The following is a 454,316-nucleotide window of genomic DNA, read 5'->3' as shown; positions in this document are numbered from 1 at the left end:
TCGGGTCCTTCCCGCACGCTCGGCGACTGCGCGGACGGGTCTCCCACCACGTCCGCCCGATCCGCTGCCCCACCACATCAGGAGTTCCCCTTGCTGACCGTCAACGCCTACGCCGCCCCCTCCGCCGACGCACCGCTGGAGCCGACCACGATCACCCGCCGCGAGGTGGGCCCGAACGACGTGCTGATCGAGATCGCCTACGCCGGGATCTGCCACTCCGACATCCACACCGTCAACGGCGACTGGGGGCCCCAGCCCTACCCCTTGGTGCCCGGCCACGAGATCGTGGGCACCGTCGCCGAGATCGGCCCCGAGGTCACCGGTCACGCCGTCGGGGACCGCGTCGGGGTGGGGTGCATGGTCAACTCCTGCGGGCAGTGCACCAACTGCCGCAACGGGGACGAGCAGTACTGCGCCGAGGGCATGGTGCCCACCTACGGCGGGGCCGACCGGGACGGCACCATCACCCAGGGCGGCTACTCCACCCACGTGGTCGTCGACGCCGGCTTCGTCCTGTCCGTGCCCGAGTCCCTGGACTTCGCCGCGGCCGCCCCGCTGCTGTGCGCCGGGATCACCACCTACTCCCCGCTGCGCCGCTGGAATGCGGGCCCGGGCCGGAAGGTCGCCGTCGTGGGCCTGGGCGGACTGGGGCACCTGGCCGTGAAGATCGCCGCCGCAATGGGCGCGGAGGTCACCGTGCTCTCGCAGTCGCTGAAGAAGAAGGAGGACGGGCTGCGGCTGGGCGCCGAGCACTACTACGCCACGTCCGACCCGGCCACCTTCGAGCAGCTGGCCGGGTCCTTCGACCTGGTCCTCAACACCGTCAGCGCCGTGATCGACGTGGACGCCTACCTGTCCCTGCTCACCGTCGACGGGGCTCTGGTCAACGTCGGGGCCCCGGCGGAGCCGCTGAGCCTCAATGTCTTCTCCCTCATCGGCGGCCGGCGCACCTACGCCGGGTCGATGATCGGCGGCACCGCCGAGACCCAGGAGATGCTCGACTTCTGCGCCGAGCACGGCATCGTCCCTGAGACCGAGCTGATCCCCGCCGACCGGGTCAACGAGGCCTACGAGCGGGTGCTGGCCTCGGACGTGCGCTACCGCTTCGTCATCGACGCCGCCACCCTGGCCTGAGCCCGCGCCCAGGCGCTGGGCCTGCGGATCCCGCCGCCCGGACACCGCTGAAAGGACACCATGGAACTGACCGATCTTCTGGAGGAGCTGGACGCCGGGCGCACCATCACGGGGGACTCGCCCCTGCACGAGGTCATGCACCGGGTCAGCCAGGAGGCCCTGCGCATCACCGGGGAGCTCAACGGCGGATACCGGGAACCGGCCCGGGTGCGGGAGCTGCTGGCCCAGCTCACCGGCAGGCCGGTGGACGCATCGGTGACGGTGTTCCCGCCCTTCCACTCCGACTTCGGGAAGAACATCACCCTCGGGAAGCGGGTCTTCATCAACTCCGGGTGCACGTTCCAGGACCAGGGCGGGGTGGTCATCGGCGACGACTGCCTGATCGGGCACAACACGGTGCTGGCCACCCTCAACCACGACCTCGCCCCCAGCCGCCGGGCGGACATGCACCCGGCCCCCATCGTGATCGGCCGCAACGTGTGGATCGGGTCCAACGCCACGGTCCTGCCGGGCGTGACGATCGGCGACGACGCCGTCGTGGCGGCGGCCTCGGTGGTGACCAAGGACGTCCCGGAGAGGTCCGTGGTGGTGGGCTCCCCGGCACGGGTCGTGCGCTCCGTGGGCGACTGAACCGCACCGGGTGGGTGTCCTCCGGCGGACGCCGGCCCGGAGGGCCTTCGCTCTCCACCCTCGCCGCCCGGATGTGAGCTGATCGCGCGAGATCTCAGGAGCGCCGGGAGTGACGGAGCCGGCAGTCGTCGGCGCAGAGCATTCTCCGCTCTCCGGTCACGGTGTCCCGGATCCACACCACGTTGAGCCGCGGCATGGTGGCGAGGACGGTGCCGCTGTAGGTGGGGAAGCCGAACCGGTGGACATCGAGGTGGTCCCCGCGCCGCAGGGTGGAGACGTCGCGGACGGGTCGCAGGTCGGTCAGCATGGCGAGCAGGTCTTTCTCGTGCTGGGATCAGTGGACGAGGGAGGAGATCTTGGCGCGCAGTCCGGCTTCGGTCTGCTCCTGGGCGGAGGTCCTCTCCAGGGCGGCGGTGATCAGGTGCTTCGGGACGACGACGACGCCGTCGCTGTCGCCGAGGATGGCGTCACCGGGGTGGCAGACCACGTTGCCGCAGGCCACTGGGGCGCCGATGGTCCCGGGTCCGTACTTGAAGGGCCCGGCCGGGCTGATGCCGCGGGCGAAGGTGGGCAGGCCCATCGCCCGCAGCTCGTCGACGTCGCGGGTGGCGCCGTCGATGACGACCCCGGCGATCCCGCGGGCGATGCAGAGCTCTCCGAGGATGTCGCCGAAGCAGGCCCGGTTGGTGTCGCTGTTGGCGTTGATGACCAGCACGTCACCGGGCCTCGCGTCGTCGAGGGCGCGGTGGATGGCGAGGTTGTCGCCCTCGCGGGTCTGGATGGGCAGCACGGTCCCGGCCAGCCGCAGCCCCGGGGTGACGGGGCGGATCGCGGCGTGCATCAGACCGAGCCGGGACTGGGCGTCGCCGATGAGGGCGACCGGGTAGTGGGCCAGCTCCCGGATCGGCTCCAGGGCGGGACGGTCCCAGTCCGGGGTGAGCTGGAGGCTGTCGGTGGCGGCGGTGATGATCATGGCGGTTCTTCCTGGGGGTCTCGGGCGGGATCAGCTGTAGGTGGGAGCTGCGACGTCGTTGATCGCGGTGGCCGGGCGGTCCCCGGCCAGGGCGTGCCGGATCGCGGCGAGGGCGTCGGTGCCGGCGGCCAGGAACGCCTCGGCGGTCTGACCGGCCACGTGCGGGGTGACGAGGAGGTTCGGCACCCGGGCCACGTCGATGCCGGAGTGCGGCTGCGGGTTCTTCATGTCCACGGACTCGCCCTCCAGCACGTCCAGACCGGCCCCGGCCAGGTGGCCGTCGATCAGGGCCTGGGCCAGGGCGGCCTCGTCGACCAGCCCGCCGCGGGCGGTGTTGATCAGCACCGCCCCCGGCTTCATCGACGCCAGGGCGGCCGCGTCGACGAGGTGGCGGGTTCCGGTGGTGAGCGGCAGGTGGAGGCTGAGCACGTCTGCCCCGGCGATCACCTCGTCGGCGGTGGCGGGTCGGGCACCGGCGGCGGAGACGGCGTCGTCGTCCACGTACGGGTCGTGGGCCAGGACGTCCATGCCGAAGCCGTGGGCGATGCCCGCGACCATGCGGGCGATGTTGCCGAAGCCCAGCAGACCCAGGGTGCGGCCGTGGAGTTCGAAGCCGTTGAGGTGCGGCTTGAGCTCGGCCCAGGCCCCGGCGGCGGTGCCGGTGGCCCCCTCGGGGGTTCGGCGGGCCAGGGAGAGCAGCAGGGCGAAGACGTGCTCGGCCACGGCCCGGCTGTTGGAGCCCGGGGTGGTGGTCACCCACACTCCGGCGGCGGTGGCGGCGACGATGTCGACGTTGTCGCTGCCCACCCCGTGGCGGGCGATGATGCGCAGCCGCGGGGAGGCGGCGATCTTGGCGGCGTCGAAGCGTTCGGCCCGCAGCAGCACGGCCTCGACCTCGTGGCTGACGTCGGTGTAGTCCACGGCGGTCTCGCCGTAGCCCAGGTGCACTCGTCCCAGGGTGGTGAGCTCGGCCAGCACGTCGGCGTGGATGGGGTCGGAGACGTAGACGGTCGTCATGGGTTCCTCGGTGGTGGGTTCGGCCGCGGGTCAGCGGTAGAGGTGGGAGGCGGTGGAGGTGGTGGTGTTGGTGCGCACCGCGCCCAGCACCACGGCCAGGCCCATCACCCCGAAGACCACGAGCATGTAGGCCGGCACCAGGGTGTTGCCGGTGGCGTCGATCATCCAGGTGGCGAAGTACGGGCCTCCGGCGCCGCCGATCACGGCCCCGACGCTGTGGCCGAAGGCCACCCCGGTGTGGCGGACCTCGACGGGGAAGAACTCGGGCATCGAGGCGTAGGTGCCGGCCTGGCACAGGGCGTAGGGCACCATCCCGATCAGCAGCCCGACCATGGCCAGGGCCACCGAGCCGTTGTTCATGAGCATGAAGGAGGGGATCGTGACCGCGATGTAGAAGACGTAGGAGCTCACCAGCACGCGCTTGGCGCCGATGCGGTTGCCCAGCTGGCCGGCAAGAGGAATCAGGAAGGCTGCGGCCACCACGGCGATGAGCACGATGTAGGAGGCCTCGGCCTTGGTGTAGCCCAGCACGGTGCTGAAGTAGACGGCCACGTAGACGGTGCCGATGTAGGTGCCCATGTTCTGCACCAGGGAGATGAAGAAGACCTTGGTCAGCGGCTTGCGGTGCTCACCGATCAGCCGGCCGAAGGGGGACCCGGTGGTCTCCTTGGCGGTGGCGGCACTGGCGGTGAATTCGGGGCTGTCCTCGATCTTCAGGCGCATGATCAGGCACAGGATGCCCAGGGGCACGGCAATCATGAACGGGATCCGCCAGCCCCAGGACTCCATCGCCTCGGCCGGCACCAGGGTGGCTGCCAGGGCGGCCAAGCCGGCCGCGGCCCCCTTGCCGAGGACGGCGATGCTGGGGATGAAGGAGATGTAGAGGTTGCGCCGCTCGATCGGGGCCCATTCGCGGATGTAGCTGGCCGCCCCGCCGATCTCCCCGCCGGCGGAGAAGCCCTGGAGCATCCGCAGCACACCGAGCAGGATCGGGGCCCAGATGCCGATCTGGGCGTAGGTGGGCAGTGCCGCGATGAAACCGGCGGCCGCACTCATCAGCAGGATGGAGCCCACCAGGCTGGTCCGGCGGCCCATCCGGTCCCCGATCCAGCCGAAGAAGATCGCCCCCAGCGGGCGGACGATGAACGCAGTGCCGAAGATCAGGAACGTGTTGAGCAGCCCCGCCACCGGGTCGTCGCTGGGGAAGAACACCACGGCGATGGTCGCGGCCACGTAGCCGAAGACGCTGAAGTCGTAGTACTCGATGAAGGTGCCGAAGGCCGCGACCCCGGTGGCCTTCTTCGCCTTGCGCTGCCGCTGCGGATCCACCGCGGGGGCGGTCAGCTGCTTAGTGGTTGCCATGTGGACTCCTAAAAAATGGGACACTGTCCTGAAATATCGATACAGTGTGAGTCGGGGCACGTGGCTGTGTCAAGGGCCACAACGCCGGCGCTCCGTGCCTGTCGACGTCGTGCGGCTCCGGCGCAGGGGGGCCGGGCGGTAGCGTGGTGGGCGCGGCTCCGGTTCTGGGCGGGAGCGTGCCGACAGAACGAGCAGGCGGAGGGCAGGCGTGAGCGAGACCACGGCATCCAGCAACGACCGGATCGTCGAGGTGCTCCATGCCCTGGTGGCCCGTGAGCAGGCGGCCGGGGTGCGTGAGCTGGCCGAGGAGCTGGGGGCCAGCCGCAGCACCGTCAACCGCATCCTGCTGGGACTGGTGGAGCAGGAGTTCGCCCTGCCCACCAGCAGCGGGGCCTACCGGGTCGGCCCGCGCCTGCGGGTGCTCTCGGCCGCCCTGCACGACCGCCATCCGATGCTGGCCCGCACCGGTGCCGTCCTGGATCAGCTGGCGGAGCAGTCGGAGGCCACCGTCATCGTCGCCGTCCACGACGCCCCGCGCCCGCAGGCCGTGGTCATCGCCCGTCGGCGCCACCCCGGTCCCGTGGCCTACTCCCTGGAGCCGGGCACGGTGCTGCCGCTGCATGCCGGGGCCACCGGGCGCGCCATCCTGGGCCGTATCGGCATGGAGGCCCTAGGGTCCGAGTCGCTGGAGGCCCGCACGCCCGAGACCGTCACCGACCGGACCGAACTGGCGCGGATGCTCGAGCACGACCGCCGCACCGGCCATGTCATCAGTGTGGGTCAGCAGTTCCCCCTGGCGGCCGGGGCCGCCGCCGCCTTCTCCTGCCTGGGGCTCACCGGATCGGTCTCGATCACCAAACCGCGCTACCTCGCCGACGACGCGGACCTCGACCGCTTCGGCCCGCTGGCCCAGGCGGCCGCCCGCACTATCGAAGACCAGTGCCCCACTCCGCCGGTGCCGGTGGACCTTCCCTCGGAGGCCATCCACCCTGCGGGGGGCACCGCCCTGGAGCGGATGACCCGGCTGCTGGCCGTGCTGGTGGCCGAACCCGCCGGCGTCCGCCCCGGACAGTCCCTGGCGCGCGCGATCGGGGCCAACATCGCCACCACCCACCGCCTGGTCGCCACTGCCACCTCCACCGGGCTGGCCCTCACCGACGGAACCACCCTGCACCCGGGCCCGCGCCTGCTGCACTGGGCGGCCCGGCTGGGTCCCACCCGTGACATCGGCGCCCTGACCGGTCACATCCTGCGCGAGGTGGCCGAGACCACCGGGGAGACCATCGGACTGGCCCAGCTGGACCCCGTCACCGGCGCCGCCGAGATGACCACCGTCATCAACGGCGTCCAGCCCCTGCACTACGGGCTGGCCTCCGGGGTGACCATCCCCCTCCACGCCGGGGCCGCCGGCAAGGCCATCCTCGCCCACTGCCCGCCCGAGGCCCTCGCGCAGCTCGAGCTGGAGCCTCTCACCGACCGCACGCCCGTCGACCGGCATGCGCTGCTCGAGGACCTGCGGGCCATCCGCGACCGCGGCTGGGCCACGGCGGACGGTGAGCGGATTCCCGACGCCTACGGCCTCAGCGCCCCCTACTTCATCGACGGTGCCGTCGCCGGGTCCATCACCGCCACCGTGGCCCGCTTCCGGGTTCCCCAGCTCGATCTCGACGCCCTCGCCCGCACCATGCAGGACGCTGCGCACCGCATCACCCGGCTGCTCACCGTCACCCCGATGCCCACCGTCTGACCACCGGCAGGGCGGAGCCCGAGCTCCGGCCCACCGGCAGCCTGAAGGCCGGTGGTCTAGGAACCGCTGGTGAACGCTTCCGCTCCGTTCATCGCCGAGGCCACGAGGTTGCTGCGGACCGGCGACTCGCCGCCGGCGACCGCCCCGATCCAGGCGTCCGTGGTGGTGACCGCGGCGAAGTTCGACTGCAGCAGCACCATCAGGGTGCGGTGCAGATCCTCGGCCGAGACCTGACCGGCCTCGTTGGCGAGGTGGATCGCGCCGGTGGCGTCGGAGAGGATCTCGGCGGCGAAGCCGAGCCCCTCGGCCTCGACCGCCGTCGCCAGGTCGCAGTTGTTGGTCATGTAGCCGACCACCGTGATCGTGTCGACGTCGCGCTCGCGCAGCCACTCGGCCACGTCGGTGCCGGCGAAGACGCTGCCGTACCCCTTCACGACCTGCTTCCACTGCCGGTCGTCGAGCTGCTCGAGATCAGGGTGGAGCGGATATCCCGCCGAGCCGGGCGCGAAGATGGGTGCGCCCTCGTCCGTCTCGTGCTGGACCATGACGACCGGCATGTCCTGCTCGGCGGCGACCTCGAGGACGCGGCTGATGTTGGCGAGCGACTCCTCGCGGGGCGGGTACTGGATGGACATGGGGCCGTCGAAGTACTCCATCTGGGCGTCGACGACGATCAGGGCGCGGCGGGGAATGGTCACGGGATCTCCTCTGAAGAAAGCGGTGGGCCAGCGGTGGTGCATGGCCTGCAGTCCATGTTCGGATCCGACCGGGTTCCACCGCGACTGGCCCGCGGGCATAATGACGATGAGATCGGGCCATTCTTGCTGCGCAGCGGCCCCGGGGGGAGGAACGAGGTCTGGTGCGGATCGCGATCCATGCGTTCGACGGTGTGACGATGTTCCACCTGGCCGTGCCGCAGCTGGTGTTCGGCGAGGTCACCCGGCTGGGCCTGGCCGAGGGCTGGGACACGGTGCTGTGGAGCACGGGCACGGACATGGTCACGACGGCGGAGGGCTACTCGCTGGGCCGTCTCGCCGGGCCAGAGGCTGCCGAGGACGCCGACCTGGTGGTGATCCCCTCCTGGCCCTATCCGCCGGTGGCCGTCGACGAGCCGCTGCGCGCCGTGCTCACCCGCGCCCATGCGCATGGGTCCGGTGTGGTGGGTCTGTGCATGGGGGCCTTCGCCGTCGCCGAGGCCGGTCTGCTGGGCGGGCGGCCCGCCGTGACCCACTGGGAGGGGATGGACGAACTCGCGTCCCGTCACCCGGAGCTGGCTGTCGAGGACTCGGTGCTCTACATCGACCACGACGACGTCATGACCTCCGCCGGCACGGCCTCCTCCCTGGACGCCTGCCTGCACCTGGTCCGCAAGCACCTGGGTGCCGCGGCCGCCAACCGGGTCGCCCGCAGCCTGGTCGTGGCCCCGCACCGGGAAGGCGGCCAGGCGCAGTACATCCAGCGTCCGGTCGCCCGGCCCGACAGCGGGGATCCCCTGGCCGCCACACTGGACTGGGCGATGGCCCGGCTGCACGAGCCCCTGTCCATCGACGAGCTCGCCGCCCACGCCCGGATGAGCCGCCGGACCCTGGTGCGCCGCTTCCGCGACACCACCGGCACCACCCCCGCCCGCTGGGTCCTCGCGCGACGCCTCGACGAGGCCCGCAGCCTGCTCGAGACCACGCGCTGGGGTGTCGACCGCATCGCGCTGGCCTGCGGCTTCGGCAGCGCGGTCACCCTCCGGCAGAACTTCGTCTCGGCCTACGCGACCACGCCGTCCGCCTACCGGCGGAGCTTCGCCCTCCGAGAGGCCGGAGGGGAATCCCGCTAGGTGCAGGCTCCGGAACGTCCGCAGCACCCCTTAGCCTGGGAGCACCACGACCGGCGCCGCGGACGTCCGGTGCGGGAGACGGGGCGGGGAGCACGAGATGGATGCAGGACGTGGGCACCCCGACAGCGACGAGCGGAGCCCGCAACCCAGGGACGGTGCCCGACGGGCCACCGTGGTGCTGTGGGCGCACCGGTTCGGCTTCCTCGTCACCAGCGTGCTGGCCGGCTGGGGCGTCTACCACCTCGTCCTCGAGGAGATCGACGACGACGGGCGTCTGCCCTGGTTGTTCCTGCCCCTCTGGGTGCTGTCGGCCTATGTGCTCCTGCCGCGGTTGAACCGTCTGCTCACCGGCATCTACGTCCCCAGCTACTTCATCGGACGGGCCCGCACCTCCGACGGCCTGCTGGGGGACCCGGTCAACCTGGCGGTGGTCGGCACCCCCGCGCAGCTGTCCGCCGCGATGGTCGGGGCCGGCTGGACCGCCGCGGATCCGCTGACCCTCGGCACCGGCTGGCGCATCGTGCGGGCGTCCCTGCTCCGCCGGAGCTACCCGGCGGCGCCCGTCAGCCCCCTGTTCGCCTTCGGGTCCCGGCAGTCCCTGGCGTTCGAGCGGGAGGTGGCGGGCAGCCCGGCCCAGCGCCACCACGTCCGGTTCTGGATCTGCCCGCCGGGGTGGAGGCTCCCCGGCGGGTACGCCGTCGACCTCATCGGGGCGGCCACTTTCGACCGGCGCGTGGGACTGTCCCTGTTCACCCTCCAGATCACGCACAAGATCGCCGCGGACACCGACCGCGAGCGTGATCTTGTCGTCTCGTCCCTGCAGGCCGTCGGCGCCACGGGCCACGTCGTCGAGCAGTACTCCACCGGCTATCACGCCCGCAACGGAGGCGGGGACGCCATCGAGACGGACGGGGACCTGCCCATCATCGATGTCCGCCCGATTCGGTGGAGCGGGTGATCAGCGTTCCGGGTTGGGCGTGAAGGTGTGGCCCAGGGCGGTGGAGACCTCGGCGAAGATCCGTGTGGCCGGGGTGGCGCACGGTAGGGTCCTGGGGTCGTCGGCCAGCACCGGGGACTCCGGGCAGTCCCCGGAGGGGATGTCGCTGGTGGCCTGCACGACCACGGTGGTGTCGGTGGTGGTGTCGTAGTAGACGGTGGTGTTGTACCCGGGCTGCGTCCCGGTGTGCCCGACCCAGCCGTCGATGCACCCGAAGCCCAGCCCGTAGCCGGACTCGGGGGGCTGGAACGAGGTGAGGCGCTCTCGCTGGGCCTCCGGCTCCAGCAGTCCGTGCCCGGTGCCCAGGGCCCGGCCGTAGGCCAGCAGGTCGTCCACGTCCGAGATCAGGGCCCCGGCGGTGGCTCCCCAGCTGGGGTTCCAGTGCGTGGCGTCGGCCGGCGCCTCCGGCGTCGCGGTGTCGCCCTGGAGCGTGAAGCCCTGCGCGTAGGGTTCCGGCATCTCGGTGGAGTCACCGGGCCAGACGGTCTCGTCGAGTCCCAGCGGGTCGAAGATCTGCTCCTCCAGGACCTCCCCGACCGGCTGGCCGGTGACCTGTTCGACGACGAGGCCCAGCAGGATGTAGTTGGTGTTGGAGTAGTCGAACTGCGCACCGGGGGCGAACAGGGGGGATTCCGAGACGCCGACGGCGACCAGCTCCTCCGGGGTGAAGACCTGCTGCGGATCCGCGAAGAAGCGGTCCGTGAACTGGGTGCTGCGGGTGTAGCTGGCCACCCCGCTGGTCATGTCCGCCAGCCGGCGCAGGGTGATCTGCTCGCCGTTGGGGATGCCGTCGACGTAGTCGGCGATGGGGTCCTCCAGGGAGAGCTCACCCTCCTCGGCCAGCTGCAGGACCAGGGTGGCGGTGAAGGGCTTGGTGACCGATCCGACGCGGGTGTGCACCCCCACCTCCATGGGCTCCCCGGTGGCCGGGTCGGCCACCCCGTAGGCGGCCGTCCAGGTGCCCTCCGGGGAGGAGACCCCCACCACCGCACCGGGGGTGGAGGCCTGCGCGAACGAGGCCCGAGCGGCGGCGTCCAACGTCGTCGCCCGTTCCTCGGGCAGCGGCCCGGACATCTGCGCGGAGGGCTCTCGGGCCACGACGTCGTCGACATCGGTGACACAGGCCTCGGGGTCCGTGGCCGGAGCCGACGGTGCCGCCGCGGCGGCCGGAGTGGCCGCCGGCCCGGCCGGGGAGGGCGGCCCGGCGGCTGCCCCGCCGGTCCCGAGGAGGAGCGCCGCCGCCGTGGCGGCGGCGAACGTGCGGCGCGTGGATCGTGCAGGTGCGGACATCTTCGTTTCCTTCTCGATCGGCGCAGGCCGCTTCCGGGGAGGGCCTGCATCCGGAGAACAGTGCTTCTGGCGCAGTCGTCATGGGCGACGATGTCGACCCCTGCGCCGCACTCCACCGCGAAGGCACATCCGACAGCACGTACGGGGCGTGGAATCGATGAGATGACGGGCCGGTCCACGGCCCCGGATCACGCACCGGCCCCGGTGAACGCGTGGGACAGGCGGTGCCCCCAGCGTAGGACGGCCCTCCGGGCCGGCCGGCCGACCTGCCCCGGATCGTTACCCAACCGCCGAAGATGTCACGCCCCTTCGCCGGCCGGCAGCGAGCCGTGGCCGAGCACGAACTCGGCGAAGCGCTCGCCGATCCGCAGGTGCGTGGTCGCGTCGGGGTGGAGGGCGTCGGGCAGGGGGAGCTCCCGGGCGTCGGACTCCCCGTAGAGCTCGCGTCCGTCGAGGTGGAACAGGTGCGGATCGTCGTGCGCCCGCTCCGTCACGATCCGTGCCAGTTCGGCACGGATGACCGTCAGGGTGAGCTTGCCGGCGGCGACCTCGCCGGGGTCGCCGGTCGCCCGGAACCGCAGCTCACCCCGGGCGAGGGCGTCCGGGTCGAAGGCGCCGGGTCCCGGGGTGTGTTCGTGGATCGGGCACAGGAGGGGGGAGATCACCAGCAGCGGGGTGTGGAGGTGGCCGTCGCGGATCGTGTCGAGGAAGCCGTGCACCGCCGGGCCGAAGGCCCGCAGCCGCATCAGATCGAGGTTGACCAGGTTGATGCCCAGCTTGACGCTGATCAGCTCGGCCGGGGTGTCCCGGATGGTGCGTGCGGTGAACGGGTCGAGCAGCGCGCTGCCCCCGAAGCCGAGGTTGAGCAGATTGAGGTCGGCCCGCCTCGCGGCGACCGCCGGCCAGGTGCCGGTGGGATGCACCGCGTTCGAGCCGTGGCTGATCGAACTGCCGTGGTGCACCCACCTCGGGCGCGGGTCCTGCACCGGCCGGAGGGGGGCGTCGGAGCGGAGCTCGGCCAGTTCCACGGTCTCGTTGTGCGGCAGCCAGAGTTCGACCGTCTTGGGGCCCCGGGGCAGATCGTCGAAGACGACGCCGCCGATCCCGGCCTGCGTGATCTGCCGGTCGCCGGTGGTCATGTCGATGCTCACCACGGTCGCGGCCTCGAGGCCGGCCTGCTGGGTGCGCCGGCCGTCGACCAGCAGGTCGAAGACGCCGGCCGGGCGCGGTGGTGCGCCCTCGTACCGGACGCGTGTGGCGCGCCCGCGGAGCTCGATGCGGCTCGCCTCGGTCGCGAAGAGCAGCCGCGCGCCCGAGGGCTGGGACTCGGCCATGGCCAGCTGCGGGTCGCGGGCCTGGTTTCTGGCCCACGCGGGGAGGCGGTGCGGGATCACTCCGTCGTCCGTGCGCTCCAGCTCCAGGACGCCGTGGAGGAGCTCGTCGGTGACGGGTGTGGTGCAGTGTCGGTCGGGGATCGGCATGGTCCTCCCAGAGTGTGTGGTGTCCGGCAGCGGTGGTTCAGGGGGCGGGGTCGGGCGGGATCAGGGCGAACTTGCCGACGTGCGTCTTCTCGAGGAACTCCCGCTGGGCGGCCGCGATCTGCTCGAGCGGGAAGATTCTCGCCAGGAGAGGCCGGATCTCTCCGCGCTCGATGTAGGAGACGACGTCGGGGAACACCTCTTCGTCCCACGCCGTGCACCCGATCAGGGTGAGGTCCTTCAGGTAGAGGGCGCGCATGTCGAGTTCGACGAGGGGGCCGCCGATGGCTCCGGAGGAGACGTACGTCCCGCCCCTCCGGAGGAGGCCCAACACCGCCGGGAAGCCGGGCCCGGCGACGTTGTCGACCACGACGTCGACGCTGTCCGCACCCAGCACGTCCCGCGGGTCGTCCCGCCCGATGACCTCGTCGGCGCCGAGGGCGCGGACCTGGTCCCGTTTGGCGTCACCGGCCATGCCGACGACGTGGGCGCCGCGCCGCTTGGCGAGCTGAACCACGGCCGATCCGACGCCGCCGGAGGCGCCGGTCACCAGGACCCGTGCCCCTGTGCTGATGCCGGCGCGGCGGACCATGTTCTCCGCCGTCCCGTAGGCGCACGGGATGGTTGCCAGCTCCGCGTCGCTCCAGTCGCAGTCCACCGGGAAGACCTCGTGCGCCGGGACGACGACGAACTGGGCGAAGGCTCCGTCGAGATCGGAGCCCAGCCAGGTCGTGTCCCAGGAGGAGAAATCCTTGGTGCGCATGCAGGCGCGGATCAGCACCCGTGCCCCGAGGGCGGACTCGTCGCCCCCACGACCGACGGCCACGACCTGCCCGCAGCAGTCCGCGCCCTGGATCAGCGGGAACGGGGTTGCCGCGTTCCAGCCGCCGTCCGGTCTCGTCGAGGCGTCTCCGACGACGTCCTCGGACACATCGTTCGTTCCTGCCGTCACCGACGACGAGTACCAGCCGAGCCTGGTGTTGATCTCGGTGTTGTTCATGCCGGCCGCCAGGACGCGAACCAGCACCTCACCCTCGCCCGGCTCGGGGATGGGCACTCGGGAGAGCACGAGACGGTCGTAGCCGCCGACACCGGTGGTGACGACCGCCATCATGGTCCCGCCGGCGACGCGTGTCCGGGGGAGGGGTGGGTTCGTGGTCATCCCTCATCCTGGATCACGGTCAGTGCTGATGCCAACGAGCGGACGGTCGCGGTGTGCGTGCGTGCGGGCAGGGCGAGGCTGCGCACGGCCTGCCCTCATCCGGGCGGCAGCTCGCCTCCGGGATCACCTGCGATCCACCTTCGCCTCAGCCTTCGCGACCCCGGTTCAGGCGCTCGTCCGGGTGAAGGTCACGTGGGTGACTCCACGGGGCGAGGAGGTGGCCTCGACCCGGTAGTCCGCCTCCAGGCCCTCGAGTCCCTCCCACAGGCGCACGCCGCGGCCCAGCAGGATCGGGGCCACCACCACGTGCAGGTGGTCGACGAGCCCGGCCGCCAGGAAGTCGCGGACCGTGGTGGGGCCCCCGCCGATGCGCACATCCTGGCCGTCGGCGGCCGTGCGCGCCGTCTCGAGCGCCTCTGCGGGCGAGGCGTCGATGAAGTGGAACACGGTGCCGCCCTCCATCTCGATCGAGGGGCGCGGGGAATGGGTGAGGACGAAGACAGGCGTGTGGAACGGCGGGTTGGGGCCCCACCAGCCCTCCCACCCGGCGTCCTCGTGCCACCCGGGAGGACCGAACTTCCCCGCCCCCATGATCTCGGCGCCGATCCCCGCGCCGTGCAGCTGGGCGAAGGCGTCGTCCACGCCGCCGCTGCCACCGGGATCCCACCACCGGGTGGCGATCATCCATTCGTGCAGCCTCTGTCCGGCGTGCCCGAAGGGGGCGTCCTGGCTCAGGCCTGCACCGGTGCCGAAGCCGTCGAGGGAGATGGAGAAGTTGTGGACGCGGGCCCGTGACATGGCTGGTGCTCCTTCGCGCTCGGCGACTCCGTCGTCCCACGATGATGACTGCTCGGCGCGCCCGGGGAAAGAGCCGCCTGTGGCCGCCGCCGGTGCTCATCGCCTGACGGCGGTCCCGCGCGTGCTGTCCCTCGTGCCCCGACCGGTCAGGCCTGCTGTCCGCGCCGCGGCCCGCGTCCGGCCCGGAGCCGGACGATTCCCGCCAGCAGCAGGCATGCGCCCGCCAGGGTGCCCGCGAACCAGTGGACGGAGGAGGGGACGCCCACGGCGCCGGCCAGGACCCCGAGGCCCAGGACCGGCACGGCGCTGCCCAGATAGGTCACGATGTAGACCGCGCTGACCACCCGGGCGTTGTCGGCGGCCGGAACGGCCACGGACAGCTCGTTGAACGCCGTGCGGAACGCGACGCCCTGGGCCGCCCCGGCGAACAGGGCGGCGAGGAGCAGCAGCGGCAGGCTGGCCAGCGCGCCCGCCACCCCGATCAGCGCCGTGCCCAGGGCCATCCCCACCAGCGCCCCGGGCAGGGCCCGGACGCGGGGGCGTCCCACCAGCTGCGCCGCGGCGGATCCGATGAGCACGAGGGCCGCCAGCGCCCCGATCCCGGCCGGGGAGCTCACCCCGAGCGTTCGCGCGAAGTAGCCCGGAGCCAGCGAGAGACTGAAGCCGAAGAGCGCAAAGCTGAGGAAACCGACCGCGGCCGCCTGCTGGAACCGCGTGCGGACCCCGGGCGGCAGGCAGAGACGGCGCGGCCGCAGGGCCTTGAAGGCCGCTGATCCCGGGGCCGGGGCGATGGCCGGCCGGGCGTGCAGCGTCCACAGCGGCACCAGGACGGCGATCAGCATGGTGCAGTGGACGGCGAAGGGAGTCGTCGTCGGGTGGGGCAGCTGCCCCAGGGCCCCGCCCAGCAGGGGGCCTGCCGCCACTCCGCCCGCCGACGCCAGGAGGGTGAAGCGGCCGGCCCACTCCGGGCGGTGGGGCAGGAGCTCCCGGAGCGCCGCGCTGCTGGCTCCGGTCACCATCGCGACGGCTGCGCCCTGCAGGACCCGACCGGTCACGAGACCGGCGAGACCCCCGGCGGTCGCGAAGACGATCTCACCGGCCAGTCCTACGAGGACCGAGAGCACCAGGGCAGTGCGCCGCCCGATGTGGTCCGACCAGTGCCCGTAGAGGACGAGCCCGGCGATGAGGGCCAGGACGTAGGAGGAGAACGCCACCGTCACCGCGAAGGGGCCGAGCCCCAGGCGCTCCTGCAGCGCGGGGTACAGCGGGGTCGCCAGGTTGGCTCCCACCAGCAGCAGCGCCGTCGTGGACATGGTCAGCACCAGGCGGGAGCGCGACCCCGCGTTCCACCCCCGGCCTGCGTCGCCGGCGCCGGAGCGCATGGTCAGCTCGTTGAACACGGTCATCGCGGGCCTTCCGGTGGGATCGGCGATTGCGGGCTGTGCCGTGGGTGTCCGGCGCAGTGTGCTCACGCAGTCTGCCGGAGACTGCATCCGGCACCACTGAGATGCTTGCGGAACTGATCACGGTGATCAAAAGTTGGGGGCGGACGACTGACAGGGAGACCACCGTGACCACACTGGATGCCCTCGACATCGGGCTGCTGCTGCACCTCCTGCGGTACCCCCGGGCGCAGATCGGGGAGGTGGCGGCCGCACTCGGGGTCGCCCGCAACACCGTGGTCTCGCGGATGCGCCGGCTCGAGCGCCGGGAGGTGCTGCGCTCCGGTGGTCGAGACGTCGACCTGGCCTCCGTGGGCTTCGACGTCCTGGCGTTCCTCACCCTCGAGGTCACCCACCGGGAGCTCGACGCCGTCGTCACCGCCCTGCGCGGCATCGACAACGTCCTGGAGGTGCACGAGATCTCGGGGCGCGGGGACGTCTGGTGCCGGGTGGCGGCGCGGGAGACCCGTGATCTGCACGCCGTCCTGCGTTCGATCCTGCGGATCCGGGGAGTCCTCCGCGCCGAAACGTCCCTGGCCCTGAGCGAGCAGATCCCCTACCGTGTCCAGCCCCTCCTGCGAACGCTGTCGAAGGGCGACTCCACGTCAGCGTGAGGGCCGCTCCCCGGCGACCCCCGAAGCCCGCTGCGTCCACCCCACGATGCCCGCGCGGCGGCGGACGCTGTCCCCACGCGGGCACCGATCAGCCCACCGGTTCCCGGGACTGGTTGGATGGGGACCTCCAGGCTTCTGTCCCCGTGCCGCGCCGCGGGACGTCCACGAAGCCTCCGACGGTCAGGAAGGCCGTGCGCCGTGTCTTGTCCAGCAGCACCGGGAGCAGCCCGATGACGGGGTTCCGGGGCCGTCCCGCTGCGGTCCGCAGAGGGCGGCGGCCCGGGGCCCTGCCGGCTCGCCGGGCCCGGACCGTGGTGCTGCTGGGCGTCGACGGGGCGGGGAAGACGACCACCGCCGCGGCACTGGTGGCGGCGGAGGAAGAGGCGGGGCGGGAGGCGGTCGTGCTGCGCAACCGGTCCGGCCGCCGCTGGCTGGCACGCGCCTCGGCGCGGTGGGGGGTGGAGGTGCCGCTGCGGTGGGCGGACCGGTTCGAGATCGTGGTGCGCACCGCCAACGTCCTGGTCTCCCAGGTGCGCGCCGCACACCGGGACGGCCTGGTGGTGATCGATCGCCACCTGGTGTGCCAGTCGGTGCTGCGGCAGGTCCGGGGTCTGCCGCCGGGCCGGGTCCTGCCGCGGCTGGCGGTCAGGGCGCTGCGCGGGGCCGTGGTGGTGGTTCTCGACGTCCCGGCCGAGACCGCCCGTGCGCGGATCCTCGCCCGCGGGCAGGACCACGAGTCGTTGGAGTACCTCCGCGCGGCCCGGGCGGCCTACCTGGAGTTCGCCGGTGCTCTGCACTGGACCGTCGTGGACGCCACCGGGGCGCCCGAGTCGGTTCTCGCCCGGTTCACCGGGCTCACCGGCCGGTGACGGACGGGAACCCCTGACCGGTCCTCCCGGGTCGCCCGTCGCGCTCCCGTGCTTCGCGCGCCCCGATGCGTCGACATATTTCGCCGGGCGGTTCCGGTCCGTGGTCCGGGTCGCTAGTCTCGGGTCCACCTGCGGGCAGAGGCGAATCCCCCACCAGCGCGCCGTCTGCGACTCCCGGACTCCTCGGCGTCCACCGGCGCGCCCGGTTCCATCGGGCAGCCGGGATCCGCAGGCCCCGCGACGGTCCAGGGGGTCCGGGGAGCGGGGCACTCCACCGGAAGCGTCACGCCCCGCGGGGGCGGACACCGACCGGGCACGGCACGACACCACCGAGCACACCACTACGACGAAGTAGGGAAGCGCGATGACCACCACGACCAGCATCCACTCCGGATCGACACCGCCGGCACCGCAGACGATCGGGACCGGCGTCCGAGGGTTCCAGGTCCTGCCCCGGGAGCAGACCCGGCCCGGCGCCGCACCGGCCGGAAGCGCCGGGCGACCCCCCGGCCGCCGGAGTTCCGAGCGGGAACGCCCCGAGGACGACGAGGCGGTCATCACCGCGGTGCTGGCCGCCGTCAGCCACCGCTCCTCCCGGGAACGCCCCGAGGACGACGAGGTGGTCCTCACCTACACGAGCGAGCCCGCCTGCCGGCACGTGGGGTGAGCCCTCGGACCGGGCGCAGCGGCCGGTGGGTGCTCAGGCGGTGCGCCGGAGCGCGAGGACCGTCGTGTCGTCATCGGCGCCGGAGGTGCCGGCGTAGTCGCTGCACAGCATCACGAGCTCTTCGGCGGTGCCGGCCAGCGTGTTGAGGGCTGCGGCGGTCGCGACGGCCGCCTCGAGGTCGTCGAAGAAGTCCAGGTAGCCGTCGGAGACCACCAGCAGGGTCTGTCCGGGCGGCAGCGTGGTGGTGTGCACGTCCCAGATCCACTCGGCCACGACCCCCAGGGGCGGGCCCGAGGAGATCAGCCGGCGGTGGGCACCGTCCGGGGACAGGATCAGCGCCAGGCCGTGGCCGGCGTCGATGTAGCTCATCTCCCCGGTCCCGGTGTGCACCCGGGCGATGAAGGCGGTGATGAACGCCCCCGCCTCCTCCAGCAGCGGGGTCAGCGCCCCGGCCGCGCGCTTCATGGCCTCCGCAGGGGGGTTGTACTGGAACGTCCCGCGCAGCACGGCGCGCGCGGAGGCGGACAGCAGGGCCGCGGGGATGCCCTTGCCCATCACGTCGGTGACCATCGCCTGCACCTCGTCGCCCAGGACCATCCAGTCGTAGAAGTCCCCGCCGATGGACCGCGCCGGCAGGCACCGGCCGGCGGCCTCGACCACGGGGGTGACCAGCCCGGTGCGGGGCATGAGCATCTGCTGGATCTGTTCGGCCCGGTCCAGCTCCATCTGGGCCGCGAGCTCGCGCTCCACCCACCCGGCCATCTCCGCGAGGATGCGCCGCTCCCGCTCGTCCAGCTCGCGCGGGACGCTGTCGACCAGGCACAGGGACCCGACCGGCTCACCGCCGGGGGCGTGCAGCGGGTGGCCGGCGTAGAAGCGCACCGGGTCGTCCCCGGTGACGAACGAGCTGCCGGCGAAGCACTGCTCGGTCATCGCGTCGGCGACGATCAGCGGGGCGTCCCGGTCGACCGTGCGCGCGCACAGCGAGTCGGCGCGGGTGGCGTGGACGAGCCCGTCCAGTCCCGCCTCGGCCTTGGTGAACTGCCGGTCGGCGTCGATGAGGTTCACGGCCGCGGCCTTCACCCCGAAGACGTCCTGGGCGATGCGCACCACACGGTCGTAGCGCTCCTCCCGGGGGGTGTCCAGGATCTTCAGGGCGTGCAGGGCATCGACCCGGGCGGCCTCCGTGCGGGCCGTGTGCGTTTGCATGCCACCAGGCTATCGGGGTGGGGACCGGCGACGACCGCCGGCACCCCCCCCGGAGGGTCTGCCCCTAGGCTGGGCGGGTGAACGCACCGACAGCCGTCGCACGGGCCGAGCGCCACCAGGTGGCCGTGTACCTGGTGGCCATCGCGGCCGCGGTCCTCGTGGGTTGGACGGTGCCCGGCGCGCCGGCGCTCGCCCCTGCCATCACCCCGGTCCTGGGGCTGCTGCTGTTCGCCACGTTCCTGGCCGTCCCGTTCGCCGCACTGGGCCGGGCCTTCGCGGATCTCCGCTTCCTCGCGGCGCTGCTGGTGGTGAACTTCCTGGTCGTCCCGGTCGTGGTCCTCGGGCTGTCCCGGCCGGTCGCCGGGCACGAGGCCCTGCTGCTGGGCGTGCTGCTCGTGCTGCTGGCCCCCTGTGTGGACTACGTCATCGTCTTCACCGGTCTCGCCGGGGGCGCCGCCGACCGGCTGCTGGCGGCCGCCCCGCTGCTGATGCTCGCGCAGATGCTGCTCCTGCCCGCCTACCTGCTGCTCCTCGCCGGCCCGGAGGCGGTGGCCCTGGTGGAGCTGGGCCCCTTCGTGGAGGCGTTCGTGCTCCTGATCCTGCTGCCCCTGGCCGCGGCGGCGGCCGTGCAGCGGGCGGCGTCCCGCTCCGCCGCGGCCCGGCGGCTGGAGTCCGCGACGGGCGCGGCGATGGTGCCGCTCATGGCGCTGACCCTGTTCACCGTGATCGCCTCGCAGGTGCGCGGGGTGGGGGAGCAGCTGGCCGACCTCGCGGCGGTCGTGCCGCTCTACGCCGGCTTCCTGGTGCTCATGGTCCCGATCGGGATCCTGGCCGCCCGCCTCGCCCGTCTGGACGTGCCGGTCTCCCGAGCCCTGGTCTTCGGCGGGGTCACCCGCAACTCCCTCGTGGTGCTCCCCCTGGCCCTGGCGCTGCCGGAGCGGCTCGCGCTGACGCCGTTCGTCGTCGTCACCCAGACCCTGGTCGAGCTGGTGGGGATGGTGGTGCTGGTGCGGCTGGTCCCCGCGCTGGTGCGGGACCGCGATCCACGACACAGTGGGGGCACCACCCCGTCCCACCGAAAGGCACCCCGCCCATGACGCAGCGCCTCCGCCCCGCCACCCAGGCCCTCCGACTGTGGGTTCCGCGCCAGTGGGGCGTCGCGGTGCTCGCGGGGCTCGCCACCGCCCTGGTCCTGGGGCTCGCCACCGTGCTCATCCCCAACGGCTTCTTCAGCCGCGAGCTCCCGCCCGTGTGGTGGAACTACCCCGTCTGGATCGCCACCTCGGCGCTCACCGGTGTCCTCGTGGCCTCCTACGTGTCCCCCGTGGCCGGCGGCACCCCCCTTCCCGGGGACGACGACGTCGCCGCGGCCACCGTGGCCTGGGCCGTCGAGTCCGGCGAGCGCCGCAGCGCCCGGCTGGGCGCGGTCGGCGCGTTCGCCGCCTGGTTCGCCGTGGGCTGCCCGGTCTGCAACAAGCTCGCGCTGCTGGCCCTCGGCTCCACCGGGGCGCTGACGTGGTTCGCGCCCGTCCAGCCGTGGCTGGGGGTGCTGGCGCTCGCCCTGAGCGCGTTCGCCGTGGTCCACCGCCTCGCCGGTCAGATGGCGTGCCCCGTGAACCTGCCGGTCTCCACCGCGCGCAACGCGGTGGTCCCGGCCGCCGCCGAGGCGCCGGAGGGCCGTTAGGGAGGGTCGCCGTGGCGGTCCTCCCCGCGGCCTGGCCGGGGCGGTTCGCCCGCCCGGCCCTCGTGCGACGCGCCCCGGGTTCGTAGACTGGCCCTCCGCGCCGCGGACCGCAGTTCAGCAGTCGAACACCGTCAGCAGTCCACCGAAGAAGGGACCTCCCCATGACCGACCAGGACAACGGCACCGCCAAGGTGCGCCAGCTCATCAAGGACACCCGGATCGCCATGCTTACCCACGCGGACGAGCACGGGAACCTGATCTCCAAGCCGATGGCCACGCAGGACGTGGACTTCGACGGCACCGTGTACTTCATCGCCGAGCGCACCTCGGACCAGGTCCAGGACCTGCAGCAGCGGCCGGCCGTGAACGTCGCCTACGCCGGGGACGGCGCCTGGGTCTCGCTGACCGGGACGGCGCTGGTGCTCAACGACGAGGCCAAGCTCAAGGAGCTGTGGGACAGCTTCACCGGCTCCTGGCTCGAGGGCGGGCCGGAGAACCCGAACAACATCCTCATCGAGGTCACCGGCCGCTCCGCCGAGTACTGGGACACCCCCGGCGGCGGCAAGGTCACCCAGGTGGCCAACCTCGTGAAGTCCAAGGTCACCGGCGACACGATCAAGGGCGACAAGGGCGTCGTCGACCTCTGACGCCGGCCGGGGCCGTCCGCTCCGCCCGGACCGGACGGTCCCGCCCCCGGGCGTGTCCCGGGGCGCGTTGGTAGGATCCGGGCATGAACACTTCTCTGGTCCGCCCCCGCAACGGCAAGCTCATCGCCGGCGTCTGCGCGGCCCTGGCGGCCCGCTTCGGACTGCCGAAGTTCCTCCTGCGGCTGGGCTTCATCGTCTTCGGCCTGGTGGGCGTGGGGGAGCTGGTCTACATCGCCCTGTGGATCATCATCCCCAAGGAGGCCTGAGCCTCACCCCTGCGCCTCCGGCCCCGCGTGCGGGTCGGTGATCTCGCGCAGTGCTGTGAGCGCCTCGCGCAGCTGGCGCATCCTCCGTTTGCCCAGGTGCGCACTCCACTCCGCCTCGATCCGGGCCTCCTCCGCGCGGGCGATCGGCACGAGCTCCATTCCCCGGCCCGCGATCCGCACCAGCCGCGCCCGGGCGTCGCGGGGGTCGACCGTGCGCTCCACGTAGCCCGCGCGCTCGAGCCGGTCCACCAGTACCGTGGCCGTCTGCTTGGCCACCTGCGCCTGCTCGGCCAGCTCGGACAGGCGGGTCCCGTCCGGGCCGATCCGCGCCAGGATGCGCGCCTGCGGCACGGTGAGGTCCGTGTAGCCGGCCCGGCGCACCGCCTCCACGATCCGCTTCTCCGCCGAGCGGTGCGCGATGAACATGAGCACCCCGATGTTGAGCTGTCCTGTCATGCCCGCCCCTCGAAATAGTCTTATGAACGAACTATAATCGGGTCACCCGGAGGACACGAGGGGCCCGGTGGCGGCCCCGTCCGCGGGTGAGGAGGCAGGACCATGAGCACGGTCCGGAAGAACAGCACGACCGGCCCGATGGGTGACGACGACGTCTGGGCCGTGATCGATCTTCAGCGCCGGCGCACGGCGGACCTGCTCGCCGGGCTCTCCGGGGAGCAGTGGGACCACCCGTCGCTGTGCGAGGGATGGACGGTGCGGGACGTCGCCGCCCACCTGACGCTGCAGCAGCTGGGCCTCGGCGCCGCGCTGCTGTCCGCGCTGCGGCACCCGGGCGGTCTCAACCACGTCATCCTCGAGTCCGCCCGTGACCGCGCCCGCCGTCCGGCGGACCGCCTGGTCGCGGGAATCCGCGCCACGGTGGGCTCCCGGCGGCACAACGTGGGTGTGACGAGCCTCGAGACGCTGACCGACATCCTGGTGCACGGTCAGGACATCGCCGTGCCGCTGGGCCTCGAGCTCGAGATGCCCCCGGAGGCCGCGGCCGTCGCCGCGGAGCGCGTGCGGTCCACCGGGGGCACGCGCACGGCGCGGGTGTTCCGGCACCTGCCGCTGGAGGGCTTCCGGTTCGTCGCCACCGACGTCTCCTGGGCCGCGGGCGAGGGCCCCGAGATCCGGGGACCGGCCGCCGCGCTGCTGCTCCTGCTCACGGGGCGCCGCGCCGGGCTGGACCGGCTGACGGGAGACGGAGCCGAGATGCTGCGGCGCCGGCTCGCGCCCGCGTGACTCCTGGGCCCACGCAGCTCAGGCCGCGGGGCGGGTGGAGTCCCGGACGACGAGCTCGGGCTGGAAGCTCACATGGCGGTGGTGGTGGCCGGGGTCGGTGATCTCGTCCTCCAGCAGCTCCACGGCCGTGCGCCCGATCAGCCGGGCGGGCTGGCGGATCGAGGAGAGCGGGACGATCGCCGAGGTCGCGAAGTCGATGTCGTCATAGCCGATGAGCGCGATGTCCTCGGGCACCCGGACGCGGTGGGTGAACGCGAAGGCCTGCAGCAGCCCGAGCGCCAGCAGGTCGTTGGCGGCGAACACGGCCTCGGGGCGGCGCCCCGGGGGGAGCTCGAGGATCTGCTCGCCGACCCGGCGTCCCTCCAGCACCGTCAGGGCGGTGGTGCCGAAGGACTCCAGGGACGCACCGGGCACGGCCTCGACCGCCCGCTGCGCCCCCGCTCGGCGGTCGCGGACCTGGTGCAGGGAGTCGGGGCCGCCCACGTAGGCGATCCGCCGGCGGCTCGTGCCCAGGAGGTGCGCCACGGCCGCGCGACCGCCCTCGACGTCGTCCACGGCCAGCGAGCAGTACTCGCTGGGAGCCGCGTGCTCGTCCACCAGCACCACCGGGGTGCCGCGGGAGCGCAGGACGTCGACGCGGGCCCGCTCCGGGGTCTGGGGGGTGACGAGCACGCCCCGGACCCGCTGCTCCTCGAACAGGTCCAGGTACAGGCTCTCCCGCTCGGGGGAGAGCCCCGCGTTGCCAATGATCACGGCCTGGCCCAGCCGCTCGGCGGCCGTCTCCGCGCCCAGGGCGATCTCGTTGTAGAAGGGGTTGGCCGAGTCCTGCACCACGAGGCCCACGGTGCGCGAGCGGCCGGCCTTGAGCTGGCGCGCGACGTCGTTGCGGACGTAGCCCAGGTCCTCGATGACCCGGAGCACGCGGCGGCGGCGGTCCTCGGAGACCACCTCGGGGCGGTTGAGGACGTTGGAGACGGTGCCGATGGACACCCCGGCCTCCCGGGCCACCTCCTTGATGCTCACCGCCGGTCGCGCAGGGGTCACGTCGTCACTTTCCCTCGGAACTGTCCAGGTCCTCGATTCTAACGATCCGGCCGCCCGGCGTGCCCGGCGCGCGGGTGGGCCGCGGTCCCCTCGACGCACCGGGCCGCGGCTCCTCGGCCGGCACGCCGAGGGGCCGCGGCCCGGTGGTGTCGCTGCGGTGCGCCGGCCTCAGCCCACCGGCTGGGCCGGCCGGGAGGCGGGCGTCCCGTAGCGGTCCTCCTCGATCTGCTCCAGGCTCTTGCCGCGGGTGTCCGGGGCGCCGATCACGCCGACGAGCAGCGCGACCAGGAGGGCCCCGATCATGATCATGCCCACGAAGGGCACGCCGTGCTCGGCGAGCAGGGTGGGGAACCAGTAGCTGAGCAGACCCACGACGATGCGGGCGACGAAGAACAGCACGCCCTGCGCGCTGGCACGGTAGCGGGTCGCGAACATCTCCGCGGCCCACAGGGCGTAGAACGCCTGGGCGCCGATGCCGGCGGACACGCCCCAGAGCACGGCGAAGAGGATCAGCACCGGCATGGTGACGTGGGCGAAGACCAGCAGCACCCAGGCGGCGATCCCCAGGAGCGCCCCGATGCCGTAGAGCAGGCGCCGGTCGACCCGGTCGCCGTAGCGCATGAAGCCGAACCAGGTGGCCAGCACCGTGAAGCTCCACAGCAGCACCTGGAGCAGGTTCTGCTGGGTGGCCGACTCGACGCCGGCGGTCTCGTACACCCGCGGCATGAAGATGCCCATCTGCCCCGCGACGAGGTTCCACAGCGCGTACACGCCCACGAGGAAGAGCAGCGCCTTGAGGTTGGTGCGGTTGGTGAGCAGTTCGCGGTAGTTGCGCCGCTTGATCCCGGTGGCCTCCGAGGCGCGCCGCTCCTCGTCGGACTTCTTCCAGGTGTGGGACTCGGAGAGGCCCCGGCGGACCCACCAGGTGACGAAGGCGACCACGAACAGGTGGGCGAAGACGATGCGGGTGCCCAGCAGCCCCAGCGGCACCACGAAGGTGGCGAACAGGAACACCAGCGCCGGGGCCAGGGACCACGCGAACTGGGCGGTGCCCACGTGCTTCGCCCGGGCCTCGGACGGCGCCTCCTCGGCGATGTAGGTCCAGGCCACGGGAACGCCGGCGCCCACGGCGATGCCGGTCAGGACCACGCCGAGCACCAGCATCCACGGCGCCACGGCGAAGATCACGAAGGCGGTGCCGATCATGTACAGGATCAGGTCGTAGGTGTAGATGAACTTGCGCCCGTACCGGTCGCCGAGCGGCCCGCCGATCAGCGCGCCGAGGGCCGCGCCGAAGGCGTTGGCGCTGAGCGCGGCCACGAGGCCGACGGCGAGGTTCGTGAAGCCGAAGTACTCCTGCCACAGGCTCAGGCTGGTGGCCAGCGCGATGATGGACCCGGCTTCGATGTAGTTGGACATGGAGACCGCGATGGTGGCCTTCCAGCCCCCGAGCTTCGTGGTGGTCATGGGTGATCCTTCGGTGACGGTGACGGTGACGGTGACGGTGACGGTGGTGCCGTGCGGGTGGTGGTCCCGGCTCAGGCCAGGTGGAAGTACGGGAGGAGCGGTTCGGGGCGCGACCCCTCGACGAAGTACTGGGCCATCTCGGCCTGCCAGCGCGCGTTGACCGGGTGGTCGTCCATGAGCGCCTGGGTGGCCGCGACGTCGTCGGCCTCGAAGCAGCCCACGACCAGCCCGTCCTCCGGGTGCAGGAACAGGGAGTAGTTTCGCCAGCCGGTCTCCCGGAGGGCGGCGAGCATCGCGGGCCAGACCTGCTGGTGCACCTCGACGTATTCGGCGAGCTTCTCGGGGCGGACGTGGAGGAGGAAGCACCGGCGGGTGCGGGTGATCTCCTCGGGCAGCTCGATCAGCTCCTGCAGCGTCGCGGCGGACGGATGGGCGCCCATGCGGGACTCCTTCGTGGTGGGGCCGTCGGAACGACCGGCCGGGGACGAGAGGCGGTGACGCTCAGCGGGGCGGTCCGGGCGTCCCGCCGAGCGCGGCATGTGAGCTGCCTCTCAGTACCGGGCCATCGTAGTCACATTTTGAGTCGTTTCAATACCCCTGCCACAGTTTCCTCCGGCGGGATCTTCGGTGAGCCCGGAAAGCCTGGTCCTGGGAGCCTGGGCAAGGTCTTGACGTGACTGGAGTCACCGCCTATCGTCATGAAACGATTCAATAACCCATCGCGCCGCCGTCCCGGTCGCGTCCTCGATCCCGCACGGAAGATGTGAAACCCATGACTGCATTCGACGACATCGCGCCCCAGCTGGCCGCCCAGGCCATCGAGCTGCCCTCGTGGGCGTTCGGCAACTCGGGGACCCGGTTCAAGGTCTTCTCCACCCCGGGCACCCCGCGCACGGTCGAGGAGAAGATCGCCGACGCCGCCACGGTGCACCGGTTCACCGGACTGGCCCCGAGCGTCGCCCTGCACATCCCGTGGGACCAGGTGGACGACTACGGGGCCCTGGCCCGGTACGCGGCCGACCAGGGGGTGGCGCTGGGCACGATCAACTCCAACACCTTCCAGGACGAGGCCTACAAGTTCGGCTCCCTCACCCACTCGGACCCCGCAGTGCGCCGGAAGGCCGTCGACCACCACCTGCGGTGCCTCGAGATCATGAACGGGACCGGCTCGCGGGACCTGAAGATCTGGCTGGCCGACGGCTCCAACTACGCCGGCCAGCAGGACCTGCGTGGACGCCAGGACCGGCTGGCGGAGTCGCTGGCCGAGATCTACGCCCAGGTCGGGGCGGAGCAGCGGCTGGTGCTGGAGTACAAGTTCTTCGAGCCGGCGTTCTACCACACCGACGTCCCGGACTGGGGGACGGCCTGCGCCCAGGTCACCGCCCTCGGGGAGCGGGCGCTCGTCTGCCTGGACACCGGCCACCACGCCCCGGGCACCAACATCGAGTTCATCGTGATGCAGCTGCTGCGGCTCGGCAAGCTCGGCTCCTTCGACTTCAACTCCCGCAACTACGCCGACGACGACCTCATCGTGGGCGCTGCGGACCCGTTCCAGCTCTTCCGCATCATGGTCGAGGTGATCCGCGGCGGGGCCCTGGACCCGGACTCCGGCGTGGCCTTCATGCTCGACCAGTGCCACAACGTGGAGGAGAAGATCCCCGGCCAGATCCGCTCGGTGCTCAACGTCCAGGAGATGACCGCCCGCGCCCTGCTGCTGGACCGGGTGGCCCTGACCGCCGCCCAGGAGGCCGGCGACGTGCTCGGCGCCCACCAGATCCTGATGGACGCCTTCTACACCGACGTCCGCCCCGCCCTGGCGGACTGGCGCGAGGCCCGCGGCCTGCCGGCGGACCCGATGGCCGCCTACGCCGCCTCCGGGCACCAGCAGCGCCTGGCCGCCGAGCGCGTCGGCGGCACCCAGGCCTCCTGGGCCTCCTGACCTCACCCCCTGCACACCACCTCGCAGAGAGACACCTGATCATGCAGACCACCACGCACTCCGTCGTCGCCGACCTGATCGCCCGCTCCAACCGGCTCGGCGCGGACCCGAAGAACACGAACTACGCCGGCGGGAACACCTCCGCCAAGGGCACCGCGACCGATCCCGTCACGGGCGAGGGCGTCGAGCTGCTGTGGGTCAAGGGTTCCGGCGGGGACCTCGGCACCCTCACCGAGAAGGGCCTCGCCGCGCTGCGGCTGGACCGGGTCCGCGCACTGACCGGTGTCTACCGCGGGGTCGAGCACGAGGATGAGATGGTCGCGGCCTTCGACTACTGCCTGCACGGGGCGGGCGGGGCGGCGCCGTCCATCGACACGGCCATGCACGGGCTGGTCGACGCCCCGCACGTGGACCACCTGCACCCCGACTCCGGCATCGCGGTCGCCACCGCCGCCGACGGGGAGCGGCTCACCGGCGAGATCTTCGGCGGGAAGGTCGTGTGGGTGCCCTGGCGCCGCCCCGGCTTCCAGCTGGGCCTGGACATCGCGGCGATCAAGGAGGCGAACCCGGAGGCGATCGGGTGCATCCTCGGCGGGCACGGCATCACCGCGTGGGGCGCCACCAGCGAGGAGTCCGAGCAGAACTCGCTGTGGATCATCCGCACCGCCGAGCAGTACATCGACCAGCACGGCCGGCCCGAGCCCTTCGGCCCGGTCCTGGACGGCTACCGGGCGCTGCCGGAGGAGCAGCGCCGGGCCAAGGCCGCGGCCCTGGCCCCCGTGATCCGCGGGCTGGCCTCCGCCGACCGCCCGCAGGTGGGCCACTTCACCGACGACGCCCGGGTGCTGGAGTTCCTCGCCGGCACCACACACCCGCGCCTGGCCGCACTGGGCACCTCCTGCCCGGACCACTTCCTGCGCACCAAGGTCAAGCCCCTCGTCCTGGACCTGCCCGCCGGCGCCCCGGTCGAGGACTGCGTCGCGCGGCTGAAGGAGCTGCATGAGGCCTACCGCGCGGACTACCAGGCCTACTACGACCGCCACGCCGGCCCGGACTCGCCCGCGATCCGCGGGGCGGACCCGGCGATCGTGCTCGTCCCCGGGGTGGGCATGTTCTCCTTCGGCAAGGACAAGCAGACCGCCCGGGTGGCCGGGGAGTTCTACCTCAACGCGATCAACGTCATGCGCGGGGCCGAGGGCATCTCCGCCTACGCCCCGATCGACGAGGCCGAGAAGTTCCGCATCGAGTACTGGGCCCTGGAGGAGGCCAAGCTCGCCCGCATGCCCGAGCCCCAGCCGCTGGCCACCCGGATCGCCCTCGTGACCGGCGCGGCCTCGGGCATCGGCAGGGCCATCGCCACCCGCCTGGCCGACGAGGGCGCCTGCGTGGTCATCGCCGACCTGGACGCCGAGAAGGCCCGCGCCGCGGCCGCGGAGCTCGGCGGGACCGACGTGGCCGTCGGCGTCGCCGTCGACGTCTCGGACGAGGCCGCCGTGCAGGCCGCGATCGAGGCGGCCGTCCTCGCCTTCGGCGGGCTGGACCTGGTGGTCAACAACGCCGGCCTGTCGCTGTCCAAGCCGCTGCTGGAGACCACCGAGAAGGACTGGGACCTGCAGCACGACGTGATGGCCAAGGGCTCCTTCCTGGTCTCCAAGAACGCGGCCCGCGTGCTCATCGCCCAGGGGCTGGGCGGGGACATCGTCTACATCTCCTCGAAGAACTCGATCTTCGCCGGGCCCAACAACATCGCCTACTCCGCCACCAAGGCCGACCAGGCCCACCAGGTCCGGCTGCTCGCCGCCGAGCTGGGCGAGCACGGGATCAAGGTCAACGGCATCAACCCGGACGGCGTGGTGCGCGGCTCCGGGATCTTCGCCGGCGGCTGGGGCGCCAAGCGCGCCGCGGTCTACGGCGTGCCGGAGGAGGAGCTGGGCGCGTACTACGCCCAGCGCACCCTGCTCAAGCGGGAGGTGCTGCCCGAGAACGTCGCCAACGCGGTCTTCGCCCTGTGCACCGCCGACTTCTCCCACACCACCGGCCTGCACGTGCCCGTCGACGCCGGCGTGGCCGCCGCCTTCCTCCGGTGAGCCCGGTGCGCACCACCGCGGCGGTCGCCGCGGTCGACCTCGGGGCCACCAGCGGGCGCGTGATCCTCGGCGGCCTCGTGGACGGGCGGCTCCGGATGCGCCACGTGGCCCGCTTCCCCAACCAGCCCGTGCGCCTGCACGAGGGGGACCGGGCCGGGCTGCACTGGAACATCACCGAGCTCCACCGGTCCGTGACCGCCGGGCTGGCCCAGGCCCTCCGCCAGGAGGACGACGTCGTCTCCGTCGGCGTCGACTCCTGGGCGGTGGACTACGCGCTGCTGCGCCACGGGCGGATGCTCGGGGTGCCCTACCACTACCGGGACGAGCGCACCGCCGCCGGGGTGGCGGCGGTCCACGCACGGGTGGGGCGGGAGGAGCTGTACCGGCGCAACGGGCTGCAGCACCTGCCGTTCAACACGGTCTTCCAGCTCGCCGCCGACCGGCTCGCCGGGGACCTGGCCGTGGCCGACCGGGCCCTGCTGATCCCCGACCTCGTCGCCTACTGGCTCACCGGGCAGCAGGTCGCCGAGGCCACCAACGCCTCCACCACCGGTCTGCTCGACGCCCGCACCGGGCAGTGGGACACCGGGCTGCTGGACGAGCTCGGGTTCGCCCGGGAGCTGCTCGCCCCCGTCGTCGCCCCCGGCACCACGATCGGTGCGCTGCTGCCGGCGGTGGCGGCCGAGCTCGGCGCCGGCCCGGGCCTGCCGGTCACCGCCGTCGGCTCCCACGACACCGCCTCCGCCGTGGCCGCCGTGCCGAGCACCGCCGAGGACGCGGCCTTCATCTCCTCCGGGACCTGGTCGCTGGTCGGCATCGAGCTGGAGGCCCCGGTGCTCGGCGAGGAGAGCCGGGCGGCGAACTTCACCAACGAGGGCGGGGTGGACGGGCGGGTCCGCTACCTGAAGAACGTCTCGGGACTGTGGCTGCTCACCGAGTCCATGCGCACCTGGGACGGGCCCGGCGCCACCGACGCCCAGCGCAGCAGCGACCTCGCGGCCCTGCTCGCCGAGGCCGCCGCCGTGACCCGCCCCGTGGCCGTCTTCGACGCCACCGACGACCGCTTCACCGCCCCGGGGGACATGCCCGCCCGCATCACCGCCTGGTGCCGGGAGCACGACGTCGAGCCCCCGCGCGGCCGCGCCGAGGTGGTGCGCTCGATCCTGGAGTCCCTGGCCGCGGCCTACGCCACCACGATCGAGCAGGCCGAGCGGCTGTCCGGGCGGAGCATCCGCACCGTGCACGTGGTGGGCGGCGGGTCGCAGAACGCGCTGCTGTGCCAGCTCACCGCCGACCGCACCGGTCGCACCGTGCACGCCGGCCCCGTGGAGGCCACCGCGATCGGCAACGTCCTGGTCCAGCTGCGGGCCGCCGGCGTCCTCTCCGGCACCCTGGAGGCCCTGCGGGAGCTCGTAGCCCGGACGTTCGAACCCGTCCGCTACGAACCGCGGGTGCTCAGCCCCGCCCGCCGGTCGTAGCGGGCGGGGGCGCTCGGTCCCGGCACAGCTCCTCCCACCCATCCGATGCCGCCCCGGCGCCGAACATCCTCACGAGAGCACCCCATCGAGGAGGAGAAAGAGGCGTCATGGCCTTCAACATCGACCGGTTCGCCGAGGAGTCCACCAGTCTGCACTGGGAGGACCTGGGGCTCGAGGCCCTGCGCGAGGACCCCCTGCCCCCGGAGACGCTGCGCACGCTGCGGTACATGTGCGACGTCGAGTTCCACACCGTCTGCTACCTGCGGGACATGCTCGTCAGCCCCTCCCGCAAGGACCCCGAGGTCAGCACCTTCATGACCATGTGGAACCGGGAGGAGTTCTGGCACGGGGAGGCCCTCGCCCACGTGCTCTCCCTGCACGGGATCACCGTGGCCTTCGACGAGCTCAAGGCCAAGCGGGTCAAGCTCGGCTGGCGCGACCGGGTGGGCCCGGTCAAGCAGTCGCTGCTGTCCAACATCGTGGGCACCGACTTCGTCGCCGTGCACATGCTCTGGGGCGCGGTGAACGAACGCTCCGCGGCCGCCGCCTACCGGCGCCTGGCCGCGCTCGAGGACCACCCCGTGCTGGCCCCGCTGCTGCGGCGCATCGCCGCGCAGGAGACCAAGCACATCGCGTTCTACACCACCCAGGCCCGGGCCCGGCTGCAGGACAACCCGAAGGCGCAGAAGCTCGCCCGCCTGGCCCTGCGTACCGCCTGGCAGCCGGTCGGCTCCGGGGTCTCGTCCGAGGAGGAGGTCACCCACGTCATGGGCCATCTCTTCGCCGGGGCCGAGGGCCGCCGGGAGGTCGAGGCCATCGACCGCCAGATCGCGAAGCTGCCCGGCATGGAGGGACTGACGGTGGTGGCCGATGCCCTGGACGCCCGGGGCGTGGCCGCGTGAGCGCGAGCAGCACCTCCGCGGTGGACGCCCCCCGGTCCGTCGTGCGCGCGCCCCGGTTCGACGTGCGCGCCTACGCGCGCGACCCGCACGCGCTGCGCCCGGCCGACCTCGACCTCCAGGCACTGAGCGACCTCGCCCCCGGGACCCTGGAAGTGCTGGCGCACCTGTGGTGCGTCGAGCGCGGCCTGCTGGACCGGCTGCGGGACCTGCTGGTCACCCCCACCCACGCCGAGGCCCGGGTGACGGCCTTCCTCACCGCGTGGGCCTACGAGCAGCACTGGCTCGCCGAGACCCTGGGAGCGGTCCTGGCCGCCAACGGCCGCACCGCCCGGGAGCCCGCCGACACGCCCCTCGGCCGGGCCCGGCGGACCTGGGACGAACGGGCCCGGCCCGCGCTCGGCGCGGTCTCCAGCAACCTGTTGGGCACCGAGACCACCGGCGCCCAGATGGTCACCGGAGGACTCGACACCGGCGTGCTCGCCGCGGTCTACCGGCGGCTGGGGGCAGTCGAACCCCGGCTGGCCGGCACGGCCCGGGAGATCGTGCGGCTGAAGGAGCGGCACCTGGCGTTCTTCGCCGAGGAGGCCGGAGCGCGACTGGCCCGCAGCGCGAGCGCGCGCCGGCTCGGCCGCTCCGGGGCGGCCCGGTGGCGGTGGCCCGGTACCCGCTACGGCGACCCCGGTCCGCACCGGGCGTGGGTCCGCCGGCTGTACGCGGACCCGGCCGCCCGTGCCGACCTGCTGGCGATCGACGAGGACCTCGCCGCGCTGCCCGGTCTGGCCGGCGCCCGCCCGGTCGCCGCGGCGCTGGGACGCCTCGACCGGGGCTGAGGCGCCCCGGCAGGGGGGCTACATCTCCTCCTTCGGGATCATCAGCACGAAGACCTCCTGGTCGGGTCCCGCGACGGCCGCCATCCGCCCGTACTCGAAGTCGGAGGGCTCCTGGACGACCGACCCCCCGGCCTCGCGCACGCGGCGCACGGCGGCGTCGACGTCCTCGACCTGGAACGCGACCGACCAGCCGGGCCGGGCGTCACCGGCCGCGGGGTCGAGACCGCCGATGCCGCCGGCGGGCATCTGCCCGCCGGGAACGGTGAACAGGGCGTAGGGCATCCGGTCGTCGCCGATGTCCTGGTAGGCGTAGCCGAAGACCGCGGCGTAGAAGCCTTGAGCGGCGGCGGGATCGCCGGTCATGAGATCGCACCAGACCACCGCGCCGGGCTCCCCGTACGCCTCGAAACCGGTGTGCTCGCGGGCCTGCCACATGCCGAAGGCCGCCCCGGTGCGGTCGACCCACATCCCCATGGAGCCGAAGGCCCCGACCTCCATGGGCTCGAACACCGGGGTGGCCCCGGCCTCGACCGCCCGGGCGGCATGGGCGGAGATGTCCTCGGTGGCCAGATAGACCGACCAGACGTGCGGGGCGTCGGCCATGCCCTCCATGGTGGGGGAGAGCCCGGCGACGGCCCGACCGCCGATCAGCGCGTTGCAGTAGCCGCCGTACTCGGGCTGGGACTCGGAGTAGGTCCAGCCGAGCACGTCGCGGTAGAAGGCCTGGGTGCGGCCCAGGTCAGAAGCCATCAGGTCCACCCAGCAGGGCGTGCCGGCCGGCCAGGGTTCGGTGTGCGTGGTCATGGCGAGGGTCCTTCCGGGAAGCGGGTGCAGCGGTGCCGCCGGGGGCCCGCCACGAAGTCCGGGACCCGGACACGGTGCGGTGTGACCTCCGACACGTTCCAGGCTAGGCGCCCGCTCGGACGCGCTAACGGGCCCGCTCAGCCGGCGGAGCGGCCCAGATGCTCCCCGTGGTGGAGGTGGCCGGGGACCGTGCCGGTCAGCACGGTCCCGGCGAGCGCCTCGCCGAGCGCGGGGGCCTGCTTGAACAGGTTGTGCCCGGCGAGGGCGGTGAGCCCGTCCTCGGACCAGATCCCCACGCCGTCGTCGCCCCAGGGCAGCCGGGTGACCCAGCAGTGCACGTGGTCCACCGGGCGCGGGTCCAGGCCGGGCAGGGCGCGCCGCACGTAGGCCACGGTCCGGTCGGCCAGGGCGGCGAGCGCCGCGGGATCGGCGAGGCCGCCGTCCGGGTGGGCCGGCGTGTCGGCGCTGAGGCCCACCGAGAAGTGGCGGCCGTCCGGATACGGCGCGGCGTACACGCCGGTCTCGCCGAAGGCGCCGCTGCCGTCCTGGAAGGTCGGCAGGCCTCGAGCGACACCGGGGGGCGCTCCGTCCGGGACCGCACCGTGATGGGCCGGTCCGTCCGGGGCCAGGGCGAACGTGAGGCGGACGTGGGCGCCCACCTCCACGGGCAGGTCGAGCCCGGCGCCGCGGGCCAGCGGGGCGGTGCCCCGGCCGGCGCACAGCACCACGTGGTCGTAGGTCTCGCAGGTGGTCCCGGTGCGCACCTCCACCGCTCCCGTGCCCGTGCGCCGGACCGCGAGCACGTGCTCGCGCAGCATCGACCCCTCGAGCCGCCGCGACAGCGCCGCGACGGCGGCGAGGGTGCGGATGGCACCGCCGCGGACGTCGAGCATCGCCGGGCCGGTCCAGTCGGCCAGCAGCGGCAGCCGCTCGTGCAGCTCCGCGGGCGACAGACGCCGCACGGGGACGTCCTCGAACGGCTCCAGGGTGCGGAGCTTGTCCTCGACTCCGTCCCCGATCGCCACGGCGCCGTCGGGGGAGACCAGCTCGACGCCGAACTCCTCCTCCCACTCCCGCCACAGGGCCCGGCTGCGGGCGACCAGCGCCACCAACCGGGGGTCCTCGTGGGCGTGCCGGAAGATCCGGCCCTGCCCGGCGGACTGCCCGCCGCCGGGCGGCCCGGACTCGTACAGGGTCACGTCGGCACCGCGCGCCCGCAGGGCGTGGGCGGCGGCCAGGCCCACGATGCCCGCGCCGACCACGGCCGTGCGGGTCACCGGAGGACTCCGGGGACGCTCGTCACGCCGGTCGGGCGCGCGGCCGTCCGGGCGCTCAGCCGTCCTGCCCGGGGTCGGTGCTCTCGCCGAGGATGTCGTCGAAGGCCTCCCGCACGGCCTGCCGGGTGGCCAGGCGCACGCTCGCCGCGCCCTGCTTGTCCGCGGTGTCGGCGTTCTCGATGTTGCTGCGCTCCTCGCGCTCCTGCTCCAGGGCGTGGTCCCGGGCGGAGCGGATGCGGTCCATGATCTCGTTGGCTTCCATGGTCTCCATCCCATCACGGCCGTCCGACATTGAACAGGGGACTGATCAGTTTTCGCGGACCGCCGGGTCCGCCGCCGGGTCCGCCGCCGGGTCCGCCGCCGGGTCCGCCGCGGCGAGCTCGGGGGAGCCCCCGCCCACCATGATCACGGCGCTCGCGGCCACCACCAGGCCCATGCCCACGAGCTGCGGGCCCGTGAGCGCCTGGCCGAGCACCAGCAGCCCGGCGAGGGCCGCGACCGCGGGCTCCAGGCTCAGCAGGATCCCGAAGACCTTGGGCGGGATGGCCCGCAGCGCGAGCAGCTCGAGGGAGTAGGGGACCACGGAGGAGAGCATCGCGATCCCCACCCCCGCGCCCAGCACGCCCCACGTCAGGGCGGGGACGTGCGCCGTGAGGACACCCACGGGGGTGACCAGGACCGCCGCCACGACCAGGGCCACGGCGAGACCGTCCAGCTGGTCGAAGTGCCGGCCCGCGGACCGGCTGCCCAGGATGTAGGCGGCCCAGCCCGCCCCGGCCAGCGCCGCCCAGGCGATGCCGGCGAGGTCGAGCTCTGCCCACGGCACGGTGAGGGCCTGGGAGATGAGCACGATCCCGCCCAGGGCCGCCGCCACGGCGAGGACGTCCCGGCCGCGGCGGGAGAGCACGGCGGACAGGGCGAGGGGGCCCAGGAACTCGATGGTCACGGCCACGCCCAGCGGGAGGGTGGCCAGGGACTGGTAGAACGCGAAGTTCATGCCGGCCAGGGCCGCCCCGAAGAACAGGCCGGACCGCCACGCCTCCCGGCTCCGGCCGCGCAGCCGCGGCCGGATGACGGCCAGCATGATTGCGGCGCTGATGAGCAGCCGCATGGTCACCGTGGCGGACGCCCCGATCAGGGGCACCAGGACGGCGGCGAGGGCCCCGCCGAACTGGACGGAGACGACGGCGGCCAGCACGTAGAGGGTCGGGCGCAGCCGGGGGCCGCGGGCGGGAGCGAGGGTGGTCACCCGTTCAGGGTAGGGCTCCCCGGCGGCTCTGCCGTCACCGGCGCTCGCCGAGACGCAGGGCGCCGTGCACGGGATCGCGATCGAGCACCCGCAGCTCCCCGAGACCGCGGGCCGCGGCGGCCTGCTGCAGCCGGTCCCGCAGCAGCGGCTGGTGCCGTGCCAGGCCACCGCCCACCACCACCGGGCCGGTCAGCTCCAGCCGCCGGGACACGGTGGCGGCGAGGTCGGCCAGCGCCCCGGCCGCGCGCTCCACCAGCTGCAGGGCGTCGTCGTCGTGCGCCGCGGCCTCGAAGGCGACCCGGGAGAGCCCGGCCCAGAACCCGCGGTCCGCGCCGCTGTGGAAGCGCTCGATGAGCTGACCGGGCTCGGGAATCCCGCAGTGCGCCAGCACCGCCCGGTCCAGGGCGTCGGGCCGCAGCCCGTCGTCGAGCCGGGCGAGGGCGCGGCGCACGAGCTCCCGGCCCAGCCAGTAGCCGCTGCCCTCGTCGCCCAGCAGGTGCCCCCAGCCGCCGGCCCGGGCCTCCCGGCCGTCCGGGGCGGCGCCCCAGGCGGCGGAGCCGGTGCCGGCGATGACCGCGATGCCGGTGCTGCACCCGCCGGCGGCCAGGACCAGCCGGGTGTCGTGCACGACGACGATCCGCGCCGCCCCCGTGTGCGGGGCGATGAGCGCGCGCAGCGCCTCGGCGTCCGCGGGCGTGTCGACGCCGCCCGCCCCCGCCACGACCACGTCCGCGGCCGAGGAGCCCAGCTCACCGAGGACGCCGGCCAGGGCCCGGGAGGCCTCGGCGGGACTGACGTTCTGCACGTTGGCGCTGCCGCCGACGGCCTCCTGCACCGGGCGGCCGTCCTCGGCCCGCAGGCCGTGGGTCGTGGTGCCGCCGATGTCCAGGCCGATGAGGATGCTCATGGGTCCATCCTGCCGTGCGCGGCCGGGCCGGCCCAGGGCACGACGACGCCCGACCGGGCGCCGGTGCGAACCGGCCCGATCGGGCGTCGTGGACCGTGTCCGGTCAGGCCGCGAGGGCCAGGGGCGCGGGGCGCAGGCGGCAGTCCTCGAAGGAGAACAGCCGGCGGACGCCGGTGCCGGCCTCGAGGACCCACAGGACGCCCAGGGGGTGCGAGACCTGCCCCACGGTGCCGATGCAGCTCTCGTAGAACTCGTCCCAGATCTCGAGCCGGTCGCCGGGCTGGATCTGGCTCAGGTCGGTCATCCACTTCTCAGCAGCGGTCATTCCGCCACCTCCCATCAAGTCTTCGTTCGTGTGTGCTTCCATGGTGCACTGGCCGCGGTGACCTGCGCAGCGACCCCGATTTGACAAACGGCCCGCGGGTCTTGAGCTTCGTCACACCCCCGTCCGGTCGGCAACCTGCAACGGTTGCTCGGAGGGTGCCGAGGGCGGCGTTCTGTGACGGCCGTCCCGGCCGGGCGCGTGAACAACAACACGTCACGAAATCGTCGTCGCACACCGTCATCCGTGTCGTGCGCGCCCTCGTGCCGGGTGCTCAGCCCTCGGAGCCTTGCGCTCCGTCCGGATCGGCCGGCTCCCGCAGGTGCCGGTCGAAGAACGCGACGATCCGGCGCCGGGCGTCCTGGGTGGCCGGGTCGTCGTAGGTCGTGCGGCTGAACCGGCCGAGCACCCGCAGCATCGGCGAGAGGTCCTCGGGGTCGTGGTCGTTCATGAAGCCGTGACCCACCCCGGGGTAGATCCTGATGTCGTGCGCCACCTCGGTCTCAGTGAGGATGCCCTCCAGGCGGCGGCCGGCGTCGGCGCCCAGGGGAGTGGTGTCCGCCCCGCCGTAGCTGCCCACGATGGGGCAGGCGTCCGGGAGCCACTGCTCGGCGCCCTCGGGGCACCCGCCGTAGTTCGTGCTCGCGGCCGAGAACCCGTGCTCCACGGCGAGGGCGAGCGCGTAGCCGCCGCCCATGCAGAAGCCGACGACCCCGATCCGGCCCGTGCAGTCGGGGCGCGCGGCGAGCCAGGACCGCGCCGCCTCGACGTCGTCGAACGTGCGTCCCCGGCGGGCGCCGATGTCCTTCATGATCGTGCGCAGGCAGCGGAGCCGGCCGCCCCAGTGGAAGAGGTCCGGGGCCACGGCGAGGAACCCCGCCCCTGCCAGCCAGTCCGCCTGGTGGCGCAGGTCCTGGCTCATCCCGGTGAAGTCGTGCACGAGCACCACCCCAGGCCAGGGCCCCGGGCCGTCGGGCACCGCCACGTGGACGGGCATCTGCCCGTGACCGGTGGCCACGAGGACGTCGCTCATGGCCCGTCAGGCCTGCCGGGCGTGCACGGCGTCGGCGGAGCCGGCCGCCACGAGCCGCTTGCGGTAGGACATGCCGCCGACCAGCGCCACCACGAACAGCACCGACATGACGACGAGCAGCGGCCACGGGCCGAACTGGTAGATCAGCGGCACCGAGGCGGCGGTGATCAGCCCGCCGCCGAAGAACGGCTCGAAGAACAGCTGCTTGTAGCCGAAGGCCTCCATCGCCGGGCTCTCGTCGTGCGGGTCGGCGATGCGCATCAGGATGAGGCCGGTGGCGGTGACACCCATGGACTGACCGAAGTCCGCGATGCCGCGCTCGAGCCAGTAGTCGGGGATGACCTTGGGCACGAAGAGGAGCAGGAAGCCGGTGCAGAAGACGACGCCGGCGACGGACAGGACCAGGAAGACCTCCCAGTTCGCGGCGATCGCGGTGAGGGACAGGGTCGCGATCGCGGCGAGGATCAGGAAGTCGAGGGCGAGCCCCTGGATGCGCAGCATCATCTGGTGGTCCAGCAGGTGGCCGATGCCCCGCCAGTCCATCACCAGCTGCACCACCACGCCGCCCAGCATGGCGAGCGGGAACAGAGGAACGAACGCGAGCAGCTCCACGGTGTCCGCCCACAGGGCCTGCTCGACCCACTGCAGGGCCGTGAGGATGAGGTAGCCGATGAGGATCGCGATGCCCACCACGGCCACGTGCAGGGTCAGCGGCTCGATCGAGGCCGGCCGGGAGGTCATCATGGCCGCGGGGATGTTCTCGTCCCGGCGGTAGAGGCCCTTCTGCTCCTCGACGGACTGCTCCACGTTGCCCTTGAGCACCTTGGTGCGCCCGGTGCGCACGCCCCAGTTGATGACGGCGATCCCGATGACGATGCCGCCCACCAGGCCGATCGTGGCCATGCCCAGGGCCAGGTCCGCGCCCTCCTCGAAGCCGAGCTCCTCCATCACGGGGCGCATCCCGGCCGCGGTGCCGTGGCCGCCCTCGAAGCCGATCTCGATGAGGGCCCCGGCCATGGGGGAGATCCCGAACAGGGGCCCGAGGACCGCGATCACCAGCAGCAGGCCGACGACGTACTGGCCGGAGCCGAAGGCGAGACCCACCGACAGCTGCGGGCCGGCGAGCCGGGCGACGCGCCGCGGACCGGGGATGGACGCCCCGAGGAAGAGCGTCGCGAAGACCACGCTGATGAGCAGGCTGGGCAGGGCGGCCCAGACCTCGAGGATCTCCGGGGTGAACACGCCCCCGTCCGCGAGCCAGCCGACCCCGGCGGCCTCCCCGACCCGGCCCAGGACCTGGGGGCCGGCGAGCAGGGCGAGGAAGCCCGCGATGATGGAGCTGGGCAGGAAGATCTTCTGGATCCACCGCACCCGGACCCGCAACCACTTCCCCACGAGGAACAGCGCTGCCAGCAGGATCAGGGCGAAACCGACGTGGTTGGGGCTCATGGCGGGCTCCTGGGTCGAAGGCTCGTGCGGTCGGGCCAGTCTACGCACGCGTGTCCGGCGGCACACCCGGGGCCGCCGGGGCGGGCGCCCGCCCCGGTACCCTGGCAGGCGTCCCCTCTTCCCCTGCCCAGGAGCACCTGTGACGCCCTCGTCGCCCCCGGACCGTCCCTCGACACCGCCGGCCACCACGACCACCGCCACGACCACCCCCGGCGGGGAGGTGCGCCGCAGCATCCCGGGCAACGTGGTGCGCGGCGCGCTCATCGGCGTGGTCGAGACCGTCCCCGGGGTCAGCGGCGGCACCGTGGCCCTCGTGGTCGGCATCTACGACGAGCTCATCAACTCCGCCGGGCACGTGGTCTCCGCCGGCAGGCGGGCGCTGCTCGGGCCCGACCGCGCCGCCGGGGTGCGGCACCACCTGGCCCGGGTGCACTGGCGGATCGTGGTGCCCGTGGTGATCGGCATGGTCGCGGCCCTGCTCACCGTGGCCGGGCCCATGAGCCACCTTGTCGAGGAGTACCCCGTCACCATGCGGGCGCTGTTCTTCGGCATGGTCCTGGCCTCCATCGGGGTGCCCCTCCGTCTGGCGGGCGGGGCCCTGCGGGCCCGGGACGCCGCCGTCGTGGCGCTCGCGGCCGTGCTCGCGTTCGTGCTCGTGTCCGTGCCGCCCACCACGGTGGCCCCCGCGCCGCTGCTCATCGTGCTCGCGGCCATGGTCGCGGTGTCCGCGCTGCTGCTCCCCGGGCTCTCCGGCTCCTTCCTGCTCCTGACGATCGGGCTCTACCAGCCGACGCTGCGGGCCGTCGACGAGCTCGACCTCGGCTACCTGTCCCTGTTCTTCCTCGGGGCGGCCCTGGGCATGGTGGTCATCGTCAAGGGCCTGCAGTGGCTCCTCGACCACCACCACCGCGTCACCATGCTGGCGCTCACCGGGCTCATGCTCGGCGCCCTGCGCACGCTGTGGCCCTGGCAGCTCGAGGACCGCACGCTGCTCTCCCCCGAGGGGGACTGGTGGGTGCAGCTGCTCGCGGCGGCGGCCGGCTGCGTCGTCGTCCTCGCCCTGCTGGCCGTCGACGCCCGCACCCGGGCGCGCACCGGGCACGGCTCCCAGGAGGAGCTCGCCGGCGTCGAGTCCGGCGACGACGCCGCGGACAGCGCCCGGTAGACGGCCCCGGGCCGGCCGCGACAGACTGGCGGGAGACACCCCGCCCGCGGCTCCCCCGGAGGAGGTCCGGCAGCGCCCATGGAGCACCTCACGCACTTCTCCCGGGAGTTCCTGAAGGCCCTGCGGAGTCTGCTGCCCATCGTGGTGGTGGTCGTGGTGTTCCAGCTGGCCGTGTTCCGGGAGGTCCCGGAGCAGCCCCTGCGGCTCGTCGCCGGGCTGCTGGTCGTGGGCGTCGGCATCGCCCTGTTCCTGCAGGGCCTCGACCTCAGCGTGTTCCCGGTCGGCAAGAACCTGGCCAACCAGTTCGCCCGCCGCGGCGCCCTGGGGCTGCTGCTCCCGTTCGGCTTCGCCATCGGCTTCGCCGCCGTGGTCGCCGAGCCCGCGCTGATCGCCGTGGCCGAGCAGGCCGAGCTCGTCAGCGAGGGGCGGATCAGCGCCCTTGTGCTGCGCCTCGTCATCGCCGTGTCCGTGGGCGCGGTGCTCGTCCTCGGCATCCTGCGCATCCTGCGGGGCTGGGCGGTGCAGAGGCTGCTCCTGCCCGGCTACGTGCTCGTCCTCGTCGCCACGTACGTCGCCCCGCCGGAGATCGTGGGCCTCGCCTACGACTCCGGCGGCGTCACCACGAACATCGTCACCGTGCCGCTGATCGCCGCCATCGGGATCGGTCTCGCCAACTCGATCCGGGGCCGCAGCGCGCTCTCGGACGGCTTCGGCCTCGTGGCCCTGTGCGTCATGGTTCCGATGATCGGCGTGCAGCTGTACGGGATCTGGGTCTACACGTTCGGCGACGCCGCGGCCGTCGGCGCCGCCGGGTCCGGGAGCGCCCCGGTGCATTGGGCCCTGGAACACGTGCTGGGGCTCGCGGAGATGGTCCGGGACGTGCTGCCCATGGTGCTCGTGGTCCTGTTCTTCCAGTACGTGGTGCTGCGGCGCGGCGTGGCCCACCCGCTGCGCGTCGCCGTGGGCTTCGTGATGGTCCTCGTGGGGCTGTACGCGTTCGTCGTCGGCCTCAAGATGGGGCTCTTCCCCATCGGGACGATCATGGCGGAGCAGCTGATCGAGCGCGGAGCGCCCGCCCTCATCCTGCTCTTCGCCCTGCTCATCGGCTTCGCCACGACCATGGCCGAGCCGGCCCTGGTGGCCATCGGCGAGCAGGCCGAGGCGGCCTCGCCGGGCCGGATCAGCGGTTCCGCCATCCGGCTCGTCGTGGCCGTCGGCGTGGCGGTCGGCATCACCCTGGGCGTGTACCGCATCCTCGTGGGAGCACCGCTGCACTACGTGATCATGGCCGCCTACGCCGTGGTCATCGTCCTGGTCCTGCTGGCGCCGAAGCACATCGTGGCCCTCGCCTTCGACCTCGGCGGCGTCACCACCTCGGAGGTCACCGTGCCCCTCGTGACCGCCCTCGGCATCGGGCTCGCGGGCGCGATCGAGGGCCGGGACGTGCTGATCGACGGCTTCGGCCTGATCGCCTTCGCGTCCATCTTCCCGATCATCTCGGTGCTCGGGTACGCCATGATCCTGGAGAGGATCCCCCGCCTGCAGAAGGAGCCGACATGAAGTTCACCGCCGTGGTGGTCATCGCCCCCGACGACCTCGAGGACACCGTCATCGAGCAGTCCCAGCGCGCCGGGGCCACGGGCGTGACCATCCTCCCGGGCAAGGGCATCGGGGGCGAGACCAAGCGCACCTTCTTCGGCCTGACCTTCGAGGGCGCCCAGACCGTGCTCCTGATGGTCGTGGGCACGCACCTGGCCACGCCCATCCTCAAGGTGATGCACGACCTGCTCGTCGACGGCGGCGGCGGCTCCCGCGGCATCGCCTTCAGCATCCCCATCGACCACCTCACGGGCATCGACATGCAGCAGGTCGCCCGGTTCGAGGAGCACATGCGCCGCGAGGGCGCCTGACCCGGCGCCCGTTCGACCCCCGATCGAGCTCCGTCCGAGATTCCCACCGTCCGAGATTCCCAGGAGGAACCCCGTGCTGACCGTCAAGGACGTCATGGTGCGCGACGTCATCACCATCTCCCCCTACAGCACCCTGCGGGAGGCGCTGTCGACCATGAGCACCCGCCAGGTCAAGAGCCTGGTGGTGGAGCCGCAGCACCCCCACGACGGCTACGGGCTGCTCAGCTACAGCGAGCTGCTGCAGGCCATCGTGGCGGAGGAGGGGGACGTGGACCTCCTCAACGTCTACGACGCCGCGGTCAAGCCGGTGGTCACGGTCGGCGAGGACCTGTCCGTGAACCAGGCCGCGGCGCTGATGACTCGCTTCCGGCTCAACCGCCTGGTGGTGGTCCAGGGCAACGAGCTCATCGGGCTGCTGGCGATGAACGACATCCTGGCGCGGCTGATCAGCGACCTCATCTGACCGGCCCGCCGGCAGGGGCGGCTGCGGGTCAGCCCGCGGGCGGGCGCCATGCCTCGCCCGCGTCGAGCGCGGCCATCAGGCGCGGGCCGGCGGCCTCCTCCACGACCTCGCGGGGGCCGACGACGACGAGCAGCGACCTCGCGCGGGACATGCCCACGTAGACCATGTGCTGGGCCCGGGCCATGTCCTGGAAGCCGTTGACCGCCAGGACCACGGCCGAGCGCTCGAGGCCCTTGAATCCCAGGACGTGCCCGTAGAAGACGTCCTCCTCCGCGAAGTGCCCGTCCCAGTAGGCTCCGAAGCCCTCCGTGTCCACGATCTCCCGCTGCACCGGGTGGCGCCTGCCGGTGGTCAGCAGCGCGATGCGGCCCGGGTCCCACCCCTCGTCCTGGAGGGCGACCACGGCGTCGTCGGCGAGCTCCAGGACCGCCCCCGGCTCGACGTCGACGAACCGCACCGCCGGACCCTTCCCGTTCCGGCACCGCTGCGGCTCCCGGGCGAGCGGGGCGAAGGCCCGGGCAATGGTGGCGGTGTTGCGCAGGTTGTCGTCCAGCGGGAACGGGTTGAGGTCGATGGGGGCGTGCCCGTCCCGGTCGAAGATGCGCTGGTGCTCGTCGGTGAACACGAACAGCACGCCCCGGTCCGGGTCCTCGAGACACTGGACCAGCGCCTCCCACCACAGCTCCCCGAAGTCCTGTCCCTCGTCCACGACGATCGCGTCGAACCGGTCCCCGTCCGGACGGGCGGCGGCCAGCTCCCGCAGCCGCTGGGGGAGCCGGTGCTCCCAGTAGTCGGGGTCGTCGTCCTCGCCGGGCTCCGCACCCCATTCGACGGGCAGCCGGTGGAACAGCCCGATGTACGCCGGGCGCTCCTCCTCCGGCCACGCCCGGGACATCAGCTCGAAGTACCGCGCGAGCCCCCGGGAGTAGCACACGAGCGCTGTGCGATGCCCGTCGCGGGTCAGCCGGCGGGCTTTGAGCATGGCCATGTGGGTCTTGCCGGAACCGGCGCCTCCGGTGATCTGCGCGCGGTGCTGCCACCGCAGCAGGGACAGGGTGCGCTCCTGCTCCCGGGTGAGCTGGTTGCCGGAGTCCTCGAGCTCCCGGGCGAGGTCCTGCACGTTGCACAGGGACAGGTGGGTGCGGCGCAGGTTCTTGACGATCAGCTCCACGGTGATCGCATCCGGTGGGCGGTAGGCCTGCGTGCTGCGGCGCAGCACCTGGTTCAGCCGTCCGGCGATGCCGTCCAGGTCGGTGCAGTCGAACAACCGGTCCCGCGGGGCGTCGGGGACGTCCCAGTCCCCGGGCAGGCGCGTGTAGGGCAGATCAGCGAAGAACGTGGTCCGCCCGCCCCCACGGGACAGCCGCGGCGCCAGGTAGTCCAGGAGGGCGTGCATCCCGGACCGGGCCTGCTCCAGCGGCGACCGCTTCAGCCGGTGCGCCCCACCCCGGCCTGACTGGTGCCACTGCCCGTTCCGGACCGAGACCTCCCCGCCCTTCACCTCGATCACCGCGTTGCCCACACCCGGCCACAGCACGAGAAGGTCCAGCTCCGCCTCGACCTCGTCCCCGGTGATGCGCTGCCCCGAGATCAGCACCGCGTCCGCGGGGAGCTGCGCCCGCAGCGCCTCCCAGACGCACTGCTCCGCCTCGAAGCCGGGCGGGAACTCCGGGGACTCCGGGAAGGTCTGCGGCATGGCCCCAGGCTACCCAGGATGTGCCATCGCAACCGGGAGGCAGTGCGCCGTCGCGTGACGAGGCGCGATCCGCGACCCCCTCGTGCCGGCGGGTCGCGTTCTGCCGGTACGAGCGGCGCAATCCGACAGGACGCGACCCCTCGCGGTGAGAGGAGGCGGAACGCGACCCCTCGCGGTGGGAGGAGGCGGAACGCGGCCCCTCGCGGCGGCGGGGGGAGGCGGAGCACGGCGAAGGGCCCCGGTGTCGACTGCGACACCGGGGCCCTCCGGGTGGTTCGACGGCTGAACCGTGCTGCTACATTCCGTCCTTGAAGTTCTTGCCCGCGTCCTTGACGTTCTCGCCGGCCTGCTTGGCGCTGCCGGACAGCTTGTCCGCCTGGCCCTCGGCCTGGAGGTCGCGGTTGTCGGTGGCGTCGCCGACCTTTTCCTTAGCGGTGCCGCCCGCCTTCTCCGCGGCGTTGCTGATCTTGTCTCCGAGTCCCATGGGCTCTCCCTCCGGTCGGTGAACAGGTGCTACCAGCGTAGACCCCTCAGCATGCTGAGGGAACAGGCGGGGCGCCCCGGGAGGAGTCATTCCCCCCAGGGCGAACAGCGCCCGCTCAGCGCTCCGGGACGTCGAGGCCGGCCGCGGTCAGGCGCTCGCGCAGCCAGGCCGGGATCCTGCGGTCCATCCTCCGGTAGCGCCCGAGGTGCCGGCGCCAGTCCTCCGCGGCGACCGGGTGCGGGGCGTGCGCCGGGAGGGCGGGGTCGTCGTCGTAGTTGAGCACGAGCTCCACCCCGGGGCGCTGCCAGCGCCGCCCGGCCACGGTGACGATCAGCGTGGCGGACAGCCACGACCCGTCCACGAGGTCGGCGTAGTCCTCCTGGAGGGCCCGGGCCAGCCGGCGCGGGGTGCTGCGCAGGCCCTCGGCGTCCACGGGGCGGCGGGTCGTGCGGTCGCCGCGGACCTCCCGCACCTGCAGGCGCAGGTCCCGGCCCACGCTCAGGACGTCCAGCACGAGCGCGTCCCATCCGGGCTCGGTCCCGTGGGCGCGGACGAGCCACCGGGCCAGCCGGTCGATGGTCCTGCGCTGCCGGGGGCTCTGGAGTCTGTCGGTCCGCACGGGCACACGCTAGCAAGCGCCGGGCCGGCGGCTCAGTCCGCCGTGATGACCACCTTCACCGCCCGGTGCTGCGCGGCGTTGCCGAACAGCTCGTAGGCCTCCTCCATCTGGGACATGGTGAAGCGGTGGGTGGCCATCGCCTTCGCGTCCAGCCGGCCGGAGCGGACCATGTTGAGCAGGCTGCCCACGGTGCGGCAGTCCACGAGCCCCATGTTGATGCGGACGTTGGAGATCCACATCCGGTCCAGGGGCAGCTCCACCGGCTTGCCGTGCACGCCGGCGTTGGCCACCGTGCCGTAGGGCCGGACCACGTCCAGGCAGGTCCGGAAGGTCTGGGGCACGCCCACGGCCTCGATGGCCACGTCCACGCCGAGACCGTCCGGGGACAGCGCCCTGATCCGCTCGACGGCGTCCGGGTCCCCGGCGTTGACCTTGTCCGTGGCCCCGAGCTCGAGGGCCTTGTCCATCCGGTTCTCGTCGAGGTCCACGGTGATGACGCGCCCGGCGCCGCAGAGGTTCGCCGTCATGACCGCGCCCAGGCCCACCGGCCCCGCGCCCACGATCGCGACTGTGTCGCCGGGCTTCGTGTTGCCGTTGAGGATGCCGATCTCGAAGCCCGTGGGCAGGGCGTCGGTCAGGAACAGGACGTCCTCGTCGTCGAGGCCCTCCGGGACCTTGTGCACGGAGGTCTCCGCGAACGGCACGCGCACGTACTCGGCCTGCGTGCCGTCGATGAGATGCCCGAACACCCATCCGACGCCGCCCAGGGTCTGGCAGTGGGAGGGCTGGTTGTTCCTGCAGTAGGAGCACTTCCCGCAGTTGGTGACCGCGGGGATGATGATCCGGTCGCCGGGCCTCAGCCCGGTCACGGCGTCCCCGACCTCGGTGATCGTGCCGACCGCCTCGTGGCCGAGGACCCGGCCGTCGACGACGGCGGGGACGTCGCCCTTGAGGATGTGCAGGTCGGTGCCGCAGATGGTGGTCGTGTCGACCTTCGCGATGACGTCGGTGGGGTCCTGGAGGGTCGGGTCCGGGACCTCCTCCCAGGCCTTGCGGCCCGGTCCGTGGTAGACGAGTGCCTTCATGGGGTCCTCCTCGGTCGCCGGTCCGGCGGGCTGCCGGGCCGCCCGTCCTCATCGTAGGCGCGAGGATCCCGGGCCGGCAGGGCTCACTGGTAGGAGACGAACCATGGCTGCGGCTCGATCGCGGACGTCTCCTCCGGCGTGAAGGTGGGCGTGTCCTCGTCGTAGAAGTTCTTCCACGCCATCCGGATCCCCTCCGGCAGGCCCTGCTGCAGCCGCTCCCACGTCCCCTTCTTCAGCTCGGGGGTGCCGTGGCCGTCGGCGTGCAGGACCAGCGCGAGCTCCGGGCGGGAGGCGTCCACGAGGTGGCGGTTCGTGATCATCGACTCCGCGAACTGGTGCAGGACCACCACCTTCTGCGGCAGGTCGTTGTCCCGGGTCAGACCGGCGAGCCACGCCGTGGTCGCGTTGATCTCCGCGGCGTCCACCGAGCCGATCTGCACCATGTGCAGCTGGTCCGGCCCCAGCCGCCACTCCGGGTCCAGGGCCAGGCCCACGTTGGGGAGCTCGAGCAGCTCCTGGTACTGCTGCGCCTGGCTCAGGAAGTCCTGCCGGCCGGGCTGGAGGTCCAGCACCACGTAGACGCCGTGCTCCGCCGCGGCCTCCACGTACGGGCGCAGCTCCTCGACCGGGAGCTCCTCGGAGTAGTCCCCGTCCTCGCCGGGGCCCGCGGAGGCCGTGGTCGCGATGATCTCGAACGCGGGGACCACGGGCACGTCGCTGAAGGGCTCGTACTGGGCGGCGAGCTCCTTCGCCCGGACGGCGGACTCCTCGGGGCCCTGCTCCCCGAGCACGCCCAGCGCCGGCGTCCCGGGGCGGCCGTACAGGGCGACCATCCGCCGGTCGGGGAACACCTCGGTGCCCCCGCCGATCAGCTCCGCGGGCTCCTCGGGCACGGGGGTCGGGGAGGGGGCGGCCGACGACGGCGACGCGTCCGCCGCCGGTGTCGCCGCCGAGCCGCTGCCGGCGCCCTGGGCGCAGCCGGTCAGGAGGAGCGCGGCGCACAGGGCCGGGACGAGGGGGCGGGGCAGCGGCGAGCGGGTCATGGTCTGTCCTGGGGCCGAGGGGCAGGGGGGTCCGCCCAGCCTACGCACCGGCCGGTGCGCCGGACGGGAACAGGACCCGGAACGGTGCCGGCCGCGGCGCAGGTGCGTCACGCGGCGACCCGGGCGGTCCCGGACCCCACGACCCGGGCAGCCCGGGACCCGGTGGCCCGCCGGACCTCAGGCGGTGCCGGACTCCCCGGGCCCGCCCAGCTCGCCCAGCTCCTCGAGCAGCCGCAGGCCGCGCTCGGCCCAGGCGATCTCCTGGTCGGCGCGGGCCACCTGCCCCTCGTAGGCGAAGACCTTGAACCGGGTGATCCGCTCCCACTGCTCCTCGGGATTGGCCGCCAGCCGGCGCGCCAGCGTGGGGCTCGTGCGGTCCTGGAGCGCCCTGATCTGCTGGAGGGCCTGCGCGCGCTGGTCCCGGTAGTGCTCGATGTGGGCGTGCAGCTGCGCGGCCGCGGCGCCGGGGGAGGCCCACTCGAAGTAGGCGGCCCGCAGGTGGGCGGGATCCCGCTCCCGGACGTAGCCGAGCGGCTGGTCCTGCCACTGCCGCAGGGCGCGCTCGCCCTCGGGCGTGATCGAGTACTCCGTCTTGGTGGCCCCGCGCGAGCCCCACGGGACGGGCCGGCTCGTGAGCAGCCCCTCCGCGTGCATCTTGCGCAGCTCCGGGTAGATCTGCGAGTCGGGGGCGTGCCACACGTGGCCCACGGAGGAGCTGAACTGCTTGACCACGTCGTAGCCCGTCAGCGGCCCCGAGGAGAGCAGTGCCAGCAGGGCCGAGCGGAGGCTCACGGGCGGTTCCTTCCGTCGCAGCAGGGGTCGTCCTGCTGAGCCTAGCCGGGAGCCGGGCCCGTGACCCTTGTCACTCACTATGGACATAGGTATTGTGTGTCCTGCGCCACGACTATCTATCGAGATAGTGAGTGGATCGTGCTCGCCCCGGACCGCCCAGCAGAGGACCGCACCATGACCGTCGCCGCCACGAGGACCACCTCCACCGCCAAGCTCCTGTCCCACCCGCTCGACGCCTGGTACGTGGCGGGGTGGGACCACGAGATCACCGGGAAGGGCATCCTCTCCCGCACCGTGGCGGGACGCCCGCTGGCCCTGTACCGCACCGAGGACGGCCGCCCCGTGGCCCTGGCGGACGCCTGCTGGCACCGGCTCGCCCCGCTCTCCCAGGGGAAGCTGGTGGGCCGCGACGAGATCCAGTGCCCGTACCACGGCCTGCGCTACAACGCCGCGGGGCGGTGCACCTCGATGCCCGCCCAGGAGACGCTGAACCCCTCCGCCACCGTGCCGTCCTACCCGGTGCTCGAGCGCCACCGCTACGTGTGGGTGTGGCTGGGCGACCCCACGCGGGCGGACCCCGCCCTGCTGCCCGACATGCACCAGATGGACAGCCCCGAGTGGGCCGGCGACGGGGAGACCATCCACGCCCCCTGCAACTACCAGCTCGTCCTGGACAACCTCATGGACCTCACGCACGAGGAGTTCGTGCACTCCTCCAGCATCGGCCAGGAGGAGCTCTCCGAGTCGGAGTTCGAGACCACCCACGACGAGCGCTCCGTGACCGTGACCCGCTGGATGCGCAACATCGACCCCCCGCCCTTCTGGCTCAAGAACATGCGGGACCGGTTCCCCGGCTTCGAGGGCAAGGTGGACCGCTGGCAGATCATCCACTACACCTTCCCCTCCACCATCTGCATCGACGTCGGCGTCGCCGAGGCCGGCACCGGGGCGCCCGAGGGGGACCGCTCCCGCGGGGTCAACGGCTACGTGATGAACACGATCACCCCGGAGACGGACCGCTCCTGCCACTACTTCTGGGCCTTCATGCGCAACTACCGCCTGGAGAGCCAGCTCATCACCACCCAGCTGCGCAACGGCGTGCACGGGGTGTTCGGGGAGGACGAGGCCATGCTGCAGGCCCAGCAGGCGGCCATCGACGCCAACCCCGAGCACGAGTTCTACAACCTCAACATCGACATGGGCGGGATGTGGGTGCGCCGGCTCCTCGAGCGCGCGCTCGAGGCCGAGGGCCGCCCCGCCGCCGCCCCGGCCGCTCCCGCCGGGGCCTGAGGAGGGGCCGTGGCCGATTCCCAGCACGAGGTCTGGCAGCGCGCCGCCGTCGTCGCCGTCGAGGACGTCGCCGCCGGCATCCGGCGCGTCGTCCTGCGCCCCGACCGGCCCTGCCCGGTGCGGCCGGGCGAGCACGTGGACGTCCGCGTCCTCGTCCACGGCGAGGAGCAGGTGCGCTCCTACTCCGTGGTCGACGCCGACGACGACGGCGCGCAGCTCGCCGTCAGCGTCTTCCGCACCCCCACCTCCCGAGGCGGCTCGATCTTCATGCACGGTCTCGAGCCCGGGCAGGTCCTCGAGATCACCCAGCCGCTGCAGAACTTCCCGCTGCGCGTGGGGGCCCCGACCTACGTCCTGCTGGCCGGCGGCATCGGCATCACCGCGATCGCCGGGATGGCGGCGCTGCTGCGCCGGCTCGGCGCGGACTACCGCCTCGTCTACGTCGCCCGCTCCCGCGCCGCGATGGCCTACCTCGACGACCTGCGCGCCCTGCACGGGGAGCGGCTCGAGGCGCACGTCGACGACGAGGGCGGCTCGCTCGACGTCCCGGCCCTCGTGGCCGGCGTGCCGGCGGGCGCCGAGCTCTACATGTGCGGCCCCATCCGGCTCATGGACGCGGTGCGCCGCGCCTGGGCCGAGCGGGGGCTGGACCCGACCGGCCTGCGCTACGAGACCTTCGGCAACAGCGGCTGGTTCGAGGCCGAGCCGTTCGTGGTCCGCGTCCCCCGGCTGGGCGCCGAGGCCGTCGTCGGCCCCGACGAGTCCCTGCTCGAGGCCCTCGAGCGGGAGGGGCTCGACATGATGTCCGACTGCCGCAAGGGCGAGTGCGGGCTCTGCCAGGTCAAGGTCCTCGGCCTGGCCGGGCGGATCGACCACCGCGACGTGTTCTACTCGGACCGGCAGAAGCAGACCGGCACGTCCATGTGCTGCTGCGTCTCGCGGGTCGTCTCCGCCGCGCCGGCGGCCGATCCCGGCGAGCGCCCGGCCGCCGTCCTCACCATCGACGTCCCCTGAGAGGCTCCCCATGGACATCCGACACCAGATCGACGCATCCAGGATGTCGTCGTACCAGTGGCTCATCATCGCGGTGACCACGTTCCTCAACGCCCTCGACGGCTACGACGTGCTCGCCATGGCGTTCACGGCCACCTCCGTGACCGAGGAGTTCGGGCTCTCCGGCTCCCAGCTGGGCTGGCTGCTCAGCGCCGGGCTCATCGGCATGGCCGTGGGCTCCCTCGTCCTCGGGCCCTTCGCGGACCGGTACGGCCGGCGGAGGATCCTCGTGCTGGCGCTCGCCGTCAACGCCCTCGGCCTGTTCCTGTCCACCACGGCCGGGTCCGTGCTCGAGCTCGGGCTGTGGCGCGTCGTCACCGGCCTGGGCGTGGGCGGCATCCTCGCCTCCGCCACGGTGATCACCAGTGAGTACGCCAGCGCCCGCCACCGCGGCATGGCCGTGAGCATCTTCACCGCGGGCTACGGCGTGGGCGCCACCCTCGGCGGCATGGGCGCGACCCAGCTGATCCCCGCCTTCGGCTGGCGCTCCGTGTTCCTCACCGGCGGCCTGCTCACCCTCGTGGCGATCGCGCTCGTGCTGGCCGTGCTGCCCGAGTCCGTGGACTACCTCCGCACCCGGCGGCCCGCTGGCGCCGTGCAGAAGCTCGACCGCATCGCCCGTCGCCTGCGCCTCGAGGGGGAGGTCGAGCTCGGCCCCGTCCCGGCCGGCGCCGGCGAGCGGCGGAGCAGCGTGGGCCTGCTGCTCAGCGGCCGCTACCGCACCGCGACCCTCCTGCTCTGGGCGGCCTTCTTCGTCATCATGTTCGGCTTCTACTTCGCCAACTCCTGGACGCCCCGGCTCCTCGTGGAGACCGGGATGACCGAGCAGCAGGGCATCGTCGGCGGGCTCATGCTCACGATGGGCGGCACCTTCGGGTCCCTGCTCTACGGCGCGCTGACCACCCGGTGGGACGAACGGCTGACCCTGATGGCCTTCACGGTGCTCTCCGCGGTGACCCTCGTGCTGTTCATCACCACCACGTCCGTGCCCCTGCTGGCGTTCTCCTCCGGCGTGGTGGTCGGCATGCTCATCAACGGCTGCATCGCCGGGCTCTACACCGTGGCGCCCATGACCTACGAGCCCGGCATCCGGACCACCGGCGTGGGCTGGGGCATCGGGGTCGGCCGGGCCGGGGCGATCCTCGCCCCCATCGCGGTCGGCGCGCTGCTGGACACCGGCTGGACCCCCACGCAGCTCTACGTCGGCGTGGCGGTCGTCGTCGCGCTCGCGGCCCTGGCCCTCGTCCGGCTGCGCCCCTACGAGGAGACCGCCGAGGAGTCCGCCGCCGCGTCCGCCGCGGGCGCGGCCGGACCGGCCGGTGAGCGGCCGGGGCTCACCAGCCCCGGGTCCCCGGAGCGCCCTTGAACGGACCGACCACCCGCGAGGTGATCCAGCCCCCGTAGAAACCGCCCTCCTGCGGGAGCACCTGCTCCCCGGCGACGAGGCACCGGTCCATCATCCCGGGCATCAGCGCCACGTGCCCGCGCAGGGACTCGAAGCCCGGCGCGGGGGAGGGGTAGGTCCAGGCCGCCCGCGGCGCGGTGCGGGTCCCGCCCCGGACGTCGAAGTACGCCGCCGCGCCCTTCCACTCGCACCACGAGCCCCCCTCGCACGGGACCAGGGCGCCCTCGGCGAAGGCCTCGCGGGGCAGGTAGTAGGTGGGCGGGTGGCTGGTCTCGAGCACCCGCAGCGCGGCCGTGGTGGAGGCGATGCGCGCACCGCCCAGCCACACCTCCACGTGCTCCCGGGTGGGCTCGGTCCGGGGCGGTCTCGGGTAGTCCCACACGGACTCCTGGCCGGGGCCGGGGGTCTCGGGCCGGGGTCGTCTCATCTGCGCTCCATCCGGACGCCCGCCCGTCCGCGCCGGCCGGCGCGGTCTTCGGGCGTCACACAGTGGTGAGTGCTGCATCACTATGCTACGGCGCATGACGACACCCTGGAGTGCTTGCCCCGGAAATCATAAGGTTCTGGGGTGCTCATCTCAGGACTTCTCATCGGCGCCGCCCTCGGATTCGTCCTCCAGCGCGGCCGCTTCTGCGTCACCGGCGCGTTCCGCGACGTCTGGATCGCGAAGAACACGTGGTGGCTGTCCGCCTTCTTCGTGGCCATCGCCGTCCAGGCGGTCGGCATCTGGGTGCTGAACGCCCTCGGCGTCATCACCCTCGAGGCCTCGGCCTTCCCGTGGCTGGCCACGATCGTGGGCGGCTTCGTCTTCGGCTTCGGCATCGTCCTCGCCGGCGGCTGCGCCACCGGCACCTACTACCGCGCCTCCGAGGGGCTCGTCGGCTCCTGGTTCGCGCTCATCTTCTATGCGCTGTTCGCGACCATCTCCAAGTACGGCCCGCTGGCCGGGACCACCGAGGCCATGCGCGGCGTGACGGTCGGCACCCAGGGCTCGATCCACGAGACCCTCGGCGTCTCCCCGTGGGTGCTCGTGCTGGCCCTCGTCGCCGTCACCGGCCTGTGGGCCCGCCACCACCTCACCAAGCCGCGGATGAAGATGGCCACGCTCCCGCCGGAGCGGACCGGTCTGAACCACCTGCTGTTCGAGAAGGCCTGGAACCCGTTCGCCACCGCCGTGGTCATCGGCGTCATCGCGATCATCGCCTGGCCCGCCAGCTGGGCCACCGGCCGCGAGTCGGGTCTCGGCATCACCACCCCGTCCGCGAACATCGCGAGCTACCTGACCACGGGCGACGTCGAGCTCGTCGACTGGGGCGTGTTCCTGGTCCTGGGCATCCTGATCGGCTCGTTCATCGCGGCCAAGGGCTCGGGCGAGTTCAAGCTCCGCGTTCCCGACGCGCAGACCATCGTCCGCTCCATCGGCGGCGGCGCCCTCATGGGCGTCGGCGCGGCGTGGGCCGGGGGCTGCACCATCGGCAACGCCCTGGTCGCCACCGCCGCGTTCGAGTGGCAGGGCTGGGTCAGCTTCGCCGTCATGATCCTCGGCACCGGCGCGGCCGCCAAGCTCTTCATCGCCCCCCGCAAGACGTCCGCCGCCCCGGGCCGCGTCCCGGCCGGCGTCTGACCCACCGACCCCCAGTCCCAGGAGGCACCACCCATGGCACAGCACATCCTCGAGACCGACGGTCTCGTCTGCCCGTTCCCCGTGGTCGAGGCGAAGGCCGCGATGGCCGAGATGCCCGCCGGCGACGAGCTCGTCATCAACTTCGACTGCACCCAGGGCACCGAGGCCATCCCGCGCTGGGCGGCCGAGAACGGCTACCCCGTCACGCAGTTCAGCAAGCGCGGTGCGGCCGAGTGGTCGATCACCGTGCAGAAGGCCTGATCCCCGGGAGTTCCACGCAGCGGCGGACCCCCGCGACCGAGCATCCTCGGGCGCGGGGGTCCGTCGTCGTCGGTGGGCCCGGTCACACCGAACCCTACTAAAATGAACACCGATCATTTAGAGTGGCAGGCACCGCGTTCTCGCCCGCAGAGAGGAACCACCATGAGCGACGTCCTGCAGAACTACGTCGACGGCGCCTTCGTCGACGCCCACGGCACCGGCCGGATCGACGTGGTCGACCCCACCACCGGCACCACGGTCGCCGTCTCCCCGGTCTCCGACGCGACGGACGTGGACCGGGCCTTCGCCGCCGCCCGCGCGGCGTTCCGGAGCTGGAAGCGCACCACGCCGAGCGAGCGGCAGCTCCTGCTGCTCCGGCTCGCGGACGCGCTCGAGGCGCACAGCGACGAGCTCGTCGAGGCCCAGCACCGCAACACCGGCCAGCCGCGGCAGATGATCGCCGACGAGGAGGTCGCCGCCGGCGCCGACAACCTGCGCTTCTTCGCCGGCGCCGCCCGGACCCTCGAGGGCAAGGCCGCGGCGGAGTACCTGGGCGGGCACACCTCCTACGTGCGGCGCGAGCCGGTCGGTGTCGTGGCGCAGGTGACGCCGTGGAACTACCCGCTGCTGATGGCGATCTGGAAGCTCGGCCCCGCGCTGGCCGCCGGCAACACGGTGGTCCTCAAGCCCTCGGACACCACCCCCGGGTCCACCCTCGTCCTGGCCCGGCTCATCGACGGGATCTTCCCGGCCGGCGTGGTCAACGTGCTGCTCGGGGACGGCTCCACGGGCGCGCTCATGACCGGGCACCGGACCCCGGCCATGGTCTCGATCACCGGGTCCGTCCGTGCCGGCCGTGCCGTGGCCCTCGCCGCAGCGCAGAACCTGACGCGCGGGCACCTGGAGCTCGGCGGCAAGGCGCCGGCGGTCGTCTTCGCGGACGCCGACCTGCCCGCCGCGGCCAAGGCGCTCGTGGAGTTCGGCACCTTCAACGCCGGCCAGGACTGCACCGCGGTGACGCGCATCCTGGTCCAGGACAGCGCCCACGACGAGTTCGTGCGCCTGCTCGCCGCGGCCGCCCGGGACATCGTGACGGGCGACCCGGACGAGTCCAAGAACTTCTACGGCCCGCTCAACAACGCCCGCCACTTCGAGGACGTGTGCCGCAAGCTCGCCGAGCTGCCCGAGCATGCGAGCGTGGTCACCGGCGGGAAGCCGGTGGCGGGCTCCCCCGGCTACTTCTTCGAGCCCACCGTGGTGTCCGGGGTGCGCCAGGACGACGCCCTCGTCCAGGAGGAGACCTTCGGCCCGGTCCTCACCGTGCAGCCCTTCGCCACGGAGGAGGAGGCGCTCGAGCTGGCCAACGACGTCGACTACGCCCTCGCCTCGAGCGTGTGGACCACCGACCACGGCACGGCCATGCGGGTCTCCCGCGAGCTCGAGTTCGGGTGCGTCTGGGTCAACACCCACGTCATGCTGGTCTCCGAGATGCCGCACGGCGGGTTCAAGGACTCCGGCTACGGCAAGGACCTCTCGCTCTACTCGGTCGAGGAGTACACCCAGGTCAAGCACGTGATGCACGCCCTGGACGCCTGAGCCGGCGCGGCCGGGGCTCAGTCCTGGCCGGCGGATCCGTTCTGACCGGCGGATCCGTCCTGACCGGCGGATCCGTCCTGCCGGCCGGCCCGGTCCCGGGCGGCCGCCAGGCGCAGCCGGAAGCCCTCCAGCATGGCGGTGAGGGCCGCGTCGAAGGCCGCGTCCGCCGCGGCGGTGGCGTCCGCCGGCCGTGCCTGCACGGCGGCGGCGAACACCGGGGCGAGGTCCGCGCGCTCCCCGGGGTCGAAGATGTCGGCGGGCGCCGTCGCGTCGTACGCGGCGCCGAAGACGAGCGACTCGATCGAGACGATCACGTCCACGATGCTGGCGCGCTCCCAGCCCGCGTCCGCGAGCCCGGAGGCCACGGTCTCGTACATCTGCAGGGTGTGCGGGGAGTCGGCGACCGGCTGGACGGCCATGATCGGGATCATGGCCGTGTGCTGGGCGTAGCAGTCCCGGTAGGACCGCGCCCAGCTCTCGAGGGCCCGGTCCCACGGGACGGTGCCGAAGGCGGAGCAGTCGATGCCCTGGTTGATCGCGTCCTGGACCCGGATCAGCACCTCGCGCTTCGACGGCGTGTGGTTGTACAGGGCCGAGGTGGAGACCTTCAGCTCCCGCGCGAGCTCGGTCATCGTCAGGTGCCGGTAGCCCCGGGTGGTCACGATCTTGATCGCGGCCTTCGTGATCCGCTCCTCGGAGAGCACCGGATGGCGCGGGCGACCGCGACGCCGAGGGGCGGGGCCGGCGGGAGCCATGAGCAGATCCTCCTGCGGTCGGGGCATGTGGCGCTTCCTCCTGAGTCTAGGTGCAACGACTTGGTGACGGCTCTTGACGAGCACGGGCCGGAACCCATTTAATGAATCTAGTTCATTTTAGTGTGAAGGAGAGCACAGTGACCGATCAACGCACCCTGGGCAGCGAGACCGCGATCGAGCGCGACGTCGTCGTCGTGGGGGCCGGCCCCGCCGGGCTCATGGCCGCCCGCACGCTCGTGGCCGCCGGGCGGACCGTGGCGGTCCTCGAGGCCCGCGACCGCGTGGGCGGGCGGACCTGGTCGAAGACCGTGGACGGCGCGTTCCTGGAGATCGGCGGGCAGTGGATCTCCCCCGACCAGACCGAGCTGCTGGCGCTGGTCGACGAGCTCGGCCTGGAGACCTACCAGCGCTACCGCGAGGGCGAGTCCGTCTACCTGGCGCCGGACGGGACCCGCCACACCTACACCGGCTCGATGTTCCCGGCGGGGGAGTCCACGATCACCGAGATGGAGAAGCTCGTCGCGCTCCTGGACGGGCTCGTGGCCGAGATCGGCGCCACCGAGCCGTGGGCGCACCCGGCGGCCCGGGAGCTGGACACCATCTCCTTCCACCACTGGCTGCGGCAGCACTCCGACGACGAGGCCGCCTGCAGCAACATCGGGATCTTCGTGGCCGGCGGGATGCTCACCAAGCCCGCGCACGCGTTCTCCGTGCTGCAGGCCGTGCTCATGGCCGCCTCCGCCGGGTCCTTCTCGAACCTCGTGGACGAGGACTTCATCCTCGACCGGCGCGTGGTCGGCGGCATGCAGTCCGTCTCGGAGACCATGGCGGCGGAGCTGGGCGAGGACGTCGTCTTCCTGGACACCCCGGTGCGCACGATCCGCTGGGCCGGCGCGGACGGGACCTACGCCGAGCACGTCCCGGGCACCCCGGTGACCGTGTGGTCCGACCGGCTCACAGTGCGGGCGAAGGACGTGGTCGTGGCCGTCCCGCCCAACCTCTACTCCCGGATCTCCTTCGAGCCGCCCCTGCCGCGGCTGCAGCACCAGATGCACCAGCACCAGTCGCTGGGCCTCGTGATCAAGGTGCACGCCGTCTACGAGACGCCCTTCTGGCGGGACAAGGGCCTCTCCGGCACCGGCTTCGGCGCCCACGAGCTCTCCCAGGAGGTCTACGACAACACCAACCACGGGGACCCGCGCGGCACCCTGGTCGGCTTCGTCTCGGACGAGCGGGCCGACGAGCTCTTCGGCCTGCCCGCCGAGGAGCGCCGCCGACTGATCCTCGAGTCCCTCTCCCACTACCTGGGGGAGGAGGCCCTGCACCCGGTGGTCTACTACGAGTCCGACTTCGGCTCCGAGGAGTGGACCCGCGGCGCCTACGCCGCCAGCTACGACCTCGGCGGCCTGCACCGCTACGGCGCCCACCAGCGCACCCCGGTGGGCCCGATCCGCTGGGCATGCTCCGACCTCGCGGCCGAGGGCTACCAGCACGTCGACGGCGCCCTGCGGCAGGGCCGGCTCGCCGCGGCCGAGGTCCTCGGCGCCGGCTCGCTGACGGGCGCGGAGCGATGACCACCGCCGGGGTGCCGCGCTACGTGGTCGGCTACAGCGGCGACCGGCGCAGCCGGGACGCCGTGCGGCTGGGCGCCGCGCTCGCGCGCGACGTGGGCGCCGAGCTCGAGATCGTCCTCGTGCTGCGCGCGGACGACCCGTACCAGCAGGTCTACCCGCCGGTGGGGGACATCTCGCCCGTGCTCCGCCGGCAGGCCCACCAGTGGCTGCGCGAGGCCGCCGCCCTGGTGCCCGAGGGGATCACTGCCCGCACCCACGTGCGGGAGGCGCGGTCCGTGCCCACCGGCCTGGTCGAGGCCGCCACCGAGCTGGGGGCCGCGATGATCGTGGTCGGCGCCGGGACGGGCGGCGGCCGCTTCACCCTGGGCTCGGTGGTGAACGCGCTGCTGCACAGCTCGCCGGTCCCCGTGGCGCTCGCCCCGCGCCGATACCCCGGGGACGAGCCGCTGACCCGGGTCTACGCCGCCGTGGGCACCCGCCCCGGGGCGCACCAGGTCATCCGGGAGGCCGCCGAGGCGGTCGAGCGCTCCGGCCTGGAGCTGGAGCTCCTCTCGTTCCTCGAGGGCGAGGCCGCGGACCCGGGCGCCACCGAGCAGGCCCGCCGGCGCGTCGAGGAGCACCTGGAGGCCGCAGCGGCCGAGGCCCGCCGGACCGGGCCCGTGACCGTGCGGGTCGCCTCCGGGCGGACCCTCAAGAAGGCCGCGCAGGACGTCGACTGGGCTCCCGGCGGCCTCCTGCTCATCGGCTCGTCCCGCCTCGCCCAGGGGCGGCAGACTTTCCTGGGCACCACCGCAGCACGGCTGCTCAAGCATGTCCCGGTCCCGATGGTCGTGGTCCCACGGCCCGCCACGGACCCCGCCCTCGCCCGGACCGAGAAGGAGGCCGCGTCATGAGCACCGCACCGCTCGTCGAGCAGCAGAGCACGCGTCATGAGAAGGGACTCAGCAAGGGCTCGGTGGGCCTGCTGGGCTCCGTGGTCATCGGCGTGTCCACCATCGCGCCCGCCTACACACTCTCCGGAGCCCTCGGGCCCACCGCCGCCGCGGTGGGGACCCACCTCCCGGCCATCCTGCTGGTCGGCTTCGTCCCCATGCTGCTGGTGGCCATGGGGTACCGGCAGCTCAACCGGGCCATGCCCGACTCCGGCACCACCTTCACCTGGGTCTCGAAGGCCTTCGGCCCGTGGATCGGGTGGATGGGCAGCTGGGGTCTGCTCGCCGCCACCATCCTGGTGCTCTCCAACCTGGCCGGCATCGCCGTGGACTTCTTCTACCTAGCCCTCGCCCAGATCAGCGGCAATGACGCCATCGCGGAGCTGACCCGCAACGTGCCCGTCAACGTGGCCACCTGCCTCGCGTTCGTAGCGCTCGCGGCGTGGATTTCCTACCGCGGCATGGAGGCCACCAAGGTGGTGCAGTACGTCCTCGTGGTCTTCCAGCTGCTCGTCCTGCTGTGGTTCGCCGCCGCGGCCTTCGGCCACGTGGGCGGCGGCACCGCCTTCGAGGGCCTCGCCGTGCGCGCCGAGTGGTTCAACCCCTTCGGTGTGGAGTCCTTCTCCGCGTTCGCCGCGGGCGTGTCCCTGTCCGTGTTCATCTACTGGGGCTGGGACGTGGTACTCACCCTCAACGAGGAGAGCAAGGACTCCACCACCGGTCCGGGCCGCTCGGCCATCGCGACCATCCTCGTCATCGTCGCCCTCTACATGGCCGTCTCGCTCGCCGTGCTGTCCTACTCCGGCACGGGCGGCGCCGAGCTCGGCCTGGGCAACGCGGAGATCCAGGAAAACGTCTTCGCGGCACTCGCCGGTCCGGTGATGGGTCCCTTTGCGATCCTCATGTCCCTGGCGGTGCTGTCCTCCTCCGCCGCGTCGCTGCAGTCCACGATGATCTCCCCGGCGCGCACCATGCTCGCGATGGGCCACTACGGGGCGCTGCCGGCGAAGTACGCCCGGATCACCTCGCGCTTCCAGTCCCCGGGCTACGCCACGATCGCGGCGGCCGTCATCGCCTCGGTGTTCTACGCGGTGATGCGAGTGGTCTCCGAGAACGTCCTGTGGGACACCATCACCACCCTGGGCATGATGGTCTGCTTCTACTACGGCGTCACCGCCCTGGCCTGCGTGTGGTACTTCCGCCGCGAGGCCTTCCGCACCGCCACGGGGTTCCTGACGAAGTTCCTGGCGCCGCTGCTCGGCGGGATCCTGCTGCTGGTCTTCTTCGTCCAGACCTCCTACGACTCCATGGACCCGGAGTACGGCTCCGGCTCGGCGATCGGCGGGGTCGGGCTCGTGTTCGTCCTCGGCGTGGGCATGCTCCTGCTCGGGGTCGCCGTGATGCTCGTCCAGTACCGGCGCAACCCTTCGTTCTTCCGCGAGCGCTTCGAGACCACCGAGCTGCCGGTCCTCGACTGAGGGGCGGACGGCCGGACCGGGGAGAGCGGGCCGGTGGCCGGGGCGGGTGCCCCGGCCACCGGCCCGTCCGTCGTGGACGCCGAGGCGCGTCCCCGCCGGGCGGATCCTCGATAGATTCGACAGCATCCGCACCGTCCGAGGAGTTCGCCATGGTACGTCCACGCTCACCGCTCCTGTCGGTCGACGCCATCGTCACCGCCGCACTCGCGCTCGTGGACGAGACGGGGGACTTCAGCTTCCCCAAGGTCGCCCGTCGCTTGGGAGTCAGCCAGTCGGCGCTGTACAACCACATCGACAACCGGGAGCACATCGTCGAACTGATGCGCGGCCGGGTGTTCGGTGACCCTGCCCCGGTGGACCTCGAGAAACTGTCGTGGGAGGAGGCGCTGCGGGCTCTCGTGCGGGCCTATCGCGACTGCATGGTCGCCCACCCCCGCCTGGTTCCCCACCTCATCACGCAGACCGTCCAGGACCTCGGGGTGATCGGGATCTACGAGGACATGGCCGTCGTCCTGGAGCGGGCCGGGCTCGCGCGGGACGCCGTCGTCCCGGCGATCTCCGCGATCGACTACCTGGCCCTGGGGTCCGCGCTCGACCTGACGGCGCCGGAGGTCGTCTGGGCGCCGCCGGAGGGCCGGTTCCCCGCCCTCAGCCGCGCTATCGAGGGTCTCGGCTCCGTCGAGGAACGTGCGGAGGCGGCCTTCGCCTTCGGGCTGGACGTGTTCGTCGCCGGAGTGCGGGCGCAGACCGCACGAGAAAATTACTGAAAGCCTTTCACCAAACTCTTGTGGTGCACGGTCGGCCACCCCATACTAATGAAAGCCTTTCATTTATGTGGTGGCACTCACATCCTGCGCACGAGGGGAAGACCATGTCCGAGAACAGCACCGAGTCCCCGGCCTCCGGCCGTGTGCCGCTGACCGCGACCCGCGCCGTGTCCGTCTTCGGCATCAGTGTGGTGGGGTTCATGACCGCCAATCTGGTCCCGGTGATGATCGTGGCCCTCACCGGGGAGCTCGGTCTTGCCGTCACCGCGGCGGGCACGCTGATGACCGCCTCGTTGCTGGCCTGCGCCGCGTCCTGCTTGGCCACCTCCCGCTGGACGGCCCGGGGCGGCCGATACGTCGTGGCCCGTGCCGGGCTGGCGCTGACCGCCCTGGGCTTCGGCGCCGCTGCGTTCGTCCCCTCCGTGCCCGTGGTCGTCGCCGGCGTCGTTCTCGGCGGTATGGGCGCCGGTGGAGCGGTCTCCGCCGGGGGAGCGGCCCTGGGGGCGCTGCGCAACCCTGACCGGGCCTCGGGCATCAGCGGCTTCACCAACCGTGCGATCGTCTCGGTCATCCTGTTCGTCATCCCGGTCCTGGGCGCGGGGATGGGCAGCGCCTTCGGCCTGCTCGCCGGCCTGGCCCTGGCCGCGCTGCTCACCACGGGCTGGCTGCCCGATCGTCCCGCTCCCGGTGTGCTGCCGACCCCCGAGACGATCTCCGCCGCACCGGCCACCCTGTCCTCCCGCAGGACATCGATCGCCGGCGTCGGACTGCTGGCCTGCTTCGCGCTGTGGGCGCTGAGCGAGGACTCGCTGTGGGCGGTCGCCGCCACGATGGGGGCCGAGCAGGCAGGACTCGACGAGACCGGGATGGGCCTGGTGCTCAGCCTCTCCACCCTCGGCGGGCTGATCGCCTCGGCCCTCGTGGGGCTGGCCGGGCCGCGCCTGGGCCGCACGGTGCCGCTGGCAGCCGCCCTGGTGGCCGGGGGGCTGCTCAAGCTCCTGGCCGGGACCGTGACCGATCCCGGCTGGTACATGGCGGTGGTGATCGCCTGGAACACGATCTACATGCTGGCCTTCATCTACATCGTCGCCGTCGCCGCCGCCCTGGACGCCTCGGGGAAGTGGTCGGCGCCGGTGCTGGGGGTCTACCTCGTCGGCTCGTCCTTCGCCCCCGTCTTCGGCACCTCCGTCGCGGCCGCCGCCGGCTACACCGTCCTGGGTGCGGTGCTGGCCGGGATGACGTTCGCCCTGCTGCTCCCCCTCGTCATCATCTCCCGCCACTCCGTCCGCGCCGAGGCCGCCGCCCGGCCGGTGCCGCAGGCCGGCTTCCCGCAGGTGGCGATCATCTGATGTCCCTGACCGCACAAGCCGAGAGCGTCCCCGTGACCGACTGCACCGTCTACACCCATGCGACCGTCTTCACCGCTGACGGCGCCGAAGCCGAGGCCTTCGTCGTCGAGGGCGACCGTTTCCGGTACGTCGGGGACGAGGCCGGTGCCCGGCGCTCGGCAGGACCTGGCGCCGCCGAGGTCGATCTCGCCGGGGGCTTCGTCCTGCCCGGGATCATCGACGCCCACACCCACCTGCTGATGACGGGCCAGTCCCTACAGAAGGTGGCACTGCGCGACGCCGCGGACCTCGCCGAGATCCAGGCCCGGTTGCGCCGGGCGGCCGAGGAGAACCCGCACGCGCCCCGCATCCTCGGCACCGGCTGGCTCTACAGCGCCCTCGGTGGCGTGGCGCCGATCCGGCAGCTGCTCGACGAGGCCGTGCCGGACCGTCCTGTCTACCTCGACGCCAACGATCTCCACTCGGTGTGGGTCAACAGCGCGGCCCTGGCTGAGCTGGGCATCCAGGACACGACCCCGGACCCGATCGGCGGCCGGATCAGCCGCGACCCGGTCACCGGGGCGGCCGACGGGATGCTCCACGAGACCGCCGCCCAGCAGATCGTCTGGCCCGCCCTCGCCCGGGCGGCCGCCGACGCCGACCGCGACGCCCAGCTGGAGTCCGCGTTCGAGCACTACCTGGCCGTCGGGGTCACCGGGGCCGTGGACATGGCCGTCCAGGACGACGACCTCGCCGCCTTCCGCCGCGCCCTCCAGCGCCACGGCGGCTCCCTGCCCCTGCGCGTGAAGGGCCACTGGCTCGTCCACCGCCGCGACAGCGACGCGGAGAACCTCGCCCAGGTCGCCCGGGCGGGGCAGCTGGCCGCGGAGCTCTCCGGGGAGTGGCTGCGGATCTGCGGGATCAAGCTCGTCGTCGACGGCGTCATCGACAGCTGTACCGCGGCCATGAAGGAGCCCTACGCCGACGGCAGCACGTGCGAGCCCATCTGGGACCGGGAGTCGCTGACACCGGTCGTGGTCGCCGCCGACGCCGCCGGGCTGCAGATCGCCCTGCACGCCATCGGCGACGAGGCCTCCGAGATCGCCCTCGACGCACTCGAACAGGCCCACCGGATCAACGGCCCCCGGGACCGCCGCCACCGGATCGAGCACCTGGAGACGGTCACCGAGGCCAACGTGGGCCGCCTGGCCGCCCTGGGCGTGGTGGCCTCCGTGCAACCGGTCCACGCCGACCCGGCCATCCAGGACAACTGGCGCGCCGTGCTGGACGACCACCGTGTCGAGCGGGCCTATCCGTGGACCGAGTTCCTCGCCGCCGGCGCCACCCTGGCCATCAGCACCGACGCGCCCACCGCCCCCCACCAGCCGCTGCCCAACCTGTACGTGGCCACCACCCGACGCTCGGCCCTCGACCCCTCGCTGCCCGCCAATCTGCCCGACTACGCCCTGGACCTGGCCGACGCCCTGGGCCACGCCACCCGCGACGCCGCCTTCTCCTGCCGTGCCGAGCACCAGGAGGGCCGCATCCGCGCCGGCCACCTCGCGGACTTCACCGTCCTCGCCGCCGACCCCTTCGCCGCCGAGCCCGACCGGCTGCTGACCAACCGGACACGCCTGACCGTCGTCGGCGGCCGCACCGCCTTTCGCGCGGCTGCGGCCGGACATCACCCCGTGGCTGCCACCTGACGGGACCGCCACCGCCCCTGCCACCACCCGCACACTTCGAGGAACTCCTGACCATGCGCCCTGACCCTGACACGGCCCACTCGGCCACGACCCACTCGGCCACCGTGATGCCCGCCGAGTGGGACCCCCACGAGCGGACCTGGATGGCCTTCCCGACCCCCAACGACACCTTCGGCCCCACCGGCAGCGAGACCCTCGCCCGCGCGCGACGCGCCTGGGCGACCGTGGCGCGGACGATCGCCCGCCACGAGCCCGTCACCGTGGTGGCGGCTCCCGCCGACGCGGACGTCGCCCGCACCGCGCTGGGGGACCGGGTCGACGTGGTCGCGGCCCCGCTCGACGACGCCTGGCTGCGCGACTCCGGTCCCACCTTCGCCCACGACCCCGACGGGGAGGTGGTCGCCGTGGACTGGGTGTTCAACGGCTGGGGCGCCCAGGAGTGGGCCTCCTGGGGCCACGACCGGCACCTGGGCCGCTTCGTCGCCGCCCAGGCCGGTGCGGACGTGCGGCTCAGCACCCTCGTGAACGAGGGAGGCGGGTTCCACGTCGACGGGGAGGGCACCGTCCTGCTCACCGAGACCGTGCAGCTGGATCCCGGTCGCAACCCCGGGGCCACCAAGGAGCAGGTGGAGGCCGAGATCCACGCCCGCCTGGGCACCACCCGGGCCATCTGGCTGCCCCGGGGACTCACCCGGGACTACGACGCGTTCGGCACCCGCGGCCACGTGGACATCGTCGCAGCCTTCGCCGGGCCGGGCACCGTCCTGGTGCACCGCCAGGACGACCCGGCCCACCCCGACTTCGAGGTGAGCCGGCAGCTCCGCGCGGTGCTGGAGGCGGCCACCGACGCCCACGGGCGTCGGCTGCGCGTCGTCGACGTCCCCGCGCCCACCGTGCTCGACGTCGGTGACGGGTTCGTCGACTACTCCTACATCAACCACTACGTGGCCAACGGCGTGGTCGTGCTGTGCGCCTTCGACGACCCGCACGACGCCGTCGCCGCTGGGATCCTCGCCCAGGCCTACCCCGGCCGGGCCGTCGAACTGGTCGACGCCCGCGACATCTTCGCCTTCGGCGGCGGCATCCACTGCATCACCCAGCAGCAGCCGGCCGCCCACCGGCCCGCCACGGACGAGGAGGGTCACCGATGAACGCGTTCGGCAGCGACCTGGACAGCCGGCCCGACCACCGGCCTGACAGTGCGCCCCACACCGTGGCCGGCACCGGCAACGGGTTCGACGTCGTCGAGGCGGACATCGCCGGGCTGCGCGCCGCGCTGGAGACCGGCCGGACGACCAGCGAGGAGCTGGTCACCGCCTACCTGGCCCGCATCGCCGCCTATGACCGGAGCGGGCCGGGCCTGAACGCCGTGGTCGTGGACAACCCCGAGGCCCTGGCCGAGGCCCGCGCCTCCGACGCGCGCCGGGCCCGCGGAGCGGTGCTGGGACCGCTGGACGGGATCCCCTACACCGCCAAGGACAGCTACCGGGTCCGGGGGCTCACCGTGGCGGCCGGCTCACCGGCGTTCGAGCACCTCGTAGCCCAGCAGGACGCGTTCACGATCGGCCGGCTGCGCGCGGCCGGCGCGGTGCTGCTCGGCCTGACCAACATGCCTCCGCTGGCCAACGGCGGCATGCAGCGCGGACTCTACGGACGGGCCGAGAGCCCCTACAACGGTGCCTACCTCACAGCGGCCTTCGCCTCCGGCTCGTCCAACGGCTCCGGTACCGCCACGGCCGCCAGCTTCGCGACGTTCGGGCTGGCCGAGGAGACCTGGTCCTCGGGCCGGGCCCCGGCCTCCAACAACGCCCTGTGCGCCTACACCCCCTCCCGCGGAGTGATCTCGGTGCGCGGGAACTGGCCGCTGGTGCCCACGATGGACGTCGTGGTCCCGCACACCCGCACCGTGGCCGACCTGCTCGAGGTCCTCGACGTGGTCGTCGCCGACGACCCCGAGACCCGCGGCGACTTCTGGCGGGTCCAGCCCTGGATCAAGATCCCGCCCGCCTCGGCCGTGCGCCCGGGCTCCTACCCGGCCCTCGCGGTGCCCGACGCCGCCGCGGCCGCCGGCGTCCTGGCAGGCACCCGGCTGGGGGTGCCGCGGATGTACGTCAACGCCGATCCCGAGGCCGGCACTGCCGAGCACCCCGGCATCGGCGGGCCGACCGGGCGGCGGATCGAGACCCGCCCCTCCGTCATCGCGCTGTGGGAGGCCGCCCGCCGAGACCTCGAGGCCGCCGGCGCCGAGGTGGTCGAGGTCGACTTCCCCGTCGTGTCCAACTACGAGGGCGACCGGCCCGGCGCGCCCACCATCGCGACCCGCGGACTGGTGAGCCCGGCGTACCTGCACCGGGAGATCGTGGACCTCTCGGCCTGGGCTTGGCACGACTTCCTCGACGCCAACGGCGACCCCGGCCTGCACCGGCTCGCCGACGTGGAGGAATCCCTCGTCTTCCCGCACCCGGCGGGTGCCCTGCCCGACCGCTACGACGGGTTCGACGACGACATCGCCGACTACCCGGGCTTCGTGCGCGAGCACGGCGTCCCCGTCCTGACCGAGATCCCCTACCTGGCGGAGGGACTGCGCGGGCTGGAGGAGACCCGCCGCACCGACCTGGAGCGGTGGATGGACGAGCTGGATCTCGACGCCGTGGTCTTCCCCGCCGTCGCGGATGTGGGGCCCGCCGACGCCGACGTGAACCCGGTGTCCGCGGATCTCGCCTGGCGCAACGGCGTGTGGGTCGCCAACGGCAACCTCGTGCCCCGGCACCTCGGCATCCCCACGGTCACCGTGCCGATGGGCTCGATGTCCGACACCGGGATGCCGGTCGGTCTGACGATCGCCGGGCGGGCCTGGGACGACACCGCGCTCCTGCGCCTCGCCGCGGCCTTCGAGGCCACCGGCTCGCGCCGCGCCGTTCCGCCGCGCACGCCGTCGTTGCCCGGCTGACCCGTCCCGGTCCGGGCCGCCCCAGGCCGCGAGAGTGCACGTGTCGGGGGCAGAGGCGGGTCACCAGATGTTGACGCGCTCCTCCGGGGGCAGCCACAGGCCGTCGCCGGGGTGGGTGCCGAAGGTGTCGTGGAACGCGAACATGTTCTGCACCGCCCGGTTGCAGCGGAACTCGTCCGGGGCGTGCGGGTCGGTGGCCAGCCGGTTGACCAGCTCCTGCTCCCGGGCGGTCGAGCGCCACAGCGCCGCGTAGGCGTAGAAGAAGCGCTCCGCGCCGGTCAGGCCGTCGAGCACCGGCGCGCTGTCCTGGTCCAGGCCCTGCTCGGCCAGGGACATCCGGTAGGCCACCAGAGCGATCTCCAGCCCACCCAGGTCCCCGATGTTCTCGCCCACCGTGAAGGCCCCGCTGACGCGGTGCCGGGCCGGGTCCAGCCCGCGCGGCGTGCAGCCGTCGTACTGGGCGACGAGCGCGGCGGTGCGCCGGGCGAACTCCGCCCGGTCCTCGTCCGTCCACCAGTTCTCCAGGTGGCCCAGGGCGTCGTACTTGGCGCCCTGGTCGTCGAAGCCGTGGCCGATCTCGTGGCCGATCACGGAGCCGATCGCGCCGTAGCACACGGCGTCGTCGGCCTCGATGTCGAAGAACGGCGGCTGCAGGATCCCGGCGGGGAAGACCACCTCGTTGAGCACGGGGTGGAAGTAGGCGTTGACCCAGTGGGGGTAGAGGAACCACTCGCCGCGGTCCACGGGGGTGCCCATCTTCCCGACGGTGCGGTCGTGCTCCAGCGCCAGCCCCGCCCGGACGTTGCCGAGCAGGTCCTCGGGGTCCGGCTCCAGGGAGGAGTAGTCCCGCCAGGTCTCCGGGTAGCCGACCTTGACCGTGAACGTGGACAGCTTCTCCAGGGCGCGGGCCCGGGTGGCCTCCGACATCCACTCGAGCCGCGAGATCCGCTCCCGGTACGCGGCGAGCAGGTGCGCCACGAGCTGCTCCACCCGGGCCTTGTGCGCCGGCGGGAACCAGCGGGCCACGTACTCGCGCGCCACGTCGTCGCCGAGGATCCGGGTGACCAGGAACTCGGCCCGCTTCCAGCGCTCGCGGGGGCGGGTGATCCCGGACAGGGCGGTGCTGTAGAAGCGGAAGTTCTCCTCGACGAACGGCCGGGGCAGGAACGGGGCGCGCTTGGACACGATCCGCCACGACTGCCAGATCCGGATCTGCTCCTCGGACCACTCCTGCCACAGCCGGCCCAGCTGCGCCACGAAGGAGGGCTGGCGCACGATGACCCGGTCGAAGATCCCCGCGCCGCGCCCCGGGGCGGTGCCCTCGAGCCACGCCGTCCACGGGAAGCCGGGCGCCATGGTCTCCAGACCGGCCACGTCCACGGGGTTGTACATCTCCTCGACGTCCCGTGCGGAGACGGTGTCCCAGTGGGCGGCGGCGAGCTGCGTCTCCATGGCGAGCACGGTCGCCGCGGCGTCCCCGGCGGGCACGCCCCAGCGGACCGGCAGGCCCGCGAGCTCGAGCATCGCCGCGACGTGGGCGGTGAACGCCGTGCGCAGCCGCTCGTGCTGCGGGTCCGTGTAGTAGCTGTCCGTGGGCAGGGACAGCCCGTCCTGGCGCAGGAAGAAGGAGTAGCGGGAGGAGTCCCGGGAGTCGTTCTCCACGAAGAAGGACAGCGGCCCGTCCACGCCGGTGCGGTGCAGGGCGGCCGAGGCGCGGGCGAGTCCCTCCCGGCCCCGGGCGGCGTCGAGCACCGCGAGGTCCGGGGCGAGGGCGGCCAGGCCGCGGCGCTCGATCTGCGCCTCGTCGAGGAAGGACCGGTACAGCGACCCCACCCGCGACCCGGCGGGCGCCTGCTGCACGATCTCGTGCACCCGCTGCGTGTTCCGGTCGGTGAGGATCGCGGAGGCGCCGTCGAACGCGCGGTCGTCCGGCAGCTCGTGCGCCTCGATCCAGCCGCCGTTGACGTGGCGGTACAGGTCGTCCTGCGGTCGGACGCCGGGATGGACGTGCTGCAGCTCGAGGCCGGAGTCGGTGGTCACGGGAGCTTCCCCTGTCGTCGTGGCGGGGCGGAGGGCGCGGGGGCGTCCGCCCGGCTCCAGCCTGCGGACGACGGCGCCGCGGCCCGCTTCGCGCGGGCCACGGCGTCCGTGCCGCTCGTCACCCCCGTGGACCGGGGGCGACGACGGGTCAGCTCGCGGCCGGCTCCGGGCTCGCGGACCCTGCCGCCTCGTCGGCGCCCAGCCACTCGGCCTCGAGCTCCTGGAGGGAGCCGTCCTCCTGCATGGCCGCCAGCGTCTCGTTGACCTGGTCCAGCAGGGCCGTGTTGCCGGTCTTGACGGCCAGGCCCAGCTGCTCCCCGGTCTCGATCTCCTCGACCAGCTGCAGCTCGGGATTGTCCTCGATCGCGGGGCCGGTCACGGAGATGTTGCCGAGCGCGGCCTCGACGTCGTCGGTGTTGAGCCCCTGGATCATCAGCGAGGAGGTCTCGTACTGGACCACGTCCGCCCCGTTGTCCTGGGCGTAGGCCTCTCCGGTGGTGGCCTGCTGCACGCCGATGCGCTTGCCCGCGATGTCCGCCACGGAGCGGATGTCCGAGCCGGGCGCGACCAGGAGGGCGAGGTTGTCGTCGAGGTACGGCTCGGAGAAGTCCATCACCGACTCGCGCTCCTCGGTGATCGTCATGCCGGACGCGGCGAGGTCGCACTGGTCGGTGTCCAGCGCGGAGCCCGTCTCGATGGCCTCGAAGGGCGTGGTGATGACGTTCGACTCCACACCGAGGTCCTGTGCGATCCGGTCGACCAGGTCGATGTCGAAGCCCACGGTCTCGCCGTTCTCGACGTACTCGAACGGGGCGTAGGGGATGTCCGAGCAGACCGTGAGGGTGCCGGAGCTGATCAGGCTCAGCTCGCCCTCGCCGGCGGCCTCCTCGCCCCCTCCGGTGCTCGTGCACGCGCTCAGGGCCAGCGCGGAGACGGCCAGCACGGACAGGGTCGCTGCCCCGTGGAACCTGCTCTTCATGGATCTGTCCTTCCCTCGGGAGGTGGCGGGCCGCCGCCGGCTGCACGGCGTCGTGCCCGGTGCGCGGCCCGCCGGTGAATGTGCCTCAGTGTAGGTGTTCGCGCGTTGCCGGGATGTTGCACACCACTGGTCGGTAGTCAATTCATTGTCCCCACTCCGGGCGACACCTCCGGGGCGGCGCGCCCGGGCCGCCGCGGCGGAGCCGTCCGGCGTCGGCCGTGCTCGGCGGATTCGGCACAATGGCCCCATGACCCGCACCGAGGACCAGCGCCGCAGCGACCGGGGCGCGCGATGACCGCGCCGCAGGCCCCCGCGAGCGTGCGCGTGGACGTGTGGCTGTGGGCGGTGCGCGTGTTCAAGACCCGCTCCGCCGCCACGGCCGCGTGCCGTGCCGGCCACGTGAAGATCGACGGCACCTCGGTCAAGGCCGCCCAGCCGGTGCGGCCCGGCCAGCGGGTGACCGTGCGCCGTCCCGGTCACGAACAGGTCCTGGAGGTGGTGCAGCTGCTGACCAAGCGCGTCGGGGCGCCGGTCGCCGCGAAGGCCTACGTCGACCACAGCCCGCCCCCGCCCCCGGCGCTGCACGCCGCGGTCCCGCGGCGGGACCGGGGCACCGGGCGGCCCACCAAGAAGGACCGCCGGGAGATGGACCGCCTCCGGGGGCTGTGACGGCGCCCGCGCGGCGTTCCGTGCGCGCTCCCAGGAAGGCGCAGAATAATCCGCACTGCACGTGTGCCGTGGGTCACCCCGCCGTCCGGCGGTCCGCCCCGCGGCCGGAACCCGAGGAGTTCGACCCATGGCACTGCTGGACACATCGGTGTGGACCGGAAAGATCTACGTCAACGGATGGCGCGACGGCCGCGGCGGCACCGAGGACGTCACGAACCCGTCGACGGACGAGACGCTGGGGCAGATCGGCTTCGCCTCCCCCGAGGACGTGTACGAGGCGGCCGAGAAGGCCGCGGCGGCCCAGAAGGAGTGGGCGGCGCTGAAGCCCTCCGAGCGCGCCGCGGTGCTGCGCCGCGCCGGCCTGCTGTTCGAGGAGCACGCCGAGGAGGTCATGGACTGGGTGGTCCGGGAGACCGGGGCGATCCAGCCCAAGGCCGGGCTGGAGGCCTCGGTCGCGGCCGCGGAGTGCTACGAGTCCTCCGCGCTGCCGAGCCACCCGCACGGGGAGTACCTGCCCTCCGACGCCCCGCACTGGTCGCTGTCCCGCCGGGTGCCGGTCGGGGTGGTCTCCGTGATCTCGCCGTTCAACTTCCCGCTGATCCTCTCGATCCGCTCCGTGGCCCCCGCCCTGGCCCTGGGCAACGCGGTGCTGCTCAAGCCGGACCCCCGCACCTCGGTCACCGGCGGCGCGCTCATCATGCGCGTCTTCGAGGAGGCCGGGCTGCCGCCCGGCGTCCTGCAGCTGCTGCCCGGCGGTGGTGACGTCGGGGCCGCCACGGTCGAGGCCCCGCACGTGAACGTCGTGTCCTTCACCGGGTCCACGGCAGCCGGCCGGCACGTGGGCGCCGCGGCGGCGCAGCACCTCAAGCGCGCCCACCTCGAGCTGGGCGGCAACAACGTGGTCATCGTCCTGCCCGGCGCGGACGTGGACCTGGCCGCGGGGGTCGGGGCGATGGGCTCCTTCTTCCACCAGGGCCAGATCTGCATGACCACCGGGCGCCACCTGGTGCACGAGGACCTGCACGACGAGTACGTGGACAAGCTCGCGGCGAAGGCGGAGGCCCTGGTGGTCGGGGACCCCTCCGGCGGACCCGTGCACCTCGGCCCGATCATCGACGAGCGCCAGCTCAAGGCCATCGACGCGATCGTGCAGGAGACCGCCATCGCCGGCGCCCGGGTGGTGGCCGGGGGGTCCCACGAGGGCCTGTTCTACCGGCCCACGGTGCTCTCCGAGCTGACCCACGAGATGACGGCCTGGAAGGACGAGATCTTCGGGCCGGTGGCGCCCGTGATGAAGGTGTCCAGCGCGGAGGAGGCGGTGGAGTTCGCCAACGCCTCCGAGTACGGGCTCTCGGTGTCCATCGTCGGGGATGTCGGCGAGGCCATGAAGATCGCCGACAGGATCCGCTCCGGCAAGATCCATATCAACGAGATGACGGTCGCCGACGAGGCCAACGCCCCCTTCGGCGGCATGGGCGCCTCCGGCACCGGCTCCCGGTTCGGCGGGCCGACCGCCAACATCGACGCGTTCACCGAGACGCAGTGGATCACGATCAGCCCGGACGTCCCGCACTACCCCTTCTGAGCACCGCCGCTCCCGGGCCGCGTCCCGTCCGGGGGTGCGCCGCGGGGGCGGGAGGTCGTCGGTAGCCTGGACCGGTGACGACGACCTCCCGCCCCCGCGGCCTCAACCGGCAGATCCTGGCCCTGGCCGTCCCCGCCTTCGGGGCGCTCGTGGCCGAGCCGCTGTTCCTGCTGGCGGACTCCGCGATCGTCGGCCACCTCGGTACTCCCCAGCTCGCCGGCGTGGGCGTGGCCGCGGCCGTCCTGCAGACGGTCGTGGGGCTCATGGTCTTCCTCGCCTACAGCACCACCCCTGCGGTGGCCCGGCACCTCGGGGCGGGCCGGCTCCAGGAGGCCGTGGCGGTGGGCCGGGACGGGCTGTGGGTGGCCGCGGGGTTCGGCCTGCTCCTGTCCGCGGCGGGCTGGGCGCTGGGCCGGCTGCTGCTGGCGCTGATGGGCGCGCGCGGCGAGGTCCTGGAGCACGCCGTCGTCTACCTGCACTGGTCCCTGCCCGGACTGACCGCCATGCTCCTGGTGCTCGCGGCCACCGGTGTGCTCCGCGGCCTCCAGGACACCAGGACCCCGCTGCTCATCGCCGGGGTCGGGGCCGCGGCCAACGCGGGGCTCAACCTCCTGCTCGTGCACGGGGCGGGCCTGGGGGTGGCCGGCGCGGCGATCGGCACGAGCGCCGTGCAGTGGGCCATGGCGCTGGCGTACCTGTGGATCCTCCGCCGGCTCTCCCGCGAGCACGGCGTGGGGCCCGCGACCACGTGGCCCCGGCTGCGCTCGCACCTCACGGTGGGCTCCTGGCTCATGCTTCGCACCGTCTCCCTGCGGGTCGCGATCCTCGCGACCGTCCTGGTGGTCACGGGACAGGGCGCCCAGAACCTCGCCGCGCACCAGCTCGTGATGACGTTCTTCAACTTCCTGGCCTACGCCCTCGACGCCCTCGCCATCGCGGCGCAGGCGCTGCTGGGCCGGGACATGGGGGCGCGGGACGTGACCGACCCCGTGCAGCGGCGGGCGGTCCGGGCCCTCATGAACCGGCTGGTCCTGTGGGGGCTCGGCTTCGGCGTGGTCACGGGCCTCCTGGTGGCCCTGGTCGGCACCCGGCTGGGGTTCCTGCTCAGCCCCGATCCCGCGGTGCAGGCCCTGTTCGCCGCGGCCCTGCTGGTGGTGGCGGTCGGCCAGCCGCTGGCCGCGTACGTCTTCGTCCTGGACGGGGTGCTCATCGGGGCCGGGGACGCCCGCTACCTGGCGGTGGCCGGGGTGCTCAACCTCGCGGTCTACGCCCCGCTGCTGCTGCTCGTGGCGCACTCCGCCGGGACGGGGACCGGAGGGTTCGTGTGGCTGTGGACCGCCTACGCCGGCGGCTACCTGGGGGCCCGGGCCCTGACCCTGGGGCTGCGGGCCCGCGGCGACTCCTGGCTGCTCCGGAACGCACGGTAACAACCCGGATCGCACCCGGTGTTGTGGGGTGGATCACCTACGATGCAGACATGAACAGTGATCCTCGCGCAGAGAACCAGCCCACCGCCGACTCCGGGCACAACGTCGTGCTCGTCGGCATCGACGGATCCGACCAGGCCCGCCACGCGCTCGAGCGCGCCCTCGAGGAGGCCCGCGCCCAGGACCTGACCGTGCGCCTGCTCGGCGCCTACCCGGTCATCGGGGTCGGGGACCCCGGCCTCGAGATGCGCTTCACCGAGGCCGTGATGAAGGAGAACGCCGGCCACCTGGCCGAGGCCCGGCAGACCGTGGAGCAGGCGGGACTGCCCGTCGAGGTCGTGGAGGCGGGCGGGGACGCCGCCAAGGCCGTCGTGGAGCAGTCGGGCGAGGCCGCGCTCGTGGTCATGGGCAAGCGCGGCCGCGGCGGCGCGCTGCGCGGCCGGCTGGGTTCGGTGTCCGCGGCGGTCGCCGCGCACGCGAAGTGCCCGGTGATCATCGTCCCCGAGGCCGCCGAGAGCCGGAGCCCCGAACGGCACCCCGAGCGGCGCGGCGGCAGCGCGGGCGACTTCGCGCTCGAGGCCGACGGGCCGGTCAAGGCCGACCAGATCGACTTCACCGGCCGGGTGGTCGTGGGCCTGGACGCCCTCGGCTCCCGCAGCCCGGCGCTGGGCAAGGCCGTGGCCTACGCCCAGGAGCACGGCAAGGCCCTCGCGCTGGTCTCCGTGAACGGGGCCCTGTCCGGCACGCCCTCCTGGTTCCAGGACGAGTTCAACCAGGCCCGGTACTTCCACGAGGCGGACCAGAAGCTCACCCAGATCTCCGAAGAGATCGCCGCGCAGCACCCCGAGCTGACGGTCGAGCACCACATCTTCGTGGGCCGACCCGCCCGCATCCTGATGAACGCCACGCACTCCGCGGACATGGTCGTGGTGGGCTCCCGCGGCATCGGCGGCTTCCGGGGGCTGCTGCTCGGCTCGGTCTCCCAGGCGGTGCTGGAGAACGCCACCGGCCCGGTCATGGTGGTGCCCGCGCACCGCCCCTGAGCACCCCACCCCCACGGCGAGACCAGGAGGCGGCACCCCATGCCGGAACAGATCGTCGTCGGCTACGACGGCTCCGAGAACAGCGAACGGGCCCTGGACTGGGCGATCCAGGAGGCCGGCACCCTCGCCGGCGAGCTCAGGGTGGTGGTCTCCATGGGCCGGCCCGTCGCCGTGGACCCCAGTCTCTACGGGCCGTTCCTGGAGGCGATCGAGGAGGAGGCGGACAAGGTCGCCGCCGCCGCCGTCACCCGGGCCCGGGACGCCGGCGTCACCGCGGTCGCAGTCGTCGAGCGCGGTGACGCAGCCGGGGTGCTGGTGCACGAGTCGGAGGACGCCGCGTCCCTGGTGCTCGGCCGCCGGGGCCGGCGCGGGGTGCGCGGCCGCCTCGGATCGGTCACGGCCGCGGCGGCGGCGCACGCGAAGTGCCCCGTGATCGTCCTCCCGGACCGCTGGGACCCGCGGGCACGGGACGCCCGCGGGGCGACCGGCCCCTTCGCGGGCCGCGTGGTGGTCGGCGTGGACCGGCTCGGCCGGGACAACCCGGCCGTCCTGGCGGCCGGGCGGTACGCCGCACGGCACGGCGCGGGCCTGGCGCTGGTCACCGTGGTGCCGGAGGCCATGAGCATGCCGACGGGTTCCGCGGACCTGGACCGGGCCGTGCGCGAGCAGCTCACCGAGCCCGCCCAGTCCCTCGTGGACCAGGTGGCGGAGTCGGTCCGGGAGGACCACCCGGAGCTGGACGTCGAGACGTTCGTCTTCTCCGGCCAGCCGGCGGACCAGCTCGTGGAGGCCGGGCGGTCGGCGGAGCTCGTGGTGGTCGGCAGCCGCGGCTACGGCGGGTTCCGCGGGCTGCTCATGGGCTCCGTCTCCCAGGCCGTGCTGCAGGAGGGCGAGGGCCCCGTGATGGTGGTCCCGACCCGCCGGAAGAGCTGACCCGTCCGTCCGCAGGAGGAGCCTCCGGCCGTCCAGGACCGGGGGCTCCGCCTGCGGGCGGATCCGCCGAGCGGTGCCGGCGGGCCATCCTGGGGACGAGCCCGCGGAGCGCCCGCGGACGGACGGGAGCACACCGTGGACCGCAGAGCACTCGCCGCGACCGCCCTGGCCCTCGCCGCGCTCACCGGGTGCGCGGGCGGGACGGCGGACCCGGTGGAGGTCCCCGCCCGGCCGGCCGGGTCCAACGTCCTGGACTCCGCCGGCGTCCTGACGGACGCGCAGGAGCAGGAGCTCGACGCCCTGATCGAGGACCGCGGCGCCGGCACGGACGCCGCACGCGTCGCCGTGCTCACGGTGGAGGAGGCGACCGGGTCGATCGAGGACTACGCCCGCGAGGTCGCCACCGCCTGGGAGGTGGGAGACGCCGGGGCGGACAACGGCGTGCTCGTGGTCGCCGCCACCGGGGACCGGGAGCTGCGGATCGAGACCGCGGACGGGGTGCGCGAGCGGTTCTCGGACGACGAGGCGGAACGCGTGGTGGAGGACGTGCTGGCGCCGGCCTTCGCGGACGAGCGCTACGCGCAGGGCCTCGGCGAGGCCGTCGAGCAGATCCACGTCTACGCGCGGGGCGGGGAGCCGCCGCAGGAGCCCTTCGACTGGGCCCTGCTCGGCTGGGTCGCGGGCGGCTTCGGCCTGGTCGGCGTGCTGGTGGCGTGGTGGCTCGCCGCGGACCTCCGCCGCCGGCGCCGGATCGCCGACGAGGAGCTGCGGGCGGCCCGGCAGCGCGACCCGGAGCTGCGGCTCACCGAGGAGCAGCGCGCGGCGTACCGGACGTACCGCTACCACCACCGCAAGCCGGACGCCGTCACGAACCCGGCCGTGTGGCTCCCGCTCTACCTGGCCAACCCGGGGCTGTACTCCGGCGGCTCGGACGGAGGCACGAGCGGTGACGGGCAGGGCGGCTCCTCGTTCGGCGGGGGCGGCGGCTTCACCGGCGGCGGGGCGTCCGGCAGCTACTGAGCCGCCCCGCACGGGGCGGGGCGGCTCAGGCGGGGAGGCCGCGCCGGGCGGCCACGAGGGAGAGCAGGTGCCGGTGCACCGTGGTCTCCCCGGTCAGCTCGGGGTGGAACGAGATGCCGACGACGGCGCCGCTCGCCACCGCGACCACCTCGCCCCGGTGCCGGGCGAGGACCTCGACGCCCTCGCCGACGCGGGTCACCGCGGGGGCGCGGATGAAGGCCGCGCGCACCACGTCCCCGCCGCGGCCCCACGCGAGCACGACCTCCTCGGAGGCCGTCTGGGGTCCGAACGCGTTGCGGGCCACGGTGACGTCCAGGACCCCGAGGGTCTGCTGGCCGGGGGCGGGGTCCTCGATGCCGGACGCGAGCAGGATCAGGCCGGCGCACGTGCCCAGCGTGGGCAGGCCGCCGAGCACGGCGTCCCGCAGCGACTCCCGCAACCCGAACAGGCGCAGCAGCCGGTCCACGGTGGAGGACTCCCCGCCGGGCAGGACGATCGCGTCCAGCCCGGCGAGCTGCTCGGCCGTCTTCACGAGCACGGGCTCGGCGCCCAGCTCCCGCAGCATCGCAGCGTGCTCGGCGACCCCGCCCTGGAGGGCGAGGACGCCCACGCGAGGCGCGGAACTCACCAGCCGCGCTCCGCGAGCCGGTGCGGGGCCGGGAGGTCGCCCACGTTGATGCCGACCATCGCCTCGCCGAGTCCGCGGGAGGCCTCGGCGATCTTCTCGGGGTCGTCGAAGTAGGCGGTGGCCTTCACGATGGCCTGCGCCCGGGCCGCGGGGTTGCCGGACTTGAAGATCCCGGAGCCCACGAACACGCCGTCGGCGCCGAGCTGCATCATCATGGCGGCGTCCGCGGGGGTGGCCACGCCGCCGGCGGTGAACAGCACGACCGGCAGCTTCCCGGTGCGGGCGACCTCGAGGACGATGTCGTAGGAGGCCGCGAGCTCCTTCGCCTTCACGTAGAGGGCGTCGGGGGAGATCCGGTAGAGGGCCTGCAGCTCGGCGATCTGCCCGCGGATGGTGCGGATGTGCTTGGTGGCCTCGGAGACGTCGCCCGTGCCGGCCTCGCCCTTGGAGCGGATCATCGCGGCGCCCTCGGCGAGCCGGCGCAGGGCCTCGCCCAGATTGGTGGCCCCGCACACGAACGGGACGGTGAAGCGCTGCTTGTCGATGTGGTTGACGTAGTCGGCGGGGGAGAGGACCTCGGACTCGTCGATGTAGTCGACCTTCAGGTGCTCGAGCACCTGCGCCTCCACGAAGTGGCCGATGCGCACCTTCGCCATGACGGGGATGGAGACGGCGGCCTGGATGCCCTCGACCAGGTCGGGGTCGGACATGCGGGCCACGCCGCCCTGCGCGCGGATGTCGGCCGGCACGCGCTCGAGGGCCATCACGGCCACGGCGCCGGCGTCCTCGGCGATGCGGGCCTGCTCGGCGGTGACGACGTCCATGATGACGCCGCCCTTGAGCATGTCGGCGAGGCCGCGCTTGACGAGCGGGGAGCCGGTCAGCGGGGTCGCGTCCGAGGCGGTGGGGCGGGTGGTGCCGCCGGCGGGGTTCTGGGCATGGGCGGTCTGCAGATCGGTCATGGAGTCCATCCTGCGGCCGGAAGTGGTCCACCGACAGGTCCACCATCGATAGAATCTGTTGGACCACAGGAATTCCGAGGGATGAGGAGCGGACCGTGCGGCACCCCCACGACGTCGAGCTGCCCGTGCGCGTGGACCGGGCCGATCCCGCGCCGCTGCCCGCCCAGCTCGTCCAGCAGCTGCGGGAGCTGGTGGTCTCCGGGACCCTGCGCCCGGGGGACGCGCTGCCCTCCACGCGCGGGCTCGCCGCCCGGCTGGGGATCTCGCGCGGCTCCGTGGTCACCGCCTACGACCAGCTCCACGGCGAGGGCTATCTGCACGCGACCAACGGCGCCACCGTGGTCCACCCCGACCTGGCCCGCTCCCGCACGGAGCCCCCGGCGGCCCGGCCCGGCCCCCGCCCGGGTCCGGCGCCGCGGCGCCGGACCCGGGAGCGGCCCATGATCGACCTCACGCCCGGCCGGCCCGACACCGGACGGCTGGCCACCCCGCAGTGGCGCGCCGCGTGGCGGGACGCCGCGGCCGCCGCCGGCACGGGGGCGCCCCCGCCCCAGGGCTCGGAGCCGCTGCGCGAGCAGATCGCCGAGCACCTGCGGCTGATGCGCGGCGTGGTCCGGGACCCCGAGGACCTCTTCGTCACGGCGGGCGCGCGGGACGGGCTCCAGCTGCTGCTCGCGGTGCTCGGCGGCCACGCGGGCCGCGGGCTGCGCGTCGCCGTCGAGGACCCCGGCTACCCCTCGCTGCGCCGGGTGCCGGAGCGGCTCGGCCACGAGGTGCTGCCGGTGCCGATCGACGACCAGGGCCTCGACCCCGCCCGGCTGCCGTCCGGGGCGTGGGCCGGCCCGGGGGAGTGGGAGATCGAGCGGCCCCCGGACGCCGTGATCGTCACCCCCAGCCACCAGTACCCCCTCGGGGCGTCGATGCCCGCCGCCCGCCGGCTCGAGCTGCTCGGCTGGGCGCGCGCCCACGACGCGCTGATCGTCGAGGACGACTACGACTCCGAGCTGCGCTACGTGGGCGAGCCGCTGCCCGCGCTGTCCTCCCTCGACCACGCCCCGGGCGCCGTCCCGGAGCCCCCCGCCCCCGGCCGGCTGCTCGGTGCCGGCGGCCACGTGGCCACGCTGGGCTCGTTCACCAAGGTCCTCGCGCCCGGGCTGGGGGTCGGCTACCTGCTGGCCCCGCCCGCCCTCCGGGAGGACCTGCTGCGGCTGCGCACGGACCTGGGCAACCCGGCCTCCGCAGTCGCCCAGGACGCCATGGCCCGCTTCCTGGCCGACGGCGGCCTGCGCCGGCACACCGCCCGGATGCGGCGGGAGTACCGGCGCCGGCGGGACCTGCTCACCGCTGCCCTCGCCGAGGTCCACGGGGTGCGGGCCGTGCCCATGGACGGGGGGCTGCACGCCGTCCTCGAGTTCACCGGGGAGGTGCCCCTGGCGGAGCAGGACGTCGTGGACCGGGCCGCGGCCGCGGGCGTGCGGGTGGCGGCGCTGGGCTCGTACTGGGCGCACGGCGCGGGGGGCGGCCGCCGCGGCGTCGTCGTCGGCTTCGGCGCCACCGGTGCGGCCCCGGAGGGGGACGCCCTGCCGGACGCCCTCGCGGTCCTGGCCCGGGTGCTCTCGGCGCCCGGCCCCGCACGCGGTCGCTAGACTGGCCGGTGCCCCGCGGGCCTCCCCGCCGGGGCCCTCCCGCGAGCACGCTCCGATGAAAGGCGCACCGTGAACCCCGACCCGAGCACCGGCATCCACCGCGACCTGTTCGCGCCCACGCTGCTGCGCGCGCTCGTGGCGCTGGTGTTCGGCGCCGTGACCGTGTTCTGGCAGGAGCCGACGCTGCCCGTGGTGGCCTGGGGCGTGGGGCTGTACCTCGTGCTCACGGGCGCGGCGAGCGTGCTCCTGCAGCTGCGCCTCAACGGCAACGACCACGTGGACCTGGGCCCCACCCGGCAGATCCCGCAGTCCTACGGCGTGCTGTACCTCCTGGGCGGGGTCTTCACGATCCTCGGCGCCGACACCCCCGCGTGGCTCGTGGTCTACGCGGCGTCCATCATGGGCCTGGCCGGGCTCACGGAGCTGGCGCTCGGGCTGAAGTTCCGCACGACCTTCCCGCTGGGCCGCGACTGGACCATCGCCGGGCTGGTCACGGTCCTCGCCGCCACCGGTCTCGTGCTCGTGGTGGACCTCGGCCCCAAGGCGCTCTTCGGGGTGGTGGGGGCCGCCGCGGTGGTCATCGGCGTCACCCACCTGCTGGCCGCCCTCACGCTCCGGCACGAGGACCGCCGGGGACGGGCCCCCGCCGGGACCGCGTAGACTGGGCTACCGCACGGCAGGCCCCGGCCCGCCGGGGACATCAGCTCACGAGGAGGACCAGTGGCACAGCGCAAGGGCTCGAGAGGCGGCTTCCGGGCCGACGTCAAGGGCCCCCTGATCCTGTCCGCCGTGCTCGCGGCGATCGCGTTCGTCGCCGTGGGCATCTTCGCCAGCGGCGGCACGGACAACGCCCTGCGCCTGGACCTCGCCTTCATCGCCGCGGGCATCGCGTTCATCGTGACGCTCGTGATCAGCGCCACGCTGATGATCGTCGAGAAGCCCAACGACCCCCACCTCGGCGCGGGCACGGGCGTCAACCGCTCCTCGGCCAAGCTCTACGCCGAGGCCCGGGCCCGGCGGCAGGCCGCCGCGCGGCCCCCCGGCGAGGCCGAGTTCGGCCAGCGCGTCCGGCCCGACACCGAGGGCGAGGACCTCCTCGGCCGCCGCCCCGCCGACGGCCCCGCCCCGGCGTCCGGCCCGGACGACGACGGCCCCGCCCCGCGCGCCTGAGCATCCCGCCCGCCTGAGGCCCCCGAACGAGCCGGACCCCGCTCGTTCGGGGGTCCCGCTCGTTCCGGGGCCCTGCGCGCTCCGCGCCCGCTCCCGGGAGGGACCCGCTCCGGTGGACAGCCCTGTCGCGTCCGGCCGGGCGCTGGGTAGATTGGGACGGCACCTGAGCAGCAGGGCCCGAACCCGCGCCCTGCTCGAGACCGGACGACGGGAACCAGCATGAGCCAGCAGCCGGAACCGCCCACCGAGGGCGACGAGGAGTTCGAGCGCAAGGTCCAGCAGCGGATGGCCGACCAGCAGGAGGACGGCGCCGACGAGGACCCCACGGACGTGGCCCAGGAGGACCACAAGTCCGAGGTGCCCGAGCTCGAGGAGAATGAGGAGAGCCCGGTCGACCCGGGCTCCGTCTGACCCCGGACCAGCGCCTTACACAACGCACGACGCCCCGGGAAGGGCCGAGGGTCCTTCCCGGGGCGTCGTCGCGTCCGGCGGGCTCAGCGGCCGAAGCTCCGCAGCCGCAGCGAGTTCAGCACCACGAACACGGAGCTGAAGGCCATGGCGGCACCCGCGATCACGGGGTTGAGCAGTCCCGCGGCGGCCACGGGGATGGCCACCGTGTTGTAGGCGAAGGCCCAGAACAGGTTCGACTTGATGATCGACAGGGTCCGGCGGGACAGGGCGATGGCCGTGGGCACCGACCCGACGTCGCTGCGCACCACCGTGATGTCCGCGGCCTCGATCGCCGCGTCCGTGCCGGCGCCCATCGCGATACCGAGGTCGGCCTGCGCCAGGGCTGCGGCGTCGTTGACCCCGTCGCCCACCATGGCGACCACGCGGCCGTCGTCCTGGAGGTCGCGGACCACCGCGACCTTGCCCTCCGGGCTGACGTCGGCGACGACGTCCTCGGCGGCGATGCCCGCCTCCGCGGCGACGGCCCGGGCCACGGGCTCGTTGTCGCCGGTCAGCAGCATGGGCCGCAGGCCCAGCTCTTTGAGCCGGGCGACCGCCTCGCGGGCGTCGTCCTTGACGGTGTCGCGCAGGTCGACGAAGCCGACGAGGGCCCCGTCGACGGCCACGAGGATCGTGGTGAACCCGCCCTCCTGGGCGCGGCGCAGCGCATCGAGCTGGGCGCCGTCCAGGCGCACGCCGTTCTCGGACAGCCACGTGGTGCGCCCGACCACCACCGAGCGGGAGTGCATCCCGTCCGCCACGTGCGCGCGGACGCCCCCGCCGGGGGCCGAGACGAACCCGGAGACCGGGAACCGGTGCGGGGTGGCCGCGGCCACCGCCCGCGCGATGGGGTGCTCGGAGTGCTGCTCCACGGTGGCCGCGAGGTCCAGCACCTGGTCCCGGGAGTACCCGGACACGGGCGTCACGGCCGCCACGGAGAGCTGCCCGCTCGTGACGGTGCCCGTCTTGTCCAGCACCACGGTGTCCACGGTGCGGGTGTCCTCGAGCACCTCGGCGCCCTTGATCAGGATGCCCAGCTGCGCGCCGCGCCCCGTGCCCGTGAGCAGGGCCGTGGGGGTGGCCAGGCCGAGGGCGCAGGGGCAGGCGATCACGAGCACGGAGACCGCGGCCACGAAGGACGCGTTCACGTCCCCGGTCAGCAGGAGCCAGCCGGCCAGCGTGGCGAGGGCGATCACCAGGACGACCGGGACGAAGACCCCGGAGATCCGGTCGGCCAGCCGGGCCACGGGGGCCTTGCTCGCCTGCGCCCGGGACACCATCCGGCCCATCTGGGCCAGGGTGGTGTCGGCGCCCACGCGGGTCGCCTCGACCAGCAGCCGGCCGTTGGTGTTGATCGTGGCCCCGGTGACGGTGTCGCCGACCTCCACCTCCACCGGGAGGGACTCGCCGGTGAGCAGGGACGTGTCCACGGCCGAGCGGCCGTCCACGACCACGCCGTCGGCGGCGATCTTCTCGCCGGGGCGCACGACGACCAGGTCCCCCGGGCGCAGCTGCTCCGCGGGCACGTTCGTCTCCACGCCGTCCCGCAGGACCACCGCGTCCTTCGCGCCGAGCTCCAGCAGCGCGCGCAGCGCCTCGCCGGAGCGGGCCTTCGCCCGGGCCTCCAGCCAGCGGCCCAGCAGCAGGAACGCGGTGACCAGGGCGCCGGTCTCGAAGTAGAGCTGGTGCCCGCTCATGTCCATCGCGTGGCCGAGCATCGCGCCGGCCGTCATGCCGGGTTCGCGCAGCAGGTTCCACAGCGAGAACAGGTACGCGGCGGACACGCCCAGGGACACGAGGGTGTCCATGGTGGAGGTCAGGTGCCGGGCGTTGACCGCCGCCGAGCGGTGGAACGGCCACGCGGCCCACGCCACGACCGGCAGGCTCAGGGCCGCGACCACCCAGCCCCAGTGCGGGAACTGGAAGCCGGGCAGCATCGAGATCACGAACACCGGGACGGAGAGCGCGGCCGCCACGAGGAGGCGCCGGCGCAGGGACTCGGGCGAGCGCAGCGAGGACGCCTCGCGCCCGGCGACCCGGGTCATGGCGTCGGAGCCGTCCGGGCCGCCGGCGTCGTCGCCCCCGGGCGCGTTCTTGAGGACGGCCCCGTACCCGGCCTTCTCGACCGTCTCGACGACCTGCTCGTCGCTCACGCCCGCGGGGACGTGGACGGTGGCGGTCTCGAGGGCGAGGTTGACGGAGGCGTCGACGCCGTCGAGCCTGCCCAGCTTCTTCTCGACCCGGCTGACGCACGAGGAGCACGTCATGCCCGTGATCTCGAGCTCGAGGGTGCGCAGGGGCCCGGCGACCTCGGTGGGGACGGGCGTGCGGGTCTCAGGCAACGGTGTACCCCGCTTCCTCGACGGCCTCCTCGATCTCGGCCGCCGGCAGCTCGCGGGTGGACGTCACGACCACGGGGGAGACCCCGCCGGCCACGAGGTCGACGTCGACGGACTCGACGCCCTCCAGCTCGGTGAGCTCCTCGGTGACGGACCTGACGCAGTGGCCGCAGGTCATTCCGGAGACGTTGACGATGGTCTGCACGATGGGCTCCTCGGGGTTTCGGTGGGGTGGTTCAGCGGGGTGGTTCAGCTCTTGAGCAGGCGCGCGATGGCCGCGGACGCCTCCTGGAGCTTGTCGTCGACGCTCGTGACGTCCCCGGACTCCTGGGCGGCCTCGACGGCGCCCACGACGCAGTGGCTCAGGTGCTCGTCCAGCAGGCCCAGGCTCACGGCCTTGAGGGCCGACTGGATCGCGGAGATCTGGGTGAGGACGTCGATGCAGTACTTGTCCTCCTCGACCATCCGGTGGATGCCCCGGACCTGGCCCTCGATGCGCCGCAGGCGCTTGAGGTACGCGTCCTTGTCCTGGGTGTACCCGTGCGGCGGGTTCTGGGTCATGGGTCCTCCTCGGTCGTCCTGCGGCCACTGTATACCCCTTGGGGGTATAGCTCAAGCGGCCGGTCCGCTGCGGCCCGGCGATGTGCCAATCTTGAGGCATGGCTTCACTGATCGAGGACTACGCCCTGCTCTCGAACATGCGCACGGGTCCGCTCGTCTCCCGCACCGGGTCCATCGACTGGCTGTGCGCGCCCCGATTCGACTCCCCCTCGGTCTTCGGCGCCCTGCTCGGGGAGCCCGACCACGGGCGGTGGCTGCTCGCCCCCGCGTGCACGGTCGCGGAGGGGGCCGACGGCGAGGTCCTCGACGAGGAGGACAGCGGCGCCCAGGTCGCCGAGCGGTTCTACGTGGAGAACACGTTCGTGCTGCAGACCGTGTGGGTCACCGACTCGGGGTCCGTGCGCGTGACCGACTTCCTCCCGCTGACCTCCCGCACGGACGTGGTCCGCCGCGTCGAGGGCCTCACCGGCGAGGTCGAGATGTACCACGAGCTGCGGGTGCGCTTCGGCTACGGCGCCGTGGTCCCCTGGGTCAGCCGCTTCGAGGGGGAGGAGGACCCCGGCGGCGGCGACCCCGCGCCCCCCATGCTCGTGGCCATGGCCGGCCCGGACGCCCTCGTCCTGCGCGGTGAGCCCCTCCCCGAGTCCACGGACGACGACGACGAGCGCCGCCACCGCGGGACCTTCACCGTCTCCGCCGGCCAGGCACGCGACTTCGTCCTCACGCACTTCCCGTCCCACCGCACGCCCCCGGCGCCGGTCGACGTCAACGAGCAGCTGACCCGGACCGTGGAGCTGTGGCAGGACTGGTCCGGGCTGTACTCCCCGCCGGCCGTCGGGGAGGACGAGCCGGTGCACATCGTCCCGGTCCGCGGCCACGCCGTGGCCCGGCGCTCGGACGTGGTCCGGCGCTCGCTGCTCGTGGTGCGGGCGCTGATGCACCAGGAGACGGGTGGGCTCGTGGCCGCCCCCACCACGTCCCTGCCGGACGTGGTGGGCGGGGAGCGCAACTGGGACCACCGCTTCGCCTGGCTGCGGGACGCCGCGATGGCCCTCGAGGTCATGCTCGACCACGACCACGACCGCGAGGCCGCCCAGCTGCGCAACTGGCTGCTGCGCGCCGTGGCGGGCGACCCGCACGACCTGCAGAACATCTACGGGGTCGCGGGGGAGCGCCGCGGGCGCGAGCACCAGCTCGACCTGCCCGGCTACGAGCGCTCGCGGCCGGTCCGCGAGGGCAACGGCGCCGCGGGCCAGCACCAGTCGGACGCCGTGGGGCACGTCATGGTGGTGTTCGAGAAGCTCCGCCGGCGCGGCGCCGTGGAGGACCACCTCTCCTGGCCCCTGCAGCAGGCGATGCTGCGCTCGGTCGTGGAGAACTACGAGGTCACGGACCAGGGCCTCTGGGAGATGCGCGGCGAACGGCAGTACTACACGCACTCGCGCGTGCTGATGTGGGCGGCGCTCCAGTGCGGCGTGGACGCCGTGCGCGTGCACGGCCTGCCCGGCGACGCGCAGCTGTGGGAGCAGCTGCGGGACGCGCTCGCGGAGGAGATCTGGACCAGCGGCTACGACCCCGAGGTCGGCTCCTTCGTGCAGTACTACGGGGCGAAGACCGTGGACGCCTCCCTGCTCCAGCTGCCGCAGGTGGGGTTCGTGGCCTACGACGACGAGCGGATGCTCGGCACCGTGCGGCGGATCGAGGAGGAGCTGCGGCACCCCAGCGGGCTCATCCACCGCTACCGCAACGTCCTGGGCCCGGTGGACCCCGAGGACCCCGACGCGTACGCCGGGGTCATCGGGGTGGACGGCTTCCCGGGCCAGGACAACCCGCACCTCGGCGCGTCCCTGTGGCTCGCCGCCCAGTACGCGCGCTCGGGCCGCCCGGACAGCGCCCGGAAGCTCGTGGACTCCGTGCTGTCCCGCGCCAACGACCTCGGGCTGCTCTCCACCGAGTGGTCGCCCGAGCAGCGGCGGATGACCGGCAACTTCCCGCAGACCTTCACCCACCTCGCCCTCGTCCAGGCCCTGGACGCCCTCGACGCCGCCCAGGGGCGCCGCGCCCCGGCGGCGCCGCACGAGAGCCCGGCCGAGACCCCGGATGCGGCCGGGGCGGGCACGGGCGGGTCGTCCGCCGTCGCCGGCGGCGCCTCGTGAGCCACGCGGCTCCCGTCGACTGGCGGTCCTCGCCGGCGGTCCGGATCGGGCTGTCCGTGTCCGCGGCCACCGGGCTGTACGGCATCTCCTTCGGCGCCCTGTCCGTGGCGGCGGGACTGACCTTCTGGCAGACCGTCGCCCTGTCCGCGCTCATGTTCACGGGCGGCTCCCAGTTCGCCTTCATCGGCGTGGTCTCGGGTGGAGGGGCCGGGGCCTCGGCACTGGGCGCCGCCACGCTGCTCGGGATCCGCAACGCCGTCTACGGGATGAGCATGAACGCCCTCGTCCGCCCGCGGGGCTGGCGCCGGCTCCTCGCCGCGCACGTGACCATCGACGAGTCCAACGCGGCCGCGTCCTCCCAGGTGCACCCCGTCGAGGAGCGGCGGGGCTTCTGGACCGCGGGCCTGGGCGTGTTCGTGCTCTGGAACCTGTTCACCGTGCTGGGCGCCCTGCTGGGCAACGCCCTCGGCGATCCCGCGCGGTGGGGCCTGGACGGCGCCGCGGTGGCCGCGTTCCTGGGCCTGCTGTGGCCGCGGCTGAGCGCCCGGGAGCCCGTGGCGGTCGCGGTGGTCTGCGGCCTCGTCACGGCCCTGACGGTCCCGGTGCTGCCGGCGGGCCTGCCGATCCTCGTGGCCGCCGTGGTCGCGGCGTTCCTGGGCCGCTCCCGCGGTCCCGGGCCGGCCCCGTCCGGCGCGGCGTCCGGCCCCGGCGCCGAGGGGACGGAGGCATGAGCATGTGGTTCTGGGTGCTCGGGGCGTGCGCGCTCGCCTACGCCTTGAAGCTCATCGGCTACCTCGTGCCGGACCGGGTGCTGGACGACCCGCGCGTCGGGCGCATGGCCGGCACCGTCACCGTGGGCCTGCTCGCCGCGCTCGTGGTCATGAACGCGTTCGGCTCCGGCCGGGAGCTGGTGCTGGACGCCCGGCTGGGCGCGCTGCTCGTGGCGGGGACGGCCCTGATGCTGCGGGCCCCGTTCCTGCTGGTGGTGGTGCTGGGGGCGGTCGCGGCGGCCGTGCTCCGGCTGCTCGGCGCGCCCTGACGCCTCGCCGCGGGGGCCCCGGCATCCGCCGCTGCACCCGACGCCGCCGGTGCGGCCGGCGTGACCACGCCTCCCGTCAGGCGACGCTCGGGAGGATGTTGTGGTTGAGCCGGAACAGGTTGCCCGGGTCGTAGCGGTTCTTCAGCTCGACGAGACGCCGGTGCGTCCGCTCCCCGTAGGCCTGCCGCGCGGTCTCGGGCGTGACGGGGCCGTGCTCGGCACCGAGGAAGTTCACGTAGAGGCCCGCGTCGGCGAACGGTTCCACGGCGGCGTGGGCCTTCCGGGCGAACGCGGTGAGGCGGGTGTCGTCGGCGGCGTCCGGCCAGTAGCCGTAGACGTTGAGCCAGTACCGCGCGGACCGGTTGGGGAAGGCGGTGGCGCCGGCGGGCACCCGCCCGAAGAACCCCTCCATGTGGTGGATGTCGATGCCCGTGCCGAACCAGGTGATCTCCGAGGCCGCGCCGAGCAGGGCGTCGACCACCTCGTCGTCGAGACGGGAGAACGAGGCGTTCTTCCAGTAGCCGCGGGCCCCCTTGGGGAAGAGCTCGTCCATGGCCGACTGCCACTCGGTCCACTGCACCGGGCCGACCTCCTCCTCGTCCGGCGGGGCCTCGGCCCGCAGCCGGTCGACCAGGCGCAGGCCCTCGGCGTGATCGGGCGACATCCAGGCGAAGCCGATGATCAGCCAGGGCTCGTCGCCCATCCCGAAACTCGGCGGGAACCGGAGGATCGAGACGATGCCGTTCATCTCGTCCGGCAGGTCGTCGGTCCAGCGGGCGAAGGCCTGCAGGGCCGTGCGCCAGTGCTCGCGCCCGTAGATCAGGTTCCCGCCCAGCACGGACGCGGGCAGCTCCCTGGCCCGGAACGTGAAGGAGGTCACGATGCCGAAGTTCCCCCCGCCGCCGCGGATGCCCCAGAACAGGTCCGGGTTGTGCTCCGCGTTGGCGCGCAGGTGCTCCCGGGTACCGGTGATCACCTCGGCGTCCACGAGGTTGTCGAGGCTCAGGCCGTTGCTGCGCGTCAGCCAGCCGACGCCGCCGCCCACGGTCAGGCCCGCGACCCCGGTGGCGCTCACCACGCCGAGGGGCACCGCGAGACCGTGCGGGACGGTCGCGCGGTCGACGTCGGCCAGGGTGGCGCCCGGCTCCACGGTCACGCGCCGGGTCTCCGGGTCCACCTCGACCCGCCGCAGCGCGCCGAGGTCCAGGACGAGCCCGCCCTCCACGGTGCCGTGGCCGGCCACGTTGTGCCCGCCGCCGCGGACCGCCAGCGGCAGGTCCGTGTGCTGCGCGGCGGCCAGCACCGGGTCGATGTCGGACACCGCGCCGGCCTGCACGACAGCGCGGGGCCGCACGTCGACCATGCCGTTCCAGACCCGTCTCGCCTCGTCGTAGAGCGGGTCGTCGGGCTCGACCAGCGTCCCTGTGAGATGGGTGCGCAGCTTCTCGAGCTCTCGGGCGATCTCCTGGTCGTGCTCCCCGCGGTCCACGGCATTCATGGGGCTGGCTTCCTGTGGGCGGGGCGCGCGCCCCCGGGCTGGTGCTCGTGCTCGACGGCGGTGCGCGGACCGTCGTCGGCGATGCCGGAAGGGTCACGGGCGGACTCGGAGCGGTCCGGGCGCTCGGCCCCGCCGGGGCTGGAGTTCCGGTGCGGGGGGATGCGGAACGGCGCACAGTGGCGCTGTCTCCAGAGTAGGAGCGTCCCCGGCCCGGCACAACGGTCCGCGCACAACGGTCCGGGCACGACGGTCCGGGCACGACGGTCCGGGCTCACCCGTCCGGGCACCGTTCGGCCGGGCGTGGGCCGGACGGGGCGGCCCGTGGACGCGGGGAACGTCCGATCCCGTGCTCAGGCGAGCGGCAGCACCGGGGGAATGATCCCGTCCTCGATGGCCCGCTTGTAGAGCTCGAGCTTGGTGCGGGCCGGCCGCTCCACCGCTGCGTACTTGCGGCGGATCCGCTTGAGGTGCTCCTCCACCGTGGACTCGGCGATCTCCAGCAGCGCGGCCACCTCCTGCTCCTGGAGTCCGTCCACGTAGAGCGCGAGCACCTGGCGCTCCCGGGCGGAGAGCTTCGCGGGAGCTTTGCTTGGCAGCTCGGCCAGAGCCGACTGGAGCACGTCGCTCACGAAGTGGCCCAGCTGCCGGGAGAGCCGCATGGTGCGGAAGACGGTCCGGATGGGCTCCCACTTCCCCACGGCGCCGGCCGCCCCGCAGGTGAAGGCGGAACGGACCCGGGCGAGGTCGTCCGGGGGCACCAGCACCACCACGGTGTGCTCCTGTGCGGTGAGATCCGTGACGTTCTGCACGAGGTTGCGGCCGTCCAGGGTGTTCAGGCTCAGCAGGACCACCATCTCCTCGGCCGGGTTCTCGGCCAGGAACTCCGGGACGCTGCCCGCCACCGCGCTCACGCGCACGCCGTGCTCGGGGTGCTCGACGGCCTCGCGCTGCATCGCGATGCGCGTCATGGGCTGGGGGCTGATCACGGCGGCGTTCAACATGGTGGGACTCCTCGACGTCTCCCGCTGTGAGGTGGGCGGGATCTCCGCGGCCGGGGGTCGCCGGTCCGCTCCGGCAACGGGAGGGCCGTGTCCTGCGGCGGGACCGGCGCCGAACGCCCATATGTCCTTTGTGGAATATAGGGCAGTGTGGCGGGGGCCGTCGGGGCAGGGGGTCCTCCGGGCGGGCGCCGCCGGCGGAGATGGTGCAGTGTGTTCCTCCACAGTGGCGGACCCGCCCGCGCGCGGGCAAGGCGATTCCGTGCGGACCTGCAACTTCGCACACCGCACGCCGCCCGACGGGCCGTGCCGGGGGCCGGCGGTGAGATGTCTCCTCCTGCTCGCGCGTGGCCGGGGCCGGGGCCAGGGCTGGTGGAAGCGGTGCGACTGGAAGAATGGGGGAGCCCGCACCGGTCGAGGAAAGGTCCGTACCGTCATGCACATCGACGTTCTCCCGGGATCGGGCGGGCAGGGACTCCGGCCGGGAGCGGCTCGCGAACTCCACGGACTCCTCGAGGAGCTCTCCCTGCGCGGCCTCGCCCCCCGGCTCCTCGATCCGGGGGCGGATCCGGTGCTCTCGACCGCGGGGGAGGAGGGTCTCCGGGAGCACGGGCCCGCAGGCGGCGATCCCGCACCGCGGTCCGAGGCGGAGGCGCTCCTGCTGGCCGGCCTCGGGGCGGATGCTCCCGTGGGCGACACCGGGCTGCTCCTCTGGCTCGACCGGGCGAGGGCCGCTGCGGCGGCGGGCCGACCGGTCGTCGTCACCGGCCTGGCCCTCGACCCCGATGCCGTCCCGGAGGAGGCCGTGCGCCGGCTCCTCCCGGTCGCCTCCCTCGTGGGGCTGCGGGACGAGACGTCCCTGGCGGTGGCCCGCCGGCTGTGCCCCGAGCACCCCGGCCTGCGCGTCGGCTGGGAGGACGCGCTCCTTCTCCCGCCTCCCGCCGCCCCGGCGCGACCGCTCGAGCAGGACGGGCCGACACGTCGCCCAGGAGAGCGGGGCGCCCCGGCCGGGCGGGAGCAGGAGGAGTGGGAGGGGCCGGCCGCGGAGTCGGAGGATCCGGACGGACGGGCCGAGCGGCAGGACGAGCTGGGCGGGTCGGCGGAGGAGCCGGGGGCGCCGGCGGGGCCGCCGCGGATCCTCGCCGCAGTGCGGCGGCCGGCCGGTCCCTTCCCGGCGGAGCGGCTCGCCCCGCTGCTCGCCGCCCTGCTGGACGCCCTGGTGCACCGGACGGGCGCAGCGGTCACGCTCCTGGCATGCGGCGGCGCCCCGGCCGACGAGGAGTTCGCGGCGGACGTGGCCGCGCTGCTGCCGGACGACGTCCACCGGGTGCGCGCAGATCCGGGAGAGGCCGGCACGGAGGCGCTCCGGGCGGACTGGGTCCTGACCACCTGCTCCCGCGGTGCGGCCCTCGGCCTCGCGGCGCGGGCCGTCGTCCTCCCGGTGGGCCCGGACAAATATTCCACGGACGACATGAACGGCGTGCTGAGCCGCTGGGGGCTGGAAGGTGCCGTCGTTCCCCTGGCGGCGCTGCTCACCCCCGGCGACGTGGCGTGGGACACCCGCGCGGCCGTCCAGCAGTGGGCGGCGGAGGCCGTGGAGCACCGGGGGGCGGTGCGCGCCGCGCTGGCGGACGCCGAGCCGGCGGTCCGGGAAGCGGCGGCCCGGTGGTGGGACGACGTGGCCGGGGCGCTCCGCGGGCAGGAGGCCCGGCCCGCGGTGGGAACGGTGGCGGCGCCGCGCGGGGTCGGTGCCCCGGTGGTGCGTGCCCTCCGCCGCCGGTACACCGTTCCCGCGGTGCCGTCCGAGCGGCCCACCGTCGCGGTCCTGCTGCGGCACCACGACGCCCCGGCGCGCCTGGGCCGGGCCGTCGACGACCTCCTGGCGCAGACGTTCACCGACTGGCGACTGGTCCTCGTGGACGACGGCGGGGACCCCGCCGAGGTGGACGCGGTCCTGGCGCCGCGCCGGGACGAGCTCGCGGGGCGCACGACGGTCCTCCACCACCGCAGGGCCTTCGGTGCCGCGGCGGCCGCCAACCGTGGGCTGCGGGCAGGGGAGTCTGAGCTCGTCGTCCTGCACGACGGCTCGGAGCCCTGGCCGCCCGAGCTCCTGCAGCGGGGCGTCGCCCACCTCGAGGATCCCCTCGTGACCGACGACGGGGTCGTGGTGCGGACCGGGGCTCCGGCCGGGACCGGCCAGGACGTCCCAACCGGTCGGCCGGGACGGGATCTCGTGCGGACTGACCGGGAGGCACTCACACTCACCGACGTGCTGGACGGCGACCGCACCGCGGTCGACGCGCCGTTCCTGTACCGGCGCGCGGTGCACGGGGTGCTGGGCGACTACGACGAGACCATCGGCGCCGCGGAGCGCTGGGAGTTCGTGCTCCGCTTCCTGGAGACGTTCACCGCGGGTCTGCTCCCCGCGCGCCCGACCGCCCAGCGGGACCGGACCGACCGGCTCGCCGCGGCGCGGGGCGAGGCGGCGGTGCGCGAGCGCCACCTCAGGCAGTGGAGCGCGGAGCACGGGATCGGCCTGCCGCTCTACCTGAGGCGGGCGGCGGCGGAGGAGGCCGGCGCCCTGCACCGGAGGCTGGACGCCGCCGAGGAGCTCGCGCACGAGCTCCTAGACCTGGTCCGCGCCCAGACCCGGCAGATCGAACGGCTCGAGCAGGCCGTGGCGGAGAAGGGCTTCCTCGCCTTCTGGCGGCGCGCGTGGCGGTCGCTGCGCGGAGGATGAGGGGCCCCGCTCCGGCCCGATCCGGCGCGGCCGGTCGGCAGGCTGCTTTCCAGTTCTCTCGTCCGTGTGACATGCTTCACCCTTGGGCGCCGGGCCGGGACGTGTTGATTCCGTCCCGGACGCGCCCTTCGCGCAGTGTCCGCACCAGATGAGGAGTCGGGGCATGGGATGGCTTGATCGGCAGCATTCGGTGGCACCACCGGGATTCAACCGTTGGCTCATACCGCCGGCCGCCCTCGCGGTGCACCTGTGCATCGGTCAGGCCTACGCCACCAGCGTGTACAAGAACGCGCTGGTGGCGCACTTCGACGCGAGCCTGACCCAGATCGGCATCATCTTCTCCATCGCCATCGTCATGCTGGGCCTGTCCGCCGCCGTCTTCGGCACGTGGGTGGACACCGGCGGGCCGCGCAGGGCCATGTTCACCGCGGCGCTGCTGTGGTCCGGGGGGTTCCTGGTCGGCGCGCTCGGCATCTTCACCGAGCAGCTCTGGCTCGTCTACCTGGGCTACGGGGTCATCGGCGGCATCGGCCTGGGCATCGGCTACATCTCGCCCGTCTCCACGCTGATCAAGTGGTTCCCCGACCGCCCCGGCCTCGCCACGGGCATGGCGATCATGGGCTTCGGCGGCGGCGCGCTGATCGCCAGTCCGCTCTCCGCGGCGCTGCTCAACTTCTACGACCCGAACTCCGGCACCGAGGGCTGGGTGGCGAGCGGGGACGCCGTCGGCAAGCTGTTCCTGACCCTCGCGGTCGTCTACCTCGCCTACATGCTCTTCGGCGCGTTCACGATCAAGGTTCCGGCGGAGGACTGGAAGCCCGAGGGGTTCGAGCCCTCGAAGGTCGAGTCGAAGGCCCTCGTCACGAAGAACCACGTCTCGGCCCGCAACGCGATCCGCACCCGGCAGTTCTGGCTGGTGTGGATCGTGCTGTTCTGCAACGTGACCGCCGGCATCGGCATCCTCGAGCAGGCCGCCCCCATGATCCAGGACTTCTTCCGCCAGGCGGACGGCGCCTCCCTCGTGACGGCGGCCGTGGCCGGCGGCTTCGTGGGCCTCCTGTCCATCGGCAACATGGGCGGGCGCTTCGTGTGGTCCACCACCTCGGACGTCCTGGGCCGCAAGCGCATCTACATGGTCTACCTCGGTGTCGGGGCGGTCCTCTACACCGTGCTGGCGCTGTTCGGCTCGACCTCCACGCTGCTGTTCGTGCTGCTGGCCTTCGTCATCATCTCGTTCTACGGCGGCGGCTTCGCCACGGTGCCGGCCTATCTGCGGGACCTCTTCGGGACCTTCCAGGTGGGGGCCATCCACGGCCGCCTGCTCACAGCCTGGGCCGCCGCGGGCATCGCCGGGCCCCTCATCGTCAACGCGTTCCTCGACGCCCAGGGCACCCCCGGGGAGCTCACTGCGCAGGCGTACCAGCCGGCGCTGCTGACCATGGTCGGCCTGCTGGTCGTCGGCTTCGTCGCCAACCTCCTGGTCAAGCCCGTGGACGCCAAGTACCACGAGCCCGAGCGCCGGACCGCGGCGTCCGGCACCGAGGCCTCCGGGAAGGCCGGCACCGAGTCCTCGCGCACGTCCGACACCGATCTCTCCCCGAAGGAGGCATGACATGAGCCGTGCACGACTGGCACTGGGCTGGGTCCTCGTCGGGGTCCCGCTCGCCTACGGAGTGACGATGACCCTCACGCGGGTGACCGCGCTGTTCGTCTGACCGGCGGACAGGACACGGGCGGGCCGCGGTCCGAAGCTCCCCGACAGCCTGCGCCGACCGGTCCACGACGTGCTGACCGACCGTCCCGGGATGCCCGGGTCGTCCGCCGCAACAGGCGCCGCAGCACGTCACTGAGCGCCGCCGGGCCGCGGCAACCCCAGGTGCCCGCGCAGCGTGGACGAGGTGTACCGGGTGCGGAAGAGTCCGCGACGCTGGAGGACGGGGACCACGTGGTCCACGAAGTCGTCGAGGGAGTCCGGCAGCCGGGGCGGCATGAGGTTGAAGCCGTCGGCCGCGCCCGAGATGAACCAGCGCTCCATCCGGTCCGCGACGGCCTCCGGGGTGCCGACCACCGTGCAGTGCCCGCCCCCGGCGGCCAGCCGGCCCAGCAGCTGCCGCACCGTGGGCCGCTCGACCGCCACGATCCGCAGGATCGTGGCGTACCGGCCCTGCGGCCCGGTGAAACCCTCGAGCGGCGGCAGCTCCGGGACCGGGGCGTCCAGCTCCCAGGCGCTGCAGTCCTGCTGGACGAACGCGGACAGCTGGGCCAGGGACTGCTCCGAGGGCAGCAGGGCGTCCACCTCCGCCTGCTTGGCCCGGGCCTCCTCCTCCGTGGAGCCCACGTAGGTGACCAGGCCCGGCATGACGGCCACGCCCTCCGGGTCCCGTCCGGCCGCGGCGACGCGCCGCCTCAGATCGGCGCGGTACTCCCGCGCGCTCTCGAGGTCGTAGGCCACGGCGTAGACCCCTTCGGCGTGCCGGGCGGCCAGGTCCCGGCCCGGCCCGGAGGCGCCCGCCTGGAACAGGACCGGACGCCCCTGGGGCGGGCGCGGCACGGTCAGCGGGCCGTCCACGCGGAAGTGCTCGCCGGCGTGGTCGATCCGGCGCACCCGCTCGGGGTCGGCGTGCAGGCCCTGCCGGTCGCCGACCAGGGCGTCGTCGGACCACGAGTCCCACAGCCGATGGGTCACGTCGATGAACTCTGCCGCCCGCGCGTAGCGCTGGGCGTGCGGTGGCATTCCCGGGAGGCCGTGGTTGCGCGCCTCGGCGTCGAACATGGAGGTGACCACGTTCCAGCCGGCCCGCCCGCGGCTGATGTGGTCGAGCGAGGCCAGCAGGCGGGCGGCGTGGAACGGCGTCCAGAGGGTCGTCGAGACCGTGCTGACCAGCCCGATCCGCTCCGTGGCCCGCGCCATCGCGGACAGGGCCGTGAGCGGTTCGAGGAACCACCGGGGTCCGTCCGCCACGTCGCCGGCGCTGTGCCCGTCGGCGAAGAACACGGCGTCGAGGAGGCCCCGCTCGGCGGTGCGGGCGAGGCGCTCCCAGTGGGCGATGTCCCCGAGCCGCTCCAGCGGGGAGTCCGGGTGCCGCCACGCCGCCTGGTGGTGGCCCGCGCCGAAGAGGAAGGCGTTGAGGTGCAGCTGTCGCGGCGCGGTCACGGCGGCCCCCATCAGTTGAGGACCAGCCCGCCGTCGACCACCAGGTTCTGCCCCGTGACCGAGCGCGCCCACGGCGAGGCGAAGAACAGCAGGGCGTCGGCGAACTCGGCCGGTGTGGTGACCCGGCCCAGGGGCGTGGCGGAGGCGATGTGGTCGAAGATTTCGTCCGGGGTGGCGGCGCTCGCGTCGGTGGTGCGCAGCAGACCTCCGGAGACCATGTTGACCGTGACGTCGTACGCGCCGAGGTCCTTGGCGAGGGTGCGGGTCAGGGACAGCAGCGCGGCCTTCGCCGCCGTGTAGTCGTGGTACGGGACCACGGGGTTCTGGAACAGGTTGGTGCCGACGTTGACGACCCGGCCGAAACCCCGCTCCCGCATGCCGGGCAGGGCCTGCTGCACGGTGTTGAGCGCCCCGCGGACGCTGCCGGAGAACTGGGCGTGGAACTCCTCCCAGCGGATGTCCTCCGCGGAGGAGCGGGCGTCGCCGTTGAAGGAGAAGTCCGCCAGCGCGTTGTTGACCACGGTGGTGACGGGGGAGCCGAAGTGCTCCCGGGCCGCGCGGAGCATGTCTGCGACCTGCTGCGCGTCGGTGACGTCGGCAGCCAGCGCCACCGCCCGCTCGTGGCCGTACCGGTCGACGAGCTCCTCCGCGGCCGTCCGGGACGCGCGGTAGTTGACCACGACCCTCGCGTCCTGGGCGGCGAAGGCCTCGACGACGCTGCGGCCCAGCCCTCGTGCTCCGCCGGTGACGAGGACGATCTGTTCTGCGATCTGCATGGGTCTCCCCGGGGTCAGGGCGAGGAGACGCGGGCCGGCCACGGCCGGTCCCGGCAGGACATCCCTTCGCCAGTCCTAACTGGATCAGGTTCGACGGGTGTCATCTCAGCCGGCTCGTCGTGCGGCGCCGGCACCCCGTGTCACTGCGGACGAGTATAAGCACCGGCCCCGCAGCCCGGCCCGTTCTTCGCGCGGCGGCGGGTCACACCGGGCCGCGGTCGTCCCGGGGGGCGTCGTCGTCGGACTGCCCGGCGTGCCCGAGGAAGCCGCGCAGCAGCGCGGCCGTGCCCTCCAGGTGCGCGAGGGAAGCGGCCCGGGCGGCGGGGGCGTCGCCCGCCAGGACGGCGTCGGTGAGCTCGCGGTGCTGGCGGTCGGAGTGCTCGAGGTTGACCGGCAGGACGGGGATCCGGTCCAGCAGGTCGCTGGCCCGCGAGCGCACCTCCGCGACGGCGCGGACCAGGCTGGGACAGCCGCCCAGCTCGGCCACCGCGATGTGGAAGCGCGCGTCGGCGGGGCGGTAGTCCTCCGGGGTGCTCTCCTCGACCTGCCGCAGGCACGCGAGCAGGTGCTCCCGGGCGGCCGCGCTGAGGGACGCCGCCGCGGCCAGCTCCGCCGCGGCGGGCTCGACCACCGCGCGGAACACCAGCACGTCCTCGACGTCCGCGGGGTCCACCGGGGGGAGGGCCTCGTCCGGCAGGGCGGTGCGGCCGGTCACGAAGGTCCCGCCGTACCGGCCCCGCACCACCTCCAGGACCCCGGCGACCTGGAGCTCGTGCAGGGCTTCCCGGAGCGTGGCGCGGGAGATGCCGAGCATCGCCGCGGTCTCCCGCTCGGGCGGGAGCCGCTCGCCCCGGCGGAACAGGCCGAGCCGGATCGAGTCGAGGATCCGCTCCACGGCCTCCTCGAAGGCATTGCCCTGGCGCACGGGCCGGATGCGGGGGTGCTGGACGGGATCGCTCACGGTGGCGCTCCTCCCTGCGGTGCGACGTGCGCCCATGGTGTCACGGTCCCCGGGGACCGCCTCCGGCGGGACCCCGCCCACCGCGCGCGCCGGCCGGGGCCACGAGCAGCAGCGGCGCGCCGCCCGGTCCGGACGGCGCGCCGCTCCCTCCGGCCGGGACGGCCGGCCGAGGTCCTAGTGGGTGAGATCCATGGCGACCACGCCCACCGCGATGATCAGGGCGGCCGAGACGAGGAAGCCCGCCGTGATGGCGATGAAGGCCCAGGAGCGGGCGCGGCCGGGGCGGTCAGGGGCTGAGGAGCTGGTCTGGTTCATGCCCACCATTCTGCGGCATGCGGGGGGCCGGCTCCACCGCGACGCGGTCCCGGGCGCCGCTCGGCGACCACCCGACCGCGCGCCGCGGGGTCTTGACGAGGCAGGGGGCAACCCACAGACTGTGACCACTCGCGCCAAACGTCTGTTTTCAGACCTTTGTGGAATCCCGGAGGGATCGTCCCATGCCCGACTCCCCAGCACAGCCCGCCCGCACCGACGAGTACTTCCAGCACCGCCAGCTCCGCTCCGGGGCCGCGGGGTGGGTCCTGCTCGCGGGCCTGGGCATCGCCTACGTCATCTCGGGGGACTTCTCCGGATGGAACATCGGGCTCTCCGAGGGCGGGTGGGGCGGGCTGCTCATCGCCTTCGTGCTCATGGGCCTCATGTACACCTGCATGGTCTTCGGCCTCGCCGAGCTCTCCTCCACGCTCCCCACGGCCGGCGCCGGCTACGGGTTCGCCCGCCGGGCCCTCGGCCCCCTCGGCGGCTTCGCCACCGGGATGGCCGTGCTCATCGAGTACGCCGTGGCCCCGGCGGCGATCGCCACGTTCATCGGCGGCTACATCGAGGCGCTCGGCCTGTTCGGGATCACAAACTCCTGGCCCGTGTACCTCGTGACCTACCTGGTGTTCATGGGCATCCACATGTACGGGGTGGGCGAGGCGCTCAAGCTGATGTTCGGGATCACCGTGGTTGCGGTCCTCGCGCTGGGGGTGACCGTCGTCGCGCTCGTGCCGCACTTCGACGCCGCCAACCTCTTCGACATCGTCCCGAACGACGCCGTGGGGGCGAGCTCGTTCCTGCCCATGGGCTACGCGGGGGCGATGGCCGCCCTGGTCTACGGGATCTGGTTCTTCCTGGCGATCGAGGGCGTGCCGCTGGCCGCCGAGGAGACCGCCGACCCCCGCCGGGACATGCCGCGCGGGATCATCGTGGCCATGGCCTTCCTACTGGTCTCCGGCGCGCTCATGCTGGTCCTGGTGCCCGGGGCGGCCGGGTCGGAGGCGATGAGCACCTCGGACAACCCGCTGCCGGAGGCCATCCGCACGGTTGCCGGGGCGGACAGCGTCATGGCGGACATCGTCAACTACGCGGGCCTGGCCGGGCTGGTCGCGAGCTTCTTCTCCATCATGTTCGCCTACTCCCGGCAGCTGTTCGCGCTCTCCCGGGCGGGGTACCTGCCCCGCTTCCTCTCGCTGACCGGCAAGCGCAGGACCCCGTGGGTCGCCCTCATCGTGCCCGGCACCGTGGGCTTCGTGCTCGCGGCCGTGACCGGCGACGGCGGACTGCTCATCAACATCGCGGTCTTCGGCGCCACCGTCTCCTACGTGCTGCTGAACCTCTCCCACATCGTGCTGCGGCTGCGCGAGCCGGACCTCCCGCGCGGCTACCGCACCCCGGGCGGCGTGGTCACCACCGGCATCGCCCTGGTGCTGGCGCTCGTGGCCGTGGTCGCCACGTTCCTGGTCGACGTGCTCGCCGCGTCCATCACGGCCCTCGTGTTCGTCGTCTTCCTCGCCTACTACTGGTTCTACAGCCGCCACCGCCTCGTGGGCCACGCCCCCGAGGAGGAGTTCGCGCAGATCCGCACCGCCGAGGCGGACCTGCACTGACCCCGTCCCGCCCGACTCCCCGCCCAGCGACCCCAGCACCCCAGCGATCCCAGCGATCCCAGCGACGAAGGACCGGACCCATGACCCAGACTCCTCAGCACCCGCGCAACGACCGGATGCTCACCGTCGAGCAGCTGCGGCAGCACGTGGCCGACGGGCTCGTGGACACCGTGGTCCTGGCCTTCACCGACATGCAGGGCCGGCTCCAGGGCAAGCTCAACCACGCGCAGTTCTTCCTCGACTCGGTGCTCGACGAGGGCGCCGAGGGCTGCAACTACCTGCTGGCCGTGGACACGGAGATGAACACCGTGGGCGGGTACTCGATCAGCAGCTGGTCCTCGGGCTACGGGGACATGGAGTTCGCCATGGACCTCGACACGATCCGGCTCATGCCGCACAACCCCGGCCAGGTCCTCATCCAGTGCGACCTCACCGGCCACGGCGGGCAGCCCATCCCGATGTCCCCGCGGTCCATGCTGCGCCGCCAGCTCGACCGCGCCCGGGACATGGGCTTCACCATGGTCACCGGCACCGAGCTCGAGTTCTGCGTCTACAACACGAGCTACGAGGACGCCTGGGACGCCGGCTACCGGAACCTGGTCCCGGCCAACCAGTACAACGTGGACTACTCCGTGCTGGGCTCCCAGCGGGTCGAGCCGCTGCTGCGGGAGATCCGCAACGCCATGTACGCGGCCGGGCTGACCGTGGAGTCCGCGAAGGGCGAGTGCAACCTGGGCCAGCACGAGATCGCGTTCCGCTACGACGAGGGCATGGTCACCGCGGACAACCACGTGGTCTACAAGCTGGCCTCGAAGCAGATCGCCCACCAGCAGGGGAAGTCCATCACCTTCATGGCCAAGCCCAACGAGCGCGAGGGCAGCTCCTGCCACATCCACATGTCCCTGCGCGGACCGGACGGCGAACTGGTCTTCTGGGACCGCGAGCGGAACGCCCGGTCCCGCACCTACGAGCACTTCATCGCCGGGGTGCTGCGGACCATGCGCGAGTTCACGCTGTTCTACGCCCCCACCATCAACTCGTACAAGCGCTTCGTCGAGGGCAGCTTCGCCCCCACCTCGGTGGCCTGGGGCGTGGACAACCGGTCCTGCGCCGTGCGCCTCGTGGGCAGCGGGCAGTCCGCCCGGATGGAGAACCGGCTCCCCGGCGGGGACGTGAACCCGTACCTGGCGCTGGCCGCGATGCTCGCCTCCGGGCTGCACGGCGTGGAGCAGGAGCTCGAGCTGGAGCCGATGACCGAGGGCAACGCCTACGAGTCCGACGCCCCCGTGGTGCCCTCGACCATGCGCGAGGCCCGGGACCTGCTGGCCGGCTCGGAGCTCGCACGCGAGCTGTTCGGCGAGGACGTCGTCGAGCACTACGTGCACTACGCCGACGTGGAGCTGGCGGCCTTCGAGGCCGCCGTCACCGACTGGGAGCTGCGCCGTGGCTTCGAGCGCCTCTGAGCCGGGCGGGCCCGGGTACCGGCCGCGGATCGCCCTGACCACCTACTACCAGGAGGGCTCCTGGGGGGTCTGGAACTCCGTGGCGGCGATCGTCCCGGGCGCCTACGTGGAGGCCGTCGCGGCGGCCGGGGGCACGCCCCTGCTGCTGCCCCCGGTGGGCACGGACCCGGGGGTGCTCGAGCTCGTGGACGGGCTGGTCGTCATCGGCGGCGTGGACGTGGACCCGCGGTTCTACGGCGCCGAGCGGCACGAGCTGACCTCGTCCCAGCCCTCCCGCGACGAGCACGACCTCGCCCTGACCCGGGCGGCCCTGGAGCGCGGGGTGCCCCTGTTCGCGATCTGCCGCGGCGCCCAGATCCTCAACGTGGCGCTCGGCGGCACGCTGATCCAGCACCTGCCGGACGTCAACGCGAACGCCGCGCGCTACCAGCCCGGACCGGGCCGGTACGGCGAGGTCGAGTTCGCCACCGAGCCGGGCAGCCGCTGCCGCGAGCTGCTGGGCGAGACGGCGTGGTCCCCGTGCTACCACCACCAGGCCCTGGAGACGGTGGCCGAGGGCCTGGTGGTGACCGCCCGCGCCGAGGACGGGACGGTCGAGGCCGTGGAGACCACCGAGGGCGGCTGGACGCTCGGCGTGCAGTTCCACCCCGAGGAGAACCGGAAGGACTCCCGGCTCTTCGAGGGATTCGTCCGCGTGGCCCACGGCTACGCGCAGGACCGCGCCCGGCAGCACAGCGCCCGGCACGACAGCCCCGGGGGGACCGGCCGGGCAGAGCACGCTCCACAGCGAGAGGACACCCGCATCCCATGAGCACCACGCAGATCATCGACCCCGCCACGGAGGAGGTCGTCGGCACCGTCGAGCTGACCTCCCTGGAGCAGACGGACGCGGCGATCGAACGGGCCCGGCGGGCCTTCGAGACCTGGCGGACCGTCGCCCCCGCCGACCGCGCCCGGCTGCTGCGCCGCTTCGCCGACGCGGTGGACGCCGACGTCGAGCACCTCGCGGCCCTGGAGGTCCGCAACGCGGGGCACACCATCGGCAACGCCCGCTGGGAGGCGGGCAACGTCCGGGACGTGCTGACCTACTACTCCGGGGCGCCCGAGCGGCTCTCGGGGCGGCAGATCCCCGTCCAGGGCGGGGTCAACCTCACCTTCCACGAGCCCCTGGGCGTGGTGGGCGTGATCGTGCCCTGGAACTTCCCCATGCCGATCGCCGCGTGGGGCTTCGCCCCGGCGCTCGCCGCCGGCAACACGGTGGTGCTCAAACCGGCCGAGCTCACCCCGCTGACCGCGATCCGGCTCGGGGAGCTGGCGCTGGAGGCGGGGCTGCCCGAGGGTGTGCTCACCGTGCTGCCGGGCAGGGGCTCGGTGGTGGGGGAGCGCTTCGTGACCCACCCCGCCGTGCGCAAGGTCGTGTTCACCGGCTCCACCGAGGTGGGCCGGCGGATCATGGCCGGCTGCGCGGAGCAGGTCAAGCGCCTGACCCTCGAGCTGGGCGGGAAGAACTCCAACATCGTCTTCGCGGACGCCGACCTGGAGCAGGCCGCCGCGTCCGCCCCCGCCGGCGCCCTCGACAACGCGGGCCAGGACTGCTGCGCCCGCTCCCGCGTGCTGGTCCAGCGCTCCGTGCTGGAGAGGTTCCTGGAGCTGCTGGAGCCCGCCGTGCGGGACTTCGCCTGCGGGGACCCGTGGGACGAGGGCACGCGGATGGGCCCCCTGGTCTCCGCCGCGCACCGGGACTCCGTGGCCGGCTTCCTCGCCGACGACGACGCCCGGGTCGCCTTCCGCGGGACCGCCCCCGAGGGCCCCGGCTGGTGGTTCCCGCCGACCGTGCTCACCCCGTCCCCGGACTCCCGGGTGTTCCGGGAGGAGATCTTCGGCCCCGTGCTCGCCGTGGTGCCGTTCGAGGACGAGGCGGACGCCGTCCGGATCGCCAACGACACCGAGTACGGGCTCTCCGGGTCGATCTGGACCCGGGACGTCGGCCGCGCGCTGCGGGTTTCCCGCGCCGTCGACGCCGGGAACCTCTCCGTCAACTCGCACGCCTCGGTGCGCTACTGGACGCCCTTCGGCGGCTTCAAGCAGTCCGGCTTCGGCCGGGAGCTGGGCCCGGACGCCCCGCAGGCGTTCACCGAGACCAAGAACGTGTTCCTCGCCACCGGCTGACGCCGCCGCTCCACCACTCGTCCCGTCCCGGGGGACCCCCACCACCGAACCCCCACCACCGAAGGAGGACCCATGGAGGTCAACGCCCGCCGTCTGGTCGGCCGCAGCGCCGTCATCACGGGAGGGGGCAGCGGCATCGGTCTCGCCGCGGCACGCCGCCTCGCCGCCGAGGGCGCGCACGTCGTCGTCGCGGACCTGAACCCCGCGGCCGGGGAGGCGGCCGCCGAGGAGGTCGGGGGGATGTTCGTGCGCACCGACGTGGCGGACGAGGCCGACGTGGTCGCGCTCTACGCGGCGACCTACGAGGCCTACGGGTCGGTGGACGTCGCCTTCAACAACGCCGGGATCAACCCGACCGACGACGGCTCGATCCTGGACACCGGGATCGACGCGTGGCGGAGGGTGCAGGAGGTCAACCTCACCAGCGTCTTCCACTGCTGCAAGCACGCCATCCCGTACATGCGCGAGCAGGGCAGGGGGTCGATCATCAACACCGCGTCCTTCGTGGCCGTCATGGGCGCGGCCACCTCGCAGATCTCCTACAGCGCCTCGAAGGGCGGCGTGCTCTCGATGAGCCGGGAGCTGGGCGTGCAGTTCGCGCGGGAGGGGATCCGGGTCAACGCGCTGTGCCCGGGCCCGGTCAACACGCCGCTGCTGCAGGAGCTGTTCGCCGCGGACCCCGAGCAGGCCCAGCGCCGGCTCGTGCACGTGCCGGCCGGGCGGTTCGCGGAGCCGGAGGAGATCGCCGCGGCGGTCGCCTTCCTGGCCAGCGACGACGCCTCGTTCGTCAACGCCGCCACGTTCCTGGTGGACGGGGGGATCGCCGGGGCCTACGTCACCCCGGTGTGACCCCGCCGTGACGTGGTCAGCCGGGCTCCCCGCGGTCAGTCGGCGGGGGCGGCAGGGCGGTTCACGGGTTCCTCGCCGTAGAGGGCGGCGACCTCCTCGGAGCCGAGCCACCCGCTGAAGGTGGGCGACTGCGGCCAGCCCTCGGGGGAGTCCTGCCACTCCTCCTGGCGCCCCCAGGGCAGCAGGTCGATGAGCGGGAAGGTGTGGCTGATCTGTTCGACACCGCGGCCGCTGCTGTGCCAGGTGCGGTGGACCGTGTCCCCGTCTCGGAAGAACACGTTCAGGGCGAAGCCGCCGCCCGGAGGAGCCCCGACGTCGGCGCCGAACGGGCTGCCGGCGGTGGAGTACCAGGTCATGCGGTTGCCGACGCGGCGGCGGTAGGCGAGGGCCTTGTCGATCGGGCCCTGGGTGACGACCACGAACCGGGCGTCGTAGTTGTCGAGGAAGTCCAGGCGGGTGAACTGCGAGGTGAAGCTCGTGCACCCTCCGCACTGCCAGGTCTCGCCGGGGAACCACATGTGGTGGTAGGTGATGAGCTGCCGCCTCCCGTCGAAGACGTCGACGAGCCGCACCGGCCCGTCCTCGCCCTCCAGCGTGTAGTCCGGCAGCTCCACCATGGGCAGCCGGCGGCGCTGCGCCGCGATCGCGTCCAGCTCCCGGGTGGCGGTCTTCTCCCGGACGCGCAGCGCGTCGAGCTCCCGCTGCCAGGTCTCCTGGTCGACGACACGGGGCCGTCCTGTGCTGGTCATGGCAGATCCTCCTCGGTCCGGCCTCAGGCCGGCTGGTGGGCGGCGTGGATGACCCCGGACCCGAACGACCGCGCGTCGAGCATCTCGACCGCGCCGTCGAGAGTGACGTTCTCGGTGATGACCAGGGTCCGCATGCCGGGACTCCTCCGTCCGTGTCCAGAGGGTGCGCCGTCGTCCCACGACATCGTGGACCAGTAGAGTGTGTACACCGTACACATCGATGGAAAGAGAGGTCAAGGGTGCCGCGCACACGGGATTCCTACCACCACGGCGACCTCCGCAGGGCCCTGGTGGACGCCGGCCTCACCACGACGCGGGTGCGGGGGGCGGCGGCCCTGGGGCTGCGCGACGTCACCCGGCAGGTGGGGGTCTCGCCGAACGCCGCGTACCGGCACTTCGCCGACCGGCAGGCCCTCCTGGCGGCGGTCGCGCACGAGATCCAGGACCGGATGGCCGAGCGGATGCGGGCGCGGATGCCCGTGGCGGGGGACCTCGATCCGCAGGACCGGGCGCGGCTCCGGCTGCGCGGGGTGGGGCTCGGCTACATCGCCTTCGCCGTGGCCGAGCCGGGGTGGTTCGCGACGGCCTTCTTCGGGCCGGGCGGCGGGCCGGGCGACGTGTTCCACGACCCCCGCGACCGCCTGCCGCCGCCGTTCGCGCTGCTGGTGGAGGCGCTCGACGACATGGTCGAGGCAGGCGCGCTCTCGTGCGAGCGGCGGGACGGCGCGGAATGGGCCTGCTGGAGCGCCGTGCACGGCTTCGCGGAGCTCGTGGTCCACGGCCCCCTGCGCGGGCAGAGCCCCGAGCGGATCGACCGGTGGGCGGAGCGGGTCGTGGACGACATCATCACCGGGATCGCCTGACGCGCCGGGCCCGTGCCGCGGGGCCTGCGCCGCTCGCGCGACCGCGGGGAGCCCGGGCGGCTCCCCGCGGTCGCGCGAGCGGCGCCCGGTCAGCGGGCAGCGGCGACCAGGTCCTCCCGCAGCGCCGCCACGAACCCGTCCACGTCCTCCTCGGTGGTGTCCCACGAGCACATCAGGCGGACCTCGCCGACGGCCGGGTCCCACACGTAGAACGGCCAGCGCTCCTGCAGCCGGGCGGTGGTCCCCGCCGGGAGCACCGCGAAGACCGCGTTGGCCTGGGGGGTCTGCGTGACCCGGGCGCCGGGGACCTCCGCGATCCCGGCCGCCAGCCGCCCGGCCATCGCGTTGGCGCGGCGGGCTGCCTCGAGCCACAGGTCCCCCGTGTGCAGGGCCAGCAGCTGCGCGGACACGAAGCGCATCTTCGAGGCCAGCTGGGTCGAGAGCTTGCGCACGAACCGGGGCTGGCGCACGGCGTCCGGGGTGAGCACCACGACGGCCTCCGCGCCCATCAGACCGTTCTTGGTCCCGCCCCACGAGACCACGTCCACGCCCGCATCGGTGGTCAGCGCCCGCAGCGGGACGTCCAGGGCCGCGGCGGCGTTGGCGAGGCGGGCGCCGTCCAGATGGACCGTCAGGCCCAGGCCGTGCGCGTGCTCGCAGACCGCCCGCAGCTCCTCGGGCGTGTAGACCGTGCCGAGCTCGGTGGACTGGGTGACGGTGACGACGCGGGGCTGGGCGTGGTGCTCGAAGCCGAAGCCGTGCGCCTCCCGGTCGATCAGCTCCGGGGTGAGCTTCCCGTCCGGGGTGGGCACCGCCAGCATCTTCACGCCCGCGACCTTCTCGGGGGCGCCGCACTCGTCCACGTGCGCGTGGGCCGTGGCGGTGCAGATCGCGGCGTCCCAGCGGTCGGTCATCGCCGCGAGCGCCACGACGTTCGCTCCTGTGCCGTTGAACAGGGGATAGCACTCCGCCTGCTCGCCGAAGTGCCGGCGGACCACGTCCTGCAGCGCCTCGGTGTAGGGGTCCGCGCCGTAGGCCCCCACGTGCCCGCCGTTGGCGGTCGCCAGGGCCTTGAGCACCTCGGGGTGGACGCCCGCGTGGTTGTCGCTGGCGAAGCCCTTCCGGGCGGGGTCGTGCAGGCGGGACAGGACGGAGTCGGTCACGGGTGGCCCTTCCGGTGGATCGGCGGTGTGCCGGGCGGCACTCGCACTCTACTCGCGCCCCCGCCGGGGCAGTCCGGTCGGCCCCCCCGCCCGGGACCGCCCGGCACGGGCCGTCGGTAGGCTCGGGGCATGCGCATCGTCCGGGCCGCCGCGGCGGTGGTCGTCGGGGAGGACGGCCGGCTGCTGCTGGTCCGCCGGGGCCGGGAGCCCCAGCGCGGGCGCTGGAGCGTGCCGGGCGGGAAGCTGGAGCCGGGCGAGACCGTGGCCGAGGCCGCCGTCCGGGAGGCCTTCGAGGAGGCCGGCGCCCGGGTCCGCGCGGAGCGCGAGCTGGGGGTGGTGCACGTCCCCGGGGGACCGGGCCTCGTGTACGAGGTGCACGACGTCGCCGCGACCTACCTCGGCGGTGTGCTGCGCCCCGGCGACGACGCCGACGCCGTGCGCTGGGTGGCCCCGGAGGAGTTGCCGGGGCTCGAGACCACCGACGGCCTGCTGGAGCATCTCGCCCGGTTCGGGATCCGCCCGGCCTGAGCGCCCGGCCCGGTCCGGACCGGACCCCCGGAGTCCGTCCCCGCCCGGAGTCTCGTCCGGGCCCGGGGCGCGTGCTTGGATAGGGGCATGGCACAGACGCGGGGTTTCTATGTCGACACCGTGGAGCGCACCACCACGGCGGACCGGGACGCGGTCTGGGCGGTCGTCGAGGGCATCGGCGGCGAGCGCGGCTGGTACAGCACCGACCGCCTCTGGGCTGCCCGCGCCACGGCCAACCGGCTGAACCTCCCGCCCGGGCGGCTGCGCCACCGCGAGCACCCGGACCGCCTGGCGGCCGGGGAGCGCCTGGACTGGTGGACGGTCGAGGCCCTCGAGCCGCCGCGGCGGCTGCGGCTGCGGTCCGTCGTGCGGATGCCGGGGGACGCCTGGCTGGACATCTGCCTGGAACCGGGACCGGACGGCACGCTCGTCTACCGCCAGACCACGGTGTTCCGCCCCGCGGGCCCGGCCGGCCGGGCGTACTGGTACGCCATGCTCGCCCCGCACAAGGCCGTCCTGGGCCGGCTCGCCACGGACATCCTGCGGCAGGCGGGCGGTTAGGGCTCTTCCGCCCCGGCCGCTCCGGCCGTAGCGTGGACTCACCGGCCACCGTGACGCCCGGTGGACGCGGCCGGCGGCCGAGGGAGTGCCTCGGCACCGCTGCCGGGCGCAGCCTCCAGGAGAGTGCCGCCATGACCGCCGACGCCCCGTCCGTCCCCGACTCCCGCGCCCTGGCCGACGAGGCCGTCGCCCTGGTCCGCGAGTGGCTCGTGCGCGCCGCCGAGGGCCGCCGGCACCGCGACGGCGCCGCCGACCGGCTCGCCACCGTCCTCCAGGACCCGCACGGGCTCGAGTTCACCGTCGGCTTCGTCGACCGGGTGGTGCGCACCGAGGACGTGCGGGCCGCCGGGCGGGCCCTGCACGCGCTCGCCGAGATCGTGCCCCGCACCATGTCCGCGGCGGACCGCACCCAGATCCGGCTCGGGGCCGCGCTCTCTGCCTCGGCGCCCCAGGTGGTCGTCCCCGCCGCCCGCACCCGGCTCCGCCAGCTCGTGGGCCACATGATCGTCGACGCCCGCCCCCGGCCGTTCGGGCAGGCCGTGAAGAAGCTGACGGCCCAGGGCCACCGGCTCAACATCAACCTGCTGGGCGAGGAGGTCCTCGGCGTGGAGGAGGCGGACAAGCACCTCGCCGACGCCGCGGCGCTGCTGGACCGGGACGACGTCGACTACGTGTCCGTCAAGGTCTCCTCCGTGGTCCCGCAGCTGTCCCACTGGGGCTTCGAGGCGACCGTGGCGAAGGTCGTCGAGCGGCTGCTGCCCGTCTACCGGGCCGCCGCCCAGGCCCCGGCCGGGAGCAAGTTCATCAACCTCGACATGGAGGTCTACTCCGACCTGCACCTGACCACCGAGGTGTTCACCCGTCTCCTGGAGCACCCGGAGCTGCGGGGTCTCGAGGCGGGGATCGTGGTCCAGGCCTACCTGCCGGACGCGCTCGCGGTGGTGCGGCGGCTCTCGGCGTGGTCCGCCGCGCGGGTGGAGGCCGGGGGCGCGGGGATCAAGGTGCGGCTCGTGAAGGGCGCGAACCTCCCCATGGAGCGCGTGGACGCCGAGCTGCACGGCTGGCCCCTGGCCACGTGGAGCAGCAAGCAGGAGACCGACACCAACTACAAGCGGGTCCTCGACTGGCTGTTCGTGCCCGGCCGGATGACGGGGCTGCGGCTGGGGGTGGCCGGGCACAACCTCTTCGACATCGCCTTCGCCCACCTGCTCGCCGAGCGCCGCGGGGTGACGGAGCGGATCGAGTTCGAGATGCTCCAGGGCATGGCGGTCGAGCAGGCGAGGGCCGTGAGCGCCGACGTCGGGCAGCTGCTGCTCTACGTGCCCGCCGTGCGCCCGGCCGAGTTCGACGTGGCCGTGTCCTACCTCGTGCGCCGGCTCGAGGAGAACGCCTCGCACGAGAACTTCATGTCCGGGATCTTCGAGCTGGCCCCGGACAACGAGGTCTTCGCACGGGAGGAGCAGCGCTTCCGGGCCGCCCTCGAGGCGCTGGATCCGCGGCAGGACACCGCCCCGGCCCCCGCCCGCGCCCAGGACCGCACCGCGCCCGGCGCCGGGTCCGCGCACCTGCCGCTGGAGGAGCCCTTCCGCAACGAGCCGGACACCGACGTCTCGGTCCCCGCGAACCAGGCGTGGGCGGACGGGATCGCGGCCCGGATCCCGGACCGGTCCTGGTACGAGGCCCTGGCCGTGCCCGACCCCGTCGGCGCGCAGGACGTCGAGCGGCTCGTGCGCACGGGACGGGACGCCGCCGAGGGATGGCACGGCCGCGGCGCCCGCGAGCGGGCGGAGATCCTCAACCGGGCGGCCGACGTCCTGGCCGCCCGCCGCGGGCACCTGCTGGCGGTGGCCGGCGCGGAGGCGGGCAAGACCCTGGGCCAGTCGGACCCGGAGGTCTCGGAGGCGATCGACTTCTGCCGCTGGTACGCCCGCCGCGCCCTCGAGCTCGAGACCGTGGACGGCGCCCGGTTCGTCCCGGACCGGCTCGTGCTGGTCACCCCGCCGTGGAACTTCCCGCTGGCGATCCCCACCGGCTCCACGGTCGCGGCCCTGGCCGCCGGCGCCGCCGTGCTGCACAAGCCCGCCCCGGAGGCCCGGCGCTGCTCGGCCGCCGTGGTCGAGGCGCTGTGGGAGGCCGGCGTGCCGCGGGACGTGCTCCAGCTCGTCGACTCCGTGGAGGGGGAGGTGGGGCAGGCCCTCGTCTCTCACCCCGGGGTGGACCGCATCGTCCTCACCGGCGCCTACGAGACGGCCCGGCTCTTCCAGTCCTGGCGGGCGGGGCGGCCGATGACCGCGGAGACCTCGGGCAAGAACGCCCTGGTCATCACGCCCAGCGCGGACCGGGACCGGGCCGTGTGGGACCTCGTGACCAGCGCGTTCGGCCACGCCGGGCAGAAGTGCTCGGCGGCCTCCCTCGGGATCCTCGTGGGCAGCGTGGCGCGGTCCGAGCGGTTCCGCCGGCAGCTGCTGGACGCCGCGTCCTCGATGGTCGTGGACTGGCCGCAGAACCTGCAGGCCTCGGTGGGCCCGGTGATCGCCGAGCCCGGCGAGAAGCTGCACCGCGCCCTGACCCGCCTCGACCCGGGGGAGCAGTGGCTGCTCGAGCCGCGGCAGCTCGACGACACCGGGCGGCTGTGGCGGCCCGGGATCAGGACGGGGGTGGCCCCCGGCTCCTTCTTCCACCGCACCGAGTGCTTCGGCCCCGTCCTGGGGCTGATGGAGGCCGCGGACCTGCAGGAGGCGATCGAGCTGCAGAACGCCGTCGAGTACGGGCTGACCGCCGGGCTGCACTCCCTGGACCCCGACGAGGTCAGCACGTGGGTGGAGCTCGTCGCGGCCGGCAACCTCTACGTCAACCGCGGCATCACCGGGGCGATCGTCCAGCGCCAGCCCTTCGGCGGCTGGAAGCGGTCCTCGGTGGGCCTGGGCGCCAAGGCCGGCGGACCGAACTACCTGGTCCAGCTCGGCTCGTGGCAGAAGGCCCCCTTCGCGGAGGCCTCCTCCGAGCAGGCCGGCACGGAGCTCTCCGCGTCCGTCGCCCACCACCTCGCGGAGCTCCGCCCCCTCGTGCCCGAGCCGGACGCCGCCTGGCTGACCGCCTGCGCCGAGCAGGACCAGGCGTGGTGGGACAGGGAGTTCGGCCGCGCCCAGGACCCCACCGGCCTGCAGTCCGAGGCCAACCTGTTCCGCTACCGCCCGCGCGACGTCGTCGTGCGCGCGGCCGAGGACGCCCCGCTCACGGACGTGATCCGGGTGGGGCTGGCCGCCGTGCGCTCCGGCGCCCGCGCGGTCCTCGTCCCCGCGGGGGAGGTCCCCCCGGAGGTGCAGGAGCTCTTCCGCTCGGTGCTGGACCCCTGCGGTGACGAGGCCTTCGCCCGGGTCGCCGCCGACTGGTCCGATCCGAGCGGGGCCGGACGGATCCGGGTGGTGGGCACCGCGCCGGGCCTGGCCGAGGCGCTCGCCGAGCGGCCCGAGGTCGCTCTGCTCACCGGGCCGGTGGTCGGCGCCTCCCGGGTGGAGATGCTCCCGCTGCTCGCGGAGCAGGCCGTGTCCGTGACGATGCACCGCTTCGGGAACCCCTCGACGGACGCCGAGACGGTGGTGCGCCGGCTGATCGCGTCCTCGCCGGGCCTGGGCACCCCGGCGCCACCGGTCGACATCTAGGCGTCGCCCCTGGTGGGAACGAGGCGCCGGTGCGAGGCTGAGCCCATGCGCGCATCCCTGAGGTACCTCGCACTGGGTCTGGCCGGAGCGCTCGGCGTCTCCGGCACCGTTCTCGGCGGCTCCGCGGCCGTCGCGCACGACGATCGGCAGCACGGGGGCCGGGGCTCGCCCGTCACCGCCGAGCTGCCCAAGGTCCCCGTCATGACCGGCGGCGGCGGCGCGGTCTCCTCCGTGGACCCGCTCGCGAGCCAGGTCGGCATCGACGTGCTCGAGCGGGGCGGCAACGCCGCCGACGCCGCCGTGGCCGCGGCCGCGGCCCTGGGCGTGACCGAGCCGTACTCCGCGGGCATCGGCGGCGGCGGGTTCTTCGTGCACTACAGTGCGGAGACCGGCGAGGTCCGCACGGTCGACGGGCGCGAGACGGCCCCGGCCACGTTCACGGAGGACGAGTTCCTGGGCGAGGACGGCGAGCCCCTCGACTTCGCCACCGTGGTCAGCTCCGGGAAGTCCGTGGGCGTGCCCGGCACCCTGGCCACGTGGGAGACCGCGGCCGAGGAGTTCGGCACGATGGACCTCCACCGGCTGCTGCGGCCCGCGGAGCGGATCGCCGCCCGCGGCTTCGTGGTGGACGAGAACTTCCAGGAGCAGACCGCCCAGAACGCCGAGCGCTTCGGGAGGTTCCCCGAGACCGCGGAGCTGTTCCTGCGCGACGGCGAGGCGCCCGCGGTCGGCACCGTGTTCCGCAACCCCGACCTCGCCCGCACCTACGGCACCATCCGGCACGAGGGCACCGGCGCCTTCTACGACGGGTCGATCGGGGCGGCGGTCGTCGACGCGAGCCGGGAGCCCGCCACCGCCGAGGGCGTGGAGGTGCTCCCCGGGGAGCTGACCCTCGAGGACCTGGGGTCCTACGAGGCGCTGCTGAAGGACCCGGTCTCCACCGAGTACCGCGGCCTGGAGGTCTACGGCATGGGGCTGCCCAGTTCCGGCGGCATCACGGTGGCCGAGACCCTGAACCTCCTGGAGGCCTACGACGAGCGCACCGGGACGGGCTTCGACGAGGTCTCCGGGACCCAGTACCTGCACCGCTTCTCGGAGGCCACGGCGACCGCCTTCGCCGATCGCAACCGGTGGATCGGGGATGTGGAGGGCGTGCCCGTGGCGGAGCTGCTGAGCCAGGAGTTCGCCGACGAGCGCGCCTGCCTCTTCGACCCGGCCGCGGCCCAGGAGCGGCCGATCCCCTTCGGCGAGCCGGACGGGGACTACGCCGCCTGCGGGACGGCCGCGGCCCGTCAGCCCGAGCCCGTGGGCGGCGTCTCGACCACCCACCTCAACGTGGCCGACCGGTGGGGCGACGTGGTCTCCTACACCCTCACCATCGAGCAGACCGGCGGCTCCGGGATCACGGTCCCGGACCACGGTTTCCTGCTCAACAACGAGCTGACCGACTTCAACTTCGCGCCCGTCACCGAGGGCGTGCCGGACCCGAACCTGCCCGGCCCGGGCAAGCGGCCCCGCTCGTCGATGAGCCCCACGATCGTGCTCCGGGACGGGGAGCCGTGGATGTCGGTGGGCTCCCCGGGCGGCGCCACGATCATCACCACGGTGGCGCAGATCCTCACCGGGCACATCGACCGGGACCTCGCCCTCGTCGACGCCGTGGCCGCGCCCCGGCTGAGCTCCCGCAACGGGGCCGAGGAGGTGGACCTCGGCCTGGCCGAGTCCGAGGTCGGCCGTCAGCTGAGCGATCTGGGTCACGAGCTGGTCCCGCCCCCGCGCCGCTGGATCGGCAACGCCTCCGCCATCCGGATCCTCGGCGACGGCCGCTTCGAGGCGGCGGCCGAGACCGAGCGCGGCTACGGCGGCTCCGCCATGGTGGTGCACCCCGAGCCGTGATGCCGCCCTGTGGCTGACCTGCCGCTGACCTGCCGCTGACCCGCCGCTGACCCGTCGCTGAGGCCCCGGGCCCCGTCCGCCGCGGACAGGGCCGGGGACCGCCGGAACAAGTCCTAGGCTGGGTCCGGACCGCGCGTCCCGCGCCACGTCCGTCCGACCCAGGAGCCGCACCGTGTTCAGCCACCCGCCCGCCGACCGCCCCGGCCCCTCCGAGCCCGTCGTGCCGGGGGACCCCGCCCTGGACGACCGGTGGCGGGCGGCCACGGCCGGGTGGCGCCCGTCCTCGATCCGCCCGTCCTCGATCCGCTCGGGCGAGCCCGACCGCGTCCGCGCCTGGGTGCGCCACGCCTGGGAGGGCCTCGCCGGCGGGGGTGTCGACGGCGCGGCCGCCGGGCCGGAGGACGACGACGCCGTCGGCCGGCGGGTGCGCGACCTGATGACCGTCGCCGCGCTGTTCGTCCTCCAGGAGCGCTTTCTGGCCGTCGCCGCCGGTGAGCCGGCCCCCGCCGGGGCGCCCGACCCCCGCCGGGACGGCGCCCCCCTGGGCGACGACGAGGTCCTGGCGGTCGTGCGGCAGACGTGGGACGTCGATCCGGCGGAGGAGGGGACGGGGGGGTTCGCGGCGGAGCTCGCCGGGTTCCTGCAGGACCACCTGGACGAGCTCGCCGAGGAGGTCCGCGAACGGCTGGTGGACCGGCGCGGTCCCACCCAGGTGTTCGCCGAGCTGTGGAGCCTCGAGCACGTGGACGAGCTCGAGCCCGCCGACCAGGAGGGGGAGCCCCTGTTCCCCCTCCCCACCGACGACATCGCGTGGATCGTCAGCGGCGTCCCCGGCCCCGAGAAGCACACCGCCTGGGAATGGCTCACCCGCTGAGCCGGACCCCGGCCGCAGCGGCACCGGAATAAGCCGGCCCGCCGACGACTTTTATGGATGCATCCACAAAATCTGCGACGAGGAGCCCCGCATGACCATCCAGCTCGGCCTGAACACCTTCGGCGACCTCTACCCCGGGCCGGACGGGCGGATGCTCGGCGGGGCGCAGGTGATCCGCAACGTCGTGGCCGAGGCGGTGCTGGCCGACCAGGTGGGACTGGACTTCTTCGGCATCGGCGAGCACCACCGGGAGGACTTCGCGGTCTCCTCGCCCGAGACGGTGCTCGCCGGCATCGCCACGGTCACGGAGCGGATCCGCCTGGGCTCCGCGGTGACGGTGCTCAGCTCCGACGACCCGGTGCGGGTCTACCAGCGCTTCGCCACCGTGGACGCCCTCTCCTCCGGCCGCGCCGACGTCATCCTGGGCCGCGGCTCCTTCACCGAGTCCTTCCCGCTGTTCGGCTACCCGCTGGACGAGTACGAGGCGCTGTTCGAGGAGAAGCTGCAGCTGTTCGACCGCCTCCGCAGCGAGGGCCGGATCGACTGGCAGGGCCGGCTGCGCGCGCCCATCCAGGGCCTGGAGGTGTATCCCAAGACCGAGGCCGGCGCGCTGCGCACGTGGATCGCCGTGGGCGGCTCGCCAAACTCGGTGGTCCGCGCCGCCCACTACGGGCTGCCCGTCATCTTCGCGATCATCGGCGGCAGCCCCTCGGCCTTCGCGCCCTTCGCCGACTACTACCGCCAGGCCCTTGAGCACTTCGAGAAGGAGCCGCAGCCGGTGGCCTTCCACTCCCCGGGTTACGTCGCGGAGACCGACGAGCAGGCCCGCGAGGAGTTCTTCCCGCACCAGGCGTACACGCACGCCCGGATCGGCAGGGAGCGCGGCTGGGGCCCGCTGACCCGTGCGGAGTTCGACGCCATGTGCGGGCCGGAGGGCGCCTACTTCGTGGGCTCCCCGGAGACGGTCGCCCGCAAAATCGTCCGGTCCTCGGCGGCGCTCGGCGCCTCGCGCTTCGACCTCAAGTACGCGGTGGGCACCCTGGACCACGCCCGGATGCGGCGCAGCATCGAGCTCTTCGGCACGGAGGTGCGCCGCTACGTCGAGGACATGACCGCCGACCTGCCCGCGGGCACCGCCGCGTAGCCCCGCGCCCCGGCGGCCGGACCCCCGGGCGGGCCGCTCAGAGCCGCGTCGTGACCGCGTCGTGGGGCAGGGTGACGAGCACCGTGGTGCCGACGCCCGGCTGCGACCGGACCTCGAGCGCGGCCCCCGCGGCGTCGGCGATGTCCCGCATGATCCGCAGGCCCAGATGGCCCTCGGGGGAGCCCCGGGAGTCGTCGAAGCCGGTGCCGTCGTCGCTGATCGTCAGCACCGTGGCGCCGTGCTCCACGCCGAGGCGCAGGCTCACCGTGGACGCGTGGGCGTGCTTGGAGATGTTCGCGAACGCCTCCCGCGCCACCTTCAGGAGCATGCCCTCCTGCTCGGGGGTGAGGAACACCGCGGGACCGATCTGCACGGACGTGTCGATCCCCCGCTGGGCCAGCGGGTCCGCGAGCCGGGCCAGGGCCTTCGGCAGCCCCAGGGTGAGCAGGTCCGGGGAGTACAGGGCGGTGGTGATCCCGCGCAGGGTGCGGAGGCTGCCCTGCAGGATCGTCCGGGACCGGCCCAGCGCACTGCGCTGCTCCGGGACGTCGGCCGTCATCTCCTGGGCCTCCAGGGAGTAGGACAGGCCGGCCAGGTCCTGGATCACGTCGTCGTGCAGGTCCCGGGCGACCCGCACCCGTTCCAGCTCGGCGGCGTCCACGGCATGCTGGAGCAGCTGGGCGCGGGCCGTCCGGTGGTCCTGGATCCGGCGGGCGAGGCTGACCGCAGGGGCCAGCTGTGCGAGCTGCAGCAGCGCCAGGGTCAGGAGGACGACCGGGGCCATGCCCAAGAGCACGGAGCGCTGCTCGTCCCGCACGATCGAGTCGTCGTAGTACGCCTCGAAGACGAGCTGCTCGCCGCCGGCGGGGACGAACCCCACGTAGACCTCGACCAGGTCCCCGGCCCCGGACTCGTGGGAGTTCTCCGCCGCCTGCTGGTGCTCGATGGTGGCGACCCCCTCGCCCCGGGCCACGAGCTCCTCGTCCCACGAGGGCGGGCCGTAGTTCTGCCCGATGAGGGAGCGTTCGTCGGAGTACAGGACCGTGCCGTCCGCGTCCCAGATCTTGATCCGGTGGATGGTGCCGTCGGCCAGCCACGGCTGCAGCCTGACGTCCAGCTGGGCCGTGGCGGCCGCGTCGCCCGCGAGCAGGTCGTCGGTGATCAAGGGCGCCACGGCGTAGGTGGCCAGCCGCTGGGTGATGCGCAGGACGCTGTCGACGGCGTGCTCCTCGGCGACGGCCCGGATCCACCACGTTGCCGGGACGGCCGCGACGAGCAGGACCACGAGCCCGGTGAGCAGGAAGCTGCGCACGGCTGCCCGCACCTCGGACCGGTCGGTCGGCGGGGCCGGCGGGGGCAGCGGCCAGTCGTCGAAGACGACCGTGGCCCCCGGGTCGGCGCGGTCCGCGCGCGAGAGCAGGCGTCTCATGGTCGGGCCGTCAGCAGGCCGAGCCTCGAGGCCACGGCGACAGCCTCCAGCTGGGAGTGCGCTCCCAGCTTGACCAGGATCGTCTTCACGTAGCCGCGGCAGGTGTTCGGGGTGATGTTCAGCAGCCGTGCGTTCGCGCCCACGCTGTGCCCCTCGGCCATCAGGCGCAGGACCTGGAGCTCGCGCCGGGTGAGCGCCGGCACCCCGGCGTCCGGCCGCCGGGCCGGATCCGTGGTCGCGAGCAGTGAGGGGTGGACCGCCATCGTGCCGCAGCGGGCGCTGCGGATGGTCTCCAGCAGGGTCGCGAGCGAGCCGTCCTTCGGCAGGAACGCGCAGATCCCGGTGCTCGCGGCGGCCTCGAGGACGTGCTGGGCGGGGTCGCCGGTCAGCATGACGATCCGGGTCCCTGGCTGGTCCCGGAGGATCCGGGCGGAGGCGGTCACCCCGTTGCCCCCGGCGAGGTGGTAGTCCATGACCACCACATCGGGCCGCAGCGCCGCGCACAGGCGGACGCTCGACTCGACGTCGTCGGCCACGCCGACGCCGCACAGGTCCGGCTCCTGGCCCAGCGCGCCGGTCAGCAGCTCCGCGAACGTGGTGTGGTCGTCCACCACCAGGATCGAGGTGCGCGCCGCGCGCCCCTCCGCAATGTCATCGTCCATCTCGGACCAGCCCCCCGGCAGTTCCCGTACTACGTGTGGGTAGTATGCCGATTGCAAATCATGGACACCAAGCGGGCGGGTGTCACCTGTTTGGGGGTTGACAAGGGGATATTCGGTTCGGAAACGCCGTCGGCTGCACCAGCTCACGACTCCGCCCCCTATGCGGCCGTGCTCAGGCTGCGGCCCAGGAAGGCCTGGAGCACCGAGGCCGCCTCCTGCCGGGCGAGCGGGACGCGGGCGCCAGGGATCCAGTCGGGGTCGCCGGCCCGGCTGTGGAGCACCAGGAGGGCCGTCAGGGCCTGGCCCAGCTCGTCGCCGGTCGCGGCCGTGGCCTGCAGCATGCGGGTGTAGGCCAACTGCAGCACCCCGGACGGAGCGCATCCCAGCTCGTGGTCCAGGGTCCGCCGGCACTGCTCGTAGGCCTGCAGGCCCTCGACCGAGCGCCCAGCCCCTTCGAGCCCGAGCACGAGCACGGTCCAGGCGCGTTCGTGCAGGGGATCGACTGCGACCACCTTCCGGGCCTGGACCACGGCTTCCTCGCAGCGGCCCAGCTCGAGGTCTGCCTCGGCCAGCAGCACACGGGCCTCGGTCACACGAGCCGCGAAGGCGCTGCGCTGGGACTCGATCCACTCGCAGTCCTGCTCGTCCTCCAGCAGGGAGCCCGAGGCCATGTCCAGCGCGCGGTGGAGCAGCAGATCCGCCTCCCGGGCGGAGGAGCACATCGCAGTCTCCAGCAGCCGCTCGAAGCGGGGCAGGTCCAGATCCACCAGGGCGGCGTCGATGACGTAGCCGCCGTTCGTGGTCCTCAGCGGTCCGTTCCTGCCCTGCCCGGGCTGGAGGTGCCGGCGCAGAACGCTGACGTAGCTCTCCAGGTTCGCGGAAGCCGCCGCGGGCGCGTCGTCCCCCCACAGCAGATCGACGAGTCGTTGCTTCGACACCGGTGTCCCCAGGTGCAGGAGAAGGATCTCGAGGATCCGCCGCTGCCGGGGACCCCCCAGCTCCTTGGACGTCAGGGTCCGGCTCCCGCGCCGGACCACCAACGGACCGATGACCTGCACCGACAGCCGGGCTCCCGTGGGGCCGTCTGCGGCCGTTACGTTGCTATCGGAAATATCCATGGTGATCACTCCCCCCCGAAGTGCCTTCACTATGGCGGTCGGCTCCCCTCGGCCAACAGCACCGGATGGGGGGTGGGGCACCCCCCATCCGAGGGGTGTGCCAACGGGAACGACCGGCGCGCAGGGCGCCGGCCCCGGGAGTCCGGGACTCGACTCGACCGCCTGGAAGCAGCCCGCCCCGAGGGCCGGACAGGCCCGACCGCAGCCTTCGCAGGCACTGGTCGGCGACATGGAACGTCATGAACACGGGGTGGCTGTCCCCCGACTGGACGACGTGCGGAGGTGATCGGTCCGCACCGCAACGTTTCTCCAAGGTTCCGTGCCGAGCGTGGGGTCATGACCACTCAGGAATCAACAGCCGTCATCGACACCCCACCGGCCCGGCGGAGACGCCACCGCTGGATGCCGCCCGCGCTGTTCCTGCTGGCGGTCCTCCTGGTGCTCACGCACGGTGCCCTCTCCGCGGAGAAGGAGCCGGGCACGATGCTCGGCGCCTCCGGGTCCGTGCCCGGAGGGCTCGCGCGTCTCAACGGGGTCATGCCGTACACGCAGTTCGTCGCCCAGGAGGGACGGGACGTCCCGGCGGAGCTCACCGGAGACGTTCCGAGCGGCGCCCACCTGGTGGTCGTCCTGCTGGAGCTCACCGCCATGGAGCCCGAAGGCCTGGAGTTCGACGCCGACGACTACGTGGTGGAACGGCTCGGGGGCCGCACGTCGCAGGTCGCCTGGGCGTCGCCGCCCGAGGCCCCGCTCGCGCAGAACGAGACCGTGCAGGCGGAGCTGGTCTTCGAGGTGCCCGACAAAGCCCTCGAACTGACCCTCGCCGGAGCCGGCGACGTGCGTCTGTCGATGGGTACCGAACACCACAGCGGCAGCAGAGGACGCTGACCGCACGGAACGACCCGGTCGGGGGACAGGTCGTTCCATCACATGTCGTGACCAGAACGCGGGACCGCGCGGAGCGCAACGGTCCCGATCCAAGGGGGAGCACCATCATGGCCGTCTCGAGAAGAAATGTCCTGCTGCTGGGCGGGCTGGGAGTCGCGGGTGCGGCTCTGGGCGTGCCGACGACAGCGGTCAACGCCAAGTCGGCGAGCGCGCTCGCCGACTCCCTGATGCCCAGGCCGTTCCGCACCGAGTTCGCCCAGGCGCCCGTCCTCGGTGCTGACGACCCGCTCGGCCGGCCCACGATTGATCCCGTCGACGGGAAGCCCATCAAGTACTATACGGTCACGGAGCAGGCCGCCTCGGCCCAGATCCTGCCGAAGGTGGGTCTCCTGACTCCGATTCTCGGCTACAACGGCATCTTCCCGGGCCCCACGATCGACGTCTACCAGGGCACGAAGGTCGAGCTGACCGTGGTCAACAAGCTGCCGCGCCAGCACGCCCTGGACGGTCACAGCCTGGACACGTCCACCCACCTGCACGGTTCCGCGTCGCTGCCCCAGTACGACGGCTATGCCAGCGACATCACGCGCCCGGGGTTCCAGAAGACGTACAAGTACCCGAACTTCCAGGGCGCCAGGACCCTGTGGTACCACGACCACGGGGTCCACCACACCGCGCTCAATGCCTATTCGGGGCTGGCGGGGCAGTACCACATGCACGATGCCAACTCGGAGCGGCTCCTGCCGCGCGGGAAGTACGACGTCGCGCTCACGGTCTCCGACGCGATGTTCGCCGCCAACGGATCCCTCGGCTACGACGACAACAGCCGGTCAGGGCTGTGGGGGGACGTCATCCTCGTCAACGGCAAGCCCTGGCCCGTCATGAAGGTGCAGAAGCGGGTCTACCGGTTCCGTTTCCTGAACGTCTGCATCTCCCGGTCCTTCCGGCCCACGCTCAGCACGGGCGACCCGCTCGTCATGGTGGCCACGGACGGCGGGCTGATGCCGAGCGCCCAATCGGTCCGCGAGTACCGGCACGCCAGCGCCGAACGCTACGAGTTCCTCATCGACTTCAGCAAGTACCGGACGGGACAGCGGATCGAGCTGCGCAACCTCTCCAACGACAACAACGTCGACTACGACTTCACGAACAAGATCATGGCCTTCGACGTCGTGGACGAGCCCGTGGACACGTCCGACCCCACCTGGAACCGGATTCCCACGACGCTCGCCGGCAGCGAGGTGATGGATCTGCAGGAGAGCCAGTCGACGAGGAGACGACACTTCCGGGTGAAGCGCGACGACAGCACCTGGACGATCGACGGGGAGACGTGGGCGGACGTGATCGCCAGCAACTACCGCAAGGTCATGGCGGAGGTCGAGCTGGGGGCCACGGAGATCTGGGAGTTCGAGAACTCCTCGGGCGGGTGGTTCCATCCCATGCACATCCACCTCATCGACTTCAAGATCATCGGACGCAACGGCCGGGCTCCGTTCGCCTATGAGAAGGGGCCGAAGGACACCGTCTATGTGGGCGAAGGGGAGACCGTCCGGCTGCTCATGAAGTTCGGACCCCACCAGGGCCGGTACATGGTGCACTGCCACAACCTGGTCCACGAGGACCACGACATGATGTCGCAGTTCCAGGTCGGCGAGTCGGCGGACCCGGATCCCAACGACCCGATGACGGCGGCACCGGCGGTGCCGGCGGGAACGAGCACCACTCCTTCCCCTTCCCCTTCCCCCTCGCCCTCACCGTCGCCCTCGCCGTCGCCGTCGGTCTCGCCGTCGCCGTCGGTCTCGCCGTCGCCGTCGGCCTCGCCGTCACCGTCGGCCTCGCCGTCGCCCACGCCCACCAAGAAGTCCGGGAAGAAGACGCAGACCAAGGGTCCGCGTGCCGGCAGATGACGTGGACCTGTCGTATCAGCCGCACGGGCGCAGCGGACCCGCTGTCCCGAGAAGAGAGGATGAGCTGACATGGTGCAGCTGAGACCCGCCCCCGTCCCGACCCGGCAGAAGCCGGACCGGACACGTCACCGGCCCATCGGGCCGCGGACGGTCTGGGCGGTGCTGCTGGGCCTGGCCCTGGTCCTGGCCATCCGGGTCTGGTTGATCGAACCCGTGGTCGTCGCCTCGGACAGCATGGAGCCCACGATGGGGCAGAAGAGCGTGGCGCTGCTGCTGAAGCTCGATCCCGATCCCGCCGCGGTGTCCGCGGGCACCGCGGTCGTCTTCCCCCACCCCGACGACGGCAGCATGACCGTGAAGCGGGTGGTGGCCACCGGCGGACAGACCGTGGCGATCGAGGACTCCCTCCTCGTCGTCGACGGCAGGACGGTCGACGAGCCGTTCGTCGACCACAGCCGGATCGACGGCACCTACTTCGGCCCGGTCACCGTCCCCGACGGACACGTCTTCGTCATGGGCGACAACCGGGGGGTGTCGGTCGACTCCCGGCACTTCGGCACCGTTGCCGCAGAGGACCTGGAAGCCACGGTCCTGCTGCCCCGGCCCTGAGCCAGCCGCCGTTCGACGACAACCGCACCAGCGGGTCCGGGACTCGCCACTCCCCTCGTCCCGGGCCCGCTCCTCCATGTCATGAACGGGGCATCCGCAAGGTATTTCCAAGACCCGCACCGTTGTCTGTTTGCACATGCACCAGCTGGGGGAGAAGGGCATCCGATGAAAACCACGAAGAGGATCCGCGTGCCGGAGGAGACGGCGGCGGAGGGCGTCTCGCGCAGAGGCGTCCTCACCGGCGTGATGGCCGGCCTGGCCGCGCTGCCGGTCACAGGGCAGGCCCATGCCGCACCCAAGGCGCCCACACCCAAGGTCCCCGCGCCCACGGCTCCCGCCGCGGCCCGAGTGCTGAGCGCGGCCCGGTCGGGCCACGGTACGGGGGCGCCGCGCGGCTCCGACATCGCGGTCACCGCGGGGCGGACCAAGGAGGGACGCTTCGGGGTCATGTTCAAGAAGCTCCCGGCCTTCGCCCCGAGCGACGACCTGCTGGCGGATCTCGCGCAGCAGATGGTCGACCGCACCCCGCCGCTGGCCGACGTCTCGCTGAGCAACGACGGGTTCGACAACCCGGACATACCCGCCGGCTACGCCTATCTGGGGCAGTTCATCGACCACGACATGACGCTCGACAAGACGCCCATGCCGCAGCAGGACATGGACCCGAAGGGACTCACCAACTTCGACACCCCCTTCTTCGAGCTGGGCTCCGTCTACGGCAGGGGGCCGGCCGCCGACCCTCAGCTCTACGACCCGGCCGATCGGCGCCGGATGCGCATCGGGCAGAACCACGACGGTTTCCCGGACCTGCCGCGCAACGCGGACGGCACCGCGATCATCGGGGACCACCGCAACGACGAGAACCTGATCGTCGCCCAGTTCCACCTCACCTTCCTGCAGCTGCACAACAGATTCGTGGACGAGGGCAGGACGTTCCAGCAGGCGCAGCAGCTGACCCGGTGGCACTACCAGTGGCTGATCGTGCACGACTTCCTGCCCCGCATGGTGGGCGAGGAGCTGGTGGCCGGCATGCTCAAGCCGCGCAGGGGCGGACCGACCGGGGTGGACTGCAGATTCTACAAGCCCGGCAATCCCACCCGGCCCATGATGCCCATCGAGTACTCGGTGGCCGCCTACCGGTTCGGCCACAGCATGATCCGCGCCGAGTACGAGATGCACGACGCGGTCACCATTCCCTTCTTCGGGCACCCCGCGAACGACCTGCGCGGGTCCCGCCCGCTTCCGACCAGAGCCCGGGCCGACTGGAACTACTTCTTCGACGTCCCCGGAATGAGTGAGCCGGACGACCGCAACATGACGCGGCTGATCGACACCAAGCTGGCGCTCCCGCTCAACGAGCTCCCGCCGACCGTGGTGCAGCACGTCGACGGCGCCATCCTCTCCCTGGCCCACCGGAACCTGGTGCGGGGCAAGCGGCTCGGCCTGCCGGCCGGCCAGGACGTCGCCAGGGCCATGGGCGTGGCGCCGATCCCCAACGACAGGCTCGGGCTCACGAACCCCGGCTGGAACGGCCGGGCACCGCTCTGGTACTACATCCTCAAGGAGGCTGAGCTGCTCGGCGGCAGGACGCTGGGCCCCGTCGGCGGGAGGATCATCGCAGAGGTGATCCTCGGCATCCTCTCCCTGGACCGCACGTCGTTCCTCAACGCCCGGACCGGATGGGCGCCTGCGAGGACACCGTTCGAGTGCGGCGACTTCCTCGAGATGGCCGGTGCCCTCGAAAACATGCCGGTCGGCGACGAGGACGAGGACCCGGAGGTCGAGCTGCCGGAGGAGGACCCCGAGGACGAGCACCCCGAGGACGAGCTCCCCGAGGACGAGCTCCCCGAGGGCGCCTGACCCGCCTGCTGTGAGTACACGGAAGCGTGTACCGTGAGGGTATGTCCTCCGTCGCCCCCACCCACACCTCGGCGCTGTCCCGGCTGGGTGCCGCCCTCTCCGACGAGACGCGCCTCCAGATCCTGCTGGCCCTGCGCGACGCCCCGGGCCGCCCCTCGGAGCTGGCGCGGGCCCTGGGCGTGTCCAAGCAGGTGATGTCCAACCAGCTCGCCTGTCTGCGTGGATGCGGGCTGGTGACGGCCTCCGCCGAGGGGCGCAGCACCTGGTACCGGTTGGCCGATCCCCGCCTCGGCACGGCGCTGGGGGACCTGTTGGAGCTGGTGGTGACCGTGGACCCCACCTGCTGCTCCCCGACCGGATGCACCTGCGCATGAGCTCCCGCACACTGGGGCCCGGCCCCCTCACCTCGGCACGCCGGGCGGTCCTGCACCGGCGGGTGCGCCTGATCGTGGCCGGCACCATCACCTACAACGTCCTCGAGGCCGTCGTCGCCCTGACCGCCGGCACCATCGCCTCCTCCGCCGCGCTGATCGGCTTCGGGCTGGACTCCGTCGTCGAGGTCCTCTCGGCGGCGGCGGTCGCCTGGCAGTTCGCCGCTCCCGACCCGCACCGCCGGGAGAAGGTGGCCCTGCGGGTGATCGCGTTCTCCTTCTTCGGCCTGGCCGCCTTCGTCACCGTCGATGCGCTGCGCGCCCTGCTCGGGACCGCCGAGCCCGAGCACTCCCCGGTCGGCATCGGACTGGCCGCCGTGAGCTTGGTGGTCATGCCGCTGCTCTCCTGGTTCGAGCGCCGCACCGGCCGGGAGCTGGGCTCGGCGTCGGCGGTGGCCGATTCCCAGCAGACCCTGATCTGCAGCTACCTCTCGGCGGTACTGCTGGTCGGACTGCTGGTCAACAGCACCCTGGGCTGGTCCTGGGCCGACCCGCTGGCCGCCCTGGTCATCGCCGGGTTCGCCGTGAAGGAGGGGCTGGAGGCCTGGCGGGGGGACGCTTGCTGCACCCCGGTGGCGGTGCTCGTCGGTGACGACGAGGACGGCGACGGGTGCGCCGGCGCGTGCGGCCGCGGCTGCTCCTGCTGCGCCCCCTGACCCCTCGGCCGCCGGTCCCTGCGGGCGGCCGGCCCCTGTCCGGGCGGGAGCGCGCACAGGGGCCGGCCCGTGTTCCGATGATCTGCGGAACACGGGCCGGCCTGGGGCGTGACTACCTGTCGGGTTCTACCGGGTCAGCATCGTTCCCTCTGCCACGCCGCCGCCCGTGGACTGCACCAGGACGTTGGCGACCTGCTGGGCGGGCCCGGGCTTCGCTCTGAGCGACCAGGCGCCACTGGCGTCCACCGATGCTGTGCCGATGTATGCGTCGGTGTCAGCGTTGTAGATGTTGACGTGCGTCGCAGGGCGGAGTCCATTGGCAGTGTCCCTGAGGACGGACGTGCCCGTGATCCGGATCTCCTTGCCGAGCCGGTGTCGAGACTGATTCTCCGTGACGGTCACGATGTCGTTGCTCTCGACATTCACTGTCACTTCGTCTTCCGCAGTCTCCCCGTTCGCGCCAGTGGCGACCAGCTTGATGACAGCCGGTCCACTGGCCTCGGGCGTCCTGGCCGTGGTCGTGGTGAAGACGGCCGGGACCTCGATCGTGGGCTTGGTCGTATCACCGTTCGTGATGTTGACTTTGGTCCCGCTCAGCTGCGTCCATTCGTACGTCACTCCGTCCTGCGGAGCGCCGGCGTCCAGCTGCAACGATCCACCGCGGAGCACCGGATCCGCGACGGCGGCGATCTCTGCCGTCAACGGGGCGGGCTCGGGGTCGGTGCCGGGTTCGGTGCCGGGTTCGGTGCCGGGGTCGGTGCCCTGGTCGGGGTTGTCGGGAGTGTTGTCGGTGACCGGGCCGGGATCCGGCTGAGGATCGGCCGGGTCGACGCCGGCGGGGCTCGCGTCCCCGCCTGTCACCACCACGGGCACAGTCGTCTCGCCCTTGCCGGCGGCGGAGACGGTGACCTCAACCGGCGGCGCGACGGTGGGGAACTTGCCGTCCGTGCCCGCCGTCAGGGGCCCGAATCCCTCGACCTCCAACTCAGTCGCGGAAGTCGAGGTCGCCGTGACGGTCAGGTCCGTGCCGTCGTAGGTGGCGCCCGTGGCGACGGAGACGTCCGCGACGGCCACCTCCGCGGTGCTGACCGGGTCGTCGCCGATGTTCCTGACCGTCACCGTCTCCGGGGCCGGCCCGGTGAGCGGGATGCGCGCGTAGGCGCGCTCGGAGTCGCCCTCGTCCTTCTCCATGGGGATGGTCTCGAACGCCCCGTCCTGGCCCACCACCTCGAGCTGGTCCCCGCGGCTGGTGGCGAAGACGTCGAGGTGGTCGCCATTGACGACGGCTCGATCGGCCTGCACCCCGTGATTGGTGGAGATCTTGCCCATCACCGAGAACTGGTCGTTCGTAGCAGTCTCACCGGTTCGGGTCTCCACCTCGAACGTGTTGCGCAACGGCCCGCCCGTGACGGCGTGCTCCACGTCAGGGTCGCCGAGGTAGCCCTCCGGGGCTCCGCTGTCCCACTGCAGGAACGGGCCGATGTCGCCCTTGCCGGGAGTCGTGAAGTTGCCGATGGCCGGCGAGACGTCCTCCACGAGCCGTCCGCGGCCCCGGTCGTCGGTGTCGATGGTCACCGTGCCGTAGGGGTGATGGAAGGTCAGGGTCGTGAAGGGCTCGGCATCGTCCACATCGACTCGTTGACGGGAGAAGACGACCTGATCTCCTTCCACCACCTGCTCATTGGCCCACGCGGCTTCCACCGCCAGTGTGAGCGTGGCTTCCCCGCCGCCCGGGATGTCGATCTCCGACCCGGCGAGCATGTAGAAGGATTCCCCCGGGAAGTTGTCCGGGAACACGGTGGGCTGCGCCGGATCGAAGCCCTCCTCGGGCACGAAGCCACAGAGCGGATCCGTCCCGTCCAGGCATAGTTCCGTGCGCAGACCGTTGGCATCCTCGTACCATGCCGGATATCCGTGCTCGGAACTCACCGGCCCTGGCGTCAGCCGGGGGGCAGCGGAGGGGTTCCGCACCGTCACTTCTGTAGCGGCGGTCGAGGCGCTGATGCCGGTGGCCCCGAGCAGGAGCGCGGCGGCGGCGGCGACCGTGCGGCGGCCGCGGGGGTGCTGTGGCGGGTCCCGCAGCAGTTCGCGGGGCCCGGTGGAGGTGCTCATGATGTCTCCTCAAGTAGCGGCGGTGCTGATAGCGCGAATATGCAAAAGCGCACTTGAGAAAACCCTGTGGCACCGGGCCCGGGCCGGGGCCGCCACGGAGCGGGAGGGGGAGGGCCCGACGCACGACGTCATGACGGGCCCGGAGGAGGGGCTGCGCTCAGCTCCGCAGCCGGGCCACGGCGTCGTCCTGGTGCAGGATGTCCTGGCGCATCTCGTCCTCGAGGAAGGCCAGCAGCGCGCGGGAGAGCTCCGAGTTCTCGGAGGCCACGGCGTCCCGGGCAACCGCGGCCCGGAAGTCGTGGGCGAACGCGTCGATCGCGGTCTGGGCCACGCAGCTGTGCGTGGAGATCCCGCAGAGCATCAGGTGGGTGGCGCCCAGGTTGCGCAGCCGGGCCGCGAGGTCCGTGTCGAAGAACGCGCTGTCCCGGGTCTTGACCAGCCCCGTCCCGCCCTCGGTGTCGAGACCGGCCACGTACTCGGACTGCTCCGTGCCGGGGAACGCGAAGCCCTGCCCGTCGTCGTGCATGTTGACGGTCCACGTGGAGCCGTCCCGCTCGTGCTGGGTGCGGATCAGCACGATCGGGCAGCCGCCCTCGCGGGCCGCCCGGATCAGCTCGTTGACCTTCTCCGTCACGGGCTCCCGCTGCTCCTCGAGCTCGGGGAAGTCGAAGTACGAGTTCTGCATGTCGATGACGAGCAGGGCGGTGCGGCCCTGCGCCGGGTGCTGGGGCATGGCGTCTCCTCCGGTGGGGGAGAGCCCCGGGCGGGGCTCCCGCGGACAACGATCTGATCAGCAAACTTACTACCATCGGGCGCGCGGCTCCACCCGCTCCGGGGCTCCGGTAGCCTGAGGCGCATGGCCTATCACGCGGACGCCCTCGAGCTCGAGGGCAAGGAGATCCTCACGTGGGAACGCTTCGGCGAAGCGACCCATGAGCTCGCCCAGAGCGTCGTGGACAGCGGCTTCCTGCCGGACATCATCATCGCGGTGGCCCGCGGCGGTCTGCTCCCGGCCGGTGCGCTGTCCTACGCGATGGGGGTCAAGCTCTCGGACGCGATCAACGTGGAGTTCTACACCGACGTCCACCAGACCCTGCCGGACCCCGTGCTGCTCGCCCCGATGCTGGACACCGAGTCCATCGCGGGCCGGAAGCTGCTCGTCGTCGACGACGTGGCCGACTCCGGGCGGACCCTCGCCCTGGTGCTGGAGCTGCTGCGAGGCCTGGGCGCGGAGGCGCGCTCCGCCGTCATCTACGGCAAGCCCCGCTCCGTGATCCGGCCCGACTACCTGTGGAAGGCCACCGACGACTGGATCGTCTTCCCCTGGTCGGCCGCCCCGCCCGTCACCGCCGGCGCCTGACCGCCCCCGGGCCGGGTTCCACCCGGGCCGCTCCTCATCCGGTCAGCGCAGCGCCGCCCGCACCCCGGGGTGGCCGGCCACGACGAGCCACACGACGTTGACCGCGACCAGGACGGTGGTGCTGAGCCCGGGCAGCAGGTGCCCGCCCAGCAGGAACACCGCCAGGTCGAAGAGGTCGCCGAGCACGGCCAGGGAGCAGAAGACGATGCCGAGGATCCAGCCCCACTGCAGCTGCTCGCGCAGCGGGAACCAGACCAGCGCGTAGAGGGCCGTCGTCAGCACCACGCCGAGGAGCGCCAGCGCGGCGGACAGCCCGGCGCCGGGGAGCCCCGGGACCCGCACCAGGTCCTCCATGCCGGGGAGCTGGGCGCTGGGGCCCGCGACCGCCTGCACTAACGTGTCCGCCACGTTGACCGCGAACGAGAGCAGGGTGAGCCGCAGCAGCAGGCGCAGCCGGGCCGTCATCGGCGGCCCGGGCGGGACCGTGCCGGGACCCGGTCCGCCGGGGAGCCGCGGGGGCGGCCCGCCGCCCGGACGGTGCGGGCCGCCGGGACCGTGCGGGTGCTGGCTCATGGCCTGTGCCTCCTGGCGCGCGCGAGGTGTGCTCACCGCCGAACCTACCGCTCCCTGCCCCGTCCGGCACGAGTTTCCAGGGATCGTCCCCCGCGGGACCTCCCCGGGGCGGCCCGTGCGACGTGGATCACCCGGGGTAGGCTGGCACGGTAGGCACCGACGGCGCGACCGCTCGTCGGTCGTGCGCGCACCCGTGACGACCGACCAGCCAGGAGCAGCCGCGACATGACGACTCAGCACGACCGGACCGCCGCCCCCGACCGCCACCGCGCCGAGGTGATCGACGCCCCGCTGCGTGCGGACGTCCGCCGCATCACGACCCTGCTGGGGGAGACCCTGGCCCGCCAGCGCGGCGAGGAGCTGCTGGAGCTGGTCGAGCAGGTCCGCCGGCTCACCAAGGACGCGAAGGACGCCAAGGCCTCCGGGGCCGACGACGCCGCGGGCCAGGTCCGCGACCTGCTCGGCTCCCTGCCCCTGGACCGGGCGACGGACCTGGTGCGGGCCTTCGCCCACTACTTCCACCTGGCCAACGCCGCCGAGCAGGTGCACCGCGTGCGCGTGCTCGGCCGCCGCCCCGAGGACGAGGGGTGGCTCGCCGCGGCGGTCGCCGACGTCGCCGCCGAGGCCGGTCCCGACGCCCTGCGCGAGGCGGTGGGCAGCCTGGACGTCCGGCCGGTGTTCACCGCGCACCCCACCGAGGCCTCCCGGCGCTCCGTGCTGACCAAGATCCGGCACCTCTCCGACATCCTGGCCCGCGAGACCGCCGAGGGCTCCGCCGCGCGCCGCAGCCAGGACCGGCGCCTCGCCGAGCTGATCGAGCTCCTGTGGCAGACCGACGAACTGCGCCAGAACCGCCCCACCCCGCTCGACGAGGCCCGCAACGCCCTGTACTACCTGCGGGAGGTCCTCACCGAGACCATGCCCGTGCTGCTCGCGGACCTCGAGGACCAGCTCTCGCAGCACGACGTGCACCTGCCGGCCGGCCCCCCGCCGCTGCGCTTCGGGTCCTGGATCGGCGGGGACCGGGACGGCAACCCCAACGTCACCCCCGAGATGACCCGCCGGGTCCTCCAGCTGCAGGGGCAGGCGGCCGTCGACATCGCCCTGAGCTTCCTGGACGTGCTGGTCTCCCGGCTGTCCTCCTCCACCGCCATCGTCGAGGTCGACCCCGAGCTGCGCGAGTCCGTGGAGCGGGACGTGGCCCACCTGCCCGGTCTGGACCCGCGGGTCCTGGAGCTCAACGCGCAGGAGCCGTACCGGCTCAAGCTCACCTGCATCAAGGCCAAGCTGATCAACACCCGCCGCCGGTTCGCGGAGGAGACCGTCCACGAGCCGGGCCGGGACTACCGGACGACCGCCGAGCTCGTGGCCGACCTCGACGTGGTGGCACGCTCGCTGCGGCACCACGCGGGCGCGCTCGCCGCCGACGGCTCCCTCGCCGCGGCGACCCGCACCATCGCCGGCTTCGGCCTGGGCCTGGCCACCCTGGACGTCCGCGAGCACGCCGACGCCCACCACGAGGCCGTGGGGCAGCTGCTCGACCGGCTGGGCGAGCTGGACCAGCCGTACGCGGACATGGACCGGGGGACGCGCGCCGCGGCGCTCGCCGGGGAGCTCGCCGGCCGCCGCCCGCTCGCCCCGCCGGGTCTGTCCACGGGCGCCGTGCACCTCGACGGCGACGCGGACCGGACGTTCGCGGTCTTCCGGGAGATCGCCCGGGCCCAGGAGACCTACGGCGAGGAGATCGTCGAGACCTACATCGTGTCCATGACCCGCGACGCGGACGACATCCTGGCCCCCGTGATCCTGGCCCGCGAGGCCGGGCTGGTGGACCTCACCGGCGAGCAGGACCGCGCCACCCTCGGTTTCGCACCGCTGCTGGAGACCGTCGGGGAGCTGCGCCGCTCCGCGGAGGTCATCGACGAGCTGCTCTCCGACCCGGCCTACCGGCGGGTGGTCGCGGCGCGCGGGAACATCCAGGAGGTCATGCTCGGCTACTCCGACTCCAACAAGGAGTCCGGGGTGATGACCAGCCGGTGGGAGATCCACCGGACCGAGCGCCGGCTGCGGGACGTCGCCGCCCGGCACGGTGTGCGGCTGCGGCTCTTCCACGGCCGCGGCGGCTCCGTGGGCCGCGGCGGCGGCCCCACCCACGACGCGATCCTCGCCCAGCCCAGCGGCGTCCTCGCCGGCGAGATCAAGTTCACCGAGCAGGGCGAGGTGATCAGCGACAAGTTCTCCCTCCCCGCCCTGGCCCGGGAGAACCTCGAGCTGTCCCTGGCCGCCGTGCTGCGCGCCACGGCGCTGCACCAGGACCCCCGCTCCACCGAGGAGGAGCTGGACCGGTGGGGCGAGGTCATGGACGTGGTCAGCGACGCCGCCTTCGCCTCCTACACGGGCCTGGTCGAGGACCCCGACCTGCCGGAGTACTTCCTGTCCGCCACCCCGGTGGAGCAGCTGGGCGCGCTGAACATCGGCTCCCGCCCGGCCAAGCGCCCGTCGTCGGACAAGGGCCTGTCCGGGCTGCGGGCCATCCCGTGGGTCTTCGGCTGGACGCAGTCCCGGCAGATCGTGCCCGGCTGGTTCGGGGTGGGCTCGGGCCTGCGCGCCGCCCGCGAGGCGGGGATGGAGGGGGACCTGCGCACCATGCTGGAGCGCTGGCACTTCTTCCGCTCCGTGATCTCCAACGTGGAGATGACCGTGGCGAAGACCGACCTGGAGATCGCCGCCCACTACGTCCGGGCGCTGGTGCCCGAGCGGCTCCAGTACGTGTTCGAGGTGATCCGCCGCGAGTACGAGCTCACCCTCGACGAGCTCGCCCGGCTCACCAGGCAGGCGGAGCTGCTGGACGGAAACCCCACCCTGAAGCAGACGCTCGAGGTGCGGGACCAGTACCTCGACCCCATCTCCTACCTGCAGGTGGAGCTGCTCCGCCGGATCCGGGAGCAGGACGCCGAGGGCCGAGAGGTCGACGAGGGCCTCCAGCGGGCCCTGCTCATCACCATCAACGGGGTGGCCGCCGGCCTGCGCAACACCGGCTGACCGCCCGGGCCGGGCGGCGGCGCGAGGGACGCGGCCGCCCGGACCCGGTCCGCGGGCGGGAAGACGTCCGCGGCCCGGCCGGACCGGGGGCCGGATCAGGGGACGGGCAGCAGCAGGGCGACGGCGCCGAGCACGGACAGTCCCGCCCGGAGGTGGTTGGCCCGCGTCCACGGCCGCGCGTAGGCGGACCACACCACGGTCCGGCGATCGGTGCGGGCCAGCCGGGTGTTGAGCGGGACGTTGACCGCCACGGTCAGGACCCAGCCCGCCAGGGAGGCCAGCGCACCCAGCACGCGCAGCGGCCCGCCGGGTGCGGAGAGGCTCGTGCCGACCACGACGAGACAGGCCAGGGCGGTGCTGAAGAACAGGACCAGGAACGGCGCCCGCACCGCGGCCCGGTTGACGGCGATCATCGCCGAGGCCGCCGCGCCGCCGGGAAGGCGCCGCAGCGCCGGCATCACCACCAGGGAGAACGCCAGGTAGAACCCGCCGACCAGGCCCGAGCCGATCCCGGCGACCAGCGCCGGCCACGTCTCCACGCCGCGGGGCTCAGTCGCCGACGGCGTCGCGGCCGCGGCGCACGATCAGCGGATCGGCCGGGTGGACCACGGACGGGTCCTTGTCCTCGTAGTCGAACTGGTCCAGGAAGAAGCGCAGCGCGTTGATCCTCGCCCGCTTCTTGTCGTTGGACTTCACCGTGGTCCACGGGGCGTGGTCGGTGTCCGTGCGCAGGAACATCTCCTCCTTGGCCTCGGTGTAGTCCTCCCACCGGTCCAGGGAGGCGAGGTCCTGCGGGGACAGCTTCCACCGGCGCACGGGGTCGATCTGACGGATCGCGAACCGGGTCCGCTGCTCCTGCTGGGTCACGGAGAACCAGAGCTTGGTGAGGTGGATGCCGGAGTCCACGAGCATCTTCTCGAACACCGGGGCCTGGTCCATGAACCACGCGTAGTCCTGCGGGGTGCAGAAGCCCATCACGGGTTCCACCACCGCGCGGTTGTACCAGGAGCGGTCGAAGAGCACCATCTCCCCGGCGGTGGGCAGGTGGCGGATGTAGCGCTGGAAGTACCACTGCCCGGCCTCGCGGTCCGAGGGCTTGGTCAGGGCCACCACCCGGGCGGCGCGCGGGTTGAGGTACTCGGTGAACCGCTTGATCGTCCCGCCCTTGCCGGCGGCGTCCCGGCCCTCGAACACGATGACGTGCTGGAGGTCGTGGTCCTGGCCCCAGTACTGGAACTTCAGCAGCTCGATCTGGAGCTTGTACTTCTCCAGCTCGTACTCCTCCCGGCCCATCAGCTCGTCGTAGGGGTGGTCCTCCCGCCAGGTCTCCACGGCCGAGCCCCCCGGGTCGATGAGGTCGGGGTCCTCCTCGTGCCCGTGGGGCACGGTGTAGCCCATCTGCGTGAGGTGGTCGATGAACTCCCGCAGGTTCTCCCGCACGGCCCACTGGTCGGCGGGCATCCACTGCCGTTTTCCGTCGGGCATCGGCCGTTCCTCTCCGGTCAGGGTCTCTTGAGCGCAGTGTAGGCGTGCTCATCCTGACCCGCCCGGACGGCGGGCACATGACCGCCCGGTGAACACCAGGGGCTCGGTCCTCCTGCCCCGCCCGGGGCCGGCCGTGCAGGCCCCGGGCGGTCGGCTACGGGGCCTCGCCCGCGGCACCGTCGACGTCGACGCTGACGTCGTGGCCGACGGCGGTGCCGTGCTCCACCGTCCGCGAGACCGTGCAGTACTTGTCGTGGGACAGGGTGACGAGGCGTTGGACCATGCCGGCGGCCTTGCGGCCGGCGGCGTCGTCGGGGAACGCGAGGTGGAAGGAGAGGTGCAGGTCCTCCAGTCGGTTCGCCCCGTTCTCCTCGATGATCTTCCGTCCGGTCGCCTCGACGCGGAACTCCGAGGGCTCCGAGCTGCGGGAGGTCGCGACGTCCACGTCGATGGCCGAGCATCCGGCGATGGCGGCCAGCAGGAGCTCCACGGGGGACAGCAGGCCCTCACCGCGGCCGAAGGCGATCTCGGCCCCCTCGGCGTTGCGGGCGGTGTAGTGGCCGGTGGCGGTGCGGGTCAGCTCGACGGAACGCGGGGCGGGGTCGTTGATCTCACTCATGCACCCATGATGCCAACCCCGCTCGCGTCGGCGGTCCCGGCACCGCCCCCCGGGCCCGGCGGAATAGGCGCTGCGGCCGTCACCGTTGACGTGGGAACGTCACCGTCCAGCGCCCAGGAGGCCGGCTTGTCCCCATCACGACCGGCGCACGACGGCCACGAGCCCGAGGAGCCCGAGCAGAACCACCTGGACGCCGAGCTCGAGGCGCTGATCGCCGATTACCGCCGGCTGCACCAGGACGATGCCCGTCTGCGCCGGATCGAGCGCATCATCCACGCCGCCCGCCGATCCGCCGACGAGGAGTCCGGGGACCGTGCCGGCGAGATCCGCGAGGAGCAGATCGCCCCCGTGCTGAGGGTCCAGGACGCGCGGCGCGTCGCCGCCGGGCTGCTGCGCACCGAGGAAGACATGAGGGCCTACGCGGCCCGTTTCGCCCGGCGCAGCACCGAGAAGGACCCGGCGGGACGGGACCTGGAGCGCCAGGCGCACGCGCTGGACGCCGCGGGCCGGAACTGGGTGCTGATGATCGGCCAGAACCGTGACCACGGACTGGTCGCCTGCCGCTTCGTCCGGGAGAAGGGCATCCCGCACGCCCGCGTGGTGTCCTTCACCGCGGAACGGCTGAGGCTGCCCATCCTGGTCGTCGAGCTCGGCCTGGACGAGGAGGGCCCCTGCCCCGGATGAGCTCTGCGCCGCGGGCGGTGGCCGGGTGCGCGGGGCACGCCACGACGGGCCCACCTCCGACGACCAGGGGTCAGGTCCGCGTCGCCAGCACCAGCTCCGTGAGCGCGCTGAGCAGCGGCTCCTCCACGCCCAGGGCGGGCGCCTGCCCGAGCGCCCCCACGGGATCGCGCCGCACGGCCTCGTGCACCCGCCGCTTGACCTCGTAGCCGATCTGGGCGTCGTTGAGCAGGTCGAAGACGCGGTCCGCGGGATCCTGGGCGGCCACGGCGCCCAGTCCCGCCGACCGCACCACGATGCGCGCCCCGGGGGCGACCCCCTCGACGGTGACCGAGGTGCGGTGCCCGCGCACACCGTTCCCCCGCCGGTCGGTGCGGACCGGGACGGTCCTCCCGTCCACCGTCACGGTCGGCTCCACCGGCTCCTCGAGGCCGATGAAGGTGAGGGTCCAGGCGCGCGCCGCCGGCAGGCAGCCGAGGTGGCCCTGGGCCGGGCCGACCGTGAACTCACCGGCGGCGGCGTCGAGAGCGAGCGGGGTGCGCGCCCAGCGGGCCGGGTCGAGGCCGTCGCCGCTGTCGTCGTCCTCGTCCAGGACGGTGCGGTGCGAGGCGCCGGTGACCACCAGGACCTCCAGCTCCCCGGGATTGCCGGGGCCCGGCGCGGCGTCGTCGTCGGACCCCGCGAGGGGCACGATCGCGCCGGCGCGGGCCAGGACGGGCACGTCGTCGAGGCTCCGGTGCAGCACGAGCTCCCGCCCGCCGTCGTAGACGGTGCCCGTGAACAGGTCCGTCCAGGACCCCTCCGGCAACCACACCGGCACCGCCGCGCGGGTGACCACGGGGTCCGCGGGGGAGGTGACCGGGGCGACCATCAGCTCGGGCCCGAACAGGTACTGGTGGCCGTACCGGTAGGCCTGCTCCGCCTCCGGGTGCTCGTGGTACAGGGGCCGGACCAGGGGGACGCCCTCCACGGCGGCGGCCCGGTTGGCGGTATGCAGGTAGGGGACCAGCCGGTGCCGCAGCCGGAGGCCGCGCTCCATGGCCTCCGCGTAGGGGGAGCGGTAGCGCCACGGCTCCTTGGCGATGAAGTCGTTGTCGCCCGAGTGCAGGCGCAGGATCGGGGAGAACACCCCGAACTGCAGCCAGCGGGTGGCCAGCTCGTCGTCGCGGGCGCCGAAGACGTGCCCGCCGATGTCGTGGCTCCACCAGCCGAAGCCGATGTTCGCCGCCGTCGCCGTGAAGTACGGCTGGAACGCCAGGGAGGCCCAGGAGATGACGGTGTCCCCGGAGAAGCCGACCGGGTAGCGGTGGCTGCCGGGCCCGGCGTAGCGGGAGAGCGTCAGCGGACGGGACCCGTCCGCGCCCGAGTCCAGGAAGTGGTAGTGGTTGAGCACCCACAGGGGGTCCACCCCGGGCAGCCGCGAGTGCGGCCCGGACTGCCAGTCGATCCACCAGAAGTCCACGCCGTCGGCCTCCAGGCCGCGGTGCAGGACCTCGAAGTACGCGGCCACGAAGTCCCGGTCGGTGACGTCGAAGGCCACGGGCTCCTCCGAGCCCGGCTCGCGCCCCAGGGCCTCGAGCATCGCGGGGTGCGCGTCCTCGAAGGAGCGCACCCCGTCGGCCGGGTGCAGGTTGAGCGTGACCCGGTAGCCGTGCTCGTGCGCCCACGCGAGGAAGCCTCGCGGGTCCGGGAACAGCTCCCGGTTCCAGGTGTAGCCCGTCCAGCCCGAGCCGTGCCGGCGCTCCACGTGCTCGTCCGTGAGGTGCCAGTCCATGTCCACCACCAGCACGGAGAACGGCAGGCGGCGCCGGTCGAACTCGGCGACCAGCTCCCGGTACTCGGCCTCGTCGTAGGCGTGGTACCGGCTCCACCAGTTGCCGAGCGCCCAGCGCGGCAGGACGGGCTGCGGCCCGGACAGGGCGTAGAGGTCGCGCAGCGCCTGCCGGTGGTCGTGGCCCCAGCCGAAGAGGTAGAGGTCCACGGCGCCCTCCTCGGGCGCGCGCGGCGCGTACCAGCCGTCGTCCGTGAGCAGCACCGAGGCGGAGTCGTCGATCACCCCGAAGCCCTCGCGGGACGTGATGCCCGGTTCGAGCGGGATCGGGCCGTCGGCCTCGTCCAGGGTGCGCGCCGTCCCGCCCAGGGTGGGGGCGGGCACGCCGTAGCGCCACACGCTGTGGTAGCTGGTCACGCCGCCGCGGATCTGCGCGGACAGTCCCGTCGGGCTGAAGGCCCGCTCGTCGTAGCTGAGGTGGATCCGCTCCGTGCTCAGCTCGAGCCCGGCCGCCGTGCGCCGCACCCGGAAGTCCGGCACCGGGAACCGGCGGTCGACGGCGAACGCGGACGGGCGGTCCTCGAAGCGGCCGGCGGGACTGTACTCCAGGCGCAGCAGCCCGGGGCTCAGCACGCTGATGCGGTAGTGCTCGCCGGCGACGACGGCGCCCGGGTCCGCGGTGCCGGCGCCGGTGGGACGGAAGTGGGGGAGGGGCATGCATCCACCCTAGGCGGACCGGGGCGGGAATAATCCGGGACGGGCGCCGCTTGACGGTAGTAGTTCAAATTTGAAAGAACAGGGCGGGCCGTCCGGCCAAACGCCGCCGCGGAGCAGGAGGACCACATGCAGTTCGGCATCTTCACCATCGGGGACGTCACCGAGGACCCCACCACGGGACGCACCCCCACCGAGCACGAGCGGATCAAGGCCACCGTCGAGATCGCGAAGAAGGCGGAGGAGGTGGGCCTGGACGTCTTCGCCACGGGCCAGCACCACAACCCGCCGTTCGTGGCCCCGGGGAACCCGCCCGTCCTGCTGGCGAGCATCGCGGCGCAGACCGAGCGGCTGCAGCTGTCCACGGCCACCACCCTGATCACCACCACCGACCCGGTGCGCATCGCGGAGGACTACGCCTACCTGCAGCACCTGACCGACGGCCGCGTGGACCTCACCATGGGGCGGGGCAACACCGGCCCGGTCTATCCGTGGTTCGGCCAGGACATCCGCCAGGGCATCCCGCTGGCGATCGAGCACTACAGCCTGCTCCACCGGCTGTGGCGGGAGGACGTGGTCAACTGGCAGGGCCGGTTCCGCGGCGCCCTGCAGGGCTTCACCTCGACCCCGCGCCCGCTCGACGGCGTGGCCCCCTTCGTGTGGCACGGCTCGATCCGCTCCCCCGAGATCCCGGAGCAGGCCGCCTACTACGGCGACGGGTTCTTCCACAACAACATCTTCTGGCCCGCCGAGCACACCCGGCGGATGGTGGAGTTCTACCGGGCCCGCTTCGAGCACTACGGCCACGGCTCGGCCGACCAGGCGATCGTGGGCCTCGGCGGCCAGGTGTTCATGCGCCGGAACTCCCAGGACGCCGTGCGGGAGTTCCGCCCCTACTTCGACAACGCCCCCGTCTACGGGCACGGGCCGTCCCTGGAGGACTTCACCACGCAGACGCCGCTGACCGTGGGCTCCCCGCAGCAGGTCATCGAGAAGACCCTCGGGTTCCGCGACTACGCGGGCGACTACCAGCGCCAGCTGTTCCTGATGGACCACGCCGGCCTGCCGCTCAAGACCGTCCTGGAGCAGCTCGACCTGCTGGGCGAGGAGGTCGTGCCGGTGCTGCGCAAGGAGTTCGCCGCGCTCAAGCCCGCCCACGTGCCGGAGGCCCCGACCCACGCCTCGCTGCTGGAACGCCACCGCGCCGGCCAGGACCCGGTGCCCGGCGGCGCCGAGGACTCGCCCGCCGGGCGGGCCCGCGCCGCGCAGGCCGCGGAGCCGACCACGGGGCGGACCACGGAGAAGGCCCACCGATGAGCGTCCGGAACCCCACCGGGACGACGACGCCGGACCCCGCCGCGGCGCGCCCGCTCACCGTGGCCGTGGTGTCGGCGGGGATGTCCGACGCCTCCTCCACCTCGCTGCTGGCCGACCGGCTCGCCGAGGCCGCCCGGAACGGACTGGCCGGGACGCCGGTGCGGATCGAGCGCGTGGACCTGCGCCCGCTGGCCCACGCCGTCGCCGACCACCTGCTCACCGGGTTCCCCGGTCCGGAGCTGCGGACCGCCCTGGACACGGTCGCCGGGGCGGACGCCCTGATCGCGGCCACCCCGACGTACAAGGCCTCCTACTCGGGGCTGTTCAAGTCCTTCTTCGACCTCGTCGACGACGCCGCGCTGGAGGACGTGCCCGTGCTGGTGGCCGCGACCGGGGGCACGGCACGCCACTCCCTGATGCTCGACACCGCCATGCGCCCCCTGTTCACCCACCTCAAGGCGCTGGTGCTGCCCCTGGGGGTCTACGCCGCCACCGAAGACTGGGCCGGCGGATCGCTCGAGTCGCGCATCCGGCGGGCCGGCGCGCAGCTGGCGCGCTCGATCGCGCCGGGAGCGCAGCCGGCCGGACGGGCGGCCGGCGAGGTCCCGGCCGGCGCGGCCGGGTCCGGGCGGGGCGGCGGGTTCGAAGGGGTCCCCGACTTCGCGGACCTGCTCGCCCGGGCCGGCCGGTGACCGGCCGTCCGGCGGCCGCGCCGGAGCCCACAGCCGCTCCGGAGCCCGCGGCCCGCCCGTGGGACGTGTGGCAGCTGTTCTTCGAGACCACCGCCCGGCTGACCACGGAGATCGAGGCGCGGCTCAAGGAGCACGGCTGCTCGCTCATGGACTACCAGGTGCTCCTGCTGCTGCGCAACGCCGAGGACCACCGGCTGCGGATGGGGGAGCTGGCCCAGCGGCTGGTCTTCTCCCCGAGCCGGCTCAGCTACCAGATCGGCGTGCTGGAGAAGCGCGGCTGGGTGCGGCGCCGGCGCTGCGCCGAGGACGCGCGCGGCCTCGAGGCCGAGCTCACGGAGGAGGGGCTGCGCGCGTTCCGGCGCCTGCGGCCCGCCCACGCCCGCGACGTCGAGGAGCTGTTCCTCCGTGCGCTCGAGGGCGACGACGCCGACCGGCTGGCCGCCGTCATGGACCGGCTGGCCCGCCGGCTGGCCTGAGGACGGCACGGCGGCGTCCCGGTCCGCGAGCTCAGCGCAGCGCGGCCCGCACGCCCGGCCGGGCGGCCACCACGAGCCAGGCCACGTCCACGGCGGCCTTGAGCGCGCCCGTCACGAGCCCGATCGACGTGCCCGCCGGGACCACGAGCAGCAGCACGGCGTTGACCACGGTGGTCAGGAGCGCCATGGACGCGAAGACGATGCCGAGGATCCACGCCCACTGCCGCTGCTCGCGCAGCGGGAAGTACACCAGGGCGTAGAGCCCGGCGGTGAACCCGAGGCCGAACAGGAGCGAGATGGCGAGGACGACCGTCCCGAACGCCCCTGCGGACAGGCCGGTGTACTGCTCGGGCGCCGCCAGGTACCCCACCGCGCTGCCGAGGACCGCGACCACGAAGGACGCCACGGTGAGCCGCAGCAGCAGCCGCAGATCGGCCGTCACCGGCGGACGGGGCGGGCGGGCCGTCGCGTAGGGGAGAGCGCCGGGCGGCGGCGGGCCGCCGTGGCCCCGGGGCTGGTGGGGCTGCTGGGACATCGTCGGTGCCTCCTGACGCACGGGCCTGACACGGGGAGGGCCCTGCGCAGGGCCCAGCACCGAACCTATCCGCCGGAATCGCATTCGCGAACACCCGGCGGCCCCGTGGCCCCCGTGCGGCGGAGCATGACGCCCGGACCCGCTCAGGCGGGGGAGGTCCCGGCCGCGACGAGCGCCGCGGTCGCCGCCGCGATCGCCTGCTCCTCGTCGGTGGGCACCACGAGGACCTCCAGTGCGGATCCCGGCGCGGAGATCCGGCGGACCTCCCGCGAGCGGGCGGCGTTGGCGTCGTCGTCGAGCACGACCCCGAGGGCGCCCAGCCGCCCGCAGACGCGGGCGCGGAAGGCCGAGGCGTTCTCCCCGATCCCGGCCGTGAAGACCAGCGCCTGCGCGCCGTCCACGGCCACGTGGTAGCCGCCCACGTACTTCGCCAGACGGTGGGCGGCCATCTCCAGGGCCAGCTCGGCGCGCTCGTCGCCGCGGTCGGCGGCCTCCTGGACGGCGCGCATGTCGTGGTCGCCGGCGATCGCCCGCAGACCGGACTCCTTGTTGAGCACGGCGTCGAGCCGCTCGGGGGTCATCCCCGGGTCCCGGCGCAGGACGGCCGTGACCACGGACGGGTCCAGGTCCCCGGTGCGGGTGCCCATCACCAGGCCCGCCAGGGGGGTGTAGCCCATCGACGTGTCGTAGGAGGCGCCGTCCTTGACCGCCGTCACCGACGCGCCGTTGCCCAGGTGCGCCACCACGCAGCTGAACCGCTCGCGCGGGACGCCCAGGAACTGCGCCGCCTGACCCGTCACCCAGTCGTGGGACGTGCCGTGGAACCCGTAGCGGCGGATCCCCCACCGCTCGTAGAACTCCTCCGGCACGGCGTAGCGCCACACGTGCTCGGGCATGGTGCGGTGGAACGCGGTGTCGAACACGCAGATCTGCGGCAGGTGCGGCCACGTCTTCTGCACGGCCCGCAGGCCCAGGACGGCGGCGGGGTTGTGCAGGGGCGCCAGCGGGACCAGCCGCTCGATGTCGCGGATGATCTCGTTGGTCGCGAGCACCGGCGCGGAGAAGCGCTCGCCGCCGTGGACCACACGGTGGCCCGCGGCGTCGATCGTGCGCCCCTCCAGCTCGGTCTCGAGCCGCTCCGCGAGCAGCTCGAGCGCCTGCGTGTGGTCCACGATCCGCGAACTGCCGATGTTCTCGATCAGCCCTGAGGCCAGCACCGTCCCGCCGTCCGCACCGGCCTCGAGCTCCCGGACCTGGTACTTGAGCGAGGACGAGCCGCAGTTGACGACGAGCACGAGCATGGAGGACTCCCTGGGGCGGTGGCGACGGGCATGGGGACGGGGACGGTGCGAGCGGTGGGCCGGTGGGTCACATGCCCTGCGCCTGGATCGCGGTGATCGCGACCGTGTTGACGATGTCGTCCACGGTGCACCCGCGCGAGAGGTCGTTGACGGGCTTGCGCAGCCCCTGCAGCACCGGGCCCACGGCCACGGCGCCGGCCGACTGCTGGACGGCCTTGTAGGTGTTGTTGCCGGTGTTGAGGTCCGGGAAGACGAACACGGTCGCCCGGCCGGCCACGGCGGAGCCCGGCAGCTTGGAGGCCGCGATCGAGGCGTCCACCGCGGCGTCGTACTGGATGGGGCCCTCCACCTCGAGCCCCGGGTCCGCGCCGCGCACGATCTCGGTGGCCGCCCGGACCTTGTCCACGTCCTCGCCGGAGCCGGACCCGCCGGTCGAGTAGGACAGCATCGCCACCCTGGGCTCCACCCCGAACTGGCGGGCGGTGCGGGCGGAGGCGAGCGCGATGTCCGCGAGCTGCTGCGCGTCCGGGTTGGGGTTCACGGCGCAGTCGCCGTAGACCAGGACGCGGTCCTCGAGGAGCATGAAGAACACGGAGGAGACGATCCTCACGCCCTCGGAGGTCTTCACGAACTCCAGGGCGGGGCGGATCGTGTTGGCGGTGGTGTGCGCGGCGCCGGAGACCATGCCGTCCACGTCCCCCATCTGCACCATCATGGTGCCGAAGTAGGAGCCGTCGAGCATCCGCTCCAGTGCCGTCTCCGGCTGCACGCCCTTGTGGGCGCGCAGCCGCACGTACTCCCCGGCGTACTTCTCGCGCAGCGCGTCGTCGTGCTCGAAGTCCACGAGGGTCAGCCCGTCCTCGGCGAAGTCGAGGTTGATGCCCTCCGTCTGGCACAGCTGGGCGATCCGCCCGGGATCGCCCAGGACCGTGAGGTCGCAGAAGTTGCGGCGGTGGATCATCTCGGCGGCCCGCAGGATGCGGGGGTCCTCGCCCTCGGGCAGCACGATGTTCTTCCGGTCCGCCCGGGCTGTCTCGACGAGCTCGTGCAGGAAGCGCAGGGGCGTGCGCTTGGCCGGGCGCGGCAGGTCGAGCCGGCTCACGAGCTCCTCGCCGTCCACCCGCCGGGCCCACTCGCCGAGCGCGGCCGCGACCTTGCGCGGGTGCGCCCCGGAGAGGGTGCCCCGGGTCCGGGACACCTCCCGGGCGGCCCGGTAGGTGTCCAGCCCGGTGGTCAGCACGGGGAACGGCGCCGCGGCGGTGAGCTCCCGGATCCGCCCCTCGGTCTCGAAGCCGCCCGTGAGCAGCATCCCGGAGGGGACGGGCAGGGCGGGGGAGAGGGCGGAGGCCAGGGACGCGACGACGATGTCGGAGCGGTCCCCCGGCGTGATGACGAAGTCGCCGTCGGCGAGCTGCTCGAGGTAGTGGCCCACGGTCATCGCGGCGATCTTCACGCCCTTGACGTCCCGGTCCAGGGAGACCGCGGACGGGCCGTCCCCGAACCCGTGCCGGTCCCGCAGCTCCGCGACGGTCGGCGCGGCCACCGCCTCGTTCTCGGCGATGACGTACACGGGCAGGCCCCGCACGCCGCGGGCGGCGTTGTGCTCGATCTGCTCCACCCAGTCGGGGCGGGCGCGGTTGACGATGACCGCGAAGATGTCGCACCGCACCTGGTTCAGCTCGGCCCGGGTGACCTCGACCGCGTTGAGCACGTCCTCGGGGCTCTCGGACTCGTCGGCGCCGATCACGGCCAGCACGGAGGCGCCCAGGTTGTTGGCCATCCGGGCGTTCATGTCGAACTCGGCGGTGGCCGCGTTGTGCGCCAGGAGGTCGGTGCCGTCCACCACGATCACGTCGCAGTGCCGGGCCATCTCGCCGTAGACGGTCACGGCCATCGCGTCGAGCTCGTCGTGGTCCCCCGCGGCGAGCAGCTCCCGGGTGCGCGCCAGGGAGATGCCGCCGCGGCAGCGCTCGTCCGGGAGGTCGAAGTTGCGCTTCATCAGCTGCACCATCGGGTCCTCCGCCGGGGTCTCCCCGAGGTGGACGGGCCGGAAGTAGCCCAGGCGGTCCGTCTTGCGGAACAGCGAGTCGGCCAGGCCGAGGGCCACGAGCGACTTGCCGGACTGCGGCGTCATGGCGCTGACGTAGATGCCTTGGGTCATGGTGGCGGGGTCCTCCGACGGTCGGGCTGGGTCCGTGCCCAGTCTAGATATCCCACGGCCAGATGGTGTCAAGCGGCGCTGACCAGGAGGCTGGGTTCGTTCCGGTGGGCCCAGGCGATGCCCTCGTCGTAGGGGGTTTGGTGGCGCAGGCAGCCGTGCAGGATGCCCACCAGCCGGTTCGCTACGGCGCGCAGGGCTTGGTGGTGGGTGGCGCCCCGGGCGCGGCGTTCGTCGTAGTAGGCCCGGGCTCCTGGCGAGGCGCTCAGGGCGGCGAAGGCCTGGAAGTACAGGGCGTCACCGAGACGGCGGTTGCGGGCGTAACGGGCCAGCACGGCTCTCTTCTTGCCCGAGGCGCGAGTGACCGGGCTCATCCCGGAGTAGTTCTTCCTCGCCCGCGCATCAGCGCCGCGGTGAGGATCGTCCCCGAACTCGGCGAGCACCTTCGGCACCGAGAACGACACCGAGGCCGGGTTGGCTACGGTAGATCTCGGTGTCCGGGTGCCGGCCAAAACACTGCTGGAGCTGTTCCTGCAGTGCCTCGATCTGCGTGCTCAACGCGGTGATGACAGCGATCAACGCCCCGGTGGTGGCGGTGTAGGCGGCCTCGATCCCCGCGCGGGCCGGTAGGTGAGGGTGGTGTAGGGCAGCCACGATCTGCTCGGCCCGGGCAGTGACATTGCGTTGCCGGCCGGCTGTCCGCAACAGGATCTGCACCCGTTCGGCGCTCAGTCGCGCCCCCGCGGCCGGCCCGGGCGCGGCGGTGAGCACCGCAACAGCATCACGGCCGGCCAGGTCGGTGCCGAAGGCCGCCAGGGCGGCAGGGTAGTACTCCCGCAGTCCCGAGCGCAGCGTGTTGACCTGCCGCTGGCGGGCCCAGATCAGCGACTGGTGCGCCCGGGCCAGAACCTTGACCTCCTCGGCGATCGCGCTGTCACCGGTGATCGGGCGGTGATGGGCCCGGTCCGTGCGCACGAGCTCGGCCAACACCAACGCATCACCGGGGTCGGACTTCGCCCCTGAGGTGCCGTGCCGGTCCCGGTAGCGGGCCGCCTGCAACAGATTGATCGCGTAGACGGTGTACCCGGCGGCCAGCAGGGCCTGCACCCACGGGCCCCGATCGGTCTCGATCCCCACCACCACCGCGGCCGCGTCGTCGTCCTCGCCCAGGTGGTCGGCGATCAACCCGTGGAGCTTCTCCACCCCGGCCACGCCCTCGGGCAATCGCTGGCGGACCAGCCGTTTGCCGTCGGCGTCGATCACCGCGACGTCATGGTGGTCCTCGGCCCAGTCATCGCCGACGAACAGCATCGTGGCCTCCTGCACTCGTGCCGGTGTGAACACCGAGCCAGCAGAGGAGGACCGGGGCGCGACCTAATGGATCAGTGCTCACCGGCACGACATCCCACCAGCGCTTCACGCCTCCTCACCTACCGGCAGGGGCACGATCTAGACATAGGCCTACAACGGGCCTGGGCCCAACAGTGCTCACCTGCCGATGGCTCGGACACCCAGTCTGCCCCGCCAGGAGACAGCCGGTGTAACCCCATTAGGGCCCGCCCGCCGGAGGACCGGGTGCGGGGCCGCTCAGGCGAGGGAGAGGAACATCTTCTCCAGCTCGGCCTTGTCCAGGCTCGGGTCCTCCGAGCGCAGGCACTGGTCCAGGCCCGTGGCGATGATGGAGAAGCCGGCCTTGTCGAGGGCGCGGGAGACCGCGGAGAGCTGCGTCACCACGTCCTTGCACTCGCGGCTCTCCTCGAGCATGCGGATGACGGCGCCGAGCTGGCCCTGGGCCCGCTTGAGCCGGTTGATGGTGGGGGTGAGGTCCTGGGGGTCGAGTTGCACGGGGCGCTCCTGGGTGTGGTGGTTGCTCCGACGATTCTATACCCCCTGGGGGATCTTGCATACCCAGGGGGGTATGGTGCATCATGGAGTCACACCCACCGTCACCCCGGAAGGAACTGCCGCATGACCTCGAAAGTCGCCCCCGCCGAGCTGAAGTCCTGGATCGAGTCCGGAGAGGAGGTCGCCGTCCTCGACGTGCGCTCCGCCGCCGAGTTCGCCGCCGAGCACATCGACGGCGCCTACAACGTCCCCGTCGACCTCGTGGCCGACCACGCGCAGGACATCGCCGCGGCCCTCGGCGGCAAGGTCGCCCTGATCTGCCGCTCCGGCGCCCGGGCCACCCGCGCCCAGGACATCCTTTCCTCGGCCGGCACCGAGAACACCTACGTCGTCGACGGCACCGTCGACGACTTCGAGAAGGCCGGCGGCGCGGTCGTCCGCGGCGCCTCGGCCTGGGCCATGGACCGTCAGGTCCGCATGGTCGCCGGCTCGCTCGTGCTGGCGAGCGTGGTGGGCGGGCAGCTGGTCTCCCCGAAGCTGCGCGCCGTCGCCGCGGGCGTCGGCGGCGGGCTCGCGTACTCCGCGCTGTCCAACACCTGCGCCATGGCCAACGTGCTCTCGAAGATGCCCTGGAACCAGGGCGCCAAGGATCCCTCCAAGGACGCCGTGCTGGAGCAGCTCGCCGCCCAGTGATCCGCCGGGCCGACCCTGCGGACTGATCCGCCGGCCCCGCCGCCACGCCGTTCGCGTGGCGGCGGGGCCGGCGTCGTCCCCGGGGTTCACCCGGACGCCGCCGGGTGGGAGGATGGGGGCATGCTGGTTGCCTTCTCCGTCTCCCCGTCCGGCGGCGAGAACCCGAGCGGTTCCGTCCACGACGCCGTCGCCGCCGCCGTCCGCGTGGTCCGCGAGTCCGGACTGCCGCACGAGACCGACGCCATGTTCACCACGATCGAGGGCGAGTGGGACGAGGTCATGGACGTCGTCAAGCGCGCCACCGAGGCCGTGGGCCGCTACGGGCCCCGGGTCTCGCTCGTGCTCAAGGCCGACATCCGCCCCGGCCACACCGGTGAGCTGCAGGGCAAGGTCGAGCGCCTCGAGGCCGCGATCCAGCGGCAGGCGATCGAGTCCTGAGCGCTGCCCCCGCGGCGGTCCGCCTGCGGACCGCAGGACCGTCCGACGCCGGGGCCTGGTCCGCCCTGCACCTGCGCTGCCTCGACGAGACCTACCGTCCGCTCTTCGGGGACGCCTTCGCCGACCGGCAGCAGGCCGCGGCCGAGCGCACCGCCGGCTACGACCTCGCCCTCCTCGCGGACCCGCACGTGCGCACCCTCCTCGCCGTCGACGACGACGGGGCCGCCCTCGGGCTGGTCTCCGCCGGCCCGGCGCCCGCCGCGTGGGAAGGGCGGGCCGGGGTGCCCGCCCCTCTCGTCCCGCTGCAGCTGTTCCAGCTCTACGTGCTGCGGGCCGCCCACGGCACGGGCCTCGGCGCCGCCCTGCAGGAGGCCGCGATCGGCTCCGCGGACGCGTACCTGTGGATCATGGACGGCAACGCCCGCGCGGAGCGCTTCTACGCCAGGCACGGCTTCCGGGCCCTGGCCGAGTCCTTCCCCGCCGGCGGGCCCTGGACCGGGCAGCGCATGCACCGCATGCTGCGGACGGGGACCGCGTGAGCCGGGCGCCCCGCCGCTCGCGCACGGCGCCGGCGCCCGCCGGGCCCACCGGCCCCGCGGCCGGGAGCTACGAGATCTCGACCGGCACCGCCGAGCTCGTCCCGGACGCCTACGACCCCGGCTCCTGGGTGCTGCACGTCAACGGCGTCCCCTCCTCCCACGTGGACCCGGAGCACCCCGAGCGGCTGGACTTCGAGTACATGCGCTGGATCGCCGCGGTCGTGGACGCCCACCTCGCCGCCCACCCGGACCCGGAGCGGCTGCGGGTGCTGCACCTCGGCGGCGGCGCCTGCTCGCTCGCCCGCTACCTCGCCCACGCGCACCCGGCGGCGCGGCAGGTCGTCGTCGAGCTCGACGGGCGGCTCGCCGAGCTGGTCCGGGAGTGGTTCGACCTCCCGCGCGCCCCCCTGCTGCGGATCCGGGTGGGGGAGGCCCGCGCCGTCACGGAGTCGCTGAGCCCGGCCACCCGGGACGTCGTGGTCCGCGACGTCTTCGCCGGCGCCGTGACCCCCGAGCCGCTGACCACGGTGGAGTTCGCCCGGCACGTGCGGCGCGTCCTGGCCCCCGGCGGGCTGTACGTGCTCAACTGCGGCGACACCCGGGACCTCGCCGGGGCGCGCGCCGAGCTCGCCGCGCTGTCCGAGGTGTTCGAGCACGTCGCCGCCGTGGCGGACCCGGCGATGCTCAAGGGCCGGCGCTACGGCAACATCGTGCTGGCCGCCTCCTCCGCCCCGCTGCCGCTGGAGGGCTCGCCCGGGGCGGCCGCGCTCGGCCGGGAGCTGCTCGGCGGCGCGGTGCCCGCCCAGTACAAGGACGAGGCGTGGGTGCGCTCGTTCGTGGGCGGCACCCCGCCGCGCCACGACCCGGTCGCCGAGGGGGAGCGCGATGGCGCCTGAGCCCGCGACCGAGCAGGACGTGCGCGGCCTCGCCCGGCGGCACGGCCTGGACCTGGAGCCGGGGACCGTCCGGTTCGAGGAGGCGGGTCTGGACTACCGGGTGGCGTTCGCCGCCGCCTCCGGGACCGGCGAGCAGTGGGTGCTGCGGATCCCGCGCCGCCCCGACGTCGCGGCGAAGGTGGCCGACGAGCGGCGGATCCTGGACTTCGTGCGCCCGCGGCTCCCGGTCGCCGTGCCGGACTGGCGGATCGCGGGGCCGGAGCTCGTCGCCTATCCGCTGCTGCCCGGCCGGCCCGGTCTCACCCTCGACGCCGCGGGGCAGCCGGTCTGGCACTACGACACCGCCTCCCCGGAGCACGCCCGGTCCCTGGCGGAGGTCGTCGCGTCCCTCCACCGCCTCGACCCCGCCGCCGCCGCGGCGGCGGGGGTTTCCGCCGAGACCCCCGAGCAGGTGCGCCGGCGGTGGGCGGCCGACCTCGAGCGGGTGCTCGGGGAGTTCGACGTCTCCGCGGAGCTCGCCGCCCGGTGGCGGGCCTGGCTCGACGACGACGGGCTGTGGCCGCGCCGCACCGTCCTCACGCACGGCGAGCTCTATCCCGCCCACCTGCTGCTCGACGACAGCAGCCGCATCCTGTCCGTCCTGGACTGGACGACGGCCGGCGTCGGCGACCCGGCCCTGGACCTCATGTACCAGCACCTCATCGCCCCGCCCGAGTCCTTCGCGGCGACCGCCCGCGCCTACGAGGAGCTCACCGGCCGCCACGAACCCCGCCTCGCCGACCGCTGCGAGGCGCTCGTGGCCGCGGGACCCCTCAACTACGCCCTCTTCGCCCTGGCGTCCGGGGAACCGGGGCACCGGGAGGCCGCCGCCGCGCAGCTGCGTCCCTGAGGCCCCCACGCTCCTCCGCCCGGCCGCGCCCTATCCTGGCGGGATGGACAACCGCACCGAGGTCCGCGACTTCCTCGTCTCGCGCCGGGCCAAGCTCACCCCGGCCCAGGCCGGTCTGCCGGCCGGGGGCAACCGCCGGGTGCCGGGGCTGCGCCGCTCCGAGGTGGCGGCCCTGGCCGGGATGAGCGTGGAGTACTACGCCAAGCTCGAGCGCGGGGCGGTCGCCGGGGCCTCGGCCTCGGTGCTGGAGGCGGTCGCCGCCGCCCTGCGCCTGGACGAGACCGAGCGGGCGCACCTGCTCGACCTGGCGCGGGCGGCCGACGGCGTGTCCGCCGCACGGCGCCCGCGCCGCCGGGCGTCGCGGCAGGCGAGCTCCCGGCCGGGGCTGCAGTGGGCGCTGGAGGCGATCACCGGCGGGGTGGCGTTCGTGCGGAACCAGCACCAGGACCTGCTGGCCACCAACGCCCTGGGGCGCGCCTTCTACGCCCCGCTGCTCGGAGACGGCGGACGCACCCCCAACCTGGCCCGGTTCCAGTTCCTGGATCCGGCCTCCCGGGAGTTCTACCCGGACTGGGAGGTGTTCGCGGGCATGTGCGTGGCGATCATGCGCGCCGAGGCCGGCCGCGACCCGCACGACCGGGCGATGCAGGACCTCGTCGGGGAGCTGTCCACCCGCAGCGAGACCTTTCGCGCCCTGTGGGCCGCCCACGATGTGCGCACCCACGGCACCGGCACCAAGCGCTTCCGCCACCCGGTGGTGGGGGAGCTGACGCTGGCCTACGAGGAGCTGGCCGTCACGGCCGACCCCGGGCAGGTGCTGATGATCTACACCGCCGAACCGGGCTCGCCCTCGGCCGAGCGGCTCCGGCTGCTCGGATCCTGGGCGGCCGACCGGCACGCCGCCGTCCCCGAGCGCTGATCCGCGGCTGCGGCGCCCACCCGTCGTCGCTCCCCTGTTGCCCGAGGGGTCGCCATCGGCGAGAACGTGCCGCGCTGGACGCCGGAACGCGACCCGCCGCGTGTGCTGAACGTCGGAACGCGACCCGCCGCGTGTGCTGGGCGCGGAGGCGACCCTGCGGCGGCGTTCCGGTGGGGCCGGGGATCAGCGGGAGGCGCGCGAGGCCTCGACCGATGCCACGAACTCCCGGGCCAGCTCCACCAGCTCCTGGGTGCGCTCGATCTGCGGCATGTGCCCGGTGTCCGGGAAGACGTGCAGCCGGGCGCCGGGCAGGGCGGCGGCCGCGGCCTCGACGTGGTGGGCCGGCAGCACGGCGTCGGCCTCGCCCCACACCACGAGCACGGGCAGGCCCGAGGCCCGCACCTTCTCCAGCAGGGCCCTCCGCCAGCCGGGCAGGACGCCGATCACCGGCAGTCCGATGCTCCGGTAGGTGCCCAGGAACGTGGCCCGGAAGTCCGGCTGGGCGCCCACCCGTGCCGCGTGCCGCAGCAGCTCCGGGGTGGCCAGGGCCGGGTCGAAGAAGCAGTTCTGGTTCGACCGCACCGCGGCGGCCCGTGCCAGCGGCCGGAACCGGCGGCCCACCACGGGAAGCCGGGACAGCCCCGCCCACACCATGGGCAGGGGGGAGACGTTGGCCTCCCGGCCGAACCCGGCGCTGTTGGCGAGCAGCAGCCCCGCGACCCGCCCGGGGTGCTCGGCGGCCACGGTCATGGCCACGGCGCCGCCCAGGGAGTTGCCCATGAGGTGCACCGGTCGCTGCTCGCCGAGCGCGTCCAGCACGCCGACCACGGCGCGGGCGAACGTCCCGAGCCCCGGCCGGTCCGCGCCGGCGGGGGTGAGCCCGAAGCCGGGGAGGTCCATGCTCAGCACGCAGTGGTCCCGCGCCAGCAGGTCGTGGGCGGCCGACCAGTCCTCGAGGCTCCGGCCGATGCCGTGCAGCAGCACGGCCGGCGGCGCCTGCGCGGGCCCGGAGCGGCGGATGCGCACGGGCCGGCCGGCGACCTCCACCGTCGTCGTCGTGGCCACCGGGGTGCCGGCGGGGGAGTCCGCGGCGGGGACGGGGGCGTGCCGGTCGGTCATGCGTGGGCCTCCTGCGGGCGGGCGCCGCGGCGGGCCGCGGTGCGGGGGATCAGGTCGAGGGTGCGGGAGAGCGGGGTGCGCAGGGTGGTCGCGGAGTCCAGCAGGTAGTTCTGCCGCACCCGCCACGGGTGCCGGTCGCCCTGGCGCGGGAAGGCGCCGATGGCGCGCCGGACGTAGCCGGAGCTGAGGTCCAGCAGCGGCTGCTCGGCCATGCCCCGGGGGGCGCGCGGCACCACGGCCCCGGCGTCGTGGCGCTCCAGGTGCCGCAGCACCCTGCACACCAGCCGGTGGGTGAGGTCCGCGCGCAGGGTCCAGGACGCGTTCGTGTAGCCGATGCACAGCGCGAAGTTCGGCACGCCGGTCAGCATCGCCCCGTTCCACACGAACTGCTCGGCGAGCTCCACCGGCGTCCCGTCCACGGTCAGGACGATCCCGCCGAAGGGGAGCAGCCGCAGGCCCGTGGCGGTGACCACGAGGTCGGCCTCGAGGACCCGGCCCCCGCTCAGCCGGACCCCCTCGGGCACGAACGTGTCGATCGTGCCGGTGACCACCTCGGCCCGCCCCCGCTTCAGCGCCTTGAACAGGTCCGCGTCCGGAATGGCGCACAACCGCTGGTCCCAGGGGTCGTAGGACGGGGTGAAGTGCTCGGCCACGAGTTCCTCGGAGCCGAGGATGCGCGCGGCCCGGGAGGTGAAGAACGCCCGGGCCGCGGCCGGGCGGCGGCGGCAGAACTGGTACACGGCCGTGCTGAACAGGATGTTCTTGGCGCGGATGACCCGGTGGGCGAGCGCCGCGGGCAGGAGCCGGCGCAGCGCGTCGGCCCGCCGGTCCCGGCCGGGCACGGCGCTGATCCACGTGGGGGAGCGCTGCAGCATGGTCACGCCCGCGGCGGTCCGCGCCATGGCCGGCACGAGGGTCACGGCGGTGGCGCCGCTGCCGACCACGAGCACGCGCCGGCCCGTCCAGTCCAGGTCCTCGGGCCAGAACTGCGGGTGCACCACCCGGCCGCCGAAGTCCTCCAGGCCTGGCAGCGCGGCGTCGTGGCCGCGGTCGTAGTCGTAGTAGCCGGCGCACGAGTACAGGAACGAGCACGTCATGCTGCGCCGGTGGACGGCGCCGTCCTCGTCCCGCACCTCGAGGCCCAGGCTCCAGCGCTGCTCGGCGGCGGACCAGTCGGCCGAGACCACCCGGGTGCGGAGGCGGAGGTGCCGGTCGATGCCGAACTCCTCCGCCGTCTCGTGGATGTACGCGAGGATCGACGGGCCGTCCGCGAGCGCCTGCGGGTCCCGCCACGGCTTGAAGGAGTAGCCGAGCGTGAACATGTCCGAGTCGGAGCGCACGCCCGGGTAGCGGAACAGGTCCCAGGTCCCGCCGAGGTCGTCCCGGGCCTCCAGCACGGCGTAGGACAGCTCGGGGCGCTCGGTCTGCAGGCGGTAGGCCGCGCCGATGCCGGACAGGCCGGCTCCGACGACGACGACGTCCCGGTGGTCGGTCCCGCAGGGGGTCTCGCGGAGCGGCTCGCTGGCGGTGGAAGGTGCACGCATGCTTCCAGGATCGCCCGGCGCGCCCGCCAGGACTTGACGCTGCGCGACGATTGCTTGACCCTGGGCGACATGACGGTCATCCGGTCCGCGGGTCTGCGCGGCTTCCGCGCCGCGGTCGCGGAGCTCGGCGGGAACGCCGAGGCCCTGGCCGACGCCGCCGGGCTGCCCCGGTCGGCCCTGGACACCGACGACCTCCTGGTCCCCGAGCGGGCCGTCGCGCGGGTGCTGGAGACCGCCGCCCGGGAGCTGGCCTGCCCCGACCTGGGGCTGCGGGTCGCCGCCCGGCAGGACCCGGGGGTGCTCGGCCCCCTCGCGCTCGCCGCCCGCCACTCGGAGACGGTGCGCGACGCCCTCGAGTGCACCTCCCGCTACCTCTTCGTCCACGCCCCGTCCCTCGAGCTGGCGCTGGTGCCGGACCCCTACGGGGCCCGCGGGGTGACGGCGGTGCGCTACGGCGGCTCCACCGCGACCGCCCGGGACCCCGGGCGCGGCAGCCCGCAGGGCACCGACCTGGGCCTGGGCCTGCTGCACCGGGCCCTGAGCTCCCTGGTGGGGGGCCGCTACGGGCTGCGCACGGTCGAGCTGGCCCACCGGCCGGCGGCGCCGCTGCGGGTCTACGAGGAGTTCTTCGGGGCACCCGTGCGCACCGGCCGCCCCGACGTCCTCCTGCGGATCCCCACCAGCACGCTCGCCCGCCCGCTGCACGGGGACGCCGGGGTCCGGCAGGTGGCGCTCGCCTTCCTGGACACCCAGCTCCCCGGGCCCGGCTCCGCGTGGGCGCCCCGGGTCCGGGGCGTGCTGGTGCAGCTGCTCGGCACCGCGGCCCCGGAGATCGAGGCCGTGGCCCGGGTGCTGGACCTGCACCCCCGCACCCTGCAGCGCCGGCTCGCCGAGGAGGGCACCACCTTCGGCGCCGTCCTGGACGGGACCCGGCGCAGCGCGGCCCTGCGCTGGCTCACCACCACCGACGTCCCCCTCGGCCAGATCGCCGGGCTCGTGGGGCTCTCGGAGTCCTCGGCGCTCACCCGGTGCGCCCGCCGCTGGTGGGGCGCCCCGCCGCGGGACGTCCGCCGCCGGGGCGTCCCCGCCGGCTGAGGATGTCGCCGCGCGTCAACTTCCTGTCGCGGTGGGTCAAGCGGTGACCGGTGCCCGCCCGCACACTGGACAGCAGGCCCCGATCCACGTCCCCGACCCCAGGAGCAGCCCGTGTTCCCGTCCGCACCCTTCCGCTTCGCCGGCGCCACCGCGGTGCTCACCGGCGCCGCCTCCGGCATCGGCGAGCAGCTGGCCCACGGCCTCGCCGCCCGCGGCACCCACCTGGTGCTCCTCGACCGGGACGCCGCGGGACTCGAGACCGTCGCCGGGGCGATCCGCGCGGGGCACCCGGACCTGCCGGTGCGCACGGTCGTGGCCGACCTCGCCGAGCTGTCCGCGCTGCCGGGCGTGGCCGGGCGGATCCGGGCCGAGCACCCGCGGATCGACCTGCTGGTCAACAACGCGGGGGTGGGCCTGGGCGGGACCTTCGAGCAGGTCTCCGCCGAGGAGTTCGACTGGCTCATGGACATCAACTTCCGGGCGCCGGTGGTGCTCACCCGCGAGCTGCTGCCCGCCCTGCTCGCCGCCCCCGGCAGCCACCTGGTCAACCTCTCCAGCCTGTTCGGCCTCATCGCCCCGCCCGGGCAGGTGGCGTACTCCGCGAGCAAGTACGCCCTGCGCGGGTTCTCCGAGGGCCTGCGCCACGAGCTGGCGGGCCGGGTGGGGGTCACCGTGGTGCACCCGGGCGGGGTCCGGACCAGGATCGCCGAGACCGCCCGCACCCCGGCCGGGGTGTCCGCGGAGCGGGCGCGGAAGGACCGGGAGGACTTCGCGGCGCTGCTGAGCTATCCGGCGGAGCGGGCGGCCGCCGACATCCTGGGGGCGGTGGAGCGGCGCCGGAACCGGCTGCTCGTGGCGCCCAGCGCCGTGCTGCCGGACCTCGTGGCGCGAGTCCTCCCGGGCTCCTACTGGCCGGTCCTGCGGCACGCGCCCCGGGTCCTGAAGCATGCGCCCCGGATCCTGCGGCGTCTTCCCGGGCGGCGGCGCCGGGCCTAGGCTGAGCGCATGACCAGCACGCTGTCCGCCGTCGTCGTCGACTGCCGCGACCCCGAGACCCTCGCCCGCTTCTGGTGCGCCGCCCTGGGCTACGTCGTCCACGCGGAGGCCGAGGGGTTCGTGGGCATCGTGCCCGCGGAGGGCAGCGGCCCGCACCTCGACTTCGTGGTCGTCCCCGAGCCCCGGACCGCCAAGAACCGGCTGCACCTCGACCTGCGGGCCGTGGACACCGACCGGGACTCCGAGGTCGCCCGCCTGGAGTCCCTCGGCGCCCGCCGCGTGGACGTGGGTCAGGGGCCCGAAGTGACCTGGGTGGTGCTGGCCGACCCGGAGGGCAACGAGTTCTGCGTGCTCTCCGACCTCGACGAGGACTGAACCGGAAGGCTCAGGCGAGCACGCCGTCCACGTAGTACCACCGGCCGCCCTCGCGCCGGAACCGGGAGTTCTCCCGCTGGGCCCCCCGGGCCCCGTCCGGGCCGCGCCGGTGCGCGGTGAAGTCCACCCACCCCTCGTCGTCGAAGGGGCCGCCGCCCGTCACCCCGTGGACGTCGAGCCGGGTCCAGCGCAGCGCGGGGTCCAGGTCCACGGACCCCGGGCGGGTGCGCGGGTGCCACGTGGCCAGCAGATAGGCCTCGTCCCCGGCGGCGAAGGCGCTGAACCGCGAGCGCATCAGCAGCTCGGCCGTGGGCGCCGGGCGGCCGCCGTGGAAGCGCCCGCAGCACGCGCCGTAGGTCTCCCCGGTGCCGCAGGGGCAGCGGGCGTCGTCGTCGATCACGCCATCCAGCCCTCGACCACGCCCTTGCCGAAGAACACCACGAAGGCCGCCGCCACCACGTACATGAGCGGGTGGACCTCCTTGCCGCGGCCCTGCACGAGGCGGATGAAGACGTAGGAGACGAAGCCCGCGCCGATGCCGTCCGCGATCGAGTAGGTGAACGGCATGACGGCGAACGTCAGGAAGGACGGCACGGACAGGCCCCAGTCGTCCCACTCGATGCGCACGACCTGCTTGGCCATGAGGAAGCCCACCACGACCATGGCCGGGGCCACGGCCTCGAACGGCACCACGTTGACCAGCGGGGTGATGAACATGGCGAGCAGGAACAGCACGCCGGTGACCACGTTGGCCAGGCCGGTGCGGGCGCCGTCGGCGATGCCGGTGGAGGACTCCACGAAGATCTGGTTGGAGGACACGGAGCCCGCGCCGCCGGCGATCGCACCGGCGGCGTCCACCAGCAGGATCTTGTCCACGTTCTGGATCTGCCCGTTGCGGCCCACGAGCCCGGCCTGCTGGGAGAGCCCGACCATCGTGCCCATCGCGTCGAAGAAGATGGAGAGCAGGATCGTGAAGATCAGCAGCGCCGCGGCGAGCGCCCCGAGGCTCCGGAACGCCTCGAGCGGGGCGGCCGAGCCCACGAGGGAGAGGTCCGGCAGCGCCACGAAGGAGGTGGGGGCCGCGGGCACGACGAGCGACCACCCGGTGGGGGCGTCCACGGAGGAGCCGGACGGGACGACCGCCTCGAGCACGTGGGCGAGGATCGTGGTGGCGACCACGGCGATCAGGATCGCGCCGCGGACGTTGCGGACGATGAGGGCCACGGTCAGGAGCAGGCCGACCACGAACGTGAGCATGGGCCAGCCCAGCAGCGTCCCGCCGTCGCCGAGCTGCACGGGCACGGTGGTGCCGGCGGCGTCCGGGATGCGGCGCACGAAGCCGGCGTTCACGAAGCCGATCAGGGCGATGAACAGGCCGATCCCCACCACGATGGCGGTCTTCAGGGACGCCGGCACGGCGTTGAACACGGCGGTGCGGAAGCCGGTGAGCACCAGGACGAACATGATCAGGCCCGCCCACACGACCAGCCCCATCACCTGGGGCCACGTGAGCTGCGGGGTGGTCACGATCGTCACGGCGAGGAACGCGTTGACGCCCAGGCCCGTGGCGATCGCGAAGGGGGCGCGGGCCACGACGCCCATGAGGATCGTCAGCACCCCGGCGACGAGCGCCGTCACGGCGGCGACGCGCTCGCCGCCCAGGACGTTGCCGGCGCCGTCCGGGCCGTAGCCGAGGATCAGCGGGTTGAGGACCACGATGTAGCTCATCGCGATGAACGTCGCCACGCCGCCGCGGACCTCGCTCGTCACCGAGGAGCCGCGCTCGCTGATCTTGAAGAAGCGGTCCAGGCCGTTGCGCGGCGGACCGGAGGGAGTCTCGGTGGAGACGGAAGCGGAGGATGCCATGGCGGTCCTTCAGGCACTCGACGGGAGGGAGCACGACTCCACAGGGGACGCTCCCGGGCTGACGGCGGCACCGGCGTGCCACCGGGACGACACTACCTCCCCGCGTCCGGGCGCGCCGGGGCCCGTCCCCGCCGGGCCGGGCCCCCGTCGAGACGACGCCGGCCCGACTTCCTTGCACACATCGGGCCCCGTGTCCACCCCTGTGTCCCGTCACGACGGTTCGTGGCGGTTTGTGACGACCGGCGTGACTGTCCAGCGGGACGCGCGAACAATCGAGCGCATGACACAGACGACGCGCGCGCCCCGCGCTGCCCGGAAGCCGAAGCCCGAGGGGCAGTGGAAGGTCGACGGCCGGGACCCATTGAACCCGAACGAGGTCTTCAAGCAGGCCGACGACGGGCTCAACGTGCGCACCCGGATCGAGGAGGTCTACTCGAAGCACGGCTTCGCCTCGATCGACCCCCAGGACCTGCACGGGCGCTTCCGCTGGTGGGGCCTCTACACCCAGCGCCGGCCGGGCATCGACGGCGGGCGCACGGGCTCGTTGTCCGACGCCGAGATCGAGGACGAGTACTTCATGATGCGCGTCCGGCTCGACGGCGGGGCCCTGACCCGCGAGCAGCTGCGGGTGCTCGGGCAGATCTCCGCGGACTTCGCCCGGGACTCGGCCGACATCACGGACCGGCAGAACATCCAGTACCACTGGATCCGGGTGGAGGACGTCCCCGAGATCTGGCGCCGGCTCGAGGACGCGGGCCTGGACACCGTCGAGGCGTGCGGGGACGTGCCGCGCGTGATCCTGGGCTCCCCGCTCGCCGGGATCGCCGAGGACGAGATCATCGACCCCACCCCGGTGATCGAGCGGATCAAGTCCACCTGGATCGGCTCCCCGGAGTTCTCCAACCTGCCGCGCAAGTACAAGACCGCGATCACCGGCCACCCGTCCCTGGACGTGGTGCACGAGATCAACGACTGCGCCCTCGTGGGCGTGGTCCACCCCGAGCTCGGCCCCGGCTACGACCTGTGGGTCGGCGGCGCCCTGTCCGTGGTGCCGTTCCTCGGCAAGCGCCTCGGCGCGTTCGTGACCGAGGAGCAGGCCCCCGAGGTGTGGAAGGGCGTCACGAGCATCTTCCGCGACTACGGCTACCGGCGGCTGCGCAACCGCGCCCGGCTGAAGTTCCTGGTCCAGGACTGGGGCCCGGAGAAGTTCCGGCAGGTGCTCCAGGACGAGTACCTCGGCTACGCGCTCGCGGACGGCCCCGCGCCGGAGAAGGCGGCCGTCCCCGGCGACCACATCGGCGTGCACCGGCAGAAGGACGGCCGGTTCTACATCGGCGTGGCCCCGCGCGTGGGCCGCGTCTCCGGGGCGAAGCTGCTGGCCCTCGCCGACGTGATGGCGAAGTACGGCTCCGACCGGCTGCGCACCACCCCGCACCAGAAGCTCGTGCTGCTCGACATCGAGGAGGCCGACGTCGAGAGCGCCGTCGCCGACCTCGACGCCCTGGACCTGCAGGCGAGGCCCTCCGCGTTCCGCCGCTCGACCGTGGCGTGCACCGGCATCGAGTACTGCAAGCTCGCGATCGTCGAGACCAAGCAGACCGCCTCGGACACCATCGACGAGCTCGAGCGGCGGCTCGACGGCGTGGAGCTGCCCCACCCCATCTCGATGCACGTCAACGGCTGCCCCAACTCGTGCGCCCGCATCCAGACCGCGGACATCGGGCTCAAGGGCCAGCTGCTGCCCACCGAGGACGGCGGGCAGAAGCCCGGCTACCAGGTCCACCTGGGCGGCGGGCTCGCCGCCGACGACCGCGCGGAGGCCGGCCTGGGCCGGACCGTGCGCGGGCTGAAGGTGTTCCAGGACGACCTGGCCGACTACGTGGAGCGGCTGGTCCGGCGCTTCCTGGCCCAGCGCGCCGAGGACGAGAGCTTCGCCGAGTGGACCCACCGGGTCGAGGAGAGTGAACTGGCATGACCGGCACCGGAACGGGCACCCGCCCCGCCCTGCGCGACGAGCAGCAGCTGCGCGACCTCGCGGCGGCCGGCGCCGCGGCCCTGCACGCGGAGCTCGACGCCGAGGGCCGGGTCCCGGCCGAGGGGGAGGCCTCCACGGAGGAGGCCATCCGCTGGGTCGCGGAGAACTTCGACCTGCGCAGCGTCACCGTGGCCTGCTCGATGGCCGACGCCGTGCTCCCGGCCCTGGTCGCCGAGCAGCTGCCCGGCGTGGACGTGCTGTTCCTCGAGACCGGCTACCACTTCCCGGAGACCATCGGCACCCGGGACGCCGTGGCGCACATGCTCGACATCACCGTGGTCGACGCCCTCCCGGAGCTGACCGTGGCCGAGCAGGACGAGAAGCACGGCAAGGACCTCTTCGCCCGCGACCCCGGCCTGTGCTGCGCGATCCGCAAGGTGGCCCCGCTCAAGAAGTCCCTGGAGGGCTACGAGGTCTGGTTCACCGGCGTGCGCCGGGACGAGTCCTGGACCCGCACCAACGCCCCGATGGTGACCTTCGACGAGACCCACAAGCTCGTCAAGGTCAACCCCATGGTGCGCTGGAGCCTCGACGACCTCGTCGAGTGGTCGCAGAACCACGGCGTGCCGACGAACCCGCTGATGGCGGAGGGCTACCTCTCCATCGGCTGCGCCCCCTGCACGCGGCCCACCGCCCCGGGCGAGGACCCGCGCGCGGGCCGCTGGGCCGGCCAGGACAAGATCGAGTGCGGTATCCACCTGTGAGCGCACCCACCACGACGGAGGCGAACGTGACCACCCCCACCACCGCCCCGGCCCCCGCGGAGGCCGGCGTGCACAGCAGCCTCGACGCGCTCGAGGCCGAGTCCATCCACATCCTGCGCGAGGTCGTGGCGGAGTTCGACCGCCCGGCCATGCTGTTCTCCGGCGGCAAGGACTCGGTGGTCATGCTGCACCTGGCCGCCAAGGCCTTCTGGCCCGGGCGGATCCCGTTCCCCGTGCTGCACGTGGACACGGGCCACAACTTCCCAGAGGTGCTGGAGTTCCGGGACCGCACCGTGGAGCGGCTCGGCCTGCGGCTGATCGTGGCGAGCGTGCAGGACTACCTCGACGACGGCCGGCTGCTCGAGCGCGCCGACGGCACCCGCAACCCGCTGCAGACCCTCCCGCTGCTGGACGCCATCGCGGAGCACCGGTTCGACGCCGTGTTCGGCGGCGGCCGCCGCGACGAGGACAAGGCCCGCGCGAAGGAGCGGATCCTGTCCCTGCGCGACGAGTTCGGCCAGTGGGACCCGCGCAACCAGCGCCCCGAGCTGTGGAACCTCTACAACGGCCGGCACACCCCCGGCCAGCACGTGCGGGCGTTCCCCATCAGCAACTGGACCGAGCTGGACATCTGGCGCTACATCGAGCGCGAGAACATCGAGCTGCCGCCCATCTACTACGCCCACGAGCGGGACGTCTTCCGCCGGGACGGGATGTGGATGGCCGTGGGCGAGTTCTCGGCGCCGGCCGGGGCCGAGGCCGTGGAGCGGCAGACCGTGCGCTACCGCACCGTGGGGGACATGTCCTGCACCGGCGCCGTGCTCTCCGGGGCGCGCACCGTGGCCGACGTGGTGGCCGAGGTCGCCGTGTCCACGCTCACCGAGCGCGGGGCCACCCGCGCGGACGACAGGATCTCCGAGGCCGCCATGGAGGACCGCAAGAAGGACGGGTACTTCTAGACATGACTTCCCCCAGCACCGTGACCGGGCACGCCCCCGCGGCCGAGCACGTCCCCACGATCGATCCCGGCTCGCTGTTCCGCTTCGCGACCGCCGGCTCCGTCGACGACGGCAAGTCCACCCTGGTGGGCCGGCTGCTGCACGACGCCAAGGCGATCCTCGCCGACCAGCTCGAGGCCGTGGGCCGGACCTCCGCCGAGCGCGGCTTCGGCGGGGGCACGGGCCGGCTCGACCTCGCCCTGCTCACCGACGGCCTGCGCGCCGAGCGGGAGCAGGGGATCACGATCGACGTGGCCTACCGCTACTTCGCCACGGACCGCCGCTCCTTCATCCTCGCGGACTGCCCCGGCCACGTGCAGTACACGAAGAACACGGTCACGGGCGCCTCGACGGCCGACGCCGTCGTGCTCCTCGTGGACGCCCGGCACGGCGTGGTCGAGCAGACCCGGCGGCACCTGGCCGTCGTGTCCCTGCTGCGCGTGCCGCACGTGGTGGTCGCCGTGAACAAGATCGACCTCGTCGACTACGACCAGGAGGTCTTCGACCGGGTCGCGGCGGACGCCACGGGCATCGCCGCCCGGCTGGGGGTCGAGGACGTGCACGTGGTGCCCGTCTCCGCCCTCGAGGGCGACAACGTGGTGGAGCCCTCCGCGCGGACCCCCTGGTACTCCGGGCGGCCGCTGCTGCGGGTGCTCGAGGAGCTGCCCACGGTGGACGAGTCCGGCCGCGGCACCGCCCGCCCCTTCCGCTTCCCCGTCCAGTACGTCATCCGCCCCCAGGGCGGCACGGCCCCGGGCGCGGACGCCGAGCGGCTGCGGGACTACCGCGGCTACGCGGGCCAGATCGCCTCGGGCACCGTGGCGGTCGGGGACGAGGTCGTGGTCCTGCCCGCGGGCCGGCGCACCACGGTCACCGGCATCGACGTGGCGGGCACCGCGCCCGCCCCCGGAGCGCCCCTGCCCGGCGAGCAGCTCACGGAGGCCGCGGCGCCGCTGTCCGTGACGCTGCGGCTGGCCGACGACATCGACATCGCCCGCGGCGACCTCGTCGCGAGCGCCGACGACGAGCTGCCGGAGCCCGTCCGGGACCTCGTGGCCTCCGTGGCCTGGCTCGGCGAGCGGCCCCTGCAGCCCCGCGCCCGCGTGCTCGTCAAGCACGGCGCCGCCACGGTCCAGGCCATGGTCGTCGAGCTCGAGGGGCGGCTGGACCTCGAGGAGCTGGTGCTGCGGGACGCCGGCACCCTCGAGCTCAACGACATCGGGCGGGTCCGGCTGCGGCTGGCCTCCCCGCTGCCCGTCGACCCCTACGACCGGCTGCGGCGCACCGGCGCCTTCCTGGTCGTGGACCCGGCCACGGGCAACACGCTCGCCGCCGGGCTCGTGCGGGACGCCTGAGGTGGGCGGGCAGCAGCCGCCCGCCCTCGTCACGGTGACCGCCGGTGACGGAGGGCGCGCCGCCTCGGGCCGTCGCCGCCGGGGATGGCCGCTGGTGCTGACCGCGCTGGCGCTCCTGGCCGCCCTGACGGTCGCCGCCACCGCGCTGCGCGGCAACGGGACGCTCGCGGCCTGGGAGGCGGACGCGGTCGAGACCTCGGACGCCGCCGAGCTGCGGCTGGGCTACTTCGGCAACCTCACGCACGGCCCCGCCCTCGTCGGACTGGAGAACGACTACTTCGCCCAGGAGCTGGGGGACACGGCGCTGTCCGCGCAGGTCTTCAACAGCGGTCCCACGGCGGTGGAGGCGATGAACGCCGGGTCGATCGACGCCGCGTTCGTGGGCCCCAACCCGGCGATCAACTCCTTCGTCCGCTCCCAGGGCCGCTCGCTGGCCGTGGTCGCGGGCGCCGCCTCCGGCGGCGCGCAGTTCGTGGTGGGTCCCGACGTCACGGGCCCGGAGGACCTGGCCGGGCGCACCGTGGCGAGCCCCGAGTTCGGCGGCACCCAGGACGTGGCACTGCGCACCTGGCTTGCCGAGCAGGAGTACGAAGCCGACGGCGAGGGGGACCGCGCCGTGGCGATCACGCCCATGGCCAACGGCCAGACCATCCCGATGCTGCTGCAGGGCCGCGTGGACGGCGCCTGGCTGCCCCAGCCCTGGGCCACCCGTGCCGTCCAGGACGGCGCCCGGGTCCTCGTGGACGAGCGGGACCTCTGGGCGGACGGGCGCTATCCCACGACCGTCCTGGTGGTGCGCAAGGACTACCTCGAGCGCCACCCGGAGACCGTCGAGGAGCTCGTGCGCGGTCTGCAGCGGTCCGTGGACTGGCTGCACGAGCACGAGGCGGAGCCCGAGCTGCTGGCCTCCACCCTGAACGAGGGCCTGGAGAGCGCGCAGACCGAGACGCTGCCCGAGGCGACGGTCGCGGGTGCGCTCGAGGCCATCGAGTGGACCACCGACCCCCTCGCGGACACCTACCCGCAGCTGCTCGCCGACGGCGTGGCGGCAGGGACCACGGAGGAGGCCCCGCTCGAGGGGCTCGTGGACACCACGGTCCTGGACCGTGCCCGCGCCGGCGCGGAGGGGGGCGCATGAGCACCACCACCGCGATCCGGCTCCGCGGCCTCGGCAAGAGCTTCGCCCCCGAGGACGGTCCCGTCCTGCAGGACGTGGACCTCGACGTGGAGCGCGGGCAGTTCGTCGCGCTGCTCGGTGCCTCCGGCTGCGGGAAGTCCACCCTGCTGAACATCGTCGCGGGTCTCGAGGAGCCGACGGAGGGCTCCGTGACGGTCCCCGCGGAGGGCGCGGCCCTGATGTTCCAGGACGCCGCGCTGTTCCCCTGGCTCACGGCGCGGCGCAACGTGGAGCTGGCCCTCGAGCTGCGCGGGGTCCCCACCGCCCGGCGGCGGGACCAGGCAGGGGAGCTGCTCGAGCTGGTCCGGCTGCCGCACGCGGCGGACAAGCGCCCGCACGAGCTCTCCGGGGGGATGCGCCAGCGGGTGGCCCTGGCCCGGGCGCTGGCCCAGGACCGGGAGGTCCTGCTCATGGACGAGCCGTTCTCCGCGCTCGACGCCATCACCCGGGACCTGCTGCACGAGGAGCTGCTGCGCGTCTGGCGCACCACCGGCCGGACGATCGTGTTCATCACGCACAACGTCGCCGAGGCCGTGCGGCTGGGCCAGCGGGTGCTGCTGATGTCCTCCCGTCCCGGTCAGGTGGTCCAGGAGTGGGACACCCGCCCGTGGAAGGACCCCGAGTCCTACGGCTTCGAGGGCAGCGCGCAGTCGCTCGACGACACCCTCGGCGAGCTGACCCGCACCATCACCGCACGTCTGCGCGAGGAGATCAGCCGCCATGCGAAATGACACCGCCCTGCCCGGCGTCCCGGCCGCGCCGCCGGTGGCGCCCGCGCCCCCGGCACCCCGCCGCGGCGCGGAACGGGCTGTCCCCGGACCCGCCCCGGACCGGGCCGGTGACCCGGCCGGGACCGGTGAGGAGCTCGCCGGGCTCGACGCGCTGCAGACCGAGCGCACCCGGAAGACCTCGGTCGGCGAAGTGCTGCGCACCAAGGTCGCCCCGCCCCTGGTGGCCCTGGTGGCCGGCCTGCTGCTGTGGCAGCTGCTCGTCGCGCTCCTGGGCACCCGCCCGGACGTCGTGCCCGGCCCGCTGGACGTCGCCCGGCAGTTCGGCGCGCTGGTCGGCGACGGCACCGTGCTGGGCGCCCTGGGAACGAGCCTGTGGCGGGGGATCAGCGGCTTCCTGGTGGCGGCGGCGGTCGCCACGCCGCTGGGGCTGCTCATCGCCCAGTGGCGTGGGCTGCGCGACGCCGTGGGCCCGATCATCTCCGGGCTCCAGGTGCTGCCCTCGATCGCCTGGGTGCCCGCCGCGATCATCTGGTTCGGCCTGTCCGACGCCACGGTGTACTTCGTGGTGCTCATGGGCGCCATCCCCTCCATCATCAACGGCATGCTCGCGGGCGTGGACCAGATCCCGCCGCAACTGCGCCGCGCCGGGCACGTGCTCGGCGCCCGGGGGTGGACCATGGCCAGCAAGGTCGTGCTCCCCGCGGCCCTGCCCGGGTACCTCGCCGGGCTCAAGCAGGGGTGGGCCTTCTCCTGGCGCTCGCTCATGGGCGCCGAGCTCATCGCGATCGGCGGCTCCATCGGGTTCGGCCTCGGCTCCCTGCTGGAGCAGGGCCGGACGGTCTCCAACATGGCAGTGGTGATGGTCGCCGTGCTGTCCATCCTCGCCGTGGGCATCCTCGTGGAGCTGCTGTTCTTCAACCCCGTGGAACGGCGCCTGCTGCGCGGGCGAGGGCTGCTCGGGCACCGCTCGTGAGCCTCCGCACCCAGGAGATTCTGCGCCGGATTCACTACCCTTGTACCCGGTCTACGATGCGCGCGGTGGACGCCGTGCGCGCAATCGAAAGGAAGCCACGTGGCTGACACCACCACCCGCCCCCTGCGCGTCGCCATCATCGGCGCCGGTCCGGCCGGCATCTACGCCGCGGACATGCTCACCAAGTCCGAGCCCGTGAAGAACGGGGAGCTCGAGGTCAGCATCGACCTGTTCGACCGCTACCCGACCCCGTTCGGTCTCATCCGCTACGGCGTGGCCCCCGACCACCCCCGGATCAAGGGCATCATCACCGCGCTGCGCGCCATCCTCGGGCGCGGCGACATCCGCTTCTTCGGCAACGTGGAGTTCGGCCGGGACCTGACCCTCGCCGACTTCGGCGCCCACTACGACGCCGTGATCTTCGCCACCGGAGCCGTCTACGACGCCCCGCTGAACATCCCCGGCAACGACCTCCAGGGCGTGCACGGGGCCGCCGAGTTCGTGGCCTGGTACGACGGCCACCCGGACTTCCCGCGCACCTGGCCGCTCGAGGCCCGCGAGATCGCGGTCATCGGCAACGGCAACGTGGCCCTCGACGTCGCCCGCGTGCTGTCCAAGCACGCCGACGACATGCTTCTCACCGAGATCCCCGGCAACGTCTACCAGGGGCTCAAGGCGTCCCCGGTCACGGACGTGCACATCTTCGGCCGCCGCGGTCCCGCCCAGGTGAAGTTCACCCCCCTCGAGCTGCGCGAGCTCGCCAAGTCGCGGGACGTCGACATCGTCGTCTACGACGAGGACTTCCAGTACGACGAGGGCTCCGAGCTGACGATCGCCGAGAACAACCAGGTCAAGGTCATGGTCAAGACGCTCGAGAAGTGGCGGGCCGACGACTCCCCGAAGACCGCCTCCCGGCGGCTGCACCTGCACTTCCTGCAGAGTCCCCGCGAGGTGCTGGGGGAGGACGGCCGGGTCACGGGGCTGCGCATGGAGCGGACGCGCCTCAACGGCGACGGCTCCGTGTCCGGGACCGGCGAGTACGTCGACTACCCGGTGCAGGCCGTCTACCACGCGGTGGGCTACCTCGGCTCCCGCCTGCCCGAGCTGCCGTTCGACGACGGCCGCGGCGTGATCCCCAACGTCGAGGGCCGCGTGCTGGCCGAGGACGGGACCGTGCTGCACGGCCTCTACGCGACCGGGTGGATCAAGCGCGGTCCGGTCGGGCTGATCGGCGCCACCAAGTCCGACGCCCTCGAGACGGTCACCCACCTCCTGGAGGACCGCGCCGTGCTGCCGGGCGCCACCCGCCCGGACCCCGGGTCCGTCAACGACGTGCTCGAGGCCCGCGGCGTCGAGTACACCACCTGGGAGGGGTGGCTGGCCCTCGACGAGTACGAGCAGAGCCTCGGCCAGTCTTCGCACGACGCCGAGGGCAACCCGCGCGAGCGCGTCAAGGTGGTCGAGCGCGAGGAGATGGTCAGCGTCTCCCGCGAGGGCGTGGCGGAGCCGGTCTCCTCGCCCGTCTGAGCCGCAGCACCGCACCGCGGCACCGCACCGCCGTGTCGCGAGGGGCCGCGTCCTGCCGGGCGCGGCCCCTCGCGTTGCCGGACCCCGGCCTACAGGCCCAGCAGCCCGCGGACGTGGTCGTTGAGGAACACCCCGTCCGGGTCCACGGACGCCCGGGCGTCGAGGAAGTCCTGGAACCGCGGGTACACGGAGCGCAGGTACTCGGCGTCCTGCGTGTGCACGGTGCCCCAGTGGGGGCGGCCGCCGTGGGCCACGAAGATCTCCTCGGCCGCGGCGAACACCTTCGGGTCGTACCGGCGCCAGTACTGCCGCAGCGCGATCCAGCCGGTCTCCCGGCCGTGGGCGGGGGCGAGCCAGGCATCCTCGGCCGCGGCGCAGCGCACGTCCACCGGGAGCGAGAACGAGTAGTCGCGGCGCTCGATGAGCGTCTGCAGCTCCCGGAAGGCCACGACGAGCTCCTCGACCGGCAGGGCGTACTCGGAGGAGACGAACCGGGTCCGGCGCGGCACGGTGAACACCCTAAAGGACAGGTCGCTGTACTGCCGCGGGCTGTTCGTGAGGGCGTCGAGCCGGTTGAGCCCCGGCGTGGAGCGCGGCAGGGCCGTGGCCAGCTGGTTGAGCCCCGCGGTGAGGGTGTTGCGCAGCAGGGCGTCGTCGAGCCGGCGCACGGTGCGGGCCACGGGGGAGCCGGGCCGGGTGTAGGAGTCCGGGAGCTTGTGCAGGCGCGTGAGGATCCGGGTCTGGGCGGTGGCGGTGCCCGGCGTCCAGAAGAACTCGAAGTGGTCGGCCCCGGCCATCCGGTTGCCCAGGGTGTCCACGAGCTGGCCGAGGGGCTCCTTGAGCTCCGCCGCGTGCAGCCGGAACGTCGGCTCGCACACCAGGGTGACGCTCGCGAGGACCCCCATGGCGCCCAGGCCCACGCGCGCGGCCTGGAACAGCTCGGGGCGCTGCTCGGCGGAGCACTCCACCAGCTCGCCGTCGGCCGTGACCAGGCTCAGGGCCACCACCTGCTGGGAGAGGGAGCCGAAGGCCAGGCCGGTCCCGTGGGTGCCGGTCGAGACGGCGCCGGCGACCGTCTGCCAGTCGCTGTCCGGCAGGTTGGTCACGGCCAGCCCGTGGGCGTCCAGCTCCTGGTTCAGGTCACGGATCGTGGTGCCCGCGAGGACCGTGACCCGCTGGTTCTCCCGGTCGACGGCCGGCAGCCCGGACAGCCCGGAGAGGTCGACCATGACGTCGGGGGCCAGGGGCAGGGCCGAGAAGCTGCACCCGGAGCCCACCGCGCGCACGCCCAGTCCGCGGCGCACGGCGGCGGCGACGCCCTCCGCGAGCTCCGGGACCGAGGTGGGGCGCAGCACGTGCCGGGGGGTGACGGAGTGCGTCCTGCCCCACGTGGCCCACTCTCTCGTCCCGGTCTCGCCGGGCAGGGCGTCGGGCAACGAGACCTCGCTCATCGGCGGGACCGTCCTTCCTCGCAGGCAGGTGCACAGTGCGCCCTCATCATGTCATCCCGGGGGCGCTCCGGCGCCCCCGATGACCCCGTCCTGCGGCCCCGCCGCGCGTACCATCGGAGGCGAAGCCCGCGGCGGGATCCGGAGCACCGCGGACCGAGGACGCGCACAGGAGGCAGCACCATGACCGACCACCCGTCCCCGGACCGGGAGCGCGAGGAGCCCCACGAGACCACGCTGGGCGAGGAGGCGGTGCGCGACCGCGTCCCCTCGGGCGGCGGGCAGAGCCGGTCCCTCGACGCCACGGGGGAGATCGTCGTGGGCATCGACGGCTCCGAGCAGAGCCTCGGGGCGTTGCGGTGGGCGGCCCGGGAGGCCCGCCGCCGCGGTCGTCCGGTGCGGCTGGTCACCGCGTACAGCCTGCCCGTGTTCTCCGGCTCGGGGTTCGACACCGGCTACGCCACCGTGGACGAGGCCTCCCTCACCCAGGGCGTCGAGGAGCTGCTGAACCACGCGGCGGACCAGGTCCGTGACGTGGGGGTCGAGCTGCGGGCGACCGTCGAGACCGGGGACCCCTCCGGGGCCCTGCTCGAGCTGAGCCGCACGGCGGAGCTGCTGGTCCTCGGCTCCCGCGGCCGGGGCGGTCTGCTGGGCCGGCTGCTCGGCACGGTCTCCACGGCGGTGCCGGCGCACTCGAAGTGCCCCACGGGCGTGGTCCCCCTGCCGTGGGCGCAGCAGCACCTGGGCGCGGAGGAGCTCACGAGCACCCGGGCCCTCGTGGACCGCGTGGTCGTCGGCTCGGACGGCTCCACCCAGGCCCGGGCGGCCATGCTCTACGCCGCGGAGGAGGCGCGCCTGCTCGGCGTGCCCCTGACGGTGCTGTGCGCGCTCCCGCCCGTGAGCGGGGCGCTCGCGTGGATGCCCACGGCGGTGGACTTCGAGGTGATGTACGACGACGTCGCGCGGGCGCTCAACGGCGGCGTCGCCTGGCTCGAGAGCTGGTTCCCCGACCTGGAGATCGGCTCGGAGCTCGCGGACGGCGCGCCGGTGCAGGTGCTGGTCGAGCAGACCCGGCGCAACGGCCTGGTGGTGATGGGCACGCGCGGCCGGGGCGGCTTCGCGGGGATGCTCCTGGGCTCCACCTCGCAGGGCGTGCTGCACAACGCCGCGGGGCCCGTGCTGATCGTCCCGGACCGCTACGACGAGCGGATCGAGACCCGCAAGGACTTCGACTCCGACGACATCCGCCCCTGGGACGCCTGAGCGGGCCGGTTCAGCCCCACCCCAGTTCGTGCAGGCGCTCGTCGTCGATGCCGAAGTGGTGGGCGACCTCGTGGATGACGGTCACCGTGATCTCCTCCACGAGCTCCTCGCGCTCCGCGCACATGCGCTGCAGCGGACCCCGGTAGACGAAGATCCGGTCCGGCAGGGAGCCGGCGCCCCACCCGCCGTCCCGGGCGGTCAGGGGCACGCCCTCGTAGAGGCCGAGCAGCCCGGGGGAGTGCTCCGGCGGCTCCTCCTCGACCAGGATCACCACGTTGTCCATCGCCCGGAACAGGGCGTCCGGGATCAGGTCGATGGCGTCGTCGACGGCGCCGTCGAACTCCTCGCGGGTCATTTCGATCACGCTCCCCTTCCTACCCCACGAGCCCGGGCGCCGGCTGGGTCCCCGGGAGCGGACCGGGAATTGTGCGGGATCCGCGCGAGCCTCTAAGCTGTACTCGGTTTCTCCCGTGTCACGGTCCTCGGTCGCCGAGGTCGTGGTCGTCGACGCGGGTGTCCGGCCCCCATCGTCTAGTGGCCTAGGACACCGCCCTTTCACGGCGGCGACACGGGTTCGAATCCCGTTGGGGGTACGCGATCGGAGGGTCCGCCCACCGATTTGCACAACCGGCGAGGAATGCTGGTAAGATCAATCCTCGTTGGAAACAGCAAGGCCCTGTAGCGCAGCTGGTTAGCGTGCCGCCCTGTCACGGCGGAGGTCGCGGGTTCAAGTCCCGTCAGGGTCGCTCAGACGGCGTTCATCGAGTCGATGCGGCGCCGTCGCGGCATATCCGCTGCGGATGTGCCGGGGCTCTGTAGCTCAGTTGGTAGAGCGTACGACTGAAAATCGTAAGGTCACCGGATCGACGCCGGTCGGAGCCACCGCGGAAACCGCCGGTCCCCTCGAGGGGACCGGCGGTTTCTTCGTGCCGGGGGCCCTGCCGCCCGCTGCCAGCGGACACGGAGGTTCGCTCCCTACCCTGGGAGCCGTGATCCGGTATCCCCGTCGCCCGAGCCCCCGCGGGGCAGCAGCGGCCGCGCTGACCGCCCTGAGCCTGCTGGCGCTCACGGGCTGCGGCGCCGGCCCGCAGTCCTCCGGGCTCGTCCTCGAGCCGACCGCGGGCTCGCCCGCCCCGGTGCCGGCCGGGCCCACCGCGGAACCGGAGGCCTGCTTCGACGTGGCGAGCGCCTACACGGCGCTGACCCTCGTGCCGCTGTCCGGCGACGAGCCGGACCCCCACTTCCGCCCGCAGGGGGCGGCCGCCTCCGTGCGGGACCTCACCTCCCGGCTGCCCGCCGAGCTGCGCCCCGCGTTCGAGGACGCCGTGGCCGCCCTGGACGCCGCGGGCCCGTCCGTGCAGCCCGCCGAGCTGGCCGATCTGCAGCGGACGCTCGCGCCGGTCGGCGACTGGCTCCGCCGGGCGTGCGCGGAGCCCACCCCCTCGAACTGATCAGCAGCCTGTCTAGACTGGGGGCAGGTCGCCCGGCCCGGGTGGCCCCGACGGGAGGAGCCGACATGACCGAGCACCGACGCGAGCAGGAACCGGGGCACGGGCCGGTCGACGACCAGCGCGAGGACGGCGTGGTCGTCGAGCCCGGCGCCGAGCTCGACCGCGACCTGGAGCAGCAGGGACTGGGCGCCGAGCGGCCAGGCGACGAGCAGGGGCGGCCGTGACCGGCCCCGCGCGGACGAGCGCGCTCGGACGGGCCGCGGCGACCGGCGCCGCGGCGGGGATCGCCGGGGCCGCTCTGATGGTGCTGGGGGAGAAGGCGGAGCAGGCGCTCACCCACCGGCCGGACTCCTACGTCCCCGCGCGCGCCCTGCTCACCCTGCTGGGGCGCCACCCCGGGGACCGCGAGCAGCCCACGGGCTGGAACTCCGCCATGCACTACGGCACGGGCGCCGCCCTCGGCGCCCTGCGCGGCGTGTGGGCCGTGACCGGCATCCGGGGTCCGCACGCGAACGCCTGGCACACGGTGGTGCGGCTGGCCTTCGACCAGACCGTGGAGAACGCGACGGGGGTCGGGGCCCCGCCGTCGACCTGGCCGGCCGGCGAGCAGGCCGTGGACGTCCTGCACAAGGCGGTGTACTCCGTGGTCACCGGCGTGCTCGCGGACCGGCTGGTGGCGCCGGTGCTCGTGTCGGGCCGGGGGCGCACCAGCCACTGACCGGCGTGCCGGACCGGGCGTCCGCGACGAGCCGGTGTGCGGCGCCGTCCGGTCTGCCGCGGCGCCGCCTGCCGTGCGCCAGGACCGCCGGGACCCCGAGGGCCGGCAGGACTGCTCAGGGGGCCAGACGCCACCACACGGCCCGCTCGGGCCGCAGGACGCCGTCCTGCACGGCGTCCCCGCGGCTGAGCACGAGCGGCTCTCCGGCGGGCAGGGGGGCCGGGGCGCCGCCCAGGTTCGCCGCCACGAGGACCCGCTCCCCGGCGCCGGTGGTGTTCACGAAGGACAGCAGGCCCGTCGCGGCGTCGTGGCTCGCGTGCCACGCGAAGGAGCCGCGGCCGAGACCGAGCTCCCGGCGCACCCGCAGCGCCGTGCGGTACACCGTGTGCGTGGAGTCGGGGACCCCCACCTGCCGGTCCGCCGCGAGCTGCGCGAACTCCTCGGGCTGCGGCAGCCACGGGTCGGCCCCGAAGCCGTGGCCGGGCTCTCCCGCGGCCCAGGGCAGCGGGACCCGGCAGCCGTCGCGGCCGATCTCCTCGCCCCCGGTCCGGGCGAACGCCGGGTCCTGGCGCAGCTCGGCGGGCAGGCGCGTGTGGTCGGGCAGGCCCAGCTCGTCCCCCTGGTACAGGTAGGCGGAGCCGGGCAGGGCCAGCTCCACCAGCGCGGCGGCGCGGCCGCGGGCGAGACCCTGCTCGTGGTCCGGCTGCTCGCCGTCCGCGTCGATCCCCTTCGGGTAGGCGATGGGGTCCGTGAGCCCGAAGCGGGAGACGTGCCGGACGGTGTCGTGGTTGGACAGCACCCACGTGGTGGGCGCGCCGACGTCGGCCGACTCCGCCAGGGAGTCCTCGATGGCCCGGGACATCCGGGCCCAGTCCCACCCGGCCACCAGGAAGTCGAAGTTGAACGCCTGGTGCATCTCGTCGGAGCGGACGTACATCGCCAGCCGGTGCGCCGGCTCGACCCACGCCTCGGCCACCAGCATCCGGTCGCCGTCGTACTCGGCGAGCACCCGGTGCCAGTCGCGGTAGACCTCGTGCACCCCGTCCTGGTCGAAGTAGGGGCTGCCGGTGCTCAGCGGGGTGTCCGGGCCGTCGTGCTCCCGCGCGTCGTGCTCGCCCTCGACCAGGTGCACCTGGTGGTCCCAGTCCGGCAGTCCCTCGGCCTTCACGAGGCCGTGGGCCACGTCCACGCGGAAGCCGTCCGCGCCCCGGTCCAGCCAGAAGCGCAGGACGGAGCGGAACTCCTCCCACACCTCCGGGTTCTCCCAGTTGAGGTCCGGCTGGGTGCTGTCGAACAGGTGCAGGTACCACTGCCCGTCCGGCAGCCGGGTCCAGGCCTCGCCGCCGAACACGGAGCGCCAGTTGTTCGGCGGCAGCTCCCCGTGCTCGCCCCGGCCGTCCCGGAACATGTACCGGTCCCGCTCGGGGCTGCCGGGCCCGGCGGCCACGGCGGCCCGGAACCACTCGTGCTCGCTCGAGGTGTGGTTGGGCACCAGGTCCACGATCAGCCGCATCCCGAGCTCCGCCATCCGGGCGCGCATCCGGTCGAAGTCCTCCAGGGTGCCGAAGCGGGGGTCCACGTCCCGGTAGTCGGCGACGTCGTAGCCGGCGTCGTGCTGCGGCGAGACGTAGAACGGGGACAGCCACAGGGCGTCCACGCCGAGGTCCGCGAGGTAGTCCAGGCGCTCGACGATCCCGGGCAGGTCGCCCAGGCCGTCACCGTCGGAGTCGTTGAAGGACCGGGGATAGATCTGGTAGATCACCGCGGAGCGCCACCACTCGCCCTCCTCGGTGGCGGGGGACTGGCTGACCTGCTGCGTCATGGGCTGCTCCTCGGGTGCTTCGTCGGGGGTGTCCGGCGCGGGTGGCTCCGGTGCGGGGGCGTCCCCAACCTAGTCAGTCCCCGGGCGCGGTGTCACGGCGGCCGGCGCTGGGGCGGCGGCCGGGGCGGCCGTTGTCAGGCCGGGACCGCCCGGCCGGTGCGCGACCACGTTGGTGGGGGCGAGGGCCAGGACGACGAGCGCGGCGGCGAGGACCGCCAGCCCGGTCCAGCCGGCGCCCGTCAGCCGTTCGCCGACGACGACGACGGCCAGGACCGCCGCGACGGCCGGTTCGGTCAGGGTGAGGGTCGTCGCCGTGCTCGGGCGCACCCGGGCGAGTCCCACGCCGAACAGGAAGTACCCGAGGAACATCGGCACCAGCGCCATGTACGCGGCCACGGCGAACGCCTGCCCCGAGGCCAGCAGGGGCGCCCCCGTGAGAGCGAGGACCGGGAGCAGGAGCGCCCCGCCGGCGCCGAAGACGGCGCCCATCGAGGCCGCGCGCCCCACCCCGTGGCCCATCAGCCGGTGCACCACCCACGAGTAGAGCGCGTACGTCGCCCCGGCCACCAGCCCGAGCCCGATGCCGGCGGCGGTGTCCGCGGCCGAGGCCCCGGACCCGCCGGCCCTCGACAGGCACAGCAGGCCGCTGCCGAGGACGCCCAGGAGCGCGGCGGTCATCCACCACCGGCTCAGGGGGCGGCGCTCGAGGACGCGTTCCAGGACCCCCGAGGCCAGCGGCGCGGAGGCCAGGGAGACGACCGTGCCGATCGCGACGCCGCCCAGGTGCATCGAGCTGTAGAACGCCAGCGGATAGACGGCCACGGCCGCGGCCCCGGCCGCCACCGGCCCGGCGTGCGAGCGCAGCGCCCGCCGGGAGCGGCGCAGGGCGGGCAGGGCGATCGCCGCCTGCAGCAGCCCGCCCACGCCCAGGGCGGCGGCCCCGATCGCCAGCGGCCCCGCGCCGGGGGCGAAGGTCGCCGCGGTCCCGGTCGTGCCCCACAGGACCGCGGTGAGCAGGATCGCCGCGACGCCGAGGCCGGCGTGGCGCCCCGTGCGCTCCACGGCGCGGCTCACGGTGCCGCGCACGGTGCGACCGGCACGTCGGTGGTCGTCGTGCGGGCGTGCGCGCGGACGCGGGGCGGCGCCGGGCGCTGCGGGTGTGCGGTCATGGGCGGGCTCCTGTCGGTCGACGGTCCAATCTACCCAGGGCGGGCGACGGGCGCCCCGGGCCCGGTGCGCCCGGGGCAGCCAGCGCTCGCGGCAGCCGGCCCGCCCCCGTCCCGGGCGGGCCGCGTGGTAGAAGTGGGCATGACCACTCCGACGCGCGCGTTCGCGCCTCCCTGCGGGCCGGTGCGCGGCCGGGTCGACGGCGACGTCGTCCGGGCGACCGGGATCCCGTACGCCACGGCGGACCGGTTCGCCGCGCCCGTCCCGGTCGCGGACCGGGTGGAACCGTTCGACGCCACCCGCCCGGCCCCGGCCTGCCCCCAGGCGCACTCGCCCTTCCTCACCGGGGTCCTCGGCGACACCCTCGCCGGGCTCCCGCGGGACGAGCACTGCCAGCGGCTGTCGGTGACCCTGACCCTCGAACGGGGGGCGGCGGAACGGCTGCCGGTGATGGTCTGGATCCACGGCGGCTCCTACACCACCGGGGCCGGGGACGCCCCGATCATGGATCCCCGCCCCCTGGTCGCCGAGCAGCGCGTCGTGGTCGTGAGCGTCACCTACCGGCTGGGACTGTTCGGCTACCTCGGTGCGGGACAGAGCCGCCCCGCCAACCTCGGTCTGCTCGACCAGCTCGAGGCGCTGCGCTGGGTGCGGCGCAACATCGCGGCCTTCGGCGGCGACCCGGACCGGGTGACCGTGTTCGGCCAGTCCGCCGGGGGCGACGCCGTGGCCCACCTCATGGCCGTCCCGGGCGCGGAGCTGCTGTTCCGCCGGGCCATCCTGCAGAGCCCTCCGCTGGGCATCGCCCGCGGCCGGGCGGCGATGACCGCGGCGATGGCGGCCGCGGCCGGTGCCGTCACCGCGGGGACGCCGGCCGCGGAGGTGGTGGCGCTGCAGGCCGAGGTCGAGGCCGGCGCGTCCTCGTTCGGGCTCCGGGGCCGGATGCCGTTCGGCACCCAGTACGGCCACCACCCCCTGCCCGCCGAGGAGGGCGTCGAGGCGGCCTGGGACCGCGTGGCCCCGCACATCGACGTGCTCATCGGCCACACCGCCGAGGAGGCCCGGCTGTACCTGCCCACGCTGCCCCTCCTCCACCGGGTCACCCGCGTCCCGCTGCTCGGCCCCGTGCTCCGCCGCGCCGTCGTGGGGCAGGTGACCGCGGCCGTCCACGGCCGGGCCGTCCGCCGGTTCGCCGCCCGGCACGCCCGGGCCGGCGGCAGCGCCCACACCTACCTGCTCACCTGGAGCGCGCCGGGCAGCCCGTACGGATCCACCCACACGGTCGACCTCCCGCTCCTGTTCGGCGACGAGGCCGCGTGGGCCGGCACCGGGCTGCTCGCCGGGGCCCCGTGGGAGGACGTCCAGGCCCACGGCCGGCGCCTCCGGCGGCTGTGGGCCGGCTTCGCCCGCGGGGAGCCGCTGGCGGACGCCGGGGCGGTCCCCGGCGTCCTGCGCTACCGCGCGGCCACGGGTGCACGACCCCTCGAGCGCGTCCTGGGCTGTGTCCTCGGCGCGGTGCGCCGCGCTCAGGGCGCTGCGGGCACCTCCCGCGCCCCCGTGCGGGCGCTGCGCCGGGCCGCGTCCAGCACGGCGGCGACGGCCACGGCGTCCCACGGGTCCACGGGGGCCTCGCCGTCGCCGAGGAGCCACCGGGCCACGGCCCGGTAGAAGTCGGCGGGCTCGCCGGGGGCGGTGGGCACGGGGTCGGTCCCGGTGCCCCGGACGAGCAGACCCGTCATGCCCTCCCCGGGGTCCAGCGGGTCGAAGGGGCCGGGGCTGTCGGCGTGCCCGGCCACGAGGTAGGCGCCGGCCGAGCCGAGCACCCGGGTCCGGGGCCCCGGCGCCCCCACGAGGCTCCCGGCCCACAGGTGGCTGATCGTGCCCGAGGCGTGGTCCAGGGCCAGGAAGACGTCGTCCTCGGCCGGGGTCGTCAGCGCGCGCAGCTCGGCCCGCACCGCGGCCACCGGCCCGAACAGCTGGATCGCCGCGTCCACGAGGTGCGGACCGAGGTCGAGCAGCAGCCCGCCGCCCCGGCCGACCGCGTTCTCCCGCCACCGGTCCTTGGGCACCGGGCGCCACCGCTCCCAGCGGCGCTCGAACCGGTGCACGTCCCCGAGGTGCCCCTCGGCGAGCACCCGGGCCAGGGTCAGCTGCTCGCTGTCCCAGCGCCGGTTGTGGAAGACCGTCAGCGGGGTCCCGGACTCCTCGGCGCGGCGGACCACGGCCACCGCGCCCTCGTGGTCCATGGCCAGCGGCTTGTCGACCACCACGGGGATCCCGGCCTCCAGGCCGGCCAGCGCGTGCTCCACGTGCAACCCCGTGGGGGAGGCGACGACCAGCACGTCGGGCCGCGAGCGCTCCAGCAGCCCGGGCAGGTCCCGGTGCACCTGCACCCCGGGCCAGTCGGCGCCCGCGCGGGCGGCCCGCTCCGGGTCGCCGGTGACGACGTCCGTGACCCGCCCGCCGGCCCGCCGCAGCAGGTCCCCGTGGAAGTCCCGCCCGGCCATGCCGTATCCGACGAGTCCGGCGGTGAGCACTCGTCCTGCACCCTGATCAGTCATGCGGTCACGATAGCCCCTGGCACCGGGCCGCACCGGGCCGCACCGGGCCGCACCGGGCCGCACCGGGCCGCACCGGGTCGCTACGGTCCGTCCGGGCCCGCGATCTCGTCGTCGACGAAGCGCGGCGCGGCCGCGACGCCGCCGGCGACGACGAGGAGCACCGCGGTGCCCATCAGCAGCAGCAGGGGGGCGGTCCAGCTGCCGGTGGCCTCGTGCAGGGCGCCGACGGCGAAGGGCCCGGCCGCCGCGAGCAGGTAGCCCACCGGCTGGGTGAACCCGGACAGCTGCGCGGTCACCCGGGGGTCCCGGGAACGGGCCGTGAGCAGGGCCAGAGCGGTGGGGAACGCGAAGCCGCCCACCCCCAGGAGCAGGGCCCAGGCCCAGGGTGTGGTGGCGGGCGCCAGCAGCAGGCCGGAGTAGCCGGCGACCATGCAGACGCCCAGGCCCACGATCCACCGCCGCAGGTGCGGTGAGCGGGCCACCAGGACGGGCATGAGGAGCCCTCCCGGGATGCCCATGGCGGCGATGAGGGCGGCCATCAGCCCGGCCTGGGCCTGGCCCAGGCCGCCGTCGCGGTAGATCTGGGCCACCCAGCCGAACTGGACGTAGGCGTGCATCGACTGGATGCCGAAGTAGACGCACAGCGCCACGGCGGTGCGGGAGCGGAGGATCGAGGTGCCGCGGCCGGGACGCAGGGCGCGGCCGGGGGTCATGGCGGGCTCGCGCCGGTCGCGGACGGTGACCAGGACCCAGGGGACCACGGCGGCCAGGGCCACGAGGCCCCAGAGGCCCAGTGCGGCCCGCCACCCGTCGGGCCCGCTCGCGGCCAGCGGCCCGGCCGCCAGCAGGGGCAGCGTGGCGCCGACGGCCAGGCCGGTCGTGTAGAGGGAGTTCAGCGCCGCCGTGCGCCGGCCCCCGTGGCGCTTGATGAACGCCGGCACCAGGATGTTGCCGACGGCCATGCCGGCGAAGCCCAGCACGGACAGGAGCAGGAACACCGGCACCGATCCCGTGACCGACCGGGCCAGCAGCCCGGCGGCGACCAGGACCAGACCGGCGGTGACGGCGCCGCTGATGCCGGTCCTGCGCGAGAGCGCGGCCGCGCACGCCCCCGCCGCGGCGAACGTGAGCCCGGGCAGGGCGGTCAGCACCCCGGCCATCGTGGGGCTCAGCCCCAGTCCCTGCTGCACCTCCGCGAGCACGGGCCCCACGGAGGTGGCCCCGGGGCGGAGATTGACCGCCACGACCGCCACCGCGAGCACCACCAGCCACCCCGGCACGCGGGGCGGGACGGCGGAACGGTCAGGGGGCGGGGTGGACGGGCGCACCGGCCTGTTCTATCACGGGGTGCGGCGGCACCGGGGCGCGGGCCGGACGGAGCGGTCCGCTCAGCCTTCGCAGTCGGTGCAGTACCGCGTCTCGCCGGACTGGCGGGCCAGCTGGGAGCGGTGCCGGACCAGGAAGCAGGAGGCGCAGGTGAACTCGTCGACCTGTTCCGGGATGACGGCCACGGTGAGCTCTTCGTGGGAGAGGTCGGCGCCGGGCAGGTCTATGCCCTCGGCGGTGTCGAAGTCCTCGGCGTCGATGACCGCGGTCTGGGTGGTGGCGCTGCGCTGGACCTGGATCGCCTCCAGGGACTCGTTGGCCGGCTCGTCCTCGGGCCGGGTGCGCGGGGCGTCGTAATCGGTGGCCATGATGTGGTGCGTCCTCCTGGAACGGGGTGGTGCTGTGCAGAGGGTGCCCTGCACGGAAGGACCAGAGTGTACCCCTACGACATGGGCAACTGTCGAGTCCCCGCGCGTCCCGGCGAAGTGCGGCGTCTCGGGCGTGATCCTCGTCGCACCGCGGAGGGGCCCGGATCGGCCCCCGGCGGTGCCCGGAGGGCTCAGGAGACCGCCAGCCAGACGGTGTGGTCGGGCGGCAGCTGCCCGCCCGGGACCGGGGTGCTGGCCAGCAGCACCTCGGTGCCCTGGGGCAGCGGGATGCACTCGTCGGAGAGGTTCACCAGGCACCGGAAGCCAGGCCCCCGGTCGAAGGCCAGGCACCGGGCCGGTGCCTCCACCCAGGCGAAGCCGGCGGTGCCGAGCCCGGGGTGGGCCCGGCGGATCCGCAGGGCCGCCCGGTACAGCTCGAGGGTCGAGCCGTCCACCCCGTCCTGGGCCTCGACCGACAGCTCCCCGAAGCTCTCCGGCTGGGGGAGCCAGGCGCCGCCGTCGCCGAAGCCGAAGGAGGTGCCGGTGCGGGTCCAGGGCAGGGGGACGCGGGCGCCGTCGCGCCCCTTGAGCGTGTGGCCGGTGCGTTCCCATACGGGGTCCTGCAGGGCCTCGCGGGGGAGGTCGGGGACCTCGGGCAGGCCGAGCTCCTCGCCCTGGTACAGGTAGGGGGAGCCGGGCAGGGCCAGCATCATCAGGGTCGCCGCCCGCGCCCGGTCCAGACCCCGCCGCGGGTCGAGCACCGGGTGGCGCCCGTCGGCCAGCAGCCATTCGTCGAGGTCCGCGTCGTGCGGCAGCGCCAGGCGGGAGGCGTGGCGGGGGACGTCGTGGTTGGACAGCACCCAGGTGAGGCCGCCGCCGGCACCGGTGTGGCCGGCCATGGCCTGGTCGATCACGGCCCGGAAGCGGTCGGCGCCCCACGGGGACTTCAGCAGGGAGAAGTCGAAGACCTGCCCGAGCTCGGTGGGACGGGCGTAGAGATAGGTCCGCTCGTTGACCGGGTGCCACGTCTCGGCGACCGCCATCCGCGGCGGGTCGTACTCGTCGAAGACCCGGCGCCACTCCTGGTAGATCGTGTGCACCTCCTCCCGGTCGTAGAGCGGGTCGGTGCCGTCCATCGGAAGCATCCGGTCTAGGGTGGGCTGGTCGCGCAGGGGGTGGGACAGGTCCTTCGCCAGGGAGTGGGCCACGTCGATGCGGAAGCCGTCCACGCCGCGGTCGGCCCAGAACCGCAGGGTGTCCTCGAAGTACTGGCGCACCTCGGGGTGGTCCCAGTTCAGGTCCGGCTGCTCCTTGGCGAACAGGTGGCAGTACCACTGCCCCGGTGTGCCATCGGTTTCGGTGATCCGTTCCCAGGCCGGCCCGCCGAAGTGCGAGACCCAGTTCGCCGGCGGGCACGCCCCGTCGTCGCCGGTGCCGTCCCGGAAGATGTAGCGGTCCCGGGCCGCCGAGCCCTTCGGGGCGGCGAGGGCCTCCTGGAACCAGGGGTGCTGGTCGGAGGTGTGGTTGGGGACGATGTCGACGATGATCCTGACCCCGAGGCCGTGGGCGGCGGCCACGACCCGGTCGAAGTCGTCCAGGGTGCCCAGGCGCGGGTCGACGTCGCGGTAGTCGCTGATGTCGTAGCCGCCGTCGGCCAGCGGGGAGGGGTAGAAGGGGCTGAGCCAGATCGCGTCGACCCCCAGCTCGGCCAGGTACGGCAGGCGGGAGAGCAGCCCGCCCAGGTCGCCGACGCCGTCGCCGTCGGAGTCGGCGAAGGACCGGGGGTAGACCTGGTAGACGACCGCGGTGCGCCACCAGTCCGGATCGGCGGTGAGGGTGGGCGGGAGGGCAGAAGAGGGCACGAGGGCTCCGTCCGTGGAAGAGGGTCGGGGGAGGGGCGCGCGGGCCCCGGCAGGGTGGGCGGCCGCCGGCGGCACGGGCACGGTGCCGCCGGCGGCGAGGGGGTGGGCCGGCTCAGCCCTTCACGGAGCCGGCGAGCATGGCCTTGACGATGTGGCGCTGGAAGAAGAGGAACACCAGGATCATCGGGGCCATGATCAGCAGGGACCCGGCGTTGAGCAGGACCACGTCGGTGGAGTACTGGCCGACGAAGTTCTGCAGGGCGCCGGCCATGGTGCGCTTGGCGGGGTCGTCCATCAGCACGATCGCCAGCAGGAACTGGTTCCAGGTGGAGATGAACATCAGCAGCGCCAGGGACGCGATCGAGGGCAGGGCCAGGGGCAGGTGGATGGCGCGGAAGGACTGCCAGGCGTTGGCCCCGTCCATGCTCGAGGCCTCGGAGAGCTCGGCGGGGGCGTTGAGGAAGTGGGCGCGCATCCAGAACACGGCGAAGGGCATGTTCAGCCCGATCAGCGGCAGGATCAGCCCCAGCCGGGTGTTGAGCAGGCCCATCTCGCGGATCTGGTAGTAGAGCGGGACGATGGTGACCTCGAAGGGCAGGGTCAGCCCCAGCAGCAGCAGGACGAAGAGGACCGGCCCCCCGGGGATGCGCAGCTGGCCCAGGGCGTAGCCTGCCATGGTGGCCAGCAGCACCCCGAGGGGTACCACGCCGAGCACGAGCAGGAAGCTGGAGCCGGCCAGGGTGGTGATGTCAGCGACGTTCCAGGCGTCGACGAAGTTGTGCCACTGCGGATCGGCGGGCCAGCTCAGGCCCACGGGCACGGAGCCCTGGGGCTGCAGGGCGGTGGAGAACATGCTCAGCAGCGGGAAGATCGAGAAGGCCATCGCCAGCAGCAGCAGGGCCACCCCGGGGATCTGGGTGCTCTTGGAGGTTGGCATGCTCACTTCTCCCGGAACAGTCGTTGGAGGGGCAGGATGACGGCCAGCACGAGGGCGCTGAGGACGAGGGCGAGGGCGGAGGCCAGACCGATGCGGGACTCGGTGAAGCCGAGCTGGTACACCTGCACACCGGGCACCATGGTGGCGTAGCCGGGCCCGCCCTGGGTGGCCATGAAGACGATGTCGAAGCTGGCCAGGGCGGCGATGATGGTGATGGTCACGCACACCCCGATCTCCTGGCGCAGCCCGGGCAGGGTGATCGCCCGGAACGTCTGGAGGAACCCGGCTCCGTCCAGCTTGGCGGCCTCGTATAGGGAGGTGTCGATCTTGCCGATGCCGGACATGAGGAGGATGGTGCAGAACCCGAGGTTGATCCAGGTCCCGATCAGTCCCACCGCCGGCAGTGCCCAGGTGAAGTCCCCGAACCAGGCGCGGGTCACGGACTCCAGGCCGACGGCCGACAGCAGCTGGTTCACCGCCCCCGTGGTCGCGTACATCCAGCTCCAGGCGATCGCCGCCGCGGCGGCGGGGATGACGTAGGGGATGAACAGCAGGGTCTGGGCCAGCTTGCCCAGGCCCTTGCTGCGCAGCTCCCGGATCAGCCCGGCCACCAGCAGCGCCACCGTGACGGGGATGACGGTGAAGAAGAGGATCAGGAAGAAGGCGTGCCAGATCGAGGACAGCAGCTGCGGGTCGGTGAAGACCTGCACGTAGTTCTGCAGCCCTACGAAGGTGGCCACGGTGATGCCGTCCCAGTCGTAGAAGGAGTACTGGACCGAGGCGGCCAGCGGGCGCAGCACGAACACCGCGTACATGAGCGCCGCCGGTGCGGCGAACAGCCAGCCGCCCCAATTCCTCCGCCGCCGCCGCGGGCGGCCCGCCTGCTCGGCCCGGTCCTGCCGCCCGGTGTCCTCCGCCGGGGCGGGGGTGGGCAGGACCATGCCCTGCAGGGGACCGCTGGAGCCGTCGAGGGAGCTCATCGACCCAGCTCGCTCTCGTACTGGCGCTGGACCGCGGCCAGCATGTCCTCCGGGCTTGTGGCGCCCTCGACCAGGCGCTGGGCCTCGGAGTTCCAGGTGGTGGTCGCGCCGTTGGTGGCGTTCTGCACGAACTGCACCTGCCCGTCGGCCTCCACCAGCTGCGCGAAGGCCTCCTGGATCTGGGCCTTGACCGAGCCCTCCTCGGTGGCCGGGACCTCGCCCTCGCCGGAGGGGGCGAAGCCGGCGTCGGCGACGACCTGGCGGGCCTCCTCGCTGCGCAGGAAGTCCAGGAACGCGGCGGCGGCGTCCTTGTCGTCGGAGCCGGCCGGGATGGCGAAGTTGGAGGCCGGGTCCGACATCGTCGCCGGTCCGCCGCCCTCGGGGGCCGGGGGGAGGAAGAACCCGACGTTCTCGCCCATCTGCTCGTCGAGGGCGGCGGCGTCCCAGTTCCCGGAGGCGTAGAACAGGGCCTCGCCGCTGGCGAAGCGTCCCAGCGCCCCGGTGGCGTCGGTGCCGTTGGTGTCTTCGGGGAAGTACCCGGCTTCGGCCCAGTCCTGGACCGTGGCCAGGGCCTCGGCGGCCTCGGGGGTGTCGATCGTGGCCTCGGGGGCGTGGAAGACCCACTCGTTGACAGCCTCGGCGCCCAGGGCGTTGTTGAGGAGCATCTGGGTGGTGGTCATCACCTGGCCGGTCTGGTTGCCGGCCATGATCGGCACGGTGCCGGACTCCTCGGCCCGGGTCAGCAGGTCCTCGAGCTCGTCCACGGTCTGCGGCGGGGTGGTCATGCCCAGCTGCTCGGCCAGGTCCTTGTTGTAGTAGAAGCCGGTCACGGTGAAGCCGTCGGCCAGCGTGTACTGGGAGCCCTCGCCGCGGACCCCGTCCTCGTCCACCCGGTACTGGGCCAGCTGGCCCTCCGGCAGCTCGTCCCAGCCGTAGGCCTCGGCGTAGGCGTCCAGGTCGGTCAGCAGACCGTCGCCGGCCACGTCGGACAGGGCGATCACCCGGGCGATGTCCGGCGGGTCGTCCGAGGCCAGCACGCGCGGGGAGTTCTGGGCCTGCACGTCATCGGGGTCGTAGCGGCCGGTGATGGTCACGTTGGGGTGCTTCTCGGTGAAGGCCTCGATCAGCGCCTCGTCCTTGGCCCTCAGCCCGGCGCCGTCGTAGAGGGTCAGCTCGACGGGCTCCTCGCCCAGGTCGGTGGAGACGTCCGTGGGGGCCGCCTCGGGAGCGGCGGGGGCCGAGCCGGCCCCGGGAGGCGCGCAGGCCGCCAGGGCGAACAGCGCGCAGGCGCCCGCTCCCAGCACGCGCAGCCTCGTGCGGGTCGGACGGGCGGGATCCTGGGCGACCGGTCGATCGGTCATGGGACTTCCTCCTCCGGAAGGGTGGTTGCGCCCCCTTTTCGGAAGCGCTTCCGAATATGATTCATGTCATACCGGAAGGCTGTCAACCCCTCAATCGTGATGCCACACGGGAAAGTCCTTCCGAGTGGGAGAGCGCGACCGTGCTGTTCGGGGCGACATGTAGAAAACGCTTCCTAAACATCTACACTGGGGCTATGAACTCCTCGAAGTCCGTCGGTCTGGCCGATGTCGCCCGCGAGGCCGGCGTCTCCCTGGCCACCGCCTCCCGGGCGCTCAACAGCGCCTACGGCGTCGCCGCGACCACCAGGGAACGGGTCGCCGAGGTCGCCCGCCGGCTGGAGTACGTCGCCTCCCCGGAGGCCTCGCGCCTGGCCACCGGCGCCACCCGCAGCGTGGCCCTGGTCGTGCCCCACCTGGACCGCTGGTACTTCGGGGAGATGGTCAGCGGTCTCGAGGAGGTGCTGCGGGAGGCCGGTCACGACGTGCTGCTGTACCACGTGGGCGAGCCCGAGGGGCGGCACGCGTTCTTCGAGCACCTGCCCGCCCGCCGGAAGGTCGACGCGGTCGTGGTGGTCGCCGTTCCGGTCACCGACCACGAACGGCGCCGCCTGGAGCTGATGGGCGTCACCATCGTCGCCGCCGGCGGCCAGGACGCGACCTACCCCTACGTCTCCATCGACGACGCCGCCGCCGTGCGCCAGGCCACCGAGCACCTGCTGCGCCTCGGCCACCGCCGGATCGCCATGATCACCGCCGTCGATCCGGACCGCACCGACCAGCCGGTCCACCGCGGACGCACCCGGGGCTTCTACGAGGCCATGGCCCGCGCCGACGTCCCGGTCGACGAGGAGCTGGTCGTCACCACCGCGTGGGGCGGGGTCCCGGCGGCCGAGGCCATGGAGCGGCTGCTCAGCGTCCGCGACCTCCCCACCGCCGTCATGGCCCACTCCGACGAGATGGCACTGGGCGCGATGCGCACCATCCGGCGCGCCGGCCTGCGCGTGCCCGAGGACGTCTCCGTCATCGGCATCGACGACCACCCCCTGGCGGAGCTGGTCGACCTCACCACCGTGCGCCAGCCCGTCCGGGACCAGGGGCTGCGGGCCGGGCGCCTGCTGCTGGCCCTGCTGCGCGGGGAGGATCCGGACCTGGCGCAGAAGCTGCCCACCCGCGTCGTCGTGCGCAGCAGCACGGCACTCCTCGGCCCGGCCGGGCCGGCGCACGCCGCGCAGGACGCAGCCCGGCCCTGGTCCGGTGTCAGCTGGCGCTCTCCAGGTGCGCGAGGCGCAGCCAGCGGTGCATGAGCCGGCGGAACGCCACGGCGGCGCCGTGGGCGTCCCGCGCGGCCAGCAGCTCCACGGCGTCCGAGAAGTCCTGCGGGCTCTCGTCCGGCTGGAACGGGTCCGCGAGCGAGCCGTAGTGCAGGACCACGAGGGAATTGGCGGAGAAGGCCCCGAGCCACCGGCCCAGGTGCGTGAGGTCCTCGGCGAGGTCCTCGAGGTCCTCGCCGCCCGCGTCCTCCACCACCTGCGCGGCGCGCACCACGCGACGGGTCGCGAGGTCCACCGGCACCGCGCACCGGTGCACGCGGTTGCCGTGGTGGAAGCTCTCGGTGTGGTCCTGGGCGGTGAAGAGGGAGAACCACGCCATGGGGACGGTGAACGCCGACTGGCGCGCGTGCACGGGCACGAAGTGCTCCCGGCTCACGCGATCGCCCGCGGCCCGGACGGCGTCCTCGGGGATGAGCAGGTTGGGCAGGGGCTGGCCGCCCTCCTCCTCGGCGAGCGCCACGAGCCGCAGCGAGCGCCGCAGCCGCTGTGGGGGGTGGTAGACGGGGAAGTCCCCGACCCCGGCCGCGAGCATGTCCCGGCCCCGGGGCGCCGCGGAGAACGGCAGGGTCCACAGCGGCTCCACGGCCGGGGGCAGGGGCTCCTGGCCCGGCTCGGCCAGGCGGGCGAGCTGCTCGGTCAGCTCGTTGACCCCGGCCTCCTCGGGGGACAGCGCCCGGGGCACCAGCGGGGCGTACACGGCGTCGAGCTCCTCGGCGGGTACGTACACCCGCAGGGCGAACTGGTGGGGGATCCCGGTGGCCGAGCGGAACGTCCGGCCGACCTGCAGCAGCTGGGCCACGGCGGCTCAGGCGATCTCGACGACGACGGGGGCGTGGTCCGAGGCGCCCTTGCCCTTGCGCTCCTCGCGGTCGATCGACGCGTCGGTGACGCGGCCGGCCAGGGCGGGGGAGTAGAGCTGGAAGTCGATGCGCATGCCCTCCTTCTTCGGGAAGCGCAGGCCCTTGTAGTCCCAGTACGTGTAGACGCCCGGGCCGGGGTGCCGGGGGCGGACCACGTCCTGGTAGCCGGCCTCCTCGAGGAAGGCGCGGAAGGCGGCGCGCTCGGGCGCGCTGACGTGGGTCAGGCCGTTGTCGAGGAAGAACTGCATGTCCCACACGTCCTCGTCCTGCGGGGCCACGTTCCAGTCGCCCACCAGGGCGACCTGCGCCGTGGAGTCCTCGTCGACCCACTGCTTGGCGTGGTCCTTGAGCACGCGCAGCCACTCCAGCTTGTAGGGCATGTGCGGGTCCTCCAGGCCGCGGCCGTTGGGGACGTAGAGAGACCAGACGCGCACGCCGGCGCACGTGGCGCCGATCGCCCGGGCCTCCTGCACGGGCTCCTCGCCGGGCTTGCCGAAGGCCGGCTGGTCCGGGAAGGTGCGCTCGACGTCCTCGAGGCCCACCCGGGAGGCGATCGCCACGCCGTTCCACTGGCTGAGGCCGAAGTGGGCGACGTCGTAGCCCATGTACTCGAAGAGCTCCCAGGGGAAGTTGTCGTCCTTCGCCTTGGTCTCCTGCATGGCCAGGACGTCCACGTCCGAGCGCTGCAGCCACGCCTCCACGCGGTCGGCGCGGGCGCGGACGGAGTTCACGTTCCAGGTGGCAATCCTCATGGGCCCCACGTTACCGGCTGCCCCGGACGGGAATTCGCCGCCCCCCCCTTGCGCAGCACCGATCCAGGTGCCATGGTTAGTTACATAACTAATGAACCAGTGAGGGGGAGGGCCGTGATCGCCGACGACCGCCCGATCTTCCAGCAGATCGCCGAACGGATCTGCGCCGACATCCTCGCGGGCGCCTATCCCGAGGAGACCCAGGTCCCGTCCACCAACGAGTTCGCCGCCTTCTACCGGATCAACCCGGCCACCGCCGGCAAGGGCGTCAACCGGCTCGTGGACCGGGGGATCCTCTACAAGCGCCGCGGCATCGGCATGTTCGTCGCCGCCGGCGCCCGGGAACGGCTCCTCGAGCAGCGGCGGCAGGAGTTCGCCGACCGCTACGTGGCACCGCTCGTCACCGAGGCGCACTCCCTCCGGCTCCCGCCGGGGGACGTCCTCGACCTCGTCCGCTCCGCCCTCGGCCGGTCCGAGGCCGCCGCACCGACCCGTCAGGAGCCCACCCCATGAACGGCACGCCAGCCCCCGTCGTCGCCCTGCGCGGCGTCTCCCGCACCTACCGGGAGACCCGGGCCCTCGACGGCGTCGACCTCGATCTCGCCCCGGACCGGATCTACGGACTTGTGGGGCGCAACGGCTCCGGCAAGACCACCCTGCTGTCCGTGATCGGCCAGCAGGTCCGCCCCGACCGGGGCGGGCGGGTCGAGCTGTTCGGCCGCCCCGGGTGGGAGAACCCCGAGGCGCTCTCCCGCACGGTGCTGCTGCGGGACCGGCAGCGCTACCCCGAGGAGTTCCGGGTCCGCCACGTCCTCGACGCCGCACCGGCGTTCTACCCCGGCTGGGACGAGGAGCTCGCCCGCGGTCTCGCCGAGGACCTCCGGCTCCCGTCGCGGACCAGGATCAAGAAGCTCTCCACGGGCCAGCACACGGCCCTCGGCATCGTCCTGGGCCTCGCGTCCCGCGCGGAGCTCACGATGCTGGACGAGCCCTACGGCGGGCTGGACCCGGTGGCCCGGGAGCTGTTCTACGACCGGCTCCTCGAGGACTTCGCGCGGCACCCGCGCACCGTGGTGATCTCCACGCACCTGGTCGACGAGGTCGCCAACCTCCTCGACCACGTCCTGCTCCTCGACCGCGGGCGGCTCGTGCTGGACGCCGGTCTCGAGGCCGCCCGCGCCAGCGCCCACACGGTTGCGGGGCCCGCCGCCGACGTCGCCGGCTACCTGGCCGAGCGGCGCCTCGAGCACCAGGTCTCCCGCGAGCAGCGGATCGGGGCGCTGCGCACCGTGACCGTGGTGGCGCCCCACGACGACGACGCCCGGGCGGCCGCCGCGCGCCACGGGATCGAGATCGACGCGGTCTCCCTGCAGTCGGCCGTGGCCGCCCACGGGCTCGTCCCGGTGCCCGCCGACCAGCTCCAGAACGCCTGAGAGGACCTCCGCCATGTCACGACTCACCCCTGTCCTCAAGCTCAACACCGTCAACCGGTCCGCCGGGGTCTGGATGGTCGTGGGCGTGATCACGGTGTCCGGGCTGCTCAGCCTGCTCGCCGGGGTCGTGCTGCACGTGGTCCTGGGCGCCCCGGTGGATGCCGTGGCCGAGGGCCTGCGCTACAACCAGGTCCTGCTCTGGTGGCCCGGGATCGCCCTGCTCGTCCACGCCGCCCAGGTGATCGGCACGAACACGCCCCTCGCCCTGGCGCTGGGGGCCACCCGCCGGTCGATGTGGTGGGGCTCGGTGCTGACGTTCGTGCTCCACGCCCTGCTGGCCGCGGCCGTCCTCACCGTGCTCCTGCTCCTGGAGCGCGCCACCGGCGGCTGGTTCCTGGGCCTGCCCGCCTTCGACGTCCACCTCTTCGCCGGAGGGTCCCCGGCGTGGGCCCTCCTCGTGGCGTTCCTGGTCTACCTCGGGGCGCAGCTGGTCGGGGCGGTCTTCGCCACGGTGTACGTCCGGGGCGGCCCCGTGGCGCTGACGCTGTCCATCATCGGGACCGTCGTGACGACCCTGGCCGTGCTGGTGTGGGCCGCCGCGACCGGAGCGGGCGCCGCGGCGGCCGTCGGCGCGGGTTCCGCGGGGGTTCCGGCGGGGCTCGTGCTGCTGGGCTGGGGCCTGTACCGCCGGGTCTCCGTCCGCTGAGCACCTCGGCGCGGCGAGTGCCGCCGCGCCGGGGGACCAGGGGTTTCCCCGCGCACTCTTCCACCGAGTGGTTGCACATGCTAATTTCCTGCTGGCCCGTGCCCCCGGCGGCGCCGCCCCCAGCAGGGAGAGACCCCCATGAACCTCGCACGGACCGCGCTCGTCGTGTCCACCACCTTCGCCCTCCTCCTCGGCGGAGTCCCGGCGGCGCTCGCAGCCCCGACTCCTCCGGCCGATCTGCCCGAGCTGTCCGGTCCGGCCGAGTCGGCCGGCACCGAGGGCGCGCCCGCCCTGAGCCTGCAGGGGGGCTCGGGCAGCGACGCCGCCCCGGCCGGGGCTCCGGCGCCGGCGGCCGCGGAGGACCAGGCCGCCGGCGGCCTGGCCGGGGCGGCGTCGGCCGGCGCCCACCCGACCACGGTCGAGGACATCACCGAGGCCTTCAAGATCGTCAACGACCACCGCGGCCAGGCGAGGCGCGCCCCGCTGGTCTACAACACCGCGCTGTCCCGCAACGCCCAGCAGTGGGCGGAGACCATGGCCGGGGCCCGCAAGGAGTCCCGCAACCCGGACCCCTGGGCGGGCGCCCCCGCCGGGGGGATCCGGATGGACCAGTACTACGGGAAGGGCGTCTTCACCGGCCCCTTCGAGGGCGTCGAGGCGGTCGAGGCGCTCGCGCACTACCTGCTGGACTTCTTCCCCCGCAACGGGACCGACCAGTTCGCCCGGGACCTGACCCACCTCGGGATCGGGGTGAGTCACGTCGCCACGTCGGGCTCGGGCGGCCCCGGGTGGGAGACCTACCTGACGATCTACTACTACGCCTATCCGGCCGGGCAGGCCGTGCCCGGGACGGTCGCGGGCCCGGCGCAGGGGTTCGTGCCGCCGGTGACCGCACCCCCGGTGACGACGCCGTCCTACGCCGTCCGGGGGGCGATCGGGACCAAGTACCACCGTCTGGGCGGGGCGGCCGTGCTCGGGGAGCCCACCATGAACGAGCGCGGCGGCCTGATCGAGGGCGGCGTCTACCAGCAGTTCCGGAAGGGCACCCGCACCACCACGGTCTACTGGGCCCCCGGCTACGGCGCGATGGCCGTGAAGAACTACGGATCCATCGGCGGCCGGTGGGTCGCGGCCGGCCGGGAGCACCACTTCGGACTGCCCGCCACGGACGAGCGCCCGGCCACCGGTGGGGCGTACCAGATCTTCCGCCGCGACGGTCGCTCCACCATGCTCCTGTGGAGTCCCGGCACGGGCTCCCGCGCGGTCAAGCAGTACGGGGCCATCGGGCGGGCCTGGAAGGCTGCGGACTCCGAGCGCGGCTGGGGCTTCCCCGTCACCGACGAGTACCGCTACGGCGCAGAGGTGCGCCAGCGCTTCTCGAAGGGCGTCACCGTCCACTACGCCTCCGGGCGCACCTGGGTCACCCGCTGAGCCCGAAGCCGTCGAGGCCGGTCTCTCCGTGCGGTGGGATCGGCCGAGCCGGGGGTGTTCCGACGTGGCGGGCGCACGCTTCGTCGGTTCGTCCGGCGGTTCCACCGCGGTTCCTGCCCCGGTGACCTGAGGGGATGCTCGGGGGAAACGGCTGCGGGCCGTTCCCGGCCGTGGGCAACAGGCGCCCTCGCGCGGAGGGCCCGGACCACCTCACCACGACACCGGCCTCGGGGGAGCCGGGCCCAGGAGGACGCGGGCTCGCCGGTCTCAGAACGGCGGGGGGTCGTCGGACGGGAGATCGTCGAGCCGGAGGCCGCCGGGCGGAGGATCAGCAGCCGGACCCACGGGCGGAGCGGTGCCGGGCGGAGGATCAGCAGCCGGACCCACGGGCGGAGCGGTGCCGGGCGGCCGGCCGGTGGCCGGGGCGCTCCGGCGGCCGGGTGCGGTGCCGGAAACGGTGTGCTCGGGTTCGGGGCGGGCAACGGTGTGCTCGGGTGCGGTGCGGTGCACGAGCCCGCCCGGCGAGGTCCACTCCAGGACCGCGGCGTGCCCGGCCGTTCCCCCGGGCGGGCTGCCGTCCGTGCCCGGGGCGGTGCCTTCGTGCGGGCCGGGGGTGATCCGCCGCACCGACCAGGCCCCGAGGTGGCCGTGGCGGTGCTTGACCCGGTGGTGGTGGCGGCACAGGGCGGCCAGATTGTGCTCGGCCGTGGGCCCGCCCCGGGCCCAGGCCACCGTGTGGTCGAGATCGCAGGCCTCGGACCGGCGCCGGCACCCGGGGAAGCGACAGGTCCCGTCGCGCAGCTCGACCAGCCGGCGCAGGTCCCGGGGCACGGCGTAGACGGTCCGGTCGTGGTCGAGGACCACCCCGGTCACGGGGTGGGTCAGCACCCGGTGCCACGCCCCGGCCCCGGCGGCCAGCTGACGGGCCACCTCCGCGTTGATGGGCCCGTAGCCCGACAGCACCGGGATCCCGTCCCCGGCCGACTCGCCCCCGGCCGTGCCGGCGCACGTCAGCACCGAGACCGGGACCAGCACGCTCACCCGGGCCCGCACCCCGCGCGGAAAGCCCGGCTCCTCCGGCAGGACCCCGTCCAGCAGCAGGTCCGCCAGCACGTCGGCCCGCAGCTCCGACACCGAGCGCGGCACGGCCTCCTCCTGCTCCTGCGGTCCCGGCCGCCCCGGTCGTGCGGGGTCCGGGACGTCCTGGCCCAGCAGCCGGGCCAGGTCCTCGAGCCGGTCGTGCACGGCCAGGGCCACCGGGGCCTCCAGCAGCGCGTGCAGCCAGGCCGTGCCGTCGGCGGCCGGCTCCACCCACACCGCCCGGGTCCTGCGCGCGGCGCGGCGGGCGCGTTCCTCGGCGCCGGCCACGAGCACGGCCCGCCGGGTGCGGGCGGTCGCGCGCAGCTGCGCCGCGGTGGCGTGCGGGGCCCGGTCCAGCAGCTCGGTGATCAGCCGGCCGACGGCCGCCACCGGCGGCGGGTCGCACCGGCCGGGGGCCCAGGTCGGGGCCTGGGTGATCAGCTCACGCCACTGCTCGACCAGCACCGCGGCCTGGGGCGAGCCGATCCGGCCCTCCTCCAGGGCGGTGAGGACCTCCGGGAGCATCTCGGCCAGCAGCACGGCGTCCTCCACCCGCCGCCGGGCCGTGCCCGCCGGCAGCCGCAGGGCCGGACCGACCTCGGCCGCAATGTCCACGAGCAGCTGGTGCTCCGCCTCGGCCAGCAGGCTCAGCGGGTCCGGGCGGAGGAACCCGCCGGCGGCGATCTCGGCCTCGGCCTGCGCCATCGCCTGGAACCGGGCCGCCGTGCGCGCCGCCTGCCCGGCCAGCCACAACCGGTGGATGCACCGCACCTGCGCGCCCACCGCCCGCGCCTCCGCCGCCGCGGCCTCCACCAGGCCCGCCGCGGCAGCCCGCACCTCGGCGGCATGCCCCGGAGCGTCCTGCACCTGAGCATCCCGCCCCTGAGCGGCCTGCGCCACGGCGTCCTGCACCTTCATGGCCTGCACCACGGAGGCACGCCCCGGAGCGCCTTGCCCCGCGGTGTCGTGCACCTCGGCGCTCCGCGGTCCCTGCCCGGCCACCTCGGCGAGCACCGGCCGCGCCGGAGACTCCTCCCCGGCCAGGAGGGTCCGGGTCCGCCGCTGCGCCGTCGCCGTCATGGAACCATTCTCCCCAGCACCTCCGACTCGCTAAGCCGTGGGGGCCCCGACGACCACGGAGCCGCGCACCCCGATCGGGGTGCGCGGCTCCGTGGTGGTGCGGGTGCTCCGGGCGTCAGGAGCGCCACCAGTCGTCGAGGATCGTGGCGGGGGTCGTGCGCTTGTGCCGGGTGATGCGCCAGCGGTGCTCGATCTGCTCGGCCACGGCGTCGGCGACCTCGCGGCCCTCGAGGTAGTCATCGATGTCGTCGTAGGACAGCCCGAGCTCGGCCTCGTCGGTCTGGCCCGGGGCGTCGTCGAGCAGGTCGGCGGTGGGGGCCTTCGCCCACAGCCGCTCCTCGGCGCCGAGGGTCTTCGCGAGGAGACGGTTCTGCCGCTTGTCGAGCCCGAACAGCGGCAGCACGTCCGCCCCGCCGTCGCCGTACTTGGTGAAGAACCCGGTCACGGACTCGGCGCCGTGGTCGGTGCCGATCACCAGGTAGTTGTGCTCCCCGGCGATCGCGTACTGCGCGATCATCCGCATCCGGGCCTTGATGTTGCCCTTGTTGAAGTCGGAGATCTCCCGGTCCGTGGCGCCCTCGAAGCCGTGCTCGAAGCCGTCCACCGCGGGGGCGATGTCGTAGGTGATGGTGCGGTCGGCGGCGACGAAGCGCAGGGCGGCCTGGGCGTCCTCCTCGTCGTGCTGCTTCCGGTGGGGCAGGCGCACGCCCACGAACTCCGCCTCGCCGCCCTCGGCGCGCACCCGCTCGACCGCCAGCTGGGCGAGCCGGCCGGCCAGCGTGGAGTCGAGGCCCCCGCTGATGCCGAGCACGAAGCCCTTCGTGCCGCTGGCCCGCAGGTAGTCGCAGAGGAAGCCGACGCGCGCCTCGATCTCCTGCTCGGGGTCGATCTCGGGCTTCACGCCCATCTCTTCGATGATTGCTGCCTGCAGTGTCCGCATGGGCCCATGCTAGTGCGGGCCGCGCCCGGGCGGGCAAGGGGAACACGGTCCCGGAACGGCGGGGCCCTTGCGTAGGATGCGGGCCATGCCCCCGCACCGGAGCCGCCCCCGGGAGCACCGGATCCGACCGACCGAGCGAACCAGGAGCGCAGCATGAGCGAGCAGCACGGGACCGACCGCCGGAACACCGCCGAGGACACCCCGGGGAACACCTCCGGGAACACCTCACAGAACGCCTCGGGGAGCACGTACGAGAACATCCTGGTCGAGACCCGCGGGAGGGTCGGGATCATCACCCTGAACCGGCCGCGGGCGCTCAACGCCCTCGACGCCGCGACGCTGCGTGAGGTCGTCGCCGCGTCCACCGCCCTGGACACCGACCCCGGGATCGGGGCGATCGTCCTCACCGGCTCGGAGAAGGCCTTCGCCGCCGGCGCCGACATCAAGGAGATGGCGGGGCGCAGCGCCCCGGAGATGTACCTCGCGGACTGGTTCGCGGGCTGGGACGCCTTCACCCGGGTGCGCACCCCCGTGGTCGCCGCGGTCTCGGGCTACGCCCTGGGCGGGGGGTGCGAGCTCGCGATGATGTGCGACCTGCTGATCGCCGCGGACACGGCCCGCTTCGGGCAGCCCGAGATCAACCTCGGGGTGATCCCCGGGATGGGCGGCTCCCAGCGCCTGGCCCGTGCGGTGGGCAAGGCCAAGGCCATGGACATGGTCCTCACCGGCCGGCACCTCGACGCCGCGGAGGCGGAGCGGGCGGGCCTCGTCTCCCGCGTGGTGCCCGCAGCGGACCTGCTGGCGGAGGCCCTGGACGTCGCCGCGACCATCGCGGCGAAGTCCCTGCCCTCGGTCCTCGCGGCCAAGGAGGCCGTGGACACCGCGTTCGAGACCACCCTCGCGCAGGGCGTGCACCTCGAGCGGCGGCTCTTCCACGCCCTGTTCGCCACCGAGGACCAGAAGGAGGGCATGGCCGCGTTCGCGGAGAAGCGCGAGCCGCGGTTCACGCACCGCTGAACCCCCGCCGCGGCCGGGTGCCGCCCGGCCGCGGCGGCTAACGTGGTGCCATGCCTCAACCGTCGAACGATGCCTCCGCCTGGCAGGTCCGCGAGTCCGCTCTCGACCCCGGCGCGCACGGCGCCCTGGAGTCCGTCTTCGCCCTGTCCAACGGGTACGTCGGCGTCCGGGGCACGCTGGACGAGGCGCAGCCCAGCGCCTCCCGCGGGACCTTCCTGGCCGGGGTCTACGAGTACCACCCGCTGTCCTACCCCGAGGGCGGCTACGGGCACCCCGAGCACGGGCAGGCCATCATCGGCGTGGCCGACGGGAGCACCGTGCGCCTGCAGGTGGACGGGGTGCCGCTGGACGTCCGGGAGTCCCCGCCGGAGCAGCACGACCGCGTGCTCGACTTGCGCGCGGGCACGCTGCGCCGCGAGACGGAGTGGGTCACCCCGCGCGGCGCCCGGATGCGCCTGACGTCCACCCGCCTGGTCTCGCTGACCCAGCGCTCCGTCACGGCGATCCGCTACGAGGTCGAGGCGCTGGACCGCACGGTCCAGGCGGTGCTGCGCTCCGACCTGGTCGTCAACGGCACCCCGCCCAAGGTGGAGAACGAGGACCCGCGCGTGGCCGCGGTCCTGGAGCAGCCGTTCCGCGCCCGCCTCAGCCGCTGCCACGAGACCGGCGGCGTCCTGGTCCACCGCACCCACGGGAGCGGGATCGGGGTGGCCGCGGCGGTCGAGCACGAGGTCGACCTTCCGGCCGGCGGCGCCGTGAGCACGCAGTGCGACGACGACCAGGTGGTCACCACCCTCGTGACCGACCTCCGGCCCGGGCAGCGGGTGGGCTTCGTCAAGTACCTCTGCCACGCGTCCTCGGACGCGGACCCCTCGGCCGACCTGCGGGAGCGGGTGCTCGCCGCGATGACCGGGGCTCGGCGGCGCGGCTGGGACGGGCTGCTCGCCGACCAGCGGGCGGAGCTGGACGAGTACTGGGACGGTGCCGAGGTGGAGATCGACAGCGACCCCGAGCTGCAGCTGGCGATCCGCTTCGACCTGTTCCAGCTCCTGCAGGCGGCGGCCTGCGTCAGCCGCGCCCCGGTCGGGGCGAAGGGGCTGACCGGGGGCGGGTACAGCGGGCACACCTTCTGGGACATCGAGGGCTTCGTGCTGCCGGCCCTGGCGCTGCTGCGTCCCCGGGACGCCGCCCGGCTCCTGCAGTGGCGCTCCTCGACCCTGGACCGGGCCCGGGAGCGGGCGCAGGTCCTGGACCTGGGCGGCGCCTCCTTCCCGTGGCGCACCATCGACGGGCACGAGACGTCGGCGTACTGGCCGGCCAGCACCGCGGCCATGCACGTCAACGCCGACATCGCGCGGGCCTTCCGCTGGTGGGCCGACGCCACCGGCGAGGACCTCACCGAGGTCGGCGGGGTCGACGTCCTGGTGGAGACGGCGCGCGTGTGGGCGGCCATGGTGCACGAGGACCACGAGGGCGGCATCCACCTCCTCGGCATGACCGGGCCGGACGAGTACACCGGCGTGGTGGACGACAACGTCTTCACCAACCTCATGGCCCGGCGCAACCTCCGGGCGGCCGCCGACGCGTGCGAGGAGCACCCCGAGCACGTGGGGCGGCTCTCCGTGACGGCGGACGAGCTCCAGCGGTGGCGGGCCCTGGCGGACGCGATCCACATCCCCTACGACGCCGTGCGCGGCGTGCACCCCTCCAACGAGGGGTTCACGACCTACCGCGAGTGGGACTTCGAGGCCAAGCGCGACGGCTACCCCGTGGAGGAGCACTTCCACTACGCCAAGATCTACCGCCGCCAGATCGTCAAGCAGGCGGACCTGGTCCTCGCCCTGTGGTGGTGCGCCGAGGCGTTCACCCCGGAGCAGACCGCCCGGGACCTGGACTACTACGAGCAGCGCACCGTCCGCGACTCGTCCCTGTCGGCCTGCGTGCAGGCCGTGGTCTGCGCCCGCGTGGGCCACCTGGACCTCGCCCTCGAGCACCTGCGCGAGTCCGCCCTCGTGGACCTGCGGGACATCCAGCAGGACGCCGAGCAGGGCCTGCACCTGGCCTCCGCCGCCGGGTCGTGGCTGGCCGTGGTCTGCGGGTTCGGGGGACTGGACACGGACGGGGGCGAGCTGCGCCTGGCCCCCCGGCTCCCGGAGCGCCTGCACCGGATCGCCTTCCGCCTCCGGTGGCACGGCCGCCGGCTCGGCGTGGAGATCACCCGCTCGGGCACGACCGTGCGGGTCCTGGACGGGGACGCCGGCGAGGTGGCGCTGCGGATCGACGGCGAGGCCCTGGCCGTCACGGCCGCGCGCCCCGCGACCGCGCCGCTGCACGTGCCGCACCCGCCCACCCCCGCCCCGCACCAGCCCCCGGGACGCGCCCCGCGCGCCCCCCGCACGCCGTGACGCGCCCCGCGCCCCTCGAGGTGCTCACCCGTGTCTGGGGCTACGACGCCTTCCGCGGGCAGCAGGCCGAGATCATCGACGCGGTCACCGGCGGCGAGGACGCCCTCGTGCTCATGCCCACCGGCGGCGGCAAGAGCCTGTGCTACCAGATCCCGGCGCTCGTCCGGGAGGGCACCGGGGTGGTCATCAGCCCGCTCATCGCGCTCATGCACGACCAGGTCGACGCCCTCGAGCAGGTCGGCGTGCGCGCCGCGTACCTCAACTCCACCCAGACCCTCGAGGAGCGCCGCGACGTGGAGCGTCGACTCCTGGCCGGCGAGCTCGACCTGCTCTACCTCGCTCCCGAGCGCCTCCCGGTCGCGGCGGACCTGCTCGACCGCGCCCGCATCGCGCTCTTCGCCGTCGACGAGGCGCACTGCGTGGCCCAGTGGGGCCACGACTTCCGCCCCGACTACCTCGGGCTGACGATCCTCCACGACCGCTGGCCCGGGGTCCCGCGCATCGCCCTCACCGCCACCGCGACCGCGGAGACGCGCGAGGAGATCGTCCGCAACCTCCGCCTGGACGACGCCCGGGTCTTCGTCTCCAGCTTCGACCGGCCCAACATCCAGTACCGGGTCGGGCCCAAGAAGGACGCCCGCCGGCAGCTGCTCCAGCTCATCCGGACCGAGCACGACGGCGAGGCCGGCATCGTCTACTGCCTCAGCCGCGCCTCGGTCGAGCGCACCGCGGAGTGGCTGGCCGGCCAGGGCGTCACCGCGCTGCCGTACCACGCCGGCCTGCCCGCCGAGGTGCGCTCGCAGCACCAGACCCGCTTCCTGCGCGAGGACGGCGTCGTCATGGTCGCGACCATCGCCTTCGGCATGGGGATCGACAAGCCCGACGTGCGCTTCGTCGCCCACCTCGACCTGCCCAAGAGCGTCGAGGGCTACTACCAGGAGACCGGGCGCGCCGGGCGCGACGGGCTGCCGTCGACGGCGTGGCTGGCCTACGGGCTGCAGGACGTCGTCCAGCAGCGCCGGATGATCGAGGACGGCGAGGGGGACCGGCAGCGCAAGCGCGCCCAGACGCTGCACCTGGACGCGATGCTCGCGCTGTGCGAGACGGTGCAGTGCCGCCGCCGGCAGCTGCTGCGCTACTTCGGGGAGGCGAGCGAGCCGTGCGGCAACTGCGACACGTGCCTGGACCCGCCCGAGGCCTTCGACGGCACGGTCCCGGCGCAGAAGCTCATGTCCACGATCGTGCGGCTGCAGCGGGAGCGGGGCCAGCAGTTCGGCGCCGGGCACCTGGTGGACATCCTGCTCGGCCGGGAGACCGAGCGGGTGGTGCGGATGCGCCACACCGAGCTCACCACGTTCGGCATCGGCACCGAGCTGAGCGACCAGGAGTGGCGCGGGGTGGTGCGCCAGCTGCTCGCCCAGGGCCTGCTCCAGGTGCAGGGCGAGTACGGCGTCCTGGCGCTCACCGAGGCCGCCGGGGAGGTGCTGCGCGGACAGCGGGAGGTGCGCCTGCGGCGCGAGCCGGAGCGGGCCAGGACCGTCCGCACGCCGAGGACGGCCGCCGCGCCGCCGGTCCTCGACCAGCCCCAGCAGGAGCTCTTCCAGCAGCTGCGGGCCTGGCGCTCCGCCGTGGCCAAGGAGCAGGGCGTGCCCGCGTACGTCGTCTTCAACGACGCGACCCTCGCCGCGATCGCCCAGGCCCGGCCGAGCTCGCTGGGGGAGCTGCGCGGCATCTCCGGTGTCGGTGACGCCAAGCTCGAGCGCTACGGCGAGGCCGTCCGCCAGGTCGTCGCCGACGCCTGAGGATCCGCACCTGCGGATACTTTGCCGAGCGTATGGCCGCAGGTGCGGATAGCATGGCGCCATGACCGAGCTCAGGATCGCCGAGGCCGCCCGCTTCCTCGGCGTCAGCGACGACACCGTCCGCCGCTGGATCGACCAGGGCGCGCTGCACAGCACCCGGAGCGCGACCGGCCAGACCGTGGTGGACGGGCTGGAGCTGGCCCGCCTGCTCAAGGAGCGCGCCGTCCGGCCCGAGGACCCCGCGCACGTCGCCAGCTCGGCGCGCAACCGGTTCGTGGGACTGGTCACCGAGGTCGTCTCGGACACCGTGATGTCCCAGGTGGAGCTGCAGTGCGGTCCGCACCGGGTGGTCTCGCTCATGAGCACCGAGGCAGTCCGGGACCTGGGCCTGGAGCCCGGCCGCGTGGCCACGGCCGTCGTCAAGTCGACCAGTGTCGTCGTCGAGACCCCTGGGGCGTGAGGCGGCGGTGCGCGCCAGGGCCCCCGCCGCGGCCGTCCTCCTCGCCTTCCTCGGCCTCGGCGCCACCGGGTGCGGGGCCGGCGGGGACCCCGCGGCCGTTCTCGACGTCCACGCCGCCGCCTCCCTCACCGGCACCTTCACCGAGCTCGCCGAGCAGTTCGAGGCGCAGCACCCGGGGGTCGAGGTGTCCCTGAGCTTCGCCGGGTCCTCCACCTTGGTCCAGCAGCTCACGGAGGGGGCGCCCGCCGACGTCCTCGCCACCGCGGACGAGCGGAGCATGGCCGGGGCCGTGGCGGCCGGCCTCGTCGACGGCGAGCCCGAGGTCTTCGCGACCAACGTCCTGACCGTGGTGGTGCCCGCCGGCAACCCCGCCGGCGTCGCGTCCTTCCGGGACCTGGCGGAGCAGGGCGTGCAGGTCGTGGTGTGCGCCCCGCAGGTGCCGTGCGGCGCCGCCGGCGAGCGGGTCCAGGAGTTCTCGGGCGTGCGGCTGAGCCCGGTGAGCGAGGAGGGCTCCGTGACGGACGTGCTCGGCAAGGTCGTCTCGGGCCAGGCGGACGCCGGCCTGGTCTACGCCACGGACGCACGCTCGGCCGGGGACGCGGTCGAGGTCGTCGAGGTCCCGCAGGCGGCGCAGGCCGTCACCCGTTCCCCCGTCGCCGCGCTCGCGGACTCCGACGAGCCGGAGCTCGCCCGGCAGTTCACCGAGCTCGTCGCGGGCGACCGCGGCCGGGAGGTCCTGGCCGGGGCGGGGTTCGGGGCGCCGTGACCCGGCGTCGTCCCCGCGGGTTCAGCACCGTCCCCGGCTGGGTGTGGATCCCGGCGGCCCTGGGCGCCCTGGTGGTGGTCCTGCCGGTCCTCGGGATGCTCGCCCGGGTGGACGGGGGCGGCTTCCTCGGCCTGATCGCCTCCGAGTCCTCCCGCACCGCGCTGTGGCTGAGCCTGCGCACCGCGACCGTCTCCACCGCGCTGTGCGTGCTGCTGGGCACCCCGCTGGCCCTGGTGCTGGCCCGCGCCCGGCTGCCCGGGGCGCGGCTGCTGCGGGCGCTGGTGCTGCTGCCGCTCGTGCTGCCGCCCGTGGTCGGCGGGATCGCCCTGCTCCACACCTTCGGGCGCCACGGGCTCGTGGGGCGCCACCTCGAGCTGGCGGGGATCAGCATCGCCTTCACCACCGTGGCCGTGGTGCTCGCGCAGACGTTCGTGGCGCTGCCGTTCCTCGTGGTCAGCCTCGAGGGGGCGCTGCGCAGCGCGGCGGCGGGCTACGAGGAGGTCGCGGCCACGCTCGGCGCCCGGCCCACCACCGTGCTGCGCCGGGTCACCCTCCCGCTGGTGCTGCCGGGGCTGGCCTCCGGCGCGGTGCTCTCCTTCGCCCGCTGCCTGGGCGAGTTCGGCGCCACCCTGACCTTCGCGGGCAACCTGCAGGGGACCACCCGGACCCTGCCCCTGGAGATCTACCTGCTGCGGGAGACGGACCCGGACGCCGCCGTTGCCCTCTCGCTCGTGCTCGTGGTCGTGGCGGTCCTCGTCGTGGGGCTCTCCGCCCCCGTGCGCCGGACGGCGGGCCGGCGGTGACCGGGCCGGCGACGACGGAGGGGCTGTCCGTGACCGCCCGGCTGGCCGCCCGGGACGTGGACCTCTCGCTGAGCGTCCCGCCGGGGGCCACCGTGGCGGTGACCGGCCACAACGGCGCGGGGAAGTCCACCCTCTTCGCCGTCCTCGCCGGGCTGCTCGTGCCGGACACCGGCCGGTGCACCCTCGGCGGGACCGTGCTCTTCGACCTCGACGCCACGGGGCGCGGGCGCTGGGTGCCCCCGCACGAGCGCGGCATCGCGCTCATGGCGCAGGAGCCGCTGCTGTTCCCGCACCTGAGCGTGCTCGAGAACGTGGCCTTCGGCCCGCGCAGCCGCGGGGCGGGCCGGGCCCGGGCGCGGACCGCCGCCCGGCACTGGCTCGCCGAGGTGGGCGCCGAGCAGTTCGCCGACCGCCGCCCGGCCCAGCTCTCCGGCGGCCAGGCGCAGCGCGTGGCGATCGCCCGGGCCCTGGCGGCCGAGCCGCGGCTCCTGCTGCTGGACGAGCCGTTCTCCGCCCTGGACGCGGCCGCCCGGCCCCTCGTCCGCGAGCTGCTCGTCCGCGTGCTGGCGGGGCGCACGGCCCTGGTCATCAGCCACGACCCCGGGGACGCCGCCGCCCTCGCCGAGCACGTCGTGGTGCTCGAGCACGGCCGGGTCGCGGCGGGCTGAGCACCGCGCCGGAGCGTTCCGGCGCCTCCCCGGCCCGCGCAGTACGATCGGGACCACCACCGTTTTCGTATGACCCGGCTCACACGACCCACCCCGTCGTGACGGGCCGACGAGAGGACCACCCATGACTCCCGTCCTGCGCGGCGAATCCCCGTCCGTGGAGCAGCACCCCGGCATCCCCTTCCCGGACGCCGACCTCTTCTGCTTCGCCGCCCTGCTCCCCCCGGAGGAGCACGCCCGGCTGACCGACCTGCACACTTTCCTCCAGGAGCAGGTCCGCCCCGTGGTCACGCCCTACTGGAACCGCGAGGAGTTCCCGTCCCACCTGCTCCCGGGCCTGGCCGCCCACGGGCTCGGCGAGCTCGAGCTCTCCGGGGCGAGCCGGCTCTACCGGGGCCTGGCCTACGCCGAGGTCGCCCGGGCCGACGTGTCGCTGAGCGCCCTCGTGGGGATCCACAACGAGCTCATCGTCGACCTGATCGCCGCCCTGGGCTCGGCGGAGCAGAAGGCCCGCTGGCTGCCCGACCTGCGCCGCTTCCGGGCCCTCGGCGCCTTCGCCCTCACCGAGCCCGAGCACGGCTCCGACATCGCCGGCGGTCTGGCCACCACCGCCACCCGGGACGGGGACGAGTGGGTGCTCACCGGGACCAAGCGCTGGATCGGCGCCGGCACGATCGCCGACGTCGCGATCGTCTGGGCCCGGGACACCGCCGACGGGAAGGTCAAGGGCTTCCTCGTGGAGACCGACCGGCCGGGCTGGTCCGCCACGAAGATCGAGCACAAGATCGGGCTGCGGATCATGCAGAACGCCGACATCGTCCTGGACGAGGTCCGCATCCCGGCGGACAACGCCCTGCCCGGGGCGCAGGACTTCGCCGCGGCCAACGTGATGCTGCGCAACTCCCGCGCCTGGGTGGGCTGGCAGAGCGCCGGGGTGCAACTCGCGATCTTCGACGTCGCCCGCGACTACGCCCTGACCCGGCGGCAGTTCGGCAAGCCCCTGGCGAAGTTCCAGCTCGTCCAGGAGCCCCTCGCCCGGATCCTCGGCAACGCCACGGCCGCCCTGGGCCTCATGGCCCAGATCGCCCGGCTCCAGGAGGACGGGGGCTTCGACATGCCCCACGCCGCGCTGGCCAAGGCCACCACCACGTCCCTGGCCCGCGAGTCCGCGGCCCTGGGCCGGAACCTGCTCGGCGGCAACGGCGTGGTCACCGACCACGAGATGGCCAAGCTCTTCAACGACGTCGAGATCCTCTACACCTACGAGGGCACCTACGAGATCAACGCCCTCATCGTGGGCCGCGCCGTCACCGGCGTCTCCGCGTTCGTCTGAGCCGGGTCCCCGCACCACCGTCCGGCCCCCCACCGCATCGAGCAGCCCCTTCCGAAAGGACCCCGCATGGACGTCACCGACACCTCCGCCCTCGTCACCGGCGCCGCCTCGGGCCTCGGCGCGGCCACCGCCGCGATGCTCGCGGAGCGCGGCGTGCGGGTCTTCGGCGTGGACCTCCCGGCCTCGCTCGAGGACGCCCCCGACGTCCCCGGCGTCACCCGCGTGCCCGCCGACGTCACCGACCGGGAGCAGGTGCGCGAGGCGGTGGTGGCCGCGGCCGGCGCCGGGCCCCTGCGCACCGTGGTCAACTGCGCCGGCATCGGCCCCTCGGCCCGGGTGCTGGGGAAGAAGGGGGTGCACGACCTCGACCTGTTCGAGACCGTGCTGCGCGTGAACCTCCTCGGCACCTTCACGGTCCTCGCCCTGGCCGCGGAGCGGATCGCCGCCACCGACCCCGTCGACGACGACGGCCAGCGCGGGCTGGTCGTCAACACGGCCTCCGTCGCCGCGTTCGAGGGGCAGGTGGGGCAGGCCGCCTACGCGGCGTCGAAGGGCGGGGTGCACAGCTTAGGGCTCACCGCGGCCCGGGACCTCGCGAGCGCCGGCATCCGGGTGAACACCATCGCCCCCGGCGTGATCGAGACGCCCATGCTCGCGGCGGTGGGCGAGGAGTTCCGGGCCGCACTCGCGGCGGGCGTGCCGTTCCCGCGCCGGCTCGGCCGGCCCGGGGAGTTCGCCCAGCTCGTGGCGGCGTTCCTCGACAACGACTACCTCAACGGCACCACCGTCCGGATGGACGGGGCGCTGCGCATGGCGCCCCGCTGAGAGCCCCGCCCATAGACTGGGACCCATGACCACCGACTTCTCGCCCGTCGACCTCGCGACGGCCCGCGACCGCCTCCGCCAGCTGATCATCGACCTCGCCGTGGTGCGGGGCCGGGTCACGCTCGCCAGCGGCATCGAGGCCGACTACTACGTGGACCTGCGCCGCGTGACCCTCCACCACGAGGCGTCCCGCTACGTGGGCCAGGTGATGCTGGCGCTGCTCGACGAGGCCGGGATCTCCTGCGCCGCCGTGGGCGGGCTGACCATGGGGGCGGACCCCGTGGGCCACGCGATCATGCGCACGGCGGGGGACCAGGGCCGGGCCGTCGACACGTTCGTGGTCCGCAAGGCCCAGAAGAGCTACGGGATGGGCCGCCAGGTCGAGGGCCCCCCGGTGCAGGGCCGCGACGTCGTCGTCGTGGAGGACACCTCCACGACCGGCGGGTCCGCGCTCACCGCGGTGGAGGCCCTGCAGCGGGCCGGCGCCAACGTGGTCGCCGTGGCGATCATCGTGGACCGGCGGACCGGCGCCAAGGAGCGCATCGAGGAGACGGCGGGCGTGCCGTGCCTCTACGCCTTCACGAAGGACGAGCTCGGGCTTGACTGACCCCGCCGCCGAGACCGGCGCCGCGGGGCCGGCCGCCGCGGTGGGCGTCGGCCCCTGGGCGGGCCCGTGGCCCGAGGGGCAGCAGTGGGACCCGGAGCTGCTCGAGCACGGGGACCGGCGCAACGTCGTGGACGCCTACCGGTACTGGACGATGGACGCGATCGTGGCCGATCTGGACACTCGCCGGCACGGGTTCCACGTGGCGGTCGAGAACTGGCAGCACGACCTGAACATCGGCTCGGTGGTGCGCACCGCCAACGCGTTCCTCGCCCGGGAGGTGCACATCATCGGCAGACGGCGCTGGAACCGCAGGGGCGCGATGGTCACCGACCGGTACCAGCACCTGCGCCACCACGCGAGCGTCGAGGAGTTCGCGGCCTGGGCGGACGCCGAGGGCCTGCCCGTGATCGGGATCGACAACTTCCCCGACTCGCAGCGGCTCGAGACCTACGACCTGCCCGAGCGCTGCGTGCTGGTGCTCGGCCAGGAGGGGCCGGGGCTGAGCCCCGAGATGCACGCCGCGGCCGGGGCCACCCTGTCGATCGCCCAGTTCGGCTCGACCCGCTCCATCAACGCCTCCGCCGCGGCCGCGGTGGCGATGCACGCCTGGATCCGGCGCCACGTCTTCGGCCAGCCGGTCGCCTGACGGGCGACCCGCCGCGTCCACCCGCCGTCCCCCCGTCGTCCCGCGGCGCGGCTTTGGCTAGAGTGGGAGCCAGGCCACACCCGAACCGAAGGAGCCAGCATGCCCATCGCAACCCCTGATGTCTACGCCGAGATGATCGACCGGGCCAAGGAGAAGGGTTTCGCCTACCCGGCGATCAACGTCACCTCCTCCCAGACCCTCAACGCCGCCATCCGCGGCTTCGCCGAGGCCGGCTCGGACGGCATCATCCAGGCCTCCACCGGCGGCGCCGCCTACTGGTCCGGGGCCTCCGTCAAGGACATGGTCAACGGCTCGCTCGCGATGGCCGCCTTCGCCCGCGAGGTCGCGAAGAACTACGACGTCAACATCGCCCTGCACACCGACCACTGCCCGCAGGACAAGCTCGACGGCTTCGTGCTGCCGCTGCTGGAGGAGTCGGAGAAGGCCGTGGCCCGCGGCGAGGACCCGATCTTCCAGTCCCACATGTGGGACGGCTCCGCCATCGAGCTCGACGAGAACCTCCGGATCGCCCAGGACCTGCTGGCCCGCACGAACAAGGCCAAGATCATCCTCGAGGTCGAGATCGGCGCGGTCGGCGGCGAGGAGGACGGCGTCGAGAACGAGATCAACGAGAAGCTGTACTCCACCGTCGAGGACGGTCTCGCCACGGTCGAGGCCCTCGGCGCCGGCGAGAACGGCCGCTACCTCACCGCCCTGACCTTCGGCAACGTGCACGGCGTGTACAAGCCCGGCGGGGTCAAGCTGCGCCCCGAGCTGCTGCAGCAGATCCAGGCGGAGGTCGGCAAGAAGCTCGGCCAGGACCGCCCGTTCGACCTCGTCTTCCACGGCGGCTCCGGCTCCTCCGCGCAGGAGATCGCCGACGCCGTCTCCTACGGCGTGGTCAAGATGAACGTGGACACCGACACCCAGTACGCCTTCACCCGCCCCATCGCCGGGTTCATGTTCGCCAACTACGACGGCGTCCTGAAGATCGACGGCGAGGTCGGCAACAAGAAGAAGTACGACCCGCGCGTGTGGGGGGCCCTGGCCGAGGAGTCCATGGCCGCCCGCGTGGTCGAGGCCTGCCAGAACCTCGGCTCCGCCGGGACCTCCGTCAAGTAGCCGCCCCTCCGCGGCCGCGGAGCACGACGGCGGCGTCCTGCCCGAGCGGGGCGCCGCCGTCGTTCCCGCGCCCGTCCCGCACGTCCCCGAAGTCCCGCGCACCGAAAGGACCCCCGTCCCCCATGAGTCTCACCGGCAAGAACCTGCTCGGCGGCCCCGAACCCACCTACCTCACCGAGGACCCGGGGCTGGTCGAGCGCATCGAGGCGGGCGACGAGGCGGAGGACCTCGCCGCGCGCTTCCCGAAGGCCTCCCTCGCGTGGGCCATGTGCGCCGAGGACGCCCTCGCCGAGGGCCGCGTTCTCGAGGGCTACGCCTTCGCCCGCGTGGGCTACCACCGCGGCCTCGACGCCCTGCGCGGCCACGGGTGGAAGGGCCACGGGCCCGTCCCGTTCTCGCACGAGCCCAACCGCGGCTTCCTGCGGGCGCTCGCGGCCCTGGGCCGGGCCGCCGCGGCCATCGGCGAGTTCGACGAGGCCGAGCGCATCCAGAAGTTCCTCAACGACTCGGATCCCACCGCCGCGGAGCAGCTGCAGCGCTGACCCGGCGGTCGCCAGGGCCCGGGGGGCGTCGGAGGACGGCCCCCGGGCCCACGTCGTGTCCGGTCACGACCGTTGTCGGCCGGCCGGAGCGGTGCCAGCATGGAGGCATGGCCGCCCCGCAGACGCCCATCCCGGAGGGCCCCGGCGTCCAGCGCGTGCTCGGCGTGGTGAACCCCTACGACATGGCCCTCGACCGGGAGATGTGGCGGTGGATGCCCGCGACGACGTCCCTCGCGGTGGCGCGCACGCCGTACCACCCCCTGGTCGTGGACGAGCTCATGGCCGCGCGGATCGGCGACGACGCCGAGATCAGGGCGGCGGCCCGCTCCCTGGCGGCCGTGGGCCCGGAGGCCGTGGTCTACGCCTGCACGTCCGGCAGCTTCGTGCACGGCCGGCGGGGGGCCCGGCGGATCTCCCGGACGATCGCCGAGGAGACCGGTGTCCCGGCCCTCACCACCTCCGAGGCGCTGCTCGAGGCGCTCGACGTCCTGGGCGTGACCGCCCTCGCGATCGCCACCCCCTACGTCGAGCGGCTCACGCAGCGGCTGGAGGACTTCCTCGCGGAGGACGGCAGGGACGTCGTCGCCTGCGCTGGCCTGGGGCTGGACCGGCTCATCTGGCACGTCCCCTACGCCGTGACGGCGGACCTCGTCCGCCGGGCGGACCGGCAGGGGGCCCAGGCCGTCTTCGTCGCCTGCACCAACCTGCCCACCTACGATCTCATCGCGCCCCTCGAGCAGGAGCTGGGCAAGCCGGTGCTGACCGCCAACCAGGTCACGCTGTGGGCGGGCCTGCGCCGGCTGGGCCTGATCCCGGAGGGCCCGGGGCAGCGCCTGTGCGCCCTGCCGTCCCGCGAGGCCGAGCTGCGCTGAGCCGGCCCGGGTCAGGCCCGGAAGAGGGCGCCGAGCCGGTCGGCGCGGGCGGGGTGCCCGGCCAGTCGCAGCCCGTGCCACGCCGTCACCTGGTTGGCGGTCAGCACGGGCAGCCCGAGCGCCCGCTCGAGCCCCGGCAGGGCGGCCACCGTGTGCAGGGCCGTGTCCGGGACGAGCAGGCACTCGGCCCCCCGGACGTCCGCGGCACGCGCGGCCCCGAGCAGCCACTCGGCGTCGAGGCGCCCGGCGTCCTCGCCGCTGGGGACGCCGTGGGCGGACAGCGCCGTGACCGTGATGCCGTCCCCCGCCAGGAAGGCCGTGAAGCGGGCCGCGACGTCCGCCGGGTAGGTCGCCGCCACCGCGACCCGGCGGGCCCCCAGGTGCCGGACCGCCGCCGAGAACGCCCAGGACGTGGAGGAAGCGGGAGCGCCGCCGGCCTCGGCCACCCAGCGGGTCTGGACGAGCGCGCCCTCCCGGCCGTGCACGAAGCTGCCCGACGTGCAGGCCCACAGCACGGCGTCCGGGGCGTGGGCGCGCGCCCGGCGGGCGGCGGGCTCCAGGTGCCGGCGGGCGCCGAGGTCGAGCAGCGCCCCGACGTCGTGCGCGGTGCCGCCCTCCCAGGTGTGCACCACGGGGAAGGCGGCGTCCGGCACCAGGCGCTCCAGCGCGGCGTAGTCGTCCTCCGCGCTGTGCCCGGGATAGAGCATGACCACGGTGTGCACGTCGGGGCGCCTCCTCCCGGGAGGGTTGGACGGGATCGGCGAAAAGCTTACAGTTTGATTGTCGACAATCGTAGCGGCGGGAGGGGGTCCCGTGCAGGACGTGCTGGAGCTGTCCGCGCTGCAGCTGTCGGCGGCCTACGCCGCGGGCGAGCTGTCGCCGGTCGAGGTCGTCGAGGCGACGCTGCGCGCGATCGAGGCCGTGGACCCGGGCCTCAACGCCTTCTGCCTCGTGGAGGGCGACGAGGCGCTGCGCGGCGCCCGGGAGTCGCAGGAGCGCTGGGCCCGCGGCGAGGGGCGCGGGCCGCTGGACGGGGTGCCCACCACGGTCAAGGACCTGCTCCTGGCCCGCGGCCGGCCCACCCTGCGGGGCTCCCTGCTCGTCGACGACGCCGGGCCGTGGGACGAGGACGCCCCGTCGGTGGCCCGGCTCAAGGAGGCCGGCGCGGTGCTCGTCGGCAGGACGACCACCCCGGAGTTCGGCTGGAAGGGCGTCACGGACAGCCCCCGCACCGGTGTCACGGTCAACCCCTGGGACACCGCCCGGACCCCCGGCGGCTCCTCGGGCGGCTCGGCCGCCGCCGTGGCGGCCCGGCTCGGCGCCCTGTCGGTGGGCACCGACGGCGGGGGGTCCGTCCGCATCCCGGCCTCCTTCTGCGGGATCGTGGGGCTCAAGCCCACCTACGGACTGGTGCCCCTGTACCCGGCGAGCCCCTTCGGCACGCTGGCCCACGCCGGGCCGCTGACCCGCACCGTGGCCGACGCCGCCGCGATGCTCGACGCCCTGTCCGGGTACGACCCCCGGGACTGGTCCGCGCTGCCCACCCCCACCGGGAGCTTCCTCGGCCGGCTGGCCGGCCCGGAGCGGGCGGCCGGCCTGCGGGTGGCCTTCAGCCCGGACCTCGGCTACGGCGTCAACGACCCCGGGGTGGAACGCTCCGTGCGGGCGGCCGTCGGGGTGCTGGCCGAGCTCGGCGCGGTGGTCGAGGAGGTGGAGCTGGGCCAGGAGGACCCCGTGTGGGCCTACCACGTGCTCTGGTTCAGCGGCGCGGCGGCCGTGGTGGCCGGCTGCGGGGCGGGCGCGCTCGAACGGATCGATCCCTCCCTGCGCGCCGCGCTCGAGCGGCACCACGGCTTCACCGCCCAGGACTACCTCGACGCCACGGCCTGCCGCATGGCCTGGGGCCGCCGGATGGGCCTGCTGCACGAGCGCTACGACGTCCTCGTGACGCCCACCCTGCCCCGGACGGCCTTCGAGGCCGGCACGGACGTCCCAGCCGGGTCCCCGAGCCGGGACTGGACCAGCTGGACGCCCTACTCCTACCCCTTCAACCTCACCCAGCAGCCCGCGGTCACCGTCCCGTGCGGGCTCTCCGCGGAGGGGCTGCCCGTCGGCCTGCAGATCGTGGGCCCGCGCCACGGCGACCAGCGGGTGCTCGACGCCGCGGCCGCCTACGAGGCCGCGGCCGGCCACGGCGCCCTCCGCCCACCGGCCGCGGCCCGGTCCTCCGCCGCGGTGCCGGTGCGGAGCACCCCGTGACCCGCTACCTCACCGTCGGCCTGGAGCAGCGCGCCGTCACCGCCCGCGCCCGGCTCCTGGACCGCGAGGCGCCCCGGACCGCCGAGGCCGTCTGGCGGGCGCTGCCCCTCGCCGGCCAGGTCTTCCACGGGAAGTTCGCCCGCAACGAGATCTACGCCCTGGTCCCGGCGTTCGCGCCCGAGGAGCCGGGGCCCGAGAACCAGACCGTGACGCCCATCCCGGGGGACCTCTGCTACTTCAGCTTCGACGGGGTGCTCGAGAACCCCGCCTACGGCTACGACGCCTCCTCCGGGACCTCCGAGCACCGCCTGCTCATCGACCTCGCCGTCTTCTACGGCCGGAACAACCTGCTGCTCAACGGCGACGTGGGGTGGGTGCCGGGCAACGTCTTCGCCACGATCGAGGACGGCCTCGACGAGCTGGCCGCCGCGTGCCAGGACGTGTGGATGGGCGGGGCCCGGGGCGAGACCCTGCGGTTCGCCCGCGCGGAGGAGCCCTGAGCCGGCCGGCACGGCGCGAACTAGGATGGATCCTCGGCCCGGGCGCCCCGCCCCGGGCCGGACGAGAGATGGAGAGCAGCATGGCACCCCGGTCGGCCCTTCCCCCCGTGGTCCAGGAGTCGACACCTGCGCTCATCGCCAGGATCCTGCGGGAGGCCATCGCCGACGGCCGCTTCCCGCCCGGGAGCCAGCTCGTGGAGCAGGAGCTGGCCAGGGAGCTCAACGTGAGCCGGGGACCCCTGCGCGAGGCCATGCAGCGGCTCACGCAGGAGGGCCTGCTCGTGGGCCACCGCAACCGCGGGCTGTTCGTGATGGAGCTGACCGAGGACGCGGTCCGGGACATGTACCTCGCCCGGGAGGCCGTGGAGTGCGCGGCCGTGCGCCGGATCGTGGCCACGGGCACCGGGCCCCGGGCCGCCGAGGCGCTGGCCGTGCCGCTGGCCGAGATGCGGGCCGCCGCCCCGGAGCCGAACGGGCGCGCGATGTCGGAGGCGGACCTGCACTTCCACGAGCTGCTCGTGGAGCTCGCCGGCAGCCCCCGGCTGCTCGGCATGCACCGGACGCTGCTCACCCAGATCCGGATGTCCCTGACCGGCATGCAGGGGACCTACGGGTCCGCCGACGCCCGCCTCCGGGAGCACACCGAGATCGCCGAGGCGCTCGACGCGCAGGACGCGGACCGTGCGGACACGCTGCTGCGGGCCCACATGCAGGACGGCCTCGAGCGGGTCCTGGGCGCCTGAGCGGGCCCCGCTCCTGCCCGCGCGCGGCGGACGGCGGGGCGTCAGGACGCGCCGGGCTCCTCGCCGCGGCCGGGACCGCCGGGCCGGCGCGGACGCCACGTCGGGCGGGGCCAGTCCCGGCGGGGCAGGCGCACGTTCCACTCGCCCGCCCCGGGCAGCCGCCACCCCCGGCGCCGGGCCACCACGGTGACCGTGGCGGCGGTGAGGATCGCCGCGGCCATGCCCCAGTTGGGGTAGCCCAGGCCGTGCAGCACCGCCATCTCGGCGCTGCCGATCACCGCCCCGGTCGCGTAGAGGGTGTTGCCGCCGAAGATCATCGGCACCCGCCCCACCGCGATGTCGCGGATCATCCCGCCGCCCACGGCGGTGATCACCCCGATCATGACGGCCGGCAGCCAGGTCAGTCCCACGTCGAGGGCCTTGCCCGTGCCCGTCGCCGCCCAGCAGCCCAGGGCCAGGGCGTCGGCCACCACCAGCACGCGGTTGGTCCACTTCCCCCGGAACTGCAGGAAGAACGCGATGGTGGCGCCGGCGATCGCCGTGATCAGGTACGCGGGGTTCGTCAGGGCCACGGGGAAGCCGACCTGCAGGAGGGTGTCGCGCAGCAGCCCCCCGCCGAGCGCGGAGACGACGGCCAGGAACACGAAGCCGACGGGGTCCATCTTCAGCTGGCGCGCCACCACCCCGCCCAGGACGCCGTTGGTCAGCACACCGAGCAGGTCGACGGCGTCGAAGGCCGCGCTCGGGTCGAGATCCTCCACGGCCACCACTACCACCACCGCCTCTCCCGCGTCACGCCGACGCCCGAGGGTAGCACCGTCTCCCGCGCCCCGGCCCGCGGTGCTCTACTGGATGCGGGAGCACCCGCACACCGTCCAGCGCCGGCCCGCTCGAACGGAACGGCCGGGCCCACCACCAGGAGTCGTCCCATGAGCACCTCACCCACCCCCGACCGACCCTCCCCGCTGCCCGGGACGGGATCCGCCGGAGCGGACACGGACGCGCCCGGAGCGCGCGCGGCATCCGCGCCCTCCGGCGGTCCGCCGGACGGGCCGGCCGCGGACCCCGGGGGCGTGGCCCGGGCCGTGCTCCCCGCCGTGGGCCCGTGGTCGGACCCCCTGGGGAGGGCGGGCTCCCGCTCCGCCCAGGTCCTGCTCGTCGCCGCCGTGCTCGCCGGGCTGACGTGGATCCTGCTCCGCGTGTCCCTGGTGGTGATCTCCGTGCTCGTGGCCCTCATCCTGGCCTCGGCCGTGAGCCCCCTCGTGCGCTGGCTGACGGGCCGGGGCTGGTCGCCCCTGCTGGCCACCGCGGCGGCGTTCCTGGGCATCCTCGCCCTGGTGGGCGGGGTGGTGACGGGCATCGTCCTCGCGGTCCGCAGCGAGTGGGACAACCTCTCGGCCTCGGCCGTGGAGGGGTGGGAGGAGCTGCAGCGCGTGATCATGTCCGGGCCCCTGCCCGTGGACACCGCCTCCCTGGACGCGCTGCTCCAGCGGGCCACCGACTTCCTCACGTCCAGCGCCTTCGCCGGGGGAGCCATCAGCGGGCTCACGGCCGCCACCGAGTTCCTCGCCGGGGTGGTGCTCATGACCGTCGTCCTGTTCTTCTTCCTGAAGGACGGCGCGAAGATGTGGAACTTCACGCTGCGCTGGTTCCACGGCGGCACCCGGGCGCGGCTCGCCGAGTCCGGTGACCGGGCGGTCCAGGTGCTCGGCGGCTACGTGCGCGGCACCGCGATCGTCGCCGCCGTCGACGCGGTGTTCATCGGGGTGCCCCTGGCCCTGCTCGGGGTGCCCCTGGCGCTGCCGCTGGCCGTCATCGTGTTCATCGGCGGGTTCGTCCCGATCGTCGGCGCCACGGCCGCGGGGATCCTGGCCGCCCTGGTCGCGCTCGTGACCAACGGCCCGTGGACCGCCCTGATCGTGGCCGGCGTCGTCGTCGTCGTCAACCAGATCGAGGGCGACCTCCTCCAGCCCGTGGTGATGGGCCGGACCCTGAGCCTGCACGCGATCGTCGTGCTCCTGGCCCTCACGGTGGGCACCATCGTCGGCGGGATCTTCGGGGCCATCCTCGCCGTGCCGATCACCGCGGTGGGCTGGGCCGTGATCCAGGTGTGGAGCGACCGGTACCAGGCGGGGGAGGACCCGGTGCTGGGGCCGGACCCGCTCGACCCCCAGGACACCGCCCGGTCCAAGGCGAGCATGGCCGAGCGGTGGAAGTACCAGCGGATGCGCTACCAGCACCGCCCCGGCGGCCGGCTCGGGGCCACGGAGCACGACGGGCCCGCCCCGGCCGGGGACGAGCCGGACGCGCAGGCCTGAGCGGCCCCGGAGGGCCACGGGGTCACAGGAAGGGCCGCAGCGGCACCAGGACGGTCTCGGCGAACCAGGCCGCGGGGGACCGCTCGTCCCACCGGCCCGCGGTCAGCTCCCGGCAGTTCTCGCTGTCGGCGGCGAAGACCGCCTCCATGTCCGCGGCGACGTCCCGGTCGTGGATCTCGAGGTTCGTCTCGTAGTTGAAGCCCAGGCTCAGCCGGTCGATGTTGGCGGTGCCGACGATCGACCACTGCCCGTCGATCGTCGCGGTCTTGGCGTGGATCATGGCGTGGCGGTAGAGCAGCACGGTGATGTCCGCGGCCAGCAGGGTCGAGTAGAAGCCGCGGGAGAGCCAGTCGGCGAGCACGTGGTTGGAGTCCTCGGGCAGGATGACGCGCACGTCCACGCCCCGCCGGGACGCCTCGATCAGGGCGGAGAGGATCTGCTGGTCGGGGATGAAGTAGGCGGTGGTCAGGTAGATGTGGTCCGTGGCCCGGTGGATGGCGTCGAGGTAGACGCTGCGGATCGGGTACACGAGGCTGGCCGGGATGTTGTTGATCGCGCGCACCCGCGAGTCCCAGGAACCCGGGTTCACGTGCGGGAGCTTCGGCCGCCGCGCCGAGGGGTGGTTCCACACCGCGGCGAAGGAGTGGCCCAGCTCGAAGGCGGCGGGACCGGTGAGCCGCACATGCGTGTCCCGCCACTGCGTGGCGTAGAGCGAGCCGAGGTTGTAGCCGCCTACGAACCCGACCTCGTCGTCGACCACCAGCAGCTTGCGGTGGGTCAGCCCGGTCGCCTGCAGGGGGCTCAGCAGCAGGCGCGGGCGCAGGACGGGGAACCGGAAGACGTGCACGTCCGGGTGGAAGCGGTAGAAGCCGCGGGGCACCACGAGGTTGCCGAAGCCGTCGTACATGACGTGCACCTCGACACCGCGGGCGGCGGCGTCGTTGACGGCGTCCAGGAACTCGCGCCCGACCTCGTCGTCCTTCCAGATGAAGGTCTCCAGCAGCACCCGGTGCCGGGCGCCGCGGATCGCGGCGAGCATGTCCCGGTAGAGGTCCTCGCCGTAGGTGTAGATCGTGGTGCCGGTCTCCGCGACCGTGTGCTCGAACGTGCCCGGGCGCGGGAACCCGGAGCGCCGCGAGCGGCTCCGGCGCTTGATCGCGTCGGTGGCCACCAGGGTGGCCACCACCGCCGCCTGCACGGCCACCATGCCCAGGGCGGAGCGGACGGCGAACGAACGGAGCAGGCGGGGCCCGGAGGAACGAGGAATTCTCATCCGCGAAGCCTACCGGGCGCCGCCGGCGGTGCGGGGCGGCCTCAGACCGTCCGCGCCGCCGCCCGGCCCGCGGCGTCGTCCTCCGCGCCGCCACCCGTCGACGACGACGGCGCTGCGGTCGTGCCGCCGGCGGTCGGCCCGTCCGCGCCCGGGGAGCCGTCGCTCAGGAGCCGGGCCTTCTCGGCCTCGAACTCCCCGGCGGTCAGCGCGCCGCGGTCCCGGAGGTCCGCCAGGAGCGTCAGCTGGTGGGCACGGCCCCCGTCACCCGGCCCCGGACGCGCCCGGGCCGCCGCGAGGCGCTGCTCCTCGGCGGCGCCAACGGACCGGGTGAGGAGGTATACCAGCGGTCCCACGAACGGCAGCAGGACGATCACAAGCGCCCACAGCACCTTCGTCCCGCCCCTGATGTCCTCACGGCGGGTGATGTCGACGAGCGCCACGCCCCAGAGCAGGGCCAGCGGCGTCCAGATCACCAGCAGCCACAGAAACTCCCAGAAGTTCATGAGGTCCTCCCCGGTCCGGCGGGGCTCTCGGCGTCCCCGGGCCCTCCTCCAGGATCCCGCTCCGCCGCGGGCCCGGCCTCACCCGGCGCGGGTGATCCGGGGGACCCGTCGAGGGTCGTGTGCTCCAGGAGGCCGAGCGTCCGGGCGCGGAGCACGGCCTCCCGCCGGGTGCTGACGCCGAGCTTGCGGTACAGGGACTTCAGGTGTGCCTTGACGGTGTTCACCGACAGGTACAGCTCGGCGCCGATCTCCGTGTTGCTCATCATCGTCGGCAGCATCAGGAGCACGCTGCGCTCGCGGCTGGTCAGCGACTCCAGCACGGCCGGTGCGCGGGTGGGGGTGCTGCCGCCGAGGAGGTCCAGGACGGTCCCGACGAACTCCCGGTGCGTGCCCATCGCTCGCCGGTGCAGCTCCAGCAGTCTCCTGACCCGCTGCCCGTCCACGAGCAGGAAGGGGCGCACGATGCGCTCGGGGGCCGCCACAGCCAGACAGCGTCCGAGGCAGGCGTGGGCCTGCACCTCGTCGCGGAGCCGGTCGTGGGCGAGGGCCGCCAGCAGCCAGGCCTCGACGGCGGGTCCTCCGTCCACCTCGGTCTCCCGGAACAGGTGCTGCAGCTGCCGCAGGCACTGCGCGGGGTCGTTGGTCTCCAGCAGGGCCCGGGCCCGCAGGACGATCCGGTGCCCGTGGGGCCGCCCCCGGGACGGGGTGGTGACGGGCGGGTCGGCGAGCAGCGCCGGAACGGCGGCGGGCCGTCCCTCCGCCAGGAGGATCTCGGCCCGGACCAGCTCGCACCACTGGGCGAGGAAGTCCGGCATCGCCCAGTCCTGCGTGCTCCCGCGCAGCCGCCCCAGGAGGTGCCGGGCCGCGGTCACGTCCCCCTTCGAGAGCTCGAGCCGCACGCCCACCAGAGCCAGGCCGGTCTCCGCGTAGCGGTCCGGCACCCGGCCCACGCACGCCCTCCCGCGGTCGAGGGCGGCGGCGCAGGACCCGACGTCGTGCTCCAGGAGCCGGATCACCGCCTCCGCCAGGAACGCCGTGGCCGTCAGCGGGAGGAAGGTCCAGCCGGACTCCTCCGCGACGGCCAGTGCGACGTCCACCTCGCGGCGCGCCTCCCGCAGCCGGCCGCGCATCGCCTTGAGGGCGGCGAGGTTCCCGTGCAGGTGCAGCGCGAGCACCGGGGTCATGGCGGAGCGGTCCGCGAGGGCTGCCACCGTCCGGGTGAGGGTGGTCTCGGCGGCGCCGAGCTCACCGGTCCACAGGAGGCCCATGGCCAGCACCGTGGCGGTGGCGATGCGGTACACGGGGGCGGCCGGGAGCTCCTCGGGGAGCACCTCGTCCAGCTGCCGGATCGCGGTCCTGGAACGGCGGACCTGCTCGGTGGCGTCCGCGTGCATCCACGCCAGAACGGCGTCGAGCGTGGAGAGCACCACCGTGGTCAGCCGGGCGTCCTGCGCGGACAGCCGGGGCAGCAGCTCGCGGGCGCGCGCGGCGTGGGAGGCGACCCCCACCGGGTCGTAGGCGGCGTAGCGCACGGCGGCGACCGCGGCGGCCACCTCGCAGTCCCGGGCGACCAGCTCGTCCGGCACGCCGCTGAGCAGCGCGACGAGGGCGGCGCGGTCCGTGCCCAGGACCTCCGCGCCGGCGCTGCGCAGGACGAACCGGGCCAGCGCCGGCCAGTCCTGCGCCGCGCGCAGGTGCCGGGCCGCTTCGAGCAGCTCCCCGTGGGCCGCGAACCAGCCCGCGGCGCGCCGGTGCAGGACGGCCTGCCGCGCGGGGTCCTCCGCCCTGAGCCGGTGGCGCAGCAGGTCCGCGAAGAGGTGGTGGTAGCGGTACCACTCCCGCCGGTCGTCGAGGGCGACCACGAAGAGGTTCTCGTGCTCGAGCCTGGCCAGCAGCCGCTGGCCGTCGCTGCGGCCCGTCAGGGTGTCGGCGAGCTCGGCCGAGACGCGCCGGACCACGCAGGTGTCGAGCAGGAACCGGGTCAGCGCGGGCTCCTGCTGCGCGAGGACCTCCTCGGTGAAGTAGTCGGCGGGACCGCGCTGGTCCCCGGCCAGTCCGCGGACGGCCGCCTCCACGTCCTCGGCGCCCTCGAGGGCCAGCGCGGCGAGACGGAGCCCTGCCGCCCAGCCCTCCGTCCTCGTCAGCAGCACGGCGAGCTGCGGCGGTGTGGGGGCGAGCTCGTGGGCGGCGAGGAGCTCCAGGGCCTCCGCGGGGTCGAAGCAGAGGTCCTCGGCGCGGATCTCCGTCAGCCGGCCGCTCAGCCGCAGCCGCTGCACCGGCAGGTCCGGGTCGCTGCGGGTGGCGATCACCGGGCGGAGCGCGCCGAGGTCCTTCCGGGCCGCCGCCGCCAGGGTCTCCTCGGCGGGCGAGCCCGCGATGCGGTGCAGGTCGTCGAGCACGAGCACCCTCGGCGCCGGGAGCAGCCCGCAGGCCTCCACCAGCAGGTCGACGAAGCGGGGGGCGTGGGTCGGCGGGGCGCGCAGACCGGCCAGGGCGCTCCCGGGGCCGACGTCGGGCGCGGCCTGCAGGGACGCCAGGACGCGGGCCCAGAGCTGCTGGGGGTCCCGGTCCTCGGGCTCCACCGACAGCCAGGCCACGGGCGGGCGGCGCGGTGCGGCCCACCCCGACAGGAGCAGCGTCTTGCCCGCCCCCGCCGGGGCGGAGACGACCACGGTGCCGGCGGCCACCCCGGCGTCGAGCATCCGCTCGAGACGCAGGCGGCGCACCGTCCTGGCGGGCACCCGGGGGATCGAGGAGCGCGTGGCGGACAGCGGTTCCGGCGGCGGTGGACGAGCCCCGCTCCGTTCGCCCGTCATGCTTGGAGGCTACTCCAGGAGCCCGGATGCCGGAACCGTGTCCGGCCGGGCCGCGCATCACCCGTCGCGGGTGATGCGGCGCCGGGCCGTGGGCGCGACAGTGGGAGCACCGTCCGGCAGGCAGCGGGGCGCAGCAGGACAGGAGACAGCCATGGTCGTGTCGCTTCTCGTGCGGTGGGCGGTGCTGGCGGGGGCGGTCGAGCTCACCGCGTGGGTGCTCCCGGGGTTCTCCATCCAGGGCGGTCTGCTCTCCCACCTGGTGGTGGCGCTGTTCATCGGCCTCTGCAACGTGCTCGTGCCGCTCGTCACCGCCCGGCTGCCCCAGCCGGGGTCGGTGGTGCTGCTGGCGCTGCTCACCCTGGCGGTGAACGCGCTGCTCATCTGGATCTTCTCCGCCCTGACGGGCCTGCTGGCCGTCTCCGGGCTGCTCGTCGCCGCGCTGGCGGCGCTGCTCATCTCGGTCTTCGCCGCCGTGCTGTCCCTGGCGGCCGACCGGCTCCTGGCAGCGCGCGCCCAGCGCACCGGTCCGGCCCCCGCCACCCGCGGGTGAGGCGCCCTGCAGGTGCCGGGAAGGGCGGCGACTACGCTCATGCCATGGACCCCGGTTCCAGCGCCCCCGCCGTGGCGCGCTCGATCGGCCTCGTGCTCGGGCTCGGCCTCTCCGTGGCGGCGGTGACGCCCTCCCTGCTGCCGCGGCCGCCCGTCTTCCAGGGCTTTCTCGCCGGGGTCGGCTTCACGCTCGGCTACGGCCTGGGGGTCCTGCTCGCGGGGCTCGTGCTCCGGGCCGCCGCCCGCCGCACCGGCGGACCCCCGCCGGCTCCAGCCCCCGGGCGCGGCTCCCGCCGGACCGCCGTGCGGGAGTGGGCGGCGGCCGCCGTCCTCGTGGTCCTGGGCTCGCTGGCCCTCTCCGCCCTGGTGGTCGAGTGGCAGAACGACGTCCGCGCGAACGTGGACATGCCCCCTCGGGCCGCCGCCGGGCTGGGCCCGTTCCTGCTGGCCTGGGCGCTGACCTCCGCGGCGGGACTGGGACTCCTGGGCGCGCTGGGCACCGTGCGCCGGCGCGCCCGCGACCTCGCCCGCCGCCGCGGCGCCGGTGCGGGCGCGGCCTCGGCCGTCTCCCTGGCCGCCGCGGGCACGGCCGTCCTCCTGGCCGTCCTGCTCGTGGTGCTCGGCGTGCTGGCCGCGGCGGACCGGGTCTACGCGGCACGGGACGCGACGACCCCCGAGGGCGTCGTCGAGCCCGGCTCCCGGTGGCGCTCGGCGGGCGAGGACTCGCCGGTGCGCTGGGAGTCGCTCGGCATGCAGGGCCGCGCCTTCGTCGGCGGCGGGCCCACCCCGGCGCAGATCGAGGAGGTGACGGGCCGTCCCGCGGCGGAGCCGGTGCGGGTCTACGTGGGTCTGGACCAGGCCGCGACGGCCGAGGAGCGCGCCGCCCTGGCCGTGGACGAGCTGCGCCGCACCGGCGGCTTTGAGCGGGACGTGCTGGTGGTCGCCGCGCCCACCGGGTCGGGCTGGCTCGAGCGCCAGTCCGTGGACACCGTGGAGTACCTCAACGCGGGGCGCACGGCGATCGTGGCGACGCAGTACTCCTACCAGCCCAGCTGGGTCTCCTTCCTCTTCGCCCCGGAGCTGCCCCGGGCCTCGAGCCGGGCGCTGTTCGACGCCGTGCACGCCGAGTGGGCGCGGATGCCGGCGGGGGACCGCCCCCGGCTGGTGGTGTACGGGCTGAGCCTCGGCGCCTCCGGGATGCAGTCCGTGTTCGCCGACGTCCCGGAGATGACCCGCCGCACGGACGGCGCCGTGTTCACCGGCCCGCCGAACAACGCCCAGCCCTGGCGGAGCCTGCAGGAGGGCCGCGACCCCGGCAGCCCCGTGTGGCAGCCGGTCCTGGACCAGGGCCGGACCGTGCGCTGGCTCTCCGTCCCGGGGGACTTCGACGCCCTGCCCGGGCCGTGGGAGCGCCCGCGGATCGCCTACCTCCAGCACGCCACGGACCCCATCACCTGGCTGGACCCCGCCGTGATCTGGCAGCGGCCGGAGTGGCTGGCGGGATCGCAGGCCGAGGGCGGGCGCGCCGCCGATGTGAGCGACGCGATGGTGTGGATCCCGCTCCTGACCTACCTCCAGCTGGCCGTGGACATGGTCCTGGGCGAGGCCGTCCCGGCCGGCCACGGGCACAACTACGGGGACGTCGCCGTGGACGCGTGGGCCGCCGTCCTGCCGGAGCACGGCCTGGACGGGCCGGCCCTGGACCGCGTCCGGGAGGTCATCGCGGCCTACCCCTACGAGGACGCCGGGGCGGACTGAGGCCGGCGGCCGGGCGGGGCGCGGTCGTCCCGGCCGGTGGCCGCCGGGTCCCGGGCCGGCCCGGTCCTACCGCCCCGTCAGCTCCGCCCGGGCGAGGTCCAGGGCCCGGGCCAGGCGCTGCACGCCCACCTCCGTGCGCTCCGGGCTCGTGGAGGCGAAGCACAGCCGGAAGGCGTCCTGGAACCGGCCCGAGGGGGACAGCGCGGGACCGGGGATGAAGGCGACCCCCTCGGCGAGGGCGATCTCGAACAGCCGGGGGGTGGCCACGGCCGCGTCGTCGCCCTGCAGGGTCACCCACAGGAAGAAGCCGCCCTCGGGGTCGGTCGTGACCACCCGGGGGCCCAGGTGACGGGCGATCGAGGCGTCCATGGCCTGCTTGCGCCGCCGGTACTCCGTGCGCAGGCCGGCCAGGTGGTCGTCGTAGCCGCCCTGGCGCACGAACCGCTCCACGATGTGCTGACCGGGGACGTTCGTGCAGGTGTCCATGGCCTGCTTGCCGGCGATCAGCAGCCTCCGCAGCCGCGGGTCGGCGTCCACCCATCCCACGCGCAGCCCCGGGGCGAGGACCTTGGAGAAGGTCCGCACCGAGAACACGAGCGGGTCGTCCGGGCTGATCTCCCGGAACCCGGGGACGTCCTCGCCGGCGAAGCGCAGGCCCCCGTACGGGTCGTCGTCGATGATCACGGAGCCCCACCGGTGCGCGAGGTCCAGGAGGCGCCGCCGGCGCGGCTCGCTCAGCGTGGTGCCGGAGGGGTTCTGGAAGTTCGGGATCGTGTAGACCGCCCGCGGGGTGCGCCCCGTCTCGGCGACCAGCGTCTCGAGCGCGTCCACGTCCATGCCGTCCTCGTCGACGGGGACCTCGAGCAGGTCCGCACCGTAGCTGAGGGCGGTGCCGGAGCCGTTCGTGTAGGTGGGGGACTCGACCACCACGAGGTCGCCCGGGTCCACGAAGAGCTTGAACGCGAGGTCCAGGCCCTGCATGCCGCCGGAGGTGATGACGAGGCGTTCGGGCCGGGTCGGCTCCGGGGTCGTGGAGTGGTGGGCCACGACGGTCTCGAGCAGACCGGGCTCGCCCTCCGTGGCCCCGTACGTGAACGAGCCGGCGCCGAGGACCTCGGCGGCGATCCGCCGGAACTGCTCCGTGGGGATCACCTCGGCGGCCGGGGCGCCCATCGCGAAGCGGACGATGTCGTGGGTCTGGGCGGCGAGCAGGGACGTCGAGGAGTCGATGACCGACCCTACGAGCCCGTCCGCCCGGCGGGCCAGGGGCAGCAGGCCCCGGGCGGGGTCGCCGCCCACCCCCGCGGTGGGGGTGGTGCGCAGGCCGGCCACGGTGGTGAGGGAGGCGGCGGTGGTGGTCATGGGATCACTTCCTGATGAGGGCTCGGGGGAAGGAGGTCAGGGCCTCCGTCCCGGTGGCGGTGATGCGGATCGACTCGGAGACCTCGTAGCCGTACCCGGTCATCCACATGCCGCAGATGAGGTGGAACGTCATGTTCTCGGCGAGCACGCTCTCGTCCTCCGAGCGGATGCTGATGGTGCGCTCGCCCCAGTCGGGGGGATAGCCGATGCCCACGGAGTAGCCGAGCCGGCTGGGCTTCTCGAGCCCGAACTCAGCGAGCGCCCAGTTCCAGGTGCTCGCGAGCTCGCGCACCGGGACGCCCGCGGCGGTGACGTCGAGCACGGCCTCGAGCCCCGTGGCCACGGCCTCCTCGAGCAGGCCCAGCTCGGCCGTGGGCGGGCCGAGCATCACCGTGCGGGCCAGCGGCACGTGGTAGCGCCGGTGCACTCCGGCGAGCTCCACCACCACGGCGTCGCCCTCCCGCAGCACCCGGTCCGACCACGTGAGGTGCGGGGTGTCGGCGGAGGCCCCGGTGGGCAGCATCGGGACCATGGCCGGGAAGTCCCCCCACGCGTCGTCGACCCCCTCGACCTGGGCCCTGGCGATCTGCGCCGCGACGAGGTGCTGCGGGACCCCGGGCTCGATCGTGTCGATCGCGGCCTGCATCGCGGCGGTCGTGACGCGGGCGGCCGTGCGCAGGTACTGGATCTCCGTCGGGGACTTCACGGCGCGCACCCAGTTCACGAGGTCGAAGGCGTCCACCAGGGTCCACTCCGGGAGGGCGTTGACGAGCGAGCGGTAGCCCTTGGGGGAGAAGAAGTGGGAGTCCATCTCCAGGCCCACGCACCCCCGGGCGGCCGGGGCGATCCGGCCGCGGCGGCGCAGGGCGAAGGCCACCCAGTCGAAGGGGTGCAGGTGCGGGCGGTGCACGTAGCGCTCGGGGTAGCCGACGATCTGCCCGGGGTCGAGCCGGGCCGTGCGGAACGCGCCGTTGGCGTCCATCTCCCGCAGGAACAGCAGCAGCTCGCCCTCCGCCGGCACGAACAGCAGCTGAGGGGTGTAGAAGGACCAGGCGTCGTAGCCCGTCAGGTAGAACAGGTTCGCGGGGTCGGTCACCAGCAGCGCGCCCAGGCCCTGCTCCGCCATCCGCTCCCGCACCGCGCGCAGCCGGGCGGCATACTCCGCGTCGGGGAACAGCGCGGGGCGGACGTCCGGACCGGCCACGGTGTCATCGGCCACGGGGCACCGCCGTGTACTTCGTCTCGAGGAACTCCTCGATCCCCGTGCGGCCGCCCTCGCGCCCGAGGCCGGAGGCTTTGACCCCGCCGAAGGGCGCCGCCGGGTTGGAGACCAGCCCCGTGTTGATCCCGACCATGCCGACCTCGAGGGCCTCGCTGACGCGGAAGCTGCGGTCCACGTCGCGGGTGAAGAGGTAGCCCACGAGCCCCCACGGGGTGTCGTTGGCCATCCCGAGCACCTGCTCCTCGGTCTCGAACGCCACCACGGGGGCCACCGGCCCGAAGATCTCCTGGGACATGAGTGCGGCCTCGGGGCTGACCCCGGACAGCACGGTGGGGGCGTAGAACCAGCCCCGGCCCCCGGGCCGTCCGCCCCCGCACAGCACGGACGCCCCCCGGGCCAGGGCGTCGTCCACGAGCTCCTCCACCTTGGCCAGGGCCTTCTCCTCGACGAGGGGCCCCACCTGGGTGCCCTCGGCCACGCCGTGGCCCACGGTGAGGGAGCCCATGCGCTCGGCGAGCCGCGCGGAGAACTCCCCGGCCACGGAGCGGTGGACGAACAGGCGGTTGGCCGCCGTGCAGGCCTCGCCCATGTTGCGCATCTTGGCGGTCATCGCGGCCTCGACCGCCACGTCGAGGTCGGCGTCCTCGAACACGATGAAGGGGGCGTTGCCGCCCAGCTCCATGGACGAGCGCATGACGTGCTGGGCCGCCTGCTCGAGCAGCCGCACCCCCACCTCGGTGGAACCGGTGAAGGAGATCTTGCGGGCGATCCCCGAGGACATCCACGGCCCCACCACCGAGGAGGCCTTCGAGGTGCACACGACGTTGAGCACCCCCGCCGGCAGCCCGGCCTCCACCAGGACGTCCACGAGGGTCAGGGAGGACAGCGGCGTGAGGTTCGCGGGCTTGAAGACCATCGTGCAGCCGGCCGCGACGGCCGGGCCGATCTTGCGGGTGCCCATGGCCAGCGGGAAGTTCCACGGGGTGACCAGCACGCAGGGCCCCACCGGCTCCTTGGAGACCAGGATCCGGGTCCTCCCGTCGCCCGAGAGGGTCATGTCCCCGCCGATCCGCACGGCCTCCTCGGAGAACCAGCGGAAGAACTCGGCGGCGTAGGCGACCTCCCCGCGGGCCTCGGCCAGGGGCTTGCCCATCTCCGTGGACATCACCAGCGCGAGCTCGTCCTGGCGGGCCATGATCAGGTCGTAAGAGCGGCGCAGGATCTCCCCGCGCTCGCGGGGCGCGGTCCGCGCCCAGTCCTTCTGGGCCCGCCCCGCGGCCTCGATCGCGCGGGCGGCGTCCTCCGGTCCGCCGTCCGCGACCGTGGCGACGACCTCCTCGGTGGCGGGGTCCACCACGTCGAAGCGGCGGCCGGAGGCGGCCTCGGACCAGGAACCGTCGACGAAGACCCCGGTGCTGACCCCGGCGACGGCCTCCCGGGACCGGCGCAGGACGTCCTCGGAGGCGGTGATGGGGGCGCTGGTGGGGGCGGCGGAGTCGGTCACGGGGTGTCCTTCCGGTCGGGATCGGCGCGGGGCGCGGTGCGGGGTCCGAGGCGGGATCGGGTGCGTCCGGGCGCGGTGCGGGACGGGGCGGGGCTCATGCGGTCGCCGCCGCCCCGGCGAGGACCTCGGCCAGGGCGGCCTCGAAGCGCTCGAGGCCGGTGCGGACCTCCTGCTCGGAGACCACCAGCGCGGGGATCAGCCGGACCACGTTGCCGGCCGGCCCGCAGGTCAGGGTGAGCAGCCCGTGGCCGGTGGTGGCCTGCTGCACCGCGAGCGCGGCGGCGGCGTCCGGGGAGCCGTCCTCCTGCGCGAACTCGACGCCCTGCATCAGCCCGCGGCCGCGGACGTCGCTGATCCCGGAGTAGCGCTGCTGCAGGGGCCGCAACCCCGCCTGCAGCTGGTCCCCGCGGACCCGCGCGTTCTCCACCAGGTCCTCGTCGCGGACCACGTCCAGGGTGGCGCAGGCCGCCGCGGCGGCCACGGCGTTGCCGCCGTAGGTCCCGCCCTGCGAGCCGGGCCAGCCCCGCTCCATCAGCGCGGTCGGCGCCGCGATCGCCGAGATCGGGAAGCCCGAGGCGAGGCCCTTCGCGGTGATCAGCACGTCCGGGACCACGTCCGCGAACTGGTGGCCCCAGAACCGCCCGGTCCGCCCCACCCCGGCCTGCACCTCGTCCAGCACCAGCAGGATCCCGTGCCGGTCGGCCCGCTCCCGCAGCCCCTCGAGGAAGGCCGGCGGGGTGGGCAGGTAGCCGCCGTCGCCGAGCACGGGCTCGATGAGGAGGGCCGCGGTGTCCTCGGGCGCCGTCCGGGTCACCAGGAGGTAGTCCAGCTCCCGCAGGGCGAAGTCGACCGCCGTTCGCTCGTCCCACCCGTAGCGGTGGGCGTAGGGGAACGGGGCCATGTGCACCCCGCCCATGAGCGGGGAGAAGCCGGCGGAGAACCGGGTGCCGGCGGTGGTGAGCGTCGCCGCGGCCACCGTGCGGCCGTGGAAGCCGCCCTGGAAGACCACCACGTTGGGCCGGCCCGTGGCCATCCGGGCCAGCCGCACCGCGGCCTCGACCGCCTCGGAGCCGGAGTTGGCGTAGAACACGGAGTCCAGGCCCGGCGGCAGGACCTCGCCCAGCTTCTCGGTGAGCTCGAGCAGCGGGGGGTGCAGCACGGTCGTGTACTGGGCGTGGATGACCCGGCCGACCTGCTCGCGGGCCGCCTCGACCACCCGGGGGTGGCAGTGGCCCGTGCTGGTCACCCCGATCCCGGTGGTGAAGTCCAGGTACTCGCGCCCGTCCGTGCCGGAGATCCAGCAACCCCGGGCGGAGTCGACGACGACCGGGGTCGCCTGCTTCAGGAGCGGACTCAGTGAGGTCATGGCCCATCATGGGAACAGCCCGTGCAGATTGTCAACAATCGGACCGCCCCCGTAGGGTGGCCCCATGAGCACCGTGCGCGAGCCGCCCCGAGTCGTCGTGCTGACCGCCGAGGGCACGCCACCGCCCGGCAACGAGGACGCCCTCCGGGCCCTCGCCGACGTCACGGTGGTGACGCGCGAGGGCCTCGCCGACGCCCTCGCGGGGACCGGCGGGCGGCGCCCGGCCGAGGTGCTGCTGCTGTGGGACTTCTTCTCGGACGCGCTCGCCGGCGCGTGGGACTCCGCCACGGGGTTGCGCTGGTTGCACGTCGCGGCCGCCGGCGTGGACGCCGTGCTGTTCCCGGCGCTGCGCTCCTCGGCGGTGCTGGTGACCAATGCGCACGGCGTCTTCGACCGGCCCATCGCCGAGTTCGTCCTCGCCGCGGTCCTGGCCCAGGACAAGCAGCTGCACCGGAGCGCGCGGCTGCAGCACGAGCACCGGTGGGTGCACCGCGAGCTGCGGCGCACCCGGGGCTCCACTGCCCTCGTCGTGGGCACCGGGGGGATCGGCCGCGCCACCGCCAGGCTGCTGCGGGCGGTGGGGATGGAGGTCCGCGGCGCCGGGCGCACGGCGCGGGCGGAGGACCCGGACTTCGGGACCGTCGTCCCCGCCGCCGCGCTGGCCGAGCACGCCGGGTGGGCGGACCACGTGGTGCTCGCCGCCCCGCTGACCGGGCGGACGCACGGGATCGTGGGCCCCCGGGTGCTCGCGGCGATGTCCCCGCACGCCCACCTCGTGAACGTGGGCCGGGGCGCGCTGGTGGACGAGGGCGCGCTGCTGGAGGCCCTCCGGGCGGGGCGTCCGGCCGCCGCGACCCTGGACGTCTTCGACACGGAGCCCCTTCCGCGGGACCACCCCTTCTGGGCGATGGACAATGTGCACGTGTCCGCGCACATGTGCGGGGACGTGGAGGGGTGGCGGGACGAGCTCGCCGCCCAGTTCGAGGACAACCTCCGGCGCTGGACGGCCGGGGAGCGGCTGGTCGACCAGGTGGACAAGGACGCCGGCTACGTCCGCTCCCGGTGAGGGGGCGGCGGGACCGCCGGCGACGGCGCCGCGGGTCCCGTGCCGGCGGGCCACGACGAGAGGAGAGCACGGACCATGCGCGTAGCAGTTCCCAGAGAGATCAAGCCGGCCGAGCGGCGGGTGGGCCTCGTGCCCGCCGGGGTGACCCAGCTCGTGCGGGACGGCCACGAGGTGCTCGTGGAGACCGGCGCGGGGGAGGGGTCCGGGTTCGACGACGACGCCTACACCGCCGCGGGGGCCGAGGTGGTCGACCGGTCCACCGTGTGGGAGCGGGCGGAGCTGCTGGTCAAGGTGAAGGAGCCGGTGGCCGAGGAGTACGGCTTCCTGCGCCCCGACCTCACGCTCTTCGCGTACCTGCACCTGGCCGCCGACCGCCCGCTCACCGAGGCGCTGCTGGAGGCGGGCACCACCGCCGTGGCCTTCGAGACCGTGCGCGCCGGCCGGACCCTGCCCCTGCTCCAGCCGATGTCCGAGATCGCGGGCCGGCTCGCCGCGCAGTCCGCCGCCCACCACCTGCAGTCCAACGCCGGCGGCCCCGGGCTCCTGATGGGCGGGGTCCCCGGCGTCGCCGCGGCCAAGGTCGTGGTGGTCGGCGGCGGGGTCGTGGGCACGCAGGCCGCCCTGATGGCCTCGGGGCTGATGGCCGACGTCACGGTGCTCGACGCCAACGGCGTGCGGATCCGCGAGCTCACCGACCTGCTCGGGCACCGGGCCCGCGTGCTGATGAGCGACGAGCACGTGCTCGAGGAGGAGATCTCCGGGGCGGACGTGGTGATCGGGGCGGTGCTCGTCCCGGGGGCGGCGGCGCCCAAGCTCGTGCGCCGCGAGCACCTCGCGGTGCTGCACGACCACGCCCTGCTCGTGGACGTCGCCATCGACCAGGGCGGGTGCTTCGAGACCTCCCACCCGACCACCTACGACGACCCGACGTTCGAGGTGGACGGCATCACCCACTACTGCGTGGCGAACATGCCCGGCGCCGTGCCGCGCACCGCGACCCGGGCCCTCGCCAACGCCACGACGCCCTATCTGCGGCGCCTGGCCCGCGGCCCGGAGCAGGCCCTGGCCGCCGATCCGGAGTTCGCGGCCGGGCTCAACACGGCCGCCGGGCGGATCCGGCACGCCGGGGTGGCGGAGGCCTTCGCGGACCTGCCCGCGCAGCTGGACTGAGCCCCGGCGGACGTCCCGCCGGGGCTCACTCCGGCGCCGGGCCGTCCGCCGTGAGCAGGCGGAGCAGCCGCTCCAGCTCGACCCGGTCCTCCGGGGCCAGCCGCGAGAAGTACTCCTCGGACTCCCGGCGCCGGTCCTCCCGGACCCGCTCGCGCAGGCCGGTGCCCCGGGGCGTCAGCGCCACCAGTGTGGCCCGCCGGTCGGACGGGTCCGGGACCCGTTCCACGAGCCCCTTCTGCTCGAGCAGGTCCACCACCTCCGTGGCGGACCGCGGGGCGATGCGCAGGGCCTCGGCGAGGTCCTTCACCCGCAGGCTGGCGGACCCGCCGCCGTGGCGGCAGGTCCCGGCCGGGCCGTGCCGGTGCCCCGGCCCGCCGGCGCACCCGGCGAGGGCGTCGAGCGCCCGGAACTGGTGCGGGGTCAGTCCGAAGGGGGCCAGCTGCTCGGCCCACCGGCGGCGCAGCCGGCGGAAGACGGCGTGCAGCAGGTCCCCCAGGCGGGCCGGATCGGGAGCGTCGTAGGGCATGGCGTCATCCTATCCCCATTGCGGGTTACCTCATAGAGAGGTAACCTCCTTGATAGTTCCCGAGGAGGATCCCATGGCGACGACCCATCACCCCGCGCGCGTCCGCACCCCGGCGCACGACGGCGGAGGCGCCCCGGCCGACAGCCCGGGCGTCCTGCCCGGTGCCGGTCCCGGGGCCGGCGGGGGTGGGGGCGGAGGTCGGCCTGCGCGCCGGAACCCCGCGGACCGGACGCAGCTCGCCCGGCACCCCGTCAGCCCGCGCCGGATCGCGGCGCTGTTCGCCCCGCACCGGGGCACGATCGCGCTCGTCGTCGTGCTCATCACCGCGTCCTCGGTCGTCAACCTCGCCCAGCCGTTCCTGGTCCGCGGCGTGATCGACGACGCCCTGCCGAGCGGCGACAGCCGCCTGCTGGTGCTGCTGACCGCCTCGATGGTCGGGGTCGCGGCGCTCACCTCCGTGATCGGCGTGGTCCAGACCTGGATGGCCACCGCCATGGGCCAGCAGGTGATGCACGCGCTGCGCGTGCAGCTCTTCACCCACCTGCAGGCCCAGTCGCTGGGGTTCTTCACCCGGACCCGGGGCGGGGAGGTGCAGTCGCGGCTCACGCACGACATCGCGGGGATGCAGTCCGTGGTCACCAGCTCCGCCACGGGCGTGGCGTCCAACCTCACCACCGCCGTGGCGACGGCCGTGGCCATGGTGGCGCTGTCCCCGGCGATGAGCCTCGTCTCCCTGGTGGTGCTGCCGCCGGCGATCTGGCTCTCCCGCCGCGTGGCCCTGATCCGCCGGGACGTCACCGACGAGCGCCAGCGGGAGCTCGCCGCGCTCCACACCCAGGTGGAGGAGGGGCTGTCCGTCTCGGGGGTCCGGCTGGCCAAGACCCTGGGCACCACCGCGCGGGACGCGGAGCGCTTCACCGAGCGCTCCGACCGGCTCGTGGGCCTGGAGCTGCGCAGCCAGCTGGCCGGGCGCTGGCGGATGGCCACCATGCAGATCGTCTTCGCCGCCATCCCCGCCGTGATCTACCTGGCCGCCGGCTTCCCGGCCACCAGCGGCGGCATGACCATCGGCACCCTCGTGGCGTTCACCGCCCTGCAGGGAACCATCTTCCGGCCCGTCATGGGTCTGCTGAACATCGGCGTGCAGTGGGTGTCCGCGCTGGCCTTCTTCAGCAGGATCTTCGAGTACCTCGACCTCGAGCCGCAGATCGTCCCGCCCGCCGCGCCCGTCCGGCTGGACCCGGCCGCCGTGCGCGGCGAGGTCCGGTTCGAGGGCGTGCGCTACGCCTACGACGACGGGGCCGACGTCCTGCACGAGCTCGACCTGGTGCTGCCGGCGGGCACCACCACGGCGGTGGTCGGGCCCACCGGCTCGGGCAAGAGCACCCTCGGCTCCCTGCTGCCGCGGCTCAACGACGTCGCCCACGGAAGGGTGACGATCGACGGCGTCGACGTGCGGGAGATCGATCCGGCGGACCTCGCCCGGATCGTGGGCGTCGTCTCCCAGGAGACCTACCTGGTGCACGCCACGGTGCGCGCGAACCTCCTGCTGGCCGATCCGGACGCCTCCGACGCCGAGCTGTGGCGCGCCCTGGGCGCCGCGCGCGTCGCCGACACCGTCGCCGGGCTGCCGGAGGGCCTGGACACTGTGGTCGGCGCGCGCGGCCACCGCTTCTCCGGCGGGGAGCAGCAGCGCCTGGCCATCGCCCGGACCGTGCTGCGCAACCCGCCCGTGCTGGTCCTCGACGAGGCCACCAGCGCGCTGGACAACACCACCGAGGCGCAGGTCCAGGAGGCCCTCGACCGGCTGGCCGCCGGCCGCACGACCTTGACCATCGCGCACCGGCTCTCCACGGTCGCGAACGCCGACCAGGTCGTGGTGCTCGAGGGCGGCCGCATCGTCGAGCGGGGCGCGCCGCGGGAGCTGCGCGCGGCCGGCGGCCCGTTCGCCCTGCTGGCCGCCCGGACCGGCCGTGACGCCGCCTCGTGACCCGCGGGAGCCCGCGTGACCACAGGAGTTCGTGGTCACGCGGGCTCCCGCGGGTCGGCCGGTGCGCCCGGGGTCAGCCGCGCGCGCCGTGCTGGACGATCAGCGGCCGGCCGGCGGGCTGCGCCACCCGCTCGCGCGCGGTCCGGGCCGCCGCCACGAGGTGCTCCAGCGACGCCCTCGTCTCCTCGTAGCCGCGGGTCTTCAGGCCGCAGTCCGGGTTGACCCACAGGGTCCGCGCCGGGACGTGCTCGAGGGCCCGCTCGAGCAGCTGCTCGATCTCCTCCCGGGAGGGCACGCGCGGGGAGTGGATGTCCCACACGCCCGGCCCGATGCCCCGGGAGAAGCCGGCGGTCTCGAGGTCGGTCAGCACCTCCATCCGGGACCGGGCCGCCTCGATGCTCGTGACGTCGGCGTCCAGGCCGTCGATCGCCCCCACCACCTCGCCGAACTCCGAGTAGCACAGGTGGGTGTGGATCTGGGTCTCGTCCCGCACCCCCGAGGTGGCCAGGCGGAACGCGTCCACCGACCAGCCGAGGTAGGCGGGCTGGTCCGCGCGGCGCAGCGGCAGCAGCTCCCGCAGCGCCGGCTCGTCCACCTGGATGATCCCGATCCCGGCGGCCTCGAGGTCCGCGACCTCGTCCCGCAGCGCGAGCGCCACCTGGTTCGCCGTCTCGCCGAGCGGCTGGTCGTCGCGCACGAAGGACCACGCGAGGATCGTTACCGGGCCCGTCAGCATGCCCTTGACCGGCTTGTCGGTGAGGGACTGGGCGTGGCCGATCCACGGCACCGTGAACGCCTCGCCGCGCAGGCCCGGACCCTCCCGGCTGACGTCGCCCCACAGGATCGACGGGCGGGTGCAGCGGGAGCCGTAGGACTGGACCCAGCCGTGGACGGTGGTCGCGAAGCCGTCGAGGTGCTCGGCGAAGTACTGGACCATGTCGTTGCGCTCCGGCTCGCCGTGCACCAGCACGTCCAGGCCCAGCTCCTCCTGCAGCCGCACGACCCGCTCGATCTCCTCCCGCAGGAAGGCGTCGTACTGCGCGTCCGTCAGGGCGCCGGCGCGGTGCCGGGCGCGGGCGGCGCGGACCTCCGTGGTCTGGGGGAAGGAGCCGATCGTGGTGGTGGGCAGCGGGGGCAGGGGCCCGGACGCGGTGAAGGACCGGTCCTCCTGGGCGCTCCGGCGGACCTCCGCGGCCGACCGTCCGATGTCCGCGGCGGTCAGCGACCCGGCGCGCTCGCGCACGGCCGCGTCCCGGACCCCCGCGGCGTCCTGCCGGGTGCGGCGGGCCTCGGCCGCCTCGGCCAGCTCCGGCGCGACCGACTCCGTCCCGGCGGCGAGACCGCGGGCCAGGGTGACGATTTCGCCGACCTTCTGGTCGGCGAAGGCGAGCCAGCTCCGCAGCTGCGGGTCCAGCCGGGTCTCCTCGGCCACGTCGTGCGGGACGTGGAACAGGGACGTGGAGCAGGCCACGGACACCTGGGCGCCCCCGCGGGCCAGCTCCGCGAGCTGGTCGAGCCGGCCGGCCAGGTCGGCCCGCCACACGTTGTGCCCGTCCACGGCGCCGGCCACGAGCACGGCGGAGTCCTCGCCCCGGAAGAGCTCCAGCTCCTCGGCGGTGGGGGCGGCGCCCTTGACGAGGTCCAGGTGCAGGGCCTCCACCCCGGAGCAGGCCAGCGGGTGCAGCAGCGGCCCGGGGGAGCCGTAGGGCGTGGTGACGAACAGCTGCGGGCGCCCGGTCACGGCGGTCAGGCCCGTGTAGGCGTCCCACACGGACGCGGCGAGCTGCTCGGCGGGGACGTCCTGGTCCGCCACGAGGGCCGGCTCCTCCAGCTGCACCCAGTCCGCGCCGGCGGCGGCGAGCTCCTGGAGCAGCCGCGCGTACACGGGCAGCAGCTCGGGGAGCCGCTGCAGCGGGTCGAAGCCCGCGGGGGCGCCGTCGTCGGCCTTGGCGAGGAGCAGGAAGGACACCGGGCCCACGAGGACCGGGCGGACGGTGAAGCCGTGCGCGGCCGCGCGGCGGACGTCGGCCACGAGCCGGTCGGCGGTGGCGCGGAACGGGGTCTCCGGGCCGATCTCGGGCACCAGGTAGTGGTAGTTGGTGTCGAACCACTTGGTCAGCTCGAGCGGAGCGCGCCCGGCGTCGCCGCGGGCCAGCACGAAGCTCGCGTCGAGGCCGAGCCGGCCCTCGGCGTCGGCGAGGTCGGCGAAGCGGGCCGGCACCGCCCCGAGGGCCACGGTGGTGTCCAGGACCTGGTCGTAGAGGGGGAACGCCGCGGGCAGGGACGAGTCCCGGGCGCCGAGGCCCAGCTCCACGAGCCGGCGGTGGGTCGCCAGCTGCAGGTCGGCGGCCGCCGACTCGAGCTCGTCACGGGTCGAGCGGCCGGCCCAGTAGGCCTCCAGGGCCTTCTTCAGCTCGCGGCGGCGGCCGATCCGGGGGTAGCCGGTGATGGTGGCGGCGGGGAACGGGACAGTGGTCATGGTGATCTCCTGAAGAGGTGTCGAGGTGTCGAGGTGTCGAGGTGTCGTGCGGAACGGTGGGTGGGTGCGTGCTCAGGCGGGGAGCAGGAGGTCGTCGAGGGCGACGGGCACGTGCGGGACGCGCGGGAGGTCCACGTGCTCCAGCAGGTCGAGCGCGGCCCGGTGCTCGTTGAAGGTGTAGAGGTGCAGCCCGGGGGCGCCGGCGTCCAGGGCGGCGCGGGCCAGCCGTGCCGCGAAGGCCACGCCGGCGCGGTGCCGCTCGGCAGGACCGGGTGCGTCCTCCAGCGCGGCGGCCAGGCCCGGGTGGGGCGCCAGGCCGGCCAGCCGGCACAGCGTCCGGAGCCGCCGCGGGTCGGTGACCGGCATGATCCCCGGGACGATCGGGATCGTCACCCCGGCCGCCCGCGCCGCCGCGACCAGGCGCTCGTAGCGCTGCGGGCGGAAGTAGACCTGCGTGATCGCGAAGTCCGCCCCGGAGCGCTGCTTGGCCAGCAGCACCTCGACGTCGTGCCGGAACGAGGGCGACTCGGGGTGCCGGGTCGGGTAGGCGGCCACGCCCACGGCGAGCCGGCCGGCCGCCAGGGACGCGGTGTGGCGCTGCTCGACCTCGCGCACGAGCTCCACGAGATCGCCGGCGTGCCGGAGCTCACCCGGCTCGGCACCGGGGTCGAGGTCGCCGCGCAGGGCGAGGACGCCCCGGACGCCGCGGCGGACCAGCGCGGCCACGGTCTGCTCCAGCTCGGCCCGGGTGCTGCCGACGCACGTCAGGTGGGCCAGGGGCCGCAGGCTCGTGCGCGCCAGGAGGTGGTCGAGCAGGGCGAGCGAGCTGTCCCGGCGCTGCTCGTCCCCGCTGTACGTCACCGAGACGTGGTCGGGACGGGTGGGCTCGAGCTCCTCGATGGTCCGCAGCAGCGTGTCGGCGCTCGCCGCGCTGCGCGGCGGATAGAGCTCGTAGGACAGGGACGGCGGCGCCGGCCGGGCGGTCGGGCGTGGTGTCACGTTCTTCCTCCAAGGGTCACCCCGAGGGAGGGCAGCAGCCGTCCCGGAGTGGACCCGGGAGGCTGCGACAGCTCCATCGGTCCTGGCGGGAGCACCGTTCCGCGCACCCCGTGGCGGGGATGCGGATGGTTGCTGCGGCGTCGACGAGCCAGGTCTCTCGGCCGCTCTGGATAGATGCAGGACCCATTCCAGCGGCTGCCCCGTCGCGCTGCCAAGTGCGGGCGCCCAGAAGACGCCGGTGCGCCGACTGTGACGACCGCGGCGTCACAGGACGCAACACGGACGCGCGACGACGCACCGGCGACGACGCACCGGCGGCGACGCCCATGAGGAGCGCAGGTCCGGGTCCGTCACGATCCGGTCTCGGGTCTTGCCGGGCCCGGGCGGGCGGCCTAATCTTTGACAACCAACAGGTTGATCAAGGAATCAGTTGACAAACACCGTGGACCCCGGCGACGACGAGCTCGACAGGGCCTTCCTGGCCCTGGCCGACCCGGTCCGCCGCCGCATCGTCGCCCGGCTCAGCCGCGGACCGGCCACGGTCACCGAACTGGCGGAACCCTTCGCGATCTCCCTCCAGGCGGTCTCGAAGCACATCCAGGTCCTCGAGCAGGCGCAGCTCGTCACGCGCACCCGTGACGCCCAGCGCCGGCCCGTCCACCTGGACCCCGCACGGCTCGAGGCGCTCACCGCGTGGATCGACCGGTACCGGCTGGTCCGGGAGGAGCAGTTCCGCCGCCTCGACGCCGTGCTCGACACCCGAGCCGCGGACCGCGGCGAGCACACCCAGGACTGAACCATGGGACACGCACTGCACCTGACCGTCCCCGACGGCCTGCCCTTCATCGACTTCGAGCGCGAGTTCGACCACCCCGTGGCCGACGTCTTCCGCGCCCACGCCGACCCCGAGCTGTTCCGGCAGTGGATCGGGCCGCGCGGGCTGCGGACCCGGATCGACGGCTTCGAGTTCCGCCCCGGCGGCGCCTACCGGTTCGTCCAGCGCGGCGAGGAGAGCACCGAGGAGTACGCCTTCCGCGGCGTCTTCCACACGGTGCGCGAGAACGAGCTCGTGGTCCAGACCTTCGAGTACGAGGGCTGGCCCGACGCCGTGGACCTGGAGTACCTGCACTTCGAGGACCTGGGCGACGGCCGATGCCGGCTGCGCGGGCACACCGTCCACGCGTCCCAGGAGGCCCGCGACGGGATGGTCGGATCCGGCATGGAGAAGGGCATGGCCGAGGGCTACGAGCGGCTCGAGGAGCTGCTGGGCGGGCGGACCGCGCAGGGCGGGGCCTGACCGTGGACTGGACGCTCGAGGTGGTGCTGGTGCCGGTGCGCGACGTCGACCGGGCCGTGGAGTTCTACCGGGACCAGGTCGGCTTCCACCTCGACCACCACACCACCACCGAGCAGATGGACATCGCCCAGCTGACCCCGCCGGGGTCCGGCTGCTCGATCGTGGTGGGCAACCTCCCCGCCCACCGGGAGATGGCCCCCGGATCCCTGCGCGGGCTCCAGCTGGTGGTCGCGGACGCCCGGGCGGCCCGCGAGGAGCTGCTGTCCCGGGGCGTGGAGGCGAGCGGGATCACGGTGCTCGACGAGCGGGACGGCGGCACCGTCTTCGGCTTCAGCGACCCCGACGGCAACTCGTGGGCGGTCCAGGAGCTGCGGGTCCGCGCCGAGCGCCCGCTGATCCCGCCGGAGCACCGCCTCTGACACCGTCACCGGCGCCGGTGACGGCCGCGCACCGTGGCCTGTCCTGTGCCCGTGGCCCCGGCGGGGCCGCGGCTCCGCCGGATCAGTCCTGCGGGGCGTGCTCGGCCCGGCGGCCGAGCACCTTCGAGGCCAGGGCGATGAGCGCCACCAGCCCGGCCGTGAGCACGAGCTGACCCCGCACGGCGTCGTCGAGCAGGCCGAGCAGGACGATCCCGGCGAGGAGCGCCAGCGCCAGGTACGACAGCCACGGGAAGGCCCACATCCGCAGGGGCAGCTCGGTGCCGTCCCGGTCCGCGCGGCGGCGCAGGACGATCTGCGAGACCAGCGCGAGCCCCCAGACGACCAGGCAGGTCGCGCCCACGGTGTTGAGCATCCACAGCAGCACGGTCTCGGGCCACAGGTAGTTGAGCACCACGGCGCCGAAGCCGAAGAGCACGGAGACGACCACCGCGCTCCGGGGGACCCCGCGGTCGGAGACGTCGGCGAAGGCCCGCGGCGCCGAGCCGCGGCGGGCCAGCGACCAGAGCATCCGGGACGCGCCGTAGATGTTCGCGTTGAGGGCCGAGAGCAGCGCCAGGATGATCACCACGGCCATCAGCACGTCCGCGCCGGGCACCCCGGCGGTCTCCAGCACGGCCACGAACGGGCTGACCGAGAGCTGCTCGTCGTCCCACGGCAGCACCAGGACCATGACGGTCACGGCGCCCACGTAGAAGACGAGGATCCGGACCAGGATGGTGCGCACGGCGCGGGCCACGTTGCGCTGCGGGTCCTCGGTCTCCGCGGCGGCGATGGTCACGAGCTCCGTGCCGCCGAACGCGAAGACCACCACGAGCAGCGCGGCGGCCACCCCGGTCAGGCCGTGGGGCAGGAAGCCGCGGTGGGCGGTGAGGTTCGCGAGCCCCGGGGAGGGCTCCTCGGTCAGGCCCAGGAGCACGGCGATCCCGACCCCGAGGAAGGCCAGCACCGCGAGCACCTTCATCAGCGCGAACCAGAACTCGGTCTCCCCGAGCGTGCGCACCCGCACCAGGTTGACCGCCGTGAACACCACCATGAACAGCAGCGCCAGCACCCACTGCTCGGCCACCGGCCACAGCTCCGTGAGCAGCTGGGCCGCGGCCGTGGCCTCCGCCGCGACCACCACCACGATCTGCGCCCACCACAGCCAGCCGAGAGTGCGTCCCACGGTGCGGCCCATGGCCTTCTCGGCGTAGGTCGAGAACGCGCCGGGGGACGGGTCCGCGGCGGCCATCTCGCCCAGCGCCCGCATCACGAGCACGAGCAGCACGCACGCCACCAGGAAGGACAGCAGCACCGCCGGCCCGGCGGTGCGGATCGCGGCGCCCGTGCCGATGAACAGGCCGGTGCCGATCGCGCTGCCCAGGGCCATCATCACGAGGTGCCGGGCCTTGAGGTGGGTGCCCGGGGCGGCCGCGGGCGCGGAGGACGGGGACCCACCCGGGGTCCACGTGGAAGGGGAACTCATGAGCATCGAGGGTATCGGACCGCGGCGGCCGCCGGACGGGGCGGCGGATGCCGGTCCCGGGTCACGGCCCGCTAGACTTGCACGGTACGAGCCCCTGGGTCTCCTCCTGCCGGCGTCGCGCCGTCCCGGTCGCGCGGGTGGGAGCGGGCCGACGCAGGGGCGTTGTCGTGCCCGGCCGGTGCGCGCCTCCGCCGGGGCCCGCGGGAGAAGTCCCGTTCCATCCAGGCAGGAGAGTCGTTCAATGCCAGCAATCGTGATCGTCGGCGCCCAGTGGGGCGACGAGGGCAAGGGCAAGGCCACCGACCTGCTGGGAGGCCGCGTGGACTACGTGGTCAAGCCCAACGGCGGCAACAACGCGGGGCACACCGTGGTGGTGGGCGGCGACAAGTTCGAGCTCAAGCTTCTGCCGGCGGGCATCCTCAGCCCCAACGCCGTCCCCGTGATCGGCAACGGCGTCGTCGTCAACCCCCAGGCCCTCTTCGAGGAGATCGACGGCCTCGAGGCGCGCGGGGCGGACACCTCCCGGCTGCGCGTCTCCGCGAACGCCCACCTGGTGGCCCCGTACCACCAGACGATGGACCAGGTCTCGGAGCGCTTCCTCGGCAAGCGGGCGATCGGCACCACGGGCCGCGGCATCGGGCCCGCCTACATGGACAAGGTCGGCCGGCTCGGCATCCGCGTCCAGGACGTCCTGGACGAGTCGATCCTGCGGCAGAAGATCGAGGGCGCGCTGCGGCAGAAGAACGAGCTGCTCGTGAAGCTCTACAACCGCCGGGACATCGACGTCGAGGAGGTCGTGCAGTACTTCCTGGGCTACGCCGACCGGCTCGCCCCGATGATCGTGGACTCGACCTACCTGCTCAACCAGGCCCTCGACGAGGACAAGGTGGTGCTCATGGAGGGCGGCCAGGCGACCTTCCTCGACGTCGACCACGGCACCTACCCGTTCGTGACGTCCTCCAACCCCACCGCGGGCGGCGCGTCCGTGGGCTCGGGCATCGGGCCGACCCGCATCACCCGGGCGATCGGCATCATCAAGGCCTACACCACCCGCGTGGGCGCCGGGCCGTTCCCCACCGAGCTCTTCGACGAGATGGGCGAGCGGCTGCGCACCACCGGCGGCGAGTTCGGCGTCAACACGGGCCGTCCCCGCCGCACCGGCTGGTACGACGCCGTGATGGCCCGCCACGCCTCCCGGATCAACGGCTTCACCGACTACTTCCTCACCAAGCTCGACGTCCTCACCGGCATCGAGCAGATCCCGGTGTGCGTGGCCTACGACGTCGACGGCGTCCGGCACGACGAGATGCCGATGACCCAGACCGAGTTCCACCACGCGAAGCCGATCTTCGAGCACTTCGCCGGGTGGGAGGAGAACATCACCGGCTGCCGCACCCTGGAGGACCTGCCGGCGAACGCCCGGGCCTACGTCGAGGCGCTCGAGTCGATGAGCGGCACCCGGATGTCCGCGATCGGCGTGGGCCCGGACCGCGACGACACCATCGTGGTGCGCGACCTCATCAACTGATCCCTCCTCTCCTCCGCGAGGTCGCACGCGTCGGCGACCTCGAGCGCCCCGGTCGCCGGCACGTGCGACCTCGCGGGCAGGGCAGGGAAACGCTCAGACGAGGACCAGGACCACCCAGATGCCGAGGGCGCCGAGGGCGAGCATCGCGGCCGAGGTCGCCAGCACGGCCCCGACCTCCGGCTCGGTGCCCTCCTCGACGATGCCGCGGGCGCTGCGGGCGTAGCGGGGGCGCTGCGTGACGTAGATCGCCGCCGCCGTGAGGACCGCCAGGCCGAACAGCACCAGCACGAACGGCCCGTGGTGCGGCAGCCAGCGCAGGAAGATCGCCGAGACCACCACGAAGGACATCAGGGTCCGGCCCCAGGCCATCGTGGTGCGCTCCGGCTGCAGCCCGGGGTCCCCGTGCGGCGGCCGTGGGGGGTCCGGGGGCCCCGGAGGGCGGCGGAGCTGCGGGCGGGGCATCTCAGCCCTGCAGGACGACGACGACGAGCACTCCCGCCGCGATCGCCCCGCCCACCGCGAGCACCGGTGCGATCAGGGGCAGGGGCAGCGGGGCCTGGCGCCGCATGCTCCGCTCCACCCCGATCCAGCGGAACGTGGCGCCCGCGCTGAGGAGCATGCTCAGCACCAGCAGCACGATCGCGAGGAACTTCCGCACGCCGTCGTCGAACAGGTCCGCGGTGAACGCCTCGATGGCGATCCCGCCGGCCAGGAACGCGAGCGCGGTCCGGATCCAGGCGAGGAACGTGCGCTCGTTGGCCAGCGTGAACCGGGGGTCGGGGGCGGTGCCGCCGCCGAGCACGCGCTCGGACAGCCGGCGTCGCCCCGGGGTCTCGGACTGCTCGCCCATCGCCTGCCCTTCGCTCGCGCGGTCGTGTCGGCCCCATCCTGCCACGGGCCGTGCCGCGAGCTGTGCCACGGGCGGGTGCACGGGGCGGGGCACGGGCCGGTCGCGGATGCACCGGTCGCGGATACAGTGGGAGCTCCAGCCGCGACCCGCCGAGGAGGACACCCGTGAAGATCGCCGTCGGACAGTTCGCACCCACCGCCGACACGGCCGAGAACCTGCGGACCATGCGCCGGCTCACCGAGCAGGCCGCGGCCGGCGGGGCGCAGCTGGTGGTGTTCCCGGAGGAGGCCATGTGCGCCGAGCGGCTCCTCGGGGAGGACTTCGAGGAGCTGGTCCTGCGCGGCTGGTCCGGGTTCGTCCAGCAGCTGTCCTTCCTGGCTGCGCAGACCGGTGTCGCCGTGATCGCGGGCGGCTACGAGGGCTCCGCCGACGGGCGCCCCTACAACACGCTCGTGGCCGTGGACGCGCAGGGCGCGATCCTCGGCACGTACCGCAAGCTCCACCTCTACGACGCCTTCAGCCACCGGGAGTCCGACCGGATCCGCCCGGGGGACAAGGGCGTCACGGTGGTGCGGATCGGGGAGCTCGCGGTCGGCATGATCACCTGCTACGACCTGCGCTTCCCCGAGATCTGCCGCGCCGTGGTCGACGCCGGGGCGGAGCTGCTCACCGTGCCCGCGGCCTGGTTCGCCGGCGAGCACAAGGTGGACCACTGGCAGGCGCTGCTCAAGGCCCGCGCGATCGAGAACACCGTCTGGGTCGCGGCCGCGGACACCTGCTCCGAGCACACGGTGGGCCGCTCCGCGGTGCTCGACCCGCTCGGCGTGGTGGTCGCCGAGGCCGGGGAGGACGAGACCGTGCTGACCGCCGACGTCACGCGCGAGCGCATCGCCGAGGTGCGCGAGACCGTGCCCGTGCTCGCTAACCGCCGGTTCGGCCCGGCGGAGCTGCTGCCCTCCGACGAAGGGTGAGGCGGCCGCCGCCTGACCGACCACACCGACCGACTGCCCTGACCGACCGCACCGACGACCCCTGGAGGACCCCGTGGACGACGACCGCTCCGATGCCCCGCCGCGCCCGGACGGCGCGCACGGCCCCGGCGGGTCCGGTCACGCCGGCGGCGGCCCGACCACCCCGTGGGGCCCGCCCCCGGCGTGGCAGGCGGAGCGCTTCGCCGTGGGCCGCAGCCACGCCGACACCGCGCTGATCCTCGGCATCCTGAGCGTGGTGGTGCTGCCCCTGCTGGGCCCCTTCGCGATCTGGCAGGCGCGGGAGGCCGAGAAGCTCGGCACCCCCGCCGTCCCCGGGCGGGTGCTCGGCTGGGTCGGCACCGTCCTGCTCGGTGTCCTGGTGCTGTTCCTCGTCCTGTGGCTGATCGCCGTCGTGTTCCTGATCAGCTCCGGCGGCTGAGCCGGGGGCCGGGACGGATCCCGGCCCCCGGTCACCAGATGCGCACGCGCTCCACCTCGGGCAGCCACAGCGCGTCCGTCTCCCGCACCCCGAACGCCTCGTAGAACGCGGGGACGTTGCGGACCACCTGGTTGGCCCGGAACTCGTTGGGCGAGTGCGGGTCGGTGGCGATGCGGTGGCGCAGCGCCTCGTCGCGGGACTTCTGCTGCCACACGTAGGCCCAGGACAGGAAGAGGCGCTGCTCGGGGCTGTAGCCGTCGATCAGCTCCCCGGGGCCGAAGGCGCTGCCGGTCTCCCGGGACATCCGCCACGCCTGGTGGGCGATCGTGAGCCCGCCCAGGTCCCCGATGTTCTCCCCGAGGGTGAGCTCGCCGTTGACGTGCGTGCCCTCCTCCGCCAGCTGCTCCGGGACCAGGCGGTCGTACTGGCGCACCAGCTCCGCCGTGCGCTCCTCGAAGGCCTGCCGGTCGGCGTCGGTCCACCAGTTGCGCAGCCGGCCGTCGCCGTCGCAGGTCGAGCCCTTGTCGTCGAAGCCGTGGCCGATCTCGTGGCCGATCACGGAGCCGATCGCGCCGTAGTTCACGGCGTCGTCGGCGTCCTCGTCGAAGAACGGGGGCTGCAGGATCGCGGCCGGGAAGACGATCTCGTTGCGCAGCGGGTGGTAGTAGGCGTTGACCGTCTGCGGGGTCATGAGCCACTCGTGCTTCTCCACCGGTTGGCCCGCCTTGCGGACGAGCTCGGCGAGCCGGAACTCCGTGGTGCGGATCCGGTTGCCCACCAGGTCCTCGGGGTCGATCCGCAGGGAGGAGTAGTCCTTCCACTGCTCCGGGTAGCCGATCTTCGGGGTGAACTGGGAGAGCTTCTTCAGCGCCTCCTGACGGGTCTCCTCGGTCATCCAGTCCAAGCCCGTGATCGAGACCCGGTAGGCCTCCAGGAGGTTGGCCACGAGCTCGTCCATCCGCTCCTTGGCGGTGGGGGAGAAGTGCGCGGCGACGTAGAGCTCGCCCACGGCCTCGCCGAGGACCCCGTTGACGAGCTCGACCCCGCGCTTCCAGCGGTCCTTGAGCCGCGGGGTCCCCGAGAGCACGGTGCCGTAGAAGGCGAAGTCCTCCTCGACGAACGCGGAGGACAGGTAGGAGGCGCGCGCGGAGACCAGGTGCCAGCGGGCCCAGGACCGCCAGGCCGGCAGCAGCTCGTCGACGAGCAGCTCCTCGACCCCGGTGAAGAAGCTCGGCTGGGCGTTGACCACGGTGCGCAGCGCCGTCGCGGGCAGCTCCGCGCCCTCGGCCAGGAGCCGCCAGTCGAGGACCGCGGCGGAGGCCGCGAGCTCCTCGAAGCCCATGGGGTTGTACATCTTGGTGAGGTCGCGGACCGTGACCTTGTCCCAGTGGTGGGCGGCGATCCGCGTCTCGAGGTCCACCACGGCGCGGGCCTGCTCCTCGGCGTCCTCGACCCCGGCCAGGGACAGCATGGTCCGCACGTGCTCCAGGTACTTCCCGCGGATCGCGGCGTGCTGGTCGTCCCGGTAGTACTCCTCGTCGGGCAGGCCCAGCCCCGACTGCCCCACGAACACGAGCTGGCGCTCGGGGTCGCCCGGGTCGGCGTCGACGTCCACGCCGACCAGGCCGCCCGCACCGCGGCGGATCATCCGGCCCAGGTGGCGCACCAGGCCGGGCACGTCCGCCACGGCGTCGACCTCCGCGAGATCCGGGGCGAGGGGGGAGGCGCCGAGCGCCTCGATCCGCTCCTCGTCCATGAAGGACGCGTAGAGGTTCGCGATCTTGGACTCCACGGCCTCCGGGTCCCCGGCGCGGGCACGGGTGATGAGCTCGCGCACGGCGGCCTCCGCCTGGTCCCGCAGCTCGATGAACGCGCCCACGGACGGCTTGTCGTCGGGGATCTCGGTCCGGCGCTGCCAGGTGCCGTTGACGTGGCGGTAGAGGTCGTCCTGGGGGCGGACGGAGCGGTCGAAGCCGGAGAGGTCGAACACCGAAGAGGTCACCGTGGATGTCATGCCCACCACGTTAACCGGCTCCCGGCGGAGCGGGCGGGCTGTTCCCCGACCGCTTAACCCGGTTCGTCCCGGGTCCGGCCCGCGTGCGCCCCGGGGCCGGACCCGGCGGGACCGTCCTCCCGGGTCAGGACCGGCCGCCGGTGAACCGCGGCGGGCGCTTCTGCTGGAACGCGGCGAAGCCCTCGGCGTAGTCGGCGCTGCGGCACAGCTCGCCCTGCACCCGGTTCTCGTTCTCCACGGACTCCCACAGCCCCAGGCGCTCGTCGCGGATCTGGGCCACGAGCTCGCGGGAGGCGAGGAACGCGCCGGTCGCGCCCTCGGCCACGGCCGCCGCCTTGGCCCGGGTGAGCTCGAGCAGCTCGTCGGCGGGCACCGAACGGCTGAACAGCCCGGAGCGCACGGCCTCCTGGCCGCTCATCAGCTCAGCCGTGTAGATGAGGTCCAGGGTCCGGTGGGCGCCGAGCCGCTCGGTGAACAGGGCGTGCCCGCCCGAGTCGAGGGTCGCCCCGAGGTTCGCGAACGGGGAGCCGATCTTGGCGCTGTCCGCGACGTAGACCACGTCCGTGGCGATCGCCAGGCCGAGCCCCACGCCCAGGCACGGGCCCTGCACGGCGGCGAACGTCGGGGCGGGGAACCGGGTCATGGCGCGCAGCAGCGGGGTGACCTTCCCGGCCAGGTAGCCGTGGGCGTCGTCGGTCGCGGGGTCCACGGCGGAGATGTCCCGGCCGGCGCAGAAGCCGCGGCCCTCGCCGCGCAGCACGAGGGCGCGGACGCCCGCCTGCGCCGCCTCGGCGTAGGCGTCGCCGAGCTCGGTGAGCGCGGCCTCGTCCAGGGCGTTCATCCTGCCGGGTGCGTTCAGCACCACTTCGGCCACGGATCCGTCGATGGTCAGGTCGATCACTGCTGCTCCTCGGTGAGGTCGGGGACTGGGGGTGGGACGGCCCGGGGGCCCGGCACCTGCACGGTGCCGGGCCCCCGGAGCGAGCGGCTCAGGCGTCGAAGTCGACGGTGAGCTGCTCGGAGGTGGGACGCGTCTGGCAGGTGAGCACGTAGCCCTTCTCGATCTCGTCCTTCTCGAGGGCGTAGTTCTCCTCCATCACGAACTCCCCGGAGACGACCTTCGCGCGGCACGTGCCGCACACCCCGCCGGCGCACGCGAACGGGACGTCGGGGCGGACCCGCAGGGCGGCGTTGAGGACGGTCTCCTGGGCGTTCTTGGGGGACTCGATCGAGGAGGAGAGCCCGTCCAGGGTGAAGGTGATGTCGTACTTCTCGCCCGACGGGTCCGCCGGGACCACGCGTCCCTGCTGCCCCTGGGGGGTCTCGGGACGGCCGGTGCTGAACAGCTCGAAGCGGATCTTCTCCTCCGGCACGCCGCGCTCCGCGAGGGTGTCCCGGCACAGCTGGACGAGCTCGAACGGCCCGCACAGGAACCACTCGTCCGTCCGGTCCACCTGGAGCACCTCGTCCAGGATGTCCTGGAGCTTGTCGGCGTCGATCCGCCCGGACATCAGCGGGCTGATCCGCTGCTCGCGGGAGAGCACGTGGTGGACCGCCAGGCGGGACGGGTACTTGTCCTTGAGGTCCCCGAGCTCCTCGGCGAACATGACCTCCATCGCGGAGCGGTTCGCGTAGACGAGGTCGAACGTGGAGGACTCCGAGGCGCGCAGCACGGCCTTGGCGATCGCCATGATCGGGGTGATCCCGGAGCCCGCGGCGAAGGCCACGAGGTGCACCGAGGCGTTCTTCGCGACCTCCTCGGCGGCGAGCCGCTCGGGGTCGTTCATGCTGGTGAGCCCAAGCTTGGAGATGAACGCGCCCTGCGGGTTCATGACGTCGAGCGTGTCGCCGGCCCTCAGGGAGCTGTTGGCCCAGGTGGAGAAGACCCCGCCGATGTCCTGCTTGATCGCCACCCGGATCTCGCCCGGCCGCGGCTCCGCGCAGATCGAGTAGGACCGGCGGACCTCCTGCCCGTCGATCCGGGCGCGCAGCGCCACGTACTGCCCGGGCAGGTAGTCGTAGTCGTCCACGAGCTCCGGGGGCACCGCGAAGGCCACCTCGACGGAGTCCGCGGTGAGCTTGCGGACCTGGGAGACCTCGAGGGTGTTGAACGTGGCCCGGCGCCGGGCGGGGGCGGTGATCTCGGTCATCAGTGCACCTTGAAGTAGTCGAAGGGTTCCAGGCACTCGTTGCAGACGTGGAGCGCCTTGCAGGCGGTGGACCCGAAGCGGGTCAGCTCGCGGGTGTTCAGGGAGTGGCAGCGCGGGCACTTGACGGTGAGCCCCAGCCGGACGGGGCCGGCGGCGGCCCGGCCGCTGGGCGGGGCGATGCCGTACTCGTCGAGCTTGCGCCTGCCCTCGTCGCTCATCCAGTCCGTGGTCCACGCCGGCTGCAGCACGAGATCGACCCGCACGTCGTCGTAGCCCTCGGCGTTGAGCGCCCGGGTGACGTCCGTGGTGATGGTCTCCATGGCGGGGCACCCGGAGTAGGTCGGGGTGATGACGACGACGGCGCGCGCGCCCTCCAGCCGGGCGTCCCGCAGGATGCCGAGGTCGGCGATGGAAAGCACGGGGACCTCCGGGTCGTTCACCGTGGCGGCGATGTCCCAGACGCGGCCGGCGGCCTCGTCCCGGGGGCGCAGCTCGCGGCCGGTCACCTGCGTGGCGCCCGTCTGCTCGGAGCCGGTCATCGTCATCGCCTCCTCACCAGGTGGCGCCGGGGTGCCGGCGGGCCAGCACCTGCATCTCGGCGAGGATGTGGCCGCGCTGCTCGCTGAACTGCCCCGAGCGGTCGCCGCCCCAGGCACCCAGGACCTCGGGGACGGACAGCCCCGCCTCGTCGAGGATCGCGGTGATCCGGCGGTCGAAGTCGGCGCGCAGGGAGGAGGGGAGCACGGCGACGTCCCCGAGGGACTCGACGAGCTCGTCGTCGTGGAACAGCTCGTCCACATAGGGCCACATGTAGGTGAGGCCGGCCTGGACGCGGCGCTTGGACTCCTCCGTGCCGAGGCCCAGGCGCAGGATCCACTGGCTCGCGTGGTCCTGGTGGTACTCGACCTCCTTGAGCGCCTTGTCCGCGATGGCCGCGAGCGTCGGGTCGGTGGAGCGGACGAGGCGGCGGTAGAGCTCGTACTGGTAGTAGGAGAAGATCAGCTGCCGGGCGATGGTCTGCCCGAAGTCGCCGTTCTCCTGCTCCACGAGGCGGCAGGAGCGGAACTCCTCCTCGTCGCGGAAGTAGGCGAGGTCGTCCTCGGTCTTCCCCCACGCGGTGCCCGCGTAGGTGAGGAGGAAGCGGGCGTGCCCGAGCAGGTCCAGGGCGATGTTGGCCAGCGCGATGTCCTCCTCGAGCTCCGGGGCCCGGGCGATCCACCAGCCGAGGCGCTGGGCGAGCATCAGGGCGTCGTCGCCCAGGTACAGGGCGTAGCGGGCCACGTCCTCGGGGGCCTTCGCGCCGCCGGCCCGGATGTCCTCCGCGGTGATGGCGTCGCCCGCGCTCTGCCGGGTCGCGGACTCGTGGGATGCGTAGCTCACAGGTGCTTCACCCCTTCGCTCTTGGTGTAGTACGTGGCGTGGCGGTAGCTCTTGCCCTGGGCGGACTCGAAGAACCCGCCCTTGGAGTCGGGGTCCGAGGCGGTGATGGCCGCGGAGGGCACCACCCACACGGAGGTCCCCTCGTTGCGGCGGGTGTAGAGGTCCCGGGCGTTGCGCACGGCCATCGTGGCGTCCGGGGCGTGCAGGGATCCGGCGTGGACGTGGGAGAGCCCGCGCGAGGACCGCACGAACACCTCCCACAGGGGCCACTCGTCCGAGGGCGCGCCGATCGGGCTCACGGTGTTCTCGCTCATGCTCAGGCTCCGATGAGTTCGGCGGAGGCGCGCTCCGCGGCGGTCTTGCGGGCGTAGGCGGCGGCGGCCTCGCGGACCCAGGCGCCGTCCTCGTGCGCCGTGCGGCGGCGCTGCATGCGCTGGAGGTTGCACGGGCCCCGGCCGCCGACGACGGCCTTGAACTCGTCCCAGTCCAGCGGTCCGTAGTCGTAGTGGCCGCGCTCCTCGTTCCACTTGAGGTCCGGGTCCGGCAGGGTCAGGTCCAGTGCCGCGGCCTGCTCCACGATCATGTCCACGAAGCGCTGGCGCAGCTCGTCGTTGGAGAAGCGCTTGATGTTCCACGCCATGGACTGCTTCGAGTTGGGCGAGTCGTCGTCCGGGGGGCCGAACATCTGCAGGGACGGGCCGTAGAAGCGGTTCACGGCGTCCTGGGCCATCTGCTTCTGGGCGGGCGTGCCGTGGGAGAGCTCGTAGAGGATCTCCCAGCCCTGGCGCTGGTGGAAGGACTCCTCCTTGCAGATGCGGACCATTGCCCGGCCGTAGGGGCCGTAGGAGGCCCGGCACAGCGGGACCTGGTTGGCGATCGCCGCGCCGTCCACGAGCCAGCCGATGGCGCCCATGTCGGCCCAGGTGCGCGCGGGGTAGTTGAAGATCGAGGAGTACTTGGCCCGGCCGTCCAGCAGCTGCTGGTTGAGCTCGGAGCGGGGGGTGCCCAGGGTCTCGGCGGCGGAGTAGAGGTACAGCCCGTGGCCGGCCTCGTCCTGCACCTTGGCCATGAGGATGGCCTTGCGCTTGAGGGACGGCGCCCGGGAGATCCAGTTGCCCTCCGGCTGCATGCCGATGATCTCGGAGTGGGCGTGCTGCGAGACCTGGCGGACCAGGGTCTTGCGGTAGGCGGCGGGCATCCAGTCGCGCGGCTCGATCCGGGAGTCCTCGGCGATGATGCGGTCGAAGTGCTCCTCGCCCGCGCGGTCCAGCTCCGCCTGCTCGGCCGCGTCCGCGGCGGGCACGGCGTGGAGCCCCGTGTTCTGCGTAGTCATGGTGTCCCTCTTCCGACGAGATGGCGCCGCGGGGCGGGAGGGCCGCACGCGACTAACTGACCGTTCGTTCAGAATATAAGCCGCCGGGGGCGGCGTCAACAGGTGACGCCGGTGGTGTGCCCCCGCGCTCCTCCGGGGCGGCACGGGTTGACACGGGCGGCGGAGTGGGATTGTCTACTGAACATTCGGTCGTGAACTGTGAGGAGAGCTACATGTCCCAGGGCCATCCGATCCTCGCGGGGGACCACACCTCGCGCTGGATGGGCATCACCGTGGACCGTGCCGAGTACGGCCACGCCCAGGTCCGCATGACCCTGCGGGAGGAGATGCTCAACGGGTTCGGCATCGCCCACGGCGGCATGGTCTTCGCCTTCGCGGACACCTGCTTCGCCCTCGCCTGCAACGACCCCGCCGGGGACGGCACCACCATCACGGTGGCCGCGGGGGTGGACATCAACTTCCTCGCCTCGGCCTACCGCGGGCAGGAGCTCACCGCCGTGGGGACCGTGCGCGCCCAGGCGGGGCGCAGCGGCGTCTACGACATCCAGGTCCTGGCCGACGGCCGGCTCATCGCCGAGTTCCGGGGCCGCAGCCGCACCATCCCCAACCCCGCCCTCCGCGCGGCGACGCCCGCGGAGCGCCCTGCCGAGGACCCTGCCGGGGACCCGGCCGCGCAGCCCGTCCTGCAGTCCGCCCAGCCGTCCGCCCCGCAGCCCGAGGAAGTCTGACATGACCGAGTGCTCCGTCCCGAACCCCTACACCCCCGCCCCCGCCCCGGCGGACCGGTCGCAGCCGGACCCCGAGGAGACGATGAGCCGGGACCAGGTCGAGTCCCTGCAGGTCGAGCGGCTGCGCTGGACCCTGCACCACGCCTACGAGAACGTCGCCGCCTACACGGAGCTCTTCGACGGGCACGGCGTGCACCCCGGCGACTTCAAGGAGCTCGAGGACCTCCGGCTCTTCCCGTACACGGACAAGGAGTTCCTGCGGAAGGCGTATCCGTTCAAGTCCCTCGCGGTGTCGATGAGCGAGGTCCGGCGGATCCACGCCTCCTCCGGCACCACCGGGCAGCCCACCGTGGTGGCGTACACGCAGAACGACATCGACACCTGGGCGGGCCTCGTGGCCCGCTGCTTCCGGCTCTCGGGCGTGCGCCCCGGGGACAAGGTGCACAACGCCTACGGCTACGGTCTGTTCACGGGCGGGCTCGGTGCCCACTACGGCGCCGAGCGCCTGGGCTGCGCCGTCATCCCGATGTCCGGCGGGCAGACCGAGAAGCAGGTCCAGATGATCCGGGACTTCGAGCCCGAGGCCATCCTCTCGACCCCCACCTACCTCCTGACCATCGCCGACGGCTTCAAGAAGCTCGGCCTGGACCCGCGGGAGACGTCGCTGCGCACCGCGGTCCTCGGGGCGGAGCCCTGGACCGAGGAGATGCGCCGGGAGATCGAGACGGCCTTCGACGTCGACGCGTGCGACATCTACGGCCTCTCCGAGGTCATGGGCCCCGGCGTGGCCGGGGAGTCCGCCGCGTCCAAGGACGGCTCGCACATCTGGGAGGACCACTTCCGCCCCGAGATCATCGACCCGTTCACGGACGAGGTCCAGGACACCGGCCGGCCCGGCGAGCTCGTCTTCACGGCGCTCACCAAGGAGGCCCTGCCGATCATCCGCTACCGCACCCACGACCTGACCCGACTGCTGCCCGGCACGGACCGGCCCGGGCACCGGCGGATGGGCCGGATCACGGGCCGCTCCGACGACATGATCATCCTGCGGGGGGTCAACCTGTTCCCCTCCCAGATCGAGGAGCTCGCCCTGCAGGTGCCGGAGCTGAGCCCGCACTTCACGCTCGAGATCACCCGCCCGCACCGGATGGACCAGATGACCATCAACATCGAGCGGCGCGAGCAGGCGACCGTCGAGGCCGCCGAGGCGGGCGGCCAGAAGCTCCTGCACGCCATCAAGACGAAGATCGGCTCCTCGGCCTCGATCCGGATCGCCGAGCCGGGGACCCTCGCCCGGTCCTCCGGCAAGCTGCGCCGCGTCTACGACCACCGCAAGGACGCGTGACGCCCCGGCGCCGAGCCGTGCCGCGGCGGGCCCCCGGGACGGCCCGGGGGCCCGCCGCGGCATAAGATCGTTGTCCTGCCCGTCCCCACCGAGATCGAGGTCCCCATGACGCACGCACCGGCGCCCGCCCCTCCGGACGGCGCGGCCCCGCGCCGGGGCCGGCCCGGCTACGACCGCGAGACGCTGCTCGCCGTGTGCGTGGAGGTCTTCAACGTGCACGGCTACGACGCCACGTCGATGGGAACGCTGTCCAAGCACCTGGGGATCTCCAAGTCCGCGATCTACCACCACGTGGAGTCCAAGGAGGAGATCCTCGAGCAGGCGCTGAGCCGGGCCCTCGACGCGCTCGAGGAAGTCCTGGCCGCCGCCGAGCGGACGCAGGCCCCGGCGGTCGAGCGGCTCGAGCAGGTGATCCGCGGGACCGTGCACGTGCTCGTCGAGCAGATGCCGTACGTGACCCTGCTGCTGCGGCTGCGGGGCAACTCGGAGGTCGAGACGAGGGCCCTCGAGCGCCGCCGCACGGTCACCCGCCGGGTCGGCGCGCTCATCGAGCAGGCGCAGGCGGAGGGCGACCTGCGCCGCGACCTCAGCGGCCGCTCCGCCTCGCGGCTGCTCCTGGGCATGATCAACTCGATCGTCGACTGGTACCGGCCGGACCCGGACAAGGCCGACGACGGGCTGGCCGACACCGTGGTCGCGCTCGCCTTCTCGGGGCTGCGGGCCTCCTGAGCCGGACGCCCGTCCCGGCGGGTGCCTCCGACTGCCCACCGGTCCGGGTCGCCATCGGCCGGGGAGGGCGCTAACCGTCCTGCGGCAAGGGGAGCACCGTCCCGCGGGCGGTCTCGTTCCGCGGCTCCACGCCCAGCCGGGCCCCCGCCCCGTCACCGTCCACGGCGAGCATGTTCGCCGTGCCGAAGATCCCCGCTCCCACCGCGACGTCGTGGCCCCGCCGGCGCAGGTCCTGGACCGCGGCGGGCGAGAAGTCCGCCTCCACCTGGAGGGTGTTGCCGACCTCGTGGGGGTGGTTGGACGCGGGGAAGGCCGTGCTGACGAAGCGCGGCTGCGCCACCGCCTCCTGGGGCGTCATGCCGAAGTCGACCACGTTCATGAACTGCTGCAGCTGGCCCTGCGGCTGGGTGTCGATCCCGGTGTTGCCGCCCAGCAGGTACGGCCGGCCGTCGCGCAGGGCCATGAAGGGCGCGGAGGTGTGCCGCACCGTGGCCCCGGGCGCGACCGCGTTGACGTTGCCCTCCTCGAGGGACAGGAAGCTCATCCGCTCGTTGATGTGGATCCCCGTGTCGCCCACCACCAGGAACTGCCCGCCCAGGCTCGTGGTCACGGCGGCGGCGTTGCCCGAGGAGTCGGTGAGGTGGAACGTGGTGGTGTCGGAGGCCTGCCGGTCGATCCCGCTGTCGATCGGCCACCGCGCGGCCCGGTCGTCGTCGATGCGCGCCCGCTGCGCCCGGGCGTACTCGTCCGACAGCAGCTCCGCCACCGGCACGTCGGTGCGCTCTGGATCACCCACGTGCGCGTACCGGTCGGCGAAGGCGAGCTTGACGGCCTCGACCTGGCGGTGCACCACGTCGGGGTCCTCGGGGGAGCGGCCGGAGAAGTCGTCCTCCGCCAGGATGTGGAGTGCCTGCAGCATCGCGATGCCCTGGCTGTTGGGCGGGTTCTGGTGGACCGTCACGTCCTCGCCGTAGTCGATGGAGATCGGCTCGACGATCTGCGCCGCATAGCCGCTGAAGTCCTCCAGGGTGAGGTATCCGCCGTCCTCCTCCGAGAAGGCCACGACGGCCTCCGCGACGGGCCCGCGGTAGAAGTGGTCCCGGGCCGCCCGGATCCCGGCGGCGCGGTCGGCCCCGTCCTCGGCCTCGCCCTCGTAGGCGGCCACCAGGTCCTCGAAGGTGCCGGCCATGTCCGGCTGGCGCACGGTGTCGCCCGCCTCCAGCAGGGCACCGCCGCGGGTGTAGAGCTCCGTCATGACCGGGCTCTGCCGGATGTTCGCCTCCTCCCGGGTCAGCCAGTAGACCATCTCGGAGCTCGCGGGGTACCCCTCGCGGGCCACGGCGATCGCCGGCGCGAGGACCTCGCCCAGTCCCAGCTCGCCGTACTCGTCGAGCCAGAGCATCCACCCGTCCCAGGCGCCGGGGAGGATGGCCTGGTGCATGCCGAAGTCGCCGGCGCGCGGACGGTAGTCGTCGAGCGTCGCCGCGCTCCCGACCGGGCCCACACCGTTCAGGCTCGTCACGTCGTCGCTGTCCGCGTCGTAGTACAGCGCCCACGTGCCGCCGCCGAGCACGCTCGAGTAGTAGGGCTCCACCACGCTCAGCACGGCGGCGACCGCGACGGAGGCGTCGGCGGCGGTGCCGCCGGCCTCGAGGATCTCCGCGCCCGCGGCGGTGGCCAGCTCGTGCGAGGACACCACCGCCTGGACGTGCGGGGCGGGGTCCTCGGCGGCGCCCGGGGCGGGCGCCGTGCCGGAGCCCGGCGCTGCTCCTGCGGTGCCGTCCGGGGACACCGGCGCCGAGGCCGAGGTGCCGGCCGGACCCGGCGCGGTCCCCGCGCCGTCCGCCCCGCCGCCCTCCGTGGCGGGCGTGCACGCGGTGAGCCCGAGCAGGAGGGACAGCGCGAGGGCGGCCGTCCGGTGGGCGGGGCTCGAGATCCGGCGCATCGCGTCTCCTCCGGCCGTGGCGTCCGACGGCGGTCCTGCGCGGCGGGGCGCCGGCACGCGCGAGGGTCTGGGCAGCGTGCTGGTCAGGCTAGCACCGGGCGCCCCGCCGCGAACAGGCCGCCCGGTCTCCCGGTCCCGCCCCCGTCAGCCGCTCAGGCGGTGGGCCAGGTCTTCGCGACCAGGGTCAGCACGTCGTAGGTCGCCACGATCTCGTCGTGCTGGTTGTGCAGGATCGCGTCCCAGCAGACCTCGCCGTACTCGTCGGTGACCCGCGGGGTGATCTGCTTGGCGGTGAGGGTGACCCGGATGTGGTCGTCGTAGGTCACCGGCGTGATGAAGCGCAGGTTCTCCAGGCCGTAGTTGGCCAGGACGGGACCGGGGGCGGGCTCCACGAACAGCCCGGCGGCCCAGGAGACCAGCAGGTAGCCGTGGGCCACCCGGCGCGGGAAGAACGGGTTGGCCGTGGCGGCCTCCTCGTCGGTGTGCGCGTAGAAGGTGTCGCCGGTCTTCTCGGCGAACTCGGTGATGTCCTCGAGGGTCACGGTGCGCAGCTCGGAGGCGAACTGGTCGCCGATCCGCAGCGTCTCCAGGGACTTGCGGAACGGGTGTTCGCCGGTGCCGTTCTCGACCGCCTCGCGGGTCACGGTGTTCGCCGCGGCGCCCCGGTGCCAGACCCCGGTCACCGCCGTGAGGATGTCCGGGGGTCCCTGGATCGCGGTGCGCTGCATGTAGTGCTTGACGCCGCGCACGCCGCCCAGCTCCTCGCCGCCGCCGGCGCGGCCGGGGCCGCCGTGGACCAGGTGCGGCATGGGGGAGCCGTGGCCGGTGGAGGTCTTCGCGTCCTGGCGGTTGAGGAAGTGCACGCGCCCGTGGTGCGAGCCGATGCCCGCGGTGAACCGGGCGGCGGTCGCGCCGTCGTTCGTGCACACGGTCGCCACGAGCGAGCCGCCGCCGAGCGCGGCGAGCCGCACGGCGTCGTCGACGTCGGTGTAGCCGAGCACGGAGGTGACGGGGCCGAAGGCCTCGACGAAGTGCACCTCCGGGGTGTCCGGGTCGTCGAAGGACAGCACCGTGACGGGGAAGAAGGCGCCCGCCCCGGTGTCGGCGTCGCCGACGGAGGCGTCCGGGCCGCCCAGGCGGACGGTGCCGCCGGCGGCGACCAGGCGCTCCACTGCCTTGCGGACCTCGCCCTGCTGCTCCTTGGAGGCCAGGGCGCCCATGGTGACGCCCTCGGTGCGGGGGTCGCCGATGACCACGCGCTGCTGCACGCGCTCGGCGACGGCGGCCACGACGTCCTCCACGCGGTCCTGCGGGACGATGACGCGCCGGATGGCCGTGCACTTCTGCCCGGCCTTGGAGGTGATCTCGACGAACACGGCCTTCACGAAGGCGTCGAACTCCGGGGTCTCCGGGGTGGCGTCGGGGCCGAGGATCGCGGCGTTGAGGGAGTCCGTCTCGGCGGTGAAGCGCACTCCGCCGTCGATGACGTTCTCGTGGTGGCGCAGCGACTGCGCGGTGCCGGCGGAGCCGGTGAAGGCCACGTGGTCGCGGTAGTCCAGGTGGTCGAGCAGGTCCCGGGCGGAGCCGGAGACCAGCTGCAGGGAGCCCTCCGGCAGGATGCCGGAGTCGATCATCAGGCGCACGCAGGCGGCCGTGACGTAGCCGGTCGGCGTGGCCGGCTTCACCAGGGTCGGCATGCCGGCGATGAAGGCGGGGGCGAACTTCTCGAGCATGCCCCACACCGGGAAGTTGAACGCGTTGATCTGCACGGCGACGCCGGGCATGCGGGTGTAGATGTGCTCGCCCAGGAAGGACCCGTCCTTGGAGAGCTGCTCCACCGCCCCGTCCACGACGACGTTGGCGTTGGGCAGCTCGCGCCGGCCCTTGGAGGAGAACGTGAAGAGGGTGCCGATGCCGCCGTCCACGTCGAAGAAGTGGTCCTTCAGCGTGGCCCCGGTCGAGTAGGAGACGTCGTAGAGCTCCTGCTTGTGCTCGGTGAGGTACTGGGCGAGCTCCTTGAGCTTGAGCGCCCGCTCGTGGATGGTGAGCTCCCCGAGGGAGCGCTGCCCCACGGTCCGGCCGTAGTCCACGGCGGAGGCGATGTCGATGCCGTCCGTGGACACGCGCGCCACGACCTCGCCGGTCGAGGCGTCGGCCACCTCCGTCACCTTCTGCGGGTTCTCCGGCGACCACCACCGGCCCCTCAGGTAGCTGGGGAGGATGGTCTGGGTCTGTGCTGCCACGGTGCGTGGTCCTTTCGCTCGGGTGCGCGCGGGCGGCCGGTCCGTCGCCCGCATCCTGACCGATCGTTCGGTATTATGACCACGATAACCTACGTCACACCCCGGGACCACTGCCCCACGGTGGTCCTGCCCCGTCGCCGAGCGCCCGAGGAGTGCCATGACCACGACCGAGACCCACGAGCCCTGGCGCATCGTCCTGGGCGAGCTCGACGAGAAGATGGGCGTCACCGTCCTCGAGGAGTCGGCGGAGCGCGTGGTCGCCTCCATGCCCGTCGAGGGCAACCGCCAGTCCCTGGGCCTGCTCCACGGCGGCGCCATGGTGGCCCTCGGCGAGGCCGTCGGTTCCTGGGCCGCGGTGATCCACGCCTCCACGATGGGCAAGGTCGCCGTGGGCGTGGACGTCAACGCCACCCACCACCGGTCGTCCCGCACGGGCACCGTGACGGCCACGGCCACCGCCCTGCAGCTCGGGCGCTCCCTCACGTGCCACGAGGTGGTCCTCGAGCACGAGGACGGCGCCCGGCTGTGCACCGTGCGGATCACCAACTTCCTCAAGGACAAGCCGCAGCAGGCCACGAACCCCGCCGAGGGCTAGACCGGGAACCAGGCCCGGGGGTCCGCCCTCCGGCGGGTCGGGAGCTGCTGTGCGGATCCGTCCGGGACGCCGGACGGGGGCGGATCAGGACGGGCCGTGGAGCCGCCGGCGCAGGGCGGCCAGCTCCTCGGGCGACAGCCCGGCGTCCACGAGCCAGCGCTCGGCGTCGAACCCGTCCAGCAGCTCCTCGAGGGCCGCGCGGCGCCCCGCGAGCAGCGGGGCGAGCTCGTGCTCGGGGTGGTGGCGCTCGACCGGGTGGGGGACGGGCGAGACGCGGTGCCACTCGTTGATCCCGCGCGCGGCGGCCTCGTCCTCCGCGACAAGGCGCTCCGGGGGCGCTCCGGCCAGCCCCAGGAGCAGCAGCGCGAGCACCCCCGTGCGGTCGCGGCCGGCCGAGCAGTGCACCACCACGGCGCCCTCGGCGGTCGCCACCGCCCGCACCGCCTCGGCCAGGAAGGCCGGGAACAGCCGCAGGTAGTCGCGGTAGCCGCGCGGGTGGTGCAGATAGGGCGTGCCCACCAGCGGGAACTGCGGATGGGCGGGGTCCTCGGTGGGGCGGTGCAGCACCGTGATGCCGGCGCGGGCGGCCGGGTCGTCCGCGGGGTCCGTGCGCCGGCGCCGCCGCTCGTCCGCGTTGCGCAGGTCCACGACCGTGCGCACCCCGTCAGCCGCGGCGGCGCGCCACCCCGAGGGGCTCAGCCGCTCGGAGCGGCCCATCCGCCACACGTCGCCGGCCAGGCGCCGGGCGTTGAGCGCGCCGTCCCACGTGGCGGGGGCGCCGGGCTGTGCGTGCATGCCCCCACCCTATGACCGGCGTCCAACGGCCCGCTCGTCCCGCGAGGTCTGCTCGGGCGCACGAACCCACCGGTGCCGCCCGGGACGGCGGCACTCCTCGTGCGGTCCCGGGCAGCACCGGTGGGTTCGGCGGCAGGGGCGGGGACGGGGCTACTGGTCGTAGGCGAAGAAGCCCTTGCCGGTCTTGCGGCCGAGCTCGCCGCGGGCCACCATGTCCTGCATCAGCTGCGGGGGAGCGAAGCGCGGGCCGAGCTGCGACTCGAGGTACTCGGCGATGCCCAGGCGCACGTCCAGGCCCACGATGTCCGTCAGCGCCAGCGGGCCGACCGGGAACTTGTAGCCCAGGACCATGGCGTTGTCGATGTCGGCGGGAGAGGCCACGCCCTCCTCGACCATGCGGATGGCCTCGAGCGCGATCGCCACGCCCAGCCGCGAGGAGGCGAAGCCGGGGGCGTCGTTGACGACCACCGGGGTCTTGCCGAGGCCCTCGACCCACTGCACCGAGAGCCGCCTGAGCTCCTCGCCGGTGTGCTTCGAGTTCACGACCTCCACGAGCTTCGAGGCCGGCACGGGGTTGAAGAAGTGCAGCCCGCAGAACCGCTCGGGGCGTCCCAGCTGCTCGGCCAGCCCGTCCACGGACAGCGACGACGTGTTGGTGGCCAGCCACGCGGTCCCGGCCAGGTGGCCCTCGACCTCCTGGAGGGCGGAGACCTTGAGGTCCCAAACCTCGGGGACGGCCTCGACGACGAGCTCGCAGTCCGCGAAGTCGGCGTGGTCGAGGGAGACGGCCAGGTTCTCGGCCCACTCGTCCAGGTTGCCGTCCACGCCCCCGCGCTCCAGGGACTTGGCGAGGTCCCGCTCGATCCGCTCGCGGGCGGCCTCCGCTGCCTGCCCGTCCCGCTCCACCACGGTCACCCTCGCCCCGGCGAGCAGGAAGGCGTGGGCGATGCCTGCGCCCATGCGGCCTCCGCCCAGGACGCCGACGACGGCGGGAACGGCCAGTGCGTGCTTCTCGGTCATGGTCGGGGTGCTCCTACTTCTTGTTCTTCTTGCGGTTCAGGAAGGCCTGCATGCGGTCGAACTTCGCCTCCGACTCGAAGAGCACGGCCTGGGCCAGCTCGTCGATGTGCGGGTGGGCGGACGGGGGCGCCGCAAAGACCCGCTTGGAGATCCGCACGGCCAGGGGGTCCTGGGCGCCGATCCGGTCGGCGAGCGCGTGCGCGGCGCCGACGAGTTCCGCGGGCTCGTGCAGCTCGGTGACGAGGTGCAGGGCCAGGGCCTCTTCCGCGCCGAGGAGCCGGCCGGCGAGCAGGATGTCCAGGGCGACCGCCTCGCCGACCAGCTCCTTGAGCCGCCACAGCCCGCCGGCGGCGGCGATGATGCCCAGGTTCGTCTCCGGCTGGCCGATCGTGAGGTGCGGGGTGGCGATGCGGAAGTCCGCGGCGTAGGCCAGCTCCGCGCCGCCGCCCAGGGCGTAGCCGTCGATCGCGGCGATCACCGGCATGGGCAGCCTGTGGATGCGGTCGAAGATCCGGGAGTTGATCCCGGCCAGGGCGTCGTCGCGGCGGCGTTCCCGCAGCTGGGCGATGTCGGCGCCGGAGGCGAAGATGCCCCGGCCGTTCACCTCGGTGCCGGAGAGGATCAGGATCTTCGGGTGCCGCTCGAGGCGGCCGCACACGGTGTGCAGCTCCTCGACCATGGTCGCGTCGATGGCGTTGCGCACATCGGGGCGGTCCAGGACCACGTGCAGGCGGTCCTCGCGCTCCTCGAGCCGCAGGGCGGTGAACTCCGCGCCGAGGATCTCGCTGGGCCCGACCATCAGAGCTTCTCCACGAGCATCGCGGTGCCCTGGCCCACGCCCACGCACATGGTGGCCAGACCGCGGTCGGCGCCCTCGCGCTCCATCCGGCCCAGCAGCGTCACCACGAGCCGGGAGCCGGAGGAGCCCAGCGGGTGGCCGAGCGCGATCGCCCCGCCGTCGTTGTTGACGGTGCCGGCGTCGAGGCCGAGGCGGCGGATGCAGGCCAGGGACTGGGAGGCGAAGGCCTCGTTGAGCTCGACCGCCCCGAGGTCGCCGATGCCCCACCCGGTGCGCCCGAGCACCTTCTGGGTGGCGGGGACGGGGCCGATGCCCATGATCTCCGGGGCCACGCCGGCGGAGGCGCCGTCGACGATCCGGGCCCGGGCGGCCAGCCCGTACTTCTCGGCCGCGCGCTCGGAGACCACGAGGATCGCCGAGGCGCCGTCGTTGAGGGAGGAGGCGTTGCCGGCGGTGACGACGCTCCCGTGGTCCACCACGGGGCGCAGCCTGGCGAGGGCCTCCATCGTGGTGCCCGGGCGGGGGCCCTCGTCCGTGTCGACGACGGTCGTCGCACCCTTGCGGCCCTGGACGGTCACCGGGACGATCTCGGGGGCGAAGCGCCCGGCGTCGATCGCGGCGATCGCCTTGGCGTGGGAGGCCACGGCGAAGGCGTCGGCGTCCTCGCGCGAGATCCCGTCGACGATCGCGACCTCCTCGGCCGTCTCCGGCATCGAGTAGGTCATCTTGTCCTGCTTCTTGAACTCGGGGTTGGTGAAGCGCCAGCCGATGGAGGTGTCGAAGACGTCCCCGGGCTTGGCGTAGGCCTTGGCCGGCTTCTCCATCACCCAGGGCGCGCGGGACATGGACTCCACCCCGCCGGCGACCACGATGTCGGCGGCCCCGGCCTTGATCATGTGGGAGGCCATGATGATGGCCGAGAGCCCGGAGGCGCAGAGCCGGTTGACGGTGATGCCGGGGACGGTGTCGGGGAAGCCGGCGAGCAGCCAGGCCATGCGGGCGACGTTGCGGTTCTCCTCGCCGGCGCCGTTGGCGTTGCCGAGGATCACCTCGTCCACGTCGTGCGGGTCGATCCCGGCGTCGGCCACCGCGTGCCTGACCACGAGGGCGGCGAGGTCGTCGGGGCGCACGCTCGCCAGCGCGCCGCCGTAGCGGCCCACCGGGGTGCGGGCCCCGCCGACGAGGAGGGCCTGAGGGGATGCGGGCATGGGTGGGCTCCTGTCGCGACGGGGTGCGGGCGGCATCCGGGCATCGTCGCCCAACTTTACCGACCGATCGTTCATCAAACCTTCCCACGCGTGCGCCCGCGGGGTCAACAGAGTCGCGGCCGCAATCGCCTGTGGTCTGCTTCACAAATCGAGGTCCGGGGGCTACCGTGGAACTGATACAGCATTTGACTATCCCGGGCCCTGCGCGGCCCCACGAAGGAGACGGCACATGGGCACCACCAAGTCGTTCGCGTCCTCGGCCGACCTCGGCGAGAAGCAGAAGACCCTCGAGATCCTGGCCGAGGGCGTCTACGCCCTCACGGCCGAGGGGGACCCCAACATCGGGGCCATCGAGGGGGAGGACTTCCTGGTCTGCTTCGAGGCCCTGGCCACCCCCGTGGTGGCCGCCGAGTGGCTGGCGGAGCTGCGGAAGCACACCGACAAGCCGATCCGCTACCTGGTGCTCTCCCACTACCACGCGGTGCGCGTGCTCGGCGCCTCGGCCTTCCATGCCGAGACGATCGTCGCCCACGAGAACACCTACGACCTCATCGTGGAGCGCGGCAAGGAGGACTGGGCCTCCGAGTTCGGCCGCATGCCGCGACTGGCCAAGGGCGCGGACACCGTCCCGGGCCTGACCTGGCCCACGGTGACCTTCCGGGACAAGCTGACCATCGACCTCGGCGGGGACCGCGGGGACCTCGTGCTCCAGCACTTCGGCCGCGGCCACACCGAGGGCGACATCGTCGCCTGGCTGCCCCAGCAGAAGATCCTCTTCGCCGGGGACCTGGTCGAGGCCGAGGCGGCGCTGTACACCGGGGACGCCTTCCACCGCGACTGGGCGAGCCACACCCTCGACGCCGTCAAGGCGCTCGGCGCCGAGCAGCTCGTGGGCGGGCGCGGGGCGGTCTCGAAGGGCCGGGAGGCCGTGGACGCGGCGATCGAGCAGACCCGCCGCTTCCTGGACGTCATGATCGAGGAGGTCGGCACCGTCCAGCGCAACGGCGGCACCCTGAAGGACGCCTTCGAGGCCGTGCACACCGCCCTCTACGACGACTTCGGCCACTGGCCGATCTTCGAGCACTGCCTGCCCTTCGACGTCTCCCGGCTGTGGGACGAGCTCTCGGGCATCGAGCGGCCCGTCATCTGGACCGCCGAGCGCGACCGCGAGGTCTGGGACCAGCTCCAGAACGGCTGACCCGGGCCGCACGAGCAGCGACACGAGAACGAGGAGGGCGACAGTGAGACGATTCGACTCCGGCAAGGTGCTGGTGCTCGGCAACGGGCCCGTGGGCCAGACCGCGGCGCTGCTTCTGGCGCGGTGGGGCATCCCCGTCACGATCCTGGACGCCCGCGCCGAGCGGGACCCCATCGGGTCCAAGGCGATCTGCCAGCAGCGCGACGTCCTGGAGGTCTGGGAGGCCGTGGGCGTGGGCCGGCAGGTGGCCGCCGAGGGCGTCACGTGGGACACCGCGCGCACCTTCTACCGGGAGAAGGAGCTGTTCGCCCAGCCCTTCCGGGACAGGGGGCAGTCCCCGTTCCCGCCGTTCGTGAACATCTCGCAGACCCGCACCGAGGAGCTGCTCGCGGCCAGGATCGCCGCCGAGCCGCTGATCGAGGAGGTCTGGGGCCACGAGATCGTCTCGATCACCCAGGACGAGCGCTCCGTGACCGTGGTGTGTTCCTGCCTCGACGGGGGCCGGGCCGAGATCGTGGCCGACTACGCGATCGCCGCGCTCGGCTCGAAGGCGCGGTCGCTGCGCGACCAGCTCGGGGTGAGCTTCGACGGCCGCTCGTTCGAGGACAAGTTCCTCATCTGCGACATCCGGGCCGACATCCCCGGCTGGGCCACCGAGCGCCGCTTCTACTTCGACCCCGAGTGGAACCCCGGCCGGCAGGTGCTCATCCACCCGTGCCCGGACTCGACCTTCCGGATCGACTGGCAGGTGCCCGGCGACTACGACCTCGCCGCCGAGGAGGCCTCCGGGGCCCTCGACGCGAGGATCCGCCAGATCATCGGGGACACGGACTACGAGATCGTCTGGAAGTCGGTCTACCGCTTCCACGCCCGGCTGGCCTCCCGGATGCGGGTGGGTCGGGTGCTGCTGGCCGGGGACTGCGCCCACATCGTCTCCCCGTTCGGCGCCCGCGGGCTCAACTCGGGCGTGGGCGACGCCGAGAACGCCGCCTGGAAGCTGACCTCGGTGCTGCGCGGCAACGCCGATCCGGCGCTGCTGGAGTCCTACGACGTCGAGCGCCGCGCCGCCGCCGTCGAGAACCTCGAGGTCACCGAGGCCACCATGGACTTCCTGGTGCCCCGCACCGAGGAGCAGCTGGCCGAGCGGCTCGCCAAGCTCGAGCGGGCGATCGGCGACCCGGCCGCGTCCACCTACGTGGACTCCGGGCGCCTGGCCGAGCCCTTCTGGTACGTCGACTCCCCGCTCACCACCCCGCACCCCACCCGGACCTTCCCCGGGCGCCCGCCCAAGGGGGAGGTCCCCGACCCCGTCCCCGGCGTGCTGCTGCCGGACGTCCCGGTCGCCGTCCCGGGCATCGCCGCCGACCGCGTCCGCGAGCTCGCCCGCTTCGGGATCCTGCTCCTCACCGGCCCGGCGGTCGACCAGGAGCTCGTGCGCGGGACCGCGCTCGCCGCCATCCGGTCCCCGCTGCGCCTGCACGCCATCGCGGACATCGACACCACCGGCAAGCTCGCCGAGGCGCTGAAGCCGGAGCCGACCGACGTGTGGGTGATCCGCCCCGACTCGCATATCGCGGCCGTGGTGGACGGCACGGACCCCCGGGCGCTGAGCCGGGCCCTGCAGAACACCGTCGCCGCCCCCGGTTCGGAGGCGGCCCGGGTCCTCGCCGAGCGCGAGCGGCCGCCGGGGCCCCCCAGGCGGCGGGGCTCCGCGCCGGGGAGCGTGCCTCAGGAGGTCGCCGCCGCCGGCTGACGGCGGACCCGTGAGATCCTGGCGTCCTCATCGCAGACTCGAGCCGGCGCGTCCCGCCGGGGTCACCGGAGGTGCAGGATGTCGTTCCAGGAGTCCATGGAGCTGGTCGGGGAGGCCGTCGACGTCGCCGGCGTGGTCGCCATCGTCGTCGGGACGGTGGTGGCGACCCTCCTGGCCGGGCGGGACCTGCTGGGCCGCGGGAGCGGGGAGCGCGACACCTACGAGAGCTACCGGCAGCGGCTGGGCCGCTCGATCCTGCTGGGCCTGGAGCTGCTCGTGGCCGCGGACATCATCAAGACCGTCGCCATCACCCCCACGTTCGAGTCGGTGGGGGTGCTGGCGCTCATCGTGGTCGTGCGGACCTTCCTCAGCTGGTCCCTCGAGCTCGAGATCAGCGGGCGGTGGCCGTGGCAGAAGAAGCAGGACGAGGCGGCGCCCCTGCCCGAGCGCGCCGCGTAGGCCCGCCGGCCCCGGCCGGGCGCTCAGGCCTCGGGCGGGTACTCCTCCGGGCGCAGGTCCCGGCTGCACGGGACCCGGTGGCCGGGCACCAGCTGGTTGGCGGCCCGCGCCAGGCTGTCCCGGTGCCGGGGCGGCAGGTACAGGGCGTGGTGCAGGTAGGCGTCGAGCTCCAGCTCCCCGACCTCTCCGCCCAGGTGGACGTACCGCAGCCACAGGTCTCGCGCACCCAGCCCGGTGCTCGTCAGCGCGGTGCGGATCAACCTGGCCTGCGTCCTGGCGATCGTCCGGTCGTCCATCTGACCCCTTCTGCCCGCTGTCACCAGGATAGTCGGCGGGCCGGGGCGGGGGCAGGGCACACGGGCACCCTGACCGGGCCCTCGGGGGCGTCCGGGCCCGCGGCTATCCGCGGTCCGGTTCCGGGCGCGCCTGCGCGCGCAGCCCCGCGCCGACGGCGCCCAGCCACGCCTCCACCGACGAGCGGGCCTGCCCGGTGCCCGGGTAGCGCGCCCGCAGGTGCAGGCCGCCCTCGCCCACCACGAACCACACCTGCACCCCGGTGGTCGGCGCCGACGCGGAGATGTGCTGCGCCCGCAGCTCCGGCGCCAGGGTGGCGGGCAGCCGCCGGTAGTCGAGGTAGGACAGCATGAACATCCCCGGCGGGACGGGCATGCCGCCGTGGGGCTGCAGGATCGGCTCCAGGGCGTGCGAGCCCAGCTCCAGCGTCTCGCGCACGGCGGCGCGGCAGGCCTGCGGATCGGGGTCCGAGCACTCGAGCACCGAGTTGGTGATGAACCAGCCCACGGCGTCGCGCCAGTGCGGCTCGGTGCGGCTGTGCACGGGCAGGACCGCGCGCAGGGGCCGGCCGGCCAGCTCGGCGGTCGCCCGGGTCAGCACCGAGACCACCAGGACCAGCAGCCGGACGTGCAGCGCGTCGGCGCGCGCCTCGAGGCGCGCCAGGCCCTCGGCGTCGAGGACGTCGTGCGTGGTCACCGTCTCGGGCGCCGGGGCACCGGGCTCGCCCAGGGGCAGGGGGAAGACGGGCAGGGCGCCGTCGCCGTCCGCGAGGATCCGCGCCCAGCGCCGCACCACGTGCGGCGGTGCCGGGGGGCGGGCGGCGAGCTCCCGCGTGTGCTCGGCGAAGGACGCCGCGGGCGCCCGGCCCGCGCCGGCCGCTCGTCCGGCGCGGAGATCGTCCAGCCCGTCGAGCAGGTCCCGGGCGAGCAGGGGCAGGGACCAGGCGTCCACGTGCGCGTGGTCGGCGGCGAGCACGACGACGGCGGGCCCGGCCGCGGGCTCGATCAGGCACAGCCGGTGCGAGGGCCGGGCCAGCGGGGAGCAGGCGGCGTCGGCCACTGCCTGCAGGGCCGCCCGCGTCCCGGCGGCGCCGACCTCGTGCCGGGTCCACACGGGCCGCACGGCGTCGGCGATCTCGTGCAGCCGGACGCGGCCGTCGTCGTCGGCGGAGAAGACGGTGCGCAGCGTGTGGTGCCGCCGCACGACACCCGCCCAGGCCTCGCCCAGGTGCGCGGCGTCCACCGGCGCGGGGAGCTCCACCGCCACGGCCATCCAGGACCCCGGGCGGGGACCGGCTCCGACGTGTATGCCCTGGTCGAAGGACACCGGCAGCGGCCGGCCAGCGCCCTCGGCGGGGACGGTGCAGCTGGACAGGCGGCCCTCGGGCAGCCGGGCGTGCGTGATGCTCGTCAGCCGCATGCGCACCTCCTGGTCGGGCCGGGGCGGTCCGGCCGCCGAGGACGCGTCCGGTCCACGGGTGGTCACAATCTACGCGTACCGTGGCGGCATGCCGACGCTCGAGCTCCCCCGCTGCCGCCTGACCTACGACGTGACCGGCTCCGGCCCGCAGGCCGTCCAGCTGCACGGGCTGCTGTCCGACCGGGCCGCCAACACCGCGGGCGGTCTGGACCTGGCGGCCGGGCTGATCGGGCACCGGACGGTGCGCTACGACGCCCGGGGCCACGGCGGCTCCGCCGCGGAGCCCGTGGCCGCGGACTGGACCTGGCCCCGGCTGGCCGAGGACCTGCTGCGCCTGCTGGACGCCGTGGCGCCCGGTGAGCCGGTCCACGGGATCGGCCCGTCCATGGGGGCGGCCACGCTGCTGCACGCCGCCCTCGCCGAGCCCGGGCGGTTCCGCTCGTTGACGCTCTGCGTGCCCTCCACGGCCTGGGCCTCGCGCCGCGTCCAGGCGGGGACGTACCGGCAGGGCGCGGACCTGGTGGAGCGCCACGGCCTCGAGGCCTACCTCCGGGCCGGCCGGGCCGCGACCCGGCCGCCCGCCGTGGCGGACCGGCCGGTGCACCCGCCGCGCGTCGACCCCGGCCTGCTGCCCGCCGTGCTGCGCGGCGCGGCCGGCACCGACCTCCCGCCGGTCGAGGAGCTGTCGCGGATCGGCGTGCCGACCCTCGTGCTCGCCTGGTCCGAGGACGCCACCCACCCGCTGTCCACGGCCGAGGCGCTGCGCGCGGCCCTGCCCGGCGACGCCCTGCACGTGGCCGGCACGCCCGCCGAGCTGGCCGAGTGGCCGCGCCGGTGCGCGGACTTCGTCCGGGCGGTGGAGGTGGACCGGGGGGCCGGTTCGCCCGGCTGATCTGCGGGGGTCCGCCGGGGCCTCGCCGGGGCCGGCGGGTCAGAGCCGGCGGCCGGCGGTGAGGGAGGCGGACATGAACTCGGCGACGACCTGCTGGGAGATGGCCACGTCCAGGACGAAGACGCCCTCGTCGTGGGTGGCCAGCCAGTCGGTGAGCGCGGTGAGGTCGGCCAGGGTGTGCGCCTTGGCCCCGGCCGCGCCCATCGCCCGGCCCACGGCGGCGAAGTCGACCTCGTCGATGAGCATCGCGGTGGGGTCCAGGCCCTTGGACGCGTACTGGTGCAGCTCGGCGCCGTAGGCGGAGTCGTTGAGCACCACGATCACCCCGCGCTTCGTGGCGCGCAGGAACGTCTCGAGGTCGGCCATGCCCATCAGCCCGCCGCCGTCGCCGGTGACGAACACGGTGGTGCGGTCGGGGCGGGCCACCGAGACCCCGGCGGCGGAACCGAAGCCGAGGCCGATGGACTGGAAGGCGGTGCCGACCAGGACCATGGCCTGCGGGTCCGGCACGGTCAGGTACATCGGGGCCCAGCCGATGAAGTGGCCGCCGTCCATCACCACGGAGCGCTCGGCGGGGAGGACGTGCTCGAGGGCGGCGACGACGGCCCGGGGGTTGAGCCGGCCGTCGGGGCCGAACTCGGCCGGGTCCTCGACCGGGGAGGAGCCGCGGAAGGCGGCGGTGGCGACCTCGGGGGCGGCCGCCCGCCAGGTGCTCTCCGGGGCGGCGGCGGAGATCCGGCCGGTGAGTCCCTGGAGGAACGGTCCCAGGTCCGCGCGCACGTAGTCGGTGACCGGGGGCGTGCGGTCCTCGGGCTCGTTGTCGATGCGGATCACCCGGGTGCCCTCGGCGAAGAGCGTGCCGTAGCGCAGCTGGAAGGCGTTCAGCGATGCCCCGGCGACCAGCACGACGTCGGCCTGCCGGGCCAGCTCCAGGCGGTGGGCGCGGGTGAAGCCCCCGGCGATGCCCAGGTCCCACGGGGAGTCGAAGACCCCGGTGGCCATGGCGGAGGTCATGAACAGGGCCCCGAGCCGGTCCCCGATCTCGGTGAGCGGCGTGGTGGCCCCGGCCAGGAGCACTCCGCGCCCGGCGAGGATCAGGGGCCTGGTCGCCGCGCGCAGCAGCCCGGCGATGCGGTCGAGGTCCTCGGTGGAGGCCGTGAAGGTGGGCTTGACCGGCAGCGGCTCCAGGACCGTCTGCTCGGTGAGGGGGGCGGTGGCGTGGTCGTAGGGGAGGGCCAGCACCACCGGCTGCACGGTCTGGGCGGCGAGGTCGAAGGCCCGGTGGGTGATCGCGGTCGCGTTGTCCGGGGCCGCGACCAGGGTGGTGACCCCGGCGGCGGCGGCCGCGGTGGTCTGGTCGACGTCGAAGGCCCGCCGCCCGGTGGTCGGGGCGTCGCCGACGACCAGGACCAGGGGGATCCGGGCCAGCCGCGCCTCGGCCAGGGCGGTGTAGGTGTTGGTGAACCCGGCCCCGTAGGTGGTCGTGGCGGCCCCGGTCCTCCCGGTGGCCCGGTGGTAGGCGTCGGCCATGGCCACGGTGGCGGACTCGTGCCGGGCGGAGGTGAAGCCGAAGCCCTGGCTCGTGAGGTGACTGATCAGGTGCGCGTTGCCGTTGCCCATCAGGCCGAACAGGTGGTCGGTGCGCTCGGCGAGCACGTCGGCCACCGCCGTCGAGACCGTGGGGAGCAGGAGGTCGGTGGTCATGGAGGGGTCCTTTCGGCGTGGCTCCGGTGGGAGCCCCGGGGTGGGAGCGGGGTGTGCTCGGGGTGCCCGCACGAGCGGAGCCGCCCGCCCGCACCCGTGGGTGCCGGCGGGCGGCTCGGTCCTGACCGGGCGGCGCTCAGTCGCGCTGCTTCTCGGCGGGCTGGGAGGCCGCGAGGATCTCGGCGGCCTCGGGGTGCTCGGCGACGTAGTCCTCGTGCACCTCCTCGACGTGCAGGTCGATCTCCTGGATGTCCTTCGGCACCATCGAGACGGCGATGAAGGAGACGATCGCGATGCCGGCGATGTAGACGCCGATGGTCCAGGACATCCCGGTCTCGTTGAGCAGCAGCTGCGCGATCATCGGGGCGAACGCGCCGCCGATGATGGAGCCGAACGCGTAGCCGATCGAGACGCCCGAGTAGCGCACGCGGGCCGGGAACATCTCGGCGTAGAGCGCCGACTGCGGGCCGTAGGACGGGCCGAGGCCCACGGTGAGGATCACGATCGCCAGGGCGAACAGCGGCAGGGACGCGGTGTCCAGCAGGAACCACATGGGCACGGCCCACAGGATGATGATGGCGTAGCCGATCTGGAAGGTGCGCACGCGCCCGATCCGGTCCGAGATCCAGCCGCCGAACATCGTGAAGACGAGCCAGCCCACGCCGCCGATCAGGGAGGCGATGAGGGTCTGCGAGCGCGGCATGCCCAGCACGTTGGAGCCGTAGGAGGCGAAGAACGCGATCACGAGGTAGCCGGCGGCGTTGTTGGCGGCGAAGATCAGGGCCGCGAGGGTGACCGGCTTCTTGTGGTGCTTGAACAGCTGGCCCAGGGGCGCGGAGGACTCCTTCTTGCGCAGCTGCATCTCCTTGAAGACCGGGGACTCGTCGACGGTCTTGCGGATCAGGTAGCCGACCACGATCAGCACCACGGAGGACAGAAACGGGACGCGCCAGCCCCACGCCTGGAAGTCCTCGGGGGACATCATCGAGGTGAGGGCGAACATGAAGGACGTGGCGAGCAGCATGCCCAGCGGCACGCCGATCTGCGGGTAGGCGCCGAAGAGCCCGCGCTTGTTCCGCGGGGCGTGCTCGACGGACATCAGGGCCGCGCCGCCCCATTCGCCGCCGGCCGAGAAGCCCTGCATGATGCGCAGGAGCACCAGGAAGATCGGGGCCCAGATCCCGATCGTCGCGTAGGTGGGGAGCAGACCGATCAGCATCGTCGCGGCGCCCATGCCCACCAGGGTGATGACCAGGACGATCTTGCGGCCGTACTTGTCGCCGAGGTGGCCGGCGACCACCGCGCCGAGCGGGCGGAACAGGAAGCTGATGCCCAGGGAGGCCCATGCGGCGACCTGGGTCAGGCCCATCGGCTCGAAGAAGAGGGGCGCCAGGACGAAGGCCGCGGCCTGGGCGTAGATGAAGAAGTCGTACCACTCGATGGTGGTGCCCACGAGGGTGCCGGCGAGGACCTTGCGCTCCTCGCGCGACATCTCGTGCCGCCCGGCCGGGGCGGAGGATGGGTGCGCCATGGGATCTCCAGGGAATCGGGGACGGCGACGTCCGCGGCGGAACCGAACGCATCATGACCGAACGTTCGGTATTGCATGGTGATACTACGGGCGGAAGTGACACCTGTCACCCTCCGTCCGGAATAATCAAACCATGTATCACCAATGTGACACAGGCCACCGCGCGGAGGAAAGCCGCCGGGCCCGGTCCTCGCGGGAGGACCGGGCCCGGCGGCGCGGCAGGGGCGTCGGGGACGCCGGGGCGCGGCTCAGCGGTAGAGCCGCTCCGTGGCCAGGCGCGCGCCCTCCACGAGGGACTCGAGCTTGGCCCAGGCGATCTGCGGGTGCAGGCGCCCGCCCAGACCGCAGTCGGTCGACGCGACGACGTTCTCGCGGCCCACGACCGAGGCGAACTGCTCGATCCGGTCGGCCACCAGCTCCGGGTGCTCCACCACGTTCGTCGAGTGGGAGACCACGCCCGGGATGAGCACGCGGCCCTCGGGCAGCGCGTGGTCCTTCCAGACCTTCCACTCGTGGGCGTGCCGGGCGGAGGCGCCCTCGAAGGTGTAGCCGCCGGCGTTGACGGTCAGCATCAGGTCCACGAGGTGCTTCAGCTCGAGGTCCGTGGTGTGCGGGCCGTGCCAGGAGCCCCAGCACAGGTGGAAGCGGACCTGCTCCTCGGGGATCCCCCGCAGCGCGTGGTTGAGCGCCTCGACGCGCAGCCGCGTGAACGCCAGGTAGTCCTCGACCGTGGGCTCGGGGTTGATCTGGTCCCAGGACTCCGCGATGGACGGGTCGTCGATCTGCACGGTCAGCCCGGCGTCCGTGATCGCCAGGTACTCCTCGCGCATCGCGTCGGCGCACGCGTAGACGAGCTCCTCGTCGGTCCTGTAGTACTCGTTCGTCACGCGCGCGGCGGAGCCGGGGGACAGGGCGGCCACGAACCCGGTCTGCGCCCCGGTGGCCGCCATGGCCGCCCGGAGGTTGCGGACGTCCGAGGCCACGGCCTCCTGTCCCGTGTAGGTCAGCGGCCCGGTGATCTTGGGCTGCGTGGTCGAGGAGCGCCCGGTGAGGATGCCCGACGCCGGGTCCTCGTACGCCTCCCGGAAGCGCTCGCGGTCCCGGCGGTCCGGGAAGCTCGTGAGCACGATGTGGCCGGGCGAGGAGCGCCTCTTCTCCGTGGACGCCCACCGGTCCTCGTCGGTCGGGGTGAGCCCGCCGAGACGGGAGAAGGAGTAGTTCCACCACGCGCCGTAGTCGACCGCGCTGGACATCGTGTGCCCGTACTCGCCGTCGTTGACGACGTCCACGCCGATCTCGCGCTGCCGGCGCACCACGTCCTCGACGCCCACGGCGAGCTCGTCGGTGAGCTGCTCGAACGTGATGGCGCCCTCGGCGTGCCGCTGGTTGGCCTCCAGCAGCCGCGGGGTCCGCGGCAGGGAGCCCACGTGGGTGGTCTGCACGTGGTCGGTGTTCTGCATGGTCATGCGTGTCCTCCTGAGGTCTGCGGGAAGGTCGGGGGCCGGTCAGGACCAGAGCCGGCGGGAGGCGAGCTCGGCCCCGCGGGCGAGGGTCTCGAGCTTCGCCGCGGCGATCTGCGGGTGGATCCGCCCGCCCAGGCCGCAGTCGGTCGAGGCGATGACGTTCTCGCGGCCCACCTGGCGGGCGAAGCGCTCGATCCGGTCGGCCACCAGCTCCGGGTGCTCCACCACGTTGGTGGCGTGGGAGACGATCCCCGGGATGATGACCTTGCCCTCGGGCAGCTCGTGGTCCTGCCAGACCTTCCACTCGTGCTCGTGCCGGGCGTTGGCGGCCTCGAAGCTGTAGCCGCCGGCCCTGATGGAGAGCATGAGCTCCACCAGGTGCTCGAACCCGAGGTCCGTGGTGTGCGGGCCGTGCCAGGAGCCCCAGCACAGGTGGAAGCGGACCTGCTCCTCCGGGATGCCCTCGAGGGCGTAGTTGAGGGCCTCGACCCGCTTGCGGGTGAACGCGAGGTAGTCCTCCACGCCGGGCTCGGGGTTGACCTGGTCCCAGTTCTCCGCGATGGACGGGTCGTCGATCTGCACGATCAGCCCGGCGTCGGTGATCGCCCGGTACTCCTCGCGCATCACCTCGGCGCACGCGGTGAGGACCTCGTCCTCGTCCGCGTAGTGGGTGTTCTCCAGCCGGGCGCACGAGCCCGGGGACAGGGCGGCGAGGTAGCCCTCGCTCGCGCCCGTGGCCTGCAGCCCGGCCTTGAGGTTGCGGATGTCCGCCTCCAGCGCCGCGTGGCCCGTGTACTCCAGCTTCCCGGTGATCTTCGGGAACGGCGCCTGCTTGCCCGTGGTGATGCCCGAGGAGGGGTCCGTGTACGCCTCGTGGAACAGCCGGCGGTCCCGGCGGTCCCCGAAGCTCGTCAGGACCACCCTGCCCGGCGAGGAGCGCTGCGGCTCCTGCTCCCACAGGTCCACGTCGCCGGGGGTCAGGCCCGAGATCCGGGCGAAGATGTAGTGCCACCACGCGCCGTAGTCGACCTCCGCGGCCATGACGTGGCCGTACTCGCCGTCGTTGACCACGTCGATCCCGAGCTCGGCCTGCCGGCGGACCACGTCGACCACCGAGTCCTGCAGGAGCCGGTCGTACTCCGCCTCCGGGACGGCCCCCTTCGCCCGGTTGGCCTCGAGCAGCGCCGGGGTGCGCGGGAGGGACCCGGCGTGGGTCGTGCGGATGCGGTCGGCGCTTCGCAGCATGGGTCGTGCGTCCTTTCCATCGGTCCTGGCGGTAGCACCGGAGGCGGGACGGGGATGCCGTCGCCCGGGTTGCTGCGGCGTCGTCGAGCCAGATCTCTCGGCCGCTCTGGATGGTGACCCTGTCATCCAAGCGCACCCGTGCGCGCTGCGCCATTCGGCGCCCGGATGACGGACATGACGCCGTGTGACGCGACCCGGCGCGCACTCCCGGGCGGAGCTGTCCTTCGCGAACATGGCCTGGATCACATACCGTGGCGGTGATCCGTGCCCCTCACCCCGCGGGCACGACGGACCAGAGGAAGGACCCCCATGTCCCAGACGCCCCAGCAGCAGGACCTCGAGGGCCGCACGGCGCTCGTCACCGGTGGCGCGAGCGGCATCGGCCTGGCCGCAGCCCGGGCCCTCGCCGGCTCCGGCGCGCACGTGGTCGTGGCCGACGTCGACGAGGCCGGGGCGCAGCGCGTTGCGGACGAGCTCGGCGGCCGCGCGTGGGCGGTCGACCTGCTCGACACCGCGGCGCTCGCCGAGCTGAGCCTCGAGGTCGACGTGCTGGTCAACAACGCCGGCATCCAGAAGGTCGCACCCCTCCAGGAGTTCGACCCCGCGGACTTCCACCGGATCCTGGTGCTGATGCTGGAGTCTCCGTTCCTGCTGGTGCGCGCCGCGCTGCCGCAGATGTACGAGCGCGGCTGGGGGCGCGTCATCAACGTCTCCTCCGTGCACGGGCTGCGGGCGTCCCCCTACAAGAGCGCCTACGTCTCGGCGAAGCACGGCCTGGAGGGGCTGTCCAAGACCGTCGCGGTGGAGGGCGCGGCCCACGGGGTGACGAGCAACTGCATCAACCCCGGCTACGTGCGCACCCCGCTCGTCGAGAAGCAGATCGCCGACCAGGCGAGGGTGCACGGGATCCCCGAGTCCGAGGTGGTGGAGCGCATCATGCTCGGCGAGACGCCGATCAAGAAGCTCGTGGACCCGGAGGACGTCGGCAGCCTGGTCGCGTGGCTGGCCGGACCGCACGCGTCCATGGTCACCGGGGCCTCCTACACGATGGACGGCGGCTGGACGGCGCGCTGAGCCCGCCCCGGGCCGCGGTGGCGCACTGCGGCGCCGCGTCCGGACCGCCCGGCGGCCCGGACTGACCTGGTGGTCCGGACGGTCCGCTGCCGGTCCGGGCCGCTCAGCGGTGACCCAGCTCCCGGGAGAGCCGGTGGGCCTCCGTGAGCAGGGCCCGGCCCAGGAGCTGCCGGCGCTCGCCGCTGAACCGGGGCTCGATGCCCGTGAGGCTCAGTGCGTAGACCGGCGCGCCCGTCGCGTCGAAGACCGCGGCGGCCATGCCCCAGCTGCCCTCGACGATCAGCCCCGGGTTCACGGCGAAGCCCTCCCGCCGGACGTCCGCGAGCAGCTCCCGGATCAGCTCGGGCGTGTGCAGTGGGCCCCACTCGGCGCGGGCCCCGGCCGTGGCCGCGAGGACCCGGTCCACCTCCGCGTCCGGGAGGTGGGCCAGGACCGCCAGCCCCGCCGATGCCACGCCGAGCGGCAGCCGCAGCCCCTCGTAGAGGACGTGGGAGCGGATGGGGAAGGCGCCCTCCACGCGTGCCAGGCAGACCGTCTCCAGCCCCCGGCGGACCGAGAGGAACGCGCTCTCGCCGGTGGCCTCCGCGAGCCGGCGCAGCGAGGGCCCGGCCAGCTCCCGGATCGGATAGCGGTGGGCCGCCACCGCGCCCAGCACGTACAGCTCGGGGCCCAGCTGCCAGGCCCCGGTCCCGGCGTCGCGGTCCACGAGGCCCTCCTCGGCCAGCCCTGTGAGCAGCCGGTGCACGGTGGGGCGGGTCAGCCCGGTCTCGACGGCGAGCTCCGCCACCGTGCTGCCCCGTTCCCGCCCCGCGACGGCCCGCAGCAGCTGCCCCACCCGGTGGACCACCTGGGTCCCCTGGCCTGTCGTCCGCCCCTGTCCCATGACTCCACTATATGGACAGCCGGGGGACGAATGGCCGGATGCTGAGGAGAAGCGCCGTCATCCCGCCGGAGCTGTTGACCGGCATGTGGAGGCTCCCTAGATTGAGTGCTGGGTCACAGTCGGACGAGAGGAAGGGACAAGGGTGTCCAAGGTCAGAGACAACGCCGCCGAGCTGCTGGCGGAGAGCCTGCGGGACGGCATGACGCTCGCCGTGGGCGGGTTCGGGCTGAGCGGGATCCCCCGGGATCTCATCGACGCGGTGCGGGACTCCGGGGTCACGGACCTCACGGTGGTCTCCAACAACATGGGCGTGGACGGCAAGGGCCTCGGGGTCCTGCTCGAGAACCGCCAGGTGAAGAAGGTCCTCGCCTCCTACGTGGGCGAGAACAAGCTGTTCGCCCAGCAGTACCTGGACGGCGAGCTCGAGGTCGAGTTCAACCCCCAGGGCACCCTCGCCGAGCGGCTCCGGGCCGGCGGCGCGGGCATCCCCGCCTTCTACACGAAGACCGGGGTCGGCACCCTCGTGGCAGAGGGCAAGCCGCACGCCGAGTTCGACGGCGAGACCTACGTGCAAGAGCGCGGCATCGTCGCCGACATCGCCCTGGTCCACGCCCACACCGGGGACGCCGACGGCAACCTCGTCTACCGCTACACCGCGCGCAACTTCAACCCGATCGTCGCGACCGCCGGGAAGGTCACCTTCGCCGAGGTCGAGCACGTCGTGGCGGTCGGCGAGATCCACCCCGACCACATCGTGACCCCGGGCGTCTACGTCCAGCACGTCGCGCAGTACAGCGGCGCGCCCAAGGACATCGAGCAGCGCACCGTCCGCGCCCGCCCCGCCGGGCGGGCCACCCAGCAGAACGGAGACCAGGCATGAGCTGGACCCGCGACGAGATGGCGGCGATCGCCGCCGTCGAGCTCTCCGACGGCGACTACGTCAACCTCGGCATCGGCATCCCCACCCTCGTGGCCAACAACCTGCCCGAGGGCGTCGACGTGGTGCTGCAGTCCGAGAACGGCGTGCTCGGCATGGGCCCGTTCCCCTACGAGGGCGACGAGGACCCGGACCTCATCAACGCCGGCAAGCAGACCATCACGCTGCTGCCCGGGGCCTCCATCTTCGACTCCGCCACGTCCTTCGGGATGATCCGCGGCGGCCACGTCAAGATCGCGATCCTCGGCGCCATGCAGGTCTCCGGCACCGGCGACCTCGCCAACTGGATGATCCCCGGCAAGATGGTCAAGGGGATGGGCGGCGCCATGGACCTGGTGGCCGGCACCCCGCGCGTCGTCGTGCTGACCGAGCACGTCACCAAGGACGGCTCCGCCAAGATCAAGACCGAGTGCGACCTCCCGCTCACCGGGGTGCGCGTGGTCGACCGCATCGTCACGGACCTGTGCGTGTTCGACGTCGAGGACGGCGGGCTCGTGCTGCGCAGCCTCGCCCCCGGGGTCACCGAGGACGAGATCCGCGAGAAGACCGAGGCGTCCTTCCGCACGGACCTGCAGGACGTCACCCCCGACACCGTCCCCACCGAGACCGCCGCCGCCGGCGGCGCTGAGGAGAACCGATGAGCACCGCCACCGACGTCGTCGTCCTGTCCGGCGCCCGCACGCCCCAGGGCAAGATCCTGGGCCACCTGGCGTCCTTCACCGCGGCCGAGCTGGGCGCCCACGCCATCCGGGCCGCGCTCGAGCGCGGCGGGATCGCCCCCGAGCAGGTGGACTACGTGCTCATGGGCCACGTCCTGCAGGCCGGCGCCGGGCAGAACCCGGCCCGCCAGGCGGCCGTCACCGCGGGCATCCCGCTGAGCGTGCCCGCCGAGACCGTCAACAAGGTCTGCCTCTCCGGGCTCGTGGCCATCACCAACGCCGCCCGGATGATCCGCGCGGGCGAGGCCGAGATTGTCGTGGCCGGCGGCCAGGAGTCCATGACCAACGCCCCGCACCTCGCGATGGGCGTGCGGCAGGGCAAGAGCTACGGCGATCTCAAGCTCGAGGACGCGGTGGCCAAGGACGGGCTCGTCGACGTCGCCGCGTGCGTGTCCATGGGCTCGCTCACCGAGTCCGGCAACAGCGAGCGCTCGATCTCCCGCGAGGAGCAGGACCAGGTCGCCGCCCTGAGCCACCAGCGCGCGGCCCGCGCCGCGGAGGAGGGCGTCTTCCGCGACGAGATCGCCCCCGTGTCCGTCCCGCAGCGCAAGGGCGACCCGCTCGTCGTCGACACCGACCAGGGCGTGCGCCCCGACTCCAGCGCGGAGTCCATGGCGAGGCTGCGCCCCGCGTTCGCGAAGGACGGCACGATCACCGCCGGCAACTCCTCGCCGCTCTCGGACGGCGCGGCCGCCGTGGTCCTGACCAGCCGGGAGTACGCCGAGCGCCACGGCCTCGAGTACCTGGCCGTGGTCGGTGCCCCGGGCCAGGTGGCCGGGCCCGACACCTCGCTGCACTCCCAGCCGTCCCGGGCGATCGAGGCCGCGCTCGAGCGGGCCGGCTGGTCCGTGCAGGACCTGGACTTCATCGAGATCAACGAGGCGTTCGCGTCCGTGCTGATCCAGTCCCTGCGCGACCTCGACTACCCGCAGGAGCAGGCCAACATCCACGGCGGCGCCGTGGCCGTCGGGCACCCGATCGGTGCCTCCGGGGCCCGGCTGGCGCTGCACGCGGCGTTCGAGCTCTCCCGCCGGGGCTCCGGCCGGGCCGCGGTGTCGCTGTGCGGCGGCGGAGGTCAGGGCGAGGCGCTGCTGCTCTACCGCGACTGACCCGCGTCCCGTCCGCTGACCCGCGGGGGCCCGGGTGACCACGAAAAATCGTGGTCACCCGGGCCCCCGCGGGTCATTCGATGATCCTGAGGTCACGCGCGTCGAGCTCCCTGCGCACGAGGGCCACCAGGTCGTCCGGCCGGTGCACCACGGTGGCCCAGTCCGTCCGCAGGATCCGCCACCCGGCATTGGCGAGGTCCTTCTCCCGCCGCCGCTCCTGCACGAGGACCCGGTCGGTGGGGCCGTGGTCGTAGTACTTGGTGTCGCCGTCGAACTCCAGGAGCAGTCGCTGCACCCGCCACCCGAAGTCCCCGCGATACAGGCCGTGCGGCGTCCGGACGCGCACCTGCAGCTCCGGCCGGGGCAGTCGCGCGCGAAGCAGCACCAGCCGGGTCAGCGTCTCGCCAGGCGACTCGGAGCGACCGTCGGCGAGGTCGAGCACCCGCCGGGCCCGGCGGCACCCCGGCGCGCCGGCGCGGCGCTCGAGCAGGGCGAGGAGTTCCGCGCGCTCGGTGCCCCGGCGGAGGGCGTGGTCGGCGGTCACCACCGCCTCGCGGAGGGGCAGGGTGGACGCGCAGTCCAGCACGGTGCGGGGCACGGACATGGCCAGCAGTTCGCCCACTCGGACGACGTGCTCCGGCGGCAGCTCGGCCCAGTGGTGGACGCAGGTCCGGTTGTTCCGGGAACCGCGGCCGGGCGGAGAGACGACGTGCGGTGCCGCCGGTCGGTGCAGCAGGTCAAGGCCGTGGAGCAGCGCCGCCGAGGAGTGCCCGAACACCGGGGCACTGGCGGCGCGCAGGGCCAGGGCGGCGTGCATCTGCCGCAGCCGTCCCTCCGCTCCCAGGTCTCGCCACCAGGACGGTGTCGCGTACACCCCCTGCCGGATCCGGAGGAGGTCGCCCCGGCGGACGGCCCGGGTGACGGTGGACGGCGAGAGGCCGAGGTCCTGCAGCGCTTCAAGGGTCAGGAGCCGGCTGGGCAGCGTGGTCATGGGGTCAGGCTCACCGCGGCGGGGCCCGCCCGTCCGAGGTCCGGCCCGGCACGGGGACGGTGCCGGGAGGGGGATGCGTGGGCGCCCGGCGTGCAGTGCGGACGGAGCTCGACGCGCCTGACCCCGGAATGACCCGATGACCCGCTGGGGCCCGGGTGACCACGATTTTTCGTGGTCACCCGGGCCCCAGCGGGTCATCCGGCGAGGGGGTGATCTGCGGTCCCGGGGGTGCTCCGTCCGCAGGGCTACTTGCGGGCGCGGGCGCCGATCCGCTCGCGCTGCTCCATGAGCTTCTCCAGCAGCGTCACGAGCGTGTGCTGCTCCTCCTCGGTGAGGGCCTCGGCCCACTGGCTCTCCCGGTCGTTCTGCGCCCGGAACGCCGTGCGGATCTTCTCCTGGCCGGCCTCGGTGAGGTGCAGGGTCACGGACCGGCCGTCGGCGGCGGAGGCCTCGCGCCGGAGCAGGTCCTTGCCGACCAGCGTGCCCGTCAGGTTGGAGACCGCCGCGCGGCTCATCCCCGTGAGGCGGGCGGCCTCGTGGGGGTTGAGGGGCCCGGCCACCCAGAGGACCAGGAGCAGCCGGAAGCTCGACCAGGTCCCGCCGGCGGGGCGGTGGATCGACGACTCGAAGTCGTACACCGCGGTGGACGAGGACCGGTTGAGCGAGAGGAACACCCGGTTGGCCGCGAGGTCGGCATCGGGGAACTCCTCGGAGATCCGGCGCTGGGCGGCCTGGACGAAGGACCAGTAGTCGGGCAGCGCGGCGGCGGAGGGCGTCGCGGTGGACGCCTCGGTGGGCGTCGCTGGGGGCTCGGTGCGGTCGGCGAGGGGCATGGCGTCGATTCTAGGGGAGGGGTTGCCCCATATAATACAACGCTTTACTATCTGGGGGAGAGCTGGATCACAGACCGCCACACGCAAGGAGACGGCCATGGCCTACTACCGGCAGCTGGGCCCGGTGCCCCGGCAGCGGCACACCCTCTTCAAGGACGACGAGGGCAGGATCCTCTACGAGGAGCTCATGGGCGAGGAGGGCTTCTCCTCCGACTCGTCGCTGCTCTACCACCGGCACATCCCCTCGGCGATCGTCGGGACGCGCGGCTGGGAGCTGCCCGACCAGACCCTGACCCCCAACGACCCGCTGCTGCCGCGGCACCTGAAGCTGCACGAGCTGTTCACCGAGGAGCAGGCCGCCGGGACCGACGCGGTGACCGGCCGCCGGCTGGTGCTGGGCAACGCGGACGTGCGGCTCTCCTACGCCTGGGTGGGGAAGACCTCCCCGCTGTACAAGAACGCCGTGGGCGACGAGTGCGTCTACGTGGAGCGCGGCTCCGCCCTGGTGGAGACCCAGTTCGGCCCGCTCGAGGCCGTCGAGGGCGACTACGTCATGATCCCGCGCGCCACGATCCACCGCTGGGTGCTGCGGGAGGGCGAGACGGCCCGGCTCTACTTCGTGGAGGCGAACTCCCACATCACCCCGCCGCACCGCTACCTCTCCAAGTACGGGCAGCTGCTCGAGCACGCCCCCTACTGCGAGCGTGACCTGCACGGTCCCACCGGCGTGCTCCTGCGGGACGAGACCGACGTGGACGTCTACGTCAAGCACCGCGGCCGCGGCCCCTCGGGCCTGGACGGGACGGTCCACGTCCTGCCGCAGCACCCCTTCGACGTGGTGGGCTGGGACGGGTGCCTCTACCCGTACACCTTCAACATCAAGGACTACATGCCGATCACCGGCAAGGTGCACCAGCCGCCGCCCGTGCACCAGGTCTTCGAGGGCCGCAACTTCGTGATCTGCAACTTCGTGCCCCGGAAGGTCGACTACCACGAGCTGGCCGTCCCGGTGCCCTACTACCACTCGAACGTGGACTCCGACGAGGTCATGTTCTACGTGGACGGGGACTACGAGGCGCGCAAGGGCTCGGGCATCGGCAGGGGCTCGATCTCCCTGCACCCGGGCGGGCACCCGCACGGCCCGCAGCCCGGGGCGATCGAGAAGTCCCTGGGCGTGGAGTACTTCGACGAGACCGCCGTCATGGTCGACACCTTCGCCCCGCTGGAGCTGGGCGAGGCCGGCCTGGCCGGCGACGACGGCAAGTACGTCACGTCCTGGACCCCCGGCCGGGAGTGGACCGGCGGGCTCTGGTCGAACTCGTGAGCGCCGCCCCGACCACGGAGACCGCCGAGCGGCGCGTCCCGGCCCAGTTCGTCGGGTTCTTCGACGACGCCGCGACCTTCCCACCGGGACTCGCCCCGCTGGAGAAGGCGGTCACGGACCACGTGGCGCGGTGGGCGGACCCGCTCGTCGCCGCCGTGGGGCCGGCCGTGCTGGCGCTGCACGACCTGCCGGAGGCCCGGCGCATCGCGGCCGGCCTCGACCGGGAGGGGAGGCCCGTGGAGGTCTCCGCCGTCGTTCCCGCCGGGCAGCTGCACGCAGCCCTGGAAGCGGCCGGGGAGCTCGGTCCTGAGCTGCAGGTCGTCGCGGTCGAACTCAGGACCGACCCGTCGGACACCGATGCCTGGCAGGCGCAGATCACCGAGGCGGCCCGGGTGCAGGACGTCCCGGTCTACGTGGAGCTGACCGCGGACCAGGTCCGCGGCGGGGCGCTGGAGCTGCTGGAGGGCACCGGGCTGCGCCTCAAGCACCGCACCGGCGGGATCGAGGCGCACCTGTTCCCCAGCCCCGAGCAGCTGGCCGCGGTGCTCACCGAAGCCGTGGCCGCCCGGATCCCGTTCAAGCTCACCGCCGGCCTGCACGAGGCCGTGCGGTACACGAACCCCGCCACGGGGTTCACCCACCACGGCTTCCTCAACATCGCGATGGCCACCGAGGCCGCCCGCGCCCACGAGCCCGCCGAGCGGGTGGCCCCGCTGCTCACCGAGACCGACCCGGCACCGCTCGTCGAGCTCGCCCGGGCCTCCGACGGGTCCTGGCGCGGGTCCTTCACGTCCTTCGGGACGTGCAGCGTGGGCGAGCCCGCCGCGAGCCTCGAGCGCCTCGGCCTCTTCCCGCACGGCCTCACCTGACACGGCGCCCTCCCGCCCCGGGACCACCGGGGCGGGAGGGCGCCGCCGTCGCCACCGTCCCCCCCACGTCCAAGGAGATCCACCCCGTGAGCACCGCCGCCGACCGCTTCGCCGCCGAGGGCTTCGGCCCCGAGAACCTGCCCTACGCCTCCTTCTCGCCCACCGGCGGGGACCCGCGCCTGGGGGTGCGCCTGGGGGACCGGGCGATCGACGTCGCCGCCCTGGCCGCCACGGTGGAGGGGCTCGACGACGCCGCGCGCGCGGCGGTGTCGGCCCCGAACCTGGACGCGCTGCTCGCGGCCGGCCACGGGACCTGGACCGCGCTGCGGGCCTGGCTCGTCGAGGTCGTGACCGCCGACGGGCTCGCGGACACGGTGGAGCAGGCCTCCCACCCGGTGGACGGGATCGCCCTGCACATGCCGTTCACGGTGGCCGACTACGTCGACTACTACGCCTCCGAGCACCACGCCTCCAACGTGGGGAAGATGTTCCGTCCGGACCAGGCCCCGCTGCTGCCCAACTGGAAGCACCTGCCCGTGGGCTACCACGGCCGCGCCGGCACCGTGATCCCCTCCGGCAAGGACTTCCCCCGGCCCAAGGGCCTGCGCCCCGAGCAGGACGGGCCGCCCAGCTTCGGCCCCTCCCGCCGCCTGGACATCGAGGCGGAGCTCGGCTTCGTCCTCGGCGGGGCGGCCCCGGCCGGGGAGGTCTCCCTGGAGCAGGCGGCCGCCGAGCACCTCTTCGGCGTGGTGCTGTTCAACGACTGGTCCGCCCGCGACATCCAGGCCTACGAGTACGTCCCCCTGGGCCCCTACCTGGGCAAGTCCTTCGCGTCCTCGATCTCGCTGTGGGTCGTGCCCTGGCAGGCCCTGTCCGCGGCCCGCGTGGCGCCCCCGGCGCGCGAGCACGAGCTCGCCCCCTACCTCGACGACGAGGGCAAGGAGCCGTGGGGGCTGGACATCACCCTGGGCGTGAGCGTGGACGGCCGGACCGTCTCGCACCCCCCGGCGTCCACCCTGTACTGGACCGCACCCCAGATGGTCGCGCACATGAGCGTCAACGGCGCGTCCCTGCGCCCGGGGGACTTCTTCGGCTCCGGCACCGTCTCCGGGCCGGAGAAGGACCAGCGCGGGTCCTTCCTGGAGCTCTCCTGGGGCGGCAAGGAGCCGTTCGCCCTGCCCGGGGGCACCGAGATGACGTTCCTGGCCGACGGCCAGAGCGTGACCCTCACCGGCACCGCGCCCGGCCCCGGCGGCTCCGTCATCGACCTCGGCGAGTGCACCGCCACGATCCTGCCCGCCACCTGAATACTGGTCCCGTCCCCCGCCGGTGACCACGATCACCCCCGCCGAGCCCGCCGCGCCGCGGCCGGCGGGGGAGGGCGTGGTCGCCCGCGCGCCCGCCGACAGCAGGAGTCCCCGCCATGAGCACCGGCACCCGTGAACCCGCGATCGCCCGGGCGATGCGGCCCGTCAACTCGGTCGTCGAGAAGTGCATCCCGTCCGCGCTGAACTTCGCCATCCTGCTGAGCGTCGCCGTCGGGCTCATGGCCCTGCTGCTCACCGACGCCGGACCCGCCGACGTGCTGCGCGGCTGGGGCGAGGGGCTCGCCGGGCTGCTCGCGTTCATGACGCAGATGGCGCTGATCCTGCTGCTGGGCCACGCCCTCGCCAACACCCGTCCCGTGCGCCGGCTGCTCGGCGCCCTGGCGCAGGTGCCCCGGACGCCCCTCCAGGCGTACGTGTTCGTGTTCCTGGTGGCGGCGGCCGCCTCCCTCATCACGTGGGGGCTCGGCCTCGTCGTCGGCGCCCTGCTCGCCCGCGACGTCGCCGCCGCGGGGGACCGCCGCGGCCTGGAGCTGAGCTTCCCGATGCTCGTGGCCTCCGGGTTCTCCGGGTTCGTGGTCTGGCCCATGGGCTACTCCGGGTCCGGGCCGCTCACCGCGTCCACCCCCGGCTCCTTCATCGAGGAGCAGCTCGGACGCACCGTGCCCATCACCGAGACCACGTTCTCCGCCTGGAACCTCACCGCCGTCGTCGCCACCGTGGTCCTCGTCGCGCTGGCCCTGTGGCTCATCGCGCCCCGGGCCGTGGACCCCGCCCACCGGATGACCGCCGCCGCCCTCGCCGCCTCGGAGCAGACGGTCACCGAGGAGGAGGTCGTCACCCCCGCCGACCGGCTCGACGCCAGCCGGGTCCCCACCCTGGTCGTGGGGCTGGCGCTCGCCGGCTACCTGGTGCTGCACTTCGCCGAGGGCGGGACGGTGACGCTCGACGTCGTGAACTGGATGTTCCTGGGCCTGATCTTCCTGCTCGCGCGCAACGCCTTCGAGGTCATGGCGCTGATCAAGAACGCCGCCGCGAACGTGGGCGACATCCTCCTGCAGTTCCCGCTCTACGCCGGGATCATGGGGATGATGGCGGCGACCGGCCTGATCCAGGTGCTCTCCGACTCGGTCGTGGCCGTCGCCACGCCCCAGACGCTGGGGCTGCTCGCGTTCCTCTCGGCGGGGCTCGTGAACTTCTTCGTCCCCTCCGGCGGCGGGCAGGTGGCCGTGCAGGCCCCGATCCTGCTGGACGCCGGCGCCCGCCTCGACGTGGACCCGGCCGTGGTGATCATGGCGATCTCCTACGGCGACCAGTGGACCAACATGATCCAGCCGTTCTGGGCGTTGCCGCTGCTGGCCATCGCCGGGCTCAAGATCCGCGACATCCTGGGCTACACCACCGTGGTGCTCGTGGTCTCGGGCCTGGTGTTCGGGGCGACCCTGCTGCTCGTCGGCGCGGGCTGAGCGGGCCTCGGCCCGCGCCGCCGGCTCCGTGCCGCTGGATCCGTGCCGCGGCGGCCGGGGAGCGTGTGCTCAGGCGGTGCGCTCCGGGGCGCCGCGGCCGGTGCCGTGACGCAGGAGGTCGGCGCTCGAGGGCACGCGCGGGTGGTACCGGCGGTCGAGGAGGGTGTTGGCCGCCCAGCTCAGCAGGTCCCGCTCGCGGACCGGCAGGTCCAGGCACTGGTGCAGGTACGCGCTGACCTCGAGCTCGTCGGCCGTCCCGCCCAGGTACAGGTAGCGGACCCAGAGCCGGCGGTGCCCGATCGACGCCCGCTCGAGCGCCCGGTGCAGTCCGACGGCCTGTTCCCGGCCCAGGGAGTCCTCCATCGTGGTTCCTTCCGTGCGGTGCGGGGGTGCGGGGGTGCGGGGGTAGGGGGTGCGGAAGCAGGGTGCTCGAGCTCCGGAGGGAGCACGCACCCGCACCCACAGGCTCCACGGTAGGAAAGCGGCCGTACCAGGACCACGGTATTAGCGGAGGTACACCATTGTGTCCGAGTGTGAGGGAACGCCCGGCCGGCACCCAGGCGACGCCGAGCCGCCCGGCCGGCTCAGGAGCCGACGACCGCCCCGTAGAGCTCCTCGAAGCGGGCGCGCGCGGCGCGGTAGTGCTCCGCGCGTCCGGGCACCGGCCGGTGCTCCGGCCCGTAGGGCGGGGAGGCCCGCTCCACGTCCGGGGCGAGGCTCTCGAGGGCGAGCAAGGCGGTGCCGCGCAGGGTCGCCCGCTTGAACTCGGCCCGCGCCACCGGCTTGCCGAGGGCGTCGGCGAGCAGCTGCAGCAGCTCCGGCACGTCCTGCGACGCGCTGCCGGAGGCCACCACGCGGTCCACGCCGCCGGCGGCGTCCTCGAGCTGCTCGGCCACCCGGGCGTACGAGACCGCGACGCCCTCGAGCACCCCGCGGGCCAGGTCGGCCCCGGTGCTGGAGGCCGAGACGCCGGCGAACACCGCCCGGGCGCCGCCGGCCCAGCCCGTCGAGCGCTCGCCCGTGAAGAACGGCAGGACCACGGGGGTGGATCCGGACACGTCCGCGGCGGCGACGTCCGCGAGCGCGGTGCCCTCCGGCAGGGCCACCGTGCGCTCGAGCCAGGCGAGCGCCCGGCCGACGTCGTTGAGGGCCCCGCCCAGCAGGCACCGCCGCGCGTCCACGCGGTAGCACCACAGCCCCGGCGGCACCCGCTCGGGGATCCGGTGCAGCAGCACGCGCGCGGCCCCCGAGGTGGCGGTGGACACGACCATCGTCGAGGCGTCGGTGCCGCCCGTGCCGAGGTTCGCGCTCAGCCCGTCGGCCACCGGCGCGAACCACGCCGCGCCCTCGAGGACCGGCCAGCGCTCGGCCACGGACGCCGCGACGTCCGGGATCGGCTCGTGCGGGTCGGCGAGCGGGTTGAACTGCTCCGCGTCCAGCCCGCAGGCCAGGAGCAGGGGCTCGTCCCACCGGCCCGTGCGGCGGTCCAGCATCCCGGTCCACGCGGCCGTGGCGGTCCCGGCGCGCGCGGTGCCCAGCAGGCGCAGGTGCACGTACTCGCCCAGGGACATCCACCGCCGGGCCCGCCCCCACGCCTCCGGGTCCGTCTCCCGGAGCCACCGCAGCCGCGGGGCCAGGTACGAGGTGTGCAGGCGGGCGCCCGTGCGCTGCAGGGCGGCGGGCTCGTCGAGCTCGCCGCGCAGCCCGGCCAGCTGCTCGGCGCACCGGGAGTCGGCGTAGGTGAAGCACGTGGTGACAGCGGCGCCGTCGGCCCCGACGCCGACCAGCGAGGACGCGAAGGTGTCCAGGGCGACGCCCGCGACCCGGCCGGCCAGTGCGGGGTCGGCCAGGACGAGGTCGAGGACCGCCGCGAGCTCCTCCGTCACCTGGTCGGGGTCGATCACGGAGGTCCCGTCCGCCGCGGTGGTGAACTCGTGCTCGATCTTGTGCCGGTAGCCCCGCACGGGGGTCCCCGTGGCGTCGTGCAGACCGCCCCGGCTGCCCGTGGAGCCGACGTCCAGGGCCATCACCAGCGGATCGAGGGCCTCGCGCAGGTCCACGCTGAACGCGGCGCCGTCGTCCGGCCGTGGGGGCGTCGGGTGGTGGCTCATGGTCGGCTCCTCCTGGGGGCTGCGCGGCTGGCCCCAGTGTAGGAGGCGGCGCGGCGCGACGGTCACATCGTGAGACGCGGGTCCGCCCACCAGGACGTTGCGGTCGAAAAGCGTATTCTGGACGGCGGACCGCCGGCGGCCGGCCCGGGTGCCCCACGGCCCGTGCGCCGCCCGCCCCGCCACCGGACATCCCCGACCGAGGAGACCCAGCTCCGCCATGCCCCACCTCCGCTCCCGCACCTCGACCCACGGCCGCAACATGGCCGGCGCCCGCGCCCTGTGGCGCGCCACCGGCATGGGCGACGACGACTTCGGGAAGCCGATCGTCGCGATCGCGAACTCCTACACGCAGTTCGTGCCGGGCCACGTGCACCTCAAGGACATGGGCGACCTCGTGGCCTCCGCGATCCGGGAGGCGGGGGGCGTGGCCAAGGAGTTCAACACCATCGCGGTCGACGACGGCATCGCGATGGGCCACGACGGGATGCTCTACTCCCTGCCCTCCCGCGACATCATCGCGGACTCCGTGGAGTACATGGTCAACGCCCACCGGGCCGACGCCCTGGTCTGCATCTCCAACTGCGACAAGATCACGCCGGGCATGCTGCTGGCCGCGCTGCGGCTGAACATCCCGGTGGTCTTCGTCTCCGGCGGGCCCATGGAGTCCGGCGAGGCCGTCGAGGGCGTCGTGGAGCACCGCCTGGACCTCGTGGACGCGATGTCCATGGCCGTCGACGAGTCCGTCACCGACGAGCAGCTGGGCCAGATCGAGCGCAACGCCTGCCCCACCTGCGGGTCCTGCTCGGGCATGTTCACCGCCAACTCCATGAACTGCCTCACCGAGGCCCTCGGCCTGTCCCTGCCCGGCAACGGCACCACGCTGGCCACCCAGGTGGCCCGCAAGGAGCTCTTCCTCGAGGCCGGCCGCCGGGTGGTGGACCTGTGCTGCCGGTACTACGAGCAGGACGACGAGTCCGTGCTCCCGCGCAACATCGCCACCAAGGCCGCGTTCGAGAACGCCATGGCCCTGGACATCGCCATGGGCGGGTCCACCAACACGATCCTGCACATCCTCGCCGCGGCCCAGGAGGGCGAGGTCGACTTCACCCTCCCGGACATCGACGCCCTGTCCCGCCGGGTGCCCTGCCTGTGCAAGGTCGCGCCGAACTCCACCCGGTTCCACATCGAGCACGTGCACCGCGCCGGCGGGATCCCCGCGCTCCTCGGCGAGCTGCGCCGCGCGGGCCTGCTCAACGAGGACGTGCACGCGGTGCACGCCCCGGACCTGGCCACCTGGCTGGACGAGTGGGACGTCCGCAGCGGCCGGTCCTCGGAGCGCGCCCGGGCGCTCTTCCACGCCGCGCCCGGCGGCGTGCGCACCACGCAGGCGTTCTCCACGGCCAACACGTTCGAGTCCCTCGACCTCGACGGCGAGGACGGCTGCATCCGCTCGGTGGAGCACGCCTACACGCGGGACGGCGGCCTGGCGATCCTCTACGGCAACATCGCCGAGGACGGGGCGGTCATCAAGACCGCTGGCATCGACGAGGAGCTGTTCCACTTCGTGGGCAGGGCCTTCGTGGTCGAGTCCCAGGACGAGGCCGTCTTCGAGATCCTGTCCAAGAACGTGGAGCCCGGCGACATCGTGGTCATCACCCACGAGGGCCCCAAGGGCGGCCCGGGCATGCAGGAGATGCTCTACCCGACCTCCTACCTCAAGGGTCTCGGCCTCGGCCGGGAGTGCGCGCTCATCACCGACGGCCGCTTCTCCGGCGGCACCTCCGGCCTCTCGATCGGGCACATCTCCCCGGAGGCCGCCGCCGGCGGGGCCGTGGGCCTCATCGAGACCGGCGACGAGATCGAGATCGACGTCGCCCGGCGCGTGCTGCGCGTGAACGTGGACGACGCGACGCTGGCCGCCCGGCGGCAGGCCAGGGGGCCGGCCCCGTGGTACCCCACGAAGCCGCGCGAGCGCCAGGTCTCCAAGGCCCTGCGCGCCTACGCCTCGATGGTCACCTCCGCGGACAAGGGCGCCGTGCGCGTGATCTGACCCGCTCCGGCCGTGATCGCGGGGCCCGCGGGGGCATCGAGACGCGGGTCACTTCCACTAGAGTTCCGTCGGGGCGCGCAACCGCTGCGCCCGGTCTTTCACGCGGGCCCCGCAGACCCCACGCCGGGGACCCGCGTCCGTCACAGTTCGGAGCTGCAATGGAACTCGTCACCGATCTCGTGGGCACCCTCGGCGGCTGGGTGTGGAACGTGGTCTTCGCCATCCTCATCGGGGTGGGCCTCTACCTGACCGTCCGCACCGGCGTGGTGCAGCTGCGGCTGGTCCCGGAGATGTTCCGGGTGCTCAACGACAAGCCCGGTCTGGCCGAGGACGGCCAGAAGGGCATCTCCGCGTTCCGGGCCTTCACCGTCTCCGCCGCGTCCCGGGTGGGCACCGGCAACATCGCCGGCGTCGCGATCGCCATCAGCCTGGGCGGGCCGGGCGCCGTGTTCTGGATGTGGGTGATCGCCGGCATCGGCGCGGCCAGCGCGTTCACCGAGTCCCTGCTGGGCCAGCTCTACAAGATCAAGGCGCCCACCGGCTACGTGGGCGGGCCCGCCTACTACATGGAGCGCGGCCTCGGCGCGCGCTGGATGGGGCTGCTCTTCGCCGTCGTGATCACCCTCACCTACGGGTTCGTGTTCAACTCCGTGCAGTCCAACTCGATCGTGGACGCGCTCGGCGGCTCCCTCGGCGTGGACATCGCCGCGGCGGAGGCCCTGTGGTTCCGGATCCTGGTCGGCGCCGTGCTCGTGGGGCTGACCGCCGCGATCATCTTCGGCGGCATCCGCCGGATCTCCGCGGTCTCCGAGATCGTCGTCCCGATCATGGCGGTGCTCTACCTCCTGCTGGGCCTGCTCGTGGTGTTCCTGAACTTCGGCGAGGTCCCCGCCGTGCTCGGCCAGATCCTCGAGGGGGCCTTCGGCATCCGCGAGTTCGTCACCGGCGGGCTGATCGGCGTCATCATCCAGGGCATGAAGCGCGGCCTGTTCTCCAACGAGGCCGGCATGGGGTCGGCCCCCAACGCCGGGGCCACCGCGTCCGTGTCCCACCCCGCGAAGCAGGGCTTCCTGCAGGCGCTCGGCGTGTACTTCGACACCTGGCTGATCTGCTCGATCACCGCGTTCATCGTGCTCCTCTCCAACCCCGAGTTCGGCGGCCGGGAGGGCGCGTCCCTGACCCAGTCCGCGCTGGCTCTGCAGCTGGGCAGCTGGGCGGTTCACTTCCTGACCGTGGCGATCTTCCTGTTCGCGTTCACCTCCGTGATCGGCAACTACTACTACGGCGAGTCCAACGTCCGCTTCCTCACGGGCTCGCCCGCGGCGATGACCGCCTACCGCGTGCTCGTGCTGGTGTTCGTCTTCGGCGGCGCCGTGCTGGCCCTGGACCTCGTCTGGTCCCTGGCCGACCTGTTCATGGCGGTCATGGCCACCATCAACCTGGTGGCCCTGGTGCTGCTCGCCGGCGTGGCCGTCCGGGTGCTCCGCAACTACGAGGCCCAGCGCAAGCAGGGCCTCGAGCCGATCTTCCACAGCGGCGACGTCCCGGGCCTGTCCGGGCTCGGCGCGTGGGACGGCACCGACGTGGTGACCACCCGCGGCTACTGGGACGAGCTGGCGCAGAAGCCCACGAGGACCCGCTGACGGGCACGGAGCAGCAGGCCGGGGCCGGGACCGCGTGGCGGCCCCGGCCCCGGCCCATCTACAGTGAAGTCATGGAATCTCGTACGGACATCGACGCCTCGGCCCTGCGGCAGCTGCAGGCCCCCCTCAAGGAACGCTACCGGGAGCACCCCGAGGAGGCCCGCACACCCCTGCACGCCCGCGGCGACTTCCGCGACCCCGGGCTCACGACCACCGTCGACACGTGGGCCGGGCCGGCGCGGGCCGGCCTGCACGCCGCCACCGGCGGTGACGGCAGCGACGCCTGCTCCGGGGACATGCTCCTCGACGCGCTCGCGGCCTGCGCGGGCGTGACCCTGCGCAGCGTGGCGACGGCCATGGGCGTGCCGATCCGGTCGGCCGAGCTCCGCGCGGAGGGCATGTTCGACGCCCGTGGGACGCTGGGCCTGGACCGGTCCGTGGCCGTGGGGGTCCAGGACGTCGTCCTCACCGCCCGCCTCGACACCGACGCCGACGACGCCACCCTCCAGCGGCTGGCCAAGTCGACCGAGCGGTACTGCGTGGTCAGCCAGAGCCTGAACACGGACGTGGCGTTCGTCGTCGAGCGCGTGTAGCGGCCGCACCCTCGCCGGACGCGGAACGGCTCCGTGCGCCCCGGGGCGCACGGAGCCGTTCCGCGTTCAGGACAGGACCTGGCGCTTCGACGAGATGACCCCGGTGTTGAAGCCGGCCAGGTGGAGCCCGCCGTGGAAGCGGGCGTGCTCGATCTTCAGGCAGCGGTCCATGACCACGGAGAGCCCGCCCTCCTCGGCGATCCGGGCGGCCTCCTCGTGCCAGGACCCCAGCTGCAGCCACAGGGTCCTCGCCCCGACGGCCACGGCCTCGCGGGCCACGCCGGGGAGGTCGTCGTGGCGCCGGAACGCGTCGACGACATCGGGCGTCTCCGGCAGGTCCGCGAGGGACGGGTAGACGGGCCGGCCCATGATCTCCCGCAGCGCCGGGTTGACGAAGTACACCCGGTACGGCGAGGAGGACAGCAGGTAGGTCGAGACGAAGTAGGAGGCGCGGGACGGCTTGTCGGACGCGCCCACGACGGCGATCGACTCGGTGCCGTGCAGGATGCTCAGCCGCTCGGGCGCGCTCGGCCCCGTCCACGTGCGGGTCTCGGCGGTCATCGGAGCGCTCCTTCGGTCGTGACGTCGGCGGCGTCGGCAGCAGCAGCGGCGTCGGCGGTGTCGTCGGCGGTGGCACCGGCCGGGGCACCGGCCGGGGCGCCGGCCGTGCGGCCGGGTGTCTCTCGGGGCAGGCCGGTGGCCGCCGTGAGGGCCTGGTCGAGGTCCCAGAGGATGTCCTCGACGTCCTCGAGGCCCACCGACAGGCGGATGAGGTCCTCCCGCACCCCCGCGCCGACCAGCTGCTCGGCGCTCAGCTGCTGGTGCGTGGTGGAGGCCGGGTGCAGGACGAGGGTGCGGGCGTCGCCGATGTTGGCGAGGTGGCTGGCCAGCTGCAGGTTCTCGATGAAGCGCGCGCCGACCTCCCGCCCTCCGAGCCGGTCCGTGGGGGAGACCCCGAACGCGAACACGGAGCCCGGGCCGAGGGGCAGGTACCGCCGGGCCCGCTCGTGGTGGGGGTGGCTCGGCAGCCCGGCCCAGTTGACGTAGGAGACCCGGGGGTCCTCCTCCAGCCACCGCGCGACGGCCCGCGCGTTGGCCAGGTGCGCGTCCATGCGCTGCGGCAGCGTCTCCACGCCCTGGAGCAGGTTCCAGGCGGACTGGGGCGCCAGGGCGGGGCCGATGTCCCGCAGCTGCTCGGTGCGCAGCCGGGTCAGGAATCCGTACTCCCCGAAGTTCCCCCACCAGGTGACGTCGTTGTACGTGGGCACCGGCTCCGTCATGGACGGGAAGTTGCCGTTCGCCCAGTCGAAGCGGCCGGACTCGACGACGACGCCGCCCAGCGTGGTGCCGTGCCCGCCCAGGAACTTGGTGGCCGAGTGGATGACGATGTCCGCCCCGTGCTCGATCGGGCGGACCAGGTACGGCGGGGTCATGGTCGAGTCGACGACCAGCGGCACGCCGGCCTCGTGCGCGACCGCCGCCAGGCCCTCCAGGTCCGCGACATCGCCGGAGGGGTTGGCCACGACCTCCGTGTAGACGGCCTTGGTGCCCGGGCGCACCGCCGCCCGGTAGTCGGCGGGGTCGGTGCCGGGGACGAACGTGGTCTCGATCCCGAAGCGGCGCAGGGTGACGTCCAGCTGGGTGACCGTGCCCCCGTAGAGCTGGGCGGAGGCCACGATGTGGTCCCCGGCCTGGGCGAGCGCGGCGAACACGAGGAACTCGGCGGACATGCCGGAGGCGGTGGCCACGGCGCCGATGCCGCCCTCGAGGGACGCGATGCGCTCCTCGAACGCCGCGACGGTCGGGTTGCCGATGCGGGAGTATATGTTGCCGTACTTCTGCAGGGCGAACAGGTTGGCGGCGTCGTCGGCGTCCTTGAAGACGAACGAGGTGGTCTGGTAGATCGGGACCGCGCGGGCGCCGTGCTCGGCGTCGGGGGTGCCCCCGGCGTGCAGGGCGCGGGTGCGGAACCCGAACTGGTGGTCGGCCATGGGGAAGCTCCTCGTGCGAGTGGTGCCGCTGGACGGTCCCGGGCGTCAGGAGGGTCCCGGCGGGGGTGCCGGGGGTACGGTGCCCCATCGGTCCTGGCGGTAGCACCGTGCGGTCTGCGACGTCGACCACGGTTGCTGCGGCGTCGTCGGTCCAGGCCCCTCGGCCGCTCGGGATGGTTGCCTCCCATTGTGCTGCCCGGGGCCGCCCCGCGCCAACCGCGGGCCCGGGCCGGCCCGCCCCGCACACGGGGCGGGCCGGCCGGGGCGCTATGATCTGCGCCATGCGCGGAAGGCGCCCGCCTTTCCCGCGCCCACGACGCTGCGGAGGACCAGGTGACGAGGACACGGCACTACACCATCGACGTGATCGCCGGCGACGGCATCGGCCAGGAGGTCATGCCGTCCGCGCTGCGCTGCGTCGACGCGCTGGCGCAGGCGCACGGCTTCACCGTCGACTGGCGCGAACGGGGGTGGGGCTCCGACCACTACCGGGCCCACTCCCGGATGATGCCCGTCGACGGCATCGAGCAGCTCGCCTCCGGCGACGGCGTCCTGCTCGGGGCGGTGGGCGCCCCGGACATCCCCGACGACGTCACCCTGTGGGGCCTGCTGATCCCCATCCGCCGCGAGTTCCACCAGTACGTCAACCTCCGGCCGATCCGGATCCTCCCGGGCGTGACCTCGCCCCTGCGCGGGCTCGACGAGCTGGACCTCGTCGTCGTCCGCGAGAACATCGAGGGCGAGTACTCCGAGGTCGGCGGCCGGCTCTACCGCGGCCGGCCCGAGGAGATGGCCGTCCAGGAGTCCGTGTTCACCCGCGCCGGCGTCACCCGGATCGCCCGCTACGCCGCCGAGCTGGCCCAGCGCCGCACGGGCCGGCTGGTCTCGGCCACGAAGTCCAACGGCATCATCCACACCATGCCGTTCTGGGACGAGGTCGTGGAGGCCACGGTCGCCGAGTACCCGGGCGTGACGGTCGAGAAGGTCCTCATCGACGCGCTGGCCGCCCGGATGGTCCTCAAGCCGCGGAGCGTCGACGTGATCGTCGCCTCCAACCTCTTCGGCGACATCCTCTCCGACCTCGCCGCCGGGGCGGCCGGCTCGATCGGTGTCGCCCCCAGCGCCAACCTGAACCCGGAGAAGACCCACCCGTCCATGTTCGAGCCGGTGCACGGCTCCGCCCCCGACATCGCCGGACAGGGCATCGCCAACCCCGTGGGCACGATGTGGGCGGCCGCCATGATGCTGGACCACCTCGGGGAGACCGGGGCGGCCCGGCACCTGGAGTCCGCCTTCGAGCAGACCATGGCCGGCGGCACCCTGACCGGGGACCTCGGCGGGACGGCGAGCACGGAGCAGTTCACGCAGGCCGTGCTGGCCCGGTGCACCGACGCCCCCTGACGCAGGAGGTGGCACGACCAGGGGGCCCGTGGACACCCACGGGCCCCCCTGTGCCGGGACGAGGACGGGCTAGATCACCAGGCCCAGGGCGAAGGGCCCGATGAGCACGGTGAAGATCGTGATCAGGATGACGCCCACGATGTTGAGGACGATGCCGCCGCGCACCATCTCGGCGATCTTGACCTGGCCGGTGGCGAAGACGATGGCGTTGGGCGGGGTGCCCACGGGGAGCATGAACGCGCACGTGGCCGCCAGCGCGGCCGGGATGAGCAGCGTCATGGGGTCCACCCCGATGCCGACGGCGACGCCGCCCAGGATCGGGATGAAGGTGGCCGCCGTGGCGGTGTTGGACGTGATCTCGGTCAGGAGCAGGACGATCGTGACCACCGCCGCGAGCAGCAGGACGATCGGCAGCGCGCCGAGCCCGGAGACCTGCGCGCCGAACCAGGCGTCCAGGCCCGTGCCGGCCACGGCGGCGGCCAGCGACAGACCGCCGCCGAAGAGCAGGAGCACGCCCCACGGGAGGCCCTCCTCGGCGTCCTTCCACTCCAGGGTCATGTTGCCCTGCTTGTCCCCGGGGAGCAGGAAGAGCAGCACGCCGGCGCCGATGGCGACCACCGTGTCGTCGAAGAGGTCCAGCCAGGGCAGCTGCTCGCCGATGGTGCCGATGCCGGACAGCAGCCCCGGGACGATCCAGAAGAACGCGGCGATGACGAACACGGCCAGCACGGTCTTCTCGCCCTTGCTCATGGGCCCCAGGGCGGCGATCTCCTCGTTGATCAGCTCCTTGCCGCCGGGCACCTCCGCCAGGTTGAAGCGGAAGATGACGCGGGTGATGAGCAGCCAGGCGAGACCGATGAAGACCACCACGATCGGCACGCCGAGCATCATCCACTGCGCGAAGCCCACGGTCCGGTCCAGCTCGTCGCTGATGTAGCCGGCCACGATGGCGTTGGGCGGGGACCCCAGCAGGGTGCCGAGGCCGCCGATGGTGGCGGCCCAGGCGATCGCCAGAACCAGGGCCACGCCGAACAGGCGCACGTCGCGGTCGTCGATGACGTCGCTGATGGCCTTGCCGCCGCGGATGTCCTCGCCCATGGCCTCGGTCTCGGCCCGGGTGCCGGCGTTGCGGCTGTTCTCGACCACCAGGGTCAGCACGGACAGCCCGATCGGCAGCATCATCAGCGTGGTCGCGGTGTTGGAGACCCACATGGAGAGGAAGGCCGTGGAGATCATCAGGCCGAGGATGATCTGCCGCGGGTGGGTCCCGACCCGGCGCAGGGTCAGCAGCGCGATCCGGCGGTGCAGGTTCCACTTCTGCATGGCGATCGCGATGAGGAAGCCGCCGAGGAACAGGAACACGATCGGGTTGGCGTAGGGTGCGGTCGTCTCGGCCACGGTGAGCGCCGTGAGCACCGGGAAGAGCACGATGGGCAGCAGCGAGGTGATGGACAGCGGCACCGCCTCGGTCATCCACCAGACCGCCATCAGCGTGGCGACCGCACCCACCACCCGGGCGTCGGCCGAGACGTCCGCGCCGCCGAGCAGGAACCAGACCAGGAAGGCCAGCAGCAGGCCGAGGCCGCGGAAGAGCCAGGTCTTCGCCGCCGGGCGGGCAGGTTCACGGTCGTCGGGCTCGTAGTCGAACTCGCCCTGCTCGGGGACGATCTTTCCGGGGCGCTCGCTCATGTGATCCACCTCATGGTCTCGGGGGCGTGCCCGAAAGGTAGCAGTCACGTCACCGGGCGGCAAGGCGCGCCGCGCCGGGTCATCCGGGGTCCGGGGCGTCCCTGCTCCGGCGCGGGAAACGGTTGCGCAGGTTCTCCTGCGCCACCGCGGAGAGGTTCTCGATCGGCAGCCCGGCCGGGCAGACCTCCACGCAGTCGCCGAGCAGGGAGCAGGGCCCGAACTGCTCCTCGGAGGCGTCGATCACCCGGGCGGAACGCTCCCGGCGCTCGGCGTCGTCCTTGGCCAGCGGCGGCAGCTCCCGCAGCATCGTGCCCACGAACAGCTGGCCGGACCCGTTGGGGCAGGACGCCACGCACGCCCCGCAGCTGATGCAGCCGCCGTTGGCCAGGGCCTTCATCGCCACCGGGAACTTGCCCGCCTTGGCCACGAGGCGCAGCGCCTTCTTGTCCACGGAGAGGTCCCGCTTGACCGGGAAGGACGCCGCCCGCAGCGGCTCGATGCGCACGCGGTCCCCGTCCCGGTAGGCCCCCAGGTGCTGCATGCAGCTCGCGGCGTTGCGCTCGGGGCCGTGCGCCACGCCGTCGACCGTCACCCCGCACTTGCCGCAGACCCCTTCGCGGCACCCGTCGTCGAAGACCACCGGGTCCTCGCCGGCGGCCTCCAGCTGCGCGTTGATCCGGTCGAGCAGCTCGAGCACGGTCATGTCCGGGCTCGCGTCCGGGACGTCGTAGGCCGTGAAGTCCCCGGGCTCCTCCGGGGAGGGCTGGCGCCACACGTCCACGGTCAGGGAGAAGGTGCTCACTCGCTCGGGTCCTTGTCGTCTCGAAGAAGGCCGTCCTGCAGGAGGTCGTCCCGCAGACGGGGGAGGGTAGCCACGGGGCTCAGCGCACCGCGCGGGTCAGCACGGCCACCGGGATCGTGGTGTTGCCGGCGGCCACCGCGGCGCCGAACGCGTTCGCGGCGATCCGCAGCCGCCGCTGGAAGCGCCGGTCACCGCCCACGCCCACGTCATTGGCGATCTCCGGGATGCCGTGCACCAGGTGGGCGGCCAGCGCCGCCATGGACAGAGCGTAGGCGGCGGCCACCGGCGGGCGGGAGAGGCTGGCCACGAGGTTGGCGTGGGCGCTGCCGTGCTCGAACCCCCGGGCCGCGGCGGGCCGGGCGCCCAGGGTCAGGTCGAGCACGTGGAAGAGGGTGAACAGCCCCAGCACGCCGCCCGTGCTGCGCATCGAGCGCTTCGCCACCGTCCACGGGGAGCGACGACGGCCCCGCGGGCGCCGGCCGGTGCGCGGCAGCAGCGTCCCGTTCGCCGCCCAGGACCGCGCGGTGAGCACCGCGGCGGCGCCCGTGTGGACCACGAGGCCGGTGGCGAGCACGCCGCGGGCCGCCCAGAGCACCGTGCCGCGCGGCAGCACGGGGGCGCCCGCCGTGCGGAGGAGCTCGGCGTAGGCGTCGAACTTCTCCGCGCCCTGGTAGACCTTCAGGTTCCCCAGCATGTGCACCAGCACGTAGCCCGAGAACAGGGCGCCGGAGGCGGCCATCGCGAGCTTGAGGTCGGTGTTCGGCAGGGCGGGCAGCAGCCCGTCCGGCGCGGAGCGGGCCGTGCCTGCGGGGCGGGGGGAGTCGTTCACGGCATTCATCCTAGGGGCGGTGCGGGCTGAGGCGTCACAAGTCTCAACGTCCTTGCGGAGAGGGTCGCGGACCGTCACGGAGCCGCGCCGAGGGGTCGTTTCCCGCCTCCGCCGACCCCCTGCGCCGGCCTCCGCCCCGGCGCGAGGGGTCGTTTTCCGCCGGTGCGAGCAGCTCATTCCGACCGAAAGCGACCCCCCGCGGCCGGAGGAGCGCCGGAAGCGACCCCTCGCGGCGGGGGCTAGCGCCGTGCGGCCAGGACGTCGGCGATGCGCTCGAGGGACTCCTCGTTCTGCAGCGAGGACCGGTCGCCGAGGGGGGCGCCCTCCCACAGCTGCGCGAGCAGCCGCCGGGTGATCTTCCCGGACCGGGTCTTCGGCAGGTCGGGGACCGCCACGACCGCCCGCGGCTTGGCGATCGGCCCGATCTCGTGCGCCACGTGCTCGCGCAGGGCAGCGGTCAGCTCCTCCGCCGGGACCCGGCCGGCCTCGGGGGTCAGCACCACGTAGGCGAGCACCGCGTGCCCGGTCAGCTCGTCGCGCACCGGCGCCGCGCCGGCCTCCACCACCCACGGGTGGGTGACGAGCGCCGACTCGATCTCGATGGTGGACAGCCGGTGCCCGGAGACGTTGATGACGTCGTCGACCCGCCCCAGGATGTAGATGTCGCCCTCCTCGTCGTAGCGGGCGCCGTCCCCGGCCAGGAACCAGCCCTGCTCGGCGTAGGCCTGCCAGTAGGAGGAGAGGTAGCGCTGCGGGTCGCCCCACACGGTGCGGGCCATCGAGGGACCGGTCCGGTCCACCACCACGAAGCCCTGCACCCCGGGCGGGACCGTCTCCCCGGCCTCGTCGACCACGCGGGTGGAGATCCCCGGGACCGCCCGGGTCGCGCAGCCGGGCTTGAGCGCGGTGCGCGGGGCTCCGTCGTCGAACGTCCCCGGGGGCGCGAACTGGGGGTCGTGCGGCCTTGGGGACATCACGGTGGCGCCGGTCTCGGACTGCCACCACGTGTCCACAAACGGCACCTCGTCCCTGCCCAGCTGCGCGCGCAGCCAGCGCCAGGCCTCGGGGTTGATCGACTCGCCCACGGAGCCGAGCAGCCGGATCGAGTTGAGGTTGTAGAGCGGCGGGACGCCCTTGGGGAACGCGCCCATCAGGGAGCGGATCAGCGTGGGCGCCGTGTAGTAGGCGGTGACCCCGTAGCGCTCGATCACCTCGAAGTGCCGGCCCCAGTGCGGGGTGTTCGGGGTGCCCTCGTAGATCACCTCGGACACGCCGTTGACCAGCGGCCCGTAGATCTCGTAGGTGTGCGCGGTGACCCACGCGAGGTCCGCAGTGCACCAGTGGACGGTCGAGTCCACCTTCGCGGGGTCGTTGACGGTGGCCAGCTCGTCCGGGCGGAGCCGGCCCTCGTCGTCGAGCACGTCCGGTAGCAGGTCGAACAGCAGCGCGTGGGTGTAGGCGGTCTGCACGAGGTAGCCGCCCATCGTGTGCACCAGGCCCTTGGGCCGTCCGGTGGTCCCGGAGGTGTAGATGATGAACAGCGGCGTCTCGGCGTCGAACGCCTCGGGCACGTGCACGTCGGACTGCTCGGCGACCAGCTCGTGCCACCACACGTCCCGCCCGCGCGTCCACGGGACCGCGTCCTCCTCCTTGGAGTGCGTTCCCCGGGTGCCCCGCGGCAGGTCCGTGCGCCCGGGCCGGGAGGTGCGGCGCACGACGACGACGTGCTCGACCGCGTTGTCACCGCTGCAGGCCTCGTCGGCCACGGCCTTCACGGGCACCACGGCGCCGCGCCGGTGCTGCCCGTCCGTGGTCACGAGGACCTTGGCGCCGGTGTCCTCGACGCGGAAGCGCAGCGCCTCGGCGGAGAACCCGCCGAAGACCAGGGAGTGCACCGCGCCGATGCGGGCGCAGGCCAGCGTGATGATGACGGTCTCCGGGATGACGGGGAGGTAGATCACCACCCGGTCGCCCTGCTCCACGCCCAGGGCGAGCAGGGCGTTGGCGGCGCGGGAGACCTCCCGCTGCAGGTCGGCGTAGGTGTAGACCAGCCGGTCCCCGGGCTCGCCCTCGAAGTACAGGGCCACGTGGGCGCCGCGGCCGGCCTCGACGTGGCGGTCCACGCAGTTGTGGGCCACGTTGAGCCTGCCGCCCTCGAACCACGCGATCTCCGGGACCGACCAGGTGGGGCCGCCCTGCTCGTCCGTCCCGAGCCGCCGCGGGGCCTCGAAGCGGTGCGCGGTGGTCCACGGCCGCGCCCAGTCGAGGCGCGACGCCTGCGCCTCCCAGAAGGCGATCCGGGCCTCGTCCGAGACCAGGGCGGGATTGGGGGTGGGGGAGGAGGGGTCGCTCCAGCTGAAGCTCACGGTGCTGCTGTCCTTTCCGGCCGGCACGGACGACGGTTCCACTGTGCCAGGCGCACGTGTCAGGCCCATTTCTTGGCGGCCCACTTCTCGAAGACCCCCAGCAGCGCGTCCGTCGCCTTGCCGAGCACCGCGAGCAGCACGATGGCGAGGAGCAGGCGGTCGGTGCGGCCGTTGTTCTGCGAGTCGGTGAGCAGCCAGCCCAGGCCCATGGAGGCGCCCAGCAGCTCGGCGGCCACGAGGAACAGCCACGCCTGGGCCAGGGCCAGGCGCAGCCCCGAGATGACCGACGGCATGACGGCCGGCAGCTGCACCGTGGTGAGCAGGCGCAGCCCGTGCAGCCCGAACGCCCGCGCCGCCTCGATGAGATTGCGGTCCACGTGCTGCAGGGCCGCGGACACCGTGGTGTAGACCGGGAAGAACGCGCCGATGGCCACCAGCGTGACCTTGGAGTCCTCGCCGAGACCGATCCACAGCAGCAGCAGCGGCACCCACGCCAGGGACGGCACCGCGCGGAACGCCCCGATCGTGGGGCCCACCAGCGTGGAGCCCCAGCGGGAGAGGCCGATGAAGGACCCGGCCACGAGGCCGAGCCCGGCGCCGATCAGGAAGCCGATCAGCACGCGCTGGGTCGAGATGCCCACGTGGGTCCACAGGTCCCCGCCGGCCAGCAGGCCGATCCCGGCCTCGAGCACCGCGAGCGGGGCCGGCAGCTGCACGGCGCTGAAGACCCCGGCGGTGGACAGCACGTGCCACAGGACCAGCAGCGCGGCGGGCAGCAGCAGGCCCAGCCCGGTGCGCAGCAGCGGCCGCCGCCGGGGGGCCGCGGCGGGGGCGTCCTCGAGACGCTGCGCCTCCTCGGCGGGGGCCAGGGGCTGCGTCACTGCCCGGCCCCGACCAGCTCGGCCGCGCGGGAGGCGTCGGCGTTCTCGGCGTAGGAGCTCTCCACGATGCTCCCGAGCGCCTCGTCGATCTGCTCCTGGCCGGCCACGTCGTCGGACTCCACGAAGATCGGCCCGACCTTCTCGAGGACCGCCAGCTGCTCGTCGCCCGGCACGTGGTCGATGTCCAGGTTGGTGCGCTCGAGCACCTTCTCGGCCACGGACAGCTCGATCCCGGCCGCCTCGGCGAGCAGCTGCGCGGTCTCCTCCGTGTTCTCCTGCGCCCACTGCCGGGCGTAGGCGTAGACGTCCACCACGGTCTGGGCGGCCTCGGGCTGCTCCTCGAGGAAGCTCTCGTGGGCGTTGAGGAAGCCGTAGGTGTTGAAGTCGACGTTGCGGTAGAACAGCTCCGCGCCGTTCTCCTCCGCGGCGGCCATGATCGGGTCGAGCCCGGACCAGGCGTCCACCTGGCCGTTCTCCAGGGCAGCGCGGCCGTCGGCGTGCTGCAGGTTCTGGATCGTGACGTCCCCGGCGTCCACCCCGGCCTCGTCGAGGGCCTGGAGCAGGAAGAAGTACGGGTCGGTGCCCTTGGTCGCGGCCACGGTGCGGCCCTCGAGGTCCGCGACCTCCTGCACCTCGCTGCCGGCGGTGGTGACCAGGGCGGACCACTCCGGCTGCGAGTAGAGATCGATCACCCGGATCGGGGTGCCGTTGCTGCGGGCCAGCAGCGCCGCGGAGCCCGCGGTGGAGCCGATGTCCACCGCCTCCGCACGCAGCGCCTCGTTGGCCTTGTTCGACCCGGCGGACTGCACCCACTCCACCTCGATGCCCTCCTCGGCGAACGCGGTCTCGAGCCAGCCCTTCTCCTTGATCACCACGGAGAGCGGGTTGTAGGTGGCCCAGTCCACGCGGACGGTGCCGTCCCCGGCGGCCTCCGCGGGCGGCTCACCGGAGCCCTCGCCGGCCATGCACCCGGTCAGGCCGAGGGCCAGGACGGCGGCGAGTGCGGGGACGGTGCGGACGGAGCGCTGGGGCAGGGGCATGGCGGAGCCTTTCGTGGTGGACGGACGGTGCCGGGCGGCGCAGGCGGGTGCCGCCGCTGGTCCGGGGCGGGGAGTCGGGGTGGGGGCGGGCCGCGTCAGCGGGTCGCGGGGTGGTGGGTGTCGACGCCGAGGTGGCCGAGGAGCTGCACGCGCAGCTCGGCGAGGACCTCGGAGGCCCGGTCCCGGGGGCGTTCGCCGGGCACGGCGAGGATGGTGCTGATCGAGGCGGGGGCGGTGGGCCCGGTCCGGCCCAGGACCACGATCCGGTCCGCGAGCTGCAGCGCCTCGTCGACGTCGTGGGTGACGAGCAGGACGGTGGTGGGCTGGGCCGCGTGGATCGTGAGCAGCAGGTCCTGCATCTTCAGGCGGGTCAGGGCGTCGAGCGCGCCGAAGGGCTCGTCGAGCAGCAGGACCCCGGGATTGCGGGCCAGGGCCCGGGCCAGGGACGCGCGCTGGGCCATGCCGCCGGAGATCGCGCGGGGACGATGGCCGGCGTGCGCGGTGAGCCCCACCAGGCGCAGCAGGTCGTCGATCACGGCGTCCCCCTCGTCCCGGGGGATTCCGCGGGGCAGGCCCAGGCGGACGTTCTCGCGCACCGAGCGCCACGGCAGCAGGCGGGGCTCCTGGAAGGCGACCGCGCAGCGCGGGTCGATGCCGGACACGGGGGTGCCGTCGATGAGCACCCGTCCGGCCGAGGCGGTGTCGAGCCCCGCCGCGGCCCGGAGGAGCGTGGACTTGCCGCACCCCGAGGGCCCCAGGACCGCCAGGACCTCGCCGGGCCGGGCCGTGACGTCGACGTCCTGCAGGACGTGGTGGGTCTCGCGGCCGGACGGGAAGGCCTTGCCGACGTGCTCGAAGGCCACGGAGAAGGCGCGCTTCGCGGTGCCCGGTGCGGTGGCCGGCGCAGAGCCCAGCAGGGAAGTGCTCATGATCAACTCCATCGGTCCTGGCATTAGCACCTCGCACGGAGGATCAGACGGATCCGTGCCGGTTGCTGCGACGTCGACGAGCCAGGTCTCTCAGCCGCTCCGGATGGTTACACCACCAATTGAACGTCCTCGGCGTGTTTCCTGGCAAATCCGTCGCATCCGTGGTGATCGCGACACATCCCTGGCATGGGAGCCCTCCGTGCCCCACCATGGACCCATGACGAGCCGCAGAAGCCCGGCCCGGGCGGACCTGGTGCGCGACGCCTGCACGGCGTTCGGCGCGGTCCTCGACGGGCTCGGCGACGACGACTCCTGGGCCGCCACGGGCTGCCCGGGGTGGTCGGTCCGGGACCTCACCCACCACTGCGCGATGGACGCCCTGCGGGGGCTGGTCGCCCTGCACACGCCCACCACCGCCCGCCCCGACCGGGACGCCGCGACCTACTGGACCGACTGGGGCGGCGATCCCGCGGAGGCCGCCGAGGCCCGGCGCCACACCCGCGTGGCCGCGTCCATGGTCCTGGACTGGGAGCCGGTGCGCGCCCTCCACCGCGAGACCACCCGGGCGCTCGTGCACGCGGCGCAGCACTGCGGCGACGGCGCGGTCCGCACCCAGGGGCATGTGCTGCGCGTCGAGGACCTGCTGAGCACCCTCGCGGTGGAGGCCACGGTGCACCACCTGGACCTGATCCAGCACCTGGACGGCTCCCCGGGTCCCGCCGTGGACGGGCTCGCCGAGGTCCGCCGGGTCCTCACCGACCTGTGGGAGCGGGAACCGCTCGAGCACTGGAGCGACGAGCACTTCGCCCGCGTGGGCACCGGCCGGGCGGAGCTGACCGCCCAGGAGCGTGCGGAGCTGGGCGCGCACGCGGACCTCCTGCCGCTCTTCTCCTGACCTTCCCCCCTCCGCGAGGTCGCCGACACGTGCAATCTCGCGGAGGAAGAAGGAGGGGGAACGGGTTCCGTGCCAGGCTGGGGGCATGAGCCGCAACGACCCCGCCGTCATCGACCGCCTCATGACCCGGCCCGGCCGGTGGGCCGTGGTGGGGCTGACCGGCAACACGGCCCGTCCGGCGCACTCGGTGGCGAAGCGGATCCGGGACGACCTCGGCATGACGATCGTCCCGGTCAACCCGAAGGGCGAGCCGGTGCACGGCGAGCCCGGCCGTCGCACGCTCGCCGAGGTCCCGGGGCCGATCGACGTGGTGGACTGCTTCGTGAACTCCCGCCGCGTCGGCGCGGTGGTGGACCAGGCCATCGCCGTGGGCGCCGCCGCGGTGTGGCTGCAGCTGGGCGTCGTGGACGAGGCCGCCGCCGCCCGGGCGGAGCGGGCCGGCCTCGACGTGGTCATGGACACCTGCCCCCTGATCGAGCTCCGGTCCCTGCTCCGGCGGGGCTGGACCCTGGACCCGGGCCGGACCCCGCCGCTCGCCCCGCCCGGCTGAACGACCCGGCTGAGCGACCCGGCGGAGCCGCCCGTACCGGATCGGCACCGTCCCGCCGCCGGCCGGGACGGTCCCCGTGCGGCGGGACCGCACGGGGGTTGCACCCGGTCAGGGGCCACCCGCTAAGCTGTCCCCCGACGACGATGACGAGTCCCGACACGAAGCTCTGGCTGGTCGGGCGGCAACCCTCTCCCGTAGCGGGGTGCCCCAGATGAACATCGGGCCGCGGTGCACGTGCTCCGCGGCAAGTACGGCGCCCACCAGTGCGTCGGACCCGCGGGCAGGTCTCCACGACGCACGGGCGCGGGTCGGCATCGACCCGGGAGGAACACCCCATGAGCAAGCGCATCGCCCTGAACGCCTTCGACATGACCTGCGTGGGCCACCAGGCCCCCGGTCTGTGGAAGCACCCCCGCTCCCGGGCGGACGAGTACAACACGATCGAGTACTGGACGGACGTCGCCCAGGTCCTGGAGAAGGGGCTCTTCGACGCGCTGTTCCTCGCGGACGTCGTCGGGTACTACGACGTCTACCAGAACTCCGCGGCCCCGGTGATCCGGGACGCCACCCAGATCCCGGTCAACGACCCCTTCATGCAGATCTCCGCGATGGCGGCCGTGACGAAGCACCTCGGCTTCGGCGTGACGAGCGCGATCACCTACGAGCAGCCGTACCCGCTCGCCCGGAAGTTCGCGACCCTCGACCACCTCACGAAGGGCCGGATGGGCTTCAACGTGGTGACGTCCTACCTGAAGTCCGCCGCCGAGAACCACGGGCTGACGGAGCAGATCTCCCACGACGAGCGCTACGAGATCGCCGAGGAGTTCATGGAGGTCTGCTACAAGCTCTGGGAGGGCTCCTGGGAGGACGGCGCGGTCCGGCGCGACCGGGTCAACGGGGTCTTCGCCGACCCGGCGCTCGTCCACCCCATCCAGCACCACGGCAGGTACTTCGACGTCCCCGGCATCGGGCTGACCGAGCCGTCCCCGCAGCGCACGCCGCTGATCTTCCAGGCCGGGGCCTCCTCCCGCGGGCGGGCGTTCGCCGGCCGCCACGCGGAGGCGGTGTTCGTGGGCGGCATCCGCCCGGACCTGACCCGGGTGGTGACCGACAAGCTGCGCGACGAGGCGGAGGCCAGCGGCCGGAACCGGGACGACCTCAAGATCTTCGCCATGCTGCACGTGATCGTCGACGAGACCGACGCGAAGGCCGAGCAGAAGCGCCGCGACTACGAGCGGTACGCGGACACCGACGGCGCGCTGGGCCTCGTGGGCGGCTGGTCCGGGCTGGACCTGGGCCGCTACGACGAGAACGACGTCCTGGAGTACATCAAGACCGACTCGATCCAGTCCTTCCTGACCCCCTTCACCACGGCCGACCCGCACAAGAAGTGGACGATCAAGGAGGTCGCCAAGCACATCTCGATGGGCGGCATGGGCGTGCCGATCGTGGGGTCCCCGCAGACCGTGGCCGACGAGCTCGAGCGGTGGATCGACGAGGGCGGGCTGGACGGCATCAACCTCGCCTACCACGTGTCCCCGGGCTCGTTCGAGGACTTCGTGGAGTGGGTCGTGCCGGAGCTGCAGAAGCGCGGCCGCTACCGCACCGGGTACGAGGGCACCACGCTGCGCGAGAACCTCTACGGCAAGGGGCAGACCAAGGTGCTCGGCACCCACCCCGCCGCCGCGTTCCGGGGCGCCTACGCGGGCAGGCCCTCCGCCGCGGACACCCCCGCCCGCCAGCTGGCCCTCTGAACCCCGTCCCCTGACCCCGCGGCTCCGCCGGGAGCGCGGGGCAGGGCGCGGACGAGGGGCCCCCGCGTGCGGGGGCCCCTCGTCCGCGCCGGGTCAGGACGCCGGTGCGGCGCTCCAGCGCAGCAGGGCCGCGACGTCCGTGCCGTGGGGCAGCGCCCCCGGCGGCACGAAGACGGGTCGGCCGTCGGTCAGCACCGCGGCGCGCACCAGCGCGGCGTCGGCGGAGACCCGGCCCAGCACGCCGGCGCCCACGGCCTCCGACTCCTCCAGGGCGATCCACGGCTCGGCGTCCAGGGCGATGAGCTGCTGCTCCGTGTCCAGGTGGGTGTCGTCGAGCAGCAGCGTCTCCGCCTGGGCCTGCTGCAGGGCCGAGACCACGGGCGCCATCCCCGAGACGGCGGTGGGGTCCGCGCGTCCCTGCTGCTCGGCGAGCCGCTCGAGCAGCGCCTGCTGGCGGTGCGCCACGACCTCCGCCACGCGCTCCTCGACCTGGTGGTCGAAGTCGGCGGACTTGCTTCCCTCCGCCCGGGTGTTGGCGTCGACGACGCTCAGCATCGCCCGGGTCGCCTTGGACAGCTGCTCCTCGACCAGGCCCCGGGCCCGCAGGTCCCCGGCCAGGACGACGAGCTGCGCCCCGCTCTCGGCCACGACCTTGTCGATCTGCTCGGCCACCTGCTCGGTGTTGCGCCGCCACACGTCCTCCGTGTGCCGCTGCCAGCGTCCCTGCGACCAGCCGCCCCCGGGGAACTTCTTCAGGTGCTCGGTCTCGCCCTCGATCTGCTGCTCGTCCGCGGCCCGGACGCGGCTGGCGTGCTGGAGGCAGATCTCGCCGCCGTCCCGGCCCACCTCGGCGACCACGTACGGGAAGTCGTCCGGGCGGTGCCGGAACAGGGGCGTGAGATCGGGGACGTCCTCCACCTGGAGGACACCGCGGCCGGCCCGGGGACCGGGGAGGACCTCGTCGATCTCCACGGTGCCTCCGCGCACCAGCAGGTACCGGCACACCGGGTCCGGCACGCCCTCGGCCGGGCGCACGGCGGCCTCCACCGCGGCGAGGTCGGCCTTGCTCGCGCCCTGGCGCTCCAGCTCTCGGCAGATGTTCTCCGGAAGCACGTCGATGGCGTGCAGCGAGTCGACGGTGCCGGTGCTGATGTCCGTGTACACGGTGCACCAGGGGCCCTTGCTCTTGAACAGTTCGGCGTAGCGGTGGAATCGGCTCGTCATGATCGACAACTCCTGCTGTTGAGCGGTGCTTCCTGTGGTGCAGACCACGTTATCCGACCACCAGGGGGCTGGGAACAGACGACCCGACGAGTAGGGTCGGAGGCACACGACCGGCCCCACGGCCGGTGGTCCCGCAGGTCCCACGACGCAGGAGGCAGCCATGAGCGACGTACCCGAGTACGACGAGGCCGACCGGCTCGAGCAGTCGATCGACGCCGATCAGCAGGATCTCGACGACCAGGACGAGGAGGCTCCGGTGCACGCGCCCGACCGCTCGGAGGCGTCCTCCCTCGAGGCGAACCCCGACGACCTCGTGGAGCAGGACCAGGAGGTCGTCCTCGACGAGCCGCAGGAGGTCTCCACGCTCGAGGAGGAGTGAGCCGCGCACCGCGCGGGGGCACGGACCCCGCGCGGTGCGTCACACCGCGGACCAGCCGCCGTCCGAGGGCATGATCACGCCGTTGACGTTGGAGGCGTCGTCGCTCGCGAGGAAGGCGATGACGGCGGCGACCTGCTCGGCCGTGGCCGTGTAGGGGATGTTCTGCATGAACCCCGCCATCCGCCCGGGGAAGAGGTCCGAGACCATGGGCGCCTCGATGCCCGTGGCCGTGGCGCCGGGGGCGACCGCGTTGGTGCGGATGCCGTCCGCGGCGTGCATGAGGGCGGTGCTCTTCGTCAGCCCGGCCACGGCGTGCTTGGAGGCGGTGTAGGCGGCGCCCGCGGCGGAGCCGCGCAGGGCCGCCTCGGAGGCCACGTTGACGATCGCGCCCCGTCCGGAGGCCCGGAGCAGCGGGATCGCCGCGCGGGTCAGCCGCATGACGGAGCCGACGTTCACGGCGAAGACCCGGTCCCACGTCGCGTCGTCCACCTCGGCGACGGACTCGAAGCGGTCCATGATCCCGGCGTTGTTGACCAGCACGTCGAGCCGCCCCTCGGTCGCCGCCAGGACGCGGCCCACCGCCCCCTCGTCCGTGAGGTCCGCGAGCACGGGGAAGAGTGGCAGGCGCGGCGCGCCCGCCACCAGGGCCTCCAGCCGCCGGGCCGACAGGTCGACCACCACCACCGTGGCTCCCTCGCCGGCCAGGCGCAGCGCGGTGGCGCGCCCGATGCCCGAGCCCGCCCCGGTGACCACGGCGGTCCTGCCGGTGAAGCGATGGGTGTCCACGGTTCCTCCTGGGGATGCGAGCGGTGCGAGGGGTGCCCGGGCGGGTGCCCGGACGGCGGCTCCCGCGGGCCGCGCGGGCCACGGCGCCGCCCTCTTCATTGTGGTGCGGAACGGGCCCGGAAAAACTTCCCGGAAAAAATGTGACCTGCTGCATCCACGGAGGGGTCCACGGCGGTAGTACGGGTGCAAGGTCGATTCCGCTTCCGCCAGGGAGCCCGTTCAAGGAGCAGTTACCATGCGCAAGACCCTTTCCGCCGCAGCAGTCCTCGGTCTCGGTGCCGGTGCCCTCAGCATGAGCCCGGCGTTCGCCGCCGAGCACGCCGAGCTCTCCGTGCTCCACGGCGTCCCCGACACCGTCGTGGACGTCTACGTCAACGGCGAGCTCACCCTCGACGACTTCGAGCCGGGCACCCTGGCCGGCCCGCTGGAGCTGCCCGCCGGCAGCTACGACCTGGCCATCACGGCCCCCGACGCCGCCGACGCCTCGGAGCCGATCATCGGTCCCGTCACCGCCGACCTGCAGACCGGGATGAGCTACACGGCCGCGGCCCACCTCGACGCCGAGGGCAGCCCCACGGCCGCCCTGTTCACCAACGACATGTCCGAGATCGAGGCCGGGAAGTCGCACCTGACCGTCCGGCACGTGGCCGCGGCCCCGGCCGTGGACGTCCTCGCGGGCGACCAGGCGATCATCACCGGGCTCGAGAACCCGAACGAGGAGACCCTTCCGGTCGACGCCGGCACGGTCTCGGCGTCCGTGGCCGCCGCGGGCACCACCGACCCGGTCATCGGCCCCGCCGATCTCGAGCTCGCCGAGGGCACCCACAACATCGTGTACGCGTGGGGCTCCCTCGAGGCCGGGAACCTGGACCTCGCCGTCCAGACCCTGGAGGGCATGGAGCAGGCGCCCGAGGCCGTGCCGGGCGGCCAGTCCGGCCTCGCGGCCCAGGAGCAGCGCACGATGCTGACCGCCGGCCTCGCGGCCGCCGGTGCGCTCGGGCTGATCGGCGCGGCGTACGGTGCCCGCCGGGTGCTCGCGGGGAACCGCCGGTAGTGAGCGGTCCTGACAGGCACGGTCCGGGTGCGCGGCAGGCTGCGGCCCACCGCGCGCCCGGACCGACAACTCCCGGCACCCGTCGTCGTCGTCTGGCGGCGGTGGGTGCCGGGGCGGTCGCCTCGGTGTCCCTGCTCGCGGCAGCGGCCGTCACCGCTCTCCCGGAGAGCGGGGCCGCGCCGCCCGCGAACTCCCTGGCGGCGGGGCCGTACCAGGGCGAGGAGACGGTGCCGGCACTTGCCGGCCTCGACCGTCCGGTCTCCGCGGAGGCCCCGGCGCAGTCCGCCGCGGCACCCGCGGAGATCCCGGTCGCTCCCGCCACCCAGGCGCCCGCCGAGAAGGTCCCCGCCCCCGTGCGGGTGGTCGTGGACGGTTCCCCGATCGACATGCCGGTGGTCCCGGTGGGGGTCGAGGACAACGGGGCCATGACCATCCCGGACAACCATGTGGAGCTGGGCTGGTACCGGTACGGTCCGTCCCCCGGGGCGGACGAGGGCGCCGCGGTCGTCGCCGGCCACGTCGACACCCTCACCGAGGTCACACCGATGGCGCAGCTCAAGGACGTGCCGGTCGGGGCGGAGGTCCGCGTGGAGCGCGCGGACGGGAGCGTCCAGCGCTACCGCACCGAGTCCGTCCAGCACGTGCACAAGAAGTCCCTCGCGGAGGCGGACCTGTTCCGCCGGACCGGCGAGCCGGTGCTCCACCTCGTGACGTGCGGCGGGGAGTGGCTCGAGGAGATCGGGGACTACGAGGACAACGTGGTGCTGCGGGCGGTCCCGGTGCCCTGAGCGGCGGAGGGAGGCGAGAGGCGCATGACCGGATGGCCGGTGTCCACTAGGCTGGGCACGACTCGTGCGCCCGGGCACCGCCCGGCCGCCCGCGACCACGACCTCCGCCCCACGAGGAGCCCTTCCACGATGCCGACGCCGCCCCCGGAATGGGGACCCGAGCTCGACGCCGCGTTCGCCGCGGGGGACGAGCAGGCGCTGAGTGCCGCGTACCGGCACTGCGCCGGGGTCATCCGGGGTCTCGCCCTCCGGGCGCTGCGCGACGACGCGGGCGCCGACGACGTGGTGCAGGAGGTCTTCATCCGGGCGTGGAAGTACCGGTCCGGCTACCGCCCCGAGCACTCCTCGGCCCCCGCCTGGCTCATCGGGATCGCGCGCAACTGCATCGCCGACGCCGCGAGGACCGCCGGCCGCGAGGCGGAGCGGCGCCAGGCGGACGCGGTGCGCACCGACCGGGAGCCGCGGCACGAGGAGTCGGACCTGCTGGTGGACCGGCTCGTGGTGCGGGCGGAGGTCGAGCGGCTCGGGCCCCCGAAGTCGACGATCATGGCGCTGGCGTTCTACGAGGAGCTCACGCACCAGCAGATCGCACAGCACCTGGACCTGCCCCTCGGCACGGTCAAGAGTCATCTGAGGCGCGGCCTCACGAACCTACGAACACGATTGGGAGACGGTCATGGCACACCTGAGTGAGGAGTCGCTGACGCTCCTGGCTCTGGGTGAGGCCCTCGACCCCCAGAGCCGGGAGCACGCCGCCTCCTGCCCGGACTGCGCGGCCGAGCTCGCGTCCCTGCAGCGCGTCGTGCACGCCGGCCGGGCCGAGGCGCCCGCCGTGACGGCGCCCGGCCCGGGCGTCTGGGCCGCGATCCACGCCGAGCTGGGCCTCTCCGACGAGGTCGCGGCGGATCCGCTCGCCGGCGCCCGGGACGGCGCCCGCGGCGACACCGCCGCCGAGGACAGCGCCGGCATCGCCGCCGACCCCACGGGCTCCGCGGCCGGCCCGCGGGGCGACGACGGCGCAGGGCGCGGCGGGGCGACCGTCGTCGACCTCGACGCCCGCCGGCGCAGGCCCCGGCGCGGGGTGCCGTACCCCCTGGCCGCCGCCGCGGCCGCCGCGGCGCTGGTCGTGGGCGGCGTCTCGGTCTGGGGCGCGCAGCGCCTGGGCCTGGAGCCGGACCCCACGGTGCTGGCCACGGCGGAGCTCGAGCCCCTCGCCGGCTACACCGCCCGCGGCTCGGCGGAGGTGGACGAGCGCCCGGACGGGACCCGTCAGCTGGTGGTGCGGACCGACCCCGCCGACGTGGACGGGTTCAAGGAGGTCTGGCTGCTCGCCCCCGACGCGCAGCGGATGGTCAGCCTCGGCGTGATGGCCGGGGACGAGGCGGTGTTCGTGCTGCCCGAGAACCTGGACGTCGGCGAGTTCCCGGTCGTGGACGTCTCGAACGAGCCGATCGACGGCGATCCGACGCACTCGGGGGACTCGATCGTGCGCGGCGTCCTGGAGGTCTGAGCGCGGGCTCGGCCCCTCAGAGCAGGGCCGAGGTCAGCCGGGCCACGTTGTCGGCGTACTTGTGCCACAGCGGCCGACGGTTCCACGCGTCGAAGTCCAGCAGGGTGCTGGCCTCGAGGAACTCGGCGACCACCGCGTCCATCCGCCGCCGGAAGTCCCGGTCCGCGATGAGCACGGAGACCTCCAGGTCCAGGGCGAACGAGCGCTCGTCCATGTTGGACGAGCCGATCACGGAGACGTAGTCGTCCACGAGCACGAATTTGGCGTGCAGCACGGTGGGGGAGCGGTACCGGTAGATCTTCACGCCGGCCTCGACGAGCTCCTGGTAGTAGGAGTTCTGGGCGTGGTAGGCCAGGAAGTGGTCCGAGGTCTCGCCCACGAACAGCCGCACGTCCACCCCGGACTGCGCCTCGGTGGTCAGCGCGTGCATCAGCGACTCGTCCGGGACGAAGTACGGGCTGGCGATGACGATCTGCTCGTTGGCGTTGTAGATCAGGTGGTTGAACAGGCGCAGGTTGTTCTCCGTCTCAAACCCGGGGCCGGAGGGCACGACCTGGGCGAAGACCGGCCCCTGGGTGTCCGGGAGGTCGCGGGCGGCCTCGTCGAGCAGGAGGTCGCCGGTCTCGGAGTACCAGTCGCTCGTGAACAGGGCGTTGAGCTCGGCGACCACGGGACCGGTGCACTCGAGCATCAGGTCCTTCCACTCGAGGCCCTTCCGGCGGTTCCGGCGCTTGTTGTAGGAGCGGTGGATGATGTTCTGCGACCCGGTGTAGGCCAGGGAGCCGTCGACCACGAGGATCTTGCGGTGGTTGCGTAGGTCGGGCCGCTGCCACTCGCCCTTCCACGGCCGGACGGGCAGCATGCGCTGCCAGGGCAGCCCGGCCTCGTCGAAGCGCTTGATCATCCCCCGGTACCCCGGGTAGCCCACGGAGCCGAGGTGGTCGATGAGCACCCGCACCCGCACCCCCCGCCGGTGGGCGCGCACCAGGGACTCCAGGAGGGGACGGGAGGCGTCGTCGATGGCCACGATGTAGAACTCGAAGTGGACGTAGTCCCGGGCCCGGTCCACGGCGTCCGCCATGATCCGCATCGCCTCGTGGTTGTCGGTGAGGATCCCGAAGGAGTTGCCGCCGACCATGGGCAGGGCGCCGAGCTTGTAGTTCAGGGCCGCGGTGGAGGCCACCCACTCGGGCAGCTCCTCGTCCGTGTTGCCCAGGATGTGGAGGTCCGGGGTGTTCTCGCGGATGACGTCGTTCATCTTCGCCTGCATCGCCATCCGCTTCTTCGGCAGCTTGGCGGAGCCGATGGCCAGGAACAGCAGGATCCCCACGTAGGGCAGCAGGAAGATCGCGAGCAGCCAGGCCAGGGCCACGGAGGGCCGCCGGTTGTGCGGGATCCAGCCCAGGGCCACCAGGTTGATGAGCAGCCCCAGCACCAGCACGACGATCGTCGCGGTCTCCGGGAGGAGGTGCGCGGGGATGCCGCTGAAGGGGAACAGGGCCGGGATCACCTCGCCAGTCTAGGTTCCGGCGCCGCGCGGTCTACGCGGGGCGCGGCAGGACGTAGTCGGTCTCCGGGCCGGGGGTCTCTCTATGGACGAAGCCCGCGGCGACGAGCACCTGCGCGGCCGGCGCGTTGTCCCCGGGCACGCTGGCGCGCACCCCGGTGACCGCGGGGTCCGCGAACGCGACGCCGAGCAGCGCGGTGATGCCCTCCTGCGCGTAGCCCAGGTTCCGGCGGTCCGCGGCGAGGGAGCCCACGATCTCGAGCTCGTCGTCGATCGGGGGGCCCACGAAGCCGGCCGTGCCGACGATCTCGCCGGTCGACTTCTCCACGACGGCCATCCGCGCGTACACGGACTCCGTGAAGAAGTAGCCCCCGGCCATGAGGGACTCGCGGGCGAAGTCCATGTCCTCGGCGGTCGGGAAGCCGCGGGCGAAGTGGGCGCCGTGCTCGCCGGCCGCCACGGCGTCGAGCTCCTCGGCGGTGAAGGGGCGGAGCAGGAGCCGTTCCGTCTCCAGGACGGGTGCGGGGCGCTGGGCCTCGAGGTCCTCAGTCATGCTGGTGCTGCTTTCTGCGGGTCCGGGTGCCGAGGGTGGACGGGTGGCTCCGAGGAGCGGGGTGCCGGGGGCGGGGATCCGCCCCCGGCGGATCAGCCGAAGTACTTCGGCAGCGTGCCCTCGTGCGCGGTGCGGAGCTCGTCCAGGCCGATGCCGAACTCGCTCTGCACGTCCAGCGCGCGGTTCTCGGTGTCCACCACGCCGATCCGCGTGTGCGGATAGGCGCGCATGGTGCACATGTCCTTGAACCGTACTTCCTCGCTGCGCGGCACGGCCACCACAGCCCGCCCCTGGGTCTCCGAGAAGAGCATGGTGAACAGGTCCACGCCGTCGCGCTCGCACACCTCGCCCAGCCCGATGCGCGCACCGGTGTAGAAGCGCAGCGCCATCTCGGCGAGGGTCGCCGCGAGGCCGCCCTCGGCGACGTCGTGCGCGGCGTCGATCATGCCGTCGCGGGACATGTTGATCAGCAGGTCGCCGAGCAGCTTCTCCTGGGCGAGGTCCACGGCCGGGGGGAGCCCGCCGAGGTGCCCGCGCAGGTTCGCCCACTCGGAGCCGTCCAGCTCGTCCCGGGTGGTCCCGAGCAGGTAGATCGCCTGGCCGTCCTCGCGCCAGCCCGACGGCGTGCGCCGCCGCACGTCGTCGAGCACGCCCAGCATCGCCACCACGGGCGTCGGGTGGATGGCCACGCCGCCGGTCTGGTTGTAGAGGGACACGTTGCCGCCCGTCACGGGCACCCCCAGCTGCCGGCAGCCGTCGGCGAGCCCGCGCACGGCCTCGGCGAACTGCCACATGGTCTCCGGGTCCTCGGGCGAGCCGAAGTTCAGGCAGTCGGAGACGGCCGCGGGGCGGGCGCCGGCGGTGGCCACGTTGCGGTAGGCCTCGGCCAGGGCCAGCTGCGCGCCGGCGTACGGGTCCAGGTAGGCGTAGCGGCCGTTGCAGTCGGTGGACAGGGCCACGCCGAGGCCGGTCTCCTCGTCCACGCGGACCACCCCGGCGTCGTCGGGCATCGCCATGGCGGTGTTGCCCTGCACGTAGCGGTCGTACTGGTCGGTGACCCAGTCCTTGGCGCAGAGGTTCGGGGAGGCCATGAGCTCGAGGACGGCGTGCTTGAGCTCCGCGCCCGAGGGCCGCCCGGCGTCGGCCGGGGAGCCGGCGAAGCGGTCGGCCTGGAGCCGGTCCTGGTCCGCGGGACGGGTGTAGGGCCGGTCGTAGACGGGGCCCTCGTGGGCGACGGTGCGGGGGTCGACGTCGACGATGACCTCGTCGTCCCACTCGATCACGAGCCGGCCGGTGCCGGTGACCTCGCCGATCCAGGAGTGCTCGACGTCCCACTTGTCCATCACGGCCTCGAAGGCGGCGACCTTCTCGGGTGTCACGACCGCCATCATGCGCTCCTGGGACTCCGACATGAGGATCTCGCCCGGGGTCAGGGTGGGGTCGCGCAGGAGCACCTGGGTCAGGTCCACGTGCATGCCGCCCTCCCCGTTGGAGGCCAGCTCCGAGGTGGCGCACGAGATGCCCGCGGCCCCCAGGTCCTGGATCCCCTCCACGAGGGAGCCCTTGAACAGCTCGAGGCAGCACTCGATGAGCACCTTCTCCGCGAACGGGTCGCCGACCTGGACGGCCGGCCGCTTGGACGGCTTGGCGTCGTCGAAGGACTCCGAGGCGAGCACGGAGGCGCCCCCGATGCCGTCGCCGCCGGTGCGGGCGCCGAACAGCACCACCCTGTTGCCCACGCCGGAGGCGTTGGCGAGGCGGATGTCCTCGTGGCGCATCACGCCCACGGCGAGCGCGTTGACGAGCGGGTTGCCCTGGTAGCAGGAGTCGAAGACGACCTCCCCGCCCACGTTGGGCAGGCCCAGGGAGTTGCCGTAGCCGCCCACGCCCGCCACCACGCCGTGCACCACGCGCGCGGTGTCCGGGTGGTCGATCGCCCCGAAGCGCAGCGGGTCCATGACGGCCACGGGCCGGGCGCCCATCGAGATGATGTCGCGCACGATCCCGCCGACGCCCGTGGCGGCGCCCTGGTAGGGCTCCACGTAGGACGGGTGGTTGTGGGACTCGATCTTGAAGGTCACGGCCCAGCCGTCCCCGAGGTCGGTGACGCCGGCGTTCTCGCCGATGCCCACCAGCAGGTCCTTCTTCATCTCCTCGGTGACCTTCTCGCCGAACTGGCGCAGGTGGACCTTGGAGGACTTGTAGGAGCAGTGCTCGGACCACATCACCGAGTACATGGCGAGCTCCGCGGCGGTGGGCCGGCGGCCGAGGATCTTCTTGATCTCCTCGAACTCGTTGTCCTTGAGGCCCAGCTCGGCCCAGGGCAGCTCGGTGTCGGGGGTGGCCGTCGCGTGCTCGACGGTGTCCAGGTTGAAGTGCTTGTCGCTCATGGAGTGCTCGGTGTCCCTTACTTGACCAGTGCCTTGAGGGCGGAGACGAACAGGCCCAGCCCGTCCGTGCCGTCGCGCATGCCGACCTCGCCGGAGGCCGAGGAGTCCGCGCCGAAGCCCGGCTCGACCGCGTGCTCGGGGTGCGGCATGAGGCCCACCACGTTGCCGCCGGCGTTGCAGATCCCGGCGATGTCCCGCCGGGACCCGTTGGGGTTGCCCCCGACGTAGCGGAAGACCACGCGGCCCTCGGCCTCGAGGGCGTCGAGGGTCCGCTCGTCCGCCACGTACTGGCCGTCCTGGTTCTTGAGCGGGACCACGATCTCCTGGCCCTGCTCGAACTCGGTGGTCCACACGGTCGTGCTGTTCTCCACGCGCAGGCGCTGGTCCCGGCACAGGAACTTCAGTCGCTCGTTCTTGATCATCGAGCCCGGCAGCAGGTGCGACTCGGTGAGCATCTGGAAGCCGTTGCAGATCCCGAGGACCGGCAGCGGGGCGGACCCGGAGGTGCCCGCGGCGTTCGCGCCGTCGATGATCGGCGCCATGATGGGGGCGAACCGGGCGATGGCCCCGGCGCGCAGGTAGTCGCCGTAGGAGAAGCCGCCGGGCAGGATCACGGCGTCGACGCCCTGCAGGTCCTCGTCGTCGTACCAGAGGGACACCGGGGTGCCGCCGGCCAGCGTCACGGCGCGCGCCGCGTCGCGGTCGTCGAGGGTGCCGGGGAAGGTCACGACGCCGACGCGCGCGCCGGCGAGCCCGGCGTCCGGCGCGGGGCCGGAGAGGTCTGCGATGAGGGGGGTCTCGAGACCGGCCATGCTCAGTTCTCCTCGGTCTCGTCGAGCACGGCCACGCGCACGACGTCCTCGATGACGGGGTTGGAGAGCAGCTTCTCCGCGGCCTCGCGGGCCTGGGCCAGCGCGTCCTCGGTGGCCTCGCCGTCGACGGTCAGCTCGAAGCGCTTGCCCTGCCGGACACCGGCGAAGCCGTCCAGGCCGATGCGGGGCAGTTCGTTGGCGATCGCCTTCCCCTGCGGGTCGAGGATCTCGGGCTTGGGCATGACGTCGACAACAATGCGGGCCATCGGGGAACTCCTGAGGGTCGAGCAGCGGGCCGGGATCCGGCGAACGTCAGCCATTCTATCGGCTCGGGCACGCCGGTCGTGCCGGGCCCGGACCGCCCGCCGGGTGTGGTAGGGGTCACCCGCCGGCAGGCCGCCCGGGCGGTGGGGCCCCCGGGATTCTCCAAGGCGTGTCCGGTAGACCGTGGGGCCATGAGCACCGCACCGCAGACCGCAGGGGCCCGCACCGACGACGCACGCCTGGTCTCGGTCTACCGCCGGGTCCTGACCCTGCTGGGGATCGGCACGGTTCTCGGCGCCCTGACCGAGCTGGCGATGCTGCGGCACTGGCAGGGACCCGCCCAGCTGGTGCCGTGGGCGGTGCTGGCCGTGCTGCTGCTCGGAGCCGTGGCGTGGCTGGTGCGGCGCACCACCGGGACGGCCCGCACCGTGCGGGGCGCCGCGGTCGTCTCCGTGCTCGGCAGCGCCTACGGCGTCTACGAGCACGTCCTGGCGAACCTGCGGGTCGGACCGCTGGACCCGCGGTACGCCGAGGCCTGGGACGCGATGTCGGGCGCGGCCCGGCTGTGGGCGGCGACCAGCGGGGCCGTCGGGCCGTCCCCCGTGCTCGTGCCCGGCACAATGGGCCTGGCGGGGGTGCTGCTGTGGCTCGCCGTCCTCCGCTGGCGGCACGGGACGGACCGAGCCCGGTCCGCCGCCGGCGGAGGGGAACGGGGCGGTACTGGAACAATGGGCCCATGACCCAGCACCCAGCGACGACCACCCCCGGACTCAGCGGCCGGGAGGCCGAGCGGCTCGCGGACGCCCTCGAGGCCCGGGACGTGACGGTCTTCGTGGACGGCACCTCCCTGCGCCTGCCGGAGGGGGCGCGCGACGCCGTCGTGGACCTCCTCTCCCGGATGACCCGCGGGGAGACCGTCACGGTGACGTCCGCCGCGGTGACGTCCGCCGCGGAGCCGCCGGCGGACCCCGGGGACCTGCTGACCACCTCGCAGGCGGCCGCGCTCGCCGGCATCTCGGCCACCTATCTGCGCAACCTCACCACCGAGGGCACCCTGCCCGTGCAGTACCGGGGCAGCCACCGCCGGATCCGGCGCGCGGACGTCCAGGCCTGGCTCGCCCGCCACGGCGAGGACGGGGCCGCCCCGGACTCCCCGGAGGACCTGCTGACCACCTCGCAGGCGGCCGCCCTCGCCGGCATCTCGGCCACCTATCTGCGCAACCTCACCACCGAGGGCACCCTGCCCGTGCAGTACCGTGGCAGCCACCGCCGGATCCGGCGCTCGGACGTCCAGGCCTGGCTCGCGGGGCGGCAGCGGCGCGACGACGACGGCGCGCCCGCGCCGCACTGACCCCGCCTCAGTCGAAGCGGGCCACGACCCAGCCCTCGACCACGTCGACCGCCGCCGCCCGGAGGAGGTCCTTGGCGGGGTCCGGCGGTGCCTCCCGGCCGGCAGCCAGGGCCAGGCGGGACCCCACGAACCGACCGTCGGCGGCGAAGACCCAGAAGTGGTTGGGGCACTCGAACGTCTCGGCGCGCCCGGCGGACTCCCGGCACACGGTGGTCTGCTGGTGCGTGCAGGTGTTGCGCAGCACGTGCAGCGCGCCCCCGGCGTCACGGGTGACGAGGACCGGCCCCGTGCTGGAGGGCGCCGTCACGAAGTCGAGCGGGTCCGGCACGGCGGAGACCGCCACGATCCGCTCCCAGCAGCCGGCGGGCTCCCCGGGCGCGCTCACGCCGCCGCCCCGTCGGTGGCGCGGGCCGGGTCGAGGACCTCGAGGGCCGCGCCGAGCCGGCGGCGCAGCGGCTCGGCGCGCCGGGCGAACTCCCGCTGCCGGCGCACGTACTCGGCCTTGCCCTCCGGCGTCTCGATCCGCACGGGCTCGTAGCCCCAGCCGGAGAGGTCGTAGGGGGCGGCCCGCATGTCGGTCTCCCGCACGTCCCACGCCAGCTCGAAGCAGTCCATCAGCAGCTCGGAGGGGATCCCCGGGACGAGCTTGTACGCCCACTTGTAGAGGTCCATGGTGGCGTGCAGGCAGCCCGGCTGCTCCATCCGGCGCTGGGACTCCCGGGTGGGCCGCAGCTCGTTGAGCGGCACGGCCTGCGGTTGGAAGAACCGGAACGCGTCGAAGTGGGTGCACCGGATCCGGGCGGACTCCACCACGGCGTCCGTGCCCGCGGCGCCGAGCCGCAGCTCGAGCTGCTCGTGGCGGAGGTCGTTGTCCTCCGAGCGGTAGGCCATCGCCCACTCGTGCAGGCCGAAGCAGCCGAAGTAGCCCGGGTTGCCCGCGTGCGCGCCCAGCACCGCCCGGGCGAAGTCGATCGCGGGGGCCCGCCGGTCCCGGAGGGCGTCGTCGTCGACGGCCACGGCCCCGTCCCGGGCGCTGAGCCCCAGGGCCGTGAGCTCGGCGCCGGTGAGCGCGCGGTAGAACTTCTCCTCGGCGCGGTCCGCGGCGTCCAGCAGCACGGTGCCCGCCCCGGGGTGCCAGCGCTTCAGCTGCGCGGGCTTGAGGGTGTAGTAGGTGAACAGGAAGTCCTCGACCGGGTGCTTGTGCCCGCGGTGGCGGCGGGCTACGAACGGGTCCGCGCGGCGCGCCGCGCGCTGCTCGTGGGCGTGCGCCCGCGGCGCCCACTCCGCGCGGGACAGGACGACGACGGGGCGGGTCACGGGACCCGCCCCGTCGTCGACGGACCGGTGGAGCGCGGCACGGGGATCAGCGGCCGGTCCCCGCGTGGACCGTGGCCTCCTCGTCGGAGTCCAGGCCGAAGGCGCTGTGCACCACGCGCACGGCCTCGTCGAGCCGGTCGGCGGCCGTGACCACCGAGATCCGGACCTCGGAGGTCGAGATCATGTCGATGTTGATGTTCGCGGCCGCGAGCGCCTCGAAGAACGTGAAGGTCACCCCGGGGTTCGACTTCATGCCGGCGCCCACGAGGGAGAGCTTGCCGACCTCGTCGTCGTACTCCAGGCCCGCGTAGCCGATCTTCTCCTCGGCGGCGCGCAGCAGGCTCATGGCCAGATCGCCCTGGGACTCGTCCACCGTGAAGGAGAGGTCCGTCAGCGGGTCGTCGCCGGTGGAGATGTTCTGCACGATCATGTCCACGTTGACCTTCGCCTCCGCGAGCAGCCGGAAGATCCGGGCGGCGATGCCGGGCTTGTCCGGCACTCCGACGACGGTGACCTTCGCCTGCGTGCGGTCGTGGGCGATGCCGGAGATGAGCGGCTGTTCCAACGGGATCTCCTTCGGGGAGGTGACGGCGTCTTCGGGGCCCGGGATGACCCAGGTGCCCTCGTTGTGGGAGAAGGACGAGCGGACGTGCAGCTTCACGCCGAAGCGGCGGGCGTACTCGACGCAGCGCAGGTGCAGGATCTTCGCGCCGTTCGCGGCGAGCTCGAGCATCTCCTCGCTGCTGACCACGTCCAGCTTGCGGGCCCTGGGCGCGATGCGGGGGTCGGCGGTGAACACGCCGTCGACGTCGGAGTAGATCTCGCAGACGTCGGCGTCGAGGGCCGCGGCCAGCGCCACGGCCGTGGTGTCCGAGCCGCCGCGGCCCAGGGTGGTGATGTCCTTGGTCTGGCGGTGCACGCCCTGGAACCCGGCGATGATCGCGATGTTGCCCTGGTCCAGGGACTCGCGCACGCGCAGCGGGTTGACCTCCACGAGCAGGGCGGCGCCGTGCGCGCCGTCGGTGACCATCCCCGCCTGCGACCCGGTGAAGGACTGGGCGGGAGCGCCCATCCCGGACACCGCCATGGCCAGCAGCGCCATGGAGATCCGCTCGCCGGCGGTGAGCAGCATGTCGAGCTCGCGGGCCGGGGGCTTGCGGGTGACCTCGTGGGCGAGGTCCAGGAGCTCGTCCGTGGTGTCGCCCATCGCGGAGACGACCACGACGACGTCGTGGCCCCTGTTGCGCGTCTCGACGATCCGCCGTGCAACGCGGCGGATGCCGTCGGCGTCCGCGACGGAGGATCCACCGAACTTCTGCACGATCAGGCTCATGGGTTCAACTCCTGTGCTCGAGGGCGGCCGGCGGTCGGGGCCGGGCCGTGCGCCCGCTCCCCGCGGCAGGGCACCAGGACATCCTACGCGAGTGCGTCAGGCGACGACCGTCCGGCCCTCGAACGCGCGGCCGAGGGTCACCTCGTCGGCGTACTCGAGATCGCCGCCCACGGGCAGCCCGGAGGCCAGGCGGGTCACCCGGATCCCGAGGGTCTTGAGCATGCGGGAGAGGTAGGTGGCGGTGGCCTCGCCCTCCAGGTTCGGGTCGGTGGCGAGCACGACCTCCTGCACGGTGTCGCCGGAGAGCCGCGTCATGAGCTCCCGGATGCGCAGCTGGTCGGGGCCGATGCCCTGGATGGGGCTGATCGCCCCGCCCAGGACGTGGTACCGGCCGCGGAAGCTGCGGGTGCGCTCGATGGCCATGACGTCCTTCGACTCCTCGACCACGCAGATGACGCTGTCGTCCCGGCGGGCGTCGCGGCAGATGGCGCACTCGTCCAGCTCGGACACGTTCCCGCAGATCCGGCAGAACTTCACCTTGTCCTTGACCGCCGTCATGGCGTCGGCCAGCCGCCGGACGTCCTCCTTGTCGGCGTCGAGGAGGTGGAACGCGATCCGCTGCGCGGACTTCGGCCCGACGCCGGGCAACCGGCCCAGCTCGTCGATCAGATCCTGAACAGCGCCTTCGTACACGTTTCCCTCGATTTCCGGGCCGGTGCACGGCCCTCCTGATCGTCCTCGGCCACGACGTCACCGGGGTGCCGGTGCGCGGGGCGGTCCCGGCTCACTCCCCGGTGTGAAGGTCCCGCTCCTCGATCAGCATCCCCCCGAGGATCCGCTCGATCGCGGCGCGGCCGTAGAGGGTGGAGTCCTCGAGCGCCTCGTCGTCCGAGCTGGGCACGAAGGAGTCGTCCCATTCTACGCCGCTGTCCTGCGGGGCCGCGGCGGAGCCGGGTGCCTTGCGCCCCGCGGCGATGGCCGCGGCGTGGCGCTCCCGGAAGCTCAGCCGAGCGTTCCGGTCGGCGCCGGCCGGTGCCGCCGCCGGGACGTCCTGCTGCGGGGCGGCTGGGGCCGCCGGGTTCGCCGTCGGAGCCGGGGCAGCGGCGCCCGTCGCGGTCCGGGGATCCTCCGGCCGGGCGGCCGGGCGGGCGGTGGGGGGCGTGGCGCTGCCGGTCGACCGGTTCGCGGGCCCGCCCCCGGAGCCGGGAGCGGGCGCAGGGCTCTGCCGTGCGGGGGCCGCGGGCCGCCACTGCTCCGGGGGCGCCGCGTCCGGGTCGTCGGGGTAGGGGGGCTCGTCCGGGTACGGGGGCTCGTCCGGGTACGGGGGCTCCTCGGGCGGCGGGACGTCGTCGTCCGACGGGGGGACGTCCCGGTCCCGTGCCCCCGGGGCCTCGCCGGGGAAGGCGGGGCCCGGGCGCCCGGTCCGACCGGGGCCGGACGGTGCTCCGGGCTGCGGCCCGGTCTGCGGTGCCGGCCGGTTGGCGGGCTGGGCGCCGGCGGGGTCCTCCGCCGTCCGGGCCGGTCCCGGCGGCCGGGCCTCGGGCTGCGCCGGAGCCCGGGGTGCGGGTGCGTCCGGGGACCCGGCAGGGGCCGCGGCCGGGGCGCCGCTCTGGGGGATGGCGGCCACGGACCAGCTGTGCACGGGCTCCTGGGCCCAGGCGGGGTCGGTCCACTCCGCCGGCGCGTCCGTGGCGGGTCGGCCGTGGGCGTCCCAGGGGTCCTGGCCGCCGCCGTCCCCGTCCGGGGACGCCGCGCCCGCGGCCGGCTCCGGCGCGGAGTCCGTCGCGGTGCCCGGTGCGCCGTCCGGGGGCGTGCTCGCGGCCCGGGGCGGGGTCGGCTGCTGCTCCCGGCCGCGCGGTGCGCCCGGCCGGTCCTGGGCCGGGGGTCGCCGGTCCTGGCCGCCCCGGGACCGGTCCTCGGGGGCGCGCCGCTCGGGGCGCTCCCCGTCGGTCCCGGGCCCCGGTTCGGCCGGGCGCCCGGGCGGGCGCGTCGACGGCTCCGGGCCGCGCGGGGCTCCGCCGCCGCCGCCGCCCCGGCCGTGCCCGCCGCCGCCCGGCGGGACGGCCTCCGCACGGCAGTCGATGCCGAGGATCTGCTGGACCGCCTGCCGCAGGTCGTCCTCGAAGCGCGGGAAGTTCATGAGGTCGCCCTCGGCGTCGAACATGATGCGCAGCACCTTGCCGTCGAAGGACTGCGGGGTGCCGCGCTGGACCGTGAACCACGCGACGCGGCGGATGTCCGCGAGGGCGTTGACGATCTCCGGCCAAGAGGCCCGCAGCAGGTCGATCTCGTTGCCGCCCTGCTCGCCCGCCCGGGGCGTGTCCTGGCGGGACGCCTGCGCCGCGGCGTCCTGCCGCGGCGCGTCAGGACGCTCCGCTGCGGCGGGCGCCTCCCGTCCGGTGGGCCGCTCCGGTCCGCTGTCCTCCCGGGCGGACGGGCGCTCGGGAGCCGCCGCGCCGTGCCCGGCGTCCTGCCCCGAGCCCTGTCCGGTCCGCTCCCGCGGATCCGTCCCCCGCGGGACCGCCTGCTGCGCGTCCCCGCCGGGCGCGGGCGGTGCCGGTCGCTCCGGCGCCGGGGCAGACTGCGAGTCGGGCTGCGAGTGGCTCCGGCCCCCGGGCGGGGCGACCGGACCCGCCGGCGCGGTCGGCGCGGCCGAGGAGGCCGCGGGGAAGGGCGCGGGCGCGTCGGCGGTCTCGTCCGGACCGGCTGGGGCGGCGCCCCGCCCGATGCTCAGGCGCCGTTCCAGCCGGTCGACGCGGGCCGTGACGCCGCGCGTGGTGTCCTCCGAGGACGGCAGGAGGATGCGCGCGCACAGCAGCTCGAGGTGCAGCTGGGGCGAGGTGGCCCCCGTCATCTCGGTGAGGGCCGTGTTCGTGATGTCGGCGGCCCGGGAGAGCTCCGCCGCCCCGAGCTGGGACGCCTGGTTGCGCAGCCGGGCGATCTGGTCCTGGGGCATCCCGTGCAGGATGTTGCCCGCGGACTCCGGGACCGCGTTGACGATGATGAGGTCCCGAAACCGCTCGAGCAGGTCCTCCACGAAGCGGCGCGGGTCCTGGCCCGTCTGCACCACCCGGTCCACCGCGCGGAAGACCGTGGCGCCGTCCCCGGAGGCGAAGGCGTCGACCACGTCGTCGAGCAGGGCGCCGTGCGTGTAGCCCAGCAGGGCCACGGCGAGGTCGTAGCCGATGCCCTGCTCGTCGGAGCCGGCCATGAGCTGGTCGAGCACGGAGAGGGTGTCGCGGACGGATCCGGCGCCCGCGCGGACCACGAGGGAGAGCACCCCCGGGGCCACCTGCACGTGCTCCTCGGCGCAGAGCTGCTCGAGGTAGTGCATGAGCGGCTCGGTGGGGACCAGCCGGAAGGGGTAGTGGTGGGTGCGGGACCGGATGGTCGTGAGCACCTTGCTCGGCTCGGTGGTCGCGAAGATGAACTTGATGTGCTCCGGCGGCTCCTCGACGATCTTGAGCAGGGCGTTGAAGCCCTCGCGCGTGACCATGTGCGCCTCGTCGATGATGAAGATCTTGTACCGGTCCCGGACGGGCGCGAACGTGGCGCGCTCCCGCAGGTCGCGGGCGTGGTCCACGCCGCCGTGGCTGGCCGCGTCCATCTCGATCACGTCGAGGGAGCCGGCGCCGTCCCGGGCCAGGTCGCGGCAGCTGTCGCAGCGGCCGCACGGGGTGGCGGTGGGGCCCTCCGCGCAGTTGAGGCAGCGGGCCAGGATGCGGGCGGAGGTGGTCTTGCCGCAGCCGCGCGGGCCGGAGAAGAGGTAGGCGTGGCTGACCCTGTCCTTGCGCAGCGCCGTCATCAGCGGCTCGGTCACGTGCTCCTGACCGATGACGTCCTCGAAGGTCTCCGGGCGGTAGCGGCGGTACAGGGCGGTAGTCACAGATGACACCTTAGCGACGGAATCCGACAGGCGGGCCGGGCGGATCGGCGCTGGGGACGCGGGCCGCCGCGGGGACGAGAAGACCCCTCGCGCACCCGCCAGAGCCCATTTACCCTTGCTACCTTCCGGTCCTGGGGGAGTTCAACAGGATGACGCCACGCGAGGGGCTGTCGACGAGTCTAGCGGATGCGGCGGGCCGGGTCGAAACCCGGCCCCGGTGCCGTGGATTCGGCATTGCCCGGCGGTTCGGTTATGCTGGACCCCGCATGTTCCGGCGCCGTCAGGCCGCCGGTCGTGCGTGCCTGGAGGATTCGCCTAGCGGCCTATGGCGCACGCCTGGAACGCGTGTTGGGTTCACGCCCTCGGGGGTTCAAATCCCCCATCCTCCGCACTCGCAGCAAGAGCCCCGCACCGGAGACGTTCATCCCGGTGCGGGGCTCTTCCTCGTTCCTCCGCCGGCTCGCGGCCCACCGGCCCGTGGCTCCGGCCGCCGCGGCGCCCCGGCGGCCGCCCCTCAGCGCGGGCGGCGCGCGCGGGACCCGCGGACGACGACGCCGGCCGCCGCGGCGCCCAGTGCCGCGAGTCCACCGACCCACCACGCGGTGGAGGAGTCCCCGGCCGCGTCCTGCGCGGGAACCCGGCTCACCGTTCCCACCGAGATGCGCGTGAGCGTCCCGGGCGTCACCTGCTGCTGCCCTGCCAGGAACTGTGCCCGCGGCGCGGACCCGTCCCGGACGAGTGCCCCGGAGCCGGGACGGTGGGCCACGGCCGCGCCGGGCCCCACGAAGGAGGCGCGCTCCAGGGCGGAGAGCTCCCCCGGGTCCGAGACGGAGTCGGAGTCCGCTTCCGAGGTCGTGCCGGGAGCCGCCTCCGCGCGGGCACCCCCTGCGCGGTCACCTCCTGCACGGTCGTTCCCCGCACCGCCCTCCCCAGCACGGGCCTCTCCGGCACGGCCGTCCTCGGCGCGGACTCCGTCGGGCTCCGGTGCCGCGTGCCCGCCGGGAGCGGGGGAGGGGTGCGCGCCCGGCGCCGTGCCGCCGGGCTCCGGCGCGGGGGCTCCGCCGGGCTCGGGCGTGGTGTGGGGGGCCTCGGCGGGACCGGTTCCCGGCCGGGGGCCGGCCGGCTCGTCGTCGGACGGGGGCGCGGGGGACGGGACTGCGGCGGGGGAGTCCGCGCCCGTCGCGGGGGGTAGCGCGGTCTCGGCGGCGTGGGCCGCTCCCGGCACGGGGGCGAGCAGGAGCAGGGCGGCCAGCGCCAGGGGGCGAAGGGTCATGGGGGCGGTCTCTCCGGGGGGAAGCGGGCGGGACAGGAGTACACCGTAACTTTACGTCGTTCCGTTCCCTGCGTTCACTAATGCAATACCCTGCTGATGTGGCGGAACGGGCTGTTCCGCCACACTCGCAGCTGCCTCCCGGCTGCGCGCCCCCCGTCCTCTCTCCCCCCAAGAGGTCCTCATGAAGCTGCCTTCATTCCCCATGCCCTCGACCGCACTGCCGGCCGCTCTGCTGGCCGGCGCGATGCTCGCCGGGACGATGGCCGGCGCGGCCGCCCCGGCCCACGCCTCGACGACCAACACAGTCCACACCGCCGCCGGCATCTCCTCCCAGTACCACCTCTACGACGCCGGGGTGGACCGCTCGAAGACCGTGGGCGTGGTCTTCTACTTCGACGGCGACGGACAGTACTACGCCCAGCGCCCCACCACGTCGATGCTCAAGAGCATGGCCGCCCGGGCCGCGGCCCGGAACATGATCCTCGTGGTGCCGGTCGCCCCGGCCAACCGGTCCTGGACCTCCAACAGCGAGGCGGTCGGGGACTGGTTCCGGGCCCTGGCGGCCAAGGTCGTCGCCGAACAGCGGGTCGACGCGACCCGCATCCACCTGGCCGGGTACTCCGGCGGCGCCGAGTTCATCTCCACCGAGGTGCTCTCCGACCGGGCGGGCTGGATCCGCGGCGGCGGGTCGACCCTCATCGGCGGCGGCGGCGTCTACAACGGCCGGCTCGAGAGCACTCCCGACGCCGCGCTCCGGGCCACGGACCCGACCTGGTACGTCGGCTCCCTCGACAGCTACGGCGCCACCCAGCCGTCCACCTGGTCCGCGCTGGAAGCGGCCGGCAAGGGCGCCGCCGCGTACCAGAAGGCCGGGTTCCCGAAGGCGGACCGCGTGGTCATGCCCGGGCTGCACCACACCAACTACGACCTGGCCGACCTGGTCGGCGACGACGTCGACCGCCTCTACGCCGGCGCCACCCCGAAGCCCGAGACCGTCTCGCCGACGGGCAACGACGTGGTCGGCGGGTACCAGCTCACCGGTGCGATCGGCCGCACGTGGGCGGCGCTGGGCGGCACCGCGTGGGCCACTCCGGTCAGCGCGGAGTACGCCTCCGGGCACGGCTCCGTCTACCAGCGCTTCGCCGGCGCCGACGGACGGGACAAGGCCCTCTACTGGTCCGGGACCACCGGGACCCGGGTGGTCGACTACGGCGGGTCCATCGGCCAGAAGTTCGCGGCAGGCGGCTACGCGGGCAGCTACGGCCCGCCGCGGACGGACGAGCGCCGGGTCGCCGACGGCGGCGCCTACCAGGTCTTCGACGCATCCGGGAAGCGGACCAAAATCCTGTGGTCCGCGCGCACCGGATCGAGGGCGGTCAAGGAGTACGGGGCCATCGGCCAGAAGTGGGCGGCGCTGGGTCACGAGCGGGGACTGGGCTATCCGACCACCGACGAGTACAGCACCCCGGGCGGCGCGGCCCAGAACTACACCGGCGGGCGGATCGAGTGGAACGCCACCACCCGGGCCGTCACCGTGACCCGCGGCTGACCCCGGGCACGCGCCGGCCGGCGGGCCCCGCAGGTGCCTCCTGCGGGGCCCGCCCCTAGGATGAACGCATGATCTTCAAGGCCGTGGGCGACTCCCGCCCGTACCCGGACCACGGCCTCGTCACGCCGACCGACTGGTCCGGCATCGCGCCGCGGCAGGTCCGGCTGGACGAGCTGGTCACCACGAAGACCACCCTGGACCTGGCGACCCTGCTGGACGCGGACTCCACCTTCTACGGCGACCTCTTCCCGCACGTGGTGCGGTGGGAGGGCGACCTCTACCTGGAGGACGGGCTGCACCGGGCGCTGCGCACCGCGCTGCACCACCGCACCGTGCTGCACGCGCGCGTGCTGGAACTCGCCCCCGCGCCAGGCACGCGGGCGGGGAGCGAGGGGGACGCGGTCAGGACGCCGCGCTGAGGGGTGGCCGCTCGGGCGCGAGCGGCACGGGGTGGCCCCCGGCGTCGAACTGCGCCCCCAGGCCCTGCTGGATGAAGCGGACGGTGGAGCGGATGTGCTGCTCCCGCGCCGCCCGGTCCTGGTCGGAGTTCTGGCCGCGGTCCGCCGCGGCGGTCAGGGACCCGTGGACCAGGGCGGCGAGCTCCGAGATGTCGCCCTCCGGCAGGTAGGCCCGGCCGATCGCGTCCCGCAGGATGGCGGCCAGCAGGCCCTGCAGCTCGCCCACGTGCTCGCCCAGCTTCTGGTAGTCCTCCGGGGAGAGGACGGTGCGCATGGTGGGGCCCGGGGGCAGGTGGCGCCGGGTGAGGTCCTCGATCTGGGCGCGGATGTAGACGGCGAGCCGGTCGACCGGGTTGGCGACGCCCTCGAGGTCGCGGCGCAGGTCGGTCATGAACCGCTCGGTCTCGTCCAGAGCGTAGGCCACGAGGAGCTCGCCCATGTCCGCGAAGTAGTTGTAGACCGCGGTGCGGCCCACGCCGGCGTTCTTGGCCACGTGCGTCATGGTCAGACCGGTGAGGCCCTGCTGGTAGAGCAGCTGGCCGAAGGAGTCGAGGATCGCTCGTTTGGTGTTCTCCCGCTGCGCGGCGTTGGTGGCCGCAGAAATACGAGGCATGATGACACCTTATCTGTCCGTGTCACCAAATTATGCACACTTTTCTGGCCCTTGGTGACGGTGTGTCTGACTATGACACCACCGTTTCCCGCGTTCGGGCTCCTTCGCGCAGACAGTCTGGGGAAACGTCCAGGAAACCCCCAGCACGGGCGGGGTGGGGCAGGGCGGGCCCGGGCGCCGATCCGACGGCCGGGCCCGCCGCCCGCTCACCGTTCGGCGGCCGAGCCGCCCTGCCAGAGGGAGTCGAACGGGGCGCGCGAGGTGATCCGGCGCCGGATGCCGGCGGAGACGAAGGCCTTCGCGGTGCGGGCCGCCTCGAGGGGTGCGGCCCCCTTCGCCAGCTCCGCGGCGACCGCGGCGGCCAGCGTGCAGCCGGCCCCGGCCACCGGGACCTCGCCGACCTTGGGTTCGGAGAGCACCTCGAGGGTGGTCCCGTCGTAGAAGACGTCGACGGCGTCGGGGCCCGCGAGGCGGACCCCGCCCTTGGCGAGGACCACGGCGCCGGACGTCTCGTGGATCCGCCGGGCGGCCTCCTCGAGGTCCTCGACCGTGCTGATCTCGTCCATGCCGGTCAGGGAGAGGGACTCGAAGTGGTTCGGGGTCACGAACGTGGCCAGCGGCAGGATCTTCGCCTTGAGCGCCTCGTCCGTGTCCAGGGCCGCGCCGGGCTCCTGGCCCTTGCAGATGAGGACCGGGTCCAGGACGAGGTGGCGCGGGGCCAGCGCGGTGAGTACCTCGGCGGTGGTGGCGATGGTCTCGGGGCTGCCCAGCATGCCGATCTTCACGGCGTCGAGCGCGTGGGCGGCCGTGATCGCCTCGAGCTGCTCGCGCAGGACGTCCTGCGGCACGGGGAACAGGCGGTGGCCCCAGTCGGCGGACGGGTCGAAGGACACGATGCAGGTCAGCGCGAGGGAGCCGAAGACCCCGAGCTCCTGGAAGGTCTTGAGGTCCGCCTGCGCGCCGGCGCCGCCGGTGGCCTCGGAGCCCGCGATCGTCAGGGCGACGGACGGCTGGTCGGCGGGGCCCGCCGCGGCGGGCGTGGGAACGGTGCTGGTGTCGGTCATGGGAGCCATTCTGCGCCCCCGCGCGGTGCCGGGGCCAACCGCGGGGGCTAGACTGTCGGACGGTCTCCGGCCGGCACGCGGTCCCCGCAGGGACCCGCGGCGGCGGGAAAGGGGCTCCCCGGGTGGCAGGCGGGCGCCCCGGGTCCGTCCAGCACACCGCACAGATCGACCCTCGGCGTCCGCCCCGCGCGGGCCGGCGCCGCGTCACGACAGATTGGTGACCGACCGTGTCCTCCTCCGCTCCTGCCCCCGCCGGGTTCGCCCGCCGTCCCCGCACGTACTTCGACCTGGTGGTCGCGGCGTACTGCGTGGTCCTGGTGCTCTCCAACGTCGCCGCGACCAAGGGCGTCGCGTTCGGCCCCGTCATCACCGACGGAGGCTTCTTCCTCTTCCCCCTCGCCTACGTCCTGGGCGACGTCGTGGCGGAGGTCTACGGCTTCCGGGCCGCGCGCCGCGCCATCGTCACGTCCTTCGCCGCGGGGCTGTTCTCCTCGGTCGTGTTCTGGCTGGTCATCGCCCTGCCCCCGGCGGAGTTCTACGAGGGCCAGGCGGCCTTCGAGTCCGTGCTCGGCCCCGTCCCGCTCATCGTGGCCGGCTCCCTGCTGGGCTATCTCGCGGGGCAGCTGCTGAACGCGTTCGTGATGGTCCGGATCAAGGCGCGCACGCGGGAGAAGCACCTGTGGGCCCGGCTCATCGGCTCGACGCTCGTGGGCGAGCTCGTGGACACCGTGATCTTCTGCACCGTGGCGGCCCCGGTCATCGGCATCACCACCGCGGCCGACTTCCTCAACTACGTGGTGGTGGGCTACGTGTACAAGGTCCTGGTCGAGGTGCTGGTCATGCCGGTGACCTACGCCGTGATCGGCTGGCTCAAGCGCCGGGAGCCGACCTACGGCGAGTCAGCCGTCCCGGGGGCGGCCCTCGCGCCCCAGCGCTGACGGGCCCGGGCGCCCCGGTCCGCCGGGGCGGTGCACGGGCCTACGATGAGCGCATGGATCTCCTCACGGGCACCGGGCTCGCGGCCTCGGCGGGGCTGAACGCCTACATCCCGCTCGTGGTGCTGGGCCTGCTGGACCGCTGGACCGAGGTCGTCGACCTCGGCCCGGGCTTCGCCTGGCTGTCGAACGGGTGGGTCCTGACGGTCCTGGCCGTGCTGCTGGCCGTGGAGGTGGTGGCGGACAAGGTCCCGGTCGTGGACTCCTTCAACGACCTGCTGCAGACCTTCGTGCGCCCAACCGCCGGGGGCATCGTCTTCGGCTCCTCGGCCACCGCCCAGATCGCCGGGATCGACCTCGGCGGGCAGACGGCGACCGTCACGGACCCGGAGGCGTTCCTCTCCTCGCACGCCTGGATCCCCGTGGCCACCGGGGTGGTGATCGCCCTGGTGGTGCACGTGACCAAGACGGTCTCGCGGCCGGCCGTCAACACCCTGAGCGCCGGGGCCGCGGCGCCCGTGGTCTCGACCGTGGAGGACGTCTCCGCGCTCACGCTGTCCCTCGTGGCCGTCCTCCTGCCGCTGCTCGTCCTCGTGCTGCTGGCCGCCGTCGCCGTCCTGCTGTTCTTCCTCTACCGCGGGCTCCGGCGCCGCCGCCGGCCGGGGACGGACCCCGGCCGGCCGGGCGCCGCCGGCACGGCTCAGAAGCCGAGATAGGCCAGCTGCGCGCCCACCGAGCTCCGGGCGGCGGGCAGCACGTGCTCCGGGACGTCGGCGTAGATCCGCGCCGTGATGGCCTCGAGCGTCGCGGCGCGGCCCAGGGCCCGCAGGGCCTCCCGGACCTCGCCGAGACGCTCCATCCGGTGCTCGAGGAGCTCCTCGCACACCGCCTCCACGTCCTCCCGCACGTCCCCGTGCGCCGGGAGGACCAGGGCGTCGCCCAGCACCGCCAGGCGCTGCAGGGAGCGCAGGTAGTCGCCCAGGCTCCCGTCCGGGTGGTCGAGCATCGTGGTCCCGCGCCCCAGGACCGTGTCGCCCGTGAGCACCGAGCCCGAGGTGCGCCCCGCGGCGGCGGTGGTCGCGCCCGCGACCGGGGTGTCGTCGGGCAGGTGAAAGCTCACGGAGTCGGAGGTGTGCCCGGGGGTGTGCAGCACCCGGATGCGGCACCCGGCGGCCTCGATCGTCTCGCGGTCGAGCAGCGGTCCGGCGTCGCGGCAGAACTGCGGCAGGACGGCGCGCACGGGCGCGCCGGTGAGCGCGTGGAAGTCGTCGACGGCCTCGGTGTGGTCCGCGTGGCGGTGCGTGATCAGCGTCAGCACGGTCCGCCCCGCCGCAGCCAGGGCGGCGAGGTGTCCGCGGTCGGCCGGCCCCGGGTCCACGACGACGACGTCCTGCTGCCCCGGCGCCCCGACCAGCCACGAGTTGGTGCCGTCCAGGGTCATGGGGCCCGGGTTGGGGGCGGTCAGCCGCCGGGTCAGAGCGGTGGTGCGGGTGCCGGCGTCCTGGGTCATGCGGGCAGACTATCCGAGCCCGGCGGGGAACCGGCGCCCCGGCTCACCCCGCGGCCAGCAGGGCCTCGAGCCGGGCGAAGGAGCCGCGCCACGCCGCAGCCGCCCCGGGGTGCACCGCGGGGGGCAGCGGCCCCTGTGTGAGCACCAGCAGGGTGCCCCCCTCCTGGGTGGGGACGAACTCGGTGCGCGTCAGCACGTGGCCGGCGGTGGGCCGGCCGTCCGGTCCGGGCAGCGCCTCGCGGCCCTCGAGCAGGGCGTCCCGCTCGACCCGCAGATAGGTGCCGTGCACCGGTGCCACCTGGGCGGGGTCCGTGTCGTGGACCATGCGGAAGCGCTGCCGGCCCCCGGGCCTGACCTCGAGCAGCACCGACTCCCGGGGCACGCTCCAGCCCGGCGGACCGAACCAGGCGGCGAGCCGGTCCGGCACCGTGAAGGCGGCGAAGACCGCGGCCGGGGGGTGCGCGAGGGCGTGGGAGACGGAGAAGACCTCTGCGGGGTCCAGATCGGTGACGTCCATGCCCCCTATTGTCCCCGGTCGCTCTCGGCCCCCGGGCGCGGCGGTCGGTACAGTGGCGCACGTGAGCACCGAACCCGCGCCGGAGCCGGGGCCCCGCGAGCCCGGCACGCGGCCGGCCTGGGTCACCGCGCTCAAGGGCGGTGCGCTCCTGCTGCTGCTGGCCGTGGCGGTCTGGTACCTCATCGGCCACGAGCTGCCCACCGTGGAGCAGGTCCGGGTCTTCGTCGAGGGCTTCGGCGCGTGGGGGCCCGTCGCCTTCGCCGCGGTCTTCGTCCTCGTGGCGGCCACGCCGGTCCCGGTGACGATCATGGCCGTGTCCGGGGGATTCCTCTTCGGCATGGCCCAGGGCAGCGTGGTCGGCGTCCTGGCCACCACGGCGGGAGCCTGGCTGGGGTACTGGCTCGCGCGGTTCCTCGGCCGCGACGCCCTGTACCGGCTCGCGGGCAACCGGGTCGAGCTGGTGGAGCGCAAGCTCGTCGGCAAGGGCTTCCTCACGGTGCTCGTGCTCCGGCCCGTCCTGCCCAACTGGACCCTCAGCTACGGTGCGGGCCTCGTGCGCATCCCGCAGCGCGACTACCTCGGCGCCACCCTGCTCGGCGGGATGCCGGGCCAGGTGAGCTTCGCCGCCGTGGGAGCCTTCACGTCCCGGCCGTCGTGGCCGGCCCTCGCGGCGGTCGCCGCCTCCTGGGCGGTCGTGGTGGTCGTGGGCGTGCTCGCCTGGCGGCGCTCCCGCGGTGAGTCCGAGCGCGCCCCCGAGGCCGACGGCGTGGGGAGCGCCGACTAGGCTCGGCCGCGCCGCGGGTCCACGGCACGGCGACGCCCGGTCCTCGGGGCGAGGACCGGGCGGACGCCGTTCGGGGTGACCGGCCGGTGCGGCCGTGCGGTCCCCGGGCCTAGACCTGGGGCCGGACCGCGGTGGACCCGTCGGTCGGCTCGTTGCCGAGGAGGTGGAGCTTGCCGCTCTTGCGGTCGGCGAGGTACTCCTTCATGTCCCGCTTGATGACGGGCAGCAGCAGGTAGACGCCCAGCAGGTTCACGAACCCGCAGACGAACAGCGCCGCGTCCGCGAAGCTGATGACCTCGCTGAAGGTCAGGACGCAGCCCGCGATCGTGAAGAACAGGTAGATGCCGCGGAAGATGTTGTCGCTGAGCCGGCTGCGCCCGAACAGGTACTCCCACGCCTTGAGCCCGTAGTAGAACCAGGTGATCAGGGTGGAGAAGGCGAACAGGACCACCGCGACGGCCAGCACGATCGGGAACCAGGGGATGACCGTCGCGAAGGCGTCCGAGGTGAGGATGACGCCGTCGGGGGCGCCCCCGCCGGCCTGCACCTGGTCGATGCCGGCCTGCAGGCTCGGCGCGCCGGCGATGATGATGGCCAGGGCCGTCATGGTGCAGATCAGCACGGTGTCGACGAGCGGCTCGAACAGGGCCACGAAGCCCTCGCTCACGGGGCGGCGGGTCTTGACGGCGGAGTGGGCGATCGCGGCGGAGCCGAGACCGGCCTCGTTGGAGAACGCGGCACGCTGGAAGCCCACGATCATGACGCCCAGGACGCCGCCGGCCATGCCCTCGGGGGAGAACGCGCCGTCGATGATCGCGGCGATCGCGCCCGGCACGTGGTCGAGGTTGGCGAGGATGACGATCAGGCAGGCGGTGACGTAGACGGCGCCCATGGCCGGCACGAGCCGGCTGGTGGTGGCGCCGATCGACTTGATGCCGCCGATGATGACCAGGCCCACGAACAGGGCGAGGACGATGCCGAAGATCAGGGCCGCCCCGGCGCTGCCGAGGAAGCCGTCGGCGCCGCCGGTGACGTTCTGCACCTGGGCGAAGGTCTGGTTGGCCTGGAACATGTTGCCGCCGGCCGCGCCGAAGAACAGGATCGCCACGGCGAAGACGCCGGTGAGGATCTTGGCGGGGATGCGGCCGAACTTGCTGAAGGCGATGGGCAGGTAGCGGAAGGGCCCGCCGCTGACCGTGCCGTCCTCGTGGACCTCGCGGTACTTCACGCCCAGGGTGCACTCGGCGAACTTGGTCGCCATGCCGAGCAGGCCGGCGCAGATCATCCAGAACGTCGCGCCGGGGCCGCCGAGGGCCATGGCCGCGCCGACGCCGGCGATGTTGCCCAGTCCCACGGTCCCCGACAGGGCGGAGGTCAGGGCCTGGAAGTGCGGCACCTCGCCGGGGTCGTCCTTGGTCGAGAACTTGCCCCGCACCACGTCGGCGGCGACCTTCAGACCGCGGAACTGGATGAACCCGAAGTAGATCGTGAAGATCACGCCGGCCGCGATGAGCCAGGCCACGACGAACGGGAAGCTCACCCCCGCGATGGTGATGGGGTAGAAGACGATGGTCGAGAAGACCTCGGTGATCGGAGCGAACGCGGTGTTGATGGCGTTGTCGATCGCTGCGAGCCACCCGACGTCGTCGGTGACGGTAGTCATGGGTAACGCCTGCGTGATCTGCATCTCACCACTACACCCTGTGGACAGCCCGTTGGCAACAGACACGCTTGTCGCCGAAAGAGCCATCTTGCCGTGGCAACAAAGAATTAACACGCAGCGGCCCGGCCTCCGCGCGAGGACGTCTCGTCGCGCGGTGGCCGGGCCGCAGGCGGTGCCGGGGCGGCGTCACCGTTGACGCCGCCGGCGCAGGGTCAGCGACCGGCGCGGGTCCCGCCGGCCAGGAACTGGGGGGCGGTCATGGCGCACACGCGCAGGCCGCGGGCCAGGTCGCTGCCGGCGCTGCGGAGGGCGCCGCCCACCGAGGTGGCGCGGGACGGTGCCGCAGCCCGGCCGATGGCGGTGAAGAGGAGGGCGGGGAGGCCGAAGACGAGGAGGAGAGCCATGGCAGCAGGCAACTTTCTGTGGGTGGTGCGAGGAGGTCCTGGGGTCCGAGGGCGTGCGGCCAGGTGGTCCGGCGAGCAGCGACGCCTCGGTTGACATCTGAAGTCTAACGAGCCGATAGTGAATCAATCAATGTGAGAACCCTCACCAGAGAGGTGAATCGTTGCGTCTTGACGAGATTGACCAGCAGATCGTTGCGTCCTTGGTCCAGGACAGCCGGGAGAGCTACGCGGCCATCGGCCAGAAGGTGGGTCTGTCGGCCCCCGCGGTGAAGCGGCGGGTCGACGTCCTGCAGCAGACCGGGGCCATCAAGCGCTTCACGGCGGAGCTCGACCCGTCGGTCATGGGGTGGAACATCCAGGCGTTCGTGGAGCTGCACTGCGACGGCGGGCTCTCGCCGTCGATGATGCGCACCATGGCCGCCGAGATCGCCGAGGTGACCGCGGCCTACACGGTGACCGGCGAGGCGGACGGCATCTTCCTCATCCGGGCCGAGAACACCACCCACCTGGAGGACGTCATGGTCCGGATCAGGGAGTGGAAGGGCATCAACCACACGAGGAGCTCGGTCATCCTCTCGCACCTCTGAGCGCGGCCCGCCGGGCTCTGGAATACTGGCCGCACAGCACCCTCGTCACCGCATCGGAGGACCGGTCATGGAGAACGCAGCGGAAGCAGTCGTCGTCGTCGGGGTCGACGGATCCCCCCAGTCCGTGGAGGCGCTGCGCTGGGGCGCGCGTCTCGCGCCCGCGTACGGGGCGACCGTCAAGGTGGTGGGGGCGTGGGAGAACCCGCCCGAGTACGTCGGCTTCGTCCACTTCAAGGGCGACCGGTTCGACGAGCTCGCCCGGGAGCGGGTGGAGCGGGCCGTCGAGGAGGCGTTCGGGGCGGACGTGCCGGCCGGGCTCAGCACCGTGGTGGAGTTCGGGCACCCGTCCAAGGTGCTGATGCGCCACTGCGAGGGGGCCGAGCTGCTGGTCGTGGGACGCCGGGGCCACGGCGGCTTCAAAGGGCTGCTGATGGGGTCGACGAGCTCCGCGTGCGTCGCCCACGCCCCGTGCCCGGTGCTCGTCCTCCCCGACGAGACGGTCGATGCCGGGCGGGCGGAGGACTCCGGGCAGGCGCAGGGGGTCGGGCCCGCCGGCTGAGGGCGCCGCCCGTCCCGCCCGGGGCCGGAGGGACTCGTCCGCCGTGTCCCCACAACATGCTCCCGCGACGGTGCGCGCGGCGCCGCCCGCTCTGTGATACTGATCACGTCAGCGTGATCACGTGAGCAAAGGATTCGGCATGAGCAACGGAACCGCAGCAGCGATCGTCGTCGGGGTCGACGGCTCCCAGCAGTCCGTCGAGGCGCTGCGCTGGGCGGCGCGGATCGCGCCGTCCCTCGGCGCGGGCATCAGGGCGGTCGGGGCGTGGGACTACCCGCCCGAGTACGCCGGGTACGTTCCGCTGGGCAGCGACAACTTCGACGAGGTCACCCAGAAGCAGGTGGACAAGGCGGTGCGGGAGGCCTTCGGCGACGACGTGCCGGCCGGGCTCACCACCTCCGTGGTGTTCGGCCACCCGTCGAAGGTCCTGGTGCACGAGAGCGAGGACGCCACGATGCTCGTCGTCGGGCGCCGGGGCCACGGCGGGTTCCGCGGGCTGCTGCTGGGCTCCGTCAGCGCCGCGTGCGTCGCCCACGCGAAGTGCCCGGTGCTCGTGATCCACGAGCACTCCGAGGCGGAGGGGCCGGCTCAGGAACGTCCCGCGTAGTAGCGGCCCAGGACCTCGTCCCGGTACTCGAAGTACGTCCCGTCGGCCATGGCCTCGCGGGCGCCGTCCACCATGCGCACGACGAACCGCTCGTTGTGGATCGACGTGAGCGTCGCGGACAGGCGCTCCTTGGCTTTGAACAGGTGGTGCAGGTACGCCCGGGTGTAGTGGGCGCACGTGTAGCAGTCGCAGCCGCTGTCGATCGGGGAGAGGTCCGTGCGGAAGCGGGCGTTGCTGACGGTGAAGCGTCCGTCCGGGGCGTACACGGTCCCGGTGCGGGCCACCCGGGTGGGGGAGACGCAGTCGAAGGTGTCCGCGCCGTTCTCGAGAGCCGTGAAGATGTCGTCCGGCTCCGAGATCCCCAGCAGGTGCCGTGGCCGGTCCTCGGGCAGCTCCTCGTTGCACCAGCGCACGATCGTGCCGAGGTTCTCCTTCTCGAGGGCCCCGCCGATGCCGAACCCGTCGAAGTCCATCGCGCCCAGGTCCCGGCACGCCTTCCGGCGCAGGTCCTCGTACTGGGCGCCCTGGATCACGCCGAACAGGGCCTGGTAGGGCCGGTCGGCGCGCTCCTCGGTGAGCCGGGCGTGCTCGGCGACGCACCGCAGCGCCCACCGGCGGGTCCGCTCGAGGGACGTCTCCTGGTAGCCGCGGGAGTTGTGCAACGTGGTCAGCTCGTCGAACGCGAACATGATGTCCGCGCCCAGCCGGTGCTGCACCTGCATGGAGATCTCCGGGGTGAAGCGGTGGACGTCCCCGTTGATGTGGGACGTGAACGTGACCCCGTCGTCGTCGACCCGCGCCATGCGCTCCTTGCCGGTCGCGACGTCGTCGTCCCCCGCCGCCGAGGCCGCGACCGTGGACATGTCGATGACCTTCCGGAACCCCGAGCCCAGGGACATGACCTGGAAGCCCCCGGAGTCCGTGAAGGTGGGGCCGGACCAGTTCATGAACGCCCCGAGCCCGCCCGCGGCGTCCAGGACGTCCGCGCCGGGCTGGAGGTAGAGGTGGTAGGCGTTGGCGAGCAGGGCCTGCGCGCCGAGCTCCGCCATGGACTCGGGCAGCACCGCCTTGACGGTGGCGGCGGTGCCGACGGGGACGAACGCGGGGGTGCGGATCGTCCCGTGCGGGGTGGTGATGGTCCCGGTGCGGCCCAGGAACGGGCCGCCGTTGGCCTCGAGGCGCCCGCCGGCGATCGTGGCGGTCTCGGCGAGCCGGTGCTCCACCGCGAAGCCGAAGTCGGAGCGGGCGGCGGCGGCGGGGAGCAGGGTCTCTTCTGGAGCGGGCACCCGTCCATTGTGCGTCACCGCCCCGGGGGCAGGTGACGGGGGGCGCCCGTGCGCCGGTGACGCCGCTCAGCGGCCCCAGCCGGCGTGGGCCACGGCCTGGCGCACCAGGTCTCCGCGACCGCCCGCGAACTCCGCCTGCACCTCGGGGCTGAGCGCCTCCTCGGGGCTCATCCAGGACAGCTGCAGGGCGTCCTGGCGGGGGCTGCACTCCCCGCGCACCGGCACGATGTAGCTCAGCGCCACCGCGTGCTGCCGGTCGTCGGTCAGCCCCGTCTCGGACGGCGAGGGGAAGAACTCAGCCACGGCGAAGGGCGTGGTGGAGACCGGCAGCTGCGGGAACGCCATGGCCCCCAGGTCCTTCTCCAGGTGGCGCAGCAGCGCGGCCCGGATGGTCTCCCGGTACAGCACCCGGCCGGAGACGAAGGTGTACATCATCTTCCCCTCGGGGGTCGCCTGCAGCAGCAGCCCGATCTCGGAGAGGTAGCCCAGCGGATCGAGCCGGACCGGCAGGGCCTGCACGTAGACCATCGGCAGGCGGCGCCGGGCCTCCTGCAGGTCGTCCTCGTTGAGCCAACCGGGGTTCGGATCGGGGGTGCGGAGGAAGTTCATACTGCTGTTCTATCCCAAGACCCCGGGCGGGGCCACGGCCCGCACCGCCCGGGGCGGCCGGTTCAGCGCTCAGCGGAGCCGGTGTCCCCGGGGCCCGCTCCCGGGCGGGCCAGCCGGGCGGCGGCCTCCAGGACCGTCCACGCCTGCACCTGCGTGGACAGCTCGACCGGCACGCCGGGGCGCTGCGACTCGTCGGCGTGCCGCGCCGGGTCCGGGGAGAAGATCGCCACCGTCTCGCCGGGGGCCGCCGGCGCGGTGGCGGGCGCGTTGAAGTCCACCGCGGGATCGAACTCCCGCCGGCCCGCCCACAGGGCGTCGGCGGTGCCGGTCACGAGCGCGGCCGCGGTGCGGCGCGCCGCGGCGGGCAGTCCCGGGTGCAGGGCGGCGTCGGCGAGGTAGCGGGCCAGAATCCCGCTGAACAGGCCGCCGTCCCCGCCGCCGTGGGTGCGCAGGACCGGGCGTCCGTCCAGGTCGCGGACGTACTCCTGCGCGGCGCCCGCCACCACGTCGGCGGCCGTGCGCAGCAGGTCCGCGCGGTCCTGCTCGCCCGTGCCCGGGGCGTCCGCGAGCTCGAGGAGCAGACCGAGCACCGGCCCGGAGTTGTAGCTGAACAGCCGCTCGTCCCGGCGCGTCACCTCGGTGCCGGACCCGGCGGCGACCAGGTGCAGGCCGTCGTGGAAGACCTTCCGCTCCGGGTCCCAGAGGGTGGCCCGCAGCCAGTCGAGCACCGCGCCGGCCTCCTCCCGGCGCTGCGTGCGCAGGAAGCCGAGGGCCGTGGGCGCGGAGGACGCCGTGTTCTTGACGTCGTGGCGGGTGTTCCAGAAGACCCCGCCGCCGAGGTCCCCGGTGTGGCCCCGCTCGAGCCGGGCGAGCAGGGCGCTGCCCGCGTCCAGGCACGCGACGTCCGGCCGGCCCGTCAGGGCGCGGTCCAGCTCGGCGAGACGGCCCACGGCCAGCAGCAGCCACGCCATGTCGTCGTAGTAGGAGTTGTGGGTCACCCGGCCGCCGCTGCGCAGGGTGATGCCCCGCAGCAGGCGGTGCCCCTCCCGGCGGAACCGCCGGGCCCGCGCCGGGTCGTCCAGGTGCCGCAGCCCGGCGTCCACGAGCGCGTCGAGCAGGTGCGCCTGCCACCAGTAGTGCCACGGGGCCTTCGGGGACGTGGGGCGCGGGTGCGCCGGGGCGCCGAGCAGCGTGCCGGGCACCCCCAGCGCCCGTCCGGCGAACAGCTCCCGGACCGAGTGGGCGGCCTTGTCGGCGCGCAGCGCGGCCGCGGCGCCCGGTGCGGCGGCACCGTGGTGCTCGGCGGGCGCGGGGTGTGCGGTGGGCTCGGGGGTCGCCGCGGCGGGCGCGGCGCCCGCTCCGGTCGTCGAGGGCATGGGAACTCCTGTGCTGGCGGGGGAGGGGTGCTGGTGCCGAGCCTAGGCGCTCGCCGGGGCCGGCGGCCCGCCGCGGTCCTCGGCCCGGTTCCCGCCGGGGCCGAGGAAGAGCCGCCGGTGCAGGGTCTCGGCCGGTCCGGGCAGGCCGCGCCGCTCCAGCAGGGCCGCGCCGAGCAGCGAGACCAGCCACACGGCGGAGCCGAGCAGCAGCGCGGCGGTGGGCGTCAGGGAGCGGCCGAGCCCCAGCGCGAACGGGGGCAGCAGCACGGTGGACAGCACAGACTGGGCCAGATAGCCGCTCATCGACCGGCGGCCGAGGGCCTGCAGCGACCACAGCGCAGGATGCTCGCGCGCCCGGAGGGCCGTGGCCCCGGGGCGCAGCACGCGGTCGCAGACCAGCGCCACGAGCAGCGCGTAGCCGATGCCCTGCGCGGCGCCGGTCACCGCGTCCAGGCCGGTGAGCACGGAACCGGCGGTCGGCGAGGGCTCGAGCCGGTCCGTGGTCAGCAGCCCGGTGCCCACGCCCGTGAGCAGCCCGAGCCCGATGCAGACCAGGGCCGTGACCAGCAGCCGGCCGCGGCGGGGCCCGGGGTCCTCGAGCACCCGGTACCGGCTCAGGGCCAGCCCGAGCAGCAGCATGGGCAGCAGGCCGAGCAGCTGGAGCGGGGCGAAGGACACCACTCCGAGCCCCTCCACGAGCCCGAGGACCAGCCGCTCCGGGACCGAGTCCGCCACCAGGCTGGGGAAGGGCGGCGTGCCGGGTGTCCGCACGGACCAGCTCGCCGCGCCGTAGAGCACCATGAGCACCGAGCCGAGGGCGGAGAGGATCACGAGGGTGCGCGTGCTCTCGGCGATCAGCACGGCGAGGAAGAGCCCGCCGAACGCGTAGGCGGTGATGATGTCCCCGGGGAAGAGCAGGCACGCGTGCAGGGCTCCGATGAGGAGCAGCCACCCGTAGCGGCGCAGCAGCAGCCGGCGCGCCAGAAGCGGCGGCGTGCCGCGGGCGGCCTCCCGCGCGGCGATCTGGCCCACGCCGTAGCCGACCAGGAACGAGAACAGGGGGAAGCCGCGGCCGTCCACGAGCATCGACATGGCCATGTTGACGACGTCGTCCGCCGTCCACGCCGCGGTGCCCGCACCGGTGCCCAGCGTCCGGTCCCGGGGGCCGTCCGTGGGCCCGGCCGCCCAGATCCAGACGGTGACGTTGGCGACCGCGATGACCCAGAGCATGAGCCCCCGGGCCACGTCCGGCGCCGGGACGCGGCCCGTCGCCCGGGGGGCGTGCGGAGCCCTCACGCGGCGTCACCGGACGGCAGGGCGCGGCGGCTCTCGAGCACGAGCGGCTCGCCGGTCACGGGGTGGACGAGGGCGATGCGGCGGGCCAGCAGCTGCAGCGGCCGGTCGGGGTCCTCGGCGCCGGCCGGCCGCACCCGCGGGTACAGGGGGTCGTGGCGCACCGGGATGCCGAGGCCGGCCAGGTGCACCCGGATCTGGTGGGTGCGCCCGGTCTCGGGCCGGAGGACGTAGCGGGCCCACGTCCCCTCCTCGTCCGCGAACGGCGGCCCGGCGCTCTCCACCTCGGTGCGGGCGTTGACGGGTCCAGGCACCTCCCGCGCCTGCAGGGACGTGCGGTCCTTGACGATGCGGGACTCGACGAGCCGCGGGAGGCGCAGTCCGGGCCGGTGCGCGGCCACGGCCTCGTACTCCTTCGCCACCGCACGCTCCTGGAAGAGGGTCTGGAACCGGCCCCGGGTGCCGGGGTCCCGCGAGAGCAGCAGCACCCCCGCGGTGCCGCGGTCGAGCCGGTGCAGCGGGGAGAGCCGGTCCTCGCGGCGGGCGCGCCGCAGCTTCACGAGCGCGCTCTGCGCCACGAAGCCGCCGCGCGGCGTGGTGGGCAGCCCGTGCGGCTTGTCGACCGCCAGCAGCCACTCGTCCTCGAACAGGACCGGCAGGTCCCCGGGCAGCTCCGGCTCCTCGGGCAGGGCGCGGTGGTACCAGACCGAGCCGCCGGGGCGGAGGGGGGCGTCGTGGGGAAGCGGCCGCCCGGCGTCGTCGACGATCCCGCCGGCCGTGAAGAGCTCCTCGAGCTCGGCCGCGGACGCGGGGAACCTGCTCAGCAGATGGCCGCGGACGGTCCCGGGGGCGTCGGCCTCCGCGGCCGGCAGCCGCACCCGGACCGGGTCCACCCCGTCCCGCAGCGGCAGGGGGGCGGTGGCGGGCCGACGTCGTCGCATGGTTCCCGATCGTGCTCCGCCCGCGCCCCGTTGTCCACTCGGCGGGCCCGCGTACCGCCGCCCCGCGGATCCTGCGAGAATGGGGGAGCACCCGCACCCGCCCGCCGACCGGAACGAGGCCCATGTCAGCCGAAGAAGTCGTCCTCCTCGACGAGGCGCACCGTCCCATCGGAACCGCGCCCAAGGCCGGGGTGCACACCACGGACACCCCCCTGCACCTGGCGGTCTCGTGCTACGTCCTCGACGACGACGGGCGGCTGCTGCTGACCCGCCGGGCGCTCGCGAAGAAGACCTGGCCCGGGGTGTGGACCAACAGCTTCTGCGGTCACCCGGGCCCCGGCGAGGGGTTCGTCGAGGCCATCGCGCGCCGCGCCGGCCAGGAGCTGGGCTTCGAGGTGACGGGGATGACGGAGGTGCTGCCCGACTTCCGCTACCGGGCGGTGGACGCCTCCGGGATCGTGGAGAACGAGTTCTGCCCCGTCTACGTGGCGCGGGCCACCGGGCAGCCCCGGCCGCTGCCCGCCGAGGTCGCGGAGGTCGCCTGGATCGCCCCGGAGGAGCTGTTCGCCGCGGCGGAGGCCGCGCCGTTCCTGCTCAGCCCGTGGCTGCTGGAGCAGATCGCGGACGACCGGCTGCGCGGGGCGCTCACGGGCCGGGCCGCGCTCCGCCCGTAGCGCTCCGCCCGGCCGGCTCCCTCCGGCTCACTCCATCCGTCCGGCCAGGCCGGCGGCCACCGTCTCGAGGGCGGCGCGCAGCGCGAGGATCGCCGGGCGGTGGGCGCTCGCCCCGCGGATCGAGGTGAACACCGTCCGCCGGGGCCCGGTCGGCAGGTCGACCAGCCGGCAGGGCGAGTCCCCGCCCGCCCACATGAGGTCCGGCATGAGCGCCACGGCGTTGCCGGACTCCACGAGCCGGGTCTGCGCCTGCAGGTCCGCCGTCGAGAACCGGACGTCCGGCTCGAAGCCCGCCCGCCGGCACAGCTGCTCGCCCCAGTGCCGCGAGGCGGCTCCCCGCGGTTCCATGACCCACGGGAGCTCGCGGGCGTCCCGCAGAGAGGCGACGGAGGCGTGCTCGGGGCCCGGGGGGACGGCCAGGCGGATGGCGTCCGTGATCAGCCGCCGCCGGTCCAGGTCCGGGTGGTGGGCGGCGGCGTGGCTCGGGTACTGCTCCGCCACGACCACGTCGAACTCCCGGGCCCAGGTCTCGTAGAGGGCCCGCTCCGGCTCGGCCTGCACCATCTCGACCCGCACGTCCGGGTGCTCGCGGCGCATGGCGCCCAGCACCTCCGGCAGCAGGGCCAGGGCCGCGGACTGGAACACGGCGACCCGCACGGTGCCGGTGACCGTGCTCAGCGACGCCGCCAGGTCCGACTCGGTGCGCTCCAGGACGTCCAGCAGCTCGGTGGTGCGCGCCACCAGGATCTCCGCCTGCGGCGTGAGCTGGACCCGCCGGCCGGCCTTCGAGAGCAGGGCCACCCCCGCCTCCTTCTCCAGCGCCGAGAGCTGCTGGGAGACGGCCGAGGGGCTGAAGTTCAGGGCGGCGGCGACCTCCGCGAGGGTGCCCCGCAGGGCGAGCTCCCGCAGCAGCCGCAGCTTGCGCACGTCCAGCATTCCGCCGCCTCCCAAGGATTAGTATTGCTGACGAATTATCTGTGGAATTCTTCACTTTATCCGAATCGTCCCGGGGCGCACACTGGACGTACCGCAGTGCTTTCGACCCAACCCAGGGAGTACCACCCATGACGACGATCCCCGTCCCCCCGGCAGCGCAGGCCCCCGGCCTCCCCGCGGTGGGACGCACCCTTCCCCACGCCGCCATCCCGGCGTCGCTGCTCGAGCAGGCCGTGGCCACGGTGCGCCGCTGGCTCACGGAGGCGGAGCAGTTCCCCCGGGACGCCTCGGGGGAGCAGCTGGCGGGGGTGCTGAAGGATCCCGCCGGCCTGGACTTCACGGTCGGCTTCGTCGACGGCGTCATCCGCCCCGAGGACCTCCGGGTGGCGGCCCGCAACCTGGCCCGGCTGGCGCCGAAGGTCCCCGGCTTCCTGCCCTGGTACCTGCGCTCCGCGGTGCGCGCGGGCGGGGCCCTCGCCCCCGTGGCCCCGCAGGTCGTCATCCCCGCGGCCCGCAAGGCGCTGCGCGAGATGGTGGGGCACCTCATCGTGGACGCCAGCGAGGCCAAGCTGGGGAGGTCGATCGCGAAGATCCGCAAGGACGACGTCCGGCTCAACGTCAACCTCCTGGGCGAGGCCGTGCTCGGGGACCGCGAGGCCGCCCGGCGGCTGCAGGGCACCCACGACCTGCTGGCCCGCCCCGACGTCGACTACGTCTCCATCAAGGTCTCCTCCACCGTCGCCCCGCACTCGCCCTGGGCCTTCGACGAGGCCGTGACCGAGGTCGTCGAGAAGCTCACCCCGCTGTACGAGCGGGCCGCCTCCTTCGCCGCGCCCAAGTTCATCAACCTGGACATGGAGGAGTACAAGGACCTGGACATGACCCTCGAGGTCTTCACCCGGATCCTCGACCAGCCCCGGTTCAAGGACCTGGAAGCCGGCATCGTCCTGCAGACCTACCTGCCCGACGCCCTGGCCGCGATGATCCGCCTGCAGGAGTGGGCCGCCGCCCGCCGCGCCGCCGGCGGTGCCCCCGTGAAGGTGCGCGTGGTCAAGGGCGCGAACCTGCCGATGGAGCAGGTCGAGGCGTCCCTGCACGACTGGCCCCTGGCGACCTGGGGCACCAAGCAGGACTCGGACACCCACTACAAGCGGGTCCTCAACTACGCGCTGCAGCCCGAGCACACGGACGCCGTGCGCATCGGCGTCGCCGGGCACAACCTCTTCGACATCGCCTTCGCCTGGCTGCTGGCCACCGAGCGCGGCGTGGCCGGGGCCGTGGACTTCGAGATGCTGCTCGGCATGGCCACCGGCCAGGCCGAGGCCGTCAAGCGCGACGTCGGGTCCCTGCTGCTCTACACCCCCGTGGTGCACCCGGCCGAGTTCGACGTGGCCATCGCCTACCTGATCCGCCGGCTCGAGGAGGGCGCGTCCCGCGAGAACTTCATGTCCGCGGTCTTCGAGCTCTCCACCGACGAGGAGCTCTTCGAGCGCGAGAAGCAGCGCTTCCTCGCCTCCCTGGCCGGCCTCGACGACACCGTGCCGGCCCCCCACCGGGTCCAGGACCGCAGCCTGCCCGAGCCGCCCGCCCCGGCCGACGCGTTCACCAACACGCCGGACACCGACCCGGCCGTGGCCGCCAACCGGGACTGGGGGCGGGCGATCCTCGCCCGGGTCCCCGGCTCCCGGGCCGGCGTGGCGACCGTCACGGCGGCGGCGCTGCGCACGGAGGAGCAGCTCGACCGTGTCATCGAGGCGGCCCTCGAGGCCGGGCGCGGCTGGGCCGCGCTGAGCGGCGCCCAGCGCGCCGAGGTGCTCCACCGCGCGGGCGACGCCCTGTCCGCCCGCCGGGCCGAGCTGCTCGAGGTCGCCGCCGCCGAGGCCGGCAAGACCCTCGACCAGGCCGACCCGGAGATCAGCGAGGCGATCGACTTCGCCCACTACTACGCCGAGCGCGCCCGTGAGCTGGACGAGATCGACGGCGCGTCCTTCGTGCCCTCCCGGCTCACCGTGGTGACCCCGCCGTGGAACTTCCCGGTGGCCATCCCGGCCGGCTCGGCGCTGGCGGCCCTCGCCGCCGGCTCCCCGGTGGTGTTCAAGCCGGCCGGCCCGACCAAGCGCTGCGGCGCCGTGGTCGCCGAGGCCCTCTGGGAGGCCCTCGACGCCTCCGGGATCCCCCGCGACGTGCTCGCCCTCGTGGACCTCGAGGAGCGCGCCCTCGGCCGCCAGCTGATCTCCCACCCCTCGGTGGACCGGCTGATCCTCACCGGCGCCTACGAGACGGCGGAGCTGTTCCGCTCCTTCCGCTCCGATCTGCCGCTGCTGGCCGAGACCTCAGGGAAGAACGCGCTGATCGTCACGCCCAGCGCCGACTTCGACCTCGCCGCCAAGGACGTCGCCTACTCGGCGTTCGGCCACGCCGGGCAGAAGTGCTCGGCGGCCTCCCTGGTGATCCTGGTCGGCTCCGTGGCGCAGTCCCGTCGCTTCCGCAACCAGCTCGTGGACGCCGTGGCCTCCCTGACCGTCGACCACCCGACCAACCCTGCCGCGCAGATGGGCCCGCTCACCGAGCCCGCCGAGGGCAAGCTGCTCCAGGCCCTGACCACCCTCGAGGAGGGGCAGTCCTGGCTGATCGAGCCGCAGCAGCTCGACGGGACCGGCCGGCTGTGGTCCCCGGGCGTGCGCACCGGCGTGCAGCGGGGCTCCGAGTTCCACCACGTGGAGTACTTCGGCCCGGTGCTCGGCGTGATGACCGCCGAGACCCTGGAGGAGGCCGTGGCCCTCCAGAACGAGGTGGAGTACGGCCTCACCGCCGGCCTGCACTCCCTGGACCCGGAGGACATCGGCTACTGGCTCGAGCACGTCCAGGCCGGCAACCTGTACGTCAACCGCCACATCACCGGGGCCATCGTCCAGCGCCAGCCCTTCGGCGGGTGGAAGAAGTCGGCCGTCGGCCCCGGCACCAAGGCCGGCGGTCCCAGCTACCTCATGGGCCTGGGCGAGTGGGAACCGGCACCGCTGCGCGGGGACGGGCTGCCCGTGGCCGACGCGGCCGTCGTCGAGCTGCTGCAGGCCGCGCACTCGGGCACGGCGGACCTCGGGCCGGCCGAGGCGCAGGGCCTCGAGCAGGCGCTGCGCAGCGACGAGGCCGCCTGGGCCGAGGAGTTCGGCGTGGCCGAGGACGTCACCGGGCTCTACGCCGAGCGCAACGTCTTCCGCTACCTGCCCCTGCCTGTCACGGTGCGCCTGTCCGAGGGCGAGCCGCTCGCCGACCTGCTGCGCGTCGTCGCCGCCGGGCTGCGGGCGGGCTCCGCGCTGACCGTCTCCACGGCGCACGAGCTGCCCGCCCCGGTGCGCGCCGTGCTCACCGACCGCGGCGTGCCCGTGCGGGTGGAGGACGACGCCGCGTGGCTGGCCGGCGCCCCGGCCCTCGGCGGCGGGCGCGTCCGACTCATCGGCGGGGACCGCGCGGCCCTCATCGCCGCGACGGGATCGCGCCCGGACCTGGCCGTCTACGCCCACCCCGTCACCGGGGCCGGCCGGGTCGAGCTGCTGCCGTTCCTGCACGAGCAGGCGATCAGCATCACCGCCCACCGGTTCGGCACGCCGAACCACCTTACGGACGAGCTGGTCTAGCAGCCCTCCCCACCACGGCCCCGGGCCGCGGACCGGACCCCTCGTGGCCCCGGTCCGCGGCCGGGGCCGTTCCGTCCCCCTCCGCGGTGCGGCTCCTGGCGGCTCAGCCGTGGACCAGGGACGCGTGGACGACCAGGTTCTCGTCGAAGGAGCCGGTCGCGGGGTCGTAGCCGTCGCAGGTGATCAGGCGCAGCTCCGGGCCGGCGGTGTTGCCGTAGACGCGCAGCGTGGGGAACGCCGCCTTCTCGTACCGCTCGACGGCGTCCACGGCGAACACCGCCGCCGAGCCGTCCCGGCGGGTCACGGTGATCAGGTCCCCCGGGGTCAGGCGGTGCAGGTCGGCGAACACGCCGGGGCCGCCGCCGGTGGCGTTGACGTGGCCCAGCAGCACGGATGGGCCGGCCTCGCCCGGGGTCGGTGAGTGCCGGTACCAGCCGGCCGGTGCGCCGGGGCCCTCCGGAGGGACCTCCAGGCTCCGATCGGGGCGCAGCCCGAGTTGCACGAGCTCGTCGTCCAGTCCGATGCGCTCCACCGACAGGCGCTCCGGCGGCGACTCGGGAAGGGCCTCCGGCGCTGGAGACGGCGCCTGCCCCGCGTCCGCGGGGGCGCTCGCCCGAACGGGCGGCGGCGAGGACGGTGCCGACAGGGCGCCCGCAGCGAGGGGCACGACGCGCTCCGCGACCGACCCGCGCTCCGCCGTCGTCCCCGGCGCGGGGCTGTCACCGGTGCACCACAGGGCCAGGACCACGGCGAGCCCCGCCACCCCCGTGCGGAGGTGGCGGGGCTCGCGGCGGTGCCGGGCCATCCGGTGCCCGCCGGTCAGCGTCCGCCGGCCACCCGGCGGCGCACGCCCACGGCGGCGCCCAGCGCGAGCATGCCGAGGACGGCCGCACCGATGATCCCGTTCGTGTCCGAGCCGGTCCCGGCGGTCTCCACGCCCGTGTCGGCAGGACCCTCCGGCACGGCCATCTGGGCGGGCGCCAGGACGCCGCAGGCCACCGGGATGTCGGAGGCGAGGGGCAGGTCGGGGGCCATCGGATTGACCTTGGCCTGCGCCGCGGCCGAGAGGGCCGCCGGGTCCGCGCCGTGGACGTTGACCACGGCGGTGCCGTTCTGCAGGGCCGCGACCATCGCGGCGTCCACCGGGACGGTCCGCTGGTAGGTGTAGGAGTCACCGGCGGGGAACCGGTCGATCGCCACGGCCGAGGCCGGGGTCGTGTCGCCGGAGGTGGTGAGGGAGGCCCCGATCCCACCCGTCCAGGGCTGGCCCTCCATGGAGCTGACCGCGCCGTCCCCGTCGGCGTCGGCCGTCGGGGGAGCGCACATCCCCTGGCCCCCGATGTGGATGTGCTGGGCGTGCGGATACGGTGCGCCCTGGAACAGGGCGGGAGCACCGGCGACGTCGACGGTCACCGTGGCCTCCTGGCCCGAGACCTCGACGACCGCGGTCCCGGCGGCGGTGCTGCCGTTGACGGGCGCGAGCTCGGCCTGGAAGGACCAGCTGTCGGCCGCGGCGGCCGGGGTGGCGGGTAGCGCGAGGGCCGCGAGGGCCAGGGCGGGTGCTGCGAGCAGAGCGGACTTCTTCACGGGATCGGCCTCTCGGTGGGAGCGACAAGACGGGAAGTGACGCAAAGCACAGTTTACTGATGGTTTTGGGGGCGTCGAGGCTCGAGAGGCAAGTGCTTTTGTGAACCAAGGGCGTCGAGGATGCTTGGCGTGTCTGCTGCAGGGGCGCCGCCCTCGAAGGATCGGCACGAGAGCGGCGCCCGGAGAGCTCGGCCGACTGTGCTCCGGTGTCCCCCCACGTGCATCGCACATCGGACCCGTGAGCCGGCCGCGGCTCGTCGATGCAAGGGTACTGAGCTGTCATTGGATGTTCATCATTTCGTAAGCCGCCTCACAGTGTGGGCAGTCCCCGCTCCCACGTGCGGGGACTGCCTGAGACGCCCGGTGCCGCAGCCGGGGGCCGGGGCGTCTTCGCGGCTCGGGGAGTGTGCCCCGGAGGGCTCAGTAGGCCGTGCGCGCGACGTTCCTGGCCCAGGCCTCGAACGGCGCGGTGCGCTCGGCGAGGGCCACCGGGCGCACCGGCAGCGACCGTTCGTGCTCGGGCTTGGCGAAGTACTCGTAGAACTCGGCGTCGTCGAAGCCGCCGGCGGCCGCGTCGTGCCGGTCCGCGGCGAACCAGACGGCGTCCAGCCGGGCCCACAACGAGGCGGACAGGCACATGGGGCACGGCTCGCAGCTGGTGTAGAGGGTCGCGCCCGAGAGGTCGAAGGTGCCCAGCTCGCGGCAGGCGGCGCGGATCGCCATGACCTCCGCGTGCGCGGTGGGGTCGTTGTCGGCCGTGACGCGGTTGACGCCGCTGAAGCGGCGGCCGTCGGCGGTGACGACGACGGCGCCGAAGGGGCCGCCGTCGACGGCGGCGTTGCCCACCGCCAGGTCGATGGCCTCCAGCAGCAGCTGCCGGGCGTCGGCGGGCGGGGTGCGGTCAGTGTCCATGCGGAACTCCCGGGGTGGGGGCAGATGTCGCCGGGGAGCGTCCCGGGCCGGGACGGGGGGACGTGCGCCGACGGCGGCCGCTGCGTGGTCGATGGTGCGGTTCTGCCTGGTAGATGGCCCGGGGATCCGGGCCCGCCGTGGGCCTGTCCAGAGGTTACCGAGGAGTGTGCCCGACCACAACAGGTGCCCCGGCGTGCCGGCGGGGGAGGAGGGCCGGGCTCCGCGTGCCGCGCCGCCCGCGCTGTGTCACGCCGCCCGTCCCTCGGTCGATCCTCCGGCGAACCGTGGAACACTGCTGACAGCACTGCTCCCGGTTCCTCGGAGCATCAGCGGGCACGCCGTCCGGCGGGCCCACGACACCGGAAGGAGCGGCCATGGGCCGGCAGGCGAGACCCTCCGGCACGCCCGAGCCCCTCCGTCTGGGGCTGCGCGCCAACGCCGCCCAGTTCACGCTCCTGGTGGCGGTCAACGCCCTGGTCGGCGGCATGGTCGGCCAGCAGCAGACCGTCCTGCCGCTGCTGGCCGCCGACGAGTTCGGGCTGACCGGCTACACCTTCATCTTCACCTACGTGGCCGCGTTCGGGATCACCAAGGCGATCGCCAACTGGTTCGCCGGCACCTTCTCCGACCGGTACGGGCGCAAACCGGTGCTGCTGGTGGGGTGGCTGTTCGCCGTGCCGGTGCCGCTGCTGCTGATCTTCGCCCCGGACTGGTGGTGGGTCGTGGCCGCCAACGTGCTGCTCGGCGTCAACCAGGGCCTGACCTGGTCCACGACCGTGGTGATGAAGATCGACCTCGTGGGCCCGGCCCAGCGCGGACTGGCGATGGGGCTCAACGAGGCCGCCGGCTACGGGGCGGTGGCCGTCACCTCCCTGCTGGCCGGGTACCTCGCCGAGCAGTACGGGCTGCGCCCGGCGCCGTTCCTGCTGGGGTTGGCCTACACCGCCCTGGCGCTGCTGCTGTCGGGGGCCTTCGTGAAGGAGACCCGTGGCCACGCCCTGCTCGACGCCGGCCGGCACACCCCGCGCGCCGACGGGATGCACGACCACCTGCACGCCGGTCTCACCGACCGCCAGATCATCGCCCAGACCAGCCTGAAGGAACCCGCGCTGTCCTCGGCCAGCCAGGCGGGACTGGTCAACAACCTGAACTTCGGGCTCTCCTGGGGCCTGTTCCCCCTGCTGTTCGCCACCGCCGAGCTCACCGTGTCCCAGATCGGGCTGCTCTTCGCCCTCTACCCCGGGGTGTGGGGGATCGGGCAGCTGGTCACCGGCGCCCTGTCGGACCGGGTCGGGCGCAAGCACCTGATCACCGTCGGAATGGCTACCCAGGCCGCGGCCCTGGCCGTCATCGCCGCCGGCGACGGGTTCGGCGGCTGGGCTGCCGGCACCGTGCTGCTGGGGGCCGGTACCGCGATGGTCTACCCGACGCTGCTGGCCGTGATCGGCGACGTCGCCCACCCCGCCTGGCGCGGCCGGGCCGTGGGCGTCTATCGCGTCTGGCGGGACCTGGGCTACGCGGTCGGGGCCGTCCTCGGGGGGATCGTGGCCGACCTGCTGGGCCTGCACGCCGCGGTCTGGGCCGCCGCCGGCATCAGCGCCGTCTCGGCCCTGGTCGTGGCGGCGCGGATGTACGAGACCCACCAGCCGGTCCCTGCCGGCCCGCGGGACTGAGCCCACCGGACCGAGCCCACGGGACCGATCCCGCGGGACCGATCCCACGGGATCGAGCCCGCGGGGTGGGAAGCCCCCTGGTGCCGTTGTGCGGCCCGGGAGGCCCCGGCCGGGGGGGCGACCCCGGGCCTCGAGGGCCCTGCGACCGGTCGCTAGAGTGGGGAGCGCCCACCCGCCGCACCGGGTCCGCACCCCACCGGGCCCGGGCCGGACCGTCGCCGGCGCCGCGCCGGCGACCGGAGTCCCCGAGCTCACAGGAGGACGCCCCTCCCATGGCCGACCTGTTCGACTTCAACCACGGCGGCGCCACGCACCCCGGCGTGCGCGCCGCCGTCCACCCCGGAGCGGGCTCCGGCGAGCACGCGGTGCTGTACACCGTGGTCGCCGAGACGGAACGGCATATCGTCCTCGACGACGGCTTCACCTACGACAAGCGCACCGGCGTGGTCCAGGGCCCCGCGGGACGGCCCACGCTCCAGGACCGCATGACGGCCACCGAGGGCAGCGCCATGTTCGCCTCCTGGTCCCGGACCGCCCAGCGGCCCCGCCGGCCGGACGGCCGCCCGGGCGGCCGTCCGCGGAGCGCACCGGCGCGACGCCTCGGCTCGCTGCTCCGCCGGCTCGGACGCCGGTGAGGCCTCCGGCGACCTGCGGGGCCGCACGCTGACGCCCTCCGGCGCGGGCAGGCCATAGGCTGGTCGGCGGACCCGTCCACCCGTTTCCCTGAGGAGTGCACCGTGCCCCTGATCCAGCGACACCTGTTCGGCCCCGGCCCGTCCAACCCTTACCCGGAGGCCACGGCGGCGCTGGGCCACCCGCTGCTCGGCCACCTGGATCCCGCCTTCCTCGACGTCATGGACAGCGCCTGCGACGGCCTGCGCACGGTCTGGGGCACGGACAACCGGCGCACCCTGCCGCTGAGCGCCACCGGCTCCGCCGGCATGGAGGCGGCGTTCGTCAACACGGTGGAGGAGGGCGACGTCGTCGTCGTCGCCGTCAACGGGCTGTTCGGCGAGCGCATGTGCGACGTCGCGGCCCGGTGCGGCGCCGAGGTGGTGCGCGTGGACTTCCCCTACGGGGAGCCGATCGACCCGCAGCGCGTCGCGGAGGCGCACCCGTCCCCGAAGATCATCGCGGCGGTGCACGCGGAGACCTCCACGGGCGTGCGCTCCGACATCGCCGCGCTGGGGGAGCTCAAGGGCGACGCCCTGCTGCTCGTGGACGCGGTCACGTCCATCGGCGGCATCGAGCTGCGCGCGGACGAATGGGGGGTGGACCTCGGCTACGCGGGCACCCAGAAGTGCCTGGGGGTCGCCCCGGGACTGGCGCCGTTCACGATCTCGGACGCCGCGTTCGAGCGCCGGGTGCAGCACCCCCGCTCCTGGTACCTGGACCTGGGCATGCTCGGCGGCTACGTGGGCGAGGCCCAGGGCCGGGCACGGACCTACCACCACACCGCGCCCACGGCGATGATCGCGTCCCTGGACGCCGCGCTGCGCCGGATCGCCGAGGAGGGCCTGGAGAACGTCTGGGCCCGTCACCAGGCCGCGGGCGACGCGCTCCAGGCCGGGCTGCAGGACATGGGGCTGGAGCTGTTCGCCGCCGAGGGGCACCGCCTCCCGGAGCTGACCACGGTCAAGGTGCCCGAGGGCGTCGACTCCGCCTGGGTGCGGGCCTACCTGCTGGAGCACTTCTCCGTGGAGATCGGGGCGGGCGTGAAGGAGTACGCGAACACCGTGTGGCGGATCGGCCTGATGGGCCCCAACGCCGACGCCGGGTCGGTGGCCCTCGTCCTGGGCGCCCTCCAGGAGGCGCTGCGGAAGGTCCCCGCCCTGGTGTGAGCCGCTCCGCGTCCGCTCGGATGAGGTCGGTCTCGGAGCGCTCGATGCGCTCCCCGGTGCCGGGGTCCGCCACCGTGCGGCGGGTGGAGCGGCGCCGGGACGGCACGGCGTCGGGCCCCCGCCCGACGCGGAGGGTCATGTTCGGTCACGCCGCCGCCGGCGCCTCGTGTCCCGCGGGGCGACCCGTGCTCCCCGGCCCGGCGCCGCGCTGCTCGGGCGGCCCGGGGTCGCGGCGGGGCGGAGCGGGAAGCGTGCTGCCGAAACCGCCGCTGGCAAGGCACGATCCCCCGGCCACTGCGCCGGCGGAGCACGCACCCGGGCGGCGCAGGTCTCCCGCGCACGCCGCCCGGCGGCCGGTGCGCCCCGTGCCGGTGGCACGACCCCGGGCTGCTCCGGCACGGAGCCGCCCGCCGGGGCGCCGGGGCCTGTAGCCGGACCCGTCCGGCTCTGCTTCTATTGAGGAACGTGGGGACCTACCGAGGAGGAACATCCGATGGAAACCTGGATCTGGATCGTGCTGGCCCTGGCCGTGCTGGCCGTGGTCGTCCTGGCCGTGCTGGCCGGAAGCCGCAAGAAGAAGGAGCGCGAGGTCGTGGAGCGGCGGGAGAACCAGCAGCGCGCCGCCGAGCTGCGCGCCCGCAGCGAGGAGGAGGACCTCTCGGCCCGCGAGCGGAAGGCGGACGCGGACGCGGCCCGCGCCGAGGCCGAGAAGGCCCGGATCGAGGCCGACCGCCTCGAGCAGGACGCCCAGCGGCGCACCGAGGACGCCGAGAAGGTCCGCCAGGAGGCGGAGACCCACCGCCGGGACGCCGCCTCGCTCGCCCCGGACGGGGACGACTCCACCCCTGCTGACGCCTCCCGCGGACGCCGCGAGGACGTCACCGACCGTGCCTCCGGGACGCGCTCCGACGAGGCCCCCTGGCAGGACGGCGACGCCGGACCGGACACCCGGACCCGGCACGACGGCGACGCCCGGAGCGCCGGCGACACCCTTCACGACGGCAGCGCCCGCCCCGACGGCGACCACGGTCCCGGGGACCGGCCGCGCACCTGAGCCCCGGCTCGGACGCGGCGGCCGTCGAGCCGCGGAGAGCGAGCGGGGCCGGTGCGGGGATCCCGCACCGGCCCCGCTCGCTTCCCGCGGTCACTTCTCCCAGGGAGCCTTGATGGGGTAGTAGCGCTCCAGGAACTCCGTCATCCGCTCCGCGCGCTCGGGACCTGGCACCTCCGGGAAGCTGCCGTCGTTGAGGCAGAACATGTCGAGGTTGCGGCGGCCGAGCAGCTTCTCCATCTGCTGCAGCCCGGCGCGCGTGGTGGTGTCCACGTACTCCGTGCGGGCCGTCTCCTGGGTCACGGCCCGGCCGGTCAGCAGCGCGTAGTAGTGGTAGAGCGAGTTCGTCACCGAGATGTTGTCCGCCGCGCGGAAGCGGCTGGACGCGGTGCGGGCGAACTCCGCCGGGAACTCCCGCTCCATCTCGGCCACCACGCTGCGCCGCAGGGGCGCGGCGCAGTGCTGCAGGTGGCGGGTGGTGATCCGGCCGAAGCGCTCCCACAGGAGCCGGCGGTTGACGCGGGCGGCGTTCTCGAAGCCGGAGCGCTCGGCGGAGTTCTCGCCCAGGCCGATGCGGGTCTCGTTCTCCACGAACTTCGTGATCCCGCCCGGGGAGAAGAACAGCGCCGGGCCGATCGGGCGGCCGAAGAACATGTCGTCGTTGGAGTACAGGTAGTGCTCCGAGAGCCCCTCGATGTGGTGCAGCTGCGCCTCCACCGCCTGGGAGTTGTAGATCGGCAGGGCCGAGGTGTCCGCGAAGAACTCCTCGCTGCGCACGACCCGCACGCGCGGGTGCTCGGCCAGCCACGCCGGCGGCCGGGAGTCGGTGGCGATGTGGATGTTGCGCACCCACGGGGCGAACATGTGCACCGAGCGCAGGGCGTACTTCAGCTCGTCGACCTGCCGGAAGCGGGCCTCGTGCGCGTCGCCCTCGCCCACCACGGCGTCGGCCATGTACGAGGCCCGGACCCGGCGGTACTCCTCGTCGGAGCCGTCCACCCACGAGAAGATCATGTCGACCGCGAAGTCGATGTCGATGGCGTGGTCGGCGAACATGTTCTCGATCGTGGGCCAGGTGAGGCCGAAGCGCTCCACGGTGCCGCGCACGGCCTCGGCCACCGGGACGGTGCGCCGGGTCAGCGAGTTCTCGATGGGCAGCCGGATCTCGTCCTCGCCGAACTCCCACAGCTCCACCTGCACCCCGGTGCCGGCGCCGTAGTAGAGCCTGGCCTCCGCGGAGTAGTGGGGCCGGAACAGCCGCAGGACCCGCGCGTTGCGGCGCGAGGACAGCTCGCCGTCGGCCAGCAGCTGCACAGTCTTCTTCTTGGTGTCCATCGGCTTGACGTAGTACGGCTCGCCCACGGCCGCGTCCACCAGGGCCTGCCGGAGCCGGGGCCGGTCCTTGAGGTCCACGGCGATGACGGGGCGCTCGTCGTTGCCCCGCACCAGCAGGTAGTCGACGCCCGCCGAGTCCAGGACCCCGCGCAGGAAGAGCAGGTTCTGGACCATGACGTCGTGCGGGGTCTGGTCCGTGATCCGCAGCGCGAAGCGGTCCTTGTAGCGGACCACGTCCTCGCGCTGGTCCAGGGCCGCGGCAGAGGCACGGGAAGCGGAGCGGAACACCTCGCCGTCCGTGCCGTCCTCGGGTGCCGCGAAGTACTCTGCGCCGAGCAGGGTCGTGTTGATGGTGCCTCCTCATGGTGTCGGGCCGCTGGGGCGGCGATCTCATGATAAGCCGCGACGGCCGGACTCAGGAGGGGAGGGGCTGGCAGCGCTCGCAGAACCACACCGCCCGGTCCCGCGGCGGCCCGGGGTACGGCTCGCCGGGCACGAGCTCGGCGTCGTCGATCCGCGCCTCCCGGACCGGGGCCCCGCACCGGCGGCACGGCTGCCGGCCGCGGCCGTAGACCCAGAACTGCTCGCCGCGACGGGCCGGGCCCCCCACCGTGGAGCGCTGCGAGCGGTCCCGGTTGACGTGCAGCAGCCGGTGGGAGAGGTCCACGACCGCGCCGAGGTCCGGGACCTCGGCCACCGGGGTGAAGGGGTGCAGCCGCTGGAGGAACAGGATCTCGTTGCGGTAGACGTTGCCGATGCCGGCGAGGTTGCGCTGGTCCATCAGCGCGGCCCCCACGCGCCGGCGGGGGTGGCGGGCGAGCCGGGCCAGGGCCTCCGCCCGGTCCCAGTCGGGGCCCAGCAGGTCCGGGCCGAGGTGGCCCACGAGCTCGTCCTCGTCGGCGGTGGCCACGAGGTCCAGCATGCCGAGGTCGAAGCCGACGGCCTGCGCGGCCGCGTTCTCGAGCACTGCCCGCGCCTGGTGGCCGGGGCGCCGCCACCGGGCGCCCCGCGGGTAGACGTGCCACATGCCCTCCATGAGCAGGTGGGAGTGCAGGGTGAGCGGGGGCAGGCCGTCGGGCCCGCCGTCGGTGCGGACCAGCAGGTGCTTGCCCCGCGGCACCACCTCGGTCACGGTGCGCCCCGAGAGGTCCGCGGTGGCGATCGACGGGAACCGGAGGTCGCTGCGGGTCAGGATCCTCCCGGCCAGAGCCCGGCGCAGCAGGACGGCCTGGCGGTAGACGGTGTCACCCTCGGGCACGGCCGCCCCCGGTGCTCGGGTCCGCGCTCATCGGCGCATCCTCAGGCCGCGCGGCGTCGAGTAGAACCCGCCGGCCAGCAGGGACTCCCGCACCGCGGTCTCGACGGGGCCGTGCCCCAGGACCCCGGCGCCGTTGACCTTCTCGACGGTCAGCTTGTCCACCGCCCCCCGGCGGACGGTCTCGGCCACGGCGGGTCCGGCGGCGGCCAGGGCGGCCGCGTCGTCGGTGAACGCGAGCACGGTCCGCCCGCCGCGCTCCACGTACAGGGCCAGGGCGCCGTCCACGAGCACGACGACGGCGCCCGCCTTGCGCCCGGGCCGGTGCCGCCCCGCGGGCGCGTCCCCGCCGTCCGGGGCGGGCACGGACACGGGCTCCGGCCACTCGAGGGCCGCCCCGTAGGGGTTCGCGGGGTCGGTCGCGGCGAGCGCCAGCGCCGCGGGCTCCTCGGCGCGGACCTGGTCGTCGGTGCTGAACGTGCGCAGGTGGTCCACCGTGGCGGCCTGCGCGAACTGGGCGGCGCCCAGGCCCTCGATGAAGTAGCCGCGGCGGGCCCGGCCCGTGTCCTCGAGCGTGGAGAGCACCTTGTAGACGGTGGCGAAGCCGCCGGGGAGCTCCTCGACCGCCACGGGGCCCTTGGTCACCACGCCGTAGCGGTCCATGAGCAGCTCCGCGGTGGCCGACGCCCGCAGCGTGGGGTCGAGGGGCTCGGGGCGCAGCATCGACCAGCGCCCGGCCACGAGCGGGGAGTCGTGGCGCTCCAGGGTGGCCGCCCGCGCCGGGGCGCGCAGCGCCCCGCCGATCCCCGGGCGGGAGGCCGCGCCGGGCCGCAGCCGGGCGGCACCCCGGCGGGACGTGGTGCGTCCCCGCGGGGCCTGGGCCCGGTGCCGGTGGGCGGCCTGCCCGCCGGAGAGCAGCGAGCGCACGGGCAGGAAGGTGTCGTTGGTGATCAGCCCGGACCAGACGAGGTTCCACAGCGCGGTGGTCAGCGCCGGGGCGGGAACCGGGTCCCCGGCGGCGTCGAGCAGGCCCAGCAGCTGCGGGAAGAACCACGCGCCGCCGGGGGCCAGGACGTCGAGGACCCGCCGCTCCAGCGTGGAGTCCAGGGCCGCCGCCGCGACCTCGAGGGTCTCGGCCGGGGGCAGGGTGAGCTGGGCCGCCTCGCTCAGGTGCAGCGACACCCATCCGTCGTCGCCCGCCAGGGACCCGGCCCCGGACCACAGGATCTCCCCGGTGGCGGTCAGCTCGTCCAGCAGCTCGGGCCGGTAGTCCGCCACCCGGGCGGCGAGCACCAGCGGCTCCCAGGCGGAGGCGGGGACGGCGACGCCCGCGAGCTGGTCCACCACCGTCAGCACCCCGTCCTCGCCGCGCAGCTGGTGGCCCCGGCCCACGTGCTGCCAGGCCGGCAGGAACCGGGCGTAGACCTGCCCGGAGACGGGCTCCACGTCCCGGCGCAGCGCGGCCAGCGAGCGGCGCCGGATCCGGCGCAGCACCTCGGACTCGCACCACTCGGAGGCCGCCGGGCCGGCCCCGCCGCCGTCGGGGCGCACCGGCCGGAACTCGCCCTCGACCACGCGCCGGTCCGCGGCCAGCCGCTCCAGCGTGGTGCGCACCACGGCCGTGCCCAGCCCGAGCCGCGCCGCGGCCTCGTCCACGGTGAAGGGCCCGTGGGTGCGGGCGTAGCGGGAGACGAGGTCGGCCAGCGGGTCCTCGACCGGTTCCACGAAGGCCAGCGGCACCCCCATGGGCAGGGGCACGCCCAGCGCGTCGCGCAGCCGGGAGGCGTCCTCGATCGCGGCCCAGTGCTCGACGCCGCGCAGGTGCACGCGCAGGGCGCGGTTGGCGGCCACGAGCTGCTCGAGCCACCCGGCGGCGACGTCCTCGGGGCACGCGGACTCCGGGTCCCCGGGGTCCTGGAGCCGGCGGACGGCCTCGGCGGTGGTGAGCGGGCCGAGCAGGCGCAGCAGGTCGGCCGCGCCCTCGACCCCGCGCAGCCGCCGGTCCGGGGCCAACCGCTGCAGCTCCGCCTCCGTGCGCTCGATGACCTCCGGGTCCAGCAGCTCCCGCAGCTCGGCGCGGCCCAGGAGCTCGTTCAGTAGGGCGGCGTCGAGGGACAGGACGGCCGCCTTGCGCTCCGCCAGCGGGGAGTCGCCCTCGTAGAGGAACTGGGCCACGTAGCCGAAGAGCAGGGTCCGGGCGAAGGGCGAGGGCTGCTCCGTGGTGGTCTCGACCACCCGGATCGCGCGCCGCTCGACCGCCCGGTGCAGCTCCTTGAGCGCGGGCAGGTCGTAGACGTCCTGGAGGCACTCGCGGATCGTCTCCAGGATGATCGGGAACTGCGGGTACTTCCGGGCGACGTCCAGCAGCTGCGCCGAGCGCTGGCGCTGCTGCCACAGCGGGGAGCGCCGGCCGGGGTCGCGCCGGGGCAGCAGCAGGGCCCGGGCGGCGCACTCCCGGAACCGGGAGGCGAACAGCGCGGAGCCGCCCACCTCCTCGGTGACGATCTGGTCGAGCTCGTCGGCGTCGAAGAGGAACAGCTCCGCGCCCGGGGGCTCCTCCTCCATGGCCGGCACGCGCAGCACGATCCCGTCGTCGGCGGCCTGCGCGGAGCCGTCGAGGCCGTACCGCTCGTGCAGCCGGGCCCCCACGGCCAGCGCCCACGGGGCGTGCACGGGCATCCCGAACGGGGAGTGCAGCACCACGCGCCAGTCCCCGAGCTCGTCGTGGAAGCGCTCGACGACGAACAGCCGGTCCGACGGGACCTGCCCCACGGCCTCCTTCTGCTCGCCCACGTAGGCCAGCAGGTTGTCGGCGGCCCACTCGTCGAGACCGGCCGCGCGCAGCCGGGAGCGGGCGTCCTCCGCGGAGGCCCCGGCGATCTCGCGGTTGAACCGGCCCACCGCGCGGCCCAGCTCCACGGGCCGGCCGGGGCCGTCGCCGTGCCAGAACGGGAGCTTGCCCGGCACGCCGGGGGCGGGGGAGACGATGACGCGGTCGTGGGTGATCTCCTCGATCCGCCAGCTCGAGGCGCCCAGGGCGATCACGTCCCCCACGCGGGACTCGTAGACCATCTCCTCGTCGAGCTCGCCCACCCGCCGGGAGTTCTTCCCGTCCTGCTCGCCCACGAGGTAGACCGCGAACAGGCCGCGGTCCGGGATCGTGCCGCCGGAGGTCACGGCCAGGCGCTGCGCCCCGGGCCGGCCCTCGATGGTGCCGGTCTCCCGGTCCCACACGATCCGCGGGCGCAGCTCGGCGAACTCGTCGGACGGGTAGCGGCCCGCGAGCAGGTCCAGTGTCGCGTCGTAGGCGGAGCGCGGCAGGGTCAGGAACGGGCAGGACCGGCGGACGGTGTCGAACCACTCCTCGACGTCGATCGGCCCCAGCGCGGTCGCCGCGACCGTCTGCTGGGCCAGGACGTCCAGGGGGTTGAGCGGGACCGCGAGCGGCTCGATCCGTCCCTGCAGCATCCGCTCCACCGTGACGGCGGCGTCCAGCAGGTCCCCGCGGTGCTTCGGGTAGAACCAGCCGCGCGAGACCTCGCCCACCTGGTGGCCGGCGCGGCCCACGCGCTGGAGGCCCGAGGCCGCCGAGGGCGGGGCCTCGATCTGGACCACCAGGTCCACCGCGCCCATGTCGATGCCCAGCTCCAGGGAGGAGGTGGCCACCACGCAGCGCAGCCGTCCGGTCTTGAGGTCGTCCTCGATCACCGCCCGCTGGTCCTTCGAGACCGACCCGTGGTGGGCGCGGGCCAGCACCGGCGCCGCGCCCTCGTAGCGGCCGGTCTGCCGGCGCAGGTCCGCGGGCTCGGGGGCGGCGGGCCCGCCGGTCGCGGCCGGCTCCTGCCCGGCGAGGGCGGAGCGCAGCACGTCCCCGACCTGCTGGGGCGCGGAGCCGGCCGGGGGCCCCGGCGCCCCGTCGTCGCCCGGACCGGTGCCGTCCGCGGGGGCGCCGTCCCGGGCCCCGCCGTGCGGGTCCTCGTGCTCCACGCGGAACGCGTAGATCTCGTTGAGCCGCGCGGTGAGCTTCTCGGCGAGGCCGCGGGAGTTGGCGAACACGATGGTCGACCGGTTCTCGAGCACCAGGTCCACGACCCGCTCCTCGACGTGCGGCCAGATCGACGCCGTGGTCGTGGGGGCGAGGGCGTCGAGGTCGTCGTCCCCGAAGGCCGAGCCGGCCAGGGACGGCGAGGCGCTCGGCCCGCCCAGCACGGTCATGTCCGGGATGGGCACCGAGACGGTGAGGTCCCACGTCTTCTCCGTGCGCGGCGCGACGACGGTGACCGGCTCCCGGCCGCCCAGGAACCGGGCGACCGTCTCGATCGGCTCGACGGTCGCGGACAGCCCGATGCGCTGCACCGGCTGCTCCAGCAGGGCGTCCAGCCGCTCGAGCGTGAGCGCCAGGTGCGCGCCCCGCTTGGTGCCGGCCACGGCGTGCACCTCGTCCACGATGACCGTCTGCACGTCCGTGAGGGTCTCCCGCGCCTTGGAGGTCAGCATCAGGTACAGCGACTCGGGGGTGGTGATGAGGATGTCCGGGGGGTTCGTGAGCAGGGCCCGGCGGATCGCCTGCGGTGTGTCCCCGGAGCGGACGCCCACGCTGATCTCCGGCGGCTCGATCCCGGCGTGCCGGGCCGTCTGCGAGATGCCGATCAGGGGGGCCCGCAGGTTGCGCTCCACGTCCACGCCCAGGGCCTTGAGCGGGGAGATGTAGAGGACGCGGGTCCCGCGCCGCTCGCCCGCGGTGCTCGCGGAGCGGGCCTTGGCCCGCAGGGTCCCGCCGGAGGCCGGGGCGCCGCCCGCAGGGCCGGGGGCGGGCCCGGCCGTCGTCCCGCCGCCGGGCGCGGCCTCCGCCACGAACCGGTCCAGGGCCCACAGGAACGCGGCCAGGGTCTTGCCGGAGCCGGTGGGCGCCACGATCAGGGCGTGGCGCCGCGCGGCGATGGCCCGCCACGCGCCCTCCTGGGCGGCGGTGGGCGCGGCGAACGCACCCGAGAACCAGGCCCGGGTGTGCTCGGTGAACAGGCTCAGGGCTGGTTCAGGCGCCAAAGCCCTGGATCTCGAGCTGGTGGATCCGCGGATCGCCGCAGGCCTCCACGGGGAAGGGGATCACGACGGACTCCGTGTTCTCGGGCGGGTAGACGCGCAGACCGGCGGCGGTCCGGGCGTCGCAGGTCGGGTGGTTGCCGGCCTGGCTCATGCGCAGGCCGGCGGTGACGGACTCCCCGGGCGCCAGGACCTGCCCGGTGCCGGGGACGGTGGCGTCCCGCAGGGCCGGGGAGCCGATCATCGTGCCGTCGGCGTCGACGAAGGACACCCCGGCGTAGCCGGCGAGCGTGCAGGGGCCCTCGCCCGCGTTGGTGAGGACGACGTCCACGTGGACGGAGCCGGCGGCGCCGCCCACGGGGGCGGCCGCGACCTCGAGTCCGGAGGTGGTGCACAGGGGCGAGCCGCCGGTGCGGGTGTGCGCGGTGCCGCCGCGGGCGGCCGTGCCGTCGCCCTCCGCGCCGGCGTCGGGGGCGCCGCCGTCCGTCCGCTCCGCCGCCGCCTCGTCCGGCCCGTCGTCGGCCCTGTCATCGTCCGTCCGGTCCGCGGCGGGCTCCGCCGCCGGGTCCTCCTCCGACGGGTCCTCCGCCGGCCCGGCGGTGCCCTGTCCGCCGGTCCGGTCCTCGGCCGGGGCCGTGGCGTCCTGCGTCCTGGTGGCCGGGGCGGTCTCCGGGGTCGCCGCCGAGGTCGGGGCCGGCCCGCTCTCGGCGGGGGCGCCGGCGGTGCCGGTCTGCTCGGGCTCCTCGCCCGCGCAGGCGGTGAGGAGCAGGGCTGCGGCGAGGGCGAGGGCTCCCAGGACGGGGCGGGGGGCGGGGGAGAGCGAAGACACGGGGGGATATCCTCCTCGGACGGACGTCGTGGCGTGCCACGTCCCGGGAAGGGATCCCTCCCAGGTGCTTCATTCTAGGCAGGGCCACCGACACCGCTGCCGGAGGCGGCGCCCGCCCCGGCCGGGGCCGCTCCCGGCGGGGGCTACCGCTCGCCGGGCTCCGCCGGGGGCAGCGCCGCGCGCATCACCTCGGCGAGGTGGACGCCGTCCGCGCCCGTGCCCTGGGCGATCTGGGTGCGGCACGAGAAGCCGTCGGCGAGCACGATCGTCCCGTCCGCCGCGGCCCGGATCGCGGGGAACAGCTCCCGCTCGCCGAGGGTCTGCGAGACCTCGTAGTGGCCGGGCTCGAAGCCCCAGTTGCCCGCGAGCCCGCAGCACCCGCCGCCGACCACGGCGGTGTCCACGCCCAGCTTCGCGAGGACCTCCAGCTCCGGGCCGTAGCCGCTCATGGACTGCTGGTGGCAGTGGACCTGGCACACGGCACCGGCGGGGCCCGCCTCGGTGGCCAGCTCCCGGAACGGCCACGCGCCGCCCTCGGCCAGGTGGCGGGCGGCGAACGCGCCGATCGTCGTCGTCAGTTCGGTGACCCGCCGGGCCCGGGGGTCGCCGGGGAGCAGCTCGGTGATCTCCTCCTGGAGCATGACCGTGCACGAGGGCTCGAGCCCGATGATCGGGTACCCGGCCTCGATCAGCGGCTCCATCACGTCCAGGGTCTGGCGGAGCACCTTCTGCGTCATCTCCAGCTGCCCGGTGGAGTGCCAGGTCAGCCCGCAGCAGACGTTGCCCATGGGCATCAGCACCCGGTAGCCCATGGCCTCGAGCACCTCCACGGCGGCCCTGCCGGGGGCGTCGGCGGAGAAGTTCGTGAACGTGTCCGGCCACAGCACCACGGACGGTCGGGCCTCGGCGGGCCCGCCCCCGGAGCGCGCTGCGGGACGGCCGCGGAACCACCGGGTGAGCGGCTGCTCGGCGAAGGAGATCATCCGCCGCCTCGGCTCGATCCCGCCGAGCCGCTTGGTCAGCTCCTCGACGCCGCGGTGGGACTCGAGGAGGTTGATCAGCCGGAAGGCGAGGGGCACCTTCTCCACGATCCGCATCAGCAGCGGCATCCAGCCCATCGTGAAGTGGGCCATCGGCCGCCGGTTCCGGCCCAGGAAGGAGCTCAGGCCGTGCCGGTAGTGGTGGTGCAGGAACTCGGCCTTGTACGTCGCCATGTCCACGTTGACCGGGCACTCGGACGCGCAGGCCTTGCAGGACAGGCACAGGTCGAGGGCCTCGAGGGTCTCCTTCGACTTCCAGCCGTCCGTGATGGACTCCCCGCGCAGCATCTCGGCGAGGGACCGGGCGCGGCCGCGGGTCGAGTGCACCTCGTCGTGGGTCGCCTGGAAGGACGGGCACATGGCGCCGACGTCGGAGCGGCAGGAGCCCACGCCCACGCACCGGTTGACCGCGCTGGAGAACGAGCCGCCGTCGCGGGAGAACGCGTGCACGGGCGTCAGCTCGAACGTGCGGGCGCCGGGCCCGGGGCGGACGCCCTGGTCGATGGGCTCCGGGTCCACGAGCACGCCGGGGTTGAAGACGCCGTCCGGGTCGAAGACGGCCTTGAACTCCGCGAAGGCGGCCAGGGCCTCGGGGGAGTAGATCGTGGCCAGCAGCTCGGACCGGGCGCGGCCGTCGCCGTGCTCGCCGGAGACCGAGCCGCCGTAGCGGTGCACGAGCCGCGCGGCGCGCTCGATGAACGTGCGATAGGTCGCCATCCCCTCCTCGGTGCCGAGGTCGAAGGAGATGCGGATGTGCACGCAGCCCTCCCCGAAGTGCCCGAAGGGGATGCCGGTGAGGCCCAGCTCGTGCAGCAGGTCGTAGAGGTCGCGCAGGTACTCGCCCAGGCGCGCCGGGGGGACCGCGGAGTCCTCCCACCCCGGCCAGGCCTCCCCGCCGTCGGGCAGGCGGGTGACGATCCCGGCGCCGGCCTCGCGGATCCGCCACAGGGCGCGGGCCTGCCCCGCGTCGGAGACGATCACGGAGTCCACGACGTTCTCCGGGACGAGCCCCGGCAGGGTGCGGGCGGCCGCCTCGGCCTCCTCGAGGGTGTCCGCGCCGACCTCGCAGTAGAGCCAGCCGCCGCCGCGGGGCAGCTCGCCGCCGGCGTGCTCCTGGCCCTGCCGGGTGCGCAGGGCGTCGAGCAGGTCCGCGCCCATGCCCTCGATGGTGTACACCCCGGGCACGCGCAGCTTCGGCGCCGCCGTGGCGGCCTCGAACGCGTCCTCGAAGCCCAGCACGGCCAGGGCCGTGTGGGCGGGCCTGCGGACCAGGCGGACCGTGAGCTCGGTGATGACCCCGCAGGTGCCCTCCGTGCCGGCGAAGGCCTTGGCGGCGTCGAAGCCCTTCTCGCCGAGCAGGTAGTGCAGCCCGTACCCGGAGACCTGGCGCGGGAACTGGCCGAGCTCGGTGCGCAGCATGGCCAGGTGCCGGTCCCGGATCCCGGTCAGCGCCCGGTCGATCCCCGGCTCGGAGGTGCCGCCCTCGTGCAGCTCCACCACCCGGCCGTCGGCGAGCATGACCTTCAGCGAGACCAGGTTGTCCGCCGACGTGCCCCACGCCACGGAGTGGGAGCCGCAGGCGTTGTTGGCGACCATCCCGCCGATCGTGCACCGCGAGTGCGTCGAGGGGTCGGGTCCGTAGGTGAGGCCGAACTCGGACGCCGCGGAGCGCAGCTGGTCGCAGATCACCCCGGGCTCGATCGTGGCGGTCATCGCCTCGGGGTCGATCGACAGGATCCTGTTGAAGTGCCGGGAGGTGTCGATGACCAGCCCGTCCCCGATCGCGTTGCCCGCCACGGAGGTGCCGCCGCCGCGGGAGACCACCGACCAGCCCCGCTCCTTCGCCAGCGCCAGCAGCTCGCGGATCTCCTCGACGCTGCGCGGCTCGGCCACCGCCTCGGGCAGCCGCCGGTAGATCGACGCGTCCGAGACGTAGGCGGCGCGGGTGGTGAGGTCCTCGCGGATGTCGGTCATGGTCCACTTTCCTGCGCGCCGGCGAGGCCGGTCCGTCCGGGGTCTGGTCAGGGCTGGCGGGGGCGTCCCCGCGGGGACGGGGGGCTCACCACTCGGGGGCGATGGTGACCTCGGCGCCGTCGAGCTCCTCCGCCCACTCGACCTGGCAGCTGAGCCGGGAGGTGTCGTGGCGGGTGTCGTCGAGCATGTCGAGGAGGTCCTCCTCCTCGTCGTTGATCTCGTTGGCCTTCGAGAAGGAGGTCCGGTCGAGGTAGGAGTGGCAGGTGGAGCAGGACGCGTTGCCGCCGCAGGTCGCGAGGATCGGGTACTTGTGGCGGGTGAGGGCCTCCATGAGGCTCTCGTAGTCCTTCCACTCGACGCCCTCGGTGCGGTTGCCCTCGCGGTCGATCACGGTGATGTTGATGCTGCTCACTGGGTGGCCTCCTCGGGGCACGGTCGCCCCTGGTCTCGACGTCGGAAATCCCGCCCCATTGTACGGTCGCGCGGCGGCGCCCACCGACGGGCGGGGGCCCGCGCCCGGCCCGTCCGGCTCGGCTCAGCCGGAGACCGGGAGCGGCCGGATCGTCAGGGACTGGGCGACCTGGCCCAGGTAGCCGGCCTCGTCGTGCAGCGCGGACTCGGTGAGGCCCACGCCGGTGTCGCCGAAGGTGACGTGCGTGTCGAGGCCCACCCACGGGGAGACCGGCTCCCGGACCAGGTGCACGCTCAGGTCCACGTTGGGGAAGACCATCTCGTCGGGGCCCACCCGCACGGCGATGCCGTTGGCGGCGTCCACGGCCGCCAGGAACCGCGCCGTGGTGGAGGACTCCTCCCCGGCGACGACGGCGTGCGGCGCGCGCAGCCACATGGCCGCCCGGCCGGGCCGGTGCTCGCGCACGGTGCGGCCCTCGAGGGAGGCGATGTAGCCGCCCGGCCACCGCCCGGTCATCGTGGCGGGCAGGGCGTCGCCCACCGGCGGCAGGGCCTCCCGGTGCGTGCCGGCGGTGTCGGCGGTCTCGCCCCGGAGCAGCCGCCACACGCTCAGCCGGATGCAGGAGCGCCCGGCGTGGCTCATGGTGGCCTCGACCAGCTCGATGGTGCGGCCCGGGCGGACCACGCGCGTGGTCACCTCGACCTCGCCGCCGGGGATGAAGCCGAGGATGTCGTAGGAGAAGCGCACGGGCAGGAGGTCCGCGCGCGGGTGGTCGGCCTCCACGGCGTGGGCGAGCAGCCCGGAGGCGGCGCCCATGTGCTGCTCGGCCTCGCTCCACGCGCCCTGCGAGTGCAGCGTCGAGCGGAACCGGGTGCGGTCCAGCCGCACGAAGTACGCGTCCGGGTACTCCTCCCCGTCCGCTCCCAGGTGTCCCAGCGTTCCGGTCATGGCTCCTCTTCGTCGTCGTGTCGTCATGGCTTCGTCGTCACTGCTGACGCGGACGACCTTACCCATCGCCCGGCTCACCACGTGCTCCTGCCCCGCCGGGCGCTTGTGGGACGTGGGTCTCCGCCAGTCGTCCGCGACGGCATCGTGGTGCGTGTAACGCACTGATTTTCCGGCTTGACCAGGGGAGATCCCCTCTAGGATGGGATCGGGGCCGGTGGCTCGGCGAGAGGACGCGCCGGGCGGTCCCTGCCGGGCGAGCGCCTCCGGGGCGCCTCCCGTACCGCACCGGCCACGCCGAGACCACCCGGGGGTGGACGCCATGACGGGCAGTGACGATGTCCCTCACGGTCTGGTCCCGCCTTGCGCCGACGGGCTCGTGCGCGAGCGCCTGGTGCGCCGCCTCGACGGTGTGCTCTCCGCCCGCCTCGGCCTCCTGGTGGCCCCGCACGGGACCGGCAAGACCACGCTGCTGGCCCACTGGGCGGCTCGCCGCACCGACCTCCTGATCTGGCACCGGATGGGTCCGGCGGACGCGCACCCCGCCCGGTTGCTGGCCTGTCTGGCCAGAGAGGTCGCCGTGCTGCTGGGCGGTCCGGAGCCACGAGCCACGGCGGAGCTGGCCTCACTGGCGGCTCGGGCCGGCCGCCCCCTGTTCATCGTGCTCGACGACGTGCACCTGGTCGCCGGGACCGCGGCCGAGACGGAGCTGGAGCGGCTGCTCCTCCTCAGCCCCCCCAATGTCCACATGCTGGTGGCGAGCCGGCGGGTGCCGTCCTTCAACCTGGCCCGGTCGGAGTTCTCCACAGCGGTGCTCGTCGACGGCGACGACCTCCGCTTCCGGGCCGACGAGGCCCACGCACTCTTCCGCGACGTCTACGGCTGTGCCCTGGAACCCGCCCAGATGCTCGACCTCGTGCGGACCACGGACGGCTGGGCTGCCGGTCTCCATCTCTTCCACCTCCACGCGATGCACCGCAGCCCCGTGGAGCGGCACCGGGCGGCGTGCACCGCCGGCGCCCACTACGCATGGGACTACCTGAGGCAGCACGTGCTGGAAGACCTCTCCGCGCAGGAGTCGGAACTGCTGCAGCTCGCCTCGATGTTCGACGTCGTGATCCCGCGGCGCTGCGACGAGCTCCACGGCGCGGCGGGTGCCGCGCAGCCCGTGCTGCACGAGCTGGGACGCCGGTCCCTCCTGTCGGACGACGACGTGGCGGGCGGACTGCGGATGCCCGAAGTGGTGCGCCGCTTCTTCGCGCAGGAGCTCCGGGACGGCACCGCGCAGGACCGCTACGCGCTCCTGCGCGGCCGTGCGGTCGCGCTGCTGGAGCGTGACGGCGACCTGGGCAACGCGCTCGAGCTGCTCGCGACGGACGGCAGGTGGGAGGAGGCCCGCCGCCTGATGGAGCGCTCCGGCGCGGCGGCCCTCGCCCCGGGGTCCTGCGGTTGGGCGGAGCGGCTGCCTCCCGACCTCGTCGGCACGGACGCGTGGTTCGGGCTCGCCGAGGCCCGCCGGCTGTTCGACGACGGGCGGTTCGGCGCGGCGCACACAGCGGCGTGCCGGGCCTTCGAGCAGACCGCGGATCCTCTCGGCGCGGCACTCGCCGTGCAGCTCCGGGACCGGGCGGCCGCGTGGAGCCTGCCCGACCGCGCGTGCTCCCCTGCTGCGGGGGCCGAGTCAGAACCAGCCCTGCGCACCGCGACCCGGCGAGACCCCGCGGGCGTCGCCCGGTCCCTGGGGCCCGATCCCCGTGACGAGGACCTGCTCGCGGCGGGCATCGCCTGGTTGCTGGCGGGCGACCGTTGCACCGCGCTGCCGCTGCTGCGCCGGTGCGCCCAGTGCCTCGGCCGGGACCAGCTCCCCGCGCTCGCGGCGCAGCTGGTCCTGGCCCTCTTCGAGGCCGAGGAGTCCCACCCCGCCACCGACGTGTCCTCCGGCGAGGTGGAGGCCGTGCACCGGCACGCACGGTGCGACGGGTTCTCCTGGCTGGCCCGGTTGTCGGAGGGTCTGCTGGCAGCCCTTTCCGACGGTCCCGCCGGGGCGGAGCTGACCGACGCCGTGGTCCGCGAGTGCGAGCGGCGTGGCGACGCATGGGGTGCGGCGCTGCTGCACGCAGCCATGGTCCTCGCCGGATCGCGCGGCGGCGGATCCTGCGGGGACGGGGCCGAGGTTCTCGCCGGCAGGTTCCGGGCGCTGGAGGCAGACGTGCTGGCCGGGTGGGCGACGTCCCTCGCCCCACGTCCCGTGGTGACGGGCGATGCGCCGCTCGAGGTGCGGGCCCTGCCCGGGGGGACGCGGACCGTCCCGGGCGGGCCGTCGGTCGAGGTCGCGTGCTTCGGTGGGCTCGCGGTGCGGCTCGGCACGGTGCCGGTGGACCTCGGTGCGGTGCGGCCCCGTGCTCGGACGGTGCTGAGGCTGCTGGCCCTGCACACCGGCCGGCCCGTGCACCGCGAGTGGCTCGCCGGCATCCTCTGGGAGGACCTGGACGGGCCCAGGGCCCTGCACAACCTGCAGGTGTGCATCTCGGCCCTGCGCACCGTGCTGCAGCGGCCGGGCGACCGCGACGGCCGGCGGGCGATCGTGCGCCAGGGCAACTCCTACGTGCTGTTCCCGGGTCCGGGCACGTGGTGCGATCTCGCCGAGTTCGACCGGTTCCTGCACGAGGCCGAGACGGCTCGCCGCCGGGGGGACCGAGCTCGGGCGGATGCGGCTCTGCAGCGTGCGGTCGAGCTGTACTCCGGTGACGTGTTCCCGGAGGAAGGTCCTGCGGAGTGGCTGCTGGAGACGCGCGACCACTTCCGGCTGCGCGCCGCGCAGGCCGCCGGGGCACTCGCGCGGACGAAGTCCTCCCTGGGACGCCGGGAGGCCGCCATCGCGGCGGCGGTCCGCAGCGTGGAGATCAACCCCTGGAGCGACGACTCGTGGCGGCTGCTCATCGAGCTGCTGCGGGACGCCGGGGAGGTGGCCGAGGCCGAGCGCACCCGGCGACGCTACAGCGACATGCTCGACTCCCTCGGCATCGCCCCGGGTCCCGGCTGACCGGCGGGCGCGTCGGGACGTCGCACCGGGCGCCCGTACCCGGCAGACCGGCCCCTACAGCAGATCGAGCAGCAGCCACAGGACGAGCAGGGCCGCCAGGACCCCGAGGACCCAGACCATCGGCGACCGTCCCCGGCGGGACGGCGTGGGCGGCGGGGGTACGGGTCGGGGGCTGTCCCGGCGGAGCTCCGTGGCGCACCGCCGGCAGAAGTGCCGTTCCGGCGGATTCCCCGTGCCGCACCGAGGACAGGCGACCTCACCGGGCGCGATCGACCTCTCGGGCTCGTCCTCCAGGGGGCGCGGCGCCCAGGCCCGGGTGTTCCCGGGTGGAACCGGCGGGGGTTCCCTCGTCGGTGGGACCGGTCCCGGCCCGCGAACCGTCGACGACGATCCGGGCCGCTCTGTGCCGTCGGGCGGTGACGGATTGCTCGGCCAGTGCCCGGGACCGGGCACGTCGTCCGGAATCCGCGGCAGCACGACGGTCCGGTCGTCGCGCTCGTCCGGATCGGGGGGCATCCTGCGCACCTTCTGCGGGTTGTGCCGCGTCGGGCCGCGCCCGGGGCCCGGGACCGGCCCGGAACGCGGCGGCGACGGACGGGGCAGTGGCTCGGGCCGCGACTGCGGAGGGGCCGGTCGCTCCGGACGCGGCGGCGGAGGGCGCCTGCTGGTCTCCGGCGCCGGAGGAGGCGCGGGAGTCCCGGATCGGGGCGGGGACTGCTCGTCCTCCCACGCCAGGTACGCGCCGCAGTTGGAGCAGAACTCGGCGCCCGCTGCGTTGCGGGTGCCGCACTCCGGACAGGTCTGCATCTCGAGCTCCTCAGGTGCCGTTCTCGGTCGTCCGGACCACCTCGAGGGTGTGCGGGACGTGGGCCGGCTTCACGGCACGGACCACGGCGTCCAGGCGCCGCACGTCCACGTCCTCGAGCGACCTCGCGTGCACGCGCACGTGCAGTCCCTGGCGCGGGCTCCCCGGGAGCGCGGTGTGCGGGGTCCGGGACCACACCGTCCCTCCGGAGTCCTCGATGTCGACGTGGACGACGCCCGCGGCCGCCAGCCGCACGGCGTCGGCGATGCCCGCCGCGGTGCCGCGGCGCCGGTGGATGCGCGCCCCGTTGGTGACGATCGCCCGGCGCTGCGCCACCGGCCAGTGCTCGTCGGCGCGCACCCCCACCCATTCGGAGAGCCAGTCGAGGAAGTCCTCGGGCGCCAGCCGCGGGTCCACATAGGACGCCAGACCGTCGAGGGTGAGGAACACGGGGGCCAGCGACTCGTCGAAGCCCGCGAGGAACCGCTGCAGGAACTCGTCCTCCTGCAGCACCGCGGGCAAGCGGGACGCCACGGGGACGGGACTGACGAGTCCGGGGATCCGTCCGCGCATCTCACTCTCCCTCCGCGACTCGCACCTGGTGACCGAAGGAGAACACCAGGTCGTGCCTGTCCAGGTCGATCCGCTGCACCCGGTCCCCGCGCTCACCGTTGCGGGGGTCCACGGCGAAGAGGAACACGTCGTCGACGATCTCGGTGCCGGGCAGGCGCTGGAGCACCGCGTGCACCTCGCCCGCCTGCACCGGCCGGCCGAAGGGCCAGCCGTCGCCGTCGGGTCCGCCCCGGATGGGGTCGAAGTACTCGTACAGGGCCTTCAGCGCCTCCCGCTTGAGGGTGTCGGTGGCGACCCTCCGGCGGGCCGTCAGCCGGGCGACGACGGTCACGCCCCGGTACCGGGGCGGCTCCACGACCACCCGGGCCCCGACCGGGCGACGCTCGTCCAGGTACTCCGCCACGACGGTGAGCGTGTCGTCGTCCGGGACGAGGTCCCCGAACCGCAGCCGGTGCTCGTCGTCGGGCACGGCGGTGGGGACCACGAGCACCCGGACACCGCCCGCGTCCGCGTCCGAGGACGCGGGGATGCACCGCACCCGGGCGATGCCGGGAGCGGCCCGGCGGGACAGCTGCTCGTAGTCCTCCGTGGTCACGGCCCGGTCCCTGGTCCGCAGCGCGAGCGGACCGCGCTGCCGGGCCTGCTCGACGGTCTCCATCGCGACGCCGCCCTGGGCCGCGCGGCGGTTCTCGACCCGCACGACGAAGGGGATCGTGGAGCGCAGGACCGTGACCACGTGCGCGGCGACGTTGCCGCGGGGTCCTCCTCCGGTGCGGTACTCCCGCACCCGGATCGTGCTGCCCACGGGCGGGACGGCGCCGTAGGCGCGCAGGGACCCGTCCGCCTCCCGGACGGCGGGCGGGAACCGGACGACGCCCTCGCCGCGGTCGAGCCGGACCACGCGGTCGTCCGGGGAGGAGTTCGCGAAGGAGTCGACCTCCGTCCAGGTCTGCCACCCGGAGGCGTCGGTGACCTCGACAGCGAAAGGGGGGCCGCCGGGGACCACGGGCCGGCGGGCGAGCGGGAACGACTGGCCAGGGGTGCCCTCGGAGGTACCCAGGACCTCGTCGTGGACGGTCTCCGCGTGCACCGCCGGGACGGAGCCGCCGATCGTGAAGGCGCCGACCGACCGGATGCGGGGGGAGGCGCTGTAGGGCGGGAAGCCCTCGAGGGGGTGCACCACCCGGCAGCGCACCCAGCCGGCCCGGGTCCCGCCGACCATCGAGGCCGTGTGGGCGTGGGGCAGGTGGAGGACCACGTCGCCCGGGCGGTTGAGCCCGCCCGTCCCGTCCTTGTCCACGTCGCAGCGGGTCCACGCGGCGCCGGTCCAGGCCTCCCAGACCAGCGGCGGGTAGCGGGGATCGACGCCGACGCCGCGGACCTCGCAGTCGAAGCGGAGGGCGAGCGCGCACGAGGGGGCGCTGTCGTCGAGGCCCAGGAGCAGCACGTCGTCGGGCAGGGGAGGGTCGCCGAAGGCCGGGAAGTCCTCGTCCCCGCGGGCACGGACGGGCCGCGCGATGGGATCGCCCCCGCGGGTGCTGGTCCTCAGGTGGGCGAGCTCCCGCGGGGGGATCACGAGCTCGCGGGCCGTGGCGAAGGACACGGTGTCGTCCTCGTCGGTGCGCCGAGTGGCGGCCTCCGTCCCCTTCGGGACCACGACCGGGCTGGGCTGGGGCGCGGACAGCCACAGCAGCAGCTCCACGGTGGCCGCCGTGGGCGGGTGCAGGCTCACCCCGAGCAGCTCCAGGAACGCGATGTACAGCCGGTCCGGGACGCGATTGAGGCGGTAGAACAGCTCGTCCGTCATGAACGCGAACGCCTCGATCAGCGTCACCCCGGGATCGGAGACGTTGTGGTCCGTCCACTCCGGGCAGCGCTGGGCGATCATGCGCTTGGCGTCGTCCACCAGGTCCTGGAAACGGCGGTCGTCGAGGTGCGGTGAGGGGAGCATCGGATCACGTCTCCTGGTCGTGGCGGGGGATCGTGTAGAACGGGAACACGAGGTTGCGCGGGTCGTTGGTGCCCCGCACGGTGTACTGCACCTCGATGAGCAGGACCCCGTCCGCGGCGGTGTCGAGGTGGACGAGGATGTCCTCCAGGTTGATCCGCGGCTCCCAGCGGTCGAGGGCCACCCGGACGGCGAAGGCGATGTCCCCCGCGGTGGAGGCGTCCGCCGGGGCGAACACGTAGTCGTGCACAGCGCACCCGAACTCGGGGCGCATGGGCCGCTCGCCGGGGGCCGTGGCCAGGATGAGGTAGATGCTCTCCTCGATCTCCCGCGTCTCGCGGGCCAGCGCGATGCTCCCGGTGCGGTCCGTGCGCAGCGGGAAGGCCCACCCGGAGCCGATGAACTCCTGTCCCATCGTCCTGCCTCCTCCAGCTTCCCGTCTCCTGCTTGCCGTTGTCTGCTTCCCGGCGCGGCCATGCGGCCGGCCCCTAGTTGATGCGGACCAGCCCGCCCTTGACCGTGGTCGTCGCCCCGCCCGAGAGCTCGGCCGCCGCGGTGCCGGCCACCTTGACGCTGGCGGCCTTCAGCTCCGCCGCGGTCCGGCCCTCCGCGGTGACCGTGGCGCCCTTGAGGGCCAGTGCGGCGGTCGCCTCGACCGTCACGTTCTTGCCCTTGACGGTGATGTCCCCGGTGGAGGTGGTGACGTCGATCCGGTCCTTGGCCGTCACGGTGACCGGGCCCTCCGAGAGGATCTCGATGCCGGCGGCGCCCTTCTGGATCAGGGACACCGTCTGGGCGCCGCCGTGGGTGCTCAGCGTCAGCCGCTCCTCGCCGGGGGTCTCCACGAACTCGACGAGCATCCCGGTGCGGGACACGAAGGCCCGCCGCTCGATCGCCCCGTCGGTCGATCCCACGTGCTCGCCCCACGGCTTGTCCGGCAGGTCCTGGCCGTTGTAGAGCCCGCCGAGGAGGAAGGGCTGCTGGAAGCTGCCCTGCCCGAACGCCACGAGCACCTCGTCCCCGACCTCGGGCAGGACCACGGTGCCCCGGGCCGCACCCGCTCCGAGCTGGACGGTCCGTGCCCACGTGCTCTCGTACGTGTCGGAGAGCAGGGGGAACTTGACCTTGACCCGCCCCTGGCCCTGCGGGTCCTGAACGGCCGTGACCACGGCGTTGAGGACCCCGGGGAAGGCCGCGGAGCTGCCGCTGCGGAGACCGGCCCCGCTGGCGACCCCGTAGAAGGAGCGCTCCGAGGTGTGGCTGACGGTGAAGGACGTCCGGTAGCCGGTCTCGGGGCTGAAGTCGTGGCGCGAGGAGCTGAGCGTGTAGCGGCCCGCGAAGGGCGCGCCGACCCCCACCAGGGAGACGGCGGCACCGGAGCGCAGCCGGGGGTTGCCGCGGGCCACTCCGTCGAGCTCGGCGAAGCCCCCCGCGAGGTGGGCCGCCAGGGCGGTTGCGGCGGCCTCGCACCGGGCCGGCTGGTCGAACACCGTGGCCCGTGCCACATAGCGGGGGCTCTTGAACGTCGTGGCCAGGTCGGTGGGCCCGGTGCCCTCCAGCACCGCGCTCGAGGTCTTCGCGGGGGCCACGGCCACGATCTCCCGCTTGCCGTCCACGTCCCAGCCGCGCACCTCGACGTCGGGCACCTGGTCCGCGGACGTGACCGTCCCGCGCAGGGCCAGCAGGTTGACGCCCTTCTCGAGCACCAGGGGATCCTGGTGTGCGCCGCCCGCCCCGGAGGGGGCGTCCGCCGCGTCGGTCGCCGTGGTGAAGTGCAGGGCGCCCTCGGTCACGTCGAGGACCGCGCCCGTCTCGTCGGCGAGGCGTCGCAGGAACTCCCAGTCGTTCACCCCGTCCTGGGCCACGTGCTCCAGCACGGGCCCCGGGGCGTCGATGGTCCCCGCCTTCAGGCCGGCGCGGCCGGCCACCGTGCGGGCGATGTCCGCGGCGGTGCTCTGCAGGTACGCCTCCACCCTCCGCCCGCGGAAGAGCCGGTGCGAGTGGTCGAGACCGCGCACCACCGTGTAGGCGCCGTCGCCGCCCAGCTCCGTCTCGAGGGCGGTCACCTCGCCCGACAGCAGAGGAGTGGGCCCCGCCGGGCCGCTCCGCTGCACCGACAGCACGACGGGGTCACCGATCCGGACGGAGGTCTTCTCGAGAAAGGTCGCGTTCTCGTCGCTGTAGCGCAGGACGAACAGGTCCGGGACGTTGGCGCTGTCGTCCACGTAGCCTTCCGACAGCATCGCACCGAGGTCGGGTGGCAGCGGCTTGCCCTTGATCTCAACGAGCAGGGTGCTGCTGAACTCCTCACCGAAGGCCATGCCGTCCCGCCCCTCGTGGCGCGTCCGGCTCCCGCGGATGGGCGATCTCGTCGATGGTGGGCAGCAGCACCGTGCTGCCCGGCCGCAGCCGCATGGGGTCGTCGAGGCGGTTCAGCTCCGCGACCGCCCGCCACAGCGACGGGTTGCCGTACTCGGCGTAGGCGATCCCGGCGAGGGTGTCGCCCTCGACGACCACGTGCGCCCGGCGCGGTTTGAGCCCCCCGGAGGTCGGGTTCTGGCCCGGGGACTTGCCGGAGATCTCCTCCAGGGTGACCGTGCAGACGGCCCGGACCGGCAACCCGGCCGGTGTGAACAGCGTGTACTTGGCCTGCACGCTGCTGATGTACGCCAGGAACCCCGTCAGGGTTCCCCAGCGGAACAGGACCCAGGGGGGTGACGCCTTGTTCTGTTCGTGGGACGTCTTCGTGGGGATGCAGCAGCTGAAGAGCTTGTCCACCACTTTGACCACGCTGTCGTCACGCTTGGCGGAGGCGTCGAAGAACATCTCCAGTGTCAGCTTCGACGGCAGGGGCCCCTTGTACTGCGGCGGGCCGCTCTTCTCGTTGCCCTTGCCGGTCTGCTTCTCCCAGGACGCGGACTTCGACAGGGTCAGCTCCTTGGGGTTGAACTGGAACTCGATCTTGCCGGTCGCCGGGCCGGGCATGTCGAGCGCACCGTCCTTCGAGGGTTCGAACACCTCGAGACTGGCGTGCTTCAGGCTCTCCGCGAGCGCGTCACGGTGCACCTGCCCGCGGGTCGGCGGAGCGCTCGCCGTGCGGGTCGCGCTCATCGCCGTGGTCGATGACGACATGGCCGTTGACCTCCTGGTCCGTCGGGTGGTTATCCGTGGCCGGTCACGAAGCCGTGGTGGGCGATCTCCAGGGTCTCCATGACGACTTTCGGCTGGTCGGGGTTCAGCGACGGGCCCTTCCAGCGCACGGGCACGACATCGATCAGTTCCCAGGACGCGATGACGCTGCCGTCGAACCGCCGCACCTCGATGACGGCGGTGCACGGCGCGTAGCCGCCGGACAGTCCGGCGAACCACGCGGCGATCTTCCCGGTGTCGGGTCCCAGGGGCCGGGTCAGCGTGATGTTGGAGTACTTCAAACGGCTCGGCAGCTGCCAGACGAAGTCGTTGTTGCCGCCCTCCTCCCGGGTCTCCATCACCACCTCGCAGCCGAGGCCCTCGCAGGTGCTGAACGCGCCCATGCTCTGCTTGTCCAGGGTCACGACGTAGTAGAGGCTCAGCCCGGTGTCGACCTCTTCCAGCAGTTCCGCCATGGCGGCCTCCTCAACCCACGTCGATCCGCAGACCGCGGCGCTCGCGGTCCAGCAGCATGTCGGCCTTGATCCGCCGCACGATCGGGCCCACGAGCCGCTTGGCGAGCTCATCGACCTGTTCCTGGCTCATGCCCTCGACCACCGGGACTGCCGGTGCGGCGGCGGTCCGTGCGGGTTCCGCGGCCGCCCCGGACGCCGGCCCCGTGGCCGGTGCGGCTTCTGCCGGGGCGACGTCCGCGGCGTCGCGCTGGACGGTCGCCGGGCCGGTGGGCGATGCCGTGCCGGCGTCCAGGGGCTGTCCTGCACCGGCGCTCGCGGGCGGTTTCCCGGGGCGTGCTCCAGCGGCCGCCTCCGGGGCCACGAGCCGCATGGCCACGGAGCTCGTTCCCGTGGGGCCGGACCCCGTGGCGAGCCGCGTCCCCGTGGTGTGCTGCCGCGCGCCGCTCTGCGCGGCGCGCTGGAGTACGCCCACGGGTGCGGGGCCGTCGTCGAACGGGCCCGGGAACCCGCCGGTGCCGCCGGCCGGGAGCAGCGCCGAGCTCGCGCTCGCCGCCAGGACCGGCAGCGCGTCGGTGGTGTCCTCCTCCGCGCGATCCGCGACGACGACGCCCGGCTCTCCGGTTCCGGCCCCGACGTCGGGGCCGGAACCGGAGCCCGGCGCGGAGGATTCCCTCAATCCGTGCGGCAGCGCCGGATCCGGTGCGGCGGTCCGTGCCACGGCCGACACGGTGGCCGGCGCGGAGGACGTCCCGAGCCGCGGTGCCGTAACGGAAGGAGCCGTGGCGGAGGGCACCGTGGCGTAGGGAGCCGGGACGTCGCCGACGGCCCGCGACACCACGGTCCCCGACAGCGGGGGACGCAGTCCGAGCGGACGGGCGGAGCGGGACGGCCAGGAGATCTGGTCCCGTTGGAGCGGGGGAGCGGCGGACGGCTGCGTCACGGCCCCCGGGGACGTGCGCTGCGCCGAGTGGCCTGAAACCGGATCGTTCTCCGGCCGTGCGGTGGACGCGTCACCCGCACGCGCCGCGCGTTGCACGGGCGGTGACGACGGCAGGACGAGTGCCGGGCCCAGCGGTGCGGTGGTCCGCGGGTCCGGGCCACCGGACCCCGGGGACGCCGTCGCCCACGGTGTGGCCTCGACCTTCGAGGACGCCGGTGCGGCGAGTGCCGGCTGCGCGGAGGCCGTCCTCGCGACGACCGGCTCGGAGCCCGTGGACACGGACGGCACGGGGCTCTCGAGGGCGGGACCAGCACCGGAGGGGGAGGTCTCACCGGTCTCGGCAGCCACCTGGTCAGGGGCATGGTGGGCTGCCTCGTCACCTGTCTCGTCACCTGCCTCGTCGTCGGCCGGGGCGGCGGCCGGTGTGGCCGCGGGTGTGGCGGCGGGTGCGGCGGCCCCGGGCGGCGCGGACGCCCGGGACACCACCGGCAGCTCCGCGGGACGGTCCGGCCCACGTGCTAGGTCGGCCGGCGGAACGGCGGAAGCTCCGAGCAGTCCGGACGGTACCGCCGCGGCGCCGGGTGCCTGCGGGACCGGTGCGGTGGAGAAGGCCATCGCCGCAGTCCCGGGATCCGTCGACGACTCCTCGGGCACGCCGGCGCCGGGTTCCGCTGACCGTTGCACGGTGTCGTGCGGTGGGACGGCAACACCCCGCCCCGGGGACGGGGTCACCGCCGACGCCGGGTCGGGCGCTGCGCCGCTCCGGTCGCCTGCCCCGTCCCGGCCGCCCTGCGGCGGGGCCGTCACGGCGTCGACGCGGCCGGTGGGCACAGGTGCGCCGGCCGCGGTGCGGGAGACCACGGGCAGCTCAGCCGTCCGGTGCGGGTCGGGGGACTGCCGACCGGCGAACAGCGGGGGATCTGCGAACGGGACGCGGAGGGCACGGACCGGCACGGTGGGCCCGGTCACGGATCCCGTCGTGCTGCTCTCAGGGTCTGCGGGGTTCCGTTCCTGCTGGGTCATGCCCCGCTCGGCAACGGTTGATCGGGACACGACCGGTTCCGGGAAGGCCACCGCCTGCGGCGCAGGATCACTGGGCGCGGACGGGCGCGGACCGTCGTCGCCCGACGGCCCGGACTCCGCCACGGGTGCCGCGGCCGGAGCTGCCGAGTCAGGGTGTCCCTGCCGGCTCGGGGCGGCGGAATCCGGTCCATGCGGGGCGGGGGTGGGAGCCGTCGGGTCGGGGTGTTCCTGCCCGCTCGGGGCGGCGGAGTCAGGCCCATGCGGAGCCGGGGCGGGCTCGAGCGGGGCCGCGCGGTGAGCCATCGGGAGATCGTGGGACGCAGGTGCCCGCTGCACCGCCGGCGGGACCGTCTCGTCCACGGGGGCCGGCGGGACCACCACCTCCTCCGCGGAGGGCGAGGACGGCCGCACGGGGTCCGGCCACGGGCGCCCCAGCCCCAGTCTGCCGGAGTGCTGCGGCGCGGCGTGCGGCGTCGACCGGGCCGGGCCGGAGGGCGGGGTGGAAGGACTGCTCGCCGGGTCGGGGCTGCGCTGGAGCGACGGCCTGCCGGGGAGCGGCACGAATGTGGCAGTGCCGTCGAACGTGCTGCCGGAAGCATCCCCGGAGGCCGGGCCCGGGCGATCCGGCACCCGCCGCTGCAGGGGCAACGGCCCGCCGGCCGGTGCCGGGACGGAGCGTTCGGCCGCATCCGGGCCCCGTGCGGGCACTTCGCCCGGAGCGGTCCCGGGCGCCATCACGTAGGCGGGCACTGCCCCGGACGGTGGCACCGCGGACGCAGCTCCTCCCGAGGTGCCGGCCGGTGCGGCACCCTCCGGCTCGGCAGGCGCGTCCGGCGCCCGAGGAACCTCCGGCGCCGGAGGTTCCTCGGGCGCCGCGGGCTCGGGCACCACGGAGACCTGCAGCGCGCCGAAGTCCCGGTCGCGGACCGCGGTCAGCGAGCGCTGGGTCGTCGACGCACTGCTCGTGATGCGCTGCATGGTGGGACCCTGCCGGGTGCTGTGCGGCCCCGGGGGAGGCAGGAGGGGCAGCTCGACGTAGCGGCCCGCGGAGCCGGGCAGGTCGGACACGGGGATCGCGTCCGGGCCGTCCAGGTCGATCACTCCCGGCGGGGCGTCCGCGCTGATCAGGTGGGACATGGTCCCGGTGAACGACGGGTCGAGCCGGGTGGGGAGCCGGTCCGCGAACCGGTGGGGCGCCGTCGTCGTCTCGAGGTCGCCCATGGCCCGCTGGAGGGGCGGCAGGAAGGCCCAGCCGGCAGGGGAGGGGACGGGATCGGCCGGCGGCCGAAGCGGTGCTGCGGACGGCGTCGCCGCCGGCGCCCCGGTAGCGCTCTGCGCGGACGTCTCCGGAGACGTCTCCGAGGATGTCGCTGAGGGCGTCCCGGGGACCCGATCCGGCTCCTTCCGCTGCCACGGCCAGCGCACGGCTCAGCGCTCTTCGCTCAGCCGGCGGTTGATGTCGGCGATCTCGCGGACCCAGCGCAGTCGCTGGCCGTGCTCCATGTCCAGGATCTCGTCGAGCCCCCAGTGGAAGTGGTACGCCACGTACGCGACCTCCTCGTGGATCCGGTCGGCCGCGTACGTCATGATTCCCCCAGGCGGCCACCGGCGAGGTCCGCGGTGAAGCGGTGGGAGCACTCCGGGCAGGTCACCGCGATCCGGGTGTGGCCCTCCGCATTGATCCGCCGGTAGAAGTCCTGCAGGAACGCCACGTCCGAGGCGAACATGTTCTCCACGACGTTCGACGTGATCGCCCCCAGCGTTCCCAGGGAGGTGATGACCCGGCTCAGCAGCACCACCGTGGTGTAGGCGGCGTTCTCCTGGACCCGGGCGTCGTAGAGCGGGAGCAGCTCGTCGCGGGCGGTGGCCAGGCGCATCACCCCCGAGCGGTGGAGGGTCCCGTCCTGGTCCACGTAGCCGCGGGGCAGATCGAAGGAGAACTCCGTGCGCAGGGTGGGTCGCTCGTCCCGTCCGTTCTTGGAGGACTCGAGGCCCGGTGCGGTGCCGGCGCTCTCGGGAGCCGGCACCACCCCCGCTCCGCCGTGGCTGCGCTGCATCACTCGACCTTGGACTCGTCGTAGCAGATCACGAACTTCTCGGTGGCCTGCTCCGTGGCACCGGCCTTCAGCGAGTTGACCTCCACACTGCGCACCCAGCAGTTGTCGAAGTTGTAGGTCTTGACGGTCTCGCCCTTGTAGTCCAGCAGAGCGACGGAGGCGGTCTTGCGGGCGCCGGCCACGTCCCCCTCCATGACGGTCTTCAACCAGTCCGTCACGGTCTTGCTGTCCGTCAGGCCGCGGGTCACGGTGATCTCACCGGCCTTGGGCCGGCCCATGAGCTGCCGGACGATGTACTTGCCGTCGTTCGTCTGCTGCTTGAGCTCGATCTTGTCGACCTCCGACTTCAGCCCGCTCACCTCGATGACGCGCGGCACCTCGATGCCGTCGACGGTGACAGTGAAGCCGTAGGCCGGTGCATTGTCGAAATCCACGAGTGGCATGGTCCTGCTCCTTTCCGGACGATCATTCGTTCACGAGACTGGTGCCGCCGGAGAACTGCGACAGCTGGAAGATGACGAATTCGGCGGGCTTCACCGGGGCGACCCCCACCTGGCAGACCACCTGACCGGCATCGATCCCCTCGGCGGGGTTCGTCTCGGCGTCGCACTTCACGAAGAAGGCCTCGTCCGGGGACGTGCCGAACAGGGCGCCCTTGCGCCACTCGTTCGTCAGGAAGGCGCTGATGGTCCGGCGGATGCGCGACCACAGGGCCGGGTCGTTCGGCTCGAAGACCGCCCACTGGGTGCCCTGCAGGATCGACTCCTCCAGGTAGTTGAACAGCCGCCGGACGTTGACGTACCGCCACGCGGCGTCGCTGGAGAGCGTCCGGGCGCCCCACACACGGATGCCGCGGCCGGGGAACGAGCGCACACAGTTGACCCCGATGGGGTTCAGCAGCTCCTGCTCGGTGCTCGTGATGTTCGTCTCGAGGCTGGTCACTCCCCGGATCACCTCGTTCGCCGGGGCCTTGTGCACACCCCGGGTGTCGTCGTTGCGCGCCCAGACACCGGCGATGTGGCCCGAGGGCGGCACGAACCGGTGTACTCCCTCGGAGGGATCGAGGACCTTGAGCCGCGGCCAGTAGAGCGTCGCGTACTTGGAGTCGTAGCCGGCGTCGTTGACCCGCCACTCCTTGATCTGCTGGGCGTTCAGCCCCGGCGGGGGGTCGATGATGGCCACGCGGTCGCCCATCAGCTCGCAGTGGGCGATCAGGGCCAGCTGCACGGCCTTGAGCGTCTCGCCGTCGATGGCTCCCTGCTCGTAGGCGGCCACCAGGTCCGGGATGGCGACCATGGTGACCTCGTCCACGGCCTCGAGGCCGCTGAAGCCGGTGCGGTCCGCGGCGTCGCCCACGTAGTCGTCGGCGCTGAGCGTGTCGGTCGAGGGCGGCTCCGGTTCGGGCTCGGGGAGCTCCAGGCGAACGGTTCCCTTGTCGGGCTTCGTGAGCGCCCCGCCGCTCAGCACCTCCTCGATCGTGACCAGCTTGGACTCCGCGCTCACCTTGGTGGCCACGTTGTTGGGGCCCTTCTTGGTGGTCACGTTGTCGAAAACCTCGGGCTGACGGCCCTCCACGGTGATCGTGATCCTGAACTGGTCCTCGGGCGCGCCGTCCCCACCGGCGGCGTCGAACTCGACCGTGATCGGCTTGGGATTGGCCGCGGTGGACTTGCCGATGATGCGGTAGCCGGCCACCTCCGCCATCGGCGGCCCGGCCACGGCCTTGACCTGCTTGGCCTTCGGCTTCTGCCCGTCGCCGTTGCTCTCGGCGCCATCGGCCCCGATCCGCACGATGTAGCAGTTGCCGCCGCCGTTGAGGAAGTAGCCGTAGACGGAGTGGGCCAGGTACGAGCCCGGCACGAAGTCGCCGAAGGTCTCGGAGAACTGGGTCCAGTTGGACACCAGGGTGGGCTCGTTGGCGGGGCCCTTGGCCGCCAGGCCCACGAACGCGGCGACCGCCGTGCCCACGCCCTCGATCGGGCGGGTTCCCGCCTCGACCTCCTGCACGTAGACACCGGGTGAAAGATAGGTGGGCATCGTGTCTCTCCTCGGCAGAGTCCGGATCGTGGTTCAAGGGTCGTGCCGAGGGAGGGGGTGCCGGGAGGCTGGGGGGCCGCGTGTTGGGGAAAGAGGGGGTGCCCGAAGAGGCAGACGAGCGCCTGTAAATGTCAGCCAGAGGTGCTTTTGGGTGCCCGTCAACTGCACGCCTATGTCAGGGCAATTTGTCGTAGTGATGCATGATTCAGGCATGTCACCAGTAAGGCTACGAAGTCGGTGGCAGTTAAGGGATGATAGTTTTCCTCAAGGGTGCTCCATGTTCATGATAGAAAACCGAACGCATCCTCTGAATTTTTAGATTGTATGACGCTAGGTTGCCTACTGGAAGCACCACTCACCTCGAATTTTGCGTAAAGCAGAAATCACCTTTATCACATTTTGCCCAGTGATTTTTAAGTGGAATGTGGTGGCTCTGTTTCAAATCGGTCTATGATAATGCGTACTATATCTTGGGCCTGCAGTGCGGCGGCCTCTCGTACTCGGTCTTCCAATGGTAAGGGTTCAGTGTGGCCGCGCACTTTTTGTTTGATTGGATCTTGATGTTCCTTTTGCACCCAGGAGGCGGTGTATGAGGCTCGGGCGGCAAGGATCGCAGGCAATTTTTTCACGAGAGTCTCACGGAGTCGTACCTTGGCGCCCTCAAAGTAAGCGCGGGACCTTTCCATCGCATCTTTAGTCATGGTTGTTGCGCGACGCCTGGCGTGGATATTATGGCCCTCGATGGCAGGTGTTCCTTTGAGTGCTATGGACTTCAATTGCTGTATGAGGTGGAAATCTGCGCTTTGAACTCCTCTTGTTTTTGAGTGCGCGGCCCCTCGGTAAATCATGATGGTATGTTGGGATTTATCCTCGGCACTTCCTCTCTTGATGATCTTTGTTTCGCCGAGTTGTTCGAGAAGGAGGGATGCAAGGCGGACGGGGATGACGTGCTCGGATTCGAGGCGTCGGTCAGGAACATCACCGCTGTTCGAATCTCCTTTTTGCTGGCCATGGGGAAGGATGCGACCAACACCCTTGGGCTGCTCGGTCTTGTCTGTGAGACTGCTGGGTCCCAAGCGAATCAGGAGGTCGATGACTAGGGGGGTGAGGAGGTCGAGTTTCTGCTTCGCAACATCAGGAGCGGAATCTTTACTGCTCGATATAAGGGTCTGAGCGCGGGCAACTTCATTGAGGATGTGATTTGCATGTTTATCAATTTCCTCGTTGGTGCGACCCTCCTTTTCCCAGCGACCGCGTCTTTCCTGAACCAACCTAAGCACCTGGTCTCGAACGGGCCCTTCTTTGGATGCCATTAATATTGTGCCGGTCCGTCCGTTGATGGAGAGGGTGTGGGATTCTTTGCCGGCAACGAATGATTTTTTCAAGAGCCCCAGCTTTTTTCCAACGGCACGGGCTGCAGATCTTGCTCCGCCAGTTATTGCTTTTCCGATGGATTTGGCACCTTGAATGAGTTTTTTTCCGATCTTAACTGCCCCGGCGACGAGCTTGTCGACCACCTGGCCCACCGGCTTCTGGACCGTCGCGATGATCTCCTTGATCTTTTCGGAGATGCCGCCCAGGCCCAGCAGGCCGGCGAGGAAGCCGAGGAGCACGGGCACCATCTTGGCCAGCGTCTTCTCGATGTATGCGGCCACCGCGCCCACCCCGCCGCCGGCGATGGACTCCACGGAGTCGAGGACCGAGTCCACGAACTCCTTGATCTGCGCGGCCTTCTCCACGAAGAACATGACCACGTCGTAGATCATCTTGCAGGCCTTGATGAACGCCGCGGCCGGATTGAGCATCGAGATCAGCCAGGTGATGCCGGCCTTCACAATCTTGGTGATGACGAACTCGCGGATCTGCCCCATGACCATCTCCTTGATGTCACCGAGCTTCTCCACCACCCACTTCCACAGCCCGCCCACGCCCTCGCTGAGGATGACCTGGATGAAGGCCACGCTCTTCTCGACGCCGCTCATCACCTTCTCGGGGACGTGCTTGGCGATCCGCGCCCGGATCGCCGGCCAGGTCAGACCCAGCAGGGACAGGACGAGCCCGATGATGCCCTTGAGGTCGAGCTTGGCCGGCAGCTCGATCCCTGCCGCGGAGAGCGAGCCCAGCAGCCAGCCCTGCAGGCCGGCCTTGAGGTGCTGTGCGATGTTCTCGCCGAAGCGCACGATGCCGCCCTTGACGGCGTTGACGAACTTGCTCAGGAAGCCGATGGGGTCCTTGATGATCTTGCCGATGGCTCCCGCGGCTCGGGCCAGGGCGCTGGTCAGGAGGTCTTTGAGCTGGGTGATCGTCCGGATCGCACCGCCCACTGCGGCCCTGGCCTTGCTCCACAGCCCCTTGTTCTCCTCCTGCATCGCCGTGATCTCCTCCTCCACGGCGGCCTTCGACTCGCTGTACTTGGTGGCGAGGTCGTCGACGAGGGCGTCCTTCTTGGCGTCGACGTCGTTCTCGAGCTGGTCGAACTGGGAGGCGAACTGGCCGGCGGCCTGCTGCGCGAGCTTTCGCAGGTTCTTGGGCTGGGTCTCGACATAGGCCTCGATGTCCGCCCGGCCCTTGGCGATGCGGTCTTTGGCGGCGGTCAGCTGCGTGCCGATCAGATCGGCCACGCGGGTGATGAGCACGTCCATCTTCTGCTCGTAGACCACCCGGGCCTCGACGTAGCACTGGTCGGCCTCCTTTGGCAGGTCGCCGAACAGGTCGTCGGCCCAGCGCAGCTTCCCCATCGCCCCGGAGTAGCGCCTGTCCTTGTAGGCGTCCATCCGAGCATTCAGGTCCGCGGTGAAGGCCTTCCGGACCGCGGCCTCACCGGTGGAGAACTCCTGGTCGACCTTGGCATCGAGACCGCCCAGGATGGCGTCCACGTCCGTCTTGGTGGCGTCGAAGATGGCCTTGATCTGTGTCGCGATCCTGGCGCGCTCCGCCTCCTCCTGGGTCTTCGCGGCGGTCTTGCCGGCGGTGGCCCCGCTCAGCGAGCCCTTCTTGGCGGCGAGCATTCCCGCGAGCCCTGCAGCGCCGGCCCCCTGGGCCTCCTGTTTGGCGGCACCGAGCTGCGCGGCCTCCGCCTCGCGGAAGGCGGTCGGCGCGGTGGCCGAGTGCTCCTCGCCCACCTTCTTGGCGGCCAGGGCGTCCGTGAACTCCGGTTCGTTCGAGGTGGCCAGCTGCTGCTCGGTGACCCCGGCCTCCGCCATGGCGTTGTCCGTCTCCCGCTGATCACCGCTGAGATCGGTCTGCGCGGCGGGCACGGGGGCGGGCATGGCTGCGGCGGTGTTCACCCGGGGTGCCGCTGGCTGCGGCTCGGGGCGCAGCGGGGTCACCGGTTTCTCCGCCACCTTGGAGGTGTCCGGCGCGGCGGCCGTCTTCTCCGCAATGTCCTGGGCGGAGGCCTTCTTGCCCTCGGTCACCTTGCCGGAGACCTCGGTCTTGACGGACTCCGCCTTGCCGGACTTCTCGAAGTTCTCGGCCTCGTCGAGGTTCTTCGGCGCTTGTGCGGCGATCGCCTTCTTGACGGCGGCGATGAACCCGGCCTTGTCGAAGCTTCCCGGTTTTGCCGTGCTCATGGTGTCGGCCCGGGACGCCTTGGCCTTGGCCTCCTTGTCCGTGGCCGGTGGATCTGCCGCATCGGCCGCCTGCCGTGCCTCCGCACGTGGCAGGGGATGCTGGCGCAACCGTCGGCCCTGCCCTGCGACCTTGGCCGCCACGGCCTGGAACCGGGGATCGTTCTGCGGGGAGACCGCAGCCGACGTCACCGGGCCCGGGCTCTCGGCCAGCCGCTGGACGTAGGCGGACGCCGCGGCGTTGCCCGCACTGCGCTGCAGGGCCTGCAGCACGGCGGGCGAGCCCGGCGCCGGGCGACCACGGGGTTCGGGCCTGCGCGCCGGCCCCGTTCGGGCGCCGTTCTCATGGACGAGGGACATCTGCAGCGGCCGGCCCGGGCTCAGGCCTGCTCTTCTTCCTCGTCGCCCTCGGCGCGCTGGACCACGTCCCGTTGGGCGGCGGCGTCCTCGGTGAAGGACCCCTGCGCGGTCTCCTCCTCTTCCTCGCCCTCGGCCCGCTGGAGAGGCAGTGCGGCGTCGTCGGCCACCGACCGCTGGATCGCGGCCGGAGCCGGCGTCACCGGGGCCGGCCCGGACATCACCCGCTCGGCATTGGCCGCGGCCTCCCGCTCGAAGCGGTCGGAGGGGTCGCTGACGCGCACGCCCGAGCCGGTCGGGGTGCCGTCCACCGGCCCGGAGCGCTGCTGCACCACGTGGGTGAGCTCGTGGGCGAGCATCGTGCGCCCTGCGGTGGAGGACGGGTCGTACTTCTCCCGCTGGAAGACGACGTTCGAGCCCACGGTGTACGCGTGGGCGTTCACCGAGGCGGCGGACCGGGACGCGGCGTCATCGGTGTGCACGCGCACGTCCGAGAAGTCGTGGCCCAGCCGGGACTCCATATCCGTGCGGACGGGCTCGTCCAGCGGGTGCCCGCCCGAGGAGACGACGTCGAGCACCGGCGAGCGCTCCTCCTCCGCCAGCCGCTGCGCCTCGGCGTTGCCGACCGCCCGCTGCATGGCCAGCATCCCGGCGGGGCCGACGACGTCGGTGCGACCGGCCGCCGCGGCCCGCCACAGCTGCGGCGGGGCGTTCTCCTCGACGCGGTCCGCCCGCGGCCGCAGGCTCCCGGTCTCGCCCTGGTCGTGATCGTGGATGTGCATGACGAGTCTCTTCCTCTCGGGCCCTGCGGCCACCATGCGCCCGGTCCGGCAGGCCCACAAGCGGCCGGTCGGCCGCCACCGGGGCAGCAGATCATGCCCGAAGGGGCAAACCGGTCAGAGGTCGAAGTGCATGAAGTCCTTGGCACCCTTCCAGTTCCCGCCCCACCGGAGCCCCGCCCCGGTCATCGCCTCCACGACCTCCTTGGGCAGGTTGAGGAAGCCCTGCGCACCGTACGTGCGCAGCGGGTCCCGGTCCCGGGCCGCGCGCTTCTTCCCGAGGTCCTTCGTCTTCCGGGCAAGGTCGGCTTTTCGCCGCTTCAGCTCCTTCTGCAGCCCGGCCCGCAGCCGGCGCTCCGCGGCGGCCCCGCGGTTGTCGCCCAGGGCCTTGCTGTCCTGCTCGCCCTGCTGGGAGCGGGCGATCTGCGCCTCGAGGGCGGCGACGGCCGCCGGGAGGACGGCGACCTCGGTCTCGAGCCCGGCGAGGGCGCTGTCCACCGCCTCGTACCGCGCCAGGTGCTTCTCCAGCAGGGCACGGTCCCGCGCAGCCGACTTCGCCTCGGTGCTCTGCTTCTTCAGCGTCGCGCCGTGCAGCTTCAGCCGCCCGTCGAGGGCTGTGAGGGCGGCGGACCGTTCCTGGGCCGCGACGGTCAGCTCCGCGGCCAGGGCCTTCTGCTCGGCCGTCGCCCGGCGACCGCGGGGGAGGGTCCTCAGTTCCTGCCGGGCGGCGGCCCGGGCGGCGGCGGTGAAGGCACGCTCGGCACGCAGACGGTCGCGCTCGGCCGTCGCCGTGGACACCGCCGCCTTCTTGCGGGTCTCGACAGCGGTCAGCACGAGGATCCGCCAGCGCAGGCCCGCGGGGTTGTACAGCATCCTGAAGGTGTTGCTGGCGTTCTTCATCGCGTCGTAGCCCTGGCTCCCGGCGTCCATGTCGGTGCCGGTGACGAGGGTGATGACGCGCCGCTGGGCCTTGCTCGTCAGGTGCGGATTCGTCCCGGGGTCGATGTCCACCGCGCGGCCGTCGGCGTGGTTGCTCCAGCTGCCGGCGCTGGTGGTGCGCGGGTTCAGCGCCCAGACCTTCGTGACCGGCGCCGCGGTGACGCCCCCGGCGCGCAGCGTGGCCTCGGCGGTTCGCAGGGCAGCGGCCAGGTCGACGTGCGCGGGAGTCGAGAACCCGAAGAACCGCGCAGTGGTGATGGAGGTTGCCAGGTAGACCATGGGCCGCGGGATGCCACGGGCCTTGTACAGCGGGGCCAGCACGTCGTAGCGCTGTCGCGGGGTGCCGGTTGGGCGGCCTTGGCCCTGGAAGTGACGCTGCTGGGCGGGGTAGGCGGCCCAGTCCTGGGCCCACTGCTGGGCGTCGGTGACGGCCTGGCGCTGGAGCACCACCTGGGCGGCCCGGTTGCCGGCCTGTCGTTGCACCTGCCACAGGGAGCGGGCCCGGGTGCCGAGGTCCGCGCTGCGCAGCAGCGGCAGGAGGCCCAGGGACAGCTGCCGGTCCTCCGGCCGCCGTCCCGCACCGGCCCGGGGCACGGCGCGCCGTCGGCCGTCACCCCGCCGGACGGCCGCGCTGTGTGTCGTCGGCATGATCCGCTCCGATCAAGCCCCCGGCCGCGGCGCGCGGGCCGCCGTCAGGGTGCTCCAGTACGGGCCGAACTCGCTCTCGAGGGTGAGCCGGCCGAGCTTGCGGTACTCGCGCTGCACGGCGGTGACCAGGTGCGCCATGGTCACCGGGGCCCCGGCCTCCGCGGCGAGGTAGGCGGCGGTCACGGCCGCGGAGCGGATCCCGCCGCCCGCGAGCTCGAAGGCCCGTCCCAGGAAGTCGAGGTCCAGGTCCTCGGCGCGGGCCATCAGCCGGCCCAGGCACCGGTCCCACAGCAGGGCGCGGTGCTCCGGGTCGGGCAGAGGGAAGTCCACGATGACGTCGAGGCGGCGGGTGAAGGCCTCGTCGATGTTGGCGCGCAGGTTCGTGGCCAGCACCACGAGACCGTCGAAGGTCTCCATCCGCTGGAGCAGGTAGGCGCTCTCGATGTTCGCGTAGCGGTCGTGGGCGTCCTTGACCTCGGAGCGGCGGCCGAAGACGGCGTCGGCTTCGTCGAAGAGCAGCACCCCGTTGACCCCGGAGGCGGCGGTGAAGATGCGCTCCAGGTTCTTCTCGGTCTCCCCGACGTACTTGTCCACCACGGTGGCGAGGTCCACCACGTACAGGTCGAGTCCCAGCTCCTTGGCCACCACCTCCGCGGACATGGTCTTGCCGGTGCCTGAGTCCCCGGCGAACAGGGCGGCCACGCCGTGGCCACGGCCGGCGCCGGGACGCATGGCCCAGTCGCCGAGCACCTGCTCGCGGTGGCGCGCCCGCAGGGCGAGCTCCCGCAGGGACTGCAGCACGGGCTCCGGCAGGACGAGGTCGGGCCAGCCGACGGCGGGGTCCACCCTGCGGGCGAGCCGGTCCAGGGCCGAGCCGTTCTCGGCGCGGGCCCCGGCCTGCAGGTGCGCGCCGGTCAGGGCGCCGTCGGCACCGAGGGCGGCCTGCGCCCGGGCGGTGCGCGCGGCCCGGGCCACCTGCTCCGGGCCGAGCCGGAACTGGGCCGTGGCCCGCAGGATCTCCGGCCCGGGCAGCACCCCGGCCAGCGCCTCCTGCCAGAGCCCCGTCCGCTCGGCGGCGGTGCTGGCGGGGACGTCGACGACGACGGGCGGGCGGTCCGTCCACACCGGGTCCCAGGCGGTGTCCCCGAACAGCAGCACGGGCTGCGGGTCGGCGCGCAGGGCCCGCAGCAGCGCCGGGCGATCGGTCACGGCCGGCACGGGACCCGCCACGATGCCGGCGTCGCGCAGCCTTGCCTCCCGGACCGCGAGCGCCACGAGCCCGGCGGCGTCGCGCTCCCCGGCCAAACGGGTGAGGTCCAGACCCACGACGTCGTGCCCCTGCGCCCGGAGGGCCTCCGCGGCCAGGACCCGGGCCGAGCCCGTGGCGGGCTCCCTGAGGTAGGCCAGGAGCACCCCGGCGCGCAGGGCTCGCACGAGCGGCGTGGGATCGCCCCACGGCACCTCGGCCGGGGCGGTCAGCACGGCGGTCAGGTCGGGGTCGGGGGTGTCGTCGCCGAGCAGGTGCCCCACGACGCGCTCCGGGACCCGCAGCGCCCGCCCGGGCAGGGGCCGGTCGGGGTCCTCCAGGACCAGCAGGTCCCCGGTGACGAGGGGCCCGGACAGCAGCCGGGCCCGGGCCCCGGCGTCGGACAGGGCGGCGCCGCACAGGGCCAGGGCCACTCCGGCGGAGGGGCGCCGCCGGGTGACGTCGTCGTTGAGGTAGCCGAAGAGCTGCTCGAAGCGCGGGTCGAGTTCGGCGGCCAGGGCCACGAGCAGGAGGTCCACGTCCAGGTCGGTCAGGCCCAGGGCGGTGGCCAGTTCCCGCAGCCGGAGACGGTGCCCGTTCTCCTGCGCGCGGTCCGCCGCCCGCTCGCACTCCGCCCACCTGGGGGACGCCTCGACCGGCCGGGGCGCCCTCCGCGCGGTGCCGAGCAGCCGGTCCACGGCCTCCTCGCTGAGGTACAGGCCGCGGAACGGGTCGTCTGGCTGCGGGTCCTCCGCGCGGCGCTCAGCTACGAGCTGCCGGATGCGCTCCTCGACCACTCCCACCCGGCCCAGCAGGTGGGCCAGGCTCGCCGTACCGGTCATTTCTTCCTCCGGCGCGGGGCCGGGCCCCGGGGCTCCTCCGGTGCCGTCCCGGTCCCGGTGTCCTCGGCGTCCCCGTTCTCCGGCGGGGCCGTGGGAACCGGCGGCTGCACGCGACGTCGGCCGATGTCCGCGGCCGTCCCGGTGCGGTCGGCCATGTCCACCACGGTGCCGGCGGAGGCGGCCGGGGCGATGTCGTACACGATGCCGGTCTCGACCGGGGCGATGACCACGACGTCCAGGGACGGCTTGAGCTCCCCGCCCAGCGCGGACCACACGTCCGCGAACGCCCGGTCCTCCGGCGGGGGCAGCCCCACGGTCATCGGCACCGGCAGGCGGGGCTCGGCAAGCTGCCCCGTGACGAGCTCGTCGGGCAGCGCCTCGTAGTGCAGGAAGCAGCGCAGCAGCTGGTCGAGCAGCAGGTGCTCGTCCTCGGGCCGCTGCGTCCACGCCGTCACGAGGTAGGACAGCTTGAAGTGGCGGGGAGCGGGGCGACGCCGAAGCACCGTCCCGTCCTCGTCCCGCTCGTCGGCGAGACCGCGCTCGCGGCGCCGCAGGTCCTCCCGGATGTCGTACAGATACAGGTTCACGGTCGGGGCGTTGCGTCGGGCGGCCCAGTCCTTGGTCGGGGCGTCGAAGGCCACCTCCACCTCGGCGCCGCCGAGGGCCTGCGTCCGGACCAGGGTGCGCAGCGCGTCGTCCACCTGGGCTATCACCGATCGGCCCTCCTCGTCACGGGATCCACTGTGGCGGCGGCGCCGCGCCGCGGGGGACCGGTGCCGGGCCGTCGTGGGGGAAGCCGTCGTTGCCCTTCCGGGCAGCTCTTCAGATCAGCCCCTCCCGCAGGGCGTAGGCCACGGCGTGGGAGCGGTTGCGCAGCTGCAGGCGCGTGGTCACGTCGTGCACCACGTTCTTCACGGTCCGTTCCGAGTACGCCAGCCGGCGGGCGATCTCCGCGGTGTCCAGGCCGTCGGCCAGCAGCCGCAGCACATCCACCTCCCGCGGCGCGAGACCGGTGAACATGATGCCGCGCGGGCCCAGGACGTGGCGCTGCAGCCGCCCCACCTGCTCCAGCAGCCGGCCCAGCAGGTCCGGGGGCACGCACCCCTCCCCGGAGGCCGCCGCGGTGATGACGGTGACGAGCCGGTCGGGGGTGGCCTCGCACCGGCGGGCGATGCCCACCACGCCGGTCTCCACGATCTTCACGAGGTCCCCCTCCTCCAGGCGCCCGGCCACGAGCACCGAGCGCGCCGTCCCCTGCCGCTGCACCACCCGCAGCAGCTTCAGCGCCTCGTCGTCCACGGAGTCGGCCACCACCACGACGACGGCGGCCCGGTCCGCGTCCTGGACCCCCACCACACGGACCTCCGGGCGGGGGCGCAGCTCGCTCACCACGCCGGCCGCCGAGATCGGGTCCCACGCGTGGACGTGAACGGTGATCGGTTCCATGGCTGCTCCTCGATCCGGCGCCCGGCGGTCCGCGGCGCTCCTCCATCCGATGCTTCGGCATGAACGTAGATCGGGTCGCTCACCGTGCGCTCAACAAGGACTCAACGGGCAGGGAGAATGCCCCGAAAGACGGCCGATCGCCGTGCCGGCCGGGTCACGGACGGTCATAATCTCGAGGCGCAGGGGGGGCGCACGGGAGTGGCGCCGGTCCTGCGGCGCGTCAATCCCGAGGAGGAACCATGAGTCCGTCGGCGACGCTGGAGACGTCCGGGGCGAGCCTCGACGCGGGCGGTGCGGCGTCCGTGTCGCTGACCGTGCGCAACGACCGGGACGTCGTCGACGAGTACCGGTTCCGGGTGGTGGGGCGGCTGGACCGGTGGGCCACGGTCGAGCCCGAGAAGGTGTCGGTGTACCCCGGGGAGTCCGCCACGGCCACGGTCCTGTTCCGTCCTCCGAGGTCCTGGGAGGTGTCGGCCGGGAACGCCCCGTACGGGGTGCAGGTCCTGCCCGCGCAGCACCCGCAGGACTCCGTGGTGGCGGAGGGATCCCTGGAGGTCCTGCCCTTCTGGGAGACCTCCGCCGAGCTGGTGCCCCGGACCTCCGAGGGCCGCCGGGGCGGCAAGCACCGGGTGGCCGTGGACAACCGCGGCAACATCCCGATCACCGTGCAACTCGTGCCCAGTGATCCGGAGGAGCGGCTGCACCTGGTCCTCGGCGCACCCGCCCTGACCATCCAGCCGGGCACGGTGCAGTCCGCGGACCTCCGGGTGCGCCCACGGCAACGGATGTGGCGCGGCACGCAGACGGCCCACCCCTTCACCGTGGAGCTGCGCCCGGACGGCGGACCGGGAACCATGCTCACCGGCACGCACCGGCAGGACCCGGTCCTGCCCGGGTGGTCCCCGAAGATCGTGAAGTGGCTGATCGTGCTCGGGGTCGTCGCCCTGCTGGTGTTCGGGGCGGTCATCGCCACGGGTGTGCTCCAGAACCTGTTCGCGCGGGTCGTGCCGTGCATTCAGGGGGCCGTCGTCGGTCAGTTCGAGGCGTGCCAGCGTCTCGTCGGCGCGGACCCGCAACAGGGGCAGGAGGACACCGGAGAGGGCCAGGGGGGTGGTGGACAGGGTGGTGGCGGGACGGAGGGAGAGCTCGAGGAGATCTCCCTGGAGCTCACGGCCGACGCGGAGCCCGAAGGGGAATTGGGTCAGGCCGTGCGTGAGGTCGAACAGGACGGGACCGTCTTCACCAGCGTGGTCCTGCGCACCTCGTCCGGGGACGAGGGCGTGTTCGTCCTCAGCATCGACGGCATCCCGATCACCCAGCAGCTCCCCATGAGCCAGATCCAGGACGGGGAACAGGAATTCTCGCTGGGAGAACGGGGAGTCGCGGCGAACGCCGGTCAGGAGGTCCAGCTGGATCTGCGGTGCGACAGCGCCGACGACGAGCTGCTGTCGCTGACGGACCCCTGCGAGGTGACCGCGGAGCTCCTGGGCGTCGCTCCCGAAGGCTGACGACTCCTACGCCGGAGGCCTCCGTGCCTTTCAGGGCACCCGGGGATGCCCCGACGGGCAGGCAGGATGCCTGCAAACCCGGCCTTGCGCCGAGCCTGGCACCCGGCCGCCCCGCCGTACGCTCGTCACGAGCACGCCGCTCTGGGAGGACCTGATGGATACGACGGCCGGCCTGGAACCGCCCCGCACCACTCTCGAGGCCGGCCAGGAGAGCAGGGTCACCCTGTCGGTGCGCAACGACTCGGAGATCGTCGAGGACTACACCTTCCAGGTGGTCGGGGACCTGGCGGAGTGGTCCACCGTGGAGCCGACGCACGTCTCCGTGTATCCGGGGCAGACGTCCACCGCCGTGGTCACCCTCCGGCCCCCGCGGTCCTCAGCAGTGCCCGCGGGTGAGCACCCGTACGGAGTGCACGTCAGGCCTGCCAAGCGACCGGAGAACGCCGCGGTGCCCGAAGGCGTCGTGGAGCTGCTGTCCTTCTACGACACCGTCGCGGAGCTGTCCCCGCAGTCCACGAAGGGCAGGAGGGGCGGGACGTACCGGGTTGTCGTGGACAACCGCGGCAATGCCCCCGTGGCCGTGGCCCTCGCCGCCAAGAGCGCCTCCGACGGACTGGAGCTCGCACTGGGCGAATCGAGCCTGACCATGGAATCGGGCAGCACATGGTCCTCCGAGGTCCGCGCAGAGCCCGTCAAACGGCTCTGGCGGGGTACTCCCATCGCGTACCCGTTCGCGGTCTTGGTGACCCCGGAGGAGGGACCGGAACTCGCTCTTGCCGGGACGCAGTACCAGGATCCCGTTCTGCCTGCCTGGACGCCCAAGGTTCTCATGGCTCTGGTGGCGGTCGCCTTGGCCCTGATCGTCCTCCTGCAACTCAGACCGGACGACGTCGAAGTGCCCGCGGTCGCGGGGACGGAGGCCACAGCCGCCGCGGCGGCCCTGAGCAACGCGAAACTCGTGCCGCAGGTCAGGAAGGTCTTCCACGCCAAGGTGCCGGACGGCACAGCCGTGGAAAGCGATCCAGCGGCCGGTACACAGGTCAAGGAAGGCACCACGGTAGTCCTCACCGTCTCCCAGGGCCGCGGGCCGTCGTCCACGGTCCCCGTTCCGCATGTAACCGGAATGATGGCCGCGAGCGCCGAGGCGGCCCTCCGCAACGCGGAACTCGAACCGTTACGCGAAGAGGCCGAGAACGAGAACGTGCTGGCGGGCAAGGCGGTAGGCACCGAACCCGCGGCCGACACGATGGTTGAGAAGGGCACCACGGTGGTGCTCACGATCTCCACGGGACCCCCCGGGTCCGGCGACACCTCGAAGCCAAGCACCTCCCCGAGTACAGAGACGCCCCAGAAGACCGAAAAATTCGCGCTGCCGGATGTGGTGGAGATGGAGGCGTCCGCGGCAGAGCAGCAGCTGGTCCAGGCGGGGCTCGAGCCGCAGCGCGGGGAGAGCGTCTTCGACGAGGCGGTGCTGGAGGGCCACGTGGTGAGCACTGATCCTGCGGCCGGCACGGAGGTCAGCGAGGGCGACGTGGTGACCCTGCGGGTCTCCCTGGGACCGGAGGGGTTCGCGCTGCCGGATGTGGTGGAGATGGAGGCGTCCGCGGCAGAGCAGCAGCTGGTCCAGGCGGGGCTCGAGCCGCAGCGCGGGGAGAGCGTCTTCGACGAGGCGGTGCTGGAGGGCCACGTGGTGAGCACTGATCCTGCGGCCGGCACGGAGGTCAGCGAGGGCGACGTGGTGACCCTGCGGATCTCCCTAGGACCCGTGGTAACGCCTTCCGCTGTGGTCGGGCCCTCCGCAACGCCGCATGAGGCCTCAGCGGGGGATGTGGCCCGGCGGCGCAGCGTCGAATCCGCACTGGAAGGCGGGTACGTCGCCCTCATGAATCCCCATGGAGCGGCGCCAGGAACCGATCTTGATTCCATACGAAGAAAAGGATGAGGAGCATGCCCACAGGGCCAGCGCTTCGCGCGGGAGACGTCTCCTTGTGCCCGCTCACCGACGGGCCGAAGCCCCACGTCGGCGGGCCGATCACCCCCGTGGCGGCCGTCATGACCGTGCTGATCGGCGGCATGCCGGCCGCCGTGGCGAACGGCATGCCCGGGGGCATCGTCTGCGTCTCGCCGGCGCCCAACGGCATCGCGATGGGCAGCATGACGGTGCTCATCGGAGGATTCCCCGCGGCGCGGCTGGGGGACCTGACGATGCACGGGGCTCCGATCGCACCGGGTCCGGGAATGCCGACCGTCATCATCGGCGGTTGAGCACGTGCAGCCGGAATGCGCAGATCTCTGGTCAGCTCGACGTCGGATGCCGTGCCGTCGGACCGTTGAGATCCCTGGTCATGCACCATGCGGCGGCCCCGGGCGGATCAGGTGTCCTTGCCATGTCCTGTTCTGAAAAGGTGATCTCCACATGTGGCTCAACCACGGCGAATGCGCCGCACCGATGCACCATCGGAGCAACGAGGGTGCGGACCGGCGCCCCCGGTGCAAGAGCTGGGGCAAGCCCCGCCGGACGGTGCTGTCCCTCTTGCTGGCGGGGACAGGCCTGGCGCTAACTCAGTGTGCTTCCGGAGGAGACGAAGAACCCTCGGCTGACCGGGACGCACGCTCGTTCCCGGTCCGCTCGACCGATGGAGGTGATGACCGGTCATCGCCCCGGATCACCGCGCCGTCCGCGAACGAGGACACCATCGTCCCGTCGTCTCCGGAAACCCGAGGATCTCCCAACCGACCCGAGGACGGGGGCGAGCAGCACGGCGCTCCAACGGCCCTCACCGATGATCCGACCGCCTTGCTGGGGGTCAACGTGCTGCAGGGCCAGGAGTTCCTGCAGTACTCGAATGCCCACGGCTGTTACGTGGGCATGTACGGACACTGGTTGTGCGACGGTGGGGCGGTGGAGATCGTCACAGACACGGGATCCGACGTCACTAGCGTGATCGTCAAGAACGACCACCCCATGGAACCGCCGCTGGGTGTCGCCTGGAGCGACTCCCCCCAGGATTTGGTGGCCAAACTCGGTGAGCCGAGCACCTTCCACGAGAACTACTTCTATATCTGGGACCAGCCCGACGGCACCCGCTTCTCCGTCACGTACAACATGCAGGGCAGTGATCCAAACGTCGACTACCTGCCCTTCGAGATCGCGCATTTCCAGGTGGACCACAAGCCCGACCGGGTCAGTTATTGAGCGTTCTCGACGTCAGCGGTGGCACGCACCTGCCCGGGATGAGCACCGTGTTCGTCGCCACCACGAGGGAGCTCCTCAGGACCCATCGTCGACCCCGCCGGTGACGACCGGCCCGGGGCATGGAAAAGGCCCGAACCCACGGTCTGCGGGTTCGGGCCTTTTCGATGTCCTGGGACATCACATGGCGGTGACGGAGGGATTTGAACCCTCGTTGGCTTTAACACCAAACATCATTTCGAGTGATGCACCTTCGGCCGCTCGGACACGTCACCAGCTCGCAGTACTGTACCGGCTGGCGAGCTCAACCGCCAAAACCCGCGGGGGCGGCGGGACCGGGAGCGGCGGGCCCGGCGCTGTCGTCCCCGCCGCGCCGGTGCTCCGCGAAGAAGTCGAGGAGCAGCCGGGAGCACTCCTCGGCCAGGACGCCGCCGGTCACCTCCACCCAGTGGTTGAGCCGCCGCTCCCGGAGCACGTCGAGGACGGAGCCGGCCGCCCCGGCCTTGTCGTCCCACGCGCCCAGGACCACCCGGGGCACGCGGGCCAGGACGATCCCGCCCGCGCACATCGCGCAGGGCTCGAGGGTCACCACCAGCGTGCAGCCGTCCAGCCGCCACGAGCCCAGGGCGCGGGCGGCGTCGCGCAGCGCCAGGATCTCGGCGTGGGCGGTGGGGTCGCCGTCGGCCTCCCGGCGGTTGCGGCCCCGGCCGACCACCGTCCCGTCCGGGCCGACCACGACGGCGCCGATCGGCACGTCTTGCGTCCCGAGCGCCGCCCGGGCCTCGGCGAGGGCCAGCCGCATCCACTCCTCCGCCCGGGCCTCGGAGCGGGTGCGCGGGGGCAGTGCCATGCGGTTCTCCTCCTGGGCGGGTCGCCGGGCCGGGCGGGGTCCGGCGAGGGGGCGGGGCGCCCCCGTGGCCCGATGGTAATTTTGGTCCATGCGAGTGACCGTTCTCGACCACCCATTGGTGGCACACAAACTGACCGTGCTCCGGGACAAGAACACCACGTCCCCGGTGTTCCGCCTGCTCGTCGAGGAGCTCGTGACGCTGCTCGCGTACGAGGCCACCCGGGGCGTCCGCGTGGAACCGGTGGAGATCGACACGCCGGTCACGCGCACCACGGGCGTGGGGCTGTCGAAGCCCCGGCCGCTGGTCGTGCCGATCCTCCGTGCGGGCCTGGGCATGCTCGAGGGCATGACCCGGCTGATCCCCACGGCCGAGGTCGGCTTCCTCGGCATGGCCCGCAACGAGGACACCCTCGACATCATCACCTACGCCGAGCGGCTGCCCGACGACCTCACCGGCCGCCAGGTCTTCGTCCTCGACCCGATGCTGGCCACGGGCGGGACGCTGCGGGAGGCGATCAAGTTCCTCTACCGCCGCGGGGCCGAGCAGATCACGTGCGTCTGCCTCCTGGCCGCCCCCGAGGGCCTGGCCGCCCTCGAGGAGGAGCTGGGGGACTCCGAGGTCAACATCGTCCTGGCTGCGAGGGACGAACGGCTCGACGAGAACGCCTACATCGTCCCGGGCCTCGGGGACGCCGGGGACCGGCTCTACGGCGTGGTCGACTGACCGCCGTCCCGTGACACCGCAGACCACGCGCCGAAAAGGCCCGCCGACGTCCTCGGCGGGCCTTTTTTCGCCCTCCGGCCATGTGTCCACATCGTGATACGAAGAGTTCACCGGTGAAGCGGTCTTGACAACAGAGGCGGGACCTGCTTGAGGGGAGGAAAAGCCCCCGGATCGTCCCAGAGGTCTGATATCCCGGGGGTCGGGCGGAAAACGGCATCCCAGCCGCAAGGTGAAGGAGGTTCATTTTGGCGGAGCACTTGGACAGCCGTCGTTCGAATCTCGCATCGTGAGATAGCGCCTCGAATATTACTTGCGGGATCCAGGGGGCTGGTGGACCATGAGAGCAACGCCACTGTCAGGAATTTGCCAGCTTCGCGGGGACCCTCCCCGACCACCACGGAGCGGGCCGGTTCGGGAGCTGGGAGCGGCGGGGCCGTTCCGAGGGGCGGATCGACTCAGGCGGACGGAACCTCGTCCGCCGCACGACGGAAAGACGAGGGGCACCAGATGCCAGGCACACCGGGATACGTGCACATTTCCCAGCGCAACCGCACGAGCGAGGCCCGTGCTGTCCGCGGTCCGGCCGCGGCCCCCGAGCGGGGGCAGACCGCCCCCGCCGACTACCGTAGCCTCCGGAGCACGATCGGCCCCATGCCGGCCGCGCCGGGCGAGACCCCGCTCCCCACCCGCCTGCAGCGGGACGCGGCGCCGCGTCCGCAGGTGCAGGAGAACGAGGCGCGCGGGTTCGTGATCTACGTGGGTCTCGACGAGGAGACCGCGGCGGCCAGCGGCACCTCGCTGGTCAAGATGGTCCAGAGCATCCGGGCGTACGCCCAGCAGCTGGTCCCGCAGGCCGACTCCTACGCCGCCGTGGCGCTGGCTCCCGCCAACACCGCCGGCACCGACCTCGAGGTCGTGCGCAACGCCCTGGGCGACCCCACCTCGGGGGCCGTGCGGCCCACGGCGCCCGCGCCCGCGCCGGCGCCCGAGACGAAGACCAGCCAGTCCACCGGGGTGCTCATCGACCTCTCCCGCCGGGAGGTCTTCCTCGACGGCGGCCTCCTGAACCTCACGTTCAAGGAGTTCGAGCTGCTGAACTACCTCGTGGAGAACGGCAGCCGGACCGTGGGCCGCCACGAGCTGCTGCACAGCCTGTGGCGCGACTCCGAGGAGGTGCCCAACGAGCGGACCATCGACGTGCACATCCGGCGCCTGCGCTCCAAGCTCGGCCGGCTCGCGAACACCGTGCGCACCGTCCGCGGCCAGGGCTACCGCTTCTACGAGCACCCCGAGGTCGTCGTGTGGGCGGCCCCCGAGTACTCCATCTGATCCGCGTCCCCGATCCGTGCCGGCCCCGGTTCCGTCCCGCGACGCGGAGGAGCCGGGGTCGCTCCGTGCCCGGCGGACGCGTGGCATCATGAACCGATGACCCGCCACGACCGGAAGAAGCTCGTCCTCATGCGCCACGCGGAGGCCGAGCACCCGTGGGGCGTGGCCGACCACGACCGCCCCCTGGACCGCGGCGGGGCCGCGGACGCCGCCGCCGCGGGGCGCTGGCTGCTGGCGAACGGGCACGTGCCGGACATGATCCTGTGCTCGAGCGCCCTGCGCGCGCGCCAGACCTGCACGTGGGTGTGCAGCGAGCTCGGCGACCTCGCCCCGACCGCCCGGCTCGACGAGTCCCTCTACGCGGCCCAGGACAGCCGGATCATCGCGGTGCTCAACCACGTGCCGGACACCGTGGAGTCCCTGCTCCTCATCGGCCACCTGCCCGGTCTGCGCGACGCCGCCCTCCGCCTGGCCACACCGGACTCCGACTACGACGCCGTCATGGCCCTCGCCGACGGCTGCCCCACCTCCGGGCTGGCGGTCCTGGAGGTTCCCGGCACCTGGGCCGGACTGGACGGCGCCGACGCCCGCCTGGTGGACTTCACGGTGCCGCGACCGTCCGCGGGAGACCGCTGACCGGCCGCCCTCCGGGCGCCGTCGCGGCGGCCGGACCGACGAAGGAGCACTGGATGCGACAGATCGAATTCACCCCGTCCGGGGACCGCGTGGGCGCGATCGGGTTCGGGGCCATGGGTCTGAGCTGGGTCTACGACCGGCACGGGCTGACCGAGCGGCGCAAGCACGAGGTGCTCGGGCTCGCGGTGGACCTCGGCATGAACGTGGTGGACACGGCGGTGCTCTACGGCGGGGGAGCCAACGAGGAGCTCGTCGGCGCCGCCCTCGCCCCGCGCCGGGACGAGGTGTTCCTCTGCTCCAAGACCGGGCTGCGCGCGGCCTCCCTGGAGCCGCCCCGGACGGAGCGCTGCGGGCACCCGGACGAGGTGCGCCGCTCGATCGAGGACAGCCTGCGCCGGCTGCGCACCGACACGGTGGACCTCTACTACCTGCACCGCGTGGACCCCGACGTGCCCCTCGAGGACACCTGGGGCGCGATGGGCGAGCTCGTGACCGCGGGCAAGGTGCGCCACCTGGGGCTCTCAGAGGTCAGCACGGAGCAGGCCGAGCGGGCGCACGCCATCCACCCGGTCGCGGCCGTCCAGTCGGAGTACTCCCTGTGGACCCGCAACCCCGAGGGGTCTGGCCCCACCGCCGACGGGGACCCCTCCGGGGACGTCATCGGGTGGTGCGCCGAGCACGGGGCGGTGTTCGTCCCCTTCTCCCCGCTGGGCCGCGGCTACCTCTCCGGCGCCCTCGCGGGCCGGGAGTTCTCCGGCTCCGACTTCCGCTCGCGCAACCCCCGGTTCACGCCGGAGGCCATGGCCGCCAACGAGGACGCCGTGCTGGCGCCCCTCCGTGAAGTCGCCGGCCGGCACGGGACCTCGCCCGCGGCGGTCGCGATCGCCTGGACCACGGCGCGCGGCGAGCACGTGCTGCCGATCCCCGGCACCACCGACCCCGGCCACCTGCGGGAGGACGCCGCGGCCGCGGACCTGCGCCTGACGGCCGAGGACCTGACCCTGCTGGACGGCGTGGCAGCCGTCGGCGACCGGTACTGAGCGGCGCCGGCCGTGCGCGCGGTCGTCTGCGGGGCGGGCATCGCGGGACTGGCCCTGGCCGGGTGCCTGGGCCGGCGGGGCTGGGACGTGGTGGTCCTGGAACGGGCGCCGCGCCCGCGGGAGCAGGGCTACATGATGGACTTCTTCGGCCCCGGCTGGGACGCCGCCGAGGAGATGGGCGTGCTCCCGGCGGTCCTTGAGCTCGGCTACCGGGTAGAGCGGCTCAGCTACGTGGACGACCGCGGCCGCGACCGGGCCGGGCTGCCGTTCGCCCGGTTCGCCCACGCCCTCGACGGGCACCTGGTCAGCGTGATGCGCCCCGATCTCGAGCGGGTGCTGCGCGAGCACGCCCGGGGCGTCGCGGAGCTCCGCTACGGCCGGCGCGTCGTCGGGGTCCGGCAGCGGCCCGGCGGGGCGGGCGCGGTGCTCGACGACGGCACGGTGCTCGACGCCGACCTGGTGGTCGGCGCCGACGGGGTGCACTCGGCCGTGCGGCGCTCCGCGTTCGGGCCCGAGGAGCGCTTCCGCCGCTGGCTGGGCCTGCACACGGCGGCGTTCGTGGTCGACGACCCGGAGGCGTGCCGGCAGGTCGGCGACCGCTTCTGCCTCACCGACAGCATCGACCGGGCGATGGGGTTCTACGGGCTGCGCGACGGGCGCCTGGCCGTGTTCGCCGTGCACCGGGCCGCCGCGCCGTCCCTGCCGGCCGACCCCCGGGAGAGCCTGCGCGCCGTCCACGGCTCGCTGGGCTGGATCGTGCCCCGCGTCCTGGCGGCCTGTCCCGGCGGGGACCGGCTCTACTACGACCAGGTGGTGCAGGTCGAGCTGCCGCGGTGGAGCAGCGGCCGGGTCGTGCTGCTCGGGGACTCGGGCCAGGCGGTGTCCCTGCTGGGCGGCCAGGGCGCCTCGCTGGGGATCGCCGGGGCGTGGCTGCTCGCCGAGCGGCTCGACCGCGCCGGGTCGGTCGAGGAGGCGCTGACGGGCTGGGAGCGGGTCTGGCGGCCGGTCGTGGCGGAGAAGCAGCGCGTCGCCCGCGGCGGGGCGCAGTGGTTCCTGCCGTCCTCCCGCGCCCGCCGCCAGGCGCGGCGCCTGGCGCTGCGCCTGGCCGCCCTCCCGGGCCTCGACACCGTGGTGACCCGCGGCCTCGTGGGGCGCGCCGGGGGAGACGTCCGGGCGCTCGCCGCGGCTCCGGCCTGAGCCGTCCGCGGCCCGGGCCGCAGCGGCCGGGCACGAAGGAGCCCCTCACCGGCGTCTCCGTCGGTGAGGGGCTCCTTCGTGGATGGTGCGCCCGAAGGGATTCGAACCCCCAACCTTCTGATCCGTAGTCAGATGCTCTATCCGTTGAGCTACAGGCGCATCGGCGTCCCGGCGTCACCGCCGTTCAAACCGGACATCACTCTACATGCGGCCCCCGGCTGCGCAAAATCCGAGGGCGCCCCGTTCGACACCCGGCGCGACGGGCCGCGGCGCGCGTAACCCTGCTGGGGCGGCCGGGGCCGGGGCGATACGATGGACCCACATCACAGTAGAGACCGGCCGCCCACCTCCACGCCGCTCACTGTGGGCCCGGTGACACCGGGTCGAGTGTTCGACGACGAGCACCACCACGAGAGCCCCGGGCGGTCGGCGGACGGCCTCAACGAGGAGACATGTCAATGGCTGACAACCCCACTGCAACGACGGAGACCACCGGGCTGAACGAGGCTGTGAAGGACGCGCTGGACAGCGCGCCCACCACCCATGCGCACCTCCTCTCGTGGGTGCGGGAGATGGCGGAGCTGACCCAGCCGGACCGCATCCACTGGGTCGACGGCTCGGAGGCCGAGTGGACGCAGCTCACCGACGAGCTCGTGGACGCCGGCACCTTCGTCCGCCTGGACGAGGAGAAGTTCCCCAACTCCTTCGCCGCGTTCTCGGACCCGGACGACGTCGCCCGGGTCGAGGAGCGCACCTTCATCTGCACCAAGACCGAGAAGGGAGCGGGCCCCACCAACAACTGGGAGGACCCGGAGGTGATGCGCAGCTCCCTGCGCAAGAAGTTCCGCGGCGCCATGCGCGGGCGCACGATGTACGTCATCCCCTTCGTCATGGGTCACCTGGAGGCCTCGCGGCCGAGCTACGGCGTGGAGATCACCGACTCCGCCTACGTGGTGTGCTCCATGCGCATCATGGCGACCATCGGCACCCCGGTGCTGGAGAAGATGACCGAGCAGAACGGCTTCTTCGTCGAGTGCCTGCACTCGCTGGGCGCCCCGCTGGCCCCGGGCGAGCAGGACGTGCCCTGGCCCTGCAACCCCGCCAAGTACATCGTGCACTTCCCCGAGGACCGGGCCGTCTGGTCCTTCGGCTCCGGGTACGGGGGCAACGCCCTGCTCGGCAAGAAGTGCTACGCGCTGCGCATCGCCTCCGCCATCGCCCACGACGAGGGCTGGCTGGCCGAGCACATGCTCATCCTCAAGGTCACGAACCCCGAGGGCAGGAGCCGGTTCATCTCCGCTGCCTTCCCCTCGGCCTGCGGCAAGACCAACTTCGCGATGCTCGAGCCCACGCTCGAGGGCTGGAAGGCCGAGATGGTCGGCGACGACATCTCCTGGATCCGCTTCGGCAAGGACGGCCAGGCCCGGGTGACCAACCCGGAGGCGGGCCTGTTCGGCGTGGCCCCCGGCACGGGGTGGCCCACCAACCCCAACGCCATGCGCGCCATCGCCCGGGGCAACACGATCTTCACCAACGTGGCGCTCACCGACGACGGCGGCGTCTGGTGGGAGGGCATGACGGAGGAGACGCCCGAGCACCTGACGGACTGGAAGGGCCGGGACTGGACCCCGGGGAGCGGCCGTCCCGCCGCGCACCCGAACTCGCGCTTCTGCACCCCCATCAAGCAGGCCGACATCCTCGCCCCCGAGTACGACGACCCGGAGGGCGTGCCGCTGTCCGCGATCGTCTTCGGCGGCCGCCGCAAGACCACCATCCCGCTCGTGTCCCAGTCCTTTGGCTGGGAGCACGGGGTGTTCCAGGGCGCCACGCTGTCCTCGGAGACCACCGCCGCCGCGAAGGGCGCCGTGGGCGTCGTCCGGCGCGACCCCATGGCCATGCTCCCGTTCATCGGCTACAACGCCAACGACTACCTCGAGCACTGGGTCGAGGTCGGCGAGCGCATCGGCGAGGACGACATGCCGAAGGTCTTCTACGTCAACTGGTTCCGCCGCACCCCGAGCGGCGGCTTCGCCTGGCCGGGCTTCGGCGAGAACTCCCGCGTGGTCAAGTGGATCTTCGACCGCCTCGAGGGCACGGCCGGCGGCCGGGAGACCCCGATCGGCATCGTGCCCACCAAGGAGGACCTCGACCTCACCGGCCTGGACATCTCGGACGAGGAGCTCGAGGCCGCCCTCAAGGTCGACGTCGAGGAGTGGCGGGCCGAGCTGCCCAGCATCGACGAGTGGTTCCACCGGCTCGGCCACGTGCCCGAGCCCATCCTCGAGCAGCGCGCCGGCCTGGAGGACCGCCTGAACCAGGCGTGATCCCCGTCCCGGGGTGCTGCGGCGCCCCGGGACGGGGATCGGACGAGGGGTCTCCCGTGCCGGGAGGCCCCTCGTCCGCGTCCGCCGCCCGCGTGGGACAATGGGGGCGCTCCCGCGGCCGGCCGGGACGCGCGAGGTCTCGGAAGGAGCCGCCATGAGCGACCGGAGGACCCCGCCGTGCGGCTGACCGCGTTCTCGGACATCGCCCTGCGCGTCCTGCTGCTGACAGGAGCCGTCCCCGAGGGGGAGAAGCTCACCACGCGCGCCATCGCCGAGGGTGTGGGCGCCCCCTACCACCACGTGACCAAGACCGTGGGCCGGCTGAGCGGGCTCGGGCTGCTGGCCTCGAGCCGCGGCCGCACCGGCGGGGTGTCGATCACCCCCGCCGGACTGGACGCCACCGTGGGCTCGCTCCTGCGCGAGCTGGAGGCGGGCTCCGCGATGGTCGAGTGCGAGTCGGCCGGCGGCGAGTGCCCGCTGGATCACGGGTGCCGGCTGCGCCGCGCCCTCGCGGACGCGCGGGAGGCCTTCTACGGCGCGCTCGACGACGTGCGGGTGCGGGACCTCGTGAGCGAGCGGCAGGTGGGTCCGGTGCTGGTGTCCATCGGACTGCGCCCGCCCGAGCCGCCGGCGGCCACCACGGGGGGCGCGCCACCGCCGATGACGTAATCAAGTATTTTAGATGCTACTTTTGAGGAGTCATCCACCGGCTCCCCAGGAGGCAACCGTGCTGTCCGACCAGTCCCGTCCCGTCATCGAGCAGACCATCGGCGTCGTCGCCGAGCGCATCCCGTTCATCACCCCCGAGTTCTACCGGTCCATGTTCGAGGCGCGCCCCGATCTGCTGGACGGCATGTTCAGCCGCTCCAACCAGCGGAACGGGACCCAGGCGCAGGCCCTCGCCGGCTCCATCGCGATGTTCGCCTCCTGGCTGCTGACCCACCCCGAGGGCTACCCGGACGAGCTGCTCTCCCGCGTGGCGCACAAGCACGCGTCCCTGGGCGTGCTGCCCCAGCACTACCCGATCGTCCACGAGCACCTCTTCGGCGCGATCGCCCGGGACCTCGGCGACGCCGCGACGCCCGAGGTCGTGGCCGCCTGGGACGAGGTGTACTGGCTGATGGCCGACGCCCTGATCAAGATCGAGGAGGGCCTCTACGCGGGCCAGGCGAACAGCGTGGTCTTCGCCCCGTTCCGGGTCGCGGCCAAGGAGCAGACCGGGACCACCACCACGGCGATCACCCTCGAGCCCGCCGACGGTACGCCGATGACCCCCGCGGTGGCCGGCCAGTACGTGACCGTCGAGGTGCGGATGCCCGACGGCGTGGACCAGCCGCGGCAGTTCACGCTGGTCCCCGGGCCCGAGGGGACCCGCCGGATCGCCGTGCGACTCGACGAGCGCGGCGAGGTCACCCCGGTGCTCTGCCACGACGTGCAGGTGGGCGACGTCCTGCGGGTCTCCAACCCCTACGGGGACGTGGTGCTCCCGGAGGGGGAGGGTCCGCTCGTGCTGGCCTCCGCCGGCATCGGCGTGACCCCCATGCTGGCGTTCCTGGACCGGCTCGTCCGCCAGGAGTCGCAGCGGCAGGTCCTCGTCCTGCACGCCGACCGCTCGGCGGAGGACTGGGCGCTGCGCGAGCTGCACGAGATGCTGGTCGCCGAGCTGCCCCACGCCCGCCTGGAGACCTGGATGGAGACCCCGGGGGACGGCGACCACGACGGGTTCATGGACCTCGGCGCCGTGCGGATCCCGGCCGACGCCCAGGTGGTGCTGTGCGGCCCGCTGCCCTTCATGCAGGCCGTCCGCTCCGCCGTGATCGCCCAGGGCGTCCCGGGGCGCAGCGTGGCCTACGAGATCCTGGGCCCGGACCAGTGGATGCTCCACGACGAGGCGCGCGAGACCGCCGCGGTCTGAGCGCCCGCAGCGCACGGGGCCCCGCCGGACGGCTCGTCCGGCGGGGCCCCGCTGCGTGCCGAGGTCTCAGACGCGCACGATGTCCAGCACCCGGTCCCGGACCCGCTCCATCGTCGCCGGGTCCTTCGCCTCGACGTTGAGGCGCAGGAACGGCTCGGTGTTGGAGGGGCGCAGGTTGAACCACCAGCCCTCGTCCGGGCAGCTGAGCGTGGTGCCGTCCAGCTCCTCCACGCTCACGTCCCGGCCGGCCAGGGCGTCGACGACCCGCCGGACGGCACCGGCCTTGTCCTCCACCGTGGAGTTGATCTCACCGGAGGCCGCGTACGGGTCGTACTGGTGCATCAGCTCGCTCAGCGGCCCGTCCTGCTCGCCCAGCGCGGCCAGGAGGTGCATCGCGGCGAGCATCCCGGTGTCCGCGTTGAAGAAGTCCTTGAAGTAGTAGTGCGCGGAGTGCTCGCCCCCGAACACGGCGCCCTCCTCGGCCATGACGGCCTTGATGAACGAGTGGCCCACCCGGGTCCGCACGGGGCGGCCGCCGCGGGCGGTGACCAGCTCGGGCACGGCGCGGGACGTGATGAGGTTGTGGATGATCACCGGGTTCTCCACGCCCTCCGCCCGGGCGCGCTCGATCTCCCGCTCGGCCACGAGCGCGGTGACGGCCGAGGGCGAGACGGCCCCGCCCTGCTCGTCGACCACGAAGCAGCGGTCGGCGTCGCCGTCGAACGCGATGCCCAGGTCCGCGCCGTGCTCGCGCACGGCCCGCTGGAGGTCCACGAGGTTCTCCGGCTCGAGCGGGTTGGCGGGGTGGTTGGGGAACGTGCCGTCCAGCTCGAAGTACAGGGGCACGACCTCCAGCGGCAGCGGCTCCAGCACGGCGTCGCCCAGCACCGCGGGAGTGGTCAGCCCCGCCATCCCGTTGCCGGCGTCGACCACCACCTTGATCGGGCGGGTCCCGGACAGGTCCACCAGGGAGCGCAGGTACTCCGCGTAGCCGGTCAGCACGTCCCGCTCGGTGACCGTGCCGGGGACGGGGGCCTCCGGGACGGCTCCTTCGTCGAGGTAGCGCTGGGCGAGGTCGCGGATGTCGTAGAGGCCCGTCTCGGAGGAGACCGGGACGGCCCCGGCCTTCGACATCTTCATGCCGTTGTACTCGGCGGGGTTGTGGCTCGCCGTGAAGGTCACCCCGGCGGCGCCGAACGTCCCGGACGCGTAGTACAGCTCGTCGGTGGAGATCAGCCCGATCTTCACGACGTCCGCGCCGCGGCGGACCGCGCCCTCGGCGAAGGCGTCCACGAACTCCGGCGAGGAGGGGCGCATGTCGCCGCCCACCAGGACCGTCAGGCCGGCGAGGCCCAGGACGTCCACGAACGCGGCGCCGGTGGCCCGGACCGTCTCCGCGGTGATGGACTCGCCCACGATGCCGCGCACGTCGTAGGCCTTGAACGAAGCTGAGAGATCGATAGTCACAAGGGGTGATCTTAGGCCACGGGCGCTCCCGGGTGCCGCGGGGCGCGGGCGGTCCTGTGATTGGATGACGAGCATGGTCGAGATCCTCCGCATGCGCAATCCCGTCCAGCACTATGCGTGGGGCTCCCGCGAGGTGCTGGCCCGCCTCCAGGGCAGACCCGTGCCGAGCCCCGAGCCCGAGGCCGAGCTGTGGGTCGGCGCGCACCCCTCCGCGCCCTCCGTCGTCGTCCGGGACGGCCGGGACGAGCCGCTGGAGGGCCTGCCGTTCCTGCTCAAGATCCTGGCCATCGACGCCCCCCTGTCCATCCAGGTGCACCCCTCGCCGGAGCAGGCCGAGGCGGGCTTCGAGCGCGAGCAGCGGGCGGGGATCCCGCTCGACGACCCGCGGCGCAACTACAAGGACCGCTCCGCCAAGCCCGAGACCGTCGTGGCCCTCACCGGCGTGGAGCTGCTCACGGGGGTGCAGCCGGCGGACCGGCTGCGCGCCACGGCCGCGCGCCTGGGGCTGGACTGGCTGCGCGACGCCGCCGCCGGCGGGCGCCCCGTGCTGCCGGCCGTGCTGACGCTCGACGACGACGCCGCCGCGGCCGCCGTGGCGGCGACCATCGACGCGGCCCGCGCCGCGGGCCCGCAGGACCCGGTGGCCTCGCTGGTCCGCTACGTGCACGACCGGCACCCGGGCGACCGCGGGCTGCTGGTCGCGGTGTGCATGCACCACGTCCGCCTCGCCCCGGGGCAGTCCCTGCACACCCCGGCCGGGCAGCTCCACGCGTACCTGTCCGGGGCGGCGATCGAGGTGATGAGCTCCTCGGACAACGTCCTGCGCGCCGGGCTGACGGGCAAGCACGTGGACGTGGCCGAGCTGCTCGCCGTGCTGGCCGACGAGCAGGCGGCCCCGGAGGTCGTCGAGCCCGCCGCCGACGAGCACGGCCGCCGCGTCTACCCCCTGTGGGACGAGCGGCTGTCGCTGACCGCCCACGAGCTCGTGCCGGGACGGGCCGTGCCCGTCGGGCTGCGGGGCACCACGGTCCTGCTGAGCACCGGGGACCGGGTGCTGGTGCGGGCCGCCGGCCGGGAGTGGGAGCTGGCCGGCGGGGAGTCGCTGCTGCACCGGGGCGGCCCCGGCACCGTCGAGCTGTCCGGCGACGCCAGGGTGTTCACGGTCTCCTGCCGCTGAGCCGCCCTCGGCGCGCGGCGCCGCTCAGGGGGTGGTCAGCTCCGTGCGGACCTCGATGAGCGTGGGGCCCTCGGCCGCGAGACCCTGCCGCACCAGGTCGGCGAGCTCCGCGGCCGTGCCCGCGGCCTGCGCGGGCACCCCGTAGCCCCGCGCGAGGCTGAGGAAGTCGATGCCCGGCACGTCCAGCCCCGGCACGTCCCCCGTGCCCAGCATGCCCGCGAACCAGCGCAGCGCGCCGTAGGTGCCGTTGTTGAGGATCACGAACACGACCGGGACCCGGTACTGCGCCGCGCTCCACAGGGCGGTGATCCCGTAGTTGGCCGACCCGTCGCCGACCACCCCGATGACCGGACGGTCCGGCCGGGCCAGCTTCACGCCGACCGCCGCGGGCAGCCCGAAGCCCAGGCCGCCGGAGGCCGGCCAGAAGTAGGAGCCGGGCTCCCGCAGGTCCATGTGCCTCCAGAAGTCCCCGTTGGTGGAGGTCGACTCCACCACGTAGGCGGTGTCCGCCGGCGCCGTCTCGCGCAGCACCTCGAACACGGCGCCCGGGTGGAAGACGCCGTCCACGGGCTCGCGGGCGGGCGGCGGCACCGTCCACCCGACCGGGGCGGCCGGGCGCGCCCCGCCGCGCCGCTCGTGCAGGGCGGCCACCAGGGCCGCGGCCGTCGCGGCGAGCCCGGCCACGAAGGAGGTCCCGAACGGCGCCCGGGCGGCCTCGCCCGGGTCCTCGGTGACGTGCAGCAGCTGCGTGCCCTCGGCCAGGTACCGGGCGGGCTCGTACTGGTGGTAGCGGAAGACGGGGGCGCCGAGCACCAGGACCACGTCGTTCTCCTCGAGGGCGGCGTGCACGCCCCGCTCCGAGGCGGGGAGGACCCCGCGGAACTGCGGGTGCCGGTTGGGGAAGGGCAGCCGGTAGGGGGAGGGTGCCACCCACACGTCGGCGCCGAGCAGCTCGGCGAGCTCGCGGCTGACCCCGTTCGCCGCCACGGCGTCCACCTCGGAGCCCAGCACCAGCGCGGGCCGGCGGGCTCCGGCCAGCAGACCGGCGATCTCCTGCACGTGCTCGGGGGCCGGGTGCAGGCCCTCGGCCACCCGCCGGGGCAGCAGGTAGTCGTCGTTGTCGGCGGACTCCCGGTCCCAGTCGTCGTAGGGGACCGAGACGTACGTGGGGCCGCGGGACCCGGTGCACGCCTCCCACAGGGCCTGGTCCAGCATCCGGGGGACGTCCTGCGCGGACAGCGGCTCGCCCGCCCACTTCGTCAGCGGGGATGTCAGGTCCGGGGCCGCCACGTTGGCGAGCATGGGCTCCGCGCCGATCGTGGCGCGCACCTGCTGGCCGGCCGTGACCACGAGCGGGGTGTGCGAGCTGGCGGCGTTGGTCAGCGCGCCCATGGCGTTGCCCGTGCCGGAGGCCGAGTGCAGGTTCACGAGCGCCGGCCGGCCCGTGGCCTGCGCGTAGCCGTCGGCCATGCCCACGACCACTCCCTCGTGCAGCCCCAGGACGTACCGGATGCCGGGGGGCAGGTCCCGCAGGAAGGGCAGCTCGTTGGAGCCCGGGTTGCCGAACACGGTGTCGAGGCCACGGGCCTGCATCCAGCGGTGGGTCCTGGCACGGATGGTGGTCACGCTGCGCTCCAATCGGGACGCGGCACCGGCGTGCCGCCTCACCGCGAGAGTAGAAGGGGGCCGGGGGCACGGCCAGTCGATGTTTTCTATCCCCTCATAGACGGCGACGATGCCAGGGCCCGGGCCGCAGCGGCGCCGACGGGTCCGGCGAGACGGACTCCCGCAGCGTGTCCACGACCAGCCGCGCGAACCACTGCTGCGCGGGGCGCTGGTGGGCGGTCTCGCGGGTGTAGGCGGCCAGCTGGAGGACCGGCATCTCGACCGGGTGCGGGAAGACCCGGATCCCGGCCGCCTCCTGGAGCGTCTCGGCGAGGAACCGCGGCAGCACCGCGAGGCAGTCGGTGCGCTCCACCACGGAGACCAGGCCCGTGAAGTGGGACAGCCGCAGGGCCGTGCTGCCCGGGGCGCCCGCCCGCTCCGCCGCGACCTCGGCGAGGTCGTGGCCCATCGACGGGGCGAGCCGGATCCGCGGCTCCTCCGCGAACTGCTCGAGCGTGAGCCGCTCCCGGACCCGCGGGTGGCCGCGGGCCGCGATCACCACGTACTCGTCGGTGCCGACGACGGTGCGGACGATGCCGGGCCCGCCGATGTACGGGGCGCAGATCGCGGCGTCCACCCGGTTGCGCAGCAGGTCCTCCGGGACGCGCTCCACGTCCAGGGGCAGCACGGTCAGCTCCACACCGGGTGCCTGCTCCCGCAGCGCCACCATGACGGACGGCAGGAACGCCAGCTCCCCGAGGTCGGTCAGCGCCAGGGTGAAGCGCTCGCGGGCGGTCTCCGGGTCGAACAGCCCGCCCGAGGAGACGGCCGCGGTCACCTGGGCGATCCCCGCCTTGACCTGCGGGAAGATGCTCCTCGCGAACGGCGTGGGGCTCAGGCCCCGGCCCTCCCGGACGAACAGCTGGTCGTTGCACTGCCGGCGCAGGTTCTTCAGGGCGTGGCTCACCGTGGGCTGGGTGAGGTGCAGCTCGGCGGCGGCCCCCGTGACGCTGCCCTGCTCGTAGACCGTGCAGAACACGCGCATCAGGTTCAGGTCCAGCTCCACGGCACCCCTCCTCGGTCAGCGACTCATAGACGTCATGCATCGGTCCATCGACAACATGCACTGGTTTGTGAATGCTACGTCACTAGAGTGATCCCTATCACAACGGGCACCGGACGACACAGGGGAGGCACGATGCGGCGACCGCTCATCGGCTTGGGAGCAGCAGGATCCGTACTGGCGCTGGCCGCGTGCGGCGGCGGCGACGGCGGAGGCGGCACGGAGGCCGAGGGGGAGATGCAGGCCGTCACCGTCGGCGTCATCCCCATCGTCGACACCGCCGCCATCTGGCTGGGCGAGGAGCAGGGCTTCTTCGAGGAGGAGGGAATCGACCTCGACATCCAGACCACCAGCGGCGGCGCCGCCGCCGTGCCGGGCGTGGTCAGCGGGGACTTCGACTTCGCCTTCGGCAACACCCTGTCCGTCATGGTCGCCCAGGGCGAGGGGCTGGACCTCAAGTACGTCGCCAACGGCACCACGACCTCGGGCGACACCGAGCGGGACTTCGGCGCCGTGGTGGTGCCCGCCGACTCGGACATCCAGGGCCCCGAGGACCTGGCCGGCAAGACGGTGTCGGTGAACAACCTCAACAACATCGGCGACACGACGATCCGCCACGTCGTCGAGCAGGCCGGCGGGGACCCGCAGAGCATCGACTTCGTGGAGGTCGGCTTCCCGGACGCCCCGGCCGCGCTCGACCGCGGCCAGGTGGACGCGGCCTGGATCCTCGACCCGTTCCTCACCCAGGTCCTCGACGAGGGCGCCCGCGCGGTGTCCTACAACTTCGTGGAGTTCGACCCGGAGCTCGACATCGCCGGCTACTTCACGACCGCCCAGAAGCTCGAGGAGGACCCCGAGCTGGTGGAGAAGTTCCAGAACGCCATGAACCGCTCGCTCGAGTACGCGAACGAGAACCCCGACGCGGTCCGGGAGATCGTCGGGACCTACACGGAGATCAGCGACGAGCTGCGCGCCGAGATGGCCCTGCCGCGCTTCCGCACCGAGTTCGACCGCGAGGCGCTGCAGAAGCTGGGCGACGCCGCCGTCGAGTACGGGACCCTCGAGCAGGCCCCCGACCTCGACGCGCTGCTGCCGTAGCCGTCCGCGGACCCGGCACCCGAGGGAGGGAGCACGACATGGCACGAAAGCGCACGGGACGGGCCTGGGGGCCCGGGGTTCTCGGGGTGCTGGGGATCCTCGGGTTCCTGCTCACCTGGGAGCTCCTGCCCCTGACGGGGATCGTCGACCCCCGGTACCTGCCCCCGGCCAGCGCCGTCCTGCTGGAGCTCGGGGAGCAGCTCGGCTCGGCGGGCTTCTGGCTGGCGGTCTGGCAGACCGTCCGGGCCTGGTTCCTCGGGCTGCTGATCGCCGCGGTCGCCGCGATCGTCCTGGGGCTGGTCATCGGCAGCAGCACGTTCCTGCGCCGGGCCACCCACAGCACGATCGAGTTCCTCCGGCCCATCCCGTCGGTCGCGCTCATCCCGCTGGCCGTCCTGCTGTTCGGCGTGCAGCTCGAGTCCACCCTGCTGCTGGTCGTGTACGCGTCCTTCTGGCAGATCCTCATCCAGGTCCTCTACGGGGTCGGGGACGTGGACACCGTGGCGCAGGACACGGCCAAGAGCTACGGGCTCGGGACGCTGGCCCGCGTCCGGTACGTCACGTGGCCCACGTCCCTGCCCTACGTGATCACCGGGCTGCGGCTCGGGGCGGCCGTGGCGCTGATCCTGGCGGTCACCGCCCAGCTCGTGATCGGCACGCCGGGGCTGGGCCGCGAGATCTCCCTGGCCCAGTCCGGCGGCGCCGTCACGGCCATGTACGCGTTCATCGTCACGGCCGGGCTGCTGGGCGTGCTCATCAACCTGGGGATGCGGGCGCTCGAGCGCCGGGCGCTGGCCTGGCACTCGTCCGTCCGCGGAGAGGTGGCGGTGTGAGACTCGTCAAGACCCTGGGCTACGCGCTCGCGCTGCCCGTCCTGCTGGTCCTGCTGTGGTGGGCCTACACCCTGACGACGACCAACTTCTACGTCCCGGAGCCGGGCGAGTTCGCCACGACGTTCGTGGACGTCTGGTTCGGCGACCGGTTCTTCGACGACGTGCTGCCGAGCATCGGCCGGCTCCTGGTGGGGCTGGCGCTGTCCATCCTGCTCGGCGTCGTCGCCGGGCTCGTCATCGGGTCGGTGCGCTGGCTGCGGAACCTGCTGGAGCCCGTGCTCGAGTTCTTCCGGGCGATCCCGCCGCCGGTGCTGGTGCCCGTGCTGATGCTGCTCATCGGCGTCAACGACCAGATGAAGGTGGTGGTGATCGTGCTCGGGTCCGTGTGGCCCGTCCTGCTGAACACCATCGAGGGCGTGCGCTCGGTCGACTCCGTCATGAACGAGACGGCGCGCTCGTACGGGATCCACGGGTGGTCGCGGATCGTCCACCTGGTGATCCCCGCCGCCAGCCCCCAGATGATGGCCGGCATCCGGCAGGCCCTGTCGATCGGGCTGATCCTGATGGTGATCTCGGAGATGTTCGCCTCGTCCTCGGGGCTCGGCTTCACCATCGTGCAGTTCCAGCGATCGTTCGCCATCCCCGAGATGTGGAGCGGCATCGCCGTCCTGGGTCTCATCGGGGTGGTGCTGGCGTTCGTCTTCCAACGTGTTGAACGCAAGGTCCTCGCCTGGTACCGGGGCCTGAAAGAGGTGGAGAATGCAGGCTGAATCAGGAAGCTCGGCAGTGGACGGCGGCGCGACCGCACCCCGGACCGGCACGGACGCGACCGCCACCGGGGTCTCGGACGCCGGCGCGGGACGCACCGGCGGGAAGGACGTGCTGCTGTCCGTGCGCGGGCTGCAGAAGATCTACCAGAGCGACCACGGCGACGTGGAGGCGGTCCGCAACCTCACGTTCGACCTCGGCCGCGGCGAGCTGGCGTGCCTCGTGGGGCCCTCCGGCTCCGGCAAGACCACGCTGCTCAAGTGCATCTCGGGGCTCATGGCGCCGACCTCCGGCGAGGTGCTGCTGGGCGGCGAGAAGGTGACCGGTCCGCCCAAGGACATGGCCGTGGTCTTCCAGGAGTACGGGCGCAGCCTGTTCCCCTGGATGACGGTCCGCGAGAACGTGGAGCTGCCGCTGAAGAACGCCAGGCTGGCCCGGGACGAGCGGAACCGGCTCGTGGAGGAGGCGATCGCCGCCGTGGACCTGCGCGGCGCGGACAAGAAGTACCCGTGGCAGCTCTCCGGCGGCATGCAGCAGCGCGTCGCCATCGCCCGGGCGGTCGCCTACCAGCCGAAGATCCTGCTGATGGACGAGCCCTTCGCCGCGGTGGACGCCCAGACCCGCGCCGACCTCGAGGACCTCATCCGGGACGTGTGGCACCGGATGGGCGTGACCGTGCTGTTCGTGACCCACGACATCGACGAGTCCGTCTACCTCGGCGAGCGCGTCATCATCCTCTCGAGCTCGCCCACCGTGGTCCAGGAGGACCTCCCGATCGACCTGCCCGACGACCGCGACCAGCTCACCACCCGCGGCCTGCCGCGGTTCACCGAGCTGCGCGGGCACGTCTACGAGGAGATCCAGCGCGCCAAGCGGGAGGCGGGCACGAGGGCCTGAGCCGGCCCGCGGCCGCGTCCGGAGCCGGTGCGCCCACTACACTGGGCCCACCGGCTCCGGAGCGCCCGGGGCCGTTCTCCCCGGGAGGCCCGCCATGAGCACCACCCCGTCCGACGGTCTGCGCGGCACCACCGCGCCGTGCCCGCGCTGCGGCGCCACCGGGTTCGAGCTGGTCTACGTGCAGATCATGCCCGACGACTGGGACCTGGCGCGCGACGTCGAGCTGGCGTCCCCGTCGATGATGCTGCCCGACGGGCGCGCCCCCGAGTTCTCCTGCCAGAACGGGCAGTGCCGCCACCTCTGGTGAACCCGGGCGGGCCCGCCGGTGGTCGCCGGCGGGCCCGCCCGTCGCGGGGGCGTCCCGGATCAGTTGGCGAAGACGTCCAGCAGCCGGCCGTTGTCCGTCCACAGGGCGACGGACTCGCCGCCGTTGTTGAGCACGGCGGAGGTGCCGCCGTTGTAGTGGGCGTCCTCCGTGCCGGTGCCCGGTCCGGTGTGCACGCGCAGCCGCCCGCCCGGGGCCAGCTCGTAGCCCTCGCCCACGGTGAGGACGTTGTTCGCGGCGTCGCGCAGCACGTACCCGCTGACGTCCACGGCGGTCCGGCCCGTGTTGGTGAGCACCACGTGCTCGCCGGTCTCGGGCTGGAGGTCGTCGCCGGGGACGTCGTTGACGGAGTCCTCGATCCGGATCCCGTTGTTCGCGGGGAAGGGGTCGCGCCCGTCCAGGTGGCGGGCCGTCTGGAGGGGGAAGTCGCCGGTGATCATGTCGACGCCGAGGTCCACCACGTGCTGGACCGCTTCCGGGGAGTTGACGGTGTAGACGCCCAGGGCCAGGCCGGCGGCGTCGACGCGCGCGACGTCGTCGGCGTCGAGGGTGCGGTAGTTCGTGCCCACGGAGTCCACGACACCGGCCCACCGCTCGATCGTGGCGGCGTCCGGGACGCTGCCGGTGAGCTGCTGCAGGGGCACGTCGGGGGCCAGCCCGGCGAAGGTCCGGTTGGACGCCTCGTCGAAGCCGATGACGGTGACCTTGTCCGCCGCGAGCAGCTTCGCCCAGTCCCGGTCCTCGGCCAGGGCGTCGGCCACGACCTGCTCGATGCCGGGGGAGTTCTGCGGGGACTTGATCTCGATGTAGACGCCGGTGCTGACGGTGGCGATCCGCGCGGCGTCGTCGAGGTGGGGGATCCGCTCCCCGGCGAACTGCGCGTCGAAGGAGGAGCCGGCGTCGAGCTGCTGCAGCTCGTCCCACGTGAAGGACGTGATCGGGTCGTCCTCGCGGCCGGGGAAGACCTCCTCGACGTCCGTGGTGCGCGCGGGGGTGCTGTCGTGGAACAGGAACGGCACGCCGTCGGAGCTGAGCTGGACGTCGATCTCCAGGTAGTCGACGCCGGCGGCGCGGGCGTCCTTGAACGCGGGGACCGTGTTCTCGGGGGCGGTGCCGGCGGCGCCGCGGTGCCCGACGACGATCGGGTCCTCGGTGCCGGACGGGGCGGCGGCGGCCGGCAGCGCCGAGCCGAGCACGGTCACGGCGGACAGGGCCGCGGCGGCGCCGCGCAGGGTGCGGGGGGAACGGGTGGTCATGACGGTGCTCCTCGTGCCTGGGGGGACAGTGCCCCTCCACCGAAGCGGAGCGCGGAGACGAACCGGTCAACGCGACGTGACGAGCAGGTGATCTCCTGGCGTCCCGGAGGCGGCCGGTACTGTGGTCGCCATGGACAACAGCACGATCGTGAACATCCTCCTGGTCCTGCTGTTCGTGGCCGTCGGGGGCGTCTTCGCGGGCACCGAGATGGCGATCGTGAGCCTGCGGGAGAGCCAGGTCAAGCGGATCGAGCGCTCGGGCCGCAAGGGCGCCCGGACCGCCGCCCTCGTCCGGGACCCCAACCTCTTCCTCTCGGCGGTGCAGATCGGCGTGACGGTGGCGGGGTTCTTCTCCTCGGCCTACGGCGCCTCGACGCTCGCCCCGGACGTGGCCCCCGTCTTCGAGCGGGCCGGTCTGTCCACCGCGGCCGCGGAGACCTCCGCGCTGATCGGCATGACCCTGGTGATCGCGTACCTCTCCCTCGTCCTCGGGGAGCTCGTGCCCAAGCGCCTGGCCATGCAGCGCTCCGTGGGCTTCACGAAGATCCTGGCCCCTCCGCTGAGCGTCTTCGCCACGCTCATGCGCCCCGTCATCTGGCTGCTGTCCGTGTCCACGAACCTCGTGGTCCGGCTCGTGGGCGGGGACCCGCACGCCGTCACCGAGGAGGTCTCGGCGGAGGAGATCCGGGAGATGGTCGTGGACACCCGGGGCATCGGGGCCGTCTCGCGCTCGATCCTCACGGATGTCTTCGAGGCGGGCGAGCGCCGTCTCGCCGAGGTCATGCGCCCGCGCCCCGACGTCCACTTCCTGGACGGCACCCTGCCCGTCACGGAGGCCTACCGCACGGCCCTGGCCCTGCCGCACTCCCGCTACCCCGTGCTCGGCACGAGCGTGGACGACGTCCTGGGCTTCGTGCACATCCGCGACCTCGTGGTCGCGGACCAGGACGGCGACGGGGTCATCGAGGCCCCGCCGCGGACCCTGCGGGACGTGGTGCGGCCCATCCCCTTCCTGCCGGAGACCAACCACGTGCTGCGCACCCTGCAGGCCATGCGCAAGGACGGGCACCACATCGCGCTGGTGGTCGACGAGTACGGCGGGACGGCGGGCATCGTGACCCTGGAGGACCTCGTGGAGGAGCTCGTGGGCGAGATCTACGACGAGTTCGACGCCGGGGTCCGGGAGCACGAGGACACGGTGCTGCGCGAGGGCGGGGCCGTGCTCGTGGACGGCGGGCTGATCATCCAGGAGGTCCCGGTGGAGGCGGGGCTCGTCATCCCCGAGGGCCACTACGAGACGGTCGGCGGGTTCGTGATGGACCGGCTGGGGCGGGTGGCGCGCCCGGCGGACGTCGTCGACGTGGACGGCTACCGGCTCGAGGTCCTGGCCGTGGACCGCAGCCGGGTGGAGCGGGTGCGGATCACCCGGCTGCGGCGGGACGCGGCGGAGGACGGCCGGTCCGGGGCCTGACCCGTCCCGGCGGGGCCCGTCCCGCCGGCGGTGACCTCGTGGCGCGGGAGCCGGGTCAGTGGCCCCGGAAGGCCTCGGCCAGCCACCACGCCCCGCCGTCGGAGGCGATCTTGGCGTCGATCACCAGGGGCCGGTCCCGGGGCCCGTCGAGCCAGGTGCGCACGGCGGCCAGGTCCTCGACGGAGCGAACGACCACGCCGTCGGCGCCGAAGCCCCGGCCGATCGCGGCGATGTCGACGTCCGGGAAGACCACCGTGTCCAGGGGCGCGTCCCCGTCACCGGCGAAGTGGTGCACCTCCGCGCCGTACGCGGCGTCGTCGTAGACCACGCAAACCAGCGGCAGGCCCAGCCGGACGGCGGTCTCGAGCTCGGCGATCCCCATGAGGAAACCGCCGTCCCCCGTGCCGAGCACCGGCAGCCGGTGCGGCTGCGCCAGCGCGGCGCCGATGGCCGTGGCCAGGCCCAGGCCCACGGACTGGAAGGCCTGGGTGAAGCAGAACCCGCGCTCGTCCGGCACGGAGAGGTACTGGCTGGGGTAGCCCATGAAGTTGCCGCTGTCGACGGCCACGACCCGCTCGGCCGGCAGCATCGCGTCCAGCTCGCGGGACAGCACCCGCGGGTCGATTCGCTCCGCCGTGGACAGGTCCTCGAACGCTACGTCCCGCCACCGGGCCTCCCGGGCGATCCGCGCGGCCAGCTCGGGCGTGCGCCAGGACGACGACGCCGGGGCGGCGGCTCCCGGCCCGGCCGCGCCCTCTGCTGCGGTGCCGCCCGTCCGCAGGTCGTCGTGCTCCAGGGCGGCGAGGACGTCCCGGGCGGTGAGCGCGCAGTCGCCCACGACCCCGAGGTCCAGCGGCCGGTCCACCGGCCGGTGCGCGCCCAGGGCGGACTCCTCGAGGTCCACCTGCACCACCGCGGCCTCCGGGCCCAGGAGGCGCCCGTGCCGGGTGGTCCACATGGTCAGGGCGCAGCCCCACGCCACCACGAGGTCGGCCGCCCCGATCAGCTCAGCGGTCGCCGGGGACGAGAAGCCCCCGGAGATGCCGAGGTCGAAGTCCTCGCCGGCGAACAGGCCCTTGGCCACCGCCGACGTCGCCAGCAGCGCCCCCGAGCGCTCGGCGAGGGCGGCGAGCTCGGCGCGGGCCCCCCGGGCGCCGCGTCCCGCCACGAACACCGGCCGGCGCGCGGCGGCCAGCATCCCCGCCAGGCGCTCGACGGCGTCGTCGTCCGGGCGCACGCGCGGCGCGGGCGGAAGTACGGGCACCACGGCGCCCTCGGGGGCGGGGGACGCCTGGACGTCGAGCGGGACGCTGAGCACCACGGTGCGGCGGTCGTTGCGGGCGCGCCGGACGGCCCGGGCGACGTCGGCCGCGGCGCTCGCGGGGGAGTGCACCCGCTCGGCCACCGCCCCCACCGCCCGGGCGAGGGCGTCCTGGTCGATCCGGAAGTTGGAGTGCACGGCCGCGGCCTGGGTGTCGGCGGTGAGCACGATCAGCGGGGTGCGGGACTTCGCGGCCTCGCCGATGCCGGTGGTCGCGTTGGTCAGCCCGCAGCCCTGGTGCGTGGTGACCACGGCGACGCGCCCACTCGTGCGGGCCCAGGCGTCGGCCATGGTCGCGGCGCCGTTCTCGTGCCGGGCGGCCGTGAAGGGCACGCCCGCCGCGATGAGCGCGTTGGTGAGGTGGAAGTTGCCGCTGCCCACCACGCCGAACGCGTGCCCCACGCCCAGCTCCGCGAGCGCACGGCCCACGAGCTGGGCGACCGTGCCGGTCACGCCCCGGCCCGCTCGACGAGGGCGAGCACCCGGGCGGGGCTGCCCGTGCCGCCCACGACCGGCAGGGGCGCGACCACGAGCTGCGCCCCGAGGACCGGCAGCCGGTCGAGGCGGCGCAGGGAGGTCAGCCCGTACTTGTCGTGGCCCAGCAGGTGGTGGTGGGCGGGGAAGGGCGGGTCGAAGCCGCCGGCGATGCCCGCGTCGATGCCGACGGTCTCCACGCCGAAACCGCTCACGTGCGGGTGGGCGGCGAGCCATTCGGCGGCGGCCACCGACGGCCCCGGGGCGTGCAGGCCGTCCGCGTCGGCGTTGAGGAAGCGCTCGGGGTCGTCCGCGCGGGCGGACCAGCCGGTGCGCAGGAGCACCCAGCAGTTCTCGGGGAAGCGCCCGTGCTCGGCCTCCCACCGCTCGAGGTGCTCGGGCTCCAGCAGGGCGTCCGCGTCCGCCTCCGCCTCGGCGGTGAGGTCCAGGACGGCGGCCGGCCCGACGAGCCGCGCCGGTTCGATCCGGTCCACCGACCTCCCGTCCCGGCCGGTGATCCAGTGCACGGGCGCGTCCAGGTGCGTGCCGGCGTGCTCGCCCAGGGTCAGGTCGTTCCACGCCCAGCCGGGCCCGGCCTCGTCGTAGGCGCTCACCGGGGTCATGGACAGGCCCACCGTGTTGGCGAACGGTTCCGGCAGCCGCAGGATCGGGGTGTCCCGGTCCAGGGGGGTGGTCAGGTCCACGACCTCCACGGTCCCGGCGGCCAGCGCCGCCCCCAGTTCGCCCAGCACGCTCATGACGTCACCCTCCGCAGTTCGTGGGCCCCGTCGGCGGGGCCGTGGCACATGCCTCGCCGCCCATTGTGCCCCGGTGCGGGCCCGGTGCCCCCGCGGCGGGAATCACTTCCACACTGTGGCATCCGTGTTCACACAGTGAGTGCAGAGCGGGTCCTGCGCGTGCTCCCGGTGTACTGTGATGGGCGTCCCAACGGCTCGCGATGCCCTCCGCGCCACCGGCACCGGTGCTGCGCCGAGAGCGGTCGGCGCGGCCGCGTCCTGACCGCACCCCGCAAGGAGCCCTGCATGAGCACCACCTCCGAGTCCTACCTCGTGGGCCTGATCGGCGACGGGATCACCCGCAGCCTCACCCCGCCGATGCACGAGACCGAGGCGCGGAACCACGGGCTGCACTACCTGTACCGTCCGGTGGACCTCGAGGTGATCGGCCGCCCGGGCGAGGACGTGGGGGAGCTGCTGCGGGCCGGGCGCGACCTCGGGTTCAACGCCTTCAACATCACGCACCCCTGCAAGCAGCTGGTCCTGGACCACCTCGACGAGGTCGCCCCGGAGGCGGCCGCGCTGAGGGCCGTCAACACGGTGGTGATCCGCGACGGGCGGTTCGTCGGCCACAACACCGACGTGTCCGGCTTCGCCGCGGGGTTCCGGGCCGTGCTCCCCGGCGCGGCCAAGGACCGCGTGGTCCAGGTCGGCACCGGCGGCGCCGGCTCCGCCGTGGCCTCCGCGCTGCTGAGCGCCGGCGTGCAGACCCTGCACCTGTTCGACGTGGACCCCGCCCGGGCGGGCGAGCGGGCCGCTGCCATGGCCGAGCTCTTCCCCGGGCAGCAGGTCGCGGCCGCCACCGCCGAGACGCTGCCGGAGCTGGTGCGCGCGGCCGACGGGCTGGTCAACGCCACCCCGGTGGGCATGCACCACCACCCCGGCACCCCCGTGGACCCCGGCCTGCTGGAGGCCCGGCAGTGGGTGGCCGACGTGGTCTACCTGCCGGTGGAGACCGAGCTCGTCGCCGCGGCCCGGGCCCGGGGGTGCCAGGTGCTCGACGGCGGCCACATGGCGGTCGGCCAGGCGGTGGACGCGTTCCGGCTCATCACCGGCGTGGAGCCCGACCGGGCCCGGATGCGCGCCCACTTCCTCGATCTCATCGCCGCCCAGCGGGGCTGAGCCCGGGCTCCCGTCCCGGCCGCCGCGGGCCGGCGCCCCCCGGGCTCCGGCCCGGGGGGCGGGCTCACTGCTGCTCGTGCCGCGGGACGGCGGCGAGGTGCTCGGGCCGCACGGCCACGGCGTACTGCTGGTGGTCGGGGTGGCTGTGCAGCCACTTCTTGATGTAGGGGCACACCGGGACGACCGTCAGCCCGGCCCCGGCGGTGTCGTCCAGGGCTTCCCGGGCCAGTCTCGAGGCCAGGCCCTGCCCGCCGTAGGCGTCGTCCACGGTGGTGTGGTAGAAGATCCGCTGCGGCCCGTCGGGGCCCTCGAAGGGCGCCCAGTGGGCCGAGCCGATGACGGTCGCCCCGTCGAGGAGCTCGTAGCGCTGCCGGCCGGGGTTGTTCCGCACCGTGACGGCGGAGGTGTCCATGGTGGTCTCCTGGGGGACGGGCTCAGCCGCGGGGCCGCAGCTGGACGGTGGGCAGCGGTGGGGCCGGCAGCGGGGCGGGCTGCTCCGCCGGGTAGGGGCCGAAGCGCGGGTACGGCGCCCCGTCCTCGTAGCTGCCGGAGGCCGGCGCGGGGGCCGGTTCGGCGTCGATCTCCGCCTGCCAGGCGGCGCGGTGGGCGACGACCTCCTCGTGGCTGCGGCCGACGAAGTTCCACCACATCACGATCTGCTCGCCCAGCGGCTCGCCGCCGATGAGCAGCAGCCGGACCGGGCTCAGGCCGGCCTCCAGCACCACGGGACCCTGCCCCACCGGGAGGCAGGCGAGGTGGTCCACCGGCACGGGGGCGCCGTTGAGCGCCAGGTCGCCGGTGTCGAGCAGCACGCCGTGCTCGAGGGCCGGGTCCAGCTCCAGCTCCAGCCGGGCGCCGGGCCGCAGGGTGGCCTCGGCGGCCAGCAGCGGCGGGGTGAAGGTGTCCACCGGGGAGGTGCTGCCGGCCAGGGAGCCGAGGAAGACGCGCAGCTCCGTGCCCTCCCCGACCACCGGCTCGGGGGCGTGGTGCTCGAAGGTGGGTGCCATGTGGCGGGTCGCCTCCGGCAGGGCGTACCAGAGCTGGACCCCGTGCAGCAGCGTGGTGCCGGGGGTGGAGAACTCCTGGTGGGAGATCCCCCGTCCGGCGACCATCAGGTTGACCTCACCGGGCCGGACGATCGCGTCGTAGCCGGCCGAGTCCCGGTGGGCGATCCCGCCGGTGAACAGCAGGCTCACGGTGGCCAGGCCGGTGTGCGGGTGCCGTGCCACCCGCATGCCCCCGGACTCCGAGACCAGGTCGGGGCCGTAGTGGTCGACGAAGCACCACGCCCCGATGAGGCTGCGCTGCCGCTGGGGCAGGGTGCGGCGCACGGTCATCGCGCGGGGCCCGCCCAGGGGCACCTCGCGCGGGGCCAGCAGCTGCGCGCCGGCCCCGACGGCCTCGGAGCACAGCAGCTCCTGCGGGTCCACGTCCAGGTTGGTCACGCCGTGCCCCCCGCGACGGTCGACGGGGTGCGCGGGGCGTCCGGTGCCGGCTCCTCCGCGGCCCGTTCTCCCGGGGGATGCCCCTCCGGCGCGGCCGCACGGGGGCGGACCCGGTGGCGGGAGAGGACGGAGACCCGGTTGAAGGCATTGATCGCCACCGCCGTCCACTGCAGGGCCGAGTACTGCTCGTCGGTCAGCTCCGCCCGGGCCACCGCCAGCTCCGCCAGCCGGGTCTCCTCGTCGGGCAGCAGGGCCACGGACTCCCCGATGGCCAGCGCGGCCCGCTCCAGGTCGTCGAAGAGCTCCGTCTCGCGCCAGGCGGGGAGCACCGCCAGCTTCTGCGCGCTCACCCCGGCCTCCACGGCGTAGCCGGTGTGCAGGTCGAGGCAGTAGGCGCACCCGTTGAGCTGGGAGACCCTGATGTTGAGCAGCTCCACGAGCGCCCGGGACAGCCCGGCGTCCTCGGCCGCGGCGGCGACCTTGCGCGCCAGGCCGTTGAGCGCCCGCCAGCTGCCGGGATCCGCCTTGTCGAGGTAGAAGTGGTCGCCGGCGCTCATGGGGTCTCCTCGGGGTCGTCGCGGCGCCGCCGGGCGGCACCGCCGTGCGTCCAGCGAATACCCCCCGGCGGTGCCCCGTCAAGGGCGGCGCCGCGGGGCCCCGTCGGCCGCCTCGCGGACATTGGGGCACGAAAAAATGCGCTATCCATCGTCCCTCGTGAGGCGCATCCTGGAAGAGCTTGTTCAGGCCGGGGCAGCAGGCTCCGGCCCGGAGATCCTCCCGGAGGAGAAGTCATGGCCACCACCGAGTTCGTTCCCGTCTCCGACTGCACCGTGGGGCAGTGCTCGTTCAACCACGACCACGAGTGCACCGCCCACGCGATCACCGTGACCGGGTCCTCCGGCCACGCGCACTGCGGCACGTTCATCTCGCTGGGCCCCGACGGCGGCCTGCCCACCGTCCACGCCGAGGTCGGCGCCTGCCAGCGGTCCGAGTGCACGCACAACGCGCACCTGATGTGCACCGCCCACGACGTGAAGATCGGCGCCGGCGCCGACGAGGCCGACTGCCTCACCTACCAGGCCGCCTGAGGACCGTCGGCCGCCCCGTCCCCGGCCCCGGGCACCTGACCGGGGCCGGGGTTCCCGCCTGTCCCGGGGCGGACGTGCCACCGCGCCCGGGGCGCGGGACAATGGAGGGGCCCGCGCAGCAGCACGGGGCGACGAGAGGACGGTGCGCCATGGACGAGGAGATCCGGCTCAGCGGGGCCGACCACCCGCACGTGCAGATCCCCCGGCTCGGGGAGCTCGACGCGGTCTGGGCCCGGCGGATCGTGCTGGCCGTCGTGGCGAGCCTGGTGGTCGGGCTGCTGGGCGGCATCGCGGCCGCGCTCCTCCTGGGCGAGAGGGGGCTGCTCAGCCCGGTCCAGTGGGGACTCGTGGTGGGCGGGGCGGCCCTGCTGGTCAGCGGCATCATCCTCTCGCTCACCCGGGCGGACGACGCGCCCCGCAACGACCTCATGGACGCCCGCGCCCGGGCGAGCAAGGGGCTGCGGACCTCGGTGCGCCGCGGCGCCGTCCCGCGGGACCCGGTCCTGCGGGAGATGCAGGACTACATGGCGGTGGAGATGGTGCAGTACGCCTGGCCGATCCTGCTGACCGTCCCGGGCATGGCGCTGGTGGTGTGGGCGCTCTTCGTGCCCGTCCCGGCCGTGCTGGTGGCGCTGCTGCTCGTACTGGTGTGGGCCGCGGTCCGGGTCAACGGGACCGTGGTGGGCCGGCGCTACTACCAGCTGCGGGGGCTGCTCTGAGCGCTCGGCCCGGCGGCGCCGGTGCCGCGGGGCGTCAGCGCGGCGGGAGGCGGACGAGCTCCACGTCGGTGAGCCGCCCGCCGTCGGCGACCGCCGTCAGATAGGTGCAGTGCGGCTGGCGCCGCCGGTCCGTGGGGGAGCCGGGGTTGAGCAGCCGAAGGCCCGCCGGGGTGGTGCTGTCCCACGGGATGTGGCTGTGGCCGAAGACCAGGACGTCGAGGCCGGAGAACGCCCGGTCCATCCGGGCCTCCCGCCCGGCGGCGGCACCGGTCTCGTGGACCATCCCGAAGCGCACGCCCCCGAGCGTCTCGCGGGCCACCTCGGGCAGCCGTTCGCGCAGCTCCGGGCCGTCGTTGTTCCCCCAGACCCCCACGAGGCGGGCGGCCCGCTCCTCGAGCCGGTCGAGGGTCGCGAGGTCGATCCAGTCGCCCGCGTGCAGCACCACCTCGGCGTCGTCGACGGCCCGCCACACCGCGGCGGGCAGGTCGCGGGCGCGCTTGGGGACGTGCGTGTCGGCGAGCAGGAGGAGTCGGACCATGACGATCAGCCTCGCACAGGGACCGGTCGTCCGTCGCGGCGGATCCGGTCCAGGCCCTTCGAGCCCAGCCAGACGACGCCGAAGAACACGATCACGGCCATGCCGAGGAAGTTGAGGTCGATCGCCGCGACGAGGGCGAGCGCGCCGCCGGTCGGCTGCAGGAGCTCGGCGAGCACGGACAGCAAGCTCGTCCCGCCGATCACGAAGGCGATGACGACGGAGACGGTGGTCACCGTGACGTTGTAGTTCAGCCGGCGGCGGGCGTCCACCGAGGCCCAGCCGTAGACCCGGTTCATCAGGATGCCGTCGGCGCTGTCGAACATCGTCATGCCCGCGGTGAAGAGCACGGGCAGCACGAGCACCGCGTACCAGGGCAGCTCGGGGGCGAGCCCGCCGGCCATGACGAACAGCCCGATGGAGGCCGCCGTGTCGAGGCCGAGGCCGAAGAGGAAGCCGACGGGGTACATCCTGGCCGGGCGGTCCACCATGCGGGTCACGGGGTGCAGCACGCGGTGCAGCACGCCCCGGTCGGCGAGGTGGGCGTCCAGCTCGGCGGCGTCCAGGGCGCCGGTGCGCGCCGCGCGGCGGGCCCGGCGCAGCCGGAGCAGCACGGCGAGGTTGAGCACCCCGGCGGTGACGAGGAACAGCCCGGAGACGGTGCCGCCCCAGATCCCCGCGGCCTGCCGCAGCCCGGAGCCCTCGTCCGCGAGGCCGCCGGCGAAGGCCTCCAGGCCGAGGGTCAGCAGCAGCACGGAGACGAGGACCACCGAGGAGTGGCCCAGGGCGAACCAGAAGCCGGTGGCCGCGGACTCCCGGCCCCGCGCCATCAGCGAGCGCGTCGCGTTGTCGATCGCGGCGATGTGGTCGGCGTCGAAGGCGTGCCGGACGCCCAGGGCGTAGGCGCTGAGGGCGAGTCCCACGAACAGTCCCGTTCCCCCCTGGGGGGTGTCGGTGCCCAGGACGAGGGCGAGCAGCGCGCCCCAGCCCGCGACGTGCAGGAGGACGACCGCGGCGCCGATGACGGTGACGCTGCGCCGTCCGGCGGCGGACGGGGGGACGGTGCGGGAGGTGCTCACGGCGGGCCTTTCGCTGGGCTGGGGCGGGCTTCGGGGAGGGGCTGGGGGAGGGGCCGCGGGGGCCGGGGCGCGCACCGGCCCCCGCGGCGGCGTCAGTTCTCCAGCGGCACGCCGGCCTCCTCGGCCTCGGCGAACAGGGCGTCGATGTGCACCGGGTCCTTGCCCGCGCGCTCGAGCAGTGACGCAGCCACGCCCGAGCGGTAGCCGGAGCCGCAGTGCACCCACAGCCGGCCCGCGGGCACCTCGTCCATCCGGGGCAGCAGCTCGTGCAGCGGGATGTTGACCGCCCCGGGCAGGTGCGACTCCTCGTACTCGTCCACCCGGCGGACGTCCAGGACGGTCTCGTCCTCGGGCCGCCCCTCGAGCATGCCCTTCCAGTCGACGCGCGGGTAGGAGGAGCGGGCCGCCCCGGGGGCGAGCTTCTCCGGGTCCTCGCCCAGCGCGGCGTCGGGGGAGTCGATGCCGATCCGCGACAGGTCCCGGATCGCGTTCTCGACGTCCGCACGCGACCCCACGAGGGTCAGCTGCCGGTCGTAGGGGAAGATCCAGCCCAGGAACGCGGTGAAGCTGGAGCCGTCGCCGTACTCGAAGCTGATGGTGCCCTTCAGGTGCTCGGCGGAGTAGGCCACCCGGTGGCGCAGGTCCACCACCCACTCGCCGGCCTCGAGGCGGGAGCGCAGCTCCTCGGGGTCCAGGGAGTCGGGCACGGACAGGTCCGGCTCGGTGGGGCCGGCGGCGTTGGCCGGGCCCATGTGCACGTAGTAGTTCGGGTACGCCGTGAGGTTGCTGATGAGCTCGGCGACGAAGTGCTCCTCGTCCGGATCGGTGTAGACGTGGTTCGTCCTGATCTGCTCGGCCAGCGTGGACTCGTCCGCGCCGGTGGCGGGGCCGGAGGAGCAGAAGGAGCCGAAGCCGTGGGTCGGGTACAGGGCGGCCTGCTCCTGCGCCTCGGCCGCGAGGCGGCGGGCGGAGGCGTACTGGTCGTGGGTCAGGCCCACCATGTGCTCGCGGCCCAGCAGGTCGGTGCGGCCCACGGAGCCGTAGAGGACGCTGCCGCCGGAGAACACGGCCTGCTCCTCGCCGTGCTCCACCACGAAGGACAGGTGGTGGTGGGTGTGGCCGGGGGTGGCCACGGCCTTCACGGAGAGCTCGCCGACCTGCACGGTCTCCCCGTCGGCGATCGGGGTGCGCTCGAAGGAGACGTCGTCGGCGGCGTTGACGAGGTAGGCCGCGCCGTGCTTCCGGGCGTAGAGGCAGCCGCCGGTCAGGTAGTCGTTGTGGATGTGCGTCTCGGCCACGTGGGTGACCTTCACCCCGGCCTGCTCCACGGCGGCCTCGACGCGGTCGATGTCGCGCTGGGCGTCGATGACCAGCGCCACCTGCCCGTCGTGCACGAGGTAGCTGCGGTCCCCGAGCTGGGGGGTGTCGATGACGGTGACGTCCATGGTGCGTTCCTCCTTGGTGGTGCCCCGCGGCGCGCCGCGGGGCGTGGTGACGGTATCGGCGGGTTGTTACGGGAGTGTTCCAGGGGCGGGGCCACAGCGGAAGCGACGTGCCGGGGACCCGCGCCGCGGCTCAGGCCTGCTGCCCGGCCTCCTGCCCGGCCCGCTGCCGGGCGAGCTCGGCGTGGACCTCGGCCATGTCGAGGCCCTTGACCGCGGTGATGACCTGCTCGAGCCCGGCGACGGGCAGGGCGCCCGGCTGGGAGAACACGAGCACGCCCTCGCGGAAGGCCATCAGCGTGGGGATGGAGCTGATGCCGGCGGCGGCGGAGAGCCGCTGCTCGGCCTCGGTGTCGACCTTGGCGAAGACGACGTCCGGGTGCTTCCCGGAGGCGGCCTCGTAGGTCGGGGCGAACATGCGGCAGGGGCCGCACCAGCTCGCCCAGAAGTCCACGAGGACGATGTCGTTGGACTCGATGGTGGGGGCGAAGTCGGCTTCGGTGATGTCGATGGTGGCCATGGGGACCTCCTTGGTCGGTGATCTCGGTCGGTGATCTCGGAATCGGTCGTAGCGGACGGTGTGCGGAAACGGTGGGAAGAAGAGGGCGAGGGTCAGGCCGTGAGGGGCGTGCGCAACGGACACCTCGGGACCGCGAACCAGCAGACCGTGGCGGCCAGGGCCGCGACAGCGGCAGTGATCCCGACGGCGAGGCCGGCCGCGCCGGGCAGCTCCTGGACCAGGACGAAGACGCCCATGACCAGGACGAAGATGCCGAAGCCCTTGCGCAGGGCGGCCTCGGGGATGCGACCGGCCAGCCGCGCCCCGGCGAACGAGCCGGCGACCGCGGCGACGGTCACCGCGCCCACCAGCGCCCAGTCCAGGGAGACCGTGGTGAGGTAGCCGGCGAGGCCGGCGAAGGACTTCATCGCGATGACCACCAGGGAGGTGCCCACGGCCACGGGCATGGACAGCCCGCCCAGCAGGGCCAGGGCCGGGACGACGAGGAACCCGCCGCCGGCCCCCACCAGGCCGGTGACGAGACCCACGACCAGGCCCTCGGCGACGACCTTGCCGACCGGCAGCTCGCCGTCGTGGGTTGTCGCGGTGCTGTTCTTGCGGCCGCGGATCATGGCCAGGGAGGTCGCGACCATCATCAGGGCGAAGGCGACCATCAGCACGGTGCCGGGGATGTAACCGCCGGCCAGGCCGCCGAGGAAGGCCCCGGCCATGCCGGCCGCGCCGAAGACGAGCCCGGTGCGCCACTTCACGCGCCGGTTGCGGGCGTGGTTGACGGCGCTGACGGCGGAGGTCACCCCGACGACGAACAGGGAGGCCGCGATGGCCTCCTTGGGGTCCAGCCCGGCGACGTAGGTGAGGATCGGGACGGTGAGGATGGATCCGCCGCCGCCGAGCAGACCGAGCGAGAGCCCGATCAGCACCGACAGCAGGAGGGTCAGTACGAGGGTGACGGTCATGGTGCGTGTCCTTTGCTTCCCGCCGGCCGGGGCGGGTGGTCAGGCCGTGGAGGGGTGCCGGGCGCTCCGCCCGGCGTTCGTTCCGAGTATGGCAGATACCCCAGGGGGTATTCAACTACCCCCGGGGGTATCGAGGCCGGGCGCCGGTATCGCCCAGCGAGAACCCGGCCGTCCCGCACTTCCCTTTCCGGGCCCCGCGTGCCAACAGTGGAGTCCTGAGCAGGAGCCCGGACCGAGAAGGAGCGCAAGCATGAGCTACACCAACGCCGTCGTCGTCCCGCTGCCCTACGCGGAGGCGGTCGAGCGGACGCGGGCCGCCCTGGCCGAGCAGGGCTTCGGCATCCTCACCGAGATCGACGTGCGCGCCACCTTCGAGAAGAAGCTCGGCGCCGAGGCCGCCGAGGGCGTGGGCGACTACGTCATCCTCGGCGCCTGCAACCCCGGGCTCGCCAGCAAGGCCCTGGCCGCGGAGCCCCAGCTCGGCGCGCTCCTGCCCTGCAACGTGGTGGTGCGCCGCGGCGCGGACGCCGGCTCCTCCACGGTCGAGGCCATCGACCCGCAGACCATGGTCCAGCTCAGCGGCAGCCCCGCCGTGCAGGAGGTCGCCGACGACGCCGGCGTCCGGCTGCGGGCGGCGCTCGACGTCCTCGGCGGTCTCCGGTCGCAGTAGCGGCCGCGGCCGCGGCGACCCGGCACGGTTCCGCCGGACCGGCGGCTCCACCGGAGCCGCAGGTCCACCGAACGGACAGATCCACCCCATCCACAGATCCACCGCACCCAGGAGGCAGTCCATGACCACCGACATCACCGGCAAGAAGATCGCGTTCATCGCCACGAACGGCGTCGAGGAGCCCGAGCTCACCGAGCCGTGGAAGGCCGTCCAGGAGGCCGGCGGCACCCCCGTGCTCCTGTCCCCGGAGCAGGGCACCATCACGGCGATGCAGGGGGACTGGGACCGCGCCGGCAGCTACGACGTCGACGGCACCCTCGCCGCGGCGAAGGCCGAGGACTTCGACGCGCTGGTCCTGCCCGGGGGCACCCTCAACGCGGACACCGTGCGCACGGACCAGGACGCCCTGCGCCTGGTCAAGGAGTTCGACGCCGCGGGCAAGCCGATCGCGGCCATCTGCCACGCCCCGTGGATCCTCATCGAGGCCGGGCTCGCGCAGGGCAAGCGGCTCACGTCCTACACCTCCCTGGCCACGGACCTGAAGAACGCCGGGGCGGACTGGGTGGACGAGGAGGTCGTCGTCGACGGACGCCTCGTCACCTCCCGCAACCCCGGTGACCTCGAGGCCTTCAACCGGGAGGCTCTCACGCTCTTCGCCGGTTGATCAGCGCCGCCGGGCGACCGGCCCGCCGCGGAACCGCCCCCGCGTCGGTGCCGGCCCCGCGGCTCAGGCCACGAGGTCCCGGCGGCGGAACCCGGCGGCGGCCGCGGCCAGGAGGGCGAGCGCCAGCGCGGCGAGACCCAGCAGCGGAGCGGCCTCCCCGTCCTCGGAGGGCACGAGCGGCGTCAGCTGCACGGGGGAGAGGTTCATCGCCGCCTCCGGCAGGTCGAGCAGCAGGCCGAACCACGAGACGAAGACCACGTACGCGACCACGGCCCAGCTCAGCGCGGCGAACCGCGGGACGAGTCCCACCAGGGCGGCGGCGACCCCTGCCACCACGAGCACGGCCGGGGCGTAGGCCAGGGCCGCCAGGGCGAGCTCGCCGGTCCAGCGCAGGTCCCCGGTGGTGGCGGTGACCCCGGCGCCCAGCGCGGCCCCGGCCAGCAGCAGGGCCAGGAGGGCCTCCACCACGACCACGGCGAGCCAGCCGAGCACCCAGCGCACCCGGTCGAGGCCCGTCGAGAGGAGCAGGGCCGTGCGGCCGGACTCCTCCTCGGAGCGCAGGCGCAGCACGCCCGAGACGGCGAACGCGACCACCCCGAGCGCGAGGTAGGACAGCGTCGCGGCGGCGAAGGACTCGGTGAGGGCGTCGAGGTCCATCACGAGCCAGTCGGTGATCGACGGGATGTCCGCGATGCTGTCCTCCAGCGAGTCGGCCAGCGAGCCGAAGGCCAGGCCGAAGAGGACGAGCCCGGCGGTCCACCCGAGGAACGTGCCGCGCAGCAGCCGCCGCGCCAGCCCGGTCGCGGAGAGCAGGCCCGCCCCGGCAGCCGCGGGCCCGGGGCGTGCCGGCCGCAGCCCGGCGCCCAGGTCCCGCCGCTGGGCCAGCAGCACGGCCGCCACCAGCAGCGCCGCCGTGAGTGACGCCGAGAGCGCCAGCGGCCACCAGCGCAGGTCCACGTAGAGCCGGGTCTGCTGGGCCCAGGCGATCGGCGAGAACCAGGACAGCCACGAGCCGGTGGGCTCGACGACGTCCCCGATCCCGCGCACCAGGAAGGCCGCGCCGAGCACGGCCATCGCCGTGCCGGAGGCGGCCCGTGCGTGCTCGGTGAGCTGGGCGGTCAGGGCCGCCACGGCTCCGAAGACCAGGCCGGTGAGCGCCGTGGCCACGCCCCACGCCACGGCGTCGACCCCGCCCAGGCCCGCCGCGAAGAGCCCGGCGGTGATCCCGGCGCCGACCGCCGCGTCCGCCACGGCGACCGCACCCAGGGCGGCCGCCGCCGGGGCGAAGCGGCCCACCGGCAGCGCGCGGACGACCTCGAGCCGCCCGGACTCCTCCTCGGCGCGCACGTGCCGGCTCGCGAGCAGGATGCTCATGATCGCCGTCGCCACGAGCACCGACAGGCTCAGCTCGTTGACCGTCATGGCGCCCAGCGTGTAGTCGTCCGCGCCGAAGGCCGGGCCGGTCATCATCACGGCGGACGGGTTGTCCAGCAGGGCCGCCCGGGCCTGGCGGGCCTCGCCGTCCGGGAACGTCTCCTCGAGGGCGAGCACCGTCGCGGACACGGTGCCGGTGAGCGCGAGCACCCACACGAGGATCCGGACCCGGTCCAGGCGCAGGTTGAGCCGGAACAGCCGGCCGGTCGCGGCCCACGGCTCGGCGGTCCTCATCGGGGCGACCGCACGTCCCGGCCGGCGCCGCGCCCGGTCCCGTCCGGGGCGGCGGGCTCGGCCGGGCGGTCGCCGTAGTGGCGCAGGAAGAGCTCCTCGAGCGAGGGTGGGGTGACGGTCAGGTTCTGCACGCCCAGGTCCGCGAGCGCCCGGAGCACCTCGGGGACCCGGGCGTCGTCGACGTCGAAGCCCAGCCTCCCGTCCTCGTGCACGAGGTGGTGCACGCCCGGCAGCCCGCCCAGGCGACCGGGGCCGGCGGAGGTCGTGGCCGTGACGGCGGAGCGGGTCAGGTGGCGCAGCTGGGCGAGGGTGCCGCTCTCCACGTCCCGTCCGGCGCGGATGATGGTCACGGTGTCGCACAGCTTCTCGACCTCCGCCAGGATGTGGCTCGAGAGCAGGACCGTGCTGCCCTGCCCGCTCAGCCGGCGCACCTCGTCCGTGAACACGGCCTCCATGAGGGGGTCCAGCCCGGAGGTCGGCTCGTCCAGGACGTACAGCTCCGCCTCGGCGCTCAGGGCGGCCACCAGGGCCACCTTCTGCCGGTTGCCCTTGGAGTAGCTGCGGGCCTTCTTCGTGGGGTCGAGCTCGAAGCGCTCGACGAGCTCGTCGCGGCGGCGGCGCCGCCGCCGTCCGCCGCGGATGCCGGTGAGCAGGTCCACGATCTCGCCCCCGGTCAGGTTGGGCCACAGGTTCGTGTCCCCGGGGACGTAGGCGGTGCGGCGGTGGATCTGCACGGCGTCCCGCCAGGCGTCCAGGCCGAGGACGGTGGCCGTGCCCGCGTCCGCCCGGAGCAGGCCCAGCAGCACCCGGATCGCCGTGGACTTCCCCGAGCCGTTGGGACCGAGGAAGCCCGCGACCTGCCCCGGCGCCACGGTGAGGTCGAAGCCGTCCAGGGCCGCGGTGGGGCCGAAGGTCTTGACGAGCCCGCGGGCCTCGATCACCGGGGTGTCCATGGGTGCTCCTGACGGGTCGGGGCCGGCGGCGTCGCGCCCGCCTGCTCCTCACGGTAGGCACCGCCCCGGTGCCGGACAAGGAGGCCCGGGGGTCCCGGGCGCGCCGGCCGGGCGGCGGGGGCGGGAGCCGGCGCGGTCACTCCGGACGGCGTCCCTCCGCGGCCGCGGGCGAGGGGTTCTGCGCGCCGGCGGAGGGGACCCGCCGGTCGGGCCGGTCGCGGGGGTCGAGCCACGCCTTGGCCCGCAGGGCGGGCTTCTCGACGAGCGTCCACGACAGCAGCGCCAGGGGCAGCGTCAGGAGGACGACGAGCAGGGAGTTGACGGCGACGCCCCACGACGCCGTGCCGAGCAGCACGAGGAGCTGCTGCACCGGGTACGCGTAGATGTAGACGCCGTAGGAGAGGTCGGTGCGGGTGGTCCAGTTCCGGGACGGGGCGGCGCCGAGGCCGAGGAGCAGCACGGCGAGCGGCAGCTGCCCGTACAGGTCCGCCCAGCCCTGGTCCGTGAGCACGGCGTAGACGACGCCCGCCCCCGCGACGTGCACCCAGGTGGGCCGCCACGTCCCCGCCCAGGCCCAGACCGCCGCGCCCGCCAGGAAGTAGCCCACCAGTCGGGCGCCGTTGAGCCAGAGGTGGCTCGTGACCTCCAGCGGGCCCTCGACCAGGGGGCGCAGGACGAGCACGACGAGGAACAGCCCCGGCAGCACCCACCGGGCGTGCCGCACCGCGACGGCGAGGCTGAGGACGAGCCCGATCAGCAGGTAGGCGAGGGCCTCGTGGAACAGCGTCCAGAGCGAGCCGTTCCAGGAGTCCGGGGCCGGGACCCGGACCAGGGTCCCGTCGATGCCCCACTGCGAGATCCTCAGGTCCCCGTTGTTCAGCACGAAGCCGGCGGCGGAGGCCACGTCGAGCGACGTGCCCTCGAGCGCGGCCGCGAATGGTGCGAAGACGGCGGCCACCACGAGCAGGCTCACCAGGAAGGCCGGGTAGATGCGCAGGAACCGCCGCCAGAGGTAGGGCACCAGCGTGGTCCGCACCCTGCTCTCCGCGATGAGGTAGCCGCTGAGCACGAAGAAGCCGTTGACGGCCACGTCGGACAGGACCTCGAGGCTTGGGCCGTCCGCGCCGGTCAGCGGCCAGGCGTGCCCGACGATCACCAGGGACGCCAGACCCAGGCGGAGGGCGTTGAGGCGGTTGTGACGGTCGCCGAGGCGGTCCCGGAGTGTCGTGGCCAAGAGAGGTGCCTTCCGCAGGAGGGGGCAGCGCGGCCGGTGCGGTCAGCTGCTGGGCGTGGGGCCGGCCCCCGGGGCGGGGAGCGGTCGTGGCGCTGTGCCCCCACCCGCCCGACTCCGAGTTTAGATATGCAAACGCATGGTGGGGTGCGGTGCCGCAGAAGTGGGGACGGAGCTCCGGACGGGCGCGGCGCACCGGCTGTCACAAAAAGCCCCGGTGCCCACGGTGCTAACGCCCAGGTCAGGAGCCGTGCCAGGGTGGGAGCAGAGCCGCTCGAGGAGGGGGAGTCCCGTGCTGGAGATCCGCAGTGCCACCCAGGACCGGGCCGGGGGTGACGGGTGGCGCGCCGCCGCACGCACCGTGCCGCAGCGGCGCCCGGTCACGGCGCCGGTCGTGCTGGCCGGCCTCGGCGCGGCGCTCGTCGTCGTCGCCCTGGTGGCCGGACGGGCGTGGTCGGAGGTGCTCCTCGACGCCGGGGCCGTCCTGCTCACCGTGGGCGGCGTGGGGCTGCTCCTGGACGCCGGGCTGGCGCGCTGGCGCGGCTCCTGGCCCGTCGAGGCGCAGCGTCCCCCGGTCCCCGCGCCGACGGCGGCCCGCGACGACCGGCTCGGACTCGTGGGGGTCCGCGAGGAGCTCGACGCGGTCGACGTGCTCCGGGGTGTGCAGCCCGGACAGGAGCTGTGGTGGATGGACACCTTCCCGCTGACCCTGGCCGGCGACCTGGACGCGATCCACAAGGCGCTCGACGCCGGGGTCCGCGTCCGGCTGCTGGTCCTCGACCCGAAGTCGCCCGCGCTCGCGTCCCGGCTCCGCGAGATCCGCCACCACTACGGCCTCTCGCCCATGGACCTGCGGCGCAGCTTCGACACGCTGGTCCACCAGCTCCGGGCCCTCGGCGAGCTCGACCCCGTGGTGGCCGAACGCCTGGAGGTGCGGGTCTACGACGGTCTGCCCGGCGCCCCGATCTTCCTGGTGCTCGGGGATCCCGCCGCGCCGGAGGAGCCGGCGGCCGACCCGGGCGCGCCGCAGGTGATCCGGGCGTTCAGCAGCTACTTCCTGCTCGACGCGAGCCAGGACATGCCCTACCTGGAGTGGCGGGACGGGCCGTTCGCGGACCGGCTGCACTCCTACGCGCGGCACAAGTGGGCGGAGGGGCACACGGTGTTCCCGACCGAGCCCGCCGACCGCTCCGCCTCGGCGTTCAACGTCCGGCCCGAGGCGGCGGCGCGCCCGGCCCGGGGGAGCTCCGAGGGCCCCTGAGCGCCCGGCCCGGCGTCACTGTGGCGGTGAGCGCACAAGTCTGCTGAGATGACGGCATGGACGTTTCGGACTTCAAGACCCTGTTCGGCGACGACATCCGGGCCTGGCTCGACTGGGGTGCGGTGGACGACGAGAACTCCCGGATCGAGGACCTCGTGATCTCGTCCCGGGAGGAGCTCGCCGACCTCTACACGGTGTGGCACGTGGACCCCGAGGGCAACCCGGGCGAGTGGTCGCACCCGCAGCACCGGCCGCTGACCCTCGCCGAGGCGGCCGCGAAGCAGTGGCCGGAGGACCGGCAGGGCAAGATCGACCACATGCGCCAGGAATTCGCGGAGGAGTCGGGGCCGGTCCAGCTCACCGTCCCGGCGTACCGGACCGAGGGCTTCCTCGTGGTCCTCGACTCCAACCACCGCCTGGTGGGCGCCTACCTCTCCGGGGCCGACCTGCGCGTGCTGCTGGTCGTGCTGGACGGGCCCTCGTCCTCCCAGGTGCTGCCCGCCACGGCGCAGATCGAGAACGACCAGGCGGAGCGGAGCTGAGCTTCCCGCCGGGATCGGTTACGCCACGGGGAGCGCCAGGACGTCGTCCTGGCGCACGAGCCGACCGTCGCGCTCCATCAGGTCGAGCACCTGCTGATAGCGCTCCCGGATCTCGCGGCCGGTCCGGTTGAAGCCGAAGACGTCGTTGAGCGCCTGCATGACGTCGCCGGCCGCGGACGGACCGTCGGAGCGCAACACGTCGAGCAGCGCGTTGCCGATCTCCTGCGGGGCGATCTCGGTGACGCGCCGCTTCTCGCCGTCGGCAGGGGTCCTGCGGTAGCCGGTGTAGTCGTCCGGTGTCATGCCCTCCGGCCAGTAGAAGGTGCCGAGCATCGTCTTGTTGCGCCGCTTCTTCGGCAGGCATCCCAGGATGGTCTCCTGCCGCTGGGCCTGTACCCGCTGCAGTCCGAAGCGGTTGGCGAGCAGACGCGCCAGGCGCTGTGCCTCGATCGGGCCCTCCGCCGCAACGATCTCCTCGAGGTGCTCCCGCACCAGCTGCTTGTTCGCAGAGGCCGTGATGGTGTCGAGCACGGCTCTTTCCCCGGCGATCCGGTGAGGAGCGGGTTGGTAAAGGTTTTCCGTCGAGCGCGTGCCCGTGGAAGGGCTCGGATCGACATGGACTACCTCTTCGATCTTGGGGGGATCAACCGATGACGGCGACTGCCTCGCGGCTGTCCCGACGCTGCCGGCAACCAGGACGTGGTCCTCGTCCGGACGCGGTGAGGTGTGCGGTGCGCCGACAGGGACGAGCTCGCGGTCCGGACCGACGCCATGCCCGGCGGCGGATTCCGCAGGGTTCTGCGGGGCGTCGATCTCCTGTCCGTCGTCGGCAACGTCCTGCACGGTCGGATCTTGGGGCTGCCTGACCGCTCGATGCGCGGCGTCCGCGATCTCCTGGACCACGGTGCTGCGCGAGCGGATCCATGCAGGCAACCACACCCTCTCCAGATGCCGCCACCCCATGACTCCGGTCAGCACCTGGGTCGGGAGGGCGTCCCGGTCGGAGACGATCGTGCGCCGCGCCCAGGCCGGACCGTCGAGAAGGAGACCGACCCACTCGTGGCCGGGAGACACGCGTGCGGCGAGGTCCACCCGGAAGTTCGACATGCCGATGTCTTCGGCGACCTCCAGGCCAGTCGCACGGAGGGCTGCCGCGACGTCCTGCCGGTGCAGGTCCCAGGACTCGCCGGTCGGGCGGTGGACGTCGCCGTGCCCGTGCTCACGCGCGAAGACCAGGTACTCCCGCAGGTGCCGCAGACCCTCGGACGAGGTGCGCGCGAGATCGAGGTCCTCCGGGCCGAAGGAGCTGAAAATCCTGATGGCGCGGCGGGCGCGGGTGATCGCCACGTTGAGTCGCCGCTGTCCGCCCGCGGCCGTGAGCGGACCGAAGTTCAGGCGGAGCGTGCCGGTCTCCTTGTTCCGCGAGAAGGCGAGCGAGAAGAGAATGACGTCGCGCTCGTCGCCCTGAACGTTCTCGAGGTTCTTCACGAACAACGGGTCCTCCGCACGCACCAGCGCGTTCTGCACGACGCGCACCGTGGACTGCTCGAGCTTGTCAAGGATCAGGTCCCGTTGCTGGGTGTTGAACGTGACCACCCCGATCGATGCGCCCGGCTCCTGGCCCAGCAGCTGGACGATCTCCTCGACGATGCGCTGTGCCTCGACCTCATTGGTGCGGGTGCCGCCTGCTCCACCGTCGAACTCGCCGTCCACGCGCTCCCAGCTGACGCCCAGGCCGGGCCGGGCTTCGGGCGGGGCGGGGAAACTGGAGAGCTCCCCGCGGTAGTAGCGACGGTTGGAGAACGCGATGAGGGATTCGTCCTGGCTGCGGTAGTGCCACGTCAGGCCGAGGCTCTGGACGTTCGAGTCGACGGCCTCGGTCAGGATGGAGTCCTGGTCCGCGACGGTGAGCCCGTTCTCCTCGGTGCCGTCGAGGTCGTCGTCGCCGGTCGAGGCGGCGAACATCGAGCTGGGCGGCATCTGCTGGGAGTCGCCCACCACCACGACCGCCCTCGAGCGGCCCATGGCTCCGATGGCGTCGGCCACGCGGATCTGGGAGGCCTCGTCGAAGACGACGACGTCGAAGTCCACGGACCCGACCGGCAGGTACTTGGAGACCGAGTGCGGGCTCATGAGCAGGCAGGGGGTGAGGTCCAGCAGGACGGGCCCGGTCTTCTCCATGATCTCCCGGATGGATCCGCCGCGCTTCTGATGGATGAGGCGGTTGAACTCCGTCTGCTGCTTCGTCAGCTTCTCGCGGTTGATGCCGGTGGCGGCGAGGACCTGCGCCGGCAGGTCCGAGCTCAGGCGGCGCCGCACCTGTCCGGAGAGGTCGAGGTAGCTCTCCACCTGGCGGTCGCGAGCGGCGGCGTCGAAGGAGGTCAGGTTTGCCTCCTCGAGCGTGTCCGCCCGCACTTCGTGCGCCACTGCGCGCTGGAGCCGCTCAGCGAGACCGGTGACGGGTGCCGTTCCCGCCCGCAGGTCACGGGCTAGGCGGCCGAAGCCGGCGTGCTCCAGTTCCTGGAGCAGTGATTCCACGGCGCGGTAGCTCCGCAGCCGTCGGTCGCGCTGCCGGTCGACCTGGTCCTGCCACGCGGATGCCGTCGCCGCGAGTCGGTCGAGGACAGAGGAGTCCTTTCGCCACCGGGTCACGGAGGCTTCCGTGGCGCCCAGGAAACCAGCGGCCGACGACCACGCCTCTACGAAGGCGGCGGTCGTGGGGCCGAGCTCGATCCGAGCGGGGGCACGGCCGGTGGTGGCCCCACTCGTCGTGGTGAGGAGCGCGCTGAGGGCATCGTCCTGGTCCGGGAACGCGTCCAGGACGGGCTCCAGCGCCTCGGCGAAGGCCAGGACGGAGGCCGGTACCGCCAGTGGGTCGGGCGCGGTCAGGGACCACTGGAGGCCCGCCGGCAGCAGGGCGCCGGTGCGGTATCGGAGGCCCTGCTCGGCGTGCTGCACGGCGTGGAGGGCGTCCAGGAAAGCGGAAGGGTCGTCGAGGCAGCTCGTGTCGGCCGAGACGACGAGGGGACGCAGGCGGTCGATGACCGACTGCACGGCCTTCCGCTTCCCGAAGAGCTTGCTCTGCGCTTCGGCCAGAGCCTGCCGGTGGGTGTCGACGTCGGCGGTGAATGCGGCGGGGTGCAGCGAGCGCAGGAGCGGCTCGTGCTGGGCGAGTACTTTCCGGATGTCGTCGAGAGCCAGGCGCAGCTCCTGGTACCACGTCACTGTGAACACCTCACGGTAGTGGGCCGGGGGCATCGCTCGGTTGGCGTCGACGTCCCGGAGCCAGGTGGCAAGGGCCCGCCAGTGGTCGACGTCGTCGGTCGTGCGGAGTAGCGCGGCAACGCGCTCGTCGAGGCCGTGGAGCGCGCCCAGGAGCTGCTGGACGGGTTGCAGCATCGGGCCGCCGTGCTCGTCGTCCGAAGTCTCTTCGGGGCCGGCCAGCGACCACTCGTCCAGGTCGGGGGCGTGCCCGAGGTCGGGGAGCAACTGCTCGAGGGCGCTCGCGGTGCGGAACACTGTCTCGGCCCGCTCGGGATCGGCCACCAGCGTGCCGGGGACGACGATGCCGTCCGGCACGTCCGTGTTCACGGACGCTGCGCTGAGCGCGAGAACGTTCTGGTGGGCCTCCCAGACGCTGCGGCCGCGGGTGGGCCGGTGCAGAGCGTGCGGATAACGGGCGAGGTCAGTAACGGCGGCGGCGTGCTGGTCCCGGAGGACACCGAATGCCGACGACGGGGTACGGACCCGGGCGTCCCACGAATCCACGAGCTGGCTCCGGACGCTTTTGATGCTCTGCTGTCTCCCGTGCAGCTCGAGGGTCAGAGGCCCGAGGCCGACCTTCTCGAGCCGCTCTCGCACGACCTGCAGCGCGGCCTGCTTCTCTGCGACGAACAGCACCTTGCGTCCTGCGGCGAGACTGTCCGCGATCATGTTGGTGATCGTCTGCGACTTGCCGGTGCCCGGAGGTCCCTCGAGTACGAACGTGCGGCCGGCCGTGGCCCACGTGACAGCCTTCAGCTGCGAGCCATCCGTGGGGACGGGCAGGTAGCGGCGCGCCTCGTCGGGCTCACCGGTCTCCGGAGCTTCGACCGGGTCGTCGAACGGTTCCGTGGGGGTGTTCACGAGGTGCCCGACCAGGGAATTGGCGAGGAAGGACTCCCAGTTCTCCGAGAGGTCCCGCCACATCTCGAGCGTCGAGAACTGCAGCATGGCCAGCCGGACGTCCGGCTCCACGGTGAACGGCAGGCTGCGCAGGGCCAGGGTCCGACGGAGCTCCTCGAAGACGTGGGCGACGTCCATGCCGCTGTCGTCGGCCGGAGGCTCGGCGAGCACGGGGATTTCGAGGCCGTAGTCCTGCTTGAGCTTCTCGATGAGGCAGTAGTTGGGTCGGGCCTCCGCGCCGTCCTCGACCTGGACGTGGAAAGGCTGGTTCTTCCGTCCGGTGAGGGTGACGGGCAGGAGGAAAAGCGGGGCGAGGCCTTCCTTGCCCGTCCGGTCCTTCCAGGACAGCGCGCCGATGGTCACGAAAAGGTTGTTGGCGCCGGTCTCCTCCAGGGCGACCTTGGCCTTGCGACGCAGTCCGTCCAGCGTCCCTTCGTGCCGGGAGGCCGTGTGATCGGTGTGCACGACCAGTTCGTTGCGCAGCACCGCCTCGAGCATCTCCTCCGGCAGCTGTGCGGCGGAGTGGCGGCCCTGGGCGTTGTCGATCTCGGACAGGTCGTCGGCGGGGCGCAGCCGCAGCCGTTCACCGCTGGCGAGGGTGTCCTCGAAGTCGGGGAGGGCCCGCTCGGGCACGATGAAGGACACCGAGCCGGTCTTCTTCAACTTCAGCAGCGGGTTGCGCATGCTCAGGTCCAGCAGCGCGGAGCGCCACCGAGCCACTCGGGCGGGGTACACGGTGCGGTCGACGGCGGCGCCCGTCCCGCCGGCCGAGCGGCGTCCGGAGCCAGTTCCCGGGAGGGGTGCGGCGGGGGCCGTCTCGACCTCAACGACGATGGTGCCGCCCTCCACCCGCACCCGCGGCAGCGGACGGATGCGGCGGTGCGCGGCGGCGACGTCGAGCACGTGCAGCACTTCACCGTCGGTACCCCAGTGCCGCGCGGTGACCTGACTGGCGTCCTCGAAGCCGATGTCCTTGCCCTCGACCAGGGCCGTGGTCTCGACGGGCAGCAGGAGGCCGCCGCGGACGAAGTTCTGGAGAAGACCGCGGTCGGCGAGCGCCAGCTCCGGGAGCTGAGCTTCGGCGGTGAGAAACCCCGCGAAGGCGTGGCCGGGGACCCGGACGACGACGGGGTTCAGACCGGCCTGCTCCAGCGCCGCGGCGTAGGCGACGGTCAGATCGAGACACGTGCCCCACCGCTCGGAAAGCATCCGATCCACGGGGCGGATCTTCTGCCCCGTGGACTCGAAGGAGGCGGGGGGTTCGGTGTAGCGAATTCCGAAGGAGGCGAGGGCGTCGTATACCGCCCTGCCGATCTCCACCGCTCGTTCGGACCCGCCCTGGTAGCCGTCCAGCGAGGGATCGTCGGTGCGCTCTTTCAGCAGATCGGCGGCGCGGTCGAGTATCTGCCGGACCGCCGGCGCGTTCGGGGTGATGAAAGCCGCCAGCAATTCGGGGATCGAGCGGGCGTACCACTCGTCCCGGGCCAGCAGTCGCACGTTCGTGGTTTCGGTGGCCACCGCGCCATCGACCGTGGCGTTGATCCGCAGCGATACGGACCGCGCCTCGTCGAGGGCGGCGAAGGTGGTGTGATCCATCGGCCAGGCGACGTCAGTGCCGTCGAGCAGGACCTCGCCGCCCGGGCCGACCGTCAGGGGGTCGAAGCGGCGTGGGGCCATCAGCTCCTCGGAAGAGTGGTCGAGGACGAGGACCAGCTGCTCCAGCACGTGCGGAGCGGCTGAATCGGTGTTGCGGACACGCACCTCGAGCAACGGGCTGACGCCATTGTTGACCAGGGCGTAGTTGACGGCCTCGCGGAACAGGACTGTGACGGCCAGGGGCCCGGCTGTGACGGACGCCGCGCGCGTGCCGGGTGGCAGATCGTCCCGGTCCGCGGGGACGCCCTTGTGCGCCTCCTGCGTGGACTCCTCCTCGATGCCCGCACCGCTGACCCCATCCGATGCCTCTCGGGCAGGCGCGTGCTCTTCTGCATCCGCGGGCGCCTTGTCGGCGGTGGAACCACCAACCTCATCGGCCGCGGCGGGTACCGCGAGGCCGAGGCTCTCCAGCAGCAGACGCATGGTGTCCACGGCTCGCTCGGCGTCCGCCGCCGTGATCGTCAGCGGTTCGTGGGCGCAGACGCTGAGGGAGTGCGTCAGCTCGCGTGCGTAGCTGCTCTGCAGGGAGGTGACCTGGTGGTCGAACTGCTTCCACTCCTGGATGAGGAGGCGTAGCAGGAAGCGCGGATCACCGAGGCTGTACCTCCGGAAGGGACGGCCGTTGAGCTTGTCCTCCCGCTGCATTTGAGTAACCCACGACTGCGGATCCCCCGGCTCAGGGGCGTGGTCCGCGACCCAGGGGCCGAGGGTGCGAGACATGGCCAGAGCGGCGCGCTGGATCGCTTCGGACGGAAGGGTTTCGGGCACGGTCCGGCTCCTCGAGGTGTGTGCAAAAGCAGATAGTTGAGAGTGTATGAGCGGCTCTGGCTGAATCAGCCGTCCGGTTCATTTGGACTGTGGGCGAGTCGGCCCACAGTCGGCATCGCCGGGCGTCCACACGAGAAGCGCGTCAGGCCGTGGGTATCTGCCCTGCTCACGCCTGGACTGCGGGTATCTCCGCAAAAGCGATCGCCCAGCTCGTGGTGGGAACGTCGAGCACGATCATCCCTGTGGTGTCTGGGCACTCCGACTCGGCGGAGGTCATGTATCAGGTCAGGAACAGGGGTAACAAGACTAGTCAGATCGCGAGCGCCAACTCAGCTGTACTTCTTCAGCGAGATCAGGTCAAGGAATTACCCGCCGTAGGAGTGAGGGGAAGTTGTAGAGGAATGCTGATAGGACTCGCATGAGACTCTTGGGGCGTCGAAAACACTGAACCTTTAAACTGTTCTTGATTGCACTTGTTAGAGGCTTGGCGGCTCCAGTGGACCAAGCTCCGTCATACAATCAAAATCGAGAATCGAAGGGAGGCTGGGCTGAATCAACCCCCCACGAGTGCAAAATGAGCAGGTCATAGATAACATGCATTCAATACCTGTCGGCGCGGGCATCAGAAGCATGGGGAAGCCCTCTCACATAAATAAATCCGGCCATCGTTGGGTCGGCTCTAGATTCGTTGTTGAAATGGCGTAATTGCGCAGGCGTTTGTGTCAGTTCCGACCTCGGCGACGCTACTGTTGCGAGAGTACAGGTGTCTGCCGACTAATAAAGCGATGGTGTGGAGATGATAACCTAAACAGGTGGCAAATCTTGGCAAGATGTTTCTCGTGAATACTTCGGCTGCAAGAAAGGTGGCATGCAAATGAAAAGCACGGTATTGATGGGCAATTTGAATGACCTTGGTAGCGTGGACGAGCTGGTTGATGTAGTGCGGGCAGGCGCAGCCGGGGACGAGATTTGCGTAGATATGACGCAGTGCGAACGAATGTTCCCCAATGGCGCGACACAGTTTGCATCCACCGTAGATTTTGGGCGCAAAAAGGGTTTGCACTTTCGGCTCATAGGGCATACCGCCCGCATGCGCCAAGATGGGGTCGTCCAGCCATATGAGTTGACTGCTGATCGGATGGAAGACCCGGTGCAGTTCCGTGTATGGAAATTTAACACACCGGATGAGGCGTTGCATTTAGCCAACAAGTTTATCGATCACCTGATGGAGGCCGTCCCTTGCGAGGATGGTTTCCTGGATACTTTGAATTGGTGTCTTTTTGAGGTTATGGATAATGTTTTTCAGCATAGTCAGGCGGAGGCTGGATTTGTAAGGATGGATCTTCATCGCTCTCAAAAAAGAGTGGCCGTATCGGTGGCTGACCACGGCATGGGCATCAAAAAGTCCCTGGCAATGGCATGGGCACGGGACGCCTCCGTGCCAATGGACGTTTTTCAACAGAGCCATAAGGGCATCAGATGGGCTGTGGGTAAAGGCCATACGAGTAAAATCCATTCGAACAAAGGAAACGGATTGTTTGGGCTTGTGCGCTCGGTCGAAATCAACGGGGGTCGGCTCCGAATCAAGTCGACTGGGGCAACGGTGGCATTTTCTGAAGATGCAGATTTTCACTCTTATGCTGACGGTGACTCATACGGTGTGATCTCCGAGCCGATTGAATTACCCTTTTCGCCGATGTTGGATATTGAAAACCATGCAGGGACAGTTGTGGACTGGCAGTTGGATGCCTCGCGCCCCGTCAGAATCAACGAGGCGCTGGGTGTGGTCGTGCAAAATTCTGACTACATTGAACGCCTGACGGATGAAAACGGCGCCTATTTTCTATATGCAGAAGATATAGATGGATATATTGGAAGTCGTTCGGAATCTCACCACTTGCGAAACCGATGCATAAATCTACTTAATAATAACGTTCAGTATATTTGTTTTGACTTGCGGGGTGTTGCACAGATCTCCTCTAGTTTTGCGGATGAGGTATTTGGAAAGCTGGCTGCTGATTTGGGAAAGGACGCTTTTCGCAAGCGTATTTTTACTTTGAATGCGAAGGAGTCAGTCTTAGACTTGATCGCCCATTCAATTTCTGGACGAGTTCAGTGAACGCCGGAAACGGAGTAATCCACAAGGCCATCCGTGGCGCGCACCCAGTCCGGTGAGTCGGTCCTCTCCCGCGCCGTGCGTCTCGTCGAGGCGTTCCGGCAGGGCGAGGAGTGGCTCACCGTCACCGAGCTGGCCCGGCGCACCGGCCTGCACCTGGCGACGGCCTCCCGGCTCGTCGCCGAACTGACCGAGCACGGCTGGCTGGAGCGGGACGAGGAGCGCCGCGTCCGGCTGGGGGTGCGGCTGTGGGAGGTCGCGGCCCGGGCCTCCTCCGCCCTGTCGCTGCGCGAGGCGGCGATGCCCGTGCTCGAGGACCTGCACGCCCAGGTCCGCCAGCACGCCCAGATCGGCGTCCTGGACGGCACCGAGGTGCTGTTCCTGGAGCGGCTCAGCGCGCCGGACGCCGTGGTGAACTTCACCCGCATCGCCGGGCGGCTGTCCCTGCACGCCTCCTCGTCCGGGCTCGTGCTGCTGGCGCACAGCGGTGCCGCGTTCCAGGAGGAGGTGCTCGCCGGCCCGCACGAGGCGTTTACGGACTCGACGCCCACGGACCCCGAGCGGCTGCGGCGGATGCTGGCCCTGATCCGCCGTGACGGCTCCGCGCACTGCCCGGGATACCTGCACCCCGACGCCACCGGGATCGCGGCGCCGGTGTTCCGGCGCGGAGAGGCCGTGGCGACGCTGTCCGTCGTCGTGCCCAACCTCCCGCGGTCCCGCCAGTGGGAGCCCCTGCTGCGGATCGCCGCGGCCACCGTGACCCGCCGGCTCGACGGGACGGGCTGAGCCTCTCGACCAATGAGAGTGCTGTGGTGTGAGATCCAGGGCACACCAAGACTGGGGGCATCCGCACCGAGGAGGTCCGATGTCCACCGCACTCCCGTCCCCCGTGGCCCGCGCCGCGGCTCAGGCCTCGTCCGCCGGCCGCGGCCCCACCGGCCTGGCCGTGCTCGCCAAGGAGGCCGTCTCCGACGACACCGTCGCGCTGACGCTCGCCGCCCCCGACGGGTCCCGCCTGCCCGACTGGAGCCCCGGCGCCCACGTGGACCTGCACCTGGGGGAGGGCAGGATCCGGCAGTACTCCCTGTGTGGCGACCGCTGGGACCCCACGACCTACCGGGTCGGGGTGAAGCTCGACCCCGCCGGCCGGGGCGGCTCCCGGTACGTCCACGAGCGGCTGCGGGTGGGCGACGTCGTACCCTTCGGCGGCCCGCGCAACACCTTCCGGATGCACCCGGCCGGCTCCTACCTGTTCCTGGGCGCCGGCATCGGGATCACCCCGATGCTGCCCATGATCGACCAGGCCGTGCGCCTCGGCGTGCCCTGGCGCTGCGTGGCCTTCGGCCGCACGAGGGCATCCATGCCGTTCCTCGACGAGCTGCCGGCCCACGGCGGGAACGTCGAGTTCCACGAGACCTCCGTCGTCGGGCACGGGGACCTCCGGGAGACCATCGGCGAGCTGGACGGCACCACCGGGGTGTACGCCTGCGGGCCCGAGCGCTTCCTCACCCCCCTCCTCGAGCTGGAGCCCGAGCTGGAGCTGCCCGCCGGCGGGCTGCGCGTGGAGCACTTCACGGCGGACGCGGGTGCCGCGCTCGCGGACGGCACCTCCTTCGAGCTCGAGCTCGCCCGCAGCGGCCGGGTCCTGGAGGTGGCCCCGGGCCGGACCGTCCTCGACGCCCTGCGCGCCGACGGCCACGGCGTCCTGGCCTCGTGCGAGCAGGGCCTGTGCGGGACGTGCGAGACCGACGTCCTCGCCGGGACCCCCGACCACCGGGACTCCGTCCTGGCCCCGCACGAGCGGGCGGCCGGGGACTGCCTCATGGTCTGCGTCTCCCGCTCCCGCACACCCCGCCTGACCATCGACCTGTGACCGCCCGAGCAGAGAGCGACGAGCCCATGACCGTTCCCGCCACCACCGTCCCCGTCCTCACCGAGGACCCGTTCGGCGACGACGTCCTCACCGACCCGCTGCCCTTCCACGAGGCGCTGCGCGAGGCCGGGCCGGTCGTCCGCCTCGAGGCCTGCGGGATCTGGGCGATGGGCCGCCACGCGGAGGTCCACGCCTCCCTGACCGACTGGCAAGGGTTCCAGTCCGCCGCCGGGGTGGGGCTGTCCGACTTCAAGCGCGAGAAGCCCTGGCGCCCGCCGAGCCTGCTCCTGGAGGCCGACCCGCCCCAGCACGACGCCCCGCGCCACGTCCTGGCGAACGTGCTCAGCCCGCGGGCGCTGAAGAAGCTGCGCCCCGCCTGGGCCGCCGACGCCGAGGAGCTCGTGTCCGAGGTCCTCGGCGGAGCCACGGAGTTCGACGCCGTCGCGCAGCTCGCCGAGGCCTTCCCCCTGCGCGTGTTCCCCGACGCCGTGGGGCTGCCCCAGGACGGCCGCGAGCACCTCCTGCCCTACGGCGACCACGTCTTCAACGCGTTCGGCCCGGTCAACCACCTGGTCGAGAGGGGGCAGCCCCGCGTCGCGGAGCTCGGGGCCTGGGTCGCGTCCCGGTGCGCCCGCGAGGCGCTCGCCCCGGAGGGCTTCGGCGCCGACATCTGGGCAGCCGCCGACCGCGGCGAGATCACCCCCGAGCAGGCGCCGCTGATCGTCCGCTCCCTGCTCACCGCCGGGGTCGACACCACGGTCCACGCCCTCTCGGCGATCCTCCACTCGTTCGCCGGCCACCCCGGCGAGTGGACCCGGCTCCGGGCGGACCCGTCCCTCGTGCGGACCGCCTTCGACGAGGCCATCCGGCTCGAGTCCCCCGTCCAGACGTTCTTCCGGACGACGACGCGGGACCTCCGGGTGGCCGGCACCGACATCCCCGAGGGGGAGAAGGTGCTGCTGTTCCTGGGCGCGGCGAACCGGGACCCACGGCGGTGGGCGGACCCGGACGTCTTCGACCTCTCCCGCGACCCGTCAGGGCACGTCGGCTTCGGCATGGGCATCCACCAGTGCGTGGGCCAGCACGTGGCCCGGCTGGAGGCCGAGGCCCTGCTGCTGGCGATGATCCCGCGCATCCGGCGGATCGAGCTCACCGGGCAGCCTCGGCGCCACCTCAACAACACCCTGCGTGCGTGGGGCTCGCTGCCCGTGCGCGTCGAGCTCGAGCCCTGAGCAGTGCCCACGATCCGTCCGACCACCGACGAAAGGCCCGTCATGTCCCGTCAGAGCACCCGTCCCGGAACCATCCTCGTCCCCCTGTTCGCCGCCCTGAGCCTGGGGCTGACCGCGTGCGGCGGAGGAGCCGGCGCGTCCGCCGAGGAGGGGGCGGCCGCCGCGGTGCGCATCGGCTACTTTCCCCTGGTCCACACCGCCACGGCGGTGCACGCCGACGAGGCGGGCCTCTTCGAGGCCGAGGACCTCGACGCCGAGCTGGTGCAGACCGCCGGGGGCGCGGCGGCCATCCCCGCCCTGGTCTCCGGGGACTTCGACATCACCTACACCAACTACACCTCCGCGCTCCTGGCCGCCGAGAAGGGGCTGCCCATCCAACTGGTGGCCGGCAACGACGTCGGTGCCACGGACCACGGCGTGTTCGTCGCCGAGGACTCCGGGCTGGACGCACCCGCCGACCTCGCCGGCAGGACCGTGGCCGTGAACAACCTGCAGAACATCGGCACCGTCGCGTTCTACGAGCACCTCGAGGAGGCCGGGCTCGACCCCCGGGAGGTCGACCTGGTCGAGATGCCGTACCCGGACATGAGCGCCGCCCTGGAGCGCGGCGAGGTGGACGCTGTCTGGCAGGTCGAGCCGTTCCAGGCGATGGCCGAGCAGGCCGGGCACCGGAAGATCTTCGACCTCTTCTCCGGGCCGGTGGAGGAGATGCCGGTCGCCGGCTGGGTCACCACGCGGGAGTTCGCCGAGCAGAACCCCGAGACGGTGGCCGCCTTCGAGCGCGCCATCACCGCCTCCGGGGAGGAGCTGCAGGACGACCGGGAACGGCTGGTGGAGCTGGTGCCGAGCTACACCCAGGTGAGCGCCGAGCTCACCGAGCAGGTGGAGATGCCCGTGTTCCAGGGCGCGCTGGACCTCGAGCGGCTGCAGCGGACCGCGGACCTGATGCAGCGGCACGGCATCACCGGGGACCGGCTCGAGGTCTCGGACCTCGTGGCGGAGCCGGTGCGCTGACCGGCGGCCCGGCGTCAGGAGGCGGGACTAGCATGAGCCCATGAGCGACGACGCCCGCCCCGAGACCCGCTGCCCCGTCCCGCACGGCGACCGGCGCCGGACCGCCCCGCCCGGCGAGCGCAGCGCGCCGCGGGTGGAGGTGCTCGACGGCGTCTGGCACGTCCGCTCCCTGCCGATGGTCCGCCAGGTGCTGCGGGAGGCCGACGGCACGGTCCAGGCCGGCTTCAGCGCGGAGACCGCCCGGCAGGGCCTGACCGGCGACCACCCGCCCGTGCTCTACGCGGACGGTCCGGAGCACCGGCGCCAGCGCACCGCCACCGCGAGGTTCTTCACCCCGGCCGCGGTGAGCCGCCGCTACCGGGCCCTGATGGAGGAGCGCGCCGACGAGCTGGTCGAGCGGATCCGGCAGGACGGCGGGGCCGAGCTGTCCGCGATCACCCTGCGCTACTCCGTGGAGGTCGCCGCCCAGGTGGTGGGGCTGACGAACTCGGACATCGACGGGATGTCCCGGCGCCTGGAGCGCTTCTTCAGCGGCCCCGTGACCGGCTCCGCCGGTACCCCGCGGCGCCGGCTCCCCGCGCGGCTGGGCGCCGTCGCCGGGGCCCTGCGGCCCATGTGGGCGATGACCGCCTTCCAGCTCCGGGACGTGCGCCCGGCCATCCGGGCCCGGCGCCGACAGCCGCAGGAGGACGTCGTCTCCCACCTGCTCGCGGAGGACTACACGGACCGGGAGATCCTCGTGGAGTGCCTCACCTACGCGGCCGCCGGCATGGCCACCACCCGCGAGTTCATCGCGGTGGCCGCCTGGCACCTGCTGGAGGACGACCGGCTGCGGGAGGAGTACCTCGCGGCCGACGAGCCGGCTCGGCACGGGATCCTGCACGAGATCCTGCGCCTGGAACCGGTGGTGGGCCACCTCTACCGCCGGACCACGCGGAAGCTGGTCCTGGAGGACGGGGACGAGCGCCACGAGGTGCCCGCCGGGGCGCTGCTCGACCTCTACGTCCGCCAGGCGAACAGCGACGAGCAGGCCCTGGGGGAGGACGCCCGGCAGCTGTGCCCGGAACGGTCCCGGCCGCGCGGGATCCGGCCCGAGGCGATGTCCTTCGGGGACGGCGCCCACCGGTGCCCGGGCGGGTTCCTCGCGATCCAGGAGACCGACGTCTTCCTGCAGCGCCTGCTGCGGCTGCCCCTGGAGTTCGCGCACCCGCCGCGGGTCTCGTGGGTCGAGCTGATCGCCGCCTACGAGGTGCGCGACGTCGTCCTGCGGGTCGGCGCCGGTCAGGGGTGGCGCACGCCCTCCCCGGCGAGCACCGCCCGGTAGCCCTCCCGGTAGGTGGGATGGCGCAGCTCGACGCCGGACTCCCGCAGCCGCCGGTTGGACAGCCGCTTCGAGCCCCGGCGCGGCGCGTCCGCCTCCGGGACGTCCTCGGGCCGGGGGACGCCGAGCTCCTGCGCCAGGAACTCGAGGACCTCGAGCTCGGGCACGGGCTCGTCGTCCGTGCCCAGGTACAGCGTGAGCGGCTGCGCGTCCATGGTCAGCAGGTGCACGGCGGCCGCCGCCGCGTCGTCGCGGTGGATGCGGTTGGTCCAGGCGGCCCCGGCGGCACCGTCCCCGGAGCGCACCTTGTCGATCAGCCGCGTCCGGCCCGGCCCGTAGATCCCGGACAGCCGCAGGACCGTGCCGTGCGGGAACTGCTCGTGGAACAGCTCCTCGGCCTCCAGCAGGATCCGCGCGGTGGGGGTCGAGGGGTCCGGCGGGGTGTCCTCGGTGACCTCCCCGCCGTCGGCGTCCCCGCACACGGCGGTCGAGGAGACCAGCAGGGCGCGCCGGGGCAGGGCCCCGGCGGCGCGCAGCCCGTCGAACAGGTGGCGCAGGCCGTCGACGTAGGCCGCCCGGTAGGCCTCCGGCGTCCGCCCGTCCGCGGCGGTGGCCACGACCAGCAGCTCGACGTCGCCCGGCAGCTCGGGCACCTCGGTGCTCAGGTCCACCGCGATCCCGGTGAGGGGCGGCGGCAGCAGCTCCGCGCGGCGGCGCAGGCCCAGCACCTCGTGCCCCTGCCCGGCCAGCCGCAGCCCGATCTCCGTGCCCAGGTCTCCGCATCCCGCGATCACCACGCTCATGGACCCGATTCTCCCACGTCCCGGACCGGGCGCCGCGGCGCGGGCCGGTCCTGTTCCCCCGGCGGCGGCGGCACCGTAGGTTGGAGGTGGCGGCCGGGCACCCCCGGGCGGCCGAGGAGCACGGAAGGGGTCGACGGTGGAGTGGTACCGCAAGGACGTGGAGGAGCTCGCCCCCGAGGACTGCTGGGACCGGCTGCGGGCGGACGGCGTCGCCCGGCTGGCCGTCGTGGTGGACGGGGCGCCGGAGATCTTCCCGATCAACTACGTGGTCGACCGCGGGACGATCGTGTTCCGCTCGGGCCTGGGCACGAAGGTGAGCGGCGCGCTCGGGGGCCTGGCGGCGGCCCTCGAGATCGACGGGCACGACCCGGCGACCGCCACGGCGTGGAGCGTGATCGTCAAGGGCGGCGCCGAGAGCGTTCGGCCGGGCCACGCCCTGATGGAGGCCCTGCAGCTGCCCCTGTTCCCGTGGCAGGAGGGGATGAAGGACCAGTTCGTCCGCATCGTCCCGACCGCCGTGACGGGCCGGCGCTTCACCATGGCCGACCACGAGGCGTGGAACTCCCGGGCGGCCGTCGGCCGCCGGACCCCGGGCGGGTCCGCCCGCTGGACCGAGGCCGGCTCCGGCGGGTCGTGACGACCCGGTCCGGCTCCCGCGGAGCGGGCCGTGTCGGGACGGGGAGGCCTCCGTGCCCGGTCAGTAGGGTGGGGACATGACCGCGCACACCGTCTACACCGTGGGCCACTCCACGCGCTCCGCCGAGGAGTTCGTGGCGCTGCTGCGGGAGTCCGGGGTGCAGCAGCTCGTCGACATCCGCACGGTGCCGCGCTCGCGGAAGAACCCGCAGTTCGACCTCGACGCGCTGCCGGGCACGCTCGCGGAGGCCGGCATCGGGCACAGCTACTGCAAGGGCCTGGGCGGGCTGCGCCCCACCTCGAAGGACTCGGTCAACACCGCCTGGCGCAACGAGTCCTTCCGCGGCTACGCCGACCACATGCAGACCGACGAGTTCCGGGCCGCGCTGGCCGGGCTCGAGC

General features: G+C 73.5%; 408 protein-coding genes, 6 tRNA genes, 1 other RNA gene, 4 pseudogenes and 5 riboswitches (1 of these 424 only partly in view). Of the genes and pseudogenes, 215 read left to right on the top strand and 204 right to left on the bottom strand.

What is annotated here, in order from left to right:
* Window positions 1-90: 90 nt before the first annotated feature.
* Window positions 91-1,134, top strand: coding sequence for an NAD(P)-dependent alcohol dehydrogenase (locus RF644_RS02900; protein ID WP_368795294.1), 1,044 nt, complete (start codon window positions 91-93; stop codon window positions 1,132-1,134).
* A gap of 60 nt (window positions 1,135-1,194) precedes the next feature.
* Window positions 1,195-1,764: a DapH/DapD/GlmU-related protein gene (locus RF644_RS02895; protein ID WP_368795293.1), complete on the top strand. Its 570-nt coding sequence runs from the start codon at window positions 1,195-1,197 to the stop codon at window positions 1,762-1,764.
* Between the two features lie 94 nt (window positions 1,765-1,858).
* On the opposite strand, the gene RF644_RS02890 is transcribed toward RF644_RS02895, so the two are convergent.
* The 4 genes from RF644_RS02890 to RF644_RS02875 are packed head-to-tail and all read right to left on the bottom strand — an operon-like array spanning window position 1,859 to window position 5,116.
* Entirely contained in the window at window positions 1,859-2,071 is a 213-nt protein-coding gene (locus tag RF644_RS02890) for a hypothetical protein (RefSeq protein ID WP_368795292.1), read from the bottom strand.
* A gap of 27 nt (window positions 2,072-2,098) precedes the next feature.
* Entirely contained in the window at window positions 2,099-2,737 is a 639-nt protein-coding gene (locus RF644_RS02885; protein ID WP_368795291.1) for an RraA family protein, read from the bottom strand.
* 30 nt (window positions 2,738-2,767) lie between these two features.
* The gene (locus RF644_RS02880; protein WP_368795290.1) at window positions 2,768-3,754 is read right to left on the bottom strand and encodes a hydroxyacid dehydrogenase; all 987 of its coding nucleotides are present in this window, start codon (window positions 3,752-3,754) and stop codon (window positions 2,768-2,770) included.
* A gap of 30 nt (window positions 3,755-3,784) precedes the next feature.
* Window positions 3,785-5,116 carry an MFS transporter gene (locus RF644_RS02875; protein WP_368795289.1) on the bottom strand — a complete coding sequence of 444 codons (1,332 nt, stop codon included), beginning with the start codon at window positions 5,114-5,116 and terminating at the stop codon, window positions 3,785-3,787.
* A gap of 208 nt (window positions 5,117-5,324) precedes the next feature.
* On the opposite strand from RF644_RS02875, the gene RF644_RS02870 reads away from it, so the two are divergent.
* Window positions 5,325-6,863, top strand: a complete 1,539-nt coding sequence (locus tag RF644_RS02870; RefSeq protein ID WP_368795288.1) for an IclR family transcriptional regulator — start codon at window positions 5,325-5,327, stop codon at window positions 6,861-6,863.
* Between the two features lie 56 nt (window positions 6,864-6,919).
* Here RF644_RS02870 and RF644_RS02865 read toward each other — a convergent pair whose 3' ends face one another.
* Entirely contained in the window at window positions 6,920-7,561 is a 642-nt protein-coding gene (locus RF644_RS02865) for an isochorismatase family protein (RefSeq protein ID WP_368795287.1), read from the bottom strand.
* Window positions 7,562-7,722: 161 nt separating this feature from the next.
* Here RF644_RS02865 and RF644_RS02860 point away from each other — a divergent pair, with 161 nt between their 5' ends.
* Window positions 7,723-8,691: a GlxA family transcriptional regulator gene (locus tag RF644_RS02860; protein ID WP_144836373.1), complete on the top strand. Its 969-nt coding sequence runs from the start codon at window positions 7,723-7,725 to the stop codon at window positions 8,689-8,691.
* Window positions 8,692-8,788: 97 nt separating this feature from the next.
* The gene (locus RF644_RS02855) at window positions 8,789-9,649 is read left to right on the top strand and encodes an LssY C-terminal domain-containing protein (protein ID WP_368795286.1); all 861 of its coding nucleotides are present in this window, start codon (window positions 8,789-8,791) and stop codon (window positions 9,647-9,649) included.
* Here the strand turns inward: RF644_RS02855 and RF644_RS02850 are convergent, their stop codons facing one another.
* The 5 genes from RF644_RS02850 to RF644_RS02830 form a co-directional block, all read right to left on the bottom strand.
* Window positions 9,650-10,978, bottom strand: a complete 1,329-nt coding sequence (locus RF644_RS02850; protein ID WP_368795285.1) for a serine hydrolase domain-containing protein — start codon at window positions 10,976-10,978, stop codon at window positions 9,650-9,652. It abuts the gene before it with no gap.
* 299 nt (window positions 10,979-11,277) lie between these two features.
* Window positions 11,278-12,459 (bottom strand): SGNH/GDSL hydrolase family protein, encoded by a 1,182-nt coding sequence (locus RF644_RS02845; RefSeq protein WP_368795284.1) that lies wholly within the window; start codon window positions 12,457-12,459, stop codon window positions 11,278-11,280.
* A gap of 37 nt (window positions 12,460-12,496) precedes the next feature.
* Window positions 12,497-13,618 (bottom strand): zinc-binding dehydrogenase, encoded by a 1,122-nt coding sequence (locus RF644_RS02840; RefSeq protein ID WP_368795282.1) that lies wholly within the window; start codon window positions 13,616-13,618, stop codon window positions 12,497-12,499.
* A gap of 165 nt (window positions 13,619-13,783) precedes the next feature.
* Entirely contained in the window at window positions 13,784-14,416 is a 633-nt protein-coding gene (locus tag RF644_RS02835) for a dihydrofolate reductase family protein (RefSeq protein ID WP_368795281.1), read from the bottom strand.
* Between the two features lie 146 nt (window positions 14,417-14,562).
* The gene (locus RF644_RS02830; protein WP_368795280.1) at window positions 14,563-15,822 is read right to left on the bottom strand and encodes an MFS transporter; all 1,260 of its coding nucleotides are present in this window, start codon (window positions 15,820-15,822) and stop codon (window positions 14,563-14,565) included.
* A 164-nt stretch (window positions 15,823-15,986) separates the two neighbouring features.
* On the opposite strand from RF644_RS02830, the gene RF644_RS02825 reads away from it, so the two are divergent.
* The 3 genes from RF644_RS02825 to RF644_RS02815 all read left to right on the top strand — a co-directional run bounded on the left by RF644_RS02825 (window position 15,987) and on the right by RF644_RS02815 (window position 18,008).
* A complete protein-coding gene (locus RF644_RS02825; protein ID WP_336649507.1) occupies window positions 15,987-16,472 on the top strand; it encodes an Lrp/AsnC family transcriptional regulator in 486 nt (161 codons plus the stop codon).
* 230 nt (window positions 16,473-16,702) lie between these two features.
* Window positions 16,703-17,341, top strand: coding sequence for an AAA family ATPase (locus tag RF644_RS02820; RefSeq protein WP_368795279.1), 639 nt, complete (start codon window positions 16,703-16,705; stop codon window positions 17,339-17,341).
* A gap of 364 nt (window positions 17,342-17,705) precedes the next feature.
* Complete coding sequence (locus RF644_RS02815) at window positions 17,706-18,008, top strand: hypothetical protein (RefSeq protein ID WP_368795277.1); 303 nt, start codon at window positions 17,706-17,708, stop codon at window positions 18,006-18,008.
* 33 nt (window positions 18,009-18,041) lie between these two features.
* Here RF644_RS02815 and RF644_RS02810 read toward each other — a convergent pair whose 3' ends face one another.
* Window positions 18,042-19,217: a PP2C family protein-serine/threonine phosphatase gene (locus tag RF644_RS02810; RefSeq protein WP_368795276.1), complete on the bottom strand. Its 1,176-nt coding sequence runs from the start codon at window positions 19,215-19,217 to the stop codon at window positions 18,042-18,044.
* Window positions 19,218-19,294: 77 nt separating this feature from the next.
* Between RF644_RS02810 and RF644_RS02805 the strand changes: the two genes are divergently transcribed.
* The 4 genes from RF644_RS02805 to RF644_RS02790 all read left to right on the top strand — a co-directional run bounded on the left by RF644_RS02805 (window position 19,295) and on the right by RF644_RS02790 (window position 21,814).
* Complete coding sequence (locus tag RF644_RS02805; RefSeq protein ID WP_368795275.1) at window positions 19,295-20,314, top strand: bile acid:sodium symporter; 1,020 nt, start codon at window positions 19,295-19,297, stop codon at window positions 20,312-20,314.
* Complete coding sequence (locus RF644_RS02800) at window positions 20,311-20,901, top strand: hypothetical protein (protein WP_368795274.1); 591 nt, start codon at window positions 20,311-20,313, stop codon at window positions 20,899-20,901. Before RF644_RS02805 ends, RF644_RS02800 begins: the two co-directional genes overlap by 4 nt.
* A gap of 161 nt (window positions 20,902-21,062) precedes the next feature.
* Window positions 21,063-21,548, top strand: a complete 486-nt coding sequence (locus RF644_RS02795) for a pyridoxamine 5'-phosphate oxidase family protein (protein WP_017834031.1) — start codon at window positions 21,063-21,065, stop codon at window positions 21,546-21,548.
* Between the two features lie 83 nt (window positions 21,549-21,631).
* Window positions 21,632-21,814, top strand: a complete 183-nt coding sequence (locus RF644_RS02790; protein ID WP_017834030.1) for a PspC domain-containing protein — start codon at window positions 21,632-21,634, stop codon at window positions 21,812-21,814.
* 3 nt (window positions 21,815-21,817) lie between these two features.
* On the opposite strand, the gene RF644_RS02785 is transcribed toward RF644_RS02790, so the two are convergent.
* On the bottom strand, window positions 21,818-22,270 hold the full coding sequence (locus tag RF644_RS02785) for a MarR family winged helix-turn-helix transcriptional regulator (protein WP_368795273.1): 453 nt from the start codon (window positions 22,268-22,270) through the stop codon (window positions 21,818-21,820).
* A gap of 102 nt (window positions 22,271-22,372) precedes the next feature.
* Here RF644_RS02785 and RF644_RS02780 point away from each other — a divergent pair, with 102 nt between their 5' ends.
* A complete protein-coding gene (locus tag RF644_RS02780; protein WP_368795272.1) occupies window positions 22,373-23,056 on the top strand; it encodes a maleylpyruvate isomerase family mycothiol-dependent enzyme in 684 nt (227 codons plus the stop codon).
* Window positions 23,057-23,074: 18 nt separating this feature from the next.
* Here the strand turns inward: RF644_RS02780 and RF644_RS02775 are convergent, their stop codons facing one another.
* The 3 genes from RF644_RS02775 to RF644_RS02765 all read right to left on the bottom strand — a co-directional run bounded on the left by RF644_RS02775 (window position 23,075) and on the right by RF644_RS02765 (window position 26,007).
* Complete coding sequence (locus RF644_RS02775) at window positions 23,075-24,100, bottom strand: LacI family DNA-binding transcriptional regulator (RefSeq protein ID WP_229587110.1); 1,026 nt, start codon at window positions 24,098-24,100, stop codon at window positions 23,075-23,077.
* A gap of 168 nt (window positions 24,101-24,268) precedes the next feature.
* The gene (locus RF644_RS02770; protein WP_017834026.1) at window positions 24,269-25,567 is read right to left on the bottom strand and encodes an MFS transporter; all 1,299 of its coding nucleotides are present in this window, start codon (window positions 25,565-25,567) and stop codon (window positions 24,269-24,271) included.
* A gap of 71 nt (window positions 25,568-25,638) precedes the next feature.
* Window positions 25,639-26,007 (bottom strand): L-rhamnose mutarotase, encoded by a 369-nt coding sequence (locus tag RF644_RS02765; protein ID WP_368795271.1) that lies wholly within the window; start codon window positions 26,005-26,007, stop codon window positions 25,639-25,641.
* A 332-nt stretch (window positions 26,008-26,339) separates the two neighbouring features.
* On the opposite strand from RF644_RS02765, the gene rhaI reads away from it, so the two are divergent.
* The 5 genes from rhaI (at window position 26,340) to RF644_RS02740 (ending at window position 32,803) form a co-directional block, all read left to right on the top strand.
* On the top strand, window positions 26,340-27,506 hold the full coding sequence (rhaI, locus tag RF644_RS02760; protein ID WP_368795270.1) for an L-rhamnose isomerase: 1,167 nt from the start codon (window positions 26,340-26,342) through the stop codon (window positions 27,504-27,506).
* Window positions 27,507-27,547: 41 nt separating this feature from the next.
* Window positions 27,548-29,593: a bifunctional aldolase/short-chain dehydrogenase gene (locus tag RF644_RS02755; RefSeq protein WP_368795269.1), complete on the top strand. Its 2,046-nt coding sequence runs from the start codon at window positions 27,548-27,550 to the stop codon at window positions 29,591-29,593.
* A gap of 5 nt (window positions 29,594-29,598) precedes the next feature.
* Window positions 29,599-31,071, top strand: coding sequence for a rhamnulokinase family protein (locus RF644_RS02750; protein WP_368795268.1), 1,473 nt, complete (start codon window positions 29,599-29,601; stop codon window positions 31,069-31,071).
* A 107-nt stretch (window positions 31,072-31,178) separates the two neighbouring features.
* Window positions 31,179-31,973: a ferritin-like domain-containing protein gene (locus RF644_RS02745; protein WP_368795267.1), complete on the top strand. Its 795-nt coding sequence runs from the start codon at window positions 31,179-31,181 to the stop codon at window positions 31,971-31,973.
* On the top strand, window positions 31,970-32,803 hold the full coding sequence (locus RF644_RS02740; protein WP_368795266.1) for a hypothetical protein: 834 nt from the start codon (window positions 31,970-31,972) through the stop codon (window positions 32,801-32,803). The genes RF644_RS02745 and RF644_RS02740 overlap by 4 nt, the downstream gene beginning before the upstream one ends.
* An 18-nt stretch (window positions 32,804-32,821) precedes the next feature.
* On the opposite strand, the gene RF644_RS02735 is transcribed toward RF644_RS02740, so the two are convergent.
* The 8 genes from RF644_RS02735 to RF644_RS02700 form a co-directional block, all read right to left on the bottom strand.
* Complete coding sequence (locus tag RF644_RS02735) at window positions 32,822-33,607, bottom strand: VOC family protein (protein ID WP_368795265.1); 786 nt, start codon at window positions 33,605-33,607, stop codon at window positions 32,822-32,824.
* A gap of 137 nt (window positions 33,608-33,744) precedes the next feature.
* Window positions 33,745-34,884 carry an NAD(P)/FAD-dependent oxidoreductase gene (locus tag RF644_RS02730; protein ID WP_368795264.1) on the bottom strand — a complete coding sequence of 380 codons (1,140 nt, stop codon included), beginning with the start codon at window positions 34,882-34,884 and terminating at the stop codon, window positions 33,745-33,747.
* A 55-nt stretch (window positions 34,885-34,939) separates the two neighbouring features.
* Window positions 34,940-35,146: a hypothetical protein gene (locus RF644_RS02725; RefSeq protein WP_017834015.1), complete on the bottom strand. Its 207-nt coding sequence runs from the start codon at window positions 35,144-35,146 to the stop codon at window positions 34,940-34,942.
* Window positions 35,147-35,191: 45 nt separating this feature from the next.
* A complete protein-coding gene (locus RF644_RS02720; RefSeq protein ID WP_368795263.1) occupies window positions 35,192-36,133 on the bottom strand; it encodes a DMT family transporter in 942 nt (313 codons plus the stop codon).
* Between the two features lie 34 nt (window positions 36,134-36,167).
* The gene (locus RF644_RS02715; protein WP_368795262.1) at window positions 36,168-37,040 is read right to left on the bottom strand and encodes an N-acetylglucosamine kinase; all 873 of its coding nucleotides are present in this window, start codon (window positions 37,038-37,040) and stop codon (window positions 36,168-36,170) included.
* A gap of 103 nt (window positions 37,041-37,143) precedes the next feature.
* On the bottom strand, window positions 37,144-37,365 hold the full coding sequence (locus tag RF644_RS02710; RefSeq protein WP_017834012.1) for a hypothetical protein: 222 nt from the start codon (window positions 37,363-37,365) through the stop codon (window positions 37,144-37,146).
* Between the two features lie 271 nt (window positions 37,366-37,636).
* Window positions 37,637-38,395: a dienelactone hydrolase family protein gene (locus tag RF644_RS02705; protein WP_368795261.1), complete on the bottom strand. Its 759-nt coding sequence runs from the start codon at window positions 38,393-38,395 to the stop codon at window positions 37,637-37,639.
* A 6-nt stretch (window positions 38,396-38,401) separates the two neighbouring features.
* Window positions 38,402-39,844, bottom strand: a complete 1,443-nt coding sequence (locus RF644_RS02700; RefSeq protein ID WP_126350468.1) for a sodium/glutamate symporter — start codon at window positions 39,842-39,844, stop codon at window positions 38,402-38,404.
* A 139-nt stretch (window positions 39,845-39,983) separates the two neighbouring features.
* On the opposite strand from RF644_RS02700, the gene RF644_RS02695 reads away from it, so the two are divergent.
* From RF644_RS02695 to RF644_RS02680, 4 genes are all read left to right on the top strand, one after another.
* Entirely contained in the window at window positions 39,984-41,009 is a 1,026-nt protein-coding gene (locus RF644_RS02695; protein ID WP_144836387.1) for a DUF368 domain-containing protein, read from the top strand.
* Between the two features lie 78 nt (window positions 41,010-41,087).
* Window positions 41,088-42,569, top strand: coding sequence for a DUF1538 domain-containing protein (locus RF644_RS02690; RefSeq protein ID WP_368795260.1), 1,482 nt, complete (start codon window positions 41,088-41,090; stop codon window positions 42,567-42,569).
* Window positions 42,566-42,919, top strand: coding sequence for a transcriptional regulator (locus RF644_RS02685; protein ID WP_368795259.1), 354 nt, complete (start codon window positions 42,566-42,568; stop codon window positions 42,917-42,919). Before RF644_RS02690 ends, RF644_RS02685 begins: the two co-directional genes overlap by 4 nt.
* A gap of 73 nt (window positions 42,920-42,992) precedes the next feature.
* Window positions 42,993-43,382, top strand: coding sequence for a CBS domain-containing protein (locus RF644_RS02680; protein ID WP_368795257.1), 390 nt, complete (start codon window positions 42,993-42,995; stop codon window positions 43,380-43,382).
* A gap of 28 nt (window positions 43,383-43,410) precedes the next feature.
* On the opposite strand, the gene RF644_RS02675 is transcribed toward RF644_RS02680, so the two are convergent.
* The 6 genes from RF644_RS02675 to RF644_RS02650 all read right to left on the bottom strand — a co-directional run bounded on the left by RF644_RS02675 (window position 43,411) and on the right by RF644_RS02650 (window position 49,101).
* Window positions 43,411-45,078: an NERD domain-containing protein gene (locus RF644_RS02675; protein ID WP_368795256.1), complete on the bottom strand. Its 1,668-nt coding sequence runs from the start codon at window positions 45,076-45,078 to the stop codon at window positions 43,411-43,413.
* A 295-nt stretch (window positions 45,079-45,373) separates the two neighbouring features.
* Window positions 45,374-45,562 (bottom strand): CsbD family protein, encoded by a 189-nt coding sequence (locus tag RF644_RS02670; RefSeq protein WP_017834007.1) that lies wholly within the window; start codon window positions 45,560-45,562, stop codon window positions 45,374-45,376.
* A 115-nt stretch (window positions 45,563-45,677) separates the two neighbouring features.
* A complete protein-coding gene (locus RF644_RS02665; RefSeq protein ID WP_126350465.1) occupies window positions 45,678-46,181 on the bottom strand; it encodes a hypothetical protein in 504 nt (167 codons plus the stop codon).
* Window positions 46,182-46,213: 32 nt separating this feature from the next.
* Entirely contained in the window at window positions 46,214-47,266 is a 1,053-nt protein-coding gene (locus RF644_RS02660; RefSeq protein WP_368795255.1) for a zinc-dependent alcohol dehydrogenase family protein, read from the bottom strand.
* Between the two features lie 83 nt (window positions 47,267-47,349).
* On the bottom strand, window positions 47,350-48,309 hold the full coding sequence (locus RF644_RS02655; RefSeq protein ID WP_368795254.1) for a hypothetical protein: 960 nt from the start codon (window positions 48,307-48,309) through the stop codon (window positions 47,350-47,352).
* Window positions 48,310-48,486: 177 nt separating this feature from the next.
* Complete coding sequence (locus tag RF644_RS02650) at window positions 48,487-49,101, bottom strand: PadR family transcriptional regulator (protein ID WP_035925357.1); 615 nt, start codon at window positions 49,099-49,101, stop codon at window positions 48,487-48,489.
* 174 nt (window positions 49,102-49,275) lie between these two features.
* Between RF644_RS02650 and RF644_RS02645 the strand changes: the two genes are divergently transcribed.
* The 3 genes from RF644_RS02645 to RF644_RS02635 are packed head-to-tail and all read left to right on the top strand — an operon-like array spanning window position 49,276 to window position 52,810.
* The gene (locus RF644_RS02645) at window positions 49,276-50,391 is read left to right on the top strand and encodes an aromatic ring-hydroxylating dioxygenase subunit alpha (RefSeq protein ID WP_109269212.1); all 1,116 of its coding nucleotides are present in this window, start codon (window positions 49,276-49,278) and stop codon (window positions 50,389-50,391) included.
* A 9-nt stretch (window positions 50,392-50,400) separates the two neighbouring features.
* Window positions 50,401-51,405, top strand: a complete 1,005-nt coding sequence (locus RF644_RS02640; RefSeq protein ID WP_368795253.1) for a 2Fe-2S iron-sulfur cluster-binding protein — start codon at window positions 50,401-50,403, stop codon at window positions 51,403-51,405.
* Between the two features lie 10 nt (window positions 51,406-51,415).
* Complete coding sequence (locus tag RF644_RS02635) at window positions 51,416-52,810, top strand: MFS transporter (RefSeq protein ID WP_133408851.1); 1,395 nt, start codon at window positions 51,416-51,418, stop codon at window positions 52,808-52,810.
* Here the strand turns inward: RF644_RS02635 and RF644_RS02630 are convergent.
* Entirely contained in the window at window positions 52,779-53,276 is a 498-nt protein-coding gene (locus RF644_RS02630; RefSeq protein ID WP_035925365.1) for a DUF427 domain-containing protein, read from the bottom strand. The two genes, RF644_RS02635 and RF644_RS02630, sit on opposite strands and share 32 nt — an antisense overlap.
* A gap of 141 nt (window positions 53,277-53,417) precedes the next feature.
* Here RF644_RS02630 and RF644_RS02625 point away from each other — a divergent pair, with 141 nt between their 5' ends.
* The 3 genes from RF644_RS02625 to RF644_RS02615 all read left to right on the top strand — a co-directional run bounded on the left by RF644_RS02625 (window position 53,418) and on the right by RF644_RS02615 (window position 56,330).
* Window positions 53,418-54,473 (top strand): YeeE/YedE family protein, encoded by a 1,056-nt coding sequence (locus RF644_RS02625; RefSeq protein ID WP_272027440.1) that lies wholly within the window; start codon window positions 53,418-53,420, stop codon window positions 54,471-54,473.
* Between the two features lie 33 nt (window positions 54,474-54,506).
* Window positions 54,507-54,734, top strand: a complete 228-nt coding sequence (locus RF644_RS02620; protein ID WP_017833997.1) for a sulfurtransferase TusA family protein — start codon at window positions 54,507-54,509, stop codon at window positions 54,732-54,734.
* A 162-nt stretch (window positions 54,735-54,896) separates the two neighbouring features.
* Window positions 54,897-56,330: an aminobutyraldehyde dehydrogenase gene (locus tag RF644_RS02615; RefSeq protein WP_368795251.1), complete on the top strand. Its 1,434-nt coding sequence runs from the start codon at window positions 54,897-54,899 to the stop codon at window positions 56,328-56,330.
* A 17-nt stretch (window positions 56,331-56,347) separates the two neighbouring features.
* Here the strand turns inward: RF644_RS02615 and RF644_RS02610 are convergent, their stop codons facing one another.
* Window positions 56,348-57,112, bottom strand: coding sequence for a TetR/AcrR family transcriptional regulator (locus RF644_RS02610; RefSeq protein ID WP_368795250.1), 765 nt, complete (start codon window positions 57,110-57,112; stop codon window positions 56,348-56,350).
* Between the two features lie 110 nt (window positions 57,113-57,222).
* On the opposite strand from RF644_RS02610, the gene RF644_RS02605 reads away from it, so the two are divergent.
* From RF644_RS02605 to RF644_RS02570, 8 genes are all read left to right on the top strand, one after another.
* The gene (locus tag RF644_RS02605; RefSeq protein ID WP_368795249.1) at window positions 57,223-58,659 is read left to right on the top strand and encodes a flavin monoamine oxidase family protein; all 1,437 of its coding nucleotides are present in this window, start codon (window positions 57,223-57,225) and stop codon (window positions 58,657-58,659) included.
* A complete protein-coding gene (locus tag RF644_RS02600) occupies window positions 58,656-59,552 on the top strand; it encodes a universal stress protein (RefSeq protein WP_368795248.1) in 897 nt (298 codons plus the stop codon). Before RF644_RS02605 ends, RF644_RS02600 begins: the two co-directional genes overlap by 4 nt.
* Complete coding sequence (locus tag RF644_RS02595) at window positions 59,549-61,069, top strand: APC family permease (RefSeq protein WP_368795247.1); 1,521 nt, start codon at window positions 59,549-59,551, stop codon at window positions 61,067-61,069. The genes RF644_RS02600 and RF644_RS02595 overlap by 4 nt, the downstream gene beginning before the upstream one ends.
* Before the next feature lie 149 nt (window positions 61,070-61,218).
* Window positions 61,219-61,836, top strand: a complete 618-nt coding sequence (locus RF644_RS02590; RefSeq protein ID WP_368795246.1) for a TetR/AcrR family transcriptional regulator C-terminal domain-containing protein — start codon at window positions 61,219-61,221, stop codon at window positions 61,834-61,836.
* A 104-nt stretch (window positions 61,837-61,940) separates the two neighbouring features.
* Window positions 61,941-63,185, top strand: a complete 1,245-nt coding sequence (locus RF644_RS02585) for an MFS transporter (RefSeq protein WP_368795245.1) — start codon at window positions 61,941-61,943, stop codon at window positions 63,183-63,185.
* Window positions 63,185-64,870: an amidohydrolase gene (locus RF644_RS02580; protein ID WP_368795244.1), complete on the top strand. Its 1,686-nt coding sequence runs from the start codon at window positions 63,185-63,187 to the stop codon at window positions 64,868-64,870. The genes RF644_RS02585 and RF644_RS02580 overlap by 1 nt, the downstream gene beginning before the upstream one ends.
* Window positions 64,871-64,923: 53 nt before the next feature.
* Entirely contained in the window at window positions 64,924-66,021 is a 1,098-nt protein-coding gene (locus RF644_RS02575) for an agmatine/peptidylarginine deiminase (protein WP_368795243.1), read from the top strand.
* Window positions 66,018-67,820 carry an amidase gene (locus RF644_RS02570; protein WP_368795241.1) on the top strand — a complete coding sequence of 601 codons (1,803 nt, stop codon included), beginning with the start codon at window positions 66,018-66,020 and terminating at the stop codon, window positions 67,818-67,820. Before RF644_RS02575 ends, RF644_RS02570 begins: the two co-directional genes overlap by 4 nt.
* A 60-nt stretch (window positions 67,821-67,880) precedes the next feature.
* Here RF644_RS02570 and RF644_RS02565 read toward each other — a convergent pair whose 3' ends face one another.
* The gene (locus RF644_RS02565; protein WP_368795240.1) at window positions 67,881-69,860 is read right to left on the bottom strand and encodes a M13 family metallopeptidase; all 1,980 of its coding nucleotides are present in this window, start codon (window positions 69,858-69,860) and stop codon (window positions 67,881-67,883) included.
* A gap of 148 nt (window positions 69,861-70,008) precedes the next feature.
* Entirely contained in the window at window positions 70,009-70,839 is an 831-nt protein-coding gene (locus RF644_RS02560) for an ABC transporter substrate-binding protein (protein ID WP_368795239.1), read from the bottom strand.
* 291 nt (window positions 70,840-71,130) lie between these two features.
* Between RF644_RS02560 and RF644_RS02555 the strand changes: the two genes are divergently transcribed.
* The 6 genes from RF644_RS02555 to RF644_RS02530 all read left to right on the top strand — a co-directional run bounded on the left by RF644_RS02555 (window position 71,131) and on the right by RF644_RS02530 (window position 77,516).
* Complete coding sequence (locus RF644_RS02555; RefSeq protein WP_109269219.1) at window positions 71,131-71,508, top strand: RNA-binding S4 domain-containing protein; 378 nt, start codon at window positions 71,131-71,133, stop codon at window positions 71,506-71,508.
* 127 nt (window positions 71,509-71,635) lie between these two features.
* Window positions 71,636-73,093 (top strand): benzaldehyde dehydrogenase, encoded by a 1,458-nt coding sequence (locus tag RF644_RS02550; protein ID WP_017832943.1) that lies wholly within the window; start codon window positions 71,636-71,638, stop codon window positions 73,091-73,093.
* A gap of 74 nt (window positions 73,094-73,167) precedes the next feature.
* Entirely contained in the window at window positions 73,168-74,520 is a 1,353-nt protein-coding gene (locus RF644_RS02545) for an MATE family efflux transporter (protein WP_368795238.1), read from the top strand.
* Between the two features lie 50 nt (window positions 74,521-74,570).
* Complete coding sequence (locus tag RF644_RS02540) at window positions 74,571-75,563, top strand: universal stress protein (protein WP_368795237.1); 993 nt, start codon at window positions 74,571-74,573, stop codon at window positions 75,561-75,563.
* Between the two features lie 39 nt (window positions 75,564-75,602).
* Window positions 75,603-76,496, top strand: a complete 894-nt coding sequence (locus RF644_RS02535; protein WP_368795236.1) for a universal stress protein — start codon at window positions 75,603-75,605, stop codon at window positions 76,494-76,496.
* Between the two features lie 135 nt (window positions 76,497-76,631).
* Window positions 76,632-77,516, top strand: coding sequence for a YgcG family protein (locus RF644_RS02530; RefSeq protein WP_368795235.1), 885 nt, complete (start codon window positions 76,632-76,634; stop codon window positions 77,514-77,516).
* A gap of 25 nt (window positions 77,517-77,541) precedes the next feature.
* Here RF644_RS02530 and pdxT read toward each other — a convergent pair whose 3' ends face one another.
* Both pdxT and pdxS read right to left on the bottom strand, forming a co-directional pair.
* Entirely contained in the window at window positions 77,542-78,144 is a 603-nt protein-coding gene (pdxT, locus tag RF644_RS02525; protein WP_368795234.1) for a pyridoxal 5'-phosphate synthase glutaminase subunit PdxT, read from the bottom strand.
* On the bottom strand, window positions 78,141-79,106 hold the full coding sequence (gene pdxS, locus RF644_RS02520) for a pyridoxal 5'-phosphate synthase lyase subunit PdxS (protein ID WP_368795233.1): 966 nt from the start codon (window positions 79,104-79,106) through the stop codon (window positions 78,141-78,143). Before pdxS ends, pdxT begins: the two co-directional genes overlap by 4 nt.
* 95 nt (window positions 79,107-79,201) lie before the next feature.
* On the opposite strand from pdxS, the gene RF644_RS02515 reads away from it, so the two are divergent.
* The 4 genes from RF644_RS02515 to RF644_RS02500 all read left to right on the top strand — a co-directional run bounded on the left by RF644_RS02515 (window position 79,202) and on the right by RF644_RS02500 (window position 82,333).
* Window positions 79,202-80,752 (top strand): PLP-dependent aminotransferase family protein, encoded by a 1,551-nt coding sequence (locus RF644_RS02515; protein WP_368795232.1) that lies wholly within the window; start codon window positions 79,202-79,204, stop codon window positions 80,750-80,752.
* Between the two features lie 69 nt (window positions 80,753-80,821).
* Complete coding sequence (locus RF644_RS02510) at window positions 80,822-81,412, top strand: DUF308 domain-containing protein (protein ID WP_368795231.1); 591 nt, start codon at window positions 80,822-80,824, stop codon at window positions 81,410-81,412.
* Window positions 81,413-81,472: 60 nt separating this feature from the next.
* The gene (locus RF644_RS02505) at window positions 81,473-81,922 is read left to right on the top strand and encodes a hypothetical protein (RefSeq protein WP_368795230.1); all 450 of its coding nucleotides are present in this window, start codon (window positions 81,473-81,475) and stop codon (window positions 81,920-81,922) included.
* Between the two features lie 219 nt (window positions 81,923-82,141).
* Window positions 82,142-82,333, top strand: coding sequence for a hypothetical protein (locus tag RF644_RS02500; RefSeq protein WP_017832953.1), 192 nt, complete (start codon window positions 82,142-82,144; stop codon window positions 82,331-82,333).
* A gap of 83 nt (window positions 82,334-82,416) precedes the next feature.
* Here RF644_RS02500 and RF644_RS02495 read toward each other — a convergent pair whose 3' ends face one another.
* The 3 genes from RF644_RS02495 to RF644_RS02485 all read right to left on the bottom strand — a co-directional run bounded on the left by RF644_RS02495 (window position 82,417) and on the right by RF644_RS02485 (window position 85,272).
* Complete coding sequence (locus RF644_RS02495; protein ID WP_368795365.1) at window positions 82,417-84,639, bottom strand: heavy metal translocating P-type ATPase; 2,223 nt, start codon at window positions 84,637-84,639, stop codon at window positions 82,417-82,419.
* Window positions 84,640-84,706: 67 nt separating this feature from the next.
* A complete protein-coding gene (locus RF644_RS02490; protein ID WP_368795229.1) occupies window positions 84,707-84,916 on the bottom strand; it encodes a heavy-metal-associated domain-containing protein in 210 nt (69 codons plus the stop codon).
* Window positions 84,917-84,960: 44 nt separating this feature from the next.
* Window positions 84,961-85,272: a metal-sensitive transcriptional regulator gene (locus tag RF644_RS02485; protein WP_368795228.1), complete on the bottom strand. Its 312-nt coding sequence runs from the start codon at window positions 85,270-85,272 to the stop codon at window positions 84,961-84,963.
* 98 nt (window positions 85,273-85,370) lie between these two features.
* Here RF644_RS02485 and RF644_RS02480 point away from each other — a divergent pair, with 98 nt between their 5' ends.
* Genes RF644_RS02480 through RF644_RS02470 form a run of 3 tightly spaced genes read left to right on the top strand, consistent with a single transcriptional unit; the run spans window position 85,371 to window position 88,467 of the window.
* The gene (locus tag RF644_RS02480; RefSeq protein WP_368795227.1) at window positions 85,371-87,428 is read left to right on the top strand and encodes a glycoside hydrolase family 15 protein; all 2,058 of its coding nucleotides are present in this window, start codon (window positions 85,371-85,373) and stop codon (window positions 87,426-87,428) included.
* The gene (locus RF644_RS02475) at window positions 87,425-88,159 is read left to right on the top strand and encodes an AzlC family ABC transporter permease (protein WP_368795226.1); all 735 of its coding nucleotides are present in this window, start codon (window positions 87,425-87,427) and stop codon (window positions 88,157-88,159) included. Before RF644_RS02480 ends, RF644_RS02475 begins: the two co-directional genes overlap by 4 nt.
* On the top strand, window positions 88,156-88,467 hold the full coding sequence (locus RF644_RS02470; RefSeq protein WP_176337286.1) for an AzlD domain-containing protein: 312 nt from the start codon (window positions 88,156-88,158) through the stop codon (window positions 88,465-88,467). The genes RF644_RS02475 and RF644_RS02470 overlap by 4 nt, the downstream gene beginning before the upstream one ends.
* A gap of 76 nt (window positions 88,468-88,543) precedes the next feature.
* Here the strand turns inward: RF644_RS02470 and RF644_RS02465 are convergent, their stop codons facing one another.
* Window positions 88,544-89,965, bottom strand: a complete 1,422-nt coding sequence (locus tag RF644_RS02465; RefSeq protein WP_368795225.1) for an FAD-binding oxidoreductase — start codon at window positions 89,963-89,965, stop codon at window positions 88,544-88,546.
* 350 nt (window positions 89,966-90,315) lie between these two features.
* Complete coding sequence (locus tag RF644_RS02460) at window positions 90,316-90,966, bottom strand: LuxR C-terminal-related transcriptional regulator (RefSeq protein WP_176475253.1); 651 nt, start codon at window positions 90,964-90,966, stop codon at window positions 90,316-90,318.
* Between the two features lie 433 nt (window positions 90,967-91,399).
* On the opposite strand from RF644_RS02460, the gene RF644_RS02455 reads away from it, so the two are divergent.
* Window positions 91,400-93,703, top strand: a complete 2,304-nt coding sequence (locus tag RF644_RS02455) for a glycosyltransferase (protein WP_368795224.1) — start codon at window positions 91,400-91,402, stop codon at window positions 93,701-93,703.
* A gap of 163 nt (window positions 93,704-93,866) precedes the next feature.
* Window positions 93,867-95,315, top strand: a complete 1,449-nt coding sequence (locus tag RF644_RS02450; RefSeq protein ID WP_368795223.1) for an OFA family MFS transporter — start codon at window positions 93,867-93,869, stop codon at window positions 95,313-95,315.
* A gap of 231 nt (window positions 95,316-95,546) precedes the next feature.
* Here the strand turns inward: RF644_RS02450 and RF644_RS02445 are convergent, their stop codons facing one another.
* From RF644_RS02445 to RF644_RS02430, 4 genes are all read right to left on the bottom strand, one after another.
* Window positions 95,547-96,869: an LLM class flavin-dependent oxidoreductase gene (locus RF644_RS02445; RefSeq protein ID WP_368795222.1), complete on the bottom strand. Its 1,323-nt coding sequence runs from the start codon at window positions 96,867-96,869 to the stop codon at window positions 95,547-95,549.
* Complete coding sequence (locus RF644_RS02440; RefSeq protein WP_368795221.1) at window positions 96,869-97,633, bottom strand: 3-oxoacyl-ACP reductase; 765 nt, start codon at window positions 97,631-97,633, stop codon at window positions 96,869-96,871. Before RF644_RS02440 ends, RF644_RS02445 begins: the two co-directional genes overlap by 1 nt.
* Before the next feature lie 44 nt (window positions 97,634-97,677).
* Window positions 97,678-97,781: riboswitch (TPP riboswitch) on the bottom strand.
* A 54-nt stretch (window positions 97,782-97,835) separates the two neighbouring features.
* Window positions 97,836-98,594, bottom strand: a complete 759-nt coding sequence (locus RF644_RS02435; protein WP_368795220.1) for a FadR/GntR family transcriptional regulator — start codon at window positions 98,592-98,594, stop codon at window positions 97,836-97,838.
* Window positions 98,595-98,768: 174 nt separating this feature from the next.
* Window positions 98,769-98,909 carry a hypothetical protein gene (locus RF644_RS02430; protein WP_368795219.1) on the bottom strand — a complete coding sequence of 47 codons (141 nt, stop codon included), beginning with the start codon at window positions 98,907-98,909 and terminating at the stop codon, window positions 98,769-98,771.
* 182 nt (window positions 98,910-99,091) lie between these two features.
* Between RF644_RS02430 and eat the strand changes: the two genes are divergently transcribed.
* The 5 genes from eat (at window position 99,092) to RF644_RS02405 (ending at window position 105,003) form a co-directional block, all read left to right on the top strand.
* Window positions 99,092-100,522, top strand: coding sequence for an ethanolamine permease (gene eat, locus RF644_RS02425; protein WP_368795218.1), 1,431 nt, complete (start codon window positions 99,092-99,094; stop codon window positions 100,520-100,522).
* Window positions 100,523-100,602: 80 nt separating this feature from the next.
* Window positions 100,603-101,985 (top strand): glutamine synthetase family protein, encoded by a 1,383-nt coding sequence (locus RF644_RS02420; RefSeq protein WP_035925425.1) that lies wholly within the window; start codon window positions 100,603-100,605, stop codon window positions 101,983-101,985.
* A complete protein-coding gene (locus tag RF644_RS02415) occupies window positions 101,966-102,796 on the top strand; it encodes a gamma-glutamyl-gamma-aminobutyrate hydrolase family protein (protein ID WP_368795217.1) in 831 nt (276 codons plus the stop codon). The genes RF644_RS02420 and RF644_RS02415 overlap by 20 nt, the downstream gene beginning before the upstream one ends.
* Window positions 102,793-104,154 (top strand): aldehyde dehydrogenase, encoded by a 1,362-nt coding sequence (locus RF644_RS02410; protein WP_368795216.1) that lies wholly within the window; start codon window positions 102,793-102,795, stop codon window positions 104,152-104,154. The genes RF644_RS02415 and RF644_RS02410 overlap by 4 nt, the downstream gene beginning before the upstream one ends.
* Window positions 104,155-104,226: 72 nt before the next feature.
* Entirely contained in the window at window positions 104,227-105,003 is a 777-nt protein-coding gene (locus tag RF644_RS02405) for a 3-oxoacyl-ACP reductase (protein WP_368795215.1), read from the top strand.
* A 35-nt stretch (window positions 105,004-105,038) separates the two neighbouring features.
* Here the strand turns inward: RF644_RS02405 and RF644_RS02400 are convergent, their stop codons facing one another.
* The gene (locus RF644_RS02400) at window positions 105,039-105,752 is read right to left on the bottom strand and encodes a DUF899 domain-containing protein (protein ID WP_368795214.1); all 714 of its coding nucleotides are present in this window, start codon (window positions 105,750-105,752) and stop codon (window positions 105,039-105,041) included.
* A 239-nt stretch (window positions 105,753-105,991) separates the two neighbouring features.
* Between RF644_RS02400 and RF644_RS02395 the strand changes: the two genes are divergently transcribed.
* Window positions 105,992-106,615: a TetR/AcrR family transcriptional regulator gene (locus RF644_RS02395; protein WP_368795213.1), complete on the top strand. Its 624-nt coding sequence runs from the start codon at window positions 105,992-105,994 to the stop codon at window positions 106,613-106,615.
* Between the two features lie 89 nt (window positions 106,616-106,704).
* On the opposite strand, the gene RF644_RS02390 is transcribed toward RF644_RS02395, so the two are convergent.
* Window positions 106,705-107,778 carry a low specificity L-threonine aldolase gene (locus RF644_RS02390; protein WP_368795212.1) on the bottom strand — a complete coding sequence of 358 codons (1,074 nt, stop codon included), beginning with the start codon at window positions 107,776-107,778 and terminating at the stop codon, window positions 106,705-106,707.
* A 129-nt stretch (window positions 107,779-107,907) separates the two neighbouring features.
* Between RF644_RS02390 and RF644_RS02385 the strand changes: the two genes are divergently transcribed.
* The 6 genes from RF644_RS02385 (at window position 107,908) to RF644_RS02360 (ending at window position 116,443) form a co-directional block, all read left to right on the top strand.
* Window positions 107,908-108,306 (top strand): NUDIX hydrolase, encoded by a 399-nt coding sequence (locus RF644_RS02385; protein ID WP_368795211.1) that lies wholly within the window; start codon window positions 107,908-107,910, stop codon window positions 108,304-108,306.
* A gap of 87 nt (window positions 108,307-108,393) precedes the next feature.
* Window positions 108,394-108,867 (top strand): DUF2867 domain-containing protein, encoded by a 474-nt coding sequence (locus tag RF644_RS02380; RefSeq protein ID WP_035925446.1) that lies wholly within the window; start codon window positions 108,394-108,396, stop codon window positions 108,865-108,867.
* 131 nt (window positions 108,868-108,998) lie between these two features.
* Entirely contained in the window at window positions 108,999-112,529 is a 3,531-nt protein-coding gene (locus tag RF644_RS02375) for a proline dehydrogenase family protein (protein WP_368795210.1), read from the top strand.
* A gap of 45 nt (window positions 112,530-112,574) precedes the next feature.
* Window positions 112,575-114,425, top strand: a complete 1,851-nt coding sequence (gene ggt / locus RF644_RS02370) for a gamma-glutamyltransferase (RefSeq protein ID WP_368795209.1) — start codon at window positions 112,575-112,577, stop codon at window positions 114,423-114,425.
* A gap of 172 nt (window positions 114,426-114,597) precedes the next feature.
* Complete coding sequence (locus tag RF644_RS02365) at window positions 114,598-115,299, top strand: hypothetical protein (RefSeq protein WP_368795208.1); 702 nt, start codon at window positions 114,598-114,600, stop codon at window positions 115,297-115,299.
* A 91-nt stretch (window positions 115,300-115,390) separates the two neighbouring features.
* Entirely contained in the window at window positions 115,391-116,443 is a 1,053-nt protein-coding gene (locus tag RF644_RS02360) for an LLM class flavin-dependent oxidoreductase (protein ID WP_368795207.1), read from the top strand.
* A 37-nt stretch (window positions 116,444-116,480) separates the two neighbouring features.
* On the opposite strand, the gene RF644_RS02355 is transcribed toward RF644_RS02360, so the two are convergent.
* The 3 genes from RF644_RS02355 to RF644_RS02345 all read right to left on the bottom strand — a co-directional run bounded on the left by RF644_RS02355 (window position 116,481) and on the right by RF644_RS02345 (window position 119,652).
* On the bottom strand, window positions 116,481-117,872 hold the full coding sequence (locus RF644_RS02355) for a sensor histidine kinase (protein WP_368795206.1): 1,392 nt from the start codon (window positions 117,870-117,872) through the stop codon (window positions 116,481-116,483).
* The gene (locus RF644_RS02350; protein ID WP_368795205.1) at window positions 117,869-118,534 is read right to left on the bottom strand and encodes a response regulator; all 666 of its coding nucleotides are present in this window, start codon (window positions 118,532-118,534) and stop codon (window positions 117,869-117,871) included. The genes RF644_RS02355 and RF644_RS02350 overlap by 4 nt, the downstream gene beginning before the upstream one ends.
* Window positions 118,535-118,692: 158 nt before the next feature.
* Window positions 118,693-119,652, bottom strand: a complete 960-nt coding sequence (locus RF644_RS02345) for a BTAD domain-containing putative transcriptional regulator (protein WP_368795204.1) — start codon at window positions 119,650-119,652, stop codon at window positions 118,693-118,695.
* Between the two features lie 336 nt (window positions 119,653-119,988).
* On the opposite strand from RF644_RS02345, the gene RF644_RS02340 reads away from it, so the two are divergent.
* The 6 genes from RF644_RS02340 (at window position 119,989) to RF644_RS02315 (ending at window position 126,003) form a co-directional block, all read left to right on the top strand.
* Complete coding sequence (locus tag RF644_RS02340) at window positions 119,989-120,540, top strand: hypothetical protein (RefSeq protein WP_368795203.1); 552 nt, start codon at window positions 119,989-119,991, stop codon at window positions 120,538-120,540.
* Window positions 120,541-120,647: 107 nt separating this feature from the next.
* Window positions 120,648-122,447, top strand: a complete 1,800-nt coding sequence (locus tag RF644_RS02335; protein ID WP_368795202.1) for a multicopper oxidase family protein — start codon at window positions 120,648-120,650, stop codon at window positions 122,445-122,447.
* 69 nt (window positions 122,448-122,516) lie between these two features.
* Window positions 122,517-123,056, top strand: coding sequence for a signal peptidase I (lepB, locus tag RF644_RS02330; RefSeq protein WP_368795201.1), 540 nt, complete (start codon window positions 122,517-122,519; stop codon window positions 123,054-123,056).
* A gap of 165 nt (window positions 123,057-123,221) precedes the next feature.
* Window positions 123,222-124,916 (top strand): heme peroxidase family protein, encoded by a 1,695-nt coding sequence (locus RF644_RS02325; protein ID WP_368795200.1) that lies wholly within the window; start codon window positions 123,222-123,224, stop codon window positions 124,914-124,916.
* Between the two features lie 41 nt (window positions 124,917-124,957).
* On the top strand, window positions 124,958-125,290 hold the full coding sequence (locus RF644_RS02320; RefSeq protein WP_368795199.1) for an ArsR/SmtB family transcription factor: 333 nt from the start codon (window positions 124,958-124,960) through the stop codon (window positions 125,288-125,290).
* Complete coding sequence (locus tag RF644_RS02315; protein ID WP_368795198.1) at window positions 125,287-126,003, top strand: cation diffusion facilitator family transporter; 717 nt, start codon at window positions 125,287-125,289, stop codon at window positions 126,001-126,003. Before RF644_RS02320 ends, RF644_RS02315 begins: the two co-directional genes overlap by 4 nt.
* A gap of 126 nt (window positions 126,004-126,129) precedes the next feature.
* On the opposite strand, the gene RF644_RS02310 is transcribed toward RF644_RS02315, so the two are convergent.
* Together RF644_RS02310 and RF644_RS02305 are read right to left on the bottom strand one after the other, a co-directional pair.
* Window positions 126,130-128,115 carry a hypothetical protein gene (locus RF644_RS02310; RefSeq protein WP_368795197.1) on the bottom strand — a complete coding sequence of 662 codons (1,986 nt, stop codon included), beginning with the start codon at window positions 128,113-128,115 and terminating at the stop codon, window positions 126,130-126,132.
* A 157-nt stretch (window positions 128,116-128,272) separates the two neighbouring features.
* Entirely contained in the window at window positions 128,273-128,848 is a 576-nt protein-coding gene (locus RF644_RS02305) for a cysteine hydrolase family protein (protein ID WP_368795196.1), read from the bottom strand.
* A 123-nt stretch (window positions 128,849-128,971) separates the two neighbouring features.
* On the opposite strand from RF644_RS02305, the gene RF644_RS02300 reads away from it, so the two are divergent.
* Window positions 128,972-129,475 (top strand): phosphoribosyltransferase, encoded by a 504-nt coding sequence (locus RF644_RS02300; protein WP_368795195.1) that lies wholly within the window; start codon window positions 128,972-128,974, stop codon window positions 129,473-129,475.
* A gap of 42 nt (window positions 129,476-129,517) precedes the next feature.
* Here RF644_RS02300 and RF644_RS02295 read toward each other — a convergent pair whose 3' ends face one another.
* Window positions 129,518-130,048 (bottom strand): hypothetical protein, encoded by a 531-nt coding sequence (locus RF644_RS02295; protein WP_368795194.1) that lies wholly within the window; start codon window positions 130,046-130,048, stop codon window positions 129,518-129,520.
* A 225-nt stretch (window positions 130,049-130,273) separates the two neighbouring features.
* Between RF644_RS02295 and ppc the strand changes: the two genes are divergently transcribed.
* Window positions 130,274-133,090: a phosphoenolpyruvate carboxylase gene (gene ppc / locus RF644_RS02290; RefSeq protein WP_368795193.1), complete on the top strand. Its 2,817-nt coding sequence runs from the start codon at window positions 130,274-130,276 to the stop codon at window positions 133,088-133,090.
* 95 nt (window positions 133,091-133,185) lie between these two features.
* Here ppc and RF644_RS02285 read toward each other — a convergent pair whose 3' ends face one another.
* The 3 genes from RF644_RS02285 to RF644_RS02275 all read right to left on the bottom strand — a co-directional run bounded on the left by RF644_RS02285 (window position 133,186) and on the right by RF644_RS02275 (window position 135,194).
* Window positions 133,186-133,629, bottom strand: coding sequence for a DUF1772 domain-containing protein (locus RF644_RS02285; protein WP_368795192.1), 444 nt, complete (start codon window positions 133,627-133,629; stop codon window positions 133,186-133,188).
* Window positions 133,630-133,639: 10 nt separating this feature from the next.
* Window positions 133,640-134,575 carry a polyphosphate kinase 2 gene (gene ppk2 / locus RF644_RS02280; RefSeq protein WP_035925478.1) on the bottom strand — a complete coding sequence of 312 codons (936 nt, stop codon included), beginning with the start codon at window positions 134,573-134,575 and terminating at the stop codon, window positions 133,640-133,642.
* 154 nt (window positions 134,576-134,729) lie between these two features.
* The gene (locus RF644_RS02275; RefSeq protein ID WP_368795191.1) at window positions 134,730-135,194 is read right to left on the bottom strand and encodes an OsmC family protein; all 465 of its coding nucleotides are present in this window, start codon (window positions 135,192-135,194) and stop codon (window positions 134,730-134,732) included.
* A 126-nt stretch (window positions 135,195-135,320) separates the two neighbouring features.
* Between RF644_RS02275 and RF644_RS02270 the strand changes: the two genes are divergently transcribed.
* Entirely contained in the window at window positions 135,321-135,878 is a 558-nt protein-coding gene (locus RF644_RS02270; RefSeq protein WP_368795190.1) for a hypothetical protein, read from the top strand.
* A 70-nt stretch (window positions 135,879-135,948) separates the two neighbouring features.
* Here RF644_RS02270 and RF644_RS02265 read toward each other — a convergent pair whose 3' ends face one another.
* A complete protein-coding gene (locus RF644_RS02265) occupies window positions 135,949-138,363 on the bottom strand; it encodes a TIM-barrel domain-containing protein (RefSeq protein WP_368795189.1) in 2,415 nt (804 codons plus the stop codon).
* 126 nt (window positions 138,364-138,489) lie between these two features.
* Between RF644_RS02265 and RF644_RS02260 the strand changes: the two genes are divergently transcribed.
* From RF644_RS02260 to RF644_RS02250, 3 genes are read left to right on the top strand one after another with little or no spacing between them, the layout of a single operon-like run.
* The gene (locus tag RF644_RS02260; protein WP_368795188.1) at window positions 138,490-139,677 is read left to right on the top strand and encodes an LLM class flavin-dependent oxidoreductase; all 1,188 of its coding nucleotides are present in this window, start codon (window positions 138,490-138,492) and stop codon (window positions 139,675-139,677) included.
* On the top strand, window positions 139,674-140,369 hold the full coding sequence (locus RF644_RS02255; protein ID WP_368795187.1) for a CE1759 family FMN reductase: 696 nt from the start codon (window positions 139,674-139,676) through the stop codon (window positions 140,367-140,369). The genes RF644_RS02260 and RF644_RS02255 overlap by 4 nt, the downstream gene beginning before the upstream one ends.
* Window positions 140,366-140,845, top strand: a complete 480-nt coding sequence (locus RF644_RS02250; RefSeq protein WP_081994310.1) for a MarR family winged helix-turn-helix transcriptional regulator — start codon at window positions 140,366-140,368, stop codon at window positions 140,843-140,845. The genes RF644_RS02255 and RF644_RS02250 overlap by 4 nt, the downstream gene beginning before the upstream one ends.
* A 31-nt stretch (window positions 140,846-140,876) precedes the next feature.
* On the opposite strand, the gene RF644_RS02245 is transcribed toward RF644_RS02250, so the two are convergent.
* From RF644_RS02245 to RF644_RS02225, 5 genes and pseudogenes are all read right to left on the bottom strand, one after another.
* Entirely contained in the window at window positions 140,877-141,380 is a 504-nt protein-coding gene (locus tag RF644_RS02245; protein ID WP_368795186.1) for a hypothetical protein, read from the bottom strand.
* Window positions 141,381-141,523: 143 nt separating this feature from the next.
* Entirely contained in the window at window positions 141,524-142,681 is a 1,158-nt protein-coding gene (locus RF644_RS02240) for an acetate/propionate family kinase (RefSeq protein ID WP_368795184.1), read from the bottom strand.
* Between the two features lie 67 nt (window positions 142,682-142,748).
* The gene (gene pta, locus RF644_RS02235) at window positions 142,749-144,842 is read right to left on the bottom strand and encodes a phosphate acetyltransferase (RefSeq protein WP_368795183.1); all 2,094 of its coding nucleotides are present in this window, start codon (window positions 144,840-144,842) and stop codon (window positions 142,749-142,751) included.
* 68 nt (window positions 144,843-144,910) lie between these two features.
* A pseudogene (locus RF644_RS02230) lies at window positions 144,911-146,150 on the bottom strand (IS110 family transposase).
* Between the two features lie 276 nt (window positions 146,151-146,426).
* Complete coding sequence (locus RF644_RS02225; RefSeq protein ID WP_017832999.1) at window positions 146,427-146,684, bottom strand: metal-sensitive transcriptional regulator; 258 nt, start codon at window positions 146,682-146,684, stop codon at window positions 146,427-146,429.
* Between the two features lie 123 nt (window positions 146,685-146,807).
* Here RF644_RS02225 and RF644_RS02220 point away from each other — a divergent pair, with 123 nt between their 5' ends.
* From RF644_RS02220 to RF644_RS02195, 6 genes are all read left to right on the top strand, one after another.
* Window positions 146,808-147,377, top strand: a complete 570-nt coding sequence (locus RF644_RS02220; protein ID WP_284563198.1) for a rhodanese-like domain-containing protein — start codon at window positions 146,808-146,810, stop codon at window positions 147,375-147,377.
* A gap of 120 nt (window positions 147,378-147,497) precedes the next feature.
* Window positions 147,498-147,815, top strand: coding sequence for a thiamine-binding protein (locus RF644_RS02215; protein ID WP_017833001.1), 318 nt, complete (start codon window positions 147,498-147,500; stop codon window positions 147,813-147,815).
* Window positions 147,812-148,354, top strand: coding sequence for a GNAT family N-acetyltransferase (locus RF644_RS02210; RefSeq protein ID WP_081994313.1), 543 nt, complete (start codon window positions 147,812-147,814; stop codon window positions 148,352-148,354). The genes RF644_RS02215 and RF644_RS02210 overlap by 4 nt, the downstream gene beginning before the upstream one ends.
* Window positions 148,351-149,250: a spermidine synthase gene (locus tag RF644_RS02205; protein ID WP_368795182.1), complete on the top strand. Its 900-nt coding sequence runs from the start codon at window positions 148,351-148,353 to the stop codon at window positions 149,248-149,250. The genes RF644_RS02210 and RF644_RS02205 overlap by 4 nt, the downstream gene beginning before the upstream one ends.
* Complete coding sequence (locus tag RF644_RS02200; RefSeq protein WP_368795181.1) at window positions 149,240-150,139, top strand: macrolide 2'-phosphotransferase; 900 nt, start codon at window positions 149,240-149,242, stop codon at window positions 150,137-150,139. Before RF644_RS02205 ends, RF644_RS02200 begins: the two co-directional genes overlap by 11 nt.
* A gap of 43 nt (window positions 150,140-150,182) precedes the next feature.
* Window positions 150,183-151,058, top strand: a complete 876-nt coding sequence (locus tag RF644_RS02195) for a helix-turn-helix domain-containing protein (RefSeq protein ID WP_368795180.1) — start codon at window positions 150,183-150,185, stop codon at window positions 151,056-151,058.
* 183 nt (window positions 151,059-151,241) lie between these two features.
* On the opposite strand, the gene RF644_RS02190 is transcribed toward RF644_RS02195, so the two are convergent.
* A complete protein-coding gene (locus RF644_RS02190) occupies window positions 151,242-152,177 on the bottom strand; it encodes an alpha/beta fold hydrolase (protein ID WP_368795179.1) in 936 nt (311 codons plus the stop codon).
* Complete coding sequence (locus RF644_RS02185; RefSeq protein ID WP_368795178.1) at window positions 152,174-153,721, bottom strand: flavin-containing monooxygenase; 1,548 nt, start codon at window positions 153,719-153,721, stop codon at window positions 152,174-152,176. The genes RF644_RS02190 and RF644_RS02185 overlap by 4 nt, the downstream gene beginning before the upstream one ends.
* Before the next feature lie 69 nt (window positions 153,722-153,790).
* Between RF644_RS02185 and RF644_RS02180 the strand changes: the two genes are divergently transcribed.
* The 3 genes from RF644_RS02180 (at window position 153,791) to RF644_RS02170 (ending at window position 156,187) form a co-directional block, all read left to right on the top strand.
* Entirely contained in the window at window positions 153,791-154,816 is a 1,026-nt protein-coding gene (locus tag RF644_RS02180; protein WP_368795177.1) for an AraC family transcriptional regulator, read from the top strand.
* A 111-nt stretch (window positions 154,817-154,927) separates the two neighbouring features.
* Window positions 154,928-155,812, top strand: a complete 885-nt coding sequence (locus RF644_RS02175; RefSeq protein WP_368795176.1) for an SDR family NAD(P)-dependent oxidoreductase — start codon at window positions 154,928-154,930, stop codon at window positions 155,810-155,812.
* Between the two features lie 9 nt (window positions 155,813-155,821).
* Window positions 155,822-156,187 carry a VOC family protein gene (locus RF644_RS02170; RefSeq protein ID WP_368795175.1) on the top strand — a complete coding sequence of 122 codons (366 nt, stop codon included), beginning with the start codon at window positions 155,822-155,824 and terminating at the stop codon, window positions 156,185-156,187.
* Window positions 156,188-156,197: 10 nt separating this feature from the next.
* Here RF644_RS02170 and RF644_RS02165 read toward each other — a convergent pair whose 3' ends face one another.
* Both RF644_RS02165 and RF644_RS02160 read right to left on the bottom strand, forming a co-directional pair.
* Entirely contained in the window at window positions 156,198-156,587 is a 390-nt protein-coding gene (locus RF644_RS02165) for a YchJ family protein (protein ID WP_368795174.1), read from the bottom strand.
* Complete coding sequence (locus tag RF644_RS02160) at window positions 156,584-158,053, bottom strand: NCS2 family permease (RefSeq protein WP_368795173.1); 1,470 nt, start codon at window positions 158,051-158,053, stop codon at window positions 156,584-156,586. The genes RF644_RS02165 and RF644_RS02160 overlap by 4 nt, the downstream gene beginning before the upstream one ends.
* A gap of 280 nt (window positions 158,054-158,333) precedes the next feature.
* Here RF644_RS02160 and RF644_RS02155 point away from each other — a divergent pair, with 280 nt between their 5' ends.
* The 8 genes from RF644_RS02155 to RF644_RS02120 all read left to right on the top strand — a co-directional run bounded on the left by RF644_RS02155 (window position 158,334) and on the right by RF644_RS02120 (window position 167,553).
* Window positions 158,334-160,028: a nitrite/sulfite reductase gene (locus RF644_RS02155; RefSeq protein ID WP_368795172.1), complete on the top strand. Its 1,695-nt coding sequence runs from the start codon at window positions 158,334-158,336 to the stop codon at window positions 160,026-160,028.
* Complete coding sequence (locus RF644_RS02150; RefSeq protein WP_368795171.1) at window positions 160,025-160,792, top strand: phosphoadenylyl-sulfate reductase; 768 nt, start codon at window positions 160,025-160,027, stop codon at window positions 160,790-160,792. The genes RF644_RS02155 and RF644_RS02150 overlap by 4 nt, the downstream gene beginning before the upstream one ends.
* Window positions 160,793-160,818: 26 nt before the next feature.
* Entirely contained in the window at window positions 160,819-161,751 is a 933-nt protein-coding gene (gene cysD, locus RF644_RS02145) for a sulfate adenylyltransferase subunit CysD (protein WP_368795170.1), read from the top strand.
* Window positions 161,752-161,753: 2 nt separating this feature from the next.
* Entirely contained in the window at window positions 161,754-163,145 is a 1,392-nt protein-coding gene (locus tag RF644_RS02140) for a sulfate adenylyltransferase subunit 1 (RefSeq protein ID WP_242630454.1), read from the top strand.
* A gap of 1 nt (window position 163,146) precedes the next feature.
* The gene (locus tag RF644_RS02135; RefSeq protein WP_368795168.1) at window positions 163,147-164,283 is read left to right on the top strand and encodes an ABC transporter substrate-binding protein; all 1,137 of its coding nucleotides are present in this window, start codon (window positions 163,147-163,149) and stop codon (window positions 164,281-164,283) included.
* Window positions 164,280-165,053, top strand: a complete 774-nt coding sequence (locus RF644_RS02130; protein ID WP_017833018.1) for an ABC transporter ATP-binding protein — start codon at window positions 164,280-164,282, stop codon at window positions 165,051-165,053. Before RF644_RS02135 ends, RF644_RS02130 begins: the two co-directional genes overlap by 4 nt.
* Window positions 165,043-166,026: an ABC transporter permease gene (locus RF644_RS02125; RefSeq protein WP_368795166.1), complete on the top strand. Its 984-nt coding sequence runs from the start codon at window positions 165,043-165,045 to the stop codon at window positions 166,024-166,026. The genes RF644_RS02130 and RF644_RS02125 overlap by 11 nt, the downstream gene beginning before the upstream one ends.
* A gap of 99 nt (window positions 166,027-166,125) precedes the next feature.
* Window positions 166,126-167,553, top strand: coding sequence for an FAD-dependent oxidoreductase (locus tag RF644_RS02120; protein WP_368795165.1), 1,428 nt, complete (start codon window positions 166,126-166,128; stop codon window positions 167,551-167,553).
* A gap of 89 nt (window positions 167,554-167,642) precedes the next feature.
* Here RF644_RS02120 and RF644_RS02115 read toward each other — a convergent pair whose 3' ends face one another.
* Window positions 167,643-169,004 (bottom strand): D-arabinono-1,4-lactone oxidase, encoded by a 1,362-nt coding sequence (locus RF644_RS02115; protein ID WP_368795164.1) that lies wholly within the window; start codon window positions 169,002-169,004, stop codon window positions 167,643-167,645.
* Between the two features lie 180 nt (window positions 169,005-169,184).
* Here RF644_RS02115 and RF644_RS02110 point away from each other — a divergent pair, with 180 nt between their 5' ends.
* Window positions 169,185-170,264 carry a universal stress protein gene (locus RF644_RS02110; protein ID WP_368795163.1) on the top strand — a complete coding sequence of 360 codons (1,080 nt, stop codon included), beginning with the start codon at window positions 169,185-169,187 and terminating at the stop codon, window positions 170,262-170,264.
* A gap of 10 nt (window positions 170,265-170,274) precedes the next feature.
* On the opposite strand, the gene RF644_RS02105 is transcribed toward RF644_RS02110, so the two are convergent.
* Window positions 170,275-170,619 carry a metallopeptidase family protein gene (locus tag RF644_RS02105; protein WP_172604431.1) on the bottom strand — a complete coding sequence of 115 codons (345 nt, stop codon included), beginning with the start codon at window positions 170,617-170,619 and terminating at the stop codon, window positions 170,275-170,277.
* A gap of 165 nt (window positions 170,620-170,784) precedes the next feature.
* On the opposite strand from RF644_RS02105, the gene RF644_RS02100 reads away from it, so the two are divergent.
* The 6 genes from RF644_RS02100 (at window position 170,785) to RF644_RS02075 (ending at window position 172,433) form a co-directional block, all read left to right on the top strand.
* Window positions 170,785-170,857: transfer RNA gene (locus RF644_RS02100), tRNA-Glu, on the top strand.
* A 79-nt stretch (window positions 170,858-170,936) separates the two neighbouring features.
* Window positions 170,937-171,010, top strand: a tRNA-Asp gene (locus RF644_RS02095).
* Between the two features lie 63 nt (window positions 171,011-171,073).
* Window positions 171,074-171,146: transfer RNA gene (locus tag RF644_RS02090), tRNA-Phe, on the top strand.
* A 107-nt stretch (window positions 171,147-171,253) separates the two neighbouring features.
* Window positions 171,254-171,715, top strand: a complete 462-nt coding sequence (locus RF644_RS02085) for a hypothetical protein (RefSeq protein ID WP_133408932.1) — start codon at window positions 171,254-171,256, stop codon at window positions 171,713-171,715.
* A gap of 65 nt (window positions 171,716-171,780) precedes the next feature.
* Window positions 171,781-171,939, top strand: coding sequence for a hypothetical protein (locus RF644_RS02080; protein ID WP_017833025.1), 159 nt, complete (start codon window positions 171,781-171,783; stop codon window positions 171,937-171,939).
* Entirely contained in the window at window positions 171,936-172,433 is a 498-nt protein-coding gene (locus RF644_RS02075) for a hypothetical protein (RefSeq protein WP_284563206.1), read from the top strand. The genes RF644_RS02080 and RF644_RS02075 overlap by 4 nt, the downstream gene beginning before the upstream one ends.
* Before the next feature lie 115 nt (window positions 172,434-172,548).
* Here the strand turns inward: RF644_RS02075 and RF644_RS02070 are convergent, their stop codons facing one another.
* Window positions 172,549-174,255, bottom strand: coding sequence for an alpha-amylase family glycosyl hydrolase (locus tag RF644_RS02070; protein ID WP_368795162.1), 1,707 nt, complete (start codon window positions 174,253-174,255; stop codon window positions 172,549-172,551).
* A 69-nt stretch (window positions 174,256-174,324) separates the two neighbouring features.
* Window positions 174,325-175,341 carry a DMT family transporter gene (locus tag RF644_RS02065; protein ID WP_368795161.1) on the bottom strand — a complete coding sequence of 339 codons (1,017 nt, stop codon included), beginning with the start codon at window positions 175,339-175,341 and terminating at the stop codon, window positions 174,325-174,327.
* 222 nt (window positions 175,342-175,563) lie between these two features.
* On the opposite strand from RF644_RS02065, the gene RF644_RS02060 reads away from it, so the two are divergent.
* Window positions 175,564-177,090: a carboxylesterase family protein gene (locus RF644_RS02060; protein ID WP_368795160.1), complete on the top strand. Its 1,527-nt coding sequence runs from the start codon at window positions 175,564-175,566 to the stop codon at window positions 177,088-177,090.
* On the opposite strand, the pseudogene RF644_RS02055 reads toward RF644_RS02060, so the two are convergent.
* From RF644_RS02055 to RF644_RS02025, 7 genes and pseudogenes are all read right to left on the bottom strand, one after another.
* Window positions 177,033-177,983, bottom strand: a pseudogene (locus RF644_RS02055) (Gfo/Idh/MocA family protein); the annotation flags it as partial. The gene RF644_RS02060 and the pseudogene RF644_RS02055 sit on opposite strands and share 58 nt — an antisense overlap.
* Window positions 177,984-178,063: 80 nt before the next feature.
* Window positions 178,064-179,311, bottom strand: coding sequence for an MFS transporter (locus RF644_RS02050; protein ID WP_368795159.1), 1,248 nt, complete (start codon window positions 179,309-179,311; stop codon window positions 178,064-178,066).
* 60 nt (window positions 179,312-179,371) lie between these two features.
* The gene (locus RF644_RS02045) at window positions 179,372-179,677 is read right to left on the bottom strand and encodes a DUF4193 domain-containing protein (protein WP_035925540.1); all 306 of its coding nucleotides are present in this window, start codon (window positions 179,675-179,677) and stop codon (window positions 179,372-179,374) included.
* 191 nt (window positions 179,678-179,868) lie between these two features.
* Entirely contained in the window at window positions 179,869-181,539 is a 1,671-nt protein-coding gene (locus RF644_RS02040) for a glycoside hydrolase family 13 protein (RefSeq protein ID WP_368795158.1), read from the bottom strand.
* 112 nt (window positions 181,540-181,651) lie between these two features.
* A complete protein-coding gene (locus tag RF644_RS02035; protein ID WP_368795157.1) occupies window positions 181,652-182,476 on the bottom strand; it encodes a carbohydrate ABC transporter permease in 825 nt (274 codons plus the stop codon).
* Between the two features lie 2 nt (window positions 182,477-182,478).
* Window positions 182,479-183,456: a carbohydrate ABC transporter permease gene (locus RF644_RS02030; RefSeq protein ID WP_368795156.1), complete on the bottom strand. Its 978-nt coding sequence runs from the start codon at window positions 183,454-183,456 to the stop codon at window positions 182,479-182,481.
* Window positions 183,453-184,817: an ABC transporter substrate-binding protein gene (locus RF644_RS02025; protein ID WP_368795155.1), complete on the bottom strand. Its 1,365-nt coding sequence runs from the start codon at window positions 184,815-184,817 to the stop codon at window positions 183,453-183,455. The genes RF644_RS02030 and RF644_RS02025 overlap by 4 nt, the downstream gene beginning before the upstream one ends.
* 194 nt (window positions 184,818-185,011) lie before the next feature.
* Between RF644_RS02025 and RF644_RS02020 the strand changes: the two genes are divergently transcribed.
* On the top strand, window positions 185,012-186,121 hold the full coding sequence (locus RF644_RS02020) for a LacI family DNA-binding transcriptional regulator (protein ID WP_368795153.1): 1,110 nt from the start codon (window positions 185,012-185,014) through the stop codon (window positions 186,119-186,121).
* On the opposite strand, the gene RF644_RS02015 is transcribed toward RF644_RS02020, so the two are convergent.
* Together RF644_RS02015 and RF644_RS02010 are read right to left on the bottom strand one after the other, a co-directional pair.
* The gene (locus RF644_RS02015) at window positions 186,075-186,947 is read right to left on the bottom strand and encodes a hypothetical protein (RefSeq protein WP_229587641.1); all 873 of its coding nucleotides are present in this window, start codon (window positions 186,945-186,947) and stop codon (window positions 186,075-186,077) included. The two genes, RF644_RS02020 and RF644_RS02015, sit on opposite strands and share 47 nt — an antisense overlap.
* A 6-nt stretch (window positions 186,948-186,953) precedes the next feature.
* Window positions 186,954-187,760: an exodeoxyribonuclease III gene (locus RF644_RS02010; protein WP_095649842.1), complete on the bottom strand. Its 807-nt coding sequence runs from the start codon at window positions 187,758-187,760 to the stop codon at window positions 186,954-186,956.
* 114 nt (window positions 187,761-187,874) lie between these two features.
* Between RF644_RS02010 and RF644_RS02005 the strand changes: the two genes are divergently transcribed.
* The 4 genes from RF644_RS02005 to RF644_RS01990 all read left to right on the top strand — a co-directional run bounded on the left by RF644_RS02005 (window position 187,875) and on the right by RF644_RS01990 (window position 191,330).
* Entirely contained in the window at window positions 187,875-188,273 is a 399-nt protein-coding gene (locus RF644_RS02005; protein WP_368795152.1) for a GntR family transcriptional regulator, read from the top strand.
* A complete protein-coding gene (locus RF644_RS02000) occupies window positions 188,270-189,193 on the top strand; it encodes an ATP-binding cassette domain-containing protein (RefSeq protein WP_368795151.1) in 924 nt (307 codons plus the stop codon). Before RF644_RS02005 ends, RF644_RS02000 begins: the two co-directional genes overlap by 4 nt.
* A 13-nt stretch (window positions 189,194-189,206) precedes the next feature.
* Entirely contained in the window at window positions 189,207-189,899 is a 693-nt protein-coding gene (locus RF644_RS01995; protein ID WP_368795149.1) for a hypothetical protein, read from the top strand.
* 138 nt (window positions 189,900-190,037) lie between these two features.
* Window positions 190,038-191,330 (top strand): CAP domain-containing protein, encoded by a 1,293-nt coding sequence (locus RF644_RS01990; RefSeq protein ID WP_368795148.1) that lies wholly within the window; start codon window positions 190,038-190,040, stop codon window positions 191,328-191,330.
* Between the two features lie 267 nt (window positions 191,331-191,597).
* Here RF644_RS01990 and RF644_RS01985 read toward each other — a convergent pair whose 3' ends face one another.
* Both RF644_RS01985 and nadE read right to left on the bottom strand, forming a co-directional pair.
* On the bottom strand, window positions 191,598-193,490 hold the full coding sequence (locus RF644_RS01985; protein ID WP_368795147.1) for a DUF222 domain-containing protein: 1,893 nt from the start codon (window positions 193,488-193,490) through the stop codon (window positions 191,598-191,600).
* Window positions 193,491-193,605: 115 nt separating this feature from the next.
* Window positions 193,606-194,430 carry an ammonia-dependent NAD(+) synthetase gene (gene nadE, locus RF644_RS01980; RefSeq protein WP_035925543.1) on the bottom strand — a complete coding sequence of 275 codons (825 nt, stop codon included), beginning with the start codon at window positions 194,428-194,430 and terminating at the stop codon, window positions 193,606-193,608.
* A gap of 153 nt (window positions 194,431-194,583) precedes the next feature.
* Here nadE and RF644_RS01975 point away from each other — a divergent pair, with 153 nt between their 5' ends.
* The 14 genes from RF644_RS01975 (at window position 194,584) to RF644_RS01910 (ending at window position 208,298) form a co-directional block, all read left to right on the top strand.
* Window positions 194,584-195,447 (top strand): enoyl-CoA hydratase, encoded by an 864-nt coding sequence (locus RF644_RS01975; RefSeq protein ID WP_368795146.1) that lies wholly within the window; start codon window positions 194,584-194,586, stop codon window positions 195,445-195,447.
* A 50-nt stretch (window positions 195,448-195,497) separates the two neighbouring features.
* Complete coding sequence (locus tag RF644_RS01970) at window positions 195,498-197,852, top strand: glycoside hydrolase family 65 protein (protein WP_368795145.1); 2,355 nt, start codon at window positions 195,498-195,500, stop codon at window positions 197,850-197,852.
* Window positions 197,849-199,654 (top strand): DNA helicase RecQ, encoded by a 1,806-nt coding sequence (gene recQ, locus RF644_RS01965; protein ID WP_017833043.1) that lies wholly within the window; start codon window positions 197,849-197,851, stop codon window positions 199,652-199,654. The genes RF644_RS01970 and recQ overlap by 4 nt, the downstream gene beginning before the upstream one ends.
* A 61-nt stretch (window positions 199,655-199,715) precedes the next feature.
* Window positions 199,716-200,114, top strand: coding sequence for a molybdopterin-binding protein (locus RF644_RS01960; RefSeq protein WP_017833044.1), 399 nt, complete (start codon window positions 199,716-199,718; stop codon window positions 200,112-200,114).
* Between the two features lie 7 nt (window positions 200,115-200,121).
* Window positions 200,122-200,880: a molybdate ABC transporter substrate-binding protein gene (gene modA, locus RF644_RS01955; RefSeq protein WP_368795144.1), complete on the top strand. Its 759-nt coding sequence runs from the start codon at window positions 200,122-200,124 to the stop codon at window positions 200,878-200,880.
* A complete protein-coding gene (locus RF644_RS01950; protein WP_368795143.1) occupies window positions 200,877-201,683 on the top strand; it encodes an ABC transporter permease in 807 nt (268 codons plus the stop codon). The genes modA and RF644_RS01950 overlap by 4 nt, the downstream gene beginning before the upstream one ends.
* A gap of 29 nt (window positions 201,684-201,712) precedes the next feature.
* Window positions 201,713-202,351, top strand: a complete 639-nt coding sequence (locus RF644_RS01945) for a sulfate/molybdate ABC transporter ATP-binding protein (protein ID WP_368795141.1) — start codon at window positions 201,713-201,715, stop codon at window positions 202,349-202,351.
* A gap of 124 nt (window positions 202,352-202,475) precedes the next feature.
* A complete protein-coding gene (locus RF644_RS01940; RefSeq protein ID WP_368795140.1) occupies window positions 202,476-203,684 on the top strand; it encodes an acyl-CoA dehydrogenase family protein in 1,209 nt (402 codons plus the stop codon).
* 66 nt (window positions 203,685-203,750) lie between these two features.
* Window positions 203,751-204,509 (top strand): SDR family NAD(P)-dependent oxidoreductase, encoded by a 759-nt coding sequence (locus RF644_RS01935; protein ID WP_368795139.1) that lies wholly within the window; start codon window positions 203,751-203,753, stop codon window positions 204,507-204,509.
* Between the two features lie 25 nt (window positions 204,510-204,534).
* Window positions 204,535-205,116, top strand: coding sequence for an orotate phosphoribosyltransferase (pyrE, locus tag RF644_RS01930; RefSeq protein ID WP_017833050.1), 582 nt, complete (start codon window positions 204,535-204,537; stop codon window positions 205,114-205,116).
* On the top strand, window positions 205,109-205,762 hold the full coding sequence (locus tag RF644_RS01925) for a TrmH family RNA methyltransferase (protein WP_368795138.1): 654 nt from the start codon (window positions 205,109-205,111) through the stop codon (window positions 205,760-205,762). Before pyrE ends, RF644_RS01925 begins: the two co-directional genes overlap by 8 nt.
* Before the next feature lie 99 nt (window positions 205,763-205,861).
* The gene (fbaA, locus tag RF644_RS01920; protein ID WP_126346907.1) at window positions 205,862-206,884 is read left to right on the top strand and encodes a class II fructose-bisphosphate aldolase; all 1,023 of its coding nucleotides are present in this window, start codon (window positions 205,862-205,864) and stop codon (window positions 206,882-206,884) included.
* 122 nt (window positions 206,885-207,006) lie between these two features.
* Window positions 207,007-207,426 (top strand): DUF3151 domain-containing protein, encoded by a 420-nt coding sequence (locus RF644_RS01915; protein ID WP_017833053.1) that lies wholly within the window; start codon window positions 207,007-207,009, stop codon window positions 207,424-207,426.
* A gap of 107 nt (window positions 207,427-207,533) precedes the next feature.
* On the top strand, window positions 207,534-208,298 hold the full coding sequence (locus tag RF644_RS01910) for an Asp/Glu/hydantoin racemase (RefSeq protein ID WP_368795137.1): 765 nt from the start codon (window positions 207,534-207,536) through the stop codon (window positions 208,296-208,298).
* An 11-nt stretch (window positions 208,299-208,309) separates the two neighbouring features.
* Here RF644_RS01910 and RF644_RS01905 read toward each other — a convergent pair whose 3' ends face one another.
* Entirely contained in the window at window positions 208,310-209,020 is a 711-nt protein-coding gene (locus RF644_RS01905) for a maleate cis-trans isomerase (RefSeq protein ID WP_368795136.1), read from the bottom strand.
* A gap of 91 nt (window positions 209,021-209,111) precedes the next feature.
* Here RF644_RS01905 and RF644_RS01900 point away from each other — a divergent pair, with 91 nt between their 5' ends.
* From RF644_RS01900 to RF644_RS01890, 3 genes are all read left to right on the top strand, one after another.
* Window positions 209,112-210,557: an amidase gene (locus RF644_RS01900; RefSeq protein WP_368795135.1), complete on the top strand. Its 1,446-nt coding sequence runs from the start codon at window positions 209,112-209,114 to the stop codon at window positions 210,555-210,557.
* Window positions 210,554-211,057 carry a DUF3830 family protein gene (locus RF644_RS01895; protein WP_368795134.1) on the top strand — a complete coding sequence of 168 codons (504 nt, stop codon included), beginning with the start codon at window positions 210,554-210,556 and terminating at the stop codon, window positions 211,055-211,057. Before RF644_RS01900 ends, RF644_RS01895 begins: the two co-directional genes overlap by 4 nt.
* 80 nt (window positions 211,058-211,137) lie before the next feature.
* Window positions 211,138-211,800 carry a GntR family transcriptional regulator gene (locus RF644_RS01890; RefSeq protein WP_368795133.1) on the top strand — a complete coding sequence of 221 codons (663 nt, stop codon included), beginning with the start codon at window positions 211,138-211,140 and terminating at the stop codon, window positions 211,798-211,800.
* Between the two features lie 41 nt (window positions 211,801-211,841).
* Here RF644_RS01890 and RF644_RS01885 read toward each other — a convergent pair whose 3' ends face one another.
* Window positions 211,842-212,579, bottom strand: coding sequence for a trimeric intracellular cation channel family protein (locus RF644_RS01885; RefSeq protein WP_368795131.1), 738 nt, complete (start codon window positions 212,577-212,579; stop codon window positions 211,842-211,844).
* A 150-nt stretch (window positions 212,580-212,729) separates the two neighbouring features.
* Here RF644_RS01885 and RF644_RS01880 point away from each other — a divergent pair, with 150 nt between their 5' ends.
* On the top strand, window positions 212,730-214,118 hold the full coding sequence (locus tag RF644_RS01880; protein WP_368795130.1) for an AI-2E family transporter: 1,389 nt from the start codon (window positions 212,730-212,732) through the stop codon (window positions 214,116-214,118).
* 22 nt (window positions 214,119-214,140) lie between these two features.
* On the opposite strand, the gene RF644_RS01875 is transcribed toward RF644_RS01880, so the two are convergent.
* Genes RF644_RS01875 through RF644_RS01865 form a run of 3 tightly spaced genes read right to left on the bottom strand, consistent with a single transcriptional unit; the run spans window position 214,141 to window position 218,620 of the window.
* On the bottom strand, window positions 214,141-215,391 hold the full coding sequence (locus RF644_RS01875) for a phosphatidylserine/phosphatidylglycerophosphate/cardiolipin synthase family protein (protein ID WP_051063743.1): 1,251 nt from the start codon (window positions 215,389-215,391) through the stop codon (window positions 214,141-214,143).
* A 41-nt stretch (window positions 215,392-215,432) separates the two neighbouring features.
* Complete coding sequence (locus tag RF644_RS01870; protein WP_368795128.1) at window positions 215,433-215,894, bottom strand: SHOCT domain-containing protein; 462 nt, start codon at window positions 215,892-215,894, stop codon at window positions 215,433-215,435.
* Window positions 215,891-218,620, bottom strand: coding sequence for a LuxR C-terminal-related transcriptional regulator (locus tag RF644_RS01865; protein WP_368795127.1), 2,730 nt, complete (start codon window positions 218,618-218,620; stop codon window positions 215,891-215,893). Before RF644_RS01865 ends, RF644_RS01870 begins: the two co-directional genes overlap by 4 nt.
* Window positions 218,621-218,861: 241 nt before the next feature.
* Between RF644_RS01865 and RF644_RS01860 the strand changes: the two genes are divergently transcribed.
* Both RF644_RS01860 and RF644_RS01855 read left to right on the top strand, forming a co-directional pair.
* Window positions 218,862-219,260 carry a phage holin family protein gene (locus RF644_RS01860; protein WP_368795125.1) on the top strand — a complete coding sequence of 133 codons (399 nt, stop codon included), beginning with the start codon at window positions 218,862-218,864 and terminating at the stop codon, window positions 219,258-219,260.
* 44 nt (window positions 219,261-219,304) lie between these two features.
* Window positions 219,305-221,017, top strand: a complete 1,713-nt coding sequence (locus RF644_RS01855) for an alpha/beta-hydrolase family protein (protein ID WP_368795124.1) — start codon at window positions 219,305-219,307, stop codon at window positions 221,015-221,017.
* Window positions 221,018-221,083: 66 nt separating this feature from the next.
* On the opposite strand, the gene RF644_RS01850 is transcribed toward RF644_RS01855, so the two are convergent.
* The 4 genes from RF644_RS01850 to RF644_RS01835 all read right to left on the bottom strand — a co-directional run bounded on the left by RF644_RS01850 (window position 221,084) and on the right by RF644_RS01835 (window position 226,471).
* Complete coding sequence (locus RF644_RS01850; protein ID WP_368795123.1) at window positions 221,084-222,379, bottom strand: PLP-dependent aminotransferase family protein; 1,296 nt, start codon at window positions 222,377-222,379, stop codon at window positions 221,084-221,086.
* Window positions 222,380-222,383: 4 nt separating this feature from the next.
* Window positions 222,384-223,598, bottom strand: coding sequence for a M24 family metallopeptidase (locus RF644_RS01845; protein WP_368795121.1), 1,215 nt, complete (start codon window positions 223,596-223,598; stop codon window positions 222,384-222,386).
* Window positions 223,588-225,105 (bottom strand): NAD-dependent succinate-semialdehyde dehydrogenase, encoded by a 1,518-nt coding sequence (locus RF644_RS01840; RefSeq protein ID WP_368795120.1) that lies wholly within the window; start codon window positions 225,103-225,105, stop codon window positions 223,588-223,590. Before RF644_RS01840 ends, RF644_RS01845 begins: the two co-directional genes overlap by 11 nt.
* A 94-nt stretch (window positions 225,106-225,199) precedes the next feature.
* Window positions 225,200-226,471 carry an aspartate aminotransferase family protein gene (locus RF644_RS01835; protein ID WP_368795119.1) on the bottom strand — a complete coding sequence of 424 codons (1,272 nt, stop codon included), beginning with the start codon at window positions 226,469-226,471 and terminating at the stop codon, window positions 225,200-225,202.
* Window positions 226,472-226,535: 64 nt separating this feature from the next.
* Here RF644_RS01835 and RF644_RS01830 point away from each other — a divergent pair, with 64 nt between their 5' ends.
* Entirely contained in the window at window positions 226,536-227,537 is a 1,002-nt protein-coding gene (locus RF644_RS01830; RefSeq protein WP_368795118.1) for a D-2-hydroxyacid dehydrogenase, read from the top strand.
* Window positions 227,538-227,612: 75 nt separating this feature from the next.
* The gene (ald, locus tag RF644_RS01825) at window positions 227,613-228,707 is read left to right on the top strand and encodes an alanine dehydrogenase (protein WP_133408969.1); all 1,095 of its coding nucleotides are present in this window, start codon (window positions 227,613-227,615) and stop codon (window positions 228,705-228,707) included.
* A gap of 25 nt (window positions 228,708-228,732) precedes the next feature.
* Here ald and RF644_RS01820 read toward each other — a convergent pair whose 3' ends face one another.
* On the bottom strand, window positions 228,733-229,233 hold the full coding sequence (locus RF644_RS01820; protein ID WP_126350420.1) for a MarR family winged helix-turn-helix transcriptional regulator: 501 nt from the start codon (window positions 229,231-229,233) through the stop codon (window positions 228,733-228,735).
* A gap of 73 nt (window positions 229,234-229,306) precedes the next feature.
* Between RF644_RS01820 and RF644_RS01815 the strand changes: the two genes are divergently transcribed.
* Window positions 229,307-231,223: an ABC transporter ATP-binding protein gene (locus tag RF644_RS01815; protein ID WP_368795117.1), complete on the top strand. Its 1,917-nt coding sequence runs from the start codon at window positions 229,307-229,309 to the stop codon at window positions 231,221-231,223.
* A gap of 73 nt (window positions 231,224-231,296) precedes the next feature.
* Here RF644_RS01815 and metE read toward each other — a convergent pair whose 3' ends face one another.
* Together metE and RF644_RS01805 are read right to left on the bottom strand one after the other, a co-directional pair.
* Complete coding sequence (metE, locus tag RF644_RS01810) at window positions 231,297-233,702, bottom strand: 5-methyltetrahydropteroyltriglutamate--homocysteine S-methyltransferase (RefSeq protein WP_368795116.1); 2,406 nt, start codon at window positions 233,700-233,702, stop codon at window positions 231,297-231,299.
* A 72-nt stretch (window positions 233,703-233,774) separates the two neighbouring features.
* A complete protein-coding gene (locus RF644_RS01805; protein WP_368795115.1) occupies window positions 233,775-234,701 on the bottom strand; it encodes a methylenetetrahydrofolate reductase in 927 nt (308 codons plus the stop codon).
* 70 nt (window positions 234,702-234,771) lie between these two features.
* Window positions 234,772-234,878: riboswitch (SAM riboswitch) on the bottom strand.
* 265 nt (window positions 234,879-235,143) lie between these two features.
* Between RF644_RS01805 and RF644_RS01800 the strand changes: the two genes are divergently transcribed.
* Genes RF644_RS01800 through RF644_RS01790 form a run of 3 tightly spaced genes read left to right on the top strand, consistent with a single transcriptional unit; the run spans window position 235,144 to window position 236,417 of the window.
* Window positions 235,144-235,497: a helix-turn-helix transcriptional regulator gene (locus tag RF644_RS01800; protein ID WP_017833076.1), complete on the top strand. Its 354-nt coding sequence runs from the start codon at window positions 235,144-235,146 to the stop codon at window positions 235,495-235,497.
* 3 nt (window positions 235,498-235,500) lie between these two features.
* Window positions 235,501-235,998 carry an SRPBCC family protein gene (locus tag RF644_RS01795; protein ID WP_368795114.1) on the top strand — a complete coding sequence of 166 codons (498 nt, stop codon included), beginning with the start codon at window positions 235,501-235,503 and terminating at the stop codon, window positions 235,996-235,998.
* A gap of 2 nt (window positions 235,999-236,000) precedes the next feature.
* On the top strand, window positions 236,001-236,417 hold the full coding sequence (locus RF644_RS01790; protein WP_368795113.1) for a VOC family protein: 417 nt from the start codon (window positions 236,001-236,003) through the stop codon (window positions 236,415-236,417).
* Between the two features lie 82 nt (window positions 236,418-236,499).
* On the opposite strand, the gene RF644_RS01785 is transcribed toward RF644_RS01790, so the two are convergent.
* Window positions 236,500-237,909: an amino acid permease gene (locus tag RF644_RS01785; protein WP_368795112.1), complete on the bottom strand. Its 1,410-nt coding sequence runs from the start codon at window positions 237,907-237,909 to the stop codon at window positions 236,500-236,502.
* A 235-nt stretch (window positions 237,910-238,144) separates the two neighbouring features.
* On the opposite strand from RF644_RS01785, the gene RF644_RS01780 reads away from it, so the two are divergent.
* Window positions 238,145-239,431 carry an adenylosuccinate synthase gene (locus RF644_RS01780; RefSeq protein WP_368795111.1) on the top strand — a complete coding sequence of 429 codons (1,287 nt, stop codon included), beginning with the start codon at window positions 238,145-238,147 and terminating at the stop codon, window positions 239,429-239,431.
* A gap of 93 nt (window positions 239,432-239,524) precedes the next feature.
* Here RF644_RS01780 and RF644_RS01775 read toward each other — a convergent pair whose 3' ends face one another.
* Both RF644_RS01775 and RF644_RS01770 read right to left on the bottom strand, forming a co-directional pair.
* Window positions 239,525-239,893, bottom strand: coding sequence for a DUF202 domain-containing protein (locus tag RF644_RS01775; RefSeq protein WP_368795110.1), 369 nt, complete (start codon window positions 239,891-239,893; stop codon window positions 239,525-239,527).
* Window position 239,894: 1 nt separating this feature from the next.
* Complete coding sequence (locus RF644_RS01770; protein WP_095649816.1) at window positions 239,895-240,281, bottom strand: YidH family protein; 387 nt, start codon at window positions 240,279-240,281, stop codon at window positions 239,895-239,897.
* Window positions 240,282-240,445: 164 nt separating this feature from the next.
* Here RF644_RS01770 and RF644_RS01765 point away from each other — a divergent pair, with 164 nt between their 5' ends.
* Window positions 240,446-241,252 (top strand): carbon-nitrogen hydrolase family protein, encoded by an 807-nt coding sequence (locus RF644_RS01765; protein WP_368795109.1) that lies wholly within the window; start codon window positions 240,446-240,448, stop codon window positions 241,250-241,252.
* 73 nt (window positions 241,253-241,325) lie between these two features.
* On the top strand, window positions 241,326-241,691 hold the full coding sequence (locus tag RF644_RS01760) for a DUF4190 domain-containing protein (RefSeq protein ID WP_368795108.1): 366 nt from the start codon (window positions 241,326-241,328) through the stop codon (window positions 241,689-241,691).
* Between the two features lie 31 nt (window positions 241,692-241,722).
* Here the strand turns inward: RF644_RS01760 and RF644_RS01755 are convergent, their stop codons facing one another.
* From RF644_RS01755 to paaA, 7 genes are all read right to left on the bottom strand, one after another.
* Entirely contained in the window at window positions 241,723-243,705 is a 1,983-nt protein-coding gene (locus RF644_RS01755) for a M13 family metallopeptidase (protein WP_368795107.1), read from the bottom strand.
* A gap of 124 nt (window positions 243,706-243,829) precedes the next feature.
* Entirely contained in the window at window positions 243,830-244,606 is a 777-nt protein-coding gene (locus RF644_RS01750; RefSeq protein ID WP_368795105.1) for an enoyl-CoA hydratase/isomerase family protein, read from the bottom strand.
* Window positions 244,607-244,694: 88 nt separating this feature from the next.
* Complete coding sequence (paaE, locus tag RF644_RS01745; RefSeq protein ID WP_368795104.1) at window positions 244,695-245,855, bottom strand: 1,2-phenylacetyl-CoA epoxidase subunit PaaE; 1,161 nt, start codon at window positions 245,853-245,855, stop codon at window positions 244,695-244,697.
* Entirely contained in the window at window positions 245,855-246,400 is a 546-nt protein-coding gene (gene paaD, locus RF644_RS01740; RefSeq protein ID WP_017833088.1) for a 1,2-phenylacetyl-CoA epoxidase subunit PaaD, read from the bottom strand. Before paaD ends, paaE begins: the two co-directional genes overlap by 1 nt.
* A 7-nt stretch (window positions 246,401-246,407) precedes the next feature.
* Complete coding sequence (gene paaC, locus RF644_RS01735; protein WP_272027350.1) at window positions 246,408-247,235, bottom strand: 1,2-phenylacetyl-CoA epoxidase subunit PaaC; 828 nt, start codon at window positions 247,233-247,235, stop codon at window positions 246,408-246,410.
* Window positions 247,232-247,549 (bottom strand): 1,2-phenylacetyl-CoA epoxidase subunit PaaB, encoded by a 318-nt coding sequence (paaB, locus tag RF644_RS01730; RefSeq protein ID WP_017833090.1) that lies wholly within the window; start codon window positions 247,547-247,549, stop codon window positions 247,232-247,234. The genes paaC and paaB overlap by 4 nt, the downstream gene beginning before the upstream one ends.
* A 2-nt stretch (window positions 247,550-247,551) precedes the next feature.
* Window positions 247,552-248,568 (bottom strand): 1,2-phenylacetyl-CoA epoxidase subunit PaaA, encoded by a 1,017-nt coding sequence (paaA, locus tag RF644_RS01725; RefSeq protein ID WP_017833091.1) that lies wholly within the window; start codon window positions 248,566-248,568, stop codon window positions 247,552-247,554.
* A 212-nt stretch (window positions 248,569-248,780) separates the two neighbouring features.
* On the opposite strand from paaA, the pseudogene RF644_RS01720 reads away from it, so the two are divergent.
* The 3 genes and pseudogenes from RF644_RS01720 to RF644_RS01710 all read left to right on the top strand — a co-directional run.
* A pseudogene (locus tag RF644_RS01720) lies at window positions 248,781-249,173 on the top strand (hotdog fold thioesterase); the annotation flags it as partial.
* A gap of 124 nt (window positions 249,174-249,297) precedes the next feature.
* Window positions 249,298-250,641: a phenylacetate--CoA ligase family protein gene (locus RF644_RS01715; protein ID WP_368795103.1), complete on the top strand. Its 1,344-nt coding sequence runs from the start codon at window positions 249,298-249,300 to the stop codon at window positions 250,639-250,641.
* A gap of 105 nt (window positions 250,642-250,746) precedes the next feature.
* Window positions 250,747-251,370, top strand: a complete 624-nt coding sequence (locus RF644_RS01710) for a TetR/AcrR family transcriptional regulator (RefSeq protein ID WP_368795102.1) — start codon at window positions 250,747-250,749, stop codon at window positions 251,368-251,370.
* Between the two features lie 70 nt (window positions 251,371-251,440).
* Here RF644_RS01710 and RF644_RS01705 read toward each other — a convergent pair whose 3' ends face one another.
* Together RF644_RS01705 and paaZ are read right to left on the bottom strand one after the other, a co-directional pair.
* Window positions 251,441-253,315: a gamma-glutamyltransferase family protein gene (locus RF644_RS01705; RefSeq protein WP_368795101.1), complete on the bottom strand. Its 1,875-nt coding sequence runs from the start codon at window positions 253,313-253,315 to the stop codon at window positions 251,441-251,443.
* Between the two features lie 152 nt (window positions 253,316-253,467).
* Window positions 253,468-255,558: a phenylacetic acid degradation bifunctional protein PaaZ gene (gene paaZ, locus RF644_RS01700; RefSeq protein ID WP_017833095.1), complete on the bottom strand. Its 2,091-nt coding sequence runs from the start codon at window positions 255,556-255,558 to the stop codon at window positions 253,468-253,470.
* Between the two features lie 157 nt (window positions 255,559-255,715).
* Here paaZ and RF644_RS01695 point away from each other — a divergent pair, with 157 nt between their 5' ends.
* Entirely contained in the window at window positions 255,716-256,153 is a 438-nt protein-coding gene (locus RF644_RS01695; protein WP_017833096.1) for a PaaI family thioesterase, read from the top strand.
* A gap of 84 nt (window positions 256,154-256,237) precedes the next feature.
* Here RF644_RS01695 and RF644_RS01690 read toward each other — a convergent pair whose 3' ends face one another.
* From RF644_RS01690 to RF644_RS01675, 4 genes are all read right to left on the bottom strand, one after another.
* Window positions 256,238-256,948 carry a tyrosine-protein phosphatase gene (locus RF644_RS01690; protein WP_368795100.1) on the bottom strand — a complete coding sequence of 237 codons (711 nt, stop codon included), beginning with the start codon at window positions 256,946-256,948 and terminating at the stop codon, window positions 256,238-256,240.
* Window positions 256,949-257,098: 150 nt separating this feature from the next.
* Entirely contained in the window at window positions 257,099-257,968 is an 870-nt protein-coding gene (locus RF644_RS01685; RefSeq protein ID WP_368795099.1) for a 3-hydroxyacyl-CoA dehydrogenase family protein, read from the bottom strand.
* A 13-nt stretch (window positions 257,969-257,981) separates the two neighbouring features.
* Window positions 257,982-258,767 carry an enoyl-CoA hydratase/isomerase family protein gene (locus RF644_RS01680; RefSeq protein ID WP_368795098.1) on the bottom strand — a complete coding sequence of 262 codons (786 nt, stop codon included), beginning with the start codon at window positions 258,765-258,767 and terminating at the stop codon, window positions 257,982-257,984.
* Window positions 258,767-259,975, bottom strand: a complete 1,209-nt coding sequence (locus RF644_RS01675) for an acetyl-CoA C-acyltransferase (protein ID WP_368795097.1) — start codon at window positions 259,973-259,975, stop codon at window positions 258,767-258,769. The genes RF644_RS01680 and RF644_RS01675 overlap by 1 nt, the downstream gene beginning before the upstream one ends.
* Before the next feature lie 229 nt (window positions 259,976-260,204).
* On the opposite strand from RF644_RS01675, the gene RF644_RS01670 reads away from it, so the two are divergent.
* From RF644_RS01670 to RF644_RS01660, 3 genes are all read left to right on the top strand, one after another.
* The gene (locus RF644_RS01670) at window positions 260,205-261,173 is read left to right on the top strand and encodes an MBL fold metallo-hydrolase (RefSeq protein ID WP_368795096.1); all 969 of its coding nucleotides are present in this window, start codon (window positions 260,205-260,207) and stop codon (window positions 261,171-261,173) included.
* Window positions 261,174-261,216: 43 nt separating this feature from the next.
* Window positions 261,217-262,926: an FAD-dependent monooxygenase gene (locus RF644_RS01665; protein ID WP_368795095.1), complete on the top strand. Its 1,710-nt coding sequence runs from the start codon at window positions 261,217-261,219 to the stop codon at window positions 262,924-262,926.
* Between the two features lie 78 nt (window positions 262,927-263,004).
* The gene (locus RF644_RS01660; protein WP_035927946.1) at window positions 263,005-263,385 is read left to right on the top strand and encodes a DUF1622 domain-containing protein; all 381 of its coding nucleotides are present in this window, start codon (window positions 263,005-263,007) and stop codon (window positions 263,383-263,385) included.
* A 23-nt stretch (window positions 263,386-263,408) separates the two neighbouring features.
* Here RF644_RS01660 and RF644_RS01655 read toward each other — a convergent pair whose 3' ends face one another.
* Together RF644_RS01655 and RF644_RS01650 are read right to left on the bottom strand one after the other, a co-directional pair.
* A complete protein-coding gene (locus RF644_RS01655; RefSeq protein WP_052132991.1) occupies window positions 263,409-263,681 on the bottom strand; it encodes a hypothetical protein in 273 nt (90 codons plus the stop codon).
* A 103-nt stretch (window positions 263,682-263,784) separates the two neighbouring features.
* Window positions 263,785-265,098 carry a condensation domain-containing protein gene (locus tag RF644_RS01650; protein WP_368795094.1) on the bottom strand — a complete coding sequence of 438 codons (1,314 nt, stop codon included), beginning with the start codon at window positions 265,096-265,098 and terminating at the stop codon, window positions 263,785-263,787.
* Between the two features lie 88 nt (window positions 265,099-265,186).
* On the opposite strand from RF644_RS01650, the gene RF644_RS01645 reads away from it, so the two are divergent.
* On the top strand, window positions 265,187-265,990 hold the full coding sequence (locus RF644_RS01645; protein WP_368795093.1) for an alpha/beta fold hydrolase: 804 nt from the start codon (window positions 265,187-265,189) through the stop codon (window positions 265,988-265,990).
* Between the two features lie 39 nt (window positions 265,991-266,029).
* On the opposite strand, the gene RF644_RS01640 is transcribed toward RF644_RS01645, so the two are convergent.
* The 4 genes from RF644_RS01640 to RF644_RS01625 form a co-directional block, all read right to left on the bottom strand.
* A complete protein-coding gene (locus RF644_RS01640; RefSeq protein ID WP_368795092.1) occupies window positions 266,030-267,694 on the bottom strand; it encodes a thiamine pyrophosphate-binding protein in 1,665 nt (554 codons plus the stop codon).
* Window positions 267,695-267,830: 136 nt separating this feature from the next.
* Window positions 267,831-269,225, bottom strand: a complete 1,395-nt coding sequence (locus RF644_RS01635; RefSeq protein ID WP_368795091.1) for an MFS transporter — start codon at window positions 269,223-269,225, stop codon at window positions 267,831-267,833.
* A 248-nt stretch (window positions 269,226-269,473) separates the two neighbouring features.
* Window positions 269,474-270,691, bottom strand: a complete 1,218-nt coding sequence (locus RF644_RS01630; RefSeq protein WP_368795090.1) for a cobalamin-independent methionine synthase II family protein — start codon at window positions 270,689-270,691, stop codon at window positions 269,474-269,476.
* A gap of 39 nt (window positions 270,692-270,730) precedes the next feature.
* Window positions 270,731-271,933, bottom strand: coding sequence for a cobalamin-independent methionine synthase II family protein (locus RF644_RS01625; RefSeq protein WP_368795089.1), 1,203 nt, complete (start codon window positions 271,931-271,933; stop codon window positions 270,731-270,733).
* A 13-nt stretch (window positions 271,934-271,946) separates the two neighbouring features.
* A riboswitch (SAM riboswitch) is annotated at window positions 271,947-272,050 on the bottom strand.
* Window positions 272,051-272,242: 192 nt separating this feature from the next.
* Between RF644_RS01625 and RF644_RS01620 the strand changes: the two genes are divergently transcribed.
* A complete protein-coding gene (locus RF644_RS01620) occupies window positions 272,243-273,007 on the top strand; it encodes a 3-hydroxybutyrate dehydrogenase (RefSeq protein WP_368795088.1) in 765 nt (254 codons plus the stop codon).
* Window positions 273,008-273,110: 103 nt separating this feature from the next.
* Here the strand turns inward: RF644_RS01620 and RF644_RS01615 are convergent, their stop codons facing one another.
* Complete coding sequence (locus RF644_RS01615; protein ID WP_368795087.1) at window positions 273,111-273,890, bottom strand: IclR family transcriptional regulator; 780 nt, start codon at window positions 273,888-273,890, stop codon at window positions 273,111-273,113.
* A gap of 142 nt (window positions 273,891-274,032) precedes the next feature.
* Here RF644_RS01615 and RF644_RS01610 point away from each other — a divergent pair, with 142 nt between their 5' ends.
* From RF644_RS01610 to RF644_RS01600, 3 genes are read left to right on the top strand one after another with little or no spacing between them, the layout of a single operon-like run.
* A complete protein-coding gene (locus RF644_RS01610) occupies window positions 274,033-274,770 on the top strand; it encodes a CoA transferase subunit A (RefSeq protein WP_368795086.1) in 738 nt (245 codons plus the stop codon).
* Complete coding sequence (locus tag RF644_RS01605; RefSeq protein ID WP_115163072.1) at window positions 274,767-275,468, top strand: CoA transferase subunit B; 702 nt, start codon at window positions 274,767-274,769, stop codon at window positions 275,466-275,468. Before RF644_RS01610 ends, RF644_RS01605 begins: the two co-directional genes overlap by 4 nt.
* Window positions 275,465-276,655, top strand: coding sequence for an acetyl-CoA C-acetyltransferase (locus RF644_RS01600; protein ID WP_272027338.1), 1,191 nt, complete (start codon window positions 275,465-275,467; stop codon window positions 276,653-276,655). The genes RF644_RS01605 and RF644_RS01600 overlap by 4 nt, the downstream gene beginning before the upstream one ends.
* Before the next feature lie 73 nt (window positions 276,656-276,728).
* On the opposite strand, the gene RF644_RS01595 is transcribed toward RF644_RS01600, so the two are convergent.
* A complete protein-coding gene (locus RF644_RS01595; RefSeq protein WP_368795085.1) occupies window positions 276,729-277,646 on the bottom strand; it encodes a type IV toxin-antitoxin system AbiEi family antitoxin domain-containing protein in 918 nt (305 codons plus the stop codon).
* A 245-nt stretch (window positions 277,647-277,891) separates the two neighbouring features.
* Entirely contained in the window at window positions 277,892-278,479 is a 588-nt protein-coding gene (locus tag RF644_RS01590; protein WP_368795084.1) for a MarR family winged helix-turn-helix transcriptional regulator, read from the bottom strand.
* 97 nt (window positions 278,480-278,576) lie between these two features.
* Here RF644_RS01590 and RF644_RS01585 point away from each other — a divergent pair, with 97 nt between their 5' ends.
* The 4 genes from RF644_RS01585 to RF644_RS01570 all read left to right on the top strand — a co-directional run bounded on the left by RF644_RS01585 (window position 278,577) and on the right by RF644_RS01570 (window position 283,463).
* Window positions 278,577-279,803, top strand: coding sequence for a homogentisate 1,2-dioxygenase (locus RF644_RS01585; RefSeq protein WP_368795083.1), 1,227 nt, complete (start codon window positions 278,577-278,579; stop codon window positions 279,801-279,803).
* Window positions 279,800-280,672, top strand: coding sequence for a hypothetical protein (locus RF644_RS01580; protein WP_368795082.1), 873 nt, complete (start codon window positions 279,800-279,802; stop codon window positions 280,670-280,672). The genes RF644_RS01585 and RF644_RS01580 overlap by 4 nt, the downstream gene beginning before the upstream one ends.
* A gap of 86 nt (window positions 280,673-280,758) precedes the next feature.
* Window positions 280,759-281,979: a fumarylacetoacetase gene (gene fahA, locus RF644_RS01575; RefSeq protein WP_368795081.1), complete on the top strand. Its 1,221-nt coding sequence runs from the start codon at window positions 280,759-280,761 to the stop codon at window positions 281,977-281,979.
* Window positions 281,980-282,095: 116 nt separating this feature from the next.
* Complete coding sequence (locus RF644_RS01570; RefSeq protein WP_368795080.1) at window positions 282,096-283,463, top strand: short-chain fatty acid transporter; 1,368 nt, start codon at window positions 282,096-282,098, stop codon at window positions 283,461-283,463.
* A gap of 69 nt (window positions 283,464-283,532) precedes the next feature.
* On the opposite strand, the gene RF644_RS01565 is transcribed toward RF644_RS01570, so the two are convergent.
* Both RF644_RS01565 and RF644_RS01560 read right to left on the bottom strand, forming a co-directional pair.
* On the bottom strand, window positions 283,533-283,826 hold the full coding sequence (locus RF644_RS01565) for a hypothetical protein (protein WP_368795079.1): 294 nt from the start codon (window positions 283,824-283,826) through the stop codon (window positions 283,533-283,535).
* A gap of 221 nt (window positions 283,827-284,047) precedes the next feature.
* Window positions 284,048-285,574 carry a gluconokinase gene (locus tag RF644_RS01560; RefSeq protein WP_368795078.1) on the bottom strand — a complete coding sequence of 509 codons (1,527 nt, stop codon included), beginning with the start codon at window positions 285,572-285,574 and terminating at the stop codon, window positions 284,048-284,050.
* Between the two features lie 217 nt (window positions 285,575-285,791).
* On the opposite strand from RF644_RS01560, the gene ilvD reads away from it, so the two are divergent.
* From ilvD to RF644_RS01545, 3 genes are all read left to right on the top strand, one after another.
* Complete coding sequence (gene ilvD, locus RF644_RS01555; RefSeq protein WP_035927896.1) at window positions 285,792-287,624, top strand: dihydroxy-acid dehydratase; 1,833 nt, start codon at window positions 285,792-285,794, stop codon at window positions 287,622-287,624.
* Window positions 287,625-287,782: 158 nt separating this feature from the next.
* On the top strand, window positions 287,783-289,267 hold the full coding sequence (locus RF644_RS01550; protein ID WP_368795076.1) for an alanine/glycine:cation symporter family protein: 1,485 nt from the start codon (window positions 287,783-287,785) through the stop codon (window positions 289,265-289,267).
* A gap of 71 nt (window positions 289,268-289,338) precedes the next feature.
* Window positions 289,339-289,860, top strand: coding sequence for an OsmC family protein (locus RF644_RS01545; RefSeq protein ID WP_368795075.1), 522 nt, complete (start codon window positions 289,339-289,341; stop codon window positions 289,858-289,860).
* 66 nt (window positions 289,861-289,926) lie between these two features.
* On the opposite strand, the gene RF644_RS01540 is transcribed toward RF644_RS01545, so the two are convergent.
* Both RF644_RS01540 and RF644_RS01535 read right to left on the bottom strand, forming a co-directional pair.
* Entirely contained in the window at window positions 289,927-290,421 is a 495-nt protein-coding gene (locus RF644_RS01540) for a CoA-binding protein (protein WP_095649797.1), read from the bottom strand.
* On the bottom strand, window positions 290,418-291,851 hold the full coding sequence (locus RF644_RS01535; RefSeq protein ID WP_368795074.1) for an O-acetylhomoserine aminocarboxypropyltransferase/cysteine synthase family protein: 1,434 nt from the start codon (window positions 291,849-291,851) through the stop codon (window positions 290,418-290,420). Before RF644_RS01535 ends, RF644_RS01540 begins: the two co-directional genes overlap by 4 nt.
* Window positions 291,852-292,184: 333 nt before the next feature.
* Here RF644_RS01535 and RF644_RS01530 point away from each other — a divergent pair, with 333 nt between their 5' ends.
* A complete protein-coding gene (locus RF644_RS01530; RefSeq protein WP_017833128.1) occupies window positions 292,185-293,252 on the top strand; it encodes a tartrate dehydrogenase in 1,068 nt (355 codons plus the stop codon).
* A gap of 69 nt (window positions 293,253-293,321) precedes the next feature.
* Here RF644_RS01530 and RF644_RS01525 read toward each other — a convergent pair whose 3' ends face one another.
* From RF644_RS01525 to RF644_RS01495, 7 genes are all read right to left on the bottom strand, one after another.
* Complete coding sequence (locus RF644_RS01525) at window positions 293,322-294,941, bottom strand: SLC13 family permease (RefSeq protein WP_109268521.1); 1,620 nt, start codon at window positions 294,939-294,941, stop codon at window positions 293,322-293,324.
* Between the two features lie 79 nt (window positions 294,942-295,020).
* The gene (locus RF644_RS01520) at window positions 295,021-295,743 is read right to left on the bottom strand and encodes a 2Fe-2S iron-sulfur cluster-binding protein (RefSeq protein WP_017833855.1); all 723 of its coding nucleotides are present in this window, start codon (window positions 295,741-295,743) and stop codon (window positions 295,021-295,023) included.
* A gap of 79 nt (window positions 295,744-295,822) precedes the next feature.
* Window positions 295,823-296,581 (bottom strand): succinate dehydrogenase, encoded by a 759-nt coding sequence (locus RF644_RS01515; RefSeq protein ID WP_368795073.1) that lies wholly within the window; start codon window positions 296,579-296,581, stop codon window positions 295,823-295,825.
* A 230-nt stretch (window positions 296,582-296,811) separates the two neighbouring features.
* The gene (locus tag RF644_RS01510; RefSeq protein WP_368795072.1) at window positions 296,812-298,938 is read right to left on the bottom strand and encodes an AMP-binding protein; all 2,127 of its coding nucleotides are present in this window, start codon (window positions 298,936-298,938) and stop codon (window positions 296,812-296,814) included.
* A 59-nt stretch (window positions 298,939-298,997) separates the two neighbouring features.
* Window positions 298,998-299,819: an ABC transporter permease gene (locus RF644_RS01505; protein WP_095649792.1), complete on the bottom strand. Its 822-nt coding sequence runs from the start codon at window positions 299,817-299,819 to the stop codon at window positions 298,998-299,000.
* Window positions 299,816-300,859, bottom strand: coding sequence for an aliphatic sulfonate ABC transporter substrate-binding protein (locus tag RF644_RS01500; protein ID WP_017833860.1), 1,044 nt, complete (start codon window positions 300,857-300,859; stop codon window positions 299,816-299,818). Before RF644_RS01500 ends, RF644_RS01505 begins: the two co-directional genes overlap by 4 nt.
* A 95-nt stretch (window positions 300,860-300,954) precedes the next feature.
* A complete protein-coding gene (locus tag RF644_RS01495) occupies window positions 300,955-301,788 on the bottom strand; it encodes an ABC transporter ATP-binding protein (protein ID WP_109221903.1) in 834 nt (277 codons plus the stop codon).
* Window positions 301,789-301,793: 5 nt separating this feature from the next.
* A riboswitch (SAM riboswitch) is annotated at window positions 301,794-301,898 on the bottom strand.
* A 107-nt stretch (window positions 301,899-302,005) separates the two neighbouring features.
* Between RF644_RS01495 and RF644_RS01490 the strand changes: the two genes are divergently transcribed.
* From RF644_RS01490 to RF644_RS01480, 3 genes are all read left to right on the top strand, one after another.
* Window positions 302,006-302,683, top strand: coding sequence for a maleylpyruvate isomerase N-terminal domain-containing protein (locus RF644_RS01490; RefSeq protein WP_368795071.1), 678 nt, complete (start codon window positions 302,006-302,008; stop codon window positions 302,681-302,683).
* 85 nt (window positions 302,684-302,768) lie between these two features.
* Window positions 302,769-303,233 (top strand): CoA-binding protein, encoded by a 465-nt coding sequence (locus RF644_RS01485; RefSeq protein WP_368795070.1) that lies wholly within the window; start codon window positions 302,769-302,771, stop codon window positions 303,231-303,233.
* A gap of 142 nt (window positions 303,234-303,375) precedes the next feature.
* Window positions 303,376-303,490, top strand: a riboswitch (SAM riboswitch).
* 78 nt (window positions 303,491-303,568) lie between these two features.
* Entirely contained in the window at window positions 303,569-304,987 is a 1,419-nt protein-coding gene (locus RF644_RS01480; RefSeq protein WP_368795069.1) for an LLM class flavin-dependent oxidoreductase, read from the top strand.
* Window positions 304,988-305,080: 93 nt separating this feature from the next.
* Here the strand turns inward: RF644_RS01480 and RF644_RS01475 are convergent, their stop codons facing one another.
* Window positions 305,081-306,211: a Vms1/Ankzf1 family peptidyl-tRNA hydrolase gene (locus RF644_RS01475; RefSeq protein ID WP_368795068.1), complete on the bottom strand. Its 1,131-nt coding sequence runs from the start codon at window positions 306,209-306,211 to the stop codon at window positions 305,081-305,083.
* A 160-nt stretch (window positions 306,212-306,371) separates the two neighbouring features.
* Here RF644_RS01475 and RF644_RS01470 point away from each other — a divergent pair, with 160 nt between their 5' ends.
* Window positions 306,372-306,590, top strand: coding sequence for a hypothetical protein (locus tag RF644_RS01470; protein WP_017833866.1), 219 nt, complete (start codon window positions 306,372-306,374; stop codon window positions 306,588-306,590).
* Window positions 306,591-306,629: 39 nt separating this feature from the next.
* On the opposite strand, the gene RF644_RS01465 is transcribed toward RF644_RS01470, so the two are convergent.
* Window positions 306,630-307,376, bottom strand: a complete 747-nt coding sequence (locus tag RF644_RS01465; RefSeq protein WP_284563270.1) for an SDR family NAD(P)-dependent oxidoreductase — start codon at window positions 307,374-307,376, stop codon at window positions 306,630-306,632.
* A 235-nt stretch (window positions 307,377-307,611) separates the two neighbouring features.
* Between RF644_RS01465 and RF644_RS01460 the strand changes: the two genes are divergently transcribed.
* From RF644_RS01460 to RF644_RS01445, 4 genes are all read left to right on the top strand, one after another.
* Window positions 307,612-308,430, top strand: a complete 819-nt coding sequence (locus RF644_RS01460; RefSeq protein ID WP_368795066.1) for a DUF4397 domain-containing protein — start codon at window positions 307,612-307,614, stop codon at window positions 308,428-308,430.
* 125 nt (window positions 308,431-308,555) lie between these two features.
* Window positions 308,556-309,218 (top strand): class F sortase, encoded by a 663-nt coding sequence (locus RF644_RS01455; protein ID WP_368795065.1) that lies wholly within the window; start codon window positions 308,556-308,558, stop codon window positions 309,216-309,218.
* A gap of 129 nt (window positions 309,219-309,347) precedes the next feature.
* Window positions 309,348-309,911, top strand: coding sequence for an RNA polymerase sigma factor (locus RF644_RS01450; protein WP_368795064.1), 564 nt, complete (start codon window positions 309,348-309,350; stop codon window positions 309,909-309,911).
* Window positions 309,895-310,728, top strand: coding sequence for an anti-sigma factor (locus RF644_RS01445; RefSeq protein ID WP_368795063.1), 834 nt, complete (start codon window positions 309,895-309,897; stop codon window positions 310,726-310,728). The genes RF644_RS01450 and RF644_RS01445 overlap by 17 nt, the downstream gene beginning before the upstream one ends.
* A 16-nt stretch (window positions 310,729-310,744) precedes the next feature.
* Here the strand turns inward: RF644_RS01445 and cls are convergent, their stop codons facing one another.
* From cls to purS, 5 genes are all read right to left on the bottom strand, one after another.
* On the bottom strand, window positions 310,745-312,238 hold the full coding sequence (cls, locus tag RF644_RS01440; protein ID WP_368795062.1) for a cardiolipin synthase: 1,494 nt from the start codon (window positions 312,236-312,238) through the stop codon (window positions 310,745-310,747).
* A gap of 31 nt (window positions 312,239-312,269) precedes the next feature.
* A complete protein-coding gene (locus RF644_RS01435; RefSeq protein ID WP_368795061.1) occupies window positions 312,270-312,788 on the bottom strand; it encodes a GNAT family N-acetyltransferase in 519 nt (172 codons plus the stop codon).
* Between the two features lie 92 nt (window positions 312,789-312,880).
* Entirely contained in the window at window positions 312,881-315,178 is a 2,298-nt protein-coding gene (gene purL, locus RF644_RS01430; protein WP_368795060.1) for a phosphoribosylformylglycinamidine synthase subunit PurL, read from the bottom strand.
* 17 nt (window positions 315,179-315,195) lie between these two features.
* On the bottom strand, window positions 315,196-315,990 hold the full coding sequence (gene purQ / locus RF644_RS01425; RefSeq protein WP_368795059.1) for a phosphoribosylformylglycinamidine synthase subunit PurQ: 795 nt from the start codon (window positions 315,988-315,990) through the stop codon (window positions 315,196-315,198).
* A gap of 2 nt (window positions 315,991-315,992) precedes the next feature.
* Complete coding sequence (gene purS, locus RF644_RS01420; RefSeq protein WP_031283211.1) at window positions 315,993-316,256, bottom strand: phosphoribosylformylglycinamidine synthase subunit PurS; 264 nt, start codon at window positions 316,254-316,256, stop codon at window positions 315,993-315,995.
* Window positions 316,257-316,445: 189 nt separating this feature from the next.
* Here purS and RF644_RS01415 point away from each other — a divergent pair, with 189 nt between their 5' ends.
* From RF644_RS01415 to RF644_RS01405, 3 genes and pseudogenes are all read left to right on the top strand, one after another.
* The gene (locus RF644_RS01415; RefSeq protein ID WP_368795058.1) at window positions 316,446-316,994 is read left to right on the top strand and encodes a hypothetical protein; all 549 of its coding nucleotides are present in this window, start codon (window positions 316,446-316,448) and stop codon (window positions 316,992-316,994) included.
* Window positions 316,991-317,371 (top strand): annotated as a pseudogene (locus tag RF644_RS01410) (helix-turn-helix domain-containing protein); the annotation flags it as partial. The gene RF644_RS01415 and the pseudogene RF644_RS01410, both read left to right, overlap by 4 nt.
* A gap of 45 nt (window positions 317,372-317,416) precedes the next feature.
* Complete coding sequence (locus RF644_RS01405) at window positions 317,417-317,605, top strand: helix-turn-helix domain-containing protein (RefSeq protein WP_368795364.1); 189 nt, start codon at window positions 317,417-317,419, stop codon at window positions 317,603-317,605.
* 7 nt (window positions 317,606-317,612) lie between these two features.
* Here RF644_RS01405 and RF644_RS01400 read toward each other — a convergent pair whose 3' ends face one another.
* The 6 genes from RF644_RS01400 to ffs all read right to left on the bottom strand — a co-directional run bounded on the left by RF644_RS01400 (window position 317,613) and on the right by ffs (window position 324,313).
* Window positions 317,613-317,990 carry a Rieske 2Fe-2S domain-containing protein gene (locus RF644_RS01400; protein WP_368795057.1) on the bottom strand — a complete coding sequence of 126 codons (378 nt, stop codon included), beginning with the start codon at window positions 317,988-317,990 and terminating at the stop codon, window positions 317,613-317,615.
* Window positions 317,987-318,922, bottom strand: coding sequence for a 3-methyladenine DNA glycosylase (locus tag RF644_RS01395; RefSeq protein ID WP_368795056.1), 936 nt, complete (start codon window positions 318,920-318,922; stop codon window positions 317,987-317,989). The genes RF644_RS01400 and RF644_RS01395 overlap by 4 nt, the downstream gene beginning before the upstream one ends.
* Before the next feature lie 46 nt (window positions 318,923-318,968).
* Window positions 318,969-320,255, bottom strand: a complete 1,287-nt coding sequence (locus RF644_RS01390; RefSeq protein ID WP_017833882.1) for an aspartate kinase — start codon at window positions 320,253-320,255, stop codon at window positions 318,969-318,971.
* 96 nt (window positions 320,256-320,351) lie between these two features.
* Window positions 320,352-320,948 (bottom strand): recombination mediator RecR, encoded by a 597-nt coding sequence (recR, locus tag RF644_RS01385; protein ID WP_017833883.1) that lies wholly within the window; start codon window positions 320,946-320,948, stop codon window positions 320,352-320,354.
* 91 nt (window positions 320,949-321,039) lie between these two features.
* Window positions 321,040-324,141 carry a DNA polymerase III subunit gamma and tau gene (locus RF644_RS01380; RefSeq protein ID WP_368795055.1) on the bottom strand — a complete coding sequence of 1,034 codons (3,102 nt, stop codon included), beginning with the start codon at window positions 324,139-324,141 and terminating at the stop codon, window positions 321,040-321,042.
* Between the two features lie 75 nt (window positions 324,142-324,216).
* Window positions 324,217-324,313, bottom strand: an RNA gene (ffs, locus tag RF644_RS01375) — signal recognition particle sRNA small type.
* Between the two features lie 132 nt (window positions 324,314-324,445).
* Between ffs and RF644_RS01370 the strand changes: the two genes are divergently transcribed.
* A tRNA-Ser gene (locus tag RF644_RS01370) sits at window positions 324,446-324,530 on the top strand.
* Between the two features lie 125 nt (window positions 324,531-324,655).
* Here RF644_RS01370 and RF644_RS01365 read toward each other — a convergent pair.
* Window positions 324,656-325,414: a hypothetical protein gene (locus RF644_RS01365; RefSeq protein WP_368795054.1), complete on the bottom strand. Its 759-nt coding sequence runs from the start codon at window positions 325,412-325,414 to the stop codon at window positions 324,656-324,658.
* A gap of 181 nt (window positions 325,415-325,595) precedes the next feature.
* On the opposite strand from RF644_RS01365, the gene RF644_RS01360 reads away from it, so the two are divergent.
* Both RF644_RS01360 and RF644_RS01355 read left to right on the top strand, forming a co-directional pair.
* Window positions 325,596-326,963, top strand: a complete 1,368-nt coding sequence (locus RF644_RS01360; RefSeq protein WP_368795053.1) for a hypothetical protein — start codon at window positions 325,596-325,598, stop codon at window positions 326,961-326,963.
* Window positions 326,964-327,031: 68 nt separating this feature from the next.
* Window positions 327,032-327,382, top strand: coding sequence for a type II toxin-antitoxin system VapB family antitoxin (locus RF644_RS01355; RefSeq protein WP_368795052.1), 351 nt, complete (start codon window positions 327,032-327,034; stop codon window positions 327,380-327,382).
* On the opposite strand, the gene RF644_RS01350 is transcribed toward RF644_RS01355, so the two are convergent.
* Together RF644_RS01350 and RF644_RS01345 are read right to left on the bottom strand one after the other, a co-directional pair.
* Window positions 327,366-328,034: a TetR/AcrR family transcriptional regulator gene (locus RF644_RS01350; protein ID WP_368795051.1), complete on the bottom strand. Its 669-nt coding sequence runs from the start codon at window positions 328,032-328,034 to the stop codon at window positions 327,366-327,368. The two genes, RF644_RS01355 and RF644_RS01350, sit on opposite strands and share 17 nt — an antisense overlap.
* Before the next feature lie 206 nt (window positions 328,035-328,240).
* Entirely contained in the window at window positions 328,241-329,098 is an 858-nt protein-coding gene (locus RF644_RS01345; protein WP_368795050.1) for a hydroxymethylpyrimidine/phosphomethylpyrimidine kinase, read from the bottom strand.
* 227 nt (window positions 329,099-329,325) lie between these two features.
* On the opposite strand from RF644_RS01345, the gene RF644_RS01340 reads away from it, so the two are divergent.
* Both RF644_RS01340 and RF644_RS01335 read left to right on the top strand, forming a co-directional pair.
* Entirely contained in the window at window positions 329,326-330,036 is a 711-nt protein-coding gene (locus RF644_RS01340; RefSeq protein ID WP_368795049.1) for a queuosine precursor transporter, read from the top strand.
* A gap of 53 nt (window positions 330,037-330,089) precedes the next feature.
* Window positions 330,090-330,749 (top strand): DUF4126 domain-containing protein, encoded by a 660-nt coding sequence (locus RF644_RS01335; protein ID WP_017833890.1) that lies wholly within the window; start codon window positions 330,090-330,092, stop codon window positions 330,747-330,749.
* Here RF644_RS01335 and RF644_RS01330 read toward each other — a convergent pair.
* Window positions 330,734-331,543 (bottom strand): MBL fold metallo-hydrolase, encoded by an 810-nt coding sequence (locus RF644_RS01330; protein ID WP_368795048.1) that lies wholly within the window; start codon window positions 331,541-331,543, stop codon window positions 330,734-330,736. The two genes, RF644_RS01335 and RF644_RS01330, sit on opposite strands and share 16 nt — an antisense overlap.
* Before the next feature lie 43 nt (window positions 331,544-331,586).
* A complete protein-coding gene (locus RF644_RS01325) occupies window positions 331,587-332,060 on the bottom strand; it encodes an SRPBCC domain-containing protein (protein WP_368795047.1) in 474 nt (157 codons plus the stop codon).
* A gap of 61 nt (window positions 332,061-332,121) precedes the next feature.
* Between RF644_RS01325 and RF644_RS01320 the strand changes: the two genes are divergently transcribed.
* Window positions 332,122-332,844: a TVP38/TMEM64 family protein gene (locus tag RF644_RS01320; RefSeq protein WP_368795046.1), complete on the top strand. Its 723-nt coding sequence runs from the start codon at window positions 332,122-332,124 to the stop codon at window positions 332,842-332,844.
* 109 nt (window positions 332,845-332,953) lie between these two features.
* On the opposite strand, the gene RF644_RS01315 is transcribed toward RF644_RS01320, so the two are convergent.
* Together RF644_RS01315 and RF644_RS01310 are read right to left on the bottom strand one after the other, a co-directional pair.
* Complete coding sequence (locus RF644_RS01315; RefSeq protein ID WP_368795045.1) at window positions 332,954-334,507, bottom strand: alanine/glycine:cation symporter family protein; 1,554 nt, start codon at window positions 334,505-334,507, stop codon at window positions 332,954-332,956.
* A gap of 212 nt (window positions 334,508-334,719) precedes the next feature.
* Complete coding sequence (locus tag RF644_RS01310; RefSeq protein ID WP_017833895.1) at window positions 334,720-334,911, bottom strand: hypothetical protein; 192 nt, start codon at window positions 334,909-334,911, stop codon at window positions 334,720-334,722.
* 161 nt (window positions 334,912-335,072) lie between these two features.
* On the opposite strand from RF644_RS01310, the gene RF644_RS01305 reads away from it, so the two are divergent.
* From RF644_RS01305 to RF644_RS01295, 3 genes are all read left to right on the top strand, one after another.
* The gene (locus RF644_RS01305) at window positions 335,073-335,498 is read left to right on the top strand and encodes an Lrp/AsnC family transcriptional regulator (protein WP_035927806.1); all 426 of its coding nucleotides are present in this window, start codon (window positions 335,073-335,075) and stop codon (window positions 335,496-335,498) included.
* A 67-nt stretch (window positions 335,499-335,565) separates the two neighbouring features.
* Complete coding sequence (locus tag RF644_RS01300; protein WP_368795044.1) at window positions 335,566-336,057, top strand: universal stress protein; 492 nt, start codon at window positions 335,566-335,568, stop codon at window positions 336,055-336,057.
* Window positions 336,058-336,196: 139 nt separating this feature from the next.
* Complete coding sequence (locus RF644_RS01295; RefSeq protein WP_017833898.1) at window positions 336,197-336,664, top strand: universal stress protein; 468 nt, start codon at window positions 336,197-336,199, stop codon at window positions 336,662-336,664.
* Here the strand turns inward: RF644_RS01295 and tgt are convergent.
* The 5 genes from tgt to RF644_RS01270 all read right to left on the bottom strand — a co-directional run bounded on the left by tgt (window position 336,646) and on the right by RF644_RS01270 (window position 342,169).
* Window positions 336,646-337,950, bottom strand: coding sequence for a tRNA guanosine(34) transglycosylase Tgt (gene tgt, locus RF644_RS01290; protein WP_368795043.1), 1,305 nt, complete (start codon window positions 337,948-337,950; stop codon window positions 336,646-336,648). The genes RF644_RS01295 and tgt overlap by 19 nt on opposite strands.
* 66 nt (window positions 337,951-338,016) lie before the next feature.
* On the bottom strand, window positions 338,017-338,559 hold the full coding sequence (locus RF644_RS01285; protein ID WP_017833900.1) for an NUDIX hydrolase family protein: 543 nt from the start codon (window positions 338,557-338,559) through the stop codon (window positions 338,017-338,019).
* Window positions 338,560-338,621: 62 nt separating this feature from the next.
* Window positions 338,622-339,935, bottom strand: coding sequence for a glycoside hydrolase family 76 protein (locus tag RF644_RS01280; protein WP_368795042.1), 1,314 nt, complete (start codon window positions 339,933-339,935; stop codon window positions 338,622-338,624).
* 42 nt (window positions 339,936-339,977) lie between these two features.
* A complete protein-coding gene (locus RF644_RS01275; protein WP_368795041.1) occupies window positions 339,978-341,231 on the bottom strand; it encodes a DUF418 domain-containing protein in 1,254 nt (417 codons plus the stop codon).
* Window positions 341,228-342,169 (bottom strand): pseudouridine synthase, encoded by a 942-nt coding sequence (locus tag RF644_RS01270; RefSeq protein WP_368795040.1) that lies wholly within the window; start codon window positions 342,167-342,169, stop codon window positions 341,228-341,230. The genes RF644_RS01275 and RF644_RS01270 overlap by 4 nt, the downstream gene beginning before the upstream one ends.
* A 122-nt stretch (window positions 342,170-342,291) precedes the next feature.
* Here RF644_RS01270 and idi point away from each other — a divergent pair, with 122 nt between their 5' ends.
* Complete coding sequence (idi, locus tag RF644_RS01265; RefSeq protein ID WP_368795039.1) at window positions 342,292-342,843, top strand: isopentenyl-diphosphate Delta-isomerase; 552 nt, start codon at window positions 342,292-342,294, stop codon at window positions 342,841-342,843.
* 27 nt (window positions 342,844-342,870) lie between these two features.
* On the opposite strand, the gene RF644_RS01260 is transcribed toward idi, so the two are convergent.
* A complete protein-coding gene (locus RF644_RS01260) occupies window positions 342,871-343,779 on the bottom strand; it encodes a LysR substrate-binding domain-containing protein (RefSeq protein ID WP_035927786.1) in 909 nt (302 codons plus the stop codon).
* A gap of 128 nt (window positions 343,780-343,907) precedes the next feature.
* Here RF644_RS01260 and RF644_RS01255 point away from each other — a divergent pair, with 128 nt between their 5' ends.
* Window positions 343,908-347,414: a bifunctional proline dehydrogenase/L-glutamate gamma-semialdehyde dehydrogenase gene (locus RF644_RS01255; protein ID WP_368795038.1), complete on the top strand. Its 3,507-nt coding sequence runs from the start codon at window positions 343,908-343,910 to the stop codon at window positions 347,412-347,414.
* A 103-nt stretch (window positions 347,415-347,517) separates the two neighbouring features.
* Here the strand turns inward: RF644_RS01255 and RF644_RS01250 are convergent, their stop codons facing one another.
* From RF644_RS01250 to RF644_RS01240, 3 genes are all read right to left on the bottom strand, one after another.
* Window positions 347,518-348,219, bottom strand: coding sequence for a class F sortase (locus RF644_RS01250; protein ID WP_368795037.1), 702 nt, complete (start codon window positions 348,217-348,219; stop codon window positions 347,518-347,520).
* A 14-nt stretch (window positions 348,220-348,233) separates the two neighbouring features.
* Window positions 348,234-349,001 carry a hypothetical protein gene (locus tag RF644_RS01245; protein WP_368795036.1) on the bottom strand — a complete coding sequence of 256 codons (768 nt, stop codon included), beginning with the start codon at window positions 348,999-349,001 and terminating at the stop codon, window positions 348,234-348,236.
* A gap of 420 nt (window positions 349,002-349,421) precedes the next feature.
* Window positions 349,422-349,913, bottom strand: a complete 492-nt coding sequence (locus tag RF644_RS01240; RefSeq protein WP_368795035.1) for a nucleoside deaminase — start codon at window positions 349,911-349,913, stop codon at window positions 349,422-349,424.
* 374 nt (window positions 349,914-350,287) lie between these two features.
* Here RF644_RS01240 and RF644_RS01235 point away from each other — a divergent pair, with 374 nt between their 5' ends.
* From RF644_RS01235 to RF644_RS01220, 4 genes are all read left to right on the top strand, one after another.
* Entirely contained in the window at window positions 350,288-351,586 is a 1,299-nt protein-coding gene (locus RF644_RS01235) for an MFS transporter (protein WP_368795034.1), read from the top strand.
* Between the two features lie 272 nt (window positions 351,587-351,858).
* Window positions 351,859-352,221: a hypothetical protein gene (locus RF644_RS01230; RefSeq protein WP_368795033.1), complete on the top strand. Its 363-nt coding sequence runs from the start codon at window positions 351,859-351,861 to the stop codon at window positions 352,219-352,221.
* A gap of 102 nt (window positions 352,222-352,323) precedes the next feature.
* A complete protein-coding gene (locus tag RF644_RS01225; RefSeq protein ID WP_368795031.1) occupies window positions 352,324-353,427 on the top strand; it encodes an alanine--glyoxylate aminotransferase family protein in 1,104 nt (367 codons plus the stop codon).
* 493 nt (window positions 353,428-353,920) lie between these two features.
* Window positions 353,921-354,481, top strand: a complete 561-nt coding sequence (locus RF644_RS01220; protein ID WP_368795030.1) for a hypothetical protein — start codon at window positions 353,921-353,923, stop codon at window positions 354,479-354,481.
* Window positions 354,482-354,571: 90 nt separating this feature from the next.
* Here the strand turns inward: RF644_RS01220 and RF644_RS01215 are convergent, their stop codons facing one another.
* The 7 genes from RF644_RS01215 to RF644_RS01185 form a co-directional block, all read right to left on the bottom strand.
* Window positions 354,572-356,101, bottom strand: coding sequence for a stealth conserved region 3 domain-containing protein (locus RF644_RS01215; RefSeq protein WP_368795029.1), 1,530 nt, complete (start codon window positions 356,099-356,101; stop codon window positions 354,572-354,574).
* A gap of 127 nt (window positions 356,102-356,228) precedes the next feature.
* Window positions 356,229-357,071, bottom strand: coding sequence for a DNA-formamidopyrimidine glycosylase family protein (locus RF644_RS01210; RefSeq protein WP_035927760.1), 843 nt, complete (start codon window positions 357,069-357,071; stop codon window positions 356,229-356,231).
* 27 nt (window positions 357,072-357,098) lie between these two features.
* Entirely contained in the window at window positions 357,099-362,114 is a 5,016-nt protein-coding gene (locus RF644_RS01205) for a DEAD/DEAH box helicase (protein ID WP_368795028.1), read from the bottom strand.
* Window positions 362,104-362,940: a DUF4232 domain-containing protein gene (locus tag RF644_RS01200; RefSeq protein ID WP_368795027.1), complete on the bottom strand. Its 837-nt coding sequence runs from the start codon at window positions 362,938-362,940 to the stop codon at window positions 362,104-362,106. Before RF644_RS01200 ends, RF644_RS01205 begins: the two co-directional genes overlap by 11 nt.
* Window positions 362,941-363,083: 143 nt before the next feature.
* Window positions 363,084-365,954, bottom strand: coding sequence for an FAD-binding and (Fe-S)-binding domain-containing protein (locus RF644_RS01195; protein WP_368795026.1), 2,871 nt, complete (start codon window positions 365,952-365,954; stop codon window positions 363,084-363,086).
* 85 nt (window positions 365,955-366,039) lie between these two features.
* Window positions 366,040-366,366, bottom strand: a complete 327-nt coding sequence (locus tag RF644_RS01190; protein WP_368795025.1) for a 2Fe-2S iron-sulfur cluster-binding protein — start codon at window positions 366,364-366,366, stop codon at window positions 366,040-366,042.
* A 123-nt stretch (window positions 366,367-366,489) separates the two neighbouring features.
* Window positions 366,490-367,314, bottom strand: a complete 825-nt coding sequence (locus RF644_RS01185) for a thioesterase family protein (RefSeq protein WP_368795024.1) — start codon at window positions 367,312-367,314, stop codon at window positions 366,490-366,492.
* Between the two features lie 376 nt (window positions 367,315-367,690).
* On the opposite strand from RF644_RS01185, the gene RF644_RS01180 reads away from it, so the two are divergent.
* Window positions 367,691-370,354, top strand: a complete 2,664-nt coding sequence (locus RF644_RS01180; protein ID WP_368795023.1) for a BTAD domain-containing putative transcriptional regulator — start codon at window positions 367,691-367,693, stop codon at window positions 370,352-370,354.
* 54 nt (window positions 370,355-370,408) lie between these two features.
* Here the strand turns inward: RF644_RS01180 and RF644_RS01175 are convergent, their stop codons facing one another.
* The 18 genes from RF644_RS01175 to RF644_RS01090 form a co-directional block, all read right to left on the bottom strand.
* Window positions 370,409-371,161, bottom strand: a complete 753-nt coding sequence (locus RF644_RS01175) for a zinc-ribbon domain-containing protein (RefSeq protein ID WP_368795022.1) — start codon at window positions 371,159-371,161, stop codon at window positions 370,409-370,411.
* A gap of 10 nt (window positions 371,162-371,171) precedes the next feature.
* On the bottom strand, window positions 371,172-371,732 hold the full coding sequence (locus tag RF644_RS01170) for a phage tail protein (RefSeq protein ID WP_368795021.1): 561 nt from the start codon (window positions 371,730-371,732) through the stop codon (window positions 371,172-371,174).
* Window position 371,733: 1 nt separating this feature from the next.
* Entirely contained in the window at window positions 371,734-373,683 is a 1,950-nt protein-coding gene (locus RF644_RS01165) for a putative baseplate assembly protein (RefSeq protein ID WP_368795020.1), read from the bottom strand.
* 4 nt (window positions 373,684-373,687) lie between these two features.
* Window positions 373,688-374,095 carry a GPW/gp25 family protein gene (locus tag RF644_RS01160; RefSeq protein ID WP_368795019.1) on the bottom strand — a complete coding sequence of 136 codons (408 nt, stop codon included), beginning with the start codon at window positions 374,093-374,095 and terminating at the stop codon, window positions 373,688-373,690.
* A 73-nt stretch (window positions 374,096-374,168) separates the two neighbouring features.
* Window positions 374,169-376,001 (bottom strand): VgrG-related protein, encoded by a 1,833-nt coding sequence (locus RF644_RS01155; protein WP_368795018.1) that lies wholly within the window; start codon window positions 375,999-376,001, stop codon window positions 374,169-374,171.
* Window positions 375,988-376,812 carry a LysM peptidoglycan-binding domain-containing protein gene (locus RF644_RS01150; RefSeq protein ID WP_368795017.1) on the bottom strand — a complete coding sequence of 275 codons (825 nt, stop codon included), beginning with the start codon at window positions 376,810-376,812 and terminating at the stop codon, window positions 375,988-375,990. Before RF644_RS01150 ends, RF644_RS01155 begins: the two co-directional genes overlap by 14 nt.
* Window positions 376,813-376,841: 29 nt before the next feature.
* Complete coding sequence (locus RF644_RS01145) at window positions 376,842-377,285, bottom strand: phage tail protein (RefSeq protein ID WP_368795016.1); 444 nt, start codon at window positions 377,283-377,285, stop codon at window positions 376,842-376,844.
* A 10-nt stretch (window positions 377,286-377,295) separates the two neighbouring features.
* On the bottom strand, window positions 377,296-377,961 hold the full coding sequence (locus RF644_RS01140) for a hypothetical protein (protein ID WP_368795015.1): 666 nt from the start codon (window positions 377,959-377,961) through the stop codon (window positions 377,296-377,298).
* Between the two features lie 2,715 nt (window positions 377,962-380,676).
* Window positions 380,677-380,835 carry a DUF6760 family protein gene (locus tag RF644_RS01135; RefSeq protein WP_368795014.1) on the bottom strand — a complete coding sequence of 53 codons (159 nt, stop codon included), beginning with the start codon at window positions 380,833-380,835 and terminating at the stop codon, window positions 380,677-380,679.
* Window positions 380,832-381,305 (bottom strand): hypothetical protein, encoded by a 474-nt coding sequence (locus RF644_RS01130; protein WP_368795013.1) that lies wholly within the window; start codon window positions 381,303-381,305, stop codon window positions 380,832-380,834. Before RF644_RS01130 ends, RF644_RS01135 begins: the two co-directional genes overlap by 4 nt.
* Window positions 381,305-381,748 (bottom strand): phage tail protein, encoded by a 444-nt coding sequence (locus RF644_RS01125; protein WP_368795012.1) that lies wholly within the window; start codon window positions 381,746-381,748, stop codon window positions 381,305-381,307. The genes RF644_RS01130 and RF644_RS01125 overlap by 1 nt, the downstream gene beginning before the upstream one ends.
* Before the next feature lie 22 nt (window positions 381,749-381,770).
* On the bottom strand, window positions 381,771-383,342 hold the full coding sequence (locus RF644_RS01120; RefSeq protein ID WP_368795011.1) for a phage tail sheath family protein: 1,572 nt from the start codon (window positions 383,340-383,342) through the stop codon (window positions 381,771-381,773).
* Window positions 383,343-383,755: 413 nt separating this feature from the next.
* Entirely contained in the window at window positions 383,756-387,184 is a 3,429-nt protein-coding gene (locus RF644_RS01115) for a hypothetical protein (protein ID WP_368795010.1), read from the bottom strand.
* 107 nt (window positions 387,185-387,291) lie between these two features.
* Window positions 387,292-388,050 (bottom strand): DUF4157 domain-containing protein, encoded by a 759-nt coding sequence (locus RF644_RS01110; protein ID WP_368795009.1) that lies wholly within the window; start codon window positions 388,048-388,050, stop codon window positions 387,292-387,294.
* A 114-nt stretch (window positions 388,051-388,164) separates the two neighbouring features.
* Window positions 388,165-389,634 carry a M15 family metallopeptidase gene (locus RF644_RS01105; protein WP_368795008.1) on the bottom strand — a complete coding sequence of 490 codons (1,470 nt, stop codon included), beginning with the start codon at window positions 389,632-389,634 and terminating at the stop codon, window positions 388,165-388,167.
* 12 nt (window positions 389,635-389,646) lie between these two features.
* On the bottom strand, window positions 389,647-391,722 hold the full coding sequence (locus RF644_RS01100) for an AAA family ATPase (RefSeq protein ID WP_368795007.1): 2,076 nt from the start codon (window positions 391,720-391,722) through the stop codon (window positions 389,647-389,649).
* Window positions 391,719-392,435, bottom strand: coding sequence for a DUF4255 domain-containing protein (locus tag RF644_RS01095; RefSeq protein ID WP_368795006.1), 717 nt, complete (start codon window positions 392,433-392,435; stop codon window positions 391,719-391,721). Before RF644_RS01095 ends, RF644_RS01100 begins: the two co-directional genes overlap by 4 nt.
* Window positions 392,436-392,544: 109 nt before the next feature.
* A complete protein-coding gene (locus RF644_RS01090; protein ID WP_368795005.1) occupies window positions 392,545-393,168 on the bottom strand; it encodes a response regulator transcription factor in 624 nt (207 codons plus the stop codon).
* A 239-nt stretch (window positions 393,169-393,407) separates the two neighbouring features.
* On the opposite strand from RF644_RS01090, the gene RF644_RS01085 reads away from it, so the two are divergent.
* The 4 genes from RF644_RS01085 to RF644_RS01070 all read left to right on the top strand — a co-directional run bounded on the left by RF644_RS01085 (window position 393,408) and on the right by RF644_RS01070 (window position 397,872).
* Window positions 393,408-394,676 (top strand): hypothetical protein, encoded by a 1,269-nt coding sequence (locus RF644_RS01085; protein ID WP_368795004.1) that lies wholly within the window; start codon window positions 393,408-393,410, stop codon window positions 394,674-394,676.
* Between the two features lie 229 nt (window positions 394,677-394,905).
* Entirely contained in the window at window positions 394,906-396,618 is a 1,713-nt protein-coding gene (locus tag RF644_RS01080) for a PASTA domain-containing protein (protein ID WP_368795003.1), read from the top strand.
* Window positions 396,615-396,941: a PAAR domain-containing protein gene (locus tag RF644_RS01075; protein ID WP_368795002.1), complete on the top strand. Its 327-nt coding sequence runs from the start codon at window positions 396,615-396,617 to the stop codon at window positions 396,939-396,941. Before RF644_RS01080 ends, RF644_RS01075 begins: the two co-directional genes overlap by 4 nt.
* 151 nt (window positions 396,942-397,092) lie before the next feature.
* Complete coding sequence (locus RF644_RS01070) at window positions 397,093-397,872, top strand: hypothetical protein (protein ID WP_368795001.1); 780 nt, start codon at window positions 397,093-397,095, stop codon at window positions 397,870-397,872.
* 182 nt (window positions 397,873-398,054) lie between these two features.
* Here the strand turns inward: RF644_RS01070 and RF644_RS01065 are convergent.
* Window positions 398,055-398,144: transfer RNA gene (locus RF644_RS01065), tRNA-Ser, on the bottom strand.
* Between the two features lie 29 nt (window positions 398,145-398,173).
* Window positions 398,174-398,719, bottom strand: a complete 546-nt coding sequence (tadA, locus tag RF644_RS01060; RefSeq protein WP_368795000.1) for a tRNA adenosine(34) deaminase TadA — start codon at window positions 398,717-398,719, stop codon at window positions 398,174-398,176.
* An 88-nt stretch (window positions 398,720-398,807) separates the two neighbouring features.
* Between tadA and upp the strand changes: the two genes are divergently transcribed.
* The 5 genes from upp to RF644_RS01035 all read left to right on the top strand — a co-directional run bounded on the left by upp (window position 398,808) and on the right by RF644_RS01035 (window position 403,645).
* Window positions 398,808-399,443, top strand: coding sequence for a uracil phosphoribosyltransferase (gene upp, locus RF644_RS01055; protein WP_031283230.1), 636 nt, complete (start codon window positions 398,808-398,810; stop codon window positions 399,441-399,443).
* Window positions 399,444-399,950: 507 nt separating this feature from the next.
* A complete protein-coding gene (locus tag RF644_RS01050) occupies window positions 399,951-400,772 on the top strand; it encodes a winged helix-turn-helix domain-containing protein (protein ID WP_368794999.1) in 822 nt (273 codons plus the stop codon).
* Between the two features lie 96 nt (window positions 400,773-400,868).
* A complete protein-coding gene (locus RF644_RS01045) occupies window positions 400,869-401,408 on the top strand; it encodes a histidine phosphatase family protein (protein WP_017833923.1) in 540 nt (179 codons plus the stop codon).
* 53 nt (window positions 401,409-401,461) lie between these two features.
* Entirely contained in the window at window positions 401,462-402,448 is a 987-nt protein-coding gene (locus RF644_RS01040; RefSeq protein WP_368794998.1) for an aldo/keto reductase, read from the top strand.
* Window positions 402,449-402,460: 12 nt separating this feature from the next.
* Window positions 402,461-403,645 carry an FAD-dependent monooxygenase gene (locus RF644_RS01035; RefSeq protein ID WP_368794997.1) on the top strand — a complete coding sequence of 395 codons (1,185 nt, stop codon included), beginning with the start codon at window positions 402,461-402,463 and terminating at the stop codon, window positions 403,643-403,645.
* A gap of 83 nt (window positions 403,646-403,728) precedes the next feature.
* Here RF644_RS01035 and RF644_RS01030 read toward each other — a convergent pair.
* Window positions 403,729-403,804 (bottom strand) — tRNA-Arg (locus RF644_RS01030).
* A 299-nt stretch (window positions 403,805-404,103) separates the two neighbouring features.
* On the opposite strand from RF644_RS01030, the gene RF644_RS01025 reads away from it, so the two are divergent.
* The 3 genes from RF644_RS01025 (at window position 404,104) to RF644_RS01015 (ending at window position 407,884) form a co-directional block, all read left to right on the top strand.
* On the top strand, window positions 404,104-405,969 hold the full coding sequence (locus RF644_RS01025; protein WP_368794996.1) for a phosphoenolpyruvate carboxykinase (GTP): 1,866 nt from the start codon (window positions 404,104-404,106) through the stop codon (window positions 405,967-405,969).
* A 177-nt stretch (window positions 405,970-406,146) separates the two neighbouring features.
* Window positions 406,147-406,638: an Rrf2 family transcriptional regulator gene (locus tag RF644_RS01020; protein WP_368794995.1), complete on the top strand. Its 492-nt coding sequence runs from the start codon at window positions 406,147-406,149 to the stop codon at window positions 406,636-406,638.
* A 58-nt stretch (window positions 406,639-406,696) separates the two neighbouring features.
* The gene (locus RF644_RS01015; protein ID WP_095651260.1) at window positions 406,697-407,884 is read left to right on the top strand and encodes a globin domain-containing protein; all 1,188 of its coding nucleotides are present in this window, start codon (window positions 406,697-406,699) and stop codon (window positions 407,882-407,884) included.
* Between the two features lie 66 nt (window positions 407,885-407,950).
* On the opposite strand, the gene RF644_RS01010 is transcribed toward RF644_RS01015, so the two are convergent.
* On the bottom strand, window positions 407,951-409,351 hold the full coding sequence (locus RF644_RS01010; protein WP_368794994.1) for a phosphomannomutase/phosphoglucomutase: 1,401 nt from the start codon (window positions 409,349-409,351) through the stop codon (window positions 407,951-407,953).
* A gap of 73 nt (window positions 409,352-409,424) precedes the next feature.
* Here RF644_RS01010 and manA point away from each other — a divergent pair, with 73 nt between their 5' ends.
* Window positions 409,425-410,528: a mannose-6-phosphate isomerase, class I gene (manA, locus tag RF644_RS01005; RefSeq protein WP_368794993.1), complete on the top strand. Its 1,104-nt coding sequence runs from the start codon at window positions 409,425-409,427 to the stop codon at window positions 410,526-410,528.
* Window positions 410,529-410,552: 24 nt separating this feature from the next.
* Here manA and mdlC read toward each other — a convergent pair whose 3' ends face one another.
* Complete coding sequence (gene mdlC, locus RF644_RS01000; protein WP_368794992.1) at window positions 410,553-412,154, bottom strand: benzoylformate decarboxylase; 1,602 nt, start codon at window positions 412,152-412,154, stop codon at window positions 410,553-410,555.
* 94 nt (window positions 412,155-412,248) lie between these two features.
* Window positions 412,249-413,199 (bottom strand): LysR family transcriptional regulator, encoded by a 951-nt coding sequence (locus tag RF644_RS00995; RefSeq protein ID WP_017833932.1) that lies wholly within the window; start codon window positions 413,197-413,199, stop codon window positions 412,249-412,251.
* A 132-nt stretch (window positions 413,200-413,331) separates the two neighbouring features.
* Here RF644_RS00995 and RF644_RS00990 point away from each other — a divergent pair, with 132 nt between their 5' ends.
* The 5 genes from RF644_RS00990 (at window position 413,332) to RF644_RS00970 (ending at window position 417,099) form a co-directional block, all read left to right on the top strand.
* The gene (locus RF644_RS00990) at window positions 413,332-414,294 is read left to right on the top strand and encodes an ABC transporter substrate-binding protein (protein ID WP_368794991.1); all 963 of its coding nucleotides are present in this window, start codon (window positions 413,332-413,334) and stop codon (window positions 414,292-414,294) included.
* Window positions 414,295-414,332: 38 nt separating this feature from the next.
* Window positions 414,333-415,127 carry an ABC transporter permease gene (locus tag RF644_RS00985; RefSeq protein ID WP_051063790.1) on the top strand — a complete coding sequence of 265 codons (795 nt, stop codon included), beginning with the start codon at window positions 414,333-414,335 and terminating at the stop codon, window positions 415,125-415,127.
* Window positions 415,124-415,897, top strand: a complete 774-nt coding sequence (locus RF644_RS00980; protein WP_109268494.1) for an ABC transporter permease — start codon at window positions 415,124-415,126, stop codon at window positions 415,895-415,897. Before RF644_RS00985 ends, RF644_RS00980 begins: the two co-directional genes overlap by 4 nt.
* Window positions 415,887-416,792, top strand: a complete 906-nt coding sequence (locus tag RF644_RS00975; protein ID WP_249033728.1) for an ABC transporter ATP-binding protein — start codon at window positions 415,887-415,889, stop codon at window positions 416,790-416,792. The genes RF644_RS00980 and RF644_RS00975 overlap by 11 nt, the downstream gene beginning before the upstream one ends.
* Window positions 416,793-416,886: 94 nt before the next feature.
* Window positions 416,887-417,099, top strand: a complete 213-nt coding sequence (locus RF644_RS00970; protein WP_017833937.1) for a hypothetical protein — start codon at window positions 416,887-416,889, stop codon at window positions 417,097-417,099.
* A 59-nt stretch (window positions 417,100-417,158) separates the two neighbouring features.
* Here the strand turns inward: RF644_RS00970 and RF644_RS00965 are convergent, their stop codons facing one another.
* Entirely contained in the window at window positions 417,159-418,373 is a 1,215-nt protein-coding gene (locus tag RF644_RS00965) for a glycerophosphodiester phosphodiesterase family protein (RefSeq protein ID WP_368794990.1), read from the bottom strand.
* Between the two features lie 130 nt (window positions 418,374-418,503).
* On the opposite strand from RF644_RS00965, the gene RF644_RS00960 reads away from it, so the two are divergent.
* A complete protein-coding gene (locus RF644_RS00960; RefSeq protein WP_031283023.1) occupies window positions 418,504-419,844 on the top strand; it encodes a hemolysin family protein in 1,341 nt (446 codons plus the stop codon).
* Between the two features lie 55 nt (window positions 419,845-419,899).
* Here RF644_RS00960 and RF644_RS00955 read toward each other — a convergent pair whose 3' ends face one another.
* Both RF644_RS00955 and RF644_RS00950 read right to left on the bottom strand, forming a co-directional pair.
* Complete coding sequence (locus tag RF644_RS00955; protein WP_368794989.1) at window positions 419,900-421,618, bottom strand: thiamine pyrophosphate-binding protein; 1,719 nt, start codon at window positions 421,616-421,618, stop codon at window positions 419,900-419,902.
* On the bottom strand, window positions 421,615-422,397 hold the full coding sequence (locus RF644_RS00950) for a cyclase family protein (protein ID WP_017833452.1): 783 nt from the start codon (window positions 422,395-422,397) through the stop codon (window positions 421,615-421,617). The genes RF644_RS00955 and RF644_RS00950 overlap by 4 nt, the downstream gene beginning before the upstream one ends.
* Before the next feature lie 285 nt (window positions 422,398-422,682).
* Between RF644_RS00950 and RF644_RS00945 the strand changes: the two genes are divergently transcribed.
* Window positions 422,683-423,558: a shikimate dehydrogenase gene (locus RF644_RS00945; RefSeq protein ID WP_017833453.1), complete on the top strand. Its 876-nt coding sequence runs from the start codon at window positions 422,683-422,685 to the stop codon at window positions 423,556-423,558.
* A 64-nt stretch (window positions 423,559-423,622) separates the two neighbouring features.
* Here the strand turns inward: RF644_RS00945 and RF644_RS00940 are convergent, their stop codons facing one another.
* Genes RF644_RS00940 through RF644_RS00930 form a run of 3 tightly spaced genes read right to left on the bottom strand, consistent with a single transcriptional unit; the run spans window position 423,623 to window position 425,560 of the window.
* Entirely contained in the window at window positions 423,623-423,970 is a 348-nt protein-coding gene (locus tag RF644_RS00940; RefSeq protein ID WP_368794988.1) for a GNAT family N-acetyltransferase, read from the bottom strand.
* Between the two features lie 22 nt (window positions 423,971-423,992).
* Complete coding sequence (locus RF644_RS00935; protein ID WP_017833455.1) at window positions 423,993-425,003, bottom strand: pirin family protein; 1,011 nt, start codon at window positions 425,001-425,003, stop codon at window positions 423,993-423,995.
* A complete protein-coding gene (locus RF644_RS00930; protein WP_354536330.1) occupies window positions 425,000-425,560 on the bottom strand; it encodes a carboxymuconolactone decarboxylase family protein in 561 nt (186 codons plus the stop codon). The genes RF644_RS00935 and RF644_RS00930 overlap by 4 nt, the downstream gene beginning before the upstream one ends.
* 234 nt (window positions 425,561-425,794) lie before the next feature.
* Here RF644_RS00930 and RF644_RS00925 point away from each other — a divergent pair, with 234 nt between their 5' ends.
* Complete coding sequence (locus RF644_RS00925; protein WP_109242937.1) at window positions 425,795-426,091, top strand: DUF1540 domain-containing protein; 297 nt, start codon at window positions 425,795-425,797, stop codon at window positions 426,089-426,091.
* 149 nt (window positions 426,092-426,240) lie between these two features.
* Window positions 426,241-426,810 carry a hypothetical protein gene (locus RF644_RS00920; RefSeq protein WP_017833458.1) on the top strand — a complete coding sequence of 190 codons (570 nt, stop codon included), beginning with the start codon at window positions 426,241-426,243 and terminating at the stop codon, window positions 426,808-426,810.
* Window positions 426,811-426,844: 34 nt separating this feature from the next.
* Here the strand turns inward: RF644_RS00920 and RF644_RS00915 are convergent, their stop codons facing one another.
* From RF644_RS00915 to RF644_RS00895, 5 genes are all read right to left on the bottom strand, one after another.
* Window positions 426,845-427,348 carry a metallophosphoesterase gene (locus RF644_RS00915; protein WP_368794987.1) on the bottom strand — a complete coding sequence of 168 codons (504 nt, stop codon included), beginning with the start codon at window positions 427,346-427,348 and terminating at the stop codon, window positions 426,845-426,847.
* Window positions 427,349-427,353: 5 nt separating this feature from the next.
* On the bottom strand, window positions 427,354-428,424 hold the full coding sequence (locus RF644_RS00910; RefSeq protein ID WP_368794986.1) for a HoxN/HupN/NixA family nickel/cobalt transporter: 1,071 nt from the start codon (window positions 428,422-428,424) through the stop codon (window positions 427,354-427,356).
* Window positions 428,425-428,516: 92 nt separating this feature from the next.
* Entirely contained in the window at window positions 428,517-429,869 is a 1,353-nt protein-coding gene (locus tag RF644_RS00905) for a rhodanese-like domain-containing protein (RefSeq protein ID WP_368794985.1), read from the bottom strand.
* 130 nt (window positions 429,870-429,999) lie between these two features.
* The gene (gene trxA / locus RF644_RS00900; protein ID WP_368794984.1) at window positions 430,000-430,386 is read right to left on the bottom strand and encodes a thioredoxin; all 387 of its coding nucleotides are present in this window, start codon (window positions 430,384-430,386) and stop codon (window positions 430,000-430,002) included.
* Between the two features lie 92 nt (window positions 430,387-430,478).
* Window positions 430,479-431,342 carry a sulfite exporter TauE/SafE family protein gene (locus RF644_RS00895; RefSeq protein ID WP_368794983.1) on the bottom strand — a complete coding sequence of 288 codons (864 nt, stop codon included), beginning with the start codon at window positions 431,340-431,342 and terminating at the stop codon, window positions 430,479-430,481.
* Between the two features lie 250 nt (window positions 431,343-431,592).
* Between RF644_RS00895 and RF644_RS00890 the strand changes: the two genes are divergently transcribed.
* On the top strand, window positions 431,593-432,012 hold the full coding sequence (locus RF644_RS00890) for a DUF302 domain-containing protein (protein WP_095651249.1): 420 nt from the start codon (window positions 431,593-431,595) through the stop codon (window positions 432,010-432,012).
* 121 nt (window positions 432,013-432,133) lie between these two features.
* A complete protein-coding gene (locus RF644_RS00885) occupies window positions 432,134-432,676 on the top strand; it encodes a type 1 glutamine amidotransferase domain-containing protein (protein ID WP_109242934.1) in 543 nt (180 codons plus the stop codon).
* Between the two features lie 63 nt (window positions 432,677-432,739).
* Here the strand turns inward: RF644_RS00885 and RF644_RS00880 are convergent, their stop codons facing one another.
* The 3 genes from RF644_RS00880 to RF644_RS00870 all read right to left on the bottom strand — a co-directional run bounded on the left by RF644_RS00880 (window position 432,740) and on the right by RF644_RS00870 (window position 436,531).
* On the bottom strand, window positions 432,740-434,344 hold the full coding sequence (locus RF644_RS00880) for an ABC transporter permease (RefSeq protein ID WP_368794982.1): 1,605 nt from the start codon (window positions 434,342-434,344) through the stop codon (window positions 432,740-432,742).
* Entirely contained in the window at window positions 434,341-435,297 is a 957-nt protein-coding gene (locus tag RF644_RS00875; RefSeq protein ID WP_368794981.1) for an ATP-binding cassette domain-containing protein, read from the bottom strand. Before RF644_RS00875 ends, RF644_RS00880 begins: the two co-directional genes overlap by 4 nt.
* A 136-nt stretch (window positions 435,298-435,433) precedes the next feature.
* Window positions 435,434-436,531, bottom strand: coding sequence for an acyltransferase family protein (locus tag RF644_RS00870; RefSeq protein WP_368794980.1), 1,098 nt, complete (start codon window positions 436,529-436,531; stop codon window positions 435,434-435,436).
* Window positions 436,532-436,820: 289 nt separating this feature from the next.
* On the opposite strand from RF644_RS00870, the gene RF644_RS00865 reads away from it, so the two are divergent.
* Both RF644_RS00865 and RF644_RS00860 read left to right on the top strand, forming a co-directional pair.
* Window positions 436,821-437,789: a DUF5919 domain-containing protein gene (locus RF644_RS00865; protein ID WP_368794979.1), complete on the top strand. Its 969-nt coding sequence runs from the start codon at window positions 436,821-436,823 to the stop codon at window positions 437,787-437,789.
* Between the two features lie 56 nt (window positions 437,790-437,845).
* A complete protein-coding gene (locus tag RF644_RS00860; protein WP_035928124.1) occupies window positions 437,846-438,331 on the top strand; it encodes a hypothetical protein in 486 nt (161 codons plus the stop codon).
* Window positions 438,332-438,349: 18 nt separating this feature from the next.
* On the opposite strand, the gene RF644_RS00855 is transcribed toward RF644_RS00860, so the two are convergent.
* Window positions 438,350-444,919 (bottom strand): DUF3320 domain-containing protein, encoded by a 6,570-nt coding sequence (locus RF644_RS00855; protein WP_368794978.1) that lies wholly within the window; start codon window positions 444,917-444,919, stop codon window positions 438,350-438,352.
* An 874-nt stretch (window positions 444,920-445,793) separates the two neighbouring features.
* On the opposite strand from RF644_RS00855, the gene RF644_RS00850 reads away from it, so the two are divergent.
* From RF644_RS00850 to RF644_RS00825, 6 genes are all read left to right on the top strand, one after another.
* On the top strand, window positions 445,794-447,038 hold the full coding sequence (locus tag RF644_RS00850; protein ID WP_368794977.1) for a DUF4325 domain-containing protein: 1,245 nt from the start codon (window positions 445,794-445,796) through the stop codon (window positions 447,036-447,038).
* A gap of 33 nt (window positions 447,039-447,071) precedes the next feature.
* A complete protein-coding gene (locus RF644_RS00845) occupies window positions 447,072-447,821 on the top strand; it encodes an IclR family transcriptional regulator (protein WP_368794976.1) in 750 nt (249 codons plus the stop codon).
* A gap of 79 nt (window positions 447,822-447,900) precedes the next feature.
* Window positions 447,901-448,908, top strand: a complete 1,008-nt coding sequence (locus RF644_RS00840) for a 2Fe-2S iron-sulfur cluster-binding protein (RefSeq protein ID WP_368794975.1) — start codon at window positions 447,901-447,903, stop codon at window positions 448,906-448,908.
* Between the two features lie 26 nt (window positions 448,909-448,934).
* Complete coding sequence (locus RF644_RS00835; protein ID WP_368794974.1) at window positions 448,935-450,140, top strand: cytochrome P450; 1,206 nt, start codon at window positions 448,935-448,937, stop codon at window positions 450,138-450,140.
* Between the two features lie 42 nt (window positions 450,141-450,182).
* Window positions 450,183-451,154: an ABC transporter substrate-binding protein gene (locus RF644_RS00830; RefSeq protein ID WP_368794973.1), complete on the top strand. Its 972-nt coding sequence runs from the start codon at window positions 450,183-450,185 to the stop codon at window positions 451,152-451,154.
* 40 nt (window positions 451,155-451,194) lie between these two features.
* Window positions 451,195-452,478 (top strand): cytochrome P450, encoded by a 1,284-nt coding sequence (locus RF644_RS00825; RefSeq protein ID WP_368794971.1) that lies wholly within the window; start codon window positions 451,195-451,197, stop codon window positions 452,476-452,478.
* On the opposite strand, the gene RF644_RS00820 is transcribed toward RF644_RS00825, so the two are convergent.
* Window positions 452,436-453,278, bottom strand: a complete 843-nt coding sequence (locus tag RF644_RS00820; protein WP_017833471.1) for an SDR family oxidoreductase — start codon at window positions 453,276-453,278, stop codon at window positions 452,436-452,438. The genes RF644_RS00825 and RF644_RS00820 overlap by 43 nt on opposite strands.
* A gap of 136 nt (window positions 453,279-453,414) precedes the next feature.
* Between RF644_RS00820 and RF644_RS00815 the strand changes: the two genes are divergently transcribed.
* On the top strand, window positions 453,415-453,915 hold the full coding sequence (locus RF644_RS00815; RefSeq protein WP_368794970.1) for a pyridoxamine 5'-phosphate oxidase family protein: 501 nt from the start codon (window positions 453,415-453,417) through the stop codon (window positions 453,913-453,915).
* Window positions 453,916-453,991: 76 nt separating this feature from the next.
* Window positions 453,992-454,316 carry the 5' portion of a DUF488 family protein gene (locus RF644_RS00810; protein ID WP_368794969.1) on the top strand. The gene runs 215 nt beyond the window's last position, so 325 of the gene's 540 nt are visible here — the first part of the coding sequence; it begins with the start codon at window positions 453,992-453,994; its stop codon lies off the right edge, out of view.

The organism is Kocuria sp. CPCC 205258, from assembly GCF_040981005.1.
GTDB classification, from domain to species: Bacteria; Actinomycetota; Actinomycetes; order Actinomycetales; family Micrococcaceae; genus Kocuria; species Kocuria rosea.
The sequence above is the reverse complement of the archived record's forward strand: the minus strand, read 5'-3'. Positions and strand labels throughout refer to the sequence as shown.

Bases quoted from the DNA above. Each gene is read 5' to 3' on its own strand.
- RF644_RS01655 (WP_052132991.1), bottom strand. From the start codon at position 263,681: ATGGACGACCGGACGATCGCCAGGACGCAGGCCAGGTTGATCCGCACC.
- RF644_RS00895 (WP_368794983.1), bottom strand. From the start codon at position 431,342: ATGACCGTCACCCTCGTACTGACCCTCCTGCTGTCGGTGCTGATCGGG.
- RF644_RS01910 (WP_368795137.1), top strand. From the start codon at position 207,534: ATGGCCGCCCCGCAGACGCCCATCCCGGAGGGCCCCGGCGTCCAGCGC.
- ilvD (WP_035927896.1), top strand. From the start codon at position 285,792: ATGCCCCACCTCCGCTCCCGCACCTCGACCCACGGCCGCAACATGGCC.
- RF644_RS02380 (WP_035925446.1), top strand. From the start codon at position 108,394: ATGGCACAGACGCGGGGTTTCTATGTCGACACCGTGGAGCGCACCACC.
- RF644_RS01595 (WP_368795085.1), bottom strand. From the start codon at position 277,646: ATGACCACGCTGCCCAGCCGGCTCCTGACCCTTGAAGCGCTGCAGGAC.
- RF644_RS01100 (WP_368795007.1), bottom strand. From the start codon at position 391,722: ATGACCGGTACGGCGAGCCTGGCCCACCTGCTGGGCCGGGTGGGAGTG.
- RF644_RS01600 (WP_272027338.1), top strand. From the start codon at position 275,465: ATGAGCACCGCCACCGACGTCGTCGTCCTGTCCGGCGCCCGCACGCCC.
- nadE (WP_035925543.1), bottom strand. From the start codon at position 194,430: ATGCGGACACTGCAGGCAGCAATCATCGAAGAGATGGGCGTGAAGCCC.
- RF644_RS02535 (WP_368795236.1), top strand. From the start codon at position 75,603: ATGCCGGAACAGATCGTCGTCGGCTACGACGGCTCCGAGAACAGCGAA.
- RF644_RS02300 (WP_368795195.1), top strand. From the start codon at position 128,972: ATGGCCTATCACGCGGACGCCCTCGAGCTCGAGGGCAAGGAGATCCTC.
- RF644_RS02105 (WP_172604431.1), bottom strand. From the start codon at position 170,619: ATGACCCGCGAGGAGTTCGACGGCGCCGTCGACGACGCCATCGACCTG.
- RF644_RS02420 (WP_035925425.1), top strand. From the start codon at position 100,603: ATGACCCAGACTCCTCAGCACCCGCGCAACGACCGGATGCTCACCGTC.
- RF644_RS01230 (WP_368795033.1), top strand. From the start codon at position 351,859: ATGGCCGACCTGTTCGACTTCAACCACGGCGGCGCCACGCACCCCGGC.
- RF644_RS01170 (WP_368795021.1), bottom strand. From the start codon at position 371,732: ATGCGCGGACGGATCCCCGGACTCGTCAGTCCCGTCCCCGTGGCGTCC.
- RF644_RS02325 (WP_368795200.1), top strand. From the start codon at position 123,222: ATGAAAACCACGAAGAGGATCCGCGTGCCGGAGGAGACGGCGGCGGAG.
- RF644_RS02700 (WP_126350468.1), bottom strand. From the start codon at position 39,844: ATGAGCCCCAACCACGTCGGTTTCGCCCTGATCCTGCTGGCAGCGCTG.
- RF644_RS01125 (WP_368795012.1), bottom strand. From the start codon at position 381,748: ATGCCACTCGTGGATTTCGACAATGCACCGGCCTACGGCTTCACTGTC.
- RF644_RS01590 (WP_368795084.1), bottom strand. From the start codon at position 278,479: ATGCCCCTCGCCGACCGCACCGAGCCCCCAGCGACGCCCACCGAGGCG.
- RF644_RS02850 (WP_368795285.1), bottom strand. From the start codon at position 10,978: ATGTCCGCACCTGCACGATCCACGCGCCGCACGTTCGCCGCCGCCACG.
- RF644_RS01195 (WP_368795026.1), bottom strand. From the start codon at position 365,954: ATGACCGACATCCGCGAGGACCTCACCACCCGCGCCGCCTACGTCTCG.
- RF644_RS02440 (WP_368795221.1), bottom strand. From the start codon at position 97,633: ATGCAGATCGCAGAACAGATCGTCCTCGTCACCGGCGGAGCACGAGGG.
- RF644_RS01335 (WP_017833890.1), top strand. From the start codon at position 330,090: ATGGATCTCCTCACGGGCACCGGGCTCGCGGCCTCGGCGGGGCTGAAC.
- RF644_RS01870 (WP_368795128.1), bottom strand. From the start codon at position 215,894: ATGAACTTCTGGGAGTTTCTGTGGCTGCTGGTGATCTGGACGCCGCTG.
- RF644_RS01685 (WP_368795099.1), bottom strand. From the start codon at position 257,968: ATGACCGAGAAGCACGCACTGGCCGTTCCCGCCGTCGTCGGCGTCCTG.
- RF644_RS00830 (WP_368794973.1), top strand. From the start codon at position 450,183: ATGTCCCGTCAGAGCACCCGTCCCGGAACCATCCTCGTCCCCCTGTTC.
- RF644_RS02540 (WP_368795237.1), top strand. From the start codon at position 74,571: ATGAACAGTGATCCTCGCGCAGAGAACCAGCCCACCGCCGACTCCGGG.
- RF644_RS01145 (WP_368795016.1), bottom strand. From the start codon at position 377,285: ATGGCGGAACTGCTGGAAGAGGTCGACACCGGGCTGAGCCTCTACTAC.
- RF644_RS01185 (WP_368795024.1), bottom strand. From the start codon at position 367,314: ATGACCGGAACGCTGGGACACCTGGGAGCGGACGGGGAGGAGTACCCG.
- RF644_RS02815 (WP_368795277.1), top strand. From the start codon at position 17,706: ATGACCACCACGACCAGCATCCACTCCGGATCGACACCGCCGGCACCG.
- purL (WP_368795060.1), bottom strand. From the start codon at position 315,178: ATGAGCGACAAGCACTTCAACCTGGACACCGTCGAGCACGCGACGGCC.
- RF644_RS01850 (WP_368795123.1), bottom strand. From the start codon at position 222,379: ATGACCACCACCGCCGCCTCCCTCACCACCGTGGCCGGCCTGCGCACC.
- RF644_RS02020 (WP_368795153.1), top strand. From the start codon at position 185,012: ATGAACTCCTCGAAGTCCGTCGGTCTGGCCGATGTCGCCCGCGAGGCC.
- RF644_RS02385 (WP_368795211.1), top strand. From the start codon at position 107,908: ATGCGCATCGTCCGGGCCGCCGCGGCGGTGGTCGTCGGGGAGGACGGC.
- ald (WP_133408969.1), top strand. From the start codon at position 227,613: ATGCGCGTAGCAGTTCCCAGAGAGATCAAGCCGGCCGAGCGGCGGGTG.
- RF644_RS01450 (WP_368795064.1), top strand. From the start codon at position 309,348: ATGCCGACGCCGCCCCCGGAATGGGGACCCGAGCTCGACGCCGCGTTC.
- RF644_RS02275 (WP_368795191.1), bottom strand. From the start codon at position 135,194: ATGAGTGAGATCAACGACCCCGCCCCGCGTTCCGTCGAGCTGACCCGC.
- RF644_RS02140 (WP_242630454.1), top strand. From the start codon at position 161,754: ATGACTTCCCCCAGCACCGTGACCGGGCACGCCCCCGCGGCCGAGCAC.
- RF644_RS02180 (WP_368795177.1), top strand. From the start codon at position 153,791: ATGACGGTCATCCGGTCCGCGGGTCTGCGCGGCTTCCGCGCCGCGGTC.
- RF644_RS01635 (WP_368795091.1), bottom strand. From the start codon at position 269,225: ATGGCGCACCCATCCTCCGCCCCGGCCGGGCGGCACGAGATGTCGCGC.
- RF644_RS01615 (WP_368795087.1), bottom strand. From the start codon at position 273,890: ATGGGACAGGGGCGGACGACAGGCCAGGGGACCCAGGTGGTCCACCGG.
- RF644_RS01695 (WP_017833096.1), top strand. From the start codon at position 255,716: ATGACCACGACCGAGACCCACGAGCCCTGGCGCATCGTCCTGGGCGAG.
- RF644_RS01165 (WP_368795020.1), bottom strand. From the start codon at position 373,683: ATGCTCCCCTCACCGCACCTCGACGACCGCCGTTTCCAGGACCTGGTG.
- RF644_RS01775 (WP_368795110.1), bottom strand. From the start codon at position 239,893: ATGCCCCGCCCGCAGCTCCGCCGCCCTCCGGGGCCCCCGGACCCCCCA.
- RF644_RS02190 (WP_368795179.1), bottom strand. From the start codon at position 152,177: ATGACCGACCGGCACGCCCCCGTCCCCGCCGCGGACTCCCCCGCCGGC.
- RF644_RS01240 (WP_368795035.1), bottom strand. From the start codon at position 349,913: ATGGACACTGACCGCACCCCGCCCGCCGACGCCCGGCAGCTGCTGCTG.
- RF644_RS00915 (WP_368794987.1), bottom strand. From the start codon at position 427,348: ATGGTCCGACTCCTCCTGCTCGCCGACACGCACGTCCCCAAGCGCGCC.
- RF644_RS02070 (WP_368795162.1), bottom strand. From the start codon at position 174,255: ATGACGCAGCAGGTCAGCCAGTCCCCCGCCACCGAGGAGGGCGAGTGG.
- RF644_RS01435 (WP_368795061.1), bottom strand. From the start codon at position 312,788: ATGACTGAGGACCTCGAGGCCCAGCGCCCCGCACCCGTCCTGGAGACG.
- RF644_RS02620 (WP_017833997.1), top strand. From the start codon at position 54,507: ATGGCACAGCACATCCTCGAGACCGACGGTCTCGTCTGCCCGTTCCCC.
- RF644_RS02320 (WP_368795199.1), top strand. From the start codon at position 124,958: ATGTCCTCCGTCGCCCCCACCCACACCTCGGCGCTGTCCCGGCTGGGT.
- RF644_RS01155 (WP_368795018.1), bottom strand. From the start codon at position 376,001: ATGGCCTTCGGTGAGGAGTTCAGCAGCACCCTGCTCGTTGAGATCAAG.
- RF644_RS02810 (WP_368795276.1), bottom strand. From the start codon at position 19,217: ATGCAAACGCACACGGCCCGCACGGAGGCCGCCCGGGTCGATGCCCTG.
- RF644_RS02025 (WP_368795155.1), bottom strand. From the start codon at position 184,817: ATGACCGATCGACCGGTCGCCCAGGATCCCGCCCGTCCGACCCGCACG.
- RF644_RS02770 (WP_017834026.1), bottom strand. From the start codon at position 25,567: ATGACCACCACGAAGCTCGGGGGCTGGAAGGCCACCATCGCGGTCTCC.
- RF644_RS02195 (WP_368795180.1), top strand. From the start codon at position 150,183: ATGGACAACCGCACCGAGGTCCGCGACTTCCTCGTCTCGCGCCGGGCC.
- RF644_RS02785 (WP_368795273.1), bottom strand. From the start codon at position 22,270: ATGACAGGACAGCTCAACATCGGGGTGCTCATGTTCATCGCGCACCGC.
- RF644_RS01310 (WP_017833895.1), bottom strand. From the start codon at position 334,911: ATGGCTCTCCTCCTCGTCTTCGGCCTCCCCGCCCTCCTCTTCACCGCC.
- RF644_RS02795 (WP_017834031.1), top strand. From the start codon at position 21,063: ATGACCGACCAGGACAACGGCACCGCCAAGGTGCGCCAGCTCATCAAG.
- RF644_RS00905 (WP_368794985.1), bottom strand. From the start codon at position 429,869: ATGGACGTCACCGTCATCGACACCCCCCAGCTCGGGGACCGCAGCTAC.
- paaA (WP_017833091.1), bottom strand. From the start codon at position 248,568: ATGACTACGCAGAACACGGGGCTCCACGCCGTGCCCGCCGCGGACGCG.
- RF644_RS01570 (WP_368795080.1), top strand. From the start codon at position 282,096: ATGAGCACCGGCACCCGTGAACCCGCGATCGCCCGGGCGATGCGGCCC.
- RF644_RS02575 (WP_368795243.1), top strand. From the start codon at position 64,924: ATGCGCCCTGACCCTGACACGGCCCACTCGGCCACGACCCACTCGGCC.
- RF644_RS02895 (WP_368795293.1), top strand. From the start codon at position 1,195: ATGGAACTGACCGATCTTCTGGAGGAGCTGGACGCCGGGCGCACCATC.
- lepB (WP_368795201.1), top strand. From the start codon at position 122,517: ATGGTGCAGCTGAGACCCGCCCCCGTCCCGACCCGGCAGAAGCCGGAC.
- RF644_RS02660 (WP_368795255.1), bottom strand. From the start codon at position 47,266: ATGAAGGCACTCGTCTACCACGGACCGGGCCGCAAGGCCTGGGAGGAG.
- RF644_RS02455 (WP_368795224.1), top strand. From the start codon at position 91,400: ATGCACATCGACGTTCTCCCGGGATCGGGCGGGCAGGGACTCCGGCCG.
- RF644_RS01675 (WP_368795097.1), bottom strand. From the start codon at position 259,975: ATGCCCGCATCCCCTCAGGCCCTCCTCGTCGGCGGGGCCCGCACCCCG.
- RF644_RS00885 (WP_109242934.1), top strand. From the start codon at position 432,134: ATGACCACCGACATCACCGGCAAGAAGATCGCGTTCATCGCCACGAAC.
- manA (WP_368794993.1), top strand. From the start codon at position 409,425: ATGGTCGAGATCCTCCGCATGCGCAATCCCGTCCAGCACTATGCGTGG.
- RF644_RS01050 (WP_368794999.1), top strand. From the start codon at position 399,951: ATGCCAGGCACACCGGGATACGTGCACATTTCCCAGCGCAACCGCACG.
- paaD (WP_017833088.1), bottom strand. From the start codon at position 246,400: ATGACGATGACCGGCTCCGAGCAGACGGGCGCCACGCAGGTGACCGGC.
- RF644_RS02500 (WP_017832953.1), top strand. From the start codon at position 82,142: ATGAGCCAGCAGCCGGAACCGCCCACCGAGGGCGACGAGGAGTTCGAG.
- RF644_RS02830 (WP_368795280.1), bottom strand. From the start codon at position 15,822: ATGACCGTGTTCAACGAGCTGACCATGCGCTCCGGCGCCGGCGACGCA.
- RF644_RS02470 (WP_176337286.1), top strand. From the start codon at position 88,156: ATGAGCATGTGGTTCTGGGTGCTCGGGGCGTGCGCGCTCGCCTACGCC.
- RF644_RS00835 (WP_368794974.1), top strand. From the start codon at position 448,935: ATGACCGTTCCCGCCACCACCGTCCCCGTCCTCACCGAGGACCCGTTC.
- RF644_RS00965 (WP_368794990.1), bottom strand. From the start codon at position 418,373: ATGACCACCCGTTCCCCCCGCACCCTGCGCGGCGCCGCCGCGGCCCTG.
- paaB (WP_017833090.1), bottom strand. From the start codon at position 247,549: ATGAGCGAGAACACCGTGAGCCCGATCGGCGCGCCCTCGGACGAGTGG.
- RF644_RS01640 (WP_368795092.1), bottom strand. From the start codon at position 267,694: ATGACCACCGACCTCCTGCTCCCCACGGTCTCGACGGCGGTGGCCGAC.
- RF644_RS01995 (WP_368795149.1), top strand. From the start codon at position 189,207: ATGTCACGACTCACCCCTGTCCTCAAGCTCAACACCGTCAACCGGTCC.
- RF644_RS02835 (WP_368795281.1), bottom strand. From the start codon at position 14,416: ATGTCACGGGCCCGCGTCCACAACTTCTCCATCTCCCTCGACGGCTTC.
- RF644_RS00850 (WP_368794977.1), top strand. From the start codon at position 445,794: ATGAAAAGCACGGTATTGATGGGCAATTTGAATGACCTTGGTAGCGTG.
- RF644_RS01855 (WP_368795124.1), top strand. From the start codon at position 219,305: ATGGACCCCGGTTCCAGCGCCCCCGCCGTGGCGCGCTCGATCGGCCTC.
- RF644_RS00840 (WP_368794975.1), top strand. From the start codon at position 447,901: ATGTCCACCGCACTCCCGTCCCCCGTGGCCCGCGCCGCGGCTCAGGCC.
- RF644_RS00990 (WP_368794991.1), top strand. From the start codon at position 413,332: ATGCGGCGACCGCTCATCGGCTTGGGAGCAGCAGGATCCGTACTGGCG.
- RF644_RS02360 (WP_368795207.1), top strand. From the start codon at position 115,391: ATGACCATCCAGCTCGGCCTGAACACCTTCGGCGACCTCTACCCCGGG.
- RF644_RS02630 (WP_035925365.1), bottom strand. From the start codon at position 53,276: ATGAGACGACCCCGGCCCGAGACCCCCGGCCCCGGCCAGGAGTCCGTG.
- RF644_RS02685 (WP_368795259.1), top strand. From the start codon at position 42,566: ATGAAGTTCACCGCCGTGGTGGTCATCGCCCCCGACGACCTCGAGGAC.
- RF644_RS02845 (WP_368795284.1), bottom strand. From the start codon at position 12,459: ATGCCGATCCCCGACCGACACTGCACCACACCCGTCACCGACGAGCTC.
- RF644_RS02550 (WP_017832943.1), top strand. From the start codon at position 71,636: ATGGCACTGCTGGACACATCGGTGTGGACCGGAAAGATCTACGTCAAC.
- RF644_RS01255 (WP_368795038.1), top strand. From the start codon at position 343,908: ATGACGACGATCCCCGTCCCCCCGGCAGCGCAGGCCCCCGGCCTCCCC.
- ppk2 (WP_035925478.1), bottom strand. From the start codon at position 134,575: ATGCCCGACGGAAAACGGCAGTGGATGCCCGCCGACCAGTGGGCCGTG.
- RF644_RS02260 (WP_368795188.1), top strand. From the start codon at position 138,490: ATGCAGTTCGGCATCTTCACCATCGGGGACGTCACCGAGGACCCCACC.
- RF644_RS02855 (WP_368795286.1), top strand. From the start codon at position 8,789: ATGGATGCAGGACGTGGGCACCCCGACAGCGACGAGCGGAGCCCGCAA.
- RF644_RS02125 (WP_368795166.1), top strand. From the start codon at position 165,043: ATGCGAAATGACACCGCCCTGCCCGGCGTCCCGGCCGCGCCGCCGGTG.
- RF644_RS02610 (WP_368795250.1), bottom strand. From the start codon at position 57,112: ATGCCCCGACCGCAGGAGGATCTGCTCATGGCTCCCGCCGGCCCCGCC.
- RF644_RS01690 (WP_368795100.1), bottom strand. From the start codon at position 256,948: ATGCACGCACAGCCCGGCGCCCCCGCCACGTGGGACGGCGCGCTCAAC.
- RF644_RS01710 (WP_368795102.1), top strand. From the start codon at position 250,747: ATGACGCACGCACCGGCGCCCGCCCCTCCGGACGGCGCGGCCCCGCGC.
- RF644_RS01445 (WP_368795063.1), top strand. From the start codon at position 309,895: ATGGCACACCTGAGTGAGGAGTCGCTGACGCTCCTGGCTCTGGGTGAG.
- RF644_RS01985 (WP_368795147.1), bottom strand. From the start codon at position 193,490: ATGACGGCGACGGCGCAGCGGCGGACCCGGACCCTCCTGGCCGGGGAG.
- RF644_RS02765 (WP_368795271.1), bottom strand. From the start codon at position 26,007: ATGGGCGCCCATCCGTCCGCCGCGACGCTGCAGGAGCTGATCGAGCTG.
- RF644_RS01270 (WP_368795040.1), bottom strand. From the start codon at position 342,169: ATGCGACGACGTCGGCCCGCCACCGCCCCCCTGCCGCTGCGGGACGGG.
- RF644_RS02335 (WP_368795202.1), top strand. From the start codon at position 120,648: ATGGCCGTCTCGAGAAGAAATGTCCTGCTGCTGGGCGGGCTGGGAGTC.
- RF644_RS00860 (WP_035928124.1), top strand. From the start codon at position 437,846: ATGGACGTTTCGGACTTCAAGACCCTGTTCGGCGACGACATCCGGGCC.
- RF644_RS02715 (WP_368795262.1), bottom strand. From the start codon at position 37,040: ATGAGCATCCTCATCGGCCTGGACATCGGCGGCACCACGACCCACGGC.
- RF644_RS01500 (WP_017833860.1), bottom strand. From the start codon at position 300,859: ATGCCCCTGCCCCAGCGCTCCGTCCGCACCGTCCCCGCACTCGCCGCC.
- RF644_RS01365 (WP_368795054.1), bottom strand. From the start codon at position 325,414: ATGACCCTTCGCCCCCTGGCGCTGGCCGCCCTGCTCCTGCTCGCCCCC.
- RF644_RS02635 (WP_133408851.1), top strand. From the start codon at position 51,416: ATGGACATCCGACACCAGATCGACGCATCCAGGATGTCGTCGTACCAG.
- RF644_RS01475 (WP_368795068.1), bottom strand. From the start codon at position 306,211: ATGACGAGCCGATTCCACCGCTACGCCGAACTGTTCAAGAGCAAGGGC.
- RF644_RS02405 (WP_368795215.1), top strand. From the start codon at position 104,227: ATGGAGGTCAACGCCCGCCGTCTGGTCGGCCGCAGCGCCGTCATCACG.
- RF644_RS00820 (WP_017833471.1), bottom strand. From the start codon at position 453,278: ATGAGCGTGGTGATCGCGGGATGCGGAGACCTGGGCACGGAGATCGGG.
- RF644_RS02080 (WP_017833025.1), top strand. From the start codon at position 171,781: ATGACCGAGCACCGACGCGAGCAGGAACCGGGGCACGGGCCGGTCGAC.
- RF644_RS01350 (WP_368795051.1), bottom strand. From the start codon at position 328,034: ATGCCTCGTATTTCTGCGGCCACCAACGCCGCGCAGCGGGAGAACACC.
- RF644_RS01160 (WP_368795019.1), bottom strand. From the start codon at position 374,095: ATGGGACAGGAGTTCATCGGCTCCGGGTGGGCCTTCCCGCTGCGCACG.
- RF644_RS00950 (WP_017833452.1), bottom strand. From the start codon at position 422,397: ATGAGCGTGCTGGGCGAACTGGGGGCGGCGCTGGCCGCCGGGACCGTG.
- RF644_RS02110 (WP_368795163.1), top strand. From the start codon at position 169,185: ATGACCGACCACCCGTCCCCGGACCGGGAGCGCGAGGAGCCCCACGAG.
- RF644_RS01250 (WP_368795037.1), bottom strand. From the start codon at position 348,219: ATGGCCCGGCACCGCCGCGAGCCCCGCCACCTCCGCACGGGGGTGGCG.
- RF644_RS01460 (WP_368795066.1), top strand. From the start codon at position 307,612: ATGCGCAAGACCCTTTCCGCCGCAGCAGTCCTCGGTCTCGGTGCCGGT.
- RF644_RS01285 (WP_017833900.1), bottom strand. From the start codon at position 338,559: ATGAACTTCCTCCGCACCCCCGATCCGAACCCCGGTTGGCTCAACGAG.
- RF644_RS01935 (WP_368795139.1), top strand. From the start codon at position 203,751: ATGGACGTCACCGACACCTCCGCCCTCGTCACCGGCGCCGCCTCGGGC.
- RF644_RS01415 (WP_368795058.1), top strand. From the start codon at position 316,446: ATGAGCACCGCACCGCAGACCGCAGGGGCCCGCACCGACGACGCACGC.
- RF644_RS02745 (WP_368795267.1), top strand. From the start codon at position 31,179: ATGGCCTTCAACATCGACCGGTTCGCCGAGGAGTCCACCAGTCTGCAC.
- RF644_RS02295 (WP_368795194.1), bottom strand. From the start codon at position 130,048: ATGAGCCAGCACCCGCACGGTCCCGGCGGCCCGCACCGTCCGGGCGGC.
- RF644_RS01330 (WP_368795048.1), bottom strand. From the start codon at position 331,543: ATGACCCAGGACGCCGGCACCCGCACCACCGCTCTGACCCGGCGGCTG.
- RF644_RS02495 (WP_368795365.1), bottom strand. From the start codon at position 84,639: ATGACGTGCTCCTCGTGCGTCAGCCGGGTCGAGAAGAAGCTGGGCAGG.
- RF644_RS02305 (WP_368795196.1), bottom strand. From the start codon at position 128,848: ATGCCCCAGCACCCGGCGCAGGGCCGCACCGCCCTGCTCGTCATCGAC.
- RF644_RS01485 (WP_368795070.1), top strand. From the start codon at position 302,769: ATGAGCCGCAACGACCCCGCCGTCATCGACCGCCTCATGACCCGGCCC.
- RF644_RS02590 (WP_368795246.1), top strand. From the start codon at position 61,219: ATGGTACGTCCACGCTCACCGCTCCTGTCGGTCGACGCCATCGTCACC.
- RF644_RS02585 (WP_368795245.1), top strand. From the start codon at position 61,941: ATGTCCGAGAACAGCACCGAGTCCCCGGCCTCCGGCCGTGTGCCGCTG.
- RF644_RS01490 (WP_368795071.1), top strand. From the start codon at position 302,006: ATGACGAGCCGCAGAAGCCCGGCCCGGGCGGACCTGGTGCGCGACGCC.
- RF644_RS01090 (WP_368795005.1), bottom strand. From the start codon at position 393,168: ATGGAACCGATCACCGTTCACGTCCACGCGTGGGACCCGATCTCGGCG.
- RF644_RS02450 (WP_368795223.1), top strand. From the start codon at position 93,867: ATGGGATGGCTTGATCGGCAGCATTCGGTGGCACCACCGGGATTCAAC.
- RF644_RS00960 (WP_031283023.1), top strand. From the start codon at position 418,504: ATGGACAACAGCACGATCGTGAACATCCTCCTGGTCCTGCTGTTCGTG.
- RF644_RS02710 (WP_017834012.1), bottom strand. From the start codon at position 37,365: ATGACCGCTGCTGAGAAGTGGATGACCGACCTGAGCCAGATCCAGCCC.
- RF644_RS02400 (WP_368795214.1), bottom strand. From the start codon at position 105,752: ATGACCAGCACAGGACGGCCCCGTGTCGTCGACCAGGAGACCTGGCAG.
- fbaA (WP_126346907.1), top strand. From the start codon at position 205,862: ATGCCCATCGCAACCCCTGATGTCTACGCCGAGATGATCGACCGGGCC.
- RF644_RS02130 (WP_017833018.1), top strand. From the start codon at position 164,280: ATGAGCACCACCACCGCGATCCGGCTCCGCGGCCTCGGCAAGAGCTTC.
- RF644_RS00945 (WP_017833453.1), top strand. From the start codon at position 422,683: ATGAGCACCACCTCCGAGTCCTACCTCGTGGGCCTGATCGGCGACGGG.
- RF644_RS01550 (WP_368795076.1), top strand. From the start codon at position 287,783: ATGGAACTCGTCACCGATCTCGTGGGCACCCTCGGCGGCTGGGTGTGG.
- RF644_RS01835 (WP_368795119.1), bottom strand. From the start codon at position 226,471: ATGACCTCACTGAGTCCGCTCCTGAAGCAGGCGACCCCGGTCGTCGTC.
- purS (WP_031283211.1), bottom strand. From the start codon at position 316,256: ATGGCCCGCATTGTTGTCGACGTCATGCCCAAGCCCGAGATCCTCGAC.
- RF644_RS02705 (WP_368795261.1), bottom strand. From the start codon at position 38,395: ATGAGCGACGTCCTCGTGGCCACCGGTCACGGGCAGATGCCCGTCCAC.
- RF644_RS01560 (WP_368795078.1), bottom strand. From the start codon at position 285,574: ATGAGCCACCACCCGACGCCCCCACGGCCGGACGACGGCGCCGCGTTC.
- RF644_RS02060 (WP_368795160.1), top strand. From the start codon at position 175,564: ATGACCACTCCGACGCGCGCGTTCGCGCCTCCCTGCGGGCCGGTGCGC.
- RF644_RS02150 (WP_368795171.1), top strand. From the start codon at position 160,025: ATGACCGGCACCGGAACGGGCACCCGCCCCGCCCTGCGCGACGAGCAG.
- pta (WP_368795183.1), bottom strand. From the start codon at position 144,842: ATGACCCAAGGCATCTACGTCAGCGCCATGACGCCGCAGTCCGGCAAG.
- RF644_RS02480 (WP_368795227.1), top strand. From the start codon at position 85,371: ATGGCTTCACTGATCGAGGACTACGCCCTGCTCTCGAACATGCGCACG.
- RF644_RS01650 (WP_368795094.1), bottom strand. From the start codon at position 265,098: ATGCGGCTGACGAGCATCACGCACGCCCGGCTGCCCGAGGGCCGCCTG.
- RF644_RS02410 (WP_368795216.1), top strand. From the start codon at position 102,793: ATGAGCACCACGCAGATCATCGACCCCGCCACGGAGGAGGTCGTCGGC.
- RF644_RS01670 (WP_368795096.1), top strand. From the start codon at position 260,205: ATGGGCACCACCAAGTCGTTCGCGTCCTCGGCCGACCTCGGCGAGAAG.
- RF644_RS02345 (WP_368795204.1), bottom strand. From the start codon at position 119,652: ATGGATATTTCCGATAGCAACGTAACGGCCGCAGACGGCCCCACGGGA.
- RF644_RS02315 (WP_368795198.1), top strand. From the start codon at position 125,287: ATGAGCTCCCGCACACTGGGGCCCGGCCCCCTCACCTCGGCACGCCGG.
- eat (WP_368795218.1), top strand. From the start codon at position 99,092: ATGCCCGACTCCCCAGCACAGCCCGCCCGCACCGACGAGTACTTCCAG.
- RF644_RS01120 (WP_368795011.1), bottom strand. From the start codon at position 383,342: ATGCCCACCTATCTTTCACCCGGTGTCTACGTGCAGGAGGTCGAGGCG.
- RF644_RS01990 (WP_368795148.1), top strand. From the start codon at position 190,038: ATGAACCTCGCACGGACCGCGCTCGTCGTGTCCACCACCTTCGCCCTC.
- RF644_RS01535 (WP_368795074.1), bottom strand. From the start codon at position 291,851: ATGGCCGACCACCAGTTCGGGTTCCGCACCCGCGCCCTGCACGCCGGG.
- RF644_RS02645 (WP_109269212.1), top strand. From the start codon at position 49,276: ATGACCGTCGCCGCCACGAGGACCACCTCCACCGCCAAGCTCCTGTCC.
- RF644_RS02240 (WP_368795184.1), bottom strand. From the start codon at position 142,681: ATGCTCGTGCTCGTCGTCAACTGCGGCTCGTCCTCGCTCAAGTACCAG.
- pyrE (WP_017833050.1), top strand. From the start codon at position 204,535: ATGACCACCGACTTCTCGCCCGTCGACCTCGCGACGGCCCGCGACCGC.
- RF644_RS02000 (WP_368795151.1), top strand. From the start codon at position 188,270: ATGAACGGCACGCCAGCCCCCGTCGTCGCCCTGCGCGGCGTCTCCCGC.
- RF644_RS01280 (WP_368795042.1), bottom strand. From the start codon at position 339,935: ATGCCCTCGACGACCGGAGCGGGCGCCGCGCCCGCCGCGGCGACCCCC.
- RF644_RS02885 (WP_368795291.1), bottom strand. From the start codon at position 2,737: ATGATCATCACCGCCGCCACCGACAGCCTCCAGCTCACCCCGGACTGG.
- paaE (WP_368795104.1), bottom strand. From the start codon at position 245,855: ATGACCGAGATCACCGCCCCCGCCCGGCGCCGGGCCACGTTCAACACC.
- RF644_RS01175 (WP_368795022.1), bottom strand. From the start codon at position 371,161: ATGCAGACCTGTCCGGAGTGCGGCACCCGCAACGCAGCGGGCGCCGAG.
- RF644_RS02245 (WP_368795186.1), bottom strand. From the start codon at position 141,380: ATGTCCCAGCAGCCCCACCAGCCCCGGGGCCACGGCGGCCCGCCGCCG.
- RF644_RS01515 (WP_368795073.1), bottom strand. From the start codon at position 296,581: ATGAATGCCGTGAACGACTCCCCCCGCCCCGCAGGCACGGCCCGCTCC.
- RF644_RS01785 (WP_368795112.1), bottom strand. From the start codon at position 237,909: ATGCTCATGAGTTCCCCTTCCACGTGGACCCCGGGTGGGTCCCCGTCC.
- RF644_RS02350 (WP_368795205.1), bottom strand. From the start codon at position 118,534: ATGGACGATGACATTGCGGAGGGGCGCGCGGCGCGCACCTCGATCCTG.
- RF644_RS01820 (WP_126350420.1), bottom strand. From the start codon at position 229,233: ATGCCCTACGACGCTCCCGATCCGGCCCGCCTGGGGGACCTGCTGCAC.
- RF644_RS00875 (WP_368794981.1), bottom strand. From the start codon at position 435,297: ATGGACACCCCGGTGATCGAGGCCCGCGGGCTCGTCAAGACCTTCGGC.
- RF644_RS02555 (WP_109269219.1), top strand. From the start codon at position 71,131: ATGACCGCGCCGCAGGCCCCCGCGAGCGTGCGCGTGGACGTGTGGCTG.
- RF644_RS01565 (WP_368795079.1), bottom strand. From the start codon at position 283,826: ATGGAGGACTCCCTGGGCCGGGAACAGGCCGTCGGACTGCACCGGGCG.
- RF644_RS01025 (WP_368794996.1), top strand. From the start codon at position 404,104: ATGGCTGACAACCCCACTGCAACGACGGAGACCACCGGGCTGAACGAG.
- RF644_RS02780 (WP_368795272.1), top strand. From the start codon at position 22,373: ATGAGCACGGTCCGGAAGAACAGCACGACCGGCCCGATGGGTGACGAC.
- RF644_RS00975 (WP_249033728.1), top strand. From the start codon at position 415,887: ATGCAGGCTGAATCAGGAAGCTCGGCAGTGGACGGCGGCGCGACCGCA.
- RF644_RS02790 (WP_017834030.1), top strand. From the start codon at position 21,632: ATGAACACTTCTCTGGTCCGCCCCCGCAACGGCAAGCTCATCGCCGGC.
- RF644_RS01705 (WP_368795101.1), bottom strand. From the start codon at position 253,315: ATGCGCCGGATCTCGAGCCCCGCCCACCGGACGGCCGCCCTCGCGCTG.
- RF644_RS01135 (WP_368795014.1), bottom strand. From the start codon at position 380,835: ATGACGTACGCGGCCGACCGGATCCACGAGGAGGTCGCGTACGTGGCG.
- RF644_RS02215 (WP_017833001.1), top strand. From the start codon at position 147,498: ATGCTGGTTGCCTTCTCCGTCTCCCCGTCCGGCGGCGAGAACCCGAGC.
- RF644_RS00930 (WP_354536330.1), bottom strand. From the start codon at position 425,560: ATGAGCGCCGGCGACCACTTCTACCTCGACAAGGCGGATCCCGGCAGC.
- RF644_RS02265 (WP_368795189.1), bottom strand. From the start codon at position 138,363: ATGCCCCTCCCCCACTTCCGTCCCACCGGCGCCGGCACCGCGGACCCG.
- RF644_RS01680 (WP_368795098.1), bottom strand. From the start codon at position 258,767: ATGGTCGGGCCCAGCGAGATCCTCGGCGCGGAGTTCACCGCCCTGCGG.
- RF644_RS01070 (WP_368795001.1), top strand. From the start codon at position 397,093: ATGTGGCTCAACCACGGCGAATGCGCCGCACCGATGCACCATCGGAGC.
- RF644_RS01300 (WP_368795044.1), top strand. From the start codon at position 335,566: ATGGAGAACGCAGCGGAAGCAGTCGTCGTCGTCGGGGTCGACGGATCC.
- RF644_RS02875 (WP_368795289.1), bottom strand. From the start codon at position 5,116: ATGGCAACCACTAAGCAGCTGACCGCCCCCGCGGTGGATCCGCAGCGG.
- RF644_RS01780 (WP_368795111.1), top strand. From the start codon at position 238,145: ATGCCAGCAATCGTGATCGTCGGCGCCCAGTGGGGCGACGAGGGCAAG.
- RF644_RS01630 (WP_368795090.1), bottom strand. From the start codon at position 270,691: ATGACCATGCAGAACACCGACCACGTGCAGACCACCCACGTGGGCTCC.
- RF644_RS00825 (WP_368794971.1), top strand. From the start codon at position 451,195: ATGAGCGACGACGCCCGCCCCGAGACCCGCTGCCCCGTCCCGCACGGC.
- RF644_RS00880 (WP_368794982.1), bottom strand. From the start codon at position 434,344: ATGAGGACCGCCGAGCCGTGGGCCGCGACCGGCCGGCTGTTCCGGCTC.
- RF644_RS01345 (WP_368795050.1), bottom strand. From the start codon at position 329,098: ATGACCGACACCAGCACCGTTCCCACGCCCGCCGCGGCGGGCCCCGCC.
- RF644_RS01645 (WP_368795093.1), top strand. From the start codon at position 265,187: ATGCCGACGCTCGAGCTCCCCCGCTGCCGCCTGACCTACGACGTGACC.
- RF644_RS02030 (WP_368795156.1), bottom strand. From the start codon at position 183,456: ATGAGCTCCCTCGACGGCTCCAGCGGTCCCCTGCAGGGCATGGTCCTG.
- trxA (WP_368794984.1), bottom strand. From the start codon at position 430,386: ATGGCCACCATCGACATCACCGAAGCCGACTTCGCCCCCACCATCGAG.
- RF644_RS02595 (WP_368795247.1), top strand. From the start codon at position 59,549: ATGAGCACCGCACCGCTCGTCGAGCAGCAGAGCACGCGTCATGAGAAG.
- RF644_RS02310 (WP_368795197.1), bottom strand. From the start codon at position 128,115: ATGAGCACCTCCACCGGGCCCCGCGAACTGCTGCGGGACCCGCCACAG.
- RF644_RS01970 (WP_368795145.1), top strand. From the start codon at position 195,498: ATGCCTCAACCGTCGAACGATGCCTCCGCCTGGCAGGTCCGCGAGTCC.
- RF644_RS01755 (WP_368795107.1), bottom strand. From the start codon at position 243,705: ATGACATCCACGGTGACCTCTTCGGTGTTCGACCTCTCCGGCTTCGAC.
- RF644_RS00920 (WP_017833458.1), top strand. From the start codon at position 426,241: ATGGACGAGGAGATCCGGCTCAGCGGGGCCGACCACCCGCACGTGCAG.
- RF644_RS02690 (WP_368795260.1), top strand. From the start codon at position 41,088: ATGGAGCACCTCACGCACTTCTCCCGGGAGTTCCTGAAGGCCCTGCGG.
- RF644_RS01470 (WP_017833866.1), top strand. From the start codon at position 306,372: ATGAGCGACGTACCCGAGTACGACGAGGCCGACCGGCTCGAGCAGTCG.
- RF644_RS01150 (WP_368795017.1), bottom strand. From the start codon at position 376,812: ATGTCGTCATCGACCACGGCGATGAGCGCGACCCGCACGGCGAGCGCT.
- rhaI (WP_368795270.1), top strand. From the start codon at position 26,340: ATGACTGCATTCGACGACATCGCGCCCCAGCTGGCCGCCCAGGCCATC.
- RF644_RS02890 (WP_368795292.1), bottom strand. From the start codon at position 2,071: ATGCTGACCGACCTGCGACCCGTCCGCGACGTCTCCACCCTGCGGCGC.
- RF644_RS01860 (WP_368795125.1), top strand. From the start codon at position 218,862: ATGGTCGTGTCGCTTCTCGTGCGGTGGGCGGTGCTGGCGGGGGCGGTC.
- RF644_RS02045 (WP_035925540.1), bottom strand. From the start codon at position 179,677: ATGGCCACCGATTACGACGCCCCGCGCACCCGGCCCGAGGACGAGCCG.
- RF644_RS02800 (WP_368795274.1), top strand. From the start codon at position 20,311: ATGACGCAGCGCCTCCGCCCCGCCACCCAGGCCCTCCGACTGTGGGTT.
- metE (WP_368795116.1), bottom strand. From the start codon at position 233,702: ATGACCACTGTCCCGTTCCCCGCCGCCACCATCACCGGCTACCCCCGG.
- RF644_RS00890 (WP_095651249.1), top strand. From the start codon at position 431,593: ATGAGCTACACCAACGCCGTCGTCGTCCCGCTGCCCTACGCGGAGGCG.
- purQ (WP_368795059.1), bottom strand. From the start codon at position 315,990: ATGGCCGGTCTCGAGACCCCCCTCATCGCAGACCTCTCCGGCCCCGCG.
- RF644_RS02170 (WP_368795175.1), top strand. From the start codon at position 155,822: ATGACCAGCACGCTGTCCGCCGTCGTCGTCGACTGCCGCGACCCCGAG.
- RF644_RS01360 (WP_368795053.1), top strand. From the start codon at position 325,596: ATGAAGCTGCCTTCATTCCCCATGCCCTCGACCGCACTGCCGGCCGCT.
- RF644_RS02010 (WP_095649842.1), bottom strand. From the start codon at position 187,760: ATGAGGATTGCCACCTGGAACGTGAACTCCGTCCGCGCCCGCGCCGAC.
- RF644_RS01390 (WP_017833882.1), bottom strand. From the start codon at position 320,255: ATGAGCCTGATCGTGCAGAAGTTCGGTGGATCCTCCGTCGCGGACGCC.
- RF644_RS02570 (WP_368795241.1), top strand. From the start codon at position 66,018: ATGAACGCGTTCGGCAGCGACCTGGACAGCCGGCCCGACCACCGGCCT.
- RF644_RS02185 (WP_368795178.1), bottom strand. From the start codon at position 153,721: ATGCGTGCACCTTCCACCGCCAGCGAGCCGCTCCGCGAGACCCCCTGC.
- RF644_RS01960 (WP_017833044.1), top strand. From the start codon at position 199,716: ATGACCGAGCTCAGGATCGCCGAGGCCGCCCGCTTCCTCGGCGTCAGC.
- RF644_RS01830 (WP_368795118.1), top strand. From the start codon at position 226,536: ATGAGCACCGTGCGCGAGCCGCCCCGAGTCGTCGTGCTGACCGCCGAG.
- RF644_RS02600 (WP_368795248.1), top strand. From the start codon at position 58,656: ATGACCACCGCCGGGGTGCCGCGCTACGTGGTCGGCTACAGCGGCGAC.
- RF644_RS01130 (WP_368795013.1), bottom strand. From the start codon at position 381,305: ATGCAGCGCAGCCACGGCGGAGCGGGGGTGGTGCCGGCTCCCGAGAGC.
- RF644_RS01325 (WP_368795047.1), bottom strand. From the start codon at position 332,060: ATGGACGTCACCGATCTGGACCCCGCAGAGGTCTTCTCCGTCTCCCAC.
- RF644_RS02725 (WP_017834015.1), bottom strand. From the start codon at position 35,146: ATGGAAGCCAACGAGATCATGGACCGCATCCGCTCCGCCCGGGACCAC.
- upp (WP_031283230.1), top strand. From the start codon at position 398,808: ATGCGAGTGACCGTTCTCGACCACCCATTGGTGGCACACAAACTGACC.
- RF644_RS02460 (WP_176475253.1), bottom strand. From the start codon at position 90,966: ATGTTGAACGCCGCCGTGATCAGCCCCCAGCCCATGACGCGCATCGCG.
- pdxS (WP_368795233.1), bottom strand. From the start codon at position 79,106: ATGACCGATCTGCAGACCGCCCATGCCCAGAACCCCGCCGGCGGCACC.
- RF644_RS02880 (WP_368795290.1), bottom strand. From the start codon at position 3,754: ATGACGACCGTCTACGTCTCCGACCCCATCCACGCCGACGTGCTGGCC.
- RF644_RS02220 (WP_284563198.1), top strand. From the start codon at position 146,808: ATGACCTCGAAAGTCGCCCCCGCCGAGCTGAAGTCCTGGATCGAGTCC.
- RF644_RS00925 (WP_109242937.1), top strand. From the start codon at position 425,795: ATGGCCACCACCGAGTTCGTTCCCGTCTCCGACTGCACCGTGGGGCAG.
- RF644_RS01495 (WP_109221903.1), bottom strand. From the start codon at position 301,788: ATGAGCACTTCCCTGCTGGGCTCTGCGCCGGCCACCGCACCGGGCACC.
- RF644_RS02200 (WP_368795181.1), top strand. From the start codon at position 149,240: ATGGCGCCTGAGCCCGCGACCGAGCAGGACGTGCGCGGCCTCGCCCGG.
- RF644_RS02655 (WP_368795254.1), bottom strand. From the start codon at position 48,309: ATGACCCGCTCGCCGCTGCCCCGCCCCCTCGTCCCGGCCCTGTGCGCC.
- RF644_RS02465 (WP_368795225.1), bottom strand. From the start codon at position 89,965: ATGAATGCCGTGGACCGCGGGGAGCACGACCAGGAGATCGCCCGAGAG.
- RF644_RS02560 (WP_368795239.1), bottom strand. From the start codon at position 70,839: ATGAAGAGCAGGTTCCACGGGGCAGCGACCCTGTCCGTGCTGGCCGTC.
- RF644_RS01975 (WP_368795146.1), top strand. From the start codon at position 194,584: ATGAGCGAGCAGCACGGGACCGACCGCCGGAACACCGCCGAGGACACC.
- RF644_RS01540 (WP_095649797.1), bottom strand. From the start codon at position 290,421: ATGACCGCCGAGACCCGCACGTGGACGGGGCCGAGCGCGCCCGAGCGG.
- RF644_RS00970 (WP_017833937.1), top strand. From the start codon at position 416,887: ATGAGCACCACCCCGTCCGACGGTCTGCGCGGCACCACCGCGCCGTGC.
- RF644_RS01890 (WP_368795133.1), top strand. From the start codon at position 211,138: ATGGCACCCCGGTCGGCCCTTCCCCCCGTGGTCCAGGAGTCGACACCT.
- RF644_RS01235 (WP_368795034.1), top strand. From the start codon at position 350,288: ATGGGCCGGCAGGCGAGACCCTCCGGCACGCCCGAGCCCCTCCGTCTG.
- RF644_RS01660 (WP_035927946.1), top strand. From the start codon at position 263,005: ATGTCGTTCCAGGAGTCCATGGAGCTGGTCGGGGAGGCCGTCGACGTC.
- RF644_RS02670 (WP_017834007.1), bottom strand. From the start codon at position 45,562: ATGGGACTCGGAGACAAGATCAGCAACGCCGCGGAGAAGGCGGGCGGC.
- RF644_RS02375 (WP_368795210.1), top strand. From the start codon at position 108,999: ATGACCGCCGACGCCCCGTCCGTCCCCGACTCCCGCGCCCTGGCCGAC.
- RF644_RS01105 (WP_368795008.1), bottom strand. From the start codon at position 389,634: ATGCCGACGACACACAGCGCGGCCGTCCGGCGGGGTGACGGCCGACGG.
- RF644_RS02445 (WP_368795222.1), bottom strand. From the start codon at position 96,869: ATGGGGGCCGCCGTGACCGCGCCGCGACAGCTGCACCTCAACGCCTTC.
- RF644_RS02160 (WP_368795173.1), bottom strand. From the start codon at position 158,053: ATGGCATCCTCCGCTTCCGTCTCCACCGAGACTCCCTCCGGTCCGCCG.
- tadA (WP_368795000.1), bottom strand. From the start codon at position 398,719: ATGGCACTGCCCCCGCGCACCCGCTCCGAGGCCCGGGCGGAGGAGTGG.
- RF644_RS01815 (WP_368795117.1), top strand. From the start codon at position 229,307: ATGGCGACGACCCATCACCCCGCGCGCGTCCGCACCCCGGCGCACGAC.
- RF644_RS01355 (WP_368795052.1), top strand. From the start codon at position 327,032: ATGATCTTCAAGGCCGTGGGCGACTCCCGCCCGTACCCGGACCACGGC.
- RF644_RS01040 (WP_368794998.1), top strand. From the start codon at position 401,462: ATGCGACAGATCGAATTCACCCCGTCCGGGGACCGCGTGGGCGCGATC.
- RF644_RS01620 (WP_368795088.1), top strand. From the start codon at position 272,243: ATGTCCCAGACGCCCCAGCAGCAGGACCTCGAGGGCCGCACGGCGCTC.
- RF644_RS01915 (WP_017833053.1), top strand. From the start codon at position 207,007: ATGAGTCTCACCGGCAAGAACCTGCTCGGCGGCCCCGAACCCACCTAC.
- RF644_RS02155 (WP_368795172.1), top strand. From the start codon at position 158,334: ATGACACAGACGACGCGCGCGCCCCGCGCTGCCCGGAAGCCGAAGCCC.
- RF644_RS02430 (WP_368795219.1), bottom strand. From the start codon at position 98,909: ATGAACCAGACCAGCTCCTCAGCCCCTGACCGCCCCGGCCGCGCCCGC.
- RF644_RS02820 (WP_368795279.1), top strand. From the start codon at position 16,703: ATGACGGGGTTCCGGGGCCGTCCCGCTGCGGTCCGCAGAGGGCGGCGG.
- RF644_RS01545 (WP_368795075.1), top strand. From the start codon at position 289,339: ATGGAATCTCGTACGGACATCGACGCCTCGGCCCTGCGGCAGCTGCAG.
- RF644_RS01940 (WP_368795140.1), top strand. From the start codon at position 202,476: ATGACTCCCGTCCTGCGCGGCGAATCCCCGTCCGTGGAGCAGCACCCC.
- RF644_RS01795 (WP_368795114.1), top strand. From the start codon at position 235,501: ATGGGACACGCACTGCACCTGACCGTCCCCGACGGCCTGCCCTTCATC.
- RF644_RS02675 (WP_368795256.1), bottom strand. From the start codon at position 45,078: ATGCCGCAGACCTTCCCGGAGTCCCCGGAGTTCCCGCCCGGCTTCGAG.
- RF644_RS02340 (WP_368795203.1), top strand. From the start codon at position 119,989: ATGACCACTCAGGAATCAACAGCCGTCATCGACACCCCACCGGCCCGG.
- RF644_RS01045 (WP_017833923.1), top strand. From the start codon at position 400,869: ATGACCCGCCACGACCGGAAGAAGCTCGTCCTCATGCGCCACGCGGAG.
- RF644_RS02615 (WP_368795251.1), top strand. From the start codon at position 54,897: ATGAGCGACGTCCTGCAGAACTACGTCGACGGCGCCTTCGTCGACGCC.
- RF644_RS01085 (WP_368795004.1), top strand. From the start codon at position 393,408: ATGAGTCCGTCGGCGACGCTGGAGACGTCCGGGGCGAGCCTCGACGCG.
- RF644_RS02735 (WP_368795265.1), bottom strand. From the start codon at position 33,607: ATGACCACGCACACCGAACCCTGGCCGGCCGGCACGCCCTGCTGGGTG.
- ppc (WP_368795193.1), top strand. From the start codon at position 130,274: ATGACGACTCAGCACGACCGGACCGCCGCCCCCGACCGCCACCGCGCC.
- RF644_RS01880 (WP_368795130.1), top strand. From the start codon at position 212,730: ATGAGCACCTCACCCACCCCCGACCGACCCTCCCCGCTGCCCGGGACG.
- RF644_RS02355 (WP_368795206.1), bottom strand. From the start codon at position 117,872: ATGAGACGCCTGCTCTCGCGCGCGGACCGCGCCGACCCGGGGGCCACG.
- RF644_RS02115 (WP_368795164.1), bottom strand. From the start codon at position 169,004: ATGAGCGAGGTCTCGTTGCCCGACGCCCTGCCCGGCGAGACCGGGACG.
- ggt (WP_368795209.1), top strand. From the start codon at position 112,575: ATGCGCGCATCCCTGAGGTACCTCGCACTGGGTCTGGCCGGAGCGCTC.
- RF644_RS01295 (WP_017833898.1), top strand. From the start codon at position 336,197: ATGAGCAACGGAACCGCAGCAGCGATCGTCGTCGGGGTCGACGGCTCC.
- RF644_RS02580 (WP_368795244.1), top strand. From the start codon at position 63,185: ATGTCCCTGACCGCACAAGCCGAGAGCGTCCCCGTGACCGACTGCACC.
- RF644_RS01110 (WP_368795009.1), bottom strand. From the start codon at position 388,050: ATGCACATCCACGATCACGACCAGGGCGAGACCGGGAGCCTGCGGCCG.
- RF644_RS02755 (WP_368795269.1), top strand. From the start codon at position 27,548: ATGCAGACCACCACGCACTCCGTCGTCGCCGACCTGATCGCCCGCTCC.
- RF644_RS01315 (WP_368795045.1), bottom strand. From the start codon at position 334,507: ATGACTACCGTCACCGACGACGTCGGGTGGCTCGCAGCGATCGACAAC.
- RF644_RS01625 (WP_368795089.1), bottom strand. From the start codon at position 271,933: ATGCTGCGAAGCGCCGACCGCATCCGCACGACCCACGCCGGGTCCCTC.
- RF644_RS02035 (WP_368795157.1), bottom strand. From the start codon at position 182,476: ATGCCAACCTCCAAGAGCACCCAGATCCCCGGGGTGGCCCTGCTGCTG.
- RF644_RS00985 (WP_051063790.1), top strand. From the start codon at position 414,333: ATGGCACGAAAGCGCACGGGACGGGCCTGGGGGCCCGGGGTTCTCGGG.
- RF644_RS02840 (WP_368795282.1), bottom strand. From the start codon at position 13,618: ATGACCACGAACCCACCCCTCCCCCGGACACGCGTCGCCGGCGGGACC.
- RF644_RS01605 (WP_115163072.1), top strand. From the start codon at position 274,767: ATGAGCTGGACCCGCGACGAGATGGCGGCGATCGCCGCCGTCGAGCTC.
- RF644_RS02255 (WP_368795187.1), top strand. From the start codon at position 139,674: ATGAGCGTCCGGAACCCCACCGGGACGACGACGCCGGACCCCGCCGCG.
- RF644_RS00940 (WP_368794988.1), bottom strand. From the start codon at position 423,970: ATGGACACCTCCGCCGTCACGGTGCGGAACAACCCCGGCCGGCAGCGC.
- RF644_RS01715 (WP_368795103.1), top strand. From the start codon at position 249,298: ATGACCGAGTGCTCCGTCCCGAACCCCTACACCCCCGCCCCCGCCCCG.
- RF644_RS01525 (WP_109268521.1), bottom strand. From the start codon at position 294,941: ATGAGCGAGCGCCCCGGAAAGATCGTCCCCGAGCAGGGCGAGTTCGAC.
- RF644_RS01585 (WP_368795083.1), top strand. From the start codon at position 278,577: ATGGCCTACTACCGGCAGCTGGGCCCGGTGCCCCGGCAGCGGCACACC.
- RF644_RS01260 (WP_035927786.1), bottom strand. From the start codon at position 343,779: ATGCTGGACGTGCGCAAGCTGCGGCTGCTGCGGGAGCTCGCCCTGCGG.
- RF644_RS01220 (WP_368795030.1), top strand. From the start codon at position 353,921: ATGGAAACCTGGATCTGGATCGTGCTGGCCCTGGCCGTGCTGGCCGTG.
- RF644_RS01075 (WP_368795002.1), top strand. From the start codon at position 396,615: ATGAGGAGCATGCCCACAGGGCCAGCGCTTCGCGCGGGAGACGTCTCC.
- RF644_RS01480 (WP_368795069.1), top strand. From the start codon at position 303,569: ATGAGCAAGCGCATCGCCCTGAACGCCTTCGACATGACCTGCGTGGGC.
- RF644_RS01770 (WP_095649816.1), bottom strand. From the start codon at position 240,281: ATGGGCGAGCAGTCCGAGACCCCGGGGCGACGCCGGCTGTCCGAGCGC.
- RF644_RS02485 (WP_368795228.1), bottom strand. From the start codon at position 85,272: ATGACCCAGAACCCGCCGCACGGGTACACCCAGGACAAGGACGCGTAC.
- idi (WP_368795039.1), top strand. From the start codon at position 342,292: ATGTCAGCCGAAGAAGTCGTCCTCCTCGACGAGGCGCACCGTCCCATC.
- RF644_RS01875 (WP_051063743.1), bottom strand. From the start codon at position 215,391: ATGAGAATTCCTCGTTCCTCCGGGCCCCGCCTGCTCCGTTCGTTCGCC.